We start from the raw sequence: 443,290 nt of genomic DNA on the forward strand, positions 1-443,290 counted from the left end.
GATCACGAAGATCGAGTAGACGGTCTCGCGGGTGCGCTCGACCATCCGGATGTGATGCAGGACCTCGGCGATGGTCCAGTTCGAGGGCACGCTGACGAATTCGGTCGTCATGATGCTGCCGGCGCTGCGTTCGGGATAGGCCAGCAGCCCGGAGATGACGTTGCGGGTATCCGGATTGAGGCCGTTCAGCAGCGTGGTGCGCAGCGGCTCGACCAGCTCCTTGAAGATGTCGGCGGCGCGGTCGTCGGAGACGCCGGACAGCAGCGACACCGCCGTGTCCTTCGGCAGCTCGGCCAGGATCTCGCAGGTGTTGTCGAGCCCGGGCAGGTCGAGCACCTCGATCGCCTTCTCGGCCGGCAGCGATTGCAGCAGCTTCGCCGCATCCGCCGGCTCCCGGGCATTGAGGGCATCGACGATCTCGGGCGCCCGCACATGGGCAAGGTCCCCGTTCGGGCCGGCGAGCGTGTCGTGGGTGATGGTTTCGCTGGTGTCCTGCATCGATCCGCCTCGGCTTTGCGTCCAGCAGCGCAATGAACCAAGGCGGCGCAGATTTCAAACAGAAAGTGCGGCGGCACGTCGCAGGCGCGGTCGAGCGAGGCCGCGTCACGGCGCCGTCACATTTCGGGAGATTGCGAGGTGCCGTGCCGGAGGGCCGATCAGGCCCGGCTGAACAGTTTCGCGGCGTCTTGCACGGCCTCGCGCGCGGCGGCGAGATCCGGCGCTTCGTTGTCGTCGTTGAAGCCGAAATAGTCGTTTTCACCGACCGGCTGGACGACGATGCCGTCGCGTCGGCCGAGGACGCTGAGGTTGCGGTAGAAGACGCCGTAATTGACATCCGGCTGGGGAATGAGCCAGGCGATCTGGCCGCGCACCGGAACGATGCTCTCGTCACGAAACAGCGCACGGGCGCCGTAGCCGGTGCAGTTGACAATGACGGTTTCGCGGATCTTCGAAAGATCGGACGGCGTGTGCAACTCGATCGGCACGAAGAGCCCTCCGGCGCGCTGAAACTCTGCTTCGAGCTGACGGTAGAGATCCGTGACATTGTAGGTGAGCGAAGCGCTCTTCCACGCGTATGGCGCCGGAAACGGATTTGCTCCGGCGGCCAGCAAGTCCCATCGCGGCGTCAGCGACCTGATCCGGCCGCGCAATTCGAGGAATTTCTTCGAGCCGTCGCCCGAGGCATGCTGGCGCCTGTGCGGACGGCCGTCAGCGTCGGGCGCATCGTCGGAGAGCAAGTAGCGATCGGTCCATTCGATCGGATTGCCGGCTAGGCCGAGATAGCTTTGGTGGGTGGCAAAGGTCGTGCGCGCCATCCGCTCCCAGCGGTCGGCAAAGTCCGGCGTGACGTCTGCTTCCATCGCGATACGCGAATCCGGCGACCAGTCTCCGGTCGCACGCGCCGAGCGTACCTGCGGGAAGCGCTCCTTGGCGTAGATCGTGACGGTCGCGCCCATCCGCTGGGCGGTGATCGCCGTCGTCAGCCCGATCGCGCCGGCGCCGAGGACGGCAATGTTGCGCGCGCTCAATTGCAGGGCGAGCGGCACGGCCTCCTGCGCGGCGCCCCAGGACAGCGACCAGCCGCTACCGCCGTGTCCGTAATTGTGGACGACATATTTGGTATCGATCCATTCCGCTTCAATGCGCGGACCGGCGGCGCGGAACGGACGCAGGCATACCGTGACACGAAACATGCGGTCTGGACGCGCAAGAACCGGCCGGAGCGCAGGTGCGTCGACGAAAGCGGCATTGTCGGCGGTCCCACGCGTTGAAAATCCTGCGACCGCAGCGCTCGCCAGGCCGCCGCCGAGAAATGTTCGACGGTTGAACATCGATCCCACTTCGATCCCCCTTGCCGCTGCGGATTTCCGGGACGCTACGTCCCGTGCGGCAAAGCATCGAATCGTGACATGACGATGTCGCGCTTGGTCTCATCGACCCGCACCGTCATGTCGAAGCGCTCGCCATTGAGCTCCTTGTTCAGGACCTCGGCATTGCGATGCAGCCAGCTGATGCCGGCGCCGTCGGAGGCGTCGATCGAAAGATTGAGCGTGATGCGCTTGGCCGCGAGGCGATCTTCGATCGCGGTCAAGAGCTCCTTGATCCCCTCGCCCGTGACGGCCGAGACCAGGAAGCACGGCCGCTCCGGCGGCCGGCGCGCGGCGATGTTGCGCAGATTGTCCCGTTCCTCCGGATCGAAGCGATCGATCTTGTTCCAGACCTCGATGATGCGCTGGCCGCCATCGGCGTCGGGATCGATGCCGAGCTGGTGCAGCACCGCCTCGACGTCGCGCTCCTGCGCCTCCGCATCCTCATGGGAGATGTCGCGGACATGCAGGATGATGTCGGCCTCCAGCACTTCCTCCAGCGTGGCACGGAACGCGGCCACCAGCTGGGTCGGCAGACTGGAAATGAAGCCGACCGTGTCCGACAGCATCGCCTTGCCGCCATGCGGCAGGTTGAGCGCACGCAGGGTCGGGTCGAGCGTCGCAAACAGCATGTCGGCGGCCTGCACGTCGGCGCGCGTCAGGCGATTGAACAGGGTCGACTTGCCGGCATTGGTGTAGCCGACCAGCGCGACGACGCGGTACGGCACGCGCTGGCGTCCGGCGCGATGCAACCGCCGCGTCGCCTGCACCTTCTTCAGCTCGTTCTCAAGCCGCGTGATGCGGTCGCCAATCAGGCGGCGGTCGGCCTCGATCTGGGTCTCGCCCGGACCGCCCATGAAGCCGAAGCCGCCGCGCTGGCGTTCGAGATGGGTCCACGACCGCACCAGGCGGCTGCGCTGGTAATTAAGATGGGCAAGCTCGACCTGCAGCGCGCCTTCCTTGGTCTTGGCGCGGCGGCCGAAGATTTCCAGGATCAGGCCGGTGCGGTCGAGCACCTTGGTGCTCCAAGCCTTCTCGAGATTGCGCTGCTGGATCGGCGACAACGCGCAATCCATCACCACGAGCTCGACCTTGTCGCTGGCGACGAGGCCGTTGATCTCCTCGACCTTGCCCTTGCCGAGATAGGTCGCGGGCCGGATCTGGCTGATCGGCGCGACGACGGATTCCACCACGGTGAGGTCGATCGCACCGGCGAGGCCGGCGGCTTCCTCGATCCGCGCTTCGTAGTCGCGGACAGAGGCATCCGTTTGCGCATCGCCGTCGCCACGGCGCATGCGCAGATACGGGCCGATGACGATCACCCGCCCGGTGCTCAAGTCCCCCGCCGACCCGGGCCTAGACTTGGTCCGGTCGACGCCCCCCTCAGGATTGAAGGGTTCCAATCAGTTCACTCTCAAGCCGGTGCGTCCTCACCACCTTCGAACAGCTGAATCGGAGCGCCGGGCATGATGGTCGAGATCGCGTGCTTGTAGACAAGCTGCGAGTGACCGTCGCGCCGCAGCAGCAAGCAGAAATTGTCGAACCATGTGACAATGCCCTGCAGCTTTACCCCGTTGACCAGAAATATCGTCAGTGGCGTTTTTGTTTTACGAACGTGATTAAGGAAGGTGTCTTGTAGATTTTGTGCGCGGTCTGCCGCCATTGTTTTTGTCCCGCAAGCTTGTGCTTCTTTTTATTGAACCGGTTGCGGCTCTCTGACGGAGCCTCCTCCGGCTGCCCACCTGCCCTGAGATCCCCCTCTGGCAGGCGTGGCGGTAGGATTAGAGGCCACGCGCGGTTTTTAGGCAAGCCGGTTCGCGGTGCAGTCGGTAGGAACACGGTGGCAATTCTAAGAAAGTGCAGGGAAAGAGACGAATATTCTCGTGGAGAGTGGATAAATCCCCCGGTTGTGCCGGCCCCGCCCTCGCCTCCCTCGCCCACCCACCCGGAGCCGAGGCTGGCCTTGCTTGCCCGGCGAGTGACCCGCCGGGGCTTCGCGCCCAGCCGCCGGCGACTGCCGGCCGAGGCGTATCGGGGTCAGCCGACCCCGAGCGTTAGCCGACCCCGAGCGCCTTCAGCTTGCGATGCAGTGCCGAGCGCTCCATGCCGACGAACTCCGCGGTGCGCGAGATGTTGCCGGAGAAGCGGCTGATCTGGGCGATCAGATAATCGCGCTCGAACACCTCGCGCGCCTCGCGCAGCGGCAGGCCCATGATGTGCTCGCCATTGTTGGAGGTCGGCATCGCCGGCACCATGGAGCCGACGTCCTGCGGCAGCATGTCGGCAGTGATGATCGCCTCCGGTCCACCGCCGGCCAGGATCATCACGCGCTCGACATTGTTGCGGAGCTGGCGAACGTTGCCCGGCCAGACATGCGACTGCAGCACGGCCATCGCATCCTGTCCGATCTGCCGCTTCGGCAGGCCGGTGGCCGCCGAGATCTGGTCCATGAAATAGTCGATCAGCTCGGGGATGTCCTCGCGGCGCTCCGACAGTGGCGGCACCCGGATCGGCACCACGGAGAGGCGATGATAGAGATCCTCGCGGAAACGCCCTGCCGCGATTTCCTCCTCGAGGTTGCGCGCGGTCGAGGAGATGATGCGGACGTCGACATGGACCTTGCCGGTGCCGCCCTGGCGCTGGAAGGTCTGATCGACCAGCACGCGCAGGATCTTGTTCTGGGTCTCCCGCGGCATGTCCGCGATCTCGTCGATGAACAGCGTGCCGCCATGCGCTTCCTCGAGCGCGCCCGCTTTGCGCTGCTGCTCGCCGTTCGATCCCTCGATGCCGAACAGCTCGATCTCCATGCGCTCCGGCGTGATCGCGGCCGCATTGATCACCACGAACGGCCCCTCGGCGCGCCCGGACGCGTGATGCAGCGTGCGCGCGGCGAGCTCCTTGCCGGCGCCGGAGGGACCGACGATCAGGATGCGGCTGTTGGCCTTGGCGGCGCGGTCGATGGTCTGGCGCAGCTGGTTCATGCAGGCCGAGCGGCCGGTCAGGACGCTCGCGGCCGGCGCCAGTTGCTTGAGCTCCTTCACCTCGCGCTTGAGCCGCGAGGTCTCCAGCGCGCGCGTCGCGACCAGGATCAGCCGGTCAGACTTGAACGGCTTCTCGATGAAGTCATAGGCGCCGCGCTTGATCGCCGCGACGGCGGTTTCGATGTTGCCGTGGCCGGAGATCATCACGACCGGCAGATCGGCATTGTCCTTCTTGATCTGCTCGAGCAGTTGCAGGCCGTCGAGCTTGGAGCCCTGCAGCCAGATGTCGAGGAAGACCAGGTTCGGGCGGCGGTTGGCGATCTCGGCAAGCGCCGAATCGCTGTCGCGCGCGGTGCGCGTGGAGAACCCCTCATCGTCCAGGATACCCGCAACGAGGTCACGAATGTCAGCTTCGTCGTCGACAATCAGAATGTCACTTGCCATGGGTTACACCTGCGTTGTCAGTCGCCCGTCGCGGCTTTGATTCTTGGCTGTTGGCTTCTTGGCTCTTGCGCATTTGGCTCTTGGTTACTTGGTTCTTGCTGATCGGGTTCTTGGATTGGTTGTTGGATTTTTGGTTCATTGTTGGTCGCCTGTGCCGGGCCGCTGGTCGGCTCTTGCGGCGGATTTTTTTCACTGTCGGGGTCGGATGATTTCACGTCCGGCTTTTGTTCCTTGCTCTCCGGCTTGCTCTCCGGTTTGGCCGCCTGGCCCGTGACGGAGAAGCGCAGCCGCATCCAGGCACCGCGCTGGCCCTCGCGGAAATCGGACGCATCCTTGAGCTCGATGCGGCCGCCATGGTCCTCCAGAACGCGACCGACGATCGCAAGTCCAAGGCCGGTGCCCTTCGCACGCGTCGTGACATAGGGCTCGAGCAGGCGCGCACGGGCGACCTTTGGCAGGCCGATGCCGTTGTCGACGACATCGATCAGGATGTCGTCGCCTTCGCGCTGCGCCACGACGTCGATGCGGCCCTTGCCGAGCTCCTCGCGCGGGACCTGCTCGATCGCTTCGGTCGCGTTCTTGATGATGTTGGTCAGCGCCTGCGAGATCAGCCTGCGGTCGAACTGTGCCGGCAGCGGCGACTGCTTGATGTCGGCCTCGATGTCGAGATCGGGATGCGCGACCTTCATCAGGAACACCGCCTGACGCACCACGTCGGCGACGTCCTCGCCTTCCATCACGGGCTTCGGCATCCGCGCGAAGCGCGAGAACTCGTCGACCATGCGCCTGATGTCGTCGACCTGGCGCACGATCGTATCGGTGCACTGCTCGAAGATCGACTTGTCCTTCTCTTCGGTGATGGTCTTGCCGAACTTGCGGCGAATGCGCTCGGCCGAGAGCTGGATCGGGGTCAGCGGGTTCTTGATCTCGTGGGCGATGCGGCGGGCGACGTCGCCCCAGGCCGAGGTGCGCTGCGCGGAGACCAGTTCGGTGATGTCGTCGAGCGTGATGATGTAGCTGTCGCGGGACTGGCTGGTCTGCTCGGCCGAGACGCGAACCGACAGATTGCGCTCATTGCCGTCGCGCAGGATCGTGACCTGTCCCTGCACTAGGCGCTGGGTGCCCTCGCGTGCGCTCTTCATCATCTCGTCGAGCTCCGGCAGCACGTCCGAGAGCGGATGGCCGAGCGTCTCCGACTCGGCGTGCCCGATCAGCTTCTCCGCCGAGCGATTGAGCACGCCGATGGTGCCGGAGGCGTCGACCCCGATGATCCCTGCGCTGGCCGACGACAGCACCGCCTCGATGAAGCGGCGGCGGCTGTCGATGGTCTCACTGGCGTCGACCAGCTCGTTGCGCTGGGTGCGCAGCTCCTGGGTCATCTTGTTGAAGATTTCGCCGAGCATCGCGAGGTCGCTTGCCGATTTGTGGACCGGCACCTGGACATTGAGGTTGCCGGTCGAGACCTCGCTCGCGGCACCCATCAGCTGGCGGATCGGCGACACCAGCCCGTTGGCGAAATTCAGGCCGATCAGCACCGAAGCCATCAGGATGGTCAGCGCGATCACCGCGAACATCAGCGCGAACGCGACCTGGATGCCGAGCCGACGGGTCTCGAGCTGGGCATACTCGGCGGCACTGGTCTGGGTCTGCTTGAGCTGGGCGACGACGGCCGGATCGAGCAGACGCGCCACATACAGGAACATATCGTCATAGGCCCGCAGCCGGACCACGGAGGCGACGTAGTTTTCGGGAAAGACCGAGATCTTCGGCTCGGTCTCGTTGATGTCCTTGAGGATGTCGGGTGGTGGCGCTTCATAGTTGAAGCGAACGCCGGTCTCCGCGCTGGCGACGATCTTGCCGTCCTTGTCCATCAGCACCGCGACCGGCAGGTTACGCGCCTCGGCGCCGGCGGTCAGGAGTTGCAGGAACGTCATGCGATCCTGATCGTAGAGCGGACGTGCATGGGCGAGATCGTTGGCCATCGCCAGCGTGTCGCCGTTGATGAGCTGCGCGTGCTCCTGCATGTAGGCGCTGGCGATCGTCAGCGAGTTCTGGATCACCTGCTTGGTGGGACCCGAGAACAGCCGGTCGAGGCCACGCTCGATGGTGACGTTGGCGACGATCGACACCAGCACGGCGGGCAACACCGCGATCACCGAGAACAGGCCGACGATCTGGACATGCAGCCGCGCCGCCGCCCGGCCCCGTCGCCTCGCCTGCACCATCTGCCAGACTTCCCGGACGATGATGCCGACCAGCAGCAGGATCGTGGCGGCATTGATCATCAGGAAGGAGCGGACGACGTCTGAGGTCGGCTCGATCGGGGTCAGGCCGGTCAGCACCACGAAGGTCAGGAAGGCGGACAGCAGCGCGATCGCCACGGCGAACGGCGCCAGCCAACGCCGCAGCGGGAAGCCCCGCGCCTCTGCAGTGGGCTCGGCCGGGGGCGCGTGTAACGTCGAAGCGGTGGTCTCTGCGCTGGTCATACCGGCAATTGAGCTGAGTGCGATCGCCCGCGGGAATTGCGAACTGATGCAATCATATCACAATGTTGCCGAATTACGACATTTCCGCGGCGCAAACCTCATCGCGGCGCCGTGTCCTTAAAACCATTTGTGACTACTCAAAAACGGCGGCGAGGCTCGCGCCCCGCCCCGTCAGCCCTAGCCCCCGCTCCGGTAGACCTGGATATCGAGGTCGCGGATCTTCTTGCGCAACGTGTTGCGGTTCAATCCGAGCAGGTCGGCGGCCCGGATCTGGTTGCCGCGGGTCGCGGCCAGCGCGGCGGTCAGAAGCGGGATCTCGATCTCCTTGAGGATGCGGTGGTAGAGGCCCGGCGGCGGCACGCCGTTCGGGAAACCGGAGAAGTGCGAGGACAGATAGGCCTCCACGGCACCGCCGAGATTGTCGACGCCGACGGTCGCGGTGCTGCCCGAGGTGACGGCCGGCGGCGCCAGCTCGCCGTCGATGACAGAGGCGGTGATGACGTCCTGCGGATAGAGCGCGGCGAGCCGCCGAGCGAGGTTTTCCAGCTCGCGGACGTTGCCCGGCCAGCGGTGCTGCTTCAGCCGCTCCAGCGCCTGGGTGTCGAGCTTCTTCGGCGGCAGACCGTCCTTTTCGGCGAGCGAGAAGAAGTGCCGGATCAGGTCGGGCAGATCCTCGATCCGCTCGCGCAGCGGCGGCAGCCGCAGCGGCACCACGTTGAGGCGGAAGAACAGATCTTCGCGGAACAGGCCCTGCTGGATCAGGATACGCAGATCCTTGTTGGAGGCCGCGACGATGCGCACGTCGGTTTTGATCGGCGTGCGGCCGCCGACGGTGGTGTATTCGCCCTGCTGCAGCACGCGGAGCAGACGGGTCTGCGCCTCCATCGGCATGTCGCCGATCTCGTCGAGGAACAGCGTGCCGCCCTCGGCCTGCTCGAAGCGGCCTGAGGCGCGGGTGTTGGCGCCGGTGAACGCGCCGCGCTCATGGCCGAACAATTCGGATTCGATCAGGTCGCGCGGGATCGCCGCCATGTTGACCGCGACGAACGGGCCGTTGCGACGCCGGCCGTAGTCGTGCAGCGCGCGGGCGACCAGCTCCTTGCCGGTGCCTGACTCGCCCGAGATCATCACGGTGAGGTCGGTCTGCATCAGCCGCGCCAGCACGCGGTAGATCTCCTGCATCGCCGGGGAGCGGCCGACCAGCGGGATCGAGTCGAACTCGCCGTCGTCGGCGGGACTGGAGACGCGCTCCTTCGGCTCGGCGAGCGCGCGGCCGACGATGGTGATCAGCTCCTTCAGGTCGAACGGCTTCGGCAGATATTCGTAGGCGCCGCGCTCGGAGGCGCGGATAGCGGTCATGAAGGTGTTCTGCGCGCTCATAACGATGACAGGCAGGTTCGGCCGCATCTTCTTGATCCGCGGCAGCAGGTCGAACGCGTTCTCGTCGGGCATCACCACGTCGGTGATGACGAGGTCGCCCTCGCCCTGGCTGACCCAGCGCCACAGCGTGGCGGCGTTGCCGGTCAGGCGCACCTCATAGCCGGCGCGCGACAGCGCCTGGTTCAGCACGGTCCGGATGGCGGTGTCGTCGTCAGCGACAAGTATGCTACCTGCAGGCATTGTTGTTCCTCATCGTGAGGCAGGCGAGGACGTACCCGGAACGTCATCGCGGTTGCTGTGATCGTGTGGCTTGGCGGCGCTGTACATCGGCATCAGCACGCGGAAGGTGGTCTTGCGCGGCTGCGACTCGCATTCGATGATGCCGCCGTGATCGCCGACGATCTTGGCGACCAGCGCGAGGCCGAGCCCGCTGCCGGTCTGCTTGGTGGTGACGAAGGGATCGAACAGGTTCGGCAACAGGTCTTCCGGCACGCCTGAGCCGTTGTCCTTGACGCAGAATTCCAGCGGCAGCGAGACCCGCGATTTCTTGCCGGGCACCGACAGCCGCACGCCGGGCCGGAACGCCGTGGTGAGGTGGATCTCCGCATCGGTGCCGAGATCGGCAACCGCTTCGGCGGCGTTCTTCACGAGGTTGAGGAACACCTGGATCAGCTGGTCCTGGTTGGCCAGCACCGGCGGCAGCGACGGATCATAGTCCTCGATGAAGCGGACGTTGCGGGCGAAGCCGGATTGCGCGAGGCGCTTCACATGATCGAGCACAGAATGGATGTTGACCGGGCCGCGCGCCACCGGACGGTCGTCGCCGAACACTTCCATGCGGTCGACCAGCGTCACGATGCGGTCGGCCTCGTCGCAGATCAGCCGCGTCAGCAGCCGGTCCTCGGAGGATGCCTGCTGCTCCAATAGCTGCGCGGCGCCGCGGATGCCGGACAGCGGGTTCTTGATCTCATGGGCGAGCATCGCGGCCAGCGCAATCACCGAGCGCGCCGCGCTGCGATGGGTGAGCTGGCGGTCCATCTTGTCGGCGATGGTGCGCTCCTGCAGCATCACCACGATATGCCCGGGCCGCTCGGTCAGCGGCGCGACGTGCAGGTCGACCTGACGATCGCCGCCGATCCGCGGCGTGCCGAGATCGACCTTGTATTCGTTGACCGGCGAGCCGCTCGCCCGCACCTGCTCGATCAGCGCGAGTAGCGGACTGCCGAACGGCACGAGCTCCTTCAGCGACTGCCGGCGCAAGAACTGCGTCGAGATCTCGAAGAAGGATTCGGCGGCCATGTTGGCATCGACGATCCGTCCGTCGGGTGCGACCAGCAGCACCGGATTGGGTAGCGCGTTGAGGATGGCCTCGCCATCGGTGGGCACGGGCCGGCGAAATTCCATGGCTGACGTCATGCGGCAGCACTCCAGGCAAAGTCGTCGTAGGCGTCCTCGAGCGCGCGATGCACGCTGGACGGCTGCTCCGAGGTCAGGATCGCCTGCCGCCAGGTCTTCAGCGTTGCCGCCGGCGCGCAGCTATAGGCCGCAGCAGTCTCCAGCGCCCAGCCGAGATGCTTGCGCGCATGCCTGAGCCCGATGCGCAGGCCATAGTGGCTGCAGACCTCGTCATAGAGTGCGCGAACATGCTTGAGCTGCTCGGCGAGCGACGGCGCAGCCTCGGCAACCCCCGTCTCGAGCCGGCGACCGATCTGGCCGGGCAGCCAGGGCTGCCCCTGCGCGCCGCGCCCGATCATGACGGCGTCGGCGCCCGACATTTCCAGCGCGCCGAGCGCCCTGTCGAACGAGGTGATATCGCCATTGACCACGACCGGGATCGTGACGGCGTCCTTGACCGCGCGCACCGCGCTCCAGTTCGCCTCGCCCTTGTAGAACTGGCAACGGGTGCGGCCGTGCACGGTGATCATCTGCACGCCTGATGCCTCGGCGCGGCGTGCCAGTTCGGGCGCATTGAGCGAGCGATCGTCCCAGCCGAGCCGCATCTTCAGCGTCACCGGCACCTTGACCGCCGACAGCGTCGCCTCGATCAGCGTCACCGCGTGATCCAGGTCGCGCATCAGGGCCGAGCCGGACTGCCCGCCGGTCACATGGCGCGCCGGGCAGCCCATGTTGATATCGATGATGTCGGCGCCAGCGCCCTCGGCGATCCGTGCGCCCTCCGCCATCCAGTGGGTCTCGCAGCCCGCGAGCTGGACCACATGCGGTCCGATGCCGGCTGCCTCACAACGCAGCTTCGACATCGGCTTGCCGTTCACCAGATCGTCGCTGGCCGTCATCTCGGAGACCACCAGTCCGGCGCCCAAAGTGGCAGCGAGTCGCCGGAAGGGCGCGTCGGTGATGCCGGACATGGGCGCGAGGAGAACCCGGTTGGCGACAGCAATATCGCCTATCTTCAATGGGTTACGAGGAGTACTTTGCACGCCGGTCACAGCCGTCTCGTCGTTCTGTCAGCCACGCCATTGCAACTGACGCCTTCTATTCTGCGCACAATTCTTGTGCAGTCAAGACTCATGCCTACGGTTTAGACATTCCTACCATCAGTGCAAGTGCACTGCAACAAAATCCGCTTTTCCCACAGTCATGGGCAAACGCTCTGTTTTTGCGCAGCGGTCATGCTAAGGGCTGTGCGCGGCGGTCCCCCACCGTCCCCCTCATCCCCGATTCATCTGTCACTGGTTCAACATGCCGAAGCCTGAGCGTACCGCAGCCATCCTTGTCGCAGCCGGCCGTGGACTGCGCGCCGGCGCAGGCGGACCGAAGCAGTACCGGACGATCGGCGGACAGACGGTGATCTACCGCGCCATGGAGGCGTTCTCCGGGCACCCCGACGTGTTTGCGGTGCAGCCGGTGGTCAATCCTGATGATGCCGCGCTGTTCGATGAAGCGGTGGCTGGCCTCAGCCATCAACCGCCGACGCCGGGCGGCGCGACCCGGCAGGCCTCGGTCCACGCTGGGCTCGAGGCGCTCGCCAGCGAGAAGCCCGACATCGTCTTGATCCACGACGCTGCGCGCCCCTTCGTCACCGCGGCCGTGATCTCGCGCGCGATCGCCGCGGCCGGCCGGACCGGTGCTGCAATTCCCGTGATTCCCGTCACCGACACGATCAAGCTCACCGGCGATACCGGCGATGTCGAGGCGACGCCGGAGCGCGCCCGCTTGCGGATAGCGCAGACACCACAGGCATTTCGTTTCGACGTAATATTGGAGGCGCATCGTCGTGCCGCGCGCGAGGGCCGCAGCGATTTCACGGACGATGCCGCGCTTGCTGAATGGGCGGGATTGACCGTTGCGACGTTTGAAGGCGATGCTGCCAACATGAAACTCACGACACCCGAAGACTTCGTGCGCGAGGAAGCGCGGCTCGCGAGCCAGCTCGGCGACATCAGGACCGGCACCGGCTACGACGTGCACGCCTTTGGCGACGGCGACCATGTCATGATCTGTGGCGTGCGCGTGCCGCACAGCAAAGGATTCCTCGCCCATTCCGACGGCGATGTCGGGCTGCATGCGCTGGTCGACGCGATCCTCGGCGCGCTGGCCGACGGCGACATCGGCTCGCACTTCCCGCCGAGCGACGCCAAGTGGAAAGGCGCCTCCTCCGACCAGTTCCTGAAATATGCCGTGGAGCGCGTCACCGCGCGCGGTGGCCGGATCGCCAATCTCGAGGTGACGCTGATCTGCGAGCGGCCGAAGATCGGGCCGCTGCGCGACACCATGCGGGCGAAGATCGCGGAGATCACCGGCGTCCACATCTCGCGCGTGGCGGTCAAGGCCACCACCAGCGAGCGACTCGGCTTCACCGGCCGCGAAGAAGGCATCGCGGCGACCGCGAGCGCCACGGTCCGCCTGCCCTGGGACGATAAAGGCTGGAGTGCCTGACATGGGCGGCAGCGACGCTCGTGCCCTCTCTCGCGCGCTGCTCGACCTGTGCCGGATGCGCAAGCTGACCATCGCGACCGCCGAGTCCTGCACCGGCGGCCTGGTCGCCGGCGCGCTCACCGATATTCCCGGATCTTCCGACGTGATCGACCGCGGCTTCGTCACCTATTCGAACGACGCCAAGCGGGCGATGCTCGGCGTCAAGGCGGCAACGCTCGAGACGTTCGGCGCGGTCAGCAAGGAAACCGCGACTGCGATGGCGATCGGCGCGCTGGAAAAGGCCGGCGTCGACCTTGCGGTCTCGATCACCGGGATCGCGGGCCCCGGCGGCGCGACGCCGGGCAAGCCGGTCGGCCTGGTGCACTTCGCCGTCGCCGCGCGCGACGGCCGCATCCTTCACCGGGAGCAGCGGTTCGGCGCGATCGGCCGCAGCACGGTGCGGCAGCGCTCGGTGGTCGAGGCGCTGCGCATGCTGATAGAGCTTGCACGGCCGCCGCAGGCCGCAAAGCCGCGCCGCGAGGCTAGCAGCCGATTACGGCCGCGCGTGGCCCGGTCGCCGCGAAGCCACGCCGCGAAACGCCGGCGGCCGCCACGCGGATAGGCCTGCGCAAGTCGAATCGCGCGAAGGCAACCTCACACATCCCTGAGTCAACTGCGACCCAGTGCCGCCTATCTCAGGTGGAACTGCGATGTCGCTTCGCCGTTTTCCGTTGTTCCAACTCTGCCGTTTGAATTGTTTGTCCAAACAGCAAAATCCCACAACAAGGAGAAAATGATGAAGTTGGGAACTTTGGTCGTGGCCGCAATCACCTCCGGTGCCATGACGCTGTCGACGATTGTCCCCTCGTTCGCCGCACCGCTCGCGCCCGCGCGGTTGCAGGACCGGCCGACCTCCGTCGAGCACGTGCAGTACCGCCACTGGCATGGCGGCCCGCGTTACGGCTACCGCGGCGGCTACTACGGTCATCGCCATGGCGGTGATGGAAACGGCGCGGCGATCATCGGCGGGCTTGCAGCCGGCGCGATCATCGGCGGCGCCATCGCGGCGAGCCAGGCCAAGGCCAACAACGACGCCTATTGCTCCCAGCGCTTCCACTCCTACGACCCGGCTTCGGGCACCTACGTCGCGTCCGGCGGTGTGCGGCGTTCCTGCCCGTAAATCGGCGAACGCGCCTACATCTCCCGTCATGCCCGGCCTCGTGCCGGGCATTTGCGTTCCGGAGGAGCAGCGCCTCTTCAGCGGACCAGACGGCGTCGCTAGGTCGAGAGCTGGGGCTTGCCGTAGACTTGGTCGGCACGCTTCTCGAACGCGGCGGCAAAGCGCGAGAATGCGGCGTCGAACATCGAGCCCATCAGCATCGCCAGCATCCGGCTCTTGAATTCGTAGTTCAGGAAGAAGCCGACGTCGCATTCGGTGTCCGACTTCGGTTCGAAGTTCCAGCGGTTCTCCAGATTGCTGAACGGGCCGCGCAGATATTCGACCAGGATGTTCAGGTTGGGGCGGTCGAGCGTCACCTTGCTGGTGAAGGTTTCGCGCACCAGCTTGAACGAGACGGTCATGTCGGCGACCACGACCTCGGTGCCGTCGTCCTTGGGCGTCCGCTGGCGGATCTTGAGCGCCTGGCACAGCGGCACGAATTCCGGATAGCGCTCGACGTCGGCGACCAGATCGAACATTTGAGGTGCGGTGTGGCGGACCCGCCGCTTGCTTGAGAATCGTGGCATCAGTGGATACTCGCACGGTTTTGCTTCAGTGCGAGGCGCTTCAGATAATCGTCCGCCTGGGCCCGATCGGTGAAGCACACCAGCGATTGATCGGCGCGCAAGCTCGAAAAATATTTGATCAGCTTCGGCCGCTGCTGCTGGCGATAGGTCCAGACATAGCGGAAGAATTCGAGATCGATCTTCTCCGGGCAACCTTCCGCCATCTCGGGGCGAACCCGGCCATAGCCGCCGGCGATCCGCCCCAGGATTCCGAGCATGCAGGTCAGCCGCGGCAGGTCGAACCAGATGATCGTATCGGAGAGCCGCCGGCGCAGTTCACCTGCACCGCTCTTCATGTAGTTCCCATCCATGATCCAGCGCGGCGCTTGCGTAACCTCGACCATGCGGCGCTCGAATTCATCCTTGTCGGACTCGACCCAGCCCGGCTTCCAGAACAGCGCGTCGATCGACACGGTCGGGATGCCCGTCATGTCGGATAGCCGTCGCGCAAAGGTCGACTTGCCGGACCCCGACGATCCCATCACCAGAACGCGTTGCATTGGTCCAGTCCAAGGCTCGATCAAGCAACGGCGCGTAATGGCGCCGGCTCACCGCCGTTTACAAAATCTAGCGGCCGCGAGCCGTGCGCGCCGCCTGCAGCTTCGCAAAATCCTCGCCGGCATGATGCGACGAGCGCGTCAGCGGACTCGCCGACACCATCAGAAAACCCTTGGTGTAGGCGACACGCTCGTAGCCCGCGAATTCGTCCGGCGTCACGTAGCGCATCACGGCGTGATGCTTGCGCGTCGGCTGCAGGTACTGGCCGATGGTCAGGAAATCGACCTCGGCCGAGCGCAGGTCGTCCATCACCTGCAGCACCTCGTGCCGCTCCTCGCCGAGGCCGACCATGATGCCGGACTTGGTGAAGATGGTCGGGTCGATCTCCTTGACCCGCTGGAGCAGCCGGATCGAATGGAAATAGCGGGCGCCGGGACGGACCGTCAGATAGCGCGACGGCACGGTTTCCAGATTGTGATTGAAGACGTCGGGCTTGGCCGCGACCACGCGCTCGAGCGCGCCGTCCTTGCGCAGGAAATCCGGCGTCAGGATCTCGATCGTGGTGGTCGGGCAGCGTGCGCGGATGGCGCGGATCGTCTGCGCAAAATGCTCGGCGCCGCCGTCGGCGAGATCGTCGCGATCCACCGATGTGATCACGACATGGGTCAGACCCAGCTTCGAGACCGCCTCAGCGACGTATTCGGGCTCATGGGCATCGAGCGCGCCGGGCATGCCGGTCTTGACGTTGCAGAACGCACAGGCGCGGGTGCAGGTGTCACCCATGATCATGAAGGTGGCGTGCTTCTTGTCCCAGCATTCGCCGATGTTGGGGCAGCCCGCCTCCTCGCACACCGTGACGAGGCCGTTCTCCTTCACGATCCGCCGCGTATCGGCATAGCCGCGCGTGTTCGGCGCGCGAACCCGGATCCAGTCCGGCTTCGGCGGCGACACGGCATCCGGCCGGTTCACCTTTTCGGGGTGGCGCGGGCGGAGCTGAGTGGTGGAGATGGTGTCGACGATGGTGACCATTTGTGCCTGCAAGTCGCGAGAGGCCATAGCTAATCGGTGTTGACGCGGCTCGCAACCCGCCCTGCGACCCTAGCAGATCAGCCCATATATTGGCAGTCTTGCGGTCCGTTCCACGCCGATTCCCACCTCAAAATGGCTCAAAAACCCCGATCGCCCCATGCGACCGCGCCGCGCCTCGGCAAGGCTCTGAAACGCGCCTTCTTCGATCGCAGCGTCCACGAGGTCGCGCCCGACCTGATCGGCGCGACCTTCCTGGTCGGCGGCGTCGGCGGCATCATCACCGAGGTCGAGGCCTACCATCACACCGAGCCGGCAGCCCACTCGTTCAACGGACCGACCCCGCGCAACCAGATCATGTTCGGCCCGCCGGGCTTCTCCTATGTCTACCGCTCCTACGGCATCCATTGGTGCGTCAACTTCGTCTGCGAAGCGCCGGGCTCGGCCAGCGCCGTGCTGATCCGCGCGATCGAGCCGACCCATGGCTTGGCCGCTATGCGCCAGCGGCGCGGGCTGGAGGATGAGCGCGCCTTGTGCTCGGGGCCCGGCAAGCTCTGCGAGGCGCTCGGCATCACCATCGCGCACAGCGAACTGCCGCTCGACCGTCCGCCGATCGCGCTCCACGCGCGGACCGAGACGCCCGACATCGTCACCGGATTGCGGATCGGCATCACGAAAGCCGTCGACCTGCCCTGGCGCTACGGGCTGAAGGGATCGAAATTCCTCAGCAAGCGGTTCTGAGCGTCACAGCGTTGGCCGCTATGACGCCCGCTTCAGCAGCTCGATCGCCTCGAGGATCTTGGCCCGGCGCTCCGTTGCTGCCGCGCGCTTTTCCTTCTCTTCCTCGACGAGGTCTTCCGGCGCGTTGGCGACGAACTTCTCGTTGGAGAGTTTTGCGTCGACCCGCTTGATATCGGCGTCGGCCTTGCCGAGCTCCTTCTCCAGCCGTGCCCGTTCGGCCGCAAGGTCGATCACGCCCTTCAGCGGCAGCGCGACGACTTCGCCGCGCACGAGCAGCTGCATGGCGCCTTCAGGCGCGGCGTTCGCGAAGGAAATCTCCGACAATCGCGCGAGGCGCTTGATGGTGTCGCTCCAGCGCTGCGCGCGGTCGCGCGTCTCGCCGGAGGTGGTCACGATCACCAGCGGCGTCAGCGTCGACGGCGGGATGTTCATTTCCGCCTTCACCGAACGCATCGTGGTGACGAGATCGACCACCCAGCCGATCTCGGCCTCGGCTGCGGGATCGCTGAACTCGTCCGCGTCGAGCGCGGCAATGACCGGCGGAATGATCGGATCGACCACCGGACCGGCGGTCGCGATCGCCGCCAGCTGCTCGCCGGTCACGCCCGACTTGCGCGGCCAGGAGGCCAGCACCAGGAGGCCGTCGCGCTTTGCGGTGACGGCCCACAGCTCTTCGGTGATGAAGGGCATGAACGGATGCAGCAGCTTGAGGATCTCGTCGCGCGTCCAGGCGATCATGGCGCGGGTCTCGGCCTTGGCCGCGCCCTCCTCGCCCATCAGCACCGGCTTGGCGAGCTCGAGATACCAGTCGCAGAACACGTTCCAGACGAAGCGGTAGATCGCGCCGGCCGCATCGTTGAAGCGATGATCCTCGATCGTCTCGGTCACCTCACGGGTGACGCGCGAGGTCTCGTGCGCGATCCAGCGGTTCAACGTCTCCTTGGCGCCCTTCGGATCGAAACCGTCCGGCTTCACGCACTCGTTCATCTCGGCGAAGCGGCACGCGTTCCAGAACTTGGTCGCGAAGTTGCGGTTGGTCTCGACCAGATGCGGCGACAGGCGGATGTCGTGGCCCTGCGCCGCCTCGCGGGTCAGCGCGAAGCGCAGCGCGTCGGCGCCGAAATCGTCGATCACGCCGAGCGGGTCTATGACGTTGCCCTTCGACTTCGACATCTTGGCGCCCTTCTCGTCACGGACGAGACGGTGGATGTAGACGGTAGAGAACGGCGCCTCCTTCATGAAGTGGAGGCCCATCATCATCATGCGGGCGACCCAGAAGAAGATGATGTCGAAGCCCGTGACCAGCGTGTTGGTCGGGTAGTAGCGCGCGACCTCCGGCGTGTCGTCCGGCCAGCCCAGCGTCGAGAACGGCCACAGCGCCGAGGAGAACCAGGTGTCGAGCACGTCTTCGTCGCGCGTAATGAAGCCCTCGCGCTTGGCGGGGTCGACCGCCATGTCGTGGCCCTGCTCCGGCGTGATGACTTCCTGCTCGACGTAGTAGCCCAGCGCGTTGCCGACCGCCTCTTCCTCCGTTTCGGCGACGAACACCTTGCCGTCGGGCCCGTACCACGCGGGGATCTGATGGCCCCACCAGAGCTGGCGCGAGATGCACCAGGGCTGGATGTTCTCCATCCACTCGAAATAGGTCTTTTCCCAGTTCTTCGGCACGAACGTGGTTTCGCCCGAGCGCACCGCCGCGATTGCCGGCTGCGCCAGCGTCTTGGCGTCGACATACCACTGGTCGGTGAGGTACGGCTCGATCACGACGTTCGAGCGGTCGCCATGCGGCACCATGTGGGTGTTGGGCTCGATCCGCTCGAGGAAACCGAACTCCTCCAACCTTGCGACGATCTTCTTGCGCGCGGCGAAGCGCTCGATGCCGTGAAACTCTGCCGCGAATTCGTCGGCGCCCGCCGGCAGGCCGCGCAGATAGTCCTCATTGCCGGTTAGATTCAGGCAACCTTCCTGGTCGAGCACGCTGATCTGCGGCAGGCCATGGCGCTTGCCGATCTCAAAATCGTTGAAGTCGTGCGCCGGCGTCACCTTGACCGCGCCCGAGCCCTTCTCCGGATCGGAATAGTCGTCGGCGACGATCGGAATCTTGCGGCCGACCAGCGGCAGGATGACATGCTGGCCGACCAGATCGGTGTAACGCTCATCGTCCGGATGCACCGCGACCGCGGTGTCGCCGAGCATCGTCTCCGGACGCGTGGTCGCGACCACGATGAACGATTTGGGATCCTCGGGGCTGAAGCTGCGGCCTTCGATCGGATAGCGCAGGTACCAGAGATGGCCCTTGACCTCGACCTGCTGCACTTCGAGATCGGAGATCGCGGTGAGCAGCTTCGGGTCCCAATTGACCAGGCGCTTGTCCTTGTAGATCAGGCCCTGGCGGTGCAGCTCGACGAACACCTTGACGACGGCACGCGACAGGCCCTCGTCCATGGTGAAGCGCTCGCGCGACCAGTCGCAGGAGGCGCCGAGGCGCTTGAGCTGGTTGACGATGGTGCCGCCGCTCTCGGCCTTCCACTGCCAGACCCGCTCGAGGAACTTGGCGCGGCCCATGTCGCGCCGGCCCGGCTCCTGGCGTTCCATCAGCTGACGCTCGACCACCATCTGGGTGGCGATGCCGGCATGGTCGGTGCCGGGCTGCCACAGCACGTCACGGCCGCGCATCCGCTCGAAGCGGCACAGGATGTCCTGCAGCGTGTTGTTGAGCGCGTGGCCCATGTGCAGCGAGCCGGTCACGTTCGGCGGCGGGATCACGATGGTGAAAGGCGCGGCGTCCTTACGCTCGGGCCGGCCGGCCTTGAACGCACCGCTCTCCTCCCAGAGCTGTGCCATCCGGTGCTCGATATCGGCAGGCTGGTAGTTTTTCTCGATCATGACAATGCGCTGTGGACCATGGGAAAGGGGTAGAAAGCCGCCTGAACACACCGAGTCAACCGGACCGGCGCATCAAAACGGCATTGAGAGCGTTTTCGAGCGAATTGGATACCGGTTCGCGTGAAGAAAACAGTCGAAACGGGAAACTGGCGTTTCGGGTCTGATCCTATCAGAACCGAAATTCTGGGGCATTTGGGGGCTGAATGAGGGCTGCCAAGCCCCCTGCGGCAAGAGCTACCGCTCGCGGCAGAGCTACCGCCCGCGGGAGACCCGCTCGATCTCGGCCTTGACGATCCGCTCGACCAGCCCCGGCAGATTGTCGTCCAGCCAGGACTTCAGCATCGGCCGCAGCATCTCCTTGACCAGATCCTCCAGCGTCCGAGCATTGTTGCTCAGCACGGTGTTGGCCAGCGAGTTGAAGGCGGATTCGACCGCCCGCATCGTGGTTCCCGAGATGATCTGCTGCATCGGCGCGGTTTCGATTGCCGGCGGTTCTCGCTCTCGAACCGGTTCTCGCATTGGCTCCGGCGTCCGTGCGCGGGCTTCCGTGAACTCGACGTCGTCCTGCGGCTCGACCTTGCGGAACGACGGCGTGGCCGCCGGCTCCGGCAGCGCCATCTCATCGGTGAGCTCGAATACGTCGGCTTCGGGCTGCGGCGACGGCCGGATCTCGGCCGCAGGCGTCGCCTCGTCGAGGCTGGCGAGCAGCGAGTCGATGTCGTCCTGACTGTTGCTGGCCGGTGCCGGCGCGGGCGGCGGTGATTTCGGCGCTGACGCGGCGGGCTTCGCGGCCGGGGGCGCTGCGGGCGGCGGGCTCTTCATCGCGGGCTTGGCTGCTGGTGGTGGTGGTTCAACCTTCGGCGGCGGCGCAGCGGCGGCCGCAGGTTTCTCGGCCGCGGCCGGCTTCGCCTCGTCGTCGGCAATGATGCGACGGATCGACGCCAGAATCTCCTCCATCGAGGGCTCTTGGACCTTCGCAGGTTGCGTCATCTCCGACTCCACATCGAAACTTATTTTACATCAAGCCCGAGAAGATTCGCCGGTTCCGATGAAGCGGGCGGAGATTTTCATTGCTCCCGCCCGACTTGTCCCCAGATCAAGCCCGCCCGAGGCTTTGTGCAAGCTTCGTGTCGCCCAATGCGGCGTGATCACAGGTGGCGTCGCACCTGCCATCACGCAACGCCAGCTCGCCGCGAATCGTCTTGCTGCCCGACAAAACGGTATGTCAGGCCAATTATCGATTGCAAGCAAACGCGCCAGTCTGTGGTCCTGATTAACTCAGAACCACAAACATGGCGCGATAAGCGATGTTGACGTGAAGGTGTTTAGCGGCCGTCGGGCGTGCGTACGCCGGCCCAGTTGTCGCGCACCTGCTGGTAGTGCACGGAGGGATCATAGACGTTGGTCGAAAGGCCCATCACCTGCGGTGACAGCCGGCCAATCGCGCTCAGCACGTTGTAGGATGCAACGACGCGGTCGTGTTGCGCGGTGACGAGTGCGTTGCGCGCATTGACCAGCGCTTGCTGCGCGTTGAGTACGTCGAGCGTGGTGCGCTGACCGGCCTTGGCCTCTTCGCGCACGCCGTTCAGCGCGATTTCGGACGCGGTCACCTGCGCCTGCGCCGAGGCGACCTGCGACTTGCCGGCGACCAGCTGGCCCCAAGCGGTAACGACGTTGGCGCGCGCCTGATCCCGGGTCTGTTCCAGAACCAGGCGCTGCTGCGCCAGCGATTCCTTCGATTGCCGGATCAGCGAGTATTCAGCGCCGCCCTGATAGATCGGCACCGACACCTGAACCTGCGCCGCCGCATTGAAGAGGCGGTTCACCGACAATTGTTGCTGGTAGCCTTCGCTCACCGACGCCTGCAACCCGACCGTGGGCAACAGCGCGCCTTCGGCGACCTTGGTCTGCAGGAAGTTGACGTCGACGCCGTACATCGCGGACGTGACGTTCGGATTCTGGGTCAGGCTGAGCTCGACGGCGGCCGCAAGCGTCGTCGGCAAGAAACGATCGACCGGCGAGCCGGGCGCGAGATTCTGCGGTTCGTTGCCGATGATGCGGCGGAAGTTCGACCGCGTCGTCGTCAGGTTCGATTCCGCGGTGAGTTGCTGGGTCCTGCCGGCCGCAAGCTGGGCCTCGGATTGCGCGACGTCCGTCCGCGTCACCTCGCCTACGTTGAAACGGTCCTGGGTCTGCTTGAGCGTTTGCTCCAGCACCCGCGTGTTGCTGCGCTGGACCTCGACGATCGCGGCGTCGCGCAGATAGTCCATGTAGATGGTGGCGGCGCTCAGGATCACGGTCTGCTCGAGCACGCGCAGACCTTCGCGTGCCGACGACACCTGGCTTTCGGCCGCGCGCACCTTGTGCGGGGTCTGCGCGTTGTACAGCGACTGGTTCACCGTCAGGGCCGCACTGGCCGGATTTTGGGTGCCGTGAATCGAGTCCTTGATGCCCGTCGGCTGCTGGTCGCTGTATTGATATCCGCCACTCACGGTCAGCGCGGCTTTCGGACGATAGCCCGAGAGCGCCTGGGGAACGTTTTCGTCAGTCGCCCTCACCAGCGCGCGCTGCGCGTTCAGCTGGGGATTGTTCTGGTAGGACCGCACCAGCGCGGCCTCGATAGTATCGGCAAGCGCGGGCACGGGGCCCATCTCCGCCAACAGAAGGACGGCAGTCGCAGCCGCGGTGATAAGCTTCACCCCACGCATCCCCGGTAATCCAATCATTGTAGTCGCCGTCTCCACACGCAAGTCAGTTCCGGCGGTCGCTTCAGACGAAGTGAGTCCCGCCTCACCTTAGTCCGCAGCTAAGGGCAACGGAACTACCCCGCAACGGAACGCGGTGGAAACTCTTCACGTGGGGCAAACGGGCCACACTTCTGATTCAGAACGGGATTTTATCAGCTGGCGCAGCGCGGTAGCGGTCAGAAGACGAAGGCCGGAACCCGTTCCAATCCAGGCAGCACGGGGGCCGTGGCGTCGAACAGCTCGCGATGCCCGAAATCGCCGTGGGAGTGACTCACGAGGGTGGCACGCGGCGGCGGCGTCAGGCCGAACACCCCGACCAGCCGGCCCCCCTCCTTGAGCTGGCCGAACAGCCCGGTCGGGATAATCTCGGTCGCACCGTTGAGAACGATGACGTCATACGGCGCGCCGGCGGCATCACCGTCGGCAGCGGCTGCGGTCTTGACGGTCACATTCTGGATGCCGAGCTGGGCGAAAGCTGCTGAGGCCTTTGCGGCCAGCGCCGGATCGCTTTCGGTTGCGCTGACCTCTCCGGCAAAGCGCGCCACGATGGCGGCGGCGTAGCCGGTCGCGCAGCCGACGACCAGGACGCGATCGGTCGCCTTGATCTCGGCGGCTTGCAGCATCTTGGCGAGCAACGCCGGCGTGATCAGGCAGCGCCTGGCCGCGCCGCCTTCGGTCACGTCGAGATCGAGGTCCAGATAGGCCAGCGCCTGCTTGCCGGCCGGCACGAACACCTCGCGCGGCACGGTCAGCATGGCTTCGAGAATACGATCGTCGGTCACGTCGCTTGGACGCACCTGACCATCCACCATGTACTGGCGCGCGGTCGAAAAACCGGTCATTGGCGGGACCCTGCAAGTCGCGGCATTGCCGCTGGAGAAGCTAAAACAGGGCCATCTTTTGGAACAAGCTCCGCCAAAACGCAACACGCCGTTGGCGTGCAAAACGCGCCCGCAAAATGCGCGCCGTGGTGCGCTCTATTCGATCGTGACGGCAAGCCGGCCGATCAGACGGACCACTTCATCGAGATGCTCGGAATCATGCTCCTCGACGGCCCTCGCGAGCCGGCGAACGCACTCATCGTCACTAATGACGGGAGCATCGCTCGGAACAAGCGTCGGCTGCGGCATCGACAGGTCGATCAGGTTAATGGCCATCAAATCACCTCTCCAGACCCGGCAGTACGAAGTGTCGACGGTTATTGAGTCGATTTGACGACGTTTTTTGTCTGTCCGTAGCGGACCACAGGCTTGTGATGGGCGTTGAAGGGGTCTTGATGGGGCCAAGACTGGCTCCCCGGGCTGGATTCGAACCAGCGACCATTCGATTAACAGTCGAATGCTCTACCGCTGAGCTACCGAGGAATAGGCGAACAAAACGTTCGCGAGCGGGCAGCGTATAACAAAGCCTTTCGGCCTTGCAAAGAACCAAATGGGCCTCCGGCGAAACTTTAGCGGGGCACGGTAAACCTCTGCGGTGCAAGGCTTTGCCGGCGTTCCAGGGCGATGCAGGCCTGTCCCGGCTGTCCTGTTATCGGCGCCGCGGGCGCCTGGAAACACCGGGCGCGGCCATTCCGCCGCGCCGCCGATTCTTCCGCGGGCACGCCCCACCCCTGACGTCATTTGGCGATGAACGAGGTCCGCGCGTCACCTCCCTAGCGATCGTGCCGCACGAGCACAAAACGTGCACAAAATGCAAAGCGCTTCGCTCGGAAGCGCACTATCGCGCAGCGATGGCGGCAATGAACAGCGCCGTCGCCGCAAGCGAGGCGATGGTCCGCACGTGGTTCCAGAAGGTCCAGTCGGTCAGGTAGCGCGCCCAGACCGGCGCGGCTGCGGTGGCCGCAGGATCTGTGGCCGCAAGCTGATCGTTCAGCGGCACGTTGAAGACGACAGTGACGACGAACATCCCGACGACATAGAGTCCGCCGCCGCAGATCATCGCAAGCGCGCCCGGCTCCTGCCATCGCAGCCCGCCGAGCACGACCAGCACGGCGCAAGACAGCGTGGTGCCGAGGAAGATCGGCATGAACAGCGAGCGCACGATGTCGACATTGATCGCGTTCATCGCCGAGACGCCGGCGGCCTGGTCGATGCGGCCGACCGCGGTCATGACGAACGCCGAGAACGCGAAATAGACCCCGGCAAGCAGGCCGCTGCCGAGCGCGGAAAACCACAGCAAGCCCGAGGTCAGGATATTGCGCATCGCTCCACCTCCAAACGCGAGAGGTACTCGCATTTGTAAAATGCGATAAACTCTCGTATTTGAGACGTCAACCTCGATTGCGGAGGAGAGAGATGGCGAGACGAAAGGCCGCGCCCGGGGCAGCGGCAAGGGCCGCGCCCGGGATGGAAGCGCCCCTGCCCGGGCTGGCACGGCTTGCCCCGACGCAGCAGCGCAGCCGCGCGCGGTTCGAGCGCATCCTCGCTTGCGCGACCGAGATCATGGCGGAGAAAGGCAGCGAGGCCTTCCGCATGAGCGACATCGTCGAGCGCAGCGGCGTCGCATTCGGCTCGCTCTATCAATATTTCCCCGACAAGGCCGCGATCATCGGCACACTGGCGGAGCGGCATAACGCCATCGGGCGCGATTGCGTCAGGCGCGATCTGGCCGCGGTCTCGTCCGCGGGGGACCTGCACCCGGCGCTATGCCGGATCGTAGACAGTTACTACGAGATGTTCATGCGCGAGCCTGTGATGCGCGACATCTGGCAGGCGACGCAGGCCGACCGCGCCCTGCAGAAGCTCGATGCGGACGACATGGCCGTGCTCTCCGGCCTGTTGTCCGACGCGGTCAGGCGGGTTGCGCCCACCATCCCGGCTGCCAGCCTCACCACCTTCTCGGGACTGACAATGACGCTGATCGCAGCCGCCGTGCGTTACGCGATCACGCTGCCGCCGCGGAAAGCACGGCAGGTGCTGACGCAGTTCAAGACCATGTTGCCGGGAGACCTCGCCGGGCTGGCATGACCGCGACCGCGCCGATGTCGGGAATTTCCCCGGCGCCGGGGCGATAGACAGCGGGCATAGACGATCTACGCCGTTCGCGAGCGGCTCGCTGCCCCCGATGCCGTCCCGCTGGCGGACCATGCCGACAAGAGCCGAGGATCGATGCGACATGGGATCGCCGACCATCCTGCGACGCTTGCCTTCACTGTCACATCTCCCTAAAATTCCTGCGATATTTGACGGCTATGAATACTGCCGGGAAGCCCGGGAAGAGTTTTTCGCAAGATGTGATTTGTCTCACAGGAGATGCGGCCTTGCCGACCTAGGTTCCCCGAGGGGTCATCAGAACATTTATTTACCAAAGCGGGCGCCATCGTTCTTTCCATAAAATTCGAACGAATCGCTCAATCCGGACCAAAGACAGTTTTGCGACCATGGTGCTCTCGAACCTCGGAGAGCGCGATGAGCGAAGTCGAATTTGATCTGCTGCTGGACGCCGTGCGAACGGCGATCGCGCCTATTGCTCAGGAGGATTCCGTGGCTCGACCCTCGCCCCGCATTCAGCCGCCGCCGCGCGCGGCGAATGACAACCAGGCGCCGTGGCCGTTGATTCCGTTTCCTGAAGGCTGGTACGCCGCAAGCTAATGCGGCTTCTCATTTCTCGGCTGCAAGCCATTGATGAGATGAGTGGAGGCCACGACCAGAATTGAACTGGTGTACACGGTTTTGCAGACCGTTGCGTAACCACTCCGCCACGTGGCCCCGACGCGGGCGGATCAATACAGTGCCTCAAGCACTTAGGCAACCGCCCTAGCATCGTTTCCTGCACAGCTCTGAAACTCGAAAACCATGCCATTTCTGAAACTGGCGTGCCGCGTCTGTTCTCGGTTTGACTGGCAGGCGTTGCTCTACCCGTCCGATGATCGACGAGGACAAGGCGACGCCGGCCGAATATTGGGCTGGTCTACAGCACGCGATCGGCCAAGGCTGGCTCGAGCACCATGAGAGCGGGGCATTCGTGCGGATGAAGCAGGCCGGGAAAGACCTGTTCGCCTAAAGTCGAAGGTCTACGTTCCACATAGAAATGACCGCGCGGCCGACATATCGGCGATCGCCGGCAGCTGACGCTACGTTTGGTCTGACAGGGACAACTTTTCTTTCCGGATCAGTGTTAGTCGGCAGCTGACAGCAGCCTCGGAGCGACCGAGATAAGCGGCTATCTCCCGTTGCGTTAAACCGGGAATCCCAGTGAGCGCAATCAGCGCGACGTCATCATCTGACGTCCAGTGCCTCTGTCTGATTATAGGCATGATCCACACTTAGGCCCTAAACCCCGATTCGCAAACCAGCCCCGGCTGCCTATCTTCCGGCATGCCGACTACCCGAAAGCCGCTCGAAATCCCGCCGGAGGTGGCTCGCCAGTTTGCTTCCAAGACGCGCCTGTCCAAGCTGAGCACAGCCCGCTTAAGCGGGATGAGATCGCCGCGGATACACGGCACCTGCTTCTATAGCACATGCCGAAGGGAGCTCAGCTTCGGATTGCTGATGTCCTCGAACTGTTCCGGTTGATGCGAAGAACCAACCAAGGTGCATCTGCTGACGACACTGGCTGGTTCTGTGAAACCCACCATACGAACCCTGGACCGGCCCGTATGCCTGCACCTGCGGTGGCGCCGGCGCGCCCTGCCCTGCCTGCAATAATCCCGACGATCGGCGCGTCGTACCCCGCATGCCGCCGGCCGGATCAAACCTGACGCGGGTATCTCTAGTGAAAGAGTAGGGGATTTCTACTCCGCGGGTTGCAGGTTCGAATCCTGCCGGGACCGCCAAATAAAACGGGCGAAAATTCTTTCTGATTCAAAAGCATTTACCCCCTTTATCCACAGGCGGCACATTCACGTTTTGTGTAGAACAGATGCGGATCAATGCAGCTGTTTGAGGCCGGATGTTGCATCGAATCCCCGGAAAAATCTCCGAACTGATTTCGCACAGCGGAACTAAATCGCGTCTGGCGTGCCACAAACCACTTGCGCTATGTACACCATTCGTGTACAAACAATCCAGCGTTGGGATTAGCCCGACGCGAAAGGAAAATGGAGTCCTGCAATGCGTTTCTTCAACCGGGATCCCCTCGCTCAGATGCAGTCCCTGCGCGATCAGGCCGAGCGCCTCGGCGTGCAGTTTCTTGAAGGTCACGCCGTCAAGGGCACGATCACCAAGCAGATGGTGCTGATCGTCGCCGAGACGCTGAACTTCCATCCGAACCAGCTGATCGAGATGATCCCGGATCGCCGTCGCGCTGGTCGTCACGCCAAGGCGATGGAAGGCCTGCGCAAGGCCAACCTGATCGGAGGTCGCGGACCGACCTTCTCCGATTTCGAGCAATACGATCGGGAACACTAAGACAACAGCGGCTCCGGGAAACCGGAGCCGCAATTCCTTTCCGCCCCGACAGGAGCATTAGCGCCATGAGCGTTTACGATCTGATGCGGCAGCGCTGCGGCCTCTCGCAGACCGAGGCTGCCGAATTCCAAGGCGTGCGCCTCGATACTGTGAAATCCTGGTGTAGCGGCCGGCGGCCGGCGCCGGCGCGCGCCGTCGACGAGCTGCGAGATCTCTATCGTCGTATCCTCGAGGCCGGCGCCAGCTACGCCGCGCAGCTCGAGCGCCGCGGCCCGCATGTCGCCGAGGACGGCTCGGCGCGTTACCTGGTCGGCGAGCCGCGCGACGACCAGGATGCGATCGTCCAGGGCTGGCCGAACAAGGCCGCATGCCTAGCCGCGCTCGGCGTTGCGATCGCCGCCCTGCCCGTCGACGCTGCGCCCGAGTTGGTCCCGCATGACAAAACCACGGGAATTCCCCGCGTCGGCAAGACCCGGCGGTCGTGATCCGAGATGGCAGCAACCAGATCGTACCGCGCCCGCTTGGAGACAGTTGGGATCGCCATTTGTACAGAATGAGCTGGATCGGCTATAAGAACTTCCTTTCAACCCAAGGATGTTTTTGAAATGGCAATTGAGGGAACGCTATGAAAACTGAAGATCCACTCGATAACGTCAAAAAAGCTACGGCGATCTTAGTCACCTGCTTGGTCGATGCTCTCGACGAAGAAGCCAAGGCTCGCTTTATCGCGAACCTGGATAGGAGCTACGCGAAGATCAGAAACGATGCGAACGATCAAAACGCGCTTGAGCTAATTTCGTGGACTAGGACGATGATAACAGGTTTTGACGTGGCCTCGGGGCAGCAAAGGCCATTCCTGAAAGAGTAGCGGGCTAGCTAGACCAGCCTACAATACCTATCTTCTGGCTATGGCCATTGCTCGAAAGCCACTCGAAATCCCGCCGAGGTCGCCAAACAGTTCGCTGCCAAGATGCGGTCATTCCATGCCGAGCACAGTCCGATCAAGCGAGATGAGATCGCCGCGGATACGCGGCATCTCCTGCTTCAGCACATGCCCGAGGGCGCGAAACTGCGGCTTGCGGATGTCCTCGAACTGTTCAAGCTGATGCGATGAATCAACCAAGGTGCATCTGCTGCGACGACACGGGCTGGGTCTGTGAAACCCACCAGGACCAGCCTTGGACCGGCCCACACGCCTGCACCTGCGGCGGCGCCGGCGCGCCCTGTCCGGCTTGCAATAGTCCCGACGATCGGCGCACTCTACCGCGCATGCCGCCAGGATTTCGGCCGGATCAGGACAACTGACCAATCGCGTCGCATCTAAGCCCCGGAAAAACTCCCAAGTTCTTTGATCCAATACGCAACGACGTTGTCAACCCTACGCCGACCCCGAGAAAGCCGCCCGCAGGATCCTGGAGCACGCGAGGGCGTTCGAGCCGATCCAGGACGGCAGGATCTACATCGAGAAGATCAACCGTCCGATGATCGACGAGGACAAGGCGACGCCGGCCGAATATTGGGCTGGCCTACAGCACGCGATCGGCCAAGGGGGGTCGAGTACCACGAGAGCGGGACGTTCGCGAGGCTGACGCAGCCGGGTAAAGACCTGCTCGCCTGAGGGCCGCAAAGCAAGCATCCGCTTCTAGGACGCGATCACGGCAATGATTTCGCCGCAAGCTGCGCCAACGGCAGCACCGAATGCGCCAAACAGAACCGCAATGACTTTGATCTGCCAGGACGACTGTTTGTTATACATTCCGGAAGTTCGAACGAGGACGTAGGCGACGCCGAGCGCAGCGCCGGCCGTCGCGCCAGTTAGAACCCACATTCCCCCTCCCTTGCGAGGCTTTACCCTGCTGGGCCACTTTCATCGGTGATTGAGCCCGGTGAAAAAGCACCAGCGCCCCTACCCGGCGCTGGTGCTGTAGTTCCGCAAGCGTTGTAGCGTCGCCGCTGCGTGCGCAGAAATTATCCCCCACGTCGAGCAGCGCAAGCCTCCATTAGTCCAAGCGGAACTCGCAAAGCCCGCTCTGAATACCTATCTCACGGGCATGCCAAAATCCCTGTTTCAGCCCTGCGTGCCCGGTGCGCGTCAGCTCGAAGTCCGGGCTGGACTGGACGTGGCGCTTCCCATGGATCGTCGAGAGCGTGAAGGTCTCGCGACCGATACGAGCAAATCAACGCATTACGAACTGCCACCAACCATTCCGCGCGACACGGACGCAACACGGCGGTTTGTCGTTTGTTCTGGCTCGTTGTATCTACACCAAAGAGAACAGAGAACGACCCCGGCCGTGCCGCGCATGCAAGTCGCGCGGCGTGCCACGCGTGAATGATCGCTCGTTCCTAGGCGTCGTCAGAATTAGGAACTTGTCAAACGTAGGTAATCCGGGATGTCCGAGGACGGCTCGCGTTTTCTCGAATACATTGAATAGCGATCGCAGGCAGGGTTCTTATCGGGTGGTCGCGAGGAGGCCCTGACGCGCTAGCCCCCGTCGGGGCCTTCTTCTGTTGCGGGCTGCGAAAGCACGAACGCCGCCCGCTTAAAATACATGCGAGCGGCGTTTGCTCTAGCCCCAGGATGGAATGCAAAATCCTGACGGGCATAAGTACCCGCAGAGCGCACAAAGGTTTAATCCTCTGAAGAGGTAATCCGGATGGATGTGCGGTCCGGCGGCTCTTCGGGAACAAGTGGCAATCAAGAAGTTAGTTTGTTAGCTCGTTATGGAGGCGGACACCTCCGCGGCCTCAGCGCCCTTCCCCCGGGTGTTGGGGCCGTTTTTTTTTCGCGCGAGCAATCCGCGCGATCAGGAAAATAGAAACGCGGGCATAGGCGCTGACGTTTGCGCGGTTGGGAATTTTCAGGGCCTACGTTTTGGAATGAACGCCGCCCGGCGCGTATTTCTGAGACCGGCGGCGTACTTTTTGCTCGCCGCGGAACACCGCGGCTTCGACCAAGATTTGAGACTCGAGCCTCATTGGTGCGCTCCGGTCTTTATGGTTTCGATCCGGTCGGTCATGCGATCGAGTCGACCGCCGATGTCGCTCTTTAGTTCGCCGAAGCCCGCCTCGAGCCGCCGGATCACGTTCTCAAAGCTTGTCTTGCGGACGAATTCGTCACGCGCCCAGATCTCGACCTGGTAGAGCTTTGCGGCGAGCGTGCGGGCTTCCTCGGCCGCTTCCCGCGCCTCGCGCTTGACCTCGGCCGCCGCGGCCGCCGCCGACGCTGCAGCAATTGCCGCTGCTGCAGCAGCGGCCTCGGCCTTGGTGATGCGGTCGGAATACCGCGTCCAGAAGCCGATGATCGTCAGCAGCAAGCCGATCGCCGCCGCGATCGCGCCCCATGTCACCGCGTCGCTCATTGCGCCTCCTTTCGCTTGAACAGGCTGAAACCGTACGCCGGCTTTTCCGCCGGCAGCGCGCTCTCGCAGGACACGCCGTCGACGCGGCCGATGCCCTCGCGAACGTCCTGGTATTGGCAGACGGCGCGACGTAAGCAGGCGTTGACCTTTGCCAGCGCCGCGCGGTCGGTTTTCCAGAGCCGCTCGATCTCGCCAGCGTCGAGCTCGCGGTCCGGCGTCTCGACCGGCGCACGCGCGCAGGCCGCGACGTCCGCCGGCATCGCGGGAATGTTCGGCGCGTCCGGAGGCGGAGGCTGCAGCTTGTCGACGCTACCGGACGCCACGCACCCGGCGAGACATGTCGCGAGTAAAACACTTGTTAGGATTAGCCGGCGTTGCATCGATTGCCCCCTGGTTAGACTGGATCTGCGCCTCGGCGGCCGCGGCGCGCTTGGCGTCGCGCTGCTGCAGGGCGTTGGCGAAAACGAGCTGGCGATCCTTCTCGGCGAGGCGCGCCTGCAATTGCGCATTCTGGGCGGCGACCTGCGCCGCCTCGCACTTGGCATCAGCCGAGCTAAAGCCGGCGTTGTAGAGATGCGCGCCGCCGGCGATCGCAGCGCCGCCGGCGACGACGGCCAGGCCGCCGGCGAACAGCGCGCCGGCAGCAAAGGGCGACAGGCTGACGCCGGCGAGGCCCGCCAGGCGCACGACGATTGCGATGATCCAGCTCATGCGTGCTTCCCCGCGCGATAGTCGGCCAGGCGGCGCCGCTCGAGCTGGTCGGCGACGAACCAGACCAGGACGCCGACGCCGGCGACGACGACCACGGCGGCGACGCCGATCGCGATCGCCTGGATCGCGCCAGGCGTCAGGCCGAGCGCGCCGACCGCGTCCTTTGCGGCCGAGACCTGCGTCGCGCGGTCCGTGAGCCAGGCGAGCACGCCGGCGCCGCCGAGGCCGGTCGAGCTGCCGAAGATCTTGCCGGCCCATCCCTTGGCGCGATCGGTCAGCGCGATGGTCTGCGACCCCTCGCCGCGGAGATCCTCGACGGTCGCGCTCGCCCGCGTCTCGGCGACCGGCCGAGGCGCCTGCGGCTTGCCGAGCTCGGCGATCAGCTGCTCGTCGATATCGGGCGTCAGCGGCAGGCCCCGCGCGTTGCGGTAGGCTAGGATCATTCCCTCGGTCCGCCCCTGCGGCGATGGCTCGCCGTCGACCTGGCCGACGTCGTAATAGCCGAGCTCGCGCAGCCGCCCCTGCACATACGCGACCGCCTCAGGATCGACCGGCGCCGGCGTCGTCGCGAGCTTCGCATGCTCGCGCGGATGCGACGTTGCGAGGCCGTGCTCGAACAGCGCCGCCTCGTCGTCGCGGCGGATGCGCAGGCCCTTGCTGTCGGGCCAGAGCCGTTTCATCGAGCGGATCAGGCCAGGGATCTTGGCGAGCTCGCCGCTGCCGATCGCGGCCTTGATCTGGCGCATCTCCGACCAGCGCGGTCCCGGCTTGTTGAAGCCGCCGGCGTCACGGTTAAAGGCGATCGAGAGGATCACGCCTTTGCAATCCGGCGAGAGCTCGTCGAAGCCCGGCAGCAACCGCCGACAGATCGCCAGATAACGCGGAATGTCGTGGCTCGAGAAAACCTCGAGCGCGACGTCCCAAGGGATATCGACGACGCCGCGCAGCTTGCGCGCCAGCTTTTCCGCCGCCGGCCCTGTGACGCCGCAGCACTTCGCCAGCGCTTTCAACATCGCGACCGGGATCTTGCCGGACCAGTCGGCCAGGAACTGCTGCGGCGTCGTCGGGCCGACGTCATAGCCACAGCCGATCGTCACGCCGGACTGTTCGCCAGGCCAGGTCGCGCCGCGCAGATGCCTTGAGTACCAGGTCGGGCTGGTGACCTCGGCGCTGACGATCAGGTCGAAGGTCGCGCGGGAGATTCCATGCAAATCGATAGCGCTCGCAGAAACCGCTGCGTTGGTCATCGTGTTAGTCCTTTTGTGATGGAGCGGAGGCGCGCGGCCCGGTCAGACCAGGGCGTTTGCGCGAATGAGAAGCTGGTCGACTTGCGCGTCGGTGAGGCCGACGATCGTAATCATGTGCTGAACCAAGGGATCAGCCCGCCGGATCTCGGTCGCGAGATCCCACTCCTCCTGAGCGTTCGCGTCAGCCGCGATCGCTGCCTTGACCGCGGCCCATGTGCCGAGCTCGTCGAAGGCGCGTTTCAGGCCGAGCTTGGTGCAGGAGGCCGGCACCGGCGCCGGCGGATTCAAAAACGCCATGACAGCCGGGTCGTCATCCGCGATCTGCTCGGTCACGGTCGGCGCCGGCTGCTGACAGGCGAACCATCCAACGATGGCGCCATCGCTGTTTCGCACTACAAATCCCATGCTGCCCTCTCCTATTCGAACGGATCGTACCAACCGCGCGTAACGAGCCGAAATGTCGTGTTTGCAGCGGACGACCGCGCCGCAACCTGTCGTGCGGTGTCTGTCCAAACGCGGACTTCGGTCATGTTGCCGCTGGTTGCAGTTGATGCCTCAACACCAGTGCCGCCGGTGCCGTAGCCCGGCGCGTTATCGACCAGAGCGGTGTCGTGAACCCACCAGACCGTATTTTGCACTGCGTTCCAGGCGATAACCGTCAGAATTGCTTGCACTTGCACGCCGGGCGGAATGCTGCCCAGTGCGAATGTTTGCAGCGTCGTTCCGATTGTGGTGTTGACGTCAAAAGAACTTCCGGTCCACCAGAATTCGCGCCCTCGCTGCAGGATTGGCAAGAACGTGCTTGATGCCGTTGACCACCAAACCGCACCGATGCGCCTGCAAAGCGTGTAACCAGATGGAAGCGTCGGCGCTGTCGCACTCAACGAAATAAGAATGTCGGTGTTACCGCTACCGACTGGATTTCTGATGATGAAGACATGATAGAAGCCGGCCGCGATTGCTCCGGTATCCAAAGCACCGTTACCGCTTCCGGGGTTCCATGCAGCGCTGGTCTTGCTGAGCGCGGCGCCAAGGCTAATCATGTCGGCTTGATTGCGATCACACGCCACGCCGACGCTAACGCCGAAACTGGCGACGCCCGTCGCCGTGATCTTCAATCCTGACAGGCGCCCGCGCAGCAATGGCGGAATGCCGAGATTGACCACCGCAGCCGGCTTATTCGTCAACTCGGCAAGATTGAGGCTCGACGTCAGATCGCCCGCGCCGGGCTGACCGACGTGGTTGAAATTCCAGTCGCCGAACGTGCCTATGCCGTTCACCTTGTCGACCGTCATCGTGATGATCTGCGCAACGGGATCGTAGAGACAAACGCCTTCCATCCAGTTGGTCGGCGAGCCATTCGACGATGCGCGCAGACGGACGCCGTTCTGATACGAGAACCCCGTGACCGCGGAGAACACTTTCGTTCCCGTGCCAATCGCCAGAGCCGTCGCGCTCGTCGCCTCCGTTGCACTCTGACCGATAAGCAGCCATTTGCCGGCCGCCAGGTCGGTCGCGAAGGCACCCGACAGATGCGGCACGAGGCACTGATAGATATTTTTGTTGATCGGGTGCACGACGATCGACGCCGGCGGACCGACAACGTAATTTTGGCCGGTCGCCCATGCCGCAGTTTGCAGCCACGGCAGCGGCCCCGTCGCGCCTGTATCGCCCTTGCTGGCGAGGACTTGCCAATACGTCGCGTCGGGCGGCGCATGTCCCGCGCCTGGCGTGTCGTTAATCCAGATGAAGGACGAGCCATTCAGCGTCGCCACGTCCATCAGGCTGTAGGTATGGGCGTTGTCGTATGGTGCGGGCTCGCCGAGCGGCTTGGAGATGCCCTGGTAATTCCAGACGCCTGACTCCTTTACCCATTCCTTTCCGCTCGACGCCTGCCGCGCATACTGCCCTTCGTCGCCTTTGGACGGATCAGGCGTCGCCCGATCGGAGCGCACGAACACAAAGAAGCCGTCAGTCTCGAGCGCACCGGTCAGGCGGATGACCTCGGCCGAATTTTGCGCGCCATTGAAGCGCAGCGGACTGGTCTGCAGGATCTGGTACTTGGTCCCGGCCGGCACCGCTGCAAACGGCCATTTGGCGATGACGAGATGGGTGTCATCGGTCACGCCGAGGATGTCGACGCCGGCGAAACCGTCGACGATCAGCTTGTCGAATTGCTGCACGTTGGACGCCCAGAGCGGGCCGCCGGCGCCGGCAACGGAAACGCCGCCGGCGCCTATGGCTACGGTGCCGGTCGCATAGATCAGGTTCGGCATGGGTCGGTCTCTCCGAATTCAGCTTGGTGCGAGCGCATCGATCTGCGCCAACAGGTCGAGGATCTGCGGCCGCGCGGCGCCGGCGTCAGGCCGGGCCGGCCAATTGCGCGCCATCGTCGGCGCGTCAGACAGACTGGAAAGGTCGCGCAGCGCCTGCCGGAACGCGGCCCATGCATCGCGGTTCGCGACCGGCCGATCCGGCACCATGTATTGATCGGTCGACGCCAGCTCTGCGGAAACCGCGAGCACGATCGCGAGCGCGAGGCGCTCGATCAGAAGCGCGCGTTTGTCGGCATCGGGCCGCGCAACGATCGCGTCCTCCGGCCTCTGAAACGGCCCGACCAGGGCGACGTCGACCATATGCTCGAGCGGATCAATGTCGCGATCGTCTGCGGTCCGCAGGATGCAGTGATCGGGAAAATGGCTCTTGCCGTCGATCGGCTCGGCATTCCCCCACGACCGGATGTAGCCGGTCGCGCTGCAGAAGTGGATGATCGTCATCGCTTTGCCGCCATCACAAACATCGAACCGGATGCGACGCCCCAGAAACCGGGATTGCTCATCGTCACGCTGACAGGGATCGACATCACGCCGCCCGTTGCCGTGATCTGGACCGACCCCGAAAGCGTCGGCGTAAAAGAGACGTTCTGGCCGGAGAACGCATACTGCGAGACCACAAGGCTGTTCAGCGAAGCGGTGAACGTGCAATTGGTCGCGATACTGCCCGACTCATAGACCACGAGCGGACAATTCAAGTAGAGCGTCATCGTCTTGCCGGCCAAGCCGGTCGTGTCGAGGGACAGCGTGGTCCCCACGATGACCGTCGTTGAACCGCCCACGCCGATGGCGCTGACGCCTTGCACGATCGGCGTAATGATCGCGTTGTCGCCAATGCTCAGGCTCTTGACGCTGAGCGCGCCGATGACGCCGCTGTCGGACGTGATCGTGCCGGTCGCAATGTTGACGGCCGTCACCTGGCCGGCGCCGATCATGCGGGTGAAGATGCTGCCGTCGAGATAGACATTCGCGGCGAAGCCGACCGCAGGCTGGCCGTTGAGCGTGCCGACCGTAAACACCGGGATCGCCGCACCGCCGTTATAGCCGTTGAGCTGGACCTGGAATTTGTCGGACTGGACCACGAAGGCCGACCAATTGGCACCGCCGTCGAGGCGGATGCTGCCGGTCACAACGCCGTTGACATTGATGCTGATGCCCCAGCGCGCGCCGACGATGCCGTCCAGCGTCGCAATCGCGGTCGTCTGCTCCGTCACGGAGGCATTGAGGTTACCGAATTGCGCGGCAACCGTGACCTTGTAGTCGGCGAACGCCGTTTTGGTGTCATAGGCGACGGTCCGGACGTCGTCGATCGACGCGTTGATGCCATCGGCCGTCACCTGGATCAGGTTCTCGACCTGCTGGAGCTGGTCCCATGCCTGCTGGTTGCCCGCCTGCTTGGCGAGCGTGATCCGCGCCGCGACCTGGCGCATCTGGTCTGACATCGCGGTCTCGAGATCCGCGATGTCCTGCGCGTGCTGCTGCTGCAGGCTCGTAACGGCGTATTTGATGCCCTCCTGCAAAGACTTTAGCGCGACCGCGCCGTCCGAGATGACGATCGTCGGCGCCTCGAGGTCGACCGTCGAATAGGGACCGCGCAAGGCCGAGTTGACGGCCTGGACGCGCAGCCGGAGCGCCGCGTTTTGCACAACCTGGTCGAACTGGTTGGCCGCGCCCTCATAGACCTGCGCCCAGGACGCGCCGGCGTCATAGGAGACATCGGCGATGTAGTAGAGCGCGCCGGCGGCCGGGAACCAGCTCGCCGACAGCATCGGCTCGGCGGTGCCCTGCCCGAAACTGGCATTGAGGCCGGCAATCAGCGGCACCTTGTCGTTGCTCGGAAACTGCGGGCTCGGCAGCACCGGCGGATTGCCGAGGTCGGTGGCATGGACGCGCTGGTCGTCGACGACCAGGCCCAGCGTGCACTGATCGCCATTCGGCGCGCCGGTGAGCACGACGCAAAGCCGCGACTGGTTATCGCCGCTGCCGATCTCGAAGGACGGATCTTCGCCGCCATCCTCGCGGGCCAGGACGGCCGCGAGCGTCGTCGCCTGCGCGGTCTGCGCCGCCGCCAGGCTGCCGGCGTCGAGCACGGCCTGAGACGCGTCCGCGCCCTCGGTGCACAGGATCGGGCCGAACGATTTGCCGTTGGCCTGCCGCAAGCGAATATAGGTCGGGCCACCGTCCCAGCCAGGCGCGGGATTGAGCGTCAGCGTGCGGCCGGCGACAGCCACAACGGCGCCGCCATAGCCATAAGCCATCGGCAGCGCGGATTGCACCCGCACCACGGAGCCATAGGTTATCGCCCGGCCCTCGTATTCGACGTCGAGCTGCACCGTCTCGCGCCGGTAGATCGATTGCAGATAGTAGAAGGCACATTCGCGGAACGCCTGGTCGCGGTTCACGATGCCGTCAACGCGCTTGGTCTCGGCGGATGCCGCAGTGAACCCAATGGCGTTCGGCGGATACTGGACCTGCGCCGGCAGCCAGGTTTCCTCGTCGAGATATTCGACTATGACGGCGTCGGGATCTTCCTCGCCGAGCATCTGGAACGAGACCTGCATTGAATCCCGCACGATCTCGCGATCACTCAGCATCATGGTCGGGACGTCGCGCCATTCGTCGCGCACGATCGAGATCGTGTCGCCAAGCCAGAAGTGCCGCGCCCTTGACGGTGTCAGGATCTTGTCGAGCGCATCCGGCACCGCGACCGCGGTCGTAAAGCGATAATCGAACGTGTCGCCGCGGTTGGCGCAGCCGATCGCGTGGTTCATGACGGCGTTGAAGTCGACCTTTGAGATCGGCAGGCCGGAGCCATATTGTGCGCTGGTCGCGGCGTCGAGAAATGCCCATGCCGGATTGCGCGTCGCCTGCAGCACGAAATTCGAGCCGTTCCACACCAGCACCTTGCGGGTGCCGAGCACGCCGAACTTGTAAGCGCCCTGCGTTGACTGCGAGGCCAGGAGGCGGATCGCGACGGTCGAGACGTCGGGAAAGGAATTGTTGCCCTGCAGGAACGAGCGCAGCCCTGCCCATATCGCCTGGTTGCTGCCGAGCTCCGTGCTGAATGCCGCGTCATCACGGCGAAAGCGGACGGCATAGCGGCCCGGCGGGACGTCGACCTTGCGACTGTCGCGGATCGGGCTGGTGCTGCCGTACAGGAACACGCCGGAGAACAGCGTCTGGAACGCGCCAATCTGCGCGCCGGCATCGTTGATCGGGCAATATTCCGCGGTCAGCGGAATGCGGGCGTAGCCGATCTTTGCGCCATTAGCGCCCTGGTTGAACGTGGCGCAGCCGGCCGGCATGACGAAGTCGATCGCGATCGACTGCGCCAGGGTGCCAGGCGGATTGGCCGCGAACGGGCCGAGCCAGGCGCCCGATGTCGCGGCGCTCGGCGCCACGAAGAAGCCGCCGGCCGTGCCGCTGCCATCGGGCAGCTGCTGGCCGGACACCTCGGAGGACTGGTCGACGTTGGTCGGGAACAGCGTGACGGTCGCGCCCGGCTCATAGAACGCGATCTGCGCGCCCGGAAAGGTCGCCGAGATCCCGTTGGTTGAGTCCCAAAGGACCGTGTCGTCGACATAGATCGCCTCATATTCCATGCTGCCCATGGTCGGCGACAGCAGCACGTTGAGGTATTGGTCATTGCCGACGAATTCGCCCCAAGGCGTCGCCGCAAAATCCGGATAGTCCTTCACGCGGCCGTACCAGACCGGCAGCGGCTGACCGAGCTTGGCGACGTTGCCCTGCGCTGCGACCGAATAGATCTGATCCTGCGTCGCCGATGGCGTATTGGTCGCGCCGGCCTTTGGCGCAACCAGGGCGTTGACAAGCAGCGAGCCGCCGACGCCGATCGCCGCCGTCGTGGCGTAGGCGCCAAACGTTCCAGCTCCGAACAGCGCCGGGCCGGCCCAGATGGCGAACGCCGAGACCGCGACCGGCGCGACTAGGCCGATGACCTGCTTGACGGCGTTGCCGCCGCCATTTCCGCCGAGCGGATAGGACATGAAGCGAACCGCGTCGGCCGATCCGATGCGACGCGACCGCCAATCCTTCCGGAGCACGGCCTCGCCGTTGATCTCGAGGACGGTCGGCAGGCCTTTCTTGAACTGCCAGCCGAATTCGCGATCGCGCACAGCCCAGCCGGTACGCCGCAGGAACGCCGTGACGGTTTCCCGCGCGCGCGGCTCGGCGCGGCCCACCTCGAGGCCCGGCATCACCAGATGCAGCACCGGCCGGCGCGCGGCGGTACTGCGCCGCGCACGGCGAGCGCGCGGCCGCGGCGCGCCGACTTCCGGCGCCCGCAATCGTTTGAAAGATCTGTGCATGTTACCTTGGCTCGAAGAAGGAAAGCTTTTTCCAGCCCATCTGGCGCAGCGCCAGGACGGTCTCAAAGGCAACGCCGGTCTTGCCGTCGCAGTGAATGACGCGCGCCTCGGGCTGCATCCAGACGCCGATATGCGCGGGAAAGCGCAGCCGCGCCATCAGCACCAGGGCGCCGTCCGCAGCCGTCACCAGGCCGCCGGGCCCTTGCGGCGCCTCGCGCCACAGCGCGCGCTCCGGATGCCCGGCGATCTCCTCGAGCACCCAGCGCTCGGAAAAGCCAACCGGCACTGCAACGCGCGGCAGCTCGCGGCTAAACAGCTCGCGTTGCACATGGCAGGCGAAATCCCAGCAGTTGCGGGATTGCCAGGCCCATGGCTCGCCGATCAAGGCCGACAGGAACGACGAACGATCAATGGACAAGAGCCTGTTGCCTTTCAAACGGCTGGGCGGATAACCCGACGGTAGGTCAGCTCATTGAGAAAGAGCGGACGTCGGTCAGCTTGACCGCCAAGGGCGCCTTTTTGGACCATTGAGGAAAGGGGGGCGCCCTAAACCTTCGTATCGTTCCGTTCACCCCTCTAGATGCCGGACGATAACCTACGTTCAGTTGAGCTGTTGATCGTGACCGTCTTAGGCTCCATGCGTTTGGAAAGGCGCACAGGCTCATCAAGTGCGACAGTGAAAAAGGATGATCGACGAACAGCTGCGATAAGGCCAAGAGGTGATTACAATGCTCAATTGCTCCGAAAGCATTAAATCTGGCAGTGCCGCGCGATGCGCAGTTTGTGATGGCAAGTTCGGTCTCGTCCGGCACTACTTGTGGCGAACGCCTCTTTGTTCCAAGAAGTGCGCCGATCGATTCAGAGCTCGCAGGGAAAGTGACCGCAATTGGGTGGGGCGGCTCCGGGTCACCTTCAACCAGCTGCTAGAGCGCCGGGCGAGGACTTTGTGATGGTCGAGGTCTCACAACGAGGCAAGGCATATTTAGAGACAGCATGGACTTTGCTCCGCGCAGCCCAAACCATGACCGACTCCACGAGTGCGGGTCAGATTAGGGCCCTTGCCGACGACTACGAGCGGCGAGCTGAGAAAGCTGCTTCGCATGTTGATGCGGCCAAAGCATTCTCCCGATCGGCTGCTAGCGATGAACGTCGAATGGCATGCATGACCGGGTGGGCATCTTCAAACAAGTCCCCCGAATTCTGTACCATTGAAGCGCTGAACCTGCGCCCCGGCTCCAAGGAGCTGGAGGCATTCAACGTCGAGCGTGTGCGCGGCTACCTCGAATGCAATCTCGGCTGCAAGAAGAAGGAAGTGATCCACGCGCTAGGCCTGAATCCGCGCACGGTGGCCAAGGCCATCAAGATCATCCGGGCAAATGCTCATCGCAGCGATGGGGCTCTCCAGCCGTGATCAGGATCATCGCCGTGCTCTGCAATCTCTCCTCTCCGGCAAATTGCCACGAGCAGACCTTTACCACCTCAGACGTCTCGATGCAGTCCTGCCTGATGGGTGCGCCGGAACTCGCTGCGTGGATGAAGGAGCACCCGGCCGAACGCCTTGCGGGATGGCGCTGCGTGATCGGCAAACAGGATGGCAGGGGAGCTTAGGGTGGAAAGCCGCTTCCCCGGTTGCGTTGGAACCGTTCCAAAGGGTGCAATTACTGATTGGGACCGTTCGATAGACACCAAGGCCTGCCGATCGAGTGAGCCCTTGTTTACGGTGCATGAGCCCGGAAGTGGCCCAAGGCTGACATTCGACGATACCTTGTGCAAGGTGGCTTTGTGAAGGTAAGGCGGACTTCGGCACCTTAAGCCAGTAAGGATGGAAACTGCACGTAATCATAATTCCTGGTCAGCCTCGGAAATCGCTTGTTCTGCAGGTTTTTGACCATGACCGTCCCGGTCAGCGATGCCCCGACCATCTGCACGCTGCGCAGCTCGAACTCGATGGGCCCATAGGCCGGCTCGGTCAGGTCGCTGCCGAGGTACTCGCGATAAAGCACCTGGATATATTCCCGCGTTCCCTGCGCGGCGCGGATCTTCGGCACCAGCTCGCGGTTGACATTGTCGATCTTGATCGTGGTCGATGGCGGCTGACCTTCCTTCTGCTCGGGATAACCGGCCTGGAACGGACACGCGATGAATGTCACGCTCTCGCCGGCGTTGCGCGGCGCGCCCGCCTCGAGCCCAAAGGCCATATCGTCGCCGACATTGGCGACAACCCGCGCCGGCTGGTCAAACGACGACTGCCAGAGCTCGAGCGTGTAATAGATCCGTGCGCTAGGCGGACAGGAGGCATAGGCCTCGAGCAGCGCTTCATTGTGCGTCGGCATGGCTAGACGTCGTAAACCCGCAGCGTCATGCGGACGTCGACCTGCCCCGGATTCGGCCAGCTGGCGATCAGGGACGTGCCAGGCTTGATAAACTGACATACCTTGTTCGCCAGCGACGTTCCGAGCCAGACGTCGATGGTAAAGCGCGCCGTTCCGAGGTTGAGCGTGATCTTAACCCACTCGACGAACGTGTCATAGTCGGCCGCATAGAAGCGCACCGTCTGTGTCACCGTACCGACATTGTCGCCAGGCCGCGGACGCTGCCGCGTGTTGCCCTGCTCCATGTCGGTCGCGATCGGATCGCGCATGCGCTGCAGACCGAAACCCTCTTTGAGGATAACGGCGTTTGCGATCGGGAATGCCGGCAATGCCATTGATTATTGCCCCGTGAACGGTTTGACGCCGTACTGGTCGCCGAGCACGCGCCGGCCAGTGCCGGTCGACAGCGAGTCTCCGACCGCGCCGTCGACCATCTTGCGCAGCGTCACCGTGATGTCGCCGTTCGGCGCCTGCTCGACGCTAGGCGTCGCATCCGTGTAATTGTTGATGGTGACCTGCGGCGGCGTACCTCCGCCCCCGACGGCGCCGAGTGCCGCCATTTGACCAGGCGTAAAGACGCCCTCGCCGCGCTTGGCGATGATCGGGACCTCGTCGCCGGCGATGCCGCCAGTGTGGAAGCGTGGCGCATCATCGAAATAGGCCGAATGGATATAACGCATCGACGTCGGCTCGGAGCCAATGATGCCGCCCGTGTGGTAGAGGCCGCCGAGGCCGCCGCTAAAGCCGGTCGACGACGTCGCGCCGCCGGCAGACGCGCCGCCAAGCGAGAACAGGCCGAGGCCGCCGGCCGCCGACTGCAGCGACCGCATCAGCGGCTCGACGATCGTAATCTTGATAATCATCTGCTCGATCGCCTTGACGATCGCATTCGACATGTCGGCAAAGCCCTGGCCGGCCGACTTGGCGCCCGTCGTGATATCGGTCAGGCCGTTGACCAGGTCGCCCTCGATCGAGGACGAGACCCCCTTACAGGCATTGGTGGTGCGGATCGCCGCCGCATAGGTGCTGTCCAGCGCGGCTGGCACGTCGTTTCCATAGATCCCCTTGAGCTGCGAGGCGATCGCGACGTCGTCGGACGACAGGAACGCCGTCTTGCTGCTGAAATCAATCTGCGAGCTCACCTTGGCCCGCGCCAGGGCGTCGGCGGCAGCAGCCGCGCGATCGCGCAACGCGGCGAACTGCGCGGCCTGCGCCGCCGTTTCCTTGCCGCCATTGGCCTGCACTGCGGACGTCTCAGCAGCCGTTGCGCGGAAAGAGGCGAGCGCAGCATCACCGAGCCCGACCGCCTTCGTATCGGCCTCCTGGACTTCGGTATGCTTTCGCAGCGAGTTGATGGCGCGATCGACGGGATCTGCGGCCGCATCGCCTCGCGCCGCCACATTGGACGGCCGGCCGAACTGCAGGCCGGTCAGGCCTGCCTGCATCGACTTGAGCGACGCTGCCTGGTTCTGCCAGGCCCAGTCGCTTTGCGCGTTGCTGGTGTCCGTGATCGCGGAGCCGGTCCCGGCGTACCACTTGATATCCTCCGGCCTGATGCGCTCGACCGACGAGCTCAAGATGCGGCCGGCCGATTCCCAGAAGTCGAGCGAGAAGACCGACGCATTCTTGAAATCCGAGAGCGCGCGCTCGGTTTCCGGCGTGATCCCGATCCTGATGCCGACCGTCTGGTTTGTGCCAGGGCCGCCGACAGCGCCGGACAGGGCGTCGAGCTGCTCGTTTGCCGCCTTCTCGATCGCGTCCCGGTCGATCGACTTGATGAATTTCGCCGCCCGCTCGATCAGGTCATCCAGGAACGGCAGTAGATCCGCGAAAGCCGCTTTCATGTAGAGCGACCATTGGACCGAGCTCTTGCGCCATTCCGCATCGAAATCGGAGGCGCGCTTGACCGTCTCGTCGTCGATGACGGCGCCGGCAGCCTGCGCCTGGTTGCCGAGATCCGCCATCGCGCCTGCACCCTGCTGCAGCAGCGGCACCCATTCCTTGGTAAAGCCAAGCATCTGCGCGATCGCGATCGCGTCCTGCGGACTGCGCGCACGGCTGACCAGGTCGGCGGCGATCTGCAGCAGCTGGTTCTGGCTAATCAGCTGCCCGTTCGCATTGCGCAAGCTGATGCCGTTGGCATCGAACTCTTTCGACAGCGAATTAGCATTGCGCTGCGCGTCATTGAGCAGCTGCGCCGACTTTTCCAGCCCGGCGTTGACCTGGCTTTCGGTCAGCCCTGCGATCTGGCCGCCGAACTGGACGCCCTGCAGATCCTTGAGCGACAGGCCGACGCGATCGGCAAGCGCCCCCATGTCGGCGAGCGACTTGTTAAAGCTGACGACATAATCCAGCGCCTTGTTGACCGTCGCCGCCGCAGCGACCGCACCGGCGCCGAGCTCGATCAGGCCGACGTTAAAATCCGTCGCCGCATCCGTGCCGCGTTGCGCGGCGCCGGCGGCACTGTCCATTGCCCGCTCGTAATCGGCCGCGCCTTGCGTATTCGCGTCGATAACGAGCTCGGTCACGACCTGGTCGGCCATCAATCCACCTGCAGTTTTGAGTAATCGACCAGATAGAGATCATCCAACATTTCGATGATCTCGAGCTCCCATGGAGCCAGGTCGGTTTGCGTCCGACGCAGGAAAGCGTCGATGTCCTGCCATTCCAGCGGCGACAGCGCGAAACCGTTGCCGCCTTTGCGCCGGCGCATCCGGTCATAGATGCGCCAGAGATAGAGCAGCCCCGCCGGCATCGGCGGGACCTTGAGGATCGCTTCCCGTTCGGCCCTGCGCTTTGGATCGCGCGTCCTTAGCAGGAGGCCCTCGAGGACCTGGCGATAGGTCTCGCCGGCGTCGCCGGCCCTCGAGGACAGCAGGAAACTGCGCTCGGCGTATGCCCTCAAGTCTGACTTGAGGGCCTCGTAAAAGCCCGCTCGCTCGTCAGGTACTCAGTGACCTGGACGAAGAAACTGCCGAGCTCCGGCCGCAGGAACAGATTGACTGCGCTCTCGAGCATGAACGGGATGGGATCTGGCGAAACCGTCGTGAACGTTGGATTCGGCGACCAGCCGACGATCCGGCGGCAAACCTTTGTTACGTTCTGCCGGCGCCGATCGGCCACCGTTTCATCCTCGGTTTTCCATTTGCGGCCGTTGACCTGCGCGAACTCGATCGCCTTCTCCTTCTCGATCGCGTCGCGGGTCGATTCATTGTTGAGCGCGATCGTCTGCGGATGCGCAGGTCCGGCGAGCTCGATCACCCAGCCGATCGGCGTATCCGTGCCAGGCTTGCGGATCTGCAACTTGAACGTGTCGACGGGCAAATGCGCGGAGAGATCGAGGATTGCAGTTGATTCAGTCATGTCGGGTGCCTTTTGTCGGAAAGGTTGGCCGCAGGGTCCGACAACCCTGCGGCCGGTTCTCGCGAGAACATTCCATCGGCCTATGGTCGGCGCCGATCACTCAAACGCTACGCTGCGGTAGTCTGGAACGAGATCATGCTGTTATTGCCGGTCGCCGAGGTATCGATGCCGACCAGCGCCGGCGGGACCGTGATCGTCTGCGTGCGACCTCCGCCTTGCTTGGAGAGCGCCGAGGGATCGACGCCGCCGAGCGTGAAATTCGGCACCGTGATCGACATGAAGTCTTTCGGCTCGCTCATGTTGTCGACGGCCAGGATGTTGAGGGAATACTGCGTTTCGCTGACGAAATCGGCCAGCAGCTGCAGATCCTTGCGCAGCATGGTCAGGTTGAGCGAAACCCGCAGCGGCCCCGTGAACACGTCCGGCGCATACTTGATGTTGCCGGAGCCGAACGCATCCGGCGCGCTCGGCTGGATATCCAGCGACAGATCGAACGAGGTCAGCTCGACCAGGTCGACGCCGCCGAGCCGGATCGTCGCGTCGACGACGGCGAACGGCGTCCCGGCCGTCTCCGACGGGTTGGTGAAGTATGCGGCCTCCAATGGCCGGATCTTGCCGGTCCCGATGCCGCCGGGATCGAACGTGATGATCCCGTTCGGTGCCATCGAGAATTTGCCCGTGCCCCAGACGAAATCGTCGAGGACGGTCGCCTTGCCGATGTCGCTCTCGAATTCCTCGATCCCGAAATAGCGCCGGACCAGCGCGGCCGGGTTGACCAGGCGCTTGCCTGGCCGCGTGATCGTGCAATTCGTATCCGGCGCTGCATTGGCGATCAGCGTCTCCGGCACCGTGATCTTGTTCGCGGAGAGCGCGGAGATCCGCAGATTGCGAGCATTGTTGCCGGCGTCCGGCAGATTGGTGGCGCGGATGATATCGCCGACCTTAAAGCCCATGTCGATCGGCGAGCCGTTGGCGAAAACGATGCCGTCCGCGGCCGTCGTCAATGACGTGAAATCGGCCTGCGTCTTGCTAAGGGGCGCCGCATCCCAAGTGCCGCGCATGATCGCCTCGAGGATCGCGTCATGCGAGCCGAGCCACATTTCAGCGTTGTAGCTCGACGAGGTTTTCTGCGTGCCGTGACGGCCGCGGATCGACATGCCGTCGTTGCGGATCGTCTGCGATTCCGTGGCAGCTTTCGATAGCTTGGCACCTGGACCGCCGGAGATCGGCAGCACAGTAGCGCCGGCGCCGCCCGCGGCGATCTGGCCGAGGCCAGCCTGCGCCTTGTAGGCGACGCGGCCGGCGGAATTGCTTTGATAGACCATGCGATCAGTCTCCCGTTTGGATCAGCCGATGAAAAAGAACTGGAAAGGAATCACGACGACCAGGCCGAACCAGTTGCCGTCGTCGGAGGCGCTGTCGCCGCCCTGGACGGTCGGCCCCTCGCCGTTCTCGCCCCAGCAGCGCACGCAGGCGCCGGGCTCGGCGTTGTAGAACGTCGCATCCTTGAAGAGGTCACCGGCCTGGCCGGCGAGCGCGAGATGCGCGGCGAACCCGTAGCCCTTAGGCACGAATACATGCACGAAGATGTTGCCCGTGATTAGCCAGGTCTGGTTGCCTGGCGTGCCGACGCCGCGCTTGCGCCGCAGGGTCTCGACGACCTCGAAATAGCACCAGGGCGTGCCCTGCGGCGGCCAGGGTGTTTGCGGCGGATCCTCATTCTGGAACGAGCTCGGCGCCGCCGTCAAGCCGTCTACATAGCGCGCCCGCATCGCGGCGACGGCGCCGGCATAATCAGCCATGGAATAACCTCTAGCGTGCCCGGATCTCGAGGGCCGGCTGCCGGACGAGCCAGTCCTGGCGCGCCTTGTCCGACATGTGGCGCCGGCCGGCCTTGATCTGCTGCGAGAAGGCGGCATAGGCCGCGACGTCACCGAACCGGACCGGCATGAACGTAAATTTCACCGCGGCGCGATTGCCGAACCGCGCAGCGACGAGCAGCGCAGTTTCTTGGTAGACCTTCGGCTCGACCTTCATTTTCATCCGGCCGATCTCGATCTTGCGCGCGTAAGGGACCGGGTTGGAGATATTGATCTGGTCGCCGCGCCGGAATGCCGAAACGTCGTTGACGACGTGACCGTTTAGAAAAACCGTGTGATTGTCCCGATAGAGACCCGGATGCGGATCTCCGATCGAGCCGACCGGCGACCGCTGCCGCAGCGTCTCGAGCGCGAAATCGACGACGTCCTGCATCGCTTGATAGTGAAAGATGATCCGCATCAGCCGTCGACCGAGACGATCTCATCATGCGGGCCGTTGAGGACCTCCTCGACCTCGGTCGGAATGAGATCGTTCAAGGCGTGGTCCGCCTCCTCCTGCCGGATACGGTCGAGCATCTTTTTGCGGGCCTTGCGCAAGGCGAGCTCTTTCGCATCCTGGAACGCTTTTTTTGCGTTCAAGCCGGCCAGGTCGCCAGTGATGACGAATTTGGCTTCCTCGCCGACAGAGATGCTATTGCGAGCGGCGTCGACGCGCCGCTCATAGTCCGCCCCATCGAACACTTTGCCCATCAGCCGCGGACCTGCAGCTCGAAGGCGACGACCTGTCCCTGAATCCGCCTGGTCGCGTCGTCGACCCCCTTGATGCTGACCTCGGCACCGGCGATCACCAGAAAATCGCGATCGGTCAGCGGCAGCATGGTGGACAAGGCAACCTTGCCGGCCGGGACGGCCGCCGAGGGATCATTCAACAGGATAACGTGTCGATCGCCCTGGCGGATCTCGCCGACAAGCTCGGCCGGCTGATAGCCCTTGACCTTCGCCAGGACGGCAGCCTCTTTCGCGACCGCGCGCGCCGGCCCGACGCCGGCGTAGCGCCGGACCAGGACGGTCTCGCCGCTCTCCTCGAGCGCGCGGATATGCTGGTCGAGGGACTCGTCCGGCGTCACTGGCCGTCAACCTTGCTGGTGATGACCTGGCCGACCTCGGAGCCGCTCGAGCCGGCGTCGCCATCGTTTGGGCCGCCATTGTCCCCCGCGACCATCCTGCCGAGGATCTGGTCGAGCTGCGCTTTGTTGTCCTCGAGCGAGCCGACATGACTTTTCAGCGCCGCATGCTGCTCGTCGATCGCGTCCTGTACCGCGTCATAGCGCTGGCCTGTGACAGCGAGGTCGGCCTCCTGCCGTTGCGCCCGCGCCAGGCGCGCCCGCATGCCGGCGAGCTCGATCGGCCGTTTGATAGCGATCATGTCGATTCCCTCCAGGATCTGCGGATGCCGCTCGAGGAGCTCGAGCCGTAATTTCAGATGCGCGATCGCGACCAGCGCCGTGACGCGGTCCATCGCGCGCTCATTTCGCGCGAATGCGCAGCTTGACGACGCGCTCGAGCTGCTGCCCCTTCGCGGTCTCGATCCGGTTTGCAATGCTGTAGACGCGGCCGAGCTCGCCGCCGGTCAGCGTCACCATCGCGACGGTCGCCGTATTGCTCGAGGCGCTGGCGACAATGCCCTGCGGCAGCACGAAGCTCGAGGTCTTGATCCCGTCTGCAGGCGTCACACCCTCGGCGCTGGGCCAAGGCCAGACCAGGACGTCGGCCCAATCCAAACCGCGCTCGACGACCTCCTCCGGCGCCTTGGCCGGCCAGAACAGCAGCGTCCGCGCGTTGCGCGGCGCCTTGAGCACGCGATCGGTCATCACCAGACCTCCGACAGCATGAGCAGCGTGACCGCATCGGGGATCAGCGTTTTGACGTCTGGCGACAGCTGCCAGGCCTTGTCGCTGACGCCGATGACGAGATCGCGCACCAGCGCGGGATTTGTCTCGCCGATGCTGTAGAGATGCCGGATCTGCAGCATGATGCAGGTTTTGACGACCGCCGGCAGATCCTCGAGATCCTCGTAACCAGCGTCGAACTCGATGACGATCGGCTCCGGCGCATGCGAGTACGCGAGCGGCCAGGACAGGCCGAATTTCGGAAAGATGCGGACGCTATCGCCCGCCGTTTGCACGACATAGCTCGAGGGATCGAGTGTCTGCTGCGTCTCGGTCGCCCAATCGACATACCTGATCGAATGGATCGCATCATGGACGACCGGCGCGATCGGGATCTCGATCACAGGCCGCCAGCACGGCAGCACCCATTGAAACGTCCGCGGCACGAATGCGCGCTGGACCAGGGCCTCACAATGCGCCGTTGCCGCGCCGATCAGGCCGGAAATCAGAGCGTCGTTTTTCGTGCTCGAGACGCGCAGCTGCGCCTTGGCCTCGTCGAGTGTGACGGGATAGCCCACCGGACGCTGAGAGATGCGGAGCATGTCGGGAAGCCCTGCCCGGAAAAGGAAGGAAGCGCCTCGGCCTGGTGCGGCCGAGGCGCCAGCTGGATCAGCCGACGAACTCGGCGACTGACGCCGCATCGTTGTCGGTTGCGAACCCGTACCGCGGATCGAAACCGAGCACGGAGCAGCCGACCAGGCTCGCGGCGACCGCAGGCGTCACTGACACCTGGAAGAATCCGAAGCCGTTATTGATGTCGAGATCTTCCTGCTTGAGGTTGATCAGGACCTGTTTGTTATCGTCCGCGCCGGCCTTGGTGCGCTGAGTGATCGCCTTGCCGGCGATGTCCTTTGCACCGGCGCCGGCGGCTGAGGTCGCCTGCTGGATCTTGGCGTCGACGGTCGCCGCGGCGCCAAGCGCGCCGAGCGAGATGACGGCCATATAGTTGTGGAACTTGCCGGCATCGATCCAGCCTGTGGTCAGCGCAGCCGCGGACGATTGCGGGTTGATCGAGTCGACAACGCTGACGCGCTGCGACGGTTTGAGATTGGTGTGCATTTGCACTCCTCATGGTTTCGGGAAACAGGAACGCGGGCGTTACTCGCGCCGGCCAGGTCAGGCCGGCGCGCCGTCATTGGCTGACGAGCTCGCGGAGCTCAATCAGCGCGCCTCGAGCGCGACGAAATGCGACTTGGTGTTATTGCCCTTGGCCGGCTGGACCGGCGCCGACAGGTAAGGCTGACCACCCATCCGGAAGATCCAGCGGAAGGCCGCCAGGTTGTAGTCAAAAAACAGATGGATCGAGGCGGCGAAATCGATGCCGCCGCCGGCCTTGGTCGCGAGCGCATAGCCCGAGAGGTCGACGCAGGTCAGATCGCCGAGGTCGCCGAGCGTGGCACTGTGCTCGTTGAAGATCAGCGGACGGCCGAGGAAAACGCCGCCGTCCGGCGCGCCGGCGAGAGGCTGGTTCAACGGCAACCAGGCCGGCACGTTGCCGATCGTCAGCTGGCCGAGCTGCGGCAGGATGTCGGAATTGCCGAGCCACATCGGCCGGCCACCCATCCGCAGCAGCCGCGAGTACATCTTGAGGACGTTCGCGACGTTGATTGTGTCGGCCGCCTGACCCGCCTCCTTCGAGACCGTCACCAGAGACGGCGCGTTCATGAAGCCGAGCGGCTTGCCTTTGCCGTCGCCGGTCATGACCGCCTCAAACGCCTTCCAGCGGATCGCGTTTGCGGCCTGGTTGAAGATGCGGTTCTGCAGCCGCGGCGCATCGTCGAGGACCTCCTGCGAGGCCAGCACGAAGGCGTAGAGCTCATGCAGCTGGATGATCTCGCCGGTCATCGCCGCCTTGGTCGCGATCAGCTGCGTGCCCTCGGAGCGCCAGGCCGCCTGGACGCCGGACGCGCCCCATGGCGTGGTCTCGTCCTTTGCGATCGCGATCGAGTTGCCCTGCGTCGGCTCCGGATTGCAGAAACCGAGCAGGTTCTGGTCGTCGAAAACGAGCGCCCAGATCTGTTCGCGATACTCGGTCGGCACCAGGAAGCCCTCGCCGTTGCCGCCCTGGTTCTGCTGGAAATTGGTCGGCGCCGCGCCGAGACGCGGATCGAGACCGCCGCCCGTCATGGCGTTGCGGACCGAAACCGCGAATTCCGCGACGCTGCGGAAACCGCCGGTCCGCTCCGGATTGATATCGTTCACGACGGTCGCCAGCGCCGGGCCGCCGAGCGCGGTCGAGGAGCCGAACAGCGCCGTCCGGCGCAGCTTCTTTTCCTCGGCGGCGATCTGCTTGTCGAGCTCGGCGACCTCGGCCTCGAGCGCGTCGACCTTGGTCTCGAGCTCGCCGACCTGCGCGGTCTCGGCCTCGGTCAGGGTAGCTTTGCCCTGCAGCGCATTGAGCTGCTCGAGCGCGGTTTTGCCGTCCTTTGCCTTGTTGGCGCGGGCCTGGCGCAGCTGCTTGATGTCCACTCGCATGGATCAGTGACTCCTGGTTGGTTGTGTGGTTTGCCTGGACGGAGAAAGAGCCCGCGTTCCCGCTGTCCAGGCGACGGCGCGGGTCGAGCAACTCGGGAAATGAAACGGGAGGCGGCCGGATAGTTGGCCGGCAATGGGTGAGCGGCCGCCTTAGGGCGAGCTGACCGGACACGCGTGTCCGCTCTTCATCAATGAGCTGACGTCGCGAACTTTAGGTCAAATCGTCGGCCTTGGGCCAACAGGCGACATGAACCGAAGATGAGGTCTCCGCCAACTGAGGCGGCCTTACTTTTTCGGAAAAAGCTGGTCCCTGACATACCGGGACGTGGGCGTAAGTCGAATGCCGCGCGGCTTACGCCAGATGGCTCTGTCGATCTCGTTCTTGTCGCCAATGGTCAGGCGACCTGATGCTTTTCTGGTGACAAAGATCGCGTCGCTCATCTTTCTGCCTGAGCGGCGGTTCTTCGATTTTACTTCCTTCCAGAGCCGGACGCGCCCGAGCTTGAGGTTGGGGAGCTCCTCTTTGATCTCCCTTCGCAGGCAGTCCTTCTCAGTCTCGCGTGACCGCTTGCGACCGCCAGGAAACATCCAAAGCCGGTCACTCCTGCGGCGCACCAAGAGAACCTTACCGCGTTTCACGGCTACGAGTTTTGAGGACTTCGCCATTTCCGTTTCGCCGATAAGAATCGGTGAGCAATCATACCAGAATATCGGTTAAGTCTCAGTTTCCGCAGGCTTAAAGCAAATGGGGTACAACTCGTAAACGACGAGTGCCCCAAGTCCGATCATGGCGACCAGAACAGCTATGCGAGAAGCTACCCAGCTAATCGAATACCAGCGCCGATCGCCGGCGCGAGTTCGACCGCGGCGAGCGCTGCTGCAGCATGCCGCTGATGATCTGGTCGAGCGTTGCGATCCGGTCAGCCATGCCACGCGCAACCGCCTCGCGCGCGCCGACCATACGGCCCTGACCGAACTCTTCGCGGACCTTGGTCTGCGTCACGCGCCGGCCGCTCGCGACCGCCTTGATGAAATCAGCGCCCGCCTCGTTCGCGCGGCCCTGCAGATAGGCTTTGGCCTCGTCCGACAATGGCGCGAACGGATGCGCCTCGTTTTTCAGCGGCGACTGTTCCGAGCGGACAATCGTCATCTTGATGCCGATCTGGTCGAGCCAGCCGGAAATATCCTGGTGCATAATCATCGCGCCAATCGAGCCGACGTCGGCGGACGGCGTCATCACCAGCTCGCCGGCCTGCGAAGCGATCCAATAGGCGGCCGAAGCCGCGAGCGTATTCGCGACCGCGACGACGGGTTTCTTTGCCGCTGCGTAAGCGACCGCATTCGCGGCCTCGACGGTCGCAGAGACCGTTCCGCCGGGACTGTCGACGTCGAGGACGATGCCGGCGACGTCCTGGTCATCGGCCGCGCGCGTGACCTGCGCGGCAATGCCGGACAGGCTCGAGCCGAACCAGCTGCCGCGCGGCGTCAGTCCGCCGGCGACCGAGACCAGCGCGATCTTGCTCGCCGAGCTCGGGGCCTGCGCCGCCGCGGCTGCGACGAGCGCCTGGCGCTGCTCGGCGCGCGCCAGGCAATCGGCGAGCGCCGACACCTCGAGCGCGACCAGGGCGTCGATTGACGAGATCTGCGTCAGGACCTGGCGCAGATCCGGCGTCGCGGTTTCGATCTTAATCATTGTTGCCGTCCTCGTTTGGAGAGCTCGAGCCGCCGCCGGCGGAGTCCTTTGTCAGCGGGTTTTTGTAGTCGTTGCCGCCGGGATCTGTCCGCGGCGACATGTTCTCAAACCGGAGGATGTCGTTTGCCGACAGCCATTCGCCCTGGCGGCCGATCAGATAGGCTCGATAACGATTCAGCAGGTCGCCGCGCAGCAGGCCGAAAAAGTTGAACTCGAAAAACAGATCGCCGTTTTCATTATCGAGCAGCAGATCTCGCTCGACTCCCTGCTCGATCTCGATCGCGAGCGGCGCCACGCACCCCACAACGAAATCAAGCGACTGCTGCTCGACGTTGTTGTTTGTCGCGCGCTTGAGCCGCGACGCACGATGCAACGGATAGCTCCAAAGGCCAAATACCGCAGTGTCGGCGGCGTCCTCGGTCTCGAGCAGCTGCGCCTCGGAATTCGTCACCTTGATCGGGTTATATTTGACGCCATGCGTCAAAAGCCGATCCTTGTGTCGGTTCATCCCGGTCCCGGCGGCCCGCCAGTTCTCGAGAAACTCGTTTCGATCTTCCTTGTCCTTGAACACGCCGGGATGCTCGAGCGTGCCGCCGGACTGGCCGTTGTTCTTGAACCAAAGATCCCCGTAGTCGTGCACCGCGATTGCGCGCGCAAAAACGTGGCGCGCGCTATGGAAAATTGGCTCGCCGAGCAATCCGTCCTCGCGCAACGGATTCGACCGGATATGCCAGAGCTCATCGTCGCGATAGGTCGTCTGTTTGAGCTGCGCGCCCTGGACGATCGTCGCCGGCGGATTGAACGTGTAGTACAAGCGCCCGTCGATGCCGCGCTCGACCATCGCCAGGCGCCGCGGATGCAGCCATTCGAGGCCGCCGACAGCGTAATATTCCGATGCGCGAGGATCGCCCGGCGGCAGGATCGCGCAATAGGAATTCCGGTAGTACGACACGTTCCAGGCGAGCTCGCCGACGAGCTCCGCCGGCGTCTGGCGAGCGTTCGGGTTGGCCGCAAACAACCTGGTGACAGGATGATCCGGCAGCCCCTCGCGCGCGCCGTTTGCGCCGCGCCGGTAGACCGAGGCCGGCAGCGACTTCATGGCCGACGAAAGGCCGTGACGCACGGCCTGGACGGCGCCGAGCTGGCTGACATTGCTGTCCGTGACGTCGACGCCGGCGAGCGACAAGCGACCGCCAAAATCCGCCCAATACTGCGGATCTTTCATATCGCGCGGCGCGCCAGGATCGAACGCATTGGCGACCGCGCGGAACGCCGAGCCCAGCCCGCTCCTCAAAACTCCCATCAGATCACCGTCAGGATATCAGCGCCGGTCACCAGCAAACCGGCCGTTGGATTCCAGCTCATCAGGATCGCGGCCTCGAGCAACGCGATAAACGGGTCGATCTTGGCCGAGCCGGCGACCTGCTTGGTCACCATGTCTGCGTTACCTCGACGCTCTGTCTTGGCGTTGCCGACAACCCACGACATGAGGCCTTGCCCGGCGTGCCAGAACGTCGCGTCGGCGAGCTTGAAATCGAGGCCATAGACCGCTGGCGCGAGTGCCGGACCCTGCAGCAGGCGCCGCAGCATGTCGTCGGTTACGCCGACGGCCGTCAACGCCTCGATAATCGCCGCCGCCTGGTTCGGATCGATGCCGACGCCGTTTTTCTGCGGCAGCAGTCCGCTCGAGACGATGCGGGCGACCAGGGCGGCAAGATCCGCGATGGCGTCCGCCATGTCGACGATCGTCATCGATCCTTCCTCGACGAAATCCTGCAGCTGGTTTGCGATGTCCTTCCGCCGTTCCAGGACGATCGGATCAGCCCATGCATAGGACCAAGACAGCCAGTGGCGCGTACCGCGCTCGCGGCCGATCACCGCCAAGCCGAGCAGGTCGTCACGGCCGCCGGAGTCGATCCCGATCGTGACGACCTCGCAGCGCGTCAGGATCGCGTCGAGGTCGAGGCCTTGTATGACCTGCGCATCCCAGAGATCCGCGCCGCCCCAACCTTCGTTATTGATGCCCTGGCCGATCTCGATATTGAGATGTTGCGAGGCCCAAATCCGGATCGCTTCCTCGCCCTTGTCGCGCTCACCCTCCCAATCGGCGATCAACTCCGCGAGGGCTGGACCGGAGCGGCCGAGGTTCGGCATCACCATCGGCCAGTTGACCGGGTCCATCCATCGCGGCTCGACGCCCTTTTTCCGCTCATCGCGCGTCAGCGTCGCGATGTCTGGCGGAAATTCGTACAGCAGCGGGAGCATCGGCCGAATGACCTTGCCGCGATAATTGCCGTCGCGGACGTTGCGCGCAAATTTCAACTCCGATTTGAAAATCCCGGCCGGAATGTCGTCGCTCTGCGTCGTCGTCATGACCAGCAGGCCTTCCGGCGTCTTGTCGAGACCGCCGCGGATCTGGCGCAGCACCTTTGCGCCCTTGGCGTTGAATCCGAGCAGATGGATCTCGTCGAGCAGCACGAAGAACAGACCCATCGCGCCGGTCAGGATGTTGACGTCGAAAGTCTTGACCTGCGCCTCGGCCTTGGTGACAAGGTCCTCGATCATCATCTCATGATCGTGAGTGCGAAAGCGCCGTTTGAGATCCGGCGACTCCTCGATCATGCCGACCGCCTGGTCATAGGCGCGCGTCGAGATCGCCTGCGTCGGACCGACAAAAAGCGCTTTACCTCGAGGCCGATAGTTCATCAGCATCGCGACGATCAGCAGCGCCGCCGAATTGGTCGTTTTTGACGATCCTTTCGGCACAAGCGCGAGAATGTCGCGGATATATCGGACCTGGTTGGCTGCGTCCCAGCTGCCGAACGCCGCGCGCACCAGCTCGCGGAACCACGCTCCAGATGCGGTCCGCATCTTTGGTTTGCCTGGCACGTCAGGCAGCTGGATCTCGTCATAGAACGCCTGCGCCATGTCCGCCTCGCCGGCGAACAGCGGCATATCCGGCAGCAGCGAGCGGCCGTCGCGGATGCGATCGGCCCAATCGACGCGCGACAGATCCCACGGGGCATCAGTCGGCGCGGCGGCCTCGATCGAGGTCAGCATCAGTGCGAAGTCCCTGCCTGCTGGCGTCGCATCATGAGCTCGCCGAGCGGCGTGCCGGCGTCAGGTTGATGCGCGGCGGCGAGCGCGGCGGCTTTCTTGCCGATCTTCTCGGCCGGCGCCGGCTTTTCAGCCGCCGATGCTTTCGCCGGCTGCTGCGTCTGGCCGTACATCATCAGGTCGTTGCGCTCGAGATACTTCTGGAATTCCCGGATCGCCGAGACGTTTCCGGCGTTGACGCCGTCCATCAGTTTGACGCCGACCTGCGCGACCAGCCGGTCGCGTGCAACGTCCCGAAACTTGAGCTCTGAAAAATAATGCTTCCGCAGCGTCGGTTGCGTGATGAAAAGCGCCGACGCAATCCGCGCGTTGCTCCAACCGAGCGCGACTAACAGGCTGACGCGATTCCGGTTTTGCTGATTGGCGACATGCTCCGGCCGACCACGGCCGCCCCAGTTGGCCGGCACAGGATCGCCGAACAGGTCGAAAACTTCGGCCATGATGAAAAAAACCCGTCAGTGTGAGATGGGCCGGTCTGTGGAGAGGCATCCGCGAAGGAATTGCCCACCCCCTACCCCTTCAGTCCCAAACGCCGCGCGAGTGCAGGCTCGCCTGCTCCTCGCGCTGCTTGTCTCGATCGTGACAAGCCTTGCAGAGCGTCTGCAGGTTGGTCTCATCCCAGAACAGGCGTTCATCGCCACGATGCGGGATGACGTGATCGCAGACCAGCAGCGACGTGTTCGGCTCGGCCCTGCCGCAGCCCTTGCGCTGGCATGTGTAGAGATCGCGCACGAAGATGCGCAGCCGCAGCATTCGCCAGCGGGCTAACTTGTACCAGGCTTTCCAAGGTGGCTGCGGCATCACCAAAAGGAAAGGCCGACCACCTTGCGATGATCGGCCTCTAGTCTAGGGAGGAAACGCCCAAGCAGGGCAGCGATAGCGCGAGGCGTTACCGCACAACCTATGCAAGTGAAAACGCCGACCGCAGCAACTGCGATCGGCGTTTTGATCTGGTCAGAGTTGAGGCGCGCTGCGCGCGTCCGCCTGGAATCAGGCTCCGCACCTTTAGCCGAGCTGCCGCGAATGCACCGCACCGCGAATTAGTCGATCAGCTCGATCTGCGCCTCGGTCAAACCGCTTACCTTGACGCCGTGCTTTCCGTCACCGACGTAGGCACTGAGTCGCCCATTTGAGTCAATTCGCTCGATCAGTCCACGCAAGCCGGAGAACACGCCATCGGCGACACGTATCTGCCGACCAACCCGCAGTTTGGTTTCGTCCTCGGCCTGCGCAACGCTAATGAACCCGTATTTCAGGAACAGCTGCGCAAGTGCCCAGCGCCGCCGCGACGGCAGCAGGTTCTCGATCTTGACGATATCGCGCAGCAGCTGCATTTCGGTTGCGTTGAGCCAGGACCGCAGCTCTCCGAAGTTGAGGAGATTGTCGACGTCGGGAATGCTGCGAATCTCGCCGAGCCGACCCAGCTCGAAATCAGGCAAAAAGATCAGGCCCGGTAGAAACGCCTTTTCGATCCGGCGCCCAAGATGCGGACGGCGCGCCTGCTGCCCGTTGCCGCGCTGGACGAAATGAACAACGGTCGGCGACCATCCGCTGATGCAGCGCTCGGCGAAAGCCTTGATGACCTTCGCGTCACGACCAGGCATGACCTGCAGAACGTGCCAGCTGTCGGGCACCGCCGGCACCGCCAGCCGATCGCTGGCCTCGACATATCCGACGATCTGCCCCTTGCGGTATTGCATGTTCATTCGCTCTCCCCTGCGACTTGCCACGTCCCATCGCGCCGCGGCGGCCACGGCGCCGGCACGCGAAAGCCCTGCTTTGACTTCCTCAAACGGAAATTCGGATTCGACGACGAGATGCCGTGAACGTTCGGATCAAACGGCTCGAGGAAGATCCGCTCGGCCTGCGGCTCGGCGCCGGTCCAGAGCGCCAGCCGATCGCGCCAGGCGGCAAACTGCGGCGTCCCGAGGTCGACGACCTGCCAGGCCTCGCGGTCGGCGCCGGCAAACGCGGCCATCGCCGACAGGTCAGCCTGCGGCCCGAGCTGCGTCCAGACGCCCTCGCCGAGGTCCTGATCGCGGATGATGCGCAGCTCGCGCCGCTCGGCGATCTGCATCGCCACTGCCAAGCCCTTGAGCTCGTCGCCTTGCACGAACCGCCGTTGCGGAGGCGCTGCCTTGGCCGGCACAGCGCCGGGCGCCGGGAATTCCCGAAACCCGCGCGTCCGCACCCAAAGATGAAAATTCATCGGCCGGCGCTGCTTGAGCTCGCGCAGTTTCGCCATGTAGAGCTGCACAGCATGCCCGCACCAGACGCGATCCTCCTGCGTCAGGAGGCGGAACTCCTCGAGCGCCAGGTCGCGCCGCATGACCTCATGGCCGACATAGGCCTCGAATGCCGCTGCAAACTCGACAGGTTCGCTTTCCTCGATCGTCTCGCGATCATCCGGAAATCCCCCGGAGGGGGACTTAGGGGGATCTTCAGGTTCAGGTTCAAAAGAGTCTAGGCCCTGGCTGCACTGCGAGGGCTGGCCGAGGGCTGGCCGAGTGCTAGCGTCGTCGGCGCCGGAATTTAGCCCTTGCTGCCAGCTAGGGCTAATCGACCTTGAATTTACTTGATTTTCGTCGACGTTGCGCCCGGCGGCCCGCGCCTCGATCGCGTCGATATCCGCGTCGACCAGCAGCCGGATCAGATCCGTGGTGCGCTTGCCACGACCATCCCCATTGCGGCGACCGTTCTCATCGAGCCATTGCGGCGTCCGGCCGATCGCGCCGATCTCCTCGAGCCAGGCCAGCCGCCGCCGAACCGTGTCCTGCGATAGATCGCAATCGCCCGCCAGCGACGGAATGCCGACCCAGCAGAGGCCGTCGCCGTCGACATACTCGCCGAGCGCGCGCAGCACGCTCTTTGCGTAAGGATTGCCCAGCTCGAGATTGCGCGCCCATGCCGTCGCCTCGTCCGAGGCAATGCGTCGCGCCCGCCTTTTCGCGGTCATCTTAACTTCCTAACCAAGAGAATTCGGGAAAACGCTGACGCAACAGAACACTGAAAATTCACGGTCGCGGCTGCAGCAGACGGAAAACGATGTCATGCGCCGATAGCCGTGAGATCGCGTCGCGCTCGATCGCGACGCCGAGCCGCTCGAGCCACTCGCGACGGAAACCGCGGCGTTTGAGCCGCGGCGGATTGACTGCGCCGGCGGCGATCGCGTCCCGATCCGGGATCTCGTATTCCTCGAGCTCGCCGAGCTCCGCGCCCTTGACGACCAGCTGGCAGATGACCTCGGCCAGAGTCATCGCCTCCGGCCCTTCGCCAGCCAGGCAGCACACGATCGCGTTAGGCCGCCGCAACTGCAACCGCCTCACGCCGCGCATCGCAGGGCGGCGTCGCCGTGCAGTGGATGCGTTCCTCGTCGCGCCAGAACTCGTCCCAATAGCCCGCAGGACCGCCCTCGCGCCGGCCGACCTTGACCATGTCGCAGCGGATGCATTGCTGTTCGGTCTTGAGCGGAAATCGGACCTTCTCGCCCCACTTGTGCCGTGTCGAGCCCATCAAGCGGCCCTCCGGACGCGGGCCTCGAGATCCTCGCAGACAGAGCCGCCGGCATCGAAACGCCGCTGGCGCGCAATCACTCGCCGGGCGATCCCGTCGCGCTGCAACCAAGCGAGCGAATAGCCGAACATGAACAGCGCAAACGCGCCGACCGCGATCGCGGCGATGTCGAGCTGCGTCATCGCCGTGCCTGCATCAGCTGATGGAAGCGATCGAGAAACAGCGTCTTGGCCGTATAGGGCGGATGGCAATCGAGCGGTATGTCGAGCGGCCCGTCAACGTCGACCGACCAGATCTCGTCGGTCGGCCGCATGACCTGCGCCCGCTCGGTCAAAAGCAGCGCCATGTCCGTGCGTTTGACTGCGGCCGGCGTAACAGGATCGAGGCCAAACGCTTCATAGACAACGCGCTGCAGCCGCTCCTCGGCCGCGCGGTAATCCGGCATGAACCGTTTTACCGGTCGCACCATGTCGAGCAGGTAGGCCTCGCTGCCGTCATGCAGCAGACCTGCCAGCGCATCGGCCTCGCCGCAGTGCTGCGAAACGTAAATCGAATGCTCGGCAACGCTGTAGAAGCGAAGGCAATGCCCGCCAAAGCGACAGACCATCGCGAGCGCGTGCGCGATGTCCTCGATAGCAACATCCTCCGGCCTCGGGTCGAGCGGCCAGAATCTGCGCCCGCTGTAGGTTTGCAACCAATCACCTTGTCTCATTGCCGCAATGCCCCCTTGATGCTTGCCTCGTGCTGCTGCAGCCAGCGCAGCGTGTTTGCAGCGGCTCCGAGCCCGTCGCGTTGGTAGATCGCAGCGGACGAGCTCAGCTTGGCCCGCGCGCCGCTGCGACGATCCTTGAGCTCGGTCTCGACGGCAGTGAGCTGCCTGGTCATCGAAATTGTGCAGGCCGGAAGCGGCGACGCCGCAGCGATGCGAGCCGCGTTCTGCGATAGCCAGCGCAGTGTTTTCGCGCCGGCCTCGAGGCCGTCGCACTGGCGCTGCGACGCCGACCGATCGAGCCTCGAGCGCGCGCCGGCGCTACGATCCTTGATCTCGGCCTCGATCGCGGCGATCTGCCGGAACAGAGCGACTTTGTCGGTCACGCGCGCGCCTCGATATTGAGCTGCGCCGGCGCTGCTACCAGTTGCGCGAGGAAATCGCGGCCGGCATCGGTCACCATGACCCTGGTCGACGTGCAATGCGCGAACCCTGCGCCGACCAGATGCCGGACCATGTCGCCGTCGATCCGCTCGCCGGCGTCGATCGCGAACAACGCGGCCTGCATATCGAGCTCGTCCTCGGTCAGCGGCAACCGCGTTTGCAGACGATCGTCGACGGCCTCGGCCGGCACGCGGTCGATACGCGCGAGATCCATTTCGGTTTGCGCGACGACGAGATCCGGCGCCGGTTTCGGCGTCCGACGCAGAAATTCCGGGATATCGAGCCCGTCGTCGAGAATGTCGCGCCCAGGTCGGTTCGCCGGCGGCTCGGCTGTATCGGCGCGGCCGGCAACGGCGACGCTCGAAACGACTTTCCCGATCGGCGACGAGGCAACGTCGGCCGAAAGGGCTGAACGATCGCCGGCCTGAGCTCCGGCGTCCGCTAACTGTGAGGCCGCAGCGCTATGGCTACCCGTTGCGGCCTCGTCCGATGACCGACCATCGGCAGTCCGATCGCGCGGCGGTTCTATACCCGCCGGCGCCCCGTCAGGCGCCGAGCTCTCGCCCGCGATCGCTTGGGAATTGATCTCTGTCGCCGTCGCCTGGTTGCCCCACGCATCCCAGCCGGTCGGTAATGGATTCTGCGCGTCGACGCGGGCGAACAGCTCGAGCACCGGCACGCCGCCGCCCATCACATCAATCATGCGCCGGTAATGCTCTGGCTTGCGCGAATGGCCGAGCGGCCTCGAGCGCTCGCGATGGTTGGAGCCGAACTTTTCGCCGCTCCCCGGTTTCGGCAGGCCCTTCCCGCGCTTGAACAGCAGCAACAGCTCGTCCTGGTCGCGGACCAGCACGGCGCCGCCGGCCTCGGTCGGGTGCTCCTCGTCGTTTTTTGTCCAGACGAACGCGGTCGAGTAGGAGTCAAAGCCCCATGACAGCGCCACCGCCGAGGCGAGCGGCATCTGCGCACGGACCTTGATGACCTCGCCGGTCCGAAGATCCGTCGCCTCGATCTCGGCCTCATGCCACGCGAGCAGATGCGCGCGCGGAATCCAGAGAAACAGCCAAGCGTCCGGCAGGACCATGTCCTTCACCGGCAAATCGCAGATCTCCGACCACGGCATCGTCGGATAATGGTTCTCGTATGACCGGCTGGTGACGCCCTGGTTTCGATGCCACGGCGGATCGGCGTAAATGATCGGATACTTGCGGCCGGTCGGCTGCAGGGCCGAGGCGTCGGAGAGCGCCTGCGCTACGTTGCGGCGATGCTCCCTACCCTTTTCCTCGGCGCCGACCTTTGCCAGGTCCATGGCGACACGGGCAACGCCGGCGCGCATCTCTTCCTGGTGACGGTCGAGCGCCGCCTCGAATTCGGCCGCCGGCATCGCAGCCAGGCGCTGAGCCTTGGACGACAGTTTGCGGTCGATCCCCGCCTCGGCAAGGGTCGGCCGGTCATCTTCTGGCTGTTCCGAAACCGAACTGCCAGAAACGTTCCGTCCGCGCAGCTGGCCGCGCGATCCGGTATTGAGTCCGACCGTTTCCTTTTGCGCGACAATCATCTCGCCGAGGCGCCGCTCGGCACGGAAACGCAGTTGCGCCGCCTGGATCTCGAGGTCGCGATCCTTCGCCTGGCGCGCATAGTGTCGCATTGCCTCGGCCTGGCTGCGGATCTCCTGGACCTCGTCGACTGCGACGGCCTCGGCCAGCGCCTTGCGCGCCGCCTCATATCGAACGAGCTCGGTCACGACGCGGCGCCCTCCTCGTCGTCGACGACAATGGCGACGCCGTCGCCGCACGGCACGACAGTAGCGACGTCGCCCTCGAGCTGGTCGAGATGCAGCTGGATCGCGTCATCTGCGACGGCCGTCACCTTCTCGCCATTCGCCGCGCAGTAGGCCGCGAGCCGCGCCGCGATATGCGGCCGGACCGAGATCAGGACGCCGTCGCGGCCGAAACCCGCGACCGCGACCCAGCCGCGCCGCGTCACGGCCGACAGTTCGCCCCGCTCGACCAGGCTATCCATCAGGCGGTTGGCGTTGTTCGGATTACAGCCCATCACGTCGGCCAGCGCGCGGCGCGTCGGCATCGAACCATGGCGACCGACAAATTCAGTGATCGCTTTCAACGCGTCGACCATACGGGCGGTCAGCCCCATGCCATCGGATGCGGGAACGTCGGTCAAAACGGAACCTCCTGCGGAAACGGGATGTCGTGAACGCGCATCAGCTCGAGGACGATCTGCTCGAGCGAAGGGATCGCCGCGCGCGGCCGGCGGTTCTTCATGTTCTGCTTGTGGGTGCACCAGGAGAGATTGTCGTCGCGGTTATCGAGCGTTTGCCCGTTGCCGTGGTCGACGTGATGCGTCCGCATGAACCGCTCGGAGCGCGGATCGCGGACGATCTTGATCTCGCGATGTTGACGCAAGGTCGCCCGATCCGGCCCGACGTTGCGCTTTGCGTAGAGCTGCCAGGGCGTGCGCGACCCCCAAGACACATTCCAGGTATTTCTCGACAGCCAGTCGTAATCGCAGGCGTCGACCAGCGACCAGATGTTATCGCGCGCCGAGAGGATGATCCGCCGCCAGGGCGTCAGCCCGGAGTCGAGCAGCCGCTCGATCGAGATGGATTCGCTTGGCCGGACGCTGGCGAAAGAGCCGTGCATTACAGCATCCCCAGCGCCTGCATGTAGGTATCGAGGATCGTCTCATGCGCCTCGCGCTCGATCGGGTCCTGTTGGCGCATCTTGATGATCGCGCGCAGCGCCTTGACGTCGAAGCCGTTGCCCTTGGCCTCGGCGTAGACGTCGCTGATGTCGTCGGCGATCGTCTTTTTTTCCTCGATCAGACGCTCGACGCGCTCGATGATCGATTTCAGCTGGTCTTTGGCGATCGTCGTCGCGCGGGTTTCTGCGGCGGGTTTCTTGGTCATCGGCGCATCCAACGGAAGCCGGCGCCGGCGTCGCGGCGACGCTCGAGGAAAGGCTGCATCGCGGCGCCGACCGCAGCGAACACCCCAACCAGCAGGATGCAGGCCATGAACACTAGGAAACGCAGGTCCTCTACATCGATATCGCCGGTCACGGCTCGATCCCCCTGTCAGCCAGGCGCCCGGTTGGCCCAGCGGTTTCGGTGCGAGGACCGACGCCAACCCAGTCGTTCGGCGTCACATCGCCACCCGTCAGCTCGAAGATCGTTGCCATCGCCTTCTTGTCGGGCTCGCGCTCGCCGGCTCGGTAGCGGCGTACAGTTTCGCCGCTCCAGCCAGCCCGCTTTCCGAAGCCGGCGTTGCTCTCTCTGTTGGCGATCATCCATGGGTCAAAGCGCATGACGTCACTACGTCACCAATATGGTGATGATTCGCAAGCGCAACTCACCAAATTGGTGCTATGAAGTAACACCAATTTGGTGCCCATTGCCGGCCATGAAGGAGAAATACCCAAACGGATTGGCTGACGCCCTTACAAAGCGGCCGGATGTAACGCAGGCAGAGCTTGCTAAGGCCGCCGGTACGAGCCCCCAGCAGATCAATCGGCTGATTCACGGCGAGCGGGAGATGACGGCACTCTGGGCCGAGCGATTGGCTCCGGCCCTGCGCACGTCACCCGAGCGGCTGGTATTCCCCGGCCTGAAGACGTTCCGAGCACCACTTCTATCGTGGGTCAGCGCTGGACGCCTCGCAAGCCAGGAGGGTGTTCGAAAGTCGGACGTGCGTAAGTACGTTTATCTCGCGGATTTGCCGAAGGGCGATTGGATCGTCCTTGAAGTGCAAGGCGACTCGATGGATCGAGTCGCCCCCGATGGATCGTACATCTGCGTCAATTTGTCCGACCATCGCCTGCTCACCGACAAATTCTACGTTTTCGGTACGCCGGAGGGTGACGCCACCTTCAAGAGATACCGTCACGGCAATCCGCCGCGGCTACAGCCGTTCTCTACGAATCCCGATCATGAGACTATTCAGATGTCGAGCGAGACGCTCATCATCGGCCGCGTTGGCCGCGTCATCAACGATTTGGGGTAATTGATCACCGACGTATGCGGCGACAAAGAAGATCATAACACCATTTCAGACGTCATCACCGTTTTGGTGATTGATCAATTGACGCGACACCAATTTGGTGAGATTTTGTTTCCCGTGAAACGAACGGGGAACCCCTATGCGACGTCCTTCCTGCAATCGCCTTCCCGCCATCAGCCGCCCGGCTGCAGCTCGAGCAAAAGTCCCTGAATACATTGATACCGCCCTGGTAAAGCCGCGCGCGCCGCTGTCTCCGAGCGAGACGGTCAAGCGGATGGCCGATGATATGCGCGCTGCTTCCTACCGCGAGGGCGGCATTACTGAAGACGATCTGGAGCGTCTCGGCTTCACCCGCTCGCAGATCAAAGCACATGCGGCTGATGCGCGCGCGCTGGCGCATCAGCTTGCCGGGCCGAGCCTTTAAGAGCGGCCTCTCCCTGATGAAGCGCCTTCAACGCAATCACTACATTGCGCTTGCGCTGCTCGAATACGGCCCTTTCGAGCGGCATCCGCACGGCGGCTGGCGGTTCGGCGCGAGGAGGATCACGAGCGAGATGGCCGACCGTCTGACCGCCAGCGGCCGCGCGGAAATTATCGGGGACCGACTACAACTGATCAAGCGGGTCCGCCGATGAGCCATCGCCCTGCGACTCTCTTGCCCGGCGTATATCCACCGCGGCAACCGGCAGCGATGGCTGCCGGCTATTGCGGTGAAGTCTCAATTGAGGCTTTCTTGCGCGAAGTGAAGGCGGGAACTTATCCGCCTCCTGCGATCAAGAAGGGACGACGCCAGATATGGCTGACGGCGGAGCTGGACCGGGCGATCGCCCGGGCGCACCCCCATTCATCAGGCCGCGAAACCGCGGCGGACGTCGAGGCGGATTTCTGACCGTGTCCCGGCCGCTGCCGCGTTTCGTGCTGACCAAGCAGGTCAAGGGCCGCACCCGCTACTACTGGACGCTGCCGACCCATTACCGCCGCCAGGGCTGCACCCTGCACAAAGAGCACGAGACGGCGCTCGGCGACGATTACGAGACCGCCTGCGGCAAGGACGGCGCCGGCGGCCGCGCGGCTGTCCTGAACGGGTTGTTCGATGACTGGGATCGGATGCGGCTCGGCGAGCCGCCGAAGCCAAAGGTCGAGATCCGCGCCGGCACGGTCGACTGGCTGTTCAGGACCTACAAGACCTCGACCGACTGGAAGAACCGGGTCTCGAAGCGCACCGCGCCGGACTACGAAATCACCATGGACCTGCTCGCCGATCTCGTCGGACAGTCCGGGATCCGGGTCGGCGACCGCATGGTCACCTCGATCACGCCCGTGGTCGCCGACAAGCTCTACGAGAAGATCCGCACCACGCCGGTCCGCAAGGGCAAGTCGGAGCGGCCTCGCTCGGCCGAAAAGGTCGTGGTGCTGTGCCGGCACGCCTGGCGCGCCGTGCAGCGGCTGCATCCGGCAATGTTCATCGACGGCCCGGCGTGGAACCCATGGGACGGCGTCGCCATGGAGAAGCGGAAGCACGCCACCAAGCCTGCGGTCTCGCGGGAGGACGTGTACGCCTTCGCCTGGGGCGCCATAGGCCTCGGCCAGGTGCAGCCGGCCGCGGCCGCCGTGATCTGCTTCGAATGGCTGCAGCGGCCCGAGAACGTGCTGGCGGGCTATGTCACGTGGACCGGCTACCGGGGCAAGGACCACCCCAACCAGATCCGCATCGAGCACCACAAGACCGGCGAGATGGTGCTGCACCCGCTTGAGGAGGTCGTCGAGGGCGACCAGGTGCTGTTCTACGAGGAGGCCGAGCAGGTGCTGGCCAAGCTGCCCAAGCTCGGCACCGGCCTGATCATGAAGCCCGGCCGCACCGAGAAGCACGTCGCGACCCCATGGGATATCCATACCATGGCCCGCCACGTCCGCAAGCTGCGCGAGCAGCTCGGTCTGCCCGACACCTTCACGCTCGATGCCTGCCGGCATGGCGGGATGACCGAGCTCGAGGAAGCCGAGCTGACCGACGGCCAGGGCCGCGCCCTGTCAGGACACAAGTCGAAAGCCTATGAGGGGTATGCGAAGCGGACCGAGAAGCGGGCGCTGGCGGCGACACGGAAGCGGTATGCGCATCGGGCGGCTATCGGTGAGGTGCCGGCGACTTCTTCGTCAAGCGAGCCGCTTGCGAAGCGCGAACGATCGTGACGGGCACCTCTAAGCGGCTTATGGTCTCGCGGACATTGTGGAGACCGTCGAATGCTATTTCAGATTAAGCATTATTGCCCTGATCCAAAATGCGGAAATTATGTAGATTTTGCCGTTTCACAGGTGGGAGAACTCGTTAAGCGCGAGCCGGACCCGAATGACCCAGCGAAATGGCGGACCGTGCCAAAAAATACCCAGATGCCACAAGGGGCGCTTGACGGGATTGAGGGGTGCGGCATGTCACGGTGCCCCCATTGTGGAGAGCCTCTCCTGATCGTTTTCCGAACTACCCGGCATCTGCTGCAGCAAGCTCAGCAGGCTGAGATCGCGGCAAGGAACAACCCGCATGTCGCACAGGGTGCTCGCATTTTGGCTGGTGACAGTCTCCTGGTGCCGCGAACGTATCCCGAGAGCCGGCAGCCGATCGCGCACGCAACATGGCCTCCGGAAATTCAGAGGCCCTTCGTTGATCTTCAGAAGATGCTCGCTGCAAACATGCATCCGGGGTTGATCATCGCCGGCTGTCGGTCGGTCCTGGACGTAGCCACAAAACATCTCGGCGGCACAAGCAATAACCTCTTCGACCGGATCAACGAGCTTGCCCAAAACAACGTGATCACCGTAGGGCTGAAGAATTGGGCGAACAAGCTCCGTCGAGACGGGAATGACGCCACGCATGAACTGAAGGGAGAACAGGAAGAGGCCAGCCAGCTAGTCGAGTTCCTCAAGATTTTCCTGCACGTCGCATATGAGTTGCCGGCTGCAATCGAGGAGAAAGCGCCCGCCGATACCGCGGAAACTGAGGTCGTGAAATGACTTACGAAACTCGGGCCGAGACGATCCAGCTCAAAGATTTGATGCTGATTGTGCCTTTCATGGCAAGCACGATCGCAATCACTTGGGAGGTCGGACGGCTGTTGCCTTTCGGCGGCTTCCGGCTTTTTAGCATCAGCGACCATCTGCTCTCTGCATTGTCGTCTCTGCCAATCGCGCTCTATCTTTGCGCGACGGCGCCGCTGGTGACGTACTTCTTGCATCGAGCAGCGACAAAGGCGAAGCGCAAGAAGCCTGTATTTGCTGTATTTGCGATCACCTCGCTCATTCTCATCATTGCCGGCGTTTTCTTTATGCCGTGGTTCAAGGTAACCATCGTTCTAATGGAAGCGTTCGTCGTTGTGGCGCTGGCTCAGTTCTTGTGGCCCTTTCTGCCGCAGCGTGCCCTGCCCGTCGCCGCTTTTGGCTCTGCGGTTCTATTTACATTTGCGCTTGCATACGAATCCTCGTTGGTCGTCATCCGAGAAGGGAAGACCGTCGCGACCATCACAACTGTGGCTTTGAAATCCGGCACAGTCGAAGCGATCGTGCTGATGACAGGCGAGCGTGGAATTTTGCTATTCGATCCCACTACGGACCGGATAAGCTTCCTGAAGGCCGACGAAATGCAGAAGCTTGACTGGAGCCGAACGCCTCGTCATTAAATCCTGACCTGCAGTTCTGAATCTGAAAAATAATTCAGTAGGATCAATGGGGCAAAAACCGGCTCTTTTCAGAACTCAGCTTTGAAATTGCTAGTCAACCCATCTGCTTTGCAGACCGTTGCGTAACCACTCCGCCACGTGGCCCCTTGCGGCGCACTTCATATACGCCCTCTCAGCGATAGGCAACCAAGCCGCACAGCTAACGTCGGCGCTTCCGGAAGTCCCGCTTCTTCGGTTTTGGCGCCAATTCCGGCATTTCGGCCTGCACTTCGCGGAATCTCGCCAGCATTCGCTCGAAACTGTCAGTCAACGTTGCAGCGATATCCGGCCGTTTTTCCAGCCCGGCCAGCAGGATTGCGGCCGCCTCGATGGTGGAGAGGCCGTCGCGCCGCGGTTCCCGGCGCAGCTTGCCGTACAGCGAGGGCCGTTTCGGCCCGAGAATCACCCGCTGGCACTTCAGCATCCAAGCGTTGCGCCACCACAGCGCCTTGGCCTGGCTCCAGGTGCCGTCGAGCAGCACGATGCCCTCGATGTCGGAGAGGATGGCGTGCTGGTGCGGCTCCAGCTCACCCTTGCGGTTGATCGCAACGATCTCGGCGTCGGTATCGAGATCCTCGACCTTGGCCGAGCCGAGATAGAGCACCGCCCAGCGCGACGGATCGGCCACCGGCCGGCCGAGTGCCTTGGAGAGGCTCGGCCAGGACAGTCCGATCCGCACCACCGCATTCTCAAAGTGCCGTGCGGTGAGCCGCGCGGTGCCGAGCGCCCTGTCCTGCTCCTGCGGGTGCTGCAGGATCAGGAGCTGAATCCGGCTTTTGATCGGCGTGACACTGTCGCAGATGCACAGCGGCACCGGCTTGCCGCAATGCGGACACTCCGGGATCTCGGTGGCAAGTTCGGTCTTTGCTTCGGTCGGTTCGGACATCGCTTCGCTATACGCGTGCAGAGCCGTTCAATCCAACCTATTCCGCTGGCGCGTGCACGCCTGACGGCGCCGGGCGCCCGCGCAACCGGTCGATCAGCAGATAGATCACCGGCGTGGTGTAGAGCGTCAGGATCTGCGACACGAACAGGCCGCCGATGATGGTGATGCCGAGCGGCCGCCGCAGCTCGGTGCCCGGGCCGGTTGCAATGACCAGCGGAATGCCCGCGAACAGCGCGGCCATGGTCGTCATCAGGATCGGGCGGAAGCGGGCCCGGCAGGCCTCGAAGATCGCATCCCGTGACGACAGGCCCTGATGCCGCTCGGCCTCGAGCGCGAAGTCGACCATCATGATGCCGTTCTTCTTGACGATGCCGATCAGCAGGATGATGCCGACAAAGGCGATCACCGTCAGCGGCGTGTTGGTGACCTGCAACGCCAGCAACGCGCCGAGCCCGGCCGACGGCAAGGTCGAGATGATCGTGATCGGATGCGCCAGGCTCTCGTAGAGCACGCCGAGCACGATATACATCGCGACCAGCGCGCCGAGGATCAGCAGCGGCTGCCGCCCGCTGGTCTTGTTGAAGTCGCCGGCATTGCCGTCGAAGCTGCCGCGAATGCCCTCGGGCATATGCAGTTCGTCGACCGCCTGCTGGATGTTCGTGGTCGCGACCTCCAGCGGCACGTCCGGCAACAGGTTGAACGACACCGTGGTCGAGGGGAAGCCGCCGGAGTGATAGACAGCGAGCGCCGACAGTCCGCGCTGGTAGTGCACGAGCGCCGACAGCGGCACCTGCACGTCGTTGGCGCCGGCGACGTAGATGCGCTCGAGATTCGACGGGTCGCTCTGGAATTTCGGATCGATCTCGAGCACCACCACGTACTGGTTGCGCTGGGTGTAGATGTACGAGATCTGCCGCTGCGAGAACGCGTTGTTGAGCGCGTTGTCGATGTCCTGCACCCGTACGCCGAGGCTGGAGGCGATCTTGCGGTCGATCACGAGGTTGAGCTGCAGGCCGCCGGGATCGCGGTCGGCGGAGACATCGGTGATGCCCTCCACCGTCTCCATGCGCTTGGCGACGAGCGGCGCCCATTTCTGCAACAGATCGAGATCGGTCGAGGCGAGCGTGTACTGGTAGTCGGAATCGCTCTGCCGGCCGCCGGTGCGGATGTCCTGGGCGGCGAACATGAACAGGCGGATGCCCGGCACCATGAACAGGTTGCGGCGCAGCCGGTCGATCACTTGCGCGGTCGACAGGCCTCCCCGCTCCTCCGGCGACTTCAGGCTGATGAACATGGTGCCGCGATTGGAGGTGGCGCCGCCCGGGCCGCCGCCGGAGCCGACCGACGAGCCGATGCCGGCGACCGCAGGATCGGCCATCACGATGTCGGCGAGCCGCTGCTGCAGACCGAGCATCGATTGGAACGAGATGTCGGCGGAAGCGCGGGTCGCCCCGATCACGAAGCCGCTGTCGTCGGTCGGGAAATAGGCCTTCGGCGTCTTGACGTACAGCACCACCGTCAGCGCGACGGTGGCGAAGAACACCACCAAGGTCAGGAAGGGATAGCCGAGCACGATGCGCAGGGTCGACGCATAGAACGCCACGACGCGCGACAGCGTGCCCTCAATGACGCGATCGTACCAGGTGGCACGATCCGAGGTCGCCTCCCTGATGTAGTGCGCGCAGATCATTGGCGTTATCGTCACCGACACCAGGGTCGACACGATGATGGCAAACGTCAGGGTCAGCGAGAACTCGCGCAGCAGCCGGCCGACGATCCCGTCCATGAAGATCAGCGGCGTGAAGGCCGCGATCAGCGACAGCGAGATCGACAGCACCGTGAAGCCGATCTGCTTGGCGCCTTCGACCGCGGCAGGATATGGCGCCATGCCCTGCTCGAGATTGCGGTACATATTTTCGATCATCACGATGGCGTCGTCGACTACGAATCCGACGGAGATCGCGAGCGCCATGAGCGACAGATTGTCGATCGAGAAGCCGGCAAGCCACATCCCGGCGCAGGTGCCGGCCAGCGCCAGCGGCACCGAGACGCCAGCGGCGATCGTCGGCACGATCCTGCGCAGGAACACGAACACCACCACCATGACCAGCATGGCGGTCGCGAGCAGCGTGAACTGCATGTCCTCGACGCTGGCGCGGATCGTTCCGGTACGATCGACCAGGGTCGAAATATCGACACCGGCCGGGATCCACTGCTTCAGTTCCGGCAGCATCCTGCGAACGCCGTCGACCGTCTCGATGACGTTGGCGTCGCCCTGCTTGGTGATCTGGATCAGCACCGCCGGCTGCTTGTTGAACCAGGCGATCGAGTGCGAGTTGCGGACGGAATCCTCGACCTCGGCAACATCCGAGAGGCGGACGAAATTGCCGTTCGAGCTCTTGACGACGATGTCGCGGAACTCGGCCGCAGTGCGCATCTGCTTGTTGATCGAAAGCGTCTCGCTCAGCCGGTCGCCATTGAAGATGCCGACGGGGCCCAGCGGATTGGCATTGATGATCGCAAGCCGGACGTCGTCGGTCGCGATCCCGGCATTCGCCAGCGACACCGGATTGAGCGCGATGCGCACCGCCGGCTGGTCGGCGCCGCTGACCGTCACCTCGCCGACACCCTGCACCTGCGAGATGCGCTGCGCCAGCACAGTGTCGGCAACGTCGTACATCGCGCTGGTCGAGATCGTCTTCGAAGTCAGCGCCAGCACGAACACGGGCGCGGCGGCCGGATTGGCCTTGCGGAATTTCGGCAGCGACGGCAGGTCGCTCGGCAGATCGGCGAGCGAGGCGTTGATTGCGGCCTGCACGTCGCGCGCGGCGCGGTCGATGTTGCGGCCGATCGAGAACTGCACCTGGATGCTGGTGGTACCGAGCGAACTCGTTGAGGTGATCTGGTCGACGCCCGAAATGGTGCCGAGCTTGCGCTCCAGCGGCGCGGCGACCGTGGCGGCCATCACCGAGGGATCGGCGCCAGGTCGCGACGCCGACACCCGGATGGTCGGGAAGTCGACATTCGGGACCGACGAGACCGGCAGAAACTCGTAAGCGACGATCCCGACCAGAAACAGCCCGATCGCCAGCAAGGTGGTGCCCACCGGCCGGCGGATGAAGGGCTCGGAGATCGAGATCACTGCATGCCCTCTGTGGCACCCGCGATCGGCGGGCCGCTGGGACCGGGCTCAGGCACGGCCCGCTCGATCCGGCGGTTGAGCCGGTCGAGCGCGAGATAGATCACCGGCGTGGTGTAGAGCGTCAGCAGCTGGCTCAGCAGCAGGCCGCCGATGATCGAGATGCCGAGCGGGAAGCGGAGCTCGGCGCCGGTGCCGCTTTCGATCGCGAGCGGCAGCGCGCCGAACAGCGCCGCCAGCGTCGTCATCATGATCGGTCGGAACCGCAACAGGCAGGCCTGCACGATCGCATCATATGACGACATGCCCTGATGCCGCTCGGCATCCAGCGCGAAGTCGATCATCATGATCGCGTTCTTCTTGACGATGCCCATCAGCAGGATGATGCCGATCAGGCCGATCACCGAGAGGTCCTGCCCGCACAGCATCAACGCCAGGATGGCGCCGACGCCGGCCGAGGGCAGCGTCGACAGGATCGTGATCGGATGGATGTAGCTCTCATAGAGCACGCCGAGCACGATATAGATCGTGATGATCGCCGCCAGGATGAGCCAGGGCTGTCCGGCCAGCGAGCGCGCGAATTCGGCGGCGTCGCCGGAATAGATGCCGACGATGCTGCCGGGCATCCCGATCCGGGTCTCGATCGCCTTCACCGCCTCGACCGCATCGCCGAGCGCCTCGCCCGGCGCCAGGTTGAAGCTGAGCGAGACCGACGGGAATTGCGCCTGGTGCGAGATAGCAAGCGGCGCCGTGGTGCGGACCAGCGTCGCCACGGCCGACAGCGGCACCTGCGCGCCGTTCGCACCGGGGAGATAGAGCTTGTCGAGGATCGAGGGATCGCGCTGATACATCGGCAACGCCTCGAGCACCACGCGGTACTGGTTGGTCTGGCCGTAGATCGTCGAGATCTGCCGCTGCGCGAAGGCGTCGTTCAGCGTGTCGGTGACGCCCTGCAGACTGACGCCGAGCTGGCCGGCGCGCTGGCGGTTGACGTCGAGCGCCGCGCGCAGGCCGCCATCCTGCGCTTCCGAGGAGACATCGCGGAAGATCGGGTCGCGCCGCATCTCGGCGACGAGCTTCTGCGACCATTGCGAGACCTCGGCGGCATCGGTCGCGGTCAACGTGTACTGGTATTGCGAGCGGCTCGACTGGGTCGAGATCTGCACGTCCTGCACCGGCTGGAAGTAGACGGTCATGCCGGGGACCGTTGCGATCTTCTGCTTCAGCCGCTCGATCACCTTGACGACGCCGTCACGCCGCTGATCAAGCGGCTTCAGCGTCATCACCAGACGGCCAACATTGGTGGTCGGATTGACCGAGCCGGCACCGATCACCGAGACCACCCCAACCACGTCGGGGTCAGCCTTGATGAGGTCGGAGACCGCGCTCTGGCGCCGCTGCATCTCGGCGAACGAGACGTCGGGGCCGGCCTCGGTCACCGCCGTGATCGAGGACGTGTCCTGCAGCGGCAGGAAGCCCTTCGGCGCCAGCACATACATGATGAGCGTCAGCGCGATGGTCGCGAACGTCACCAGCAGCGTCGCGCGCTGGCGCTGCAGCACCCAGAGCAACGTGCGATGGTAGAACTCCACCATGCGATCGATGAAGCGGCTGACCGCGGCAAGGCCCGGGACCGCCATCTCCTCGTGGATGTTCTTGAGCAGCCGCGAGCACATCATCGGCGTCAGCGTCAGGGATACGATCGCCGAGGTCACGACCGCGATCGTCAAGGTCAGCGCGAATTCGCGGAACATGCGGCCGACCAGGCCGGACATGAACAACAGCGGGATGAACACCGCGATCAGCGACACCGTCAGCGAGATCACGGTGAAGCCGATTTCGCTGGCGCCCTTCAGCGAGGCCTCCATCACCGTCTCGCCGCCTTCCATGTGGCGGACGATGTTCTCGATCATCACGATGGCGTCGTCGACCACGAAACCGGTTCCGATGGTCAGCGCCATCAGCGACAGATTGTCGAGGCTGAAGCCCGCGAAATACATGACGCCGAAGCTCGTGATCAGCGACAGCGGCAGCGCGACGCCGGCGATCAGGGTCGCGCGCAGCGATCGCAGGAACAGGAGCACCACCAGCGTCACCAGCACGACGCTCAGGATCAGCGTGAACTGCACGTCGTGGACCGAAGCGCGGATCGTCACGGTACGGTCGGAGACGACGGTCAGCTTGACGCCGGCCGGGACTGCCCGCTGCAGCCGCGGGATTTCGCCGCGGATCTGCTTGACGACGTCGATGACGTTGGCGCCCGGCTGGCGCTGGATATCGATGATGACGGCCGGCGTGCCCTGGTACCAGCCGCCGGTGCGATCGTTCTCGAGCCCGTCGACGATCTGCGCAACGTCACCGATCGTGACCGGCGAGCCGTTGCGATAGGCGATGATGATCGGCCGGTAGGCGTCGGCGGAGGCGATCTGGTCGTTGGCGGCGATGGTATAGGACTGCTGGGCGCCGTCGAGCGAGCCCTTCGGCCCCGACACGTTGGCGCCGGCGATCGCGTTGCGCAGATCCTCCATCGCGATGCCATAGGCCGCAAGCCGCGCCAGGTCGGCCTGCACGCGCACCGCGGGCTTCAATCCGCCGAGGATCGAGACCCGGCCGACGCCGGAAATCTGGCTCAGGCGCTGTCCGAGGATGGTATCGGCAAGATCGCTCATCGCCCGCAGCGAGATCGTGTCCGAGGTCAGCGCCAGGGTCATGACCGGCGCGTCGGCCGGGTTCACCTTGGCGTAGACAGGCGGGTACGGCAGCGTCTTCGGCAGAATGCCGGCGGCGGCATTGATCGCGGCCTGGACGTCCTGCGTGGCGCCGTCGATGTCGCGGTTGAGGTCGAACTGCAGCGAGATCTGGCTGACGCCGAACGAACTGGTCGAGTTCATCGACGACAGCGACGGAATCTGCCCGAGCTGCCGCTCCAGCGGCGCCGTGATCAGCGATGCGACCACGTCGGAGCTCGCGCCCGGCAGTTGCGTCGTTACCTGTACGGTCGGGAAGTCGACCTGCGGCAGCGCCGAGACCGGCAACGCCCAATAGCCCAGCGCGCCGCCGATCATCAGGGCGATGCCGAGCAGCGAGGTGGCGATCGGCCGGCGGATGAACGGTTCGGAGACGCTCATGGTTGCGTGCTCGCTGTTAGGTCGGACATTACGAAGTCAGGATTACGGTCATGGCTGCGCCTTCGGCGCGCCGCCCGACTGTTCGCCCCCCGCCGCCGGCGCCGGTCCGCTCTGCCCTTTCTGATCGCCCTCGCTGTGGTCGCGCGGGCCGCGATGCTCGCCGCCCTGCCCGTCCTGCTTAACGTCCTTGCCCTGATCCTTGCTCTGGCCCTCGCCTTGCGCCCCGCGCTTGCCGTCAGGAGCGCGGCTGCGCTTGCGCGGGGCAAGATCGGCGGCCGGCGGCCCGTCGTCCTTGCCGACCACGACCTTGGAGCCATCAGCGAGATTGGCAAAGCCCGTCGTCACGACGCGGTCCGACGTGGTCAGGCCGCTGGCGATAACGGCTTCGCGCTCGTGCTGCTGCGTGACCGTGACCGGCTTGGCGGTGACAGTGTTGTCCTCGCCGATGACGTAACTGAACGTGCCGGCGGGACCGCGCTGCACCGCCGAGGTCGGCACCACGATCGCCTGCGGCAAGGTCTCGACCTTGAGGCGCACATTGACGAACTGTCCGGGCCAGAGCTGGTAGCTGGCATTCGCGAGTTCGGCTTTCAGTTTCAGCGTGCCGGTGGTCGGATCGACCTGGTTATCGATGCCGGTGAGCTTGCCGGAATCGACCACGGTGACGCCGTCATTGCCGAACACGTCGACCGCAAGCTCGCCCTTCGCCGCCGCGGCGTTGACCCGCATGATCTGCTGCTGCGGCAAGCTGAACCACACCGCGATCGGTTGCAGCTGGGTCAGGATCACGAGCCCGGTGGTGTCGGAGGCGTGGATGATGTTGCCCTGGTCGACCTGGCGCAGGCCGGCGCGGCCGGAGATCGGGGCGACGATCTTGGTGTAGGCCAGCGTCGCCCCCGCATTGTCGATCGCGGCCTGGTCGGCCTTGATCAGGGCCTCCTGCTGCGCCACCAGCGCACGCTGCGTGTCGGCCTGCTGCTTGGAGCCGGCATTGCTGGCCGCGAGCTGCTCATAGCGGACGAGGTCGAGCTTCTGGTTGGTGAGCAGCGCGACGTCCTGCGCCTTCTTGGCGACGGCCTGGTCGTATTGCGCCTGATAGATCGCAGGATCGATCTCGCCCAGCACGTCGTCCTTCTTGACGTCCTGGCCCTCGACGAAATTCACCTTGAGCAGCTTGCCGTCGACCTGCGAGCGCACCGTCACGGTGTTGAGCGCCTTCACCGAGCCGACGCCGTCGAGATAGACCGGCACGTCCTGCACACGTGGCGTGGCCGCGAGCACCGGCACCGGCAGATCGGGCCGCGCGCCCGCGCCGCGCCCGCCGCCTCCGCCTTGCTTGGGCTGGAAAGCGAGCCAACCGAGGTAGCCGAGCCCGCCGAGGATCACGAGCGTGATGAGCAGGGACACCATGCGTCCAAGCAGGCGCGAGACCAGGCTGCGCTTGCGTGAGGCTGAGCTTTTCTCGTCGTCCGTCGAGTCGGGCTTAAAGAGCATCGACCGGTCTTTCCATCTTCGGTTCCCAGCCGCCCCCCAAGGCCTGATACAGGCTCACGATCGCCAACAGCCGGGCCAGCTGGGCCTGGGAATAAGCGTCTTCCGCTTGGAATAGGGTCAGCTGCGTGTTTAGCACAGTTACGATGTCGGCGGTGCCGGCCCTGAGCTGTTGCTCGGCCAGGTCGAAGGCGCGTCGCGACGACGACAGCACGTCGCGCTGCAGCTGCAGCCGCCGCGTGGTCTCGCGGATCGCGACCAGCGCGTTGTCGACATCGGTGAACGACTGCACGACCGTCTTGCGATAGGTCTGCAGCAGTTCATCCTGCCGCGCCTTTGCGTTCTCGAAATTGCCGAGGATCCGGCCGCCGTCGAAGATCGGCTGGGTCATGCCGCCGACCAGATTGAAGAAGGCCGCATGCGGCTGGAACAGCGAGACCAGCGCCTGGCTTTGGTAGCCACCCGTCCCGGTCAGCTGGATGCTCGGGAAGAACTGCGCCCGCGCACTGCCGACATTGGCGGTGGCGGATGCGAGCTGTGCCTCCTGCCTGCGGATATCAGGACGCTGGGTGAGCAATTCGGAGGGCAGGCCCGGCGTGACGCGCGGGATCGCGACCGAATTGAGCGAGCCGCCGGCGACGCGTACGCTCTCCGGCGGCCGCGACACCAGCACCGCGAGCGCGTTGATGTTCTGGTCGAGCGTCTGCCGCAGCGGCGGCACCAGCGCGCGCTGGTTGGCCAGCACGCTCTCCTGCTGCGCGACATCGAGATCGGAGCCGGTACCGGCCTTGAAGCGATCCCGGATCGCATTGAGGATGCGCTCGGCGCTGGCGATATTGCGCTGTGCGGTGCGCAGTCGGTCCTGGGTGGCAAGCACCGTGAAATAGGCGTTGGCGACGCTGGCCAGCGTAGTCAGCGCCACCACTTCGCGGTCGAACCGGTTGGCGACGGCGGTCTCCTCCGCCGCCTGCGCGGCATCGCGATTCTGGCCCCAGAAGTCGAGCTGGTAGCTCGCGCTGAGCGAAGCGCCGTAGTTCACCACCTCGCGTCCGCCATTGGTAAGGCCGCTGGCGCTGGAGCCGGAGGTGCGTGAATAGGTTTCAGACCCGTTGAGATTGACGGTCGGCAGCAGTGCCGCGCCCGCCTGCCGCGCCAGCGCGTCGGCCTGCCGGAAACGCGCCACGGCCGCGGCGATGTCGAGGTTGACGGTCTGCGCCTCCTCCATCAGCTGCGTCAGCTCCTTGGAGCGGAAACCCCGCCACCAGTCGAGCGTTGGTAGCGCGTCGCCCGGCCGGCCCAGACGGGCGGCCTTGTAGCCCTGCGGCACGTCGAGCGCGGGATCGGGGATGTCCTGCGTTAAAATGCAGCCAGCTGAACCCGCGACCAAGCCGAGCGCGACCAACGAGCGTCCCGCGAGCCGTCGCATGCGGACGGAGAGGCCGAACCGGCCTCCAGGCACCATCACGAACGCGGGCTGGGTCACACCCATTCTCCGCCGAAGCCAGACTTCGCCCGTGGCGCACGAACGAGGCAGTCAGCATTGGTCTGGGTGACGTGCACGGGGTAATGCTTCCAATGGAACGTGGCTGTCCGATCCTACCTTTGGGAAGATAGGGCGGACAGTCCTGTCAGGATGTGCGACGTCGCATCCACTGTGATTCGCCACCACCCGGACAGACGAGTTTTCCCCATTTTTGCAGCGTTTCCTCGCACCGGAAGCAGGTATCCGGGCGTTCTGATTCTAACAAAGATTTCATGGGGATTTCTCGGCCCTGTTGCTCCGAATCCGCAGCTTGCCGTCCCCAAAGGGGCGCCGGAATGATCCAGACGCCGCGATCTGTCGTTACCTCATTGAGAGCTGCGCCTTGCGGCAGTGGCGTTCAACCTTCGGGCCCCGACATGACTTACCTCTACGCCTACCTGTCGACACTCATCGTCTTTTTGCTCTGCGACATGGCCTGGCTTGGGACGATGGCGAGCCGATTGTACCGCCCGACGCTCGGCGACATCTTGTCGACGGACGTCAACCTGCCTCCTGCAATAGCCTTCTATCTGATCTACCCGATCGGGCTCGTGGTGTTCGCGGTGCTCCCGGCGATAAGGTCCGAAAGCGTGGCCCAGGCGGCGCTCAGCGGCGCGCTGTTCGGCTTTTTCAGTTACATGACGTACGATTTGACCAACCAGGCGACTGTGCGGAACTGGACCTTCCAGCTCACTCTGCTCGATTTGACCTGGGGAACTCTGCTCGGCGCCATGTCCGCCACGGCTGCTTGCCTCATTACGGCAAGGCTAGCTGCCTGAAGTCAGCTTCGGAAATGGAAAGAACGGCCGGGTGCGCGCCTGCACGTCACGAAATTGCTGGCCGCGCGAGCGCAGCAAGTGCTGTTCGAGCGGTGGCACGCCGGACACATAGACCAGAACCCAATACATGCAGGCCGGCGCCAGCAACGCGATCCAGCCGACCGGATACGAGGCGTCGATCGCGATCAGCGGATAGGCCAGCCAACACAGCCACTCGAAGAAATAGTTCGGATGGCGCGACCACTTCCACAATCCGGCCTCGCAAATCCGATGTCGATTGGCGGGATCGGAGCGGAATCTGCTGAGCTGGGCGTCGGACAATGCCTCCCCGATCAAGCCAGTCAGCAGCAGCCCCGCGCCGAACAAGTCCGCAAATCCAAGTGCGGCTCGCGGGTTATGCGCCGCGATTGCAACGGAGATCGTGAGGATGAGCCCAACTGCCGCCTGAGCCTGGACCTGCAGGAACATCCGCCTGTCGGCCGAGTCGCCCCATTGATCGATCAGGTCGCGATAACGCGGATCGTCGCCGGCTTTCCAGGTCCGCGACAGAAGATGACTTCCTAGCCGCACCGACCAGATCGCGACCAGCAGCGCGACCATGATCTGCCGCGCGGTCGGTACGCCACTTTCTGAGGCCGGAACAAGGCTGGTCACGCAAGCGACCAAGCCGGTGCCGAATGTCCAGCATACGTCGATCCATCCGGTGGCCCCGGTCCGTCGTTGAATCTGCCAGGCGGCCGCCATCACTGCAGACAGCACAAGGGCCATGATGGCGAGCTGAAATATCAGCTTGAGCAGGCTCACGGAGCATCTCCCACGAGCGACCGTCACATGCGGATCAACGGTTGCAATAGACGGCCGATCATCCCGTTGAGCTTCAAATCTCCCTGCATTGCGACCAGGCAGATGCAGTCCTCCCCCGAGCTGATCCTGACGTCGTGATCCACCGCCCCGTCGCCAAAGTCGAAATCTCCGGGCCCGAAATGGCCGCCGGCGTGGACGAAGCTTCCTGACAGCACGCAGGTCATTTCAAAGCCGGTGTGCGTGTGTTCGATCATCCTCGTTCCCGGGCTGGATTTCAGCAGAAAGACGCGCGTCGCGCTCGGCTCAGGCAGCCGGATCGGCCGCAAATGCACCTTTGGTGCGATCCATCTCCACGAACTATCGGGATAGCTGTCCAAAAAGTCCGGCAAACCCGGTACGTCGCGGAATGCCCGCCCCCGGCGCCGCTCCGGCATGGAGGTCCGCGAGGTCTCGTCCAGCCTGCGGGCCACCGCCTCGAGCGCTCCGTCCGACATCGCTGTCGGCGGCAATCCAGTCAGCATCGCGCCGCCAACATGCTCCATCTCGCGTACCACTGCACGGCACTTCGCACAGCCGACCAGATGGGTGGCAACTGCAATATGCTGACCAAGGTCGACCGTGCCGGCTGCGAACATCGCCAACAACTCGTCCGGGGGGTGATGATGGACGGTCATGAGAAGTCATCCAGCAAGCTGCGCAGCCGGGCCATCGCCAGCCGCAAGCGCGATTTGACGGTGCCGAGCGGGATGTCGAGCGCCCTTGCGATCTCCGCATGGGCTGTTTCGTGGAAGAAAGATAGCTCGATCACCCGCATCTGCTCGTCCGGCAGCGCAGACAGCGCATCGCGGACCCGCGCTTCGATTTCAGATGCCGCCACCCCGGCGTCGGGCAGCGGTCCCTCATCTAGCTGAAACTCGAGTTCCGTCTGGGACGTATCGATCGTTGGGGTTCGTTTCTGACGACGGAGCGCGTCGATGCGGAGATTTCGCGCGATCGTGAATATCCAGGCTGCCGCACCAGCGCTGCTGGGATCGAACAGGCTGGCCTTCGACCACACTGCGAACAAGGCCTCCTGCGCCAGTTCGTCGGCAAGCTGCTCGCTCGCACCGGAGCGCTTCATGAACGTCTTGATGCGCGGCGCAAAATGCCGAAACAACACCGCGAAGGCCTCGCGATCCCCGCGGACAGCAACGGCTTCGATCAGCCGGGCCCATCTGGCGGCATCCGACGTCTCATTGTCGGGAGTTTCACTCAGCATGCCGCGCGGGCACTCCCTATTACTGACAGCTCCGCGACCCCAGTACCGGATCGCGCCGGGCCTGACCAGACCGATCACCCCGGAGATATGTCGAACGGCGGCTTGCATGCAACAGGAACGCCACGCAGTCGCGGTTGGATCACTGGAGTGATCCAACCCGCAAAATCCGTCGTTTCCTTCCATGACGCTGACCGCGCAACCGGCCGGCGCGTTGTGCCGCTGAGGGATTGTAGTTGAGCAGCGACGGCAGATTGAACATAGCCGTGATCGGAACCGGCATTTCCGGCCTCTCGGCTGCCTGGCTGCTCAGCCAGCGGCACGACGTGACCGTCTACGAGAAGTCCGATCGGATCGGCGGGCATTCCAACACCGTGATAGCGTCCATCGGTCGCGAACGCGTTGCCGTGGATACTGGCTTCATCGTGTTCAACCGGAACACCTACCCTAATCTCGCTGCGCTGTTCCGGCATCTCGACGTCCCTACACAAGCATCGGAGATGTCGCTGTCGGTCTCGCTCGACCGCGGCAATCTCGAATATTCCGGTACCGGCCTCTCAGGTCTGCTGGCGCAGCCCGGCAACCTGCTGCGCCCGCGCTTCTGGTCGATGCTGCGCGACCTCGTCCGATTCTACGATCGCGCGACACGCGACGCGGCACGGCTGAGCGACGAGACGATCAGCCTCGGCGACTATCTCGTGCAAGGTGGTTATGGCTCAGCGTTCCGCGACGACCACCTGCTACCGATGGCAAGCGCCATCTGGTCGGCGCCTCCGGAAGAAATTCTCGCCTTTCCCGCGGCGACATTCATTCGCTTCCACCACAATCACGGGCTGCTCCAATTAACGAGGCGGCCGCCATGGGAAACCGTGATCGGCGGCAGCCAAGTCTATGTGCAGCGGCTGGTCCAGCCGTTCGCGGACCGGATTAGGCTCGACTGCGGCGTGGTCGGGATACGCCGATCGCCCGGCCGCGTCATGGTCATGGATGTTCATGGCGAAACGCAGCCGTACGATCACGTCGTGCTGGCAACACACGCAAATCAGGCATTGTCGACGATCGATGACCCGACGCCCGATGAGGCCGAACTGCTCGGCGCGTTCCGCTATACCCGCAACCTGGCCGTACTCCACTCCGATCCCAGATTCATGCCCCGACGCAGACCGGCCTGGTCGAGCTGGAATTATGTCGGATCGCGCGACAACATCGCCGCGCCGGTCGGCGTCACCTATTGGATGAACCGGCTCCAGAGTATTCCCCAGCATTTGCCGCTCTTCGTCACGCTCAATCCGGCGCATCCGCCACACAGCGACACGCTGCATCACACGGAGGTCTACGAGCACCCGATCTTCGACGCCGCAGCAATCGCCGCACAGCGCCGGCTCTGGTCGCTGCAGGGTCAGAAGGACACATGGTTCTGCGGCGCGCATTTTGGTGCCGGCTTCCACGAAGATGGACTGCAATCGGGGCTTGCGGTCGCCGAACAGCTCGGCGGCGTGCGGCGGCCGTGGACCGTGCCCGACGAATCCGGACGCATCGCGCTCGCTGCAAGCGCGAGGTCGTTGCCCGAACCGGAGCTGCAACCATGACGCTCCGCTCCTGCCTCTATCGCGGCAGCGTCATGCATCGGCGGTTGCGGCCCACCACCCATCGCTTCCGCTATCGTGCGTTCTGGTTGCTGCTCGATCTCGACGAGCTGCCCCTGCTCGCTTCCCGTTTGCGGCTGTTCTCCCGCAACAGATTCAACCTTTTTGCACTTCACGATGCCGATCACGGCGACGGTAGTGCGACGTCACTCCGCCTGCAGGCCGAACGTTGCCTGATGCATGCAGGGATCGACATCGCCGGAGGGCCGATCCGGCTCTTCTGCATGCCTCGAACCCTCGGCTACAGCTTCAATCCGCTCAGCATCTATTTCTGCCACCGACATGGCGGCCAGCTCGCTGCGATCATCTATCAGGTCCACAACACGTTCGGCGAACGCCACGCCTATGTGGCGTCGGTCGCGGCCGGCGCCGACACCATCCGGCATGACTGCGGCAAGGCCTTCTACGTGTCTCCCTTCATGGACATGGACATGTCTTATCACTTCCGGCTGAACCGACCGGACGAGCATTTTGCACTCGGTATCAGCGCAAGCGCAGGCGGAGAAACAGTGCTCGGCGCGTGCCTCACGGCGTCACGCCACGGGCTCAGCGATCAAGCGCTGTTGCACAACTTCATCGCCATTCCCCTGGTTACGATCAAGGTGATCCTGGCGATTCATTGGGAAGCGTTGCGGCTCTGGTTGAAGGGCTTGCGGTTGCGCCGGCGCCCGCAAGGCTCCCCGCACAGGATCACGTCCGTGCCCCCTTCACCCCAGCAGCGGATTGACTCGCATGCACTCTGACCACCCGCAGACCGTCCCCGGCCCGCAACCCGTCGAATGGCCGCCAGTGCTGCGTGCGACTGTCGGGAGTTTGCTGCGGCGAATGTTCCGCCGTATCGATTGCGGCGAAATCCTGCTCCAGACGCCAAGCGGGCGCGGCATTGCGATCTCCGGCATGCGGTGCGAGCAGCAGGCACATGTCAGGATTCATGATTGGAAATGCCTGCTGCGGCTGCTTATCGGCGGTGATCTGGGTTTTGCCGAAGGCTTCCTTGCCGGTGAATGGTCGACGCCCGACGTCTACTCGTTCCTGAGCGCGGCTGCGCCGCGTTCGGCGCGCGCCCCCTCGTTCGAGCGTCTGAGGCCGCCGCAGCCTCTCAACTGGCTTCGTCATGCCCTGCTCAATCGCAATACCAGGCGCGGCAGCCGGCGCAACATTCGCGCCCATTACGATCTCGGCAATGATTTCTACCGCCTCTGGCTCGACCCGAGCATGACCTATTCATCGGCGATCTACACCTCGCCACACCAGACGCTCGCGCAGGCCCAACAGAGCAAGCTCGATCGGGTCACCGAACTGCTCGACATCAACGGCGGCGAGAGGATTCTTGAGATCGGTTGCGGCTGGGGCGCGCTGGCACGGCATCTTGTCGAACGGGGCGCCCGTCACGTCACCGGCCTGACACTGTCGACTGAACAGCTTGGCTACGCTTGTGAGCAACTCGCCGAGCGGGGTCTCGCCGACAGGGCAAATCTGCGGTTGGAGGACTATCGCGATACTAACGGCACGTATGATCGTGTCGTCTCGATCGAGATGCTGGAGGCGGTCGGCGAGGCGTACTGGCCGCTGTTTTTCGACAATCTGCGGCAACGGCTCGATATCGGCGGCATCGCGTTGCTGCAGGTGATCACGATCGACGAACGTCGCTTCGAGAGCTATCGCAGGCGGCCGGAATTCATCCAGCGATACGTTTTTCCGGGTGGAATGTTGCCGACCGTCGAGATCATCGAACAACTCGTCGCCAATTCCGGACTTCGGCTGGTTTCGACCGAGTTCTTCGCTGCCAGCTATGCGCGCACCCTGGCCGATTGGCGCGATCGGTTCCTCGACGCCTGGCCATCGATCGAAGCCCTCGGCTTCGATGGCCGCTTCAAGCGGATGTGGGAGTATTATCTGGCCTATTGCAGGCTCGGCTTTGAAATCGGCGCACTCAATGTGGGGCTGTACAAGATCGAGCGACCATCTTGAACTAACCGTGTCGTGCGGATCTGACGCGGCGCGCCGATTAGCAGCAAGATTTGGCCAGATCACTGCGGATTTTCAAAACGATCTTTCCAGCTGTGTCATCCCCCGCACGGCCTACTGGTTAACGCAGACCGCCACGCCAAATTCGCCGCACTGCAAAAGCCTTCCCCTTTTGCCATCTGCACACTAGTTTCCGGCCAGAGCAAAACACGGACCGGCAAAAGATTACCCCGACATGGCATTCAACAAAGACGTCATTGAAGCGATCGGCAACACCCCCCTCATCAAGCTGAAACGCGCATCCGAGCTGACCGGCTGCACCATTCTCGGCAAGGCCGAATTCATGAATCCCGGCCAATCGGTGAAGGATCGCGCCGGCAAGGGGATGATCCTGGAGGCCGAAAAGCGCGGCGATCTGAAGCCCGGCGGGCTCGTGGTCGAATCGACCGCGGGCAATACCGGCATCGGCCTTGCGGTCGTGGCGAGCGCGCGGGGCTACCGCACCCTCATCGTGATTCCGGAGACGCAGAGCCAGGAAAAGAAGGACATGCTGCGCCTATGCGGGGCCGAGCTCGTCGAGGCGCCGGCGCTGCCCTACTCCAATCCGAACAACTATCAGCATCTCGGCAGGCGTCTCGCCGAGCAGCTGCGCAAGACCGAGCCGAACGGCGTGCTGTTCGCCGACCAGTGGAACAACCTCGACAATCCCAAGGCGCATTACGACTCGACCGGACCGGAAATCTGGCAGCAGACCAACGGTAAAGTCGATGGCTTCATCTGCTCGGTCGGCACCGGCGGCACGCTGGCCGGCATCAGCCGCTATTTGAAGGAAAAAAATAAGGACGTCGTCACCGCCTGTGCCGATCCGCACGGCTTCGCGATGTACGAGCTGTTCAAGAACGGCCAAGTCAAGTCGACGCCGGGCGACTCGATCACCGAAGGCATCGGCCTCGGACGCAAGACACCGGTGATCGAGACAGCGAACGTCGACGATGCGTTCCTGGTTTCCGACGAGGAAGCCGTGACCATCATCTACGAGCTGCTGGAGCACGAGGGCCTGTGCCTCGGCGGGTCGACCGGCGTCAACATCGCGGGCGCGATCCAGCTCGCCAAGCAGCTCGGCCCCGGCAAGACCATCGTCACCATTCTGTGCGACTCCGGCAACCGCTATCAGTCCAAGCTGTTCAACCCGGCCTTCATGCGTTCGAAGAACCTGCCGGTCCCGGAATGGCTGGAAAAGCGGAGCAAGATCGAGCTGCCGTTCGTCTGACGAACGACGTCCGCGCAAACGTCATTGCGAGGAGCTATTGCGACGAAGCGATCCATGCTTCCGACGCGGATGATTGGATTGCTTCGCTTCGCTCCGCTCGCAATGACAGTGGAGATCACCGCAAGATCTGGCTCAGGAACAGCTTCGACCGCGCATGCTGCGGGTTGGCGAAGAATTCCTGCGGCGTGTTCGACTCGATGATCTGACCGGCGTCCATGAAGACGACGCGGTTGGCGACTTCGCGGGCAAAGCCCATCTCGTGGGTTACGACCAGCATTGTCATGCCCTCTCTGGCGAGATCTACCATGGTGTCGAGCACCTCCTTGACCATTTCCGGGTCGAGCGCCGAGGTCGGCTCGTCGAACAGCATCACCTTCGGGTTCATGGTCAGCGCGCGGGCGATCGCGACGCGCTGCTGCTGACCGCCCGACATCTGGCCGGGAAACTTGTTGGCCTGATGCGGGATCTTGACCCGCTCGAGGAACTTCATCGCGGCCGCCTCGGCTTCCTTCTTCGGGATGTTGCGCACCCAGATCGGCGCCAGCGTGCAATTGTCGAGCACGGTGAGATGCGGGAACAGGTTGAAACTCTGAAACACCATGCCGACCTCGCGCCGCACCTCGTCGACCCGGCGCAGGTTCGGGCCGAGTTCGATGCCGTCGACCACGATCTCGCCTTCCTGGAATTCCTCCAGCGCGTTGATGCAGCGGATCAGGGTCGACTTGCCCGAGCCGGACGGGCCGCAGATCACGATGCGCTCGCCCTTGCCGACCTCAAGGTTGATGTCGCGCAACACGTGGAAGTCGCCGTACCATTTGTTGAGCGCGGAAATGTTGACGATCGGGGTTGTGGACATGGTGACCTTGTTCAGTGGCGGCGGTGAGCGTTGAGCCGATGTTCGACGAACAGCGAGTAGCGCGACATTCCGAAGCAGAACACGAAATAGATCATTCCCGCAAAGGCGAAGCCGGTAAAGGCCGTAGTCGGCGTCGACCAGTTCGGGTCGGAGAACGATGCCCGCAGGGAACCCAATAGATCGAACAGCGCCACGATCGACACCAGCGAGGTGTCCTTGAACAGCGAGATGAAGCTGTTGACGATGCCGGGAATGACGTAGCGCAGCGCCTGCGGCAGCACGATCAGCGACGTCGTCTTCCACCAGGACAGGCCGAGCGCCGATGCGGCTTCGGCCTGCCCGCGCGCCACCGCAGCTAAGCCGCCTCTGATCACCTCGGCCATATAGGCGCCGGTAAAGATCGCCACGCCGATCAGGGCACGCAACAGCCCGTCGACGGCGAAATTGCCCGGGACGAACAGCGGCAGCATGTAGGTCGCGAAGAACAGCACGGTGATCAACGGCACGCCGCGCCAGAATTCGATGAAGGCGATCGAGAAGATCCGGATCAGCGGGATGCTGGAGCGGCGGCCGAGCGCGAGTGCAATCCCGATCGGCATCGAGGCAACGATGCCGGTGATCGCGATCACCAGCGTCACCAGGAGGCCGCCCCACAGTCGCGTGTCGACAATGGGAAAGCCGCCGCGATCGAGCCCCATCAGCTTGATGCCAACGGCTATCCCGGCAAACGTCAGCAGGCTGCCGATCAGCGCTCTGCGGCCGGTTCGCATGCCGCCTCCGACCACAAACAGCACGGCAGAGACGATCACGGCGGTGACCAGGAAATCGCCCCAGACCGGCAGCGACGAGAGCTGCAACTGGTCGCGCAGCCAGGTCAGCGGAAAGATCAGCCAATGGATCAGAAGGCCGACCAGGACGAGCAGCTTGCCCAGTACCCATGGCAGCGGGGCGATCGCCGAACTCTTGCTGAGATTGACCAAAAGATCGCCGGCGCCGCCAACGCTCTGCTCAAACAGCTGCAACACGCCGGCGGTCCAGCTCACGCCGAAGCCCGCGACGCCGCCGCCATGCAGCAGGAAGAACGCCACCACCGGAAACGCGAAGAAGAACAGGCCGGAGTTGATGCCCTTGGCCGGCAGGCGCGGCATCAGCAGCGGCAACAACAGCGCGGCGCCGAGCGCATAGGTCAGATTGACCCGCCAGCGCTGGGCTTCCGGATAGAAGCCATAAATCAGTTGCGTCAGCTTGGCCTCAATATAGGGCCAGCAGGCGCCGACCTCGTGCCCCGCCTTTTCGGCAAGGCAAGCGGTGCGATCCTTGCCGGCCCAGACCGCGTCGACCAGCAGGAACTTGACCGTCGGGACAACAATGTACCAGGCGAGCAATAGCCCGAGGATCGTGAGCAGGATGTTGCCCGGCGAATTCAGCAGCCGCGTTCGCAGGAAGCCGATGAAGCCGGTGGTCTTGGCCGGCGCCGCACGCTCGGCGACCAGGTCCTGCCGGACAAAGGACGAGGCGGACATATCGGTCATGCCGCCATGCTCCGGTTGATGCGCCAGCCATAGATGCTCATCAGCGCGCTCGTCGTCAGCGAGAGCAGCAGGTAGACGCCCATCGTCATGGCGATGATCTCGATCGCCTGCCCGGTCTGGCTTACCGCAGTGCCGGCGAACACCGAGACCAGATCCGGGTAGCCGATCGCCACTGCCAACGACGAATTCTTGGTGAGATTGAGGTACTGGCTGGTCAGCGGCGGCACGATGACCCGCATCGCCTGCGGCACCACGATCAGCCGCAGCGTCGCGGTGCGGCTGAGGCCAAGTGAAGAGCCCGCCTCCATCTGTCCCTTGTGGACCGACATGACGCCGGCGCGGACGATCTCGGCGATGAAGGCCGCCGTGTAGGTCGACAACGCGACCGTCAGCGCAACGAATTCGGGAATGACCCGCGCGCCGCCGGCGAAGTTGAAGCCTTTCAGCTGCGGCAGCTCGAACTTCAACGGCCCGCCGAAGATCAGCATCGAGACCAGCGGCAGGCCGATCAGGCAACCCAGCACATAGGGCCAGATCCGGATCATCTGCCCGCGCTGGAACAGTGCGCGCCGGGCGTGGTGCCGCAAGCCCAGCGCCACGACGATGCCGACCGCGAGCGCGGCCAGGAACGGATAGAGCCCGGGCTCGCTGACCGGCAGCGGCACGATCAGGCCGCGATTGTTGAGGAAGAACGTACCGAAGATCGAGACGCTCTGCCGCGGGGCCGGCAGCGCCGCGAGCACAGCGAGGTACCAGAACAGGATCTGGAACAAGACCGGCAGGTTCCTGACGATCTCGACATAGATGCCGCCGATCCGCGACAGCAGCCAGTTCGGCGACAACCGGCACAGCGCCACGACGAAGCCGATCACGGTGGCGAAGACAATGCCGATCACCGAGACCAGGATCGTGTTCAACAAGCCGACGAAGAACACCCGCCAGTAGGTGTCGGAGTTATTGTAGGCGATCAGGCTCTGATTGACGTCAAAGCCGGCATTGTAATTGAGAAAGCCGAAGCCCGACGCAATGTGCTGGGTCTCCAGGTTCGTTCGCGCATTCGCCACGATCTCATAGGCGATCCAGGCCAGGATCGCGGCGAAGGCAATCTGGGCGGCCAATCCGTTCCAGCCGGTCTTGCCGCCAAGCGCTCGCTTCAGCCTGAGGGCAAATTGCAGCGGTGGTTTGCGGGACGCGATGCTCATCGCGGCAGCCGTTGGCCGGACCGATCAACGGATCGGCGGCGCGTACTGGATCCCGCCCTTGTTCCAGAGATTGTTGACGCCACGGGCGATGCCGAGCGGCGAGCCGGCGCCGACATTGCGCTCGAAGGTCTCGCCGTAATTGCCGACCGCCTTGACGATGCGCACCACCCAGTCCTTGGTGAGGCCGAGCTGTTCGCCCAGATTGCCGTCGGTGCCGAGCACCCGCTTCATCTCCGGCTTGTCCGATTTGAGCATCGTGTCGACATTCTTCTGGGTGATGCCGAGCTCCTCGGCATTGATCATCGCAAACAGCGTCCACTTCACGATGTCGAACCACTGGTCGTCGCCGTGGCGTACCATCGGCCCCAGCGGCTCCTTGGAAATGATTTCCGGGAGCACGATGTGATCGGCAGGGTTCGCGAGCTTCAGACGGCTGGCATAGAGTCCGGAGGCGTCGTCGGTGAAGACGTCGCAGCGTCCGGATTCATAGGCCTTGACGGCTTCGTCGATGCTGCCGAACGCGATCACCTCGTACTTCATGTTGTTGCCCTTGAAGAAGTCGGCGAGGTTCTGCTCCGTCGTGGTGCCGGTCTGCACGCAGACCGACGCGCTGTTCAGTTCGAGCGCCGAATTGACCTTGAGCGACTTCTTCACCATGAAGCCCTGCCCGTCATAATAGGTCACGCCGGTGAAATTGGCGCCGAGCGAGGTATCGCGCGACACCGTCCAGGTGGTGTTGCGCGACAGCACGTCGATCTCGCCGGATTGCAGCGCGGTGAAGCGATCCTTGGCCGACAGCGGCACGAACTTGACCTTGGTCGGGTCGTCGAGCACCACGGCGGCAATGGCCCGGCACACGTCGACGTCGATCCCGGTCCAGTTCCCCTTGTCGTCCGGTGATGAAAAGCCAGGCAGACCCTGGCTGACGCCGCAGGACAGCTGGCCCCGGTCCTTGACCGTCTTGAGGGTTTGCGCCGAGGCGGACTGGACCGACAAGGCAGCGGCAGCGGCAAGGAGGACAGCCAGGGATACGCGTTTCATGGGTAGGCCTTTCAGGGTCGTCCGTTGGACGTTTTGCTTTGCGATCGCCTCGCGTTCACGGGCCATCCCAATGATCCCTTGCAGCAAAAGATGCTGATCTGACAGTCAGTTTGACGCGCAAACCGGCCAGGCAACGGATCGTAGGTCGCGGCAGGCCCCTCAACGTGCGGCGACTGGTAGTTGCGGCGCATCACATAGCGACTGACGAGCCGGGTCAAGGGGTTGACGCACGTCTTCTACCTCTTGTTAGTAACACCTCCCGGCGTGGCCCTGTCTTCCCGACGCGGTACGGCTGCGGCAAAAAGTCTAAAATCTAACGGCAGCAAACCATGACCTCCTCCGACGGCTCCACGCCCTCCCGCCCGCACGACGCCGCGACCCGCCTGGTCACGGCCGGCCGCGACACCAAAGCCCAGAAGGGCTTCGTCAATCCGCCGGTGTTTCACGGTTCGACCGTGCTCTATCCGACCGCCGAGGACCTCCACGCCCATCGCGCCGAATTTACCTACGGCCGCCACGGCAGCCCGACCACGCGGGCGCTGCAGGACGTGCTGATGGCGCTGGAGGGCCCGCAGTGCGCCGGCGTCGGCCTCGCTCCGTCGGGCCTCGCCGCGATCAGCACCACGCTGCTCGCCGTGCTGAAGGCCGGCGATCACCTGCTGGTGTGCGACAACGCCTATCGGCCGACCCGCAATTTCTGCGACAACATGCTGAAGCGGTACGGCATCGAGACCAGCTATTTCGATCCGCTGATTGGCGCCGGCATCGAGACGCTGTTCAAGCCGAATACCCGCGCGGTGCTGGTCGAGGCGCCCGGTTCGCAATCCTTCGAGATGCCCGACGTCCGCGCGATCTCGGCCGTGGCGCATGCCCGCGGCGCGCTCATGATCGACGACAACACCTGGGCGACGGCGCTCTATCACCGCTCGCTCGAACAGGGCGTCGACATCAGCATGCAGGCCGGCACGAAGTATATCGGCGGCCACTCCGACATCATGTTCGGCACCATCTCGGCCAATGCAAAGGCCTGGCCGCTGGTGCAGGAGGCGATCCGCCTGCTCGGCGTCTGCGCCGGTCCGGACGACGTCTATCTCGCGCTGCGCGGGGTCCGAACGCTGTCGGTGCGGCTGGCGCAGCACCACCGCTCCGGGCTCGAGATCGCGCGCTGGCTTGGTGCGCGGCCCGAGGTCGCTCGTGTGCTGCACCCTGGCCTCGAGACCGATCCCGGGCATGCGATCTGGAAGCGCGACTTCACCGGCGCCTCCGGCCTGTTCAGCATCGTGCTGAAGCCTGTACCGCAGACCGCGGTCGATGCGATGCTCAACGCGCTCACGCTGTTCGGCATGGGCTTTTCCTGGGGCGGCTTCGAAAGCCTCGCCATCCCGTTCGACTGCAGCGACTATCGCAGCGCGACCAAATGGTCGCCGGGCGGCCCGACGCTGCGGCTGCATATCGGGCTCGAGAATCTCGACGACCTCAAGGCCGATCTCGATCGCGGATTTGCCGCGTTGAAGGCCGCGCTCTGATCCTTCCACGCCGGCTGCGTTAGGCGACATTAACCACGACCGACCGGCCAAGACGCCGCCGCCGCGTTGCGACTAACGTCGCACGCGTTGCGCGCGGACGATCTCCGGGATTCTGCCGAGATGCGACGGCTCCGATAACTCGCCGTTCACCATCCCCACCAATCCCTTAATTGTCCGGACCTTCCATCAAGTTCCCTTATACTTTTGCGGCCGTACTGATGCTCCCGGGAAGGGCTGTCAGTGCCGCAAGGACGTGACTGCCCTGCGTTAAGGGCATTCAGACAATCGCATGAAGACGGCACGCATCGTGGTCCTCGGCATTGCCGGCGTCGCAGGCCTCGCAGCCATGTATCTCGCGAGCATTGGCGAGCGCAAACCGGCGCCGGTCGCGCCGCCAGTGGCACAACTGCCGACCGTCGAGGTGCTGGTGGCGAAGTCCGACATCGGGCTCGGTCAGTCGGTCAAGCCCGAAGACGTGCAATGGCAGCGCTGGCCGGCCGAGACCGCGAGCAGCGCGTTCATCCGCCACGACACCAATGCCGACGCCATGAACGACGTCATCGGCTCGATCGCACGCGCTCCCTTCATCGTCGGCGAGCCGATCCGCGAGCAGAAACTGGTCAAGGCCAATGGCAGCGGCTTCATGGCCGCGATCCTGCCCTCCGGCATGCGCGCGATCTCCACGGAGATCTCGCCGGAGACCGGCGCCGGCGGCTTCATCCTGCCCAACGACCGCGTCGACGTGATCCTGTCGCGACGCGACAAGAATCCCGAGCAGCAACAGGGCAACCGCGACGTCATCACTACCGAAATGCTGCTGTCCAACGTCCGCGTGCTGGCGATCGACCAGGCGCCGAAAGAGAAGGACGGCAACAACTCCCTCATCGGCAAGACCGTGACCCTCGAACTCAAGCCCGAACAGGCCGAGACGCTCGCGCGGGCACGACAGAGCGGCACGCTGGCGCTGGCGCTGCGCAGCATCGCCGACGTCAACGAGAAGACCGACGAGACCAGAGATCAGGCCCCGAAGCGGGGCGAGAGCATTCGGGTGGTGCGTTTCGGCATCCCGAGCTCTCAGACGACACAGAAGTGATGGGGGCTTCGATATGACAATTGCTGCAAAACAACTGGCGAGGCGGACCACGCTGGTCCGCTCGCTGTCAGTCTCGGCGGTCGCCGCCCTAATGCTGATCCCTGCCCTCGCCAGCGCGACCGATCCCGACAAAAATGCGGACGTCGCGGTGACGAGCAGCATCGCCGCCAAGTCGCGCTTCGTCTCGCTCGGCGTCGGCAAGTCGGTGGTGGTCGACCTGCCCCGCGAAGCCAAGGACGTCCTGGTCGCCGATCCCAAGATCGCCAACGCCGTGATCCGCTCGGCCCAGCGCGCCTATATCATCGGAGCGGCGGTCGGCCAGACCAACGTGGTGTTCTTCGACGCCGACGGCAACCAGGTCGCCTCCTACGACATCGCGATCAAGCGCGATCTCAACGGCATGCGTGCCGCGCTGAAGCAGATGCTGCCGGGCGTCCAGATCGAGGGCGTCGGCGAGAGCGTGGTGCTGACCGGCACCGTGGCAAGCCCGGTCGAGGCCCAGCAGGCCGGCGACATCGCCGCCAAGCTGGTCGGCGGCGCCGACAAGGTCGTCAACTCCATCGTGGTGCGCGGCCGCGATCAGGTGATGCTGAAGGTCACCGTCGCCGAAGTGCGGCGCGACGTCGTCAAGCAGCTCGGCGTCGATCTCAGTGCCAACATGAACTACGGCACCGCGGCGGTCGTCTTCAACAACACCAACGCCTTCACCGCCAACAACGGACCGCTCGCCAACAACATGCTGACCGGCGCGGCCCTGAACAAGCTCGGCGTGCCGACCGTCACCGCGACGCTGCGCGCGATGGAGAGCGCGGGCGTGGTGAAGACGCTGGCCGAGCCCAACCTCACGGCGATCTCCGGCGAGTCCGCGACCTTCGTGTCAGGCGGCGAGTTTCCCATTCCGACCGGCGTCACCTGTCAGACCTCGTCGACAGGCACGATCGGGAATTGCGTCCAGACCGTCAGCTTCAAGAAGTTCGGCATCTCGCTCAACTTCACCCCGGTGGTGCTGTCCGAGGGGCGCATCAGCCTGAAGGTGATGACCGAGGTTTCCGAAGTCTCGATGGACAACGCGTTGACCGGCGGCCAGGGCGGCACGACCATTCCCTCAATCAAGACCCGCCGCGCCGACACCACGCTGGAAGTGCCCTCCGGCGGCTCGATCGCGATGGCCGGATTGATCCAGGAGCAGACCAAGCAGGCCATCAACGGAATGCCTGGTGTCGATCAGATCCCGGTCCTCGGACAGCTGTTCAGGAGCCAGGACTTCGTCAACAACGAGACCGAACTCATGGTCATCGTGACGCCCTATGTGGTGCGCGCGGTTGCGCAGAAGGAATTGTCGCGTCCCGATGACGGGTTCGCCCCCGCCTCCGACGCGCAGTCGGCGCTGCTGGCGCGCGTCAATCGCATCTACGGCGTTGCCGCCCGTGCCGAGCCGATCGGCGCCACGCCGGTCAATTTCGGCTTCATCATCGACTGAGGCGCTGAAGGGTTGGGGGATGCCATGATGACACGCAAAACACGAGCCGGCCATGCGAGGACGCTGTCGCTGTCCGGCGCCCTCGTCGCTACCGCGATCGCGCTCGGCGGCTGCAATTTGACCGGCGACAATATCGCGACCGGCACAGTGCCCGACGACTACCGGCAACGGCATCCGATCGCCGTCACCGAGGGCGAGCAGTCGATCGTCGTGTTCGTGGGCCGCGCCCGCGGCAATCTCACCGAAACGCAGCGCGACGATGTCATGGGACTGGCTCGCACCTGGCGCCGCGACGGCACCGGCGCGATCGCGGTCGACGTCCCAGCCGACACCTCGAACGCGCGCTCGGCGCAGGCGGTGTATCAGGAGATCCGCGGCGTGCTGGCGTCGATGGGCGTACCCGCCCACGCCATCGTCAGGCGTTCCTATCGAGTCGACGATCCGCGCGCGCTGCCGACCATTCGCCTCAGCTATTCGAAGATGGCCGCGGTCGCCGGACCCTGCGGCTTGTGGCCGAGCGACCTGGGTCCCTCGATCTACAATCCCAGCTACAACGAGAACAAGCAGTGGGACAATTTCGGCTGCGCCACGCAGCACAATTTGGCTGCGATGGTCGCCAATCCGTCCGACCTCGTGCAGCCGCGGACCGAAACCGCATCCTACACGCCGCGCCGGTCGGTCGCGTTCCAGAAATACGGCAAGGGTGAGTCCACCGCGACCACCTACCCCGAAGCCGATAGAGCCAAGCTGAGCGACGCCGGGAAATGACCGAACAACAAGACGAGCCACAGCACGCCAACGACCACATCGCGCCGGCGCCACGGATTTCCGTGCAGGCCTTCTGCGCCAGCGTCGCGACCGCCACAACGGCGCGCGCCGCCGCCGACGACCGCCGGCTCGCGAAGGCTCACCTCTCGGTCCATATGGGCGGCATCGCCGCCGCCATCGACGCCTATCACAAAGCGCCGACGCCCAACGTCATCATGCTGGAGACCGAGCCGGACATTGATTTGCTCGCAGGTCTCGACGAACTCGCCACGGTCTGCGATCCCGGCACCCGCGTCGTCGTGCTCGGCTCGCCCGGCGAGACTGCACCGTATCGCGAATTGGTCCGGCGCGGCGTCAACGACTACATCATCGGGCCGGTCAAAGTCCTCGACATCGTGCGCTCGATCTGCGGCCTGTTCTCGTCCTCGGAAGCAGTCTCTGTGGGCCGCCTGGTCGCGGTCGCGGGCGCCAAGGGCGGCGTCGGCGCCTCGACCATCGCTCACAATGTCGCCTGGACCATCGCGCGCGACCTCGGGCTGGATTCGGTCGTGGTCGATCTCGACCTCGCCTTCGGCACCGCCGGCCTCGACTACAACCAGGATCCGACGCAGGGCATCGCCAACGCCGTGTTCTCACCCGAGCGCCCGGACAGTGCCTTCATGGAGCGCCTGCTGGCAAAATGCGGCGATCACCTGAGCCTGCTGGCGGCACCGGCCACGCTCGACCAGGTCTACGATTTCGGCGCCGAAGCATTCGACGCCATCTTCGATACGATGCGCATGACCACGTCCTGCATCGTGCTCGACGTTCCCCATCAATGGACCGCCTGGACCAAACGCGTGCTGGTCGGCGCCGACGATATCCTGATCGTCGCCGAGCCGGACCTCGCCAACATGCGCAACACCAAGAACATGATGAACCTGTTGCGGACCGCACGTCCGAACGACCGCCCGCCGCTCTACTGCCTGAACCAGATCGGCATGTCGAAGCGCCCCGAGATCGAGGTCAAGGACTTCGCCAAGACGATCGAGAGCCAGCCGATCGCGACCATCCCGTTCGATTGCAGGTTGTTCGGTGAGGCCGCCAACAACGGTCAGATGATCGCGGAAGTCTCCGCGCGTCACCGCACCACCAAGACCTTCCTGCGGATCGCGCAACGCCTGACCGGCCGCCCCGATCTCGCCGAGACGCGCGAGTCGTTCCTGTCGCCGATCCTCAGAAAGCTGCAGTCGCGTCGAAGCGATGGACGTCGCGCCGCCGGCTAGCCTGCCAGACTTTCGCGTGAGAACGCTCTAGTCGCGGCGGCTGGCCGCGACCGGGATCTTGTCCGTATCGCTGCGGCTCGCATCCCTGCGCGTCAACAGCCGCTTCAGCGCGGTGACATTGGCTGATCCCTGATCGGGCGGCAGATCGGCCTTCATGATGGTCTCAGCCTCGGCCTGGCGGCCCTGCAGGCCGACCACGACGGCGAGATTGGTGCGCACCCGCATGTCGTCGGGCGCGCGATCCCGGGCTCGGCGCAGCGTTTCCTCGGCCTTCGGCAGGTCCTTCGACAGCAGATAAGACAGGCCGAGATTGGAGAGCACCGATGGATCGTCGGGCACGATCTTCAGGGCGCTCGCGTAATATTGGCGGGCCTCGTCATGGCGCTCGAGCTGATCGAGCACGGCGCCCTGCGCCGACAGGATGCGCCAGTCCGGATCTTCCGGGGTGTGGGCGCGCCCGAGCACGTCGAATGCCTGCTGGAAATTGCCGTTGTCGGCGAGCGCCCGTCCGTAGCCTGCGAGCAGCGCCTTGTTGCTGGGCTGCGCCAGCACCGCCTGCTCCATGACCGCGACCGCCTGCGCCCGCTGGCCGGTGGCGCGCAGCGCCCGGGCGTATTTCAGCGCGGAGTCGGTGTCCTTGGGGTTGGCGCGGACGCGCTCGTGATAAGTCGCGATGTCGCGCCGCGGGTCGGCTGGGGCCGGCGTGGATTCCGCCGTATCGCCCAATGACCCGGTGATGTCGGACGGACCGGAGGTCTGACAGGCGGACAGCCCGATCAGCAGGAGCGCGGCAGATGCCGAGCCGGCGACACGGTGCATGCGGCCAGAAGGTCGGGGCAGTTTGTCAGACATCAAGGAGACTCGGAACAGCGAAGGTTCCGGGATGCTCACAGCTTAACCCTAAGTTCCGGTTAAGGATGCCATCATCTCGCCGTCATCCGGCCCAGAAGCGGTGCCGGACGCGGCGCGAACCCAGCCTGGCGGCTGGATCAGTCGACAAACTGGGCGCCGAATTCGTGCCCGATCCGCCAGGCCAGGCGGCACTGACGCGGACTGCCGCTCGACAGGATGATGGTGAATTCCGGCGGAATCTCCAGATATTCAGCGATCACCTTGACGCCGCCGGCCGAGATATCGGTGATCATGCAGTCGCGTGGCAACGACCCTGTGCCCAATTGAATTTTGGCGACGCTCCGGCACTCACGGCGTTCGCTCTTGCGGCGATTGACAAACATCCTGATCCCCAAGCCCTTTTCTGGATAGCTTCTCGGCTGGACAGCTTCTCGTTCCCACCGTCATAACGGGGAAAGATTGGAAACTGCCTAGCGGAACCAATCGCAATTGAGCGGTCATCTTCGAGATTCGTTTACCGGCTCCAGTGACCTCAGTGCCTCATTTGGCGGCCGCGCGCGTTACAGGGCCCTTCCGACAAGCCGGTTCCAACGGGAACAAAAAGGGGTTGATCCCAGGTCATTTGGCGATAGCGTGACCCCTTCGACTCGAATTTGCCGGGATATCCAGGAAGTATGGGAAGTCTTGTTCTGCTTGATCTGATGGGGGGCGTCGCGCTCCTGCTGTGGGGCCTGCACATGGTCCACAGCGGGATTCTGCGGGCCTTCGGGCCCGATTTGCGGCTGTTGCTGGCCCGGGCACTGAACAACCGCTTCACCGCCCTTGGCGCCGGCCTCGGTCTGACCGCCCTGCTTCAGAGCTCGACCGCGACCGCCCTGATCACCAGTTCCTTCGCCGCCGAGGAGATCGTCAGCCTGGTGCCGGCGCTTGCGATCATGCTCGGCGCCAATATCGGCACCACGCTGATCGTGCAGGTGCTGTCGTTCAACGTCGCAGCCGTGGCGCCGGTGCTGTTCATCGTCGGCCTGGTCGCATTCCGCAGCGGGCCGCGCTCCCGGATCAAGGATCTCGGCCGCGTCTCGATCGGCCTCGGGCTGATGCTGCTCGCGCTGCATATCCTGCTCGATACGATGGCGCCGGCCGAGAATGCCCCGGGCGTCCGCGTGTTTCTGAACGCGATCACCGGCGATCCCGTGCTCTGCATCCTGATCGGCGCGGTCGTGACCTGGCTGGTCCATTCCAGCGTCGCCAGCGTGCTGCTGGTGATGTCGCTGGCCTATTCCCAGTTCATCTCGCCCTATGCCGCGTTCGCGCTCGTGCTCGGCGCCAATCTCGGCAGCGCCGTCAATCCGTTGATGGAGGGGGCGCGACGCGACAATCCGGCGAGCTACCGGCTGCCGGTCGGCAACCTCGTCAACCGTATCGTCGGCATCTTGCTGGTGGCGCCGTTCCTGCGCCCGATCACCGAGCATGTTTACGCCTGGCAGCCCGATCTCGCCAAGGCGACCGCTCTGTTCCACATTGCCTTCAACGTTGCGACAGCGCTGCTGTTCATCGGCGTGCTCGACCAGATGGCGCGTCTGCTCGAGCGCCTGTTGCCCAGGGGGGCGCAGGAAACCGATCCGTCACGGCCGCGCTATCTCGACGAGAGCGCGCTGGAGACGCCTTCGCTCGCGCTGGCCGATGCCGCGCGCGAGGTGCTGCATATGGGCGACCATACCGAGGCGATGTTGCGCAAGGTCATGGCGGCGATGCTGACCAACGATCGCGCGCTGGTCGACCAGGTGTCGAAGATGGACAACACCGTCGATCGGCTGAACGAGGCGATCAAGCTTTACGTCACAAAACTTACCCGCGGCAGCCTCGATGAGCGCGAGGGTCAGCGCGCCATGGAGATCGTCGCGTTCGCGATCAATCTCGAGCATATCGGCGACATCATCGACAAGAATCTGAGCGAGCTCGCGACCAAGAAGATCAAGCACCGCCTGCAATTCTCGGCCGAAGGCGCCGAGGAATTGTCGGCGTTCCACAAGCGCACGATCGACTCGCTGCGGCTCGCGTTCGGCGTGTTCATGTCGGGCGACGCCGCCGAGGCGCGCAAGCTGCTCACCGAGAAGGCGGCGCTGCGCGCCGCGGAACTCGCCGCCGTCGAGCGCCATCTCGTGCGCCTGCGCGAAGGCCGGCCCGAGACCATCGAGACCACCTCGCTGCATCTCGACGTGCTGCGCGACCTTCGCCGCATCCATTCGCACATCTGCTCGGTCGCCTATCCCGTCCTCGACGCCGCCGGCGAGACTGCCGCCGATCGCGAGAATGCGGTCGAGGCGGCCGAGTTGCCGGCGCCCGGGCGGCCGTGATCAAACTACTTCCAAGACTACGTAGGCGGCCGGTGTTCGGAGCCAGGCGTCAGCTGCGGAAACGCGGAGGCAGCCGCTAGCTGGTCGATGCTGTCCCGCTGGCGATCGAAAGCCCCAAGCAGATCGCCTTGCAGCAGCCGGCCGTCTGACAACTTTATCCGCAGCGGATCGACGTTATGGCCGTTGATCCGCACCTCGTAATAGAGATGCGGTCCGGTCGAGAGCCCGGTCGATCCGACATAGGCAATCGTCTCGCCCTGACGAACGCGGTCTCCGATCTTCAGCCCTGCCGGGAAGCTCGCGACGTGGGCATAGGTGGTCTCATAGCCGCGATCGTGACGCACGCGGATATATTTCCCGTAGCCGTGCTCGTAGCTTTCGGTCTCGACGACGCCGGCGCCCGCGGCCGCAATCGGCGAACCATAGGGCGCTGCAAAATCGACGCCCTCATGAAAGCGGCGGTCGCCGAGGATCGGATGGATGCGCCAGCCAAAGCCGTCGCCGAGGCGGCCGCTTACCACCGGCTTGCGCAACAGGAATTTGGTGATGGACTGACCATCTTCATCGTAGAAGTCGGAGCTGCCGTCATCCGGGGCCGTGAACCGATAGTAGCGGCGCGCCTGCCCGCCGGCCGTCAAATCGATGAAGACCAGCTCCGGTTGGCCAATTTCGTTGGGAGCATAGATGATGTTGGCGACGTCGGCGTCGCCAAGAGGCTCGTCGAGATCGAAATCGCGGCCGCAAAGCCGCAAGAGTTCGGCAACGATCCCCTCGTCGACGTGATTGGAGCGTGCAAGCGCGTTAAGCCCGTCACGTAGCGTCTCGCCGGGGACGGAGTGGGTGTCGATCGACTGACGCAACAATCTCCCGTTCGACACGACGACATCCGGCTGTTCCGGCACGATCGCCTGGTACTGTCCGCTATCGGTGCGACCGACGGCGGACACTCCTGAGCCTGGCCGTTCGATCGACACTTTCGCGAGATGGCCGCGCGGCGACCCAGCGTCTCCGTCTTGTTCGATGATCGTGATCTTCTCGCCAGCAGACAGCGTCTCTTGACTGCCACGCGACGGGAAAGCGGCAAGGATCGACGGTGCGTCCTCGGCAGCCGCGGCCAACGCCCGCAGAATGGCGGACAGCGTGTCACCGCTCCTCGCGATAACGACATGTCGATGGTGACGCGACGAGGAAGGCGACTTCGGAAGGTTGGTTACGTTGACAGCCTCCCCGATCGGAGAATGCGGCTGCGGGACATCTTCACCGTCGGCATAGGAGCTGATGCGGCCCGGCAGCCCGCGGCGTGATGGACCCGCCCGTATGATGGCTGGTAACTCCGACAGCAATTGCGGGTTCGCTCGCTGCTCGTCCTTGCCGTCTGCCGGTGCTTCGCGACGATGGTCCTGTTGTGGTTCGGGATCGATCTCCGCGAGCCGCGCTGACACGCGGGTAAATCGACGGACCGAGCCGGCATCGCTCAGCTGCTCGATCTTGAGCGCCGAGGGACTGCCTTGCGAGCCTGGTCTCCGATCCAGACGATCGCCGCGCCGCGCCTCATCAACCACTTGCCCCGTGAAGCGTGGAAGTGAAACGACCGGCGATGCTGCGAATCGCGTGCGATAGCCGGATGCACCGCGCAGCGCGCCACCAAGGAGCGCGACGGCCGCGGTCCCGATCAGAATCGTCCCGGCCATCCAGCGCATACTGACTGCACGCCGGTCCGGCAGGCCGCGCTCACCGGTCAGCGGCGGCTCGTCGAGCATCGGGAGATCACGGACGCTCGATGGATAACCACGCGCTCTGGTCGGTTCGCCACGGCCGGTCATCAACGCCCCTCATCCCTTGGCGCATGGTCTCGGGATGCAGCCACGCCCACAACGAAGCGTAGATGCCATACGCCTTGGGGCGATTGTTTGACCGTCGTTTTGTTTCGATCACAATGTCGAGCGGAGCCCGGTGCTGGACTCCATCGAGATTATCGAGGAGGCCCAGCATACCGCTCGCCGCACTGACGACCACGACGATCAGCGGTCGAGCGTCTTCGAGGCCTTACCGCGGTTCTTCGCGATCAGCATGATGTTACGGAAGTAGATCAGCGTCGCGAGGCCCTGCCCGATGATGATGACAGGCTCGCGTTTGGCGAACCCGTAGATCAGCGTCATCAAACCGCCACCCATCGAGAAGAACCAGAACGCCATCGGCACCACGCTCTGGCCGGCGCGCTCGCTGGAAATCCACTGCACCAGGAAGCGCGCGGTGAAGAACAATTGCGCGATCAGGCCGAACGCCAGCCAGAAGTCGAACTTGGCGACGAACACTTCGTAGAAATAGGCGCTGAGCGCCTGGCCGAACTGAATCAGCATCACTTCACCTCGGTCACGACCGGCACTTCGGTGCCTGTCACTTCAGTGACGACCGGCGTCGGCTTCTTGCGGCGGATCAGCCACCACACGCCACCGAGATCCAAGATCCCGATCCAGAGCCGGTCGAAGAATCCATAATTCGACACGCCGGAATGGCGCGGGCGATCGACGACATCGACATAGGCGATAGCCAGCCCCTCGCGGCGGACCAGCGCCGGAAGGAAACGATGCAGCCCGTCGAAATAGGGCATCGCCAGAAACACCTCGCGCGGAAACGCCTTCAGGCCGCACCCGGTGTCGCGGGTACCGTCGCGCAGGATGATGCCACGCACGGCGTTGGCGATCCGCGATTGCAGCTTCTTGAAGCCGGTGTCCTTGCGTCCGACGCGCTGGCCCGCAGCGAGGCCAACCCGGCCATTGCCGCTCTCGATCGCCGCGATCAGGTTGGGCAGGAAGGCCGGATTGTTCTGGCCGTCGCCGTCAAGCGTTGCCACGATCGCCCCGCGCGCGGCGCGCACGCCGCTGCGCACGGCGGCTGACTGGCCCGACGAGACGTTGTGGCGGAGTTGCCGGAGATTGGGCCGCCGCGCCATGATCGCGCTCAGCCGTTCGCCGGTGGCGTCGGTCGAGCCGTCGTTGACGTAGACAATCTCGTAGGCCCAGCGGCCGTCGAGCGCCGCCGCGATCTCGGCGATCAGCGGCGCGATATTGTCCGCCTCGTTGCGCACAGGCACGACGATGGAAACGGCGACCGGCGTTTGGTCGGAAGCAGGCAAATCGGAACTCGTGGTTGGTGTTGGCAGCGGCTGGAACCCGCCCGATCCGGCCATCGGGCGACCGCTTTTATGGGGCGAAGGCGTTCCTCGCAACCCTTTTAAGGCGCCCTTCCGACGGTCCTGACAGCGCCAACACGGTGCCATCGCGATCAATGGCGAAACCAAGGCGGCGGGCGGCGAACCAGTAGCGCACAGCCATTGCGCCGATCACGCCAACCAGCGCGCCGGCGACCACGTCGCTCGGATGATGCGCCAGCAGCACGAGCCGCGTCGCGACGATGATCAGGGCATAGACCAGCATCGCGCCCCGTGCACGTGGCCATACCGCCGAGACGGCGAAGGCCAGCGCGAACGCCGTGATCGAATGTCCCGACGGAAAGCTCGAATAGGCCTCGGTGCCGGCGAAATGCTGGAAGTTGAACGCGTTGGCCTTGCCGCCAACAAAAGGCCGCCCGCGGCCGACGATCCACTTGATCAGCTCACCGACCGCCACCGACAACATGACCGACAGGAACAGGTATTGCAGCCTCGTCCCGAGGCCGAGCAAAGTCGCGCGCGGCACACCGCGCAGCGCAGGTGCCGCCAAGGCGACCGCAATCAGCAGCAAGCCAAGCGCGCACAGCACATACTCGTCCTTGCCGAAATCGGTGAGCGTCTTCACCCACCAGAGACCCGGCGTGCCGCGTGGCGGCATCAGGCTGATCTCGGCGACATCGACTGCATACATCAGCGTGATGATCACGGCGCCAACGCCGACGACGAGCAGGAGTGCATGGCGCGCGGAGCGTCGCGCCGCCTCGGCCCGGCGCGAATGCGACGGTGCACGCACGAGCTGGGCAAAGGACAGCCAGACCAGCGTCAGCAATCGTCCGAAATAGTTGGCGGATTCCGCAGTGGCTGGCGCCGCCGCCATGTCACTCCGTCCCTTCGGAACGGAAGATCGCGATCGAAACGGCCTTGCCCTGCGAGATGTTGTAGCCCTCGATCCGCACCGGCGCGTTGTAGCGCAGGCCGATCGCCTCGGCGCGTTGCACGAAGGCGCGCTCGGAGCGCTGTTCGACCAGCGCAAAGCGGCAGGAGCCCTGCCCCAGGAAATCCGCGGCGCCCGATCCGTCGGTGAGCAGCGTCGACGTATCGGTCATGAACACGAGGCTCGGCTCGTGGAAGCCGGCAGCCGCCGCCTTCGGGCCGACGCAGGTCACGTTGCGCAGCGCGCGCGCGACCTCCTGGCTCGGAAACACGGTGGTGAGCCGCGGCAGCACCACGCCATAGGTTGCGCCCGCCATCAACGCCGCGGCGATCACCGCATTAAGCAGCGAGCGCTCGGCGCGGCTATCCTCGAACATCCACCAGGCGATCAGGCCGAATACCATCGCCACCGCGAACAACGGCCAAGCCGGAAACACCGGCTGATGGATCGCCTTGATGGCGCCGACGATCACGAGCACGGCGCCGAATGCGGGGATAGCGAACCACCAGGCAGCGCCGCGCAACAACCAGGGGGAGCGCGACAGCACACGCCGCTCCAGCGCGCCGACGGTCAGGATCGCGATCGCCGGATAGAGCGGCAGCACGTAATGCGGCAGCTTGGTCAGCACCGCCTCGAACACGATCCAGGACGGGATCAACCAGGCCAGCAGAAACTGGGCACCCGGCTCGCGCCGCGCGCGCCAGACAGCCGGCGCCGCCAGGCCGGCGAGCGGCGCGCCGGGCCAGAACGTGATCCAGAACAGCAGCAGATAGAGCCCGGGCGGCGCGCCGTGCGACTCCTGCGCCCCAAGCTTGCTCAGCATGTCGCCGCCGACGGAGTCGGCAAAGAAGGTTTCGCCGGCGCGCAGGAAGATCAGCACGAACCACGGCAGCACCAGCACGAGGGTCCACGTCAGGCCCCAGACCGGGCGCATGCGCCAGAACCAGGCCGCCGATCGATCGAGGATCGCAAGCCCGGCCATGGCAAGGCCGACGAACATCAGGATCAGCGGGCCCTTGAGCAGGATGCCGACCGCCAGTGCCGTCCAGAAGATCGCAGGCGGCATCCATGATGGATGCGCCGGATCCTCGCCGCGTTGCCAGGACAGATACACCCGCGCCATCGCGCCCATCGCCGCGGTGACCGTCAGCAGCAGCATGGCGTCAGTCTTGGCGAGCCGCGCCTCGACCCCGAGCAGCACGCAGCTTGCCATCATCAAGGCAGCCAGCACCGCCCCCTGTCGGGTCACGAAGGCAAGCGCCGTCCAATAGGTCAGCAAAACGGCGCCGATGGCGCCGATCAGGGACGGCAGGCGGTAGACCCAGATGCGGACCTGGGCGCGCGGCACCCCGAGCGCGGAGATCGTCTTCAGCGCTGCCGCCTGCATCCAGTAGATGCCGACCGGTTTCTTGTAGCGAACGTCGTCCTGGAAGCGGATATCGACGAAATCGCCACTCTCGACCATCTGCTTGGTCGCCTGGGCAAAGCGAACCTCATCACGGTCGATCGGCGGGATGGTGAAGAAGCCCGGCAGGAACAGCACCAGGCAGGTCAGCGTCAGGAACAGGATCGAACGCCATTGGCTGGCCGTCGCGAACTCAAACGCCATGAACAGCCTGCGGCTCGAATGCGCAGGTTTTACAGACTGTTGCCCTGCTCCGAAGCGCCGGGGTTGGAGGCTATCCACCATGGGTTTCGCATACGATGAAACCGCAGCGCAAACAACCGTGCTGTTCCGCTTTCCCGCGCGATCATTGCACGCGGATCACAACGGTATCCGCTGCCCCCGTGGCGTCGATGACGGTGAGCCGCGCGAAGCCCGGCCCCGGCGGATCGATCAGGCGCTGCCGCCGGCTGTCGATGTCCCCGGCTGAGACACCGTTCACGAGTACCGTCAGCGGCAGCACCCCGCCGGCGACCTTGACCGGCATCGGCGCATGACGGCCGCCCTCGGATTGATCGACGTCGATGCGTGAGCCGTTCAGCGGAAACTGGATGTGTGGCGCCTGGTCGTTGCCGCTGCGGACCAGTTCGCCGAGCGGCCGGAACCGGCGCAGCGGCGGCGGCAGTTTCGCGTTGGAGGCGACCAGCACTCCCCGCGGCGGCTTCGGCAACGCCGCCGGGATTTTCCCGGTACGCGCAAAGGCATCGAACAGGATCGGCGCCGCCGCCGTTCGTCCGACCAGGCCCGGAACCGGCGCGCCGTCCGGACGGCCGACCCAGACGCCGATGGTGATGCGGCCGTCGAAGCCGACCGACCAAGCATCGCGATAGCCGTAGCTGGTACCGGTCTTGAACGCGATCCTGTTGTGCACACCGTTCTCCGGCGGCGGCGTGCCGAGCAGGACATTGCCGACCTGCCAGGCCGCGGCTTGATCCATCAGCCGCATCGTGTCGCGGCCGTCATTCGGCTGCATGATCTCGCGCAGCGGCTTGGTCGCACCAAGCCGCGCCAAACCGGAATAGAGCTGGGCGAGATCCTGCAGCGTGATGCCGACGCCGCCGAGGCCCATCGCAAGCCCTGGTGCCTCGTCCTTCGGCAGCACGAGGTTGGTGCCGGCCTGCTTCAGCCGCGCCGACAGCCGGCTCGCGCCGACGCGGTCGAGCAGCGCGATCGCCGGGACGTTCAGCGACAATTGCAGCGCCTTGCGGATCGGCACCGTGCCCTGGAACGTCATGTCGAAATTTTCCGGCGCATAGGAGCCGAAGCGAATTGGCCGATCCTCGATCAGACTGTCGGGATGGACAAAACCGTCTTCGAAGGCGAGGCCATAGATAAACGGCTTCAGCGTGGAGCCCGGCGAGCGCACCGCGCGCGTCATGTCGACCTGCCCGGCGCGCCGCTCGTCGAAATAATCCGCGGAGCCGACGCGCGCAAGCACGTCGCCCGTCTCATTGTCGACCACGACGATCGCAACCGAGACGTCAGGTCCCTGGGCGATGGCGCGGTCGCGCGCCAGCGCCTCCAGGTTCCGTTGCAGGGAGGCATCGAGCGTCAGCTTGATGACGGGCGCATCCTTCATCGTCGCGATCGCCTGATCGGAGGAATGCGGCGCCAGGATCGGGATCTGCTTGCGCAGCTTCGGCACCGGCGTGGCCCGGGCCTGCGCGGCGTCTTCCTTCGACACCGCGCCGTCCTCGACCATGCGGTCGAGCACGCGGTCGCGCGCGGCGTGGGCGGCTTCCGGATAGCGATCGAGCCGGCGCCGCTCCGGCGATTGCGGCAGCGCCACCAGCAGCGCGGCCTCGGCGAGCGAAAGCCGCTTCGGCTCCTTGCCGAAATAGGCGATCGAGGCGGCGCGCACGCCCTCGAGATTGCCGCCGAACGGCGCCAGCGCGAGATAGAGATCGAGGATCCGGTCTTTGGAGAGCCGCCGCTCCAGTTCAACCGCGCGCACCATCTGCCGCAGCTTTGCATAGACCGAGCGCTGGTGCCGCGGCTCGATCAGCCGCGCCAGCTGCATCGTGATCGTCGAACCCCCGGAGACGATACGGCCCCTTGTGAGCAGCTGGAATCCGGCCCGCGACAGCGCCAGCGGATCGACGCCGTGATGCGCGTAGAAGCGTTTGTCCTCATAGGCGAACAACAGTTTCAGATAAGTGGGATCGACCGATGCCTTGGCATCGACCGGTAGCCGCCAGCGTCCATCCGCCATCGCATAGGCGCGCAACAGTTTTCCATTTCGGTCGATGACCGTGGTCGAGACCTGCTGCGCCTGCGCAAGCGGCAGCGGCCCGAGCGAGGCGACCCAGGCGGCGAAGGCCGCAGCAACCATGACGAGCACGATCGCGACAGCGCCGGCAATGCGAAGCACCAACCGCCCGCTACGCTTGTCGTGCCCGGGCTTGACCCGGGCATCCACGTCTTGCTTGCCAGCGGACACGTCCCTGGATGGCCGGGTCAAGCCCGGCCATGACGAGAAGAGTTTTGGACGCGCGTCCTTGCTCATTCCACGATCACTCATTTCGTCGGCTTCACCTCGACCGCGCCGGTGCCGCTGCGGCCGTAGCGCGAGGGGTTGTACATGTCCTCGACATAGGCCTGCGGTAGCACGTATTTTCCGGGCGACACCGCGCGCACGACATAGGCGACCGTAAACACCGACTTGTCGTTGGCGCCCCGGTCGATCGCCGCGGTGAAGCGGTCATCGCGGAACTCGGTGTTCTTCGGCTCGACGCCGTCCTCGATCCAATCGAGCGTGCCGGAATCGCCCGACGACACCAGGTTCGGGTTGTCGATCTCGAGCCCGGCCGGCAGATAGTCGGCCACCATGATGTGACCGAATTCCGGTTTGGCTTCCGTCACCTTCAGCACAACCGCGAAGCGGTCATTCTGTTTCGCCTTGCTGACGTCGGCCGGCTTGCCGTCGAGCGTGAAATAGCTGCGCTCGATCTTGAAGCCGTTGGAGGCGGCGGGCTCCGGCGTCACCGGCGAGCCCGACACCGAGATCACCGCCTGTACCGGCGCGTCACCGGTGTTGGTAATCTTGAGCGGCTGGCCCGTCATCTCGTCGGCCTTGTAGCTGCGATAGACCGCGGTCTTGACCGGCTGACCGTTGATGTCGAGCGCCATCGTCTCCTTGGCGAGCGCGCGTGCCGCCAGCACCATCCACGCATTCTCCTGCGTCGATGTGTAAGGCGACAGACCCCGCGCCGCTTCGACCCGCAGCACGGCCTGCGTCAGCGTGGTGCGCGGCGCATTGCCCTCGCCCGCGAGCGAGACCAGCGCCGCCGCATCGCGCAGCGCCGAGCCGTAATCGACCCGCCCGAACTCGATCACGGGTTTGGGGTTCAGCGCGTCGAGCGCGGCACCATAGACCCGCTCCGCCCTCGCCTTGTCGCCGACCAGTGCCAGCGCCGCGGCAAGCTGCGCCTTGGAGATCGGCGTCGCCAGATTGTTCAGCTTGGTGTCGGCGAGATAGCGCAGGTCACCGATCGGCGCAGCACCATTGCGTGCGAGCACGTAGAGGCCGTAGGCCAGATCGCGGCCGCCGTCCTTCTCCGGCTCGTTGGCATTGACCACCGAGTTCCTGACGCGGTCGAGTGCGTTCTTGAACAGCACGTCCGGCACCGCAAAGCCCTTTTCGCGGGCCCGGGTCAGGAAGTCGGTGACGTAGGCGTCGAGCCATGCGTCGTCGCCGCCTGCCGACCACAGGCCGAACGAGCCATTCGATCCTTGTCGCGCCAGCAGCCGCTCGATCGCGTCGCGGATGCGCTGGTCGACCGCGGTGTCCATCGCAAGATGGGCGCCGGCGGCGAGATCGTTGACGTAGAGCAGCGGCAATGCGCGGCTGGTGATCTGCTCGGAGCAACCATAAGGGTAGCGGTCGAGCGCCTTCAGGATGCTCGCCGCATCGAGCGCGGTCGAGAGGCTCGCCGAGATCGAGACGCTGCCGGTGCCCGGCACGAGATCGGAGAACATGTCGGACGTCAGCGTCAGGCTCTCGCCCTTCGCCAGCGTGCGGATCGAGCGGCGCGCCAGCACCTGGGTCGCCGGCTTGACATCGAGCGCATAGTGCCGCGCCAGTGTCATCCCGTTCGGCCCTGAAATGTCGACGTCGAAATCGGCGCGCCCCGCGCCGCCGGCCTCGAGGCCGAGCGACAGCGAGGTGCGCTGCTTGGCGGCGAGCTTCACAGTCGTGGCCGAATTGCCCGAAGCCTTGATCGGGCCGCTCGCCTTGACGCTGACGGCGTAATCGCCGGCGGCGCCCTCGACGTTGTCGATATCCATGCTGATGGTGCCCTTGTCACCGGTCAGCAGGAAACGCGGCAATGTCGCGGTCACCACCACGGGATCGCGCACGATGACATCAACATTGGCGCGGCCGAGCTTGGTGGCACTCCACGCCACCGCCATCACCCTCGCCGTGCCGGCGAATTCGGGAATGTCGAAGCTCACCTCGGCAGTGCCGTCGGGACCGACCGTGACGATGCCGGAATAGAGCGCGAGCGGCTTCTGCGTCGGCGGCGAGCCCTGCAGCTCGGCGCCGGCTGCGTCACCGCCGCTGCGGATCTGACCCTGGGTGCCCTGCATGCCGTCGATCAGCTGGCCGTAGAGGTCGCGGATCTCGGCGGTCAGGCGGCGCTGGCCGAGATAGTAGTCGTCCGGCGCCGGCGGCTTGTAATTGGTCAGGTTGAGGATGCCGACATCGACTGCGGCCAGCACCACCTTGGCGTCCTCGCCGGAATTGAGCCCGCCGAGCTTGACCGGAATCTTCAGCGTCGTGCCCGGCCGCACCAATGCGGGCGGCGAAAGCTCGACGGCCAGCGTGCGTGTCTTTTTGTCGATGCCGAACCATTTCAGCCCGATCGCGCGGCCCGGCATGCGCCCGGCGGCGGCATCGAGCGGACGGCGCAGCGTCGTCATCACGTAGGCGCCGGTGCCCCAGTCCTTGCCGACCGGGAGCTTGACCTGCTGGGTGCCCTCCTTGACGTCGACGCTTTGGGTCGTCAGCAGGCGGTCGCCCAGCACATAGACCGTGAGCTTGCCGGCGGTGCGCGCGTTGACCGACACCGTCATGGTGTCGCCGGACTGATATTCCGGCTTGTCGATCGAGGTTTCGAGCAGGTCGGGCGTGTCGGCGCTGCCGTCGGAGTACCAGCCGACATCGAACTGCACCGACGTCACCGGACCGTCGGCATCGGGCGATTTCACATCGAGCCGGTAGCGGCCGGGCTGCGGCTGGAAGGTCAGGCGCATCGGCTTGTCGGCCGCGAGATTGACGTCACCGTCGGCGACGCGGCGGGTCGATTTGACCGGCTCATACTGCCAGGACGAATTCTGCCGGTACCACTGGTAACGCGACTCCAGCTTCAACAGCTCGTAACGCAGTCCATTGCGCGGCAGCTGCTTGCCGTCGGGCGCGACGAACACGACGTCGAACTCGGCCTTGTCACCCTCGGCCACGCTCTTGTCGCCGAACAGCGGCTTGACGCCGATCAGCGAGGCCACTGGGGCCACCGGCAGCACGATCTTGCGCTCGACCGAGCGGCCGCCGGTCTCCGCCATGCGGATGAAGATCTGGGCTTCCTGCGGACGGGTCGAGGCCGGGACCTTCTCGAGCTTGACCGGGAAGCTCGCCGCGCCATTGGCATCGGCCTCCGGCAGGTCCTCGATCGGGGTCCGCTCGTTGCTCGCGGTTTGCTCATCGTAGACGCCGAACTGGTAGCCGGCATAGCCGGGCCGGCCGGCCGCGCTAGGTGCGACCAGCATGTCGCCCTCGAGCTGCAGCCCGGAGGCCGGCGCGCCATAGAGGAAGTGGCCGGAAACCTGAAGTTCCACTGGAACTTCAGCTCTGATCACCTTCTCCTTGCTGGTCAGGTCGAATTCGATCCGCTCAGGGATGTAATCCTCGACCATGAAGGTGGTCTCGCCGACCGACGAGCCCTTGGGATCGGTAAAGACGCGGGCCCGCCAGGTACCGGTCGGCACCGCGGAGTTCAGCGCCAACGCCAGCATGCGGCCGCCGGCGCCCTGGTCGGGCAGCACGGTGCGGCGGAATTCGACGCCGTCAGGCCGCTCGATCACCATGGTCAGCGGCGTCCCGGTCAGGGCGTTGCCCTGTCCGTCGCGCAGTAGCGCGGTCAGATAGACGGTCTCGTTGGAGCGGTAGACGCCGCGCTCGGCGTAGACGAAAGCGTCCGCGCCGGCCGGGATCGCGCGCCCTGCGACGCCGCGGTCGGTGAGGTCGAAGGCGTTGGTCTTCAGGCTCAGGAAGGCGTAGTCGGCCTTCTCGCCCGTCACCGTCAGCAGTGCCGGCGACAATCCGCCCTCGCCGCGCGCCAGCCCCTGCTCGAACAGCACATGGCCTCCTGCATCCGTCTTGCGGGTGGCCAGGATCTCGTTGTTGCGGGCGACCAGCTTCACCTCGGCATTGGCGACCGGTTCGGTCGAGGCCAGCGAATTGACGAAGACGTGGATACCGTCATTGCCGGAGAAGGCCGACAGGCCCATGTCGGAGACGATGAACCATTGCGTCGCCAGCGTGCCATCGTCATCGCTGCCCGGCCCCTTGGCCGCCGCGGTCATGACATAGACACCCGGCTGCAGGTCGCCGAGCGCCTGGTCGACCGGAAATGCGGTCACGACGTCCTGGTTCAGCGTCGTGGCGGTGGCGAGCTCGCCGGACCACACCTTGACGCCGCGCTGGTCGCCGAGATCGGAGAGCTGATAGCGGCTCAGCGTGCTCTGGAAGTCGCTGTCGATCACGGTGTTGATCAGGTTGCGGTCGCCGATCCGGAACACGTTGACCGTGACCGCCGGCGTGTTGACGCTGACCACCGGGATACCGCGCTGGCCGGTCCGCGGCAGCACATAGGCCCGCCCAGTGAACCGCACGAACGGCTTGCGGTCACGGACATAGATGTTGAACTCAGCGGATTTCGGCAGGGTTTCCTTGACGGTCGACGGCAGGCCGGCGCGCAGATTGATGTTGTAGCGCTCGCCGTGCTTCAGCCCGTCGACGCAGAGCTGCTGGCCTTCCGCCGACAAAGCCGGCTTGTCGGTGCCGGCCAGTGCGAGATACGGCGCGAAGTCGACGCGCTTGGCCAGCTCCTCGGAGAACTGGAAGCAGGCCCGCGGCGAGGCCGCGTCGGAATCGACGGTATAATCGAGCAGCCGGAAGCCGTGCTCGTCGCGCATCTTCTCATACTGGCCCCTGACATCGGCGACCTCACGCAGGTCGAGCGACAGCCGCAGCGCGTCGAGCGCCGGACGCCACAGCTTGCGCTCCGCGAGCGCCTTGCCGAGCACGGCCAACGAATCGGCCTCCTCGCCCGCATTGCCGGCGCGCTGATAAGCGATGTAGGCGGCAGTGGAGGCGCGCTCCATCAGAAAGGTTTGCTCGCTGGAGCTGGCGGAGCGGATCTGGAACACGGTCCTGGCAAGCCGCAGCCAATTGGCGCCGTCCTCGGGCGCGGTTGCGGCGATCTGGCCGAGGATCGTGAGCCCGCCGCGGAAATCATTGCGCCTGAAGGCTGCGTCCGCGTCGGTGCGCAAGGTCGCGGCCGACTTGTTGACCGCGCCCGCCTCGCTCTTGATCTGGGCTTCCAGCTTGATTGCGGAATCCGCGAGGTCGTCGCGCCTGAAGGCCTTGTCCGCGGCCTGGGCGCTCACCAGGCCGAGCGCCAGCGTGGCGCAAATTGCGGCCGCACGAACCAATCCGATCATGATGGAGCTCCTGAACGCCCCGCGGTCGAACGCCGCGTTGGGGCTAAAAAATGCGCGAAAAGGTGACGGAGTGAAGGCGCTGACATGAACGGACGAAAACGTCGCAGATTGCATTGCCGACATTCCTTCGACCTGCCCCGGCGGCAGCGTCATGCCGGCTCGGCGGGCGGGTCTGGCCAACACAGGACGGGACCCCTGCTCGCCTTTGTCGTCTGACCACAAAAATCGGTTCGGACGGACTTGGCGGAAAGGCGGATTTTTCATATTGCGGGTGCTACAAGGCGGCCACGGTCCCGTAGCTCAACTGGATAGAGTAGCGGATTTCTACTCCGCGGGTTGCAGGTTCGAATCCTGCCGGGATCGCCACGCCACTCCCCCTTCGATGAAGCCATTTTCCGGAAGCCGCGAAGCCGGCCGGAAACAAAGCCGGGGTAGCGTTCCGTCATTGCACCAAAAGGGGATTCGGTCATGTGGGATTTCATCAACGAATTGTACCGGGATTTCTGCCTGGCTCGCCTGCAGGAGATGCGGAAGCTCGAGCAACATATCTGAACAGGCGCGGAGCATGGACCACGATCATCCGTTGGCCGGCGCCTTCCTGACCGGCAATGGTGATTGCCGCGGTGGTCTGGGTGACAATTGGACCTCCGCCGGGGCACAAGAAGGTCACCAACCAACACCAGACTGTCGCGAGACGCTAACGCCCGTATGAATACGGGTTGCTCGAACCTTGGCGCCAGTCTCGCAGACAGACCATGACTGGGATTGCGGGCCCAGGTTGAAACAGACCGCCGCCGGGACAATTCATTTCGAGCCCGGCGGCGTGGTTTCGTTGGCGACCCCAACTCTAAGGTTCTCTTAACCACCAACGAAGGCCGCGCGCGAGAGCGTGGACCGATTGCGCGTCCATTCGCGTTGTACAGCGCCATGCGTACAACGGGTCATTGGGTCATCGTTGCGGTGTGGGGCGCGGCAGTTCTCGCCACGCCCATCGCAACCGCCGACGCACAACAGGTGCAGGCCGGAACGTTCGCGTGTCGTGGCGGCCCCGATACCGGGTTCGTCCTGGGCGCGGTGACCAATCTCGATTGCGTGATGCACGCCGACAGCGCACCGGACAGTCGTTACGTCGCAGCCATTCCCAACCTCGGCATTTTCATCGGCGACCAGGAAGTCGCACTGGCCTGGAGGGTGATGGCGCCGGTGCCGTGGCTCGGGCTCGACCAACTCGCCGGCAGTTACACGCACGAAAGCGGCGCGGGCGACAATGTCCTCACCCGCGGCACGAATACACCGATCACGCTGCTTCCGTTGAACGGGGATGCTTTCTCGACTCCGCCGGTCAAGATCGAGAGCCTGGAAATTCGGCCGATGGATCGCTCATCCTGAACGAAGCCAGGTACCGGCTGCCGAAATGCACAATGCCGATGCTCCTGGCGCGCAAGTCGGTGAGGCATTCCGTGGCAAGAGGCACGCGAGCACAATCTAGCGGCAGATTGCCGAGAATTGCGGCTTGATCCTCATCCAACAAGCCGCCTGAATTCACGTACGTTCCGTTCATGTGAGAGGGTTCACAGGCGTATCGCAATTCGAGTGCTAAGCTTCGAGAATTCTTACAACCATTCTGCTGACGAATTTCATGGCGAAGCTCTTGACGGTCACCGTAACGGTGTTTGCTGTTCTGGCAATGCTGCGGGGCCAGCCTAACGCGTTTGTTCCGCTACCTACGCAGCCGATGCCTAGCGCTCTCATTCCCTGACGTCCTGGAAAGCGCCGGACAAGCATTCTGGCTGATGCTGCTGTGTAGCTGCCTGGGCACTTTTCTTGTCTGGGCCCTCTACGAGATCGAGCAATTGCGAGACCGGCACCGTCAACGAGCCGACCTTGTACGCAACGCAATGAAGTTCGTCGTGCCGCGGACCAAAAGTCGGAGATAGCGCATGCCGTTCGGCGACATCGAGAAGAGCAACTTGTGACGGCACCGGGCGAGGATAGAGATCGCTCATCGCTCGGCGCAGCGCCCGGAATGCACAACGCCGCCCGCTTGAAATATATGCGGACGGCGCTGCTCCTAGCCCCAGGAAGGTGATGCAAAATCCTGACAGCTCCAACTCTGCACGTTCTGTGCCAGCGATCATGGCCCATATGGGCTATTTGACTGGCGAGAAACGAAGCTAGGTTAAGCACCGAGGCGCTGGTGACGGTGCCTCACGACCAAAGTGTCAACTTGGCCTCAGCGTGGCCCACGCGCTGAGGTCATTCTTTTTGATGTTCACGGTCTGCTCTGAAATCGCGTCTTGTCTTTTATCATTCAGCGCACGAAACAATTCCGTAGTTCTCCGTGCGTGAACAAGGTTCCGACGGCGTTTGAGATGCCGAACGTATTCTGTTCGTCGCGTTGCAGGTTTCGATTCTCGCAGCGATCTTGGGCGGCCTGCTTCGTGATTTCTTAATCTGGAATTGCTTCCTCAAAGCAATTGCCAGCGCTCTCATTGTTCGCCGATATTTTGGGATCGATATGGAAGATTCCGTCCAGATCCGTTGCACTCGTTGCAAGAACGTCTTTCGTGATCGCGCCAAGCGGCTGCAGAACGGTTATTCGCGGCAGTGCCCAAGTTGCGAGATCGTCCTCTTCTTCGACGAGGACTCGCATGATTCAAACATCAAGCGAGCGATGCGAACCGCGCGGCGCGCACGGAAGGAACTACGTGAAAGCGAAGGCGTGAGCGCGAGAAGGGCCGCGGGTGTTCCCTGGCAATACAGCGGGCGCTCGGCATCGAACTCTCGGGGAACCGAAGACGACGGTGCCGATTGAGTTTGGCGCCGGGGGCTACCGCACTATCCGCCTCGGCCGGCATTTTCCGAGGCACGGTCGAGCCACTGGCGTGTCGACTCGTCACTCCAGCCGGGAACGGCGAAGCGCGCCGCCGGCGTTGCAGACGCGGGCGAACGAACGGTTGCGGGTTGGCGTGTATGGGAGTGACGCCGTGTCGCGGCGCTCGCAGACACGCACAGGATGACCAGCAGGCGAAGTGCCAAGACACAACGCATTTGCTCCTGACGACCATCGCGACCGCGCCGAGAGAACGATCGCGTCGCCTGTTTGCTCGGCCGATGCGCCATTCCCATTTAGACCCCGCCGGCTTTCAATTTTTCCAGCATCTGGTCGATCCGCTTGCGTTTTGTTGCGGCCCGCACGCTGCGGTCGATCCAATGCAGATAGTCATGCGTTGATACGGCGGACTTTCCTTAACCGCGGACACTCTACTAAGGCCATTCGCCGTGATCCACAAATCGCTCCGCCAGATGACAGCGCCTGCCAGGCCCCCGGTGAGGTGACCGGCGACGCCGTTCAACAAACCAAATGGTGTGTAGCCGGCACAAGAATTTCGTCAGGAATGACCGTGTATGGAAGACGGGTCCAACGCCCGGAGAGGACGACATGCGGAACCTGAATACTGTGCTGAGCAAGCTGAACGACCGTCTGCTGCGGCTGGAGGGCGAGCTGTTCGTGCTGCGATCGATCGCACGCGCTGCCCTGACCTCCGGCGACGAGTCCGCGGTCCGCACCCGCAAACTGCTCGAAGGCGCCAAGCTCGCGCTGGCAGACGAAGCCGAACGGCCGCTGGACGCCGCGACCGGAAAATACGTCGCGGCCGCGATCGCCATGGTCGAAGAGCTGCTCGAGAATCCTCGCGAGGCAGCCCCGCTGTTCAGGGTGATCGATGGCGGCAAGCGCGACGATTAGCCTGCGGTCGGGAATTACGGACCGGGCCTAGCTCGCGCCCTGCACGGCCCTGTCATACGCCTCGATCGTGACTTGCGCCCTGACCGCAACATCCGCGGCCGTCATGCCCGGCTTGTAGAGGCTGCTGCCGAGACCGAAGGCGCGAATGCCCGCCTTCACATACTCCGCGAAATTCTGGTCCGAGACGCCGCCGACGGCGGCGAGCATCACATCCGGCGGCAGCACGGCGCGGATCGCCGAGATGCCGGAAGCGCCGAGCACGCTTGCCGGAAAGAACTTCAGGCTCGAGGCGCCCGCGCGGGCGGCGAGCAGCGCTTCCGTCGGCGAGAACACGCCGGGCATCGTGATCATCGCGTGGTGCCGGGCGCGCGCCAACACGTCGACATCGACGTTCGGCGACACCATGAGTCGTCCGCCGGCGCCGTGGAGACGATCGACGTCTCCCGCGGTCAGCACCGTGCCGGCGCCGATCAGGACATCAGCGGGCGCACGCTTCGCCGCAATCTCGATCGAACGGAACGGCTCGGGCGAGTTCAGCGGAATCTCGATCGCGGTCATATCAGCCTCTAGCAGCGCGCCGACGATGCCCAAAGCCTCGTCCGGCTTGACGCCGCGCAGGATCGCGACCAGCGGACGCTTCATCGGAGGAAACGGAATGCTCATGGGCTAATCCCTCAATTGGTCCAGATCGCCGCCGCGGCGCCGGCGAGACCATGGCGAACCGCCTCCTCCGCATCCATCACGTTGAGCGGTATCGAAAGGCTTTCGAGCGCGATCCGATAGAGCCGTTGCAGCCGGCCCGATGCAATCAGCGTAACCGGCGTTCGCTCCCGCTCCGCAAGGCCGGCCGCGAGCTCCGCACCGATTAACGTGCCGGAGATCGTCTCACGGGCCGCCTGCGCGCTGCCGCCGAACAGCAACTGCCGGGATCGCACCCGAAACAGCAAATTGGCCGATAGCGCCGGCGTTGCGAACGCCTCGATGACAGCAGAGCGGAACGCATCGGTATCAACGGCCTCTTCCGCTCCGGCGACGGCATGCGACAGAACAGTGTCGCGCGCAACCACGCTGAACAACTCGCCGGTCATGAAGGTCGCAAAGCGCTCGACCGTTCCACCGCGCAGGCGCACCCATTTGGAATGGGTTCCCGGCATGCAAACTAGGGCCTCACCCGGCGCATCCAGACCGAGCGCGCCGAGCAACTGGGTTTCCTCGCCACGCATCACATCAGGGGCCGCAGCATCGCGCTGTGCAATCCCAGGCAGGATGCGGATATCGCGCGGCTGCCCGCTGACCACGACGGCGCCTTTGAGGATATCGGAGAGATGCGCCGGCGTGTCGACATAGCCGGCCTCGACCCAGCCCTGCCGCGCGCCAGCCATGCCGCAGATCACGACCGGCAGACTGGCCGCCGCGCCCAATGCGTCGAGATGCGATTGCAGCACCGGCGCGAAGCCGGTCCTGGCGGCCGCCGTCATGCCCTCGTCGCTGCGCCGTTCGCCGAACACCTCGCCGCCAGCGCTCATCAGCCAGAGCCGGAAGCTGCTGGTGCCCCAATCGACCGCGACATAGGAAGGCCCGCTCATCGCGCTCTGTTCCACGCTTTTTGGTTTCCGGCTCGGCGATGGCGCCGCTGACCAGACGCGATAACGGCGTTCATCACGCCGCGCAAGGCGCGCCAATATCGCGACGCTACGCGATCACGCGCGCGTGCGACCGCCGAGCCCTGTTCGCGTCTGTGAGTGCGCGGCTCGGTTACCGCGCGCCCTTCAGCGTACAGGAGGTCGTGCAGGTCGTGACGTTGCCATGGTCACACTTGATGCAGGCGTTGACGCACTGATCCATGACCTTGGGATTGTACTGACTATAAAGATTGGCCGCGCAGCTGTTGGTCGATCCCGTGACCTCCGGGTCGGACCAGCAACCGGACAGTAAAAATGCTGCGGCACTCAAAATGGCGACCTTGCGCATAAGGCCTCCTGCCACGCTCTATCCAAGTATCCTTGCAAGTAACCTTGATAGGTTAGGTTAAATTTTGGTTTCAATTGCGACCTGGTCCGGAAGCGGTATTGCTTATCCACCGGACATTTCCCCAAGGTCCGGGCCCACACCGGCAAGGCCGTCAGGCGACCCCGCCTGGCGGCTTTGTTGCCCAGCAATGCACAAGGATACCAACAAGATGGCCCGAAAGCCGCGGTGGTCGTTCAAGGAGGACCGACGACTGATGGAATTGGCGCGCTCCTCCAAGTCACTGGAGGAGGTCGTGAAGGCGACCGGCCGTTCGCCGGAGCGAATCAAGAAGATGGCGATGCGCCTTGGCCTCTCCATCAAGCCGCGTGGCGCCACCAAGAAATAGTTTGAAATACGGCCGCGGCCGCTGAGCTCGGCCGGGCAGAGCGCGTTTCAACGAAGTGGCACCGATCCGCTTGAAGACGACGTGTCAGAAAATAAATATCTAGGGTTCCGGGGGACAATCTTCCTTGGCCCGCACCGGGATCGCCTTGACCTCGCCCTCGGTCTTGACCTCACGCCCGGCCTTGACCTCGCGCTCAGCCCTGGCCTCTTGTTCATCCCCGCCCGCTCGCGTGCAGGTGGTCAGCACGAAAGCCACCCGGCTGCATTGCCACGCAGGCCCGAGCGCCGCGCTCGACACCGGTTCTGGCGACGCCAGCGTCAGGGATAGATACGCTACCAAAACGGCACCCGCCGCGGCTGCGGCAGCCAGTGCCGCGCCCGTTCCGGACCACAGCTTGGACATCATGGCCTTGGTTCCCGTCGATCTCTGGGAGTCGAGGCAGCCCGCCTGCCCGCGTGTGACCGGAATCACAACCGGGACCAAGCAGTCCAGCCCGAGTCTTTGGGCTCGATGTGGGAGCGATATTGCACTGCCGCAAGGCAGGGTCAGCGCGCCGGCTCGATCACATTACAGTTGGTCCGACCCGACATCAGGCAGTCCTGCATCTTGCTCGCCGCCGTCAGGTCATGCGCAAGCCAGAGACCGACCGCGAGCATGATCACCGCGACCAGCAGTCCGATCAGCGCCCCACGGCGGTTGCCTCCGTCTTCGGATTCGCTCATGGCCGCTTCGGTTCCCTTTTGCCAGCGCCCGCATCATGACCGTTTGCACGGTTGCGTGCGATCAATTCTGCAACAGTCGCACAACGAAATGCGCAAAGGCAGCAATCGGCCCTGCAATTCCATTGCGGGCTCGCGCGACTCGCGAAAAACTGCTCGCTGGGTGGAGCGCGTGTGCGGGGCGTGCCGGTGAGCGAACAAGAAGCGAGTTACGATTATCAGCGTTACAGGCAGCTGCTCTCGGAAGCTGTCGACGAGACCAGCAGATTGCGGCTGATCAGCCTCCTGATCACCGAAAGGGCGCGCGACAGGCTGGAGGCGCAGCGCGCCTCGGACCGGAGCGCGATGACCGCCGAGACAGTCGCCAAGGTGCTCGGCAATGGCCGGCGCGAGCAGTTTCAGCGCGGCTAGGCCTGTCAGCAGGTTCGGTGACCAACCACTCACCACGCCGGCCGGTAGCCGGGCGCAAACACCGCCGCCGTCCATTTGCCGTCCGCTCATATCTCCTTTGCTCCACAGCCCCTCGTTCACCACTGGCCTTTTCGTTGCCATTCACTTATTGAACGCCGAACCGAACCCCATCCATCAACGAACAGAAAGCAGCAGGCTTCCTCTATGAGTGGCTTCAAGGAACCGGGTTTTGCCGACCGCCAGAAAGCGGCCCTGCAGGCGCGGCAAAACCTCCTCAACAAGTTTCGCACCCAGCCGGGCGCTGACGATCCGACCGTGAAGGCACGGGCCGAGGAGCGCGCGGCTATCGCCGAACGCCGCGCCAAGGCCAGGGAAGCCCGTGAAATCGAGAAGGCCGAACGGAAGCGCCGCGAGGAAGAGGCCGCCGCAGCGGAGGCCGCCCGCATTGCGCGGGAGAAGGAAGAGGAAACCGCACGACTGGCTGCGCTCGAGGCCGAGCAGAAGGCCAAGCGCGACGCCCGCTACGCGGCGCGCAAGGAGCGCGGCAAGAAGAAGCGCTGAGGCGTAACCAGGCCCGCCACGACGGCGGGCCTGTGAAGGATGAGCGGTGGCAGCGATCAGTTCTTCTTCATGCCGTCATCTTTCTTCATCATCGCGCCGCCATCCTTCTTCATGGCGTCGTCCTTCTTCATCATGCCATCGTCCTTCTTCATGGCATCCTTGGACATCGTGCCTTCCTTCTTCATCGCATCGTCCTTGCCCATCTTGTCCTGAGCGAAGGCGGCGGGCGCCAGCGCGAGGCTGAACGAGAGCAGCGCGGCGGAAAGGCCGAGGCGGGTCTTGGTGGTCATGTTGATGATCCCTTGTGTGGTCGAATGTGAGCGCGACGACTTGCCGCTCTCTCCTCGACGCACTTGCGCCGCCGGTTGTTACCTCCAATAACAAATTCTTGAAGCACACCGGCGCGTACGCCCCATCGCTCATCGCGCGCGGCGCAGTGTGCGCCGCAGCAACGGCAAGACTTGCGACCGCCTGCCGGCCCGCACTAACAGGGCGCCTCGAACTATCAGACTAGAGAGGTTTCGCGCGAAGACCGGCTAAGCTAAAGCTCCGCGCCGGTCTAACAGCCACTCAAGAAGCTCTTCAGGGGAACAACCATGCTCATGCCGCCTCGTCCTCGCTTCCGCCCTCGCCGCACCCGCCGTCCTGCGGATGGGTGTCGGGACCGCGCAGGCCGCGACCACGCTGAAGATCTCGCATCAGTTCCCCGGCGGCACCATCGACAAGGGCGACTTCCGCGACAGGCTGTGCCGGATGTTCGCGGCCGAGGTCGCCAAGCGCTCGGGCGGCGACCTCACTGCCGAGGTCTATCCGAACTCCTCGCTGATCAAGACCAACGCGCAGTTCTCGGCGATGCGCAAGGGCGCGCTCGATCTCAGCCTCTATCCGATGCCCTATGCCGGCGGCGAATTGCCGGAGACCAATATCGGCCTGATGCCGGGCCTGGTCACAACCTACGACCAGGGCCTGCGCTGGAAGAAGGAGCCCGTCGGCAAGGCGCTGAGCGACTTCCTCGCCGACAAGGGCATTCTGCTGATCTCCTGGGTCTGGCAGGCCGGCGGCGTCGCGAGCCGCTCCAAGGCGATCGTGGCGCCCGAAGACGCCAAGGGCCTCAAGGTGCGCGGCGGCTCGCGCGAGATGGACATGGTGCTGCAGACCGCCGGCGCCGCCGTGCTGTCGGTGCCGTCCAACGAGATCTACGCCGCGATGCAGACCGGCGCCTGCGATGCCGGCATCACCTCCTCCACCAGCCTGATCTCGTTCCGCCTCGAGGAGGTCGCGAAGTCGCTGACCTCGGGCGCCGGCGCCTCCTACTGGTTCATGCTGGAGCCGTTGATGATGTCGAAGGCGATCTTCGACAAGCTGCCGAAGAACCAGCAGGACGTCATCGTCGCCGTCGGCGCCGACCTCGAGGCGTTCGGCCGCAAGGGGGCGCAGGACGACGATATTGAAGTCACCAAGGTCTATGAAAAGGCGGGCGCCAAGGTCAGCGCGCTCGACGCCGCCATTGTCGGCAAGTGGCGCGACATCGCGCGCGACACCGCCTGGAAGGACTACGGCGCCAAGACGGCGACATCAGCCAACCTGCTGAAGCTCGCAAGCGACGTCGCCGCATGATGCATGGTCCGGTCGCGGATCAAGCCGAAGCCCCAAGCATGGCCACCGGCAATACACCCGTGGCGCTGCTCGGGCGGGCGCTGTCCGTCTGCAACAACATCATCGTGGTGTTCGCCGCACTCGCCTTGATTGCGGCCTGCGTCATCCTGAGCTACAGCGTGCTCGGCCGCGCCCTGTTCCACAGCCCGAACTACTGGCAGGACGAGGCCGCCGTGTTCCTGCTGGTCGGCGCCACCTTCATGACCTCGGCCTATGTGCAGAGCCAGCGCGGCCATGTCAGCATCGAGGCGTTTGTCGGCCTGCTCTCGGCCCGCGCCAACGGCATCAGGCTGTGGCTGGTCGATGTCGCGAGCTTCGCGTTTTGCACCTTCTTCGCCTGGAAGTCCTGGACCCTGGCGCACGAGGCCTATATCGACGGCCAGGTGTCCAACTCGATGTGGTCTCCGCCGCTCGCCATCCCCTACGGGCTGATGGCGCTGGGCATGACGCTGCTCTGCGTACAGCTCCTTCTGCAAATCCTCATTCCGCTGACCGGTGGCGCGCGCCGATGACCGTGTTTGGTATTGGCGTCTCCTACGGGCTTGCCACCCTGTTTGCGATGTTCTCCGGCATGCCGATCGCGTTCGCGCTCGGTGCGGTCGCCGTCGTCTTCATGGCGATCTACATGCCCGCGGCCTCGCTCGATACGGTGACCCAGAACGTCTACGAGGAGATGGCCTCGATCACGCTGCTGTCGATCCCGCTGTTCATTCTGAAGGGCGCGGCGATCGGCAAATCCCGTGCCGGCCAGGATCTCTACTCGGCGCTGCATGCCTGGCTGCACCGCGTGCCCGGCGGCCTCGGCGTCGCCAACGTGTTCGCCTGCGCCCTGTTTGCGGCGATGGCCGGTTCCTCGCCGGCGACCTGCTCGGCGATCGGCTCGGCCGGCATTCCCGAGATGCGCAAGCGCGGCTATTCCGGCGGCTTTGCCGCGGGGATCATCGCCGCCGGCGGCACGCTCGGCATCCTGCTGCCACCCTCGATCACGATGATCCTGTTCGCCGTCGCGGCCGAGAAATCGCTCGGGCGGCTGTTTCTCGCCGGCATCGGTCCCGGACTGCTGCTGGTGTCGTTGTTCGGCTTCTACGCCGTGTTCCGCTTCCGCAAGGAATACGCCATGGCCCGCGCCGTCTACGACGCGACCGGCAAGGATGCGGCGATCCTGCAGCGCGACGAGTTCACCATGGCCGAGCGCTTCAGCGCGCTGCCGCGCGTGATCCCGTTCGTGCTGCTGTTGACCGGCGTGATGATCGCGCTCTATGGCGGCTACGCAACGCCGTCGGAAACCGCCGGCCTCGGCGGCCTCCTGGCGCTCGGGCTGATCGCCGTGATCTACAGTGTGTGGCGGCCGAGCGACCTGGCGCCGATCCTGCGATCGACCATCCGAGAGTCGACGATGCTGATGATGATCATCGGCATGTCGCTGCTCTATTCCTATGTGATGAGCTATCTGCACATCTCGCAGTCGGTAGCGGAGACGATCGTCGCCATGCATCTGCCACGCTGGGAACTGCTGTTTGCGATCCTGGTGATGGTGGTCGTGCTCGGCTTCTTCCTGCCGCCGGTCTCGATCATCCTGATGACCGCGCCGATCGTCCTGCCTCCGTTACGGGCCGCCAATTTCGACATCATCTGGTTCGGCGTCGTCATGACCATCGTGATGGAGCTGGGCCTGATCCATCCACCGGTCGGCCTCAACATCTTCGTCATCCGCAACGTCGCGCCCGACATCCCGCTGAGCGAGGTGATCTGGGGCACGCTGCCCTTCGTGCTGCTGATGATGTTCGCCGTGCTGATGCTGTGCTTCTTCCCGGAGATCTCGACCTGGCTGCCCAATCTCGTGATGGGGCCGGACGGCGGGCGCTAGACCGGTCACCTGAAGCAATCGTGTCAAACCGGAGCTTCAGGCCGCCTCCTGATCGCGTGCCGCAAGAGCCTGCTCGATCCGGCGGACCAGCAACGCCGTCGGACGTCCCTCGCGCTGCAGCCGGCGGAGCTCATTCCAGAGCCTGATGATTTCGCGGTCTCGCTCGGCGTCCATGGCGGCTCTCTTCTGGAAGCGCCCATCATGAACGAAACAAGAACATAACTCAAGACCCCAACATGCCTTGGCTGGCACTGGAACCAGGACGACGCCCGCGCGACTGGCTCCTTCAGGGATAGCCGTCGCCCGGTGTATCGACCTCGACCACGTCGATCCGCGACACCGATTTGCCCTTGCGCAGGTCCTCGTAGGACGTCTCCGCGCTCAGGCAGAACAGCGTCCTGCGGTCCGCGCCGCCGAGTGCACAGGCGAGCGCGCGACGGCCGGGGACCGCGATGCGCGCACGCTCCACACCATTGCGGTCGATCCGGACAAACACGTCTTCGGTGAACGACGCGACCCAGACTGCGCCGTCGCCATCGAGGCAGATGCCGTCCGGATCATTGACGCGACCGAACCGCCCGCGAAGGCTCAGGCCGCCGTCCGGCGCGATGTCGTAGTCGGCGAGACCACCACCATCCATCTCCGCGACGACGAGCCGGCGATGGTCGGAGGAGACGGCAATGCCGTTGGGAAAGCGCAAGCCGTCGGCGACGACGCGGGCGCTGCCGTCGGGCATCACCAGGATGATGCGGCCGACGGCGCCGCGGCCCTCCGGCGGCGGCAGGTTGAAGCCGAGATCGCCGACGTAGGCACGCCCCTGCCCGTCGACGATCATGTCGTCGATCGTGCCGGTCGCGATCCCGGAGAGATCGGCATACAGCGACAGCGCTCCGCCGGAAAACCGCAGCAGCCGCTTCCTGAACATCGTCAGCACGACGATGTCGCCATCAGGCAGCACGCCGAGACCGCACGGCGTGTCGTCGCTCACCGCAGCATGCTCCTGACGTTCGCCTGACGGGCTGATGCTGAGCAGCGTCCGCGCCATGCAGTCGACGAACCAGAGCCGCCCGCGATGCCAGCGCGGGCCCTCGAAATAGCGGCCGCCATCCAGGATGGTTCTGAGACGGGCAGTCATGACGCAGCGGCCTGAAAGAACAGATCTGACATGAGAAGCGCCCCGCCCCACGTCTGATGAGAATATATCCCCGCTGGAACCCGTCAAACTGGAGTCTCGGGCCCTTCAAAAACGCCCGCAAAATCCCCGGTTCCCGCGGGTTCCGCACGTCTTATTCCATATTTCGCCGTGTTTTCCCTGTTGAGTTGCAGCTGCATTAACACTCGAGAATCGAGGGTGGTGGTAATCTGCGGCGGATGTGCCGCGTACGACGCGTTCCGTTTGTGCCTGATCGTTTCAGGGGGGCCAGGGAATGAACCGTTGCCTACGTCCGCTGGCGTGCCTCGCCACGGTGGCCGTGCTCGCGCTGCTTCCGCTTGAGGCAGGCGCCAAACCGCATCATCAGCACCAGGCCAAGAGCGGCCACGGTGACAAGAAGGCGCATGGCGCCAAGGCGACGCGCGAGAGCGCCGCCGGCAAGCGACGCCATGCCAGGCATGGCGCCGACAAGCGTAAATCAGCGAAGGCCAAATCCGCTTCGTCCAAATCGGCTGAGACCACCAAGGCGCCCGAGCCGGAGAAACCCGCCGGGCCGCAATTGTCGGGCGATCTCGCCGCGGTCAGGGACGCGATCGCCGCGGCGCGCCGCGGCAAGACCAGCGACGCGACCGATATCCAGGCAAAGATCACCGATCCCGTCGGGCGGAAGCTCGTCGAGTGGTATCTGCTGCGCCACTCCGAGTCGAATGCGCCGTTCAGCCGCTATGCGGCATTCATCGCAGCCAACCCGGACTGGCCAAGCGTCACGCTGCTACGCAAACGAGCTGAAGCGCGGATGTGGCAGGAGCGCAGCGATCCGGCCACGGTGCACGCTTTCACGCTCGATCAGCCGATCAGCGCCAAGGGCAAGTTCGCGCTCGCGCGCACGCTGCTCGCCGAAGGCGATCACGACGGCGCCGCGCGGCTGGTGGGCGAGGCCTGGCGCTCGGAAGACCTGTCCGACCGCACCGAGAGCGACGCCTATGACGCATTCAAGGACCTGCTCACGCGCGACGATCATCGCGCGCGCATGGACAAGCGGATCGGCGCCAAGGATCTCGCCGGCGCGAGGCGCGCGGCACAGCACCTCGGCAGCGACGAGCTGGCCATCGTGAAGGCTTGCGGCGCGGTCCGTGGGCAATCCAACAAGGCCGAGGACACACTCAACGACGTGCCGGCGGACGCCCGCAGCGACCTCGGCTACACGCTATGCCGCATCCAGTGGCTGCTCGCGAAGAACAGGATCGACGATGCGGCGCGCGTGACGATTGCGGCCGCGCCCGAGACGATGGCGCAGCAGGACACCGACCAGTGGTGGCGCGAGCGCCGCATCCTCTCCCGCAAGCTGCTCGACCAGGGTGAGTACCAGGCGGCCTATGACGTCATCCGCGCCGCGGCGCCGCCGGACAACCCCTATTACCGCTCCGACATGCACTTCATGCGCGGCTGGATCGCGCTGCGCTATCTCGACGATGCCAGGACTGCGGCGGCGCATTTCGCACGGATCGACGAGGGCCAGACCAACCCGACCGTGCTGGCACGCGCCGCCTACTGGCGCGGCCGTGCCGCCGAGGCGCTCGGCAACACCGCAGCGATGCGGGCCGACTACCAGGCCGCGGCGCGCTACCCGACGGCCTATTATGGTCAGCTCGCGCTGACCAGGCTCGGCCGTGACGGCGTCGAGCTGCGCGCGCCCTCGCCGGCGGCCAGCGCCGGCAGCATGGCGGCCGACGAGCGCGTGCGTGCCGCCGACATGCTCTATGCGATCGGCGAGCCCGACATCGTGCTCTACTTCGCCGCCGACCTCGCCGAGGAAAGCGCAGATGTCGGGATGCTCGAGGCGCTCGGCGAGCTCACCGGCCGACGCAACGATGCCCGCACCATGCTGCAGATCGGCAAGATCGCGCTGGCGCGCGGCTTTGCCTTCGACCATTACGCGTTCCCGGTCATCGGCATTCCGAAGCACACCCCGATCGCCCCCGATATCGGGCCCAGCATGACCTACTCGATCGCGCGCACCGAAAGCGCGTTCGACCAGCGCGACAAGTCAGCGGCCAATGCCGTCGGCCTGATGCAGGTGACGCCCGAAGCCGGCCGCGACACCGCCAAGCGCTTCGGCGTCAGCTACGATTGGAGCCGGATGGTTTCCGATCCGGTCTACAACACCCAGATGGGTGCCGCCGAATTGAGCGCGCTGCTGGCGGAATATCGCGGCTGCCACATCATGACCTTTGCCGGTTACAACGCCGGCCGCGGCCGCGTCCGCGACTGGATCAAGGCCTATGGCGACCCGCGTGACCCCAAGGTCGATCCGGTCGACTGGGTGGAGCGGATTCCGATCTCGGAGACGCGCAATTACGTCCAGCGGGTGATGGAGAATTTCGCGGTCTATCAGGCGCGGTTCGAGGACGCAGGCACGGCGTTGGCGGCAAAGAGCGGCGAGCGCGTCGTGACGCAGGAGAGCGACGCGGCGCCGGCGCAGTAACCACGCTGTCGTCCCGGCAAGGCCGGGACACGGGGTTGCTTCTCAATCCACCTTCACATTGGCGGCCTTGATCATCGGCCACCATTTTGCAATCTCCGCCTTCTGCCAGGCGCCGAGTGCGTCCGGCGTCAGCTGATCCTTTGGCGGCATCTGCAAGCCGAGATTTTCGAGCTGCTTCTTCACCGCAGGATCGTTCAGCGCCTGGATCGCCGCGATGTTGAGCCTGGCCACGATGTCCTTCGGCGTGCCCTTCGGCACCCAGAGGCCGGACCACAGCGTCATGTGGAAGCCCGGCAGGCCGGCCTCGTCGACCGTCGGGACTTCGGGCGCGTTCGCGACCCGCTTGGAATCGGTAACCGCATAAGCGCGGATGTTGCCGGCGCGGACCTGGTTGATCGAATTCGACGTCTGGTCGACGATGATATCGATCTGGCCGGCGACGAGGTCGTTCAGAGCCGGCCCGGTGCCGCGATACGGCACGTATTGCAGCTTGATGCCGGAGACGTTCTCGAAATAGACCCCGGCGATGTGGCTGCCGCTGCCGGCGCCGGCGGTGCCCGCGGTCGGCGGCGCCGGTCGCGACTTCAGCCACTCCAACAGTTCCTTCAGCGACTTCGCCGGCACGGCGTTCTTGCTGACGATGATCATCGGATTGCTCGGCAGCAGCACCACCGGCTCGAGATCATCGACGAGGTCGTAGCCGAGCTTGTAGATCGCGCCGTTCGCAACATGGGTGCCGAGATGACCGAACGAGACGGTGTAGCCGTCCGGCGCCGCGCGCACCGCACGGCCGACGCCGAGCGAGCCGCCCGCTCCGGTCACGTTCTCGATCAGAACCACCTCGCCGAGCGACTGCTTCATGCGCTCGGCTAGGATGCGCGCCATCGCATCCGACGGACCGCCGGCGGCGAACGGCACGACGATGGTGATCGGGTGCGCGGGCCAGGTTTCCGCCGAAACGCTCCCGGTGAACGCCAACATCGCCAGCACGGCCAGAACCAGTTTCCGCATCACGCGCTCCCCTCAATCTTCGTTGTCGTATCATTTTCGAAGGGCCACCTTTCAACAAGATGGCCCTTCGGACGAGGCGTCAGAACTGCGAGAAGTCGATCGGCTTGTGCCTGTCGAGCGCGCGGGTCACCGGCGGCAGCGGGTATTTCAGGCCGCTGGCGCAATTGAACAGCATCACGCGGTCGGCCTTGGTGACGCGGCCGTCGGCAAGGCTCTGCTTGTAGGCGGCATAGGTCGCAGCCCCCTCGGGGCACAGCAGCAGTCCCTCCTCGCGCGCGACCTCGTTGAGGGCGGCGGTGATCTTGTCGTCGTCGACCGCGATCGCAAATCCCTTGCTCTCGCGCACCGCGCGCAGGATGAGAAAGTCGCCGATCGCCTGCGGCACGCGGATGCCCGAGGCGATTGTGTGAGCGTCCTCCCAGCGCGCCGCATGTTCGGTGCCGGCCTCATAGGCGCGCACCATCGGCGCACAGCCGGAGGCCTGCACCGCGACCATCCGCGGGCGCTTCGAACCGATGAAACCGATCTTCTCGAGCTCGTCGAACGCCTTCCACATGCCGATCAGGCCGGTGCCGCCGCCGGTCGGATAGAAGATCACGTCGGGCACGTCCCAGCCGAGCTGCTCGGCGAGCTCGAGGCCCATCGTCTTCTTGCCCTCGATCCGGTACGGCTCCTTCAGGGTCGATGTATCGAACCAGCCGACTTTTGCTTTTCCTTCGCCGACGATCTTGCCGCAGTCGTCGATATAGCCGTTGACGCGATAGACGGTGGCGCCCTGCAGCTCGATCTCGCTGACATTCACCTCCGGCGTATCCGCCGGGCAGAAGATCGTGGTCTTGATCCCACAGGAGGTCGCGTAGGCCGCGAGCGCCGCGCCGGCGTTGCCGTTGGTCGGCATCGCCATGTGCTTGATGCCGAGCGCCTTACCCATCGAGACCGCCATGACGAGGCCGCGCGCCTTGAACGAGCCGGTCGGCAGCCGCCCCTCGTCCTTGACGATGATCTCGCCGCCGCCAAGCCTTGCGGAAAGCCTCGGCAGCCGGATCAGCGGCGTCGTGACTTCGCCGAGGCTGACGATGTCCTTGCATTTGCGCACCGGCAACAGCTCGCGGTAGCGCCACAGGTCGGCGGGGCGCTCGGCCAGCGCATCTTTCGTGAGCGCCTTCTTCACCCCGGCGAGATCGTAGCGCACCAAGAGCGGCTTGCCGGCCTTCGAGAGGTTGTGCACCTGATCGGCCGCATAATGATCGCCCTCCATCGCGCATTCGAGATGGGTCACGAAGGTCGGGCGTTCGATGGTGAGGTTGTCGTTGTCTTTCACGAGATGCGCTCTTTCTTGTTCTTTGCGAGTTCGTTTTGCCAGACCCGTCACCTTGAAGAGCGCGAAGCGCGTCTCGAAGGGCGACGAGCCCCGCTGCTCGATCCGGGCCGTGCATCCTTCGAGGCTCGCTGCGCGAGCGCCTCCAGCGACAACGGCAAAGCCGTTGCGCGGGGATGACGGAGCAGAGACTAAATATTCAGCACGCGCCCGTAGGCGTCGAGCACCGCTTCCTTCATCATTTCCGATAAAGTCGGATGCGGGAACACGGTGTGCATCAATTCCTCTTCCGTGGTCTCCAGATTCATCGCCACCACATAGCCCTGGATCAGCTCGGTGACCTCGGCGCCGATCATGTGCGCGCCGAGCAGCTGGCCGGTCTTCTTGTCGAACACCACCTTGACGAGGCCCTGGTCCTCGCCCAGCGCGATCGCCTTGCCGTTGCCGACGAACGGGAAGCGGCCGACGCGGATCTCGCGGCCGCCTTCCTTGGCCTTGGCCTCGGTGAGGCCGACGGAGGCAACCTGCGGGTTGCAGTAGGTGCAGCCCGGGATCAGCAGCTTGTCCATCGGATGCGGATGCAGGCCCTTGATCGCCTCGATGCAGATCACGCCCTCATGCTCGGCCTTGTGCGCGAGCATCGGCGGTCCCGCGACGTCGCCGATCGCGTAGATGCCGGGCACGTTGGTCTTGCCGAGGCCGTCGATCACGATGCAGCCGCGGTCGGTTTTGACGCCGAGCTTCTCCAGCCCGAGATTCTCGATGTTGCCGACCACGCCGACCGCCGAGATCACGCGCTCGAATTCCTTGGTCTGCGGCTGGCCCTTTCCGTCGTCGATGGTGGCGACCACGCTGTCGGCCTTCTTCTCCAGCTTTGTCACCTTGGTCGAGGACATGATCTTGATACCCATCTTCTCGAACCGCTTGCGCGCCAGCCCCGCGATCTCGGCGTCCTCGACGGGCAAGATCTGCGGCAGCACCTCGACCACGGTGACATCGGCACCCATGGTGTGGAAGAACGAGGCGAACTCGATGCCGATCGCGCCGGAGCCGACCACCAGCAGCGACTTCGGCATCCGCTCCGGCACCATTGCCTCGAAATAGGTCCAGATCAGCTTCTTGTCGGGCTCGAGCCCGGGCAGCACGCGCGGTCGCGCGCCGGTCGCGACGATGATGTGCTTGGCCTGATAGGTGCCCTCGCCGCTCGCACCCTTCGGCGCCTCGACCGCCGACTTCTTCACCGTGATCTTGCCGGGCGCGTCGATCGTGGCATCGCCCCAGATCACCGTGACCTTGTTCTTCTTCATCAGGAAGCCGACGCCGTCGTTGAGACGCTTCGAGACCCCGCGCGAGCGCTGCACCACGGCCTTCGGATCGAACGAGACGTTATCGGCCGACAGCCCGTAATCCTTGGCGTGCTGCATGTAGTGATAGATCTCGGCGGAACGCAGCAGCGCTTTGGTCGGGATGCAGCCCCAGTTCAGGCAGATGCCGCCGAGATAGGATTTCTCCACGATCGCGGTCTTGAAGCCGAGCTGCGCGGCGCGGATCGCGGTCACGTAGCCGCCGGGGCCGGAGCCGATGATAATGACGTCAAAGGATGTATCGGCCATGGCGGCTCCCGTTCAACTCAACGTGTGACGCCGCGCGCGCGGCTTCTTGCGATCGACGACCTGACCAGCCATTCGAGCCCGATCACCAGGGCCATGGCGGCCAGGACCGTCAGCACGATCGGCTGGGCGATGTTCCGCGCCAGCTGTTCGCCGGCGAAGAACGCGGAATGCAGAAAATCGAAGCCGACCGGATTGCACACCAGTGCGGCCGACAGCAGCAGCGAGATCCAGGGCCAGTGCGTGCGAGCCGTGCCGGCCATCTATCTGTACTCCTGCCATACCGCACCGAGGAACACGGTCCACGCCAGCGCCAGCACAGCGGCGCCGGTCATCATGATCCTGAACTGGATCGTCGAAATCAGGTCGCGGTTGACCGCGACGAGCAACGCGACGGCAACGGCGGCGAGCAGGACGTACGGACCGTAGATCGCGTACATGGCTGATGCCCGTCACACCATCATCATCACGGGGTTTTCGATCAGCTGCTTGAAAGCGCCGATCAGCTCGGCGCCGAGCGCGCCGTCGATCGCGCGGTGATCGCACGACAGGGTCACGCTCATCATGTGCGCGATCTCGATCTTGCCGCCGCGCACCACCGGACGTTCCTCCGAGGTGCCGACCGCGAGGATCGAGGCGTGCGGCGGGTTGATCACGGCGGTGAAGTGGTTGATGCCGTACATGCCGAGGTTCGACACCGCGGTGGTGCCGCCCTGGTATTCTTCCGGCTTCAGCTTGCGTGCGCGGGCGCGCGCGGCAAAATCCTTCATCTCGTTGGAGATGGTCGACAGCGTCTTGGTTTCGGCCTTGCGGATGATCGGCGTGATCAGGCCGCCCGGCATCGCCACCGCGACGCCGACGTCGGAATGCTTGTGCTTGAGCATGCCGCCCTCGGTCCAGCTGACGTTGCAGTTCGGGATCTTCTGCAGCGCGACCGCCATCGCCTTGATGACGAAGTCGTTGACCGAGATCTTGTAGAGCGGCTTCTTCTCCTTGTCCTTCGGCGCAGCCGCGTTGATCTCCTCGCGCGCGGCGAGCAGCTTGCCGATGTCGCAGTCGATCGTGAGATAGAAGTGCGGGACGTTCTGCACCGAGGCGGTGAGACGCTGCGCGATGGTGCGGCGCATGCCGTCATGCGGCACGACTTCGTACGAGCCCGGCTCGAACAGCGCCAGGATCTGCTTGTCGGACATCGACGGCGCGATGCTGGGACCTGTGGCGGCCGGCGCAGCCGCCGGCGCCTTCAGGCCCTTGCCGGACTTGGCGTCGTCGACGTCGCGCGCGATGACGCGGCCGTGCGGGCCGGTGCCGGTGATGCGGCCGAGATCGATGCCGGCTTCCTTCGCGAGACGCCGCGCCAACGGCGAGGAGAACACGCGAGCGTGGCCATTGGCCTGCGCGGCCGGCGCAGCAGCCTGCGGCGCGGCTGCGGGTGCTGCGGCCGGCTGTGGTGCGGGCGCAGCCGCTGCGGGAGCCGCGGCCTGGGCGGCAGGCTTCGGAGCCTCGGCGGGCTTGGCTGCCGGTGCAGCGCCCGCACCCGCGCTGGCCGCAGCCTTCATGTCCTCGCCGTCACCCGCCATCACGGCGATGACATCGTTGACCGGCACGTCCTGGGTGCCTTCGGGCACCAGGATCCTGGCGATCGTGCCTTCGTCGACCGCCTCGACTTCCATCGTCGCCTTGTCGGTCTCGATCTCCGCGATCACGTCGCCGGACTTGACCTTGTCGCCCTCTTTCTTGAGCCACTTGGCGAGGTTGCCCTTTTCCATCGTCGGCGACAGCGCGGGCATGAGAATATTGATCGGCATTGTCAGTGACCTTGTTGCGACCGCGGTTTGGTTTGGCCCATGTCGGTCGGCCGGGCGATTTCGGCTTCGAACATCTCGACGATGCGCGCGAGCGCCTCGTCTTCGGTGTATTCGCTCTCGCGCGAATAGGCGCGTGCAGCGTGGCGGGCGATGTCCACGAGCATCAGCCCCCACATGTCCGGCTCCTCGAAGGCGCGCTGGAACGCGATCGACAGGCCGCCGTCGACGACGAAGGCGCGTAGCACCTCGACGGCGTCGTCGCGGCCCATCACGTCGGGTGGCAACGGCTGCTCCTTGGGACCGGCCATCGGCGTTACCGGTACGACACGGCCTTGGCGGCCGCGACCACCTCGGCGACGGAGGGCAGAGCGAGCTTTTCGAGGTTCGCGGCATAGGGCATCGGCACGTCCTTGCCCGAGACGCGCGCGACCGGCGCATCGAGATAGTCGAAGGCATGCTCCATGATGCGGGCAGCGACCTCGGAGCCGACGCCGCTCTGCTGCCAGCCCTCCTCCACCGTGACCGCACGGCCGGTCTTCTTCACCGAATTGATGATCGTCTCGGTGTCCATCGGACGGATGGTGCGGAGATCGATCACCTCGGCCTCGATGCCTTCCTTTGCGAGTTCATCGGCGGCCTTCAGCGCATAGGACATGCCCATCGCCCAGGAGACGATGGTGACGTCCTTGCCGGCGCGCGCGATCCGCGCCTTGCCGATCGGCACCACGAAATCGGGCAGCTTCGGCACCTCGCCGGTGTGGCCGTACAGCATCTCGTTCTCGAGGAAGACCACCGGATTGGGATCGCGGATCGCGGCCTTGAGCAGGCCCTTGTAGTCGGCGGCCGAGTACGGCGCGATCACTTTGAGGCCCGGGATCTGCGAGTACCAGGCGGCGTAGTCCTGGCTGTGCTGGGCGGCGACGCGCGCCGCGGCGCCGTTCGGGCCGCGGAACACGATCGAGCAGCCCATCTGGCCGCCGGACATATACAGCGTCTTGGCGGCGGAATTGATGATCTGGTCGATCGCCTGCATCGCGAAATTCCAGGTCATGAACTCGACGATCGGCTTCAGCCCGGCCATCGCGGCGCCGACGCCGACGCCGGCAAAGCCGTGCTCGGTGATCGGCGTGTCGATCACGCGCCGGGCGCTAAACTCCTGCAACAGGCCCTGCGTCACCTTGTAGGCGCCCTGATACTCGGCGACCTCCTCGCCCATGATGAAGACATCGCCGTCGCGCCGCATCTCCTCGGCCATCGCATCGCGCAGCGCCTCGCGAATGGTCTGAGTGACCATCTCGGTACCTGCCGGAATTTCCGGGTCGGGCAATGCTTCGCTGACCGGCGCGGCCGGCGCCTTCGCCGCGGGCTGCGGCGCTTCCGCCTTGGCTTCCGCAGCGGGAGCCTCCGCGGCCTTCGGCTGCGGCGCCGGTGCGGCAGGCGCCTTGGCGAGGTCGGCGGCGCTTTCGCCGTCGGCCAGAATGGTGGCGATCGGCGTGTTCACCGCAACGTCGGCGGTGCCTTCCGGAATCAGGATCTTGCCGAGCGTGCCCTCGTCCGTCGCCTCGACCTCCATCGTCGCCTTGTCGGTCTCGATCTCGGCGATGACGTCACCGGACTTGATGGTCTCGCCTTCCTTTTTCAGCCATTTGGCGAGGTTGCCCTTCTCCATGGTGGGCGACAGCGCAGGCATCAGCACTTGAATGGGCATATCAGCTCCCGAAATCGGTCTTGAGATTCTTCTGCGCGGGTTGGGTCAGCGGTAGATGTCGGTGTAGAGCTCGGATGGATCGGGCTCCGGATCGTGCTGCGCGAAGTCAGCGGCTGCGTTGACGATCTCGCGCACCTCGGCGTCGATCGCCTTCAAATCCTGCTCGCTCACGCCTGCCGCCAGCAAGCGGTTGCGCACCTGCTCGATCGGGTCCTGGTCGTGGCGAACCTTCTCGACCTCCTCGCGAGTGCGGTACTTCGCTGGATCGGACATCGAATGGCCGCGGTAACGGTAGGTCTGCATCTCGAGAATGATCGGACCGTTGCCACCGCGGCACCATGCCGTGGCCTCATCGGCGGCCGCCTTGACCGCGCGCACGTCCATGCCGTCGACCTGCTTGCCGGGAATGTTGAACGAAACGCCGCGCTTGGAGAAGTCCTGCTGCGCCGAGGCGCGCGACACCGCGGTGCCCATCGCGTAGCGATTGTTCTCGATGACGTAGATCACCGGCAGCTTCCACAACTCCGCCATGTTGAAGCTTTCGTAGACTTGGCCCTGGTTGGCCGCGCCGTCGCCGAAATAGGTCACGCTGACGTTATCGTTGCCGCGATAGCGGTTGGCGAACGCAAGGCCGGTGCCCAGAGACACCTGGGCGCCCACGATTCCGTGACCGCCGTAGAAATGCTTCTCCTTGCTGAACATGTGCATGGAGCCGCCCTTGCCGCGGGAGTATCCGCCGCGGCGTCCGGTCAACTCAGCCATCACGCCCTTGGCTTCCATGTCGCACGCAAGCATGTGGCCGTGGTCGCGGTAGCCGGTTATGACCTCGTCACCCTGCTTCAATGCCATCTGCATGCCGACCACGACGGCTTCCTGGCCGATATAGAGATGGCAGAAGCCGCCGATCGCACCCATGCCGTAGAGCTGACCGGCCTTCTCCTCGAAACGCCGGATCAGGAGCATATCCCGCAGAGCCTTGAGCTCCTGCTCCCTGGAGAATTCGGGCGGAGAGCCAGCCTTCTCCTGCCCTGATTCCTTTGCGACGGTTTTCTTGGGTGTGGCCATGGCAATTCCGGGTGAGAGAAGTCGAAGAACCCTCTCTAACCCAACTCAAATCGCCTTGGAAGGATTGCATTCGCCGGATGGAATTTTGCTATGCCGCACTGCAACGCGGCGCGACACTTTTGTGATGTTGATCGATCAATTTTGAAATTTGAAGAACGGGCGCGGTTATGTTGGGACAAAGCACTGTCCAAAAATCACTGCCGGTGTCAGTTCGCCTTGTTGATCCGAACCAGATCGCGCGGATTGGCGTAGTCGAGCTGGAAGCGCGCGCGCTCGTCCAGCATGTCGGGATCGACCCGATCCGACCGCAGCAGCGACACCCGCTGCTCGCCCTCGGCCCGCTCCTTCTTCAGCCGCGCCAGCTCCGAGGTCAGCGCGATGATTTCCTGGTCGAGCTCCTGCCGCGCGTTCAGGCCGTATTTGCCGGTGTAGGCGTTGACGCCGAAATAGCCGACCATCAGCGCCGCCAGCGTGTAGAGGGCGAGCCCGGTCAGAATCGATTTGAGGCGTGTGCGGGAAACCATGGCCGCGAAGATGCGGCCATGCGGTTAACGGAGTGCTAAACCAGAGCGTTTTCGAGCGAAGCCTGTCCTGGACTTGATCCGGGATGGATAGCGGTTCGCGCGCAGAAAACCCGTCAGGACAACAAGCCCGGAGCCCCGCTCCGATTCAATCGGAACGGGGCGCTAAGTCAGCCGTTCTGCTTCGCGACGAAGGCGGCGAAGGCGTCGAGGTACTGCTGCAACACCGTCTTGAGCGCTTCCTTGGTCAGTTCGCCCTGCTCGTCGAAGGCATCGCCGACGCCGTTGAGATAGGCTTCCGGCTGACCGAGGATCGGACCGGAAATGCCCGGCAGGATGTTCTGCAGATGCTTCACCGCGCTGACACCGCCGAGCGGTCCAGGCGAATTGCCGATGATGCCGACCGGCTTGCCGAGGAACGAGCTCTTGCCGTAGGGCCGCGAGGCGACGTCGATCGCGTTCTTCAACACACCCGGAACCGAACGGTTGTATTCGGGGGTCACGAACAGCACGCCGTTCGACTTCTGCAGCTTCTCGCGGAAGGCCAGCCAGTCCGCCGGCGGCGCCGCCTCGAGGTCCTGGTTGAAGAAGGAAATGCCCTCGAGGGTCGTCACATCGAGATTCAGCGAGGCCGGCGCAAGCTTGGCCAGCGCATTGGCGATCTTGAGCGAGAAGCTCTGCTTGCGGATACTGCCGACGATGGTGACGATGTTATAGGCCATTGCAAAATCCCCTCGGGTTACGCGTAAGACTGGTGCACTTCACCTACCGGCACGCCAAGAACGATGCAAGTGCATGGATCGTCCAATTCCGGAAACGCAGCGTTCGCGAAATTTGCGTGAACATCGGGCTTCACCCAACCAGGAGGTCCCGAAGCGCCGGCCCGGACCATGCGTAGCAAATTGTCGACATCTTCGTCCGAGCATACTGCCACGGATTCCCACATCACCCGCCCACGTCGAGAGGCCAAACAATGCCAGAGCGCAAGATCCGGGTCGCGATCCTGTTCGGTGGCCGTTCCGCCGAGCACGACGTTTCGCGGGCATCAGCCGCCAACGTACTTCGCTCGCTCGACCCGGATCGCTATGACGCGACGGCGATCGGCATCACCCGCGATGGCCGCTGGGTGGTCACCGACGCGGGAAACGGCGCCGGCACGGGAAGCGGCGCGCTGACCATTCCGGACCAGGAACCGCAACTCGCTTTGCTGCCGGGCGGACAGGGCCGCGTCGTGGTGCTTCGGGGACCGGCGGCGGGACCAGCGGAATTGCCGGCGTTCGATGTCGTCTTCCCGGTCCTACACGGCCCGAACGGCGAGGATGGCACAGTGCAGGGCGCGCTGGAATTGTCGGATGTCGCCTATGTCGGCTCGCGCGTGATGGGTTCGGCGGCTGGCATGGACAAGGACATCGCCAAGCGCCTGATGCGCGAGGCGGGCTTGCCGATCGTCCCCTTTGTCGCGATGTCGAGCGCGGCTCCCATCAGCTATCACGACGCGGTCAGCGCGCTGGGGTCGCAGGAGGTCTTCGTCAAGCCCGCCAACATGGGATCATCGGTCGGCGTGTCGAGGGCGCGCACCGCGGAGGAGTTCGAGGCCGGCTGCAGATTGGCGTTCCGCTTCGACACCAAGATCCTGGTCGAGCGCGGTGTCGCGCCGATCCGCGAGGTCGAATGCTCCGTGCTCGAGGACGCCGAGGGCCGCGTCCGTGCCTCCCAGCTCGGCGAGATCGTTCCGTCCGACAAGCACGGCTTCTATTCCTACGACGCGAAGTATCTCGATGCGAACGGCGCGCTGCTGCAAGTGCCGGCCAATGTGCCGGCTGGCGTCGCCGAAACCATCAGGGAACTCGCCATCAAGACGTTCGGCGTGCTCGGCTGCGAGGGCATGGCGCGGATCGACTTCTTCCTGCACGGCGAGCAGGCCTTCGTGAACGAGGCAAACACCCTGCCCGGCTTCACCAACATCAGCATGTATCCGCGGCTGTGGGAGGCCAGCGGCCTGCCGCAATCCAAGCTGATGGATGTCCTGATCGGCCACGCCCTGGAGCGTCACAAGCGCTCCAGGAAGCTGGCATTCGAGCGCGACTAGAGCGTTTTCGAGCGAAGTGGGTGCCGGTTCGCGTGAAGAAAACGCGTCAATGCAAGAAGCAGGAGCTTCGGTTCTGATTCGATCAGAACCGAATGCTCCAGACGCCGTTCGTTACGCGCCCTTGTTCGGATTGATCAGGAATTTCTCGCCGGTCGCGCGCTTGCCGTAGACCGCGATGTTGTCGAGCTGCAGGGTCTCCCGCAGCGACACCACCTTGGTATAGTGGCTGGCGAAAGTCGTCTTCAATTCCGCCACCACGCGCTGGCGCAGCTTGTTGCCGGCCTCCGGACCGATCTTCATCAGGAACGGGAACAGCAGCCAGCCGCCGATGCCCCAGGCCATGCCGAAGCCGCGCGGCAGCTCGATCTCGCGGGTATCGAGGCTGCCGTAGACATAGACCTGCTTGTGCACGTTCGAGCCGTAGCGGCTATAGACCTTGGCGGTCTTGTTGATCGCGGTCTCCATCGCAACCAGGATCTGGCCCGCGAGCTTGCCGCCGCCGATCGCGTCGAAGGCGATGGTCGCGCCGGTCTCGACCAACGCGCCGGTGAGCTTGTCCATGAAATCGGGCGCGCTGGAATCGACAACATGCTTGGCGCCGATCTTGTGCAGGATGTCGGCCTGCTCCTTGTTGCGCACGATGTTGACGAGGCCGATGCCGTCCTTGAGGCAGATCCTGTTCAGCATCTGGCCGAGGTTCGACGCTGCCGCCGTGTGCACCAGCGCCTTGTGCCCCTCGCGCCGCATCGTCTCGGTCATGCCGAGCGCGGTCAGCGGATTGACGAAGCAGGATGCGCCTTCCGCCGGCGTGGTGCCTTCGGGCAGCGGCAGGCATTCGTTGACGCGCAGCGTGCGGTATTGCGCATACATCGCGCCGCCGATCATCGCGACGGTGCGGCCCATCAGCGCTTTCGCCGCGTCCGACGAGCCGGTCCTGATCACGACACCGGCACCTTCATTGCCGACCGGCATCGACTCGTCGAGCCGCGCGGCAAGGCCAGCCAACGCCGCTTCTGGCACGCGGGCGGTCACCACGGGCAATTCCTTGCTACCGGAGACCTTTGCCGCCGCCATGTTGGCCGGGCCGATCAGGAGCCCGAGGTCGGACGGGTTGATCGGGGTCGCCTCGACCCGGACCACGACCTCGTCGGGACCGGGCTCGGGGGTCGGGACATTGACCAGCGACAATTCCAGTTCGCCATCCTTCTTGAGTAGCGAACGCAGCTGCAGACCGCTCTTGCCGTCACTCATCCCGACCTCCCTTTTTTGCGTCTTGTTAAGTCCCGATCAGTTGGGGCGCCAGGCCAGCGCCTTCAAGGCCGCCCTGCCCGCGTATTTCGCCTGCGTGCCGAGCTGCTGCTCGATGCGCAGCAGCTGGTTGTACTTAGCGGTGCGGTCGGAGCGCGCCAGCGAGCCGGTCTTGATCTGCCCGCAATTGGTGGCGACCGCGAGGTCGGCGATCGTGGAGTCCTCGGTCTCGCCGGAGCGATGCGACATCACGGCGGTGTAGCCGGCCTTGTAGGCCATCTCGATCGCCGCAAGCGTCTCGGTCAGCGTGCCGATCTGGTTGACCTTGACCAGGATCGAATTGCCTCGACCGTTCTTGATGCCGTCGGCAAGCCGCGTGACGTTGGTGACGAACAGGTCGTCGCCGACCAGCTGGCACTTCTTGCCGATCGCATCCGTCAATTCCTTCCAGCCGTCCATGTCGTCTTCCGACATGCCGTCCTCGATGGTGACGATCGGATAGCGGCTGACGAGATCGGCGAGATACTTTACCTGCTCCGAACGCGAGCGGGTTTTGTTCTCGCCACCGTAGACGTAAGCCCCTTCCTTGAAGAATTCGGTGGAGGCGCAGTCGAGCCCGAGCACGACATCGTCGCCCGCCTTGTAGCCGGCCTTGCCGATCGCGTTCATGACGAACTCGAGCGCGGCGTCGGCCGACGGCAGGTTCGGCGCAAAGCCGCCCTCGTCGCCGACATTGGTGTTGTGGCCGGCCTTCTTCAGCTCGCCGCGCAGCGTGTGGAAGATTTCCGAACCGCAACGCAGCGCTTCGGCAAACGATGTGGCGCCGACCGGCAGGATCATGAATTCCTGGAAGTCGATCGGGTTGTCGGCATGCACGCCGCCATTGATGATGTTCATCATCGGCACCGGCAGCGTCCGCGCCGAGGTGCCGCCGACATAACGATACAGCGGCATGTCGAAGGATTCGGCCGCGGCCTTGGCGCAGGCCAGCGACACGCCGAGGATGGCGTTGGCACCTAACCGGCTCTTGTTCGGCGTGCCGTCGAGCTCGATCATGATCTGGTCGATCGCGACCTGCTCCTCGACGGCCTGGTCGCTGAGCGCCTCGAAGATCTCGCCATTGACGGCCGCAACCGCCTTTTCCACGCCCTTGCCGAGATAGCGCGACTTGTCGCCGTCGCGCAGTTCCACCGCCTCATGGGCGCCGGTGGACGCGCCCGACGGCACCGCCGCGCGGCCGATTGACCCATCCTCCAGCACCACATCGACCTCGACCGTGGGGTTGCCGCGGCTATCCAGGATTTCGCGGCCGATGATGTCGACGATGTCAGTCATGAGTACCTCTTGTGGCAGTGAGGGGGTCGGGATGGCGGTGCTTCTAGCGCAATGCATCGAGGGGGAAAAGGCCGGGTGACGGACGCCCGATCATAGGCTAGGAGACCCCCACGGAGACCCCGAATGGCGAAGAAATCCAGCAAATCAACGACCTCCCCCGGCCTGCAACTCGGCCGTGCGGTGGAATGGCCCGACGCGCCGGAAAAGGCGCGGCTCGACCGCGTGCCCAATCCGCAGGCTGGTACCGATTATCTGGTGCGCTTCACGGTGCCGGAGTTCACCTCGATCTGCCCGGTAACGGGCCAACCGGATTTCGCGCATCTGGTGATCGATTATGTGCCGGGCCGCTGGCTGCTCGAGTCCAAATCGCTGAAGCTGTTCGCCGCGAGCTTCCGCAACCACGGCGCGTTCCATGAGGATTGCACGGTCATGATCGGCCGGCGGATATCAGACGAGATCAAGCCGAAATGGCTGCGCATCGGCGGCTACTGGTATCCGCGCGGCGGCATCCCGATCGACGTGTTCTTCCAGACCGGCCGGCTGCCGAAGGGTCTCTGGGTTCCCGATCAGGGCGTCGCAACTTATCGCGGGCGGGGTTAGGTCGGGCCCACTTCAGTTCGCCGCGTCTGCTGATTCCTCGGAAACCGGCGCAGAAGCCGACGTGCATGTCGGCCTTGGGCCCAGGAACTGACATGGCGCACCCTTCGATGTATGATATGTTCGAGCATGGCTGCTCCGATGTGGTCGAAGCGACCACGATCGAAGACGATCGACACTCCCGTTGTAGGCGGCGGGCAAGCGGCCGGCCATGAGCTATCGTTTGAAGAAGTCAGGCATAGTGAGCAGACGCGGGCATTATCGTGAGTGGGAGTAGTTCAGCACGGGGAATAGTTTACTCGTATTGACGGAGGCACATTTGGGTAGAATGTTTTTGGATTGCCGAGATTACCCAAGTGAGATGAACTGCACGATCGCGATTTCAGCTGATACTCAAAAGGAACTTCTGGAAGCGGCGGTACAACACGCTGTCGCGGTGCATGGCCATCACGATAGTCCAGAATTGCGCCATGAATTGGCGAAGATGATAAAGACCCAGTAGGCGGGCCAATCGATCCGTGACCGCCGCGAAGCGGAAGTGAATGCATCCGCTTTCAACTTGCGCACCCACGTAGGCGCGCTTCCTCTACGGGAGCGTCTCAGTGCTTTGGGAGAAGACGGTGACCGCTTTCAATGCTGTGCGTTTTCGAGTGAAGCCGGGGCGCGATCAAGAGTTCTTGGACGCTCACAAGACAATTGGAGCAACCTGGCCGGGTTTATTGCACGCCAGCATTATCAAAACCGGTGACCATTCCTACTGCATGATCGCCGAGTGGCAAGATATGGACGCGTGCATCAAGGCGCGGCCAGCCATGATTTTCACTCTGAATTCTTTTCGCGACACGCTCGAAGATCTCGGCAACGGTCTCGGCCTAACCGATCCGGTTGCGGGTCCGGTCATCTCATCCCTGAAATAGCGGTTGTGGGAATAGCGCTTGCGTCCGACGTCTCTCAACGGCGCATGGCGGCCCTGGGGTGGATCATGACGTTTCGGCGATCTTTGCCGCGATGGGCATGCACACCTTCCATCTGATCTAGCGGTCGCAAACCCACGATGGGCTGCGAGGGGATGCAAGGCTCCTCTCGCAGCTTCGCCCACTCTGGGCGGCTCGCGAGCGCGTCCGCCCGGCGCGTCTGCCGTGGCGAAGCGAGATTGTTGAGTAGCCAGCAGGAACTGAGCGACCGCTGCCGGATTAGCCTAGGTCAATTTGCGTCCTCGCAAATCACAACCGGGCTTGCACATTCAAATGACACGCTCGGCTGTTCTGGTCGTCGAAGACGATCTTCTGATCCGCATGCAGGCCGCCGACATGGTCGAGGAAGCTGGGTTCCACGCCATTGAAGCCGGGAACGCCGACGACGCGATGACGATTCTTGAAACGCGTGACGACATCCGGGTGATTTTCACCGATATCCAGATGCCCGGCTCGATTGACGGCCTGAGGCTTGCGCATGTCGTTCGCCATCGTTGGCCGCCGATTGCGATCATTGCCACGTCAGCCACTGAGGTAACCCTCAACGACCTCCCCGCCGGCGGTCATTTCATTCCCAAGCCGTACAGCCTCGCCGACGTCGGGATGCACCTCCGGCAGGTTACGGCTGACCAATAGTGGGGATTGCGCGCCGGCGTCACCTCCAGCGCGTGTCACCACAAAGGATGCAATGACCGATCATGACAGCTGGGCGGACGTGCGGAACAATCGCCAGCCCAAATAGCTGAAAGTGCCCGACCATTGATGCACCAATCTGGCGCAATGAACGCAGTGAAACTTTCCACTGCGATCGTTGCGATCCTGTGAGGCCTCATATGTGGCACCACAGCTCTCGCAGGAAAAATACACTGAAATATGAGGCAAACTGATCATTTGGCTGCGCTGCTCCCTGAGTGGGGCGAAAGCGCAACCGGCGTTCTCATCACCGATAGAAGCCACGGGCCGGGCGGCGATATGGGAAGCATACGCCGATCCTGCTGGCAGCGATAGGGCCACGATCAAAAGCGATGCGGTGGACATCCGGTCTGAGCACCGACGGATGTTTCTTTCGAGGCCAACACCACCGTTGAAGCCGCTTTGGCGGGACATTCGATGTCACGGTATCCGCACCTGGCATTTCAAACACTGAAAGCAGCAGATCTCCGGATCAATGCAAGCGAAGCCGGCCGGCACATGGTCAGCGCGCGTGCCGCTATCGCCTCTCACATAGGCATAGCCATCCACCTGAGACAGAATAGCCACGTCGATGCTCCCGCAGCGTGGGCACTCGAGGTCTACGGTCCATCTATCGCGCGCGACCATGGGTCAATATTGCCTCGTTGGAGCGACTGCTTGAATAGCAAGCACTTAGGCGACTGACCGACACAATGCCTTGATGCTTGCGTGGACATGACTTGAGGGATCGCTAGGGCTCGACGTCCGGGCGCAGGTCGGCATCGGCCGGACGCCGCTGCTTCAGGAACCTCGCGCAGATGAAGCCGAGCACGACCATCACGGCGGCGGCGGAAACGAGCGTCGCGGTCTTTCCGGCATGTTGCAGGCCGAAGCCATAGGCGATCGGGCCGACGGTCTGCCCCATGAAAAAGAAGAACGAGTGTAGCGACAGCGCGGTGGCGCGTGCCTCGACCGACAGCTCGCTGGCGAACACCTGCAGGCAGCCATGGATCATGTAGAAGCCGAGGCCCATTACCAGGAGGCCCGCCATCTGCAGCTTCCAGTGCGGCCCGAACGCGACGCCGACCAGCTGGATGCCGACCAGCGTTGCGCCGACGACCATCATGCCCCTCACGCCGATCAACGGCAGCAGGCGCGCCACCGTCAGCGTGTAGAGCAATCCGCCGATCGCAAAGCCCGCGATCACGATGCCGGCGATCGAGAGCGAGGTCTCGCCGAGTTCGAACAGGAACGAGGCGATGAAGGGAAACAGCCCAAGCACGCAGCAGCCTTCGATGAAGACCGCCGAATAGCAGATCCGCGCGTTCGGATTGGTGAAGATGGTGCGATAGCCGTGGCGAAGCGCCTTCAGGCTGGTGCGCGGCGGACGGTTCAGCGCAGCGCCGCGAAAGCCGGCCGCAACCGCGAGCGCAACGATGATCACGAGGCCGCCGAGCACGGCGAGCACGCCGCGCCACCCGAGGAAATCGCCGATCAGACCGGAGGCCGTGGCGCCGAGCAAGTTGCCGGTCATCGAGCCCGCGAGCGTTCGCCCGATCGCAAGCTGCCGCTTGTCGGGACCGACGAGATCGCTGGTCAGCGACAGCGCCACCGGAAACACGCCGCCCGAACCGATGCCGGCGAGGATGCGGGTCACGAACAGCATCGGAAACGAGGTCGAGAGTGCGCCAAGGATGTTGGCGACGCCGAGCAGGACGAGGCAGATCGTCATCAGCCGCGCCTTGCCGAACAAATCGGCGGCGGCGCCGATCGCCGGCTGGACCGCGGCAAAGGTGAAGGCGAACACCGCGGCGAAGCTCGCCGCGGTCGCAATGCTGACGCCGAAATCCTCCGCGACATGCGGCAGCACCGGATCGAGTGCGCGCACCGACAGGCTCGCCGCGAAGGTCGCCAGCGTGATGACGTTGAGGGCCGGCGGCATGCCGCTCGTTGCGGTCATGTCGTCGTCCGCCGGTCAGGTTGCCGTCTTGGCGAGCGCGTCGAACTGCATCAGCCGCTTGACGAGGGATTCGAAGTCGCGGAGCGGCACCATGTTGGGGCCGTCGGACGGCGCGTGATCCGGATCGGGATGGGTCTCGATGAACACCCCGGCAACGCCGACCGCGACCGCGGCGCGCGCCAGCACCGGTACGAATTCGCGTTCGCCGCCCGAGGACGTGCCCTTGCCGCCCGGCTGCTGCACCGAATGGGTGGCGTCGAAGATCACAGGCGCGCCGGTGGTGCGCGAAAGGATCGGCAACGCGCGCATGTCGGAGACCAGCGTATTGTAGCCGAACGACGCGCCGCGCTCGGTGACCAGCACATTGGGATTGCCGGCGCCGGTGATCTTGCTGACCACATTCGCCATGTCCCATGGCGCGAGGAACTGGCCCTTCTTCACGTTGACGACCTTCCCTGTCGCGGCCGCAGCCAGCAAGAGATCGGTCTGCCGGCACAGGAAGGCCGGGATCTGCAGCACATCGACCGCCTGCGCCGCCTCGGCGCACTGGTCGGGCTCATGCACGTCGGTCAGCACGGGCAGCCCGAGCGAAGAACGTATCTCGGCGAAAATCGGCAGCGCCTGCTTCAGCCCGATGCCGCGCGCGGCCGACGCACTGGTGCGGTTCGCCTTGTCGAACGAGGTCTTGTACACCAGACCGATCTTGAGCCTGGAGGCGATCTCCTTCAGTGCGGACGCCACTTCAAGTGCATGCGCGCGGCTCTCGAGCTGGCAGGGACCGGCTATGATCGAGATTGGCAACGCATTGCCGAATTTGGCCGATCCGACGGCAACGATCGGCGCGGCGGCTGGCGCGGAAACCTGATTTGTCAAAATGCTGCATCCTTTTGCCGGCGACCATGCAATCCCGCGCCGGAGGGATCAAGCCATCCCGCACGATGAGGGGGTTGCGCTGACGCCGTGGGTGCGCCCTGCTATCACAATCCTGCCCCAACCGCTCCTTCTAGAGCGTTTTCGAGCGAAGTGGGTACCGGTTCGCGTGAAGAAAACGCGTCAAAACAACAAATCTAGAGCCCCGTTCCGATTCAATCGGAACGGAAAAGGCTCTAGACTGTCGCGGAACGGATTCCCATGAGGAACGAAATGCGCATTTCGGTTGTGATCGGAGCTGTGACCGCCCTATCGGCGATGCCGGGCCTGGCGCACGCCCAGACTAGCAGCCAACCCGGCGTCGTCACCGGCGGCGCCGCAGGCGTCACCGTCAACGGCAAGCCAGCCGCGCGCAGCGGCGACACCACCAGCAATGGCGGCCCACTCGTCGAGGGCGTACCCAACGTCCTGATCAACGGCAAGCCGGCCGTGGTCATGGGCGATCGCATGCATTGCGGCGGCAAGACCACTTCAGGCAGCCACGGCGTCTTCATCAACGGCAAGCCGATGGTCCGCGAGGGCGATCAGACGTCGGGCTGCCCGCAATAGTTTCGCCGCGGCATTTTCGGACGGGACCCGCTACAGCAGATGGCGCACTGTGCCTCGCCGGCAAGAAACTCGCCAACGCAGGTCCGCACGGCCAAAATATCGAAAAACAACCCCATGCAAAGGAGCTGGCGGCTACCGGCGTTCGACAAGGCACCTTGACCCGTCGGGCAAATCAGGGATATATTTCCAATATTCCGAAATCATGCAAGCACCCCCTCGCCTGCCGTCGTTGCGCGGAGCGACAGCGACGAAGCACTCCATCGCTCGCATATGCGGTGCCAATGGATTGCTTCGCTTCGCCCGCAACGACGGCAGCCTGCGTCACTTCACCGCCGAGAACGCGGTCGGCACCAACAGCTGGTTGACGATATTGAGGACGATCTGGCCGTCTTCCTCGGTCTTGGCTCGCGCGGTGATCCATTCCGGATCGGTCGCGAACGCGGTCCACTTCTTCTCGCGCTCGGCGAGCGATTCCCAGGCCAGCAGATAGGTCAGTTCCTGGTTGGATTCGCCGACCAGCGTCGTGAAGAAGCCGGCCTGCCTGATACCGTGCTTGTCCCAGAGCTTCAGCGTGATGGTCTCGAAGCGCTTCAGCAGCGCCGGCAGCCGGCCCGGCAGGCAGCGATAGACGCGGGTCTCGTAGATCATTGGCGGTCCTCCCAGATTTGTTGCGCGGGCGGTTATAGCCAGCGGGTTCCGGACTGTCTTGAGGGGGTGACAACATGGCACCCCTGCTCGCGGCAGGCGGCCATTCCCGCAATGTTGTTGCAATGTTACTTGCCCTACAACCGGCCGTACGGGAACTGGACCCAAAAGCACATGCGGATACTGCTGGTTGAAGACGAGGCCGAAATGGCGGCGGCGCTGTCACAGGCGCTGAAGGGCTACGACATGGTCGTCGATCACGTGCCGACCCTTGCCGAGGCCGAGGAAGCGATTTCCGCCGATGTGCACGGCGCCGTCCTGCTCGACCGCCAGCTTCCCGACGGCGACGGCCTGACGCTGATCCCGAGGCTGCGCGCCAAGGCCGGCGGCGTTCCGATCATCGTGCTGACGGCACGCGGCGATCTCGCCGACCGCATCACCGGCCTCGATAGCGGCGCCGACGATTATCTGGCCAAGCCGTTCGCGGTCGAGGAGCTGTTGGCGCGGCTGCGCGCCGTGCTGCGCCGTCCCGCCGGCGTGCAGTTCGAGATCATCAAGGCCGGCCGGATGGCGTTCGATTGCAGCCATCGCGAGGCCAGCGTCAATGGCCGCCCGCTCGAGCTGCCGCGACGCGAGTTGCTGGTGCTGGAGACGCTGCTGCGCCGGATGGGCCGCACCGTGCTGCGCGCGACGCTCGAGGAAGCCGTCTACAATTTCGAGGACGAGATTCAGTCGAACGCGCTCGATGCTCACGTCTCGCGGCTGCGGCGCAAGCTCGCCGACTCCGATGCCGGCGTCGAAATCCACAGCATCCGGGGCGTGGGCTACCTGCTGAAGCAGGTATCATGAGCGAACCCGCCGATCACTACTGCCTGCGCTCGCAACTGAGCTGGCGCCTGGTTGCGCTGCAGGCGGTCTTGCTGACGGGACTCGTGCTCACGGTGCTCGGCGCGCTGTGGGCCTCGGGCTTCCTGCTGGTCAACCGGGATGAAGATCGCGTCATCGACGTCGTGCAATCGGCCGTCGCGCGCAACGCGCAGGGCGAACTCGTGCTGCGTCCGACCGACGGTCTCAACAAGCTGCGCGCCGAGATTCCCGATCTCTGGTTCGCCGTGCGGGACCGCGAGGGGCATACGCTGTCCGAAGGCGAGGTGCCACCCGATTTCGCGCGGATCGGCAATGCCCTCGATCATATCAGCCAAGCGCGGCTCGGTTACCAGATGCTGGAGGACAGCCCGGGCAAGCCGGCGGCGCGGCTGAAGCGCGTCAACACGGATGCCGGAAACGTCCAGATTCTTACCGCGACACAAGGCCGGATGACCGGGACCAAGGCGCTGCTGGTGATGGCGGTGACGTGCCTGGGCACTACCCTGCCCGGCCTTTTGCTGATGGCGTGCGCCACATTCATCGCGACGCCGATGGTGGTGCGGCGCGCGTTTGCGGGCATCGACTCCACGGCCGACGAAGCCCGCCGGATCGATTTCCGCCAGCGCGGCAGCCGGCTGTCGGCCGACCATTTGCCGCTTGAAGTCGCGCCGCTGGTGAGCGCCGTCAACGATGCGCTGAAGCGGCTCGACGACGGCTATTCGCGTCATCAGCGCTTCGTCGCGGATGCCGCGCACGAATTGCGCACGCCGATCGCGATCCTCAACACGCGGCTGGAGTCGCTGCCGTCAGGGCCAGAGAAAACCCGCCTGCTCGAGGATGCGGCACGGCTTGCGACGCTCGCCGAGCAGTTGCTCGACATCCAGCGTTTCGACCAGTGCCGCAATCCGTTCGGCCGCGTCGATCTCGTCGCGATCGCGCGCAATGTCACCGCCGACCTCGCGCCGCTCGCGATCGCGGCCGGTTACGAATTGTCACTCGATACCGCAACCGATCGGGTCGAGGCGCTGGGCGACCGCGCCGCGCTCGAGCGTGCGCTGACCAATCTCGTGCAGAACGCCATCCAGCATGGCGGCCGCCGCGGCACCATCACCATCCATGTCGGTAGCGCCGCGACGATCGACGTCACCGATGAAGGCAACGGCATTCCGAAGGATGAGCGCACCCGGATCTTCGATCCGTTCTATCGGCTTGCGCCGCTCGATCGCGGCGCCGGCCTCGGGCTCAACATGGTGCGCGAGATCGCAAGACTGCACGGCGGTCACGTCTCCGTGCTCGATGGCCCGAAAGGTGGCGCGAGCTTCCGTCTCACATTACCGCCGGCACCGTTTGCATCGTGATGCCAGCGCGTTTTCGAGCGAAGCCTGTCCCGGACTTGATCCAGGATGGGCGCCGGTTCGCTTGAAGGAAACGCGTCAGACGAGAGTCTGGAACCCGTTCCGATTCAATCCGAACGGGCTTCAGCAACATCGCGCAATGTTGTCGCAATGCAGGCCCCGCAAAGAAGAGAATGCGCCGCGCAATCGAGTCGAGGCGCGGCGACACTTTGCTGGGAATCCCAATGTCACATGATCTCCTGTCTTTCTTCACGGCGTGGATGGCAGCCCCCGGCCGCGTCGGCGCCATCGCGCCCTCGGGCGCAGCGCTCGCCGAACTGATCACGCGCGACATCAGCGCCAAGACCGGTCCGGTGCTGGAGCTCGGTCCTGGAACGGGCGCCTTCACCTATCAGCTGCTGAAGCGCGGCGTGCGCCAGCAGGATCTCACGCTGATCGAATACGGTTCGGATTTCATGCGGCTGTTGCAGCTCCGCTTTCCCGGCGCGCGCGTGCTGTGGATGGACGCCGCGCGGCTGGCCTCGGAACGGCTGTATGAGGGCGCGCCGGTCGGCGCCGTCGTCAGCGGACTGCCGCTGCTCAACATGTCGCCACGCAAGGTGATCTCGATCGTCAGCGGCGCATTCAACTACATGCGTCCCAATGGCGCGTTCTATCAATTCACCTACGGCATGCGCTGCCCGGTACCGCGACCGATCCTCGACCGGCTTGGTCTGCGCGCCACGCTGGTCGATCGCGCCATCCTCAACGTGCCGCCTGCGGCGGTCTACCGGCTGACGCGACGCCCGCAATACAAGCTCATCACGCGCGACGTCACTCCTGCGGCCGATGCAGGCATCTCACCGATCAAGAAGGAACGCCGGGCCAGCAAGGACTGCGCCGCCGTGTGACGGCGCAGCTGACGGCGGCTTACATCAGCCGGCTCTGCTTCGCTGCCGCTTCGATGAACGACGCAAACAGCGGGTGCGGCTCAAAGGGCAGCGACTTCAGCTCGGGGTGGAACTGGACGCCGATGAACCAGGGATGGTCCTCGTATTCGACGATCTCCGGCAGCACGCCATCGGGCGACATGCCGGAGAAACGCAGGCCGTGCTGCTCGAGGCGGTCCTTGTAGGCGGTGTTGACCTCGTAGCGATGGCGGTGCCGCTCGGAAATCTCGGTCGCGCCGCCATAGACCTGCGAGACGCGGCTGCCGCGATTCAGCGCCGCGGGATAGGCGCCGAGCCGCATGGTGCCGCCGAGGTCGCCGCTCTGCGAGCGCTTCTCGAGCTCGTTGCCGCGCAGCCATTCGGTCATCAGGCCGACCAGCGGCTCGCTGGTCGGGCCGAACTCGGTCGAGTTGGCCTCCTCGATGCCGACCAGATTGCGCGCGGCCTCGATCACGGCCATCTGCATGCCGAAGCAGATGCCGAAATACGGCACGTCACGCTCGCGCGCGAACTGCGCCGCGCGGATCTTGCCCTCGGCGCCGCGCTGGCCGAAGCCGCCGGGCACCAGGATGCCGTTGACGTGCTCGAGGAACGGCGCCGGGTCCTCGTTCTCGAACACCTCGCTCTCGATCCAGTCGAGATTGACCTTCACCTTGTTGGCGATGCCGCCATGCGAGAGCGCCTCGATCAGCGATTTGTAGGCGTCCTTCATGCCGGTGTACTTGCCGACGATCGCGATCGTCACCGCGCCTTCCGGATTGCGGACGCGCTCGTTGATGACGTTCCAGCTCTGCAGCGCCGGCGGAATCTTCGCCGTGATGCCGAACGCGGCCAGCACCTCGTCGTCGAGACCGGCGGCGTGATAGGCCTCCGGCACGGCGTAGATGTTGTCGACGTCGCGCGCCTCGATCACGGCGCTCTCGCGCACGTTACAGAACAGGCCGAGCTTGCGCCGCTCTTCCTTCGGGATTTCACGGTCGGTGCGGCACAGCAGGATGTCCGGCTGGATGCCGATCGAGCGCAGCTCCTTGACCGAGTGCTGCGTTGGTTTTGTCTTGAGTTCGCCGGCACTTGGAATGTACGGCAAAAGCGTCAGGTGAATGTAGACGGCGTGATCGCGCGGCAGCTCGTTCTTGAGCTGGCGGATCGCCTCGAAGAACGGCAGGCCCTCGATGTCGCCGACGGTGCCGCCGATCTCGACCAGCACGAAATCGTAGTCGTCGTTGCCCGACAGCACGAATTCCTTGATCGCGTTGGTGACGTGCGGGACCACCTGGATGGTGGCGCCGAGATAATCGCCGCGGCGCTCCTTGGTGATGATGTCCTGGTAGATCCGCCCGGTCGTGATGTTGTCGGCCTTGGTGGCCGGACGACCGGTGAATCGCTCGTAATGGCCGAGATCGAGATCGGTCTCGGCGCCGTCGTCGGTCACGAACACTTCGCCGTGCTGATACGGCGACATCGTTCCGGGATCGAGGTTGAGATAGGGATCGAGCTTGCGAAGGCGGACTTTGTAGCCTCGGGCCTGCAGCAGAGCGCCGAGCGCCGCCGATGCCAGACCCTTTCCGAGCGAGGAGACCACGCCGCCGGTGATGAATATGTACCGCGCCATGGGACTTTACCTTTAAGCCGACTCCAGCGATTCGCAAAACGAATCAGCTATTCCCGGCAAACATTCCACCGGGCTGTGGGTTACATTAAATTTGGAAGCGATTTCAGAGCATTGATGGGGATTTCTGATGCAGGATGCCAGCGCCGCATCCTGCATGGCGCCCCTGCTTTATTGCGACCGTGGTGCCTGCGGGCCGGTCGGAGCCTGCTGCCCCTGCTGCTCGTCGGTCTTCTTAAGCGAATCGAGGATGCCGCCGGAGGTCGGTGGAGTGATCGGCGCGCCGCTGGCCGGCTGGGTCTGCGCCGGTGCGCCGGTGCCGATGATCGAGCTCGGCTTGCGGTCGTAGCCCGCATACCAGGACAGGAACAGGCTGGTCAGGAAGAAGCCCGCCGCGAGGATCGCGGTGGTCCGCGACAACAGATTCGCGGTGCCGCGGCTCGACATGAAGCCGGCGCCGCCGCCCATGCCAAGGCCGCCGCCTTCGGATTTCTGCAACAGAACAGCGCCGATCATGACGGCGACGATCATGAGATGGATAATGATAACGACAGTCTGCATCGCAAGCCTTCCGTCACAAGCCGCCAAGCGGCCAGACAAACGGCGCTATCGGCTTTGCGGTTTTTCGTGAAGTCGCGCCCTGTTACACGATTGGACCGGGCATTGTCACCCCCGAGATAGTCGCAATGGCTGACATCACAAGCTGCCTCGGTTGCGCTCGCCTGAGCCTTGATCGGAACCGGCCATTTCCATTATAATAGACAAATGGATACTTTGATAGACGACGTGAGCCACCGCTTGGCACAGCGGATCCGGCTCGAGCGCGACGGCCGGGGCTGGTCGCTGGCCGAGCTTGCCGAACGCTCCGGCGTCTCGAAGGCGACAATCAGCAAGATCGAGCGCGCCGAAGTCAGCCCGACCGCGGTCGTGCTGGTGCGTCTCGCCTCGGCCTTCGACCTCACGCTGGCCGGGCTGATGTTGCGCGCCGAGAGCCAGGGCGAACGGCTGTCGCGCGCCGACACCCAGCCGGTCTGGCGCGATCCCGACACCGGCTATCTGCGCCGCCAGGTGTTCAGCCGTCCCGATCATCCGGTCGAGCTGGTGCGGGTTGAAATGCCGCCAAAGCAATCCGTGACCTTGCCCGCCTCGTCCTACGCCCATATCCGCCAACTGGTCTGGGTGCTGAGCGGCAGCCTCGTCATCACCGAGGGCGGCGCGCGCCATGTGCTCGGCACCGGCGATTGCCTCGGCTTCGGGCCGCCCGCTGAGACCACCTTCGCCAACGAAACCAACGCCGGCTGCACCTACGTGGTCGCCCTGGCCCGGAGCTGAGCGCATGTCGCACTTCGCCATCAAGCCGCTCGAGGACGAGCCGGACCTGCGCAACGCGCTCGGCGCGCTGCTGGTCGAGACCGTCGCGAGCGGCGGCTCGGTGAGCTTCATGCATCCGCTGCCGTTAAATGACGCGAAGGCATTCTGGCAGGACTCGCTTGGCGCCGCTGCGCGCGGCGAGCGAGTAGTGCTCGGCGCGTTCGACGGCGACAGCCTGATCGGCACCGTAACGCTGCTGTTGAAGCTGCCGCCGAACCAGCCGCATCGCGCCGAGATCGCCAAGATGATGACGCACGTGAGCCACCGCAACCGCGGCGTGGCGACAGCATTGCTGCGCGCCGCCGAGCAGCTGGCGATCGCGCACGGGCGCACGCTGCTGGTGCTCGACACCGCCGTCGACGACGGCGCCGCGCCGCTTTACGAGAAGCAGGGCTTTCAGCTCAGCGGCATCATCCCCGATTACGCGCTGAAACCGCATGGCGGCCTCACCGGGACGATGATCTACTGGAAGCGGATCGGCGCGGCCGCCATCCCGTCATCCTGAGGCGCGAGCCTTGCGGCGCAATTGCGCCGCTGGGCGAGCCTCGAAGGATGCACGGCCACCAGCCGGACCGTCGATCCTTCGAGACGCCGCTACGCGGCTCCTCAGTATGACGGTGCGAGAAGCGCCGCTCAACACCCCGCGGCGATCGCCAAAAAGTCCGATGCCTTCAGGCTGGCGCCGCCGACCAGCGCGCCGTTGACATTGGCGACGGCCATCAGCTCGGCGGCATTCGACGGCTTCACCGAGCCGCCATAGAGGATCCTGATCCGGTTTCCCTCGCCCTTGAAGCGATCGGTGAGCTGACCTCGGATAAACCTGTGAACTTCCTCGACATCCTTCGCCGTCGGGGTGAGACCGGTGCCGATCGCCCAGACCGGCTCATAGGCCACCACCAGATTGGCCCCAGTCGAGCCGTCGGGCAGCGAGCCCGCAAGCTGGGTGCCGCAGACATCGAGTGTCTTGCCGGCGTCGCGCTGCTCGCGCGTCTCGCCGATGCAGACGATCGCGGTCAGGCCGGCACGCCAGACGGCCTCCGCCTTCTGCCGAATCAAGGCGTCGGTCTCGCCATGGTCGGCGCGCCGCTCGGAGTGGCCGACGATGATGGCGACCGCGCCGAGATCCCCAAACATTTCCGCCGAGAGGTCGCCGGTGTGAGCTCCCGAAGCCTTCGGATGGCAATCCTGGGCGCCGACGGCGACCTTCGAGCCGCGCGCCTTGTCGGCAAAGGCCCCGACCAATGTCGCCGGCGGACACACCAGGAGATCGGCCTTCCCGGCGACATCGCCGGCGCCGGCCAGCATCGCGTCGAACTCGACAAAAGAGGATTTCAGGCCGTTCATTTTCCAGTTGCCGGCGATCAGCGGCCGGATGGCGTCGGTCATGTCGGATTTCCCATCATTCAAGCGTGCCCCTGCGCTATCAGAGCCGGGCGGCGACTTCCAGAGCGCGGCTTCGCGCCTGCCGTGCGACGCTTCCGCCCGCGCGCCCGAGGTTGCGGGGGGGCACGAGCCACTTTATAAGCGTTTTCAATTCGGTGACGCCCTGCTGCTGGACCAAAAGTCCCGACTTTTAGTCCCACTTGGGTACGACCCGGTTCCCCTCCTGTAAAACAAGTTGGACCCATGCTTCGAGGAATGCGGAAAGCCTCATCAAACTGGCTCGGCAAGACGATTATGGCCGTGGTGATGGGCGTTTTGATCGTCAGTTTCGGAATTTGGGGCATTGCCGACATCTTCAAGGGGTTTGGCCAGTCGACCTTCGCCAAGGTGGGCGGGACCGAGATTTCGGCCGAGCAGTTCCGCCAGATCTATACCGACCGGCTGCAGCAGCTTGGCCGCCAGTTCGGCCGTCCGCTGACCCCCGACCAGGCGCGCGCCTTCGGGATTGACCGCCAGGTGCTGCAGCAGACGCTCGCAGAGGCCGCGCTGGACGAGGAAGCGCGCCGCATGGGCCTCAACCAGTCCGATGCCGAGGTGCTGCGCACGATCTACAACGATCCGAACTTCAAGGGCCTCAACGGCCAGTTCGATCCGCAGCGCTTCCAGTCCGTGATCCGCAACTTCGGCTACACCGAGGGCCGCTACATCGCCGAGCAGCGCCGCGTCGGCCTGCGGCGGCAGATCGCCGGCACCATCTCGTCCGGGATCGAGCCGACCAAATCGATGGTCGAGGCGCTGACCCGCTTCCAGAACGAGCAGCGCTCGATCGACTACGTCACGCTCGGCGCCGCGCAGGCCGGTACCATCGATCCGCCCTCGCCCGAGGCGCTCGCCGCCTATTTCGAGGACCACAAGGTCCAGTTCCGCGCGCCCGAGTACCGCAAGATCGCCTTCGTCGCGATCACGCCGGAAGAAATCGGCAAGTGGGAAACCGTGTCCGACGAGGAGGCCAAGAAGATCTTCGAGGAGCGCAAGGACCGGCTCAGCACGCCGGAGAAGCGCGAGGTCTCGCAGATCGTGTTTCCGGACGCCGGTGAGGCGCAGGCCGCCCGCGCCCGCATCACCTCGGGCACCTCGTTCGACGACATCGCCAAGGAGCGCAAGCTCAATCCCGCCGACGTCAATCTCGGCCTGGTCACGAAGTCGGCGATCCTCGATCCGGCCGTCGGCGACGCCGCCTTCTCCCTGCCCGCGGGTGAAGTCAGCCAGCCGGTCCAGGGCCGCTTCGGCGTGGCGCTGGTCAAGGTCGGCAAGATCGAGCCCGGCGTGACCCCGACCTATGAGAGCCTTGCGCAGCAGGTGAAGAACGAGATCGCGACCGAGCGCGCCCGCGCCAAGGTCGCAGAGCTCCGCGACAAGATGGAAGACGAGCGCGGCGGCGGCTCCAGCGTCATCGACGCGGCGCAGAAGCTGAAATTGACCGCCGTCACCATCGACGCGATCGATCGCTCGGGACGTCTGCCGAACGGCCAGGTCGCGTCAAACATCCCGCACGGCCTCGACGTGGTGTCGCAGGCCTTCAACAGCGACGTCGGCGTCGACAACGACCCGATCCAGTTCAACAACGGCTATGTCTGGTACGACGTGCTCGGCATCACGCCGTCGCGCGAGCGCACCCTCGACGAGGTCCGCGACCAGGTCGAGGCCAAGTGGCGCGAGGACCAGATCTCCGCCAAGCTGCGCGCCAAGGCGACAGAGATGGTCCAGAAGCTCGACAGCGGCGCCAAGCTCGCCGACGAGGCCACGGCGGCCGGCGTCAAGGTCGAGACCGCTGCGAACTTCCGCCGCGAGGCCACGCTGCCCAACGTGCCCGCCGGCGTGATCGCGGCCGCATTCCGCACCGCCAAGGACGGCGACGGACAGACCTCCGCAGCCGGCGGCAGCCAGTGGGTGGTGTTCCGCGTCACCGATGTGACGGTGCCTCCGGTCGACTTCGCCTCCAACGAGGTCAAGCAGCTCACCGAGGCGCTGCGGCGCTCGTTGAGCGACGAGCAGGTCGCGCAATATGTCGCGAAGATCGAGACCGACATCGGTGTGACCGTCAACCAGGCAGCCTTCGCACAGGTGACAGGCGCAAATAATTGAGCATGATCGGGACAGCGCGACGACGCGCTGCGCGGCGATCAAGCTCCAACAACAGACCCTGAGCCAGCGAATGGACGACCTGAAATCGATCATCGGAAAAGTCGCCACCGGCGCCACGCTGACGCGTGAAGAAGCGGCGTCCGCCTTCGACAGCATGATGTCGGGCGAAGCCACGCCCTCGCAGATGGGCGGGCTGTTGATGGCGCTGCGGGTGCGCGGCGAGACCGTCGAGGAGATCACCGGCGCGGTCAGCGCGATGCGCGGCAAGATGCTGCGGGTCACCGCACCGGCGGAGGCCGTCGACATCGTCGGCACCGGCGGCGACGGCTCGGGCTCGGTCAACGTCTCGACCTGCGCGGCCTTCATCGTGGCCGGCGCCGGCGTGCCCGTTGCCAAGCACGGCAACCGCGCACTGTCGTCGCGCTCGGGCGCCGCCGACGTACTTGCCTCGCTCGGTGTCAAACTCGACCTGACGCCGGAGCAAGTCGGGCGCTGCATCAAGGAAGCCGGCATCGGCTTCATGTTCGCGCCTTCGCATCATCCGGCCATGAAGAACGTCGGCCCGACCCGGGTCGAGCTCGCCACCCGCACCATCTTCAACCTGCTCGGGCCGCTGTCGAACCCGGCCGGCGTCAAGCGGCAGATGGTCGGCGTGTTCTCGCGGCAATGGGTGCAGCCGCTGGCGCAGGTGTTGAAGAACCTCGGCTCCGACAAGGTCTGGGTGGTGCACGGCTCCGATGGCCTCGACGAGATCACCCTCACCGGTCCGACTTTCGTTGCAACGCTCGAGAACGGCGAGATCAGGACATCAGAGGTGACGCCGGAAGATGCGGGCCTCGGCCGGGTCGGCGGCGAGGCGCTGAAGGGCGGTGATGCCGACGCCAATGCGATCGCGCTGTCGAGCGTGCTCCAGGGCAAGCCGAGCGCCTATCGCGACGTCGCTTTGCTCAACGCGGCCGCCGCGCTGATCGTGGCCGGCCGTGCCAGGGATTTGAAGGAAGGCGTGGCGATCGGCGCCCAGTCGCTCGACAGCGGCGCGGCCGCGGCGCGGCTGAAGCATCTGGTCGCGGTTTCCAACGGCTGAGAGCGCGAGACATGTCCGACATCCTGACCAAGATCGAGGCTTACAAGCGCGAGGAGATCGCCGCCGCGAAGCGCGCGCGTCCGCTCGCCGAGATCGAGGCGCAGGCGAAAGCGGCCTCAGCTCCAAGCGGCTTCGTCCGCGCCCTCAAGGACAAGCACGCACGCGGCGACTACGCGCTGATCGCGGAGGTGAAGAAGGCCTCGCCCTCGAAGGGGCTGATCCGGGCCGACTTCGATCCGCCGGTGCTCGCGAAAGCCTATGAAGCCGGGGGCGCGGCGTGCCTGTCGGTACTGACGGATGCGCCCTCGTTCCAGGGCCATCTCGATTTCATGGTCGCGGCCCGCGCGGCGACCAATCTCCCGGTGCTGCGCAAGGACTTCATGTTCGACACCTATCAGGTGGCGGAGGCGCGTGCCCATGGCGCCGACTGCATCCTGATCATCATGGCCGCGCTCGACGACACGGCGGCGAGCGAGATCGAGGACGCCGCGCTCGGCTATGGCATGGACGTGCTGATCGAGATCCACGATCGCGCCGAGCTCGACCGTGCCCTGAAACTTCGCTCGCCGATGATCGGCGTCAACAACCGCAATCTGCGGACCTTCGAGACGACGCTCGCAACCAGCGAGGCGCTGGCGCCGCTGATCCCCGGCGACCGCCTGATGGTCGGCGAGAGCGGCATCTTCACGCCTGAGGATCTCGCCCGCCTCGAGCGCGTCGGAATGTCGACCTTCCTGGTCGGCGAGAGTCTGATGCGCCAGCAGGACGTCACCGCGGCCACCCGCGCCTTGCTGACGCGGCAGACGGCACCGCGCGCCACCGGCACGCGCTGATCCAATGGCGCGCAAGACCAAAGCCGGATCGAAGGGACCCGTCGCCGCCCTCACCCATATCGACGCCAAGGGCGAGGCGCGCATGGTCGACGTCTCAGCCAAGCCGGCGACCGAACGGACCGCGATCGCCGAAGGCCGCGTCCTGATGAGCAAGGCAACGCTCGCGCTGATCGAGTCCGGACAGGCCAAGAAAGGCGACGTGCTGGCGACCGCGCGGATATCAGGCATCATGGCGGCGAAGCGGACCTCGGAATTAATCCCGCTCTGCCATCCGCTGGTGCTGACCAAGGTCACGATCGACATCGCCACCGACCGCAAGCTGCCCGGCTGCATCCTCCGCGCCAGCGTCAAGGTGACGGGACCGACCGGCGTCGAGATGGAGGCGCTGACCGCGGTTTCGGTCGCCTGCCTGACCATCTACGACATGGTCAAGGCGGTCGACCGTGGCATCCGGATCGAAGGCATTCACCTCGTCGAGAAGATCGGCGGCAAGTCCGGGCACTATCGCGCGGGCGATTGACCGCGCATGCGTCCGATCACTTCAGTGAGCCGCTGATCGAACTGAAGGTGCCCGAGAGCTTGGTGCCGACGCCTTTCACCGCTGCAATGATCGCGATGGCGATGCCGGTTGCGATCAATCCGTATTCGATCGCGGTAGCTCCGGTCTCGTCGGCACAAAAACTCTGCACAAGCCGCTTCATGATGACACCCTCACGCCCTGGAATTTCGCGCAAACACACGCAAACAACGTGCCGATCCCAATATCGAGCAGCCTCATCGACTTAGATCGTAAACAGATGATTGCATCGGCCCTGCGCCCGGCAAGGGATTCCGCGTCGCGCGTTTCGACCGGCAGAATCTGCTGTTCTCACTTCAGGAACCTGTTGTCCTGAAATCGATCGACCCGAAGCGACTTGGCGGGTCTCGAGCTTCATCAGCGGCAATTGCCTCATTTCGGCCGGCCGCAGGAAGTTTGCGGCATCAACGTGAAGAGCCGCGGTGATTCCCGCACATTCGCAACCATTCGTTAACCAATCTCGCTAACCCGCGCTCCATTTCGTTTGGATACGACTTTCGCGGGCCGGAGGTGCACGAAACCTACTTCCGGGTGAAACGCCTGGAAGCGATAGCGTCAGATGAAGCAAACCGGCAGCGCCTCGTTCAACGTCACCTCGGTGATCGGCAGTGGTCCGATCCGCTGGCTGATCCTTGGCGGCGCCGTGCTGATGGCAGCGATCGCAATCGGCGCCACCCTGATGGCCGAGAATTTCCGCGAGCGCGCCCTGCACAACAGCGAGCGCGAACTCGAGAACACCGTGCTGCTGCTGGCACGGCATTTCGACCAGCAGCTCGACGACCTTGAGGTGGTCCAGCGCGACCTGATCACGTTCATGCGCGACAACGGGATCGCGACACCGGAGAATTACAAGCGCCGGATGTCCGCCGCCGACATCCATGCGATGCTCAAGTCCAAGATGGACGCGCTGTCCAATGTCGGCAGCCTCAACGTGTTCGACGCCGACGGCGTGCTGATCAACAGCTCGGGCGCATGGCCGCTGCCGTGGGCCTCGATCGCCGATCGCGCCTACTTCCAGATATTCAAGTCGAGCCCCTACTCGCCCGACATGCTGGTCGCGCCGGTGGTCAGCCGCGTCAGCGGAAACTGGACCACCGCGATCGTGCGCAAGGTCACGGGCCCGCATGGCGAGTTCCTCGGCGTGGTCGGGCGCGGCATCGAGCCGGCGACCTTCGAGAAATTCTTCTCGACGGTTGCGCTCGGCGAAGGCGCCGCGATCTCAATGCACCATCGCGACGGCACGCTGCTGGCGCGCTATCCCCATGTCGAGGAGATGATCGGGAAGAACTTCCGCACCGGCCCGGCCAGTCAGCAGCAGGTGTTCGAGCAGCCCGAGAGCACCTCGCGATTGACCAGCCCGGTCGACGGCAAGGACCGCCTGGTGTCGTCGCGGGCGCTCACCAAATTCCCGATCGTCGTCGTCGCCACGACCACCACGGAAGCGGCACTCGCCAACTGGCGCGAGCAGATCGGCATGCTGATCGCGGTGACCGCAGCATCGGTGCTGGCGATCGCGATCCTGCTGACGCTCGTGGTGCGCAAGCTGTTGCAGCAGCACCGCACCCAGCAGCAGCGCCTGACGCTGGAGAAGCTCCGGCTCGATACCGCCGTCAACAACATGACGCAGGGGCTGTTGCTGTTCGATGCCGCGCAGCGGCTGGTGATCTGCAACAAGCGCTATATCGAGATGTACGGATTGTCGGCCGACGTCATCCGGCCGGGCTGCAGCTTCCGCGACGTCATCGTGCATCGCCACCTGACCGGCTCGTTCCAGGGCGATGTCGAGCGCTACGTCAACCTCGTGCTGCGCGACGTCGGCATCCGCAACACCATGGTGATCGCGACGCCCGACGGGCGCTCGATCCAGGTCGTCAACGAGCCGCTGGCCGATGGCGGCTGGCTTGCGACCCACGAGGACGTCACCGAGCGCCGCCGCGCCGAGGAGCGCATCACGCATCTTGCCCACTACGATGCTCTCACCGACCTGCCGAACCGCGCGCTGTTCCACGAGGAGATCAAGCGTGAGCTGCCGCATGTCGCCCCCGACAGCCAGCTCGCGGTGCTCTATATCGACATCGACGAATTCAAGGGCGTCAACGACTCGCTAGGCCACATGGTCGGCGATGAGTTGCTCAAGTCCGTTGCGCGGACGCTGAGCGGCGTGATCGGCGACGGCGATTTCGTCGCCCGGCTCGGCGGCGACGAATTCGCGATCGTGCAGACCGGCGTGAAGAACGAGGTCGAGGTCACCGACCTCGTCGCGCGCATCTACGAGGTCATCCGCTCGCCCTATCAATGCCTCGGCCACCAGGTCACGACCGACGCCAGCATCGGCATTGCACTGGCGCCGAGGGACGGCACCGATCTCGACCAGATCATGAAGAACGCCGACCTTGCGATGTATGCGGCGAAGTCGGCCGGCCGGCGCGTCTCGCGCTTCTTCGAACCGGCGATGGACGCCGACGCCCGCGCCCGCCGCGAGCTCGAGATGGAGCTGCGGCAGACCATTGCCGCGGGCAGCGGGCTCGAAGTGTATTACCAGCCCTGCGTCGACCTGCGCAGCAACGAGATCACCGGCTGCGAGGCGCTGGTGCGCTGGCGCCATCCGGTGCGCGGCATGATCTCGCCGGCCGACTTCGTTCCGATCGCCGAGGAGACCGGCCTGATCAACCAGCTCGGCGAATGGGTGCTGATGACGGCCTGCAAGGAAGCCGTGAACTGGCCCGATCACGTCAAGCTCGCGGTCAACGTTTCGCCGGTGCAGTTCCGGACCGGCACGCTGGCGCTCAAGGTGATCGCCGCGCTGGCGGCATCGGGCCTGTCGGCGGGCCGGCTGGAGCTCGAGATCACCGAGGCCGTGCTGATCCGCGACGACGAGACGGCGCTGGCCGCGCTGCACCAGCTCCGCGCCATCGGAATCAGGATCGCGCTTGACGATTTCGGCACCGGCTATTCGTCGCTGAGCTATTTGAAGCGCTTCCCGTTCGACAAGATCAAGATCGACCGCTGCTTCGTCACCGACATCGCCGATCCGCAAGGTTCGGCCGGCATCGTCGAGGCCGTCGTCAACATCGCCGCCGAGCGCAGCATGACCACGACGGCGGAAGGCGTCGAGACCGCCCAGCAGCAGCAATTGCTGCGCGAGCTCGGGTGTTCGGAGATGCAGGGCTATCTGTTCAGCCCGCCGAAGCCGGCCGCTCAGATCCGTGAGCTCCTGGCCGCACATCGCCGTGGCCCTGTTGCGGGTCCAACCGCCACGCGCCGGCGCAAACCTGTTGCCGGCGCTGCGTAAACTTCGGAAGGAGTGGACGACCGATAACGCGTCATGCCCGAGCGTGACCCGGGCATGACGAAGCAGAGATGGGCCTAGTTCGGCACCGGCCGCTTCTGCGCGGTCTTGGTGTCGGCGTTCTTGGCGTCGGCATTCACGGTGACGCCGCGCAGCTGGTTGAACGCCGCGGCCAGCGCCTTGTCGTTCTTCTCGTCCGGCGGCACGTAGGATTGCGAGCCGGTCTGCTCGGCGCCCTCGGCCGAGAGGTGGCCGCGCATCGAGGCCTCGCCCTTGATCTCGGAGCGGGTCTTGAACTCATCCGGCACGTCCTGCAGCACCTCGATGTCGGGCTTGATGCCAAGCGCCTGGATCGAATGACCCGACGGGGTGAAATAACGCGCGGTGGTCAGCGCCAGCGCGCCATTGCCGGCGCCGAGCGGAATGATGGTCTGCACCGAGCCCTTGCCGAACGAGCGGGTGCCGATCAGGGTCGCGCGCTTGTGGTCATGCAGCGCGCCGGCGACGATCTCGGAGGCCGAAGCCGAGCCGCCATTGATCAGCACCACCAGCGGCTTGCCCTTGGTCATGTCGCCGCCATGGGCGGTGAAACGCTGGGTTTCTTCCGGATTGCGGCCGCGGGTCGAGACCACCTCGCCGCGCTGCATCAGCGTCGAGGTCACCGAGACCGCCTGGTCGAGCAGGCCGCCCGGATTGTTGCGGAGGTCGACGACGTAGCCGGCGAGCTTGTCCTGCGGGACTTCCTTCTGGATCTCGCCGATCGCCTTGCGCAGGCCCTCGGTGGTCTGCTCGTTGAACGAGGTGATCCTGATATAACCGATATCGCCGCCCTCGACATGATACTTCACCGGGCGGACGCGGATGATCTCGCGGGTGATCGAGACCTCGATCGGCTTGTCGGCGTCCTTGCGGACGATCTTCAGCCGGATCGAGCTGTTGGGCGCGCCCTTCATCTTGTTGACCGCCTGATCGAGCGTCAGGCCCTGGATCTGGTCATCGTCGATCGAGGTGATCACGTCGCCCGACATGATGCCGGCGCGCGAGGCCGGGGTGTCGTCGATCGGCGCCACCACCTTGACGAAGCCGTCCTCCATCGTGACCTCGATGCCGAGCCCGCCGAACTCGCCATGCGTGGTCTCCTGCATCTCCGCCCAACCCTTCTCGTTCATGTAGCGGGAGTGCGGATCGAGCGAGGAGATCATGCCGTTGATCGCCCCTTCGACGAGCTTGGAGTCCTCGGGCTTCTCGACGTAGTCGGTCTTGATCTTCTCGAACACCTCGCCGAACAGGTTGAGCTGCGAATAGGTGTTGTCGGCATGCGCGGCGGCATTGGCGACGGCGAACAAATGCGTCCCCTGCGGCGAGGCCACGAGCAGGGTGAGACACGCTCCCGCAACCGTCCCGAGGAAGAAGCCAACATGTTTGCGCATTATCCGCGATCCTTTTTCGCTATCGGCCGGCAACGTTCCGCAACGTTCGCCTGCCCCACCCCGACGGGGGCACCACACAACGGCTTTTTGGTCGGATCAAGGCCGCTTGGTCACTGGACCATTACGGTCCTGTCACGATGCCCTGGTCAGCCCCAAAATCAGCATTTAATCAGCACCACGTCAGCCTCAAGTCGGCTCCCGGTCGGCCTCTGGCCCAGCCTCCCGCAACCCGCTCTGCCAGGTCGACGGCCGGGTCCCGAATCCGCGCTTGGCCCGGGTGCCCAGCCAATAGCCAAACTGCGGAGGAACATGGCGAAATGGCCCTTCAACCCCGAGTTTCAGCGCGGCATCCATCGGCCAGTTGGGGTTATTGAGGATTTCCCGGCCGACCGCGATCAAATCTGCTTGTTTGTCGCGCAGGATTTGCTCGGCCTGGTCACCATGGATGATCAGGCCGACCGCCATGGTCATGATATCGGCACGCCGGCGGACATATTCCGCCAGCGGCACCTGATAGTTGTATTTGATCTCCTTGCCCAGAATCGGCGCCATCTCGCTGATTCCCCCCGACGAGCAGTCGATCACGTCGACGCCCTTCGGCTTCAGGATCGCCGCCAGCCGCGCGCTCTGTTCCGGACCCCAGCCGGCATTGTCCTCGACCGACAGCCGCACGAACAGCGGCTTGTGATCCGGCCAGTGCACGCGCACGGCCTCCGTCACCTCGATCACGAAGCGCATCCGGTTGGCTTCCGAGCCGCCATATTCGTCGCTGCGCTGGTTCGAACGCTCCGAGAGGAATTCGTGCACGAGATAGCCATGGGCCCCGTGCAGCTCGAGCACCTCGAACCCGGCCTCGTGCGCGCGGCGGGCGGCCTGCCCCCAGGCCGCGACGAGGTCCTTCACTTCCTGCGTTGCCAGCGCCCGCGGCACCGGCCAGCGCTGACTATGGGCGATCGCGCTCGGGGCCACCGGCGTCCAGGCGTCCCAATCCTCGATTGCGACGCTGCGTTCGAGCGGTCGGTCGCCCTCCCAGGGGCGGCTTGCGCGCGCCTTGCGGCCGGAATGGCCGAGCTGGATGCCGGCCACTGCATTCTGCTGCTTGATGAAGCCGACGAGCCGGCTGAGCGGCGCGATGAACTTGTCGTCCCAAATGCCGAGATCGCCGATCGTCCCGCAACCGCGCCGCTCGACCTTGGTCGATTCGACGATCACCAGGCCGGCGCCGCCGGCGGCGAACTTGCCGGCGTTCATCAGATGCCAGTCGGTCGGAAAGCCCTTCTCGGCCGAATACTGATGCATCGGCGGCACCACGATGCGGTTCTTCAGCGTGACGCCGCGGATGGTCATCGGCGAAAACAGCAGCATGTCGGACATCGCTTCCTCACTTCACGTCGTTACCCGGCATGCGGGATCGATCTTGTATTTGGCGCCAACGATATACGCACCGCGCGATGGCCGATAGGGCGCGCGGCGCGCAACACCGTGGCGACATCGACCAACGAGCTCTTCCTATTGAGCGGGCTTGCGGTTCGCCGACAGGTCCGTCGGGCAGTTGAGCCCGCATGCGATCACGTTCTTCTGGTCGGCAACACGCCAGACCAGCAGCGCGACCAGGACGATGATGGTGACGGTGAGCTTGGCCAACGTGTCGTGATTCAATTTCAGCTCCGAGCAACAATCCGCATGAGCGACAGTCATCAGCTGCGAACAAAACTGGCCCCGGGAGCCCCTTGAAGGCCGCTGCCGGGGCCGCCCCGCGTTCAATTCAACGTGGTCGAGATCATCATCGTACGGACCTGGCGCGGCCTGCAAGCTCTCCGGTCCGCATGGCAACACGGGCACAGCCGCGCGCGGCCATGCTGGAACTTTCTCGTCCGGAATGCCGCGATCTCCGGGAACCTGCCCGGACATCACCTAGTCCATATGGGCTACATCGTAACGACAGCCGTCAACTCCGCGCAAGCCTCGCTGCGCCCGCGGCGATTGCGTCATTGAAGCTCGTATCCCAGAATTGTCCAACCTCGGCGCGCGCGTCGAGCACGCCGAGCTTGAGGAAGGTGTCGGCAACCTTCTGGTGGGTGTCCGGGTCAGGTCGCTGACTGAAAACTCGCCGCGCGCAGCCCCGGCGCCGCGGGATCCGCGGCGCAAAGAAAGGCCCCAGCGAGGGGGTACACGCTGAGGCCAGAGCAACTTGTCACACTATCCTAGACCTCGCCCCAGCACTTTCTTTTGCTCCTTCGGAGTTACCGGATTCATACGGGTCGAAGACTGAACCTTATTGCTCGCTCGCGCGTATCCATAACGTCAGGATTTTGCCATTCCTCCTGGGGCTAGAACCAACGCCGCCCGTCGTATTTCAATGCGGGCGGCGTTGCGCGTTTCTGGCCTGGAACGCGAAGCGAGCTAGCGCGCCCGCGCCGCTGACATTGATGAAAGTTCCCGGGCAGGAGCCGGAACGGATGCCAACCGACGTGAGTTGGACAGCACGATCTTGAAAGACGGAGCGTCATCGCCGTGAGCCGAAAAACCCTGCAGGCACGTTCAGAGCAGGCGCTCGTCGTCGTCATTCTCAGCACCGGCGCGCTCATCGCCTACCTCGGCCTGGCGCTTACCAGGATGTGAGAGGTCTGCCCGGCAAGCAGCAAGTCGCTTGACGCCCCAAATGCCCAATCACTGATTTGCCCGACGGCGCAAGCCCCCGCGTTAAAAATATTTCGCCTTATCCGAAACAGAACCCAGTTTATGCCGCCCGTCTCACCCGATCGAGGGGCGCTTCGCGATCGTCACGAACGTGGGTCGAGATGCGGTGGACGCGCAGTGTGCAACTGACGAGTGCCCATGAAGCGGCTCCGGTTGCACCTGTGGTCATACCCCGAGCTCTCTGCCTTTACGCCGCGGCCTCTCGGCTCGAGCACCAGCGCCTCTGGAATACTGGATCACCCGCATGCGCGCGGGTGATGACACCGCGTGAGAATGGACCGAGCCGGCCAACGTCAGCACCCTGGTCGCATGCCTGCCGCACAAATCGGAGACATTGCCGGCCGCCCGCAATTCTCGTACACGGTTTCACGCAATGACCTCGCAACTCTCTCCCGATTCCGTCGACGTGCTGCTGTTCGATATCGGCCGCGTCGTGCTCGACATCGACTTCGAGAAGGTGATGGCGCACTGGGCGCGGCATGCCGGCTGCGCGCCGGCCGACCTCGCTACGCGATTTGTCGTCGACGACAGCTTCAGGCATCACGAGATCGGCCGGATCGACGACGCGGCGTTCTTCGCAAACCTGCGCCGGACGCTCGGCATCAACCTCACCGATGCGCAGTTCCTCGAAGGCTGGAATGCGATCTTCACCGGGGAGATGCCGGGAATTGCCCCCCTGCTCGCGAGCGCCGCCGTGCGGATGCCGCTCTACGCCTTCTCCAACACCAATCCGGCCCATGTCGCGCATTTCTCGGTCATCCATGCCGAGCTGCTCAGCCATTTCCGCACCGTCTTCCTGTCCTCGATGATCGGCTTTCGGAAACCCGACGCCGAGGCCTACGATCATGTGGTAAAAGCCATCGGTGTGCCGGCGTCGCGGATCCTGTTCTTCGACGACCTGGCCGCCAACATCGAGGGCGCGCGGGCGCGCGGCCTTCATGCCATCCACGTGACATCGACGGATGACGTGGCGAGGGCTCTGACTGCACTTGGTATTGAACATTTGGATTGATGGAGCTCCGAGCGTGGCCCTGATGCCGGTTGCCGATGCCCTGTCCGCCGTCCTCGCCGGCGCCGAACCGCTGCCGGAGGAGATGGTCGCGCTCGATGCCGCCTACCACCGCACCCTGGCGCGCGACCTCGCCGCGCGGCGCACCCAGCCGCCGCAGCCGATGTCGGCGATGGACGGCTATGCCGTGCGGGCGGCCGACGCTGGTGATCTGACGGCCCGGCTCAAGGTGATCGGGGAAGTCGCCGCCGGCCGGCCGTTCGAGCGGATGGTCGGCGCCGGCGAAGCGGTGCGGATCTTCACCGGCGGTGTGATCCCCGATGGCGCCGACGCCGTCATCATCCAGGAAGACACCGCCGTCGACGGCGACCACATCACGATCACGGAGGCCGCAACCGCCGGACGGCACATCCGCCCGGCCGGCGTCGACTTCCGTGCGGGCGACGTGCTGCTCAATGCCGGCAGCCGCCTCTCCGATCGCGCGCTGTCGCTGGCCGCCGCCATGAACTATCCGGAGCTCGCGGTGCACCGCCGTCCGAAGGTCGCGGTGCTGGCGACCGGAGACGAGTTGGTGATGCCGGGCTCGACGCCCGGCCCCGGCCAGATCGTCTATTCCAACGGCTATGCGCTGCGGGCGCTGGCGCGCGCCGAAGGCGCCGAGACCGTCGACCTCGGGGTTGCCGCCGACACGGTAGAAGCGACCACCGCCGGCATCCGCCGGGCCCGCGAGACCGGTGCCGACATCCTGATCACGACCGGCGGCGCCTCGGTCGGCGACCACGACCTGGTCAAGCAGTCGCTGGAAGCCGAGGGCGTTCAGATGGCGTTCTGGCGGATCGCGATGCGCCCCGGCAAGCCGATGATGCATGGCCGGCTCGGCGCGATGCGGGTGATCGGCCTGCCCGGCAATCCGGTGTCCTCCTATGTCTGCGCCTTCCTGTTTCTGGTGCCGTTGATTCGGGCGCTAAGCGGCCGAAAGACTGTCCATCATGTCCGCGCCAGCGCCCTGCTCGGCCGCGATCTCGCCGCCAACGACCAGCGCGAGGACTATCTGCGCGCGCGCCTCGAGGAGCGCGAAGACGGCACGCTGATCGCAACGCCTGTCACGCAGCAGGACTCGTCGCTGCTCGGGAATCTCGCTGCGGCACGGGCACTTCTCGTGCGTCCGCCGTTTGCGCCTGCCGCCGGCAAAGGCAGCGAATGCGAGATTCTGATGCTGCCTGAGTGAGGCTCGCACGGCCCGCCGATTGTGCGCTGCCGGATGCGTTCACCGGAAATTAAGTGGTTGCGGAACACATATCGAACATATAGTGTCCGTTCATGATTTGTTTCGAGTACTGGTGTGTACAAATGGGAGGCCGCGAGGGAGCGCTTGTGATGAGCACCGTGCTCCTGAGGTCAGGCCCCGCCTGAAAAGTCTCGGAATCGAACGACGCTACCAACCGGGGGAATACTCGAGATGCTCACGCGCAAACAGTACGAACTTCTGCGTTTCATCAATGAACGTCTGAAAGAGGCCGGCGTACCGCCCTCCTTCGACGAGATGAAGGATGCGCTCGACCTGCGCTCGAAGTCCGGAATCCACCGCCTGATCACTGCACTGGAGGAGCGCGGCTTCATCCGCCGCCTGCCCAACCGCGCCCGCGCCATCGAAGTCATCAAGCTGCCTGAGCTCTCGGCCGGCGGCGGCAACGGCCGCCGCGGCTTCACCCCGAGCGTCATCGAAGGCACCCTCGGCAAGCGCACCAGCACGCCGCCGATCGCCGAGGACGACGGCAACCGTCCGGTCGCGGTCCCCGTAATGGGCCGGATCGCCGCCGGCACGCCGATCGAGGCGCTGCAGACCCGCAGCCACACCATCAGCGTGCCGCCCGACATGCTCGGCTCCGGCGAGCACTATGCGCTGGAAGTGCGCGGCGACTCGATGGTCGACGCCGGCATCCTCGACGGCGACATGGCGCTGATCCAGCGCAACGACGTCGCCAACACCGGCGACATCGTGGTGGCGCTGATCGACGAGGAGGAAGCCACCCTGAAGCGCTTCCGCCGCCGCGGCGCGTCGATCGCGCTGGAGCCGGCCAATACCGCCTATGAAGTACGCATCCTGCCGCCGAACCGGGTCCGCATCCAGGGCAAGCTGATCGGCCTCTATCGCAAATACTGATGGCGGCGGGGAACGAGCAACACATCGGATCGTTCCTTGAATGATAGCGTAACGTGCTGTTTGCCCGATGCGCTCCGACACCTCTCACGCGGCGTCGCGTGTTTGTGATTGGGGCGTTGGGCGACCAGTCGTACAATCGCCCAGAAACGAGGAGACACTCGTTCGCTATCGTCCACTCTGGTAGAGGCCCTATGCCTCAAGGAGAGGCACTGGTCGCTACCTCGATTAGAGGAGCCATCCGATGTGTGACTATAGTCTGCACGCCGTGGCGTCGCGCCCCGCCATTGTTGGAGAGACGCTGATCACCACGACTTTCCGCGGCACGTCGACCCGCGGCTTTGCTTCGGAGACCGATCCCACTGTCGCGGTCTGCATGCTGCCGGGCACCGAGCTCGCTTTCGCCGAGAACGTTCGCTACGACAGCCGCTGGATCTGGACCAAGACGATGAACTTCCGCGTCGGGGTGTTCAACGAAGTCGAGCCCGACGTTCCCGATCGCCATCATGACGCGGTCGAATTCCCCGACGGCAGCCATGTGCTGGTGACCCAGCTCGTCGAGGGACAACGTGTCAGCGTGCTGCAATTGCCGGCACTGCATCCGCCGGTCGAGCAGAAGCCGAAGGTTGTGGAGCGGCGGCCCTCCGCATTTGCGTCGCTGTTTTTGGGTTGAGCACATCGTCGCCGCGGAATGAACCCGTTCAGCGGCGGATGACCTAAGCGATTTCGAGCGACCCCGGACGCCGGGTTCCGGGGCGCGGCTGGAGAATTGCGTCGGCGCGCGCCTTGGCGCATCATCGGGCACGGAGGACGTGCGTGGTGGTCGACAAGGTCACATGGCAAAAGGCTGGACGCGTCACGGAGCCGGGCCGCTACTTGTTCCGGTTCGGCTGGCTGACGGTGACGGCTGACGACCTGAAGGTCTGGGAGCAATTTCCCGAGGCTTCCTTCACCCTCGTCAAGAAGCCTGACGCCGGCCCTGACTCCGACGAATACCATCTCGGCCTGTTCGAGTTGCCGACCGGCCCCTCGCCCGACAACGGCTAATCTTCGCCCTGCAAATCGGTCTCGGCCGGCGTCGCATCGACGGTGGGCCGCGGCGCGCTTGCGGGGGCGCGCAACGTCGTCGCAGCCTCACCGTCGCCGGGAACCGCTGGCGACCACGGCCGGTCGATCCCTCCGGGCTTGACCGCATCGATGGCGTAGCCGTCCCTGATGCGCCGCAGCACCAGCGCGCCGTGGCGCCGCAGCCGCTCGGCATCGATCACCGAGGCCGCGCAGTCCCGCGGTGCCGGCCGTGCGGTCACGATCAGTGCCGCACGGTCGCAATCGTCGGCCAGCGCCTCGGGCCGGCTCGCCAGCGCGACGAAGGCGCCGCCGGGCCCTTGCGTCACGCAGCCGCTCGGATCGCAGGAGACGCCCTCGCCGAGCGACGCGTCCGTCGCGGTCCGCGCGTCGGCATCCGCCGCCAGCCACTCCTTGACGAGGAAGGCGTCCTTCGCGCTGTGCATCAGATGCAGCCGCCCGTCGCCGCCCCGCACCGCGACGTTGCGGCCGTCGGCGGAGACCAGCACGTCCGGCTGCGGCACCCGCACCGCCCAGACCGAGGCCGCCACCAGCAGCACCGCACCCGACCAGCGCAGCGGCGTCCGCAACAACCCGAGCAGGACGAGGCCCGCGCTTGCGACGATCAGCGGCCCGATCCCGAACGCCGCCATCCGGCCGACCGCGCCCGGGAGCGCTGCGACCCATTGCGTCACCAGGATCATCCAGTCGATGCCGAACCCCATGATCGCCCAGAACACGCCGTCGAAGCCGAACGGCATGGCGAGCAGCCCGAGCAGGCCGGCCGGCATCACGACCGCCGACACCACCGGCATCGCCGCAAGGTTCGCCAGCAGCCCGTAGGGCGTCACGCGGTGGAAATGGAACGCGGCGTAGGGCGTGGTCGCGAGCCCCGCCACCAGCGAGGCCAGGATCAGCATCGTGAGCTCACGCCCGCCCCACAGCGCAACCCGCGCGGTCGCCGAATGATCGGGCGACGCCAGCAGGTTCGGCAGCCCGATCTGCACCAGCGCCACCAGCCCGAGCGTTGCCGCAAACGACATCTGGAAGCTCGTTTCCGAATTCAGATATCGCTCGTTTCTTCAAAAGGTTAGCTGGCTTTCTCGGCTCAATTCCGGGACTTATTCCGGGACTTTGCGAGCCGCTCAACAGCCATGGCTACATCCTCGTCCAGCACATGGGCGTAGCGCAGCGTGCTCTTGATGTCCCGGTGGTTGAGTGCCTTCTGAACCAACTTAACGTTTCCGCTGTCGCGGAGAAGTTTGGTCCCGAAGTCGTGCCGGAAGTCGTGAAAACGGAAATTGGCGATACCAGACAGGGCTCGTAGGCGCTGCCAGGCTGTCTTGGCGCCGTTATAGGTCAGAGCATACCGTTGCCCCCTCACCCGCCCCAGCCGCTTGTTGCCGTAGACCGCAAGGTACGTGAAGCAAAACTCGGGGTGCTGTCCCCGCAGCGGGAATAGGATCTCGCGCACAGCTGGCGTGATCGGGAAAACCACGCGCCGGCCGCCCTTGCCAAGGCGGACAATCTGTCTGGTGCCGAAGTCCACTTCCGACCATCGCAGCGTCACGCATTCCTTCAACCGCATGCCGCTCGCCCGCACGAAGTCAAAGAACGGCCCGTAGTCGTCGCGCATGGATGAATCGAGTGCGTCGGCTTCCTCGGTCTTAAGTTCGCGGACGCGCTCCTCTGGCTCGGACAGCAGCAGCTCGTCCCATTTGGGTTCATTGTCAAAGACCGCGCCCTCAGCCTTGGCGAAGGTGAATAGCCGCTGTAGCACCTTGGTTGCCGACCGGTTGACGGTGGCGTTTGAGACCAACGGTAACGCCTGTTCTTCTTCCTTGGTCCGCTTGCCGCGCCGCGATACGCGCTGACCACGGCGCCAAGCCACCATTTCTTTGGCTGTCTTATGGTCGATGTCCGTCAGCGGTTTCGACTTGCCAAAATATTCAATCAGCCGCGTAAGATTGGTCTCAGTAGCTTTCGGCTCCGAGTCATATTGCGCGCTGTCGTTCCAGAGCCGATCGGCAACGTCATTGATCAGAAGTGACGCCTTGGCGCGCCACGTCGCCTTAACCTGTGCTTTGGCCTTCTCGCGTTCTAAGGTCTCGAACTTTTTCGCTTCTCCTCGAGTCGTGCACTTCGTCGTTCCATGAAACCGATTACCGGCATGCCAGAAATCGAATTTGTAGTACGGCGAACGCTTGTCACGGTAGACCGACACGGCACTTCTCTCCTGGTGCGACGCTCTTCAAACTCGTCGATAAATTCTTCCTTGTAGCGGCGTCGCGGGCGCTTCGTGCCGCGCCCGACATTGATGTAAGAGATTTCACCGTCGCGCACGAGCGCACTCAGTTGGTCCTCTGTGATATTCAGCCTCAAAGCCGCCTGCTCTGGTGTGAGCAAGCGGCTGTTGTCATTGGCAGGATTGGGCAAGAGCGTGCCCCTAAAGAAGTAGCTCTGCTTACCTCGCCGGAAGGCCGACGCTCCGGTGGCTCGCCGCTGAGGCGACTCAAACCACCATTAGTGAATTATACCGCACCTGGTCAGGCCACCCCGCTAGCCGACGCCTAGCAGGATGACATCTTCATCGGAAGTCCGCGCGGCCCATGCGGCGCGCGCGTATTCCTTCCTCAGCGAGCCGTCCGGATCGTGGAGCGCAGCCCACCTGCCAAAGCTATTTTCTGAAGACCCATTGATAAGGATCTGAAGGGCACCGTTTCGGACAATTGGGTCACAGCCCTCGTCTCGGAGGGCGGTATAGTAGGCGCCCGCGCAAAAAGGCGTGGACGGCTCGATCTTGCTAGTGGCGGCTGCAGTCAGATTGGTCATTCATATCCCCTGTCGTCCGGTACATTTGACCGGCCCCGAAACTGTGTTAACACAGATTCTATGAAGCGTCAAACCGTGATAACACAGAAAAAGCGCGGACCCGCCCCTACGGGAAAGGGCACACTTATTGGTGTGCGCATGCAGCCTGACGACTTGTCCGCCGTCGATAATTGGATAGCGGAGCAAGACACCGCTCAAACGAGGCCAGAGGCGATACGGACGTTGATGCGGCAGGCGCTGCGCAGCAAGACTAAGAGCTGAGTCTATATGAAGGGGTGGCTCGTTGGGGCTGTAATCGGTCTATTCGCTGGGTTCTTTGTCGGCGGAGTTGGAATAGCCGTTCGCGGTAGCGCGATGGGAATGCCGCCTTGGGTGGTTATGTTGATTTTTGCCGTCTTTGGCGCAATGGTCGGCAACTACGTCGGCAAGGTGATCCGGCGCCGCAAACTTTAAGATCTGTCCTGCCCCGAAGCGATCAGAACGCTTCTACGGCATGGGTCAGCGCACCGAGAGTTGTGGGCAACAAGCAGTCATGACTTGCGTCACCGCGCGGTCCATTTGAGCATTTCTTTGGGGCACGTCCCGGAAATGCGCCATGGTCACCAAAGAAGAACTGTCCGAACTGGTTTGGTCCAAGCCTTTGGCTCAGGTCGCTGATGAGTTGGGAGAGTCTCGCGGCTCCGTGATCAGCATGTGCAATATCTACGGTATTGCTAGACCCAAGCAAAGCTATTGGACGAAATTTCCGGACGGAAAAACACCCAAGAAGATCCGGCTCCAACCACCGCATACTCATCGCCTAATACGCGATGCTAGAGACCATTTCGAACACTGCAGGCCGCTCAATAACAATGGCTTTAGGGCGCTGTTCAATAGAGGCTACTTAAAGCCCTACAAAAAGCTGTCGGCCGACATCACGACTTCGAAGGATAACCTCGATAAAGCACTTAGATTTGCGAGCGATCTCTTTAACACGCTCGAATCCACAGGTCATCGTGTGACCATAGCTCCGCGCGGAGAACATTTAAGCCGAGCCACAATTGATGAGCGCGAGTCTCGCGCGAAACGCAACCGCAGCTTTTTCGACAATTTATGGTCACCTATGGCACCGACCGTTGTCTACATTGGCAGCGTGGCAGTGGGACTGGCCATCATCGAAATGTCTGAGGAGGTGTTGCTCCGATATGTTGAAGGTAAATACGTTCGAGAATCCGACTACGTCCCACCGAGTTATGGTGCCGACCGCACTTGGACGACTACACAGGATGTCCCCTGTGGCCGGCTTCGGTTATTGGCGTACTCTCCCTATTACCGCGTAGAGTGGTCGGCAACCTGGCAGGACACAAAAGACACAACGCTTCGATCGGACCTGAAACAAATCGTCAAGTCGCTGGAAGAGGCCGCCGGCAAGATCGCCACAGGGTTAGAGGAAGCCAAACGGAAAGCAGAGATAGCGCGCCTAGAGCAGCTAGCGGCCGAAGAGAGGCGCAATCGAGAGGAAGATAAACGCCGCGCACAGCAGTCAATCAAGGACAGCCAAGAGCATCTTGGACAAATCATTCAGCAATGGTCAAACGTGATGAACGTTGAGCGATTCCTCGCTGGGGCGGAGCAACGCGCAGCCGGCCTGCCTGATACCGAGAGAAATGCTGTGCTGGAACGTCTCGAGCGCGCGCGCAAATTCTTGGGCAGCCAAGACCCGCTGGATTTCCTACGATCGTGGAAGACTCCAGAGGAGCGGTATCAGCGTGTCTACACGGATGAAGGCAAGCCCAAAGACTAGTTGCCCCACCCGCCACCGGCGATCTACAGTTGCGACGGGCTTGGGAGATTTCAATGGGGTTATTTAAAGGGAAAGACAGCTGGGAGCGCACGTTCCGGCTCAGAAGCAACCACGGCGCTTCAAAGGGATTTCTTGCAGTATTGTTTTGGCTTTGGGGAGTCGTCGGGCTTCTGTTCAACGCCGGCACGCTGTTCGGGCTCACCGGCAACATCGGCGTTGGAACATCCGCCTATTTGACGGCAACCTGCCTGGTGTGGATTGGCGGCATGGTGCTGTTCGGTATCGGCGCCCTACTCGCTCACACAGATTTTGACGGCGAGCGGCCACTCCCGCAAAGCGGATGGGACGTCGGGATCACGGAATAACGCACCACAGCACTAGGGAACGACAGAAAATGAGACTGAAATCATTTCGGGTCAAAGAATTTCAGAGCGTGCGCGACTCCGGTTTGATTGAGGTCGACGACATTGCCTGTCTGGTTGGAAAAAACGAAGCGGGAAAGAGCGCGCTACTTAAAGCGCTCTATCGACTGAATCCTGTCATTCCATCAGAAAGTAAGTTTAGCGTCACGATCGACTATCCGCGCATGGACGTCGAAGACTATCGCCACGCGGTCGAAGCCAAAAAGCGCCAGCGAGCAATGCCCATCTGGGCACAATTCGCACTAGAGGAAAAAGAGGTTGCTGGAATCGAGGCCATGTTTGGCCCCGAGTGCCTCATCGAGAAAACGATGGCGCTGTATAAATGCTACGAGGACGATAGATACTTCAGCTTGAAGGTGAATGAAGAGAAAGCGCTTCGCTTCCTTTTTTCCAGTGCCGACATACCGGAACTAACTCGTGAAGCCGTCGCCGGAGCCGGCCTCAAAGCTGCGGATGTCGTCGCGGCCCTCAACGCTCAGGAGCAAACAGCAGAGATCAAGCGATTGGTTGGCATAATGACCGCAATCGCAAAAGATAGCCTGATAAGGTTCATTTATGATCAATTCCTCGCAGCAGCGCTTCCCAAATTTTTATACTTCGATGAGTACTACCAATTGTCCGGACACGAGAACATCCAGGCTCTCATCGAGCGTTCTAACGCAAACGGCTTAAAGCCGTCGGACCACCCAATGCTCGGTTTGATCCGACTTGCCCGCCTCAGCCTCAAAGAGATGGTCGAAGCTAAGAGTACTATTGATCTAAAGGGGAAGCTTGAGGGTGCGAGCAACTATCTATCGAAGCAGATTCTGAAATATTGGTCGCAGAACAAGCACCTCCGGATGACCTTTGACGTCCGGCCCGGTCTTCCGGATGATCCACCCGGTATGCAGTCTGGGTTCAATATATGGGGAGGCGTTTTCGATAGCAGGCATCTCGTTACGACAGAACTCGGCAGCCGTTCGAGGGGGTTCGTTTGGTTCTTCTCATTCTTGGCCTGGTATTCTGACGTAAAGCGAAACGGTGACAAAGTCATTCTGCTACTAGATGAACCAGGATTGACGCTACATGCGAAAGCACAAGAGGATCTGCTCCGCTATTTCGAGACCGAGCTAAGGGGCGAGCACCAGCTGGTCTACTCCACCCACTCACCTTTCATGATCGATCCGCGCCATTTCGAGCGTGTCCGAATTGTCCAGGATCTGAGCATCGAGAACGACGGTGACCAGGAAGAGGAAACATCGGCTGCAGGAACCACCGTGCTACCCGATGTATTTGCCGCTAGCGACGATAGTCTATTTCCTCTGCAGGGCGCACTCGGTTACGAAATTCACCAGACCCTATTCGTCAGCCCATATTCCATCGTCGTGGAAGGAGCTGCGGACCTTCTCTTCATGCAAGCAATCTCGGGCATCCTGGAATCCTCTGGCCGAACAGGGCTCGATTCGAGGTGGACGATCACGCCTGTCGGCGGTGCGTCCAAAGTGCCGACGTTCGTTGCCCTGCTCGGGGCGCAGCGCGGCATGAAGATAGTTACTCTGCTGGACACCCAGAAGGCAGACCAGGCGTCAATCGAGGCGATCTACAAAGAGAAGCTACTGAAGAAGTCCAACGTCCTGACCTTTGCTGACTTCATTGACGGTGCAAGTGAGGCGGATGTCGAGGATATGTTTGGACTGAGCTTCTATTTGCAGCTCGTAAATGCCGAGTTTGCAAAACAGCTATCTGCCCCCATAAAGCCTGCCGGCATCAAGTCGAAGCACCCTCGCATTCTTAAAAGGATTGAGGATTATCTCGAAAGTCACCCATTGAGCAGTGGCAAATTCGGCCATTTTAGGCCGGCACGCTACTTTGCAGAGAACGTGTCATCTCTTACTTCATCGGCACCGAAAGAGGCGCTTGACCGGTTTGAAAAGGCCTTTGGTGCTATCAATAGGTTAATCGACTGAACTCGGTTGGGATAGCGATATGCACATCGGCGTAATTATTGGTTTGGTTCTACTCCCATTCGTAGTGCTGCTATCGATGGCTGCCAATAAGCAGCATCGCGAACAAACCGGCGCTCCGTCGCCAACGAGCAAGCAATTCAACAATTTCTATCGGATTGCTCGCCGCCGAGGCATCACAGTTGATCAAGCCTATCAAGGATGGCTTAAGCGTCAGCAGCGAAAGCGGCGATAACCCCACCATGACAGGAAATGCCGATCTTCACTTCGACAAGCTCGCATATGCAGTTGCTTTACTAGACGGAGCTAGACGCATTCAGTTGTCCGCGCCAGGTGAAGACATTTCCCGAATAGGAATTCCCTTCTACCTTCTGATCGGATTCAGCATCGAGAACGGCCTGAAGGCTTTGCTGCATTTTCAGGGTCAGCATCAACGTGAAGTGCAGCACTCCCACGATCTAGCGGATTTGTTGGCCAGGACAGACGGACTTCGTGAACGTCTCTGGCCTGGTACTGCAAAGGACGTAGAGCACCTTAGCCGTTACCACAAAGAGTTTTGGTTCAGATATCCTGAACGCGCCGCCAGCGCGGATGTTTATAAGGCCGACTCTGCTTGTATGATGGTCAACCACCTCCTTGCGGAGGTCGCGCATCTACTTGGCTACAGAGGAGAGTAGTTGGTTGTGCTGCAGGCCAACACTCTCCTCGCCTTCGTGGTCAACTTGGTATGAGCGTTCTGAGTAAGCGGTTAGCTGAGCCTGCCATCGCGATGACGTGAGGTGGACGAAATGGACAATGCTGCCAACAATCCAAATGATCCAGAAATTAAGGCAACATCGCCGGCTCCAGCACCCAAACACCGCCTCGACTACTTCGTCTGGTTTACATCCATTGCAACGGCAGTGGTGGCCGCAAGCCTTAGCCTCTATCAAGCTCACATCTCGAGCGACACTGAGAAAAGGAGCCTTCGTGCCTATCTCATCATCGATGATAAGGGAAACAAATCGTTCAAGCGAGGCGAATTAGCTCGTTGGGACATCGCGATTTACAACTTTGGGAAAACGCCCTCGTCCGAAACGACATCTGTCGTCAAACTTTTTCTAGGGGGCGACGCCTTAAGCAAGGCTCACACTTTTCTCCGTGATCCAACGAGCAATCCTGACACGAGGACAATGATGATTGTTCCTCCAAGCGGGACAGACAGTCCAATTTATAGCAGCATTTTGAGCGAGACACCCATGACGGACGATATCACCGCTCTAGCTCACGCAAACAATGGTGTAATCGTATTGGCCGGCCGGGCGTGGTATCGGGATGTTTTCTCTGATCTTCATCATACGGATTTTTGTCGAATGACGTTGGCCGGCGGAGCAGTCGCCTATTGCCCTACAGACAACGAATTGGACTGACGAAGGCTTCTAACACCGTCCTCGTCATAACTTCGTCCCTCGCCACGCCATCGCGAAATTGCCGCGTGAGAACTGATGAGAGACATTCTAGAGCCAGGAAACGAATAACCATTTTCTAAAGAGGTGCAATTTGTCGACAGAGGAAGGGAAATGGAAAGAGGCTTATGCTGCAGTGGGGGAATTAGTCTTGCTTTACGCGGGTCTTGATCATCAGCTCAATCATATCATTATCGAAGTCGCGCAACTTGTCCGTTCGCCAATGCTTGAAGCGGTTGTTGCAACCCTCGACCCGCGTCAGAAAATTGAACTTCTAAAAGCTCGAGCGGACCACATCCGACAGCAAGATTGGAGGAAGGCTCTAAAAGCGCACGCGGATCGATTGGAGAGGGTTGCCAGAGTCAGAAATACGGTCGCTCACGTCCCGATAGTCCCGAACAAGACGACAGGCAACCTCGAATTTGCAGCCACTGCAGCGACCAAACTACTCAAGAGTCTCAAGTTTCAAAGCAAGGATGACTATACCGTCGATCGAATGGGCCTGCATCGCGTTAGAGAGGCAATTGACCTAGGAAATAAGACCCTTGGTGGCGGTCAGGAGATATTGGCGAATTTTTCGAATCTTCGTGCCGCGTTAGCCGCTAAATCGTCGGCACGCGGAACGGATGAAGCTGGGTAGGCGCGGACTCCCACAGCCTCACGCCAGCACATTCCTCACCTCCGCGCCTTGCACTGCCGCAGCAAATTCGACCTTCTGATATGCCGTCAGCGTGCTAACCGGCGATGCGTTCAACACTTCAACGCCGAGCTTCTTGAGCAACAGCGCCTGCATGTCTAACACCTTTCGCCAGATGGTCACGCAAACGATTCCTTTGTTTGGCAGTCCGTGCTGATGTCCACCGTGCCAGTTAATTCCTTGGTCAATCCGGCAGTCATATCCGACCAACACGATACGGCGCGCCCCAAATTGGATCGCCAAATTCAGCGCGTGAAATCCGCCGTGACTGCCCCAGCCGATTGTCCCATCAGGCTCAACAAGGATTTCGTCTCGGTATTTGTTGATCCGAGCCAGTTTCACGTCCCACTTAGGATTTGTCCTCTGGCCGGAGATCTTTAAGCCATTGAACGAAGGCACGCCGCTCCAAACGTCCCACCACGCCTCATCATGCGCGTAGAGCGCATCCGCCCATGGCGCGAGCCTCCAGCTGTCGTTGATCGTTATTAGTTTTGCTTTGCCCTTGGCTTGGGCCAGATCAACATGAGTGGCGCTTGGCCCTGATGCCACGATCACAGCAGTCTCACCGCTCCAGTCGGGAAACCAGTCTGGCTTTTCACCCTTCACTTTTCCGGCGGTGTGCATTCGATCGTCCTAATGGTACCGACGGCGCGCGGCGTAAGCCAAATTACGTGATCGGCCGCCTCCTCCGAATTGTCGAATACCGCCAAGTGGGGATAACGCGGGCCAGGAAGTCTTGCATGGACTATGTAGAATGTTGGTTGAACGAATTCAGTATCGCTGCCGAGCTGGTCCATCTTCGCGCCGGGCTGAACTACTAGATCGTTTGACAATTTTGATTCCCTGCTGAGTGGACGCGAGGCGCCCATCATTGTTTCGCTACGAACACGTGCTAAAAGCCGCTCCTAAATCGAAGGAGCCAACATGGCGAAGAAAGCCAAGAAGAAGAGCGTCAAGCGTCGCGAGTGGACGCAGGACGACATGAAGACGATGAAGGCGCTCGCCAAGCAAAAGGCTGGTGTCGCGAAGATCGCCAAGAAGTTGAAGCGGACCCCTGCGGCGGTGATGGTGAAAGCATCGTTGCTGGGCGTTTCGCTGGATACGCGAGGTTAATCTCGGCTCCAGCCCTTGGGCGCTTGGCACACGCCTGGTAAGGTTTATGGTTAGGGTTTACGCGAGCGACGAATTGGCCGTTCGCTTGCAGGCGGCTACGATACAGGCGTTCGGAAATATTCGGCCGAATGCGACTGGGGTGGGGACGCCGCGAAATACTGCGCGTGCGGCCCCGCCTTAGTGAGGTACTCAAATGATCATTAAACTGCTCTGCACCGCACTCGCGGTATTGGCCATCACGTTACTCGCTGCCAACTATTTGGCGCGGCGTCGCGACGTTCTCTATAGAGTTAAGCGGCGCTAATCGTCTAGCAGGTCGTCCGCATCATCTGCCGACGCCCAGCTGACCTTGCTAGCATCTACCGGCGACGCGCCCAGTGAGGCTAAACACAGGCGCAACAAGCTGAGCGCCTTTGTGCCAACCTCCTCGCCTGATTGCAGGCGAGCCCTCAACACTGACGCGATTCCAACGATGCAGCGGTGTGACGCGTTGAGCCAAGGCAGCTCTCCAGCGAATTCGCGCCAGGCCACGGCTTGCGGCTCGGTCAACCATTTGGGCGGAGCGCCAATGGCGTCGCCAGTTGGATCGTTGCGCTTCCGGTAACGTTGAGGATTCTTGGCGTCCCGGCCTTCAAGTCTCGCTTTGGCCATCGGTGTTCGTGGTCTAGGCAATTTTCACCCCGGGGTCTGAATTGTGGAAGCGCGTGAAAATGGGGGGACGCGGTGTTTGAAGGCGGCCAAGCTAGACTTCGGGTCGCCCCCCCCCGATCTGCAGCTGATGGGCCGGCGCGCTGTTCCGTGCCGCGCCGACACATCAACACGCGAGCCGCTGTTTGGCGATTACCGCTGCGCCGCGTTCCGCTTGTTGCGGATGGCGCGTGCCAGCGCTGCGGCTACCGGATCGGGCTCCTTCACCGCCTTGGCCTTGACAGGCTTCATATCGTAATAATAACAACGCGGATCGTGCGGCTTGCTCGCCTCGATTTCGGATTCAGCTTGCCTCAGTTCGGCACCGCGATTCCGGTGCCGTTCAACATCGGCCTTAGCATCCACTTCAAGCTTAAGAAGCATAGCGGACATTTGCGCGCGCTCCGTGGGCGTCATCGCCTTCGATTTCTTTTGCATTCTCAAATCTCCGATATCAGTTCAAAAGCGAAAATCGGTCTGGGGCTTTCCAGCGTGGCAGTTTCCCGGCTCCGACGTGTTTCTGTTCAAACGATCTAACGATCAGTTCGTACAGCGGCGAGCCTGCGTTCAAATCTCCGAAATCAGTCAAGTTCACCGTCCGGAAGTGGCGCAACTCGACGCCTTCAGCCCGCTGCAAATCCAGAAACGTGTAGATCTCCAGAATTGCATCACCGAGCGATCGCGCCGCATCAACGGCATGCTCGACGAGCGCCGAGTAATCGTCGATGCGCTGTTCTACGACCTGCTTGCTGTATTCGCGGCGCGCTTTCTCGATCTCAGGCGACAGCCGGCGCAGCGCAACCTGGATAGCCTCGCTCTCGTTGGCGAGCGCTTGATATCGATCTTGGCCCTGCCATCTCTTGGTGGGCGGCGCCGGCAACGGTTCCTCCGGTGGTTCAGGTGGTAGTAAGCCATCGAGTAACTCGTTGGCTGCGACGACGGCGCGTCGGACTAGTGCGGGTTTCGGATCCGGCCGTGGCGTGTCGTCTTCCCACGTCCTATTCCGCACGAATTGCGCGCCGAGGCTCTCTTCGAAGCTTTGCGACTTCATGGTGCCGCCCGCGTCCAGCGTGCTGCGCCACGTCGTCGTGTTGCCCCCTACCTCGCGCTTGATTTCATCTGCGCGGTCGATCAGTTGCTGTTGACGTTCGAGAAGTGCGGCGTATTTCTGACTAGTGCCCCGGATAGTGTCGAGCACGGTCGTTGGTTTAGTTTGTTTAGCCAAGATAACTCCTATGTGCGCCGTGTTGCGGCGTTGGGGGGTGTCAGTGCCGCTGTTCGAACGGTTCGATTGCGATGACGCAGGGCTTGCCGCCACGTTCTCCGACTTCGAACATGACTGGTGCTCCGATCACAGCCGGCACACCATTTTTGCCAAGGTCATTGTACCTGACGAACACGCGCGTGCCTGGGATGTCATCACGCGCGACGAAAGCGAAGCGCTTAGCTACGTTGATGTGGGCGATGCGCCCCGGTAGTTTTTCGGTCTTGTCGGTAGGATCAACGTCAGGATCTCTCCAGGTGGAAAGACGCTTGGCACTCACAACGCGCGGCCGGCCTTTGTGATCTTGAACTTCAAACTCCAATGCCGTCCCAACGCGAGGCTCTATGCCCGCGCGCAGTAGTGCAAGTCGATGAACGAATACGTCGTCCATTGCCGGATAGTCGGAGCGCACGAACCCGAATCCGCGTTCCTCGTCCCAGCGGACCAATTCACCCCACGCCATTCTTAAAATCCTCGATAATTGAACGGAGCGCTTCGCCGCTAATAGCGGTAATGCAGGTGGTTGGACTGTCTTCATGCGCACCGAAATCCATCTGCGCCGCACTGGTTAGTACGCTCACCGAGGCCGGATCCATTTGGAAGATGATCGATACAATCGGCTCAGCATCGACGCGGCCAGCAACAACCCCCTCCAGCCAATCGCAAAACTGAAGTCCTCCCTCAGTCTCGAGCGCCGAGAAGTCGCGCACCGTCGCCGCCACATTGCCGAGTCCACGATCGGCTACGGCCGCCAGCAGCAAGCGCGCCATCTCCATATTGGTCAGGTGCGGCCGCTCGGAACCGCAGGCGACGGGCAGCAAGCCACCCTCCGAGGCGCGCTGCACTAGCCCAGCTACGCGATTTACATTCAGGCCAAGCCGACGCGCGACAGCCCGGCAAGCGCGACGCTTGCGCATGATTTTGCGATCCTAGTCATGAGAGGTGAAATGAAATGGCAGCCGCTTAGCTTGGCTGTGCCAAAAAAGGTGGCGACGCCGGGTGTGGGCCGGCGCGCCGAAGTCGTCACGTCGGACCACAAAACGTGGTCTATACTAACGTAAGAGTTTGGAGGCCTTGCGAGCGTACATGCCTAGGGTAAGTTGGAAGACGTTGTACCCCTGAAACCATTTGCGAACATCGGAGCTATCAATGCCGCTGTGCAACGCTGAGATTGATGCAGTCCTAAAAGTGCTTTGGCAAACCCACGCCATTCGCTGCTACTACGAAGATCGGGCCTTGGGTACAGATGAAGCGATGTGGAAGAACAACGGGGGCATTTTCACAAATTTCTCCCGTTACAACTCCCAAAAGTGGAAAGATATGATGGGAGAAGACGATCCTTCCGTTCGTGGCAGGAGAATTTCGCGTGCGTCTATGAGTCAGGCTCGGAGAGACTTCGAGATGAGCTACCGAGAACCAGTCAGATTCGCTCTTGGGCTAGTCGATAAAATTCGCTCGGCCGTCATTGAAGCCATAGAAGAGGATGGCCCCACGGACGACGGTGAGTATGAGGAAGAGGTTGGGACCAAGGCGTGGGAGGAAGTCGCTGCCGATCCGTCGGTAAGGGACACGGCGATGGAGATAGCAAGGAATTGGTGCAACGTGGACGTATCTTCGTTTCGGCTATAGCCGGGAGCTGTGGTTTTACTTGGCTCAAACCCGACGCCCATCGGGTTTGGCCAATTAGGTCAAAGCGGGCGCATGAGTACACGCCCTAAGCAGCGGCCTGCCCCTCTCTGGAAAGCGTCCCGTTCAGCGCAGCTGCCGCCGCTCGAACCTCCTTGCCGGCATGGCGCTGCGCATACTGGCCACTGAATCCCAGATATTCACCAATCTCTGCCAGGGTGCTGTCGGCCGATGCCATATCCAGCACCGTGCACGCCTTGTGGCCCAGTGCCTTGCGCAAGCGCTCCAGATCCATAGACCGCGCCAACTCAGCTTGCGCGTCGGGCGGATCCAGATCGAAGTGCTCGGTGTCGGCTTTGTCGCTCTTGCGCTGGCGGACCTTGCCGAACTCGACGTCCGGGCTAACCCACCTGTGCCCATTCCAAATTTTTACGAGCTTGTTGCCGTTCCAGCGCGCCCGCCTATTTTCGACCGCCCAAATCAGCTGCTTGGCGGACACGTCCACCAGTTCGCGGTCCATGTTCGGAGATACAGGCTGCTCATTCAGCTCGGTCGCATCCTCATCCGGCTCATTGTCGTTCGCAGCCATGAGCGGCGGCTCGTTCAGGCTGCGCCAGAGCTTGAGGCCCATGAAGGTGGCCTCCTCCTTCTCGCGCTTGGCCCACGTCATGCAGGGCGGCTGAGCGTGGTGTGTGGCATGTGTGGCTGGTGCAGATTCCAGCCAGGTGCGGCGAGCTGCAAGGTCAGTGAAGTCTCCTGCCGATAGCGGCTGGTTGTCGTTAGCTGCGATCATGGTGTCTCCGACGTGAGATATCTGACCGTCTGCGCGGCCTGGAAAAATAATCTGAAAATCTGCGGCGTCGCGTGTGCGATTGAGCGGCCGGTAGTTGGCGGACGGCCTGCCAGACTTCCGAATTACCCCTACCCTTGCATTCGCTTCTGGGTGGAATTCCAACCGGCCTATCGACCGAGTTGGGCTTCCATCCCAACGGTGGGGGTATAAGGGGGTTGGAACGAACACCCCGTTGGTACCCGTTGGCAGGGCGTTGGAAGGACCGTTGGAAGGCTTAGCTGGGCGCCATCCGCTTCTGACGGACTTCGTCCTCAACCACCACCAACCGCTCACGCTGCTTTGACGGCGGACCTTCCTTGACGACTGCAATCTTCTTTTCAGCAAACAATCTTGCCATCGCCTCCTCCAGCGCCTTCTTACTCGTACCCTCGCGTTCCGGCATGGTCGCCATGACAGTTGGCGCGTATGCGCTGCTTCTGGACGACGACACTCGCCTTCCGCTTCCGTTGATTGAGGAAAGCATCCTCAGGAATACGTCGTCGGCGTGGTTGGCTAATAGCGACGCGTGCGCCGAGGGCTTGCCGTCATCAAGAACGAAAGCCCCCTCGTGCCAGCGCAGCTTGGTTTCGGCACCCTTCCTGCCGTAGTTTGCTTTCATATTCTTCAGCAGGCGCAGATCTTCATCAGTCTTATCTGCAGTAAAATACAGCCTCGATCTCACCGAGTTATTCCATGCCGTTGAACCCGACAGGCCGCTGCCGGACTGCATGCCTTGCACGGATGGATGTGACAGCAGAAGCACGGCCAAATCACAGTCCATCGCAAAGCGCCGCAGCATCGAGACGAAGAATCGAACCTGCTTGCGGTTGATCTCATCGCCGCCAAACACGTCCGCTGCTGTATCAAGGATAAGAAGCTTAGGCCGGAATTCTGTCAGCAGGTCCGTAATCCGTTGGGCGAGGCCCGTAAGCTCAAGCTCACGGCTTCGGCGCCTTTCGGTCACCAGTTCGGCATCCTTTCCGGCCATGGGGATGACGCGCATCCGCCCCCTCAGGTCCGAGAACGTGCGCCTCATAACGGTCAGGATGTCATGGCCGCGTCGTTTGAGCTCGCCCTCGTCATCCTCCGCAGCAAGGTAGACGACCCGGCCCTCTGCCGGCCTAAATCCCAGCGTCTCCAGACCGAGCACGCCAGCCAGGCCGATCTGATAGGCCAGTAGGCTCTTGCCGGTGCCGCCATCACCGGAAAGCAGCGTCACCTGCCGATTGGGGATGAGACCATCGAGATACCATTGCCGTTCCGGGATGGCCTGCCCCTCCCATTCAGAGGGGTCAATGATCTTAATATCGTCGGGTTGCTTGTTATCGTTGGCCGGATTCGGTGTAGACGACGCTTCGATGATCTCACGCGCAGCGATAGCCTGCCGCATCCAACCCATGATCTTCGGTTCGATTCCCTCTAACGCGAGGGCGTCGGCCGTCATGCCGATCGGCGGCAGAGCTGCGGGGTCAGTCCAAACGAACGGAGTCGCAGTGAAAGACTCGGCGCCCCGGCTCGTGGCCTCAGACTTTACGGGCTTCATTGAGGCGAGCGCCCTTTCCGCAAAGAACCAAGTCTGAAATCTGCTTAGCCGCTTCCGGGCTGAATGTGGCGTTCCGCGCGAGCACGCAGCCGTTGGCGATTTTGATCTTGTGGAGTCGAATACCGTCAGCGACTTCAACGGAAATGCGCACAACGTCGGGCGCACCCGGGATGGGTGGCCAAAACGATAAGAGTTTCATGGAATTCCCCTTTGAGGGGTTGCCCTATCGGGCGGTGCACCTGGCGAAGGGCCAGTCGTGCTGGTGATGGATAGTATTGTTTCGCGGCCCAAACACTAAAAGGGAGCCAGACATGGGGCGCGCCGCCGCTGAGCGAAATGAGGCGACTAAGCCATAAACATTAGTTTGTTCAGCGACTTACGCAACATGAACATTCAAAACTTCCATTTGCCGGGCACTGGGCCAGGACAGCCTGTGAATCCTGCGGATAGTGCCGAAACACGGCCACACGCTACGCGGGACGTGCCATCGTTCTAATCCGATTCGAGAAGAACCACGGCCATGCTTACTGACATCTTCGCAGAGCGTTACAGGCAAACACAATTGTGGGGAACGTTTACGCAAACCGAGCGCCGGCTGCTCGTTCAGATGTTCCGAATATTCTCTGAGCAAGTTTGCCCGTTCAACGCCCACGACGACAACAAGAAGTTTTGGTCCGACGTTCAGAGCAGACTTTCAATGGAGTTCGGTTGCGTCTCTCTTTCTCCACTCAGTTATAACTTCATGGGCCAATTCAACGGCAAACCGCACCATTACTACGGTGACTTCACCATGGACGATGTTTGTCAAACGTGGTTCCTGAAGGAATTCGACGGAACCGAATCCACGGACCGCTTCGTCAAGGAGCGAGTGAGCTTCATCGAACTGGCATTCCGGCTTTCTGAGAATCGGATCGCGATCGCTAACGCCAACCTCCCCTCAGCCATCAAATTTGCGAAGGATTTCGATTTCTCGTCAGGGGCGCGACCGCCGCGATCAATTCGGGTCCCCGGAAGCTACGAAGATGGCATCCGTTCCGCAAACGAGAAAATGAACAAGGCTTTTCGAGAAGCGGTCGATGAGCTGAACGCCCGTTTCCGCCAAGCCGAATGCAAACTCAATTATCACAACGGTTTCGTGCAGATCGCAACAGATGAATTTACGCAAAACGAGATCGAAAAGCCGTTTTGGCGCTTGGTGGATTCTCCGAAATGGAAGAACGTCGACACCGATATGAAGGAAGCCTTCGATCGTCGCGATAACAGCGCGCGCGATCCAGCCTTCTACGCAGTCCGCGCTCTTGAAAGCGCAATCAAGATTATTTCTGACGACAAGGGGTGGACCCACGGAAAAGAGAAAGGTGCCCACAATTACATCGATAACCTTTCAAGCAAGGGTTTCATCACGGCGTGGGAGGCCTCCGGGCTGAAACACCTATTCACATCCGTCAGAAACCCGCTTGGCCACGGGCCAGGATCCGCCGAAATGCCAACGTTGACGGTGGAGCAGACGGATTGGGCAATCGACACAAGTTTGGGATGGGTCAAACGATTGGTCCGAAGCTCGTGATCACAGTTCGGCGCCTCCCCAGCGATGCGGAGGCCCCGAAAACTGGCTCTCAGAGCTCTCAGCATCAGCCACCGGGTAATTTGCCCTTTGGACCAGTCCGCGCATGGGAGGCCGGTTTCTGGGCCTTGGCGCCCACCCCGAACGCATGTGGAACGGCCAGCCCCATTCCGGGACTTTTTCCGGGACTTTGCGCCGCCAATCTGGGGATTTTGTCGGGTTTTGAGCGGTTTTTGTTCCGGGTAGTGTGTGGGACGAGGCCGGCATGCCATTGAAAATACGAAAGATTCAGGCCGCTAACCCCGCACCCGCCCCCATCGCATAGAAGCTCTGGAAGCTCGGATGCACCAGCGCTTCCGGCGCGATCGCGAGCACGATCAGCGCCGCCACCGCCAGCGTGCGGAAGGTGATCGCGCGGCGGTCGACGATCACGGCGATCAGCACCACGGCCGTCATGAAGAACGATCGCTGGGTCGCGACCTCCGCTCCCGACAGCAGCAGGTAGAACGCCGCCGCGACGAGCGCGGCCGCCGCCGCCCATTTCTTGATCGGGTGTCCGGCCGTCAACGCCGGAAACAGTGCAAGCAGCGCGCGGATCGTGAAAAAGACGACGCCCGCGACCACGGCCATGTGGTAGCCGGAAATCGACAGCACGTGGCCGAGGCCCGAGATGAACATCGCGTCGTTGACCGGCGTCGTGATCGCATCGCGCCGGCCGGTGAGCAGCGCGGTTGCGATCGCGCGCTGATCCCCATCGAGCGTGGTGCGGATGCGTGCGTCGATGGCATCGCGCAGCCACTGCATGAAGGCGGCATAACGCAGCGCAAGGCCACCAGTTGCCGGCGGCTCCCTGGTCTTCACCGTGCCCATCACGAAGCCGGACGCGCCGATACCCTGGAAATAGAGGTCGCGGCCGAAATCATAGGAGCCCGGCCGCTGCGGCCCGAGCGGCGGCATCAGCCGCGCCTTCAATTCGACGAAGCTGCCGACCTCGGGCGCGGTGCCCTTCTTCACCGAGAGCCTGACGCGCTCGAGTTTTGGCACCTCGCGCTGGCTTTCCATCGACACGACGCGCAGCACGAAGCGGTCGGTCTTCTCGCGGACGTCGCGTGTCTCGACGAAACCGGTCAGCGCCACGGAAAATATCGGCCGCGCCAGCACGCCATGGGCGATCCGCGCGGTCTTCCATGTTGCCATCGCAAAGCCCGCCGCGACCGCCGCCAGCATCACGACGGCGGGAAACACGCTGCGCCGCCGCAGCAGCAAGGCCAGCAGGCAGAGCGCGATTGCGACGGTCGCCGCGACCGACAGCACCGGCTCGTGCTCTGCCGCAAAATAGAATGCAATGCCGGTGCCGAACGCCACCGGCACCCACGGCAACAGCCGCCCGGCGCCCGTCTCCGCACGCGCCCATTGCCGCAATGTCTCGACGAGAGGCCGCCAGATACTGGCGCGCACCGGAACATAGCCACCGACCGGCGCGGCCGCGCGCGGCGGCCACGTCCCCGCGTAGCCGCGTCTGCCGCCCGGCGTCGTGCCCTGCTCCGCCATTCCGCTTGCGATCCCTGCCGGACCGCAGGCTAGCGGATGCCGCAGTCACCCGACTAGCGGAACGGAACCGAAACACGCAACCGAAAGCTGTGACCTGCGAGGACAATTGGACGCTCATCGGCGACGAGCGCGCGCGCAGGCGCCCCAAAGGCGCGCGCCTAGATCAATGGCGTCTGCGAGGAGACGTGATGGCAGGCGATCTTCCAGTCGCCGTCCTCGCACGCGATCACCCAGGTGATCTTTACGGCGAGCGAGGGCGCATCGCCGTCGAGGAAGAACGAGGCGATAGCAGCCATGTTGACGAGATCGGCATTCACGCGTTCGGTCCTGACGTCGCTGAACTGAACGCGCGGCGCGCGCCAGCGCGGCAGGCCGTCAAAGTAGGCTTTGACACCGTCGCAGCCGCGATAGAGCGTCGGGTTCGAGCCGAAGAAGAACGCGCTCTTGGAATACAGCGCAGCCGCATCGAGCTTGCCGAAACCTGCGGACCATCTGGCGATGATGGCGGAGGCGATATCGTCGGCTTCGTCAGGCATCGATCGCCTCCGTCCGTTGTTCGCGCCGGACCGCGCTAAGCCTTGCCCCCGACTTCCTTGGCGAAGGTGTCGCGCAGGCCGATGGTACGGTTGAACACCAGCCTGTCCGGCGTCGAATCTGCATCGCGCACGAAATAGCCCTGCCGCTCGAACTGCATCGCCTCAGGCGAATTGCCCTCTGCGATCGCAGGCTCGACCCGCGCATCGCTGAGCACTTCCAGCGACTGCGGGTTGAGGTCGGCGGCGAAATTCGCCGCGTTCGGGCTCGGGTTGGCGAACAGCTGATTGTAGATGCGGATTTCCGCCGGCTTCGACTGCGCCGCCGGCAACCAGTGCATCGTCGCCTTCACCTTGCGGCCGTCGGGCGCGTTGCCGCCCTTGGTCGCGGGATCGTAGGTCGCGCGGAGCTCGACGATCTCGCCGGCGGCGTCCTTCACGACGCTGGTGCACTTGATGAAGTAGGCATAGCGCAGCCGCACCTCATTGCCCGGCGAGAGGCGGAAGAACTTCTTCGGCGGGTTCTCCATGAAGTCGTCGCGCTCGATGTAAAGCTCGCGGCCGAATGCGATCTTGCGGGTGCCGGCGTCCGGATTGTCGGGATGGTTGATCGCCTCGATCTCCTCGACCTGCCCTTCCGGATAGTTCTCGATCACCACCTTGAGCGGCCGCAGCACCGCCATGCGGCGCAACGCGGTGCGGTTCAGCTCCTCACGGATGCAGAACTCGAGCATGCCGACATCGACCACGCTGTTGGCCTTGGCCACGCCGATGCGCTTGATGAACTCACGCACCGCCGCCGGCGGCACGCCGCGCCGCTTCAGGCCGGCGATGGTCGGCATCCGCGGATCGTCCCAGCCCGCGACGTGTCCGTCACGGACGAGCTGGGTCAGCACGCGCTTGGACAGCAGCGTGTAGGTCAGATTGAGCCGCGCCATTTCGTACTGACGCGGCTTCGAGGGTACGGGCAGCTTGTCGAGCAGCCACTCATAGAGCGGCCGGTGATCCTCGAACTCCAGCGTACAGATCGAATGGGTGATGCCCTCGATGGCGTCGGACTGGCCGTGCGCGTAATCGTAGCTCGGATAGATCGACCATTTGTCGCCGGTGCGCGGATGGTGGGCGTGCAGGATGCGGTACAGCACGGGATCGCGCAGGTTGATGTTGCCGGCGGACATGTCGATCTTGGCGCGCAGCACGCGGACGCCGTTCGAGAACTCGCCGGCCTTCATGCGGCGGAACAGGTCGAGGTTCTCCTCGACCGTGCGGTCGCGGAACGGCGAGTTCTTGCCGGGCTCGGTCAGCGTGCCGCGGGACAGCCGGATCTCCTCCTGCGACTGATCGTCGACATAGGCATGGCCAGCCTTGATCAGGCCCTCGGCCCAATCGTACAGGCGCTCGAAATAGTCCGAGGCAAAGAAGAGGTTTTTGCCCCAATCGTAGCCGAGCCAATGCACGTCGGCCTGGATCGAGTCGATGTACTCCTGCTCCTCCTTGGTCGGATTGGTGTCGTCGAAGCGCAAATTGCACTGGCCGCCGAACTCCTGCGCGATGCCGAAATTCAGGGCAATCGACTTGGCGTGACCGATATGCAGGTAGCCGTTTGGCTCCGGCGGGAAGCGGGTCACGATCCGATTGTGCTTGTGGGAGGAGAGATCGGCCTGGACGATGTCGCGGATGAAGTCGCGCCCTGCCTCTGCCGTCGTGTCAATCGTCATCAAAGGGTTCCCTGGAGGAGTCAGCTCAACCTTCTGCCAAATTCGCGCCGTCCGGCCAAGCCTGGTTTCAAAGCCTGGTTTCAAGCCTGGTTTGGCCTGCAAAAGGTCAGCCGGGGCTTTAGTTATGTTCGGTTCCTGATATACACCACCGCCCATTCCAGCATACGTCGCACTCGATCATGACCAATTCCGTCGTTACCCGCTTCGCCCCCTCGCCGACCGGCTTCCTCCACATCGGGGGCGCCCGCACTGCGCTGTTCAACTGGCTCTATGCCAGGAAGCTCGGCGGCAAGATGCTGCTCCGGATCGAGGACACCGACCGCGAACGCTCGACCAAGGAGGCGATCGACGCCATCCTGGACGGCCTGAAATGGCTCGAGCTCGATTGGGACGGCGATGTCATCTACCAGTTCAGCCGCGCCGCCCGCCATCGCGAGGTCGCCGAGGGCCTGCTCGCCGCCGGGCGCGCCTATTACTGCTACGCCACCCCGGAGGAGCTCACCGCGATGCGCGAAAAGGCGCGCGCCGAGGGCCGCACCCGGCTCTATGACGGCATGTGGCGCGAGCGCGATCCGGCGACCGCGCCCTCCGACGTCAAGCCGACCATCCGCCTCAAGGCACCGCAGAACGGCGAGACCGTGATCGAGGATCAGGTCCAGGGCCGCGTGGTCTGGCAGAATGAGAACCTCGACGACCTCGTCCTGCTCCGCGGCGACGGCACCCCGACCTACATGCTCGCGGTGGTGGTCGACGACCATGACATGGGCGTCACCCACATCATCCGCGGCGACGACCACCTGATCAACGCCGCGCGCCAGAAGCAGATCTACGACGCGCTGGAGTGGGAGCTGCCGAGCATGTCCCACATTCCGCTGATCCACGGACCCGACGGCTCGAAACTGTCGAAGCGCCATGGCGCGCTGGGCGTCGATGCCTACCGCGCCCTCGGCTATCTGCCGGCCGCCTTGCGCAACTATCTCGTCCGGCTCGGCTGGAGCCATGGCGACCAGGAGATCTTCTCGACCCAGGAGATGATCGACGCGTTCGATCTCTCGGGCATCGGCCGCTCGGCGGCGCGGTTCGATTTCGCCAAGCTCGAGAACCTCAACGGCCACTATATCCGGCAGAGCGACGATCAATCCCTCGTGACCCAGTTCGAGAGCGTGCTGGATTATGTTCCTGAGGGCGCAGCGCTGAAGGCCAAGCTCAATGACACCAGCTGCGCGCAATTGCTGCGGGCGATGCCGAGCCTGAAGGAGCGCGCCAAGACGCTGATCGAGCTGATCTCGGGCGCCTACTTCATTTTCGCCGATCGCCCGCTTGAGCTCGATCCGAAAGCGGCCGCGCTGCTCACGCCGGAAACGCGCGCATTGATCGGCCGGCTGCGCACCGCGCTGGAAGCCGTCAACGACTGGACGGCCGAAACCACCGAGACCGCCATGCGGAATTTCGCCGAGCAGTACAATCTGAAACTCGGCGCCGTCGCCCAGCCGCTGCGGGTGGCGCTGACGGGACGTACAACATCGCCGGGTATATTCGACGTGCTGGCCGTTCTGGGACGCCAGGAGTGTCTTGCCCGTCTCGCCGATCAGGCGGCGTGATCCTGCATGGACCCCCTCCAGGGTCCATCTTGCAGCGCACATTGCAATGAGCTACCCATCGCCGGACGCTTTCTCCACAAGCCGTTCCGCCCCGCCATGGGCCGCAAATTAGCGACTGGGCAAGGTCGGTTTTCGCAACGATTTCATCGGGGATCTCACGATGGACGCAAAATCCAGCAAGACAGCCACACTCACCATTGGCAACAAGAACTACGATTTCCCGATCCTGAGCGGCACGGTTGGGCCTGATGTCATCGACATCGGCAAGCTCTACGGCCAGGCCGGGGTGTTCACCTACGATCCCGGCTTCACCTCGACCGGCAGCTGCCAGTCGAAGATCACCTATATCGACGGCGACGCCGGTATCCTCGAATACCGCGGCTACCCGATCGAGCAGCTCGCCGAGCACGGTGACTTCCTCGAGACTTGCTATCTGCTGCTCTACGGGGAGCTTCCGACCCCGGCGCAGAAGAAGGATTTCGACTATCGCGTGATCCACCACACCATGGTGCACGAGCAGATGGCGCGTTTCTTCCAGGGCTTCCGCCGCGACGCGCATCCGATGGCGATCATGGTTGCTGCCGTCGGCGCGCTCGCCGCGTTCTACCATGACTCCACCGACATCAACGATCCGCGGCAGCGCATGATCGCCTCGATGCGGATGATCGCGAAGGTGCCGACGCTGGCGGCGATGGCCTACAAGTACACCATCGGCCAGCCCTTCATGTATCCGAAGAACTCGCTCTCCTTCGCCGAGAACTTCCTGCAGATGTGCTTCAGCGTGCCCTGCGAGGAATACAAGATTAATCCGGTGCTCGCCGACGCGCTCGACAAGATATTCATCCTGCATGCCGATCACGAGCAGAACGCCTCGACCTCGACAGTGCGTATCGCCGGCTCCTCCGGCGCCAATCCGTTCGCCTGCATCGCGGCCGGCATCGCCTGCCTGTGGGGTCCGGCCCATGGCGGCGCCAACGAAGCCGCGCTCGCCATGCTGTCGTCGATCGGAACGGTCGACAAGATTCCCGAATTCATCGCCAGGGTGAAGGACAAGAACAGCGAAGTCCGCCTGATGGGCTTCGGTCACCGGGTCTACAAGAACTACGATCCGCGCGCCAAGATCATGCAGAAGATGTGTCACGCGGTGCTGGCCGAGACCGGCCATGGCGATGACCCGATGCTGAAGGTTGCGCTCGAGCTCGAGAAGATCGCGCTCAGCGATCCCTACTTCATCGACCGCAAGCTCTACCCGAACGTCGACTTCTATTCGGGCATCACGCTGAAGGCGATGGGCTTCCCGACCTCGATGTTCACCGTGCTGTTCGCGGTCGCCCGCACCGTCGGCTGGATCAGCCAGTGGAGCGAGATGATCGAGGATCCGCAGCAGAAGATCGGTCGTCCGCGCCAGCTCTACACCGGCGTCGCGCGCCGCGACTACGTGACGATCGACAAGCGCAAGTAAGCTTCATCTCTGACAAGTTCGCGACGGCGCCATCATTCCTGATGGCGCCGTTTTCGTTTGCCGCGGGCGACTTCGGTCGCGAGCGCATCGAGACGCGGCAGCCAGAACGCCCTGAACCGGTCGAGCCAGGCGTCGACCTCGCGCAGCCGCCCCGGCTCGACGGCATAGATTCGGCGCGTGCCGTCGGCGCGCACCGACGCAAAACCGGCGTCGCGCAGGATCCGCAACTGCTGCGAGACCGCCGATTGGGTGATGCCGAACTCGCGCTGCACGACGGCGACGACGTCGCCCGAACTGTGCTCGCCGGTCGCCAGCAACTCCAGGATACGCCGGCGGACGGGATCGCCGAGGATGTCGAAGGCGTGCACAGCGCGCTAGCCTCCGCCGCCGGGTTCAGGCTCGCCGCAATAGAAGACGGTGGTGTTGGCTTCTGCCTTGCGCGCGGCCGCCTCATCCGTGCCGGCCTTGATCGAGGCTCGGCACCAGTCGGCGCTGCTGCGGCGGATGAAATCCTTGCCGTCGGCTGACGCAGGCCAGGCCGCGGCGGCCGCGCGGTCGAATGGCTGTCCCGGCGGCGTGGCGAAGTACAAAGCGAGCCCCATCAAGGCGAGGTCCCAGCCGACGCCGACCGCGCCAGGCCCGTAGCGATCCCAGAAGTCATCTTCGATGACCGAGAGGTGCTCCAGCTCCAAACGGGTTCCGCTGGAACCGTCGTCAGCCAGCGTCACCGTCACCCAGCTGACAGTGCCAGCAAACTCCCAGGTCACAGCAAGCTGACGCGGCGGCTCGCAGGCCGTGATCTGACCGCCGGCCTGCCCCTCGAACTGGTAGCGGCCGCCGAGTTTTAGGTCTCCGGAGATCGGCAGGAACCAGCGTGGGATGCGCTCGGGATTGGTCAGCGCGTCCCAGAGGTCGGCGATGTCGGTGTCGTAGCTGCGCGTCGCAATCACCGCCCGCGCCGGCTTGCCATCGTGGTCCCGGACGGCGACTTCGCGGACAACAGCTCCGACATAGGCGACAGGATCGATCTTCACGACGGCTCTCCGCATAAATATTAGCTATTACTAATATTAGCGCAGCCTAAATATTCAAAGCAAGCGGAACCGTTGCGGTCGTGTGCCGCCGCCGACGACAGAATGAGCGAATGGCTAGCTAGGCCGAGCGCCGGCTCATTTCCGCAAGCACGATGTCGGCGGCGCGGACGCTTGGCGGCTGGTCACCGGTCGACATCTTCCCGTCCATCGTCGCGAATGCCACGAGCTGCCGCAGACGGTCGGGCGAATCCGCGAGTACATCACCCAGCGCGTGCGCGAGCTTGTCCGGCGTGCAGTCCTCCTGCAGGAACTCGGGAATGATGTCGCTGCCGATCACGAGGTTGGCGAGGATCACCGACGACACCCGGATCGCACGGCGCAGGATGAACGCTTCGGCGGCACCGACGCGATACGCCGTCACCATCGGAATGCCCGACAGGGCGAGCTCCAGCGTCACCGTGCCCGACTTTGCGAGCGCCGCGCGGGCCACGCGGAATGCCGCGCGCTTCTCGATCTCGCCGATGGCAAGCCGTGGCGCCACGGGCCACGACGCGACGCCTTCGCGCACCATGGCCTCGAGATGCGGCATGGTGGGAAGCACGAGCTCGAACGGCGTCTGCGTGTTGAGCTGGCCGAGCGCCGCACCGAACAGCGCCAGATGATGCCTGATCTCGCTGCGCCGGCTTCCGGGCAGAACCAGCAGGACCGGAGGCTGCGCATCGCGCCGCTTCTGCTCCTCTTCGTTGGGCCGCAGCGAAGTGAGCTGCTCCGTCAGGGGATGGCCGACATAGCTGCATGGCGGTCCCTGCAGCTTGCGATATTCCTCCGGCTCAAACGGCAGCAGCGCCAGCACGTGATCGACATAGCGTCGCATCGCGCGCGCCCTGCCCGGCCGCCAGGCCCAGACCGATGGCGACACGTAGTCGACGATCGCAATGTCCGGGTTGCGCGCGCGGACGCGGCGGGCGACGCGGTGGGTGAAGTCAGGGCTGTCGATGATGACGAGCATGTCAGGGGCATCGGCGAGCACGGCATCGGCCGTACGCCGGATCAATTGCAGGATCTTCGGCAATTGCTTCACGACGGCGGCAAAGCCGATGATCGAGAGCTCCTCGATCGGAAACAGCGGATCGATGCCCTCGCTCGTCATCTGCCGGCCGCCGACGCCGGAAAATTGCACGGCATCGCCGAGGCGCTGACGCAGCACCTTCATCAGCGCCGCGCCAAGGCGGTCGCCGGACTCCTCGGTCGCGATGAGGAAGATCTTGCGGCCGCTGCTGGGACTTCGCGCCTGCATCAGCCCGCCAGTCCGATGACGAACAGCCCCTTGGCGTCGGCGGCCTCGATCAGGGCCTGCGGCTCGGCGGCAAGCGTATTGCCAGCGATCACGGCGATGCCGGCGATGCCCGCCGCGGCCGCGCCCTCGACCGTGCGTGGACCGATGGTCGGCAGATCGAAGCGGAGATCCTGCTTGCTCTTGGGCGCCTTCACCAGTACGCCGCGGCCGGCCTTGGCGCGGATGCGGCCGTCGGCGCGCAGCCGCGCCACCCGCGCCAGGAGCCCATCGGTGCCTTCGATGTCCTCGACCGCGACCACGTGACCGTCGATCACCACGGCGGCCTGACCGATGTCGAACGGTCCAAGCGCATCGAGCACACCGCGTCCGCGCGCAATGTCGGCGAGCGCGCTCGAGTCCGGCGTCGTGCGCGTCACGGCGCCCTCGGGCATCAGGAGATCCGGCGCGACATCCTTGATGCCGACCATGCGAAATCCCTGCTGCTCGAGGATGCGGCCGACGCTCGACAACAAATGATCATCGCCGCCGCGGAACGCGCGCACGACATGGCCGAGTAGCCGCAGCGTGCCCCAGTCGAGCCGGATCTCCGACAGCGCGGGACGCACCAGGGTGCCGATGAAGATCAGGTCGCGGCAGCCTTCGTCGCGGAACAACCGGGTCGCGCGTCCGAGCTGGCCGACCGAGATCCAGCGATGACGAAACCGCTGCGCGCGCGCCGGATCGCAGGCGCCACGCAGCGCGAACAGCACCGGCGTGATGCCGCGCGCGGTGAGCTGATCGGCGACCGCGAACGGCATGGCGCCGCCGCCGGCGATCACGCCGACCGGCGAAGAAAGCGAGGGAGCCGCTGACGTCATGCTGGCGGCCATCCCCTGCTCAGTTGGTATCGGCGGGAAGACAGAGCGGCCGGAGCTTGCCGCCCTCGATGAAGGCGAGGATTTCCGCGATCGCAGGATCCTCACCCGCCAGCGGCTGCACCGAAGCCAGCCGCTCGGCGAAGATGCCGGGACCGTGGAACAGTTTCTGATAGAACGCGCGCACCACAGCCAGCCGCGCCTTGGTGAACTGGCGCCGCCGCATGCCGATGATGTTGAGCCCTTCGAGCACCGCGTATTGACCGTTGGCTAACCCGAACGGGATGATGTCGCCGCGCACCCCGCAGACGCCGCCGATCATCACCTGCGAGCCGACGCGGGCGAACTGGTGCACCGCCGACAGGCCGCCGATATAGACGAAGTCGCCGATCTCGCAGTGACCGCCGAGCGTCGCTGAGGTTGCGAAGATCACGCCATTGCCGACCATGCAGTCATGGCCGACATGGCTGTTGTTCATGAAGAAGCCGCGATCGCCAACGCGGGTGAGCCCGCCGCCCTTGACCGTGCCGACATTCATCGTCACGCCTTCGCGGATCGTGCAGGCTTCGCCGACTTCGAGACGGGTCGGCTCGCCGCGATAGCTGAGATCCTGCGGCGGCCCGCCGAGCGCGGCAAACGGCGAGATGACGCAACCGGCGCCGATCTTCGTGTGCCCGCTGATCGTGACATGCGCGATCAGCTTGCAGTTCTCGCCCAGCACGACGTTAGGACCGATGATGCAGTACGGACCGATCTCGGTGCCGGCCCCGATCACAGCGCCATCCGCAATCCGCGCAGTGGGGTCGATCATGCTCATGTCGTTACGGTCCGGAATTCGTTAGTGGCGCCAAGGCGCTATCAAGGCGTTATGCTGTCGGGTTCGGCGGTCGTTAGCGCGACTTTGCCCGCCCTGTCCAGTGACGTATGATGACGACCTGTTGCAAACGAGAAGGTCGCAACCGATCCATGGTCCGGGCCGCCGCGCTGATCCTCAGCCTGTTCTCCGCGCCGATCGGCCCGGAGACCGTCGATCTCGGCAACAGCACAAGCGTCGATCTCTCGACCTTCGACTGTCGCGACATCAACCGCAGCACGATCGTCCAGCGAGTCTGCTACAGCGCGGGCGAACGCACGCTGCTGGTCGCGGTCAGGGGCAGCTACCAGCATTATTGCGGCGTGCCTGCCGGAAGCTACGACGCGCTGATGATCGCACCATCGATGGGCATCTTCCTCAATCGAGTCCTGCGCATCGCCGGCGCGGACGGCCGGTATGCTTGTAGGACGTCGTGACCTCGGCGGCTCAGGGCTTCTTCCTTTGACGCGTTTTCTTCACGCGAACCGGGGGCCACTTCGCTCGAAAACGCTCTAATCCGTCAGCATCGCGCCGACATCGGCCTCGGCGACAACCTGACCGTTGACCTTGGCGTCGCCGTGAAACCACCACATCGTCTTGCGGCGGCCGAGCAAGCGCATGTGGTACTCGATGGTGTCACCGGGCATCACCGGTTTCCTGAACTTGCACTTGTCGATGGTGAGGAAATACACCGCGCGCGGCTTCTCGGTGCCCTCGACCGACTTGATGCCGATCACGCCGGCAGTCTGGGCCATTGCCTCGATCATCATTACGCCGGGGTACACCGGACGATCCGGGAAATGCCCCTGGAACGGCGGCTCGTTGAAGGTGACGTTCTTGATGCCGATACCGCTGTAATCGGTGCGGATCTTGATCACGCGGTCGATCAGCAACATCGGAAAGCGATGCGGGAGCGTCTTCAGGATATCGTTGATATCCACGAGCTCGAATTTGACCGGTGCCTCCTCCATCACTCCTGTTCCTTGCCTTTGGCTTCGTTGTCGCGCACCAGGCGCTCCACCGCGATAATTTCCCTGAACCACTGCTTGGTCGGCTTGGCGAAATGCCCGCCCCAGCGACCATTGGCCGGAATGTCGTCCTTGACCGCGCTCATCGCCGTCACCTGGGCGCCATCGCCGATCTTGAGGTGGTTGTTGATGCCCACCTTGGCACCGAGCGCGACATTGTCGCCGATCGTCAGACTGCCCGCGAGCCCGATCTGGGCTGCGAGCAGGCAGTGCCGGCCGATGGTCACATTGTGGCCAATCTGGACCTGGTTGTCGATTTTGGTGCCCTCGCCGATCACGGTGTCGCGCAGGGAACCGCGGTCTATGGTCGAGGCGGCGCCGACCTCGACATTGTTCTGGATCACCACGCGGCCGGTCTGCGGCACCTTCACGTGCCCTGCCGGCCCGAAGAAGATGAAGCCGTAGCCGTCCTGGCCGATATTGCAGGCCGGGTGGATCAGCACGTTGTTGCCGATCAGCGCGAACTGAATGGTGGTCTTGGCGCCGACATTGCAGTCGCGGCCGATCTTGACGTCGGCGCCGATCACCGCTCCGGCGCCGATGATGGTGCCGGAGCCGATCTCGACCCGCGGGCCGATCACGACCAGCGGATCGACGATGACGCCGTCCTCGAGGCGCGCGGTGGGATCGATGATCGCCGACGGGGCGATGCCCTCGGTCCCGAACCAGGATTGCGGCCGCAGCGCATCGGCGTGCCATTCGCGGGCGAGCTCGACGAACACCTGGAACGGTTTTGCGGCGCGCAGCACGGCGGTGCCCTTCGGCACTTGCGCCTCGAAACGCGGGCTGACCAGACAGGCGCCGGCCTTGGTCGCGGCGAGCTGGTCGGCGTATTTGAGATTGTCGAAAAAGGCGAGATGCATCGGACCGGCCTCGTCGAGCGAGGCCAGCCCCCTGATCTGAAGCGCGCCCCTTTCGGGGTCGACCAGTTGCGCCTTCGTCAGCGCGGCAATTTCAGCCAGCGATGACGAAGGAGGACTCTTGAAGAAGATCGGCTGCGCCATTCCATCCGTCGCAGTCCGGTCGAGCAGCGGTGTTAGAAAGTCGTACCGCCGCCAAACCGGAATTCTTGCACGCGGTCATACGCACCCTTGGTCAGCGGCACAGCGTAGTCGAAGCGCAGCGGACCAAACGGCGACTGCCAGATCAGGCCGACACCGACCGAGGTACGGACAACCTTGCTGTCGTCAAAACTCAGGCCAAGGCAGGTACCCGGAGACGGCGGGTTGTTCGTCGGCTTCACGCAGTTAGGCGTGTTGACTTCGCCTGTCGCCACCCACGACTGCGGCCCCTGGTAGTCGTACAGGCCGCCGGCGTCGGCATAGACCGCGCCCTTGAGCCCGACTTCCTTCGGCAGGAACCAGAACGGCATCTGCAGTTCCGCCGACACGCCCCAGTACTTGGTGCCGCCGATGGCGTCCATGGTGCCGTACGGGTTGATGTCACGCGGACCGATGCCGTTAGGCGCGAAGCCGCGGACCAGGTTCGGGCCCATCTGGAAGTGATCCAGCATGCGCAGATCCTGGGTGCCGAGCTTGTTCAGGATGCCGCCCTGGGCGTGGATCACGCCGACGATGTCCGACACCAGCGGGGTGTAGTACTTCGCGTCGATCGCGCTCTTGATGTAGCTGACGTCGCCGCCGACGCCGGCGAAGTCCTGCTTGAAGTCGATGATCAGACCGTCGGTCGGGTTCTTGTTGTTGTCGAGCGTGTTGTAGTTGAGCGTATAGCCCAGCGCCGAGGTCAGGGTCTTGCCGCCCGCCAGTTCCTTGCGGACTGGCAGCGAGGCTTCGCCGTCGCTGTAGCAGCCGAGACCGTTGGTCGACACCAGGCTGATCCCGTTCAGGTTCGCATAGGCCGGGCTCGGATTGAACGCAGGATTGGGCGTTACACCGTCAGCCAGGAAGGGATTGTTGTTACAGTTGTTGAGCGTCGACGGCAGCGTGATTTCCTGCTGATAGATCGAGTAGCGCAGCTGCAGCGACAGATCTTCCCGCAGGCTGAAGCCGAGGCGCGGGCTGAAGCCGAGCGTCTTGGTGCCGTAGGCGATGTAGCTGTTGGACAGCTGCTGGCGCTGGTAGAAATCGAGGCCGAGCGCGACGCGGTAGTCGAGCAGATAGGGTTCGACGAACGACAGCGAGTAGCCGCGGGCATACTGGCCGTAGGTCACCGACGCCTTCGCGAACAGGCCGCGGCCGAGCAGGTTGCGCTCGGAGACGCTGACTTCAGCCAGCGCGCCGTCGGTGGTCGAATAGCCGCCCGACACCGAGAAGTCGCCGGTCGACTTCTCCTCGAGATCGACGATCAGGATGACACGATCGCTGGAGGACCCGGGTTCGGTGGTGATCTTCACCGTCTTGAAGAAGTCGAGGTTCTTCAGCCGGCGCTCGGCACGGTCGACCAGCGCACGGTTGTAGGCGTCGCCTTCCGAGATATCGAACTCGCGGCGGATCACGTAGTCGCGCGTTCGGCTGTTGCCGCGGATGTTGATGCGCTCGATATAGGTGCGCGGACCTTCATCGATCGCGAAGGTGATCGACACCGTGTGATTGTCGAAATTGCGATCGCCGCGCGGCCGGACCACCGCGAACGCGTAGCCGCGGCGCGACGCCTCGATCTGCATCTCCTCGACCGACTTCTCCAGCGCCTCGGCGTTGTAGAGCGAGCCGATATTGACGCGCGAGAACGAGCGCAGCGCGTTCGGATCGAGCGTTGCGATCGACGACGTATAGTTGACGGCCGCGACACGGTACTGCTGGCCCTCTTCGATCTTGAAGGTAACCAGGAAGCCCTTCTTGTCGGGATCGTATTCGGTCAGCGCGGCCACGACCTGAACGTCGGCATAGCCGTTCTTGAGGTAGAAGCGGCGCAGCAGGTCACGGTCGGCCTCGACCCGGTCGGGGTCGTAGACGTCGTTGCCGCCGAGGAAGCTCAGGATGTTCGATTCGCGGGTCTTGATGACGTCGCGCAGGCGGGACGCCGAATACGCATTGTTGCCGATGAACTCGATCGACCGGACACCGGTCTTCACGCCTTCATTGACCTCGAAGACCAGGTCGACGCGGTTGTTCGGCTGCTCGATGATCTGCGGATTGACCCGCACGTCGTAGCGGCCCGAACGGCGGTAGATTTCGGCGATGCGCAGGGCATCCGACTGCACCATTGGGCGCGAGAAGGTGCCGCGCGGCTTGGACTGGACTTCGGCGGTGAGCTGCTCGTCCTTGATCTTCTTGTTGCCTTCGAAGGCAACGCGGCCAATCACCGGGTTCTCGACCACGACCACGACGAGGCGACCGCCCCGCTGATCGATATGCACGTCCTGGAACAGGCCGGTCTCGATCAGCGCTTTCAGGCCGTCGTCGATCTGGGCCTGGCCCAGCCGACCGCCCGGTCCGGGATGGAAATAGGAACGGATGGTTTCAAGCTCGACGCGGCGGTTCCCCTCCACCGTGATCGAATCGACGGTCTGCGCTTGCGCAGGCGCAGAGACAGCAACGGCCGCCAAGGTGGCCGCCACTGGCGCGGCGAACATGACCAAGGCGGCGAACAGCCCCCCCCTCACTCGCATTCCAAACATCATGCGCAACGCGCCCTTATCTTTCGCAATGCCGGACCGTTCCCCAACGACCCGACAGATTCCCAACCTGCTGCTCAGCTTGTAGCCAACTTTGCCTTGGGGGCAAACTTACTACAGCTGAACATTTCCATTTTCATACCAAGACGTTGCCCATTGGCAACGCCACAGAAAAGCCCCGTTTCAGGACCCAGCGATTCTGAGGATGTCGTTATACGTCGCGAACACCATCAGCATCAGAACCAAACCCAAGCCGATTCGGAAACCCACCTCCTGCGTCCGCTCTGAAAGCGGGCGTCCACGAAGCGCCTCCGCGCTGTAGAACAGGAGGTGCCCGCCATCCAGAAGCGGGATCGGGAACAGGTTCAACAGCCCGATCGAGACCGAGAGGATGGCGCAAAGATTGACAACGAACTGGAACCCGGCGCTCGCAGCCTGACCCGACAGCTTCGCGATTCCAATGACCCCGCTCACCTCGGCCGGATTGCCGGTCCCGACGAACAGCGAACCCAGGAACTTGAACGTGCTCGAAATAATGTACCAAACCTGCTCGACGCCGATCTTCATGGCTTCAAAGACGCCGACCGGAGCGCTGGATGCTTCGCCGACCTGAGCCTTGTGCTCGATTCCGAGCACGCCGATTCGGTGTGCGTTGCCGAAGGGGTCCTTGACCTCCTTCAGCGCCGGCGTCGCCTTCAACGAAACGATCGCGCCGTCCCGCTTCACTTTGAAACCAAGCTCTGAACCGGCATTCGAAGCTACGATCCGCTGCATGTCGGCGAAGCTCTGGATCGCGCTGCCGTCGATATCGACGACGACATCGCCGACCTTGAAGCCCGCGTTCGCAGCGACGCTCTCGGCGACCAGGCCATCGACCCGGGCGATCGTGCTGGGCTTGCCGTAATAGAGCGCCATGCCCGCGAAAATCAGCGCGCCGAGAATGAAGTTCGCCACCGGGCCGGCCGCGACGATCGCGGTGCGCTTGCCGACCGACTTGTGATGGAAGCTGCCTTCGCGCTCCTCCGCCGTCATCGAGGCGAGCATCTCCGTCGACGGCGTCGACGCCTCGCTGTCGTCGCCGAAGAACTTGACGTAACCGCCGAGCGGAATCGCTGAGATCTTCCAGCGTGTGCCATGCCGGTCGTTGAAGCCGGCAAGCTCCGGCCCGAACCCCAGCGAGAACGTGAGCACCCTCACGCCGGCCCAGCGCGCAACCAGGAAATGGCCGAGCTCGTGAAAGAAAACAACGATGGTCAGGACGAAGAGAAAGGGAACGATATAACCGAGGAGCCCATGACTCAACGCATTGATACTATGAAGAAAATACTCGGGCATTCGAATTCCCCTCGACAAGAGCCACAGGCTCCGTCCCTAACCCTCTAGGTTGCCTTTAAGGCAATTTGAGGCAATAGGGCGGCAGCTTTATTTCGCGCGATATGGTCAACGGAAATCGCATCATCTGCCGAGTTCAGCGGTGGCTGATTCCCCGACCTGATCCAATCGTTCATCGTGGCCTCGACCAGCCGGGCGATCGCACCGAACTTGATCTTGCCAGCAATAAACGCCGCGACCGCGATCTCGTTCGACGCGTTGTAGACCGTTGTCGCGCCATTGCCGAGCCGCAGCGCCTCGTAAGCGAGCCGCAGCCCCGGAAAACGCTGGAAGTCCGGCGCCTCGAAGGTGAGCTGTCCGATCTTGGCGAGATCGAGCTTGGCGGATGGGCCTGCGATCCGGTCCGGCCAGCCGAGGCAATGCGCGATCGGGATCCGCATGTCGGGCGTGCCGAGCTGGGCCATCACGGAGCGATCGGAGAACTCGACCATGCCGTGGATGATCGATTGCGGGTGCACCAGCACGTCGATCTCGTCGGGCGCCAGGGCGAACAGGTAGGACGCCTCGATCACCTCGAGGCCCTTGTTCATCATCGAGGCGGAATCGATCGTGATCTTCTGCCCCATGCTCCAGTTGGGATGCTTCAGGGCCTGTTCCAGCGTCGCCTGTTCGATGTCGGCAGGAGCCCAGGTGCGGAACGGCCCGCCGGACGCGGTAATGATCACCCGCGTGAGTTCCTCGCGATTACCGGACGCCAGCGCCTGGAACAGCGCATTGTGCTCGGAGTCCGCCGGCAGGATGCAGGCGCCGGCCTGCTTGGCCCGCTCCATGAAGATGTCGCCGGCGCAGACCAGGCACTCCTTGTTGGCGAGCGCGACGGTTGCGCCGCGATCGACCGCGGCAAGTGCCGGCTTCAATCCGGCAGCGCCGCTGACCGCGGCCATCACCCAATCCGCCGGCCGCGCCGCCGCCTCGATGATGGCGCTCTCCCCGGCCCCGCATTCGATCCGGGTTCCAGCCAGCGCGTCCTTCAATTCGGAAAGCCGCGCCGGATCGGCGATGGCGACGAATCGCGCGCCAAACTCCTTGGCGAGCTTGGCCAGTCCCTCGACATTGCTGTTCGCGGTCAGCGCCTCGACCCGGTAACGGTCGCGCGCGCCACGCAGCAGATCCATCGTGCTGTCGCCGATCGAGCCGGTGGCACCGAGGACGGTCACGGACCGCGCTGCGGATGCCGCCGCGCCCTTGTTGTTACGCAACGGAACTGCGCTCATCTCGTCACCAAACCATAAGACCGCGTCCGACGCCATCGGCGCCACCACGGAGAAAGCCGAAAATCGCCGCCACAATGACGGCCGCGACAAATCCGTCCAGGCGATCCAAAAGGCCGCCATGGCCGGGAATGATGTGGCTCGAATCCTTCACCCCGAACCGCCGCTTCACAGCGGATTCGAAGAGATCGCCAAGTTGCGAGACCACCGACAACAGGGCTCCGAGCATCAGCAGCGACCCGGTCGTGCCGATCTCGAAGGCGGCAAAGCAGGCCGCAACCAACAGGCTCGCGACGAAACCACCGGCCGCGCCAGCCCATGTCTTCTTCGGGCTGACCCGCACCCAAAGCTTCGGCCCACCGATGCTGCGGCCCGCGAAATAACCGCCGATATCCGTGACCCACACGATCAGCAACACGAACATCAGCGCGGCAAAGCCCTTCGCCGTATCGAGACGCAGCAGCACCGATGCGATCTCGGCGGACGCGGCATAGAGCAATCCCGCGATGGCCCAGTTGCGCCGCACGCCCGATGTCAGCGCCACGACAACCGCACCGGCGGCGAGGACCGCCAGCGCCGCATCGATGCGGCCGCCGATCAGGCAAAGTCCGGTGAGCAGCAGCGCGACAACACCGGGCACCATGACGCGGAGCTCGCGTCCGAGCCCGGTGACCATGAGCCATTCCGCGAACAATCCGACCGCAACCAGCGTCACCAGCAGCGACCAGGCGATGCCACCCAGATAGGCCAGCGCGATCGCAACCGGCGCCAGCACCAGCGCCGCAACCACGCGCATCGCGAAGTTGCGCGACCCCTGCTCGCTTGCTGCCGCCGGTGCGGCTTCGCCCTCGCTCACGAGCCGGTTTTCGCGGCGAGGCCGCCGAACCGGCGCTCACGCTTGCCGTATTCCGCAATCGCGCCTTCGAGCGCCGCCTTGTCGAAATCCGGCCAGTGAATCGGCACGAACACGAGCTCGCTATAGGCGGCCTGCCACATCAGGAAGTTCGACAGGCGCTGTTCGCCGCTGGTGCGGATAATCAGATCCGGGTCCGGAATGTCGGGCGCATCGAGATATTGGCCGAGCGTATCGGCATCGATGGAATTGGCGTCGCGCTTGCCTTCGGCGACCTCGCGCGCAAGGCGCCGCGCGGCGGCAGCGATCTCCGCCCGCGAGCCGTAATTGAAGGCGACCACAAGGTTGAGCTTGACGTTATTCTGCGTCAGCTCCTCGGCCTCGTTGAGCAGCGCGCAGATGTCGGGATCGAGCCCGGCGCGCTCGCCGATCACGCGCACCCGCACGCCGTCACGATGCAGCGTCGCGAGATCGTTGCGAATGAAGCGGCGCAGCAGGCCGAACAGATCGCCGATCTCGCTGGCGGGCCGCGACCAGTTTTCCGAACTGAACGAAAAGATCGTGAGATAGACGATGCCGAGTTCATGGGCCGCACGCACCACACGACGCAGTGCCTCGACGCCGCGGCGATGGCCCTCGACGCGCGGCAGGCCACGCGAAGCGGCCCAGCGCCCGTTGCCGTCCATGATGATCGCCACATGCAACGGACTGCCGGAGCGATCCGGTCCCTCGGTTGCTGGGGCGGCGGCGTTCGACATCGACTCTTTCCCGTGGCGCCTTCAGACCGTCAGGATTTCCTTTTCCTTGGCGGCAAGCAGCTGATCGACCTCGGCGATCACGCCGTCGGTCGCCTTCTGCACTTCGTTCGACAGGCGCTCCTGATCGTCCTCGGAGATCTCGTGATTCTTCTCGAGCTTCTTGATCACGTCGAGGCCGTCGCGGCGCACGTGGCGTACCGCGACCTTGGCCGCTTCCGCGTATTTGTGCGCGACCTTGACCAGCTCCTTGCGGCGCTCCTCGTTGAGTTCGGGAATCCGCAAGCGCAGCACCTGGCCTTCGGTTGCCGGCGAAAGGCCGAGGTTGGAGTCGACGATCGCCTTCTCCACGGCCTTCACCATCGTCTTGTCCCAGACCTGCACCGAGAGCAGGCGCGGCTCGGGCACGCTGATGGTCGCAACCTGGTTGAGCGGCATATGCGAGCCATAAGCCTCGACCTGGACCGGCTCCAGCATGGAGGCTGCGGCGCGGCCGGTACGCAGACCGCCGAGCTCGTGCTTGAGCGATTGTGTGGCGCCCTGCATGCGGCGCTTCACGTCGTTGATGTCAAAACCAGCTGCGGCCATGACGCTTCTCCCTTTACTAGAAACCGGCTGTCGACGCCCGGAGGCGCGGCAATCAGCCGGCGACGACCGTGCCGTGTCCAGTACCGCGCAGAATCGCACCGATCGAACCGGGCTCCGCGATCGAGAACACGATGATAGGCAGCGACGTCTCGCGGGCAAGTGCGAAAGCAGTCGCGTCCATGACCTTGTAGCCGCCCTCGATCGCCTGCGAATGGGTCAGGCGGTCGAAGCGCTTCGCTTTGGGGTCCTTCTTCGGATCGGCGCTGTAGACGCCGTCGACACTGGTGGCTTTCAGCACCGCCTCTGCACCGATCTCGGCCGCGCGCAGCACGGCGGTGGTATCGGTGGTGAAGAACGGGTTGCCGGTTCCGCCGCCGAGCAGGACGATGCGTCCCTCGGCGAGATATTTGTGCGTCGCACTACGGGTGAACAGCTCGGAAATCTCCGGCATCACGAATGCCGACAAGGTCCGCGCCGGTGTCCCCTTGCGCTCGATCGCCGCCTCGAGCGCAAGGCAGTTCATCATGGTGGCAAGCATGCCCATGGTGTCGCCGGTCGGCCGGGACACGCCGCGTGAGGACACCTCGACGCCACGGACGATGTTGCCGCCACCGATCACGACCGCGACCTCGATGCCGAGCTTGCGCGCCGCGATCAGGTCGTCGGCGACGCGGTCGACCGTCGGTTGATCGATACCGAACCCGTGGGAGCCGGCCAGATATTCGCCGGACAGCTTGATCACCACGCGACGATAGATCGGCTCAGCCATGATGCGATCGCTTTCTTATCCCGCGCAGGCAGGCCTCCGGCGCGGACGCCGGACGCCCTGGTGTCAGCGGTTACTTCTTGCCGCTGGCGGCCGCGACTTCGGCGGCGAAGTCGCTTTCCTGCTTCTCGATTCCCTCACCGAGAGCATAGTTCACAAAGCCAGCGATTTTGATCGGCCCGCCGACCTTACCCTCAGCTTCCTTCAGCGCCTGGGCAACGGACTTGCCGCTGTCGTGGATAAAGGCCTGATCGAGCAGGCAGACTTCCTTGTAGTAGGTCTTCAGGCCGGAATCGACGATCTTCTCGATGACGTTCTCCGGCTTGCCCTGCTGGCGGTACTTGTCGGCCAGCACGTCCTTCTCGCGCTTGACGGTCTCCGGATCGAGCCCGGCCGGATCGAGCGCCAGCGGCTTCGCCGCCGCGACGTGCATGGCGAGTTGGCGGCCGAGCACTGCGAGTTCGTCGGTCTTGCCGGTGGATTCCAGCGCCACGATCACGCCGATCTTGCCGGCGCCTTCGACGACGGCGTTGTGGACGTAGCTCGACACCACGCCCTTGCTCACCTCGAGCGAAGCGGCGCGGCGCAGCGTCATGTTCTCGCCGATGGTCGCGATGGCGTCGGAGATCGCGGTCTCGACGGTGACGTCGCCGACCTTGGCCGCCTTGATCGTCTCGACATCGGCACCGTTGTGCAGCGCGACCTGGGCGATCATCTTGACCAGGCCCTGGAACTGCTCGTTGCGCGCGACGAAATCGGTCTCGGAATTGACCTCGACCAGCACGCCCTTGGTGCCGGAGGTCAGCGCGCCGATCAGGCCCTCGGCCGCCACGCGGCCAGCCTTCTTGGCGGCCTTGGACAGACCCTTCTTGCGCAGCCAATCCTGCGCAGCCTGCATGTCGCCGTTGTTCTCGGTCAGCGCCGCCTTGCAATCCATCATGCCCGCGCCGGTCGATTCGCGGAGATCCTTGACCATCGCTGCTGTGATCGTTGCCATCGTTCAATGTCCTTCTTGCCTGTACAGAAACCGCGGCGCCCGATGGCGCCGCGGTCAGCGACAGGGAAATCGTTGTTCGTGGAATAGAAGCGGCGGCCGGGCGAGACCCGGCCACGCCGCGTAACTTTTATTCCGCTTCGGCGAGCGTCTTGGCCTGGGCAACCCAGGCGTCGGCACGGCTCGGCAGACCGACTTCTTCGCCGATCTTGTGCGCGGTGTCATGGTCGAGCTCGGCGAGCTGCCAGTAGTGGAAGATGCCGAGGTCGTTGAGCTTCTTCTCGATCGTACCGGACACGCCGGTGAGCTTCTTGAGGTTGTCGGCGGTCCCGCGCGGACCAGCGAGGCCCTGGAAGCCGGACGGCGCAGCCGCCGGGAGCTCTTCCTGCACGGGCGCAGCCGACGCGCCGATATCGATTCCGGAGTCGCCCTGCGCGCGCGAGATGCCGTCGATGGCGGCGCGCGCCACGAGGTCGCAATACAGCGAGATCGCGCGGCCGGCGTCGTCATTGCCCGGCACCACATAGGTGATGCCCTTGGGGTCCGAATTGGTGTCGACGATCGCGGCGACCGGGATGTTGAGCCGCTGGGCTTCCTGGATCGCGATGTCTTCCTTGTTGGTGTCGATCACGAAGATCATGTCGGGAAGACCACCCATGTCCTTGATGCCGCCGAGCGAACGGTCGAGCTTGTCGCGCTCGCGCTGCAGCGTCAGCCGCTCCTTCTTGGTGTAGGAGCTGGCTTCGCCCGACGCGAGCACGTCGTCGAGATGGCGCAGGCGCTTGATCGAGGCCGAGATCGTCTTCCAGTTGGTCAGCGTGCCGCCGAGCCAGCGCGAGTTGACGAAATACTGGGCCGAACGCTTGGCCGCATCGGCAACGCCGTCCTGGGCCGAGCGCTTGGTGCCGACGAACAGGATGCGGCCGCCCTTGGCGACGGTATCGCTGACCGCCTGCAGGGCACGGTGCAGCATCGGCACGGTCTGCGCGAGGTCGATGATGTGGATGTTGTTGCGGGCGCCGAAGATGTAATCCTGCATCTTCGGGTTCCAGCGGTGGGACTGGTGGCCAAAGTGAACGCCAGCTTCCAAGAGCTGACGCATGTTGAATTCGGGCAGCGACATAGATCTAATTCTCCGGTTGGTTCCTCCGGAAACGTGTGAGCAAACGAGCCTAAATGGCCCGGTTGCCACCGGACGGCCTTTGAGAGCCATGTTTCCGTGTGAGATGGCGCGGTATATAGCGCGATTTGCGCCAGAAGCAAGGAAATACGGCCGGTTCCACCGGCCGGACAGGCCCAAATCGTGCCGAAACGGCCCTGTTTGGCGGCCCCAGGACTATCGCAGGCGGGCGCGGCCAAAATATCGAAAACAACCCCATGCAAAGGAGCTGGCGGCGACCGGCGCTGGACAAGCCGCTTGACCCGTCGGGCAAATCACGGCCACATTTCCAATATTCCGAAATCGTGCAAGCGCGCCTCGCGGCCAAGGCCTTGTGCGATCGCCCTGCCCCTACAGCGTCTGCACGTCGACCACGCCCGCGACCGCCTTGATCGCGCCGGCGATCTGCGGCGAGACCTTGTAGCGGCCGGGCAGCTTCATCTCGACCTCGGTTTCGAGGTCCAGCATCATCACCAGCGAGACGTCGCCGTCGGCGCCAGCCGCGGGTGGCGGCGCGGCGGCCGGCTTCACCGTCGGTGCCTTTGCGGAAGCGCCCGGGGCGGCCGCGGCGTCCGGCATGTTGAGCCGGCGGGCGATCGAATCCAGCGGCTTGGTGTCGCGCACGAAGATCCGCAGGCCCTTTTGCGTCTTGGCCGCGGCGTGATCCAGCGGCTCGGCGTGCAGCACCCTCGCCCGCACGTCCTCGCCTTGCAGCTCGGCGCCGAGCTGCAGCAGCACGGCCGCCCCGGGCTCCAGCACATCGCGGTATTGCGCGAGGCCCTCGGAGAACAACACCGCCTCGAAATGGCCGGTCGGATCCGACAGGCCCATGATGCCCATCTTGTTGCCGGTCTTGGTACGCCGCTCCATGCGCGACACCACGGTTGCCGCGACTTTGCCCGCTGTCGCGCCGGTCTTCACCGCACGGGAGAATTCCGCCCAGGATTGCACGCGCAGCCGCTTCAGCGCGGTCGCGTAGTCGTCGAGCGGATGACCCGACAGGAAGAAGCCGATCGCATCATATTCGCGCCGCAGCCGGTCCGCGGGCAGCCATGGCTCGACCTGCGGCAGCATGATGCTGGGCGCATCCGGCGCGCTGCCGAACATGTCGTTCTGGCCCGAGGTTGCCGCTTCGTGGCTGCGCTGACACGCCGCGAGGATCGCATCGGCGCCGGCGAAAACGCGGGCCCTGTTCGGGTCCAGTGTGTCGAACGCGCCGGCCGCCGCAAGGCTTTCGATGATCCGCTTGTTGACGGCGCGCGGGCTCACCCTTGCTGCGAAATCGGCGAGCGAGGTGAAGGCGCCCTTCTTGTTGCGCTCCTCGATGATCTGCTCCACGGCCTGGATGCCGACGCCCTTCAGCGCGGCGAGCGCGTAGTAGATCGTGTTGCCGCTGACCTCGAAGGTCGGGCCGGAGCGATTGATGTTGGGCGCCTCGACCTTGATGCCGAGCCGCTGCGCCTCGGAGCGGAATTCGGAAAGCTTGTCGGTGTTGTTGAGTTCGAGCGTCATCGACGCCGCCAGGAACTCGACCGGGTAATGCGCCTTCATATAGGCGGTGTGGTACGACACCAGCGCATAGGCCGCCGCGTGGCTCTTGTTGAAGCCGTAGTCGGCGAATTTGGCGAGCAGCTCGAAGATCGTCTCCGCCTGTCCCTTCGCCACGCCGTTCTTCATCGCGCCGGCGACGAAGATGTCGCGCTGCTTGTCCATCTCGGCGCGGATCTTCTTGCCCATCGCGCGCCGCAGCAGGTCGGCCTGGCCGAGCGAATAGCCCGCCATCTGCTGCGCGATCTGCATCACCTGTTCCTGATAGATGATGACGCCGAAGGTCTCCTTCAGGATCGGCTCCAGGATCGGATGCAGATATTCCGACTCCTCATCGCCATGCTTGCGCGCGCAATAGGTCGGGATGTTCGCCATCGGGCCCGGGCGATACAGCGCCACCAGCGCGATGATGTCCTCGAAGCGGTCCGGCCGCATGTCGATCAGCGCGCGCCGCATGCCCTGGCTTTCCACCTGGAACACGCCGACGACATCGCCCCGGGCCAGCATCTGGTAACTCGGCGCGTCGTCGATCGGCAGCGTCGCGAGGTCGACATGAACGTCGCGCTGCTTGAGCAGCTTGACCGCGACATCGAGCACCGTCAGCGTCTTGAGGCCGAGGAAGTCGAACTTCACGAGGCCGGCCGGCTCGACCCATTTCATGTTGAACTGGGTGACCGGCATGTCCGATTTCGGATCGCGGTACATCGGCACCAGCTCGCTCAGCGGCCGGTCGCCGATCACGATACCTGCGGCGTGGGTCGAAGCGTGGCGGGTCAGGCCCTCGAGGCGCTGCGCGATGTCGAACGCACGCGCCACCACAGGATCCTCGTCGCGGAACGCCTGCAGCTTGGGCTCGCCTTCGATCGCCTGCGCCAGCGTCACGGGCGCCGCGGGGTTCTGCGGCACCAGCTTGGTCAGCTTGTCGACCTGCCCGTACGGCATCTGCAACACGCGCCCGACGTCGCGCAGCACGCCGCGCGCCTGCAGCGTACCGAAGGTGATGATCTGCGCCACCTGGTCGCGGCCGTAGCGCTCCTGCACATACTGGATCACCTCGCCGCGGCGGTCCTGGCAGAAGTCGATGTCGAAGTCCGGCATCGAGACGCGTTCGGGATTGAGGAAGCGCTCGAACAGCAACGCGAAGCGCATCGGATCGAGGTCGGTGATGGTAAGCACCCAGGCGACCAGTGAGCCCGCACCGGAGCCGCGGCCCGGCCCGACCGGAATCCCCTGCGCCTTCGCCCATTTGATGAAGTCCGAGACGATCAGGAAGTAGCCCGCGTATTTCATGCGGGTGATGACGTCGAGCTCGAAGGCAAGCCGCTTGGCGTAGTCCTCCTCCGTCATGCCCGGCGAGAGACCGTGCACGCGCAGGCGGTTGGCGAGCCCCTCCTCGGCCTGGCGCTTCAGCTCGGCAGCCTCGTCGGCGGCCGCATCGGCACTGGCGGAGCCGCCGACCGTGAAGAACGGCAGGATCGGCTTTCGGGTCTTCGGGCGGAACGAGCAGCGCTCGGCGATCTCCACCGTCGAGGCCAGCGCCTCCGGAATATCGGCGAACAGCACCGCCATTTCCGCGCGGGTCTTGAAGCGGTGATCCGGGGTCAGTTGCTCGCGGTTGGTCTCGGCGATCAGGTGTCCGCCGGCGATGCACAGCAGCGCATCATGCGATTCGTAGTCGTCACTGCTGGCGAAATACGGCTCGTTGGTCGCAACCAGCGGCAAGCCCTTGCTGTAGGCGAGATCGATCAGGCCGCCCTCGGTGCGGCGCTCCTTGTCGATGCCGTGGCGCTGCAGTTCGATGTAGAGACGATCGCCGAACAGGCTCGCCAGGCGTTCGCAGCGGGTCGCGGCCAGCGCGGCCTGCTCGGCACGCAGCGCCAGCGCGATCGGCCCGTCGGGCCCCCCGGTCAGCGCGATCAGATCCTCGGCGTCGTCGGTCAGCCAGTCGAGCTTGATGTGCGGGGTCTGGTTGACCGGTGTCTCCAGGAACGCCCGCGAGTTCAGCCGCATCAGGCTGCGGTAGCCGCGCTCGCGGGCCGCCAGCAGCACGATTCGCGTCGGCCCCGTCGTCGCCAGGATGCTCCGCGTATTGGGGTCGACATCGCCGAAATCCACCGCCAGCTCGCAGCCGACGATCGGCTGGATGCCGTAGCCGGCCATCTTGTCGGAGAATTCCAGCGCCCCGAACATGTTGTCGGTGTCGGTGAGCGCCAGCGCCGGCTGACGGTCGGCCTTGGCAAGTTCGCCGAGCTTGGCGATCTTGATCGAGCCTTTCAGCAGCGAATAGGCGGAATGGACGTGAAGATGAACGAATCCGGCATTCGGCATGGCTGCTCGGGGGTCTCTTGAAGTCAGGGATGGCGCGAGTGCCAAAGCCGGAACTCGAAAGCATCAGACCCGACTCGCATTCCAATCGTGGGGCCTCGGCCCTGCCAAGTCCACGCCGAACGCGGCGTGGCGGCAGGTCGTCCTGCTTTTCCCCAGAAGCAACCTATGCCCCTGTCCGCGGGCACATTTCAGAACTGGGTGATCAGCTGGGCCCAAACCGCGATCATCCCGACGAACAGCGTGATCGATGCCAGCGCTGCAGCTTCCTGCACGAAAATCTTCAACATGGCCGCTCTCCCGAACTGGAACGTATGCAGAACATTGTTCCGTTTTTGTTCTAGGAGTCAAGCGAGGGCGGCGGGTCAGTTTGAAAACTGACCCTGAAAGAAAGGGCTTGGTTAATCGAGGAAAGGGAGACCCACTCAACTGCAGCCGGCTATCTCCCCTCTTCCTCTGGCGCAGAAGCACGGTCGGGCGTTTCACCCGTCGCGATATCAATGATTCGCCCGGCGAACTGATCGGGGTCTCTGGGGCATTTGGGGGGTCATTGGTGCGATTTTTTATGCGCCACGATGGTTTGGACGATATCATCGTCATCTGCATCGGAGGTCAAGTAACCGACGACCACCCATCCGGCGCACACGCCGAAAATGATCAAGGCCGCTTTTAGCCACTGTCCCATGGGAGCAAATATGCGCCCAGAGCCGATTATTTTCCATCCCCGCCAACTGCCACAATTGAACTGACCCACGACCCAAGCTAGCCCGGAAAGCCCGCGCTGCCTTCATGGCCGATGGCCAATCCGCCAAGGCAACAAAAAACCCCGGGCCGAAGCCCGGGGTTTTCGATGCCGCTTGGATCAAGCGAGCGATCAGTAACGCGCGACCATCGGGCCACCGAACTTGTAGTTCAGACGGCCGAGGACCATGTCGGTGTCGCCACCGGTGTGGAAACCAGCCACCGCAACACCAGCCGGGGTGACGAAGGTCGCACCGTGGGTGTCTTCGAAGATGTGGTTGTATTCGACGCCGAGCGACCAGCCCTGCGAGAAGGCGAATTCGAGGCCAACACCGACCGTCGGGCTCCAACGGGTGTCGTAGCCGGTCGAGGACGCCAGCGCGCCGCCGGGTGCCAGGAACTCGTAGTTGCGATCGGTGACCGCAGCACCGCCCTTGGCGTACAGCAGGACGTTGTTCCAGGCGTAGCCGATCTGACCGGTGAACAGGCCGAACGCATCGGTCTTCGAGCGAACGGTGGCACCCGGGACCAGCACGTTGCCGGTGCTGCCGGAGAAGTCAGCCCAGTTGCCTTGAGCTTCCAGACCGAACACCCAGCCGCCGGCCTGCCAGCGGTAGCCGACCTGGCCACCGAAGGTGCCGCCGTTGGCATCCAAGCTGCCAGCCTGGCCGATGCCGTCGACCGAACGGTTGTCGTGGCTCTGGCCCCAACCACCGTTGATACCGATGTAGAAGCCAGTCCAATCATACACAGCGGCAACCATGGGCGGCGGAGCCTTCGTGTAAGGGCGAGCCGCGAGGTCAGCCGCAGAGGCAGCGGTCGCGCTGAGCGCGAGCAGGCTGGCGGTGACAAGCAAAATCTTTTTCATTTTCCCGTTCCAACTTTTTCTACAGGCCCCCAAGGCCGCGAGACACCGTCATAGCAGCCCCCGTCGGAATTGCTGTAACTTCCCTGCAACAGGCAGGCCCAAACGACTTCGCTCAAATTTGAAGTTAATACTGCGTTACAGGCACTTCTTGGAACTTTTGCCACATAGCTGCCGCACAATCTTCACAATTCAAAACTGCTTGCGCGGCTGCGCGCAAGATCGTGTTGACCGGAACCGGCTTGTCCGATTTGGATCGTCGCCGAGATCGAATCTTCGCAGCGATGAGGAATGCACATGCGGACGATGATTCTTGCTGCTGCGGCGTCGGTGGTCGCGCTCGCCACGCTTGGTCCGGCGCCCTCGCATGCCGTCGGCGTGCGCTACCCGTTCTGCATCCAGGGCGACCGCTATCCCGGCCTGAGCAACTGCTCCTATCCGTCCTATGAGGCGTGCCTCGCCACCGCCTCCGGCATCGGACAGAACTGCATCGCCAACCCCTATTATGCCGGCGACAACGACCCGCGCTCCTATCTGCACGTCGCCCCGCGGGACCGCCGTGAGGGCAATTTCTTCGACCTGTTCTTCCACTGACGCCTGCCCGCGTCGCCACCGCGGGAATGTGAGTTGACCGCTCCCGCACGCGGGAGACTGTTCGCACGGACGTTCGGCGCGAGCGTTGCCGGCGCCAGATCGATTGGAGCTTCTGATGCGAAACCTGATTCTGGCACTGTTTCCGGCGCTCTTGGCGCTGTGTACGATCGCAAGCACGCCAGCCAACGCCCAGAAATACGATTCGACCTCGCCGGTCTGCAAGACGAACTACCGATGGGGCGGCGAGGATACCGACTGCGGCTACACGTCGCTGGAGCAGTGCCGCGCGTCGGCGTCCGGCCTCGCCGCGATGTGCATCACCAATCCATATTATGCCGGACCGCCGATTGATCGTCGGCCGAGCCAGTCTGGCAGACGGCCTCGCGCCGCTTATTGAGCGCTCAAGCCCTTTCCACTCCGACTGAAGCAGAGCGGAAAAAGCCCTGGATTCTTATGCTTAGCGTGCGTTCTTCACACGCACTGCGACCCACTTCGCGCGAAACGCTATTCGAGCTCGACGACCTGTCCGTTCGACAGCGACACCCGACGATCCATCCGCGCGGCGAGATCCATGTTGTGGGTTGCGATCAGCATCGCGACCCGGGTCGCCTTCACGAGCTGCATCAGCGCGTTGAAGACGTGGTCGGCCGTCCCGGGATCCAGATTGCCGGTCGGCTCGTCCGCAAACAGCACCCGCGGTGCGTTCGCAACCGCGCGCGCGATCGCCACGCGCTGCTGCTCGCCGCCCGAGAGCTCGGCCGGACGATGAGTGATGCGGTCGCCAAGCCCGAGATAGGCCAGGATCTCGGTCGCGCGTTTCACGGTTTCGGAGCGCTTGAGGCCACGAATCATTTGCGGCAGCATGACGTTCTCGAGCGCCGAGAACTCCGGCAGCAGCCGGTGCGACTGATAGACGAAGCCGATATCGGAGCGGCGAATCTGCGTGCGGTCGACGTCGGACATCTGCGAGGTCGGCGTGCCCGCGACGTAGACCTCGCCCTCATCGGGACTCTCGAGCAGGCCCGCGATGTGCAGCAGCGTCGACTTGCCGGATCCCGACGGCGCCACCAGCGCGACCGATTGGCCGGGCCACAGCGCCAGCTTGGCGCCGTTCAGAACCGTCAGCGTCGCTTCGCCCTGCCTGTATTCCCGCTTGATATCATGAAGATAGACGACCGGTACGTCTTCCGCCCCCTCTGCCATGTGCGCGCTCCCTATTCGTACCGGAGCGCTTCGACCGGATCGAGGCGCGCGGCGCGCCACGACGGGTAGAGCGTCGCCAGGAAGGACAGCGTCAGCGCCATGATCACGACGGCGAGCGTCTCGCCGAAATCGACCTCAGCGGGCAGCTTGGAGAGGAAATACAGTTCCGGCGAGAACAGCTCGGTGTTGGTGAGCCATGACAGGAATTGCCTGATCGATTCGATGTTCAGGCAGATCAGCATGCCGACCGCAAAGCCGGTCAGCGTTCCGACCACACCGATTGAGGCCCCCGTGATCAGGAATATCCGCATGATCGATCCCTGCGAGGCGCCCATCGTGCGCAGGATCGCAATGTCCTGCCCCTTGTCCTTCACCAGCATGATCAGCCCGGAGACGATGTTGAGCGCCGCGACCAGTACGATCATGGTCAGGATCAGGAACATCACGTTACGTTCGACCTGCAGCGCGTTGAAGAACGTCGAATTGCGCTGCCGCCAGTCGACCAGGAACACCGGCCGCCCTGCCGCCTCCGTCACCAGCTTGCGGTAGGTGTCGATCTTGTCCGGATTGGTGGTGAACACCTCGATCGAGGACACGTCGTTGTTGCGGTTGAAATAGGCCTGCGCCTCGGCCAGCGGCATGAACACGAATGTCGAATCGTATTCCGACATGCCGATCTCGAACACTGCCGTGATCTTATAGGGCTTGATGCGCGGCGTGGTGCCCATCGGCGTCACCGCCCCCTTCGGCGAAACCAGCGTGATCATGTCACCGGCATGCAGCGAGAGCTGATCGGCAAGCCGGCGGCCGATCGCAACCCCCTGCCCCTCGTCGAAGCCCTCGAGCGTGCCCTGCTTGATGTTCTTCGCGATCGAGGTGAGGTTGTTGAGATCGTCGGCGCGAATGCCGCGGATGAAGACGCCGGCCGCGTTGAACGGCGACGAGCCGAGCCCCTGTCCGTCCACGACGGGCGCGGCCAGACGGATGCCCTGCACCTGGCTGATGCGGTCGGCGACGTCTTTCCAGTCGGTCAGCGGCGATTCCAGTGGCTGCACCAGAAGGTGGCCGTTGAGGCCGAGGATCTTGTCGAGCAGTTCCTTGCGGAAGCCGTTCATGACGGCCATCACCACGATCAGCGTGGCAACGCCGAGCATGATGCCGAGGAACGAAAAGCCGGCGATGACCGAGATGAACCCTTCCTTGCGGCGCGCGCGCAGATAGCGTCCGGACAGCAGCCATTCGAATGGCGCAAAAGGCGGGGTACGGACTGGCTCGTTCATGGTCTCATCCATCTCTCGATAATCCCATGATTCGGGTCAAATGTGGCCGGATTACCCCGCCGATAGATACGGCGTGAATAAACTTTAACCCGCGAGCTTCGCGACCACGTCCGCGGGGCTCATGTTCTCGCGTGAACCGTCGCTGCGGCGCTTCACTTCGACCTTGCCTTCCGCGAGTCCCTTGGGTCCAACGAGAATCTGCCAGGGGATACCGATCAGATCGGCCGCGGCGAACTTGGCGCCGGCGCGCTGATCGGTGTCGTCGTAGAGCACATCGACGCCCTTCGCCGAGAGCTCGCGATAAAGCTGCTCGCAGGCACCGTCGACCGCGGCATCGCCCTGCTTGAGGTTGAGGATCGAGACGCGGAACGGCGCAACCGCCTCGGGCCACTTGATGCCGGCATCATCGTGACAGGCCTCGATGATCGCACCGACCAGACGCGACACGCCGACACCGTAGGAGCCGCCATGGATCGGCACGTCGACGCCATCGGGACCCGCCACCATCGCCTTCATGGTGTCGGAATATTTGGTGCCGAAATAGAAGATCTGGCCGACCTCGATGCCGCGGGTGTTGAGCCGCTTTGCTTCAGGCACTTCCTGCTCGAAGCGCGCAGCCTCGTGGACGTCCTCGGTCGCCGCATAGACCGAGGTCCACTGCTTGATGATCGGCGTGAGATCTCCGTCATAATCAACGTCCTCGCCCGGCACCGGCAGGTCGAGCACATCGCGGTTGATGTAGACGCCGGACTCGCCGGTCTCCGCCAACACGATGAATTCGTGGCTGAGGTCGCCGCCGATCGGGCCGGTCTCGGCCCGCATCGGGATCGCCTTCAGGCCCATCCGCGCAAAGGTGCGCAAATAGGCCACGAACATCTTGTTGTAGGAGCGCCGCGCGCCGGCCTCGTCGAGGTCGAACGAATAGGCATCCTTCATCAGGAATTCGCGGCCGCGCATCACGCCGAAGCGCGGACGCTGCTCGTCGCGGAACTTCCACTGGATGTGGTAGAGGTTGAGCGGCAGGTTCTTGTAGGACTTGACGTAGGAGCGAAAGATCTCGGTGATCATTTCCTCGTTGGTCGGCCCGTACAGAAGCTCGCGCTTGTGACGATCGAGGATGCGCAGCATCTCGGGGCCATAGGCGTCGTAGCGGCCGCTTTCACGCCAGAGATCGGCAAGCTGCAGCGTCGGCATCAAGAGCTCGAGCGCACCGGCGCGGTCCTGTTCCTCGCGAACGATCTGCTCGATCTTCTTCAGCACCCGGAAGCCGAGCGGCAGCCAGGCATAGATGCCGGCCGCCTCCTGCCGCATCATGCCCGCGCGCAGCATCAGCCGATGCGAGACGATCTCCGCCTCCTTCGGGTTTTCTTTCAGGATGGGCAGGAAAAACCGCGACAATCGCATGGCGTTACTCGGGAATCAGGAAAGCGTGGGAAGAGCAGCAGTGAAACCGGATCGGCTGTGAAAACACAAGGCCGCCAAATGACAAAAGCCCTTCAAATCAGGCTATTTTCCGCCATTTGGGCGATTTGCGTCCCGCCGGCGTACCCGGCGCGCTGATCGTGCGTTTACCTGACCTCGAAATCGTCTTCCAGCGTCACTTTCCTGAAATCTGTCACCAGGGCGTCGATCTGCATGTGCCAGCGGCCCGGGACCGGCAACGGCACCTTCTTCACGTGCCAATAGCCGTCGGGACCCACCACGGCGCTGCGTTCCAACGGCTCGATGCCGCGATCCGGCAGGCTGAGCGTCAGTGTCGCCTCCTTGGCCGCAAACGGGCTCGCATCGCCGTTCATCAGCTGCAGCACAAAGTCGTTCTGGCCGACCTTGCCCGGCGCGATCAGCACCTGGAACATCGCGGCATCGGTGTGGATGTGGACCGCGAGCGGAACGTCGTCTGACGTTGCCAGTACGCGCGGCGGCGGCGTGAAGCGCCACAGCGCGACGAGACCGAGGATCGCGATCATGAGCACGAATTCGAGCGCGATCGAGCGCTGCAGCGGCCGCGTGCGGTGAAATTCGCGCGCGATCGCCGGCGTGAACACCAGCCGGTTCAGCGCAGCGAGCGTGAGCAACAGCGACACCAGCGCAAGTTTCGCGAGGAGGATATTGCCGTATCCGGTGTCGATCAGTGCGCCAAAGCTTTCGAGCTGAACGACAGCGAGTGCCAGGCCGGACAAGGCGATCAACGCGACGACCGGCACTGCAAGCGTCGAAAAGCGCGCGAGCACCCGCAGCAGCGAGCCCTTGCGCTGCCAGGCCAGCACCGCCAGCGGCGCGAGCGCCCCTATCCAGAAGGCGAGGCCGACGCCATGGATGAACAGCGCGGTCCGCGTCAGCCATTGCGGAGACGCGGTGGCGGCATGGCCGCTGACCGAAAGCGACAGCCCGACACAGATCATTGCGACCGCGGTACCGATCAAGGCCGCGCTGAACGACGGACTGCGCCAGCCGATCGCCGCGATCAACATCGAGACAATGGCTAGCAACAGCGCGGGAAACAGGCTGGTGCCGGCCGCGCTGGCCCACGCTGCCCATGTCAGGACGCCCGTGATCGGCAGGTTCAGCAGGTCGACGCCCTGCAAGCCGAGCGAGGCGATCGCGCCGATGAGGCCGATCGCCAGCGACCACATGATCAGCCGTTCGCCGGCCGGTCCCTGCCCGATCCAGGCGGCAAAGAACACACCGCCGACGCCGGCAAACAGCCCGAGATAGAGCCCGAGCCGCGCCAGCCAGATCAGCGCATGCAGCACGCCGTCGCCAGACGGCGCCGCCGAGCCGGTGACGACGCCGATCGAGAACAAGAGCGAACCCGCAACCGGATGGCCGTCCTGCGACACCACGCGATAGCTGACCACCTGCGTGCCCTGAGGCAAGTCCGCCGGCAGCGTCACCATCACCGATTGATCGACGGCGCGGATCGTGACGTCGCGCGGCCTGCCCGCAGCGTCGAGCAGGCTGACCGCGGTCGGCGCCACCGCTTCGTTGAAGCGCAGCACCACCGTTTTCGGCGCCTCCGTCACCACGCTGCCATCCGCAGGTTCAGCGGCGATCAGGACGGCATGTGCATGGGCCGAGGTCGCAAGACACAGCACCAACAGCAGCGCAGCCAGGCTCGCTACAACATGACCTGCGACCAGCCGCACGGCTTACGACTTCGGCAGCAGCTTGACGCCGGGCGCCGGCGTCTTGCTGCCATGGTCGTGCCCGCCGCCCTCCCCCTCGGCCGGAACATCGATCCAGCGGCTGACGCCCTGTTCGCATTCCTGCACGACGGGAAAATACAACGTGGTGTTCGGCTTCAGCGTATCGGTGAGAAACGTCTGCATCACGAACTCGTCGTAGTTCTGGTCGGAGAGCTTGCCACCGCTCCACGCGACTTCCTTCACGCCCTCGGAGAGTTTGGCGCCGTGATAGTCGTATTGGGCGGCATATTTGCCGGTGACCGTATCGAGGGTCCAGCCGGGCTTCGGCATCGGCTTCACCCCGATCACGCCTTCCGGAATCTGCACGCGGAGCTTTATCGTCGCCGATCCCGCGCAGCCATGCGGCACGGCGAAAACAGCCTTGTAATACGATCCGACCGCCGCCTGCTTTCCTTCAAGCGTGATGTGAGCGGTGGCCGGCGACGTCGCGAGCAGCGTCGCCGCAGCAATGAAGAGCGTATGTGATCGCATGGCTCCCTCACATCTTCTTCATGTCCATGTGACCGGAATGGTCGCCATGGCCGGAGTGATCGCTGCCACCCGGCGCCTGCGCACCGACGGCCTGGACATCCAGCGAGACCGAGACCTTGCCGGCCTTCTCGAATTCGAGCGTGACCGGCACCTTGTCGCCCTGCTTCAGCGGGTTCTTCAGATCGAACATCATCAGGTGATAGCCGCCGGGTCCAAGCTTCACCGTTTTGCCCGGCTCGATGGTCAGTCCCTTGTCGAGCGCACGCATCTTCATCACGCCATTGTCCATCGACATTTCGTGGACCTCGATCTTGCCGGCGACGTCGGCCGAGCCAGACACCAGCCGGTCGGGCGTCGTCCCCTTGTTCTCGATCGTCAAATAGCCGCCGCCGATCTTGGCGCCGTTCGGCGTGGCGCGCGTCCAAGCCTGGGTGATTACGAGGTCGCCGGCCTTGACGTCCTCGGCGCGTGCGGACGTGGACATGACTGCAGCCAGCGCTGCGAGAGCAAGGATACGGGGGAGCGTCTTCATGGCGGCGGATTCCTTTCACGTTGAAGTGGTCGTGCTATCGGATTGTTGCGGCCTGGGCGTCAGACCATTTGTTCAGATCGGCGAGTTCGGCCGATCCTTCGATCGTTGTGATCGTTCCGTCACGGGCAATCAGCATCGTTCGCGGGCTATCACCCTGCCAGCCCGGATCGATCTCAAATCGCAATCGTTCGGCGAAGCCATCGCCGAAAATCCAGTTCTCGGCTGATGCGAGCCCCGCCTTATCCAGCATCGATCGGGTCGCGTCCGGTAGGTTCGGCACCAGATCGGCGCTGATCGTTACGACGTCGATACCGGGATGATCCTTCATGAACTGGCCAAGCTGCGGCAGTTCGACCTTGCATGGTCCGCAGGTCACGCCCCAGAAATGCACCAGGGTCGGATGGCCGGCGTGCGCATGCAGCAGCTTTTGCCAGCTGCCGCGTTCGAACGGCTTGGGTGCGCCCGCTTCAACCGCCAGCGCGGGCGATAACGCTGCGAGCAAGATCAAAGTCGCGAGCAAATGGCGCTTCATGGTTCGCCCTCGATCGCTTGAAAATGATAGCCGTCCGCCTTCGTCATCCACGACAGGTAGGTCTGCCGGCCGTCGGCGACGAGCAGCGGATGATCGGAACTGTCGCTGGTGTCAGCAATGACAGCGGGTTTCGACCAACTCGCTCCGTCGTCGCGCGAGGTCATCAGGTTGATCGATGTCTTTTCGCCGTCGAACTCCTTCCACGCCATCACCAGCCCCTGCGGGCCGGCGATGATCTGCGGCCGTGACGGGCTCCGGTTCAGTTGCCCGATCGGAAGCGGATCGGAGAAGGTCTTGCCGCCGTCGCGCGACCGCGCGTAGAACAATCCCTTGCGCGCCTTGCCGTTGGTGTACCACGTCACGTGATAGGTTCCTTCGCGCGAAATGGTCAGGCTCGGACCATGATGCGGACATGCCGCGATCTGCCAATCGTCGCGGCTCACCCGATGCACCTCGCCGGGCGTTGCCAGATCGGTGAACGTCACGATCGCATGGTCGCGCACACCGCCTTCGAAGATGTTTCGAAACACCACCACGGGATGGCCTGCGCCATCGAACGCCAGGGCGAGACGGCAGCACTCGCAGGTGTTGTCGGCCGCCAGCCGCGCATCGGAATAGGTCGCGCCACCATCCTTCGACGACGCGAAGAACAATCCGGCACCGTCATACTTCTCGCCACGCTGTTGCGCCGGCACGCGGTTGCGCTTGTCGAGCCAGACCGCGAACACCGAGCCAGCGGGATCGAAGCCGATCGCCTCGAAGCGCTGGCTCTCATTGTTTGCGGTAATCGGCTTTGGCGGATCAAAGCTGCGCCCGCCATCGGTCGAGCGCGAGGTCAGCACCTGGCCGTTGAAGGCCTGATCGCGAAAGATCGAGAAAGCCAGCGCGATGTCTCCCTTGGCATCGATCGCAAGCTTCGGGCGCGCGTCCGGGCCCCAATCCAGGTTGAGCCGCTCCCGGGTCACCTGGACCGGCGCGGAAAAGCTCTTGCCCTGATCCTTCGAGCTCGCGACCGAGATTTGACCTCCGGCCATCCATGTCAGCCACAGTGTCCCGTCCGGCGCGAAGGCCGGAGTGACCTTGCTCGCGCAGCGCAGTCCAGTCTCCTCGCACGCCGCTTCCGAGGCATGCTGGTGGCTCATCTGCGCGCAGGCGAAATCGGGCAAAGCCCCGAGCAGCATCATCGCCAGCACGATCCGAACGGCAGATTTGCGAGACGTCATCGATGCGCTCCTCATTTGAACGCGATCTTCATGCCCGCGACAAACGCCCGCGGCGATCCGGCATAGATCGAGCCGGTGGTGTTCGCCAGTATGCTCGCGGGATTTTGAACGCCCGCCGCCGTCACCGAGTTGGCGATATTGTTCGCGGAGGCGATGTAGGTTCGGTCGAACACATTCCGCACCTCGAGATACAGATTCAGCGACTTGAAGTAGTCGGAGATCAGAGCTGTCGTGTAGTGAACGTTGAGATTGACCAGCTCGTAACCCGGCGCCCGCAGCAGATTGGCGTTGTCCATGTAGAAGCCATCCTTCCACTGGACTTCGACGAAGCCGCCGAGCCCCTGCAGCGGGCCTGACGGCTGGTCATAGCCAAGCCGTGCCGTCAGCTCGTTCGGCGAGATGCCGGGGATCTTGTTCCCGGCCCGATTGAATTTGAAGTTGCTGATGCTTTCCGTGTAGTCGGTATATACCTCGTCCAGATAGGTGTAGGCCGCCGTGAACTGCCATCCCCGATAGAAGGCCCATTGAGCGGCAAGTTCAACGCCGCGATGTTCCGAGCGCGGTGCGTTGAACGTGTATGTAAATCCCGCCACCTGCGTCGCCTGCGAAACAAGTTCATTGTTGAAGAATTCGTAGAAGGCGGTGGCGCTGACCTTCACGCTCTTGTTGGGCGACCAATCAGCGCCGAGATCGTAGCCGAGGTTGGTCTGGGTCTTGAGCGACGTGTTGTTGCCCGGTGCCCCACTCGGCAGAACGAACAGATTGCTGACCTGCGGCGTGCCGTAGCCGGTCGCCGCGCGAGCACGTAGCTGCCATTCGTTGTCCGGCTTGTAGATCAGCGCGAACTCCGGCGCGGTGTTGGTGAACACAGGGGCCGCTTGTGTCACGGTCGCTCCCACGATCGCGGGATTGTTGGGGACCGGATAGGACAGCGTAGTGTTGACACCGTTCAGCGTGGTCGTTTCCCAACCGACCCCAGCGATCGCCGTCACCGAGGGAATCAGCTTGATTTCTTCCCGCGCCCGGACGCCATAATTGGTTGTCGATTGATACAGACTGCTCTGTGGCAATCCGAGTGTCGCATTGCCCGCGGACGAAACGTTCCAGGTCGTACCGGTCGTCGTGAGGGTGTTGTACCAACCCCCGACCATCGTAGTCGAATCCATTCCGAACAATTCGCCGCGCTTGGTCAAATCGCTCATGAAGTTGTACGACGGATAGTCACCGAGCGCGCTAGTCGATCCCGTCGGCTGATTGATGTTCCGGTCGTCGAAGACGAATTGGTTGCGCCACGTAGTCGTGTTGTCGAAATCGTGTTCCCAGCGGCCCCCAATGATCGTCCGGCGGTCATCTCGGCCGAGGCCAGCTTGAAGCGCAGTCTCGGTGGATTTGGTTCCGTTGAAGCCGTTGTTGAACAGAGAGACGGTTCCGCATCCCGCCGCGGCCGTAGCGCCGGTGGTGCAGCCCTGCTGGAACGGATTCTGGTAGAACTGATTGAGCGACGAGCGGATCGGCAGGCGCGCCGTCAGATCGTTGTTGATCAGCTTGAACGTGAAACGGTCGTCCGGCGTCATTTGCAGGGTGCCGAGGAAATTGACCGTCTGGGTATTGAACCAGCTGTTGCCGATATAGCCGTCGCCGCGCGCGTCGCTGGCGAACAGCGAGCCTTCGAAATTGCCGACCTTCTTGCCCGCGGCCAGATAGTTGTTGAGATAGCCGAAGCTGCCGCCGTCGACACCGTATTCGACGCCGTCGATGGTGCCGCCCGGCCGGGTCCGGAAATTCAGCGCGCCGCCGGTCGCATAGTTGCCGTAGAGCGCCGATGACGGGCCGCGGACCACGTCGATCGCGCCATAGGCGCGCGGATCGATCAGGTCGCTGCGAGACAGGCCGTCCGGCTGGGTGACCGGAAAGCCGTCGTCGAAGATCACAAGATTCCGGATGCCGAACCCATTGCGTGCATTCGACCCGCGGATCGAGATGCCGAAATCGCGCGGGCCGTTGCCCTGCTTGATCGAGATGCCCGGACTGTCCCGCAACACGTCCGCCACCGAGAAGGCCGGCCGATTCTCGAACTGGCTGCGGTCGATGGTGGTTTGCGTCTGACCGGCGGGCGCCTGGTTCAGGCTGTCCCGCGCCGCGCTGGGCGTAATGCGCTGCGCACGGCCGGCCGCCGCCACGGCCAAGGGCGCCAGCGGCCTTGCGGGCCGCCGGGCGGCAACCGCGCGCGGCTTCGGCTTAGACCTTGCCGGTTTCGCTCGCGCGGCCTGCGGCGCATCGACCGTGACGGACGGCAGGGTCGTCTGGGCCTCTGCCCAGTTTGTAAGCATGGAAAGCCCGAAGCCCAGCGTGAGTGCACTGGCCCCGGCCCGCGGATGAAATCGAAACATGGATGAATCCTGACGCCGGCTCTGCGGCCGGCTTGCTCCAAGGCACTCGCCGGCGCGCGACACGCACCGGCAGCGAGAACGTCGTCAGGAAAAAAGCGGCGGCGCGCGGGCTTGCGCGGAGTGGCGCGCCGGCGAACGGTCGAATTCGCCGGCGAAATCGAGCCAGGCGATGCGGGTTGAAGGCCGCTCGACGGCGTGAGTCGTAATCTCCGGATGATCAACGGGCGCACCGGTCTGCAGCACGCTGCATGCCGAGCAACAGCCGTCATGGGTATCATGACCGGTCTGGTCGCCCTGCCCGCCTCCGGAGCCGGCATTGCCATGGCAGATGGTGGCGGCCGTGAGTGGATCGGACGCGGCAAGGCTCGCCGCCCAGCAGGCCCCGATCGGTGCGAAAATCTGCACCAGCAGGGCAACCAGGACTATGGGCAGAAAAATCTTCAGCCGCCGGCGCATCGCAAATCCCATCCGGGACGGAACTAACCACCACAGCCGTCGGAAGTCGAGATCATCGACATCCCTCGTTTCTTCCGACTGACGGAAATTGCCGGGCGTGACACTTGCGTCACGGCCACTCCACAGGCCTTCGTATCCCCTTACCCCGTCACGTGTTTTCAGACCACTTTCGCAACCATCGGTGGCACCATCCCAATCATTTCGCAAATTGCTCGAAATTTGAACAATCGTTGCCGAAAATGATGACAAGGCTGGAAAGATAGTCTACCAATTCGGGCTCAGGCCAGCCGCGAGGTGTGTCCTGGTGGTCCAAGTCTCGGGAGGAGCCCGACGCGCACAAGCAGCGTCACCCCATCAATCAAGATCAAACCGAATTTTTGGGGCAAATAGGGTCGACACAATTTTTGGAGCAGGGCTTGGAGCCCTGCTCTTTTTTTATGTGATGATCGCAAAGCGCTATGACTCCATCATCGAATCCGATCGAACGCAGTTTTGAACTCGCAGCAGCGGCTTGCGATGATCTGACGCCATTGGTGTACCAACGCTTGTTTCGCGAGCATCCCGAGGCGCAGGCGATGTTTCGCACCGAAGGCAGCGAGCCGGTCAAAGGCTCGATGCTGGCGTTGACGATCGAAGCGATCCTCGATTTCGCGGGCGAGCGCCGCGGACATTTTCGCCTGATCGAATCCGAGGTGTTCTCGCACGATGCCTACGGGACGCCGCGCGAATTGTTCGTCGCATTCTTTGCCGTGATCGCGGACTGCTTGCGCGACATTCTCGGTGAGCAATGGTCTGACGAGATCGATGCTGCGTGGCACAAGCTGCTTCGCGACATCGAGGCCATCGTGCTGCAACAGAAACATCTCGTGGACGCGAAGGCGTAGCGTGACCGTTCCGATTGTGACACACTCCCTTTATCCGCGGCGCGTGCAACTGACGCCGACGGTCAGAAAAACGAAGAGGGAGCAAACAATGCCAGGGACCGACAAGGGGATGGACAAGGCGTCGACGACGCGGCGCGACCTTCTGCAATTGGCGGCGGCAGGCGGAGCCGCGGCCGGCCTGTTCGGCGGAATGGGCGTGACGTCCGCGCTCGCAGCCGAAATGGGACGATCGGAAAAGCCACTGAAGGCCGCATTCTCCAACGCCGGACTGCAGGCGACGTGGTGCGCACAGGGCAAGCAGGCCGCCGAGTTCTGGGGCAAGCTCTTCAACGTCGAGGTGACCTGGTTCGATGGCCAGCTCGATGCCGTCAAGCAGCGCGCCGCTATCGACAACATGGCCTCGCAGAAATGGGACTTCGTCGCGATCCAGGCGTTCGGAATCGGCACGCTGACCCAGCCGGTGCAGAAGATGATCGACGCCGGCACCCCCGTGATCGACATGGACACGCTGATTGCGCCGCTCGACCAGATCAACGTCCATTCGTTCCTCGCCCCCGACAACGAGTTCATGGGCGCCTCGGTGACGCAGGCGCTGTGCAACGCCATCGGCGGCAAGGGCAAGGTCATCATGACCCAGGGCGCGCTCGGCCACACCGGCGCGCAGGGCCGCGCCAAGGGCTTCAACTCCGTCGTCAAGCAGTTCCCGAATATCGAGGTGCTGGATACCCAGCCCGCCGACTGGGACGTCTCCAAGACCGCCCGCCTGTGGGAAACCTATCTGACGAAATATCCGCAGATCGACGCCGCCTTCTTCCACAATGACGACATGGCGCTTGCCGCCGCCAACATCATGAAGGCGCACAACCGCACCAACATCCTGATCGGCGGCGTCGACGCCATGCCGCCGGCGATCCAGGCGGTCAGCGAAGGCCGCATGTTCGCAACCGTGCGCAATCCGTCCTGCCGCATCCATGGCGGCGCGATCGTGGCGGGCGTCGCGGCCGTGGTCGGCGGCGAGAAGAGCGGCCAGGGCATTCCCAAGAACGTCGTGACCGACGGTCCCGTCGTGACCAAGGCCAACGCCCCTGGCATGCAATGGATGGAGGATCACTTCCTGATCTGAGCGGTCTCCATGTCGCAGGGACGCTCCCCGATCCTCGAGTTGAACCAGATCACGAAGGCCTTCGGCGGTGTCGAAGCCCTTCGTGGGGTCGACTTTGCGCTGCACGCCGGCGAGATCCACGGTCTCGTCGGCGAGAACGGCGCCGGAAAAAGCACGCTGATGAAGATCATCGCCGGCGTGCATCCGGAATTCTCCGGCCGCTTCGTGCTCGACGGCAAGGAAACCCGCTTCCGCTCCACCCGCGACGCCCACGCCGCCGGCATCGGCATGGTGCATCAGGAACTCAGCGTCGCGCCTGATCTCACCGTCGCCGAGAACGTCTTCCTCGGCAACCAGCCGACCAACAGCCTCGGCTTCGTGCAATGGCGGCGGATGGCGCGCGAGGCCGGCGAGCAGCTCGCCCGGTTCGGCATCGACGTCGATCCGATGACGCGGCTCGGCGACCTGCCGATCGGCCTGCAGCAGCTGATCGAGATCGCCCGCGTGCTGTTTTCCGGCGCGCGCATCATCATCCTCGACGAGCCGACCTCCGCCCTCTCCCCGCCCGAGGTCGAGCGCCTGTTCACGACACTGCACAGGCTCCGCAACGAAGGCACCAGCATCGTCTTCATCTCGCATTTCATCGAGGACATCCTGCGGGTCTCCGACGTGGTGACCGTGTTCCGCAACGGGCGGAAGATCGCCGAGACCGCGTCCGCGGACACCACCAAGGGCGCGCTGATCGAGGCCATGATCGGTCGCGGCGGCGAGGCGCTGGAGCACAGCTACACCGAAGACCTGATGCTCCCGCAACCGGGTGGCGGTTCGACGGTCCTGAAGGTCGATCAGCTTTCGCTCCGCCGTAGCCTGCAGGACGTCTCGTTCGAGGCCCGCGCCGGCGAAGTGCTCGGCATCTACGGCTTCATGGGCTGCGGCCAATTGGAGCTCTCGCGGATTCTGTTCGGCAAGCTGAGACCGGACGGCGGGACGCTCGCGGTCGACGGTTCGGCGAAAACCTTCCGCAGCACCGCGGCGGCGCGACGGGCCGGCGTTGCGCTGGTGCCGGAGAGCCGCCGCGCCATGCTGTTCCACCAGGAGCCGGTCTACAAGAACATCTCGATCAGCATCCTCGACCGGATCTCGGCGCTGCTGCTCAAGCCGGTGCGCGAGCGCGCGATCGCCCAGCGCCAGGTCGAGCAGTTGCAGATCAGGCCGCCGGTGGTCGGCCTCGATCTCGGCATGCTCTCCGGCGGCAACCAGCAGAAGGTGGCGCTGGCGAAATGGCTGACCTACCCGCCGCGCCTCCTGGTGCTGTGCGAGCCGACCCGCGGCATGGATGTCGGCGCCAAGAACGACGTGATCAACATCGTGCGCGACCTCCGCGCCAAGGGACTGGCGATCATCGTGCTGTCGACCGAGCCGGAGACGGTGCTGTCGCTGGCCGACCGGATCCTGGTGCTGAAGCGCGGTGCGGTGGTGCGCGAATTCGCCGGCGAAGCGGTCAGCAAGGATCGGCTGCTCGAGGCGGCCTAATGGAGTAGCATGATGGCAAGCAGTGACAGCGCGACGAGCCCGGCCGATCACCAGCGGCCGCGCGGGCTGGCGCCGTTCCTGCGCTCGCAGATGCGCAACATCGCGCCGTTCCTGACGCTGATCTTCCTCAGCGCCTTCTTCGCGATCGCAAGCCCGTCCTTTGCGACCATCGACAATGTCGGCAACATCCTGACCCAGGTATCGGTCACCGGCATCATCGCGGTCGGCCTCACCTTCGTGATCCTGTGTGCCGAGATCGACCTGTCGATTGCCAGCATCGCCAACGTCACCGGCATTGCCGTGGCCTATTTCACGTTGCAGGAATCCTACGTCAACATCGCCAACATCCCGATGCCGGGCTTTGCCGCGATCCTGCTGGCGCTGGCGCTGTGCGCGCTGCTCGGCCTGGTCAACGCGCTGGGCCTGACCGTGATCGGCATCCCGTCCTTCATCATGACGCTTGCCATGATGCAGATCGCGGCTGGCGTCTCGGCGCTGCTGGTCCGCGGCCAGATTGCCTACAAGGTGCCGCCGCTGATCACGACGCTCGGCTCGGGCTCGATCGGCGGCATCCCCTGGATCGTGATCGTCGCCGCGGTGATGCTGCTCGGCGGCCATCTGGTGCTGACCTACACGCGGTTCGGCCGCTACGTCTACATGGTCGGCGGCAACCGCGAGGCCGCCGAATTTGCCGGCCTCAACGTCAAGCTCATCCTCGGCAGCGTGATGGTGATCTCGGCGGTGTGCTCGGGGATCGGCGGCATGCTCGGCGTCGCGCATTTCGGCAGCGCGCAACAGAACGAATTCGATACTTACCTCCTGGATTCGATCGCGGCCGTGGTGGTCGGCGGCACCAGCCTGTTCGGCGGCCGCGGCGGCATCGGCAACACCATCGTCGGCCTGTTCGTGCTCGGCGTGCTGAACAACGGCCTCGACCACGTCAACATCGACAGCTTCCTGAAGATCCTGATCCGCGGCCTGATCCTGCTCGTGGCGCTGATCATCAACGTCTACGCGCAGCGGCTGCGGGAACAGACGGCGGAGTGAGCTTGTTGAGGCCAGCTCAGATGGTGATGGAGGCGCTCGTCCTCTCCAGTTGTCGATATCGTGGCAGATCCACCGCTGTCGTCCTGGCGAAAGCCAGGACCCATACTCCGCAGCAGGAGTTGTGAATGGGATTCGTCGTTCCAGCGTCGCACAAAACGATCATTTGGGGTAATGGGTCCTGGCTTTCGCCAGGACGACGATGAGTATGGGGAGGCAGCTTCGCGTTCTCGCGGCAGCGCAGCGTAACCCGCCAATGTCGCTCCGAACGCCGCTCATCGACTGGTGATGGATCGGCGGCGGGTTACGCCTTCGGCTAACCCACCCTACCATTCCGCGCGTCCAACTACCTGGCAAAATCCGGCTGCCAGTGACGCAGCTCGCGCGCGGCGTAGGTAACGGTGCCGATCGTCGTGTAGGACGCCGCCTCCAGCATCATGTTGCGCGCCAGCTTCAGGGCCCGTGCCTCGCAGGTCGCGCGCTGCTTCTCGTCCGCGATCAATTCGAAATCAATGTTGTGCGCGAGGCCAAGGATGCGCCGGATGGTCTTGGCCGCGGCAAAGCCGACCGTGTCCTGGAACAGCCGCGCCATGTAGGCATCCCGTTCCGCCTCCAGCCGCGCCGCCCCGGCCTCGCCGGTGAACAGCGACACCGGATAGCCGTCGCCCCTTGCCTCGTTGCGCCACAGCGCGAGAAATTTTCGCGAGAATTCGGTCCAGACGCCCTCGATGGTTTCCAATAGCCACGCCTCGAATGACGCGCGCTCGCCCGGCGTGCGCTCATGGCCGGCGGAGGCCAGATAGGCCATCAGGAGATTGCCGATCACGGCGCCGATGTCGAAGCCCATCGGGCCATAGAAGGCGAACTCAGGATCGATCACCTTGGTCTCGCCGTCGGTCACCATGATCGAGCCGGTGTGGAGGTCGCCGTGCAGCAACGCCTCGGGGCTCGCCATGAATTTCAGCTTGAGCCTGGAGATCGCGACATGCAGGTCGAGATCCTCGCGGAACGCCGCCGCCGTCGCGTCGAGATATGGCGCGGTCCAGCGGTTCTGCTCGGCGATGCGATAGGGGTCGGTGAAGATCAGGTCCTCGGTGATCTTGCAGAGCGCGTGGTTGCCGGCGAAATCCGCGATCCCCTGTTTCTTCTCCGCGGCCGACAGCGCCAGATCGGACGTAAAGAACAGCGTCTGCGCCAGGAAGGTCGAGATATCCTCGACAAAGCGCGGATAACGCGTGGCGCCGATCAGGCCCTTGCGCATGATGATGTGCGGCTCGAGCAATTGCATCGCGGTGAGCGCAAGTGGCGCGTCATGATGCAGCACCGCCGGCACGAGCTTCGACGCCAGCCGCGCCTGATGCACCAGCGCCAGATGTTCATAATGCGCCCGCGACAGCGGCAGCGGCCAGCTCTCGCCAACCAACCGGACGTAAGGCAGCGCTTGCTTGACAGCGATGCCGCCGGTGCTGCCCTTGACGATGAAGACGAGGTTGAGATTGCCGTCACCGACCTCGCTGATCGACCAGTCGGCCGGCGCCCCGCCAAGCTGCGTGACGATGGCCGGAAGGCTCGCGAGATACTCGCGCAGATCGGCTTCCCGCAGGATTCGATAGGCGCTCTGCCCGGAGCCTGGTTGGGCCTGCAGGTTCATCGTGGTCGCCTCCTCCGCATCGCCAGGGTGAGGTTGATCCTCACTCCATTGGCACCAATTCTGACCGCTTGATCGGTGTCTAGAACGGCATCCCCATCAGTCTCGACAGCCGTTCGACCGAGAGATAGCCGGCGTAATAGGCCCACATCCCGATCGCGAAGATCACGGCCGAGAGCAGCGTGGTCCACAGCAGCTTGCGGCCCATCCGCGCCAGGATCGGCGCGCCGGGATCGGTGCCGGGCGCGCCGACGCCGTCCTCATGCTGGCTGCGAATGCCGAACGGCAGCGTCAAGAACAGCACGAGCCACCAAAGGACGAAGTAGATCGCAAGCCCGGTGGAGATCTGGTACGCCATGTGGGCTCAGGCCTGTTCGATCTCGACCAAGGCGCCGGAAAAGTCCTTGGGGTGGAAGAACAGCACCGGCTTGCCGTGCGCGCCGATCTTCGGCTGGCCGTCGCCCAGCACCCGCGCGCCCTCGGCGATCATGCGGTCGCGGGCCGCGATGATGTCGGGCACGTCGTAGCAGACATGGTGGATGCCGCCATCGGCATTGCGTTCGACGAACTTCGCGATCGGCGAGGCCTCGCCGAGCGGCTCGATGAACTCGATCTTGGTGTTGGGCAGCGTCACGAACACGGTGATGACGCCGTGCTCCGGCAGCGGCACCGCGTCGGAAATCTCGGCATTGAAGGCCGTGCCGTATATCTTGGCGGCCTGCTTGGCGTCCTTGACCGCGATGGCGACGTGATTGAGGCGGCCCAGCATTTCTCTCTCCCTTCGTCGTTGCGCACGCCTTAAAGGCGTGTGTCAGACTGTCAGAACGTGCACGACGCAGATCGGCTTCTTGCCCCACTGCTCGTTTAGCGCGGCCCGCACCGCCCGGCGCACAGATTCCCCGAGTGCGTCCGGATCGCGGCGCCGTGGCCGCGGCAGGCCCTCGATCGTCGATACCACGACATCGAACACGATGTCGTCGAACAATTCGCCCGCGGCATTTTTCTCCGGCATGCCGACGAGATCAACCTCGGGATCGTCGACCATCTCGCCCTGCGCGGTCATGGCGATGGCGACGAAGGCGCAGCCGGCAAAACCCATCCGCCGACGCTCGACCACGGCGCGCGACTTGGAATCCTCAAGAATGGTTCCGTCCTTGTAGAGCCGTCCCGACGGCACTTCGCCGACGACGCCGGGATCGCCGGGCCCGAGCTTGACGAGGTCGCCGTTGCGGCAGGTCAGGACTTTTGGGACACCGGCGGCGCGCGCCAGCTTCGCGTGCTCGGCGAGATGCAGCGCCTCGCCATGCACGGGGATCAGGAGCTGCGGTCGCACCCAGGAGATCATGTCGCGCAGCTCGTCGCGGCGCGGATGGCCGGAGACATGCACCAGATGCTCGCGGTCGGTGATGATTTCGACGCCCTGCGTCACCAAGCCGTTGATGATGCCGCCGACCGCCTTCTCATTGCCGGGAATGGTGCGGGAGGAGAAGATCACGGTGTCGCCCCTGTTCAGGGTCACCTGCGGGTGGTCGTTATTGGCGATCCGGGCCAAAGCGGCGCGGGGTTCGCCCTGGCTGCCGGTGCACAGCGCCAGCACCTTGTCGGGTGGGAAATGGCCGTAATAGTCGGTGCTGCGGAATTTGTGCGAGCTGTCGAGATAGCCGCATTCGCGCGCGACCTGCACCACGCGCTCCATGGCGCGGCCGACCACGACGACCTCGCGATCGGCAGCGTTCGCGGCGTCCGCCACCGCCCTCACGCGGGCGACATTGGAGGCGAAGGTGGTGACTGCGACCCGGCCCTTGGCTGCCTTGACGAGCTTCTTGATGGTGGCGGCAACCTCGGTCTCCGAGGGCGAGCGCCCGTCACGCACCGCGTTGGTGGAATCGCCGACCAGCGCCAGCACGCCTTCGTCACCGAGCTCGCGCAGCCGCCGCTCGTCGGTCGGCAGGCCGATGATCGGGGTCGGATCGATCTTCCAGTCGCCGGTGTGCAGCACGGTGCCGACATCCGTCTTGATCGCGAGCGCATGCGATTCCGGAATCGAATGCGCGACCGGAATGAACTCGACATTGAACGGGCCGATGTCGACCCGCCCGCCCGACGGGATCACGGTGATCGGTATCTTCGGCGGATTGCGCTCGGCGGCGCATTTGGCCTCGAACAGCGCCGCGCTGAACTGCGTCGCGTAGATCTTGCAGCCGAGCTTCGGCCAGAGATCGATGATCGCGCCGAAATGGTCCTCATGGGCGTGCGTCAGCACCAGGCCCATCAGATTGTTGCGCTCCTTCTCCAGGAAGCGGACATCCGGCATGATCAGGTCGATGCCCGGCAGATGCTCCTCGTCGCCAAAGGAGACGCCGAGATCGACCGCGAGGAACGAGCGCTGGTGGCGGTTGCCGAGCCCATAGATCGACAAATTCATGCCGATCTCGCCGACGCCGCCGAGCGGTGCAAAGGTAAGCTCGTCAGGTCGCGCCATCAGGGGGCCCTCACTGTGGCTGCGGTGCCGAAATAGACCTCGCCGGCCGTTACGGGCAAGCGCTGCCCGGCCGCGGTTCGGACGATCAGGCAGCCGGTGTCGTCGATGGTGTCAAAGGTGCCTTCGAGGGTCATCGTGCCGGTCTGGACCGCGACCTTTTCGCCGAGGCCGGCTGCGCGCTCCAGCCACAGACTGCGGATCTCCGGAAAGCCGCGGCCATCGTCCCAGATGCCGCGAAACTCGACCCAAGCATCCGACAACGCCACAAACAGCTCTTCCGCACCGATCTGGATGCCGAGCGCAGCGAGCGATACCGCAGGCGTCGGCGTGCCCTCGGGCGCCGCAATGACGTTGGTGCCGATGCCGACGACGACTGCAAGCCGGTCGCCGACCGCCTCGGCCTCCAGCAGGATGCCCGAGAGCTTCTTGCCGTTGGCCAGCACGTCGTTCGGCCATTTCAGGGTGAATTTCGGGCTGTCCGGCCCGAGCCGCAGCGCCGCCTCGATGCCGACCTTCCGCAACGCGGCTTCGAGCGACAGCCCAGCGGCAAAGCCGAGCGTCGCCGCAACCGCCGGCTGAACGTCGGTCACCTCGAGAATGCTGCTGGCGAGATTGCCGCGCGGTGCCACCCAGACCCGCTGACGGCGTCCGCGGCCGGCGGTCTGCTCCGGCGTCACGAACCACATCGGCCTGCGCTCGCCATCGCGCGCGCGCAGCATCGCCTCGGCGTTGGTCGAGCCGATCTGGTCGAAGGCGGCGAGCTTATAGCCCGCCGCAATGGCCCGGGGTCCGAGCGTGAAGGTCATGTCAAGGTTATGCGCATGATCCGGTCCGAAAGCCAGCCTCCGTGTCCGGAATCATGCGCGTCAGGGCCGCGTGACGCGGCCTTGAATTGTCTTTTCGACGCGTTTTCTTCACGCGAACCGGTGTCCACTTCGCTCGCAAACGCTTTAGAACAGCGACTTCGCCGCCGCCGTTGCCACGCTCACCAGCGGTCCCGGATAGGCGAAGAAGAAGATATTGAAGATGCCTGCGACCGCCAGCACGGTGCGCAGCTCGACCCGGACCGGATCGAGCTTGCCGAGCGGCTGGTCGAAATACATCACCTTGACGATCGAGAGATAATAGAACGCGCCCACCACGCTGGTCAGCACGCCGATCACCGCGAGCGTGAACAGGTTGGCCTTGATCGCGGCGACGAACACGTACCATTTGCCGAAGAAGCCGGCGAGCGGCGGCACGCCGGCCAGCGAGAACAGCAGCATCGCGAAAACGAAGGCGATCAGCGGGTTGGTGCGGGACAGGCCGGCGAAATCGCTGATCTGCTCCAGCGCCCGGCCGTTCCGCTTCATGGCAAGGATGATCGAGAAGGTGCCGAGCGTCATCGCCACATAGATCGCGATGTAGATCAAGACGCCCTGCGCGCCCTCGACCGTGCCGGAGGCAAGGCCGACCAGCGCAAAGCCCATATGGCCGATCGACGAATAGGCCATCAGCCGCTTGATGTTGGACTGGCCGATCGCGGCGAACGAGCCCAGCGCCATCGAGGCGATCGCCACGAACACCAGGATCTGCTGCCACTGGGTGACGATGCCCGGAAACGCGGTCAGCGTCGCACGGGTGAACACGGCGAGCGCAGCGACCTTCGGGGCCGAGGCGAAGAACGCCGTCACCGGCGTCGGTGCGCCCTCATAGACGTCGGGCGTCCACATGTGGAACGGCACCGCCGAGACCTTGAAGCAGAGGCCGGCGAGCAGGAACACCAGGCCGAACACGATGCCGATGCTGCCGGTGGTCGCGGCCGCCGCGATGCCGGCGAAGCTGACGGTGCCGGTGAAGCCGTAGATCAGCGAGGCGCCGTAGAGCAGCATGCCCGAGGACAGCGCGCCGAGCACGAAATACTTCAGGCCGGCCTCGCTCGACTTGGCATTGTCGCGCTGGCTGGCGGCGACGACGTAGAGCGCAAGGCTCATCAGCTCGAGGCCGAGATAGAGCGAAATCAGGTCGCCGGCCGAGATCAGCACCATCATGCCGAGCGTCGACAGCAGCACCAGGATCGAGAACTCGAAATTGCGGGTCGACGGCTGGGACAGGTACTCGGTCGACAGGATCAGCGTTGCCGCCGAGGCGATCAAGGCGAGGATCTTCAGGAAGCGGGCGAAATCGTCGACGATGAAGCTGCCGCCGAAGGTGACGAGCTTGCCGGCCGGCAGCCAGAGCTCCAGCACGCCGGTCAGGACCAGGAGACACACCGCGAGCGTGGTGATCAGCCGGGTCGTGCCCTGCCCGCGATAGGCTCCGATCATCAACAGCACCATGGCGCCGACCGCGAGCACCAGCTCCGGCAGCACCGGCTGCAACTGATAACCTGCACTGGAAAAGCTCATGGCGGCGGCCTTACTGCGTAACCAGCGCGGCTGCCTTCACGGCAGTCACGGCGGTGTTGTAATTGTTGACGAGCTGCTGCACCGAGGCGGCCGACATGTCGAGCACCGGCTTCGGATAGACGCCGAACAGGATGGTCAGCGCGATCAGCGGGAACAGCGTCACGCATTCGCGGAAGGTCAGATCCTTGATCGACATCAGCGACGGCTTGACCAGCGCGCCGAACACCACCTTGCGGTAGAGCCAGAGCGCGTAGCAGGCCGACAGGATCACGCCCGTGGTGGCGAAGAACGCCGTCGGCAGCGAGATCTTGAAGGTGCCGAGCAAGGTCATGAACTCGCCGACGAATCCGCTCGTGCCGGGCAGACCGACATTGGCCATGGTGAAGACCATGAAGGTCATCGCATAGAGCGGCATCCGGTTGACGAGGCCGCCATAGGCAGCGATCTCGCGGGTGTGCATGCGGTCGTAGACAATGCCGACGCAGAGGAACAACGCGCCGGAGACGATGCCGTGCGAGATCATCTGGAACATGCCGCCGGCGACACCCTGCGTGGTCACCGCGAAGATGCCCATGGTGACGAAGCCCATATGCGCAACGGACGAGTACGCGATCAGCTTCTTCATGTCCTCCTGCATCATCGCCACCAGCGAGGTGTAGATGATGGCGATGACGGAGAGCGTGAACACGAACGGCGCGAAGTCGTGCGAGGCCAGCGGGAACATCGGCAGCGAGAAGCGCAGGAAGCCGTAGCCGCCCATCTTCAGCAGGATCGCGGCCAGGATCACCGAGCCAGCCGTCGGCGCCTCGACGTGCGCATCAGGCAGCCAGGTGTGCACCGGCCACATCGGCATCTTCACCGCGAACGAGGCGAAGAAGGCGAGCCACGCCCAGGTCTGCATCGAGCGCGGAACCGCGGTGTGCATCAGGGTCGGGATGTCGGTGGTGCCGGCGTTCCAGTACAGCGCCATGATGGCGAGCAGCATCAGGACCGAGCCGAGGAACGTGTAGAGGAAGAACTTGAACGATGCGTAGACCCGGCGCGGGCCGCCCCAGACGCCGATGATCAGGAACATCGGGATCAGGCCGCCCTCGAAGAACAGATAGAACAGCACGAGGTCGAGCGCCGAGAAGGTGCCGACCATCAGCGTTTCCAGGATCAGGAACGCCATCATGTATTCGCTGACGCGCTGCGTCACTGACTTCCAGCTCGCGATGATGCAGAGCGGCATGATCGCGGTGGTCAGGATGATCAGCGGCAGCGAGATGCCGTCGATGCCCATGTGATAGGTGATGCCGGTGGCGAGCCAGGACGTCTTCTCGACGAACTGGAAGTCCGTCTGCGAGGGATCGAAACGCGCCACCAGGATCAGCGACACCGCGAAGGTGATCAGCGTGGTCCACAGCGCGATCCAGCGCGCCGTGCGGCTCGCGGTCTCGTCGCCGCCCCGCGCCAAGAGATAGACCAGGATCGCGCCGACCGCCGGCAGGAAGGTCGTGACGGAAAGGATGGGCCAGGTTGTCATTTACTGGCCTCCCAAGCCGAACATGAACCAGGTGATCAATCCGGCGGCCCCGATCAGCATCGCGAAGGCGTAGTGATAAAGGTAGCCGGTCTGCAGTTTCACGACGTTGCGGGTGACGTCGAGCACGCGGGCCGAGACGCCGTCCGGACCGAAGCCGTCGATGACGAAGCCATCGCCCTTCTTCCACAGCGTATAGCCGAGCCACTTCGCCGGGCGCACGAAGATCCAGTCGTACAGCTCGTCGAAGTACCATTTGTTGAGCAGGAACTGGTACAGCATCGGCTGCTGGTTCGCGAGCTCGACCGGCAGATACGGCCTGCGGATGTAGAACAGGTACGAGATGAACAGGCCGAGTGCCATCATCACGGTGGGCAGCGGCGCGAGCCAGCTCGGCATGTGCTCCATGTCCTCGAGGATGTGCGGGTTCATCTTGATGGACTCGCGGAAGAACTCCTCGACGCCGTGCGGGCTGGCGAACACTTCCTTGAACGGCAGGCCCGCGAGGATCGAGCCGGCGGCGAGCACGCCGATCGGCACCAGCATCCACACCGGGCTCTCATGCGCCGCCTCGTAGTGCTTCTGGTCGTGCGGCTCGCCGAAGAAGGTCTTGAAGATCAGACGCCAGGAGTAGAACGAAGTCAGGCCGGCGGCCACGATGGTCAAGAGATAGGCGTAGGTCGCGAACGGGTTATGCGCCGCGTAGGCCGCCTCGATGATCGCGTCCTTGGAGAAGTAGCCGGCAAACAGCGGGAAGCCGGTCAGCGCCAGCGTGCCGATGCACATCACCGCAAACGTGTACGGGATCTTGCGCCACAGGCCGCCCATGTTGCGGATGTCCTGCTCGTGGTGCATCGCGTAGATCACCGAGCCTGACCCTAAGAACAGCAGCGCCTTGAAGAAGGCGTGCGTGAACAGATGGAACATGCCGACCGAATAGGCCCCTGCTCCCATCGCCACGAACATGTAGCCGAGCTGCGAACAGGTCGAGTACGCGACGATGCGCTTGATGTCGTTCTGCACGAGGCCGATCGTGGCCGCGAAGAACGCCGTGGTCGCGCCGAAGAACATCACCACCGCCTGCGCGGTCGGTGACAGCTCGAACAGCGGCGACAGCCGCGCCACCATGAAGACGCCGGCGGTAACCATGGTCGCGGCATGGATCAGCGCCGACACCGGGGTCGGGCCTTCCATCGCGTCCGGCAACCAGGTGTGCAGCAGGAACTGGGCGGACTTGCCCATCGCGCCCATGAACAGGAAGAGACAGGTCAAGGTCAGCGCGTCAGGGTGCCAACCGAAGAAGTCGATGGTCTTGCCGGTCAGTCCCGGCGCGGCATGGAAGATTGTTTCGAAATCGGTCGAGCCGACAAGCGCGAAGATCGCGAAGATGCCGAGCGCGAAGCCGAAGTCGCCGACGCGGTTGACCACAAACGCCTTGATCGCCGCCGCATTCGCCGACGGCTTCTGGTACCAGAACCCGATCAGGAGGTAGCTTGCCAGGCCAACGCCCTCCCAGCCGAAGAACAGCTGCACGAGGTTGTCCGACGTCACCAGCATCAGCATCGCGAAGGTGAACAGCGAGAGATAGCCGAAGAAGCGCGGCCGGTTCGGGTCCTCGTCCATGTAGCCGATGGAATAGAGGTGGACCAGCGCGGACACGGTGTTGACCACGACCAGCATCACCGCCGTCAGGGTGTCGACCCGCAGTGTCCAGGCCACCTGCAGGTCACCCGAGGTGATCCAGGGCAGCAGCACGACGCGCGCGTCATGATGCATGAAGCCGACATCGACCAGCGTGAACCAGGACAGCGCTGCCGAGACGAACAGCAAGCCAGTGGTAATCAGCTCGGCCAGCCGCGATCCGGCCGCCGCCGGCTCCGCGACGTGGTGGTCATCGTGACCATGGTCGTCATGGCTGTGATCATCGTGCGCCGCCGAGGCATGGGCGTCGCCACGCGCATCGTCGTGATGGTCGACGGTGTCGCCGCTCGGGCAGCGCGCATGCGCGCCGACCAGCGAGATGATCCCCGCGAGAATGGCTCCCAGCAGAGGCAGAAATACGATTGCCTGTATCATCGCCGGATTAGCCCTTCATCAGATTGACGTCTTCAACCGCGATCGAACCGCGGTTGCGGAAATACACCACCAGCACGGCGAGGCCGATCGCGGCCTCGGCGGCGGCCACCGTCAGCACCAGCAGCGCGAACACCTGGCCGACGATGTCGCCAAGGAAGGTCGAGAACGCCACCAGGTTGATGTTGACCGAGAGCAGGATCAGCTCGATCGACATCAGGATGACGATGATGTTCTTGCGGTTCAGGAAGATGCCGAGAATCCCGAGCGTGAACAGGATCGCGCCGACTGCCAGATAGTGCCCCAGCCCGATCGTCATTTCACCCACTCCGCCGCATCGGCATCCTGCAGGCCCTGCCCCGACGCCACCTTGCGCATCGCCATCGCCATGTCGGGCGTGCGCGCGTTCTGCACGTTGATGTTCTGCCGCTTGACGTTCGCCTTGTGGCGCAGCGTCAACACGATGGCGCCGATCATCGCCACCAGCAGCACCATGCCGGCGAGCTGGAAGTAATAGATGTACTTCGTGTAGAGCACGAGGCCGAGCGCCTCGGTGTTGCTGACATTGGTCGGGATCGCCGCCGTGATCGTCTTGGTCACGGAGGGGTTGATCACCCAGGCGCCGACCACCAGCAGCAGCTCGAACAGGAAGATGCCGCCGATCACGATGCCGACCGGCAGGTACTGCATGAAGCCCTCGCGCAGTTCGACGAAGTCGACGTCGAGCATCATGATCACGAACAGAAACAGCACCGCGACCGCGCCAACATACACCACGATCAGCATCATCCCGAGGAATTCGGCGCCCATCAGGATGAACAGGCCCGAGGCGTTGACGAACGCCAGGATCAGGAACAGCACGGAGTGCACGGGATTGCGCGAGACAATCACCATGACCGCCGAGGCCACGCAGGCCGCGGCAAACAGATAGAAGAACAGCGCCGGAAGGATCATGTCCTCACCTCACCGGTACGGCGCGTCGAGCGCGATCGACTTCGCAATCTCACGCTCCCAGCGGTCGCCATTGGCGAGCAGCTTCGCCTTGTCATAGTAGAGTTCCTCGCGGGTCTCGGTCGCGAATTCGAAATTCGGTCCCTCGACGATGGCGTCCACCGGGCATGCCTCCTGGCACAGGCCGCAATAGATGCATTTCACCATGTCGATGTCGTAACGCACCGTGCGGCGGGTGCCGTCGTTGCGGCGCGGGCCGGCCTCGATCGTGATCGCCTGCGCCGGACAGATCGCCTCGCACAGCTTGCAGGCGATGCAGCGTTCTTCGCCGTTCGGATAGCGGCGCAGCGCGTGCTCGCCGCGGAAGCGCGGCGAGATCGGCCCCTTCTCGAAGGGATAATTCAGCGTCGGCTTCGGCTTGAAGAAATAGCGCATGGCGAGGACGAACGCCGAGACGAATTCCGAGAGCAGAAGCGAGCGGGCTGTTGCGTTGACGTTGACACTCATGACGACCTCACTTCGGCGCGATGCCGGCGAACTGCAGCACACCGGCCACGATCACCACCATCGCCAGCGACAGCGGCAGGAACACCTTCCAGCCGAGCCGCATCAGTTGATCGTAGCGGTAGCGCGGCACGATCGCCTTCGCCATCGCGAACATGAAGAACATGAAGAACACCTTGAGGGCGAACCAGACGATGCCCGGAATCCAGGTGAACGGCGGCAGGTTGACCGGCGGCAGCCAGCCGCCCAGGAACAGGATCGACGCCAGCGCGCACATCGTGGTGATCGCGACATACTCGCCGAGCATGAACAGGAGATACGGGGTCGAGCCGTATTCGGTCATGAAGCCGGCGACCAGTTCCGATTCCGCTTCGACCAGGTCGAACGGCGGACGGTTGGTCTCAGCCAGCGCCGAGACGTAGAACACCACGAACATCGGGAACAGCGGCCACACATACCAGTTCAGGATGGTGAGCTGCGGCAGGCCGATCAGATGCGCGAGCCCGCGGCTGTTCTGCGCCTCGACCACCGCCGACAGGTTCAGCGAACCGACGCAGAGCAAGACGGTGATGATGACGAAGCCGATCGAGACCTCGTAGGACACCATCTGCGCCGCCGAGCGCAGCGCGGCCAGGAACGGGTACTTCGAGTTCGACGACCAGCCGGCCATGATGATGCCGTAGATCGACAAGGACGAGATCGCGAATATGTAGAGAATGCCGACATTGATGTCGGAGATCACCCAGCCGAGGTTGAACGGGATCACGGCCCAGGCGGCCAGCGCCAGGATGCACGAAACCAGCGGCGCCAGCAGGAACACGCCTTTGTTGGAGCCGGACGGAATCACCGGCTCCTTCAGCACGAATTTCAAGAGGTCGGCGAAGGATTGCAGCAATCCGAACGGGCCGACTACGTTGGGGCCGCGGCGGATCTGCACCGCCGCCCAGATCTTGCGGTCGGCGAGCAGGATGTAGGCGATCGCGATCAGCAGCACGACGAGCAGCAACAGGCTCTCCGCGACCATGATGATCAGCGGCCAGAGGAAGCCGGTCCAGAACGCGCTTGCGAAGAATTCAGCCATCAGGTCACGCTTACTCCGCTGCCGTCAGCATTCGGCCCGACGCCAGCCGCGAGCATTCCGCCATCACGGCAGAGGCCCGCGCGATCGGGTTGGTCAGATAGAAATCTTCGACGGTAGGCTTGAATGCCGCCTTGTCGACGCTGCCGCCCTTGCCGGCCAACGCCTTGACGTCGGAGGCTGTGCCGGCCTCGATCTGATCGAGCCGCATTAGATGCGGAGTGGTCTTGAACATCGCCTGGCGCAGCGCCTGCAGCGAGTCGAACGGCAGCTTCTTGCCGAGCACGTCGGACAGCGCGCGGATGATCGCCCAGTCCTCGCGGGCTTCACCCGGCGGGAACGCGGCGCGGTTGGCGATCTGCGCCCGGCCCTCGGTGTTGACGTAGATGCCCGACTTCTCGGTATAGGCGGCGCCCGGCAGGATGACGTCGGCGCGGTGCGCGCCCTGGTCGCCATGGGTGCCGATATAGACCACGAAGGTGCCGTCCGGCGCCTTGATCTCATCAGCACCGAGCAGGAACAGTACGTCGAGCGTGCCGAAGGTCGTCATCTGCGCCGTGGTCAGGCCGCCGGCCGAGGGCGAGAAGCCGATATCGAGCGCGCCGGCGCGCGAGGCGGTGTCCTGCAGCACGGCAAAGCCGTTCCAGCCGTCCTTCAGCGCACCGACATCGACGGCGAGCTTGGCCGCCTGCGCCAGCACCGCCGCGCCGTCATGCCTGGTGTAGGCGCCGGCGCCGACCAGGATGATCGGGTTCTTGGCGTTCTTCAGCACGTAGGCAAAGGAGTGCTTGCCGGCCACGAGGTCCGCGAGCGTGTCGGTGCCCGCACCGAGATAGTCATGCTCATAGGTGAAATCGGCCTTGGCGCCGATCATGCCGACCTTGAGCCCGCCGGTGCGCCAGCGCTTGCGGATCCGCGCGTTCAGCACCGCCGCTTCCTTGCGCGGATGCGAGCCGACGATCAGGATCGCGTCGGCTTGGTCGATGCCGGCAATGGTCGGGTTGAAGATATAGGAGCCGCGGCCGGCCTTGGCGTCGAAAGCGTCGCCGCCCTGCACTGCCAGATTGACCGAGCCGAACTTCGCGAGCAGCTCCTTCAGCGCATACATTTCATCGACCGCGGCGAGATCGCCCGCGATCGCGCCGATCCGCTTGCCGTCGGTCCGGCCGGCCTTGGCGGCGATGACAGCAAAGGCTTCCTGCCAGGTTGCCGGCTTGAGCTGGCCGTTCTCGCGCACATACGGACGGTCGAGGCGCTGCGTGCGCAGGCCGTCGACGACGTGGCGGGTCTTGTCGGAGATCCACTCCTCGTTCACCGCCTCATTGATGCGCGGCAGGATGCGCATCACCTCGCGGCCGCGGGTGTCGACGCGGATCGCCGAGCCGACGCCGTCCATGACGTCGACCGACTGCGTCTTGCCGAGTTCCCAAGGGCGCGCCGCGAAGGCATACGGCTTCGAGGTCAGCGCACCGACCGGGCAGATATCGACGAGATTGCCCTGCAGCTCCGAGCTCAGCGCCTGCTCGAGATAGGTGGTGATCTCCATGTCCTCGCCGCGCCCGGTCGCGCCCATTTCCGGCGCGCCGCAGACTTCGGCGGAGAAGCGGACGCAGCGCGTGCACTGGATGCAGCGGTTCATCGAGGTCTTGACCAGCGCGCCGAGATACTTGTCCTCGACCGCGCGCTTGTTCTCGGCGAAACGGCTGGTGTCGACGCCGTAGCCCATCGCCTGGTCCTGCAGATCGCACTCGCCGCCCTGGTCGCAGATCGGGCAGTCCAGCGGATGGTTGATCAGCAGGAATTCCATCACGCCTTCGCGCGCCTTCTTGACCATCGGCGAACGGGTCGAGATCTCCGGCGGCTCACCCTTCGGGCCCGGACGGCAGTCGCGCACGGCCCAGGCGCAGCTCGCGACCGGCTTCGGGCCGCCCTTCACCTCGACCAGGCACATCCGGCAATTGCCGGCGATCGACAGCCGCTCGTGATAGCAGAAGCGCGGAATCTCGGCACCGGCCTCCTCGCACGCCTGCAACAGCGTGTACTCCGGCGGCACATCGATCTCTTTGCCATCGACGATGATCTTGCTCATGTCTCTTCTCTACTCCGCCGCGACCATGTGGACGGGATCACGAACGCCCTGATCGTCGAGATCGGCCTTGTGCGAATACTGATCGATGCGCTCTTCGATCTCGTGACGGAAGTGCGCAATCAGACCCTGGATCGGCCAGGCTGCTGCGTCGCCGAGCGCGCAGATGGTGTGGCCCTCGACCTGCTTGGTGACCTCGAGCAGCATGTCGATCTCGCGCTTGTGGGCGCGGCCGTCGGCCATGCGGGTCAAGACCCGCCACATCCAGCCGGTGCCCTCGCGGCACGGCGTGCACTGGCCGCAGCTCTCATGCTTGTAGAAATAGGAGATGCGCGCGATCGCCCGGATCAGGTCGGTCGACTTGTCCATCACGATCACGGCCGCCGTGCCGAGGCCCGAGCGCAGCTTGCTCAAGCTGTCGAAATCCATCGGCGTGTCGATGATCTGCTCGGCCGGCACCATGCGCACCGACGAGCCGCCCGGGATGACGGCCTTCAGATTGTCCCAGCCGCCGCGAATGCCGCCGCAATGCTTCTCGATCAACTCGCGGAACGGAATCCCCATCGCCTCTTCGACGTTGCAGGGGCGCTCGACATGGCCGGAGATGCAGAACAGCTTGGTGCCGACATTGTTCGGCCGGCCGATGGCGGCGAACCAGGCGGCGCCGCGGCGCAGGATGTCGGGCGCGACTGCAATCGACTCGACGTTGTTGACGGTGGTCGGGCAGCCATAGAGGCCGACATTGGCCGGGAACGGCGGCTTCAGCCGCGGCTGACCCTTCTTGCCCTCGAGGCTCTCGAGCAGCGCGGTTTCCTCGCCGCAGATATAGGCGCCGGCACCGTGCGCGACATAGATGTCGAACGGCCAGCCGTTGATATTGTCCTTGCCGACCAGCTTGGCCTCATAGGCCTGGTCGATCGCCGCCTGCAGCCGTTCGCGCTCGCGGATGAACTCGCCGCGGATATAGACGTAGCAGGCATGTGCGCCCATCGCGAAGCTTGCGAGCAGGCAGCCTTCGACCAGCAGATGCGGATCGTGCCGCATGATCTCGCGGTCCTTGCAGGTGCCGGGCTCGGACTCGTCCGCGTTGACGACGAGATAGCTCGGACGGCCGTCCTTGGACTCCTTCGGCATGAAGGACCACTTCATACCGGTCGGGAAGCCCGCACCGCCGCGGCCGCGCAGGCCCGACGCCTTCATCTCGTTGATGATCCAGTCGCGGCCCTTGTCGATGATCCCCTTGGTGCCATCCCAGGCGCCTCTGCGGCGCGCGCCCTCAAGGCCCCAATCATGGAGGCCGTAGAGGTTCTTGAAGATGCGGTCCTTGTCGTCGAGCATGCTCAAAACTTTCCGAACATCACCGATTGGCTTGGGAGTAGGCGAGCCCGGCGGCACAGCCGCCGAACACGATGGCCCACAACAGGCTGGATTCCAGCGTCGCGCTCAGGCCGTAACGTTGCAGCAGGAACATGAAGCCGGCCGCGACGGCGGTATGCAGGGCGATCGTGCGCCAGGCCTTCATCACAGCGCCCCTTCGCACCTTGTCTTCCTGCTCGTTTGCCTGCACCTGAAAGCCCCCCATCAGGTGGTTTCCTTCAGCGTCGTCGGCCCGCCAGCGGGCGCCGAGAACTGCCGGTCGGTCTGCGGGCCCGGCTTCGGCGGATTGCCGGCGGCAAAGCCGTCGAGCACCTTGCCGAAGCTTTCCTTGGTCAGGTCCTCATAGGTGTCCTTCCAGATCAGCACCATCGGCGCGTTCACGCAGGCCCCTAAGCATTCGACCTCTTCCCACGAGAAGTTGCGGTCCTTCGACAGCTGGAAAGGGTCGTGATGGATGCGGTGCTGGCACACCTCGATCAGGTCGGCAGCGCCGCGCAGCCGGCACGGCGTGGTGCCGCAGACCTGGACATGCGCCTTCTTGCCGACCGGCGAGAGCTGGAACATGGTGTAGAAGGTCGCGATCTCCAGCATGCGGATGTGCGGCATCTCGAGCAGGTCGGCGACGGCGCGGATCGCCGCTTCCGAGACCCAGCCGTCATGCTGCTCCTGCACGCGCCACAGAATCGCGATCGCAGCCGAAGCCTGACGGCCCGGCGGATATTTCTCGATCTGCTTCTTGGCCCAGGCGAGATTCTCGTCCGTGAACGTGAAGCTCGCGGGCTGCAATTCCTTCGGGGCAAGGCGGCGGACGGACATCGATCAAACTCTCATTGCGCGCGGTGCGGATGCGGACATCATCACCGGTCGACCTCGCCGAACACGATGTCCAGCGAGCCAAGGATGGCGGAAACGTCGGCCAGCAGATGGCCCTTGCAGATGTGATCCATCGCCTGCAGATGGGCGAAGCCCGGCGCGCGGATCTTGCACTTGTAGGGCTTGTTGGTGCCGTCGGCGACGAGATAGACGCCGAACTCGCCCTTCGGTGCCTCGACCGCGGCGTAGACCTCGCCGGCCGGCACGTGCACGCCCTCGGTGTAGAGCTTGAAGTGATGGATCAGCGCTTCCATCGAACGCTTCATCTCGCCCCGGCGCGGCGGCGCGATCTTGTTGTCCTCGACCACGACCGGGCCTTGCCCGTCCGCAGCCTTCAGCTTCTGGATACACTGCTTCATGATGCGCACCGACTGGCGCATCTCTTCCATGCGGATCAGGTAGCGGTCGTAGCAGTCGCCGTTCTTACCGATCGGAATGTCGAAATCCATCTCGGCGTAGCACTCGTAGGGCTGCGACTTGCGCAGGTCCCAGGCCGCGCCCGAGCCGCGCACCATCACGCCGGAGAAACCCCACTCCCAGGCTTCCTTCAGCGGCACAACGCCGATATCGACGTTGCGCTGCTTGAAGATGCGGTTGCCGGTCAACAACGTGTCGAGGTCGTCGACGACCTTGAGGAACGGATCGCACCACGCCTCGATATCGTCGATCAGCCTCAGTGGCAGGTCCTGGTGCACGCCGCCGACGCGGAAGAACGCCGCGTGCATGCGCGAGCCCGAGGCACGCTCGTAGAACACCATCAGCTTTTCGCGCTCTTCGAAGCCCCACAGCGGCGGGGTCAGCGCGCCGACGTCCATCGCCTGCGTGGTGACGTTGAGCAGATGGGAGAGGATGCGGCCGATCTCGCAATACAGCACGCGGATCAGCTGGCCGCGGCGCGGCACCGTGATGCCGAGCAGCTTTTCGGCCGCGAGGCAGAACGCATGCTCCTGATTCATCGGCGCGACATAGTCGAGCCGGTCGAAATACGGAATCGCCTGCAGATAGGTCTTGTGCTCGATCAGCTTCTCGGTGCCGCGGTGAAGCAGGCCGATATGCGGATCGACGCGTTCAACGACCTCGCCGTCGAGCTCCAGCACGAGACGCAAAACGCCGTGAGCGGCCGGGTGCTGCGGTCCAAAGTTGATGGTGAAATTACGAAGATTCTGTTCGTTCATGATCAGGCCTTCGGTTCCGCCTTCGCCTTTTCGTCACCCGGCAAGGGGTAGTCAGCCCCTTCCCACGGCGACAGGAAATCGAACTTGCGGAATTCCTGGATGAGCCGGACCGGCTCGTACAGCACCCGCTTCTCCTGGTCGTCGTAGCGAACCTCGACAAAGCCGGTCAGCGGGAAATCCTTGCGAAGCGGATGGCCGTCGAAGCCGTAATCCGTCAGCAGGCGGCGCATGTCGGGGTGGCCGATGAAGATCACGCCGTAGAGATCGTAGGTCTCGCGCTCGAACCAGTCGGCGCCGGGGAATACGCCGATGATCGACGGCACCTGCGTGGTCTCGTCGGCTTGCCCCCGTACTCGGATGCGCGTGTTCAGCGTCGGCGACAGCAGATGATAGACGACATCGAAGCGCTTTTCGCGGCTCGGATAGTCGACCGCGGTGGCGTCGGTGAAGTTGACGAAGCGGCAGTTCGGATCGTCGCGCAGAAAAGTGACGACGTCCACGATTCTGCCAATCTCGACGTCGATAGTGAGTTGATTGAACGCGACCGAGTGCGCCGTGGCGGCGCCCGGAAGCGCGCTCACGATCGTCTGCCCAAGGGCGTCGAGCTTGCCGTCGTCCATGCCTGAAACCTTAGCGTTCGATAGTGCCGATACGGCGAATCTTCTTCTGCAGCAGCAGCACGCCGTAGAGCAGCGCTTCCGCCGTGGGCGGACAGCCCGGCACATAGATGTCGATCGGCACGATGCGGTCGCAACCACGCACGACCGAGTACGAATAGTGGTAGTAGCCGCCGCCGTTGGCGCAGGAGCCCATCGAGATGACGTAGCGCGGCTCCGGCATCTGGTCGTAGACCTTGCGCAGCGCGGGCGCCATCTTGTTGGTCAGCGTGCCCGCAACGATCATCACGTCGGATTGCCGCGGCGAGGCGCGCGGCGCAAAACCGAAGCGCTCGACGTCGTAGCGCGGCATCGAGACCTGCATCATCTCGACCGCGCAGCAGGCGAGACCGAAGGTCATCCACATCAGCGAGCCGGTGCGCGCCCAGGTGATGAGATCGTCGGCCGCGGCGACGAAGAAGCCCTTGTCGGACAGCTCGTGATTGACCTCGAGGAAAAACGGATCATTGGCGCCGACCGGCTTGCCGGTCGACGGATCGAGAATGCCCTTTGGAGCCTGCGCAATCGCCGGCTGCGAGGATGCGGCGGTGGGGCTCAATCCCATTCGAGCGCGCCTTTCTTCCATTCATACGCGAACCCGACCGTCAGTACGGCCAGGAACACCATCATCGACCAGAAGCCGGTCGCGCCCAGTTTTCCGAACGCCACTGCCCACGGGAACAGGAACGCCACTTCGAGATCGAAGATGATGAAGAGGATCGCCACCAGGTAGAAGCGGACGTCGAACTTCATGCGGGCGTCGTCAAAAGCGTTGAATCCGCATTCATAGGCGGACAGCTTTTCCGGATCCGGCGACTGGAACGCGACCAGGAACGGCGCGATCAGGAGCGCCAGCCCGATCAGGCTCGCGACCCCGATAAAGACCACAAGTGGGAGATAATTCTGCAGGATGCCGGTCATCGGCGAGGCCTTCTTGCTGCGGTTTCGGACGTGCCGCAGATTCGTTGATTGGAATTGTTCTTGAGGCTTTAGCGCAGCGCAACAGGGGGCGCAAGACAAGCTATTTTGACGCTTTTACCGCCCCTTCCCGCCGGTTGATGGCCTCGTCGAGCGGACGCGCTGCCTCAGTGGGCAACGCTGCGCCGGCCACCCGGTGCCCTGCGCTCTCGCCATATCAGCCCAGCTCCCTTTCGGCAGCGAGCATCTCGGCCGCGGTCAGCGTCAGGCGGTCGAGATGTCCGAGCAGCAGCTCAAGATCCTGTGGACCAAGCTGTTCCAGCAGGCGCCGGTTTCGCTCCTGCGCACCGGCCACGATGGCGTCATGGGCGGCGAGCCCGGCCTTGGTGAGGGAGACAAGTGTTTCCCGATTGTCACGCGGGTTGGCGGCCTTGGCGACCAGCTTGCGCGCGACGAGCTCGGCAAGCGCCCGGCTGATCTGGCCCTTGTCCATGCCGACGGCTTCGGCCAGCCGCACCACGCTCATCGGCGGCCGCCGACCGAGTGAGGCGACCAGGCCGAACTCGACCGAGGACAGGCCGGTCAGCCGCTTGTAGCGCAGCAGCGCACCGCGCCTGAGCAGATTCGCGAGCACCATCAGCCGCGACGACATCATCGCGGTGATCGGCGCCAGCTCGGCATCAACCACCGCCTCCGGCGGCAAGGCCCTCGCAGTCCTGAGCTTCTCGGTCATCGCCAACCTCTGCCAACAAAGCCTGTCGCTGCCAAGCTAATCGAGATCGTTGACATTGTCATCGATATATCATTGACTTCGTCAACGATACAGCGCCCGTCGGCAGGAATCCGGCGGCGGGAGGAAACCAGCATGACCATCACCCAGCGGGACCGCGATCTCGGCACGGCCTATGCGATGAAGCCGTCCACCACCCGGACCGAGCTCACCTCGGTCGTCCGCGGCTCACCGATGGGCGAGTTGCTGCGCCGCTACTGGCACCCGATCGGGCTCGTAGGCGACGCCACCGATATCCCCAGAAAAGTCCGCGCGCTCGGCGAAGACCTGATCCTGTTCCGCGACCGGCATGGCCGACCCGGCCTGCTGCATGCGCGCTGCTGCCATCGCGGCACCACGCTTTATTATGGCAAGGTCGAGGAAGACGGCATCCGCTGCTGCTACCACGGCTGGAAGTTCGACACCGAAGGCCGCTGCCTCGAACAGCCCTGCGAGCCCGAAGGCGGCCTGTTCAAGGACAAGGTGCGCCAGCCCTGGTATCCGGTGCAGGAACGCTACGGCCTGATCTTCGCCTATATGGGCCCGGCGGATAAGAAGCCGGTGCTGCCACTCTACGAGTGCCTGGAGAATATGGACGACGGCGAATTCGTCGAGGCCGATGATTCCTCGATCGGCGGCGGCGGCCCTGCGGTGATCCCCTGCAACTGGCTGCAGCATTTCGAGAACGTCGCCGACCCCTATCATGTGCCGGTGCTGCACGGCTCGTTCTCAGGGCCGCAATTCACCACCATGATGGCCTCGATGCCCGAGGTGAAGTTCGAGATGTCGCCGCGCGGCGTCGCGGTGCGCTCGATCCGCAAGCAGGACGACGGCAAGGTGTTCTATCGCGTCACCGAGGCCGCCCTCCCCACGCTCCGCGTCGTGCCCAATCCGCGGGTCGCGCAATTCGCCCGCGTTGAATCGATCGGCTGGACCCTGCCGATCGACGACACCTCGTTCCGCATCTATGTCGCCGGCCGGGTCAAGCGGTCAGGCGATATCGGCCGCATGCGCTCGAAGTTCAACGGCAAGTTCTGGTGGGACATGACGGAGCAGGAGCACCAGCAATTCCCCGGCGACTACGAGGCCCAGGTCGGCCAGGGGCCGGTGACGGTTCATTCGGAGGAGCATTTCGGCCAGAGCGACCGCGGCATCCTCATGATCCGCCGTATGCTTTCTGACCAGCTCGGGGCCATGGCCGCCGGCCGCGACCCGATCGGGGTGTCGTTCGATGCCGATGCCAGGCCGGTTGAATTCGAGGCAGGGAATTACATCCGCGAGGCGTAAGGCCAGCGCGCAGGCAAACAAGAAAAGACAAGAGATCATCGGGGGAGGAAGTCATGGTCGATGTCGCACCGCCAGCGGCTGCAGCCACACGGGCCGCTGCCACGCCCTCCGCACGCCGCTACTACGTGCTCGGCCTGCTCACCATCATCTACGCCCTCAACTTCCTCGACCGCACGATCTTCAACGTCCTGATCGAGCCCATCAAGAAGGAGTTCGCGCTCAGCGACACCACGATGGGCCTGCTGGCCGGGTTCGGCTTCGTGCTGTTCTACTCGCTGCTCGGCATTCCCATTGCGCGGATGGCCGATCGCCTCAACCGCCGCAACATCGTAGCATTGGCCTTCGCGTTCTGGAGCGCGATGACCTATCTCTGCGGCATGGCCTCCAGCGCCGCGACGTTGGCACTGGCACGGGTCGGCGTCGGCATCGGGGAATCCGCAGGCACGCCGGCCTCGCAATCGATGATCGCCGATCTGTTCGACAAGAATGAGCGTCCGCGCGCGCTCGGCATCTACGCGATCGGCACCTATCTCGGCGTCTTCCTCGGCTATTTCATCGGCGGTTATGTCAATCAGCACTATGGCTGGCGGACGGCCTTCTTCACCGCGGGCCTGCCCGGCATCGCGCTCGCCGGGGTGCTGTGGCTGACGATCTCCGAGCCGAAGCGCGGTGCGATGGCCGAGACATTCAAGGCCGAGCCGATCGGGCCGACGCTGGGCTTCCTGATCTCGCAGCCGAGCTTCGTCCTCGTGCTGGTCGGCTTCTGCCTCACGACCTACACCAACTACGCCACCGCGGTGTGGATCCCGCCGTTCCTGGCGCGCATCCATCACCTCACCAGCGCCGAGATCGGCACCTATGCCGGCACCTTCAAAGGTCTCGCCGGCATGGCGGGCACGCTGATCGGCGGCCTCGTGGTGGCGCAGATCGGCCGCCGCGACGACCGCTGGAAGCTGTGGGCGCCCGCGATCATGTCCGGCCTCGCCGGCCCCGTCTTCGCGCTGTGCATGCTGACGCAAAGCTTCACGCTGATGGTCGCGACGCTCGCGCTGACCTCGTTCATGGTCGGCTTCCATCTCGGCCCGATCTTTGCGATCGCGCAGACGGTCGCAAAGCCCAGCATGCGGGCGCTGGCCTCGGCGATCGTGCTGCTCACCGCGACCTGCTTTGGCCAGGGCGTCGGCCCCCTCGCCGTCGGCATGATCAACGACGCCCTGAAGGGCGCGTACGGCACGGATGCGGTTCGCTACTCGCTGCTGTCGGCCGCGGTGACCACGACGCTGGGCGCGCTGCTGTTCGTTTGGGCGGCGCGCTGGATCCGTGCCGATATCGCGCGCGCCAGCTAAGCGTCCATGAAGGCCAGCAGGTCGGCCATCAGGCGCGCACTGTGCGTGAGCGGCAGAGCGTGCGGCGCGCCTTCATAGACGGCGAGCTTGCTGCCCTTGATCAGCGCCGCCGTCTTCGCACCGGTCAGCTCGAGCGGCGCGCTGGCATCCTTGTCGCCGTGCACGATCAGCGTCGGGCGATCGATGCCTTTGGCCGCGGCGCGCAGGTCGGCAAAAGAGATGGTCTTGCGGCAGGCCAGCGCCACCGGCAGCGGCACGCTCAGCATCATCTCCCTGATCCAGGCCCGCGTGGCCTCGGGCGTGTCGGACGTGAAAAACGGCGCTTCGTTCTCGCCCATCCATTTCGGGAAGTCCTGCGCGATCGCGGCATTCTGCGCCTCGACCATCGCCCTCGGCACCGCGACCGGATTGTCCTCGGTCTGGACGATGAACGGCGTGGTCGGCGCCACCAGGACCAGCCGAGCGATACGATCGGCGCCGTGACGCGCCAGATAGTTCACCGCCTCGATCGATCCCATCGAATGCGCGACGATCGTGACGTCACGGAGATCGTGCTGCTCGATCACGGCCGCGACGTCATCGGTCAGCGTGTCGAGGTCGTATCCCGTCATCGGCATGTCGGAACGGCCGTGGCCGCGCCGATCTGGCGCGACGCAACGAAAACCCTTCGCGTTCAGCGCCACGATCTGGCTGCCCCAGACGCTGGAATTGAACGTCCAGGCGGCAAGCAGCAGCACCGGCTCACCCGAGCCCCAATCCTGCACGAACAGTTCTGTGCCATCGCTCGCGGTCACATAAAGCGGTTGGCTGGCCATGATGTCTTTCCCTTTGCGGATCGATCGGCAACATCGCCGCCGACGCACCGACCATCGCAAAGGGAGATCGTGCGCGCGATTACGCCTCAGGTAATCACGCGCGTGATGCCAGGCTTACGGAAGCGGAAACGCGCCCGTCTCACCACTGATACCGCACCACGCCCTTGCCGGCGTAGCTCGAGGTGACGTTGGAGAACTCGCCTTCGAACGTCGCGGCCGCCGACCAGCCGTTTCGCCAGTTCATCTCGATCGACGCGGTGGTCAGCGCGGAGTCGCTTGCCTGCGCCGCGCCGTTTACGACGAAGCTGGCGCCCGGCAGCGCCTGGAAGGTCGCGGCAGCCGAGCGGTTGGGGTCGTAGTCATGGGCCCAGGCGAAACGCGTGCGCAGCGTCAGGATGCCGTCCTGCACCGGGAAGGACTTGTCGGTGCGAAGGCCGAGCTCGCTGCGCGTATCGGTCAGGCTCTTGCCGCCATAGGTCAGCGCAAACGTCGACAGACCCGAGATCACCCGTTCGGCGTAACCGGGCAGTTCGAAAGTCGTGAACTGGCCCGCGGCGTAAGGCGTGATGCCGACGCCGCCGATCCACGGCGCGACGAAACGATAGCCGCCCTCGAGCCGCCCCGAATAGGCGTTGGCGTTGAACTCGGCGCGAAGCTGGTCGACGCCTGCGGCCGTCACGGTGCGGTTGGTGGTGATGTCCTGCCAGCCATAGGCGAGCGCGGCGGAGACATAGGCCGCACCTTCGCTGTGGCGGACATAGGCGCCGGCCTGGAACAGATCGGACCGGCCGCTGCCGCTGCCCGCGACCGAGAAGCTGGTGCCGCCGCCGGCGATCGCAAATCCCGCAACGGTGTTCGGCGAGAACAGATAATCGGCCCCGACCGCCGTGCCATAGATGCTGCTGGTGGTGTCGTTCGACCCGACCACGGCGTTGCCGCTGGTCGATTGCGAACCGCCGAAGCCGGCGGCCCAGACGTTCCAGCGCGGCACGAACGGCACCGGAGGCGCCTTGGTGAACATCGCGAACGCATCGGTCTTCCGGCTCGCGGCATAGGCGCTCGCTTCGCCCTCCTCCGCATAGCCAGACGCTCCTGGCATCGCCCCCGCTCCGCCGGTGCGGTTCATGAAGGGATCCGTGAGCAGTCCAATGAACAGGTTCATCGCATCGAACGTCGTCTGCTGCGAGCTGGTCGCCAGTTCGCCGGAGGCCTGGGTCAGCCCCGCCGGCGTGAGCGTGCCGAACACCGTCGGAATGCCGCCGGTCGTGTTGAAGTAGTTGACCAGCGTGTTCGCGACGCTTTGCTGGTTGATGGAAAGGCCGCCGCCGAAGTTGGGAGGCGGTGCAAAGCCCAGCGTCAGATTGAGATAGGCGTGGGTGGCATCATAGCTCAGCGCATCGGTGAAATTCGTCGGCAGGTTGGTATTTGCGATGTTGGATGCAAATGTGCCGGATATGCCTCCAGCGGCGTTCAGGATCGTATACTGCCTGGAGATGTAGCTGCCGTTGGCGAACACTGCATTGACGGTCGCGCCTCCAAGTGTCGCGTTCGCGTTGACATTGGTCGATGCCGCAGCCGTCGGCGTCACCTGCACCTGATAGATCGCGCCGGATTGAAAAGCGAGACCGCCGTTGATAGTCAATGTGCCGGTCGGATCTGCAGCACTCCCGGGCGCAAGCGTGCCTCCGCTCATGATGGTCGTAGGTGTCGGAATGACAAAGCCGCCCCTCAAGGGGCCGCCGGGGTTGGCGTCTAACAATGTCGACGTGACGCCGTTGTGGAAAAAGACGATGGTCGGAGCACCGACAATGCCGGTGCCGCTCAAGGTGCCGCCGGAATTGACCGTCACATTCGACGAATTGGCGATCGAACCGTCCACTTCGAGCGTACCGCCACTGACGGTGGTCGAGCCGGTGTAGATGTTAATGCCTGACAGCGCCAACGTGCCGGCACCGATCTTGGTCAGCCCGCCGGTCCCGGACAGGCTGCCGGAGAACGTCGTGCTTGTGCCGTCATTGCCGGTCGTCAGCGTCGCTGCGCCGAGGGTCACAGCGCCGGCCCCGGCCAACGAGCCGATGGTCTGGTCGTGGCCGTTGAGATCGAGCACCGCCCCGCTCGCCACCCTATAGGCGCTGGCAGGCGCGAAGCTGTCGACGGCGGCCGCCTGCAGCCTGCCGGCATCGACGGCGGTCGGCCCCGCATACGTGCTGGCGCCGATGAGGACCAGCGTCCCTGCACCCGTCTTGGTGAGAGCGCCCTGGCCTGAGATTGTGCCGTTGAGCAAAAGATCGGCGTCGGTCTGGAAGGTGCCGCCGCCGAGGTTCAGCGTGATGGCACGCGCGGTCGAGAACACCGCGGTCGTCTGCAGCACGCCGCCGTTGAAGCTCAGATTTCCCGACGCGCTACCGAGCGCGGCGTCCGATGAGATCGACAGAACACCCTGGTTGATGCTCCAGGGCGTCAAGGCTGCCGTCCCGCTGGTGAGCGTCCAGGTGCCGGTGCCGGTCTTCACGAAGGCCGCAAAACCCTGGTACTGCGCAGCTGACCCGATCGTGGACACGTCGAAGCTCGCATTACCCACGCCACCCAAGCGCAACGTGTCGCTGCCGGTACCGGCCACGTTGCCAATGATGGTCGAGCCTGCTTGCAGTTCGAGTATATTGCTGCCGCCGGTAAAGGTGATGGCGTTGGCGCGAATGCCGCCCGCACCAGATATCCCGCCGGCAATGGTGCCGCTGTTGATGACGGTAAGATTGGCACCGACGATGCCGGCACCACCTGTCCCTGCCGTACCTGCAATCGCAATAGCACCGCTACCTGCGGCTCCTCCGACACTGCCGTTGCCGCCCTGGATGAGCCCGCTGTTGACCAGCACAGCTGGCAGACCGGCGCCGAGGACCCCCACGCCCCCCGACCCGCCATTGCCGCCGTTGCCGCCCGTGGCTCCGCTGCCCCCGTCTCCACCAACCCCGCCGAGACCACCTTGAATCGTACCGGTGTTGGTGAAGACTACCTCAGGCGCCCCAAGCTTCAGGCCGGCCCCGCCACCGCCACCGCCGCCGCCGCCGCCGCCCGACGCCGAGGCGTTGCCGCCGCTGCCGCCCATTCCACCGGTGCCGCCCGTCAGCGTAGAGCCGTTCGAGCTTGCGGCAGCCCCCGTCACGACCAGGGCATGGCCGCCCGAGCCGCCGCCGCCACCACCACCGCCGTCAGGGCCGGGACCGCCGCTGGTGTTGCCGCCGCTGCCGCCGGTCAGGCCTGTCCCGCCGACGATCGGCGCAACGTTCTGGATAAAAGGGACTGACAACCCGTTGGCGCCGCCGGCGCCGCCCGCGCCACCATTACCGCCCGATGCGCTGCCGGAGGTATCGCCGAGCCCGCCCTGGCCACCCGGCGCGCTTCCGGCGCCACCGCCTCCGCCACCTCCGCCACCGCTGGTGGTGCCGGCAGCCGCATTGGTGCCCTGGGCTCCCACCAGGCCGTCCGCTCCGCCTGCGCCACCGATACCGACCAGATTGGGGGGATTGCCATGATGGGCATCGCCTCCCGTGCCGCCATCAGCGAACGCCGGCGCGAGCGGCGACCAACAGAGCAGAGAGATCAGTGCAAGCGATGTAGCACCGGCTGGCATCGACGTCAGGCTGCGCGCAGAGGTTCGCCGTACTCGGAGCTCCGCACGTTTCATTTCGCCGACGGTATCGCCCAGCTCCGTGGCACGCACGGGCGCAGACACACAGGAACCACCGGGAAGCCGCTGGTCACGACAGCACGCACGGGTTCGAAAGCGTTCAACAACGGACACGCGCATGGCATTCCAACTCGGGCCGCGCATCGGCGGCCACTGAAAATCTCAGCGGGAGGTTGTATCCCCTGAGAAATCCTGCCGCATGACAAAAAAACAAGAATGGAACTGAAAGCGCGACGATGTGCCTTCTTTGCCACGAGGCGAGGCTCCACTTCATCCTGCCACGTCGGCGGCAGAACGATGGGCTATAGTCGGCGCGGGGTCCCGTGGGACCTACCTGTTGGTATTTTCCGTGAAGCTCGTCACGACATTCCGATAGCGCTTACTGCCCGCGATTGTCTCGCCATTGTCCATCCGCAGGACGAAGTCCCCTGCCGGACGATGCTCGACTGCCACGACCCGCGCCAGATTCACCAGCCTTGCCCGATGCACGCGGACAAGGCCGAACGGCCTGAGCCGATCCTCCTCCCGCGCAAGCGTGCCGCGGATCAGGTGACGTCCGTTGGGGAGGCTAAACTCGACATAGTTGCCCGCAGACGTCACGGCCACGATATTGCGAGGATCGACCCGAAAGCTCGTGGCGCCGTCCCGCAGCCACAGGCTGGGATTGGCGGTGTCGACGGACGGTCCGGCCAGCGGCAGTGCAAGCGCCTCGGCCGGCGGCACTGGTGTTGCGAGCATCGGCGTTGAGGGCATCGCCAGCACCTTGCGATCCGTCAGCCAGATCACCACGGCCACCATCAGCGACGAGACGACGTCCTTCTGGAGCTCATGCGGAAACGCCGTTGCCCAGTGAAAGGCATAGCCATCGCCCAGCAGCAGCTTGCGCAACCCAACCATGGTGACGAGATGCGCGAACGCGTAAAGCAGCGTCGCCGCCACCGCCCATGTGACAGCCATCACTCGGCTGCGACCAACACGCAATTGGGCGATGCCGCTTCGCAGCAGCGGCAGAAACAGGATCCAGGCAATGGCACTCGTCACCTCGAGCAGCACGGGCATGCGCAATGGCGCGAATCCCGCGGACAGTTTGAATTCGCTCACCGAGGAGAAGACGTTGACCACGCCGCTCGCCACGATCAGCAGGGCCACCCAACCATAGGCGAGCATCGAGCCGCGCTTCGCCCCGCCCGGTTGGATCGCCGTCACATCGCCGCGATTTTCGTCCCCGAAATCCGCTTGCTCGTCCCAACCCCGCTCGACGCGCTGATCGATGCCGCGTTCAATGGAATTCTCTGGCTGCGTCGTGGACATATCGGGATGGAATAAATGCTGCAACTCGTCAGGTCACCTGCCCCGGCGGCCAGGTCCGGGATCCGATTGCGATCCGTCACGCGATCAGGTCTCTATCACAGGCAGGCGAGCGGTGTCGCGCAAGGACAGGATGGCGCGCCGTCCGGACGGCGTGAAATCCGCTCTACTCACGGACAGGTGACCGGCCGATGAACCGTCGCGAACTCCTGATCGGCGCCGCCCTGACGCCTATGGCGCACTGGATCGGTCCGGGGCCGGTTGCCGCTGCGCAGGGTGCGAGCAACTCCTCGGAAACGTTCCGGCGAACGCGTCCCTCGGACCCGCAGTGGCCGTCGGCCGCCAGCTGGAACCGGCTGAACGAGCAAACCGATGGCCACCTCATGGCGGTGAAGTCGCCGCTGGCGGCGTGTCAGGACAGTCCCTCGGGTCCGGCGTGCCGCGATGTGTTCAAGGGGCTGAAGAACCCCTACTACATCGGCGACGATCCAGCACTGACCCAGACCACGGGCTATCTCGATGCATGGGCGTCCCAGCCAAGTGTCTACGCGGTCGCGGCGCGCACGACAGGTGACGTCGTTGCCGCCGTCAATTTCGCACGTGACAACAATCTGCGGCTGGTCGTCAGGGGCGGCGGCCACTCTTATCTCGGCACATCGAGCGCGCCCGACTCGCTGATGATCTGGACCCGCGCGATGCACGACATCACGCTGCACGACAGCTTCGTTCCGCAAGGCTGCTTGGATCCGCCACGGCCGGCCGTCACCATCGGCGCCGGCGCGATCTGGATGCATGTCTACAATGAGGTGACGACCCGAGGTGGCCGCTATGTCCAGGGTGGCGGCTGTGGAACCGTCGGCGTAGCGGGACTGGTGCAGGGCGGCGGCTTCGGCAGCTACTCGAAGAACTACGGCACCGCCGCCGCGAGCCTGCTGGAAGCCGAAATCGTCACCGCGGACGGCGTGGTCCGGATCGCAAATGCCCGCAGCAACCCGGACCTGTTCTGGGCCTTGCGCGGCGGCGGCGGCGGCACCTTTGGCGTCGTCACCCGCCTGACGTTGCGCACCCATGAACTACCCGACGTCTTCGGCTTCGCCTCCATGACGATCAAAGCGGCGTCGGACGCATCATTCCGCAACCTCGTCGGCGCGTTCATCGATCTCTACGCGGAGCGCCTGCACAACCCCCATTGGGGCGAGATCGTCAATATCAAGCCGGGCAACGTGCTCGACATCCAGCTTTCGTTCCAGGGCCTCGACAAGCCGCAGGCCGACGAACTGTGGCAGCCCTTCATTCGCTTCGTCACGGAGGCCGAGGGGGAATTCACCTTCACCCGTCCGCCATCGATCCGCACCGGTCCTGCAGCGCACCGCTGGGACGTCGCCTATATCAAGCAGCGCGCTCCGCAGGCGGTGCTGTCCGACGATCGTCCGGGCGCTCCGGCGGAGAACGTATTCTGGGCCGCCAATCTGAGCGAAGCCGGACACTTCATCCACGGCTTTGAATCGCTCTGGCTTCCGGCATCGTTGCTGAACGGCGCGGAGCGTCCGCGGCTTGTCGAAGCCCTGTTGGCGGCCGCCGAGCATGCGACGGTCGAGTTGCACTTCCAGAAAGGGCTGGCCGGCGGATCGGAAGCCGCGATCGCCTCGGCAAAGGAAACCGCCACGAACCCCGCTGTGATCGACGCCTTCGTGCTTGCCATCATCGCGAGCGAGGGCCCGCCCGCCTATTCCGGCCTCAGCGGCCACGAGCCTGACCTGGCCGATGCGCGCAAGAATGCCGCAGGGATCGCGAAGGCGGTCGGCGAACTCAGAAAGGTGGCGCGGGACGGCGGCGCCTATCTTGCGGAAAGCAGCTTCTTCGAACCGAAATGGCAGCAGGCCTATTGGGGCCCGAACTACCAGCGGCTTCTGGAGATCAAGCAGAAGTACGATCCGGCCGGCCTGTTCTTCGTGCGCCACGGCGTCGGCAGCGACGACTGGAGCGACGACGGATTTACGCGGCTGGCGACGCGTCCGTGAGCGTGCCGATATGAACCGTCGGCGATTTGCGGACCGGAAGCCTCGCTCCGGTTCATTTGAACGTCGCGAAGCGAGTTCGCGCGCGAGAGGGGTAAGTGGCGCGACGCCAGAGATCGCCGCGCTCACACCGTCAGGTCAGCTTGCCGGTGTATTTCTCCAGCGCCGCCCAGGCGTCCGCGCCATAGGTCTTCTGCCACTGCGTGTAGAAGCCGGCCTTCACCAGCGCGGCTCTGAACTGCACAGGATCGGGCTTGTTGAAGGTCATGCCCTTCTCGGTCAGCTCCGCTTGCAACGAGCGGTCCATCTCGACCAGATCGGCGCGCTCCTTCGCCGCCGCCGCGTCGAACGCCGCATTGATGAGCTCGAGCAGATCGGGCGGCAGGGCCGCCATCGCGCGGCGGTTGCCGAGGATCCAGTAGCCGCTCCAGCAATGGTTCGACAGCGCGCAGTATTTCTGTACCTCGTACAGCTTTCCAGTCGAGACCTGTGCAAGCGGATTCTCCTGCCCTTCGACGATGTGGGTCTGCAGCGCCGAATAGAGTTCACTGTAGGAGATGCTCGACGGCAATGCGCCGAGACCTGAGAACAGCGAGGTCAGCAACGCCGTCACCGGCACCCGAATCTTAAAGCCCTTGAGATCGTCGACGCTGTTGAGCTGCCGGCTCGACGACGAGGTGATCTGGCGGAAGCCGTTGTCCCAGACCTTCTTCAGCGGCACGACGCCGGTCCTGGCGATCGCATCGCGGACGATGTCGCCGACCCCGCCGTCCATCGCCGCCCAGACCTGGTCGTAGGACTGGAACGCAAAACCGATGCTGGGCAGGCCCGACAGCGGCACCAGCGTCGACAAGGTCATGCTGGGTGCAGCCAAGAGCTCGATACCTCCGGCGCGGACCTGCGACAGCATCTCCGGATCGCCGCCGAGCTGGCTGTTGGCGAACACCGTGATGTTGACCCGGCCGGACGACTGCGCGCCGACCAGCTCGGCCGCCTCGGCCAGACGGATTGTTAGCGGATGGGTTTCAGGAGTGTTGACGCCGAGCTTGAAATCGAACTCGACAGCGGCAAGAGACGGCTTACCAAACGTCGTGGCGGCAAGCGCCGCGGCGCCGGTTCCCAGCAGCCGCCGGCGGGTCATATTCGTTGTTTTCATTATCGTTTTTCTCCCAGGCGTAGTCCGCGCCCATGGCCAGTTTCAGCCCTCTCCCTCTGTGACGCAAGGCACGGTGAAACCAATCCGCCCGTGGCACGAAACCATTTCCGGGAACTCACGAAACGATCCGGAAACAGATGGCGCTTACCAGTAGCTGCCATAGACGGCGCAGAGACGCCCGGAGGCGACCATGAACCACTCGATCCATTCAGCCGATCGCGCGACCCACCTCAAGATTGTGGTGGTTGCCCTCGTTGCGGCCATCGGGATTGCGGCTTTCGGCATTTCGGCCCGGAATAACGCAGAGTTCACCCAGACCGCCCAGACCAACCAGGTCATCAAGGCCGGCAAGCCTGTCGCGATCACCTCCTCGGGCACCTCGACGGTCCGCTAAGACGTATTCAGGCTACGGCAGACCAAGCGGCCGCCTTCGGGCGGCTTTTCTGTTGGGCCTGATGGTCTCACGCTCCGATCAGGGCGGTGTGGGCGTTCGTCAGGTTGGGCTACGGCGATTGCACGATCACCGAGATCGGGGCGCGCGAGATCGCTGCCGCTGGTGCTCGACCTCGACGACACCCTGATCAAGGACAACCTCCTCTATCTGAGTCTGCTCTCGATCCTGCGTCGCAATTCGCTGCTTGTTGTTGCATGTGGGATCTGGCTGACGCGCGATCGCGCAGCCGCGGCGAAATCTTAACCGCCTCCTAACGCGGTTGTTCGATTGCAATCCGCTCCGCGACCCCAGTTTTAAAAATCGTTCGGTTAAGGTCGGCGTCAACGGAGGCGCAGGCCCACAATGAATTTGCAGCAGCAAGTAATTTCGACCGGCTTCAAGATCATCTGCACGGATTGCGGCAGCCTGGCGATCAAGGTCGCCGATCCCGCGCATGCGTCCGGCGACACCATCATCGAATGCCGACGCTGCAACGCCGTGCGCGGCACGGTGGCGGATCTGCACACGCTGGCGCGGCGCGGCCGCGACCTGTTCGAATTCTAGCCCCGGCGCCGCCGATGCTGTCAGATCCGAACGCGACCATGCAGAGCGACATTCCCCTGGATACGGTCTGGTCGATCCTCGAGGCCGCCAACGAACTCGGCGATACCCACACGGTCGACGCCTGCCGCCGCATCATCGACGCGAATTTGCGTGGCGATGCCCCGGGACAATCCGACCTGAACGCGGTCGCCGCATTCTTCGCCTGATCAAGGCAACGCGTTCCGCGTTTGTGAATTCAATGCGACGCCGCGATGACAAATCGCCCGGCAGAAACAGAACAACACAGACCGAGACATCGCCTAACCTTGCTTGACTTGATTAGCCCGAGGTCGATCGGCTAGCTGTCGCACAGCTTTCGATTCGGACGGGCCGATGCAATTGACGCGCGAAGACCTGGTTGTCGGGGTCACAATCCCTGGGTTCTTCGTCCTCAGCACCGCCTCGATGATCGCCTGCGGGCACGCGTTCCCGGCGATGCATGTCTGGCGCTCCGGCGCCACTGCCGAGGCCATCCTCGGCACCGCCATCATGGCCGTCTTCATCCCGGCGTTCGTCGCGGGCCGGTTCAGCTTCGGTTATCTGGTGAGCTTCGCGCTGCTCTCAGCGGTGTTCGGCTTCGTCTGGCTCAGCTTCTTCAGCGCGTTCGATTATCCGCATGCCATCGCCCGCTGGGCCATGATCGCCGCGCTGGCCGCCGCGATGATCCCCCTGATGTTCCAGAATATGCCGGTTTGGCGGCCCGGCCTCTCCGAAACGGCGATCAAACGCATTGCGCTGCTGCTGCTGGCGTCGTCCCTGGCCGTGCTGATCGCCGACATCTCGTACGGCGCCAATCTCGGCAATCCCTATGGCGAAGCCCGCAACGCCGTCACGCGGCCGGCGCTGTTGAATTATCTCACCGGGATCATGGTCGGCGCGGTCCTGCCTTATCTGTTCGCGCATTTCGCGTCGCGCAGGCAATGGGTGCAGGCCGTTTGCGTGTTGCTGTTTGCGCTTTGCTTCTATCCGGTCGTCAACAACAAGACCGTGCTGCTATTGCCGATCTGGCTGCCGTTTCTGTTCTGGCTGTTCGGCCGGTTCACGCCGCGGCTGGCCACGGTGCTCGCATTCCTCATTCCCATGATCATCGGGCTGACGGCGTTCGCCGTGCTCGGCGCCGACAGGGACTACATCGTGTTCAGCGCCATCAATCTGCGCTTCCTCGCAATCCCGTCGCTCGCCCTTGATCAATATGCGGACTTCTTCGCGCACCGCGACCTGACCCGCTTCTGCCAGATATCGATCGTGCGACAGGTGACCACCTGCCCGTATGGCGAACTCGGCCCCGCGCTCGGAACGATCTATCGGGACGGCAATTTCAACGCCTCCTTCCTCGCCACCGAGGGCATCGCGTCGGTCGGTCTCGCGCTCACGCCGGTTTCGGCACTCGTGTGCGGCCTGATCCTGTCGGTAGGGTCGATGGTCTCGCGGCACCTGTCGCCGCGCTTCATCGCGGTGTCGTCGGGCATCGCGGTTCAGGCCATCATGAACGTGCCGCTCACGACAAGCCTGATGTCGAACGGGATCGCGCTGCTGTTCCTGCTGTGGTGGCTGACGCCCGAATGGCGAGCGGAAGCTTCGCGGCATCAGCAACAGTCACCGCGACCCATCGATGTCGTCGGTGTCGCGGCCTGATTTCTCTACGCCCTGCCCGCGGCACGACGCGCCGGCCCGAGCGATCGGGGCCGCGACCAAGCAACGCCGATACGCCCCTGTGGCCTCACTTCTTTCGGAGAACGATAATGCTCTGATACGGTGAGATCCCGTTCATGCCGACGTCAACGAGATCAAACCGGTCGGTCCAGTGCGTCTCGATGTACCGCTTGCTGATGATCGTCTCGCCGTAGGTCATTTCGCCATCGACCGGATAGCTTTGCGGATAGAAATAGAATCCGTCCCGCGCGACAGTCTCGGCAATGTTTTGCTGATCCCAGCCGGGTAATTTGGAAATCGGCTCATAGAATGCGTATGCCGGCGGCCGAACGGTTAGAAGAAAGAGACCATGACTCTCCAGCGAATCGTGAACCGCGGTCAGGCATGTGTCGCTTGCGGCAGGCGAGAGGTGTGTCCAGATCGATAGCGCGTAAGCGACATCGAATTTCTGGTTGAATGGCAGACGTCTCGGCAGGCTGTCCGACAACACGATATCGGCGCGCGGGTTGGAGCGTTGCGCGACCTGGATGATCCCCTTGTGCGGATCGCACCCATGCAAATTGCGCAGCGGCACATCCTTCATGAAGTACCGGAGCACACTGCCCCAGCCGCAGCCATAGTCCAGCACCGCGCATTCATGGAACGGCTTATCCAGATGACGCCTGAGCTTATCGTGCAAAAGGCGATAGGTTTCGATGACGGCGGCGCCGAGCTCCATCCCGGAACGACCGCTCCAGTTTTTCTGGGTCCCGGCATCCGGCGGATCCGGAATGGCGGCCTTGATGGCTTTGAAGCCATCATATTCCTTCCAGAGCAGCACATTCCACAGATACGGATCGTCGATCCATTTGAGTGCGTCGTATACCGACTCTCCCCTTCGGCAGGCGGCGGCCGCTCTTTCCAGCTCGTCGTTGTAGTATTCGTTCAGCCACGAACTCCAATTCATCGGCACGCCTCCGTGTCAGGTTCGCTTCATCAGCCCTCGCCCACGCTCGCGTCGTTTGAATGTCCTGAACTGTCTTCGCTTACTCCGGCAACTTTAAGACCCATCGAAAGCGTGTGAGTTCCGCAAGGTGGTGGAACCGCTGATGTCGTTTCTGCGCCATGGACGAGCGATCGCCGTCACCTGGAGTGACGGCAACAGGCCTCAACCGCAGAACTTGGATCTGTTCCGTCAGCTTCCATCGTGCCGCCAGCGACAAGACGCTGAAGACGAAGCCGACGCATGCCGTCGCAGAACCCGTGTCGGCAACGTCGACCGCAATGTGGTCACATCGGATGACACACGCGCAAGCGCGGGAACCAGTTGATGGCCGCTGTCGAGGGTGACGCCGGCGGCGCGACGGGGAGTATCGACGAGATAGCAAACATGATCAATCACAACGAGAAGGTGCGCGAGACTTGCGGTCCGGCAAACGTCGGGAGCACCCGCCGTTTCGACCACGCCCAGCTCATCAGGACGGACCTGCCCGAGGCTCAAAATGCATTCCGGCGACCTCCCAAGAAATACTCCTGGGAACCGACATTTCTGCTAAGTCATTGAAATAAATGGCGCGAGAGACGGGACTCGAACCCGCGGCCTCCGCCGTGACAGGGCGGCGCTCTAACCAACTGAGCTACTCCCGCGGATGCCGATCATCGGATTGATCCGCGCAGGATCGAGGGCATAAAGGCCCGCATCCCGATAGTCAAGCACGTTGCGGAGCCCTGCACAGCGCGGGCATTTTCGCGCTACGGGCGCGAGTTGTCGCCTGTTTTCAGGGGAAGCGGCGTAGTCAGCAAAGCCCCGAATCAAATAAGGCCTGATACGTCTGGGTTTCCTGTGGCCGGACCCGGCGCTGCCCGTTCCCAGAACCGGCGGTTTCAGGACTTTTCCGGACGCATTTTCCCGACGCGAACGGCGCGCCATTCGCGTGAAAGCAGCAATCCAGCCATTCAGCAACGAGGAAGGCCACACATGGCGAAGAAAGCAGCGACCCCGGCGACGATCACGCTGAAGCACCTGGCGGCGGCCATCGCCGAAGAGCAGGAGCTGTCCAAGAAGCAGGCCGAGGCGATCCTGACCGACATGGTCACCCGGATCACCAAGCACCTCAAGAAGGGTGAGCGGATTCGCATCGTCGGCCTCGGCATCCTCCAGGTTCGCAAGCGCGCCGCCCGCATGGGCCGCAACCCGGCGACCGGCGAGCAGATCCACATCAAGGCGAGCAAGAAGGTCGCCTTCCGCGCCGCCAAGGAACTGAAGGAAGCCGTCTAAGGCTTTCCCGGTTTGATACCAAGGCGCCATTCCGGCTCGTCACGCGGCCCCGGAATGGCGCTTTTCTGTTGTAGAGTTGTCTCTCGATGCGCTTTGCTTGCGCGAACCAACTTCGCCTGAGCGTCTTATTCCCGTTCTCCATCCCTGCGTGGTCTTCATGCTGGCACCGGCTCTCGACTTCAAGCACACCGTCACCGAGCGCTTCCTGCGCTATGTCGTGATCGACACCCAGTCCGACCCGGATTCACCGACCACGCCTTCCACCGAGAAGCAGAAGAATCTCGGCCGCCTGCTGGTCGCCGAGCTGCAGGCGATGGGCATATCGGATGCGCATCTCGATCCACACGGATACGTCTATGCTACGATCCCGGCCAACACCGACAAGACGGTCCCGGTGATCTGCTTCTGCTCGCACATGGACACCTCACCCGACTGCACCGGCAAGAACGTCAAGCCACAGCTCGTGAAGAATTATCGCGGCGGCGACATCGTGCTCCCGGCCGATGCCTCGCAGGTGATCCGCGCCTCCGAGCACGAAGCGCTGGCCGACCAGATCGGCAACGACATCATCACGACCGACGGCACCACCCTGCTCGGCGCCGACAACAAGGCAGGCCTCGCCGAGATCATGGACGCCGCGCATTTCCTGGTCACCAACCCGCAGGTGAAGCACGGCACCATCAAGATCCTGTTCACGCCGGACGAGGAGATCGGCCGCGGCGTCGACAAGGTCGACATCAAGAAGCTCGGGGCCGATTTCGGCTACACCATGGACGGCGAGACCGCAGGCCACATCGAGGACGAGACCTTCTCCGCCGACGGCGCCAGCATCATCATCGAAGGCGTCGCGACCCATCCGGGCTTCGCCAAGGGCAAGATGGAGCACGCAATCAAGATCGCCGCCGCGATCATCGATCGCCTGCCGAAAGACCACTGCTCGCCCGAGACCACCGAAGGCAAGGAAGGCTTTCTGCATCCGGTCGCAATCTCGGGGGCACTGGAGAACGCGCGGATCGACTTCATCGTGCGCGATTTCACCGAGCAAGGCCTGAAGCAGAAGGAAGCGCTGCTCGAGAAGACCGTGCAGGACGTCATGAAGGGATATCCGCGCTCGACCTACCGCATGGAGGTCAAGCAGCAATACCGCAACATGAAAGAGGTGATCGATCGCCACCCCCAGATCGTCGCCTATGCGATCGAGGCGATCGAGCGCGCCGGGCTATCGCCGGTGAAGACCTCGATTCGTGGCGGCACGGATGGCTCGCGGCTTTCGTTCATGGGACTGCCCTGCCCCAACATCTTCGCCGGCGAGCACGCATTTCATTCGCGGCTCGAATGGGTCAGCCGCCAGGATATGGAAAAGGCCGTGCAGACCATCGTCCACCTGGCGGTGATCTGGGAAGAAAAGGCGTAAAGCCTCGCACAGTCCGCTCGCGTCATTGCGAGCGAAGCGAAGCAATCCATGGCTGCGCGCGCGGCAAAAATGGATTGCTTCGTCGCCATGTTCCTCGCAATGACGGCACCGCCAACGCGCTCTGCCTTCGGCTACGCCCGCGCCGTCACGATCCAGATCGCGCCCGGCAGCGGCACGGAATCGCCCTTGACGAAGGGCGCCAGCGCCTCGCGCATCGACGCGATCGCGGCGGAGCGAACCTCATCCGGATGCCCTTCCAGCGCGCGGCTGGCCGGCCCGATCTCGAGCGCGCCCTGGATCGCCGCATCGATGCCGCGCCCGGTCGCGACATCGAGTTCGACCCGGCACGGCTCCATGGCAATGCCGGAGAAGCCGGCTTCGCCCAGGATCCGCTTCACCCGGGCTTCGGACGCGAATGAGAACGGACCGGGGTCTTCGGGACCAAGCTGCGGCAGCTTCGGCACGTGCTTGTAGACGGCCTGCAACGGCGCCATGAAGAACGGATTTTCGCGCGGCTCCTGCCAGCACGCGAAAGCGAGCCGACCGCTATTCCGCATCGCCTTGTGCAAATTGGTGAACGACGCCACCGGATCGGCAAAGAACATCACGCCGAAGCGCGACGCCAGCAGATCGAAGCTTTCGCCGGCGAACGGATAGACGGTGGCATCGGCAAGCGTGAATTCGACCGGCAATCCCTGCGGCGCGCTCTGCCGCGCCCGCGTCAGCATCGGCTCCGAGACGTCGACGCCGAGCACATGGCCATCGGGCGCAACCTTTGCCGCCAGCCCGAAGCTCGAGGCGCCGCTGCCACAGCCGACATCGACGATGCATTCGCCGGCCTTCGGCGCGGCGCGATCGATCAGCAGGTCGAGCACCGGCTGCAGCACGATATCCTGCGCGGCCTGCCTTGAGGCCCAGCGCTGACCGCCCGGCCCGTTCCAATATGCAATCTGATCGGCGTTTTGAGGATGGCCTGCGTTCATGCGATCCAAACCTTGTTGAGAACTTCGGGCGATCCTAGCAGTTCTCGCGCGTCGCCGCGCGCAGCATCGGCATCACCTGATAGGTGAATCCGGCATTGGCCCTGGTGACGGGATCGTTGGCGACGATCTCCTGCGGATCGGCCTCATCGGATAGCTGCAGCACGCCCAGTCCCCAGACGCCGGCGGGATCGGCCACTGGCCCGAAGATCAGCGCCTTGCCGGCTTGCAGCAATTCGCCGCAATAGGCGACGTGCGCCTGCATGATGGCGGCTTCCTGCAGCGTCATGTCCTGCGGGAAGGTCGGGCGCGGTCCGGTCAATTTGCAGACGTAGTATTTCATCGACCTGGTCCGCTCTCTCGGATTACTTGGCGGCAGCGCTGGTGGGCTTGGCCGGCTTCGGCGCAGGCGTCTTCGCGGCATTGCCCTTCGGGGCGGCCTGCCCGTCATTGCTGCGCGCAATGCCCCACGGGTCGGTCGGCTTCTGGTCCGGCACGCCGCTGAGCGCGCGCTGGTAGGCGCGCTGCTGCCGCGCCTCGTTGGCCACATCCGCCGGCGACTTCTCGATCTCTTCGCGATAGCGCTGAACATGGTCCTGCTGCGCCAATGCCGGTCCGGCAATCATGGTGAGAAGAAAAATCGCGGCGAGTTTGCGCATGCATCAAGTTCCCGGTTAGGCGCAGAGAATAGCATTGCAGCAGCGTCGGCATCAAACCTGAGCGGCAAGAATGATGATGACGGCAGTCATACTTTTGTCCGCCTCGGCTCTTTTTGGTGATGAACCAGTCCGCCTACGCGCTTCGAGCTTCGGCGTGACAGCCTTCGCCCTGCGACACCGAACAAGTGGATGAATTCATCCACAAAGGCTGGCTTGCCCAGCCGTAGCCCGCAGGGCGAAGGCTGGTAGGCGGCGAGAGATTCGAACTCCCGACCCTCTCGGTGTAAACGAGCAAACAAGCCCCGATAACGTTGAAAAATCGAATGTTTTGCGTCTGCGGAGGTCAGAACGATGACCGAACGCAGGGCGAACGAACGGCGTTTCACTATTGAACCGCTATTGACGGCAGGTTCCCGCGGCCGCGTCGCCGACGTCGTCAGAACCCTACCACGAATCGTGGTGTGTGGCCATGAATAGGCGGGCACTTCTCAAGCCGCGCGAGGCCGCAGTCCTTGCCCGCCTCGCCGCCGACGGCGCCATGACGGCGCTGGAGATCGGCCAGGCCTCCGGCCTCTACCCGAATGGCAGGCCGGCCACCTGGGCCGAGTTCGGCCGCCTCCTCGTGCAGCCCCTGCTCCGCGCCGGCGCCGTCACCAAGGCCGGCCGCAAGCCTCTCCTCGACATCACGGAACGCGGCCGCATCGCGATCGCGCTGTTCCGCGCCATTGCCAACAGAAAGGGATCAACATGACGGGATTGACGCTCGAGGAGAAACTTGCCGGCGCCGAAACCCGCGCGCGGCAACACACGGCGGAGAAGCATTTCTTCGAAGCGGCACAACCGTTCTTCCCGCTCGGGTTCTCGATCGGCCGCCGCAATCCTGGACACTGGGACGTCTACGCGAACCGGTGCCCAGGTTATGCGTCGGCGTGGCAAGCCGCCCATCCCGAAGGGTCCACCAGCGCCACTGACAACGATCGAGAGCGCGCATTCCGGATCCGCGGCGGCCCGGGCGACGTGCAGGTGATCGACGAGCGCTGGAATCCGACCAATCCGCACCCGCGCGAGTGGATGAAATTCCGCAGCATCACCGCGGCGATGGTCTGGATCTGCGAAGAGCTCATGCAGGAGCCGAGCGCATGAACGACCCGCTCTTCTGGGCAGTCATCGTCCTGCTCGTCGTCCCAGCCTATTTCCTCGCCAAAACGTGGTTTCAGCCGGCCGGCGTCTCCGCGACCATCGGGGCGACCCTCCTAGTTGTCCTGATCCTGCGATTTGGCATCCCGACGGCGCTCGCCGCCGGCGGATACGTCATCACCACGATTGCGGAAATGACGGGAGGCTAACGTGGCGAACTCGACCATTCTGGCCGCGGCGATCTTCGTCGCACACGCTTGGTACCCGCCCCAATGCTGCAACGGTGACGAGCACGGCGGAGATTGCCGGCCTGTGCCGTGCGAGCAACTGACCGTCGACCCGCGCAATCCCGACCAGGTCGTCTACGGCGACCACGCTGCGGCCAAGGCCGAGATCCGCCAAAGTCCGGATGGCCAGTGCCACGTCTGCGCGCGGCCGTCGTCGTGGAAAATGTTCTGTGTCTGGATGCCGAAAGAGGTGACGTCATGACTCATGTACCAACCGTTACCCATCGGCCCGTGTCCGATGAACGCGCGTTCGAGCTCGCTCGCTGCCTCAAGGATCATCTGACGGCCGAAGAGGCCGCCATTGCGATCATGGAATACGCGACCGATGCCATCGAGCAGGAGCGCGCTGATCGCACCTGGATCTCACCGATAAAAACCGTAGCCGATCTGGTGAACAATCTGCTGACGCTTGACCAGGCGCTGGCGGTCTATGGCGCTCACTTCATCGATAAGACCGAGGACCGCTGCCGCGCCCGTGGGCTGTCCCTCTCGCTCGAGCACGTTGCCAACGGTCGGATCAAACGCGACGCCTCCATTCCGCCCAGCCTCGTTATTTGGACGTCGATCGACCAGCGTCTGCAGGCCGGGCTAGCGGCCACGGTAGAGCCTCACGCAGCGCTACGGGACGAGCAAATCGCGATTGCCGGTAAGGCGCGCGAATGGGCCGAGAACTATTCGCAAGGTTCGGACGGCCGCAACACGTTCGTCCTTTTCGCCGAGTGGGTCGAGCGTCGCGCCGCCCTCCAGCCCGAGGCGCCCGCTCGCGGCACGACACACGCTGTCCAGATGCGCCAGGCGCTGATCGAAATGCGCGGTGCTTTCGTGAAAGCCTGGGGCTTCGAACCGGGGCCAGAAAATACCATCTACCGACCGATACTGGACCGCGTCGACGCGGCGCTCGCTGCAGCGCCGCCGCGGACACCAGGCGCCCGGTGGCGCGAAGCTGGAGAACCCGATCCGCACGGGGTCCGGTACGACTGCGATCGCGCGCAGCTGGCCGGCGGCGACCTGACTGACGACGAAGTGGCCAACGCCGTTTTCCTCGATCCCGGCATCAACAACCTAACGATCGCCAAGGACCGCATCCGCTGGCTTTCTCGCCGGCTCGAGTCCGCCGGCGCGGACCTCGCCAGGATCAAGCAGATCATCGAAGACGTCGACAACCGGGCATTGGCGGCCGACGGCCCGGTCACGCCGACGTTCCAGGAGATCACCGACAACGAACTCAGTCGGATCTTTGCCCTTGCCTCTCGGAAGCCGGAGGACTGGCGGCCATGACGACAATGCCTTTCGCGTTGATCAGCGACATTGACCCAACAGCGATCGCCGAGGTGCTGAAATCGCGATCACCGTATCGGACGCTCCTCTTGGAGTTGCCCTCAGAGGAGCGCTGGCCTTGCAAGGTCCAGTACGATCACCACGGAGCGGTCTATGTGCCTCGCGAGGCGTTTCGGTTCGAGCCGGACCGGCTAGGCCCGTCCGACTGCGTCTGGATCGTTCCGGGCACGACGCCGTGAAGTTCGCGCCTGTCAGCACCGTCGCCGACCTCGAGACGCTCGACCAGGGGCAGATCCGCGAGGGCTATATGTCGGCCGAGCGCGGCGATCCGGAGCCTGGCCCGAACCGCGGGCGCTCGTACTGGCACGGCTGGCGGAATGCCATGATGGATATGGGGGAATTAGAGATCGATGAGGCCGCGAGATCTCTGGTTCGCGAATTGGCGCCTAGCGGCGTCATGAAGGAATTGCCTCGGAGGAACAATGACTGACCTAATCGATAGCGCTCGCGAATTCGCGCGGGAGAAACACGCGGAGCAGCTGCGCAATTACACCCGCGAACCGTACTTCGTGCACCTAGAGGAAGTCGCCGGGATCGCGGAGCGCGCGGGCCTGTCCGAAGCGGCGATCGCCGCGGCATGGTTGCACGACGTCATTGAGGACCAGAATGTCTTGGAGAGCGAACTCGTCCTGCTCTTCGGTCAACGGACTGCGGCCATCGTCAGTTCTCTCACCGACATGCCGCCGACGGCTGCCCTCAACCGCGAGATGCGGAAAGAGATCGATCGCCAGCGTCTTGCGGCGGCGTCACCGGAGGCTCAAGGCGTCAAGTGTGCCGACCTTATCAGCAACACCGCGACGATCGTTAAACACAATCCCGGCTTCGCGAAGAAGTACCTGCCGGAAAAGCGCGCCATCCTCGAGGTTTTGACCCGGGCGCCGGCGCCGCTGCTCGAACAGGCATGGGCGTCGCTGATCGAGGCCGAGCGGCAGTTGGAGGCGACCAATGCCGTACGATGAAGATTACGATTACGGCTATGACGACGCCTACGATTCAGAACGCGACTGCGAGCACGAGCATTACGAGATTGACGTCTGTACCGGTCGAGCCCAGTGCGAATATTGCTCGAAATCCTGGCATCTGTCGGCCGAGGAGATTGATGCCGAACTAGATCGCCAGGCCAACTATCAAGAGGAATGCGAACGAGAAGAACGTCGCCGGCGCAGACGAGAGTTCTGGCGCAAGCTGACTCTGCCGGTCCGATGGCCGATCTTCCGGCTACTCGAGCGGGTCTGGCCGCGCAATTCCCTATCCATTTTGACAGACGACGAAATCTCGTTCTGACGCGTGAGGATGCCATGAAAGACCCAGTCGACCACATTCTACGCCCGCGATTACCGTGGCGCGGCGATGAAGGTGCCATCACCGAATGCGGATACGATGCGGCGAAGGTCAGGACGCTGACACGGGACGAATACTTCGCGCGCAGGAAAGAGCTCGGGCAACGCCGCTGCGCGATGGTGACCTGCATGACCTGCGCCGATACCGCGGCTCGATGGGGAGATTGGGGGGATGATCCGAGACGCGCCCTCGAGCGCGAAATAGCCTGGGAATGCGGGCTCGGCTACCGCACCAGGACCGACCACGGTCAGCGACTACGCGACGAACTCGCCGCGATCGCGACGCTGATCTAGAACCACCCCGACGAATTCGCCGCGCTCAAGCGGGAGATCGAGGAGCGGCGGGCATGGCTGGAGAAGAAAGCCGCGCTGAGCCGAAAGGCGCCGGCACCGCGGCCGGGCCCAGGACTATGAGATTGGCAGGAGCGGTAGGAATCGAACCCACGTAACCGGTGTTGGAAGCCGGTGCCTTACCACTAGACGACACTCCCAAAATTGGCACCGCTTGGAGGAATCGAACCTCTCGTTACCGGGTCCACAACCCAGCGTCCTACCATTGAACGAAAGCGGCAAAGGAAGATTGAGATGGCAACACCGGCACAGAAAGCGGCATCGCGGAAGGTGATGGACGCCGTGACGGCGCTCAACAGCGCGCTCGACGACACCGGCGCCGAGGGCCTGCACGTAAGGTTGCAGACCGTCGACACGTTCGGCCGGCGCAACTCGAACTATGTCGTCGCCGAAATTGAGACCAGGGAGACGGTGTTGCCATGAACACGACTTCATTGCGAGTTGATCTGAACAGCGATGGTCTCTACGCCCTCACCCGTTTGACGAGACGCACCCACCCGGACATCCCCAAGCTCATTCTCGCTTCCACCAGCGATATGGCGCGCGTTTTCCGAGACGCTCACATGGTTGGAAGCTCCGTGCCGGCGCCGAACTTTATGGGCATCAGGATTGTCGAGGATCCTGGGCTCGAGCCCGGCGCGGTCGAGTTGGTCATGAGCGAAGAAGCATCGGACAGCCGCCTTCACCTGATTAGGCTCGGCTTGACCGTAACGCCGGACGGGCTCATCAAGCCTGCGGACTGGTGGAGGAAACGGCCACGTTCCGGCGAACCGTCGTCGACTTAAGGCAATTGGTCGCTCGTGCGGGGCTTGAACCCGCCAGTCCGTCCTTATGAGAGACAGCACCTTACCCAACGGAGGCCGAGCGATGTCGATAATTGAGGCTGAAATAGCCAAGGCGGTAACAAGCCCGTGCCCTCGTCGCGACTGCGAGGTTCAAATCCGGCGAGGTGAAGAGACCTGCATGGGCTGGCACGGACCCACATATGACCGGGACGGCAAACGAACCGACCGCGGAGATCCGAACCGAGTCCATTTCGCTGCGAGGTGCGGCCGGTGCATGCATTCCTGGTCGGTACGTACGCGGCACGAACGGATTGAGGACGTCAGGTGATGGCAGGCGCGGCAGGGATCGAACCTGCGGATGTCGGAATCAAAATCCGATGCCTTTGCCAGCTTGGCTACGCGCCCGTGAATGGTGCTCCCTACGGGAGTCGAACCCGTTTCCTCACCTTGAAAGGGTGATATCCTGACCGGTAGACGAAGGGAGCCATGAATGGTTGAGAGATTGATGCCGCCGGAGCGGATGACGCACTCGGTGCTATTTACGACAGGCCAAATCCACGCATTGCTGATGTTTGCTCAATCGGTCGTGAGATCGCATCCTGAGCTTCTTGCGGAAGCTGAAGTCGCATGGCAGTTCGGCCTCGCCGGCCTTGAGCAACTGCCTGATGCTGCTGATGTCACGATCGAAGGTTATCAATTTGTCGTCGGCGCCATCCGGGAGGCAGCAGCGTCCGGGCAGAAAAAGTGATGGTGCGGGCTGCCGGACTCGAACCGACTTAGCCTGGGTGGAAACCAGGTGACCAGCCTATGGCCCAAGCCCGCGCGTTGTTGTGGCGGAGAGAGCGAGAGTCGAACTCGCCAGACCCGAAGGTCACGCCTCGTTAGCAGTGAGGTGCCTTGCCGCTCGGCCATCTCTCCAATAGGAAACGATCATCGAAATCCTGCATGGTCGTTGGTGCCGCTGGACCGGACAGCGCCCGACGATTATGCATTCAACGAACTCGCGGAGTCGGGGTATCGAGTACGATCAGCTCGGTAATCACAAGGTCGTGCGCTTGGACAGCGCCTTCTTCGCTGGTCCGTTCTTAGCTATGCGCGGGCCACGAGGAAGCAGGCTCTCGATCTGCGCCCGCGCCTTACCCATTTGAGAATAGGCTGGAAGGCCCGGAATCTTCATGCGGCCAGCGTCGATCTTAAGCAAGTAACGGATGAAGGTCTCTCGGACCTCACGCATGTGATGATCTTGCATCTGCTTGCGCATTTCATCCCGAGCAAATAGCTCGTTCACCCCGGTCACCAAGCCCATCTGCTCCGTGAACACTTCCGATAGCATGGCCATTTCAAGATGAGCTAGACCGCACTCCTTGATGGCTATCTTGTCCGCGAGGCCAATCACCTTGAGGTTCGGATCGAGGGCTTCCACAAGTCTCCGGTCATAGAGCCGGGCGACGGTCTGCATCACCAGTTCTTCGGCAACGCCGCATCCCTCGAAAAGTTGGCACAGCTCAGAGACTAGCCAGTGTTTGCTTTCAACGCTCTCGTCACGGACGGAATTGAGGCGCTGTCGCAATAGCCAGAGCAGATAGAAAGCCAACAGCGGCGATTCCGGCTTCTGTGGATTGGTGTAGAATAAGTTCGAGATGAACTCGTTCTCGGTCTCGCTGAACCGGTCATATTCACCTTTGATAAGGGCGCGGTGAGTCCGGTATTGGTCAGTGGTGACGCTTGGGCCGCCGAATTTTGACTTGATGATGTCATCAATCTTCAATTCAGGCGACAGGAAGATCCTCTCCGCCAGCTTGAGCATACGCCGGATGTCGAAGTTACCGAGGCGGCCGATGAGCCCCGACACGTAGTCGTTCTCGACAAATACCTTGCCCACAGCTTCAGCGAGCATTGCCAGGTCGTTGACCTCGACTTGGAATCCCTTGTTCGAGAAATAGGCCTTTGCCGCTTTCGGTTCGGCCTTGACTTTGATTTTCAGGAAGTCGACGCGGCGAGAGATGATTTCCTTGGCATCGGGTACTGGCAGGTAAAAACTTTTGGCAGAATAACTTGCCAACGCTCCCGCCTTCGACAGCCGCCACACCGTGCGGTCGGTGATCGGTACTACGTTGAACACCGGTGCCGCGCCTTCAAGAGAATGCGCCATCTGATAGACGGCATCTTGTACGTCAGTCGGGAACTGATCGGTATTATCGAATACCAGGCAAGGCAGCTTGTTGTGACCGCGCGACGCCCAATCCAAGAGCTTGCGCACCCATTCGTCAGGATTTCTTTCACGGCGATCCTCAAGGTGGATGCCGAACTGGTTCTTGAACTCGATCTTGTTGGTTTCGTAGAGATGTTTGCGAGAGCCGACCATCCAGCGTTGATACTCCTGGAAGTTCATGCCCTGCAGTTCGTCATAGGTCGGCGGGTTGCTGGTGAACACTTCCGCTTCCAGCCTCTCGCGGAGTTGCAGAATGATCCAACTCACGATGCCCTTGGGATCTCCGTGATAGTCTTGCAGATCGACACGCGCGAGAACGCATTTCTCGCGGGTCGCCCGCGGTAACACCTGTTCGAAAAAGCGGTCGATGAAAGTCGATTTGCCCGCACCCTTGTTGCCAATTAGCAGGACAGTTTCCGACCGTTTTGAAGCGATGGTCTGTTCTAGCTCGGCCTGCAACGCACCGCCCCCGCTAGTCGAGATGGGCGCGATAGTATTCAGCACACGCTGAATGATTTTTTCTAACTCGATATCGGCTTTCCGGCTTTCGTTGGTTTCGACGAAGCAATCCCGTAGCATCTCGCGGTCTTGCTCATCGGACAGCCTCGAGAAGAATTGCGAGAACAACAGCGCTGCGTCCTGCGCCAATGGGTCCCGCTTGCGCATCTGGGCATCCGTCGGATTTAGTACGAAGTACTGCTGCTCCGCGTCAGTGACCGTCAGGCCCTCCGCCTCGTTGAGGTGCGCGAGATGCCGCCGCTCGACAATCGGTATGGGTCCGAGCATTTCGGCGAACTTCGCGAAGTTGGCAAAGACCGTTTCGAGGCTCGGGAAGAGCAGGCCCTTGCCTTCCAGCGGTTTCTTGCCGTCAGTCCGAGAGGCCTTAAAGAACAACCAAGTGTTTCCATCGGTAACCACGCCTGTGGCTACGCCGTTTTCCAACGCATAATTCATGGCCTGCTTAATGCCGGCCATCAGCGGCTTAACCACCTGGCCATTTAGAGCCACCGTCATTAGCTCCTTCGATACCGTTGCAGGCGCAAGCAGCCCTACGCGCTTTGCTTCAATGACCATGACGCCTCGACGCTCGCCAATGGTCAGCAGGTAGTCGATGAAGCCCGATTCGGTGTGCGGCTCCACCAACACAGGGGCGTGCTTCCAATCCAGGACCTCGAATAGGACGCGATCCAGCACTTTTAGGCGGGTATCGGCCTCGTTTTGCCCGGCTTTCAGCCCATCTCGAAGCTCCGGTTCGAGGGCATTCAGCCGCTCGAATGCTGCGTCAATCGAATACGTCATGGGGTCGCCCCAGTCGGCTCGAACAGGAGCCTGCGATAAAGGCGATCTTTTAGTCGAAAAACAGCCTGAGATCGAGACTGATCACAGGTCGTTCTCCCGGATGGTTAGCTGGCGCGCTCGGCAGGACTCGAACCCGCATGCGGCGGAGTAGAATTCCGCTGGCCGTCCAGTTGGCCCACGAGCGCTTGCAACAGATCTGAAAAATAATCTTCGGCGTTGGCGCTTTTTCTATGGATGTGCGGGCCGGGATCGAACCGGCTCGTGGCGGTTTTGCAGACCGCAGCGTTCCCATTTCGCCACCGCACCATGGCTGCCTCTCGCGGCCTCGAACCGCGGACCTCCGCGTTCAGAGCGCGGTGCTCTTCCATCTGAGCTAAGAGGCGATGATGGTGGTCAAGGCGGTCGGACTCGAACCGACGGGATCCGGTACCCAAAACCGGCGGGTTAGCCGCTACCCTACGCCCTGATGATGGACGACCCGGAGGGACTCGAACCCCCGCCCTTCCCGTTCGTAGCAGGACGCTCTTTCTCCACTGAGCTACGGGTCGAATTGGCGCTGCCAACGGGACTCGAACCCGTGTCGACCGCTCGAGAGGCGGTCATCCTGGCCGCTAGACGATGGCAGCATTCGGCCATACATTCGCGCGCCTGTAGGAGGCCCCGCATGTCGGACGAAATTGTTGATGAAGCTGACGACTATATCTGCGTCGACCTCGGCGACATCCGGATCGTTGATGGTCTGGGTCGAGAACTCATGCAGAAGGATTACCGTGTCGGCGGAGAGGTATGGCGCGTTCACAAGTACGACGTTGACCCCTTCCCCTCACGACCTCATGCCCATTGCGTCGGCGGCCGAGATCGCCACATCGGCCTGAAGCTTCATCTCGGCACGGCGGCACTTTTTAAGGGCAACGAGCCCATCGGCAGAAAGCTGCACCGGGATCACTTCCTCAGACTTTGCGAGATCGTCAGTAGGAAATTTCCGGATATCGCTCTTCCTCTTCCAAACTAAAGTTTGGCTCCCCGACCAGGACTCGAACCTGGATGGACCGATTAACAGTCGGGCCGCTTACCGTTAGCGGATCGGGAAAGGCTGCGGCGGAGGTTTTCCACCGATCAATAAGGATGATGGACCCTGACCCACACCCTATGGTTGGATGCCTTCGCGCGTGATCAGTGTCCCGCCGGCAGGGTCGTCGGCGACACGATGATCGCCCCAGGAAAATAGCCATGGCCAAGCCAACAGAGGTCTTCACTCCGAACGATGTACCGACGTTCACCTACGTCCAACGACCGGTGCACAAGCTGGAGGACCGGCTCAGGGAAGCATTTGAAGTCCCTAAAATGATTGTCTCGATATCGGGGCCGTCCAAATCGGGAAAGACCGTGCTGGTAAGCAAGATCATCGAACCAGACAATCTAATCCCACTGACCGGCTCAACCATCCGCAGTGCAGACGAGCTTTGGTCGAACGTATTGCAATGGATGGACGCACCGCACTCCAAGTCTGAAAAAGTTGGTTCCACAACGAAGTTTGGCGTTGAGGCTGTAGCCGAAGGCAAAGCAGGCGTTCCATTTCTGGCGGAAGCAAAGGCCGGCGGAAAGGCGTCCGTGGGCCACGATAGAACGGCTGACGTCACTCGCAACTACAAGAGCGACGGCTTGCAGCAGGTGATTAAGGAGATTGCGCACAGCAGCTTTGTGGTCTTCGTGGATGACTTTCACTACATCCCAAAAGAGGTGCAGGAGGAAATTGGAAGGCAAATCAAAGCGGCAGCTGAGGCCGGCATCCGTATATGCACGGCGTCCGTCCCCCATCGCCGAGATGACGTGGTCAGGAGCAACCCTGAACTTAGGGGGCGTGTAACGGGCATCGACAGTGGCTATTGGAGTGATGACGAACTTTCGCAGATTGCGTACTTGGGCTTCCGCGAGTTGAACGTTGATCTCTCACCGAATGTAGTGAGGCAACTCGTTGCCGAAGCCTTTGGCTCACCGCAGCTCATGCAAGCAATCTGTCTGAATTTTTGTTTCGAGAACGCTATAAGGGACGCGCTGCCAGACCAGGTCAGGATTGATCCCGATTTCGTGACGATGCAGCAGGTGTTTGAGCGCACATCGACCCTCACCAACTTCTCCTCCATGTTATCTCAACTTCATTCTGGCCCGAGACAGCGCGGCATGGATCGAAAAGTGTATCTATTTAACGATGGCAGTAAGGGCGACGTCTACCGCTGCGTTTTGCTCGCAATGAAAGCCGATCCGCCGCAGCTTGCGTTCAAATACGACGACCTACTCAAGCGCACCGCTGCGGTTTGCCTCGAGGATCGTCCATCCGGCTCGAGCGTCAGCCAAGCCTTAGAGCAGATGGACAAGCTCGCAAAGCTTGTCCAAGAAGCGACGGTTATCGAATGGGACGAGGACGTGCTCGATATCATCGAACCGTACTTTTTGTTCTTCCTACGATCATCGACTCATCTGAAGTCTATCGCCTAAATGGGCTATCATGGTGGAGCACCTCGGAATCGAACCGAGCTCAGCTTGCTTGCAAAGCATGCCCGCGGACCCAGCGCGTGCCCCGAATGTACGTTGAGGTACACTGACGTACCTCGGAGGATTTGGTGCCCGGAAATGGAATCGAACCACTGACGCGCACGCCTTCAACGTGCCGCTCTACCGCTGAGCTATCCGGGCGAAGTTGCGAGTTTGCGCAATTTCGCAAACCGCCGATTTGGTGCGGGCACCGGGAGTCGAACCCGGGCTGCCGGTGTGGCACACCGACCGACTACCGTAATCATTTACCCGCTTGAATTGGTGCGCAGAGACGGAGTCGAACCGCCACAGGTTTAACCGGCGCGTTTACAGCGCGTTGGGCTCGCCACGTGCCACAGTGTCTGCGCGCAATGGATCTGCTGCCGGGCCGAAGCCGATGCCGATGCCGACTGTCCCTTCCCAGTGCCTCCGAACTTAATCCGAGGTTGCGGGCCTAGCGCGCGGGCGCGACACCCGGCAGCAGAATTGGTTGCGGTGGAAGGGACTCGAACCCCCGACCTTCTGGTTATGAGCCAGACGAGCTGCCGCTGCTCCACCCCGCAATGATCGTGCCCGGGCTACAAACTCCCTGGGCGGCGCCGGCGTACATCCGGCCAGGCGCGATCGTTAGTCCCACGACTAAATTCAGTTCGTGGCGTAACTGAGTCAGGATTATCTTTCACGAAGGCCGAGACCCGCTAGAAATTCGGCGTCTTTTTGGCATTGGCTGACGTCCTTCCGCTTTTGGCAGTTCGCTTCAAACGCGCGTCTCTCCACGCGACATACGCTCAGTGCCTCTATTCCCCTGCCCTTGCCCCTAAGACAGTTGACGAATTGCACGTCGACGGGATCGCGGTTCTGCATCCTTTGCGCCGAAGCAGCGCCGGCCATACCGCAATCTATTTCAGCGTCCTGCACCGCACCGACGCGCGCCACGCAAGCTCGCTGGTAGGCCTCGATCTCGCGACTGCAAACCTGCATCACATCGTTGTCACCACCGTACGGCGGATGCAGATTGGAATGGGCTGCGCAATCGACGATACGTTCCTCAGCCAAGTCGAATGGCGTCTGTGCCGATGAGGTCCCGCAAACAAAGACGGCTACGAGCGCGACGAACATCAATGTGCATAGCCAGCGCTTCATTGGCAATCTCTGAAGTTGGCGGTTGGGGTAGGATTCGAACCCACGGTGCCTTGCGGCACTTCAGTTTTCAAGACTGCTGCCTTAAACCACTCGGCCACCCAACCAATCACGCAGTCCTATCCGCTGGCGCGGCAGGCGTCGGCTCCTTCAAGTCCACCGGCAGTGGCGGTCTCGACGCTTTTCGGACATCTGGCTTCCCCTGCTGGACTCGAACCAGCGGCCTCGGCCTTCGGACGGCCGCGCTCTCACTCCACTGAGCTAAGGGGAAAAACGAACCGGCGGCAGGCTTGCCGCCGCCGGCAATTACTTCTCGAGCTCGACGTCCCAGTACAGGAAGTCCTGCCAGGTCTCGTGCATGAAGTTCGGCGGGAACAGCCGCTGAGCAGCCATCAGATCGTGCTGCGACGGCTCGAACGGCGCCCGCAACGGCTTCAGGTGGAAGCGGTCCTTCCGCGTGTTGCAGGGGCTGCACGCCGCGACGATGTTCGTCCAGGACGTCTCGCCCCCATCCGCGCGAGGCACGACATGGTCGAACGTCAGCTCGCCCCGCAGGTGCTGCTCGCCGCAATACTGGCAACGAAAGCGATCGCGGAGGAAGACGTTGAACCGCGTGAAGGCGACCCGCGTCGGGGGCCGAACATAGTCGCGCAGCGCGATCACCGACGGCAGCCGCATCTCGGTCGACGGGCTGCGGATGACCTGGTCGTATTCCGCGACCACGACGTGAGATCCTTTCACGACGGCCTTGACTGCGATTTCCCAACCGAACAGCGACAGCGGGAAATAGGACAGCGGCTGGAAGTCGGCGTTCAACACCAGCGCCGGATTTGCGGCGAACATAGCGACCTCCATTGATTGCGTTGCGGTTTCTCGTTTCCAAGAAGAAATTCGGATCTTTTGTCGTGGTAGGCGCAGCCGGATTCGAACTGACGACCAAGCCGTTATGACCGGCCGGCTCTACCGCTGAGCTATGCGCCCGAATTGGTCGGAGTGTGACTTGAACCTGCGGCCCCCGTGTCCCGAACGCGGTGCTCTGGCCGGGCTGAGCTACACTCCGTTATGGCGCCCATGGCGAGGATCGAACTCGCCCTCCCGGATCGACAGTCCGGTCCCTTCGCCAGATGGGGACATGGGCAGAGATTGCTGATTTGCTGCTTTGCAACCAAGCTTCTGAACGGGTAAGGTTCGCGCGCCGTTTTTCATCCTGTCCACGGTTTTCATGTCAGTTCACGATCGCTTCGATCAGTTTCTTACCAACATAAGTCTTACGGATGCGCAGAAGCTCGACGGCGCTACCAAGCGCGGTAGCGTGTGCAAAGTGCTGAACGGCAAGTACTACAATTCAACCTCAGACACCGCGAACAGCATCTATGTTGGGTCCTGGGGGAAAGGCACTCGCACGCGCCCGCCGCGCGACGTGGATGTTCTCTTCAAGCTGTCAAATGAGGTGTATCAACGCTTCGAGCAGCGCACCGGAAACAAGCAATCCCAATTGTTGCAGGAGATCAAGAACGCATTGCTGGGCTCGTTCCAAAAGACCGACATTCGGGGCGACGGCCCCGTCGTGAAGGTTCCCTTCGGCACTTACGCAATAGAGCTCTTACCTGCTTTCGAACTGCAGAGCGGCCAGTACGGGGTGCCCTATACCAGTGCTGGTGGTTTCTACAAAACCGTCGATCCTGACGCCGAGGCAGCCGCTGTTTCCAGTTCGAACACCGCAACCAACAACAATACTCGAGATCTGGTCAGGATGCTCAAGGCGTGGCAGGCAAACTGCAACGTCCCGCTCAAATCATTTTATTTGGAGTTGCTCGCCATCGATTTCCTTAAGCAATGGTCGTATGCCGGAAAGAGCAAAACCTACTACGATTGGATGTGTCGTGACTTTTTCGCTTACCTGATCAACTGTGCCGACGGTTATTTGTATGCTCCTGGCACCTACGAAATTATGGCGCTTGGCAGCGCATGGAAATCAAGAGCAGAGACTGCCTATTCAAATGCCGTCGAAGCAACGAACGACGAAGAAAAATATCCTTCGCTAGCTGGCACTGAGTGGCAGCGCATCTTTGGAACGGACATTCCGATTTGATAGAAACACCGGCAGAAGCTCTACGCGCACAGTGCAAGCAACAGTGGGAACGGTGCCTCTACACATCGACCATGCTGTTTATCTGGGTGCGAACTCTAAGGAAGCTACGTATCGCCTTTGTTATCACGCCGATCGTTTTTGGCGCCATAGCCGGCTGGGATCTCATTAGCACCGACAATCGTTTCCGCGTGGCGACGGCGATACTAGCACTCGCGGCAGGTCTAATCCCTGCCGTTTATACCGCACTCAAGCTCGATGAGCACATACCTACCGCTACCCGGCTCGCAGGGGAGTACAAAAATCTCGAGATCATCTTCAAGGATCTAGGTCGCATAGGGCCAAGCAAGGAGATTGCTTGGTTCGAAGATGAATACAGAGCGGCCAGAGACCGGCTCCAGGCGGCAAACGCTGAAGCCTATACTGCACCTGAGTCATACTTCGAGAAAGCCAAAGCCAAGATCGAAAAAGGCCATTATACTTTTGAAGACGAGTAGATGGTGCGGCCGGCCGGAATCGAATCGGCATGGTTTCCCGTCAGCCTCTCAGACTGATGCGTCTACCTGTTCCGCCACAAGCGCTCTTTGTCGACGCCGTTTTCGAGCGGCGCGTTCATATTCCGCGGTGCTGGTCACACCTCGCAAGACCGGACATTTCCGCCACCCGAATACTTGGTGGCAGTTCGGGCACAAGAATTTCAGGTTTTCCGCCTCGTTGTTGCAAAAATCACCGTCGCAGTGCTCAACCTCGAGCCTCAATTCCTTCTCGCGCCAGATTGGTGGGATCTCGCATTCTGCGCAAACGTATGGGCGACCGGACTCGATCAACGCTCGCCGAAGAACGAAGGCCTCGACTCGTTGAGAACCCGTCGGGCGCCGAACAAGAATTTGCTGCCATGGTCGCTTAGCAGTCCCTCCTTTGCGATTTGGCCCCCGGTTTCGCGTCTTGCCTAAAAAGTGCGACGTGTCGATCTCAAATCGCTTTAGCAGGCTGCCAATGTGGGTATACGTTCCACCCGCGAGCCTCAAATCAAGTCGGCGCAAAACATCGGCGGTCGACAGGCTATCTGCGGCTGCTGCCGCCAATACTTCCCTCGTGTATTTCATGCCGGGAGTCTACCCGCGGTCGAGCGGTGGATCGGTAAGGTAGTTGGCAGTCATCCACCGCCGAATTGGAGGACCTGGTCGGACTCGAACCGACGATGGCTTGCGCCGACGGACTAAGAATCCGCTCCCTTAGCCGCTGGGGGCACAGGTCCGTTGATGGAGGATCCGGGTGGTTTCGAACCACTTGCGCACGGGTTAAAAGGCCGCTCCATCTCCAGTCAGGTATAACGCTCCGGATCCATCTTCCCGATGGTTGCGGCGGCGAGCCGCTCCGGTTTCGCGTGGCGCGCTGCGATGGCGTCGCCCTCCGCCTTGGCGCGCGCGAGCGCGGCCTGGCTCTCGGCCGACAGGACGTGCACACCCGGCGGCAGGATCGCCGGCGGCATGCGCTGCATCAGCGTCGTCAGAACAACCATGATCGGCGTCCTCGTTGTTGGTGCTCCAGTCAGGAATCGAACCTGCGTCAACCGCTTATCGAGCGGTCGCACTGCCACTGTGCTACAAGAGCGTTGAAGTTGGTGCGTCCGGATGGAATTGAACCACCGGCATCGACCATGTCGAGATCGCGCTCTACCACTGAGCTACGGACGCGAATTGGTGCTCCCGGCTCGGATCGAACGAGCGCATGTCGGTGTGTAAAACCGATGCCTTAACCGCTTGGCGACGGGAGCGAAGACATGCAAGACCGGATCGCGGCCGAGCTCCTCGAGATTGAGGCCATTCTCATGGACGATCGTTTGGCCGAGGAAGACCGCGCTGCGCTTCACGGCGCTCAGCAGGCGCTCCGCAACGCTTTGGATCCGAACACTTGGCAACCTGCATCCCTAACGTTCTATCGTCTCGGTGCGCGCCCAACGCTTGCCGGACCGGCGCAGCATTGATGGTGCCCCAGGCCGGGCCCGAACCGGCAACAGAAACTGCTTTCGAGGCAGCGGCATCTACCATGTTCCGCCACCGGGGCAGTTGTTTCAAATTGAAATAGCTGGTGCGGACGGAGGGGATCGAACCCACACTCCGAAGAACCGGTTCCTGAGACCGGCGCGTCTACCAAATTCCGCCACATCCGCAATGATGGTGGTGCCACCGTAGGCTTCTGGCGTTTGCACCTGCCGCGAGCGTCACGGCACCGACAAACGTCGACGCCTGGGTGACGCCGCCGCTCTATACCGGCAAGAATCCCAACATTATGTCCACCCGCTATGATGCAAGCCCAGCGATCAATGCGCATCGGCGTTCGTGTAGGCATCGACAACATCCCGTTTTCACGCAGGAATGACTCGTTTGGCCCGCCATGGCGCCGACTTTACGGGGGCGCCGCTCGCGCAGTCACGCCTTCGTGCTATGCGCATCCCGGTGTGATTTACGCCCTTGGAAGCGCGTGCCTCGTAGCTTCCCCCGTGCTAGACAACACGAGCCAAGCCATTGGTGGTTTTTTGGCAGGAGAAAGGAGAAAAAAATGCGCGCCGAAGAAGTGCGAGTCACGATCGGCATCGCCGGTAGAACCGGCAATGCCGTCTTGGTCCTCGTCATCGTGCTTACCTGGATCACGGCCTGCCAGTACGTGTTCTAAACGAACTGGCTTTGACAACTGAGGCGTCACGCCGGTGGGTTGCAGCCATCGGCGTGACGAAAACTAGCACCTCTTGGCTGATCAGAACAAGCCCGGATCGTTGGTGCCCGCAGCATGGGATCGAACCTGCGACCTCTCGCCTACAATGCGAGCGCTGCTACCGCTGAGCTATGCGGGCGTGGTGCCGGCGGCCAGATTTGAACTGGCGACCTTCGCGTTACGAGTGCGCTGCGCTACCGCTGCGCCACGCCGGCGAGAGAGAAATTCACAAACGGCCGGGACGAGCCCGGCCAATAGAAAACCTATCGCTGCCTGAAACCACCGTTTGCCGCTCCACTGAAAGAGACCGGTACCGGTCAGCGAGATCGCCTTATGTCCTTGCGGGGGCGACCATCCCGTAGTCGAAATTCACGTCATGCAGCCGTGCGCGCGCCGCGGCGGTGCGGCTGCGCTCGGTTGAGGTAATCGAGGTAGATCTTGCGAGCCTGGGCCTCGGTCACGCCGCGGCGAACCACAACGGTCCGCACGAAGGCGAGCGCTACCGGAGAGGAGAAAATCCTCTGCTGGGCGCGGTTCTCGAGTCCTGTGGTGGTGTTGGTGCGGGCCATCTGCCCTCTCCGCCTGATGTGGCGGAGGGTGGATTCCCGCCGCCGGTTACGCTCTTGCTATCCTGGATGTCCCGAGATTTTCGGGGCGTAGATAGCTTGGACCTTGCTTCGTCACGGACATGCGCGACCAATCGCACGGCCGAATAAACGGCAGCGCGGCGGCGGCTTTCGCGACGATATGTGAGCGTGATCGCAACACAGCTTTGGTCCTCAGAGCCTGCAAATCATTTGCCGGCGGTTCGATGGGGCAGCGGTATGCGCAGAACTTCGCGAATCCGTCAAGTCCCCTGCTTCCCACAATCGCTGAGCGAGGCATCCGTTCGGCGCCGCCACGGGCAGTATGGCGTCTCGGGTAACTCCCTCAACATATGGACGATTTGACTCTCGCGGAGCACGCCGCATTCACTGCGGCATCATGACCGAAAAAATTTCTCCGGAGTCCTCCGCGCTGACGCGTCGACCGATGGAAGAGCGCATTGGCTGGCACGTTTACTACACCGACGTCTGTATCGGATGGATAGCCGCCCGGGCCGGCGTCCCGCACGAATCCGATCAATGGGCGTGGTCATGCGGGTTCTATCCAGGAGCTCCACAGCACAGCGAGCGCGACGGCAGCGCGGTCGACTTCGAGGAAGCTCGAGTTCGCTTCGAGTCCGCATGGCGCGATCTGGCTGCTGTCCTTACCGAGGCCAATTTGAAGGAATGGCGCGATCAGCGCGACTGGACCGAACGAAAATATGCAATGGGCGCGGGGCGAAAAGTTGCCTTCTCAAATTCCGTGCTCGCGGATGCGGTGCCCCTGCGGTGTCGAATTCGACAGCCACGTCCTCGCCGACAACCTCACCCACGTTCCTCACATCACGGCCGCGCAGAAGCGCGATGGAATCGCACGATGAAAAAGATGAAGGCAGATCTGCCCTGGTCGGACCCTGAAAAGGCGGCTCGCCGGCTGCTGAAATACGCTCAGGAATTCAAGCCGATCCAAGAGGGCCGGATCTATGTCGAGGTGCTCAACCGTCCCTTCATTGACCAGGACAAGGGAACGCCGGCGCAATACACCGCGGGCATGAAATACGCCAAAGATCACGGGTGGCTCGAACCGATGCACGAAGGTGGCACCTTCACGCGGATCACCGAGGCCGGCAGGCAGATTGAGCCATTTGAGAATGAAAGCGCTGCCTGATGTGCAACCTGTATTCGATCACGACCAACCAAGCGGCGATCGCGAGCCTATTCCGGGTCATCAACCGTTACATCGGCAATTTGCCGGCGATGCCGAGCGTTTTCCCAGATTATCCGGCACCGGTCATCCGCGACGGCGCAGGAGGCCGCGAAATGACGTTGATGCGATGGGGCATGCCCTCACCGCCGCAATATGGCGGCCCGCCGGTAACGAACATTCGAAACGTGAAGTCGCCGCATCGGAAGCGCTGGCTCAAGCCGGAAAACCGCTGTCTGGTGCCGTTCAACAGCTTCTCGGAATACGCGCCAGAGCCCAATCCCGAAACCGGCAAGAAGGACGTCGTCTGGTTCGCGCTCGATGACGATCGGCCTCTGACCGCCTTCGCTGGGATCTGGACCGAGTTCTCCGGCGACCGCGGCACCAAGGCCAAACCTGTACCGGGCCCGCACCTGGTCTATGGTTTCCTGACGACAGAGCCCAATGCGGTGGTGGCGCCGATCCACCCCAAGGCCATGCCTGTCATCCTGACGACGGACGAGGAACGAGACGTCTGGATGCGCGCGCCGTGGGACGAAGCCAAGGTACTCCAGCGTCCGCTGTCTGACGAGTTGCTCAAGGTTGTGGCGCGGGGCGTCTCCAAGGAAGACCGAGCGGCCGCATGACCAAAGCCCTGGCATGTCCCGCCTGCGACGATACCGGATGGGTCTGCGAGAACCATCCGGGTCGTCCGGCGTTCGGCGATCGCGCCTGCGAATGCCGCGGCGCCGGCGCGCCTTGCCCGAAATGCAATCAAATCGGCGAGCGCGAGACACCGCGTCTGCCGAAGGGATTCAAACCGGTCATCGACAAGAAGGGCTGGCGGCATTGATGCCCAAGAACGTCCGGCAGCCGCTCGACCTGCCCGCCAGAGGGGACGTTTTGTGGTTGGCGGACCTAACTTAACCGTGACCGAGGCGGATTCGCCTTCTAGCGATCCATCGCCTATTTTATGGCCGGGTCAGTGGAGTTCCAGCGTATGGCGTCGCCCTCGATTGTTCCGAACGACCGGCTCGATAAGGATTTCTACCTCGTCCTGGAGGACTTCCCGAGCGGCGCCGCGTTCCGGGAGACCGATGAGGGAGTCGACTACTCCACGCTCATCAACAACCTCCTCTCGGGACAGTACGACCAGGCGCTGCGGGTCGTCGGGTTCAATCCGGCGGAGGGCTGGTCCAGAGACGCTTCCGAGGATGTCGCCCGCGAACTGGAGCGGCGGGTCGGGGCAGAGGGCCGGGAGATCTCAGACGCCCTGAAGGACTTCATCGAAAGCCACATCGGACGGAAGATCGGCGTGCAGCTGGCGCTGCCCTTGTGCGTGAGCTAGTGTTTTAGCCTACCCGCTCTAAGGTGCTGAGCATGGCCGACGACGACCGTATTACACTGATCATTGAGGGCCTCCCCCAAGATGATGGGCAGGTGCGCCTGGGTGCGTTCATGTCTCAGCTCCAAAATCTGAGTGCGACCATCTCTAAACTCGATCGTGATGCAAACGAGGGGAAGCCGGCGACCTACTACCGTATCGCTGAGCTTTCCTATAATAGCCCCGTGCGGGTGGTCTTGGAGCCGCAGTCGCTTCCAAAGCATCCCTATGTCGGCCACGCGATCATCGAAAGCCTCGAACACGTCACGCTCGCGCTTCAAAGCGGCGAAGACCTAGCCGGGTTCGACGCCGACCTGCTTGAGGACATCCGCGGCTTGGCGCGGCCTGTTGGGAAGTCCGTCGCGAACGTCACCCTTCTTTTCAACAAGCATCGCTTCGACTTCACTCCAAACGTGACGTCAAAAATTGAGGCTGCGCTGGCAGTCGATGAGGAGTGCGAGGGCACGATTGAGGGGATGCTCGAACAGATCAATCTCCACCATGGGGCCAACGTGTTTAACATCTACCCCGACGTGGGCCCAAGGAAGGTTACCTGCCACTTCCCAGCTCGCCTCTACGATGAGGCCGTCTCGGCGATCGGACGCAAGGTCGAGGTCTCCGGCACGCTCCATTATCGAAGTGGAGCATCCTTTCCCCATCAGGTGCAGGTGTCGCATATCGAGGCATTTCCGCCTGAAAGCGAACTGCCGAATTGGGACGACCTGCGTGGGATGGTTCCTGGTGCAACCGGGGAGATGACCAGCGAGGAGTTCATCCGGGAGCTTCGTGATGGCTGGTACTGATCCAGTGTATTATTGGGATTCGTGCCTCTTCCTGGCCTGGATCAAAGACGAAGAGCGCCCGACTGGCGAAATGGATGGCGTCAGGGAAGTCGTCGAGCGCTTCAAGCGGCGTGAGGTTAAGATCATCACGTCCGTGCTGACCACTACCGAAGTTCTTGAGAGCCGACTTCCTGCTGGAATGAAGCGACTGATCGACGGGATGATGAAACGAGTGTCCAGGATCAGCATGGACACGAAGGTCGCGGCGATGGCCCATGACCTGCGTGACTATTACGCAACCCGGCGGCCCTCCGGGAAAATGCTTGCGGTGCCGGATGCGATCCATTTGGCTACCGCCATCCTGTACCGGGCGACCGAGTTTCACACCTTCGACGGCGGCAAAACGGGAAAATCGCTCGGCCTGTTGCCGCTATCGGGGGACGTGGCAGGACATCGGCTCGTAATATGCAAGCCGCAGGCTCGGCATCCTCAGCTCGATCTGCGGAAGCCGGCGCTTGATCCGCGATGACTCGCATTTTGGCGGGCGGTGCATAGATCCCGGCCATGTCCAAACAGTTCGAGTTCTGCAGGCCGGTTCCCAAAGAAGTAGTACCGTCCGGCCCCGATTGGATCCACGAGGTCAAGTACGACGGCTACCGCGGGCGCGTGATCCGCGACGGCGATGTCGTGAAGGTGCTCTCTAAGGGCGGCCTCGACTGGACCTGGCGCTTCCCGATGATCGCCGAGGCGGCGCGGAGGATGAAGGAGCGCCAGTTCGTGATCGATGGAGAGATCTGCGTGCTCGACGTCCGCGGCATCTCGCAATTCGACTGGCTACACTCCGGCAAATACAACGACGACGCCCAGCTGTACGCCTTCGACATCATCGCTCTCGACGGCGACGACCTGCGCCCCCTGGAACTGGATGAGCGGAAATCCACGCTGGCCAAGATCCTTGCCCGGCGGCCCGAGGGCATCTTCGTGGCGCCATTCGAGCGCGGTGAGATCGGTCCGGAGCTCTACAAGGCCGCCTGCGGCATGGAACTGGAAGGTATCGTGTCCAAGCACATCCGCCGCGGCTACCGGCCCCGGACCTGCGACTGGGTGAAGGTGAAGAACCGGGCGCACCCCGCGTACCGCCGTGTCATGGATCAGTTCGGTTAGGGCGGCGCGCTCGGCCGGCGGCCATCAGGGCACTAGAGCGCGGAGCGCTGGCTATTGCGCGATGAGAGCGCCGACCTCGTAGGCGAGCGCGAGCAGGCTGATGCCAACCAGCAAAATCATTGCGGTCGGAAACAGTGATCTGGGCTTAGCGGAAATCGCGACATCGCTCATGCAACCAGACATAGTTCCGGCCGGTCGTAAGCGCGATTTTCTTCGCACGCCGGCGGTTTTGATGGATTGCCCTGGTATCGGGCGATACCGAGCCGTTCAGGCAGTGGCGGCTTTGTGGAAGTTGAAGGGCAGCAGGTCTGTAATATCGGCGTCGCCGGCGCGCTGAGGCAATTCGGTGAGGACGTGGCGCAACCACGCTAACGGCTCGACACGTGAGGCGCGGCAGGTCAGCATCAGGCTATAGACGACGGCACTGGCCTTGGCTCCGTCCACGGTATCGCTGAACAACCAACTCTTCCTGCCAGTTGCAAAAACCCTGATGTCGCGCTCCAGAAGATTGTTGTCAATCGGCATGCTGCCGTCCCCGGTGTAGCGCGTCAGATATTCCCATTGGTTTCGGGTGTAGGATACGGCGTCGCCGAGCTTGCTGTCAGGCAAGACCTTCGGGGCCATGTCATCGAGCCATACTTTGAGAGCATTGAGGATGGGGACACTATGTTGCTGGCGGAAGCGGCGAATGCAGTAGGCCTGTGTTTCACCCTTCTCCGGTATTCCGTCCCACGCCCGCCTTTCAACCCGGTAGAGCTGTTCAAAGAACCGCAGCGCTTGCTCGGGCGGACCGCCGCCCTTCTTCCTGGCTTTGAGGGCATCGACAAAGCGCCGCCGGGAGTGGGCCATGCATCCAATGTGGGTGGCCCCTTCCAGCGTGCGCCATGCGGTATAGCCGTCACTCATTACAATGCCACGGTAATCGCCGAGGAAGGCTTGCGGGTGGATTTGGCCGCGGCCCGGCTGATAATCCAGAAGAACGATCGGCTCGTGGCTGCCCTTGCCGCTGCGATAAGCCCACATGTACGATGTGCTGGTGGCCCGTTTGTCCTTCTCCTTGAGGACCTGAACCGTTGTCTCGTCGCCATGGATGAGAGGTTGTGATCTGAGCCGCAGCTTCAGGGCGTCGTAGATGCGATGCAGATGCTTCTCGCTCGAGCCAATCACCCAGTGGCCCAAAGCGCCGCGGCTGACAGGAACACCTGCACGTTCGAAGGCCTGCGCCAGGCGGTAGAGCGGCGTGCCATCGACATATTTGTGAACCAGCGCGAACGCCAGCGTCGAGGGCGTGGCAACGCTGCCCGGCAATGGTTGCGGCGGCATCGGCGCGGTCACGACAGGGGCGTGGATCCCGGTGCGATCGCAATGGCGGCACGCATATTTGAAGCGCACATTCTGTAAAACCTTCGCCTTCACCTCGATATGAAGTTGCTCGGTGACAGCCTCGCCCATGCGATGCATCTGGCCACGGCAGCAAGGACACGCCTTCTGATCGTCGGACAGGTCATACTCGACGCGCTCACGAGGTAGGTTCCCCGGCAGCGGCTTGCGGCCGCGCTTCTTTCCCATTGTGTTTTCGACGGGTGGCAAGCCCGTGTCCGGAAGTTCGGCGATATTGTTCGTTTCACTGCCGGCGTCCTCCTCATCGGAGGCCTGCTCGGCTTCATTGAAGAGACGATCAACATGCTTTTCGCTGCGCGGCGCAAAACGATGCAGGCGTGCCAGCGCCAGTTCTTCCTCGAGCTTGGCGACGCGGTCGGCGAGTTGATGGTTCTCCGCCTGCAGCGCAGCAATGCGTGCCAACAGCACTTCAACACTCGGATCGCCGGTTCGATTCATCGAATTCTTGAATCTGAACCGTACCGACGCGTCAACCGCTCAACTCGAGAGCTCAGCCGGCAACCTGATATTGCCGCACCGGATGGCGGACCATCGCATCGATATCGATGCCGTCAAGGATCCAGTGCAATTGCTCCGTCGTCAGCGTGACGATCGCCTCCTGGCGGCGCGGCCATCGGAACCTGTCTTCGGTCAGCCGCTTCAGGACCAGTACAAAGCCGGACCGATCGAAGAACAGAAGCTTCATCCGGTCGCAACGGCGATTGCAGAACGCAAAAACCGCCGGAGTGAATGGATCGAGCGCCATCGTCTCCTGGACCAGGACCGCAAGGCTGTTGATGCCAGCCCGGAAGTCGATCGGCTCACGGTGCAGATAGACCTGCAGGTCATCGCCCAGTCTAAACATCGCCCAGCGCTCCGATGATCGCCGTCAATGCATCCACATCGCCGCATTCCAGCGCGAGCTTCACGCCATTCGGCAGCGACACGCTCACTTTGGCCGGAGAACAAAAAGCTGGAGTCCCTTTGGGTTCCGAACCACGCACTTCATCGTAAGCCGGCAAATCAACCGTCGCCACGCTGTCTTTTCGCGACAGGTCCCGCTCGGACTTCCCCTCAAGCTGAACCGGGATGAACGCCGGGCGTGAGGACGGCGGCAGCGACCTGGTCGCGCTGTGCTTCTTGATCCACTTCCGAAGGAGGTTCGCGTTGACCCCATGTTCGAGTGCAAGCCTCGATACCGAAACCCCAGGCTCAAGGCAGGCCGCGACAAGACGCTCTTTCGATGCCGCCTCGTAGCGCCGGCGACCGTTCCGGCCGACAAGCCTGACCCGCAGTTTCTGATCATCGTCGCTCATCACAAGGTGTCCACCTATTTTGGTGGACACCTCATGCATCAGGACTCTCAAAAGCAAAAGGTGCGGAGAAATTCGCGCTTACGGCCGGTCGCCTATCATATCCGGACTGATACGGAGAGCGTCCAGAAACGCAAAAAAGCTCGGCCATCCCTCTCGGGACAGCCGGGCAAAGTTGAGGTTCGGGTCGTAGTCCGGGATGCCGCGGATAGCTTCGCGACACTCCTTGGTCACCGTCGCAACTTGGAGGGCAACGACGGATCCATCACGGCGCGGGCATGCACCGGATCAGTTTTCCTCATGATGAAATGGATGCGAGGATAAAGCACATCGCCACCACCAACAGGCCGGTGAAGGCAACTCCGAACCCCATATTGGTCTCATCGACCGACTTCGCGATATTCACCATCACGAACCCAGCAAGCACCGCGACGACGCCGGCCCCGGCGGCGATTGTGACGATTCGGTCCATGTTGCCGCCTATGGGATGTGGGAAAGCGTGACGGCGATCGCGGCCGCTACGATGGTGGTGAATATCCAGACCCTCCTGCCCCAGCGGTCGGGTGCGAAGACCCGAATGACGCAGGCCACGCCGAGGATCTGGACAAGGGCGGTGACCAGCAGCACCGGGCTGTGCAGCATGGAATCGGCATCCATGCCGCTGTTGTCGAGGTGGCGCCAATACCAGATCCAGATCCGGGAAGCGGCCTCGGGCGCAAAGGTGACCAGCAACGATATCGCGGCCTGAAGGCGGACGCGCTTGACGCCGTTCTCCACGATCTCGCGGACCATGTAGACGCCGAACATGAAGCAGGCAAAGATAAGCAGAAACGCCAGCGTACCGTTAGCTCCCTCCAGAAACTTTAGCATTTCAATTCCCTTGCCTATGTCCGAACGACCGCATGTCATGAACGAGTTGCGCAATTTCGTCGTGCCGGGGCGATGTGTGCGCGGACTCGCTCGACGAACGCGAAAGGCTTACTGCTTCACGAAGCCTACCCTGCGCCTGGCTGATCTCTCGATCGGCGGTATCGAGGCGGCGCATTGTGGCGTTGTGGTCATGCAATGCATTTTCGACTGATGCCTTTTCGATTTCCTCGTCATCGAACGGCCGAATGAAGTGGTGTCGAATGATGTAAATCTGGCGCAACATTTTCCGGTAGAGGCTCATCGCGGCCTCCGCAAAAGGGCCCCATCAATTTTTGACGCGATACTATCTATCTTCACCTTCAATTCATTGGCCGCGGCCGCCGCCGCTGCGCTGCTATCCCTCGAGACCGTCACGGAGCCGGTGAGCACTCGGACGGCTTCAGCGTGAGCGGCAAATGCGCTGATCAGGTCCTTCAACTTCTCGATGTTGTTGCCGTGGTAGAATTCTATGCGCTGGTTCACCATCTCGAACGCTGTGGCCTGCACCTTGATGGCTTCGGCGAGCGCTTCCGTGACGCGGTTTCGCTCCTCGGTCGCTTCCGCGACCTTGGTCAGCGCCGCATTGTTGGCCTCGACCAACTTGCTGAATGTGGCGAGCTCCGTCTTCCGCTCCGCGTGTAGCCGGTTGTTGATCCGGAAGAGGACGACGAGGCCAGTGACGAGCGCTGCGATCGTGCTCAGAAGCACGGTAATGACGGCGCCGGCAAAGCCCATGCCGGCGAGCGTTTGGGTCACGATCTCCGGCGTGCCGGCGGCGCCCATCATCGCTTCCCCGCATTCTTGTGCCGAGCGCAGGCGCGGGCGACGTCGCGGTCACCGATCGCCTGCACGGCGACCGCGGCGAGCGCGCTATTCGGCGCCGCTCTCATTTCGGCGGCAACCTGCTTCTGGAAGTCCTGGGACCAGGCCCGAACCGGCGGACAAACAACCGCGGGCGCCTGATCTGGCATGATGCAAGTAAGCTGGACCGCGATGAAGGCCCAGCCGGTGCAGGTGAAGGTCAAGCTGAGCCCTCCTCGAGCCGCTTGATGGCGTCGTCGACAGACTTAGGGGCGTTCGTTCGCGCCTCGAGCTCGGCCTGTTGCGCATCAATCGTGGCATTCTGCTGTTGGACGGTGGCCTGAGCCGCGCCGAGATCCTTGGCGTTTTGGTCGGCCCGCTGCCGCGCCAAGAAGTCGTTCAGCGAGCTCCCGAAGGCGCTGAAGAACGCCTCCAGGAGCGGCTGCAGAGCGGTCAGGACGGCGGCTAACGTTGCCCCGCTGAACATGAAGCCCCCTTACGTTTTGGAGACGCTCGAGACCGCGGCGGTGACGTTCGGGACGGCATCCGGCGCAAGGTTCAGGCGGGCGATGATCTTCTCAGCGATGGCGTCCGGGCCACCCATCCAGGAGGTCAACCAATCCGGCGAGTGGTCAAGGACGTACTGCAGAGCCTGTGCCAGCACCTGGTTATGCACGTCGACGGTCAGTGCCTTATCCTTCGTGGCGTCCTTCACCATGTTGATGGCGTAGTCGATCCCCTTCGAGATGAGCTGATCGGCGCGCATGGAGACGATGACGGCGTAGATCTGCGCGGGGAGCTTCCGGAGCAGCCAGGTCACGAAGGCGAGGATCAGCGTTCCGATGGCGCTGGCCCACTGCGAGATCGCGGCTCCATATGCCCACGTCACCTTGGTGGTGTCGCTGGTTGCCTGAGCGACGGTCTCGGGAGCCGTGGCATCGGCCGCGAAGGCAACGTCGATCGCAAGGGATGCGCCGACAAGCACAGCAAATACGAGCGCGAACGGCCGCACACTCCGCGGCAGGACGATGGCGGCCAGCACCAAGCCGAGCAGCACGACGATCAGGGTGCCGGTCGGATCGAAGGCTTGCCCCACGGCAGCGAAGGGCGACTTGGAGCCTGCCAGCGCCAGGCTCGGCGCAAGCAAAAGCGGCGCGGCAAAAGCCGCGCTGTAGATGCGGTTCATTTTTCACCTTTTTGGATGTGGAAATGCGCGAGGTCCGTCGCGCGGCGGGCTATGCGACCTCAAACGGATCAGCGAGATCCGTCAGGCCTCATTCGTGGACACGCGGCCGTCACTGCGAACGACCGGAAGATGATTGAAGCCGATCTGGCTGGCCGGCGGCGACGGCACATCCTTCGGCCACCAAAAGCCCTGGTTGAGGCGCGACGTCGCGAAGGGCTCGATATTGACGGCGTCCGACTGGTTGCCACCGAGCCCCATGACGTTACCATGCTGATCTTTGCCGACCACGACCGTGATGTGTCCACCGCCGGTCCGCTTCATCGGAGCGAAGGCGCCGACCGCCGGACCGGCAAGCTTCATGGCCGGCCAGTTGCCGGCGAAATCCAGCGCCCACAGCGTCTTGGTGCCCTTGAGGCCAACTTTGGTCAGGATGTGGTTGGCGAAGAGAGCGCACCATGGGATCGAGTCATGGGTGTACTCAGCCGCGATGTCGCCGCCCTCGTCCTTTGCCCAATCAATGATGACCGGGTTGTCCTTCGAACCAGTCCCCTCCTTCGTTCCGATCAGCTTGATGCCGGCTTCGAGCCAAAGCGGTCGGCCGATCTCCTTCGCTGGAGCCGGAACGGGAGCCCTCCCCGCTACTGCCAAATCGAGCGCCGCGCCGGTGAGCGGCCCGACCTCGCCATCGACATAGAGCCCGGCGCGCTTCTGGAACGTCTCGACCGCCGTATCGGTCGCCGGACCAAACCAACCCGTGCCGGTAAGAGCATATCCGACGGATTTCAGCGCGAGTTGGACCTGTTTGACAGCGTCGCCCGATGCGCCCATGCGCAAGGGTTTCGCCGCCACGAGGGCTGCGATCGTCATCCCAGTTCTCCTTTGCTCATGAAAAAAGCCGCTCGGAAGCGGCCTCGGTGGAGCGGCTAGTCAGCCGGCCTAGACGAGCGCATTCGCTCGTCTCAGCAAATTGTCGACCTGCTGATCCGTCAGGCTTATCGTCGTGATCATGTGTTGAACCAAAGGATCAGCCCGCCGGATCTCGGTCGCGAGATCCCACTCCTCCTGGACATTTGCGTCCGCCGCAATCGCGGCCTTGACCGCCGCCCATGTGCCGAGCTCGTCGAAAGCTCGTTTCAGGCCGAGCTTGGTGCAGGAGGCCGGCACCGGCGCCGGCGGATTCAAAAACGCCATGACAGCCGGGTCGTCATCCGCGATCTGCTCGGTCACGATCGGCGCCGGCTGCTGACAGGCGAACCATCCAACGATGGCGCCATCGCTGTTTCGTACTACAAATCCCATGCTGCCCTCTCCTATTCGAACGGATCGTACCAACCGCGCGTAACGAGCCGAAATGTCGTGTTTGCAGCAGACGACCGCGCTGCAACCTGTCGTGCGGTGTCCGTCCAAACGCGGACTTCGGTCATGTTGCCGCTGGTTGCAGTTGATGCCTCAACACCAGTGCCGCCGGTACCGTAGCCCGGCGCGTTGTCGACCAGAGCGGTGTCGTGAACCCACCAGACCGTATTCTGCACTGCGTTCCAGGCGATAACCGTCAGAATTGCTTGCACTTGCACGCCGGGCGGAATGCTGCCCAGTGCGAATGTTTGCAGCGTCGTTCCGATTGTGGTGTTGACGTCAAAGGAACTTCCGGTCCACCAAAACTCTTTGCCGCGCTGAAGGATCGGTATGAAAGTGCTGGATGCCGTTGACCACCAAACCGCACCGATGCGCCTGCAAAGCGTGTAACCAGATGGAAGCGTCGGCGTCGTCGCACTCAATGAAATGAGAATATCGGTGTTGCCGCTACCGACTGGATTCCTGATTACGAATACATGATAGAAGCCGGCCGCGATTGTTCCGGTGTCCAAAGCACCGTTGCCGTTGCCAGTGCTCCAAGCGGCAGACGTCTTCGCGATCGACGCGCTAAGCGCAATCATATCGAGTTGATTGCGATCACACGCTACACCGGGAGACACGATGAAACTTGCAACACCGCTCGCCGTGATTTTCAATCCTGCCAAATTTCCCAGCAGCAATGCAGGAATACCGAGATTGACCACCGCAACCGGCTTGTTTGTCAGCTCGGCAAGATTGAGGCTCGACGTCAGGTCGCCCGCGCCGGGTTGCCCGACGTGATTGAAATTCCAGTCACTGAACGTGCCGACGCCGTTCACCTTGTCGACCGTCATCGTGATGATCTGCGCAAGGGGATCGTAGAGACAAACGCCCTCCATCCAATTGGTCGGCGAGGCATTCGACGATGCGCGCAGCCGGACGCCGTTCTGATACGAAAACCCTGTGACCGCCGAGAACACTTTCGTTCCCGTGCCGATCAGCAGCGCCGTCGCGCTCGTTGCCTCCGTTGCACTCTGACCGATAAGCAGCCATTTGCCGGCCGCCAGGTCTGTTGCGAAGCTTCCTGACAGATGCGCGACGATGCACAGATAGATGTTCTTGTTAATCGGATGCACGACGACCGACGCAGGCGGTGCGGCAACGTAATTCGTAGCCGTTGCCCAACTCGTTGTGTTGCTCCACGGCACTGCGCCGGTATCACCCTTGTCGCCCTTGGCCGCCAGCACCTGCCAGTATGTCCCATCCGGAGCGGGATGGCCGGATCCTGGCGTCGGGTTGATCCAAACATATGACGTGCCGGCCGTCGTCTGGACATCGCCCACGGCATAGGTCGCAGCGTTGTCGTAGACACCTCGAAAGTTGAACCCCCTGTAGATCCCAAGGTAGGACCACGCGCCGCCGGCATGGAACCACATCTTTCCGGTTGAAGGCTGCAGCGCGTACTGACCGTCCGAACCGAGCGAGGGATCAGGTACGGTGAGTGATGCGTCCACAAACCAAAAGAAACCCGACGTGTTGAGCGCCGCGACCAGCGTCGAAACGTCAGCCATCGCCTGCGCGCCGGCAATGCGCTGCGACGATACTTTCCAGATCACATAGGCGACACCGGCCTGCGCGCCACCGCCCCAAGGTGGAATGACGAGGTTCGTCGGGTCGGTGACGTCAGCGATGATCGTCTGAAAGTTGCCGATCTGCAGGATATCGCCAGGCCGAACATTGGTCTCGGACCAGATCGCCCCGACTCCCGTGACTGTCGTTCCGTTTGCCGCGACCGAGATCGTTCCTGTCGAGTAGCTCGAGAGCGCCGTCATTGGCTACGGTCCTTCCTGCAAAAAGATGCGAGACGTCAGCGGCGGCGCTGCGGTCGCGTCAGCTTCGGCCTGGATCGCCTCGAGCTCCGCGACTGTCTTGGCCGCGCGCGTCCGAACGACGAATGAGCGCCGCTTGTTTTCTTTGGACATGAGCTCGTCCGGCTTGGCGAGGATCGTTTGCGCCAGCGCCTGCGGCGTGACGCCCTCGACCACCGCCGCCGCCGTGAACTCGGCCGATGGCTCGCCCCCTGCAGCAACCGCGGCAGCCAGCGCCCGCTTGCGATCGTGCGCGATGTCGTGACCGTCGACCATGTAACGCTCGTTGACGAGCGCCTCGACGCGCTTCCGCTTGACCTCGATTACACTCACCCTCATGGCGCGATCGCCTCGACGTCCAGCCTCTTGAGGCGATATGGATGCGCCGGCGCGATAAAAATCGCGTAGCTGCCGGGATGATCGACCGAGAACTCGAGCTTTCCGTCGGTCACATGCTCGAAATGCACCATCGCACCGTCGAACGCGACCGTCGCATCGAACTCCGCCGGCGAAACGGTCAGCTCGAGCAGATCCTCGCCGTCCGCCTTGACCGACCGGACCTCGCCGGAGATCTCGACGTCGAGCTTCGGCACAACCTGGCCGTCCCTCACCCAGGCGTCCGCGATATCGACCTCGCCGTCATAGAGAATGTGCGGGATGCCCATCTCCGCATACCTCTCGGAGAGTGCATCCATCCCCATCTCGACCTGGAGCGTGACAGCCGTAATGAGGCCATTGTCATCGTGGCGGACGATCACCTTCGGCCTGCTGGCGGCTGCGGGCTCCTCCACAGCTGCCGGCTCTCCGTCGGACACGGGCGCCTGCCCGTCGCCGCCGGCCGGCATATACCCGGCGACGGCCCATGCCCCGTCGAGCATTACCCCCGTCATCCCGCAATCCTCCTGAAAAGCGCGTAGTAGAGCCGCCCGACCGCGTTGCCGAATTTGAACCGGAACTGCAGCGACGAGGTCGTGACCTGCGCATAAACCCAATAGTCGGAGTTGTTGCCCCGAAAGTTGGTAAAGCCCAGATACTGGCTCCCAGGCGCGAGCGTGATGTTTGTGTCCGTGTAGGCCGCTAGGAACGGCACAGCATCGAGCGTCGACGGAAAGAGAAACGTCGCGACGGAATTCTGCGAGCTATCCAGAGTCCCCGACGCATAGAACTGATGCCCCGACCAACGCGAATCGAAAACCATCTGGTCGATGTTCGCCGCGGTCACGTCGACGCCTGGCAGGCTCACGCTCATAGCGGCGCCGGCGCCGGACTGGATCAAGACACGCTTGACCATCAGAGACCGAGGCTGCGGTGGAAGATCATGTAATCCACGTAGAAATTGTAAGTATCGCTCTGGTTGTTGAGCGTGATCTTATCGTTCATGAACCTCAGGCCCATGCCGACCTCATAGGTCAGCACGCCGCCGATCGTGAGATCGTGTCCAGCCATGCCCTGATTGTAAGGGTACGCGACCACTCCGCTGTCGATGTACGCCTCAAACCAGACGTAGGGCGTCTTGGTGAACGTGGCCGGATACGGGATGCTCTGGTCGCCGCTGCCGATAGGCAGATAGATCGACCCCGACATGACGATCTGGTCATTCTTGGTTTCCGCCCGCAGCAGGAAGTCGGAGTTGCTCGACGTCGCGAGCACGTCGACGCCCGGCCGTGACAGCCACACGCCATAGGCACCAAGGAACGAATTGTAGCCCGCGTGAAAGCGCCGGGTCATCTCACCAGACCTGCCACGCGATATAGTAAAGATTGACGCCCGTCCCCATGATGCGCGAGCGCCGATATCGCCAGTCGTCAGAAATCAAAAACCCATCCGTGTACAGAATCGGCACCCAGCTCGAGCGCTGGTAAGCAATGCTCGAATTCGCATCCCGGCAAACCATCGCTTTTGAGTACAACGCAACGCCAGCTGACGGGATGCTATAGGCGACGATGTCGACGGCCGGCGGATGCGGATAAGTCGTCGAGTAAAAGACCTTGCCGCTGCCAAACACGTTGCTCGGAAACAGGCCGACCTCGAGCGGCCGCCCCTGGTTCAAACGCGAATCCAGCGACAAATATTTGTAGTCGACGGCCGGCGGGTTTTCGGCGTCATAGCCCGGCTTGGAAACCGTGACGCGATCCGCGGCGATATAGATGCGCTTGGTCACGAGTCGGAAATCGTGATGGTGCCGCCGGTCAGGTTTATGACCATCAGGCCCGAAGTGCTTTGGATAACGCCGGCAGTCACCGTCCCGATGTTGGCCGTGATCGCGCTCAACACGCCAATGTTCATCATGCGGGCCGTGAGGACGCCGTCCAAAAACAGATTCCCCGTGATCCCGATCGAGGCGACGCCGCTAATTGTGCCGACGGTGAAGACAGGCTTCGGCGCTCCGCCATTGTAACCCGGCAGCTGGATCTGAAACTTATCCGCGACGACCGTGAAGGAAGATACGCCGGACCCGCCGTTGACCAGCTGAATTCCGGAGATATAGCCGTTCACGTTGAGCGTCAGTGACCATGCCGCGGCGGCATATCCGTCGAGTTGGGCGATCGCCGTCGACTGCTCGGTGATCGAGGCATTTACGTCGCCGAACTGGGCTGTGACTGACGTGCTGAGATCCGCCACCGCTTGCTGCGCGTCAACGGCAACGGTCTGGACCGTCGCGATCTGCGCGAATGCTGCTCCGACGCGGGCCGAAAGTTCGGAGCGCAGCGACTTCTTGTCCAGCCAGTTGCGAGCATCCTGATTTGCGACCGTCGCGTTGATCAGTTGGAGGGCTGCATTGATCTCGTTGTTGTTCTGATCGGTGACGTCCGCAACTTGCTTCTTCAGGGCTTCATTGAACGACTCGAGCGTGACCAAGCCTGGCGACAGCTTGACCGTTGGCGCGTCGAGCGCGACGGTCGAATACGCGCCACGCATGGTCGCGTTGACGGCCTGCACGCGCAGCGTGGCGGCCGCCAAGCTGACGATCACGTCGAATTGGTTTTCAGCACCCTCGTAGACCTGGGTCCAATTCTTGCCGTCGTCGTAGGAGATGCCGGCAACGTAGTAGATGGCGCCTTCGGTCGGGAACCAGCTGGCGAACAGCCTCGGCTCGGCGGTGCCTTGGCTGATGTAGGCATTCAGACCGTAAACCAGCGGCACCTTGGCATTCGACGGGTACTGCGGGCTCGGCAGTATAGGCGGAGAGCCAAGATCGGTTGCGTGGACCCGCTCGTCGTCAATCACCAGGCTCAGCGAGCAGGTATCGCCATTCGGCGTGCCATTCAGGACGAGACAGAGCCGTGACGAGCTTTCGCCGGTACCGAGTTCAAAGGAAGGCGGCTCTCCGCCATCCTCGCGCGCCAGGACTGCTGCGAGCGTGGTGGATTGCGACGATTGTGCAGCCGCCAAGCTGGTCGGGTCGAGGTTCGCGATCGCGGCGTTGGCGCCCTGAGTGCACAAGATGGGGCCGAAGAACTTGCCATTCGGCCGGCGCAGCCGAATATAGAACGGCCCGCTATCCCATTTGGGTGCCGGATCGAGCGTCAAGGCGTTGCCGGCAACGCCAACCACCGCACCACCATAACCATAGGCCTGCGGCAGTTCGGACTGCACCCGGATCACGGAGCCGAGCGTGATCGCCCCCTCGTACTCGACGCCGATCGTGACGTTCTCGCGGCGGTAGAAGGACTGAAGATAGGTGAAGCCGCACTCGCGGAAAGCCTGCTGACGATTGACGACGCCGTCGAGACGGATGGTGGTAGCATTGAGCGAGGTGAAGGTGTCGCCGTTCGGCGGATACTGGACCTGCGCCGCCTGCCAAGTGTTCTCGTCGACATATTCGAGGATGACCGCGTCCGGGTCTTCCTCGCCGAGCATCGTGAAATCGATCGCGGTCGAGTCTCGCACGATCTCGCGGTCGGTCAGCAGCATTGTCGGGACGTCGCGCCATTCGTCGCGGACGATCGAGACAGTGTCTCCCAGCCAGAAATGCTTCGCTCTTGCGACGGCCAGGATCTTGTCGAAGGCGTCCGGTACCGCGACGGCGGAGTCGAAGCGGAAATCGAACGTATCGCCGCGGCTTGTGCAGCCCGCCGCGAAGTTCACGACGGAATTGAAATCGACCTTCGAGATGCCCAGTCCCGACCCGTACTGGGTATTGGTTACGGAATCGAAGAACGCCCAGCCCGGGCTCCGCGTCGCCTGCGATACAAAGGCCGCCCCGTTCCAAACCGGCAGCACTCGCGTGGCCAGCACGCCGAATTTGTAGGAACCCTGCGTCGACTGTGACGCCTTGATCCGGATTGCGATCGTCGAGACGTCCGGAAACGCGTTGCTGCCCTTGAGGAATGAGCGCAAGCCGGCCCAAATCACGGAGTTGGAGCCGCCGGTACCAGCGAGTTCGGCATCTTCGCGCCGGAAGCGGACCAAGTATCGGCCCGGAAAGACGTCGACCTTCACGCTGTTGCGGACCGGCGCTTGGGAAGCGTACTGAAACGACGTCGAGAACAGCGGGTTAAATGGCCCGGTTTGAACGCCGGCATCATCGCAGGTGGCGTATTCGGCCGTCAGCCCGACGTTCGAAAACCCAATCGAATTGTCCTTGCCATTGATGGTGAAGCAGCCGGCCGGGAACGCGAAGTCGACAGCGATCGACTGGGACAACGTGCCGGCCGGGTTGGCGACGAACGGCCCCACCCAGGCGCCGGGCGTCCTGGCCGACGGGGGCAACGGCGCGCCCATGGCATCGTATTGACCGCCAGATGTGCCCGAACCGGACGGCAGCTGCTGGCCGGTGACTTCGGTCGACTGGTCGACGTTGGTCGGGAACAGCGTGACCGTAGCGCCCGGCGCGTAGAACGCGACCTGCGCGCCGGCAAACGCCGCCGAGACGCCGTTGACCGGATCCCAGAAGACCGTGTCTTCGACGTAGATCTTCTCGTAGGACATACTGCCCATCGAGACCGACAGCAGCAGGTTGAGGTATTGATCGTTGCCGACGAATTCGGCCCACGGTGTCGCAGCGAAGTCCGGGAAGGCCTTCAAGCGGCCGTACCAAACCGGCAGCGGCTGCCCCAGCTTCGCGACGTTGCCCTGTGCCGTCACCGAGTAGATCTGGTCCGGCGTCGCGCTCGGCGAATTGGTCGCTCCGGCCTTCGGCAGGATCAGCGCGTTGACGAGCAGCGTGCCGCCGATCGCGAGACCGGCACCAAGCGCCGTGGCGCCGAAGCTGCCGGCGGTGAGACCGAACAGACCGACAGGCGCCCACAAGGCGAACGCCGAGACAGCAACCAGCGCCACGATGCCAATGACCTGCTTGACGGCGTTGCCGCCCTGCCCGCCCCCACGCGGGAAGCTGAGAAACCGGACCTGGTCTGCGGAACTGATCCGGCGACGGCGCCATTCCTTCCGCAGCACCGCCTCGCCGTTGATCTCGAGGATGGTCGGCAGCCCCTTCGCGAACTGCCAGCCATAGGTGCGATCACGCCACGCCCAGTTCGTCCGGCGCAGAAACGACGTCACGGTCTCGCGCGGGCGCGGCTCAGCGCGCGCAACCTCGAGCCCCGGCATCACGAGATGCAGGGCGGGATGGCGGGGGGCAGCGCGCTCACGCCGGCGGCGATCACGCGGCCGCGGCGCCGGTGCGCGTGGCGCCCGTGCTGGTTTCAACGATCCATGCATGTCAGTTCGGCTCGAAAAACCGGAGTTTCTTCCAACCCATTTGACGCAGGGCCAGAACAGTTTCGCAGGCGACACCCTGCTTCTCGTCACAGTGGATGACCCGCTGCTCGGACTTCAGCCAGACGCCGATGTGCGCCGGCGTGCGGAGATGCGCCATCAGGACCAGCGCACCATCCGCGGCAACGACGAGACCGCCGGGCCCCTCCGGCACCTCGCGCCAGAAGCCCCGTTCCGGATGCCCCTCAAAGGACTCGAGCACCCAGCGCTTCGAGAAGTCGTTCGGTACCGGGACGCGCGGAAGGTCGCGCCCGAACATTTCCTTCTCGACGTGACAGACGAAGTCCCAGCAATTGCGGGTCTGCCAGGCCCATGGTTCGCCAATGAGCGGGGCCAAAAACTCGGAACGCTTCATCACGGCAATAGGCTCGGGAATTGGACGTAGTCGTAGTTCTTCGTGAGGCGTGGAAACCGCTTGTTCTGCAGGTTCTTCACCATCACGGTGCCGGTGATCGAGGTGCCAACCACCTTCACGTTGCGGAGCTCAAACTCGACGGCGCCGTATGACGGTTGGGTGAGATCCGTCGCGAGATATTCTCGGTACAGGACCGAGATGTATTCGCGGTAGCCCAGCGCCGCACGGATCTTCGGCAGCAAATCGCGGTTGACGTTGTCGATCTTGATGTTGGTCTGCGGCGGTTGGCCTTGCCGCTGTTCCGGATATGTCGACTCGAACGGGCAAGCGATGAACGTCGCTGTCTCGCCGGGATTGCGCGGACCGGACAATTCGATCCCGAAAGTCATGTCATCGCCGACATTTGCGACGACACGCGCCGGAACATCGAATGAGGACTGCCAGATCTCGAGCGTGTGATAGACGCGCGCGCTCGGCGGGCAAGACGCGTATGCCTCGAGCAGGGCTTCGCTGTGGCTCGCCATCAGAGGTTAAACACCATCAGCGTCATGGACACAGCGACATACCTTGTCCCAACCGGGACGTAGGATGGCTTGCCGCCCTTAGCGAACTTGCACGTCTTCGAGACGTAGGACGATCCGAGCCAGATGCTCGCCGTGAACCGCCCGCTCCCGTTGCCGATCGTGTCGCGGACCCACGCCACGAAGACGTCATGTTCGGCAAGCGTCAGGTTGATCGTCTGCACAACGGTTCCGACATTGTCGCCAGGGCGCGGCCGCTCGCGGGTATTGCCGCCCTCCATGTCGGTCGCGATCGGATCAAGAAACCGCTTCGTGATCTGGAAGCCGCTCTTCTGCGGTCGATAATTGACCGCGGGCCAGGTTGGGAGAGCCATCGTTTAACTCCCGAAGCCGCGCTGACGGGATGAGATGGCCTGAGAGATCGGGCCATTCTTTGCGGCATCGTCGACCATCAGACCGGTTACGGCGTTCTTGAACACGATGTCCACCTGGCTGCCGTTGTTCGTCCGACTGACGCTGGTCTGCGGATCCGAACCCGACGGCGCGTTGTAGATGTTCACGACGACATTTCCCGATGCCGAGTTGTCGTTGGCGGCACCACCGAGGCCGCCGGCCGAGACGCCCAGGCGTCCGTCTGGACCGCGGCGCAGCGGCATCACCGCCTCCTCTCCAGCCTCTCCCATGAGGCCGGTACCGCCGTTGGCCATCGGAAACAGCGTCGGCCGCGTCACGACCCCGCCGCGGGCGAACGGGATGATGTTGCCGCGGGCGAAGGCGTTGCCCAGCGCGCTCGGCGCGACCGGGCCGAACAGGTTGCTGCCGGCGGTGCCAGGCGAGCCGAAACTGACGCCGGCGGAACCGAGGAGCGAACCGAAGTCGGCGCCGTCGCCCAGGCCACTGAACGAGCTCTGCAGGCTGCGCATCAGCGGGCCGACAACGAGCAGCTTGATGATCATTTCCTCGATCGCTCGGATCACAAGCTTCGAGGTGTCGCTGAAGGCCTGCCCGAAGCTCTTGGTCCCATCGAGCGCGTCCGTGATGCCGGTCACGAGATCGCTCGAAATGGTCGACGAGGCTTGACCGATCGCAGCGTTGGTGCGCAGCGCCTGAGCCTCGACCGATGCTAGCGCGGTGGCGACGTCGGGGTAAACCGACTTCAACTGCTGCGCGATCTGGACGTCATCCGGCGACAGCAGCGCGGTCTGGCGACCGAACCGGATGTCGTTCTGGATCTGCTTGAGCGCGTTCGCCTGCGCCGCGGCGCCGAGGGCCTTGGCCTGCGCGTCGATCGCCGCCTTGTCCTGGTCGGTCAGTTCCTTGTGGTTGCGGACGGCATCGGCGAGTGCCGTCATCTTCGCGGTGTATTCTGCAGCCGCGCCGGCGGACATGCCGATGGTGGCGGTCTGGATTGTGGTCGCGTCGACCTGCGCCTTGATCTGCAGCGATCCGTCGGCCTGCGCGCGCGCCAGCGCCAGCTGGTCCTGGATCTGCTTCGCCGTCAGGCCAGCCCCAGCCTCCTGAGCTCGCTGGAGCTCGAGGAACTTCTGCTTGACGCTGTCCGCTACGCCGGCCGACTGGCCCAAAGCCGACATCCGCGCCGACTGGACGCTGGAGGCAATATCGAGTTGGAGCGCCGACGTCGCGCGGCTGGTGTCTGTCGGCGAGGCGTTGATCTGAGCAGACTTCGCGCGGATCTGCTCGAGCCCTGCGGCTAGACGTTCCGCTGGACTCGCCGCGTTGCCCAGGAAGTCGACAAGCGCGTTCTTTGGGATTGCCGCCAGCGCGGCGCTTGTGGCGACGATCGACCGCTGAAGCTGATCCATGGACTGCCCGACCTTGGCGAGCTTCTGGTCGACGTCAGGGGCCGCGGCGAGGTCCTGCAACAGCTTCAGTTGATTTTGGAGATCCTGCGTCTGCGCGATCTGCGGCAGCGCGGTCCGGATCGCTTGCTGCTGAGCCAACGATTGCTGCGCGTTTCGGGCATCATCGGCCGCCGTCTTCTGGCGCTGGAGCGCGGCGGTGAGCTTCTCGATCTGCGCTTGGGCCGCGGCGATTGCAGCGGGGTCAGCAATAGCCCCGAGCATGCCCGTATCGGGGTCGACCGTCCGTCCTCCTGTTTTCTGCAGGAGATCAAGTTTGCGCTTTGCCGCATCCAACTGAGCATCGAGGCCCTGCAGCGGATTCAGGACGTTGTAGATGCTCTTGCCAATCGAATCCCACGCATTCGAGACGGCATTGCCAAGCGCCGTCCATGCGGACTTCGTTGTCGACACCGTCGCGGAAACGTCCAGCAGGCTCGTTTTGACCGCGTTCGCGAGTACCACCTGCGCCGCATAGACGTTGTTCTGCGCCACCAGGTTGGTGATGAGCTGCTTGGTGGCGCCGTCGAGAAAGCCGAGCCGCTGATTGAGGTCGTCCGCACCCTTGACCGGATCGGCGAAGGCGTCGGCCAGCATTTTGGCGGCTTCGGCGGCGTCCGTGCCGTAGACCGTCGCGATATCCTTGCCCATTTTGACGATGGGCAGGATGTTGTCGTTCGCGACCTTGCCAGTTTGCGCCAATGCCGTCGCGAGCTCACGCGCTTCGTTCACCGACAGCCCGGTCCGCGAGGCGCCAGCATCCGCAATGGAGTTGATGCTGCCCACGGTCGCACCGCTGGCCCGGCCCGCGCCCAGGAGCGACCGCTGGACCTCCGACTGCTTGCTCTGATACGAGATCAAGGCCGCGATGCCCAGGCCGACCGCGGCCGCGATACCGCCCCAAGCCACCCGGCTCACGCTCAGCAAGCCAAGGAACTTCGACCCGATCGTCGACGCGAAGTCGGAGATGCTCGCTTTCGAGGACTGGAAGATTTGGAATACCTGGCCACCCTGCTGCGCCAGGATCATGAACGGCGACTGCCCCAGTGCTAGGCCGGTCACGACGTCGTTCAGCTGGTAGGACAGGTTGACGAGCTCGCCCGACGCCACGCGCCCGGTCGAACTGGTGTTCTTCAGCTGCATCTGGACGTCAGTCAGCCGTTTCGCCAGCAAGACCTGCGCCTGCTCGTATTCGGAAGTCGAGATCACGCCGTCGTTCAACAGTTGCCGGTAGGCGGCTGTTTGCTTGCCGAGGTTGATCATCTCGGCCTGGAGAGGATTCAACTGGGCGCGCAACTGCTCCGCGGCCGCGACTGCCTTCTGTTCCGCGGCGGCCGCCTCGTCGAATTCGGCAGCCAACGCAGCGCCGGCGGCGTCGATTTCCATGAATGCGGCAGCCGATGCCCTCGCCGACTTCGTGACCTGGTCGAACCCGTAGGCCTGTGCGATCGCCTGCTGAGTGCTCTGCGCGACGTGCGCGGCCCGCGCCTGGTCAATTTGGTCGAGCCGCTGCATCTCGGCCGCCAGCGCCTCATAGGTCGCGCCGAGCGACGTCGCAGCCGCGCCGCCACCGCCCAGCGCCTCGGTGAGGCTGCGCTGGAAGTTGGCGCCGGCCTGCTGCGCCCGTTGCGTCGCGATTTCGTCCAATTGCCGCAGGTTCTGATCGAAGACGCTGGCGGAATCCTTGGCTGACTTCGCGGCGCCGGCGATCATCAGTTGATCCAGATCCTGCGAGAACGCCTTGCCGGCCTCTTCGGCCTGCGCGCGCGCGACACCAGCCAAGCCGCCATACTGCGCCATGAAGGCGTCTGCGCTCTCCTGTGCCGACTTCGTCGTGTCGCCACCGATGCCAAGTGTCGAGTTGATCGCGGCTTGGCTCTTCTGTGCTGCGGCGAGTTGCTCAATTGCAGCCGCCGCGCGCGTCGCGACCTCGGCGTGGACGGAATATTGCTCATTGAGCTGGGTAACGGCCCCGGAAATCGAGACGAAGCCCTTCTCGGCCAACGAAGCCGCATCAGCGGTGAGCCCAAACTTCTGGTAAGCCGCGTCGAGGAGCAGATTGACGCGATCCAGCCCCATCCCTCGGTCGGCGGCGTTGCCGATACGACGGATGATCGCCTCGAACTGGGCGCCGGCGCCGTAGCCGTCGAGGAGCGCCTTGCTGACCGACGTCATCCCGCCCGGGATCTTGGCCAGGGCGGCATCCGACTGCGCCAGTGCCGCATTGCGAGCCTTGTCGCTCGCAATCATCTTGTTGTCGGCGTCCACCTTCTGAGCGGCGCCCCGGACATAGCCCGAGGCGTCGAAATCAGACGTGACTCGCAGGGACGACAGCGCTACTCTCGCCATTTGCCTGCCCTCCCTCTCTCAATGCCTTGCGGTTTTCTTCGGCTTCCTTCTCCCGATCGGCCTCACGCTGAACATGCTCGAGATATTCCTCATCCATGGCGCTCACGAACGCCAAGAAAGTCTCGAACTCGACGCCACGAATGTCGTAGCGCCGCGCGTAGGTATCGATGGAAAGGAAGCTGATGGGTGACTGACCGCCCATGGCGCCGTATTGCCGATCGAACCGAAGGGCATGCCAGGCGCGCCAATACGTTTCAGCCCAGAACGGCAATACGGTATCGTCAGGCCGCTCCGCCTCTGCCGCAAACTCTACGGCGTCAGGATCTTCTTCGGCTAATTCGAGAAGCCAGTCATCAATGCCCTTCTGCTCGAACTCGTAGCGAAGGGCAGCCCTCAGTTTTTTACTTTGGCCGCAACGAATTCGGCCTCTTCGCGGCCAACCCGCATCGCCGCGCCGTAGATTGAGCCGCGGACATAGCGGTACTCGGGATCGGTCAGGATCTCGGTGGCCTTCGCCGGCGAGAACGGAATGTCCTGCTCATCGTCGTCGACCAGCCCCTCCCAGCCGAGCAGAAGGTGCTCGACAGCGAGACTGCCGTGGGTTTCGGCGAGAACGTCGTCGGGGACATTGTCGCCGTGCTTCCGGGCAAGCTTGGCGCTGATGGCGTCCCTGGCGATCTTGAAGGGAGCGTAATTCGTCGATCGAACGAACCAACGGATGGCGCCGGAGGTGTCGATATCGATCGCCGGCACCCAGTCGCCTTCTCGCTCCTTCTGGCTGTCGGCCCTCATTGAGGACAACTTCAACTTACGCACGGTCTTCTCGGGGGATTCAGTCATGATTTGGTGTCACCTTGGTGGACAAGGGAACCTGGCTGGCGCCAGGGGGTGAGACCGCACTTCACGAGGACACCAATCCTCTACCGGCACCAACCGGTCCTAAAGGCGGGAAATATGGGGGCTAGGGTGAGTGACCTGCAGTCCGCGATGGGCGTAGCGGCAACGCCTCGTTATTGAAGCTGCGGAGGCGTCGGAGGCGCCGACGGAGTGTTGCGATACAGGTTTGCGCCCGAGATCGTCACGGAGTATGCGACGCCGCCGGGGTTCAGCGGGCCGGTGACGATGAAGCGAGCGTTCGAGTCCGAGGTATTGATCGGAAAGTTGAATTGATATCGTCCCGCCGCGGCCGGGATGGGCTGAATAGCAGTGATCGTGGTGCCGGAATTGGCGACGATGCTGAACGCGCACGGATTGCCTGACGTGCACCCGGTCCAGGACGTGATGTCCAGCGACGCCCACAGAGTGTCGCCACTATTGAGAGCGCCGAGCGTCATGCCGCCGCCAGCCGGGAAGGCCGATCCGGAGATCGTGACGGACCCGGCGGCGTTGAAGACCACCGAGCCGCCGAAGCCCGGATCGGACACGAACGGAGACGCGCTGGTCGGAAAGGTCGTCTCGACGTAGGGGCTCAGCGTCGGGAACGGATAGCTGGTGGTCGCCTCGACCGTGCAGCGATTGATCTGCAGGAGATTGTCGAGAAACTCCGAGAACGTCAACTTCCCGGCGTAGGTCGCCAGCTGCGGATCATGAACGGTCTCACTGCCAAGCACGGCCCCGGTCGAGGCGTTTCGCATCACCATGGACGCGTTGGTGCCACCGTCGTAGTTGAGCTCTGACTGATACTCGACGCCTGATGTCAGCGAGTAGCTGGCGGACACCCACCATGCGGGCTGGGTAAAGTTGGCGCCGTTCACGCCGAGACGCAGGAGGAAGAACGAGGCGTCACTCTCGCCGTGCAGATAGGGCAGCGTCCCTGTGGTGTCGTTGGTGAACGCGTAGGTCGGCGGAGTGTTCACCGTGCCGGACGGATAGTTCCACAGGCACGAGATGCGGCGCGGCACCTGATTGAATTGCTGGAAGGCGTAGAGAGCCTGACTCGCGACCGGCAGCGTCATCCGGCCGCCGCCTGCGATGCCGTTCGCCGCGCCGGTGCCGCTGGCCTGATACGCCGGCCCCTTCGGCGGGATGCGGCCATTCAGCGACTTGGTTGCGCCCGTGTAATCGTCATACGCCAGGTATTGCGAGAACGGCGGTGGCTTGGCCAGCAGCGACGCGCGCGTGCGCTGTTCAAGAGCGTGCGCTTCAGTGACATGCTGCAGGAAGTTGATGAAGATCGCGACGAAGGCGACCAGCGCAAGGATCGGAACAATCCATGCTGCCCATCTGGGACGATCATACATCAGTTGAGCCCCACAGTAGCAATTCCGACGCGCAGTACCTCGCCGCTCACCGGAACGTAGGCGTTGGTGACCTCAACCATGCCCGTGATGGTGGTGGCGCCGGACGCGCACTGCGCCTGATAGGACGTCCCAGATAGGCTCGTACCGCTGTTCGAGCCGGACGATTGATTGCTGCCGAGCGTAAAGCCGATGCCGTTGAAGCCCGCCGTCAGGTTGGCGAAGTCAGCCGACGCGATGTTGAAGGCCGCGTTGTCGTTGACGTTGGTGCCCGGCACCGCAGAGAACAGCCACAGCACGCCGCTCAGCTTCAGCGTCGGATTGGCGCTCGACCAGACATCCACCCGCGTGATCAGCACCTGACCGCCATTCACGCGGCACACGCCAGTCAGCGAAAAGAAATTGGTAGCGCCCGACGTTGCGTTGTTCCAGCCGGTGTTGACGGTATAGGTCGTCGTGTTGGCCGGGCGAGTGATCGAGGCCGTCGCGTATGCCGCGAAGCCCGCTCCGATCGTATTGCCCGAGGCATCGACGACCTGGGTTTTCTGTCCGCCGCCGGTCTGGTTGGCGGCCGTGGCGGCCCCGGATGGCAAGCCGACGGTAAGCGTGCCGGCCACCAGCGCCCGGATCGCCTCGAGCTTGACACCCTGATAGCGATTGATCGCCATCAATGTGGCTGCGCTCGAGCCATCCCATGTCGTATTGCCCTGGGCGCCGATGGAGGTATCGATGTTGCCCACCGACGTATTGCCAGTCGCTTGGGCCGCGGCGGTTGCGGCTCCGTTCAGCGTGCCGAGATTGAAGGTCGGCGTCGCCGCAAAAGCGGGAAGCAAAACACCGGTGCCGAACTGAAACGAAAGCGGATTGGCCGCCGTACCAACCGCGGCGCCGGTGCTGTCGGTCAGATAATGCGGAACGACGCAAACGATGCTGGTACAGTCGCCGCTGCTCTTAAACGTGATCGTTACACCAGCCTGGTTCTTGCTGGTGAAGTCGGCCTGAGCCGAACCGATCAGACCAGCAGCCAGGGCAAGAGCAAGTGAAATCTTGCGCATAATATGACCTCAGAGCAGAGCTGAAATGATTGCGGTTTGGCAGGTGTCGGAGAAATCCAACTGGCCGGGCCCGGCGCAGCCTACCGGCGGCGTGCCACCGGGCTGCTTCTTCATGACGACGCGGCCCATCTTCCCGAAGCCAACGCCAAGCTTGCCGAGGCCGAGGGCTTGCACGTCCGTCCCCCAGAGGGCGGAGGCCAGCAGAGCGGCGGCCGTCAGCGCTGCGGTAGCGCGCTTCATGGGTTGGCCACGATCGAGATGATCTGGCCGGCCTTGACCCCGAAATATTCCGGGGCATCCGGCCCGAGCGGCGTGTTCACCGTTGTCGCCGTGGTCGATCCGGCTGGACCGATCTTCACCGCACACCTCGTGTCGCAATTTACGCGGATGTACGTCGTACCGGTCGTGAACGCCGCTGACTCAGCATGACCGGACGTGAAGTCGACAATCGGTTGCTCGACCGCCGGCGGCATGGCCGCAATCTGCGCCCGAATGTTCGTCGCGGTCACTCCGACATCAGTGAACTCGGCAATATGTGCCTTCGCGGCGAGCGCCTGGGTGGCACCCAACACACCGGCAGCAGCGATCAGCGCCACGAACCACTTCATGTCGTCAGCCTCGTCTTTAGCGATGGGACCAGAGTTTGGCGGCCGGCCTACTCCACGTATTCGAGCCGATCGAGAAGGACGTGCGCGTTGGTCACGACGTCCTGCGAGGCCTGGTAGTCGAAATCGGCCATGACGTCGGTGTTCTTGGCCGTGGCCTGCGGGTTGCCGCCACCACGGTAGACGGCGCGCGGCACCTGGAAGATCAGCGCCTGGCCGTTCTTCGCGATGCGCGAGTTGATCGGCCGCGGCGTACCATTGTAGAAGGCCTGCACCTCGGTCGCGCTGCCGAAATACGTCGTCACCTTGCCGGTGACTGTGCACTCGCCGTCATTGATCGCCACCGGCGCGTCGGAGTCGACAGCGTCGAGCGTCCGGAGGTTGTTGTTGATCTGGATCGAGAAGCCCTTCGCCCAGTTCGGCGAGCCCAACTGCACCTGGTTGACGCCGAGGCGTCCGACGTTAGCGTTCGCGGCCATGACGACGCCGGTCGTCACCGGATCCGGGCTCGCGTCCAAGGTCACCGTCCCGATGCTGCCGCCGAGGCCAGTGAACGTCGCCTGCCACTTCAGCTTGTCGCCGCTCTGCATGTCGACGTTGAAGGTGTTCGCCTGCATGCCGATGTTCACGATGTAGGACGGCACCGGCTCGCCGAGGAAGCCGCGCTCGATCGTCATGGAGTTCGGAGCGACACCGTTCTTGATCTGGTCGCCGAAGAAAGCCCAGATCGTCTTGCCGGTACCGGGATCGGCCGCCCATCCGGACGGCAGGTTGTCCAGCGTGAGCTTCTGCGCCGCGATCGCGGTGACGCGAGCGTATGCGGCCGCTCGCGCCTTGGCACCGGCAGTGACGAGGAAGGCGAACTGGGTGATATCCGCGGCGCCGCCGACCTTGATCCACTGCCCAACGACCAAGCCAAGCGTCGTGAAATCCAGCGCGGTCGAGCCGAGGCCGTCGACCAAGGCCGTGATGTCGCCGGCGGCGCCGGCGAAGCCCACCACCTTGAGCTTGGCCGTGCCGGGAGGAGCGACCTCGGCGACCAGTCCGGCGGCGCCGACAACCGTGGTTCCCGTCGAGGCCGAGGCTCTGAAGACCTGGTTGTTGGCGCCCTGGACGAAGCCGCTGGCACGGACGAGATGGCCGAGCTTCACCGCTGCACCGCCGGAAGCCACCGCATAGGTGCTCGCGACCGTGCCGGCATCCGTGATGACGCTATCCGCGGTACCGTCGTTGAAGAACTGCGGCGTGTTCGCCCAGACGTTCTCAAACGCCGACATCAGGATCTCGGACAGCGCCGAGCCGTCATCGGGATACGAGATTTCGCCGTTGATTCCGCCGGACGACGCCTGGTTCGTCTTGATCGGGTCACCAAGCATACGGTCGTCGCGGATCTCTTCCGAGTCCACATAGGTCGGACCGAACTGCAAGGACTCCCCGGTCATCCTGACCTTGCGCATGCGCGGCGTCGTCGGGGTGACGCCGGGCGTGGTCTCCCGAACGAGAGCAAGTTGCGTGCGGTTGGATGAGGTCACGGCGTTCTCCCAATGAAAAAGGCGCCCGTTGGGGCGCCTTGCGTGAGGTCAGCGATGGATGGGGTGAGTTACTTCTCGGAGGTCGCTGGGGTGGCCGGCCGGCTCACCTCAAGCTTGTTCGGGGGCACCTCCGCCGCCACGGACGTCGGCAGCGCTACAGCCTCGCCGCGCTCCTTGATGAAGCCGCGGGCCTTCAGTGTCTCGATCGAGTGCGGCTCGAGATGATCATCGGAGCGCACCACGTTACAGCGCTCGTCATCGGGCCTGAAGCGCCGGTTCACGGTGTTGAAGGGCTTGAGAACGTCGTGCTCGTCCATTGGAGTCTCCTATTCCGCCTCGATCAGGCGCCATTCGATGCTGACGGACATCAGGTAATAGTTCGCGTTCTCCGCACCGGGATCGCCCGCGCCCATGTCGGCATCCAAGAACTCTAGCCGGTCATTGAGCATCGTCTTGCCGCGGAACATATTGGCAAGGCCCTTCGCGATGCGCCGCGCCTCACGCGAGCCGATGCCGCGAGGCGTGAAGACGTGAAACCAGATGGTGCCGTCTTCATCCCAGCGGTTGTCGCCGGCGTCGATGCCGCCGCCTATCGACTGCTGGCCGTAAAGCTGGCTGTTCAGGATGACGAGGACCCAGCTCTTGATCTCTCCGCTGGGAGAGCCGTCCCCTTCGTTTTCATAGACCAGCGGCGCAACGCTGAAATCCCAGTTGCCAATGACCGGAGCGTTGGTATCGACATCGACGTAGCCGAGATAGTCACGAATGGCGTCGAATACCTCGTCGTACGGCAGATCCATCAGGAGACCTTCATCGTCAGAACGAGCGCCGGATACGTCATCTGCGCTCCCGCCATAGTGTCTTTCCGCAGCTTTGTCCGCGCGAACGGTCGATAGCCGCGGCGAAAGTGCCCCTTGAGGATGTAGCCACCTGGCAACGTGATCATCGTGCGCTTCGCCGTGACGAAGTTGCCAAATCTCGCCATAACCGCCTTGCGGACATCTTCAACAACACCGGGCGGCACCGACATCCGCATGTGACCGACGTCGATTTTCCGGCTGTAGGGCTGGTTGTTGGTCAGGATGACCGTCGAGTTGATCGGGATCTCGTCGAAGCTCTTCACGACGCCACCTGGCGTCATGATGAACCAATCCCGCTTGTAACGGCCCGACTTCTCAGGCGACCGCTCGACCGCGGTTTGCAGCGCGAACTCGACGATCTCACGCCACCAATGGAAGACGTAGAGGATCGGGCCCGGCGGAACGACTGTTTCCTCCGCGGCGCCGAGATTTCCGTTCACGTAGCGATCGTAGCGCTCAGATCCCTCTCCGGATTGAATGACGGCCGCCAGTTCCTGCCTCGCGAATGCGGCCAACTCCTTTGCGATGTTCTCTGGCGCCATCCCCGCCGTGGCGAGTTTCAGATCGCGCTCGAAGGTCGAGATGCGGGCCATCTCTAACCATCGACGATCATCTTGACGCGGACGACTTCGTCGTCGACCGCAACCGGATCGACTGCCTTCACTGTTTTGGCGCCGCCCTTGATGATGGTGACGTCGCCGATCACTGGAATGCGTGGGTCGACATCGAATGGCGCCGCAGCAGCCGCCGATGCATGCTCCGGCCACCCCGCTGCCGTGATCTGCGTCAGCGTGATGATGACGACGTACGGCTGCTTGTAGATTCCCCTGGCGAGTTCGTCGGCATTCATCCGATAGCTGCGGACGTGCGCTCGAACCCCGACCTCATCCCTACTCGCGCCGATGGTTCGGCGCAAAAGGATGTTTTCGCCTCGAGCCGCGAGGGACGCATCCTGCCGATCGGTGTATTCGCTCACAGCGATCGATACCTGTAGGCTTCGAGCTTGGCTTCGATATCCGGCGGGAATGGCCCCTGCCCGATATTGCCGACCCAGTAGTCGACTTGGTCGACATCGACCACCGCAACCGACTTGACCATCGGATCCCGTGTCCGCGCCTCGCGCGCGGCCTTGATCAGGTCCACAGCGACGCCCTCGATATCCGACGGCAATGTCGACTGTCCGGTGTCGTTGGGCAGGAGCCAACCGGCGGTGCTGCGTACCTCGACCTTGCCGCGGCACGGCCAATGACTTGGATGTCCGAAGCGAAGCCGATAAAGGATGCCGCTTCGGCCGATCAGTTCATAGTCGTCCTGGTCGATCACGACATCGTTGATCTTGACGTACGCCACCGCGGTGACCGGCTTGCGGGCCAGGACCAAGCTCTCCCGATGATGGTCGTGGTGGCGAAACCGAAAGGTCTGGACGAGATCCTCGGACGCTAGGGTACGGGATCCGTCATCGGCCATCGGCACCTTGAGGTACGAGCAGATCAGCGCCGAAACGCGCGCGATCGCCTCGTCAATATATGCGTCCTCGGCTGTTCCAGTGATTTTGAGGTCGCTCTTGACGCGGTCTCGCGTGGTCAAGCCTGTTGTGGTCGCCGCGACGGCGCGAACGATGGTGCTGAGCATCTACGCCTCGCCGTCGCAGCCGATCCAGATATCAGCCGGCCGTGGCAGCGCCGGCATCCGTGCCGGCGACAGGCTTGCCACCGGCATCGGCCTGCGCGCTTCCGGCACCAGCCTGGCTTTCACCACCTTCCTTTTGACCGACAGGCGCCACATCGCCGCCAGCACCAGCCACGCCCGCTTCCGACGTCTCGGGATTCGCGCGCCGGTCGACCTCCGCCTGCACGATGTTGCGGGCCTCATCGGTTCCTGCCACGGGCTTGCCGAGGATCTTCTCGGCCAAGGCCTTCAGGGCAAACCATTTCAGTTTCGGCCAGTTCTCCGGGATCTCGACCTGGCCGTCGACGACGATCACCTTTCCGCCGCCATCGCCAGCACCGGCGGTATCGGCCCCTTCGCTACCCTCCTGGACCGCGAGGCCATACCTCAAGGCGGTCTCAGCGAGGTCCCCATCAATCACGTCTCCCTCGACGAAATGGGTTGGATTGGTCTCGCCATCCTTGACGCCAGGAAACGGCGTCACGACTACTGCGCTCATGGCAGGTCTCCCTAAATGTTGAACACCGGCTCACAGGCTGCGGCGCCGTCATGGATACAGCGCCGCACCTGATCCCTCCGCATTCGGTTACGGAAGCGGCGACACACGGGCCCTCGAGCGGACGACGGCCATCGACTGCACCAGGCCGGTGGTCGCGCCGGACGTGAGGACCGATCCGCGGACGTAGCGCTTGCTGCCGACATAGCCGACGCGCTGCACGGCATTCTGGCCGGCGCCGCTGGTAACAGGAGCGAATGCGCCCTGGATGTCCGGGGCTGCGGCGGCAACGAAGGTCGTGCCGTCATCGCTGTGCTGGATCGACGGGGTGTGCGAGCCGTCGGTCCATGCACCGGCCTCGAACGCAAACATCGCGCTCTCGTAGCCCTGGAGGTCGACGGTTACGCCGTTTGCGGTGCCGTTCACACGGGCCGCCGGCGCAAGAGTCTGAGCAACGTCAACGTTGCTCCGGAGATCACGCTTCATAGCGCAGGTCCCTTCTGAAGGTTGAGGAAATTGGGGGGAAGGTGCCGCGGCCCGGCGTTGGCCGAGCCGCGCTTGCGAACGTGGCTCGGAGCGCGCTTACGCGAACTTCAGGAGCTTGAACGCCTCGAAGTTCTGCACGCCACCGCCGACGCGCTTGGTCGTGTAGAACAGCACGTAGGGCTTGGCGGTGTACGGGTCGCGCAGGACGCGAATGCCGATCCGGTCGATGATCAGATAGGCGCGCTTGAAATCGCCGTAAGCGACCGAGAGCGAGTTCGCGCCCATGTCCGGCATGTCAGGCATCTCGACCGCGGGACGACCGAGGATCTCCTCGATGAAGCCCTCCTGACGAAGGACCATGTTCAGGAGGTAGTTGCCCTGGCCGTCCTTCAGCTTCCGGATCGCGCCGAGCGTGCCGCGGTTCGCCACGAAGGTCGAATTGATGCGGTACGGGCTCTTCACCGAGTGCAGGAGGTCGACCAAGCAGTCAGCCGGGTTGGCGTTCGCGAAGGCGCCGGCGGCGCCGGTGGTCACGAAGCCGATCTTGCCCCAGGCATAGGCGTTGTTGGCCACGGTCTGGTAGCCACCGACGATGCCATTCGGCTTGTTCTGGCCGTCGCCGACCACGAAGGCGTTGCCTTCCTGGCGGGCGAACTCGAGCTGCACCTCACCGGCGATCCAGGCGCCGATGTCGACGAACGCGTCGTCGAGCAGGCTCTGGGACGCTGCCGGCATGGCATACATCTCCATGATCGGGAACTTCAGCTCGCTCAGGTTCGATCCGGCAGTCTGCGGACGCGAGTCCACCTCACCGACCCAGCCCGAGGCGGTGCCGTGCTGGTTGACCAGCTTGCGGTACTCCGAGGTGCCGATCGTCATGACGGTCGCGAGATCGCGCATCGGCGAGATCTGCTGGACGACCTCGTCGATGGTCTGCTCGATCTCCGGCAGGACGGTGTAGCCACCATCCGGATCGGAGCCGACGGACATCGCGGCCTTCACCTCGAGGTCGCGCAGCGCCGAGGCGCCACCTTCCACGGCATTCTCGCCGCGGCGGAAGTACCGGTTGAACGCCTTCGCGTACTCCGGCAAGTTCGGGTTCGACGTGCGCGGATCCTTGCTCGCCTTGGTGCCATTGCCCAGAACGGTCAGGGACGCCTGCTTCTCGGTCAGCTTCTCGATCTCAGCGGTGATCTTGTCGATCTTGGCGCCGATATCCTTCTGCTGCTTCACGCCCTCGTCGATCGCGGCGTTGATGCGGTTGACCTGCTCGGTCATCACGGCATCGTCGACCTTCGCCTTCAACGACGTGTCGTTGGCAGCACGGAAGTCGTTCACGACCTTCTCGAGCTGCTTCATGGCTTCGACCTGAGCCGACTTGAAGTCGCCCAGATCCTTGGTGAGCCCCTGGACGAGCTCGGCCGGACTTACGTCGGCGCGGACTCCCGGGAGCATGAGTGCACGAGGCGCAGCAGACAGCAGGCTGCGCGGCGCGAAATGGCGCGTCATGGCCAAATTCTCCGATTGGATGGATTGCGTTGAGCGTTACGACTTCGCGACCTGCTTGAAGGCGGCGATCGCCGTCAGCAGTTCGGCTTGTCCAGCGCCAGGCTTGGACCCGACATCAGCGCCAGGCATGACGTCACTTTGATTGGCGGCCGCCGCAGGCGTGCCGCTCTTCAAATCTCGGATGAGCGCACGGAACGTGCCGCGAGACATGCCTTCATGCTCGCCATCGTTCCGGGTCAGGATCTTCTCGATCTCACGGACGGCCGGCGTACCGTCGGCGCCGGCACCGGCCGCATTCACAATCATGCTGCGCGCCTGTGCCGCGGGGACGTGCCCGCGGCGGACCAGGGCAGCTTCAATGTGAAGGGCAGCAATCTTGGACTTCGAGGTTGCGGCGGCCTTCTTGTCTTCCTTGATCTTCTCCTGCGACAGGAGGGTGTCTGCAAAGCCCTCGTCGATCGCCTGCTGCGCGCCGATGAACGTCTCGTCGTCCATATAGGTGGCGACGTCGTTCGCCTTCATGCTGGTCCGGGCGACGTAGATGTCGCGCAGCGCCTGGTCAAACGGTTCGAGATAGTCCGCGACTTCACGCATATCGTTGCGGTTGCCGATCGCCATGACCCAGCAGTTGTGGATCATGATGAAGGCGCCCTGCCCGATCTGGACGTCATCGCCGGCCATGGCGATCACCGAGGCCGCACTTGCCGCGAGCGCCATCACTTTGACCGTGACCTTGCCGGGATACTGATTCAGCAGGTTGTAGATCGCGATGCCTTCGAACATATCGCCGCCGGGCGAGTTGATCTGCACCTCGACCGGCTGGCCGCTGAAGCTCTTCAACTGGCTGGAAACGGAATCCGCGGTGATCCCTCCGCCGCTCCAGAAGTCGTATCCAATCACGTCGAACATCTCGATGACGTTCGGTTCGTCTGCGGTCGCCGCGCGGATGCCGGGATTCCAGCGCGAGAAGCAATCAGGACTCGCCGGCGCCGACGACGCGAGGTCCGAGCGCGGCTGCACTTCAATGCGCGGGGGCCGGTTCGCTACGGTGATCACGCCACCACCGGCGTTCGGGCCCTTGCCGGCATCGGCCTGGCTCGAGTCAGTGTCGCCGTCGATCTCGTCGAGGAGCGCGCCGGCTGCATCATAGACTACCTTGTCCTTTTGCGAGCTCGACCGCTGCCGGATCGCGACCAGGGCGCTCCGATAGATCTTGCCGTCTTTGGCGAACGGGTACTTCCAATGGTCCTTGGTGTCGAAGTTCTCGGTCGTGTCGATACCGAGATGATGCTTGCCGTAATTCGCCCAGTCGGAGCCAGCGTCGCCGAGCAGCGTATTGCCATCATCGGCAGTGAACGACCACGCCGAGTCCCGATCGATGTTGTCACCGGCGATAAGGTCGCGCGCGAACGCGCGGCCGGCGCGATTGAGATCAGCCATGTGCCCTCTCGTCAATTACTTGGATGTCGGAGCGTTTGGATCGTGCGCGGCCAGATCGGCCGTCGCCTTGCTGGCGTCCTGCATGTTGACCGCCTGCAGGTATGTCTGGCCGATGCCGTCGGGCAGCGGGTTCGCGTCTTCCATCTCGCGCACGTCGTCGGCAGACCACCAGCCCCATTGGCGACCGACGGCATACGACAGCACTCGCGTCTTGATGTCGGCCCGCAACAATCCCGACGGATTGATCCGCACGTAAAGGGTTGGGTCATCCGGCGGCTGCAGATCGCGCTTGATCGCGTCCTGCCACATCGTGAACCAGTCCTGAAGCGTATAGGCGACGAACCCGATGCCCATCTGTTCAACGCCGGAGCCCCACGACGTTTGCTTCGTGGTCAGACCGACCATGAACGGCGGCACTCCGAAGAACATGCATATCTCGGTCGCCGTGATCTCACGGTTCTGGATGAACTGGAGATCAAGGTTGCTGAGGTCGACCTTCTCCCATTTCAGACCACCCTCGAGGATGAGGGTCTTGTGCGCGTTCTCCGCACCACGGTACTCCTCAAGATCAGCCTTCAACCTTTCCCTATCGTCAACCTCGCCGGCGGTTGAGAGAACGGTCCCCACGGAAGTGCCGTTCTTGAACACCTTGGCCAGGTGCTTCTCCGACTGGATCGAGATGCCGATCGTCTCGCGAGCGAAACCGAGAACCGAAAGCCCGTTGATGCCGTCCAACGACATGCCGCGGAGGTGAAGGATGTCCTCTTGCGCAATCGTGATCTGCGCACCATCCGGCCGAGTGTACGTATAGGTCAGCGTGAAGTCGGTGTTCTGCTTGACCTGCATCGCGCCGACCAGCGGGATCAGCCACTTGATCTTGCCAAACGCTCCTCTCACGATCAGCGCATAGCCATTGCCGCGCATCAGCACCATCATCTGCATGAGGCGCTTGAATTCACTTGGCGTCTGCCAGGGGTTCGGCTTCGTCTTCAGCACGTCCCAGATGATGGCATCGTTGGCATCGACGCGGGTGTTGCCGGTCCGCCGCTTGATGTCCATCGGCAGCGTCGCGATGGCACCATTGATGATGGCCGCGCACCGAAAAGCGGTGGCCACCTTCAACGCGGAGTGCGGGTTCACCGGCGCGCCGGCCTCGCTGCCGAAACCGCGGCCGCGCAGATATTCCTGGATACGCGGATCATCGAGGTCCGCGATCGACGAAACCTCGGCGGAGGCCATGACCCGCGGCTCGCGCCGCTGCTCCACCGGAACGCCGCCACGGGATCTGAAGATATCGAAGATGCCCATTCAGACCCTCAAAGAACCATGGCCCTCGGCTTCGCGTGGCCATGAGCCTTTGGATTGGTCGCCATCAGGTAGGCTGAATTGAACATCGCAATCGCGGGGTCGATCTTGGCATCGCCCGCGGTCTGCTTCGTTGCCCTGATTGCCGTGGCAGTCGGCTCGATCTTCAGATTGCTGACGCACCAATCCATCATCGGACTCGGCGCGTGCCGCAGCGTTCCTTTGACCAGCTTGCGTTCGCAGGTCTTGATGCTGTTCATCATGCCGAAGCCCTGCGGGGCGCCGATGAGCAGCTTGTTCTCGACCGTGATGTCGATTTCCTTGTCGGCCAAGGCGTCAACGAATTCGCCGAGGCCGGCAGGGTCGACCGAAACACCGCCCAGGAGCCGCTTCTTCTTCACCAACTTGATGATGCGAACGATCTTCGAGATGTCCTCGAGTTCGTCATCGACGATCGTGAGATCGCCCTCCTTTTCGAATTGCAGCAGGCGCGGTGCGATCGAGTGCCGCAGATCGAGCACGCCGCGGTGGCACCACGCATGCACCCAGAGGAGCCAGTCCTTCGTGATCTTGTGCCGGCCCAGCAAGCTGAGCCCAAAGAGGTCGTCGAGCCCGCCGCCGTCTATACCGGGCACGATGACGTCGCAGACCTTGAACAGGTAGCGCAGCGTGATCTTCTGATCGCCGCGCTTCTGCCAATGCGTTGCGCCAGGCCAACGATTGGCCCGGAGGTTCATGCCGATCTCGACGTTGAGATGCTTGGCTAGGAAGGTCCGGAGCGCGTCCTCGTTGCCGCGCTGGGCCTTGGTCAGTTCGCTCAGCAGCCATTCGGTGCTGACGGAAAGATCGAGATTCGGGTTCGTGATCCGCCAGTTCGACGGGTCGAGGTAGGCCTTCGCCTTGATTATGGCCTCCGGGAATTCGTAGAGCATCCCGAAGCTGGTCGGATCCACAATGGTGCCGTCACGGACGTCGCGGAAATAGTCGAGCTTCTCCTTGAACACACCGGCCGGCGGCGCGTCTGACTGCGTCGAGAGATAGACGACGAAGCCCTCTTTCCTCGATACGAGACCGCCGGTCGCTTCCTGAAACATCGCAGCGGCGTTGGCACGCTTGCCGAAGATCCAGAGCTCGTCGACCAGGACGAAGGCGGCTTTCTTGCCGCCGACCACGTCCGCGGCCCCCCTTGCTTGCGCGGGCCTTCGCCTTCCGCTTCGCTGGCTTCCTGGCCTTTTTCCGTGGCGCCGATTTCGGCTTGGCCGCCGGATTTTCTCCAGATCCGCCGTTTTCCGGTTTTTCGGTCATTTCGACGCTTCACCTTGAAAAATTCGGTCGCGGCAGAAAAAATTGTGCAAATGAGCCCCCGTGCGGTAGGGGGTCCCGTCGGTTCCTAGACTTTCCGACCCCATACCCCTTGGCCTCGAGGCGCTGGCTTGGCTTGGCGCGGGCTGGCGTGTCGGTTGCGGTGGCGGCGGATTGGTGCGGCCGTGGTTCAGCCTGGCCGAATAGTGTCAGCGGATACGCTGGCGCCGCTGGCGCCGCGCCGCGCGCGGCAACCGCCCGCCTTTCTCTCTCGACTAGCTCGCCTTGTGGTGACGTCCGCTTGTCGTGGCAGGCGCACGCCGATCCGCCCGGCTATGCCGCACCATGCGGCGCGCTATCGCTTGGCATTGCATCCCATGCGTCGGCGGCGCTGATGCAGCGCTCGACCCGAACCAGTGGCAACACAATGATGACTGCAGGCTGGCGCCGCTGTCGGCGGGCACGGCGCGGCGCGTCGGGCGATAGCTCGACTACCTCGCCCATGCCGTGCCCCTGACATGCGAAACCCGCCAAGGCGGTGCGACCTGGCGGGCGTTGGATTGCAGCGACAATGCGTCACCGTGCTTGCTCTGAATCGCAAATTGAGTCGGCTGTCAAATCGCTGTTCCACCGCTTGACGGTGGATGACAGCAGGGACGGCGCCCGCAGCAACTCAATTCCGTGATAGTTGCGGGTTGGATGACTGCGGCATAACTCAATCTTGAGGCGTCCAATGACCGACACAAAGACCAGCAAGCCAATGGCCAAGCGCAAGCCAGCAAGCCGGGCTTTCTCTTCCGCTGATGTTTCACTCAGAATCAGCGCGGCTGAATTCCGGGCCTGGCAGGAAGGCGCAAGCCTCTCGAATGCCGCAGCTGCGCGCCTGCTCTACGTGTCCGAGAACACGCTGGCGCAGTATCGGGCCAATGGTGCTGGGCCTGACATCGCACGGCAGATTTGGGCGATCATTGCAGGAATTAGACCGGATACCGGGCGCCAGCGCGCCGAATTGCTGGGCCGGATCAATGCTGCACTAGACGGCTAACGTCTCAATATTGCGATACTCAGCCGAACAAATACAACTTTTTCTCGCAATTTTGCGTTTTACCCATTGACGGCCGCGCCGACATCTGCGCATGTACGCGTCACCACGGCGCGATTGTGCGCAACTTCAAAGGCCCGGCGAAATGAACGACTTCATTTCCTTTTGCATCGCTAACCCGGCTTTCACTCTGGCCACGTTTGCAGCGATCTATTCCGCGTGCTGGCTCGTCCTCTTCGCAATCCACTGCATTCCGGCAAAGCCTCGCCGCCTTCTGATCCGGCGCCGCGCGCGCCTCAACCGCCGCTAAGAGGCCAAGCATGTCTCAATCCCTCAAAACCGGATCGCGCATTGAATTGCATGGCACGCCAGCGATTGGCGGCTTTCCCAGCGTCGCGCCAGAGGTCGCGAAAATCGCGCGATGGACCGCGGCAAGCGGACCAATCCAGCCGGGCTGGCACATCGTCAAATTCGCGGATGGCGGAAGGCTTTGCGTTCACGAAAGCCGATTCCGAGTCATCAGCAACCGCTAACACTTTTCCACCGCGCGATTGTGCGCAAATCGAAAGGCTAGACCAATGGACGATACACTTGATTTTGTTCTGTTCTGCGCGGCGGCTTTAGTCGGAACGTTTGTCATTTTCGTATGCTGCCTTTGAGGAGCGCGCCGCAATGGCAAAGCCCGATGACTTAACCGCCTATGCCTCGGCCGGCTATGCCGCGCCGGCCTCGGCCAATCCGCACTTGTGGAGTAGCGCAACGCACATTGCATTCCGCCTCGGCCAATGGTTTCACGAAACCGGCCGGCCGGCGCCGCGCGACGTCCGCATGTCCCGCGGCCTTTCGATCCGAGCTAACGATATGCTGATACGCTGGAACGCTGAAACCGGCGCTTGCGAGCGTATCAACTAACGCGATTTGCAGCCTATGCCGTGCACGTCACGGCATAACCGGCAAACCGCCGAAACCGCGCAATTGTGCGCAATTCGAAAAGGAAAAAGGCCATGAAGTATCGCAAGCATGATTCCGACCGCCGGCCGAGCGACAAGCGGACTCGGCGCGCCGCGGTGCGCGACGGCAAGCGCGCTTTTCTGAATTCGTGCCTTTGAGGAGCGCCCGAGATGCAAACCGAGTTGAATCCGCTTATTGCCGAGGCCGCGCTTTGCCTCTGGGAAGCCTGTATTGACGCCAGCAACCCGGAATGGCGCAACGATCGTCCCGCGGAAATCAAAGCCGCCGCGGAACTAGTTGACCAATACCGTGACGGATGGGGCGCATACGAAATGCGCCATATCATGATCCGGCTCGCTCCAGACTGCGAAACCGTTTGGCAATCCCTTACGGACTCCGAGCGCGATCAAGTCCAATTCGATTGGGATTTTTGCCCGGCTTTCGTTCTGGCCGGACTCAATTGGAGCGACGATCCGGCGACAAGCGGCGGCGTCATTCTTTGGCCGGATGCTTTGGAACGTGTCCGCGCTTTCCTCAAACTTGAGGCATTGGACCGCACGGGAATGAATTTCGTTCCCTCCAACTGACTTTCCGACGGTGCGGCGCCGAGGCGCGCCGCACAACGGAACGCCAAAGCGGACCAAAGCGCGATTGTGCGCAAACCGAATAGGACAAACCGAGATGAGTGACTTTCATTCCATCAATGCCGAGCAAGGCCTTTATGTTCTGCGATCCGGCGCCGGATATACTTGCGTTGGCTTCAGTGTCGCCGAGAGATGGGCGCGCGACGTCGCGGCCTGGCTTCCCTCGGCCGCGGTCCCTCCAGGCCTCGGCGCATTCAAGCCCGGCACAATCCAGCATTATCGAGTCTACCGCGCGACAATGAAGGCCGGCGCCAATCATGCGGCCGCGACTAGGTCGCGTTGTCCCGCGCAGCTGGCGCCGCAACTAATCGGCCTCGAAGGGAAGCGCGTAGAAGTCACCGCGCCAGATGGCGCGCGGTCCCGGTTCTATGTCGGGAAGTCAACCGGATGGCTGCCGGTCCATCTGGAGATCAAGCGCCGCGACTCTCACGGCGGTTGCGCGGTTCATTTGCCGGCCGGCGCAACCGTTCGCGTCATCTAACTGCGCGCAACCCGAAAGGCCTTGACGATGACACGCAAGCCGCAATTCACTTGGAAATGTTCCTACATGGGGACCGTCTACTATCGCGTCACGGATGAAACCGAGAGCTATGAGGTTAGCATCCGTCATTCCGTTTCAGACTATGAGCTATCGATAGCAAATGGCGATGATGTCCGCCGCGCCATGCGAACCGGAATCGGCATGCTTGTCCGATACGCTGAACCGCTACCGGCGCATATCGTCGCGGCCTTCAATGTGTGGCGCGCGGCCGAGCATGCTGCAGCCATGGCGAAACTTGACGCCGCGCCGGAACGCTATGGCGTGATTCCGCCAGATGACGAATTGCGCAAGCCGCCAATGATCGCGCGCGCGGCCTCCTATGATCGCGCAACCGGATGGACCGCGGCTTGCGAACTGGAGCGCGCAGCATGAACCGCGATGCATTCCGCCGCACCATTTCCGCGCTACGCGCCGAGGCGCGCGGCCGGCGCCACAATGTGGCAACGTTCTGGATTGTCTGCAACGGAACGGAATTCACGGCGCGCGCAGAACGCGCGGCCGGTCCGGTTGCCTTGCGGACGTCGCGGCTATCTTGCCGGCCGCGCCGCGCGCTTGCGGCCGAGGCTTTGCACTGGGCGGCTTACTATCGGCGCGCCGCGAAAAACTCGCCCATGGCGCGCGCTCGCAATCTTGAGGCCGCGCGCGAGTGCATCGCCGAGGCCTCGGCCTATCATTCCGTCTTTAACCGCCTTCCGTGAGGGATACCGCATGAAAACAGCGCGCTTTTGGCACTATCACAAATCCGGCCTTGTCCGTATCGCGTTGCGGACTGGCCAAACGTTGCACCATTCGCACGGCGCCAGAACGGACGAAGGATGGACGCGCGAGTCCAATATCTTTTCTTTCGACGGGCAAACCGTGACTAACGAATGGTGCAACGATGGCGCGGACTGCGTTGGACGCATAACCCGCGATGGCGTTTGCACCTGCCCGGCCGATAGGCTTTCGGCGGGTTACAACGATACCGAAAACGGCGCGCGCTTTCCGGACTGGCAAACCGCCGAGACTGGCCAGCGCGACTATTCCGCCGAGGCTGCAGGATACTAGGCCAATGGACCGCGAAACCTTCATTCCGGATAACTTGCACGGTATCCCGGCGGGTTACTACACGGCGCGCGGAATCGTCGCATTGCTGCGCAGTTTCTGCCGATATCCGGCCGCGGTCCGGTTCATTGCGGACATGCTGGAATAGCTCGGCCTCGGCCGTCGAATTTGTCTCCCGCGCGATTGTGCGCAAACTGGAAAGGACAGACTACAATGGCACGCTATGGCGGCGATCCGCGATGGATCATTACCAAATATCCGGCCAATGACCGCAACGGGCATTTCATCCCGGTCGGAACGCGCGCGTTCTATTATCCGACAAGCCGCCGCATGCTTACCGGCGCCGAGGCAGAACAGGCAAGCCGCGACTTTGAGGCCGCGCGCTTTGACGAAAGCGTCTAGGTGCACCGATGGATTTTGCAGCATTCCAAGCCGCCGCGGCCGAGTTGGATAACCGGATCAAAGAGGCCGGCGCGCGCCTCGGCGCCGTGACAGAAGGCCTTGCGGCCGAAATGGGGATTCCGGCGCGCGGTCCGATGGGACTGACTCCGGACCGAATTAAATTCGATCCGCGATACCGGATTGCCAAGGCCGCGGCCGATATCGCCTTTTCTGAATTGCGTGCATTCAACGGCCGTTATGCGCCGCGGTTCAAGAAAAGTGATACGCGCCGCGATTGACGCGCGGCGCCGCGCCAAAGCTACGGCCTAACCTGGCCTCGGCCTTCCCTCAATTCTCGGCGCAATCGTGCGCAAATCAGAAAGGACAATGGACCATGCAACAGGTTGATTTGATCGCGGCCAAGGCCGCAAAGGCAACGGAACGGCGCGCGCTGGCGATCCTCGCCTATGACAACGCGACCGCGAATCCCGACGGCGCGAACTGGCGCGGCATTGCCGATTTGCTGCGCCTCGCATTGCCGGCGCAGAAAGCCGGATCCGGCGCGGCCAATATCCCGGACGGCGCGGCGGATCCATGGGCGGATTATGTCATCCCGGCAAGCGCGACGAAAAAGCTAGGCAAGTCGCCTATCATCGTTGTGACGTTTGTATGCGGCGCCGTGGTACGCGCGCCAGCCGTTTCACTGCCTGGCAAGCCGGTCAATATCGGCCGCGGCTTGCGCGTTGCCTTCGCCTTCTACCGCGCGCGGGTCGCGCGGGAATTCGGGAAAGCCTCGGCAATCGGTTCCGATTGTGTCGCGGTCCCGTCCATCGTTTCTGCCATCTGTGACGCTACCGGCGCCGAATATCCGGCCGAGGAATGCAACGCGCGGACGGCCGAATATCGCCGCGGCCGTTTCGATCATGTCGCGCTTTCCGCCGAGGCCTCGGCCTTGCCGGAAACCGCCGAGGCCGGCGGGTTGACGCGCGCCGACTTCTACCGCGGGCACTACCTCATTGCCTCGGCCGAGGCCGAGATTTTGGCCGGCGCCGACGAGGAACGCGCGGCCGAGCTCGGCGCGCAGATTGCAGACTATCGGTCGCGCCTCGGCGGTATGGCATGGCTGGAAATTGAAGCGCGGCGCCGCGCCGTCGTTCGCGCGGCCGAGGCCGAGGCCAAAGCCGCGGCAAAGGCCGAGGCCGAGGCCGGCCGGCGCGCCGAGCAAGAGGCCGAGGCGCGCGCAGCTGCAGCCAAGGCCGAGGCCGAGGCGCCGCGGTTGCGGCTTGTCGCAAACAATTCCGCCGGCGTCGAAACCGCGGCGGCTTCCCTCCCGGATACGGTCGATGCCCTCCCGGTTGCGCCCGCGCCCAACTCCGCGGCCCCTATCCCGGTTGCGCCTTCCCGCGCCGCGCGCTTCCTGGCCTCGTCATCGCTCGGCGCGCCTCGGCCATCCCTCCCGGTTGCGCCTTTCTGCGCGATCCGCGCCAGCTAGTCGGAGTCGCCAGCAATGCGAGCCTATGGATTCGATATCTTGCCCGTTGGCGCAAAGTTTCGCCTGATTGATCGCTGCGAATTCAACAATTGGGGCGAACTATCTCGGCGGTTTGATACCGCCGCCGAGGCCGAGGAATACGCGCGCCGCTGCGACGAATTCAAGCGCGGCAAGCGTTCACGCGTCGAATTGCGCGCTTGGGAACTGCACTAAGCCGCGGCGCGCCTCGGCCTCACGGAATGCAACACGCGCGATTGTGCGCAAACGGAAAGGAAAACAGACCATGCGGAAACCGAATCCCAACAAAGAAAAGGCCGCGCAACTGGCGCGCCAGATTGCCAACATGACGGAAGAGCAGAAGGCGCTTTGGCTGCAGCGCGCGCCGATCCTCACCGCGGACGCGCGGCCGATATCCGGAAAAAATCACATGCTGGCGGCGATGCAATGCGAAGGCGCAACTATGCTGGGCGGCTTCAATCAATGGCTTGCCGCCGGCCGCGCGGTCCGCAAAGGCGAGTCCGCAATCTACATCTTTGCGCCGTCCGGCCGGCGCGCAACGGCCGAGGCCTCAGCGGCGCCGAGCGCGGACGGCGCCGCGGCCGAGGCCGCGGCGGAGTCGGTGCGGTTCATCCTGGTACCGGTTTTCGACGTTTCGCAGACCGACGAAAAGCCGGCCGAGCAAGCCGCCGCGGCCTAGTCCCGGTTGCGGCCGATTTCCTCAATCCCTCGGCTGCGGCCGATTTTCTCGGCGCAATGGTGCGCAATTCGAAAGGAGTTAAACGACATGGCGAAACTGATCTTGAATAGCTACGCGGCGGAACGTAACGGCGCATTCGTTAGCGTGGCGCTTTGCATCGGAGAGGACAAAAGCCCGCTCCCACGGCGCGAAGTCGAGATTAAGCGCGCGGCCGATGCAGAAAAGGCATTCGCGGACTACTGCGCGGACCTGGCGGCAACGGGAAAGCCGGCGGTTGCCACTATGCGGATTGGCAAGGGCGATCGTTCCCCGCCGGGCTTCAAGGTCTTGAACGGTGTGCGCGGCTTTCACGAAGTGAATTGCTAACAGTCCCGCCGCCGGCCGATTTCCCATCACAGAACAAAGGAACCGTTATGCATCTCACCTTGCCCCGCTCGCCGCTCGCCACGCTCGTTAACGAGGCTTCAAAGTATCGATGGCGCGTCCGCTCCGCGCTGCAACGCTACGGCGTAGCCTGGCGCTACGCGCGCCAGCGCTCAACCCGCGATGACGGATTGACGCTGCTTTACGACGCCGAGCACATCGCCGGGATTTACGGCCTCGCGTGCTTGTCGGAGGAATCCGTTTTGGAACGCGCGCGCGACTTTTTCGGCGACGTTCCCGGCCTTGAACGATGGACCGCGGACGCATGCGCCAGGGTCAACTCGAAACACGGCGGCGGCGACGGCGAAATGATCGGCGCGGCGGAAGATTGGGCGCTGACTCTGATTTCCGAGTATGCGGCCGAAGACGGCGTCACCCTGGAAGAGCTCGCCGAGTAACCCCCGGGGCCAGCTGATTTCCCGGCCGGCGGCGCACCTCCCGACTACGGCCGATTTTGCGCGGTGGATGACGCGCGCACCTGGCCGCGGTCGCTCCACCATCTGCGCGATAGTGCGCAAAACGAAAGGACGAAAGCCAAATGACTTACACCTGCACCGACTTTACCGACTCGATTCTTGGCGCGCTGAATGTTGACGTTCCGCACGAGGACAGCGACAGCCCGAGCGCACAAGCTGACTTGGCGCTGGCCGAGATTGAGCGCCTGCAGAAGCGTGACGCGCAGTTGTCGCTATTGGAAACGCCGCCGGCCTCCCGCCTGGAGCGTGTCCGGCTTGCCGCGCAGTTGATCCGCACCGCGCGCAATCACCTGCGGATCGCCGACGCCAACAATGCAGCGGATTACGTGGCGCGCGCGCTGAAATCCGTAGAGGGCGCCGAGCGCCACGCGCGCGGCCTCGAAACCCGCACCAATCCCCCCGCCCGCGACTGATTCCGCCCCTTGGCTACGGTTGTTTTTGAAAGGAGATCATCACAATGAGCACAATCACGATTTGGACTTGCACCACTGAGGGCGACAACTGCGGGACCGAAACCACGGTGCACGCCACGCAGTCCGAGGCGGTGGAATATGTCCGCACGAGCCTGCGCGACATCCTCAAGCGGACCCCCGAGCGCCTGGCCGCGGTCGAGGCCGCGACGGCGGACAATATCAGCGAGCTATGGGAAGATGCCGTTGACGGCCCCTGCATCATCGAAGAGCGGACCGTGACGCTGCCACCGCTCGCCGTGGCTACCCATGAAACCCGGCACGGCGACGAAACGCGCCTCTATCCTAACAGCGACACGGCGCGCGCCTGGCGCCGTGAGATCGCGGCCGAGAATTGGGCCGCACGGATGGACGAGGACAAGCCGGCCGATCCTGACGAGCTAGCGGAAGCCTATTTTGAGCGCGTCGGCGAAATGCGCGGCGACTTCTTCCGGGTCGAGGAATTGGAGATTGTCGGCGGCACAGTCCCGGTTGCGCCTGCGCAGGACTGGCGCCAGATCGCCCGCGACCTGGCCGGCGCGCTCGACGCCTGCACCCATCAGATTGACCAGATGCGCGGCATGTTCAGCGACGAGGACGGCACGATTGCGGAAGCGGTCTCCGACGCTGACGAGGCGGCCGAGGCCTATCGCCGAGCGGCCGCCGGCCTTCCGGTTGCGCCCGCGGCGCGATTCATCGGGCAGGATGACCGCGCTTGCTCGGAAGGATGGGGCCTGTTCGAGAACAGCGACACCGGCACGCTTGAGATTCAGGCGGACGCCGAGTCTTCAATATTTGTCCGCAACGGCGTGAGCCGCGACGACGAGGCCGAGGCATTCGTAAAGGCCAAGGCCGCCGAGGGCAGCGAGTATCACGCCTTGGCACTCCTGCGCGTCGGCACTGCGCACTAGTCCCGGCTACGATCGATTTTCCATCCCCGAGCTACGGCCGATTTTGCAAACACGATTGACAGATTCGGCCGACACAAATTAGAGAAGCAGCCCCGCGCGATTGTGCGCAAGTTGAAAGGATGAAAACACATGCAGCATTCCGCCACCTATTCGCCCGATGACAACAAGCTGCGGCTTTATCCGGCGCACCGGCTCGACGCCGAGGATTACGCGCGCGTGAAGGCCGCCGGCTTCAAGTGGGCGCCGCGTCAAGAACTGTTCGTCAAACCAACCTGGAGCCCCGGCGCCGAAGACTTGCTGATTGAGATGTGTGGCGAGATCGGCGACGAAGACACCACGCTGACCGACCGCGCCGAGCAGCGCGCCGACCGCTTCGAGGGGTATAGCGAAAAGCGCTTGGCGGAAGCCGAGAGCGCGCGGAAAGTGTCCGATGAGATCGCCGAGCGCTTCTATGGGGGGCAGCCTATTTTGGTTGGGCACCACAGCGAGAAGCGTGCCCGCAAGGATCAAGAGCGCATACACAGCAACATGCGCAAGGCGGTCAGGCTCTGGGACACCTCGAATTATTGGACTGCGCGCGCGGCCGGCGCAATCGCTCATGCGAAATACAAGGAACTGCCGGCGGTGCGTCATCGCCGCATCAAGGGCATTGAGTCCGACAAGCGGAAGGTGGAGCGCCAGCAAGCGGAGACCGAAAGGCAGCTGAAGGCCTGGCAAATCGTCGCCGGCATCAATGACCCCGAGAAGCAGCGCGCGGCCGGCTTGGCCGTGGCGAATGTCGGCGGTTATTGGTCGATGTCGTTTCCGCTGGCCGATTATCCGCGCGACCCGCCAGCCTCGCAATATGAGGGGCCAATGGGCCTTTGGTCGGCGATTGATGGGAACGTCATCACCGCCGCGCAGGCCGCCGCGATTGCGATTCCGAGCCTGGAGCGCTCCGGGCCTCGGCGCGCCCGCTGGATTGCGCACTATGACAACCGGCTGGCCTATGAACGGGCGATGCTGGCCGAGCAGATCGGAGCGGAGGCGACCGCCAACCCGCTTGCGGACCGCTTCGCCTTCGCGGTCGGCGGTCAGGTGCAGACGAGCCGCTGCGACGAGTGGCTTACCGTGCTGAAGGTCAACAAGGGCGCCAACGGTTCGGTTTCCAGCATGACGACGACCGCGCCGACTGGCTCGCGCTCCAAGCGCGCGCAATGGAGCGTGGAGAGCATCAGCGATTATCGGCCGCCGAGCGCGGAGAACGTCGCCGCGGCGAAGTCCGCCGCCAAGCTCCCGCCGATCTGCAACTATCCCGGCGAAGGATTCCGCGAGATGACGGAGGCCGAATGGAAGGCGCGCCCGCAGTTCTCGGATTTCCACTATATCGGCAAAGTGAAGGAGACCGAGACCCACAGCGCGCACCGCGTCCGCCAGATGCCGAAGCCCGGTGAATACTGGAAGAAGGTCCAAGTTTACATCACGGATGCAAAGCGGGTCGATCCGCCCAAGATCGCGCCAGCACCGGAGCCAACCGAGCCGGCCGAATTCGTCGCCGAGTATGTCGCGCCGCCCGCGGTTGATCTTGACGCCATGCTGGCAACGGTCGCCGAGATCATCGGCGCACCGGGCGAGAGGGAGGCCCAGGACGAGCCCGAGGCCGTGGCGGCGCTGGTCCCGGTTGCGCCCGCGGAAGAGCCGCGGCGCCTCGGCGATGCCAAGGCGGAGGCGCAGCGCGCGGGGGCCGAGATCATCACCGGACTCGGCAAATTCCGTGTTGGCATCGGCCAGCACGTTACAGATTGGTGCGACGACGAGGCGACCGCCTGGCGGCAGTTCTGCGGACTGGCTGGCGTGCCGTTCGAGGCCGAGGCCGTGCCGGCGGACCTTCGGCCGCGCGTTCTCGCCCCGGTCCCGGATACGGCCGATTTGCCCGCGCCGACGGCGGCGGATAGTTTCGAGGCCATGCGGGCGATGCTGAAAGGCGGCGGCGTGCAAGTCGTCGTTGCGCCTCAGCTCTTCCCGACATCGGGCGAACTCGCCGCGGACGTGGCAGAGGCGGCCGACATCCGGCCCGGGCAGCGCATCTTGGAGCCGAGCGCCGGAACGGGCGCACTGATCGAAGCTGCGCGCAACTGCGCCGATGGTCTGCAGGTGGTGGCGGTCGAGATCAACGCAAAACTTTCGGAGCACCTGCGCGCAGCGTTCCCCGGCACGTTCGTCCACTGCGGCGACTTCCTGGACTTCGACCCGCCGGCCGAGCGTTTCGACATTGTCTTGATGAACCCGCCATTTGAGAACGGCGCCGACATCAAGCACATCACGCATGGCCGGAAGTTCTTGAAGCCTGGTGGCCGGCTCGTCGCGATCTGCGCCGACGGTCCGCGCCAGCGGGCGAAGCTCGAACCGATGGCGGTGGAATTCCGCCCTCTGCCCGCGGGGTCATTCAAGGCCGCCGGTACCATGGTCAACACAGCGCTCGTCGTGATCGATGGGCCGCCGCCGGGATAGCCCCCGGCTGCGCCCACCTCCCCGGCTACGATCGATTTCCCATCACCCCCTCGGCTACGACCGATTTGAACGGAGGTTCACCCATGACGGCCAAGAAGACTGAAATCTATTCCGGTCCCGTTGAAGGCGCGCGCGCCGGCGTCCTCGAAGCGCTCGGAGGTGCCTTCGCTGCGCCGCCGGCTCCGGGCCGACAGCTGACGGACGACGAAAAGACCTTCATTGCCCGCGTGGCGCCGCACTTCATGGCCGGCAAAAGGCTGGAGGAAGCCGCGGCGGCCGTCGTCCAGGACGATGAACGCCTTTGGCTGACCGCTATGGAGGACTCCGACGTTGGCCGCGCGATCCGCGACGAGCTCGCCCGCAAGGTTCATGCAGCCGCGAGGGCGCGGCGGTGACAGCACGCAAGCACCCTTTCCACTGGGACACCTATAACCGGCTCCTGGACGGCCTCACGCGCGTCATGGACTCGAATGACCAGCGATTGCGGCCAGAGGTTCGGGAGAAGCTTACGGAAGCCCGAGGGGCGATCTATCAGGCTTGGGAGGTGCAAGCGGCCCTTGAACGAGCGAAGGGCCAGCGAACATGACCGAACAGATACTGACGGCGGCCGGCTTCAAGATCGTGACGCGGGCCGGGTTCGACGCCGCAACGGACGTTCCCGCGGCCGTGCGCCTGGTGGCCGAACGCATCTTCAAGCGTTGGGGCGGTGACTTCGTGGTTTACGATCCAGCGGGCGGCGATGATGGTTGGCTGCTGATCGATGATGATCGCGACCAGATCATAGGCGAGACGGTCGAGCACCTCGGACGTCTTAAACCTGAGCCGCCGGCGCCCGCGCAAGGCTCGCTGTTCTGATCCCCCGGATACGATCTATTTTGAAAGGCGATTGCTATGTCAAGAACCGTCAGGCAAGTGCCCGCTGACTGGCAGCACCCCCGCAACTCCGGCGGCCGATATGTCCCGCTGCTCGAGTCCGGCCCGGATGCGCCCTCGCCCGATCCCGCGCGCAGCATGCCGGCCTGGCCAGCCGCGGAGCGAACGCATTGGCAGCTATACGAGACCACCAGCGCCGGCACACCGGTTTCGCCGCCGTGCGCCTCGCCCGAGGCCTTGGCCAAGTGGCTGGCCGACCACCATGTGGAGGCCGCGCCCGGCTTCACGGGAACGGAGGCGCAGTGGCTGGCTGCGATCAAGCGCGGAGCCGTCATCCCGCCGGTGATGACCGTCGGCAAGCGCCAGGTCCATCCGCTCGACTACACCTGATCGCCGGGACTCCCGGCTACGATCGATTTTGTGCTACCCCCTCGGCTACAGCCGATTCCGGGCGAATGTGCCCAACCGGAAAGGATCCTGAGATGTCACCACCCCGATTTGTCCACCGCAAGATCTCGGCGGCCGACTTCGATGCCGAGCTCGAGCGCCAAGGTCTCAACCGGAAATCATTCGCCCGCGTGTTCTGCCAAAACCTCGTCACGGTGAACCGATGGGGGAAGAAGAAGGACGACGGCCAGGTGCAGGATATCCCGACGTGGGTGCCGATCGCGCTGACGTTGCTGACACTGCCCGGTGGCCTCGGCACCGCCCGCATGGCGGCCGCGGCAATGATCCAGCAAGATCGGCTGCACCCCGAGCTCGGCGAATTCCCCTACCAGAAGCTTCGGCAGATGCCGGCTGATGCTGACCTCGAGGACTGATGCGCGTAAAGCTCCCAGCTTGTGCGCCGGTTTCCTAGGACTACGCTAAAGCGTACCAACGGGACGGCCATCAGGCCTCTTCGCCGCCGTATCTCCGCTTTTCTTGGTCATTGTGGGCACATTTCCTTACCTTTGGAAACTCGACTTAGGTGTCCTTGATCAGCGGCCGATTCCTTGTAAGGTGCCCGAATATTAACTCTACGTTGTAGCCCCCCAATCGAGATCCAACGGTAGGCACCGTATCCGCCAGCGCCTCAGCCCCCTCAATCGTGCAATATTTCAAGATTGAGGGTCTCCACGGGTACCGCTCTATTTCTTTAGAGTCAGACTACGCGGCGACGCTTCTAATAGCTAAGAACGGCTCCGGTAAAACCACCCTCCTGGCAGCGCTGGATGCGTTTCTAAAAGGGCAGTTCTCAAGGCTTAAAGAACTCCAGTTCTCCAGCATCCGCTGCAAGCTACGAAGCTTGTCTGACGAGCTTGTTTTAACAAGTGAAGAAGTCTCCAAGTATACGTCGAACGCAGTAGTCGAGGCAGAATCTCGTCGGCTCGAAATCGAGACGTCGATGCTGTACTTGCATCTTGAGGAACACGATTCGGATACAGATCGCGTATATCTTGACGATGAAGTTACTTCCACCCTCATGCAAAAGCATGGCCATAGCTATGCAAACGTCCGCGCTCTCTGCGATAGGCTAACGAAAGTTCTGCACAGCGAAGTACCGACCATACTTTCCACATTGAAGCTCCTGCGCAGTGCAATGGAAAACGTCGAGGTTGTGTATCTTCCGACCTACAGGCGCATCGAGCTGGCAATACCTGCTCGCCCCGACCGTTACGGCCGCATGCGCAAACAGGTTCTGCCTGCTCAGAGGTCAGGCTTATATTCAGGCGATATCCAATTCGGCCTATCGGATGTTGTTGACCGGCTATCCGACCTCAATCAACGCATCGTCACGGACTCAAGCCTGGGTTACCGGGAACTCAGTGCAAGTATCATCAACGAGCTTATCAGCGGGCAGTTCGATCGCGCTGACCCAATGCAGGACGAGATTCCAGATCGTGCAGAGCTGGAGCTATTCTTCTCCCGGCTCAAAGACGACCGGACTAGGCGCCACTATGGTCCACATTTCGAGTTGTCTATTCCTAACATCGCCCAGATCTACACAGGCACGGGAGGCATATCTCAAGAAAGCAATAAGTTCCTTCGGTACTTCTTAGGCAAGCTAAACAGCGTCGTCCAATCGACGCGAGAAATTGAAGCGTTGGTCCGCGATTTCATCGACAACTGCAATAAATACATGTCTTCAGTCGACATCAGCACAACAATGCACGGAAGAGACCTTCTTGGGTCTCCAGCCAGCGGAGAGATAGACGGCAAGGTTCTAACGCTCAGCAGGCGAGACCTTACGATCTCGGTCGACAGTCTCGAAGCGCACAGAAAAATCCCACTGAACTCCCTTTCGTCAGGCGAAAAGCAGATGATCTCGCTGTTCGCTAAGCTTTATCTATACCCCAAAGAGAAAATCATACTGATCGACGAGCCGGAGTTATCGCTCTCCCTCGACTGGCAGCGCCAAATACTTGTCGACATTGTTGAGGCTCCTTTGTGCCGCCAAGTCGTGGCAATTACTCACTCACCATTTGTATTCGACAACTCACTTGAGCCGTTTGCTCGGCCGCTTACATCCGCCGTCGATGCTGAGCGGGCATCGCAAGTCGCTGAAGATTTCGAGCCTGACAACACATGACACTTCCCGTTTCGCAGGACGCCTATGTCAATAAACTAAGAGCCGCACGAGATCGCCCAGCAGTCTTGAAGACGAAACTCGCATCAGTGCGAAGCTCAAGCCCTGGCTGTCTCGTCTTTGCGTTTGAAGGCGATTTAGACAAGGGAGCCTATTTTCAGTGGGTGAAGCGGCTTCGCTCTGACCTTGTCTATGAGCCGTTCCCATGCGGTGGAAAGCGGCAAGTCCTTGAGTTTCGAGAGATGCTGAGGCGCGATTTAGGCGGCCTCGCAGCTCGCGTCTATTTCTTCATCGACCGAGATTTTGACGACTTTCGAGGGTTCGATCCTGACCCTGCCACAACCTTCGCGACAGATCAGTACTCTGTCGAAAACTATCTCGTTACGCGAGAAGTTCTGGAAGAACTTCTCAAAGACGAATTCCACTGTCATGCGGAACCCGAGATCCGCAATGCTTGCCTCGCCGTCTTCGACCAACGCTTAACTGAATTTCTAACTGCTACAGAAGCAATAAACTTTCGCCTATTCATCGCCAGAAAAAACGGCTTCACGCTCCAAAAACATCTGCCTACGCGGATAAACAACGTCGCGCTGGTCGCCCTGGACAGCGTCAGTCCTATTGCTGTTGGGCCTGAGCAAGTCGTCATATTCAATGAGCAGGTCAGCTTGGAGCAGTTCGATACGTTGAAAGCCGAGTTCCCAAAGTTGAATCCACAAAAGCGCTATCGCGGCAAGTTCAACCTGCTGTTCTTCATGAAATGGCTTGATCTTCTCGCTGCCGATCGAGCGGCCGAGAAATCTAACACTTCACCAAAATCGGCAGTCCCAAGGGAGTTAATTCCGGCGGGATCACGATAGGCGCTCTTGCGTCGAAATCCGAAGTACCTAACGGTCTAGTAGCATTCCTCAACACAATTCACTAAAAGATAGCCGGCTTCCGTTGTTTTCGAGAGGGCTGGCTGCTTTCTAAAAGCTACCGCCGAGCCCGAACAGATACTGCGCCCATCGGCAAACAACCGCCGCAGTCAAAGCCAGGCCGCCAGCACATTTTGATACTTACTCATCGCCATACTCTTTCTTACTTAATGTCTCCAGCTCTTTGTCCGGGGACAGGACACTGGCGATGTTTAATCCCTCGCAGAAGCCCTGCTGCTCTCTCGCGTTCAGGCTATCACCTTCACGGCAGACGACGTAAATCAGTCTGCCGTGCCGAGTTGAGCGATGATAACGACACTCCAGGCGATTGCGGTTCGTGGACACCGCGCGCGGCGTTGATCTGCGTTCCGTCCAGCGAGCTTGAGTAATAAAGCCTGCAGTAGCGCATTTCGCAGTAGAGCGATCTCGGCGACCGCGGGCGCCCAAATCCGACACCACACAATCACCAGTGTCATTTGGAACCGACGCGGCTCTTGGCTGCCTTTCTTTCTCCATCTGCGATAGTGAATTGCACACATGCCGCGGGCAATCATGTGGCCGGCCGCAATCATCTCGTGCAGGTCACATGGGTCCGCTCTCACCGCGACATCCTAGCTGCCCTAGCTTGGTGGCTTTTTCGAGTGTGATGACTGGCGCAAAGGCAATGCCCATTCGACAAGTCCAGCGCCTTGGAAGGGGCATCTCGGACCTCCTCGATGTGATCCGCGTACATCTGGTCGCCCAACTCCCGGCTGCGCTCGCAGCGCACGCCATCCTCGACATATTCGCAGCGCCAGCCGGCGCGCCGCTTTACCTGCTCGGCCCAGTTCTTGTGTTCGGCGGTCTGGTAATGCGGGTCGGCCAGCTTCGGCGGCGGTTTCACTTTGCGGGTGTCGAGCGTCGGCACGCGTGGGCCGAGCGTCGGGATACGGGCGCGGGTCATGCGGGTCATACCGGCTCCAGGAACAGGATCGGATCAGCGCAGATGACTTCTTGGACGACATAACCGCTGCCGAGCACATGGTTGGCGATCGAGGTGAGTGCTCCAACCTTCGGGTCCTGTCCGCACTGAAGCGTCATAGGAATTCGATAGCGCTCGTTGAACGCGTCCGGATCTCTCTTCCATTCCTCGAACAAACTCAAGGCCCGCTCCCGCCTGCTCTCTCGGCTCATCGACCGCTCCTTTTCTCGTTGCGCCTCGGGCCGAACATCTTCCGGCCCATCGAGCGAAGCATTTCGCGCTGATCCCAGGTCATCTGGTCCTTGTCGACGTCAACCAGAAGGAGACCGTATTCGCGCCAAACCCGTTGCTTGGTCTCCAGCGGTGTTTCCCGCTTGTTGGGGGCGAACCGTCCGAGCGACATCGATTCAGCCCCTTACTTCCGCAAGCCCATGCCGGCGGCAGTCTTCAGCCGCCGCACCGCGTCCCATGTCCGGTCGATGATCTCGACGCCCTCGTAGTGCTTTACGAGCGCGTTCAGCGCGATCCGGAAGTCGGAATTGTTGGTGCGGTGCTCCTCGCCGCCATGCAGCCGGACGTCCTCGCTGCTGCACTCGAGCCCAATCCTGACGAGCAGGATATCGAACTGCCGCCCGCCGAGACGACGTTCGACCTCCCTGAGACGCCCGCTGGCCTCGAGTGCGATGGTGTGCGAGGGCGACCCGCCGCCTCCTCCATCGACCTTGTCCTGCAGCGCGAAGCCGCGCGCTCCGTGGAAGGTAGCGAGGTCGAAGTCGCGTCGGAAACGATCCGCGGCGCTCTGGCGCAGCTTGTCTTCAGGATCCGCGGCGCCGCGCTTCTTCGACTCGGTCAAATTGAGGTGCGATGCGCGGACGGTGTCGACCATCACGTTGAGCGACGGGTTTTGGGGATCCGGGATGACGTGCTTGCGCTTGCCGCTGGCAAGACGGTCCGCCTCGTCCTTCGCCTTCTGCTCCTTCTTCGTCAGCGGCTTGCCAAGAATGTTCAATAGATCGGCGGCCCGCGCCGCCGCATGCTGATATCCCTGCTGGAACAGCTTGTTTGTCCGGAAATACTCCGTGACCAGGCGGGTTGTCGGAGTATCGCAGCCTGTGGCCCATTCGATGCCGGCTTCGCCAATACGGCGCGCCCTTGCGCGCTCTTCCTCAAGCACAATCTGTGCGTCGTACGAGAGACCGGCGTACGAGCGCATCGGCTTGGCCCGCCGTATATCGCGCTGGAAGGCACGGGCGCGGCGATCTCGCTCTTTGTCGACGTGTACTGTCGCGACATCCGTGATCTGTGCTTGAGACATTCCATCCTCCACGCAGAATCACGAATAGATTTCGTGGAGGTGATTTGTCTACGATTGCAAGCGGGAACTTGGTGCGCCGTCCACCGTCGAACAGCGACGCCTTCCGTTAGGCGCGTACTCACAAATCCGCCATGTCGGCCCTACCCCCGGACACCGCCGGGTGACCACGGCATGTCGGTTTGGGGCCAGAAGCGGCCGCAAACACAGCTCACAGGACTCCAACACCCATTGAGGCGGCGCGTCGCCGCCAAGTCGATTTATTGCGTTTGCGTTGGTGTGGCGCCAGTTGGGGCAACGCGTTGGTGAACCTCGACCGCCGAAGCCGCAAGATAAAGCGCCATGACGCCGCAAAGGAGAATGCCGATCAGCAGGATCGTCATGTGGCTGCTGATCCTGGCAAGCGTTTGTTTGGTCCAGATCGCCTCGGGATTGTTAACCTCGTTCCGGCCGTAGCCGCTGAGGAATTTGCAGAGCGATCCCGCACCAAATTTTTGGTAGTGCGTGGCTGCCTGCGGCTTCATATCGATCTCGCTTCCGATCACTACCACCTGCCATTTGAGCGAACCTAACCAACCTCTTTTCTGGTGACCGTCTTCAAGCAGAGGCACCTTGCAGATGTGAGCTCTGCGGATACGGTCGAATCGCGCGATGAAGATGATCATGAGAAAAGCGAAGATCACTGCCGCGCCCCCGAACCAACCGTAATTGCTCTTGTCGATAAAAATAAAGCTTAGAGCAATCAGGGCGATCGCAAGAGCGCGGGCGCCAGCGGTGACCATGAAGGGTGGGGAATCATCTGCAAGGAACGTCCATTGCGAAACCTTGCCGACCGCTTTCATCAAAAGAACGCTGAAAACCGCAAATAGCGTCGCAGCGATTGTTATGGTGGTTGCGAAAAGACCGTATTTCCCGCTGAACATCGTGTGCCCTCAATAGTCGAGCGTGACGCTGGACGTTCCTGGAAGAGTGCAGACCTTATTCTGGTCCCATTGTACGGTGTTGCCGTAAGCGCCGCCGCTTACGCCGAAAACGTAAGTACCAGCTTGAAGTACGCCCCTTGCCGGCGTGGTTGGCGCACCATGATAGTTCGAAGAGATCAAGTAGGCGCCAGACCAATATGCAGAGAGCCCGGGCGACTTCGTGTGAACGGAGAAAATGCAGCCGGCCACCTTGGTTGGCGGACCGCCGATGAACTTACGCATTGAGAGTTCGGGCGCGGGCCCATCCGGAGGCTCCCCCCCGCGAAAGCTGCGCCGTCCCGCGATGCGCGTAGCCAAAAACTCGCACGCTCGCTGAAAGAACGTCTCCCGCGCCTCGGCAGGTGATAACATCGTTGCGCCGTCACCGAAGCGCACCATTCCTCTCTTTATCGCTTCGGAGAGCATATTGCGCAAAGAAGGGCGGGGAATGAAACGGAGCAAATACCGGAAAAAAAACCAATAGGGGCCGGGACGAGAGCGACGCTGGTAGCTAGCCGTCAGGGTGGCCTGCAAGGCTTTAGGTGCAATGATTTCTGAAAGAGCGACCGGAACGAAAACCCTGTTGTCACCGAGGAGTACGGCTGGATAATCGAGGCGGAAAGACTCGAGTAGATCCACGTCATCGTAGAATTGTTCGGCGTTCGCCTGGAGGTCGGCGATAGAAAGTCCCTCCTCGAGTTCGGTCTCCCAAAGACGGCGCTCCTCCTCCCCGTGCCACCTCAAGGCTTGAAGAATGTGTGCAGCGCGATTCAGATCATGACTGGTGTAGTCCACCATGGGTCTTTCCCGTCCGCACCAGTATCCTGTCAGAGCACTGCCGGCCTGATGCCAACCAATGATTGCACGGGCGTCTTGATTAATGCAACCGCGAGTAGATCGCACTGGGCCAACAACGTCGAGGGAACAAGACGCCGACTAGATGCTGCAATGCGAGATCATCCGGCTCGAACAACGACTGCTTGGGTCATTCTCGATCGATTTCGACGTGGCTTCGCGATGTCCGTTTATTCTCCGGAGGCAGACGCCGGACCGCTGGCGTTTATGAGTACGCCCCTAGGACTCGAAGTCCGGCTTCCGTCCAAATCCCTCCCGTGCCGCAGGTCAGAACGGTATATCTTCCCCGCCGAGCCCCCCGAACAGCATTCGCGGGCCGTTGAAGTCGATCTTTTTCCACTTGCACCCCGTGCCGCTGCGGTTCTTGAAAACGGCGAAAGCCGCCTTGTCCTTCCAGATGTCGTATTCCCTCAGCCATCGATCGCGCTGCTCACGGCCTTTCGGGTTGTCTTCCGATGCCGGCTCCGGCTCGTTGTCGCGGAGCCAGATCTTGGGGATCGTCAGGCCAACGATGATGTCGCTGTTCTCGACGATGAGCCCGCCGCCGTAGATATCGCCGCTGCCAAATTTCCAGCTGGGCGCGCGCTGTCCCTCACGGGTCAGTTGCGCGAGTTGCCAGACTACACCATCCAATTCCTTGGCGAGATCCTTGGTATAGGCCGAGGCATATTCGACGGTTCGGACGACGTTCCAATGCTCCTGCTCGGGCTCCACCAGCTTCAAGTGGTCGATGCAGAACTGCTTCACGCCGTACCGGCGCTTTGCCTTCCTGAATTCGTTGCCAATCTGCTTGATCGTCATCCGGCTGCGGTCTTGGACCCAAACCCTGATCGACTCGAGCTGCTCCTTTGCCCGCCGGATGTCGAGAAATTCCTTCTGATTGAAGTCGCCGCTGATCTGCTTCTTGACCGAGACGCCGGACAACGAAGCGATGTCGCGATAGGCGATCTGCTCCGCGGACATTTCGAGGCTGAGCGAAAAGCCCGGGAAAATGCTCGTCTCGTCCAGCGAAGGACCGGCGTTGTCGCGCAGGATCTGCGCCATCAAGGCCGATTTGCCGTGGCCAGATGGCGCAGCCAGCGTGACAGTCGTTCCGCCGACGATCGGCCCGAGAACCTCGTCCAACTCCGGGATCTTGGTGAGCACGCCGACCGCGCGCTTGCCCTGATGCTCGTAGGCCTCCCCTGCTTTGGCCATCGCGTTGCCGGCAGCGTCACCGAGCGCAACGGCATGTCGCACTCGATCGTGGTCGTCGACCACGCGGAGCATGTCGTCCAGTTCCTGGCGCGTTTGATCGAAGGTCTTGTCGGGCGCTGTGGCGATCTTCCCGAGTTGTATGCGGGCGCGTTCCCGCCACGCCAGAATGATGTCGTCGACAAAATCGAGCGCGCTGCTGACGTCCGCGGCCTTTTCGATCAGGATCTGTAGCACAGCCTCGGTATCGCCGACGCCTTCAAACTCGGTCGGGAGCTTGGACTCGAGCAGCGACAGTGTGGGGCCCGCGCCGTTGAGGCAGCATTCCTCGATCGCGGAGAAGATCAGGCGGTGGTGGTGCAGCGTGAATTGGTCCGCCGACACTCGATCCGAGACGGCCCAGAATGTCTCGGCCGACCCCAAAATTTTTCCAATGATCGCCTCTTCGGCGCGGACATTCTGCGTCGGCTTATTGGGTGTGGCGACGGGACGCTTGGTCATGCCGACACCGCCTCGAGCTCGACCGACGTCAGCATGGGATGGCTGGCGCTGATCCGCTTGGCCGCCATCTCGGCGTAGTCCGCGTTCAATTCGATCAGGATGGCGTCGCGTTGGAGCCGGTCCGCGACCAGTCCGGTGGTGCCGGCGCCGGCGAAGGGATCGAGCACGGTTCCACCCGGCGGCACGCCGGCCAGGATGCAAACCGCGGCGACCTCCGGCGGCATCACGGCAAAATGGTTCAGCCAATCATGGTGGGAGCCGCATTCGCAATAGCGGAGCGTCAGCTTGCGGCCCTCGCGTTCAATCTTTTCGGTTCGGAGACGGCCCAGTTCGGCACTCGGGTAGAATCTGCGGCACTTGATGCAAAACTCGTCGTTGAACCCGCCGGGCGCGACCCACCATACCGACCGCAGCGCGGCGCCGTTGGCGCGCTGCTCCGCCACCGACATTCCGTCCCAGCGATCGTTGAAGCCGGCATGACGCCGGCCGTGGCCGCGCCGTCGATCGCGTTTGCGGGCGCCGGAGTGCGGCGGCTGCCCTTCCGGCGCATAGCCGTCGCCACTCACGACAAGCGCGCCCTCGCTGCCGAGTTTGTCCCGCATCGCGCGCGCCAATCGGCTTACCGACTCCGGCGCCGCCGGTAGCCTGACGTCTTCATAACCATGGTAGTAGGTCTCCGACTTCGCGAGGTGGAAGACGTATTCGTGCGCGCTCGTCGACCGATCCCGCGTACTTTCCGGCATACCGTTCGGCTTCGCCCAGATGTTGTCTTTGCGGAGCCACCAGCCGTCGGCGCGGAGCGCGAAGGCCAGCATCCACGGGATTCCAATGAGATCCTTCTGCTTAAGCCCAGCCGGCGGCGGCTCCCAGGCGCGGCCGATCGCTCCGTCGCCCTGGGCCTTCGCATGGTTGCCCGCCGGCAACCGGCTGCCGCGCTCGGTCTGCGCCGCGATCCTTGCACTCGCGCCGATCTCCCAGTTCTGGCGCACCACCATGGACGCTTCCTGTGACTGCAGCGTACCGAGCAGCGTCGAGGACGCCGCGGCAGGATTGCCGCCGCGGCCGGATCCCGCGTAGCAGTCGCCGATATTGATCCAGAGCGAGCCGTCATCCCGCAGAACGCGCCGGATCTCCCGGAAGAGGTCGACGAGCTCCGTGATATAGGCCTCGGGCGAGTTCTCGAGCCCGATCTGGCCAGCCATCTTGTAATCGCGGAGGCGGAAGTACGGCGGCGAGCAGACGCAGGCGTGCACCGAGTTGGAAGGCAGGAGCCGGACGACGGCCCGGCAATCACCATTGAGAATTCGAACCGTCAAGCTGAGGCCTCCACGCGTCGCCGCGCATTCCAGATGTCGAGATAGTCGGTCCGCATGCGCGGCTCCGGCTGGCTGTCGTGCAGCTTGCCGATCGCGACCATGCGTTCATGAAGCTTGCGCACCGCGGCGCGGCCGGCGGGCTCGGCTAGAACCAGGTCGCCATCCTGGCGCCGCCACGGCTTGTCGCCGTCCGGGAAAGACGTGATCCTCTCCACCTCGATCGGCGGCTCGAGTCCTGCAACGCCGCTGGTGCTGAGGCCGGCCCAGACCGGGCGCCGATACTTGATCAGCGCGCGCGCGGCGAGACAGGTTTCCAGCCCCTCCCCGAGACCTATATGAGCCGCGACGCCGCCGATCCGCACGGCACCGCCAGCGGCCGCGCCAGCGCCAATCTTGGCCTTATCGACTGGCGCCTTTGCGGCCTTCGCCGGATCAAGGTGGACTTTCCAGATGGCGGTTAGGTCCCCGAAGACGTCGTCGACGCGGGCGACCAGCGTGGGAAAGGCCAACCGGTCATCAAGGTCGTACAGCACGCGCCCGTGAAACCGGAGACAGTCATCCCAGCCGCCGGGCGGCACAGGAATGCCGCGGGCGAGGAGATAGGCCTCGGCGTGCGTGCCGACGATCGGCACGGCCTCCTGCCAGATCTCGGCAGCGCTCCGCTGACGGGCCTGGACGTGCTCCGCGGCACGCTGGTCGTCCGCCGCCCGCTTCGCTGCGGCTTCGGCCGCCCTGTCCTCGCGCCGTCGCCGCTCCTCCGGCGTCTCCTCACGAGCGCGATCGAGCCCGACGAATTCCCGGGCGCGGTCAAACACCTCGGCATCGGCCTTGTGACTTCCGGTCAGGCCGTAGGCGAAGAGATTGATCTCGTCGCCGCCAATGCCGGCCGAGCTGCGCACCCATGAGCCGCGCGTGTACTTGCCGACCGTCGCCAGATAGACCTGAAACGATCCGAGGTCGCCTTTGACGCCGGGAGCGGGATACGCGATCTTGCCGCGCGTCTTGTACCCCTTCCAGAAATGGTCAAGGACGCGCTCCAACTGCTCGTTCAGCCGCTTCTTGATCTCGGCGGTGTCTTCGCGCGTCACGACCGCCTCCCGTCGAAATTGAGGACAGCTTTGGAACCGTGCGCCTGGCGCGCCAACGTGTCGTATTCGATGGCCGCTCCAATCGCAGTGGCACACCGCGGGGAATAGACAAATTCGCCGTCAACTCGCAGCCGCGCGAAGTACGGCTTCGAGCGCCACGCGCCACTGCTCTTCCGGACCCCGCGATATCCGTTCTTGTTCCTCACGCGAACATATCCTGCTGCTGAGGTTGAACGACCCACACGCCGCCGCATTGGACGGCGTCGAGGCGTCGTGCCATCCGCTCTGGGCAGTGATTGAAATCCTTGAAGTTGCGGGCGACGTTGACCGAGTCGACCGAAGCGAACGGCCAGCGATCGCCGGCGAGAGACATCCCACGCAGCATGTGAACCCACGGCAAGTGCCGGTGACGCTTCGAGAGCTCGTTGAACGCTTCGTCAGCCCGGCGGCACCACAGATCCGATCCGACCTGCCAATATTGGCTCGTCGAGCCGAAGCATATCCGCGGCCATCCGTCGGCCAATTCGAGCAGGTATTCGATCGGCAGCGCCATATGCCACACCGGTGCCGACAACTGCCTCGGGAACGGCCAGCGTGCAGTCATGGCGCGCTGCTCCTCGACCGTCCCGTCGATCTCGTCCTCGACGACCGCCCAATGTGGGTGGCCCAGGAACCGGTCCAACCAGGCATAGAGCTTCGCCGTGTCGATCGTCGCTCCGCGAGTGTGCGCGCCGAACTTACCGTTGTCGAACATCACCGCCTGTCCGATTGCCACGCAGGTCTCTGCATCGCGCGCATCTGAGAACGGCACACAGAAGCATTTGCCGGCCATCTTCATAAGCTCAGACCGCGGAGACAACGGCGTGCCGTGATAGTGAATCGTCACGCCACTTCCTTTCGACGCCTGCGGCGCGCGTCTTCGGCGCCGAATGCTGCCTTGATCACGACATCGTCCTTGATGCGGTGCCAAAGCGCGCTGCAGGCAGTGCAAGTCCGCTGCCATGCGCTGAAGAACTTGGTGCGTTTCGGCGACCGCTCGATCGCGTTGCCGCGCTTGCCATACCGGCGATCAAACCACCTCGCCCGCGCGCGCAACTGCTTGTGGCGGCTCCGCATGGCGACGTCGCCCATCCGCCAGTGACGACCGCACATGATCATCACGTCCTCGGCGTCGCCGGCTTCGCGCTTGAAGGTGCGGCCACACCCCGGAATGCAGCATCCGATACGATCGGTCACAGAAGACTCTCCTGCTTCGGTTCGGACGCGGCGGCTTCGGACGGCGCCAGCGGCTCGGCCGGCTTCCAGCGATCGAAGTCGGCCGCGATCTGGTCGTAGACGCGCGGGTGCTGCGCCTTGAAATCCGGGAAGCTTGGCGCGCCGCGGTAAACGCCGTTTTCCAGCACCAGCCAGCTGGCTCCGGACGGCAGCCAGCGGCGGTGGTCGATGTTGACGTGCTTGAAATCGGCGCGGACGAGGAAGCCGCGCTTTTCAAGGATGATCGCGATTTTGATGGCAGCGATCTTCCAGCTGGTCAGTTGCACCGGCGACGGCGCGCCGGCGGCAACGTCGGGCACGTAATCCGGCAGCGTGTGCCGCTTCGCCGGCGCCCACTCGTGCCACTCCTTCGCGTTGGTGCCGTGCTGGTCGCCTGGCAGCCCGGGCTCGAACGACTTCGGCCGATACCCGAAACTCGTCCCAGCTTTGACCTGCTCTTCCGACCGGACATAGATGATGGTCAGGCCGATATAGCGACAGATGCGGTCGAACCCACCCTGTGAATCGAACGGCACGAGAACGGCTCGGCAATCCGGGCCAGGGTGATCGGCGTAGAAGGCGCCGTATTCCTCCAGCGCCTGGCTGATCACCTCGGTGTTGAGCCGGAGCTTCGCCTCGACGCCGATCTGGAAACCGTCAGCATTCCGCACCAGCAGAATGTCCCAGCCACAGCACTCGGCGTAAGCGGTCCATCCCTCGGGCAGCGAGGAGATGAACCGCTTGCACAGATCAACTTCAGTGGCGAATGGTTTCGGCTTTGCCATGTCAGGCACTCGCGCGACGTTTCGCCGGCGCCTCGGATTTAGGCATGACGGCAGCATCCGACATGATCGCGGAGACCTCGGCCTTCATCAGCGAGACAGAAACGGCGTTGCCAATTTGTTTGATCTTCTGGGTTTTGGTACCGGCGAACTCGTACTCGGCCTCGTCTTCGTTGAAGCCCATCGCCGCGGCGAGTTCGTGCGGCTCCAGCATCCGGAAGAGGATGTCGTACTGCGGCGTCGCCTCGACGAGGTTGATGTGGCCGGTGGCGGTGATGGCGGGGGTTGGCCCAGCGATGTCGTGCACGCGCGGCGCTTGCCCTTGCCGCTCGCCGAACTGGGCCGCGATGAACGCGAGCTCGCCGCGGTTGGCTGTCGTGACGGTCGGGATCGGCTCGCCCAGATCGCGAACGCGATCGCTACCATCGTGATGAGTGACAGGCATGACCATGGCGAATTCGCCGCCCTTCGCCGTGGTCAAGGTTGGCAGCGGGTCGCCAAGATCGCGAGTTGCGTTGCCGCCCTGGGTGTGCGTGACCGGCACCACCATGCCAAACCGCCCTTTGGAGGTGACGGTGTCCAGCGGCTCCTCGGCGCTCTTGCAGGTCTCGCCGGATCCGGAACCGTAGTACGGCGATATCAGGACGTGGCTTTGCTTCGCGACCTGGGTCGGCGTCGGGTCGTCGATAGATCGCGGCGCTCCGCCGGCATGACGAGACAGCATGAACGGCTCGACCAGGTACCCGCCACCGTCACAGTTTGCAGTCGGCGCCGGATCGCCCAGCGAATGCGCCCGAGACTCCGCATAGCCGTCGCCGTGGCGGTTGAGGATGAACGGCTCGACCAGCATCGGCCGCGCGCAGCCTGGGTCATCAGATCCAGCGCCGCCCGTGGTAATTGTGGGTAACGGATCGTTCGCTGGACGGGCCGCGCCGCTACCGGTTGCCAGGACAAGCGGCTCGGCGAGCCCAATTCGAGCCTGTGTCATCACGGTCGGCGCCGGGTCATTGACGGACTGCGCATCCCGCCTGAAGTTCTGCTTCACCAAAATCGGCTCGGCGAGCGCGATGTGAGTGCCGTTGGCCGCGACGGTCGGCAGCGGCTGGTCCAGGCTCCGGCCGCTCATGTGATTGCGCAGAACGACGAGAAACGGCTCAGGCCAATTGAACTTGACGGCGCCGGCGTAGATGCGGGCCAGCGTCTTCGGCGCGAGGGGTTTCTTCCGGTCGAAGATCGAGCGGCCCTTGATGTCCCAATCGATGATTTCGCGGGCCGGCTTCCACGGCTTCATACCCGGGAACAGCAACGTATCTTCGGCCCTCTTGGCATGGGTCAGCGGCGCCCAGGCGACCATCTTGCGGTCGTTGCGCGCCTTCAGGATGAACCGCTGCCGGGTGGTCGCGTCACCGTAATTGGCGGCGTTCAACTTCCGCCATTCCGGGTCGAAACCCAGCCGGCGGATGGTGTCGATCCAGAGCGCGAAATACTCGCCTTTCCGGCTTTTGATCGGCTTGCCCGTTCGCGCGTCGACCGGACCCCAACCGATGAATTCCCAGACGTTCTCGATGATCAACCGCTTGACGCGAAGTTCCGTCAGCCAGGTGATGATGTGCCACGGGTCGGAGCGCTGCTGGTCAGAAGTCGGCTTGCCGCCGCGCGCGACGGAGTGATGGGTGCACGTCGGCGACGCCATCAGCAGGTCGAGATATCCCTCCGGCACGATGATGTGCGGACGCACCGCGGCGATATCCTCGCAATAATGACGGGCGAGCGGATGGTTCTTCTTGTGCGTCTCGATCGCGACGCCCCAATGGTTGACGCAGACCAATTCCATCTCGAGCCCGAGCTCAGCGAGAGCCCGCGCGCACCCGGTGGACGAACCACCGGCGCCGCAGAGAAGGTCAGCAACGAGGATCTTGCGGCGGCTCAACTCAGCGCCTCCAAGATGTTCCGCACCAACGTCGGTACCGCGATCGCCACCGAATTCGGGGGCGCGCCCGGCACATACGGGCCGCCCTTGTCTCCGACTTGGCGGACTGAGATGAGGCCAATGTGTTGGACACCTTCGATATTCAGCGCCGACACGCCGTGACTTCTGAAAATGCGCAGCAGTTCGGCTTCCAGCTTGCGCTCATCGTGGTTGATGACCGCCATCTGCTACACCCTCATCGGCATGAGGACGTAGAGGATCGACTCGTCGGTGCCGCACAGCAGCGCCGGCGAACCCGGGTCGCCGAGATCCAGCTTCACGGTATCGCCCTGGATCTGCGTGAAGATGTCGTGCAGGTATCGGCTGTTGAAACCGATATCCATTGCGTCGCCGCTGTACTCCGCTTCCAACTCGTCCGTTGCGGTGCCGGCGTCCGGGTTCTGACAACTGAGGGTGATCCTACCGGCGCCGAGGCTCATCTTCACGGCGCGGCCCTTCTCGCTGGAGATCGTTGCGACGCGATCGGTGGCGGCGAGCATGTCCTTGCAGACGACCGCGATCTTCTTGTCGTTGTTGACCGGGATAACACGACCGTAGTCCGGGAAAGTGCCGTCGATCAGCTTCGATGTCAGCACCAGGTCGCCGGCTGAGAATCGGATCTTGCTGCTGGAGGCCTCGACGAGGATTTCGTTCTCGCCAGCGTCAAAGAGACGCGTGATTTCGCCGACCGTTTTCCGGGGCACGATGATCCCCTTCAGGTCCGCGGCTCCCTCCGGCAAGGGATACTCGACCTGGGCGAGGCGATGACCGTCGGTGGCGACCGCTCGCAGTGTCGCGACATTTCCCTGTTTCACGGCATGCAGATAGATGCCGTTGAGGTAGTAGCGGGTCTCTTCCGTCGAGATCGCGAACGCTGCCCGATCGACCAGCCGCCGCAGATCCTTCCCGGCGACGGCGAAACTGACATTGAGGTCATCGGCCGAAAGGTTCGGATAATCGCTCACCGGCAAGGTCTGCAGCGTGAACCGAGAGCGGCCCGACTTGACGACTGCGGTAGAGTCCCCGGTCTGCTCCAGCACCACCTGCGAGCCGGAGGGCATCTTCCGGATGATGTCATGGAAGAGCCTGGCCGGTACCGTCGTGCTGCCTTTCTTAGCCACCTCGGCACTGATCGAGTCGATGACCTCGAGGTCAAGGTCGGTGGCCTTGACGCTCAACGTATCCTGACTGATATCGATCAGGACGTTGCTCAAGATTGGAATGGTGTTGCGCTGTTCAACGGCGCGCGCGACGCGGCCGAGCAGCTTTGCGAGCGCGGCTTGTTCCATGACGGCTTTCAAAACGGGGTCTCCTTTCGAGATGGGGTGAGTGTCGGTTCGAAGAGATCGCCACGCGGCGCGGCGAAGCGCGGATCGAGGTGGCCGCGAAGCCACCAGGCCACACCGAGGCTTTCGGCAGCGTCGTAAGAGGTGATGGTCTTGTCGATCAGTTGAGCAAAGCCGAGCGACGTGTCCTTCGTCGCCCGCCCGGAGCCGGTGAAGGCCTTTCGCCAAGTCCCCTGATTGACGTAGATGAACGGGACGTCATGGGCGGCGCAGGTCTCCTGGGCGATCGCGCACAGACCGTAGATCCGCAGGAACGTCTTCATCGGCGGCCGGGTCGACTCCGGCTCCGGGTTCTCCTCGGTCGGCTTGCCCTTGAGCTCGATGTCGGTGCGGAGCGGTTCCTCCGCGGCCACGTAGTTGACCGCGTTGTCCTTGATGATCTGGTAGAGCGTCTTCCGGAAATGCCGGAACACCTGCCCCGAATTCTTGCCTTCCCAATGGAAGGCCCGGGCAAAGACATAGCGATCGCCGTCGAGCAGCGCGATGCCCGTTGTCGTTGCGATATCTAAGCCCAGGATCTTCATCGCGATCAGGCAGCCTTGATCGCGGTTTCGTCGAACCAGTTCTCGACCTGGCGGCCGTCGCCGGCGCGGTACCGGACCAAGTAACTATTGATGTGGTCCTGATACTCGGCACGGCCGATGACGGTGCCCTCTTCGTTGCTTTCGACCATCTTCACGGCATTGCTCAGTTCGTAGAGAAACGGTTTGCGCTTCATTCTCTGTCCTCTTGTTTCCGGCAGCGGAATTGCTGCGGGTCTCGATTAGGCTTTGCCTTCTTCGTCATCGCCGCTTCCGGCTCTCTCGCCTTCGGTCACCGGCGCCGGCATCGACAGGACGTGATCGCGCTCAGAGCGCGCATCGCGGAACGCGGAAAGCCATGCCTGCCCCTTGAGCGAGCCGATTTCGTACGGGTTGTCGGTTTCCTTGGAGCCGGGCTCGCTATCGAGACGGAAGCCGGCGGCGCGGCCCTCCAGCTTTGCCCTCTCGTCCTCGGGCGTCGGGCCGACGCCGGCCATGCCGAACAGTTCGAACTGCCTCGGGCTGAGCACCTTGCCGAGGTACCCGACGTAAACGCCGGCCTTGCTGACCTTCTCGCAGAACGCGTCGATGGCTTCGTCACCGCCCTCGACGAGCTCCAGCGCCAGCTTGGCAGCTTCGTTATGCAGGCCTTGCGCCTGGGTCTGGGCGTATGTCCCGCGCAACTTATTCTTCGCGGTGTTATTGACCTCGTTCTGCGCGGCAGCTTCTGCCTGCGCGTTGCGAATACGTGAAAGGTTCGCGGAATCGAGGGCGGCTTGGGCAGGTTCGTTGGGCTTCGACATTGGGGTTCCTCTCGTTGTCAGTGGGTGATGAAGGCGACGGGCCTTTTCGATTGCCAGCAGAGGCCGCAAGTCGCGCATGCCTCGGTCCGGCCGAGCTGCTGAGGGCAAACGATCGCTTCCGCTGGTGCCTGCAGCGGCGTCTCAACCGATACGGTCGAGCATTCGTCGATCGGGGCATCGGAGAAACGGATGGCAAAGCGAATCCATTTCGCCAACACCAGGCGTACGAGCGCCGCGGCGATAGGATCGCGCTCGGCATCCCAGCGCGCAGAGAAACCGAAGACGTGCAACTGCGGCACTTCGGCGAGGAGACGCTGCCAAAGCGCGACATACGCAACCGAATAGAAGTCACCCAGGACGTGAAGCCGCACCACGAAACCGCGGCGATGCCTGCGGCCGAGCGCTCGGACCTCCTGCTCCAGCCGGGCCTCCAGCGCGGCGCCGCGGGCGAGCCGGTGCGCGTGCTGCATTGAATTGCCGTAGCAGGAACGCCAATGCCGGCAGGATAGCGGGCACGTCGCGCGCTCCTCGAGCGTCAGGGTGTAGATCGGGAAGCCTTTCCAGCGGCCCTTGGTGACGACCTTGCCGATCTTCGAGCTATTGAAGCCGCTCTTGAGGACGTCAAAAGCGTATGACCCCGGGTCGACCACGGTCGAACGATAGACCGTCCGCCCCTCCACGATCGCGGGAGTGTCAAACGCTGGGATCCTCGCGGGTCGACCGGCCAGCGACAGTGCGGACTGCCGCGAAATGTTCGTCGGTTTGATGCCGACCTTCCCCTTGATGATGAGGCGGAGATAGGCTGGCGATCCGCCGACGCGTGCCTTGATCTGCGGAACGGTCAGGTTCTCCGCGTGCAGCGCCCTCACCTGGTCGTGGTCGATAGTGCGCGCCCTCATGCCGCGACCTCGAGCATGTCGAACAGCGGCGTCGGGGCAATTATCTTTTCCTTCTGCCGGCGCTCAGGCCGGCGGCCGTCGTCGTATTTGCCGACCTCGTTGCCCCAGGGGACAAACCCCTCATGCGTCTCGCGCGAGAAAAGGTCGCAGCGCGCCAGTCCAGGCGTGCGCTCGCGTATCATTTCGTAGAATTCGCGAGGCTTCTGGCTATGGCCGCGGGCCTTGCCCTTGATCACACCCCAGAATGGATCATGGATCTGCTCTCCGTTTCCGAAGACCCCGACCAACACGGACTCGTGCATCCCGCGGGCGCGGTACCCGGTACCGACACGCCCCTTCGGCCAAACCAACTCGGTCTTGTAGAGCGCGCCCCAGCGCTTCAGCAGCCACATCGACTTGTCGAGGGTCGGCGGACAAGCCCAAAGACCGACGACACCATTGCTTCGAACCAGGTGACCAACCGGCAGTTGTCCAAGCTCGTCCCACGACAAGATGTCGTACTGAGCGGACGCCGACTTCTTGTTCCCCTTTGAGGAATAGAGTTCGAATTCCGTCGGCGGATCGACGATGCAGATATCGAAGCCAAACATCGGCAGCGGGTCGAAGAAGAAGTCCTTCATGGTGCAGTCGGCTCCATGAAGTATGCGCGCAACGCTTCCTCGGCCGCCGTGCGCTCCGAGATCCGATGTTCTTTGGCGTAGGCTCGGATTGCCCGTCGAACCTCCGGCACCGGGCGGACAACAAGGCCGTCGCCGATGCCGGGCTCAGGAACACTGAGCGTTCGCGCCTTCCCGGGCTCCCGTAACAGCGCGCCGCGCTCCACGATGCTGTCGATCAAGTGCGAGATCGTGCCACGGCCTCGAATGCCAAGATGGTCTGCAATTTCACGGTATGAAGGTGAGGCTCCGCAGGCATCGATCCGGTGCCGCACGAACTCGACGCACTGTGCCTGGACGTTGGTCAGCCCAATCATTCTGGGCCTCCAGCCGGCAGGGTCGGCTTGATCACCTCATCGGCGTAACGGGCAAAGACGTTGTAGGCCTTCTGACGGCCGATCGACCCAATGAGATAGACGGCGATGGCCTGAAGGTGTGCATCAACCACCATGGCGGCGACGTCTTTGCCGCCGGCATGCTCGACCGTCATCAAGGACACGACGCATTCCTTGCGGGCGTAGTCTTTCATGATTGTCGAGGCAGCTGGCTTCATGATGCTGCCGCCCTCTTCGCGCGGTTCATCGCGGCCATACGCTGTCCCAAGGCGACACGCCGGGCGCGCTCCTCGGGCGTGATGCGGGTCTCGCGCTGACCAGCGCTCTGATAGGCCGCGCGACAATGGGGACCGCAGTACGGCAGTTCCGACACAGCCGGATCACCGCAAAAGAAGAAGTCAGGCGTCGTGGGATCGCCGATCGGCCATTTGCAATCGCCGTCGCGAAGGTCCAGCAACCCCTTGCGGCGCTCCACTGCAACGCTGGCGTCGAATGCGCTCGCGTAGCCCGCGGTGGGGTCGTCCACGGGCTGCTTCGCCTCCGCGGAGCTCGGATTGGAAAGAACAGCCCGCAAAACCTTAGTGCGCTTGGGCATCGGCGAACCCAATCGCGGTGCGCGCTTCGCCTCGATGGCCTTCGCCCTTCGGTCGTCTGCCCTGCCAGGCAGTCCAAGGCGATGGACCTTTCCGATCACTGCATTGCGGGTGACATTGCCGAGCTCGGCAGCGATCTGCGAGCATGACATGCCGGACGCCCAAAGGTTCTTGAGCCGTTCAACGCGATCTTCAGACCAGGTGGGAGGTACGGTCATCGCGCTGGCACCTGAAGCTCGGTGCGGCGGACATAGATGCCGTCGTAAACTGGATTGGCACGGTGCCGAGCTAGCCACCGCTCGCGTACCCGCTCAGGCAAGCAATTCCAGAGCGCCTCGAAAAACTCGACATCGTGCTCGGTATCGAATAACCGCATGACGGCATCGATATCGATCGAGCGCTTCCCGGACTTCCAATTGTCTACCGTGCTCTTTGCACAGCCAACCGCGTCAGCGAACTCCTTTCTCGTTCTGAATACCTTAGCCTGCCTGACGATGGCGCGAGTGACCTTCTTCGCCGGACTCAGTGAGGTCTCGTTGACATCCGGCTCGTCGGTAAACCCGATTGCTGCGTAACCAGACCGCTGGATGTTCGCAATTGTGTCGCGAACCTCCTTGCAATCGTCGAACCACTCTCCCTTCTTCCTGTGCGCTGCTAGCGCGAGATGGATAGCGCGCTCGAACGACCGACTGCCGGATACGTCACACAGGAGGTTCAGGCGGGCGGAAGAACCCACCTGCATCTCGCGGACGCGCCCCTCGACATTCCGTGAATACCCGATCTTGATGCGACCGTTGGACTCCACGAAGTAAACACGTCCGATCATGAGTTCCTTGCCTTCCGGTCAGCGCGGATATCGGTGAACGGCTTGGCTCCACCGAGGCGCAGCCACCTGTTGAAGTCAGACCAGAACTCGGCGTGGTCGATCCAAACGTCCCGACGGACGCGATGGAAATCGGAGAGCTTGATGCACGCGCGAGCTATAGCGACGGCCGTGATGGATAGAAGGTTGGTCACGAAGAATTCCAAGCTTGAGATGGTGCCGCGGTCCCGCGCGGCCCGTACCGTCACTTCGAGGCGTTGAGGTCCATGTTGAGTTGGCGCAAACGCGCCTGGGCGTCACGATCCTCGATCTCACGCTGGCGCTGGCGATCCGCGAGAGTGCGGCGCAGCGCCTCGGCTTCGAAAAATCGATCGCGGACACGCTGCGGCACCTGCTCCCACATCGCTTCGAAGTATGCGGTGCCCTCAGCGCTCTCAGTCCGGTCCAGCAAATTGAAGAACTGCTCGAACTGGATCGAGCGATCCTTCGAGATCCAGTTGTCGATGGTCCGTAGCGAGCAGTGCGCGAGCTCGGCGAGCAGCTTCCGCATACTGCCGCGATTGGCGCCGTTCTGCGAAATACGAATGATTTCGGCGGTCATTTTCATCGACCGCACGTTTGTGCATTTCGAACTGTCCGAACGTGCAGCGTGGGTGTTTGCATTGATCGAAGCGGCAAGCGATGCTGTTCCCATGATGAATGCTCCCTTCTTTCACAAACAAAATTTGAGCGTGGCCGCGCTGCCGACGCCTGACAAAGATGACGACTGGGCGCGCGCCGCCCTGGCCGGAACACGAATGCTGATTGCAGAAGAATGCTTCGATGCGATGCTGCAGATGCTGATCGATGCCGGGCTCGTGCACCGGAGCTGTGCCGCGGTCATGCTCGACCGCCTATCGGAGCGATTGTTGCTGCACGCTTCGGGAAGGACCGAAACTCACTGGGCGATCCGGACACCCGAACTGATCGACCAGGCAACGAGGTTGTCGAGAAAGGCCGCGACGCTGAAGACTGTGATCGGCGGGGTGTCATGATGGCGCCCTCACCGACTGGCGGCGTCGGCGGGCGTCCGCGCGGCGACGTTGGCGGCGTAGAGTTCCTCAGCGGTGACGTTGCAAAGCCCGCGGATCACGCCCCAATGTCGATCCGGAATGCCGATCTTGGGCCATTTGTAGACGGCCTCGATCGTGACGGCCCCATCGGAGGCCTTCGCGATCTCCGCGGCGCCGCCGGCGTACTTGATGATTTCGGGAACCGTCTTGGGACGATCGGCGGCCGGAGTGTCTGCGGAAGCATCTGTCATGGCTTCTGGAATTTACTGGAATTTAATTCCGGGCGCAAGGCATCCGAATTCCATTCCGAAAATAATTCCAGTTCCTATGCTGGCGGGGAAAGAATCCCTTCGGCTGAGAGAGTTAGCTTGAACGCCACCCCCATGCTCTGGAACCACAGGCTAAAATCGGCTCGCCGAGCGAAGGGCTACTCGGTTCCGCAGCTCGCTCGATTGATCGTCGGCGATGACGCCGATGCGATCGCCGTGATGCGTGAGCGCATCTACAGCTACGAGAAGATCTCAACCAAGCAGAAGCCGGTGGAACAGCCCCGCGGTCAGACGATGTCGCAATTGGCCAACGCTCTCGGCGTGACGGTGCAGTGGCTGCGCGATGGCGACGCAACTAGCGGTAACCATAAAGTTTCAGCGACCTTAGGAGGTCTTGACGAAAACCCTGTGCCCGCAAACGTTACGAGCGAACAATCAGAAATAAAATACCCACGGTCTCCTCTACCAATCTATGGGCGAGCCGCTGGGGGGCGCGAAGGGAAGTTCGTTTTGAACGGGGAAAAGGTTGGGGAGATTCTCCGCCCGCCGAGCCTCGAGGCTGTCGCCGAGGCTTACTGCGTGGAGCAGAGCGGAGATTCAATGTCGCCTGCCATCGAGGATGGCTACAAGCTGTACGTCAATCCAAAGCTGCCGTATCGGCGCGGACATTTCGTTGTCGTGCAGATCCGTACGGAAGTTGAGGGCGAATTCGATGGCTATGCGAAGAAGTTCGTGTCGTTCTCGAAGAAGGAACTGGTCCTTGAGCAGTTGAACCCTGCCAGGCAGATGCGTTTTGCCGCGGACCTGGTTGAAAGCATTCATCGCATTGTAGGCGTCGAGTTCAACTAACCACCACATCTTGTGGATTCGACTCGTGCTCGGAAAGATTCAATGTTGCCGACATACATCGTCACGAGCGAGAGCGATACGGCGTCAAAACACTGCAAAATCCGTCACTTCCGAGCCTTTCCTTCAAATCCTGTGTTCAGACTGCGGTCACGCCGTCGTCTGGGCGTGCGAAGATCTCCAGCACTTCCGGATTCCATCAGAGACCACAATCGATGAGCTTGGGCAGCGCCTGTTCTGCTCGCGGTGCCGTCGCCAGGGCGGCCGCGGGTTCAACCTCGAGATACACCCTCGCCGCGATTATCCTGATCAGTCTTGGCGCCGCCGCGCGGGTTGAAGCCGCGCAGCCGTCCGAAGAGTCGATCCGCGCCGCTCGCACCGAGATTGCTCGCATGAGCGAACCCGAACTGCGATCGCTGCTGAATTACTTCGCGGAATGCACCGATCGCACATCGCTAAACCAGGCGGTGAGGCAGGCGAGCAAATCGGCGTTTGTCAAGTACCAGACCGAGTTCGGCGGGAAGCGAACCGTCGACAAGCTGATCGCGGAACAGGAAGAGCTCGGCGATATCCAGCGAACGTTTCGCGCCACCGGCCAGTCGACGGATTCGACCTATGTCGAGACCGTCGATCGACAACTGCGCCAGGCCGTCGGCGATGCCTTCCGGCGGTATGCGACCGAGGTCAATAACACCCGCGATTCCGACATTGAAAAGGCACTCCGGGGCTGATCCGGGGAAATTCGATTGCCGTCAGTCGTTGAACTTGGACCCCACTCCGAGGGGCCTAGCTGGACACGTTAGCCCACGTATTGATAATTTGCTCCTGCTCTCGCTTACGCGCTCTATAGCCAGATGGGCTCCAAATCTCGCGAGTACATGTTCGGCGCCACGGTCAGGCATCTGATCGAGCGAGCGGTCGAGGCGCGCCGTGATGCCGATGAGCTCGCCTGTCAAGCGTGGAACGCCCGCATGCTCGCGCACCCAACACTCCCGAGCACCTCCTGCAACGGACTAAATGATCGAGCCTCGCCCGCCGCAGACTGTGCGAAGTGATCAATTTCGCCAAAGGCGCGTCTCCGGCTGACTGCCGAACGTCGGCTCGTCCGAAGCTTCGAGTGGCCCTTGCTGCGTTTGCTCACCGGCGCTAACTGGTCTTGGGATTTGCGGAGAGGATGCACGATGAGCAAGGCGCGCGAGTTTGTCGATTTCTGGATCGAGAATAGCGTTCACGCTATCGAACAGTATCGGACTGTCGGCGCGTCGCAGGATGTCACCGAACTGACCCGCCGCCTCATCGATGCTGCTAAGGAACAAGGTATCCCGGAAGCGGACTTGCAGGCTGAGATCGGCGATATCTCCCACTACATCGCAGGCCAGCTCAAGGCGGCAAATAGGGCTGAGAGCGAACGGCGTAAGCTTACCTAGGCGCCTTGCGGCAAGGCCAAGGCCGTCGACTGAGGCGGCCCACTCCACGCTTACGACGCCTTCCGCTTCCGCGCCGATTGACGGAAGCTACGTGAGAGCCTTGGCGACGACGTTGCCGGACGACCTCACCAAGGCTCACCACACAACGGATTGCCCCTTGAATAGCGTGAGCCGTCGCGTCGGTTGTCGTCCTGCCCGGCGGCACGATTCTGCCTGGCTGCCCCCTAAAGTAGGTAGGAGCCCGATCCAATGTTGATGCAGTAACGTCAGCCGCCGTTAGCCTTTCGGGCTGGGCTCCCGTGGAGCATCAGGAATCTGTCGATGAAAACTACTACTCAATTGCGCGCCGCAGTTAAGAGGCGCATTGCCCAGATCGAAGGTATGACACTAGTCGAGATTCAACGGGTCATGATGGACTGTATGTCCGAGCGGTCTGCTGGCAGGATGACGGCATGTGAGGGCAATGCGTTGCGCCACGCGCTGAACAAACGGGTCGGCATTCTCAGACGAGACCTTGTCGCGACGCGGGAGAGCTAGGGGAACATGTGCGCGCCTTTATCAGGCGGGAGCGTTAGAACTCTCAGTCGCCGGGTGGTTGCCAGAGGTGGGCCGGCGATGACGTAGTATGGGAACTTCCGAAGTTCCGGAGCTGGTCAAAAAGGATCACACGCCAAAAGTAAATTAACGCGTCCTTAGCAGATCGGGATCTTTTCGGGTTGGACTTAGGACAATTGCACTCAAACTAGGCCAAAATTCGTTGTTTGTTCTCGTCGGACTAGGTCGTGTGGACACTTACCGCATCCAAAGGACGATGGCTGCGAGAGTGACGACGGCGCGATAATTTCGGGCGGTCTTTTCGAAGCGGGTTGCGACGCGGCGGAACTGCTTGAGCTTTGAGAAGCAGCATTCGACGAGGTGACGCTGGGCATAGAGGTGCTTGTCCAGCGGGTATTTGAGTGCGCGTGACGGGTTGTTGGGGATGACGGCGAGCGCGCCCTTGGCGGCGATGGCTTGGCGCAAATGATCGGCGTCATAGGCCGTATCGGCCATGACGACCTCGGCAGGTAGTCCCTCGATCAATGCGGCAGCTTGCGGTGCATCGCCCTGCTGGCCTGCGGTCAGCGCGAACCGTACGGGACATCCCAAGCCACGAACGGCCATATGTATCTTGGTGCTCAGCCCCCCGCGCGAGCGGCCGATCGCCTGATCTTCAGACCCCCTTTTTTGGCGCCGGCGGCGTGCTGATGCGCCCGGACGATGGTGGAATCGACGATCAGATATTCGAAGTCCGGATCATCGGACATCGCCTCGAAGATCCGCCACCAGACGCCCTTGATGCTCCATCGACTGAAGCGCCGGAACACGCTGTTCCAATCCCCGAACGCCTCCGGGAGATCACGCCAGGGAGAGCCCGTGCGAACAATCCAAAGTACACCTTCCACGAACATCCGATTGTCGCGCCCAGTGGAGCCCTTCTGGTCGGGGCGACCTATGATCAGCGGCGCCATCCGCTCCCAAGCCGCGTCGCTCAATACCAAACGGTCCATCACACCCAAGACTGCCTCCCCAAAAGCAGTCTTGAATCTGATTTGCGCCTAAAAGGGAATCCTTAGAGTCCACACCACCTAGATCTCTCGATCTAGATTAACGGAAGCGAGGAGGCGAGAACGGACCTAGAACTCGTGAACGCTTCACGAACGGCCGCCAAGCCCGGATCGGGTCACAAGGCGATATCCCTGACGTTAGGTCGCATGTCTGGTTTGCCCCTGAGAGCGGGCGTCCCAGTCTATGATACGCGGTCTAGCTTCGCCGCGATCGCGTTGCGGATTGCCGGAAGGCGGTCAACGAACTGGGCGACCCCTGCGAGTTCGTCGCGGGCCGCCCTCACCTCCACCATCATCTCGGCGATAGCCGGGAGAAATCTGGACTTCTGTCGCCACCTGCGGCACGCCATCTCAACAGCGCCGAACGACGGATCCAGCGACATGACGTCATCGCGCATGAATTGGCCGAATGCGCTGGCGTGCTGGACGCCCCCGTTTGGAAATGCTTGCAGCAGTAGGCCGAGATAGGCAACTGCTCCTGCCTTGGGTATCGGTGCAAACGCCTGATCGAACGCAGCCCGGTTCTGTCGATGCTCCTCGATTGCTTGGTCAAGCTGTTCCAGAAGCCCTGCGCTCGGCTCCTCCGCCAACGCAGCGGCTTCGCGGGCTGCGGCAATTGCGCGCAGCGCCGGCTCGAGCCGCGAAAATGATGGTGGCGCCGGCGGCGAACCGCGGGGCTTCTCAACGAGATCGCGCATGGAAATCCTCCTCGGTAAGACCGCTCATCATGCCCTCGATCGCGGTTTCGACGCGGCTCGGCGCGGACCGCGCGCCTCCTCGATGTGACCGACGGTCATAATCGTTGCCCACCCACGTCCGCCATGCGGCATCCCAGTCGGCCATCAGGTTGCCCCTGCCGGTATGGAAGTTCTTGAACTTCTCTGCCTGGAACCGGATGTGGTCGTCGCTCCATCCGCGGTCGCGGGCATACTTCCATCCCGCTTCCAAAAGGGCCCAGTCTGGATTCAGTTTGGTCCGTCGCGAGGCTGTCTGCCGAGATTTTCGCTTTGGCAACTGCTCCTCGGTCGGAGGCTCATCGCCAAAGAAGCCTTGGGGGCTGACCATCTCGCGCCCGGCAACGGGCGCAAGATGTTCTTCCCCTTCTTCCTTTCTTGAGTTTTTTATTTCTTCTGTTTTGTGCTGGCCGTGTGCTGACGCTGTGCTGGGACCTTGCTGACGCTGTGCTGAGACGTTGTCGTCTACTGTGTCATCCGCTTGGTCGTCGCCCTGATAATGATCGTAGTTGCAAACGGTTATGACGGTGACCCCCTTGTCGGAGCGTGTGTTAATCATGCCCTCTCTCTCAAGTCGGCCCAGATAGCCCCTCACCGCTCCTACGCTCCATAGCCAGTTTTCCGCGAGAAAACGCAGCGATCCGGCGAGCTCGCCGCGATCGAGGTCGACGAAGAACTGTCCGAACCGGCGCTGCCGCGGCTTCCACGCCGCTTCCTTGATCATCCAGATGAAGACTTCCCGCTCCGACATCGCGGACGGTCTGAAAAACTCGTGCGCGTAAAGTGACCGAAAGAGCTTGATATAGCCTCGGGAACTCACCCCAAAGATCTCCGATCTGGGCATTGCGGCGGCGATGCGGTGGGCCCGTGCGGCCGCCCCTTGTCCCAGCCGTCATAATCTTATCTGGAATTTATTTCCAGTTTTTTATTGACACGTCTCTTTCTCTGGAATTATCTTCCAGATGCCACGGGAGACTTGTCTTGCAGATCACGACACCAAACGGCGATCCGGTTGCCCTCCAGGAGGGACAGCGCTGCCCTGTTAGCGGCTGCGACGGTACCGTCGTGCTGGTCCGCGAAGGCGACTGCGCCTGTCACATCGCGCCGCCCTGCCCCGCCTGCACTGAGGCTCATCTGGCTTGCGACGTCTGCGGCAAGGAGCGCCGGCCATGACGGAGCTCGCCTACGTAGGCACTGCCATTGCCTTCACCGGGGTCGGCTTTGTCGTCAGCGCGACCTTTTTCACTCGCCCCTATTGGGATGCGGTCCGCGACCGCGGCGACCTGTTGCTCGCCCTTTTCAATGCCGGGTCTTCACTGCAGGCGGCTGGCCGCGCCGAGGACGCCGCGAATGCGTTCAGGATCGCGAAGGCGGTCCAGGAGAGGTCCGCATGACCGACCTTTCGCACGATCCGGCCGCCATCATCGACGATCTTGCCTTCCGGGCCGGGTATCTCGAGCGGGCGCACATTCAGACCATTGAGCGGCTGAGAGCGCTTGCTGCGCGCGGTGGCGCTACGGCTGACGAATTGCGCCTGGCGATCGCCGGGCTCGCCATCGACACGCACAAGGGACTTGGCGCGCTCCAGGTCGGTGCGGCCGCGCGGATGGCCGCTCGTCACGCTGCGGCCACGCCGAAGGTGTGCGCGAAGATCCTGCAATTCCCGGTGCCTGCCGCTGAAGCAAAGCCGGAGGTCCTGCCGTCATGACGGAGAACCCAGCATACATCGTGCGCATTACGCCGGCGGCGTTCGAAACGGAGACCGTCAATCCTTGGCACGGTGTCGCCAAGATTGCCGAGCGTCTCGGCGTCAAGCCGATCGAGGCACGAGAGCAACCTGGCAGGCCGACCGTCATTGTGAGCGGCGCGGTGTCGGTTCCGCTGCATGGCGGAGCATGCGCTCCGTCCTATGACCTCTTCGAGCTCCTCGAAGCCCTGCTGGACCGCCTCGATCGAGTTGAACGAGGGGAGTCATGATCACGGCATCCCTCCCACCGACTTGGACCCGCCTGATCTTCGCGCCGGCGGCGGAACGCGCCGCGGCGACGCCGGAGGAGCGAGCCGCGTACGACAACTTCGTCAAGCGGCTGATGGCGAACCCCGAAGAATTTGGATTCCGGCACGAGACCCCCGAGGACGTGGCCGCCGATGACCGCCTCGACACCGCCCTCGCCGCCGAAAATCAGGATTGGGGATAGCCATGGCACATCCAGGAATGACCCGGTGCACGCCGGACACCTTCGACCTCGATCTCACGGGCGCCTTTGCTGTGATCCTTCGCGCCTACGGCATGACGTTCGAGGGGACCGTGGACGAAGTTGAAGCTCGCGCTTTCCAGATTCTGTGGAAGCCGGCCGAAGGCCGTCCGTATTCCCAGGTCAAACCGCGGCTGGCCACAGCGATCGCACTCGCGCGTCGCGACGGCCCCATCGACCTGAGCGCGGTGGCGGCATGACGCTGGAGCGCGCGGTCATTCTAATTCTGCTGGCCTTCGTAATTGCCCTGCTCGCCGGCGGCAACACGGTTGAGGGCTTCGGCATCGGGCTGCTCGTCGGCCTGGTGCTTGGCGCTCCCGTCGGCGCCGCCTTTGTCGCTGATCGTCCGAACAAGGAGCCGACCTCGTGATGAGTGCTGTGCGAACAATCGCGCGTGAGGTTGCGGCGTTCCTCGCGATCGCGGCGATGATCTTCGGCTGCATCGTCACGGCGGCGTCAGCGATGGGGGTTGGCCATGGCTGAGCAGGAACGGCGGGTCGAGCTTGATCCATCGGTGCTGACCCGGCTCGGCGCCAACATGGAGACCATCGGCCATGCATGGCAGGCCGATGTCGATGAATTGAACACGGCGCGCGATCAGATCCAGATGCTGAAGCGCGAGCTCGACCAGGCGGATGATCGCGCATCGAACCTTCTAGCTGAGCTCACCGCGAGCCGGTCCGAAGTTCGACAGTTACTCCAGCGCAATGCCTTCCTCGAGGCCCACACCCAGCGCCTGTTCGAGACAGCTCACAATGTCGGCGACAGCATGAAGTCGCTGGCCGAGTCTGCCGTCGATGTCGCGCGCCACGCGCCCGCGGGGGCGCCGATTGGCGCGGTACCGGTGCGCACCGACGGCACCACGGCGCCGCGGCCCACTGTGGTCGCAGCGCCGAACGGCCCGCTGGCACGGTCACGCAACCTCGACGACGTCCGCCGGGAGCCGAAACAGGCTGACCAAGATGACGACGGCACCGGCCTTCCGCCCGGCAAGCCTGAATTCCTCAGAACCCCGCTTCCCACCGTAGGTTTCGCATGACCGCTCAGGCAACACCACTCAAGATCCTTTCGCTCGATGTCGAGAACATGCTGCGTGTCCGCGCGGTTCGCATCAAGCCAGACGGGAACATCCTCGAACTCACCGGACGCAACCGCCAAGGAAAGAGCAGCGTCATCGACGCACTTTGGGCCGCGCTCGGCGGTGAGAAGATGATCCCAGCGGATCCCGTGCACGACGATGCCAAGATGGGCACGGTCATCGTCGATATCGGCGATGCCACTGGCCTGAAGTATCGCATCACCCGCCGGATCAAGAAGAAAGATGACGGCGACTGGTCGACCAGCCTCACGATAGAAAACGAGGACGGCTTCCGGTCAGATAAGCCGCAGCAAATCCTGAACACGTTGATCGGCGCCCTCAGCTGCGATCCCCTCGACTTCATCAACAAGAAGCCGAAAGAGCAGTTTGACCTTCTCAAGACCTTCGTTGCCGGCGTCGATTTCGAGGCCATCGCGAAGGCCAACGATACAGACTTCGACGAGCGGACGCGCGTCAACCGCGACGCAAAGGCGCTGCGGACGCGCGCTGATGCCATCGTCATCGACGAGACCGCGCCAACCGCGACGGTGGACGAAGCCGCATTGGTGCAGGAACTCGCCCAGGCCGCCGACAAGAACGGCGCCGTGCAGCGTTTCCGTGCGGCTCTAGCCGGGCGCAGGGCGCAGGCGGAACAGCACGACACCATGGCGGATGCCGCCCGGCGTCGGATCAGCGAACTCCGATCCGAGATCGCAAAGCTGACCGAGCAGGCCGACCTGGCCGAAACCGTGGCAAGCGAACTGCGCCTCGAGATCAGCGAGGCCGGTGATGAGCCGCCGTCCGTCGACACGAACGATCTGCAGACTCAGATCACGGCAGCGCGCGACATCAACGCCAAGGTGGCAGCGGCAGCCCGCGCTCGAACCGAGAAGGAACGCTTGGCCAGCGAGGCCGCGGACCTCGAGGCGAAGTCCGATGCACTGAGCAAGGCGATCGCCGCCCGCGAGACTGAGAAGCAGCAGGCGGTTGCGCGCGCCGAGATGCCGGTGCCAGGCTTGACGTTCGGCGACGGCGTCATCCTGCTGGATGGCCACCCGCTCGCACAGGCCAGCCAGGCACAGAAGCTCAGTCTCGCCGTCGCGATCGCGATGAAGCTGCAGCCGCGGCTCCGCTTCCTGACGACCAAGCATGCCGCGCTGCTGGATGACGAGTCCTGGGCGGCTCTCGCTCGGCTCGCCGACGAGCAGGATCTGCTCGTCATCGCCGAGACCGTCAATTCAAACCGGCCGACCGCAGTGGTGATCGAGGATGGTCACGTTCGCGGCGCGACCCAGCAAGCCGCGGAGTGATCGCCATGTTCGATAGCCTTCTCCGTTTCTTCCGCCCATCCCGCTCTTCGCCCTGGGATTCTGCTCCGCCCTGGGCGCTGCAACTGAAGCACATGCAGGAGCGAATTTTGACCAAAGAGGACCAGATCATGGCCATCGAAGACGATCTCGACAAATCCGTGTCCGCACTTGCGAGCGGTTACGTGAGTTTGAATACGGCAGTCCAAGCCGAACTCGCGTTCATCCGCGACGCCGCCTCGAAGCCGACCGTCGACGTCGCGCGCATCACCCAGTCGATCGCGAACATCGGCAACATCACATCGCAGATGGCGGTGTCCGCCGCGGCGCTCACCGCGTCGATTCCGGCCGCGACGACCGTTCCGACCCCGCCGGCTTCGACGCCCGTCGTCGACACGCCGCCCGACGTCACGCCGCCGGTCATCGATACGCCGGCTGTGACCGCCCCCGACGCGACGCCGCCGGGCGGCGGCTCGTCGGCCTGACCGGCGGACGGTTCCTCCCCAACTTGCCGCGCGGGTTTCATCTCGCGCGGCCCCTTTCAAGGCCATTCCTGATTGCGAGATTCCAGCGTGCCCCTCACCAAGGTCGAAATTCACGTCGAGACGAGGCCGTCAAATCGCGTCCTCAACCTACTCTGTCAGATCCTCTTTTGGGTGCTTCTGATCGGATCAATTGCGGTCTCGCGTCTATACCTCGGCGGCTCGTTTATCGTTGAGATGCTGGCCACGATCTTCGCGCTTGTCGTCCTGGTGCATATCGCCAAGAAGCATTCCGGCGCAGAGATCACGATGTCAGTCTCCGAAGTTGAGGCGTGGATCCGCGACGGAGCTCGGACCGACGTCAAGGAATGGATGGCAGCCAGGTCGGCGAAGGTCGTCGGGGGGCGGTCATGAGCGCTCTCGTTACGGCGCCGATCGGCGACAACGTGACCCGCTTCGAGCCAGGCATTCACTTCGGTGTGCCGGAGGATCAGTACCACGCGGACGAATCCCTCGGATCCACGAAGCTGAAAGAGCTCGTCATCGATCCGATTGAGTACCAGCACAGCCGCCTGCACGGCGCCGAGCAGAAAGAGACGTTCCAGCTGAAATGGGGCCGCGCGATCCACTGCCGCGCGCTCGAGGGAAAGCAGTTCCTGTGCGAGCGCTTCCCGATCGCTCCATCCCTGGCCGACTATTCCAATGCGCTCGTGACAATGGATCACCTGCGCGAGCACGCCAAGAAGCTCGGCCTGACCAAGGTCGGCAACACCAAGGCTTTGGTCGCCACCGCCATCCGCGAGTTTGATCAAACCATCCCGATCTGGGACGAGATCATGGCGCGGTTCGAAACCGAGCACGCCGGCAAGACCATCATTCCGCGGGAAGCTATCGAGCACATCGAGCGTGCCGTGCAGTGGATGCAGCGGGAGCCGAAGCTGGCGCCCGTCATGGAGGACGGCACCTTCACCGCCGGCGCGTCCGAAGTCTCTATCTTCTACGAAGAGAACGGCGTCCGGCTGAAAGCTCGTATCGACCACCTCCTCTCGCATGCCGTCGTCGACTTGAAATCCTTCCGACCGTTCTTGCAGGAGCGGCTACGGGAGGCGGCGAAGAAGGCGATCTCGCGCATGAGGTACGACCTTCAGGCCGCGGCGTATATCCGCGCGCTGAAGATCGCCGCTAAACTCTACGCCGAGGGCAAAGTTTACAATTGCCCTTACCCGCCTGAATTCCTCGAGTCCGTGTTTGCTGCTCTAGCCGTAGCCGAGCGCGATCCCCATTCGGTCGAGGCGCTGAAGTGGGTCTGGGTGCTGATCAAAGCATCCGGTGCGCCGCAACCGGTCGTCGCCGAATTCGACCTCGGCAGCATGATCTTCCGCCAAGCCGCTGTCGATATCGACGACGCCATCAAGAACTACCGCCTCTACGTCGATAAATTCGGACTTGACCAAGACTGGGTGCCGGAGCTCCCGGCCGAGGTCTGGGGCGATACCGATTTCCCGTCCTGGGCTTTCACCTGAACCACTGAGGACTGACGATGAATATGATTGTCGACGAGCGCGACCAAGAACGTCAAACGCTGCCCGCCGTCGTGGTGGAAAGCGCGATGCCGGCAATGCTGCGCGCCGAGATCGACGGCCAGATCGCTACCGCGAAGATGTATCCGCGGAACGTCTCGCGCGCGATCGGCAACATAAAGAGCCTGGCCACGCTCGACGAAGAGACTGCTGCCGAATCACTGTACGCGCTTGTTCGTAAGAAGAAGCAGCAGAGCCGGGCCGGCAACGACTCCGCGGACACAGCCAACGCGGCAATTGAAGGGCCGAGCATTCGGCTTGCGGAGATTGCCGCTCAATGCTGGGGCAACTGCCGGATCGAAGCTCACGTCGTCACGGTCAACAAAAAGGACAAGTACGTCGAGGCCGTCGGCACGTTCCACGACCTCGAGACCAACATGGCGTCGACCGCGACGGTCCGGCGCAGGATCTCGACGTCAACAGGCAACCTGTTCTCCGAAGACATGATTACCGTGACTGGGAACGCCGCCTGCTCGATCGCCAAACGTAATGCGATCCTCGCCGGCATCCCGCGCGGTGTCTATCGGCCTGCCTATCATGCCGCGCGCGAAGTCGTCGCCGGCACGACCGCGACGCTTTCCCAGAACAGAGACAAGGCCATCAAGGCATTCGCTACCTATGGCGTCACGCCAGATCAGATCTTCGAGGCTCTCGACGTCAACGGCGAGGCCGACATCAGGCTCGAGCACATCGCCACCCTGCGCGGCATGTTCATGTCGATCAAGAATGGCGAAGCCACCGTCGAAGAGATGTTTGCCAAGGAAAAACCGCCGCAGGCGGACCCCGACTATAACCCGCTGGTGAAGAAGGACGCCGGCGGCGCCGATCAACAGACCACGGGAGGCGCGAATGAAGTAGCCCAGACCGGGAATGCGGATCAGACGCGTCAGGCTGATGCGTCCGAGACCGAAAATCGATCTGCAGCTGCGCAGGAAGGCAGCCAGGCCGGTGAGAAGCCAGCCACGAAATCCGCCGCGGCGGAGGCAGCGCATCCATCTGGCCATGCGGCAGGACATCAACCTGCGGCCGGATCGGCCAGCGCGGCCACCACGGCGCAGACGTCGGCGACGCCAGCCCCCGCCGATGAAGGGACGAGCCAGGAGCGCACCGCCAGTGGCTCGTCCCAACCTGATTTGCTGTCCGGCCCAACCTCCGCCCAGGACGGCAAACCGCAGCCGAGTCTCCCCCAGGGCTCGGCGGCAGACGGAGCGGGCGCGACCCGTGGCAATGGCATCGCGTCCGCTCCCGATCAGCTTCGCTCCTACCACAAGGCTCTCGCCACCATCGAGAACGGCGGCCCGCCCAAACTCGGGAAGATGTCGCTCGCCTGGTACGAGAAGAACGGCAAGGACGCGGCGTTCGACGAGGCCAGCCACCCGAAGGCCAAGTCCATTCTTGCGGTTCATACCGAGCGCCTGACTGGCTCGATCGATGTCGCGGCCTGCAACAAGAAGGTCGAGGAGATCATCGCCCGATGACGATCCTCGATCGCCCGCCGCCGGACTGGAAGCGCCCGACGACGCCTTGCAGGGTCAAGCTGCAGGTGCTGATCAACCAGGGCGGCCGGAGCAAGATAAACAATGAGCGTCTCGGCACAGTCGACAACACTCATTTCGATCACCGGCCGGCGCTGGAGGCGCGGAAGTTCGACACGGAAAGGTGGGACACGATCCCGCCGGCGAACGATCCGGAGCACATCGACGCGATCACGCTCAAGCAGCACGACGTCCGGACCAACGGGCCCGGCGGCACGAAGCGCATCACGACGCGCGGCTCCGACACCGGCGAAAGAGCTCGGACGCGCAACATCGCGCGCAGCCACGCCGATCATCAGGACGTCATGACGGCAAAGATCACGGGGCAACCGCGGCCCGAGCCGAGCAAGCCAAAACGCAAACTCATGGGTCGGTCGTCGTTCCCGAAGCGCCAATCGAGGAAATTTGGATGAACTCTGCCACGCTAGAATTCCACACCGCAGCCGACATGACGGCGCACTACCGTGCGGTCCGCGCCCGGCTGCCAGTCGTCATTCCGCAGTGGCGTCGGGATCTGCTGGCCCTGCCCCAGCCTGGCGTCCTCATGCTGCCGGCGACGACCTCGTTCGCGACGGTCGAGGATATCGTCCCGTCGCAGTCCCATCGCGCTCCGGCTGAGGTAGCCAGGCTGAGTGCCGAGGCCGAGCGTGTCGCGGTCCGCCGATCCATTGCCCGGTATTTTGCCCTGCTCGGTCGGCTTTCGCGAACGGAACGTCGGATCGGCGTGGTGAAGCTGGCCGTCGGCCATGCTTTCAAGGTCAGCCAGGACGGCTTCACCCACCATTCTCGCCGGCACGGCGTTACCCGCATCCGACAGATCGCGATGTGTCTCGGGAAGATGCTGACGCCGACCAGCCACAACGAGATCGGCCGCTCGTTCGGCGGACGCGACCACACCACGGTGCTGCACGCCTACCGGAAGTTTCTGCCGCTGGTCACCGACGTCCTCGCGGAAATGTACGACGGCCAGTCCTGCCCGATCGAGGTCGAGCAATGATTGGCGACGACGGACACTTCACCGATCAGCCGATCGTGCCTGGCGCCGACGTCATCTATCGCCCAAAGGGTAATGCTGGCGAATACGCACCGCTGGCCACAAATCCCTACCGCGGATGCGGGCATGGATGCGCCTACTGCTACGTTCCGCCGGCAACGCACATCCCTCGGCCGACCTTCGATCAAGGCGCCGTGCCGCGGCCCGGGTTCATGCAGCGTCTTGAGCGCGACATCCGACGCTATCAGGCCGCGGGCATCTCCGACGGGCATCCCGCGGACCAGATCTTTATCACGTTCTCCAGCGACCCGTTCCACCGCGGTGACCTCTCACTGACGCGGCAGTCCATGCACGCCCTAAAGGAAGGTGGCATGGCATTCTGCACGCTGTCCAAAGGCGGCCGGCGCGCACTGCCTTTCCTGCCCGAATACCGGCGGGCCCGAGACGCCTACGCCTGCACGCTGACAACCCTCGACGACGCTTTCTCGCAGAAATGGGAGCGCAACGCGGCGCTGCCGGGAGAGCGGATCGCCGTCCTCGAGACATTTCACCAGGCCGGCATCTTCACTTGGGTCTCGCTTGAACCAACGCTCGATGCCGCGGCCTCGATCGCGATCGTGCGGGAGACCTATCGGTTTGTCGATCTCTACAAGATCGGCCGGGCCAATTACGTCCCCACCATCTCGAAGACGATCGATTGGGCTGCCTACACCCGCGATGTGACCCAGGCATGCCGCGAGCTCGGGGCGCGCCACTACGTCAAGCGCGACCTGCAAGCCTTCCTTCCACCCGACTACGACAACCCGCTGCGCGTGCCGCAGTATCACGGAGCCACGGCATGAAGCCCGAGTTCATTACCTTCACCGGGATCGACAATTGGACCGAGCTCCACGACATCCACGTGCTGGCGCTGAAATATCCCGTCGAATTCGGGATCTTGTGCAGCCCGACGCGTCAGGGGACCGATCCGCGCTATCCCGACGGTGACGCGCTGTCCCGGTTCATGTGGAGCAAGCTTCGCATGTCGGCGCACCTCTGCGGCGACTACAGCCGCCGCATCATGGCGGGCGAGTCAATCGTCGAAACCATCCAGGTCGATCTCGGGTATTTCGCTCGGATCCAGGTGAACCACGCCGACCCAGCCCCGGCGAAGATCATTCAGTTCCGCAGCGGCTGGGGCAATATGCGCGCGATCGCGCAGACTCGCGGGGACACCTTCCCAACCGACACCTCCGTGGACTGGCTGTTCGACCGCAGCGGTGGCACGGGCGCAGCTCCGACAGCCTGGCCGATGCATCCCGGCGGCGATCGGCTCGTCGGGTATGCCGGCGGCATCTCCCCGGACAACATCACCGGCGTCATGACGGTGCTCGAGCAGATGCCGGGTCGGTACTGGATCGACATGGAGAGCGGAGTTCGCACCGACGACCGGTTCGACATCGCGAAGTGCCGCGCGGTTTGCGAGGCGGTGTTCGGCAAATGAAGGACATTCCGGTCATTTTCAGCGGCGGCATGGTCAGGGCCATGCTCGACGACCTCAAGACGATGACGCGCCGGCTCGCGTACATGGAGCGCAAGACGCGGAAGCCGGCTCTCGGAGAGAGCCTGACCTATCTTGCCCGTTCGCCATGGCAGGACGTGAAGGTTGGTGACCGCCTCTGGGTGCGCGAGAGCTGGAAGCCGCATTCGCTTTATGCCGGCATGAGGCCCAAAGACATGCCGCAGGCGAAGGTGTTCTACCTCGCAGACCGAAAGTACGAGCCAAGCAACGTCCCCGGCATTCCGTCGATCCACATGCCGCGTTGGGCGTCACGCATCACGCTTATCGTAACCGCCACGAAGGTCGAGCCTCTGCAGAGCATCAGCGAAGATGATGCCCTCGCCGAGGGAGTCCAGAAGCGTGGCGAACGTGATTTTTGGGCCGGCGAGAACCGCGGCACCGACGCGATCACAGCCTTCTCCGCCCTTTGGTGGTCACTGCATGGCATCGGATCGTGGAACGCAAACCCCGAAGTCGTCGCCCTCACCTTCAAAGTCATCAAGGCCAACATCGACGCCCAGGAGGCACGCGCAGCATGACCGAAACCGCTCCAATCTGTTGCGGCGTCACCACCCGCCTGACGACCGGCAGTGAGATTTATCCTCACCGCCGCGACCTGCACTGGAAGCACTTCTACAAGTGCGATCGCTGTCAGAACTATTGCGGCTGCCATCCAGGCACCACGAAGAGCCTCGGCACGCCGGCAAACGCCGAAACGCGCGCGGCGCGGTCGAACCTGCACGACAACGTATTCGATCCGATCTGGAAGGGCGCAGTGACGTCCGGCCGATACGCGCCGGAGGATCACCAGGCCGAGAACCGGATCAAGAAGGCCGCCCGGTCGCGCCTCTACCGCTATCTCGCGCACCACCTCGGGGTTGATCGCAACGACTGCCACTTCGGCATGTTCACGCTGGAACAGTGCAAGCGCGCAACGGAGATCCTGACCGGGCTGACCTATCGAACAGTCCGCGATTGGCACTTCGCGCAGGTCAAGCAGAAGGGCGAAGCGGCATGAACGACAATTCCTTGCCACCGTGTCCGCTCTGCCATTGCACGAAGCTGAGCACGTTCCCGTACTTCTCGTCTCACGCCGGTCGGATCGACACGGTCCGCTGTAGTGAATGCCTCTGCGAGGCCAGCACCGCCGCTTGGAAGCAGCGGAAGCCGGCACCACCGGCGGCGTGGCTGCTCGTCGAGGCCCTGCGCGCGGAGGAAGGCCATAGCATCACGCTGTTCTGCGACAACCCGGATTTCAACATGGGGCCCGACAGCGCGGTCGAGGCCTGCGGCGACTACACCAACTGGAGCGATCGAAGATTCGAGGGCGACAACCTCACCGCGGCACTCATGGCCGCGTACCTCGCAAAAACCGGCGGGGCGGTTTCACCAGAGATCGCGGAAGCCCTGAAGAGGGAGTCTGCGCATGGCTGACGTCACCGGCCCCACCTCGTCCCTGCCGGGATCTCGCCACAACCTGCCCGAAGGCACGATGTGCGACCAGCATCCTGATCGGCTCGCGGTCGCGCGCGTGCAAGGCGAGACCGACTCCTTCGGCTGCGAGATGAACGATCTCTGCGAAGAGTGCCTGAAGGCAGAGCGCGACTATGCGCAATCGGCCGAGGCCCGGACCGGAACCTGCGACTGGTGCAAGGGGTCGGCGACCGACCTCGCGCCCATGCGCGACTACGAGGAAGGCATGGCTGGACCTGTCTACGAGGTCTGCGGCGCGTGCCGGAAGCGGCGCGAAGAACGCGACCGTGCAGAGCTCGATCGCCACGGCGATTACGACGACTACGACGATTAACCCGCAGATCCCCAGGAGGTGAACCAATGCGCAAGACCGTTAAAGCTGATCTCGTCATCATCGATCCCCAGAACGACTTCATGGACCAGAAAGGTGCCGCGCTGCCGGTCACTGGTGCTGTCGCCGATATGACCCGCGTCGCCGGCGTCGTGAAGCGGATCGGCCGGCGGCTGAATGACATCCACGTCACGCTGGACTCGCACCGCGTCATCGACGTCGCGCACCCCGCCTTTTGGCGCGGACAGGACGGCAAGCACCCTGCCCCGTTCACCATGATCACCCTTGCTGACATCAAGACCGGGATGTGGGAGCCGCGCAACCAGGCGTACAGGCAGCGCATGCTGGACTACACCGCAGCGCTCGATGCCGCCGGAAAGTTCATCCTGATGATCTGGCCGGAGCACTGCATCATTGGCAGTTGGGGCCACAACGTCGTCGACGTTCTCCGCGACGAGCTCGCGGCCTGGGAGCGCGACAACTTCGCAACGATCGATTTCGTCACCAAGGGCACCAACACCTTCACGGAACATTACGGGGCTCTGATGGCCGAGGTGCCGGATCCTGCGGACCCGTCGACGCAGTTGAACGGTGGCTTTCTCAGCGTGCTCCAGGATGCTGATGTCATCGGTATCGCGGGCGAGGCCTCCTCACACTGCGTCGCCACGACGATCCGCCAGATCGTCGACAACATCGGCGACGATCACCTCCGCAAGATCCACATCCTGACAGACTGCATGTCGCCGGTCCCGCAGACGCCGGGCGGTCCGGACTTCCCGGCGATCGCGCAGCAGTTCCTGAAGGACATGCAAGCGCGCGGGCTCGTCCTCACGACGTCCGACGCCTTCCTGGCCTGATCCCGAACATCACCCCGAATTCCTGAAAGGAGCCACAATGCCCCGTCTCGACGGATCTGACATCGAAACCCACAATCTCGGAGGCAACTTCTCGTTCACCGGCGCTCGCATCGAGGGCCTCGGCGCCACTGAGTACACCCTCGTCGACATCGAAGTAGACATGAGCGGCTCGGTCTCGTCGTTCCGGTCCGAACTGATCGACATGATCAAGGCCTCGGTCGAAGCCTGCCGGAAGTCACCCCGGTCGGAGAACCTACTGGTCCGCGTCGCTGCATTCAGCACCGCCTACACCGGCGGCATCAACGAGGTTCACGGCTTCATTCCGCTGTCCAGCATCGACCTCACCGCCTACGACCGGCTCTCCCCCGGCGGCGGCACGCCGCTTTTCGACGCCTGCTACGTCGGCGTCGGCGCTTCAAATGCCTATGCCAAGCTGCTGTTCGATCAGGAGTTCAACGCCAACGGCATCAGCTTCACGATCACTGATGGCGAGGACACTGGCGGGGCGGCATCGCCGGCAATGATCAAGGCTGAGATCGAGCGGGCCAAGAAGGACGAATTCCTCGAGAGCCACGTCAGCATCCTGATCGGCATCAACGCCGCCTCCTGCACCTCGGCGTTGAACCGGTTCCAAAAGGAGGCCGGCATAACCCGGTACATCGACGCCGGCGACGTCACCAAGGGCAAGCTGGCAAAGCTGGCGGCCTTCGTATCGCAGTCGGTTTCGAGCACGTCGCAGGCGCTTGGCACCGGCGGACCGAGCCAAGCGATCGCAGCCGCGATCTGAACCAGGCCGCCGCGGAGATCTCCCATGCGATTCACAGCAGACCATGCCTTCCATATCGGATCGCAGCATCTCCGCGGCGGCATGCCGTGCCAGGACTATGCCCTCTCTGCGGCTCCGGAGAGTGGTGCATACGCCATTGTTTGCGACGGCTGTTCCACCGGCGGTCACACTGATGTCGGCGCTCGGATTGTCGCGCATTCGACGGCCGTCTTCCTTGCCGACTATGCCGGATCGCGGGCACCGCTGCCGATCGACGCCGCCTGTTTCACGAACGACAAGAACGCTAGGCTCGACCTTGGGCTCTCCCAAGAAGACATGCTGGCGACGTGCCTGTATGCGAAGGCCTATCCCGAGTTGCCCGGAATCCACCTCCGCATGGTCGGAGACGGCGTCGTCGCCTACCGCTCGCAATCAGGCGCGATCTGGATGGCGCGGCTCGACTGGGCGAAGAACATGCCGCTCTATCGGGCCTATCTCGAAGACAGCAACATCTCGTTCTGCAAAGCCCATGCCGACTCTGATCCGGCGACAACGCTGACCTGTCATCGCCGCGATGGCCAAAGACAAATCGAGCATCGTGATTGGGACTTTGCCCACAGCCTGCGTCGATCCATCGGCGGCCAGGAATTTTACCTCAACTCCGAAGACACGGGCGGCCTGGTGGACGTCGCCGTCCTATCTGATGGCGTCACGCAGGTAGACGGCATGGATTGGCGCGACGTCGTCGCCGAACTGATGTCGTTCAAATCGACCGAGGGCGCCTTCGTGAAGCGGCGAATGCTGCGGTTCCTCAAGGACTGCCAGGCGCACGGCAAAGGCCCGCTTGACGATATCGCGATGGCCTGCATCCACATCGACCATGAGGCCGAGTGATGGGCGCGACCTATTTCCAAGATTTCACCCGCGACAACGGCTATCCCGTGACGGTCGAGTACGGCTATTCGCCGGGTAGCGACACCACCTACTCGCCGATGCACGGCGCCTGCGGCGGAGATGCCTGCGAGATCCAGATCGTCTCGTCGATGCCGAACACGCCGGCGTTCGAGCGATTCTGCGGGATCTACAACAACCTCCGTTGGAATAGACGGCCGACATGGCAGCGTCCTGCCATCTTGGTCGCTTCCGGCATCGTTCGGCTTTGGCGATGGGTCTGGGAGCTACGCGCCTGCCTATCCACCGCCGAGCGAGAACGCATGGAGGAGTGGCTCGCTGAGCATCACGTCTACGAGCCCTACGAGCCGGAGGACTGTTACTGATGGCGCGCAGAGGTACCATCAACGTCCACCTCGAGGGCCGCGGCGCCATGACGCTGCGCGAGACCGATTACATCGCCACGGGCGGCGAAGGCTCGATCTACCGGACCGGCCAAACCATCGTGAAGCTCTACACCGACGCCGACAAGATGGCGCGGGACGGCATGCCGGAGAAAGTGAAGGCGCTGGCCGGCCTGCAGCATGCGGGCATCGTCGCCCCGCAGGGGTTGGTGCTGGACGGCTCCCGGCAGCCGGTCGGCTTCTACATGCCGTTCGTCGACGGCGAGCCCATGTCCCGGGTGTTCGTCTCTGATTACCGGGTGAGGACCGGGTTCACGGATGGCGACGCCGTCGCGCTGACGCAATCCATGTTCGAGATCGTGGAATATGCCCATAGCAAGAAGGCGGTGCTAGTCGACGCCAACGAACTGAATTGGCTGGTAGGCTTCCGCAAGGGTGCGCCGGCGGCGGCCTCGGTGATCGACGTCGACTCCTGGGCGATCGGCCGCTGGGGCGCCTCGGTCATCATGCCCTCCATCCGGGACTGGCACGCCCTCGCCTTCGATGCGCAGACGGACTGGTTCGCCTGGGGAATTGTGGCGTTCCAGGTGTTCACCGGCATCCACCCCTACAAGGGCCGGATTGAGGGCTACAAGCCCGGCGATCTCGTGCGGCGGATGAAGGACAACGCCTCGGTCTTCGACAACCGGGCCAAGATGCCGCTGTCGGTCCGCGATTTTGCCTGCATTCCGGGCCCGCTGCTGGACTGGTTTCAGACCACGTTCCAACTGGGCAAGCGCGGCACGCCGCCGGCGCCGATGGCGAAGGGCAAGCCGGCGAAGGCGGCGCAGATCATGCGCGCCGTGACGACGGCAACCGCCGGCGCGCTGGTGTTCGAGAAGCTGTTCGGGCGCGCGGGCGATCCAGTCACCAGAGTTTGGTGGAACGGCGCCGCTCGGCTGAGCTCCGGCGATGTGATCGACCTCGCGACCGGCGGCGCGATCGCGCACCAGGTGCCGGCGGACGCCGAGGTGACCAAGGTCCCGGAGGGGTGGGTCATATCGATCCCGACCGCAAGCGAGATCCTGTTCGGGCACATCCCCTTTGAGATGGTCGGAGGCGTCGGCGGGCGCCGCTTCGCCGAGCAGCCGGTCCCGCTGCGACGCGTCTTCCGTGCCGGCGAGGTGCTGTTCGGCGTCACCGACCGCGAACTGATCGAACTCGAGCTCAACGATATCGGCGACCGGCCGCGAATGATCACGGATCGGCGCTGGAACATGCTGGTGGGCGCCACGACCTGGTTGGATGACGTTGCCGTCACCGACGCGCTCGGCAAGGCTTTCGTCGTAATGCCGCACTACAACGGCATCTCGCAGATCCGTGTGCCGGAGCTCGATGGCGGGACAATCGTTTCTGGCAAGGCTGGCGGCCGCTTCGCCGCCTTCGTGGTCATCAGCGGTCAAGGCAACTTCTACCGCATCGAACTGACCTTTGACCGGACCTTCACGACGTATCGCGCTTGGACCGGCCCGGCCGATAGCGCAGAGCTCAATATGGCCATCCTGACGCGCGGTGTCGCGGCCACCATCACCAACGACTTCGAGGTCACGATCTTCGTCCCGACGACCGGAGCGGTGAACAAGGTCCGCGACACTGGCGTCAGCACCGCCATGAAGCTGGCAGCATGGGGCGAGCGTATCGTCTACCTGATCGACGGCGCCGTTTGGCAGATGAGGATGGCGCCGTGAGTGAAACTGAATACGACCGTGAACGGTTCTGCAGTGACCCGTCATATCGCGACGGCGTCCGCGACAGCGTCGCTTTCATGACCGCTTCTGAGGAGCGAGAGAAGACGCGGCGAGCGAAGGAAAATTGGGCTCGGTGGGAAGAAATGCGCCGTACCCGTATGTTCGGCTGGGAGGGCGAAACTTGGGTTTGTTACTTTTGGCGCTCCGGTTGGGACCACCTTTCGTTTGGCCTCCATTTTTGCTTCGGGGGACCGAACATGGAGATCCATCTCCCGTTCGGCTTTCTGAGAATTGGCCGGCGGACTGATCGGCGCGAGCGCCAGGCGGTGAAGGAGGCGGCGGATGCATAGCGCGCCCCTCTTCGCGGGCATCGGCGGTCATCAGACGCCGCGGCGCGGCCGCACCGACAACTGGCTCACGCCGCCCTGGCTGCTGCGCATGCTCGGCGGCTGGGAAGCCTATGACTTGGATCCGAGCGCGATGGTTGACCAGCCGTGGCGGACCGCTCGCCGGCACTACACCGTCGCCGACAACGGGCTGCTCCTGCCTTGGGAAGGCGACGTCTGGCTCAACCCGCCATATCTGCGCGGGCTGCTCGGCCGCTTCATGGCGCGAATGGCGGCGCACGGCCGCGGCATCGCGTTGATCTTCGCCAGGACGGAGACATCGACATTCTTCCGTTACGTCTGGGAGCGCGCCACCGCGGTACTGTTCCCCCGCGGCCGGATCGACTTCTGCACGCCAGATGGCGGCACCGCCGGCGACTCCGGCGCGCCGTCGGTTCTGTGCGCCTACGGCGAGCGACATGCCGAGGTGCTGGCTTCCGTCGATCGCAACTTCGGCCAGTTCGTGCCGCTGCGCCTGCCTCGGAGCGTCGTTGTCCTCGCGCTGGCCAAAACCTGGCGCGACGCGATCACGGATTGGCTGCGCGCGCAGCGCGGTCCCGTCGCCCTCTCGGACATTTACCGCGCCTTCGCGTCTCACCCGAAGGCAGCGGCCAACCCGAATTACCAGGCCAAGATCCGGCAGGTGCTCCAGGAGGGCGCCGGCGTGCGGGTCGGCCGCGGACAATGGAGCGCAGCATGACCGAGCAAATCGTCATCCTCTATTCGGACGGTTCGTACAACGTCCTTGGGACGAAGCGCGACCGCGCGAGGATTCTGGCCGAAGCCCGGGATCAATGTGCCGACGCAAATCTCTACGAGAAAAACCCCACCCACCTTGCGCGTGTCGTGTTGGTCGAAGTCACGATCAAGCGCGACGTCCCCGATGACGAGAAATAGTGCCATGACCGAACTAAAGATCATGCCGGTCGAGCGCTGCGGGGCCGTTTCTCAGTGTATGGCGCAGCCTCAGTCGTACCGCAGCAGTATTCGGTTCGGGGAGCCGACGCCAAAGCGTGTTGCCGACCATGCGCTGCAGGCGCTCGAATCCGCGCGCAAGAAGGATGTTGAGATTCACGAGCGCAACGTCCCGGCGATCGAAAACAACAAGGCCGTCCGCGCCAGGATCGAGGAGTTCATGTCCGCGATCGGCATGCCCAACAAATTCTCGCAGCCGAATCCACGTAGTAGGCGCTACAGCCGCACGATCAGCATCGAAGCCGGATACCTTTCCGACATGACCCGCGAGGTTCCGATCGGTGACGGGTTTGAGCAAGCGATCGCCACGTATCAACGCCTGAAGACGGATTATGACCGGTTTGCGGCTGACGCGGCTTCCGCTGACAAGCGCTCCAAGGAAGAGGCGCAAGCTGCCGAGCAACGCAAGGCCGCTGAACGTCGGGCAACGATTGAACTTGCAAAAATCATCGTCCGCTATGGCCTCTCGGAGGATGTGGATTGGGATGGCGTCCTTGAGGCGCTGCGCGGTCGCGACAAGCGGCTCGACCTTGCGATCGCGATGGAAGACACGCGCGGCGACTGGTCTGCGGGATTCTACCGCGTCCAATATGCAATCGACCGTTACAAGCTCGAGACCGACCAGGACAAAGAAATCTTAGCGGACATCGTCCCGCTACTCGCCGATCAGGAAGATGGTCGGGTCTTCCGCGACACGGCATGGGGCTATGAAGCCCTCTACGGCACAATCGAAGATCAGCAACTCGTTAAGGACGCGCGTCTCGCGCGGCAACGGTGCATCCCATGACCATCATTCGCCCATGCGACCTCGAGACCACCGGTCTCGAGAACTCCGACGAAGTAGTCGAAATCGCCTACACCGATCTCGCGCAAGCCGGCGATATCTGGGGCCTTTCGGCGCGCAGCAAGCAGACGTTCATCCGCCCGGCCCGACCGATCCCGCCCGAGTCGTCGGGCATCCATCACATCACGGATGACGACGTTAAGGACGCGCCGTCATGGGCCGATGGCTGGCGCATGCTGATCGAGACGCCGAACGACAACGGCAAGATCATCTTTGCCGCGCATACCGCGCATTATGAGCGGCAGTACCTCGATCCCCTGATCCAGGCCGATTGGATATGCACCTGGAAGTGCAGCCTCCGGCAGTGGCCGGACTTCGCTAGCCACAAGCTTCAGGCCCTGCGCTACTTCCTGAACCTGCCTGTCGATCCCGACCGCGCATCGCCGCCGCACCGCGCCGCGCCGGACTCCTATGTCTGCGGCATGGTCGTGCTCGAACTGCTCGATCATCAAACAGTCGAGACCCTGCTCCAATGGTCCTCGGAGCCCGCGGTCTACACGAAATTCGACTTCGGCCAGTTCGACGGAAAGCCGCTGTCGGCCGCCGATGACGGCTACATGGATTGGCTCGCCAACAAAGACCACAAGATGGGCGAGGACTGGCGCTGGAACGCGCGCCGCGAGATCGAGCGGCGCTCGACCGCGAAGCGGAAGGAAGCGCTTGATCTGCTGCTGCCCGCGATCGCCGGCGCCGCCACGGTCGTCGATCTGGAGAACTGGTACCACGGCTCGGGCCCGTATTTGGCCAAGCACAGCATCCTGATCGGCTCGCCGGAATATGAGGCGCTGATCCAAGCCTGTGCGGAGCGGAAGAAGATGCTGGTCGAGGGCGGGCAGCCGCAGTTCGGGGCGGCTTCATGAATGCTGCCATCCACAATCCCGGCGGCAAGGTTCGGCTCAACCTGGCGGACGGCGTGCACGGTGACGTCATGTTCGCCGGCGTCAACGACTGCTATCGGCTGATCCTGACACGGAAATGGGTGAACCTGTTCACCGCTGGGACGCGGCTGCCGAACAATTTCATCCTCTGGATCGGGATGAACCCATCGGTCGCGGACGCCAACGTCGACGACCCCACCATGAATAAGGTGATCGACTTCTCCATGGAGTGGGGCTTCGACGGCCTGGCCATGATGAACGTCTGCGACTACCGGGCGACGAAGCCGGAGATGCTGCTCAAGCCCGGCATCGAGCCGCGCAGCAAGGGCAACCTGCCGCTGATCCGCGATACCGCAAAGCAAGCCGCCAAGATCGTCTGCGCGTGGGGAAACCTGCACCGGGATCTCGTGCATTTCGCGGTGGATGCCGAAGACGCTTTGCGTCGTGACGGACACGAAATGTGGTGTCTCGGTCTCAACAAAGGCGGCACGCCGAAACACCCGCTCTACGTCAGAGGCGACACGCCCCTCATTCGATTTAAGGAGATTCCGCTTTGACCGCAAATCGCATAACCGCGCCGGTCCACGCCACAATCGGTACCTATGCGGATGGCGCGGATGCCCAGTTAGATCTCGACAAGCTGGTCGGATCGCACCTCTGCATCCAGGGCAACAGCGGCGCCGGCAAGTCCGGGGCAATCCGCAAGCTGCTCGAGGCCACGCATGGGTTCGTGCAACACATCATCCTCGACGTCGAGGATGAATTCTACACCCTGCGCGAAAAGTTCGAGTACCTGATCGCCGGCGGCGACAACGGCGACTGCGAGGCGAGCGTGCACAACGCTGCGGCGCTGGCGCTGATGATCCTGAAGACCGGGTTCTCGGCGATCATCCAAATCAACAGTCTCCCGATCGACGGGCGGCGCGAGTTCATCGCGCAGTTCCTGGATGCTCTCATCGCGGCACCGAAGGATCTTTGGCACCCTGCCCTCGTCGTCTTGGACGAGGCCCAAATGTACGCGCCGCAGGTTGGCATCGTGGGAAGCTCGGCGGCCGTGACCTCGCTGATGACGCTGGGCCGCAAGCGCGGGTTCACCGGTGTGCTGGCGACCCCTCGGATCTCGAGCATCAACAAGGACGCCACCGGTCCCGTGAACAACTGGCTGATGGGCAGGATCGGGCAGCCGACGGACCGACGGTCGACCGCCGACGCACTCGGCTTCCGGGCCAATTCGGAAGAAGCGCGCGGACTCCTGAAGCTTCGGACGCGCCAGTTCTGGGCCTTCGGACCGGCGCTTTGCCTCGAGCCGACCCAGATGATGATCGGCGATGCCGCGACCACGGTCATCAAGGCTGGCCAGGCCGCCGTGCCGACACCGCCGGCGCCCGCGGCCATGCAGCGTATGCTGGCGCAGTTGAACGCCGCCGCGAAAGCCACAAAGACGGTCGATCCTGACACCGCCGATGCGCCAGTGCTGCGGGCCGAGATCACGCGATTGAAGTCCGAGTTGGCAGCAAAGGGAACGCAGCCGCCCGCAACCGGTGCCGCCCAAGAGGAGATCGACGCCGCGTATCAGGAAGGGCTGTGGGACGGTCTGAATCCCTTCCTCGACCTGTTCGAGGACTTCAAGGTGATCGGCGCAGGCGTGCAGAACTTGCTCACCAGGGTCGGAGAGGTTCAAGCAAAACACAAGAGCGCCGTGGAGCATGCTCCGCCGCACGCGCGGGAACTGCGCAATCACCGCTCTTTGCTGAAACCGGGCTCGCCACCGAAAGCCCCTCCTCGCGCGCCGGTGCGGCCGGCAGCGCCTCCACCATCGCCGGCGGCGAGCGGTGATGGCCCGATCGGCGGGGTCCAGCAGAAGATCCTCAACTCAGTCGCGGAAATGCAACGGTTGTGTCGGTTGGCGCCGCCTCGACAACTTGTCGCGTTGGTCGCCGGCTACAAAAACGTGAAGAGCACGGGCTTTGCAAAGGCATTGTCAGGGCTGTCAGCCGACGGGCTTGTTTCATATCCCGACACCGGAACGGTCGCTCTTACCGAAAAAGGTCTCAGCGCGGCCCGCCCACGGCCGGCCGCGATGACGACCGAAGAAGTCCAGGCACAGGTCATCGCCATTCTGGGCGAGACGGCTGGCAAGATCTTGGGCCATCTCATCACGGTCTATCCCGGCGTCATGGAGCGTGCGGCGCTGGCCGAGTGGTCCGGCTACCAGAATGTCAAGAGCACGGGCTTCGCCAAGGCGCTCTCTCGACTGTCGTCGCTCGGCTTCGTCTCGTATCCATCAACCGGCACGGCAAAGGCGGGGGAGATCCTTTTCCCATGAAGAGCGATCTCGTCGACATCGCCGCTGAATTGAAGGTCGAGACGCCGGCCGCGTTCAAGATCTTCGACGGCAAGACCACGGAATGGGTGCCGAAATCCCAGGTCGAGCGCAACGATGACGGGACATGGACGATGCCGGAGTGGCTTGCGAAGGAAAAGGGCTTCATCTGATGAACGTGCCGTACAGCCAGGAGCATCTGCTGGCCCGCGCCGAGACAATGGACCGCCATGCCGAGCGCTGGAAGGGAAACCCCGGCTATGCCGACACGCTTCGGATGGATGCGTGGGCGCTGCGCACCGCGGCGGCGCTTTTCTCTCCGGAGATCCAGGACTGGTTTGAGGGCACGCGGCTCGAGGCCGGCCACCAGGTCATCCGCTTTGCCGCCGAACATGATGCCGGCAAGACCGCGTTCGACTGGTTCTGGCTGGTCGGATACTTGGCCCAGAAGGCGGCCGCATCGGCGGTGGATGGCGACGTAGAAAAAGCCAAGCACCACACAATTTCGACTGGAGCGGCGCTATTGAATTGGCATCGCCACCTTTCTGGCGAACATCACAAGATGCGCCCCGGCATTGATGCGGCCGAGCGCGGACTGGAAGTGTCGACATGACGACGCGCGTGATCACGCCAAAGAACTATCTCACCGAGGACGAAGTCCTCGCGCAGTGGCCTATGCTGAAAGCCAGCGAGCTCCGAAAAGCCCGGAGGACAAAGGCCGTCGACTTCTATGCGTTCCGCGCGGGCCCCTGCTACACTGCCGAGCAGGTGCAGGCCTACATCGACAAAACATACCTCCGGAAAGGCGATCAATGCGAGACATCCAGCACCACGCCAGCGGTACCGGAGCAGGCAAGCCCACCGACGGCACCGAAGAGGCCTTCAGTCTCGATGGATGGTACCTCGACCGCCCGTACCCACAACGCGGCAATGGCGTCTATGCCTGCCGGTATGACGCCGGAACTGGCGTCGTCCGCCGCCGCTCTCTTAGAACAACAGATTGGGAGGTCGGAAAAGTCAGACTCGCGGCGCTCATACTCTCGGCGCCGGCCACCGCAGGGGCCACCGTCCCTAGCCCTGATCAGGTCATGACGACGGCTGCGCTCGCCAATTACATCAAGGGTCACGCCACCACGATCCGGTCAGAGTCGGATGCGATCCGGGCCGGCGAACTTGCCAAGCAATATTTGAACGACCAAGCCAAGTCGCCCATGGCGCCCGTTTCGTTCTGGACTCCGGCGCGCCAACTCGACTTCGCGAAATGGCTGCACACGAAGTTCGGTCATACGCCCGCGTCGATCGAGCGGCGGCTTGATGTGCTGTGCTCCGCCTTCAATGAAATGACCGAGGTTAAGCTGCGCAAAGATCCGTTCGACCAGGACGTCGAAACCGCGCTGATGACCCACGCGCCGAAGTTCGTTTACAAGCGCGACCGGATCGCGAAGGAATTGAAGATCCCGCCGTCGAAGCCGCGGCATTCAACCAGCACTATCGAAGATATCGCGCGCGTCCTCGACGCGATCGAGCACGAACATCTCTTCCGTTACGCGATCCTCGCCCTCAACACTTGGGCGCGGCCCGAGGCAATCTTCGACTTCTCGCCGCGCGTGCAGCGAGAGCATGGTCTGATCTATCTCAACCCGCCGGACCGCTTCCAGACCAACAAGCGCCGTGCGACGATCCTCGAGACGCGGTGTCTCGGCGGCTGGCTGGACCTTTGGGCTGCGATCGACGCAAGGGCGCGTCGCGAAGCGGTGCTGGCGGGCGAGCCGCCGCCCCCTGAGGCGTTGCTGGTCTTCCAGGGTGAGCGAGTGCGGGCAGTGAAGAAGTCGCTCAAGAGCGCCGTGAAGGCCGCTGGCGTGACCAAATTCAGCCCGGGCTCGTTCCGCCATTTCATGGCGAGCAAGATCCGACCGATGTGCCGCGGCGTCACGCGCGAACAGCGCTCGATCTGGCTGGGCCACTCCCTGAAGGAAGGGTCACGGACAACCGACAACTATGAGGCCTTCGATCCGGAATTCCTCTCCGACGTCGCTCTCGGCATCGACTTCATCATGCAGCAGATCCAGAACCACTGCCGACGGGACCTGTTTGCTGTTGAAGTTCGGTTGAATGCGCGCGAGCTCGCCCGCATCGGCGCCAAGCCAGAGAAGAAAATCAAGGCAAATCAGGAAGGTAGTGGTAGGCGGCGAGAGATTCGAACTCCCGACCCTCTCGGTGTAAACGAGATGCTCTAACCAGCTGAGCTAGCCGCCCTTACCTGCGCGCCTCTTTAGCCTCGCCCGCCCCTCGGGCGCAAGATCGCCAAGCTCGCAAAGCCTCAATCCATAGCTTTCAATCCCTGGGCTTCAAACCATCGGCCGCGCCGGCAATTCCTTGAGATCATTGATCCAGGGCGCGGCGGAGCGGCACCAGACCTGGCGTTGCGGGGTCAATTCGCCGCGCTGGCGAATGCTGCCCCAGCGGATACCCCAATCGTCGGGAACGCCGTCCTCTCCGCTCGTGAACAAGGGGGAACCACAGTCGCCGCAAAAGTGCTGGAAGCGGATTCGGCCGTTATCGCCCCGCTTGCCGTAAATCTTCGGCGCACCTGCGGTCAGCCGGACCTGCTCGGCGGCGCAGATCACCGTGACGCGATAGGGCGAGCCGGTCAGCGCCTGGCAGTCCGTGCAATGGCAGATCGACATCCGTTCGGGATCGATCTCCGCCTGATAGGTCACGGCCCCGCAGTGGCATTGCCCGTCGATCTGCATCTGCGTTCTCCCAATTCGGCGTCGTGCAACAAGGCGGTCGCCAAGAGGTCGTTCCCGGGGATGCGGCCCGCAAGGTATCCGGAACACGGTCGGGTGCCCCGCTGGGACAATACTGGCATCCCAAAACAGGATTGATTGGGATACCAATTCGGGATACGTCGATTGGATCCAAAACTCTACTCCCAGGCCGGAAGATCGCCATGTCGCAGATGCTTCAGATCCACGACCAGCTCCGGGAGATGATCCTCTCCCTCGATCTCGGCCCGGGAGAGCGGCTGACCGAGCGCTGGCTCGAAAGCCGGTTCGAGGGATCGCGCACGCCGATCCGCGCCGCGCTGGTGCGGCTCGAAGGCGAAGAGCTGGTCCGCCGCGACGGCCGCAACTGGATCGTCGCACCGATCGACCTCGGAGAGCTGGAGGCGCTGGCCGAGTTCAGGATCCCGCTGGAGACGACAGCCGTCCGCCTCGCCTGCGCGCGGGCGAGCGCGGCCGACATCGCCGGCGTCGAAGCGCTGCTGGATGCCTGCCAGTCCGGCGCGCCGCGCGAGGAATGGCACCGCGTCGGCACCGATTTCCATGTCGAGATCGCGCGCCTCTCCGGCAATCCCTTCATCGTCAAGTCGATCGCCGGAGCGATGACGCGGCTGTCGCGGGCGCGCTGGCTCGAAGTGTGGACCGAGCCCTCGCGCGAGCAGGCCTGGCGCGAGCACCGGCGCATCCTCGGCTTCATCAAGGCCAACGATCCGGAAGCCGCCGCGCGCGAGGCCGCCGATCACATCACCGACACCCGCGATCGCCTGCTCCGTTCGCTGAACGAGGATCGCCGCGGCCTGCGGGCGCGCGGCTTCGCCGTCATCGGGCTGCGCTGACATGAACATGGAGATCGATCGCGAAGCGGCCCTCGACGCCGGACCCTGGAAGCGCAACCTGGTCGTCTGCGTGCTCGGCTCCTTCACCACCATCGTGGGAATGACGGTGCTGCTGCCGTTCCTGCCGCTCTATGTCGAGCAGCTCGGCGTGACCGACCATGCCGCCATCGTGCAATGGTCGGGCGTGGCCTATGGCGCAACCTTCTTCAGCGCGGCGCTGACGGCGCCGCTATGGGGACGGCTCGCGGACCGCTATGGCCGCAAGCTGATGCTGATCCGCGCGAGCCTCGGCATGGCGGTCGCGATGTCGCTGATCGGCATGGCGCACAACGTCTATGAGCTGGTCGGCCTACGGCTGTTGACCGGCCTGCTCGGCGGCTACGCCTCGGGCTCGACCGTGCTGGTCGCGTCGCAGACGCCGAAGGAGCGGTCCGGCTGGGCGATCGGCGTGCTGTCGGCCGGCATCATGGCCGGCAGCCTGGTCGGTCCCTTGATCGGCGGCCTGTTGCCGGGCCTGATCGGCATCCGCGCGACCTTCTTCCTGATCGGCGGGGTCATCTTCATTACCTTCCTCGGCACGACCTTCCTGATCCGCGAGGATGCGCGTCCGAAGACGGCGAAAGGCGCTAAGGCGCGCGGCGGCTGGTCGCTCGTTCCGGACAAGCGTCCTGTGATCGCGATGTGGGGCACCGGCCTGCTCTTGATGATCGCCAACATGTCGATCGAGCCGATCATCACGGTCTATGTCGCGCAACTGGTCGAGGCGCCGCAGGTGACGTTCGTCGCCGGCCTCGTGATGTCGGCGGCGGCGTTCGGCAGCCTGCTGTCGTCGTCGCATCTCGGCAAGCTGGCCGATCGTGTCGGCCATTGGAGGATCATCACGATCTGCCTGGCCGCCTCGGCGCTGCTGCTGATCCGGCAGGCCTTCGTGGTCAGCGGCTGGCAGCTGATCCTGCTCCGCTTCCTGATGGGGCTCGCGCTCGGCGGCCTTTTGCCCTGCATCGCAAGCGTGATCCGGCACAACGTACCCGACACGGTCACCGGCAGCATGCTGGGCTATTCGATCTCGGCGCAATATGCCGGCCAGGTGATCGGCCCGCTCGCCGGCGGATTCATCGGCGGCCATATCGGCATGCGCGCGGTGTTCCTCGGCACCAGCGTGCTGATGGCACTCGGGGCGATCGGCAATTTCGTCATCGAGAAGAAACAGTAGTCGCCTGCCCGGCTCCTCGTGATGACCAAAACAAAAACGGCGCCCGAAGGCGCCGTTTGATCTTTCAGATTGAAGACTGCTTCAGTGCGCCGTCAGGCCACCGGACGCCTCATCCGAAGCGTCGGGCTTGACGTCGACCTTGCTGGTCTCCTCTTCCCAGACGATCGGTACAGGCACGCGGGTCAGCGCCTTGGCAACGACCTCATCCAGCCGCGAGACCGGAATGATCTCCATGCCGCCCTTGATCGCATCGGAAATCTCCGTGAGATCCTTGGCGTTGTCCTCGGGGATCAGCACCGTCTTGATGCCACCGCGCGCGGCAGCCAGCAGCTTCTCCTTCAGACCGCCGATCGGCAGCACGCGGCCGCGCAACGTGATCTCGCCGGTCATCGCGACATCGTGGCGGACCGGAATGCCGGTCATGACCGAGATGATCGCGGTGGCCATCGCGACGCCGGCGGACGGACCGTCCTTCGGGGTTGCGCCCTCCGGCACGTGAACGTGGATGTCGCGGCGGTCGAACATCGGCGGTTCGATGCCGTAGACGATCGCGCGCGAGCGGACGTAAGACGCCGCCGCCGAGATCGACTCCTTCATCACGTCGCGCAGATTGCCCGTGACGGTCATCTTGCCCTTGCCGGGCATCATGACGCCTTCGATGGTCAACAGCTCGCCGCCGACATCGGTCCACGCCAGACCGGTGACGATACCGACCTGATCCTCGTCGTCGATCTCGCCGAAGCGATACTTCGGAACGCCGAGGAACTCTTCGATGTTCGCCTCGGTGACCTTTACCGACTTCTTCTTGGAGATCATCAGCTCCTTCACCGCCTTGCGGGCGAGTGTGGAGAGCTCACGCTCCAGGTTACGCACGCCCGCTTCGCGAGTGTAGCGGCGGATCATCAAGAGCAACGCCGCGTCGTCGATCGACCATTCCTTGGAGTCCAGACCGTGCTTGGAGAGCGCGCTTGGGATCAGATGCTTGCGCGCGATCTCGACCTTCTCGTTCTCGGTGTAGCCGGCGATCCGGATGATCTCCATGCGGTCCATCAGCGGGCCCGGAATATTCAGCGTATTCGCGGTCGTGATGAACATCACGTTGGACAGGTCGTAGTCGACCTCCAGGTAATGGTCGTTGAAGGTCGAGTTCTGCTCGGGGTCCAGGACCTCAAGCAGCGCCGACGACGGATCGCCGCGGAAATCGGCGCCCATCTTGTCGATCTCGTCCAGCAGGAACAGCGGGTTCGAGGTCTTCGCCTTGCGCATCGACTGGATGATCTTGCCGGGCATCGAGCCGATATAGGTGCGGCGGTGACCGCGGATCTCGGCCTCGTCACGCACGCCGCCGAGCGACACGCGCACGAACTCGCGGCCGGTCGCCTTCGCGATCGACTTGCCGAGCGAGGTCTTGCCGACGCCGGGAGGCCCGACCAGGCACAGGATCGGTCCGGTCAGCTTGTTGGCGCGCGACTGCACCGCGAGATACTCGACGATACGGTCCTTGACCTTCTCGAGCCCGTAGTGATCGGAGTCCAGCACCGCCTGCGCGGCCTCGAGGTCCTTCTTGACCTTGGACTTCTTGCCCCACGGGATCGACAGCAGCCAATCCAGATAGTTGCGCACGACGGTCGCTTCTGCGGACATCGGCGACATCTGGCGCAGCTTCTTCAGCTCATGCTGGGCCTTCTCGCGCGCTTCCTTGGAAAGCTTGGTCTTGGAGATCTTCTCCTCCAGGTCGGCCAGCTCGTCGCGACCTTCGTCGTCGCCGAGCTCCTTCTGGATCGCCTTCATCTGCTCGTTCAGGTAATACTCGCGCTGGGTCTTCTCCATCTGGCGCTTGACGCGCGAGCGGATGCGCTTCTCGACCTGCAGCACCGAGATCTCGCTCTCCATCAGGCCCAGCACCTTCTCCAGGCGCTGCGTGACGGACAACGTCTCCAGGATCGCTTGCCGATCGGCAATCTTGACCGCGAGATGCGAGGCAACGGTGTCGCCGAGCTTGGCGAAATCGGTGATCGCCTGAACCACGCCGACAACCTCGGCGGAGATCTTCTTGTTCAGCTTCACATAGCTTTCGAAATCGGACACGACCGAACGCGCCAAGGCCTCGGCTTCAACCGAGCTGGCGTCAGTGTCGGCGAGCGCGACCGCGGTCGCCTCGTAGTACTCGCTGCGGTCGGAATACTTCTCGACACGCGCGCGCTCGAGGCCCTCGACCAGCACCTTCACGGTGCCGTCGGGCAGTTTCAGGAGCTGAAGCACGCTGGCGAGCGTACCGGTCTCGTAAATTGAATCGGGCGCCGGATCGTCATCGGACGCGTTCTTCTGCGTCGCGAGCATGATCAGCGCGTCGTTCTTCATCACCTCTTCGAGCGCGCGGATCGATTTCTCGCGGCCGACGAAGAGCGGCACGATCATGTGCGGGAAGACGACGATGTCACGGAGCGGCAGCACCGGATAGGAATGGCTTTCGCCGTGGACGATCGTTGGCCGGGGTTTTGAGGTCGTCATGGCCTTATCCTTTTGTTTTGCCCCCTTGCTCGCAGTCCGCCTGTTTGCGCAACCGCCACAAGGTGCCTTGGTGATCCGGAATTAGATTGCCGTCAGCAGCCGCATATTCCGCATCGTAAAGCGACGAATCTCAACGCATGAGATTCCTCACCGATAGCATTAGGTGGCTATCAGGCAGGGGGGTGTCAAGTCTGAGAAGTGCCGGGAAATGTAGGCTAAACAGGCATTTACTGCGACGCGAAAATGGCTTGCTGCTGCGCCGCAACGGCCGCCGGATCGCCCGGCAGCCGCATGAATTGCGACGACAGAAAGTTCCGCCTTAGGCGCTCGCACTGCTCTCGACGGCGCGGTCGGAACGATCCGCGTAGATGTAGAGCGGACGCGCCGTGCCCTCGACGACCTCGCGCGAGATCACGACTTCCTCGACGCCTTCGAGGCCCGGGAGGTCGAACATGGTCTCGAGCAGAATGCTCTCCAGGATCGACCGCAGGCCGCGTGCGCCGGTCTTCCGCTCGATCGCCTTGCGGGCGACCGCGCCAAGCGCCTCGTCGGCGAAGGTCAGCTCGATGTTCTCCATCTCGAACAGCCGCTGGTACTGCTTCACCAGCGCGTTCTTCGGATCGGTCAGGATCTTCTTCAGCGAGGCCTCGTCCAGGTCCTCCAGCGTCGCAACGACGGGCAGACGGCCGACGAATTCCGGGATCAGGCCATACTTCAGCAAGTCCTCCGGCTCGACGTGACGGAAGATCTCGCCGGTACGGCGATCCTCCGGCGCCAGCACCTGCGCCGCGAAGCCGATCGAGGTCGAACGGCCGCGCGCGGAGATGATCTTCTCGAGGCCCGAGAAGGCACCGCCGCAGATGAACAGGATGTTGGTGGTATCCACCTGCAGGAACTCCTGCTGCGGATGCTTGCGGCCGCCCTGCGGCGGGACCGAGGCCACCGTGCCTTCCATGATCTTCAGCAGCGCCTGCTGGACGCCCTCGCCCGACACGTCGCGGGTGATCGAAGGATTGTCCGACTTGCGGCTGATCTTGTCGATTTCGTCGATATAGACGATGCCGCGCTGCGCGCGCTCGACGTTGTAGTCGGCGGCCTGCAGCAGCTTCAGGATGATGTTCTCGACGTCCTCGCCGACATAGCCGGCTTCGGTCAGCGTTGTCGCGTCAGCCATGGTGAACGGCACGTCGAGGATGCGGGCCAGCGTCTGCGCGAGCAGCGTCTTGCCCGAACCGGTCGGACCGATCAGCAGGATGTTCGACTTCGCCAACTCGACATCGTTGTGCTTGGTCTGATGGTTAAGCCGCTTGTAGTGATTGTGGACGGCGACCGAGAGCACCTTCTTGGCATGGCTCTGGCCGATCACGTAGTCGTCCAGGACCTTGCAGATTTCCTTCGGCGTCGGGATGCCGTCGCGCGACTTCACCAGCGAGGACTTGTTCTCCTCGCGAATGATGTCCATGCAGAGTTCGACACACTCGTCGCAAATGAAGACAGTCGGTCCGGCAATCAGCTTGCGAACTTCATGCTGGCTCTTGCCGCAGAACGAGCAATATAGCGTGTTCTTGGCGTCGCTCGTGCCGACCTTACTCATCCATTATCTCCGTCCGCCGTTCGACCTCGTTTGCCAGATCGACCCAATCCGGCACAAAACCGGGGTACTGGGTAGATAGAGCAAATTCCGTACCAAAAAAGACCCTACGCAATACTGACCGTGTGGATCACGGTTTATTCGAATCTCCGCGATCATAGCCGATGCATTACAGCCAACCATGCTGGCACCCGACTATCAAGAATTCGCTAATCGGGAGGCCGGCTCAAGACCGTGACAATACCGTGATTTTCCACGGTCGCACGTGGAATACGCGTCGAAATCCACGGAACGTTGCGGGATTACCACGCCGGGCAATAAGCACGAAAGCGGAACTTTCTGCCCCGCATATGCGCTTGCGGGGTACTCCGCCGTCCTGCTTTGCCGACTATGTGAGGCGTCAATGTGGAGATCACACCGACGCCTCGGGTCGCCTGCCCAGATCAGACAGCCTTGTTAGGCGGCCTTGACTGCCGACGGATCTTCCGGCCGCTTGTCGATGACCTTGTCGACGAGACCGAACGCCTTGGCGTCCTCGGCGGTGAGGAACTTGTCGCGCTCCAGCGCGTCCTCGATCGCCTTGTAGGTCTGGCCGGTGTGCTTCACGTAGATCTCGTTGAGGCGCTTCTTGAGATTCAGTATCTCCTGCGCGTGCAGCATGATGTCGGTGGCCTGGCCCTGGAAGCCGCCGGACGGCTGGTGCACCATGATGCGGGAGTTCGGCAGCGAGAAGCGCATGTCCTTCTCGCCGGCTGCGAGCAGCAGGGAGCCCATCGAGGCCGCCTGCCCCGTGCACAGCGTCGACACCGGCGGACGGATGAACTGCATCGTGTCGTAGATCGCAAGGCCCGACGTCACCACGCCACCCGGCGAGTTGATGTACATCGAGATTTCCTTCTTCGGATTCTCGGCCTCGAGGAACAACAGCTGCGCGACGGTCAGCGTCGCCATGCCGTCTTCCACCGGACCGGTGACGAAGATGATGCGCTCCTTCAGCAGGCGCGAGAAAATGTCGTAGGCGCGTTCGCCGCGATTGGTCTGCTCGACGACCATCGGCACGAGGTTCATGTAAGTTTCAACGGGATCGCGCATGAAAGGACCCAAGGGTTAGGGGTGATGCAGAACTTCAAGCCTTAATCCAGATAAGGGCCAATTTCCGGCCGACAAGGCCGGCACTAGCCACCTGGGCAGGTCGCCGAAGTTCAAGCCGATTCGCGCCGGCGCGCCTAGCGACGGAGGCCCGTCGCCGGCACGCTTTCGCGGTTCATCATTAACGCGAGGTGCCGCAATTAAGCGGCAGTTTGCTCGGCGTCTTCATCCTTGAACAGCTCATCCTTGGAGACCTTCTTCTCGGTCACGTTGGCGAGCTCCAGGACGAAGTCGACAACCTTGTCCTCGTAGATCGGCGCGCGGAGCTGGGCCAGCGCCTGGGCGTTGCTGCGGTAGTAATCCCAGACTTCCTTCTCGCGGCCCGGCATCTGGCGCGCGCGCTCGATCACGGCGCGAGAGACCTCGTCGTCGGTCACGGTGATCTTGTTCTTCTCGCCGATCTCCGACAGCACGAGGCCGAGGCGGACGCGGCGGTCGGCGATCTTCTGGTACTCTTCCTTGGCCGCATCCTCGGTGGTGTTCTCGTCGGCGAAGGACTTGCCGGTCGAGTCCATCTCGGCCTTGATCGAGTTCCACATCAGGTTGAACTCTTCGGCGACAAGCGACGGCGGCGCCTCGAATTTGTGGCTCTCGTCGAGCCGGTCGAGCAGCGCGCGCTTGACCTTCTGGCGGGTCGCCCCGGCGAACTCGGCGGTCAGGCGCTCGCGCGCGGCTTCCTTCAGCTTGTCGAGCGATTCGAGGCCGAGCGTCTTGGCGAACTCGTCATCGATCGCGGCCTCACCGGGCGCCTCGATCAGCGTGGCGGTGGTCTCGAACTCGGCCGGCTGGCCGGCGAGCTTGTCGTTGAGGTAGTTCTTCGGGAAACCAACCTTCAGCGTGCGGGTCTCGCCCGTGCCGATACCGATCAGCTGCTCCTCGAAGCCCGGAATGAACTGGCCGGCGCCGATCACGACCTGGATGCCCTCGCCGGTGCCGCCCTCGAAGGCTTCACCGTTGATGGTGCCCTTGAAGCTGATGGTGACGCGGTCGCCCTTCTCCGCCGCACCCTCGGTCTTGGCGCTGTACGGGCGGCTGCCTTCGGCGATGCGCTTGATGGCATCGTCGACGTCGGCGTCGGAGACATCGACCACCGGCTTCTCGACCGAGAACGACTTGAAATCGGCGAGCTGGATCTGCGGCACGACCTCGATCGCGACGGTGTAGGTCAGGTCGGTCTTGCCCGACAGCAATTCCTCGACCTGGTCCTTCTCGGTCGGCATCGTGATCTTCGGCTCGCCGGCGAGGCGGAAGCCGCGATCCTCGAAAATCTGCCGGTTGGTGTCGCTGATGGTCTGGTCGATGGTCTCGGCCATGACCGAGCGGCCGTAGATCTTCTTCAGGTGCGCCACCGGCACCTTGCCGGGACGGAAGCCGTTGAGACGGACCTTGTCCTTGAGGTCGACCAGCTTGGCGCCCGCCTTGGCATCGAGATCGGATGCCGGAACGCTGATCTTGAATTCGTGCTTCAGTCCCTCGTTTAGGGTCTCGGTGACCTGCATGGTATCAATCTTCTTCCGCTTTTGCCGCGGCCCGAGCGGCCGTGGCAGTGTTCAATCTGTTCGACGGTAAGCCTTGCGGCCTAACGTCTGTGGGTTCGGTGAACCCTCGTCCCCTTCGGGGCCCAAGGCTCTCCAAGAATTCGTCATGCAAACGCTGTAAGCGCTTGGTGCGGGCGGAGGGACTCGAACCCCCACAACTTTCGTCACTGGAACCTAAATCCAGCGCGTCTACCAGTTCCGCCACGCCCGCGCGAAAAGCATCCAGTCCGGCCGCGATGCCGCGGGCGGCCGGGCTTATAACATGCGCCCGCCGGTTCGCAGCAAAAAAATGGCCGCTTGAGAGCCCGCCCTGCGACCGATCGCGACTGGACAGGTACACTTGAAAATGGTCCGCATCGGCCGGATGGCAAGCCCCCTAGCAAGTCCCGAATTTTCCCTTACCCGGCGCGACCTAATCGCCGGCCTCGGCGCCGCGGCGCTTTGCCCCGCTTGGCCGGCCACCGGCTCGGCGCAGGGCCGGACGGCAGTTGCGCTGCAGGCGAAAGCCGACCGCATCTCGCTTCGTCCCGACGGACCTGAGACCCCGGTCTGGTCGCTCGGCGGCGGCGACCTCCGCTTCAAGCGCGGCGAGGTGCTCGACGTGACGTTCGGCAACGAGCTGCCGGTTGCGGCCGCGCTCGATTGCCGCGGCCTCGATGGCGTCCCGGCCGCGGAGCCCCTGGCCTCCCGGGCGCCCCTTGCCACGGGGGCAAAGGATACCTTCCAGCTGCCGCTTCGGCATGCCGGCACCTTCCTGTGCGAGCCGCTTTTCGGGGACGGCACGGCGCCGGCGCGGCCGCGCCCGCTGATCGTGACCGGCACCTCGCCGGTCGCTGTCGATCGCGACGAGGTCTTGCTGATCGAGGAGTGGCGTCTGCAGTCCGATGGAACCGCGATCCCGCCTGGAAGCGATCCAAAAAATTCGACGCAAATTCATACAATTAACGGCAAAACCTCATACGACATCTCGGCACCGGCCAATGCCCGCCTCAGACTCCGCTTTATCAATGGCAGCCAACGCAGCGTGCTGGCGGTCAAGCTGGACAAGCTCGACGTCCGGGTGATGGCGATCGACGGCCAGCCGGCCGAACCGTTCCCGGCCCGCAACGGCGCGCTGGTCCTGGCTCCCGGAAGCCGCACGGATGTCTTTGTCGATGCGGCCGGTCCGGCCGGAACGAGCTTCCCGATCCTGCTGCACGACGGTAAGCAAGCCCGCCCGGTCGGCAAGCTCGCCGTCTCGCACGAACCGCCGATCCGAACGGCGCCGTTCCCGCCGGCGCCACCGCTGCCCGGCAATGACATGCCCGCCCAGCTCGATCTGAAGAGCGCTACGCGATTCGATCTGGCGCTCGGCGCGCCCACCGAGTGGTTCCGCCCGGCGGATTTCAAGCCGTCGACCGCCCCGGCCTTTCAGGCCAAGACAGGCCGAACCGTCGTGCTGGCCCTGACCAACCGGGGCGCGATCGCCAGCGTCTTTCATCTGCACGGCCACCACTTCCGTCTGCTCGACCGGCTCGACGACGGCTGGAAGCCGTTCTGGCTCGACACGCTCGCGGTCGAACCGGGCCAAACCCAGCACATCGCCTTCCTCGCCGAATATCCTGGCCGCTATCTGATCGAGCAGGTCGCGACCGATTGGGCCGCGCCGCGGCTCGTGCGATGGTACGGTGTCCAATAACAAGAAGTGGAAACCGCTTGAGGAAAGACCGATGAGCCAGACAGTTGCAGCGATTCGCGGAGTGAGGGCACGAAGCGTCGTGGTGCCGCTCAAGCGTCCTGTGAAGACGGCGTTTGGCGTGATCGATTCCGGTCCGCTGGTGCTGATCGATGTCGAAACCGATCAAGGCGTTACCGGCCGTACCTACATCTTCGCCTACAGCAAGCTCACACTTAACCCTCTCTGCTATCTGATCGAGGAGATCGGTCACGAGCTGATCGGCAGGCCGGTCGCCCCGTTCGATCTGATGCAGGCGATGGACGCCAAGTTTCGGCTGCTCAGCGCGCAGGGTCTGGTCGGGATGGCCGTGTCCGGTCTCGACATGGCCTATTGGGATGTGCTCGGCCAACTCGCCGGCCGGCCGCTGGTCGAGCTGCTCGGCGGCTCGGCAAAGCCGATCAAGGCCTATGACAGCTACGGCGCGGTCGATCCCGTTGCGGATGAGCGCGCGCTGCGCCGCTCGCTCGACCAAGGCTTCAAGGGCATCAAGATCAAGGGCGGCGACGGCGATGCCGCCAATGACGAACGCGTCGTGAAGGGCGTGCGCGCCCTGCTCGGCCCCGACGTCGCGCTGATGATCGATTTCAACCAGTCGCTGGATCCGGCGGAAGCCACCCGCCGCATCGCCCGGCTTGCGCCTTATGACCTGCATTGGATCGAGGAGCCGGTGCCGCAGGAAAGCCTGTCCGGCCACGCCAAGGTCCGCGAAACCTCGCCCACGCCGATCCAGGCCGGCGAGAACTGGTGGTTTCCGCGCGGCTTCGCCGAGGCGATCGCGGCCGGCGCATCCGACTTCATCATGCCCGACGTGATGAAGGTCGGCGGCGTCACCGGCTGGATGCAGGTCGCGGGACAGGCCGATGCAGCGTCGATCCCGATGTCGAGTCATTTGTTCGCGGAAGTCAGCGCGCATCTGCTCGCGGTGACGCCGACCGCGCACTGGCTCGAGTTCCTCGACTTCGCCGGCGCGATCCTCACAAGGCCCGCCGAGATCATAGACGGCGCGGTGACCGCCCGCGGTCCCGGGCTCGGCATCGAATGGAACGAGCCGGCGGTGGCGAAGTATCTCGTGAGCTAGCGCCGCGCCAGGTCAAGCGAGGAGCCCAAGGGTCGTGCCAGTTTCTTCGCGCATTCTGCCCCCCTCCTTCGGCGATTTTCCGTCGTTGCCGGGCCTTGTGCTGGCCTGTTTCATCGGCTCATGCTTGGCCGGACCAGCGTTCGGCAAAGATCGCGACGACGACAGCGGCGCTCCGAACCCAGCAGGGGCTACGCCAAATATCTATCTCGATTTGCGGACAAGCTACGCAACGGTGCCGGCCGGCGCTTTGCCGGTCGGTTTCGGCAGCCCGGCTCTGTTTAGCGCGCTGCAGTCGCTCGCGCTCGCGAACGGCAACTCGCTTCCGACCAGCGTCTCCTTGCCGTCCCGGCAATCCCTCGCCGTCGATCTTCCATTGACGGTCGATGTCACCGATGCGGTGTCGCTGTATGCCGGCATTTCCGGCACCACGACCTATGGCCCCGCGCAGGGGTGGTCGGCCTTCGACGTCACCAGCTGGAACGTCGGCTTTCAGGCGGACCTCTACAGCCAGAACGGTGGCTCAATCCCGACCATCACGTGGCAATCGACAATCACCCAGGCAATCCCGAACGGGCCGACTGGGACGACGACCTTCAACAACATTCTCGAGTTCGACTATGCCTTCGGCAAGGACGGAACGCGCGGAATGCTGGCGGGCATCCAGGACACCCGCGTCGAGGTAGCGACCGATCTCGCACGGATCCATCCAAATATCATCGGCTATGTCGGCGGCTATTATCAGTGCCGAGCAACTGGAAATTCACCGGACGGGTCGGAGTACAGCATTTCGGCGGCGCGCAGCTCCTGAACTTCACGCCGATCCAGTCCTTCACCGAGCCCATCCTCCGGCTTGACCTCGATCGGATGGATGACAACGACAATCGCCTGTTCGGGGTCACGGCCCAGATCATCTGGGCGCCGAAGCCATCCTATCAGCTGACGCTGAGAACGCCGCTCTATCTTGTGCGCAATTGATGGAGCCTGCCGACCGCTCTCGCAATCTGCCGATCTTGCGCCTGATCGTGAGCTTCACCTTTGCAACGCATTCATGTAGGTCATCACGACATCGGAGCGCCCAATGTCCACCAACAGCAAACTGACGCTCAAATTTCGCTGTCCGAAGGAGCTTGAGGGACTAATTCCGGCCCCCATCCCGGCGGCGCAGGGCGTTCCCGATTGGCTCAAGACAATGCCTGCGACGGCCTTCTCTTCGATCAACCTGCACGACGAGGACACCATCAAGCGCTGCCCGCCCTTCGTGGACGCGATGACCTGCGGGTTCCTGCTGCCACTGGTCTGCGATCTCAGGGTCGAGAACGGCGAAATCACCTGGGATCACGACCTGCCGCCCGGAGGCACACCCGAATTTCCGCGTTCGCCGATCGGCTTTCACGATCCGGGCCAGGTCAGCGGCACGCCATTGTTCGAAGCGGGCCGCTTCTTTCTCAAATTCCACAATCTGTGGACCGTCGAGGCGCCCGAAGGCTACGCGATCTACTTCACCCATCCCGTCAACCGCTTCGACCTGCCGTTCACCACGCTCAGCGGCCTGGTCAATTCGGACCTCTATACCGACAATTGGGTGCATTTCCCGGCATACTGGCACGACCGGAATTTCAGAGGTGTCCTCCCCAAGGGGACTCCGATCGCGCAATGCATTCCGGTCAAGCGAGACGACTGGACTGCGCAGGCATCCTCCTTCACCGCGGAAGAAGCCAAGCGCGTCGGCCAGTTCCGGAGTGAGCTCAGGCGGCAGCCCAACCTCTACCGGAGAAACTTCAGGGCGTGAGGCGCGACGAGATTTCGTCCAATGCGCCCGGCCTCACTCCCCGCCGAGAAATTTCGCAACGTCGCGCTGGGAGAAGAAGAAGCGACCATGCGATGCCGCGGCCATGACGAATGCCGCGCGACCCAGCAGCTGGGGCTGACCACGAATGATGGAGCGCAGCGCCGCTTCGGCAGCGTCGCGCTCACCCTGCTCGAACAAGGATGTGGCAAGGTAGGCGCGGGTCGAGCGATCGTCCGGATAGAGCGCGAGCACGCGGCGGAAAGCGTCCGCGGCTGCGGCGTAGTCGCCATGAAGGATCAGGACCCGCCCGAGCTGGTTAAGAATGTCCGGGCGTCCCGGCGCAGCATCACGTGCGGCGGTCAGGACACTCGCAGCCCGCGCGAAGTCATTTGTATCATGCAACAGCCGCCCGAGATCGAGCTTCAGATCGACGCTCTCGGGAGCCAGCGCGAGGCCCGCCTCGATCGTGCTGATCGCCTCGCCGTATTGACCGGCCTTGGCAAGCTGCCCGGCGAGTTCCTGAAACGAAGGGAGATATGGTGGGCGGCGTGCCGCCGTGCGCCGAAGCTGTGCGAGGCCGTCCGTGGCGCGCCCCGCACCGCAAAGCAATGCGCCAAGCAAGGTCTCCACCTCGCCATCGTCGCCGCGGCGTGCAAGCCGCTCGAGCGGTGCAATCGCCTCGCCTCCCCGCTTTTGCCCCATCAGGGCATGCGCCAGGAGAAGCGCCGCGTGTCTGTCCTTGCGGTTTGATTTCAGGATGCTTGTCGCGATCCGCTCTGCCTCAGCAAACTGCCGCGCCCGCAACGCGGATGCGCCTTGTTGCAGCGCCTGAGCGAGGAAACTGTTCTGCCTGTCACTCACGAGGGAGATTCACGGGATGCAAAGGGATGTCATGCGGCTTTAACCCGCCTCTTCCCACGCGTCCACCAAAAGTGTCGTGACGCAGCCATGGCGGAACCGACGCAGTCGCGTCCACGCCGGCGAAGCCATCGGCCGAACACCCGGGTTGCCACGACGGCTCAAGTGCGCTTGCGACGATTGCCCGATCGTTTGGCCCGGGGCGAGTGGACCTCCCCGCCCCTGGCAGCCATTCTCGTTTCCTCCCGCACCATGTCGACGAAAGCACGAAGCCCGGCCGCCATGTGCCGGTGCCGTGGATAGTAGAGGCGCAAACCGGGAAATGGCGGCGTCCAGTCGTCCAACACGGCACGCAAGGTGCCGGCGGCGAGATGCCCCGCTACCCAGAAATCGCTGACGAACGCCAGTCCCACGCCTTCGAGCGCGGCTTCGACCATCAGACTGTCATTGTCGAGGGTCAGCCTGCCCCTGAGGTCCACCACCATCTGCTCGCCGCCGCGCTTCTCGAACTCCCAGTGATAAAGCTTGCCGCTGGGCATCCGTCTGCGAATGCACTCATGGGCGAGCAGATCGAGCGGAGACCGCGGCACCGAACGGCGCGCGAAATAATCGGGCGCACCAACGACGATGAAGCGCGTGTCCGGGCCGCAGGGGATCGCGACCATGTCCTGCGGCACGGCTTCGGCCAACCGGATGCCGGCATCGAAACCTTCCGCGACGATATCGATGGGACGTCCCTCCAGCGTCAGTTCGACGTTCATGTCGGGATAGCGCCGCAGGAATTTTGCGACGATCGGGCGGAGGATCTGATGCGCGGCGCGCTCCTTCAGGTTGATGCGCAGCGTTCCCGCGGGCGTGTCGCGGAACTCGTTGACGTCCTCCATGGCGCCGGCAATCTCGCGCAACGCGGGACTGACCCTGGCGAGGAAACGCTCTCCCGCTTCCGACAGCGCCACGCTGCGCGTCGTCCGATTGATGAGGCGCACGCCCAACCGCTTCTCCAGCGCGGCGATTGCATGGCTCAACGCCGAGGGCGAAATGCCGAGTTCAGTCGCGGCCGCGCGAAAGCTGCGATGCGTTGAAATCGCGACGACGGCGTTCAGCTCGAAAAGGCCAGCATGCTGCATTGTTCGATTATCTGCATCAGGTCATGCCACTCTATGCCGATTATTGCAGCAATCAAGTCGCCTATATCGAGCCCGCAATCTCGATCTGAAGGACATCTCCTATGGCAAAGACTTTCCTCATCACGGGCGTTTCGTCCGGCTTCGGCCGCGCGCTGGCCGAGGCAGCATTGGGCGACGGCCACACCGTCGCCGGCACCGTGCGCAACGAGAATGACAAGCGGACATTCGAAGCGCTCGGCGCCGGCGTGCACGCCGTGGCTCTTGACGTCACCAACACCGAGGCCATCGCGCCCGCGGTCGCCGACGTCGAGCGCAGGATCGGCGCGATCGACGTTCTCGTAAACAATGCCGGCTACGGCCACGAGGGCATTCTGGAGGAATCATCGATCGACGATCTGCGACGCCAGTTCGAGGTCAACGTCTTCGGCGCGGTGGCGATGATCCAGGCGGTGCTGCCCTTCATGCGCAAGCGGCGCGCCGGGCACATCCTCAACATCACGTCGATGGGTGGGATCATCACGATGCCCGGTCTCAGCTACTACCACGGCAGCAAGTTCGCGCTGGAAGGGATATCGGAATCCCTCGGCAAGGAGGTCAAAGACCTCGGCATCAAGGTCACCGCGGTCGAGCCGGGCGGCTTTCGCACCGACTGGGCCGGACGATCGATGGTACGGGCGGAGCGGTCGATCGGAGATTATGACGCTGTCATCAATCCAATCCGCAAACGTCGCATGGAACTGAGTGGCTGGCAGGTCGGCGATCCCCAAAAGGCCGCGCAGGCGATGTTGAAACTCGCTTTGTCGGCCGATCCGCCGACGCATCTCCTACTCGGCAGCGATGCCGTGCGACTGGTCGAGGAAAAAATGAAACTGCTGCAAGCCGAATTCGATGCGTGGAAGAGCGTTTCGCTTTCCACCGACGTTGCCTGAGTTGCGTCAGCGGCCCAAGAGTCCAGCGAACTTTGCCGTCCATCAAACGGCGTCAAGCTGAGCTCGCGGCACAAGCTCCGCGCCCCTTACCGGAGGCATGGCATCCAGCTCGGCAATCCGGCGGTCAATCTCACCGATCACGTGCTTCGAGAACGGCCCGAAATGCAGGTACAGCGCCATCAGCATCACGATGTAGCGCAGTGCGCCTGGGTTGGACTTGGCGACCTCGACGAAGGTCTTCCAGAACGGCTCGCGAACCTCCGGCAGGGTCCGCATGATCCTGTGCACGCCCTCGATGCCGCCAAGCTTCGTGCGCACGTCGCCATCGGGCAGATCGCGGCGCCGGTCGGACCGGTCGAGCATGACGGAAAGCCGCGACAGCCGTCCTGCGTATGCTGTCGGGCTGTACACGTGCCCGAGCACAGCCTTGTAATCCGTAAGGATGTCACGAAGCGGACGCTTGGTGTCGAAATTGCAGCCGAGCGTGCACTGGTCGCCCGCCTGTTCGACCTTCATCAGATCATGGCCTTCGTGCAGGCGGCCTTCCTGGGCTAGCCGCCGCGTCAGCTGTGTGCCAGGCAGCGCATAGAGCAGTCCGACCATGCAGACTGGAATGCTCGCCTCCTCGATGAAGTCGATCATCGCCTGCGCCATTGAGAGTTTCTCGGTATCGAACCCGACGATGAAACCCGCGGTGACGAACATGCCATAGTCGTAAATCTTGTGAACGCTCTCGGCGATGTTGCGCCTGGTGTTCTGACTCTTCTTCATCTGCACGAGGGTCTCTGGATCCGGGCTCTCGATGCCGACGAAAATTCCGAAGAAGTTCGCGTCCTTCATTGCCTGCAACAGCTCGCTGTCATCAGCGATATTGATCGAGGCTTCGGTCGAGAACTCGAACGGATAGTCTCGCTCTTCCAGCCAGGCTTTAAGCCGCGGCAGTAAGATGCGGAGGTTTTTCTTGTTGCCGATGAAATTGTCGTCGACGAAATCGACATGCCCACGATAACCATGATCGTAGAGCGCTTGCAGCTCAGCGAGAATCTGATCGGGGGTCTTGGTGCGCGGCACGCGCCCGTACAGCTCGATTATATCGCAGAACTCGCAGGTGAACGGGCAGCCACGCGAATATTGCACGCCAATAAAGAGATAATGATCGAACTTGATCAGATCGTAGCGGGGCATCGGGCTTAGCGTGACGTCGATCTTGAATTTCTCGGCGATGAATACGCCCTCGCGCTCGCCGCGTTCCCAGGCGGCGATGAATTCCTCGATGATGTGTTCGGCCTCGCCGATCACCTGGAAGTCCGCAGCCGCGTAAAGGTGCGGGCTCGAGGAGACGTCAGGCCCACCGACACATACCGGCTTGCCGTGCCGGTGGGCGAGATCGATCAGGTGGAGAAAATCGGGCTGCTGGTTGAGCATACCGCCGATCATGACGAGATCGGCCCAGTCAAGGTCCTCGTCGGTTGAAGGCTCGGTGTTACGGTTGACGAGCCGAATCTCCCAATGCTTCGGCAGCATGGCGGCGACGGTGATCAGTCCGAGTGGCGCCGCCGGATACTTCGCGCCGACGAGTTCGCAAGCTTCCGTATAGTTCCAGAACGAGTCTGGAACGAACTTCGGATAGATCATTAGAACGCGGCAGGGACTCGTCATGGTGCTCCGGTCCGTACCACGCGGCTTCGAGGCTCAAGGGTACTTTCGCTCGTCGATACAGGCATTAAGTGCTCAAATGGTGGCCGATTGCCAGACGATCTTTCGTCCCGCCGTGAGCCCCGTCCTGTTCCCCGGATCCGCCTGGGGTCAGTCAATCCGATCGATATGTCATCCGCCGGCCCCGCGCGCCCAGAGATAGTGCACGTCCGGCTCCCTCTCCTCGTTGCGGCTGCCGTCAGTTTCCTCGACCGCGGCAAAACCGCGCGCCTCGTAGAAGCGGCGCGCCCGCGCATTGCGCCGGAAGGTCCAGAGTTGCAGCCGGTCCGCGCCCTGCTGCGCGATCTCGAGCAGCGCGCCGCCGATGCCGCGGCCCTGCGCGGCCGGCAGCACATAGAACTGCTCGATCCAGTCGTCGTGGAATGCGATGACGCCGCTCATCGCCCCGCCGTCGAACGCGCCCCACAGCGTGCACGCCGCGAACATCCGCTTGCGATAGAACCGGCGATCTTCATCCGGCGTGTGCAGGCCCGCGAGCCACGGCAACGCTTCGTCGAACGCCGCGCGGTGCACGCGTGCGGCGGCATCCATGTCGGCAAGCTGGAGCCGCCTAATACTCAATTCCGAACTCGTCATAGAGCCGGCGGAACACGGCCGGCAGCACTTCGGTGAGATCCTCCGCGATCAGGCCGGGCCCCGCCTCGCTGGCGCCTTCGCCGTGCAACCACACGCCGATGCTGGCGGCCTCGAAGGCCGCAACGCCCTGCGCCAGGAAGCCGGCGACGATGCCCGACAGCACGTCGCCGGCACCGGCGGTGGCAAGCCATGGCGGCGCGTTGGCGGCGATGGTGGCGCGGCCGTCCGGAGACGCGATCACCGTATCGGCCCCCTTCAGCAGCACCACCGCGCCGGAGCGCTCCGCCGCCGTGCGCACGCGCTCGAGCTTCGAGCGACCGGGATGCTTGTTGGAGATATCGCTGAACAACCGCGGAAACTCACCCTCATGCGGGGTGAGCACCACCCCAAGACCGTCGGAGGCCTTGATCGCCTCGAACAGCCGGTCCGGCGAACCGGCAAAGCTGGTCAGCGCGTCGGCGTCGAGCACCAGATGCCGCTGCGCCGACAACGCGGTGTGAACGAAGTCGCGGGTGCGCGCGCTGACGCCTGCACCAGGGCCGATCACGCAGGCATTGAGGCGCTTGTCGTCGAGCAGTTCGGCGAACTGGATCGGATTGTCGACCGCGCGCACCATCACCGCGGTCAGCGCCGCCGCGTTGACGGCGAGCGCATCGCGCGGCGAGGCCAGCGTCACCAGGCCGGCGCCTGCGCGCAGCGCCGCGCGCGCGGCGAGCCGCGCCGCCCCGGTCGAGGCGATGTCACCCGAGACCACGACGGCATGGCCCCTTGCGTATTTGTGGCCATCGATCCGCGGCACCGGAAACGACCATCGCCAGGCCTGCGGCATATTCTCCGCGGTCAGCGGCTTGATCTCGTCGAGCACCTCCGCCGCGATGCCGATGTCGGCGACGCGCACCCGGCCGCAATACATCCGGCCCGGCAGCAACAGGTGCGCAGGCTTCTTGCGGAAGAAGGTGACGGTCTCGGTCGCCTGCACGGCCGCGCCCATGACGGCGCCCGACGTGCCGTTGATACCGCTCGGCAGGTCGACCGCCAGCACCGGCGTACCGTTGGCGTTGATGGCCGCGATCATCTCCAGCGGGTCGCCCTTGACCGGACGATTGAGCCCGGCGCCGAACAGCGCGTCGATGATCAGCGCCGGCTTGCCGAGTGCCTGCGGGTTGAACGGCAGCACCGGATATTTCCAGCCCTTCGCCGCCAGCGCCGCGTCGCCCTGCAGGCTGTCACGCTCGCAGAGCAGGATCACCGACACCTCTCGTCCGCGCGCGGCGAGCTCGGCGGCGGCGACAAAGCCGTCGCCGCCATTGTTGCCGCGGCCGGCGACCACGACGATCGGCCCCTCCTCGACCAGGTCCATTGCGGCTTCAGCGACGGCCTGGCCGGCGCTCATCATCAGCGCGAAGCCCGGCGTACCGGCTGCGATAGTCAGCCGGTCGGCGCGCTCCATCTCGGTGGTGGTCAGAACGTCCATGCCGAATCCTCAATCGCTTCGCCTTTTCGAGAGGCAATTCCTGTGACGTTCGCAGGGTTTCTACTGGCCGACTGCATACGGATTGATCTATTTGCCTATTTGTTGGGCTTGGATATCATAGCCCATGTGGTTCGATACCAGCCGACTGCCTGTTAAAAGGCTGATAACATTCCGAAATCGGGGACCTTAACAACTTGGCATAGACCCTGCTTTTGAGGAAGCCGCGCACAATGCCGCTCGATGCGACCATTGCGTGTGTTTCCGGCCACCCGCCGGAAGACTTAAGACCAACCAGACTGCGCCCCACGCGCATCGAACTCGACCCTGCAATCTGCAATGCCCGGGAGGCGCTCAGTGAAGAAGATTGAAGCCATCATCAAGCCCTTCAAGCTCGACGAGGTGAAGGAAGCGCTCCAGGAAGTCGGACTGCAAGGCATCACCGTGACCGAGGCCAAGGGATTTGGCCGCCAGAAGGGCCATGCCGAGCTCTATCGCGGTGCGGAATATATCGTCGACTTCCTGCCCAAGGTGAAGATCGAGATCGTGATCGGTGACGACCTGGTCGAGAAGGCGATCGACGCGATCCGCCGCGCGGCCCAGACCGGGCGGATCGGCGACGGCAAGATCTTCGTCTCCAACATCGAGGAAGCCATCCGCATCCGGACCGGCGAATCCGGGCTGGACGCTATTTGAGGGCGGTGCTATCCGGATTTTCTGACGGCAAAAGAGAAGAAAGGCTGCTTCGGCAGCCTCATTTCGTTTCAGCAGTCACACGAACTCGCCAAAAGCGGGAATAACGTCCCTCTCCGCTGGAAACCGACCCGCACATCCATAAGGGGTATTCATGAAGACCGCCAAAGACGTCCTGAAATCGATCAAGGACAACGACGTCAAATACGTCGACCTGCGCTTCACCGATCCGCGCGGCAAGTGGCAGCACGTCACCTTCGACGTCAGCATGATCGACGATGACATCTTCGCCGAGGGAACGATGTTCGACGGATCGTCGATCGCGGGCTGGAAGGCGATCAATGAATCCGACATGTGCCTGATGCCCGACCCGGTCACCGCGACGATCGACCCGTTCTTCGCCGAGACCACCATGGTCATCACCTGCGACGTGCTCGAGCCGACCACCGGTGAGCCCTACAACCGCGACCCCCGCGGCATCGCCAAGAAGGCCGAGGCCATGGTGAAGTCGATGGGCGTGGGCGACACTGTGTTCGTCGGCCCCGAGGCTGAGTTCTTCGTGTTCGACGACGTGCGCTACTCGGCCGACCCCTACAACACCGGCTTCCGCCTCGACTCCTCCGAGCTGCCGATCAACTCGGCCACCGAATATGAAGGCGGCAACCTCGGCCACCGCATCCGCACCAAGGCCGGCTATTTCCCGGTGCCGCCGCAGGACTCGGTGCAGGACATGCGCTCCGAGATGCTCGGCGCGATGGCCAAGATGGGCGTCAAGGTCGAGAAGCACCACCATGAAGTCGCTTCGGCCCAGCACGAACTCGGCATGAAGTTCGACACGCTGACGCTGATGGCCGACCAGATGCAGGTCTACAAATACTGCATCCACCAGGTCGCCCACATCTACGGCAAGACCGCCACCTTCATGCCGAAGCCGGTCTATGGCGACAACGGCTCGGGCATGCACGTCCATCAGTCGATCTGGAAGGACGGCAAGCCGACCTTCGCCGGCAACAAGTATGCCGACCTGTCGGAAACCTGCCTGCACTACATCGGCGGCATCATCAAGCACGCCAAGGCGATCAACGCTTTCACCAACCCGTCGACCAACTCCTACAAGCGTCTGGTCCCGGGCTATGAGGCGCCGGTGCTGCTCGCCTACTCCGCGCGCAACCGCTCGGCGTCCTGCCGCATCCCCTACACCGCGAACCCGAAGGCCAAGCGCGTCGAGGTGCGTTTCCCCGACCCGATGGCCAATCCCTATCTCGGCTTCGCCGCGATGCTGATGGCCGGCCTCGACGGCATCAAGAACAAGATCGATCCGGGTCCGGCGATGGACAAGGACCTGTACGATCTGCCGAAGGAAGAGCTGAAGCAGATCCCGACCGTGTGCGGCTCGCTGCGCGAGGCGCTCGAGAGCCTCGACAAGGATCGCGCGTTCCTCAAGAACGGCAGCGTGTTCGACGACGACTTCATCGACGCCTATATCGAGCTGAAGATGACCGAGGTCGCCCGTTTCGAAATGACGCCGCACCCGGTCGAGTTCGAGATGTACTACTCGCTGTAAGCTTTAGGCACCTCACGAACGCGAAAGGCGCTTCCACCGGAAGCGCCTTTTGTTTTTGGGTGGTGTAGCCACGAGGCGCGATCCGTAGGATGAGTGGAGCGAAGCGATACCCATCGTCGCGGACCTCGGCGAAAAGCGATGGGTTTCGCTGCGCTCTACCCATCCTACGCTCTGAAGGAATCAAGCACGGACTCTGATAGCATCCCTGCGAAGCCATGATCCGCGGTATACGTCCATGACCGAAGCCATCGTCCGATCTGCGGCAGAACACGAACTGCCCGAGCTGTTGAAGCTTTATCGACACCTTCATCAGCACGATCCCGAGCTGGAGACGGCCGCTGCCGAGCGTGTCTGGTCGACGTTGCTTGCATCCAGCTTCATGACCGTGATCGTGGCGCAAGCGGCAGAGCAGCTTGTCTCCTCGTGCACACTCGCGATCGTGCCCAACCTGACGCGAGGCGGCAGATCGTATGGCGTGATCGAGAACGTCGTCACTCACGCCGACTACCGTCGGCTGGGGCTCGGCCGACGGGTTCTTGCGCACGCGCTCGATGTTGCCTGGCAGGCCGACTGCTACAAGGTCTCATTGGCGACGGGATCGAAGCGGGAGACGACCCTCCGCTTCTATGAAGAAGCTGGATTTCAGCGGGGCGGCAAGACCTACTTCGAAGTACGTCGTCCTTAGCCTCCGTCATGAACAGATCATGACGCGTGCAAGAGGCGCTTCCACCGGAAGCGCCTTTTGTTTTTGAGCGATCTTGTAGGATGGGTAGAGCGAAGCGAAACCCATCATCTCGAAGCTTGCACCGGCGCGATGGGTTTCGCTTCGCTCTACCCATCCTACCAACTGCGGCTAGGCCTTCGCCTTGGCGACCCGCCGTCCACCGGCGTCGAGCGCCCCGAAATTGCCCGCGATCATGTCGGGCGTCGGGATCATGCCGCCGAGCGACCAGCACGCCGGCTCGCCCTCCTCGATCTTGACCCAGACGTTGCGGCGGAAATCCGGGTTACCCTGCCCCTCGACCTCGACCATGAGATCGGTGACGCGCTGCAGCAGCGTCTGCTTCTGCACGACATCGAAGATGCCGCGGACGGTGGAAATGGTGACGTAAGGCATGGTCTCTCTCCATTGCTGAGTTGTGACAACGCAACGAAGATGGACCGGCGCGGTGCGATCAGGCAGTGGCCGATCGGACAGAGATCGGGCAATATCTGCCATGGCCTGCCTGCGCCGATCGGGTAGGATGGCGGCAAATTCCGGAGGTCCCATGAAGCTTGCGATACTCGCGCTGGAAGGCTGCATGCAATCGGCGGTCGCCGGCATCGCCGACATCCTCACGCTCGGCAACCATGTGATGCAGCTGCGCGCCGGCAAGGCGCGCTTCACCTGGCAAACGCTCTCGCTCGACGGCAAGGCGGTGCGCGCCGGCGGCGGCAAGTTGCTCGCCGTCGACGGCGCGGTCAGCAACCGGACGGCATTCGACGCGATCATCGTGCCGGGCAGCCTGGTCGATCATCTGACCGCCGAGCGCCTGCAACCGCAATATGACCGGGCCGGCGCCTGGCTGCGCCAGCAACATGCTGGTGGACGATTGATCGGCGCCTTCTGCAGCGGCGTGCTGCTGCTCGCCAATGCCGGCCTGCTCGATGGCCGCCGCGCCACCATCACCTGGTGGCTGCAGAGCGAGCTCCGCCGCCGCCATCCCAGGATCGACCTCGCCAGCGACGCCGTGCTCACGCAGGCCGACCGCCTGGTCTGTGCCGCCGGCCCGATGTCGTGGGTCGACCTGTTGCTGCGGCTGATTGAGCTCGTCGAAGGCCCGGAGGTCGCGAAGGTCTGCGCCGACTATGCGGTGATCGACACCGCGCAACGCACGCAGGCGATCTTCATGCCGCTTGGCTACATGCTCGCCCAGGACCCACTGCTGATGAAGGCGGATATGCTGGTGCGCCGCACCGGCAAGGCACCGATCACGGTGCGCAGCCTCGCGCAGGCGCTGGGCCTCAGCGAACGCACGCTGAACCGCCGCTTCCGCGAACTGACCCACGAGCCGCCGCAGGCCTTCATCATGCGCCGCCGCGTCGAGCACGCCCGCACGCTGCTGGAGACGACGGCGCAACCGATCAAGACGATCGCTCGCGCCACCGGCTATGAGGACGAGAGCAGCTTTCGCAAGGCCTTCCGCAAGCTGACGCTGCTGTCGCCTCAGGCCTACCGCGCACAGCGGGCGATGCGTGCGGCCTGAGATTACCCATCGGTTCAAGCTTTGCGGCGCGGCTCCGGTTGCCCGGCTTGCCCACCTCCGCGTTCAGGACAGGAGCGGCAGCGCGCCCCTCAGGACATCCTCACCCCATTCCTGCACGAAGTGTCCGGCTGCGGTGAGCGTGACCGGCTCGGGGCAATTGCGGACCGTTTGCCGCAGCTCCGCCATCACGGCCGGCCCGAGCACCGGGTCGGTCATGCCGATGACCATCGCGGTCTTGCCGGAGTATTCGCTTCGCCACCATTCGCGCGCCTTGCGTGAGAGGGCCGCGCCGCCGGCATTGGCCTGGTCCGGCACAAGATTTGGGAATCTGCGCACACCGGACTTGTAGCTGGCATCAGGGAAAGGTGCGTCATAGGCCGCAGCCTCCGTGGGTGAGAGCTGCGGGCAGGCGCGCGCCATCAGTTTGCCGACCGCCATGTCGGGATTTGCGTTGCTCCACGCGCGCCAATCCATGAAGCCCTTCGTCAGCGGGCGGTCCCCGGTCGCGAGCATGGTATTCATGACCAGCAGCGCTTCGAAGCGATCGGCCATCTCCATCGGGATGGTGAGACCGAGCAAACCGCCCCAGTCCTGGCAAACCAGCGTCATGCGACCGAGATCGAGCGCACGGATCAGGGCGATCAGGCTCTCGCGATGGAAGTCAAAGGTGTAGACGGACTCCTCGACAGGCTTGTCGGAGCGACCGAACCCGAACATGTCAGGCGCGATCACCCGATAGCCGGAGGCGACGAGGCCGGGAATCATCTTGCGGTAAAGGTAGCTCCAGGTCGGCTGGCCATGAAGGCACAGCGCAACACGGGCATTGCCCCTTCCCTCGTCGAGATAATGCATGCGCAAGCCGGCATAGCCGGGAAGATCGTCACGATAGTTGGGCGCGAACGCATAGCCGGGAAGGCCATCAAAGCATGCATCCGCGGTCCGCAAAGCCCCGATCGCCATTGTCCAATGCTCCTCGTTGTTGACGTCGCTCGCAGGATGGGGGGCGAGGACCGGCCGTCACACGCGAAACAGCTTCGCGTACCGCGCCTTGATCTCTTCACTCTGCGCCTGCACCTGGACCGGGTCGGCCTTGAGCATCTTCAGCTTGTCGAGCGGCACGTGGCCGGCCTTTTCCTTCACCCTGGCGTGGAACGAACGGTGCGCGAATTCGTCGGCGAGCATCTGCTGGGTTTCGGCGCTGAAGAAGTAGCTCTGGAACAGCCGTGCCGCGTTCGGGTTCGGCGCGCTCTTGAACACGCCGCTCGGCACGATGATCAGAGGCGCACCCTCGGTCGGATAGACCACCTCGACCGGCTTGCCCTGATCCTTGGCCAGCACGAGGTTATAGTCGTTGCCGTCGGCCATGACCGCGCGTTCGCCGAGCACGATCTTCTTCGGCGGATCGGCCGCCGACTGCACCTGCATCACCCGCTGCTGCGCCAGCTTTTCCAGATACGGCCAGCCGAGATCGCGCGCCAGCACGAAGGTCGCGGTCAAGATCGCGCCGGAGTAGCCCGGATGGCCCTTGACGATCTTGCCGCGCCATTTCGGATCGAGCAAATCGGCGTAGCTCTTCGGCGCCTCCTCGCGCTTCACCTGCTCGGTGTTGTAGCCGATCACCTCGAACCAGGCGCAGGACGTCGCCGAGGTGCCGTCGGGATCGATCTGATCGGCCGGAAAATGCCTGGCGACATCTTCCGGCAGATAGGCCGCGAGCCAGTCGCTCTTCTTCCAGTCAAGGTAATGCGCGGGATCGGTCGAGTTGGCGACGTCGACAGCGTGGATGCCGCTGCCCTGCTCCTGGGCGATGCGCTGGAAGATGCGCTCCGCGCCGGAGCGCTCGACCCGAACGCTGATCCCCGGAAATTTCTGCTCGAAGTCGCGCGCCAGACGCTCCGCCGTGTTCAGTTCGAGCGCGCTGTAGAACGAGATCTTGCCTTCCCGCTTGGCGGCCGCGATCAGCTCCGGCGTCACGGCCTCGGCCGGCGGCGGCGCCGCCCGCAGCGGTTCGGCGAACACCATGCCCGCGGCCGTCGCCGCGGTCACCTTGAGCCAGTCGCGTCTCAACCATTTGCGGTCCTGCATTCCATGCTCCCTGAATCGGGCCGTTAACCGGCCGCGCCGTTGTTGTGCAGCCACAATAGATCACGATCGACGGGCAGTGTGCAGCAGTTTTCACCGCCAGCTTTGGCGGAATACACGCATCCAGTTGTCGAAGGCGATCTTACGCAGTGCTGCGTCATCGAAGCCGAGTGCCCGCAGCGCATCGATCAGGTTCGGGAGATGGCTTGCGTCCTTCAACGGAACGGGCATGAGCGCGCCGTCGAAATCGGACCCCAGCGCAACGTGGTCGTCACCCATCCGCTCGACCAGATAGCTGAGGTGATCGACGACGGTCTCGATCGGGATGTCCGGATCGCGGTGCCCGTCCGGGCGTACCTCGAGCACGCGGCAGATCGAGATGACCATCCTCGGAGCGCACGAGAAAATCCCGCCCGCCTGCCCGGTATTCAGCGAGGTGCTGAGCCGCGTCATTATGGCCGTCGAAGATCGCAACCTTGCCGCTTTCCTGCACCGCACTGTTCTCCTTCGCCTTGCCCGCGTCGAGCAGCGTAGCGCGCAGGATGGGTTGAGCCAACGGGTCCGCGCGGCGCGCGGCCCGATGATAAACTCCCGCGATATCCATCGTGTCGGGGCTTGCGAAAGCGATGGGTCCACGCTGTGGACTAGTTCTTCTCAGGCGGGTTCTCGCGCAGGAAGCGTTCCAGATCGGGCTGCACGGAGTAAGGCTGCGGAACCGGATCGCCCTGAAAGTCGACCTGAAGATCGAGGCAGCGCCGCAGCATCCGCGCCAGCTCGCCGCGTCGATAGGGCTTGGTCAGCAGCGGAATGCCATGGCCGCCACGTCCCTGTTGCGCCGGCAGCGCGCCATCGCTGTAGCCAGAGGTGAACAGCACCCGCAGCGCCGGGCGCCCGGCCATCAGCGTCTCCGCCAATTGCCGGCCGTTCATGCTGCCGGGCATCACGATGTCGGTGAACAGGAGATCGAACCCGGTGCCGCGGTTGACGATCTCGAGCGCGGCATCTGCGTTTGCCGCGACCAGCACCGTGTAGCCGAGGCTTTCGAGCTGGCCAATCACATAGTCGCGGATCGTGGGATCGTCCTCGACGCACAGGATGGTCTCGTTGCCGCCCCTGACCGGCAGATCGTCCTCCTCGACCGCGCGCTGCACCGTGCCGTCCGCCTTGGGCAGATAGATCCTGAAGATGGTGCCGCGCCCCTGCTCGCTCTTGACCTCGATCCCGCCGCCGCTCTGCTTGACGAATCCGAACACCATGCTGAGCCCGAGCCCGGTGCCCTGCCCGACCTCCTTGGTGGAGAAGAACGGATCGAAGATCTTCTCCAGATGCGACGGCGAAATTCCGGTACCGGTGTCGGTCACCTCGATCACGAGATGATCGCCGGCGCGCTCGACGCCGTGCGCGACGGCATCGGGAATCCCGAGCTGCATGTTGCGGGTCGCAAAGGTCAGCGTGCCGCCCTCAGGCATCGCGTCGCGCGCATTGATGGCGAGATTGACCAGCGCGGCGCCGAGCTGACTGCGGTCGACAAAGGCGAGCCAGGCGTTGCGGCCGAGCTCCGTGCTAATCTCGGTCTGCGACCCCAGCGTCTGCGACAGCAGCCGGACCACTTCGCCGATCAAGTCGTTGACGTCGGTCTCGGCGGGCTGCAACGGCTGCTTGCGCGCGAATGCCAGCAGGCTCGAGGTGAGTTGCGCGCCGCGATCGGCGGCATCGCTGATCAGCTTGGCGATCGCTGCAAGCTGCGGGTTATCCCTGACGCCGTCGGCGAGGATCTCGATCGTGCCGGTGATCACGGTCAGCATGTTGTTGAAGTCGTGCGCAATGCCGCCGGTCAATCGCCCGAGCGATTCCGTCTTCTGCGCCTGGATCAATTGCTCTTCGGCGCGCCGGCGCTGGGTGACGTCCCTGACAAAGGAATTGATGATCCAGCCATCGCCGCGGCGCAGCGCATTGAGCGACACCTCGACATAGAACCGGTGGCCGTCGCGGTGCACGGATGCGGTTTCATAGCGCATGCCCATGCCGCCGGCCGCGGTCTCCTGCAGGAAGCGGGTGATGCGCTGCCGGTGTGCAACCCGCAACTCCTCCGGAAAAACCAGTTCGACCACGCGCCGGCCGACCGCCTCGGCGCACGTCCAGCCGGTCAGCGCCTCGGACTGCGGGCTCCAATCGAGCACGATGCCGTCCTGGTCGGTCTGGACGAAGGCGTCGAGCGCGGTCCTGACGATGGCCTGCGCCATCTGCTCGCTCTCCACCAGCGCCTGATGCGCCTGACGCTCCGCGGTGACGTCGCGCAGCACGATGACCGCGCCGCGCAAATTGCCGGCATCGTCGCGCAGCGGCCTGGCGTTGGCGACAAGGCAGACAGCCGGTTCCGGCCGCAGCGGTTTGACGATCAGCTCGCAATCGTCGACGTCATCGCCGCGCAGCGCACGCGCCATCGGCGTCTCCGCGATCGGCATCACAGTCGTGCCGTCAGCATAGTAGTTCTGAAAGGTGCGAACGCCGGTCAGGGTGTCAAAACCGGGTTCGACATGGTACAGCCGCCGCGCCGCGGCGTTGACGATCACGATCATCGCATGCTCGTCGGCGACCACCACCGGATCGCGGATGCTCTCGACGGTCTTCTCCAGCAGGTGCTGCCTGCTGCCCAATTGCGCGGACAGTTCGGCAAGCGTCGCAGCGAGCTGAGCGGCCTCGTCGTCGCCGCTTGGGCGTATCGAGACCGGCTCGCCGCGCGACAGCGCCTCCGCCGCCCGCACCAACTGGGCGGGCGTTCTGGACTGCGACCTCGCAATCACCTCAGCCGTCATCAACACCACCGAAACCACACCACCGGCGAGCAGAATGCCCGGCCAGGCGACGCCATGGATGAAGCCCAGCGCAAGCAGGAGTGTGACGACGGGAAGCATCATCCCGGCCGCCAGTCGGCCCGACAAATTCATCCCGACCAACTCATCGTGAGCAGTTGCGCACCGGAAAATGGAAAAGCAAAACAATATCGAAAAGGATCGTCGGCGCCGGGGCAACATCGGGTGGCTTCCGCTTCTTGCTTAGCCGAGTCCGGCCCAGCAATCCGCCACTTTCGTATCCGTATAAGTACGGAGAAAGGTCGGTTAGGCGCGGAGCCCGGCGGGGTCGCGTCTCAGATTGAATTTTGTGGCATCAACGCACCGATCCGGGCCAGCAAAGCCCTAAGTCGCTCCGGCCGAACGCCAGCAGAGCTCGGACAGTTCATGTCGCGAGAATGCGGAAGTGTGCCTCATAAACGGTGCCGCGCATTCAGCGTCGTCCCTGCGAAAGCAGGGATCAATAACCACCGATGGTCATCGTTGAGCAGCGTTGGAACGACGAGTCCTTTCCACAGCAACCGCCGCGGCGTGTGGGTCCCTGCTTTCGCAGGGACGGCAGAGCTGCGGAGGTGCCTACGCGGCCCGCCGCCGCTCGCGCAGTGCGTCGCCGAATGCCTCGAATAGGGCGCGGTTGATCGGATTGCGCTGCGGATCGTATTCGGCGTGCCATTGCACACCGAGCGCAAAGCCCGGCGCATCGGCGATGCGGATCGCCTCGATGGTGCCGTCCTCGGCGATGCCCTCGATCACGACGCGCCTGCCGGGCTCGAGGATGCCCTGGCCGTGCAGCGAATTGACCCGAATGGTCTCGCGGCCGAGGATCCTTGCGAAGGCGCCGCCCGGCGTCAGCGCGACGTCGTGACGGTCGGCGAACACCACAGTGGGATCGGGATGGATCTCGCCGTTCTCCAGCCGCGGCATCCGGTGGTTCATGCGGCCGGGGATCTCGCGGATCTCTGGATGCAGCGAGCCGCCGAACGCGACGTTCATCTCCTGAAGGCCGCGGCAGATACCAAAGATCGGCACGCCGCGCGCGACGCAGGCCACCGACAGCGCCAGCGCGACGTCGTCGCGGTGGATGTCGTAGGGCTCGTGGGCCGCGCACGGTTCGGTGTTGAAGCGGGTCGGATGAACGTTGGCACGGGCCCCGGTCAGCACCACGCCGTCGACCACGTCGAGCAAGGCGCCGACCTCGGTGATTTCGGGGCTGCCCGCGAACATCAAGGGCACGGCACCCGACACCTCGGCAACCGCGCGAAGGTTGCGCTCTCCGACCATCTGGACTGTGAAACGATTCTCAATGCGATGGGCGTTTCCGATCACGCCGACCACGGGCCGTCTCATTATTGAAGTCTCGCGCAATGATTATTCTAAGCTTGCGACTTTGCGGAGACGATCATGCCTTCGAGTTCCTCCCGGATCAACTGCCTATATCTGCACAGGGGACCTTGCAGTCCTGCACAGATTCGCAGCCCTCGGGGCCCCAATCGGCCGGCTGCCCGGCGGTCATGCCCGGTGCCGTGCCGCGTCAGCGGCAAACCGGCACGGCCCGTCCAGCTTGATCCCGGCGGGATTTTCGCCAAAGACTGCCAGACACCGTCGCGAAGGGGGAATCACCCGTGACAGACTTGGCTGACAATCGCCTGCAGGCCCGCAACGACATGGCGTGGGCGATCGCCGTCGGCGGCATCGGCATCGTGCTGTTCGCTGCCCTGTTGACCTTCGCCTGGCAGTTCGCCGCGACCCTGTTCCTGCTGTTCGCGGGCATGCTGCTCGGGGTCGCCCTCAATGCCATGACCACCCTGCTCGGCCGGCTGACCGCGCTGCCTCACGCGTTGCGGCTTGCGATCGTCTGCCTGGCGATGGCCGGGGTATTGTCCGGCATCGTGTTCCTCGGCGGCACCACGATCGCGCAGCAGGCCACGGTGCTGAGTAACACGATCAAATCGCAGCTCGGCAACGTCAAGGAGTTCCTCGAGCAGCGCGGCGTCGATACCAGCTATCTCGACTTCACCAATGCCGCCGGCGAGGCGAAGCCGGATGGCACCGCCGTGACGACAACGACAACGCCGCCGGCAGCGTCGCAGTCGCATGGCATCCCTGGCGCCGGCGCGCTGGCCTCGAGCGGCGGCGCCATCATCAGTCAGACGCTGAAGGTGCTGCTCGGCACCGTGAGCGTCGTCGGCAATTTCTTCATCGTGCTGTTCCTCGGGCTCGCTTTCGCTGCCCAGCCGAGCATCTACCGCGCCGGATTGCTGTTCATCGCGCCCGCCAAATACCGCGCGCAGGCCACCGTCGTCGTCGACCGCATCGGCGAGACACTTGAGCGCTGGCTGATCGCGCAGATCATCACCATGACCGCGGTGTTCCTCGTCACCTGGATCGGGCTTGCCATCATCGGGATTCCGAGCTCGTTCATCCTCGGCATCCAGGCCGGCCTGCTCGCCTTCATCCCGACGGTCGGCGCGATCCTTGGCGGACTGATCGTGGTGCTGGCGAGCCTCGCCACGGGGTGGATCGCGGCGCTGTCGGCCTTCATCCTGTTCCTCGGCGTCCACGCGCTGGAAAGCTACGTGCTGACGCCGATCATCCAGCGCCAGGCGCTCGACATCCCGCCGGCAACGCTGTTCGCGTTCCAGATCCTGCTCGGCGTCGTGTTCGGCATCTGGGGGCTCGCGCTGGCGCTGCCGCTGATGGCGATCGCCAAGGTGATGATCGACCACTTCAAGGCGGAGGATCAGGCGCCGGCGCAGACGCCCGCTCCGTCGAGCGTGCCGCAGCTCAGTTGAAGAGCAGGACGGTACCGACGACCATCAGCATCACTCCGACCAGCATCACGATCGGCCAGCGGCGCCTCGTCGGTTGGTATCGTCCCTGCGCGCGGCGTTCGGCGATCAGCGCGGTCTCGTATTCATCGGAGTCCGAGAACAGGCAGGCGAAGCCGCCGCGCGCCGAAGCGGCGTCGGCTTCGAGCGACATCAGGGCTGATTGCGGATTGCGGGTGCTGATCGACTCCATGCCTTAAAGCATGGGATCGAATGGTTAACCAGTCGTTACCGTGCTCACGCGCGGGCCGGCGCCGGCTTTTGCCGCGCCGATGCCGGCAGGCCCGCGGTCTTGCGCCGCCAGTTCTCCAGCGACAGCGGCAATTCTTCCGCGGCCTCGACGCGGTTGCGGCCGCTGCGCTTGGCCTGATAGAGCGCGGTGTCGGCCGAGGCCAGCAGCACCTCGAGCTCGGTCCCCGCGGGTCCACCGGCCACGCCGATGCTGACCGTGGTGTCGACCGCGCCGTCCTCGCAGGTGATGTTGCTGTTCTCGAACGCCTCACGCACGCGCTCGGCGACCAAGACGCCCTCCTCCAGCGAGCAAGGCAGCAGCGCCGCGAATTCCTCGCCGCCGATCCGGCCCGACAGGTCGCTGATCCTGAGGCTGCTGACCACCACGGCGGAGAACAGTTTCAGGATCTCGTCACCGGCGGGATGGCCGAACCGATCGTTGATCGACTTGAAGTGATCGATGTCGAAGATCATCACGGTGACCGGCCGGCCGGCAACGGCCTCCCGCTCGATCACCCGCGTGCAGGCCTCGGTGAAGCCGCGGCGGTTGAGCATCCCGCTCAACGGATCGATCGACGCGGCGGTCTTGTGCACGGCCACCGCGCGGTCCGACACCATCATGAAGATCACGAACACCGTGCCGATCGCGTACAGCACGAGCTCGATCGAGAACAGCGTGACCCAGAAGCTGCTGACGAAATTCTGGCCGTTCAGCCGCAGCACGTCGCCGACCAGGATCGGCAGCATCAGGACGCAGCCATGCGCGACCGGGATCGCGATCGCAATCCAGCGCCTCTGCATCGCGCGGCGGCGCTCGCTCCAGAGTTCGGAGGCGGTCAGCGCGGCGTAGATCGCGACGATCCCGGCGCCGATCGTCAGGCGCATCGCCGGATCCGCGATTGACGTCACGGCGCCGATCCACACGATCGGGCCGAGCACGAGACCCGGCAGGTTGGCCTTGCGGCCGTGGAAGATGCGCGCGGCATTCCAGACCATGCCGCAGGCGGCGAAGCCGATCGCATTGAGGCCCAGCAAAACGAGCGGATCGAGCGTCGAGCTGCCGACCGTCCACAGCGCGACGGAGGCCGCACCGAGCAGATAGGCGGTGCCCCACCATTTCAGCGCCGGAATGTTCTCCTGCCTGCCGAACAACCAGAGCATGGCGCCGAGCATGCCCGCGACCATGGTGGCGAACAGATAAAGCGTCGATGGATCGAACGACATAGTGTCACCCCAGCCCGGTGATGCAACGTTCGCAGGCGCAAATAATACGGTGATGCAGCGCCAGTGCGAGCCCGCAAGCTAGAAGGCCCGAGTTCCAATTTCGTTTGCACGCACACGCAAGTTTTCATGAAAAACTACGCTAATTCGCGTCGAAGCACGCCCGGTCGAGCGCAGCAAAAAGGGCGCCTCGCGGCGCCCTCTGCAACTCGATGCACGCGGCAATTGCCGCGAATTTGACAACTCGAATTAGCGCTTCGAGAACTGGAAGGACTTGCGGGCCTTGGCCTTGCCGTACTTCTTGCGCTCCACCGTACGGGAGTCACGGGTCAGGAAGCCGCCCTTCTTGAGGACGCCGCGCAGCTCGGGCTCGAAGTTGGTCAGCGCCTTCGAGATGCCGTGTCTGACCGCACCGGCCTGGCCGGACAGACCGCCGCCGGCGACGGTGCAGATCACGTCGTACTGACCGTTACGGGCGGCAGCGACCAGCGGCTGCTGGATCATCATGCGCAGCACCGGGCGGGCGAAGTAGATTTCGATGTCGCGGGTGTTGACCGAGATCTTGCCGGCGCCCGGCTTGATCCAGACTCGGGCGACAGCGTCCTTGCGCTTGCCGGTGGCGTAAGCGCGGTTGAACTTGTCGACCTTCTTGACGTACTTCGGCGCGTCGTGAGCCGCCGGCTTGACCTGCGAGAGCTGGTCGAGGGACTGCAAAGTATCGGACATTATGCGGCCCTCGTGTTCTTGCGATTCAGGGAGGCGATATCGACCTTCTCGGGGCTCTGGGCCTCATGCGGATGCTCGGCACCCGGATAGACGCGCAGATTGCCCATCTGCATGCGGCCGAGCGGACCGCGCGGGATCATGCGCTCGATCGCCTTCTCGACGATGCGCTCGGGGAAACGACCCTCGAGGATCTGCTTCGCGGTGCGCTCCTTGATGCCACCGATGAAGCCGGTGTGCTTGTAGTAGACCTTCTGGTCGCGCTTGCGACCGGTCAGCACCACATGCGCGGCGTTGACGATGATGACATTGTCACCGCAATCAACATGCGGGGTGTAGGTGGGCAGGTGTTTGCCGCGCAGGCGCATCGCGACGAGCGTGGCGAGACGACCGACGACCAGACCCTTGGCGTCGATCACGACCCACTTCTTCGTCACTTCGGCGGGCTTGGCCGAGAACGTGCTCATGTGTGAAATCCGTGAAAAGGAAATCGGCACCGTATGCGCCGAACTGGCGGCTTTCTAGAGAAGGTGCGGCCGCGCGTCAACGTGGATGCGCGCGATTTAGATTAGCGAAAACAATAGCTTGTAAATATGGTGCAATAATACCGCAAAAAAGCCTATTGATTTGGAATGGAATAGGTCGCCGTGACATGGGCGATCGGATCGGGCGAGGTGCCGGACAGCAGGTTCACTTCACCAACCGCAAGCCGCTTGCCGAGCTTGAGCAGCCTGGCCACCGCGAGCACGTCCTGCCCCGGCTGCCCCTTGCGCAGGAAGTTGATGTTGAGGTTGGTAGTGACGGCAAGGCCGATCGGCCCGATCGCCGACAATAGCACCACATACATCGCGAAATCCGCCAGCCCCATCAAGGTCGGTCCGGACACCGTGCCGCCCGGTCGCAGCATGCGCTCGCTGAAGCGCTGGCGCAGCAGGGCCGTCTCGCCGTCGGCGCTTTCGATCCTGATGTCGTCGTGGGTGAATGCCTGCGGAAATTCCTTGCGCAGGAACTCCTCCAGATCAGCCACGCTCATTTTCGCAATCGCCATGCCACCCCTGCCCTCGCTTCAGCCTGCCTGTTACATTAAGTTGTCATACAGACCAAAGTGGAATTTCACCATGTCCGCCCAAGCCGCCCGCGCGGAAGCGCCGCAACACCCGCCGATCCTGCTGCGCGAGACCGTCGGCAGTATCGCGCTACTGACGCTCAATCGCCCCGCGGCGCGCAATAGCCTCTCCGAGGGCCTGATCGGCGAGGTGCACGCGGCGCTGAACGATATCGGCGGTGACAAGAGCATCCGGGCCGTCGTGCTCGCCGCCAACGGCCCGGCCTTCTGCGCCGGCCACGACCTCAAGGAGCTCTCCGCACGTCGCACCGACGCCGACCGCGGCCGCGCCTATTTCGCAGAGATCATGAACGCCTGCAGCGCGATGATGCAGGCGATCGTGCACCTGCCGAAGCCGGTGGTCGCCTCCGTTCAGGGCATCGCCACCGCGGCGGGCTGCCAGCTCGTCGCGAGCTGCGACCTCGCGGTCGCCTCCGAAGCGGCGGCGTTTGCGACGCCGGGCGTCGACATCGGGCTGTTCTGCTCGACGCCGATGGTGGCGCTGTCGCGCAACGTGCCGCGCAAGCAGGCGATGGAGATGCTGCTAACCGGTGAACCGGTCTCGGCGGCAACGGCGCAGAGCATCGGCCTCGTCAACCGCGTGGTGCCGGCCGGCATCGAACGCGACGCCGCGATCGCGCTGGCGCAAAAGGTCGCGCTGAAATCGGCCTACACCATCAAGCTCGGCAAGGAGGCGTTCTATCGCCAGGCCGAGATGAGCCTCGCGGACGCCTATCGCTTCGCGGCCGAGGTGATGACCGAAAACATGATGGCGCGCGACGCCGAGGAAGGCATCGGCGCCTTCATCGAGAAGCGCGATCCAAAGTGGCAGGACAAGTGACTTCCCGTCATTGCGAGCGAAGCGAAGCAATCCATCGCACCACCAGGAAGCATGGATTGCTTCGTCGCTTCGCTCGCAATGACGCAACTGAAAAAGACCGGCAATGAATCACGACGCCTACGACGACAACTACATCCGCAGCATCCTGAACAACGTGAAATCGATCGCGATGGTCGGCGCCTCGCCGGTCAATGTGCGGCCGAGCTATTTCGCATTCAAATATCTGGCGCAGCGCGGCTACGACATGATTCCGGTGAATCCCGGCCATGTCGGCAAGGCGCTGATGGGCAAACCGTTCGTCGCATCGCTCGCGGACGTCGATCGTCCGATCGACATGATCGACATCTTCCGCAATTCGAGCCACATCATGCCGGTGGTCGAGGAGGCGCTGAAATTGTCGTCGCTGCCGAAGGTGATCTGGATGCAGCTCGGCGCACGCGACGATGCCGCCGCCGAGAAGGCGGAAGCCGCCGGTCTCAAGGTGGTGATGAACCGCTGCCCGAAGATCGAGTATGGCCGACTGTCGTCGGAGATCTCCTGGATGGGCGTCAATTCGCGCACGCTGAGTTCCAAGCGCGCACCGATCCCGACGCAGGGCATGCGGCTGTCGCTCAACCGCACGAGCTTTGGCGGCGGCCAGACTGCGGCATCCGACCGCGCCGCAAAAAACAAAACCGAGACGAGCTGACGTTTCAGCGGAATAATCGTCGCGATCATCCGGTCAAGCGCAGCATACCCGTTTCAAACCGCGGCGCGCGCGACGACGCGGCTTGACGGCGAGCGTCGTCGCCATCAGCATGCCGCGCGTTTCGACCAGGCCACAACAGGACACAAAGAATGACCGATCGCCTTCCGGGATTTTCCACCCTCGCCGTGCACGCGGGCGCACAGCCTGATCCCACTACCGGCGCACGGGCGACGCCGATCTACCAGACCACGTCATTCGTCTTCAACGACGCCGACCATGCGGCTTCGCTGTTCGGCCTGCAGGCATTCGGCAACATCTATACCCGCATCGGCAATCCGACCAACGCCGTGCTTGAGGAGCGCGTCGCAGCGCTCGAAGGCGGCACGGCGGCACTTGCGGTTGCCTCCGGCCACGCCGCGCAGCTCGTGGTGCTGCAGCAGCTGATGAGGCCCGGCGACGAGGTGATCGCGGCGCGCAAGCTCTACGGCGGCTCGATCAACCAGTTCACCCACGCCTTCAAGGCGTTCGGCTGGAACGTGGCCTGGGCCGATCCCGACGATATCGCTAGCTTCGAACAGGCGGTGACGCCGCACACCAAGGCGATCTTCATCGAATCGATCGCCAATCCGGCCGGCAGCATCACCGACATCGAGGCAATCGCCGCCGTCGCGCGCAAGGCCGGCGTGCCGCTGATCGTCGACAACACGCTGGCCTCGCCCTATCTGATCAAGCCGATCGACCATGGTGCCGACATCGTCGTGCACTCCCTGACCAAGTTCCTCGGCGGCCACGGCAACTCGCTCGGCGGCATCATCGTCGACGCCGGCACCTTCGACTGGTCGAAGGACAACAAATATCCGATGCTGAGCGAGCCGCGCCCGGAATATCACGGCATCCGGATCCAGGAGACCTTTGGCAATTTCGCCTTCGCGATCGCCTGCCGCGTGCTCGGCCTGCGCGACCTCGGTCCCGCGCTGTCGCCGTTCAACGCCTTCATGATCCTCACCGGCATCGAGACGCTGCCGCTGCGCATGCAGAAGCACTGCGACAATGCCAAGGCGGTGGCGGAATTCCTCTCCACCCACCCGGCAGTTTCAGCGGTGAACTATGCCGGCCTGCCCGGCGACCGGTACAACGCCCTGCAGCGCAAATACGCGCCGAAGGGCGCCGGCGCGGTGTTCACCTTCAGCCTCAAGGGCGGCTACGACGCGGGCGTCAATCTGGTGTCGAACCTGAAGCTCTTCTCGCATCTTGCGAATGTCGGCGACACCCGCTCGCTGGTGATCCACCCGGCCTCCACCACCCATAGCCAGCTCGATGACGCCGCCAAGGTGAAATCGGGTGCGGCGCCCGAGGTGGTGCGGCTGTCGATCGGCATCGAGGACAAGGAAGACCTGATCGCGGACCTCGACCAGGCCCTGCGCGCTTGACCCTACCATTGTTCCGGAGTGGTGTGCCCGCATCGCTCCGGTAGCCTTGCCCAAAGCGACCGTTTCGTTAACGCTTAATGCCGACGGGTCTCTCGTTAACGCTCAATCCGGCATAAAGTGGCAGTGATAGGCTCCGGATGATTCGGGAGACCATTGATGCTGCGCTGGATATTGCCGCTCGCGATCGCTCTGTTTGCGGTTTCGCCCGCTGACGCCGCCGACGGCCCTGTCGTCACCAAACGCGCCACCGTCAAGGCTGCGCGCCAATTGCCGCCGGGTCTGCCGCGCCGGCACTACGCCTACCGCACCACCATCACACAGCCGACCTATGTGCGGCGCGGACGCCAGCTCGTGGTGGTCGAGCCCGAAGTGATCCCGCTCAACGCAGAGCCGTATATCCCGTTCGTGCCGGGCGAACCGCTGCTGCCGGGGTCATCGTCGCTGCCCGGCTACTACGGCAACTGGCATTCCTACAACTATTTCGGCCCGTACTACGGCGGCGCCTATGTCGATTACTGGGACCGCCTGCCCTACGCCTGCGGCGTCTACGGCTACTGCTAGCCCGGGACGCGCGCGTGGCCAGATCGCCGCAGAAGAAAACCAGCGCACCGGCTTCGGGCAACGCGGTGACCGCCGACCTCGTCGCGGTGCTGGTCGCCGTGACCGACGGCACGCCGAAGATCATGACCATCGCCGGCGGCTCCGCGCTGCCGAGCGGCCCGTTCGAGTTCACCCACCGTTCGCTGCAGACCGCGCTGCGGGCCTGGGTCGAGGCGCAGACCGGCCATCCGCTCGGCTATGTCGAGCAGCTCTACACCTTTGCCGACCGCGGCCGGTCCGGCGACGCCAGGACGCCGCATAGCGTCTCGATCAGCTATCTCGGCCTGACCCGCGAGCACCAGGTCGGCGAAGGCTTTGAGGCGCATTGGTCCGGCTGGTACGGCTATTTCCCCTGGGAGGATCATCGCGCCGGCACGCCGGTCTGCCTTGCGAAGATGATCGCGCCGAAGCTGAAGACGTGGGCGAAGGCGGCCCCGTCACCAACGCTGCAGCGCGAGCGCTGGCAGCGCTGCGCGATCACCTTCGGTCTCGATGACCGCGACTGGAACGAAGAACTCGTGTTGCAGCGCTACGAGCTGCTGTACGAGGCGTTGCTGATCCCGGAAGCCGGGCGCGCGCATGAGCGCGAGGCGCCGATCGTGCCGGGCAAGCCGATGACGGCGGATCATCGCCGCATCCTCGCGACCGGAATCGCGCGGCTGCGCGCCAAGATCAAATACCGTCCGGTGGTATTCGAACTGATGCCGGCCGAGTTCACCCTGCTGCAACTGCAACGCAGTGTTGAGGCACTCGCAGGCCGGCTGGTTCACAAGCAGAACTTCCGCCGGCTCATCGAGCAGCAGGAACTCGTTGAAGAGACTGGCGCAATGGCCGCCGATACCGTCGGACGGCCGGCCAAGCTGTTCCGCTTCCGCCATGCCGTATTGGCCGAACGGGCCGTCGTCGGCACCAAGCTTCCGCTTTCGCGCACTTGACACGCCTTATGCTCAGGATAAGTATAAGCCATCTTATGCTCAAGGAGAGTATAAATGGTTACACCCGATACCGATCTGCTCACCCGCACCGCGCCGCTCTATGAGCGCGTCAAGCGCGTCATCCCGCCGTTCGAATGGGCCACTTTCGCCGAGGATGTCGATGCGATCCTCGAACTGAAACGCCGCCGCAACGCGGTGGTGCTGGCGCACAACTACCAGACCCCGGAGATCTTCCACGGCGTCGCCGATATCGTCGGCGACAGCCTCTTGCTCGCGCGTGAAGCGACCAAGGTCGACGCCGACATCATCGTGCTCGCGGGCGTGCACTTCATGGCCGAGACGGCGAAGCTGTTGAACCCGGCCAAGACCGTGTTGATCCCCGACCTCAAGGCCGGTTGCTCGCTGGCGGATTCCATCACGGCACAGGACGTGCGGCTGATGCGCGCGCGCTATCCGGACGCGCCCGTGGTTGCCTATGTCAACACATCGACCGCGGTGAAGGCGGAGTCCGACATCTGCTGCACGTCAGGCAATGCGCTCAAGGTGGTTGAATCGCTCGGTGCCGAGCGCGTCATCATGCTTCCGGATGAATATCTCGCGCAGAACATCGCCAAGCAGACCAGCAAGAAGATCATCGCCTGGAAGGGCCATTGCGAGGTGCACGAGCTGTTCACCGCCGATGACGTGCGTCAGCTGCGTGAAAATTATCCCGACGTCACCATCCTGGCGCATCCGGAATGCCCGCCCGAGGTCGTCGCCGAAGCGGACTTTTCGGGGTCGACGGCTGCGATGCAGTCGTTCGTCGAGACCAAACGTCCGCCGCGCGTCGTGCTGCTGACGGAATGTTCGATGAGCGACAACATCGCGGCCCGCAATCCCGATGTCGACTTCGTCCGCCCCTGCAATCTTTGTCCGCACATGAAGCGGATCACGCTGAAGAACATCCGCCACGCGCTGGAGACCAATCAGCACGAGGTCACGATCGACCCCGCGATCGCCGATCGCGCGCGCAAGAGCGTCGAAAGGATGCTGGCAATATGAGGACCGATATCCCCGATCTCAACGGCCGCCCGGTGATCATCGGCGGGGGCGCCGCGGGACTGATGACCGCGCTTCAGCTCGCGCCCGAGCCGGTCGTGCTGCTGTCGAAATCACCGCTCGGCGCCGAAGCATCCAGCATGTGGGCGCAGGGTGGCCTCGCCGCGCCGGTCGGCGCGGATGACACTCCTGCCCTCCATCTCGCCGATACCCTTGCGGCTGGCGCCGGCCTCTGTGATGCGGCTGCGTCATCCCGGATCGTTCATGCCGCGCCTGCCGCCGTGGAGCATCTGGCCGAGCTCGGCGTCGCCTTCGACCGGCGCGCCGACGGCAGCTGGCGTCTCGGGCTCGAGGCCGCGCATGGCCGCAACCGCATCGTGCACGCCACCGGCGACGGCACCGGCCGCGAGATCATGCGGGCGCTGATCGCCGCGGTCCGCCAGACGCCGTCGATCACCTTGCTGGAAGGCGTCGAGGCGCGGCGGCTGCTGGTCGAGGACAATGCGGTCAGGGGCGTGCTCGCAACCAACGACCGCGGCGCGTTGACGATCGCGACCAACCGCGTCGTGATCGCGACCGGCGGCATCGGCGGGCTGTTTTCAGACAGCACCAATCCAGGCGGATGCTTCGGCCAAGGGCTCTCGCTCGCAGCGCATGCCGGCGCAAAGTTGTCGGACATCGAGTTCATCCAGTTTCATCCGACCGCCTTCGACGGGCCGTCGCGGCCGATGCCGCTGCTGACCGAGGCGATCCGCGGCGACGGCGCGACCCTGATAGACGAGACCGGCCAGCGCTTCATGGCCGATCAGCACGGCGCCGAGCTCGCACCACGCGACATCGTCGCACGCGCCGTCTGGCGCCATCGCGCCGCGGGACATCGCACCTTCCTCGATGCGCGCAAGCATCCGGGCGCGGATTTCGCGCAGCGCTATCCCGTGATCAGCGCGTTCTGCAAGATGGCCGGTATCGATCCCGCCAGCGATCCGATCCCGATCCGGCCGGCGGTCCACTACCACATGGGCGGCATCGCGGTTGACGGCCATGGCCGCAGCACGGTGCAAGGCCTGTGGGCCTGCGGCGAGGCTGCGCGCACCGGGCTGCACGGCGCCAATCGGCTCGCCAGCAACTCGCTGATGGAAGCGATCGTCTGCGCGCGCTGGATCGCCGAGAGCATCGAAGGCGTCAGCGCAGGTCCACGCGCGATGCTGAGCGACGAGGTCATGTCGCCCGCCGCCGATCCTTCCGCCGTGCGTCCGATCCTCACCCAGGGGCTCGGCGTGCTGCGCGACCGCGACGGCATCGCACGCGCGATCCGCGGCCTCTATCCGCTCGCGCGCAGTCCGAGTGCGGCATCCGACGCAGCATTGGTCGGACTAATGATCGCGGTTGCCGCCATCAGACGTGAGGAAAGCCGCGGCGGTCATTTCCGCACCGATTTCCCGCACACCGCTTTGTCGGCGGCGCCGTCTTCCCTCACCCGTGACGAGGCGCTCGCCGCCGCGCACGACATCGTTGAATCCAAGCTACCAGCCAGGAGTGCCCGCTCATGACCCTCAATCCCCTGTTGCCGCTGCTGTATGAACCGATCGTGCAAACCGCCTTGCGCGAGGATCTCGGCCGCGCCGGCGATATCACGGCGGACGCCATCGTGCCGGCCAGCCAGCAGGCCCGGCTGGTGATGCGGGCGCGGCAGCCCGGCGTGATCGCCGGGCTCGACATCGCACGGTCAGCCTTCCAGACGGTGTCGCCGGCGATCGAGCTGCGCGCCGAGCGGCCCGACGGCAGCGCGCTCGAACCCGACCAGGTGATCGCGATCATCGACGGTCCGGCGCGCAGCCTGCTCACCGCCGAGCGGACCGCGCTCAACTTTCTCTGCCATCTGAGCGGCGTCGCGACCGCGACCGCCACGCTCGTCAAGGCTGTCGCTGGCACGCGCGCACAGATCGTCTGCACCCGCAAGACCACGCCCGGACTGCGTGCGCTGGAGAAATATGCGGTGCGCGCCGGCGGCGGCGGCAATCACCGTTTTGGGCTCGACGATGCTGTGCTGATCAAGGACAACCACATCGCGCTCGCCGGCGGCATCCGCCCTGCGATCGAACGTGCCAAGGCCAATACCGGTCATCTCGTGAAGATCGAAGTCGAGGTCGACACACTGGCGCAGCTTGAAGAGGCGCTGGCACTCGGCGTCGACGCGGTTCTGCTCGACAACATGACGACCGAGCAGCTCAGCCAGGCGGTGGCGATGGCGCGCGGCAAGGCGCTCACCGAAGCCTCCGGCCGCATCACGGCTGCGACCGCCGCGGCGATCGCCGCCACCGGCGTCGATCTGATCTCGGTCGGCTGGGTGACCCACAGCTCGGCCGCCCTGGATATCGGGCTCGACTATCTGTCCTGACGGACTAAAGGGATTGGCCGACCGGAACGAGGGTCGGCTGGTCCCGCTCCGTCCGCCGCGCCGCGAAGCGCTCGGCCTGCAACACCGCCAATGTCAGCACGACGATCGCGACCGCCTGGTGCGCTAGCGCCAGATCGATCGGCACCTGATGCAGCAGCGTCAGGATGCCGAGCGTCGCTTGCAGCGTGATCGCCGCAACCAGCCACCAGGCCCCCGCGATGACCACACTTCCGGCGCGTGCACGCACCGCATCGATCGCATGCGCGATCGCCAGCGCGAACAGCAGGTAAGCGGTCATGCGATGCTCGAACTGCACCGTCAGCGTGTTGTCGAACAGATTGCGCCACCACGGCGTCTCGAACCACAGCCGGTCAGCCGACGGAATCAAGCCGCCGTCGATCTCGGGCCAGGTGTTGTAGACCCGCCCCGCGCGCAGGCCCGCGACCAGCGCGCCGAAATAGAGCTGAACGAAGGTGAGCACGAGCAGCACGGCGCTCGTGATCTTCAGCCTGAGCGGCGCGATCACGGGCGGACGGTCCGTCAAGCGCCGCAGCGTCCAGACGATCGCCGCGAAGATCAGGAGCGCCAGCACCAGATGCGTCGCCAGCCGATACTGCGACACCTCGACGCGCTCCGAGAGGCCGGACGCCACCATCCACCAGCCGACGCCGCCCTGCAGCGCACCGAGACCGAAGATCACCCACAGCCGCCGGCCGAGTTCGCCGCTCACCGCGCCGCGCCACAGGAAATACAGGAACGGCAGCAGATAGGCGGCGCCGATCACCCGGCCGAGCAGCCGGTGGCTCCACTCCCACCAGAAAATCGTCTTGAATTGCGTGAGCGTCATCCCGGCGTTGAGCTCGCGATATTGCGGGATGGTCTTGTAGCCCTCAAAAGCCTTCATCCACTGCGCCTCGGTCAGTGGGGGCAGCGCGCCGGTCACCGGCTTCCATTCGACGATCGACAGGCCGGACTCGGTGAGCCGCGTGGCGCCGCCGACCAAGACCATCAGCGCGATCAGGGCGGCGACCGCGATCAGCCAGACCCTGACGGCGCGGAGCTGCGATGGTTGTGCGGAAATACCGGCCATTTCGCCCTGACTTGATTGGATTTTCGGGCCCCTTATAGTCCGGCCCGCAAGCGGCGCAAGCGCTGCCGAGATCACGAGTCATACATATCCGCCATGGCCATACGCACCCGCAAATTGCTCGGAACCATCGCCCTGCTCATCCTGGTCGTGGTGTGGTCGCTGCTCGGCATGACGGTCGCCCAGACCCCGTGGCTCGCCAATTCGGGGCTGCTGCAGGCGATCTTCTACGTCGTCGCTGGCCTCGGCTGGGTGCTGCCGGCGATGCCGATCGTCTCCTGGATGTCGCGGCCCGACCGCGCCTAGATCGCGCCCTCGTCGCGCGCATGCCGCGTCGGCCGCACCGGCGCGAACATCACGCCCGAGAGCAGCACGCGCATCATCCGCAGCGACCGCACGCGGCCGTCCCATGCGATGCGCGGCAATGCGTGAAGGTTGGTGCGCCCCTGCGCCTCGACCACACCTGAGATGGTCGACACCGCGCTGGCGAAGCCGGCCTCCTCGGCCATAACGACATGCGGACGGCGGAACGCTTCGCGGTCCCCGAAGGGGAATGCGAAATGCTTGATCTGTCGCCGCAGCGCGCTCTCGGCAACCGCCTTTCCCATCGCGATCTCGCGCTG

The 443,290-nt window shown here is 63.5% G+C and carries 482 protein-coding genes, 37 tRNA genes and 3 pseudogenes (2 of these 522 running past the window's edge); 197 read left to right on the forward strand and 325 right to left on the reverse strand.

From position 1 onward, the window contains the following. The 9 genes from mgtE to dusB all read right to left on the reverse strand — a co-directional run. Positions 1-498: the 5' end (the start) of a magnesium transporter gene (gene mgtE / locus HAP47_RS20795; protein ID WP_173643619.1), read on the reverse strand. The gene continues 873 nt to the left of window position 1, outside the view; 498 of the gene's 1,371 nt are visible here — the first part of the coding sequence; the start codon lies at positions 496-498; its stop codon lies beyond the left edge, outside the window. A 158-nt stretch (positions 499-656) separates the two neighbouring features. After that, on the reverse strand, positions 657-1,832 hold the full coding sequence (locus tag HAP47_RS20800; protein WP_173643620.1) for an FAD-dependent oxidoreductase: 1,176 nt from the start codon (positions 1,830-1,832) through the stop codon (positions 657-659). A 44-nt stretch (positions 1,833-1,876) separates the two neighbouring features. Next, positions 1,877-3,271, reverse strand: coding sequence for a GTPase HflX (hflX, locus tag HAP47_RS20805; RefSeq protein ID WP_371821635.1), 1,395 nt, complete (start codon positions 3,269-3,271; stop codon positions 1,877-1,879). Positions 3,272-3,282: 11 nt separating this feature from the next. After that, positions 3,283-3,531, reverse strand: a complete 249-nt coding sequence (gene hfq, locus HAP47_RS20810) for an RNA chaperone Hfq (protein ID WP_006020546.1) — start codon at positions 3,529-3,531, stop codon at positions 3,283-3,285. Positions 3,532-3,922: 391 nt separating this feature from the next. Beyond that, the gene (gene ntrX / locus HAP47_RS20815; protein ID WP_028331957.1) at positions 3,923-5,293 is read right to left on the reverse strand and encodes a nitrogen assimilation response regulator NtrX; all 1,371 of its coding nucleotides are present in this window, start codon (positions 5,291-5,293) and stop codon (positions 3,923-3,925) included. 17 nt (positions 5,294-5,310) lie between these two features. Beyond that, positions 5,311-7,779, reverse strand: coding sequence for a sensor histidine kinase NtrY-like (locus HAP47_RS20820; RefSeq protein ID WP_173643622.1), 2,469 nt, complete (start codon positions 7,777-7,779; stop codon positions 5,311-5,313). 177 nt (positions 7,780-7,956) lie between these two features. After that, positions 7,957-9,399, reverse strand: a complete 1,443-nt coding sequence (gene ntrC, locus HAP47_RS20825; protein ID WP_029084144.1) for a nitrogen regulation protein NR(I) — start codon at positions 9,397-9,399, stop codon at positions 7,957-7,959. 9 nt (positions 9,400-9,408) lie between these two features. Then, complete coding sequence (locus HAP47_RS20830) at positions 9,409-10,575, reverse strand: two-component system sensor histidine kinase NtrB (protein WP_173643623.1); 1,167 nt, start codon at positions 10,573-10,575, stop codon at positions 9,409-9,411. Beyond that, complete coding sequence (gene dusB / locus HAP47_RS20835; protein ID WP_173643677.1) at positions 10,572-11,573, reverse strand: tRNA dihydrouridine synthase DusB; 1,002 nt, start codon at positions 11,571-11,573, stop codon at positions 10,572-10,574. The genes HAP47_RS20830 and dusB overlap by 4 nt, the downstream gene beginning before the upstream one ends. Positions 11,574-11,859: 286 nt before the next feature. Between dusB and HAP47_RS20840 the strand changes: the two genes are divergently transcribed. From HAP47_RS20840 to HAP47_RS20850, 3 genes are all read left to right on the forward strand, one after another. Next, positions 11,860-13,056: a bifunctional 2-C-methyl-D-erythritol 4-phosphate cytidylyltransferase/2-C-methyl-D-erythritol 2,4-cyclodiphosphate synthase gene (locus HAP47_RS20840; RefSeq protein WP_173643624.1), complete on the forward strand. Its 1,197-nt coding sequence runs from the start codon at positions 11,860-11,862 to the stop codon at positions 13,054-13,056. Between the two features lies 1 nt (position 13,057). Then, entirely contained in the window at positions 13,058-13,657 is a 600-nt protein-coding gene (locus HAP47_RS20845; protein WP_173643625.1) for a CinA family protein, read from the forward strand. Between the two features lie 171 nt (positions 13,658-13,828). After that, on the forward strand, positions 13,829-14,215 hold the full coding sequence (locus HAP47_RS20850) for a BA14K family protein (protein WP_173643626.1): 387 nt from the start codon (positions 13,829-13,831) through the stop codon (positions 14,213-14,215). A gap of 98 nt (positions 14,216-14,313) precedes the next feature. Here HAP47_RS20850 and HAP47_RS20855 read toward each other — a convergent pair whose 3' ends face one another. The 3 genes from HAP47_RS20855 to lipA all read right to left on the reverse strand — a co-directional run bounded on the left by HAP47_RS20855 (position 14,314) and on the right by lipA (position 16,347). Then, the gene (locus HAP47_RS20855) at positions 14,314-14,781 is read right to left on the reverse strand and encodes a type II toxin-antitoxin system RatA family toxin (RefSeq protein ID WP_173643627.1); all 468 of its coding nucleotides are present in this window, start codon (positions 14,779-14,781) and stop codon (positions 14,314-14,316) included. Further along, complete coding sequence (locus HAP47_RS20860) at positions 14,781-15,320, reverse strand: DNA topology modulation protein (protein ID WP_173643628.1); 540 nt, start codon at positions 15,318-15,320, stop codon at positions 14,781-14,783. Before HAP47_RS20860 ends, HAP47_RS20855 begins: the two co-directional genes overlap by 1 nt. A 67-nt stretch (positions 15,321-15,387) precedes the next feature. Next, positions 15,388-16,347 (reverse strand): lipoyl synthase, encoded by a 960-nt coding sequence (gene lipA / locus HAP47_RS20865; protein WP_173643629.1) that lies wholly within the window; start codon positions 16,345-16,347, stop codon positions 15,388-15,390. A 132-nt stretch (positions 16,348-16,479) separates the two neighbouring features. Between lipA and HAP47_RS20870 the strand changes: the two genes are divergently transcribed. Beyond that, positions 16,480-17,085 (forward strand): DNA-3-methyladenine glycosylase, encoded by a 606-nt coding sequence (locus HAP47_RS20870; RefSeq protein WP_173643630.1) that lies wholly within the window; start codon positions 16,480-16,482, stop codon positions 17,083-17,085. Positions 17,086-17,103: 18 nt separating this feature from the next. On the opposite strand, the gene HAP47_RS20875 is transcribed toward HAP47_RS20870, so the two are convergent. From HAP47_RS20875 to HAP47_RS20905, 7 genes are all read right to left on the reverse strand, one after another. Next, entirely contained in the window at positions 17,104-19,971 is a 2,868-nt protein-coding gene (locus HAP47_RS20875) for a valine--tRNA ligase (protein WP_173643631.1), read from the reverse strand. A 252-nt stretch (positions 19,972-20,223) separates the two neighbouring features. Then, positions 20,224-20,961, reverse strand: a complete 738-nt coding sequence (locus HAP47_RS20880; protein ID WP_173643632.1) for a PopZ family protein — start codon at positions 20,959-20,961, stop codon at positions 20,224-20,226. 335 nt (positions 20,962-21,296) lie between these two features. Beyond that, positions 21,297-22,679 (reverse strand): TolC family outer membrane protein, encoded by a 1,383-nt coding sequence (locus tag HAP47_RS20885; RefSeq protein ID WP_173643633.1) that lies wholly within the window; start codon positions 22,677-22,679, stop codon positions 21,297-21,299. 215 nt (positions 22,680-22,894) lie between these two features. Further along, complete coding sequence (locus tag HAP47_RS20890) at positions 22,895-23,560, reverse strand: protein-L-isoaspartate O-methyltransferase family protein (protein ID WP_173643634.1); 666 nt, start codon at positions 23,558-23,560, stop codon at positions 22,895-22,897. A 135-nt stretch (positions 23,561-23,695) separates the two neighbouring features. After that, positions 23,696-23,875 (reverse strand): hypothetical protein, encoded by a 180-nt coding sequence (locus tag HAP47_RS20895; RefSeq protein ID WP_173643635.1) that lies wholly within the window; start codon positions 23,873-23,875, stop codon positions 23,696-23,698. Positions 23,876-24,007: 132 nt separating this feature from the next. After that, positions 24,008-24,082 (reverse strand) — tRNA-Asn (locus HAP47_RS20900). A 355-nt stretch (positions 24,083-24,437) separates the two neighbouring features. Continuing rightward, positions 24,438-24,923 (reverse strand): anthrone oxygenase family protein, encoded by a 486-nt coding sequence (locus HAP47_RS20905; protein WP_173643636.1) that lies wholly within the window; start codon positions 24,921-24,923, stop codon positions 24,438-24,440. A gap of 92 nt (positions 24,924-25,015) precedes the next feature. Between HAP47_RS20905 and HAP47_RS20910 the strand changes: the two genes are divergently transcribed. Together HAP47_RS20910 and HAP47_RS20915 are read left to right on the forward strand one after the other, a co-directional pair. Continuing rightward, on the forward strand, positions 25,016-25,687 hold the full coding sequence (locus HAP47_RS20910) for a TetR family transcriptional regulator (protein WP_173643637.1): 672 nt from the start codon (positions 25,016-25,018) through the stop codon (positions 25,685-25,687). Between the two features lie 441 nt (positions 25,688-26,128). Next, a complete protein-coding gene (locus tag HAP47_RS20915) occupies positions 26,129-26,311 on the forward strand; it encodes a hypothetical protein (protein WP_173643638.1) in 183 nt (60 codons plus the stop codon). A 43-nt stretch (positions 26,312-26,354) separates the two neighbouring features. On the opposite strand, the gene HAP47_RS20920 is transcribed toward HAP47_RS20915, so the two are convergent. After that, a tRNA-Cys gene (locus tag HAP47_RS20920) sits at positions 26,355-26,428 on the reverse strand. Between the two features lie 157 nt (positions 26,429-26,585). Between HAP47_RS20920 and HAP47_RS20925 the strand changes: the two genes are divergently transcribed. Continuing rightward, the gene (locus HAP47_RS20925; RefSeq protein ID WP_173643639.1) at positions 26,586-26,723 is read left to right on the forward strand and encodes a hypothetical protein; all 138 of its coding nucleotides are present in this window, start codon (positions 26,586-26,588) and stop codon (positions 26,721-26,723) included. A gap of 70 nt (positions 26,724-26,793) precedes the next feature. On the opposite strand, the gene HAP47_RS20930 is transcribed toward HAP47_RS20925, so the two are convergent. After that, positions 26,794-26,976: an ECF-type sigma factor gene (locus tag HAP47_RS20930; RefSeq protein ID WP_173643640.1), complete on the reverse strand. Its 183-nt coding sequence runs from the start codon at positions 26,974-26,976 to the stop codon at positions 26,794-26,796. Between the two features lie 796 nt (positions 26,977-27,772). On the opposite strand from HAP47_RS20930, the gene HAP47_RS20935 reads away from it, so the two are divergent. The 3 genes from HAP47_RS20935 (at position 27,773) to HAP47_RS20945 (ending at position 28,937) form a co-directional block, all read left to right on the forward strand. Beyond that, on the forward strand, positions 27,773-28,069 hold the full coding sequence (locus HAP47_RS20935) for a hypothetical protein (protein WP_176396303.1): 297 nt from the start codon (positions 27,773-27,775) through the stop codon (positions 28,067-28,069). Between the two features lie 65 nt (positions 28,070-28,134). Then, entirely contained in the window at positions 28,135-28,554 is a 420-nt protein-coding gene (locus tag HAP47_RS20940; RefSeq protein WP_176396302.1) for a helix-turn-helix domain-containing protein, read from the forward strand. 140 nt (positions 28,555-28,694) lie between these two features. Further along, positions 28,695-28,937: a hypothetical protein gene (locus HAP47_RS20945; RefSeq protein WP_176396301.1), complete on the forward strand. Its 243-nt coding sequence runs from the start codon at positions 28,695-28,697 to the stop codon at positions 28,935-28,937. 108 nt (positions 28,938-29,045) lie between these two features. Here HAP47_RS20945 and HAP47_RS20950 read toward each other — a convergent pair whose 3' ends face one another. The 10 genes from HAP47_RS20950 to HAP47_RS20995 all read right to left on the reverse strand — a co-directional run bounded on the left by HAP47_RS20950 (position 29,046) and on the right by HAP47_RS20995 (position 40,468). Then, the gene (locus HAP47_RS20950; RefSeq protein ID WP_176396300.1) at positions 29,046-29,192 is read right to left on the reverse strand and encodes a hypothetical protein; all 147 of its coding nucleotides are present in this window, start codon (positions 29,190-29,192) and stop codon (positions 29,046-29,048) included. 1,852 nt (positions 29,193-31,044) lie between these two features. Next, a complete protein-coding gene (locus HAP47_RS20955) occupies positions 31,045-31,386 on the reverse strand; it encodes a hypothetical protein (RefSeq protein ID WP_173642970.1) in 342 nt (113 codons plus the stop codon). 41 nt (positions 31,387-31,427) lie between these two features. Further along, entirely contained in the window at positions 31,428-31,691 is a 264-nt protein-coding gene (locus HAP47_RS20960) for a hypothetical protein (RefSeq protein ID WP_173642969.1), read from the reverse strand. Between the two features lie 49 nt (positions 31,692-31,740). Continuing rightward, positions 31,741-32,142, reverse strand: a complete 402-nt coding sequence (locus HAP47_RS20965) for a hypothetical protein (protein ID WP_173642968.1) — start codon at positions 32,140-32,142, stop codon at positions 31,741-31,743. After that, entirely contained in the window at positions 32,139-33,389 is a 1,251-nt protein-coding gene (locus HAP47_RS20970) for a peptidoglycan-binding protein (protein ID WP_176396299.1), read from the reverse strand. Before HAP47_RS20970 ends, HAP47_RS20965 begins: the two co-directional genes overlap by 4 nt. Before the next feature lie 42 nt (positions 33,390-33,431). Continuing rightward, the gene (locus tag HAP47_RS20975; RefSeq protein WP_176396298.1) at positions 33,432-33,722 is read right to left on the reverse strand and encodes a hypothetical protein; all 291 of its coding nucleotides are present in this window, start codon (positions 33,720-33,722) and stop codon (positions 33,432-33,434) included. 83 nt (positions 33,723-33,805) lie between these two features. Continuing rightward, positions 33,806-35,665 (reverse strand): hypothetical protein, encoded by a 1,860-nt coding sequence (locus HAP47_RS20980; RefSeq protein ID WP_173642966.1) that lies wholly within the window; start codon positions 35,663-35,665, stop codon positions 33,806-33,808. An 18-nt stretch (positions 35,666-35,683) separates the two neighbouring features. After that, positions 35,684-36,166 (reverse strand): phage tail assembly chaperone, encoded by a 483-nt coding sequence (locus HAP47_RS20985; RefSeq protein ID WP_173642965.1) that lies wholly within the window; start codon positions 36,164-36,166, stop codon positions 35,684-35,686. Further along, positions 36,163-40,050 (reverse strand): host specificity factor TipJ family phage tail protein, encoded by a 3,888-nt coding sequence (locus HAP47_RS20990; RefSeq protein WP_173642964.1) that lies wholly within the window; start codon positions 40,048-40,050, stop codon positions 36,163-36,165. Before HAP47_RS20990 ends, HAP47_RS20985 begins: the two co-directional genes overlap by 4 nt. Position 40,051: 1 nt before the next feature. Next, positions 40,052-40,468, reverse strand: a complete 417-nt coding sequence (locus HAP47_RS20995; RefSeq protein ID WP_173642963.1) for a hypothetical protein — start codon at positions 40,466-40,468, stop codon at positions 40,052-40,054. A 603-nt stretch (positions 40,469-41,071) separates the two neighbouring features. On the opposite strand from HAP47_RS20995, the gene HAP47_RS21000 reads away from it, so the two are divergent. Next, entirely contained in the window at positions 41,072-41,461 is a 390-nt protein-coding gene (locus HAP47_RS21000) for a hypothetical protein (RefSeq protein ID WP_173642962.1), read from the forward strand. Then, on the forward strand, positions 41,458-41,658 hold the full coding sequence (locus HAP47_RS21005) for a hypothetical protein (protein WP_173642961.1): 201 nt from the start codon (positions 41,458-41,460) through the stop codon (positions 41,656-41,658). The genes HAP47_RS21000 and HAP47_RS21005 overlap by 4 nt, the downstream gene beginning before the upstream one ends. A 200-nt stretch (positions 41,659-41,858) precedes the next feature. Here HAP47_RS21005 and HAP47_RS21010 read toward each other — a convergent pair whose 3' ends face one another. From HAP47_RS21010 to HAP47_RS21175, 34 genes are all read right to left on the reverse strand, one after another. Then, positions 41,859-42,383 (reverse strand): DUF1833 family protein, encoded by a 525-nt coding sequence (locus tag HAP47_RS21010; protein WP_173642960.1) that lies wholly within the window; start codon positions 42,381-42,383, stop codon positions 41,859-41,861. 2 nt (positions 42,384-42,385) lie between these two features. Next, positions 42,386-42,757: a hypothetical protein gene (locus HAP47_RS21015; RefSeq protein ID WP_173642959.1), complete on the reverse strand. Its 372-nt coding sequence runs from the start codon at positions 42,755-42,757 to the stop codon at positions 42,386-42,388. 3 nt (positions 42,758-42,760) lie between these two features. Then, positions 42,761-44,965: a hypothetical protein gene (locus tag HAP47_RS21020; protein ID WP_173642958.1), complete on the reverse strand. Its 2,205-nt coding sequence runs from the start codon at positions 44,963-44,965 to the stop codon at positions 42,761-42,763. Further along, positions 44,965-45,327, reverse strand: coding sequence for a phage tail assembly chaperone (locus HAP47_RS21025; protein WP_224943270.1), 363 nt, complete (start codon positions 45,325-45,327; stop codon positions 44,965-44,967). Before HAP47_RS21025 ends, HAP47_RS21020 begins: the two co-directional genes overlap by 1 nt. Continuing rightward, on the reverse strand, positions 45,324-45,785 hold the full coding sequence (locus HAP47_RS21030; protein ID WP_166295042.1) for a hypothetical protein: 462 nt from the start codon (positions 45,783-45,785) through the stop codon (positions 45,324-45,326). Before HAP47_RS21030 ends, HAP47_RS21025 begins: the two co-directional genes overlap by 4 nt. A gap of 107 nt (positions 45,786-45,892) precedes the next feature. Next, complete coding sequence (locus HAP47_RS21035) at positions 45,893-47,110, reverse strand: phage tail tube protein (protein WP_173642957.1); 1,218 nt, start codon at positions 47,108-47,110, stop codon at positions 45,893-45,895. Between the two features lie 21 nt (positions 47,111-47,131). Continuing rightward, positions 47,132-47,587: a hypothetical protein gene (locus tag HAP47_RS21040; protein ID WP_173642956.1), complete on the reverse strand. Its 456-nt coding sequence runs from the start codon at positions 47,585-47,587 to the stop codon at positions 47,132-47,134. A 10-nt stretch (positions 47,588-47,597) separates the two neighbouring features. Further along, a complete protein-coding gene (locus tag HAP47_RS21045; protein ID WP_173642955.1) occupies positions 47,598-48,065 on the reverse strand; it encodes a hypothetical protein in 468 nt (155 codons plus the stop codon). After that, entirely contained in the window at positions 48,065-48,355 is a 291-nt protein-coding gene (locus tag HAP47_RS21050; RefSeq protein WP_173642954.1) for a hypothetical protein, read from the reverse strand. Before HAP47_RS21050 ends, HAP47_RS21045 begins: the two co-directional genes overlap by 1 nt. Next, positions 48,355-48,732 carry a hypothetical protein gene (locus tag HAP47_RS21055; protein WP_173642953.1) on the reverse strand — a complete coding sequence of 126 codons (378 nt, stop codon included), beginning with the start codon at positions 48,730-48,732 and terminating at the stop codon, positions 48,355-48,357. Before HAP47_RS21055 ends, HAP47_RS21050 begins: the two co-directional genes overlap by 1 nt. Next, positions 48,729-49,124 carry a hypothetical protein gene (locus HAP47_RS21060; RefSeq protein WP_173642952.1) on the reverse strand — a complete coding sequence of 132 codons (396 nt, stop codon included), beginning with the start codon at positions 49,122-49,124 and terminating at the stop codon, positions 48,729-48,731. Before HAP47_RS21060 ends, HAP47_RS21055 begins: the two co-directional genes overlap by 4 nt. A 7-nt stretch (positions 49,125-49,131) precedes the next feature. Further along, a complete protein-coding gene (locus HAP47_RS21065) occupies positions 49,132-49,476 on the reverse strand; it encodes a phage fiber-tail adaptor protein (RefSeq protein ID WP_173642951.1) in 345 nt (114 codons plus the stop codon). Further along, a complete protein-coding gene (locus HAP47_RS21070; RefSeq protein ID WP_173642950.1) occupies positions 49,476-50,096 on the reverse strand; it encodes a head-tail connector protein in 621 nt (206 codons plus the stop codon). Before HAP47_RS21070 ends, HAP47_RS21065 begins: the two co-directional genes overlap by 1 nt. A 67-nt stretch (positions 50,097-50,163) precedes the next feature. Beyond that, positions 50,164-50,613, reverse strand: coding sequence for a hypothetical protein (locus HAP47_RS21075; RefSeq protein WP_173642949.1), 450 nt, complete (start codon positions 50,611-50,613; stop codon positions 50,164-50,166). A 102-nt stretch (positions 50,614-50,715) separates the two neighbouring features. Continuing rightward, positions 50,716-52,029, reverse strand: a complete 1,314-nt coding sequence (locus HAP47_RS21080) for a phage major capsid protein (RefSeq protein WP_173642948.1) — start codon at positions 52,027-52,029, stop codon at positions 50,716-50,718. 285 nt (positions 52,030-52,314) lie between these two features. Next, entirely contained in the window at positions 52,315-52,695 is a 381-nt protein-coding gene (locus HAP47_RS21085; protein ID WP_173642947.1) for an NUDIX hydrolase, read from the reverse strand. Between the two features lie 157 nt (positions 52,696-52,852). Further along, positions 52,853-53,722: a S49 family peptidase gene (locus HAP47_RS21090; protein ID WP_210285382.1), complete on the reverse strand. Its 870-nt coding sequence runs from the start codon at positions 53,720-53,722 to the stop codon at positions 52,853-52,855. Further along, on the reverse strand, positions 53,715-55,025 hold the full coding sequence (locus HAP47_RS21095) for a phage portal protein (protein ID WP_173642946.1): 1,311 nt from the start codon (positions 55,023-55,025) through the stop codon (positions 53,715-53,717). Before HAP47_RS21095 ends, HAP47_RS21090 begins: the two co-directional genes overlap by 8 nt. Further along, a complete protein-coding gene (locus HAP47_RS21100) occupies positions 55,025-56,782 on the reverse strand; it encodes a terminase TerL endonuclease subunit (protein WP_173642945.1) in 1,758 nt (585 codons plus the stop codon). The genes HAP47_RS21095 and HAP47_RS21100 overlap by 1 nt, the downstream gene beginning before the upstream one ends. Beyond that, entirely contained in the window at positions 56,782-57,279 is a 498-nt protein-coding gene (locus HAP47_RS21105; RefSeq protein ID WP_173642944.1) for a hypothetical protein, read from the reverse strand. Before HAP47_RS21105 ends, HAP47_RS21100 begins: the two co-directional genes overlap by 1 nt. A gap of 79 nt (positions 57,280-57,358) precedes the next feature. After that, entirely contained in the window at positions 57,359-57,592 is a 234-nt protein-coding gene (locus HAP47_RS21110; protein ID WP_231168325.1) for an HNH endonuclease, read from the reverse strand. 287 nt (positions 57,593-57,879) lie between these two features. After that, the gene (nusG, locus tag HAP47_RS21115; RefSeq protein WP_173642942.1) at positions 57,880-58,545 is read right to left on the reverse strand and encodes a transcription termination/antitermination protein NusG; all 666 of its coding nucleotides are present in this window, start codon (positions 58,543-58,545) and stop codon (positions 57,880-57,882) included. Beyond that, the gene (locus tag HAP47_RS21120; RefSeq protein ID WP_173642941.1) at positions 58,542-59,795 is read right to left on the reverse strand and encodes a helix-turn-helix domain-containing protein; all 1,254 of its coding nucleotides are present in this window, start codon (positions 59,793-59,795) and stop codon (positions 58,542-58,544) included. Before HAP47_RS21120 ends, nusG begins: the two co-directional genes overlap by 4 nt. Before the next feature lie 58 nt (positions 59,796-59,853). Then, the gene (locus HAP47_RS21125; RefSeq protein ID WP_173642940.1) at positions 59,854-60,096 is read right to left on the reverse strand and encodes a hypothetical protein; all 243 of its coding nucleotides are present in this window, start codon (positions 60,094-60,096) and stop codon (positions 59,854-59,856) included. Positions 60,097-60,136: 40 nt separating this feature from the next. Beyond that, entirely contained in the window at positions 60,137-60,352 is a 216-nt protein-coding gene (locus HAP47_RS21130) for a hypothetical protein (RefSeq protein WP_173642939.1), read from the reverse strand. Further along, positions 60,352-60,534: a hypothetical protein gene (locus tag HAP47_RS21135; protein WP_173642938.1), complete on the reverse strand. Its 183-nt coding sequence runs from the start codon at positions 60,532-60,534 to the stop codon at positions 60,352-60,354. The genes HAP47_RS21130 and HAP47_RS21135 overlap by 1 nt, the downstream gene beginning before the upstream one ends. Then, complete coding sequence (locus tag HAP47_RS21140) at positions 60,531-61,046, reverse strand: phosphohydrolase (protein ID WP_231168327.1); 516 nt, start codon at positions 61,044-61,046, stop codon at positions 60,531-60,533. The genes HAP47_RS21135 and HAP47_RS21140 overlap by 4 nt, the downstream gene beginning before the upstream one ends. 14 nt (positions 61,047-61,060) lie before the next feature. Further along, entirely contained in the window at positions 61,061-61,447 is a 387-nt protein-coding gene (locus HAP47_RS21145; protein WP_173642937.1) for a hypothetical protein, read from the reverse strand. Continuing rightward, positions 61,444-63,249, reverse strand: a complete 1,806-nt coding sequence (locus tag HAP47_RS21150) for a hypothetical protein (protein WP_173642936.1) — start codon at positions 63,247-63,249, stop codon at positions 61,444-61,446. The genes HAP47_RS21145 and HAP47_RS21150 overlap by 4 nt, the downstream gene beginning before the upstream one ends. Further along, a complete protein-coding gene (locus tag HAP47_RS21155) occupies positions 63,246-63,686 on the reverse strand; it encodes an ABC transporter permease (RefSeq protein WP_231168328.1) in 441 nt (146 codons plus the stop codon). Before HAP47_RS21155 ends, HAP47_RS21150 begins: the two co-directional genes overlap by 4 nt. Then, a complete protein-coding gene (locus HAP47_RS21160) occupies positions 63,683-64,165 on the reverse strand; it encodes an HNH endonuclease (RefSeq protein ID WP_173642935.1) in 483 nt (160 codons plus the stop codon). The genes HAP47_RS21155 and HAP47_RS21160 overlap by 4 nt, the downstream gene beginning before the upstream one ends. After that, positions 64,165-64,431, reverse strand: a complete 267-nt coding sequence (locus HAP47_RS21165; RefSeq protein WP_173642934.1) for a DUF2312 domain-containing protein — start codon at positions 64,429-64,431, stop codon at positions 64,165-64,167. Before HAP47_RS21165 ends, HAP47_RS21160 begins: the two co-directional genes overlap by 1 nt. Further along, positions 64,428-64,583 carry a hypothetical protein gene (locus HAP47_RS21170; protein ID WP_173642933.1) on the reverse strand — a complete coding sequence of 52 codons (156 nt, stop codon included), beginning with the start codon at positions 64,581-64,583 and terminating at the stop codon, positions 64,428-64,430. The genes HAP47_RS21165 and HAP47_RS21170 overlap by 4 nt, the downstream gene beginning before the upstream one ends. Then, positions 64,580-64,810 (reverse strand): hypothetical protein, encoded by a 231-nt coding sequence (locus tag HAP47_RS21175; protein WP_173642932.1) that lies wholly within the window; start codon positions 64,808-64,810, stop codon positions 64,580-64,582. The genes HAP47_RS21170 and HAP47_RS21175 overlap by 4 nt, the downstream gene beginning before the upstream one ends. 137 nt (positions 64,811-64,947) lie before the next feature. Here HAP47_RS21175 and HAP47_RS21180 point away from each other — a divergent pair, with 137 nt between their 5' ends. The 7 genes from HAP47_RS21180 to HAP47_RS21210 all read left to right on the forward strand — a co-directional run bounded on the left by HAP47_RS21180 (position 64,948) and on the right by HAP47_RS21210 (position 69,185). After that, positions 64,948-65,523: a LexA family protein gene (locus HAP47_RS21180; RefSeq protein ID WP_176396295.1), complete on the forward strand. Its 576-nt coding sequence runs from the start codon at positions 64,948-64,950 to the stop codon at positions 65,521-65,523. A gap of 136 nt (positions 65,524-65,659) precedes the next feature. After that, complete coding sequence (locus HAP47_RS21185) at positions 65,660-65,944, forward strand: hypothetical protein (protein WP_173642930.1); 285 nt, start codon at positions 65,660-65,662, stop codon at positions 65,942-65,944. A 16-nt stretch (positions 65,945-65,960) separates the two neighbouring features. Continuing rightward, positions 65,961-66,155, forward strand: a complete 195-nt coding sequence (locus tag HAP47_RS21190; RefSeq protein WP_173643175.1) for a hypothetical protein — start codon at positions 65,961-65,963, stop codon at positions 66,153-66,155. Positions 66,156-66,211: 56 nt separating this feature from the next. Beyond that, positions 66,212-66,409, forward strand: coding sequence for a hypothetical protein (locus tag HAP47_RS21195; RefSeq protein ID WP_173642929.1), 198 nt, complete (start codon positions 66,212-66,214; stop codon positions 66,407-66,409). A 2-nt stretch (positions 66,410-66,411) separates the two neighbouring features. Beyond that, positions 66,412-67,707: a hypothetical protein gene (locus HAP47_RS21200; protein WP_173642928.1), complete on the forward strand. Its 1,296-nt coding sequence runs from the start codon at positions 66,412-66,414 to the stop codon at positions 67,705-67,707. 51 nt (positions 67,708-67,758) lie between these two features. Then, positions 67,759-68,523: a DUF4145 domain-containing protein gene (locus HAP47_RS21205; protein ID WP_173642927.1), complete on the forward strand. Its 765-nt coding sequence runs from the start codon at positions 67,759-67,761 to the stop codon at positions 68,521-68,523. After that, entirely contained in the window at positions 68,520-69,185 is a 666-nt protein-coding gene (locus HAP47_RS21210; RefSeq protein ID WP_173642926.1) for a hypothetical protein, read from the forward strand. Before HAP47_RS21205 ends, HAP47_RS21210 begins: the two co-directional genes overlap by 4 nt. 199 nt (positions 69,186-69,384) lie before the next feature. Here HAP47_RS21210 and HAP47_RS21215 read toward each other — a convergent pair whose 3' ends face one another. Genes HAP47_RS21215 through HAP47_RS21235 form a run of 5 tightly spaced genes read right to left on the reverse strand, consistent with a single transcriptional unit; the run spans position 69,385 to position 79,330 of the window. Beyond that, positions 69,385-70,110: a tRNA-uridine aminocarboxypropyltransferase gene (locus HAP47_RS21215; RefSeq protein WP_173642925.1), complete on the reverse strand. Its 726-nt coding sequence runs from the start codon at positions 70,108-70,110 to the stop codon at positions 69,385-69,387. A 37-nt stretch (positions 70,111-70,147) separates the two neighbouring features. Beyond that, positions 70,148-73,252, reverse strand: a complete 3,105-nt coding sequence (locus HAP47_RS21220; protein WP_173642924.1) for an efflux RND transporter permease subunit — start codon at positions 73,250-73,252, stop codon at positions 70,148-70,150. Continuing rightward, complete coding sequence (locus HAP47_RS21225; protein ID WP_173642923.1) at positions 73,249-76,377, reverse strand: efflux RND transporter permease subunit; 3,129 nt, start codon at positions 76,375-76,377, stop codon at positions 73,249-73,251. Before HAP47_RS21225 ends, HAP47_RS21220 begins: the two co-directional genes overlap by 4 nt. A gap of 48 nt (positions 76,378-76,425) precedes the next feature. Then, on the reverse strand, positions 76,426-77,871 hold the full coding sequence (locus HAP47_RS21230) for an efflux RND transporter periplasmic adaptor subunit (RefSeq protein ID WP_173642922.1): 1,446 nt from the start codon (positions 77,869-77,871) through the stop codon (positions 76,426-76,428). Further along, the gene (locus tag HAP47_RS21235) at positions 77,861-79,330 is read right to left on the reverse strand and encodes an efflux transporter outer membrane subunit (RefSeq protein ID WP_371821820.1); all 1,470 of its coding nucleotides are present in this window, start codon (positions 79,328-79,330) and stop codon (positions 77,861-77,863) included. Before HAP47_RS21235 ends, HAP47_RS21230 begins: the two co-directional genes overlap by 11 nt. Positions 79,331-79,767: 437 nt before the next feature. Here HAP47_RS21235 and HAP47_RS21240 point away from each other — a divergent pair, with 437 nt between their 5' ends. Continuing rightward, positions 79,768-80,169 carry a DUF2177 family protein gene (locus HAP47_RS21240; RefSeq protein WP_173642920.1) on the forward strand — a complete coding sequence of 134 codons (402 nt, stop codon included), beginning with the start codon at positions 79,768-79,770 and terminating at the stop codon, positions 80,167-80,169. On the opposite strand, the gene HAP47_RS21245 is transcribed toward HAP47_RS21240, so the two are convergent. The 3 genes from HAP47_RS21245 to HAP47_RS21255 are packed head-to-tail and all read right to left on the reverse strand — an operon-like array spanning position 80,158 to position 82,339. Beyond that, a complete protein-coding gene (locus tag HAP47_RS21245) occupies positions 80,158-80,973 on the reverse strand; it encodes a DUF1295 domain-containing protein (RefSeq protein ID WP_173642919.1) in 816 nt (271 codons plus the stop codon). The genes HAP47_RS21240 and HAP47_RS21245 overlap by 12 nt on opposite strands. Before the next feature lie 23 nt (positions 80,974-80,996). Further along, positions 80,997-81,647: a ChrR family anti-sigma-E factor gene (locus HAP47_RS21250; protein WP_176396294.1), complete on the reverse strand. Its 651-nt coding sequence runs from the start codon at positions 81,645-81,647 to the stop codon at positions 80,997-80,999. Continuing rightward, the gene (locus HAP47_RS21255) at positions 81,644-82,339 is read right to left on the reverse strand and encodes a sigma-70 family RNA polymerase sigma factor (RefSeq protein ID WP_371821638.1); all 696 of its coding nucleotides are present in this window, start codon (positions 82,337-82,339) and stop codon (positions 81,644-81,646) included. The genes HAP47_RS21250 and HAP47_RS21255 overlap by 4 nt, the downstream gene beginning before the upstream one ends. Before the next feature lie 155 nt (positions 82,340-82,494). On the opposite strand from HAP47_RS21255, the gene HAP47_RS21260 reads away from it, so the two are divergent. From HAP47_RS21260 to HAP47_RS21275, 4 genes are all read left to right on the forward strand, one after another. Beyond that, a complete protein-coding gene (locus HAP47_RS21260) occupies positions 82,495-83,817 on the forward strand; it encodes an NAD(P)/FAD-dependent oxidoreductase (protein ID WP_371821639.1) in 1,323 nt (440 codons plus the stop codon). Then, positions 83,814-84,617, forward strand: a complete 804-nt coding sequence (locus HAP47_RS21265) for a DUF1365 domain-containing protein (protein WP_173642916.1) — start codon at positions 83,814-83,816, stop codon at positions 84,615-84,617. The genes HAP47_RS21260 and HAP47_RS21265 overlap by 4 nt, the downstream gene beginning before the upstream one ends. Before the next feature lie 82 nt (positions 84,618-84,699). Further along, positions 84,700-85,845 carry an SAM-dependent methyltransferase gene (locus HAP47_RS21270; protein WP_231168329.1) on the forward strand — a complete coding sequence of 382 codons (1,146 nt, stop codon included), beginning with the start codon at positions 84,700-84,702 and terminating at the stop codon, positions 85,843-85,845. 232 nt (positions 85,846-86,077) lie between these two features. Then, positions 86,078-87,112 (forward strand): cysteine synthase A, encoded by a 1,035-nt coding sequence (locus tag HAP47_RS21275; protein WP_173642914.1) that lies wholly within the window; start codon positions 86,078-86,080, stop codon positions 87,110-87,112. Between the two features lie 115 nt (positions 87,113-87,227). Here HAP47_RS21275 and HAP47_RS21280 read toward each other — a convergent pair whose 3' ends face one another. The 4 genes from HAP47_RS21280 to HAP47_RS21295 are packed head-to-tail and all read right to left on the reverse strand — an operon-like array spanning position 87,228 to position 91,743. Continuing rightward, on the reverse strand, positions 87,228-87,968 hold the full coding sequence (locus HAP47_RS21280) for an amino acid ABC transporter ATP-binding protein (RefSeq protein WP_173642913.1): 741 nt from the start codon (positions 87,966-87,968) through the stop codon (positions 87,228-87,230). An 11-nt stretch (positions 87,969-87,979) separates the two neighbouring features. After that, on the reverse strand, positions 87,980-89,500 hold the full coding sequence (locus HAP47_RS21285) for an amino acid ABC transporter permease (protein ID WP_173642912.1): 1,521 nt from the start codon (positions 89,498-89,500) through the stop codon (positions 87,980-87,982). Next, positions 89,497-90,702 (reverse strand): amino acid ABC transporter permease, encoded by a 1,206-nt coding sequence (locus tag HAP47_RS21290; protein ID WP_173642911.1) that lies wholly within the window; start codon positions 90,700-90,702, stop codon positions 89,497-89,499. The genes HAP47_RS21285 and HAP47_RS21290 overlap by 4 nt, the downstream gene beginning before the upstream one ends. A gap of 24 nt (positions 90,703-90,726) precedes the next feature. Then, on the reverse strand, positions 90,727-91,743 hold the full coding sequence (locus HAP47_RS21295; RefSeq protein ID WP_173642910.1) for an amino acid ABC transporter substrate-binding protein: 1,017 nt from the start codon (positions 91,741-91,743) through the stop codon (positions 90,727-90,729). Positions 91,744-92,072: 329 nt separating this feature from the next. Here HAP47_RS21295 and metC point away from each other — a divergent pair, with 329 nt between their 5' ends. The 5 genes from metC (at position 92,073) to HAP47_RS21320 (ending at position 97,875) form a co-directional block, all read left to right on the forward strand. After that, positions 92,073-93,269, forward strand: coding sequence for a cystathionine beta-lyase (gene metC / locus HAP47_RS21300; RefSeq protein WP_173642909.1), 1,197 nt, complete (start codon positions 92,073-92,075; stop codon positions 93,267-93,269). A gap of 289 nt (positions 93,270-93,558) precedes the next feature. After that, positions 93,559-94,362: a Flp pilus assembly protein CpaB gene (gene cpaB, locus HAP47_RS21305; protein ID WP_173642908.1), complete on the forward strand. Its 804-nt coding sequence runs from the start codon at positions 93,559-93,561 to the stop codon at positions 94,360-94,362. Between the two features lie 13 nt (positions 94,363-94,375). Then, a complete protein-coding gene (locus HAP47_RS21310) occupies positions 94,376-95,842 on the forward strand; it encodes a type II and III secretion system protein family protein (protein WP_173642907.1) in 1,467 nt (488 codons plus the stop codon). A gap of 24 nt (positions 95,843-95,866) precedes the next feature. Next, a complete protein-coding gene (locus tag HAP47_RS21315) occupies positions 95,867-96,610 on the forward strand; it encodes a CpaD family pilus assembly protein (protein WP_371821640.1) in 744 nt (247 codons plus the stop codon). Then, positions 96,607-97,875, forward strand: coding sequence for an AAA family ATPase (locus HAP47_RS21320; protein ID WP_173642905.1), 1,269 nt, complete (start codon positions 96,607-96,609; stop codon positions 97,873-97,875). The genes HAP47_RS21315 and HAP47_RS21320 overlap by 4 nt, the downstream gene beginning before the upstream one ends. Before the next feature lie 27 nt (positions 97,876-97,902). Here the strand turns inward: HAP47_RS21320 and HAP47_RS21325 are convergent, their stop codons facing one another. Together HAP47_RS21325 and HAP47_RS21330 are read right to left on the reverse strand one after the other, a co-directional pair. Beyond that, positions 97,903-98,727, reverse strand: a complete 825-nt coding sequence (locus HAP47_RS21325; RefSeq protein ID WP_231168331.1) for a tetratricopeptide repeat protein — start codon at positions 98,725-98,727, stop codon at positions 97,903-97,905. Positions 98,728-98,864: 137 nt separating this feature from the next. Further along, complete coding sequence (locus HAP47_RS21330; RefSeq protein ID WP_021079298.1) at positions 98,865-99,110, reverse strand: PilZ domain-containing protein; 246 nt, start codon at positions 99,108-99,110, stop codon at positions 98,865-98,867. Positions 99,111-99,401: 291 nt separating this feature from the next. Between HAP47_RS21330 and HAP47_RS21335 the strand changes: the two genes are divergently transcribed. Continuing rightward, positions 99,402-101,084 (forward strand): Na/Pi cotransporter family protein, encoded by a 1,683-nt coding sequence (locus tag HAP47_RS21335; RefSeq protein ID WP_173642904.1) that lies wholly within the window; start codon positions 99,402-99,404, stop codon positions 101,082-101,084. A gap of 17 nt (positions 101,085-101,101) precedes the next feature. Here the strand turns inward: HAP47_RS21335 and HAP47_RS21340 are convergent, their stop codons facing one another. The 7 genes from HAP47_RS21340 to HAP47_RS21370 form a co-directional block, all read right to left on the reverse strand. Next, the gene (locus tag HAP47_RS21340) at positions 101,102-102,907 is read right to left on the reverse strand and encodes a M23 family metallopeptidase (RefSeq protein WP_176396293.1); all 1,806 of its coding nucleotides are present in this window, start codon (positions 102,905-102,907) and stop codon (positions 101,102-101,104) included. A 198-nt stretch (positions 102,908-103,105) separates the two neighbouring features. Next, positions 103,106-103,444, reverse strand: coding sequence for a lipid-A-disaccharide synthase N-terminal domain-containing protein (locus tag HAP47_RS21345; protein WP_173642902.1), 339 nt, complete (start codon positions 103,442-103,444; stop codon positions 103,106-103,108). Then, entirely contained in the window at positions 103,444-104,274 is an 831-nt protein-coding gene (locus HAP47_RS21350) for a glycosyltransferase family 2 protein (RefSeq protein WP_371821641.1), read from the reverse strand. Before HAP47_RS21350 ends, HAP47_RS21345 begins: the two co-directional genes overlap by 1 nt. Before the next feature lie 13 nt (positions 104,275-104,287). Further along, positions 104,288-105,133: a phosphatase PAP2 family protein gene (locus HAP47_RS21355; RefSeq protein WP_173642901.1), complete on the reverse strand. Its 846-nt coding sequence runs from the start codon at positions 105,131-105,133 to the stop codon at positions 104,288-104,290. 1 nt (position 105,134) lies between these two features. Continuing rightward, complete coding sequence (locus tag HAP47_RS21360; RefSeq protein ID WP_173642900.1) at positions 105,135-106,880, reverse strand: ArnT family glycosyltransferase; 1,746 nt, start codon at positions 106,878-106,880, stop codon at positions 105,135-105,137. A gap of 61 nt (positions 106,881-106,941) precedes the next feature. Further along, a complete protein-coding gene (gene pbpC, locus HAP47_RS21365) occupies positions 106,942-109,155 on the reverse strand; it encodes a penicillin-binding protein 1C (protein ID WP_173642899.1) in 2,214 nt (737 codons plus the stop codon). After that, positions 109,152-114,359 (reverse strand): alpha-2-macroglobulin family protein, encoded by a 5,208-nt coding sequence (locus HAP47_RS21370; protein ID WP_173642898.1) that lies wholly within the window; start codon positions 114,357-114,359, stop codon positions 109,152-109,154. Before HAP47_RS21370 ends, pbpC begins: the two co-directional genes overlap by 4 nt. Before the next feature lie 289 nt (positions 114,360-114,648). On the opposite strand from HAP47_RS21370, the gene HAP47_RS21375 reads away from it, so the two are divergent. Together HAP47_RS21375 and HAP47_RS21380 are read left to right on the forward strand one after the other, a co-directional pair. Then, positions 114,649-114,725 (forward strand) — tRNA-Arg (locus tag HAP47_RS21375). Positions 114,726-115,274: 549 nt separating this feature from the next. After that, positions 115,275-115,748: a DUF992 domain-containing protein gene (locus HAP47_RS21380; RefSeq protein ID WP_173642897.1), complete on the forward strand. Its 474-nt coding sequence runs from the start codon at positions 115,275-115,277 to the stop codon at positions 115,746-115,748. Positions 115,749-116,107: 359 nt separating this feature from the next. On the opposite strand, the gene HAP47_RS21385 is transcribed toward HAP47_RS21380, so the two are convergent. From HAP47_RS21385 to HAP47_RS41610, 3 genes are all read right to left on the reverse strand, one after another. After that, entirely contained in the window at positions 116,108-116,365 is a 258-nt protein-coding gene (locus tag HAP47_RS21385) for a hypothetical protein (RefSeq protein ID WP_173642896.1), read from the reverse strand. Positions 116,366-116,808: 443 nt separating this feature from the next. Next, positions 116,809-117,012 carry a hypothetical protein gene (locus HAP47_RS41605; RefSeq protein ID WP_173642895.1) on the reverse strand — a complete coding sequence of 68 codons (204 nt, stop codon included), beginning with the start codon at positions 117,010-117,012 and terminating at the stop codon, positions 116,809-116,811. A gap of 476 nt (positions 117,013-117,488) precedes the next feature. Then, positions 117,489-117,557 carry a hypothetical protein gene (locus HAP47_RS41610; protein ID WP_371821821.1) on the reverse strand — a complete coding sequence of 23 codons (69 nt, stop codon included), beginning with the start codon at positions 117,555-117,557 and terminating at the stop codon, positions 117,489-117,491. Between the two features lie 244 nt (positions 117,558-117,801). Here HAP47_RS41610 and HAP47_RS21395 point away from each other — a divergent pair, with 244 nt between their 5' ends. Further along, entirely contained in the window at positions 117,802-118,107 is a 306-nt protein-coding gene (locus HAP47_RS21395; RefSeq protein ID WP_173642894.1) for a hypothetical protein, read from the forward strand. A gap of 27 nt (positions 118,108-118,134) precedes the next feature. On the opposite strand, the gene HAP47_RS21400 is transcribed toward HAP47_RS21395, so the two are convergent. The 3 genes from HAP47_RS21400 to HAP47_RS21410 form a co-directional block, all read right to left on the reverse strand. Further along, entirely contained in the window at positions 118,135-118,770 is a 636-nt protein-coding gene (locus HAP47_RS21400) for a 2-dehydro-3-deoxy-6-phosphogalactonate aldolase (protein WP_173642893.1), read from the reverse strand. Positions 118,771-118,781: 11 nt separating this feature from the next. Further along, positions 118,782-119,693, reverse strand: coding sequence for a 2-dehydro-3-deoxygalactonokinase (locus HAP47_RS21405; protein ID WP_173642892.1), 912 nt, complete (start codon positions 119,691-119,693; stop codon positions 118,782-118,784). Between the two features lie 169 nt (positions 119,694-119,862). Next, a complete protein-coding gene (locus HAP47_RS21410) occupies positions 119,863-120,078 on the reverse strand; it encodes a hypothetical protein (protein ID WP_050402491.1) in 216 nt (71 codons plus the stop codon). A gap of 208 nt (positions 120,079-120,286) precedes the next feature. Between HAP47_RS21410 and HAP47_RS21415 the strand changes: the two genes are divergently transcribed. After that, on the forward strand, positions 120,287-120,463 hold the full coding sequence (locus tag HAP47_RS21415) for a hypothetical protein (protein WP_171947593.1): 177 nt from the start codon (positions 120,287-120,289) through the stop codon (positions 120,461-120,463). Between the two features lie 99 nt (positions 120,464-120,562). Here HAP47_RS21415 and HAP47_RS21420 read toward each other — a convergent pair whose 3' ends face one another. Then, positions 120,563-120,868, reverse strand: a complete 306-nt coding sequence (locus HAP47_RS21420; protein WP_173642891.1) for a hypothetical protein — start codon at positions 120,866-120,868, stop codon at positions 120,563-120,565. Positions 120,869-121,008: 140 nt separating this feature from the next. Continuing rightward, positions 121,009-121,185: a hypothetical protein gene (locus HAP47_RS21425; RefSeq protein ID WP_173642890.1), complete on the reverse strand. Its 177-nt coding sequence runs from the start codon at positions 121,183-121,185 to the stop codon at positions 121,009-121,011. Positions 121,186-121,371: 186 nt separating this feature from the next. Here HAP47_RS21425 and HAP47_RS21430 point away from each other — a divergent pair, with 186 nt between their 5' ends. Both HAP47_RS21430 and HAP47_RS21435 read left to right on the forward strand, forming a co-directional pair. Beyond that, the gene (locus HAP47_RS21430; protein WP_173642889.1) at positions 121,372-121,593 is read left to right on the forward strand and encodes a hypothetical protein; all 222 of its coding nucleotides are present in this window, start codon (positions 121,372-121,374) and stop codon (positions 121,591-121,593) included. Between the two features lie 204 nt (positions 121,594-121,797). Then, positions 121,798-122,154, forward strand: a complete 357-nt coding sequence (locus tag HAP47_RS21435) for a DUF6481 family protein (RefSeq protein WP_173642888.1) — start codon at positions 121,798-121,800, stop codon at positions 122,152-122,154. A gap of 56 nt (positions 122,155-122,210) precedes the next feature. Here the strand turns inward: HAP47_RS21435 and HAP47_RS21440 are convergent, their stop codons facing one another. Continuing rightward, positions 122,211-122,444: a pentapeptide MXKDX repeat protein gene (locus HAP47_RS21440; protein WP_092114537.1), complete on the reverse strand. Its 234-nt coding sequence runs from the start codon at positions 122,442-122,444 to the stop codon at positions 122,211-122,213. Between the two features lie 361 nt (positions 122,445-122,805). Between HAP47_RS21440 and dctP the strand changes: the two genes are divergently transcribed. The 3 genes from dctP to HAP47_RS21455 are packed head-to-tail and all read left to right on the forward strand — an operon-like array spanning position 122,806 to position 125,677. After that, entirely contained in the window at positions 122,806-123,771 is a 966-nt protein-coding gene (gene dctP / locus HAP47_RS21445) for a TRAP transporter substrate-binding protein DctP (RefSeq protein WP_173642887.1), read from the forward strand. A gap of 38 nt (positions 123,772-123,809) precedes the next feature. Beyond that, entirely contained in the window at positions 123,810-124,322 is a 513-nt protein-coding gene (locus HAP47_RS21450) for a TRAP transporter small permease (protein ID WP_371821642.1), read from the forward strand. After that, on the forward strand, positions 124,319-125,677 hold the full coding sequence (locus HAP47_RS21455; protein WP_173642885.1) for a TRAP transporter large permease: 1,359 nt from the start codon (positions 124,319-124,321) through the stop codon (positions 125,675-125,677). The genes HAP47_RS21450 and HAP47_RS21455 overlap by 4 nt, the downstream gene beginning before the upstream one ends. A gap of 36 nt (positions 125,678-125,713) precedes the next feature. Here the strand turns inward: HAP47_RS21455 and HAP47_RS21460 are convergent, their stop codons facing one another. Both HAP47_RS21460 and HAP47_RS21465 read right to left on the reverse strand, forming a co-directional pair. Further along, positions 125,714-125,851: a hypothetical protein gene (locus tag HAP47_RS21460; protein WP_173642884.1), complete on the reverse strand. Its 138-nt coding sequence runs from the start codon at positions 125,849-125,851 to the stop codon at positions 125,714-125,716. A 112-nt stretch (positions 125,852-125,963) separates the two neighbouring features. Further along, positions 125,964-126,812 carry an SMP-30/gluconolactonase/LRE family protein gene (locus HAP47_RS21465; protein WP_173642883.1) on the reverse strand — a complete coding sequence of 283 codons (849 nt, stop codon included), beginning with the start codon at positions 126,810-126,812 and terminating at the stop codon, positions 125,964-125,966. A gap of 292 nt (positions 126,813-127,104) precedes the next feature. Between HAP47_RS21465 and HAP47_RS21470 the strand changes: the two genes are divergently transcribed. Further along, on the forward strand, positions 127,105-129,315 hold the full coding sequence (locus HAP47_RS21470; RefSeq protein WP_173642882.1) for a lytic transglycosylase domain-containing protein: 2,211 nt from the start codon (positions 127,105-127,107) through the stop codon (positions 129,313-129,315). A gap of 42 nt (positions 129,316-129,357) precedes the next feature. Here the strand turns inward: HAP47_RS21470 and HAP47_RS21475 are convergent, their stop codons facing one another. The 11 genes from HAP47_RS21475 to HAP47_RS21525 form a co-directional block, all read right to left on the reverse strand. Next, the gene (locus HAP47_RS21475) at positions 129,358-130,326 is read right to left on the reverse strand and encodes a tripartite tricarboxylate transporter substrate binding protein BugD (RefSeq protein ID WP_173642881.1); all 969 of its coding nucleotides are present in this window, start codon (positions 130,324-130,326) and stop codon (positions 129,358-129,360) included. 79 nt (positions 130,327-130,405) lie between these two features. Further along, on the reverse strand, positions 130,406-131,647 hold the full coding sequence (locus HAP47_RS21480; protein WP_173642880.1) for a threonine synthase: 1,242 nt from the start codon (positions 131,645-131,647) through the stop codon (positions 130,406-130,408). Positions 131,648-131,835: 188 nt separating this feature from the next. Beyond that, positions 131,836-133,257, reverse strand: coding sequence for a dihydrolipoyl dehydrogenase (gene lpdA / locus HAP47_RS21485; RefSeq protein ID WP_173642879.1), 1,422 nt, complete (start codon positions 133,255-133,257; stop codon positions 131,836-131,838). Positions 133,258-133,274: 17 nt separating this feature from the next. After that, the gene (locus HAP47_RS21490) at positions 133,275-133,517 is read right to left on the reverse strand and encodes a hypothetical protein (RefSeq protein WP_173642878.1); all 243 of its coding nucleotides are present in this window, start codon (positions 133,515-133,517) and stop codon (positions 133,275-133,277) included. After that, complete coding sequence (locus HAP47_RS21495) at positions 133,518-133,694, reverse strand: hypothetical protein (RefSeq protein ID WP_173642877.1); 177 nt, start codon at positions 133,692-133,694, stop codon at positions 133,518-133,520. A gap of 12 nt (positions 133,695-133,706) precedes the next feature. Then, positions 133,707-135,062: a pyruvate dehydrogenase complex dihydrolipoamide acetyltransferase gene (locus HAP47_RS21500; protein ID WP_173642876.1), complete on the reverse strand. Its 1,356-nt coding sequence runs from the start codon at positions 135,060-135,062 to the stop codon at positions 133,707-133,709. Positions 135,063-135,064: 2 nt separating this feature from the next. Beyond that, on the reverse strand, positions 135,065-135,370 hold the full coding sequence (locus HAP47_RS21505; protein WP_021079261.1) for a DUF5076 domain-containing protein: 306 nt from the start codon (positions 135,368-135,370) through the stop codon (positions 135,065-135,067). Between the two features lie 5 nt (positions 135,371-135,375). Then, positions 135,376-136,770, reverse strand: coding sequence for a pyruvate dehydrogenase complex E1 component subunit beta (locus HAP47_RS21510; protein ID WP_173642875.1), 1,395 nt, complete (start codon positions 136,768-136,770; stop codon positions 135,376-135,378). A 45-nt stretch (positions 136,771-136,815) separates the two neighbouring features. After that, complete coding sequence (gene pdhA / locus HAP47_RS21515; protein ID WP_173642874.1) at positions 136,816-137,835, reverse strand: pyruvate dehydrogenase (acetyl-transferring) E1 component subunit alpha; 1,020 nt, start codon at positions 137,833-137,835, stop codon at positions 136,816-136,818. 206 nt (positions 137,836-138,041) lie between these two features. After that, entirely contained in the window at positions 138,042-138,359 is a 318-nt protein-coding gene (locus HAP47_RS21520) for an FtsB family cell division protein (RefSeq protein WP_092114550.1), read from the reverse strand. Between the two features lie 167 nt (positions 138,360-138,526). Next, positions 138,527-139,078 carry an NADPH-dependent FMN reductase gene (locus HAP47_RS21525; protein ID WP_173642873.1) on the reverse strand — a complete coding sequence of 184 codons (552 nt, stop codon included), beginning with the start codon at positions 139,076-139,078 and terminating at the stop codon, positions 138,527-138,529. Between the two features lie 251 nt (positions 139,079-139,329). Here HAP47_RS21525 and HAP47_RS21530 point away from each other — a divergent pair, with 251 nt between their 5' ends. Beyond that, positions 139,330-140,445 carry a D-alanine--D-alanine ligase family protein gene (locus HAP47_RS21530; RefSeq protein WP_173642872.1) on the forward strand — a complete coding sequence of 372 codons (1,116 nt, stop codon included), beginning with the start codon at positions 139,330-139,332 and terminating at the stop codon, positions 140,443-140,445. A 111-nt stretch (positions 140,446-140,556) separates the two neighbouring features. Here HAP47_RS21530 and HAP47_RS21535 read toward each other — a convergent pair whose 3' ends face one another. Next, complete coding sequence (locus tag HAP47_RS21535) at positions 140,557-141,696, reverse strand: zinc-binding dehydrogenase (protein ID WP_176396292.1); 1,140 nt, start codon at positions 141,694-141,696, stop codon at positions 140,557-140,559. 36 nt (positions 141,697-141,732) lie between these two features. Further along, positions 141,733-143,028 (reverse strand): phosphopyruvate hydratase, encoded by a 1,296-nt coding sequence (eno, locus tag HAP47_RS21540; RefSeq protein ID WP_173642871.1) that lies wholly within the window; start codon positions 143,026-143,028, stop codon positions 141,733-141,735. A 123-nt stretch (positions 143,029-143,151) separates the two neighbouring features. Here eno and queF point away from each other — a divergent pair, with 123 nt between their 5' ends. From queF to HAP47_RS21560, 4 genes are all read left to right on the forward strand, one after another. After that, positions 143,152-143,628, forward strand: coding sequence for a preQ(1) synthase (queF, locus tag HAP47_RS21545; protein WP_097676339.1), 477 nt, complete (start codon positions 143,152-143,154; stop codon positions 143,626-143,628). Between the two features lie 358 nt (positions 143,629-143,986). Further along, positions 143,987-144,127 carry a DUF1059 domain-containing protein gene (locus tag HAP47_RS21550; protein WP_371821822.1) on the forward strand — a complete coding sequence of 47 codons (141 nt, stop codon included), beginning with the start codon at positions 143,987-143,989 and terminating at the stop codon, positions 144,125-144,127. Positions 144,128-144,245: 118 nt separating this feature from the next. Beyond that, a complete protein-coding gene (locus tag HAP47_RS21555) occupies positions 144,246-144,542 on the forward strand; it encodes an antibiotic biosynthesis monooxygenase (RefSeq protein ID WP_173642869.1) in 297 nt (98 codons plus the stop codon). Positions 144,543-144,872: 330 nt separating this feature from the next. After that, complete coding sequence (locus tag HAP47_RS21560) at positions 144,873-145,235, forward strand: response regulator (RefSeq protein WP_173642868.1); 363 nt, start codon at positions 144,873-144,875, stop codon at positions 145,233-145,235. 787 nt (positions 145,236-146,022) lie between these two features. Here the strand turns inward: HAP47_RS21560 and HAP47_RS21565 are convergent. Further along, on the reverse strand, positions 146,023-147,231 hold the full coding sequence (locus tag HAP47_RS21565; protein WP_173642867.1) for an MFS transporter: 1,209 nt from the start codon (positions 147,229-147,231) through the stop codon (positions 146,023-146,025). 15 nt (positions 147,232-147,246) lie between these two features. After that, a complete protein-coding gene (gene kdsA, locus HAP47_RS21570; protein WP_173642866.1) occupies positions 147,247-148,104 on the reverse strand; it encodes a 3-deoxy-8-phosphooctulonate synthase in 858 nt (285 codons plus the stop codon). Between the two features lie 270 nt (positions 148,105-148,374). On the opposite strand from kdsA, the gene HAP47_RS21575 reads away from it, so the two are divergent. Then, positions 148,375-148,710 carry a PAAR domain-containing protein gene (locus HAP47_RS21575; RefSeq protein ID WP_173642865.1) on the forward strand — a complete coding sequence of 112 codons (336 nt, stop codon included), beginning with the start codon at positions 148,375-148,377 and terminating at the stop codon, positions 148,708-148,710. A 321-nt stretch (positions 148,711-149,031) separates the two neighbouring features. Here HAP47_RS21575 and HAP47_RS21580 read toward each other — a convergent pair whose 3' ends face one another. Then, entirely contained in the window at positions 149,032-149,358 is a 327-nt protein-coding gene (locus HAP47_RS21580) for an NIPSNAP family protein (RefSeq protein WP_173642864.1), read from the reverse strand. Positions 149,359-149,529: 171 nt separating this feature from the next. Between HAP47_RS21580 and HAP47_RS21585 the strand changes: the two genes are divergently transcribed. The 3 genes from HAP47_RS21585 (at position 149,530) to HAP47_RS21595 (ending at position 152,467) form a co-directional block, all read left to right on the forward strand. After that, positions 149,530-150,204, forward strand: coding sequence for a response regulator transcription factor (locus HAP47_RS21585; protein ID WP_173642863.1), 675 nt, complete (start codon positions 149,530-149,532; stop codon positions 150,202-150,204). Next, entirely contained in the window at positions 150,201-151,580 is a 1,380-nt protein-coding gene (locus HAP47_RS21590; protein WP_173642862.1) for a sensor histidine kinase, read from the forward strand. Before HAP47_RS21585 ends, HAP47_RS21590 begins: the two co-directional genes overlap by 4 nt. Before the next feature lie 221 nt (positions 151,581-151,801). After that, complete coding sequence (locus HAP47_RS21595) at positions 151,802-152,467, forward strand: class I SAM-dependent methyltransferase (protein ID WP_173642861.1); 666 nt, start codon at positions 151,802-151,804, stop codon at positions 152,465-152,467. A gap of 19 nt (positions 152,468-152,486) precedes the next feature. Here the strand turns inward: HAP47_RS21595 and HAP47_RS21600 are convergent, their stop codons facing one another. Both HAP47_RS21600 and secG read right to left on the reverse strand, forming a co-directional pair. Next, positions 152,487-154,118 (reverse strand): CTP synthase, encoded by a 1,632-nt coding sequence (locus HAP47_RS21600; protein ID WP_173642860.1) that lies wholly within the window; start codon positions 154,116-154,118, stop codon positions 152,487-152,489. Between the two features lie 168 nt (positions 154,119-154,286). Then, positions 154,287-154,676 carry a preprotein translocase subunit SecG gene (secG, locus tag HAP47_RS21605; RefSeq protein WP_173642859.1) on the reverse strand — a complete coding sequence of 130 codons (390 nt, stop codon included), beginning with the start codon at positions 154,674-154,676 and terminating at the stop codon, positions 154,287-154,289. Between the two features lie 204 nt (positions 154,677-154,880). Here secG and HAP47_RS21610 point away from each other — a divergent pair, with 204 nt between their 5' ends. After that, a complete protein-coding gene (locus tag HAP47_RS21610) occupies positions 154,881-155,447 on the forward strand; it encodes a helix-turn-helix domain-containing protein (protein WP_173642858.1) in 567 nt (188 codons plus the stop codon). A 4-nt stretch (positions 155,448-155,451) separates the two neighbouring features. Beyond that, entirely contained in the window at positions 155,452-155,991 is a 540-nt protein-coding gene (locus HAP47_RS21615) for a GNAT family N-acetyltransferase (protein WP_173642857.1), read from the forward strand. 128 nt (positions 155,992-156,119) lie between these two features. On the opposite strand, the gene tpiA is transcribed toward HAP47_RS21615, so the two are convergent. Further along, a complete protein-coding gene (gene tpiA / locus HAP47_RS21620) occupies positions 156,120-156,872 on the reverse strand; it encodes a triose-phosphate isomerase (protein ID WP_173642856.1) in 753 nt (250 codons plus the stop codon). Between the two features lie 240 nt (positions 156,873-157,112). Here tpiA and HAP47_RS21625 point away from each other — a divergent pair, with 240 nt between their 5' ends. From HAP47_RS21625 to moaC, 4 genes are all read left to right on the forward strand, one after another. Next, positions 157,113-159,014: a peptidylprolyl isomerase gene (locus HAP47_RS21625; RefSeq protein ID WP_173642855.1), complete on the forward strand. Its 1,902-nt coding sequence runs from the start codon at positions 157,113-157,115 to the stop codon at positions 159,012-159,014. 70 nt (positions 159,015-159,084) lie between these two features. Further along, positions 159,085-160,098 carry an anthranilate phosphoribosyltransferase gene (gene trpD / locus HAP47_RS21630; protein WP_173642854.1) on the forward strand — a complete coding sequence of 338 codons (1,014 nt, stop codon included), beginning with the start codon at positions 159,085-159,087 and terminating at the stop codon, positions 160,096-160,098. Positions 160,099-160,109: 11 nt separating this feature from the next. Then, on the forward strand, positions 160,110-160,931 hold the full coding sequence (gene trpC / locus HAP47_RS21635; RefSeq protein ID WP_173642853.1) for an indole-3-glycerol phosphate synthase TrpC: 822 nt from the start codon (positions 160,110-160,112) through the stop codon (positions 160,929-160,931). Between the two features lie 4 nt (positions 160,932-160,935). Beyond that, complete coding sequence (gene moaC / locus HAP47_RS21640) at positions 160,936-161,451, forward strand: cyclic pyranopterin monophosphate synthase MoaC (RefSeq protein WP_173642852.1); 516 nt, start codon at positions 160,936-160,938, stop codon at positions 161,449-161,451. Between the two features lie 16 nt (positions 161,452-161,467). On the opposite strand, the gene HAP47_RS21645 is transcribed toward moaC, so the two are convergent. After that, entirely contained in the window at positions 161,468-161,632 is a 165-nt protein-coding gene (locus HAP47_RS21645) for a Flp family type IVb pilin (protein WP_173642851.1), read from the reverse strand. A 435-nt stretch (positions 161,633-162,067) separates the two neighbouring features. On the opposite strand from HAP47_RS21645, the gene HAP47_RS21650 reads away from it, so the two are divergent. Continuing rightward, the gene (locus tag HAP47_RS21650; RefSeq protein ID WP_173642850.1) at positions 162,068-164,800 is read left to right on the forward strand and encodes a bifunctional diguanylate cyclase/phosphodiesterase; all 2,733 of its coding nucleotides are present in this window, start codon (positions 162,068-162,070) and stop codon (positions 164,798-164,800) included. A gap of 74 nt (positions 164,801-164,874) precedes the next feature. Here HAP47_RS21650 and HAP47_RS21655 read toward each other — a convergent pair whose 3' ends face one another. From HAP47_RS21655 to HAP47_RS21665, 3 genes are all read right to left on the reverse strand, one after another. Further along, positions 164,875-166,227: a S41 family peptidase gene (locus tag HAP47_RS21655; RefSeq protein ID WP_173642849.1), complete on the reverse strand. Its 1,353-nt coding sequence runs from the start codon at positions 166,225-166,227 to the stop codon at positions 164,875-164,877. A 186-nt stretch (positions 166,228-166,413) separates the two neighbouring features. Continuing rightward, entirely contained in the window at positions 166,414-167,601 is a 1,188-nt protein-coding gene (locus HAP47_RS21660) for an NADH:flavin oxidoreductase/NADH oxidase (RefSeq protein WP_173642848.1), read from the reverse strand. A gap of 135 nt (positions 167,602-167,736) precedes the next feature. Further along, entirely contained in the window at positions 167,737-167,886 is a 150-nt protein-coding gene (locus HAP47_RS21665; protein WP_173642847.1) for a hypothetical protein, read from the reverse strand. Positions 167,887-169,300: 1,414 nt separating this feature from the next. Between HAP47_RS21665 and HAP47_RS21670 the strand changes: the two genes are divergently transcribed. The 5 genes from HAP47_RS21670 (at position 169,301) to HAP47_RS21690 (ending at position 173,144) form a co-directional block, all read left to right on the forward strand. Continuing rightward, the gene (locus HAP47_RS21670; RefSeq protein ID WP_173642846.1) at positions 169,301-169,939 is read left to right on the forward strand and encodes an HAD family hydrolase; all 639 of its coding nucleotides are present in this window, start codon (positions 169,301-169,303) and stop codon (positions 169,937-169,939) included. A gap of 13 nt (positions 169,940-169,952) precedes the next feature. After that, complete coding sequence (locus tag HAP47_RS21675; protein WP_173642845.1) at positions 169,953-171,164, forward strand: molybdopterin molybdotransferase MoeA; 1,212 nt, start codon at positions 169,953-169,955, stop codon at positions 171,162-171,164. A gap of 231 nt (positions 171,165-171,395) precedes the next feature. Further along, entirely contained in the window at positions 171,396-172,100 is a 705-nt protein-coding gene (gene lexA / locus HAP47_RS21680; protein WP_076857656.1) for a transcriptional repressor LexA, read from the forward strand. A 241-nt stretch (positions 172,101-172,341) separates the two neighbouring features. Beyond that, positions 172,342-172,770, forward strand: coding sequence for a hypothetical protein (locus tag HAP47_RS21685; RefSeq protein WP_092114590.1), 429 nt, complete (start codon positions 172,342-172,344; stop codon positions 172,768-172,770). A 146-nt stretch (positions 172,771-172,916) separates the two neighbouring features. After that, entirely contained in the window at positions 172,917-173,144 is a 228-nt protein-coding gene (locus tag HAP47_RS21690; RefSeq protein WP_173643171.1) for a hypothetical protein, read from the forward strand. Here HAP47_RS21690 and HAP47_RS21695 read toward each other — a convergent pair. From HAP47_RS21695 to HAP47_RS21705, 4 genes and pseudogenes are all read right to left on the reverse strand, one after another. After that, positions 173,141-174,214: pseudogene (locus tag HAP47_RS21695) on the reverse strand (ComEC/Rec2 family competence protein); the annotation flags it as partial. The gene HAP47_RS21690 and the pseudogene HAP47_RS21695 overlap by 4 nt on opposite strands. A gap of 56 nt (positions 174,215-174,270) precedes the next feature. Continuing rightward, positions 174,271-175,386 (reverse strand): tyrosine-type recombinase/integrase, encoded by a 1,116-nt coding sequence (locus tag HAP47_RS21700; RefSeq protein WP_173642844.1) that lies wholly within the window; start codon positions 175,384-175,386, stop codon positions 174,271-174,273. Positions 175,387-175,463: 77 nt separating this feature from the next. Further along, a pseudogene (locus HAP47_RS41615) lies at positions 175,464-175,598 on the reverse strand (hypothetical protein); the annotation flags it as partial. Positions 175,599-175,721: 123 nt separating this feature from the next. Then, a complete protein-coding gene (locus HAP47_RS21705; protein ID WP_173642843.1) occupies positions 175,722-175,994 on the reverse strand; it encodes a hypothetical protein in 273 nt (90 codons plus the stop codon). A gap of 595 nt (positions 175,995-176,589) precedes the next feature. Between HAP47_RS21705 and HAP47_RS21710 the strand changes: the two genes are divergently transcribed. The 6 genes from HAP47_RS21710 to HAP47_RS21735 all read left to right on the forward strand — a co-directional run bounded on the left by HAP47_RS21710 (position 176,590) and on the right by HAP47_RS21735 (position 182,227). Beyond that, positions 176,590-177,777 (forward strand): hypothetical protein, encoded by a 1,188-nt coding sequence (locus tag HAP47_RS21710; RefSeq protein ID WP_173642842.1) that lies wholly within the window; start codon positions 176,590-176,592, stop codon positions 177,775-177,777. 53 nt (positions 177,778-177,830) lie between these two features. Further along, complete coding sequence (locus HAP47_RS21715; RefSeq protein WP_173642841.1) at positions 177,831-178,142, forward strand: hypothetical protein; 312 nt, start codon at positions 177,831-177,833, stop codon at positions 178,140-178,142. A gap of 29 nt (positions 178,143-178,171) precedes the next feature. Then, positions 178,172-180,145: an AAA family ATPase gene (locus HAP47_RS21720; RefSeq protein ID WP_176396291.1), complete on the forward strand. Its 1,974-nt coding sequence runs from the start codon at positions 178,172-178,174 to the stop codon at positions 180,143-180,145. A gap of 179 nt (positions 180,146-180,324) precedes the next feature. Further along, a complete protein-coding gene (locus tag HAP47_RS21725; RefSeq protein WP_173642840.1) occupies positions 180,325-180,819 on the forward strand; it encodes a hypothetical protein in 495 nt (164 codons plus the stop codon). Between the two features lie 111 nt (positions 180,820-180,930). After that, entirely contained in the window at positions 180,931-181,551 is a 621-nt protein-coding gene (locus HAP47_RS21730; RefSeq protein ID WP_173642839.1) for a hypothetical protein, read from the forward strand. A 130-nt stretch (positions 181,552-181,681) separates the two neighbouring features. Continuing rightward, the gene (locus tag HAP47_RS21735) at positions 181,682-182,227 is read left to right on the forward strand and encodes a hypothetical protein (RefSeq protein ID WP_173642838.1); all 546 of its coding nucleotides are present in this window, start codon (positions 181,682-181,684) and stop codon (positions 182,225-182,227) included. 18 nt (positions 182,228-182,245) lie between these two features. On the opposite strand, the gene HAP47_RS21740 is transcribed toward HAP47_RS21735, so the two are convergent. Next, positions 182,246-182,908, reverse strand: a complete 663-nt coding sequence (locus HAP47_RS21740) for a hypothetical protein (protein ID WP_173642837.1) — start codon at positions 182,906-182,908, stop codon at positions 182,246-182,248. Positions 182,909-183,208: 300 nt separating this feature from the next. Between HAP47_RS21740 and HAP47_RS21745 the strand changes: the two genes are divergently transcribed. Beyond that, positions 183,209-183,397 (forward strand): hypothetical protein, encoded by a 189-nt coding sequence (locus HAP47_RS21745; protein WP_173642836.1) that lies wholly within the window; start codon positions 183,209-183,211, stop codon positions 183,395-183,397. Positions 183,398-184,237: 840 nt separating this feature from the next. Here the strand turns inward: HAP47_RS21745 and HAP47_RS21750 are convergent. From HAP47_RS21750 to HAP47_RS21765, 4 genes are read right to left on the reverse strand one after another with little or no spacing between them, the layout of a single operon-like run. Next, a complete protein-coding gene (locus HAP47_RS21750) occupies positions 184,238-184,522 on the reverse strand; it encodes a hypothetical protein (protein WP_173642835.1) in 285 nt (94 codons plus the stop codon). A gap of 16 nt (positions 184,523-184,538) precedes the next feature. Further along, complete coding sequence (locus HAP47_RS21755) at positions 184,539-185,309, reverse strand: hypothetical protein (RefSeq protein ID WP_173642834.1); 771 nt, start codon at positions 185,307-185,309, stop codon at positions 184,539-184,541. Between the two features lie 40 nt (positions 185,310-185,349). Next, positions 185,350-185,811 (reverse strand): cold-shock protein, encoded by a 462-nt coding sequence (locus HAP47_RS21760; protein ID WP_173642833.1) that lies wholly within the window; start codon positions 185,809-185,811, stop codon positions 185,350-185,352. After that, entirely contained in the window at positions 185,798-186,169 is a 372-nt protein-coding gene (locus tag HAP47_RS21765; protein WP_173642832.1) for a hypothetical protein, read from the reverse strand. Before HAP47_RS21765 ends, HAP47_RS21760 begins: the two co-directional genes overlap by 14 nt. Positions 186,170-186,497: 328 nt before the next feature. On the opposite strand from HAP47_RS21765, the gene HAP47_RS21770 reads away from it, so the two are divergent. Then, entirely contained in the window at positions 186,498-186,977 is a 480-nt protein-coding gene (locus HAP47_RS21770) for a hypothetical protein (RefSeq protein WP_173642831.1), read from the forward strand. 85 nt (positions 186,978-187,062) lie between these two features. Here HAP47_RS21770 and HAP47_RS21775 read toward each other — a convergent pair whose 3' ends face one another. The 3 genes from HAP47_RS21775 to HAP47_RS21785 form a co-directional block, all read right to left on the reverse strand. Then, a complete protein-coding gene (locus tag HAP47_RS21775; RefSeq protein ID WP_173642830.1) occupies positions 187,063-187,767 on the reverse strand; it encodes a hypothetical protein in 705 nt (234 codons plus the stop codon). 274 nt (positions 187,768-188,041) lie between these two features. Further along, complete coding sequence (locus HAP47_RS21780) at positions 188,042-189,250, reverse strand: AAA family ATPase (protein ID WP_173642829.1); 1,209 nt, start codon at positions 189,248-189,250, stop codon at positions 188,042-188,044. Between the two features lie 79 nt (positions 189,251-189,329). Beyond that, positions 189,330-189,548 (reverse strand): hypothetical protein, encoded by a 219-nt coding sequence (locus HAP47_RS21785; RefSeq protein ID WP_173642828.1) that lies wholly within the window; start codon positions 189,546-189,548, stop codon positions 189,330-189,332. 321 nt (positions 189,549-189,869) lie between these two features. On the opposite strand from HAP47_RS21785, the gene HAP47_RS21790 reads away from it, so the two are divergent. Next, the gene (locus HAP47_RS21790) at positions 189,870-190,916 is read left to right on the forward strand and encodes an AbiJ-NTD4 domain-containing protein (protein ID WP_173642827.1); all 1,047 of its coding nucleotides are present in this window, start codon (positions 189,870-189,872) and stop codon (positions 190,914-190,916) included. Positions 190,917-191,219: 303 nt separating this feature from the next. Here the strand turns inward: HAP47_RS21790 and HAP47_RS21795 are convergent. The 3 genes and pseudogenes from HAP47_RS21795 to HAP47_RS21805 form a co-directional block, all read right to left on the reverse strand. Then, positions 191,220-192,464, reverse strand: a pseudogene (locus HAP47_RS21795) (ComEC/Rec2 family competence protein); the annotation flags it as partial. A gap of 158 nt (positions 192,465-192,622) precedes the next feature. After that, positions 192,623-193,000 carry a YybH family protein gene (locus tag HAP47_RS21800; protein WP_173642825.1) on the reverse strand — a complete coding sequence of 126 codons (378 nt, stop codon included), beginning with the start codon at positions 192,998-193,000 and terminating at the stop codon, positions 192,623-192,625. A gap of 35 nt (positions 193,001-193,035) precedes the next feature. After that, on the reverse strand, positions 193,036-194,715 hold the full coding sequence (locus HAP47_RS21805) for a glutamine--tRNA ligase/YqeY domain fusion protein (protein ID WP_173642824.1): 1,680 nt from the start codon (positions 194,713-194,715) through the stop codon (positions 193,036-193,038). Positions 194,716-194,894: 179 nt separating this feature from the next. Between HAP47_RS21805 and gltX the strand changes: the two genes are divergently transcribed. Both gltX and gltA read left to right on the forward strand, forming a co-directional pair. Next, positions 194,895-196,316 carry a glutamate--tRNA ligase gene (gltX, locus tag HAP47_RS21810; RefSeq protein ID WP_173642823.1) on the forward strand — a complete coding sequence of 474 codons (1,422 nt, stop codon included), beginning with the start codon at positions 194,895-194,897 and terminating at the stop codon, positions 196,314-196,316. A 160-nt stretch (positions 196,317-196,476) separates the two neighbouring features. After that, on the forward strand, positions 196,477-197,778 hold the full coding sequence (gene gltA, locus HAP47_RS21815) for a citrate synthase (RefSeq protein ID WP_173642822.1): 1,302 nt from the start codon (positions 196,477-196,479) through the stop codon (positions 197,776-197,778). Positions 197,779-197,810: 32 nt separating this feature from the next. Here gltA and HAP47_RS21820 read toward each other — a convergent pair whose 3' ends face one another. The 5 genes from HAP47_RS21820 to lpxA form a co-directional block, all read right to left on the reverse strand. Next, positions 197,811-198,146, reverse strand: a complete 336-nt coding sequence (locus tag HAP47_RS21820) for an ArsR/SmtB family transcription factor (RefSeq protein WP_173642821.1) — start codon at positions 198,144-198,146, stop codon at positions 197,811-197,813. Positions 198,147-198,152: 6 nt separating this feature from the next. Then, entirely contained in the window at positions 198,153-198,812 is a 660-nt protein-coding gene (locus HAP47_RS21825) for an SRPBCC family protein (protein WP_231168332.1), read from the reverse strand. A 118-nt stretch (positions 198,813-198,930) separates the two neighbouring features. Then, positions 198,931-200,109 (reverse strand): lipid-A-disaccharide synthase, encoded by a 1,179-nt coding sequence (gene lpxB, locus HAP47_RS21830; protein ID WP_173642819.1) that lies wholly within the window; start codon positions 200,107-200,109, stop codon positions 198,931-198,933. Next, positions 200,109-200,966 carry an LpxI family protein gene (locus tag HAP47_RS21835; protein ID WP_173642818.1) on the reverse strand — a complete coding sequence of 286 codons (858 nt, stop codon included), beginning with the start codon at positions 200,964-200,966 and terminating at the stop codon, positions 200,109-200,111. The genes lpxB and HAP47_RS21835 overlap by 1 nt, the downstream gene beginning before the upstream one ends. A gap of 19 nt (positions 200,967-200,985) precedes the next feature. After that, positions 200,986-201,780, reverse strand: coding sequence for an acyl-ACP--UDP-N-acetylglucosamine O-acyltransferase (lpxA, locus tag HAP47_RS21840; RefSeq protein WP_173642817.1), 795 nt, complete (start codon positions 201,778-201,780; stop codon positions 200,986-200,988). 149 nt (positions 201,781-201,929) lie between these two features. On the opposite strand from lpxA, the gene HAP47_RS21845 reads away from it, so the two are divergent. Then, positions 201,930-202,253, forward strand: coding sequence for a KTSC domain-containing protein (locus tag HAP47_RS21845; protein ID WP_173642816.1), 324 nt, complete (start codon positions 201,930-201,932; stop codon positions 202,251-202,253). 75 nt (positions 202,254-202,328) lie between these two features. On the opposite strand, the gene fabZ is transcribed toward HAP47_RS21845, so the two are convergent. From fabZ to HAP47_RS21910, 13 genes are all read right to left on the reverse strand, one after another. Next, complete coding sequence (fabZ, locus tag HAP47_RS21850; protein WP_173642815.1) at positions 202,329-202,787, reverse strand: 3-hydroxyacyl-ACP dehydratase FabZ; 459 nt, start codon at positions 202,785-202,787, stop codon at positions 202,329-202,331. After that, complete coding sequence (gene lpxD, locus HAP47_RS21855; RefSeq protein ID WP_092114606.1) at positions 202,787-203,848, reverse strand: UDP-3-O-(3-hydroxymyristoyl)glucosamine N-acyltransferase; 1,062 nt, start codon at positions 203,846-203,848, stop codon at positions 202,787-202,789. The genes fabZ and lpxD overlap by 1 nt, the downstream gene beginning before the upstream one ends. Positions 203,849-203,880: 32 nt before the next feature. After that, the gene (gene bamA / locus HAP47_RS21860) at positions 203,881-206,424 is read right to left on the reverse strand and encodes an outer membrane protein assembly factor BamA (protein ID WP_173642814.1); all 2,544 of its coding nucleotides are present in this window, start codon (positions 206,422-206,424) and stop codon (positions 203,881-203,883) included. Between the two features lie 177 nt (positions 206,425-206,601). Continuing rightward, positions 206,602-207,753 carry an RIP metalloprotease RseP gene (rseP, locus tag HAP47_RS21865; RefSeq protein WP_173642813.1) on the reverse strand — a complete coding sequence of 384 codons (1,152 nt, stop codon included), beginning with the start codon at positions 207,751-207,753 and terminating at the stop codon, positions 206,602-206,604. A 44-nt stretch (positions 207,754-207,797) separates the two neighbouring features. Further along, positions 207,798-209,024: a 1-deoxy-D-xylulose-5-phosphate reductoisomerase gene (dxr, locus tag HAP47_RS21870; protein ID WP_173642812.1), complete on the reverse strand. Its 1,227-nt coding sequence runs from the start codon at positions 209,022-209,024 to the stop codon at positions 207,798-207,800. 4 nt (positions 209,025-209,028) lie between these two features. Next, positions 209,029-209,877: a phosphatidate cytidylyltransferase gene (locus HAP47_RS21875; protein WP_173642811.1), complete on the reverse strand. Its 849-nt coding sequence runs from the start codon at positions 209,875-209,877 to the stop codon at positions 209,029-209,031. After that, positions 209,874-210,632, reverse strand: coding sequence for an isoprenyl transferase (locus HAP47_RS21880; protein WP_173642810.1), 759 nt, complete (start codon positions 210,630-210,632; stop codon positions 209,874-209,876). The genes HAP47_RS21875 and HAP47_RS21880 overlap by 4 nt, the downstream gene beginning before the upstream one ends. Positions 210,633-210,653: 21 nt before the next feature. Then, positions 210,654-211,217, reverse strand: a complete 564-nt coding sequence (gene frr, locus HAP47_RS21885) for a ribosome recycling factor (protein WP_028334007.1) — start codon at positions 211,215-211,217, stop codon at positions 210,654-210,656. Between the two features lie 52 nt (positions 211,218-211,269). After that, positions 211,270-211,986: a UMP kinase gene (gene pyrH / locus HAP47_RS21890; RefSeq protein WP_173642809.1), complete on the reverse strand. Its 717-nt coding sequence runs from the start codon at positions 211,984-211,986 to the stop codon at positions 211,270-211,272. 70 nt (positions 211,987-212,056) lie between these two features. Beyond that, a complete protein-coding gene (tsf, locus tag HAP47_RS21895) occupies positions 212,057-212,980 on the reverse strand; it encodes a translation elongation factor Ts (protein ID WP_173642808.1) in 924 nt (307 codons plus the stop codon). 127 nt (positions 212,981-213,107) lie between these two features. Continuing rightward, complete coding sequence (locus tag HAP47_RS21900; protein ID WP_173642807.1) at positions 213,108-214,100, reverse strand: 30S ribosomal protein S2; 993 nt, start codon at positions 214,098-214,100, stop codon at positions 213,108-213,110. Positions 214,101-214,487: 387 nt separating this feature from the next. Beyond that, positions 214,488-218,012, reverse strand: a complete 3,525-nt coding sequence (dnaE, locus tag HAP47_RS21905) for a DNA polymerase III subunit alpha (RefSeq protein ID WP_173642806.1) — start codon at positions 218,010-218,012, stop codon at positions 214,488-214,490. Between the two features lie 871 nt (positions 218,013-218,883). Continuing rightward, on the reverse strand, positions 218,884-219,618 hold the full coding sequence (locus HAP47_RS21910) for an outer membrane protein (protein WP_173642805.1): 735 nt from the start codon (positions 219,616-219,618) through the stop codon (positions 218,884-218,886). 294 nt (positions 219,619-219,912) lie between these two features. On the opposite strand from HAP47_RS21910, the gene HAP47_RS21915 reads away from it, so the two are divergent. Continuing rightward, positions 219,913-220,209: a DUF3551 domain-containing protein gene (locus HAP47_RS21915; RefSeq protein ID WP_231168333.1), complete on the forward strand. Its 297-nt coding sequence runs from the start codon at positions 219,913-219,915 to the stop codon at positions 220,207-220,209. Between the two features lie 115 nt (positions 220,210-220,324). Beyond that, positions 220,325-220,606, forward strand: coding sequence for a DUF3551 domain-containing protein (locus tag HAP47_RS21920; protein WP_173642803.1), 282 nt, complete (start codon positions 220,325-220,327; stop codon positions 220,604-220,606). A gap of 107 nt (positions 220,607-220,713) precedes the next feature. Here HAP47_RS21920 and HAP47_RS21925 read toward each other — a convergent pair whose 3' ends face one another. From HAP47_RS21925 to HAP47_RS21970, 10 genes are all read right to left on the reverse strand, one after another. Beyond that, positions 220,714-221,412, reverse strand: a complete 699-nt coding sequence (locus HAP47_RS21925) for an ABC transporter ATP-binding protein (protein WP_173642802.1) — start codon at positions 221,410-221,412, stop codon at positions 220,714-220,716. Between the two features lie 11 nt (positions 221,413-221,423). Then, entirely contained in the window at positions 221,424-222,704 is a 1,281-nt protein-coding gene (locus HAP47_RS21930; protein ID WP_092114619.1) for a lipoprotein-releasing ABC transporter permease subunit, read from the reverse strand. 72 nt (positions 222,705-222,776) lie between these two features. Next, positions 222,777-224,096 carry a proline--tRNA ligase gene (gene proS, locus HAP47_RS21935; protein WP_173642801.1) on the reverse strand — a complete coding sequence of 440 codons (1,320 nt, stop codon included), beginning with the start codon at positions 224,094-224,096 and terminating at the stop codon, positions 222,777-222,779. Positions 224,097-224,260: 164 nt separating this feature from the next. Further along, a complete protein-coding gene (locus tag HAP47_RS21940; protein WP_231168334.1) occupies positions 224,261-225,838 on the reverse strand; it encodes a copper resistance CopC/CopD family protein in 1,578 nt (525 codons plus the stop codon). Between the two features lie 3 nt (positions 225,839-225,841). Continuing rightward, a complete protein-coding gene (locus HAP47_RS21945; RefSeq protein ID WP_173642800.1) occupies positions 225,842-226,369 on the reverse strand; it encodes a YcnI family copper-binding membrane protein in 528 nt (175 codons plus the stop codon). Between the two features lie 7 nt (positions 226,370-226,376). Beyond that, a complete protein-coding gene (locus HAP47_RS21950; protein ID WP_173642799.1) occupies positions 226,377-226,901 on the reverse strand; it encodes a copper chaperone PCu(A)C in 525 nt (174 codons plus the stop codon). Between the two features lie 34 nt (positions 226,902-226,935). Continuing rightward, complete coding sequence (locus tag HAP47_RS21955) at positions 226,936-227,433, reverse strand: TlpA family protein disulfide reductase (protein ID WP_173643168.1); 498 nt, start codon at positions 227,431-227,433, stop codon at positions 226,936-226,938. After that, positions 227,430-228,656 (reverse strand): sialidase family protein, encoded by a 1,227-nt coding sequence (locus HAP47_RS21960; protein WP_371821643.1) that lies wholly within the window; start codon positions 228,654-228,656, stop codon positions 227,430-227,432. The genes HAP47_RS21955 and HAP47_RS21960 overlap by 4 nt, the downstream gene beginning before the upstream one ends. Before the next feature lie 11 nt (positions 228,657-228,667). Beyond that, positions 228,668-231,046, reverse strand: a complete 2,379-nt coding sequence (locus tag HAP47_RS21965; protein ID WP_173642798.1) for a TonB-dependent receptor family protein — start codon at positions 231,044-231,046, stop codon at positions 228,668-228,670. An 84-nt stretch (positions 231,047-231,130) separates the two neighbouring features. Further along, the gene (locus HAP47_RS21970) at positions 231,131-231,751 is read right to left on the reverse strand and encodes a DUF2946 domain-containing protein (protein ID WP_231168335.1); all 621 of its coding nucleotides are present in this window, start codon (positions 231,749-231,751) and stop codon (positions 231,131-231,133) included. 209 nt (positions 231,752-231,960) lie between these two features. On the opposite strand from HAP47_RS21970, the gene HAP47_RS21975 reads away from it, so the two are divergent. From HAP47_RS21975 to HAP47_RS21990, 4 genes are all read left to right on the forward strand, one after another. Continuing rightward, on the forward strand, positions 231,961-232,386 hold the full coding sequence (locus HAP47_RS21975) for a globin (protein ID WP_092114625.1): 426 nt from the start codon (positions 231,961-231,963) through the stop codon (positions 232,384-232,386). 88 nt (positions 232,387-232,474) lie between these two features. Continuing rightward, positions 232,475-233,509 carry a sugar ABC transporter substrate-binding protein gene (locus HAP47_RS21980; RefSeq protein ID WP_173642797.1) on the forward strand — a complete coding sequence of 345 codons (1,035 nt, stop codon included), beginning with the start codon at positions 232,475-232,477 and terminating at the stop codon, positions 233,507-233,509. A 9-nt stretch (positions 233,510-233,518) separates the two neighbouring features. Beyond that, positions 233,519-235,021, forward strand: coding sequence for a sugar ABC transporter ATP-binding protein (locus HAP47_RS21985; protein WP_173642796.1), 1,503 nt, complete (start codon positions 233,519-233,521; stop codon positions 235,019-235,021). A gap of 12 nt (positions 235,022-235,033) precedes the next feature. After that, positions 235,034-236,068 (forward strand): ABC transporter permease, encoded by a 1,035-nt coding sequence (locus tag HAP47_RS21990; protein ID WP_173642795.1) that lies wholly within the window; start codon positions 235,034-235,036, stop codon positions 236,066-236,068. A gap of 343 nt (positions 236,069-236,411) precedes the next feature. Here the strand turns inward: HAP47_RS21990 and mtnK are convergent, their stop codons facing one another. The 21 genes from mtnK to HAP47_RS22095 all read right to left on the reverse strand — a co-directional run bounded on the left by mtnK (position 236,412) and on the right by HAP47_RS22095 (position 256,528). Continuing rightward, entirely contained in the window at positions 236,412-237,716 is a 1,305-nt protein-coding gene (mtnK, locus tag HAP47_RS21995; RefSeq protein WP_173642794.1) for an S-methyl-5-thioribose kinase, read from the reverse strand. Between the two features lie 79 nt (positions 237,717-237,795). Then, entirely contained in the window at positions 237,796-238,071 is a 276-nt protein-coding gene (locus HAP47_RS22000) for a DUF1467 family protein (protein WP_173642793.1), read from the reverse strand. 6 nt (positions 238,072-238,077) lie between these two features. Continuing rightward, positions 238,078-238,482 (reverse strand): methylmalonyl-CoA epimerase, encoded by a 405-nt coding sequence (mce, locus tag HAP47_RS22005; protein WP_016841811.1) that lies wholly within the window; start codon positions 238,480-238,482, stop codon positions 238,078-238,080. A gap of 42 nt (positions 238,483-238,524) precedes the next feature. Then, positions 238,525-240,195: a ribonuclease J gene (locus HAP47_RS22010; protein ID WP_173642792.1), complete on the reverse strand. Its 1,671-nt coding sequence runs from the start codon at positions 240,193-240,195 to the stop codon at positions 238,525-238,527. After that, positions 240,195-241,001 carry a biotin--[acetyl-CoA-carboxylase] ligase gene (locus HAP47_RS22015; protein WP_173642791.1) on the reverse strand — a complete coding sequence of 269 codons (807 nt, stop codon included), beginning with the start codon at positions 240,999-241,001 and terminating at the stop codon, positions 240,195-240,197. Before HAP47_RS22015 ends, HAP47_RS22010 begins: the two co-directional genes overlap by 1 nt. Before the next feature lie 144 nt (positions 241,002-241,145). Further along, positions 241,146-242,582, reverse strand: a complete 1,437-nt coding sequence (gene nuoN / locus HAP47_RS22020; RefSeq protein ID WP_173642790.1) for an NADH-quinone oxidoreductase subunit NuoN — start codon at positions 242,580-242,582, stop codon at positions 241,146-241,148. Between the two features lie 10 nt (positions 242,583-242,592). Beyond that, positions 242,593-244,107 (reverse strand): NADH-quinone oxidoreductase subunit M, encoded by a 1,515-nt coding sequence (locus tag HAP47_RS22025; RefSeq protein WP_173642789.1) that lies wholly within the window; start codon positions 244,105-244,107, stop codon positions 242,593-242,595. Continuing rightward, positions 244,108-246,180, reverse strand: a complete 2,073-nt coding sequence (gene nuoL / locus HAP47_RS22030; RefSeq protein ID WP_173642788.1) for an NADH-quinone oxidoreductase subunit L — start codon at positions 246,178-246,180, stop codon at positions 244,108-244,110. A 7-nt stretch (positions 246,181-246,187) separates the two neighbouring features. Continuing rightward, the gene (nuoK, locus tag HAP47_RS22035) at positions 246,188-246,496 is read right to left on the reverse strand and encodes an NADH-quinone oxidoreductase subunit NuoK (RefSeq protein WP_027537255.1); all 309 of its coding nucleotides are present in this window, start codon (positions 246,494-246,496) and stop codon (positions 246,188-246,190) included. After that, positions 246,493-247,131 (reverse strand): NADH-quinone oxidoreductase subunit J, encoded by a 639-nt coding sequence (locus tag HAP47_RS22040; RefSeq protein ID WP_173642787.1) that lies wholly within the window; start codon positions 247,129-247,131, stop codon positions 246,493-246,495. Before HAP47_RS22040 ends, nuoK begins: the two co-directional genes overlap by 4 nt. 9 nt (positions 247,132-247,140) lie before the next feature. Continuing rightward, positions 247,141-247,635, reverse strand: a complete 495-nt coding sequence (nuoI, locus tag HAP47_RS22045; RefSeq protein ID WP_097673576.1) for an NADH-quinone oxidoreductase subunit NuoI — start codon at positions 247,633-247,635, stop codon at positions 247,141-247,143. Positions 247,636-247,642: 7 nt separating this feature from the next. Beyond that, entirely contained in the window at positions 247,643-248,713 is a 1,071-nt protein-coding gene (gene nuoH / locus HAP47_RS22050) for an NADH-quinone oxidoreductase subunit NuoH (protein ID WP_173642786.1), read from the reverse strand. A 10-nt stretch (positions 248,714-248,723) separates the two neighbouring features. Further along, positions 248,724-250,799, reverse strand: coding sequence for an NADH-quinone oxidoreductase subunit NuoG (nuoG, locus tag HAP47_RS22055; protein ID WP_173642785.1), 2,076 nt, complete (start codon positions 250,797-250,799; stop codon positions 248,724-248,726). A gap of 9 nt (positions 250,800-250,808) precedes the next feature. Then, on the reverse strand, positions 250,809-252,134 hold the full coding sequence (gene nuoF, locus HAP47_RS22060; RefSeq protein ID WP_074127753.1) for an NADH-quinone oxidoreductase subunit NuoF: 1,326 nt from the start codon (positions 252,132-252,134) through the stop codon (positions 250,809-250,811). Between the two features lie 19 nt (positions 252,135-252,153). Next, positions 252,154-252,378 (reverse strand): hypothetical protein, encoded by a 225-nt coding sequence (locus HAP47_RS22065; protein WP_173642784.1) that lies wholly within the window; start codon positions 252,376-252,378, stop codon positions 252,154-252,156. Further along, positions 252,378-252,989 carry an NADH-quinone oxidoreductase subunit NuoE gene (nuoE, locus tag HAP47_RS22070; RefSeq protein WP_173642783.1) on the reverse strand — a complete coding sequence of 204 codons (612 nt, stop codon included), beginning with the start codon at positions 252,987-252,989 and terminating at the stop codon, positions 252,378-252,380. The genes HAP47_RS22065 and nuoE overlap by 1 nt, the downstream gene beginning before the upstream one ends. A gap of 41 nt (positions 252,990-253,030) precedes the next feature. Next, positions 253,031-254,221, reverse strand: coding sequence for an NADH-quinone oxidoreductase subunit D (locus tag HAP47_RS22075; protein ID WP_173642782.1), 1,191 nt, complete (start codon positions 254,219-254,221; stop codon positions 253,031-253,033). Between the two features lie 2 nt (positions 254,222-254,223). Beyond that, positions 254,224-254,841 carry an NADH-quinone oxidoreductase subunit C gene (locus tag HAP47_RS22080; RefSeq protein WP_173642781.1) on the reverse strand — a complete coding sequence of 206 codons (618 nt, stop codon included), beginning with the start codon at positions 254,839-254,841 and terminating at the stop codon, positions 254,224-254,226. Between the two features lie 10 nt (positions 254,842-254,851). Beyond that, entirely contained in the window at positions 254,852-255,442 is a 591-nt protein-coding gene (locus HAP47_RS22085; RefSeq protein WP_050423879.1) for a NuoB/complex I 20 kDa subunit family protein, read from the reverse strand. Then, entirely contained in the window at positions 255,433-255,798 is a 366-nt protein-coding gene (locus HAP47_RS22090) for an NADH-quinone oxidoreductase subunit A (RefSeq protein WP_018271860.1), read from the reverse strand. The genes HAP47_RS22085 and HAP47_RS22090 overlap by 10 nt, the downstream gene beginning before the upstream one ends. 214 nt (positions 255,799-256,012) lie before the next feature. After that, positions 256,013-256,528, reverse strand: a complete 516-nt coding sequence (locus tag HAP47_RS22095) for a MarR family winged helix-turn-helix transcriptional regulator (protein WP_173642780.1) — start codon at positions 256,526-256,528, stop codon at positions 256,013-256,015. Between the two features lie 132 nt (positions 256,529-256,660). Here HAP47_RS22095 and HAP47_RS22100 point away from each other — a divergent pair, with 132 nt between their 5' ends. After that, positions 256,661-257,851, forward strand: a complete 1,191-nt coding sequence (locus tag HAP47_RS22100) for an aromatic ring-hydroxylating dioxygenase subunit alpha (RefSeq protein ID WP_173642779.1) — start codon at positions 256,661-256,663, stop codon at positions 257,849-257,851. A 53-nt stretch (positions 257,852-257,904) separates the two neighbouring features. After that, positions 257,905-259,197, forward strand: coding sequence for a spinster family MFS transporter (locus HAP47_RS22105; RefSeq protein WP_173642778.1), 1,293 nt, complete (start codon positions 257,905-257,907; stop codon positions 259,195-259,197). Here the strand turns inward: HAP47_RS22105 and HAP47_RS22110 are convergent. The 3 genes from HAP47_RS22110 to HAP47_RS22120 all read right to left on the reverse strand — a co-directional run bounded on the left by HAP47_RS22110 (position 259,194) and on the right by HAP47_RS22120 (position 265,035). Then, on the reverse strand, positions 259,194-260,012 hold the full coding sequence (locus HAP47_RS22110) for an alpha/beta fold hydrolase (protein ID WP_173642777.1): 819 nt from the start codon (positions 260,010-260,012) through the stop codon (positions 259,194-259,196). The genes HAP47_RS22105 and HAP47_RS22110 overlap by 4 nt on opposite strands. 139 nt (positions 260,013-260,151) lie before the next feature. Continuing rightward, on the reverse strand, positions 260,152-263,643 hold the full coding sequence (locus HAP47_RS22115) for an autotransporter domain-containing protein (protein WP_231168336.1): 3,492 nt from the start codon (positions 263,641-263,643) through the stop codon (positions 260,152-260,154). 387 nt (positions 263,644-264,030) lie between these two features. Next, positions 264,031-265,035: a LytTR family DNA-binding domain-containing protein gene (locus HAP47_RS22120; RefSeq protein ID WP_173642775.1), complete on the reverse strand. Its 1,005-nt coding sequence runs from the start codon at positions 265,033-265,035 to the stop codon at positions 264,031-264,033. A gap of 164 nt (positions 265,036-265,199) precedes the next feature. Between HAP47_RS22120 and HAP47_RS22125 the strand changes: the two genes are divergently transcribed. Next, positions 265,200-267,029 (forward strand): FAD-dependent oxidoreductase, encoded by a 1,830-nt coding sequence (locus HAP47_RS22125; RefSeq protein WP_173642774.1) that lies wholly within the window; start codon positions 265,200-265,202, stop codon positions 267,027-267,029. A 130-nt stretch (positions 267,030-267,159) separates the two neighbouring features. Here the strand turns inward: HAP47_RS22125 and HAP47_RS22130 are convergent, their stop codons facing one another. Further along, positions 267,160-268,167, reverse strand: a complete 1,008-nt coding sequence (locus HAP47_RS22130; RefSeq protein ID WP_173643165.1) for a TRAP transporter substrate-binding protein — start codon at positions 268,165-268,167, stop codon at positions 267,160-267,162. A 205-nt stretch (positions 268,168-268,372) separates the two neighbouring features. Between HAP47_RS22130 and HAP47_RS22135 the strand changes: the two genes are divergently transcribed. The 5 genes from HAP47_RS22135 (at position 268,373) to HAP47_RS22155 (ending at position 270,853) form a co-directional block, all read left to right on the forward strand. Then, a complete protein-coding gene (locus HAP47_RS22135; protein WP_173642773.1) occupies positions 268,373-268,576 on the forward strand; it encodes a hypothetical protein in 204 nt (67 codons plus the stop codon). 162 nt (positions 268,577-268,738) lie between these two features. Continuing rightward, positions 268,739-268,879: a hypothetical protein gene (locus tag HAP47_RS22140; RefSeq protein WP_173642772.1), complete on the forward strand. Its 141-nt coding sequence runs from the start codon at positions 268,739-268,741 to the stop codon at positions 268,877-268,879. Between the two features lie 99 nt (positions 268,880-268,978). Further along, positions 268,979-269,179, forward strand: a complete 201-nt coding sequence (locus HAP47_RS22145) for a hypothetical protein (RefSeq protein ID WP_050405629.1) — start codon at positions 268,979-268,981, stop codon at positions 269,177-269,179. Positions 269,180-269,193: 14 nt separating this feature from the next. After that, positions 269,194-269,385 carry a hypothetical protein gene (locus tag HAP47_RS22150; RefSeq protein ID WP_173642771.1) on the forward strand — a complete coding sequence of 64 codons (192 nt, stop codon included), beginning with the start codon at positions 269,194-269,196 and terminating at the stop codon, positions 269,383-269,385. Positions 269,386-269,551: 166 nt separating this feature from the next. Then, positions 269,552-270,853: a hypothetical protein gene (locus HAP47_RS22155; protein ID WP_173642770.1), complete on the forward strand. Its 1,302-nt coding sequence runs from the start codon at positions 269,552-269,554 to the stop codon at positions 270,851-270,853. Between the two features lie 85 nt (positions 270,854-270,938). Here the strand turns inward: HAP47_RS22155 and HAP47_RS22160 are convergent, their stop codons facing one another. Next, a complete protein-coding gene (locus tag HAP47_RS22160; RefSeq protein ID WP_173642769.1) occupies positions 270,939-271,817 on the reverse strand; it encodes a class I SAM-dependent methyltransferase in 879 nt (292 codons plus the stop codon). A gap of 363 nt (positions 271,818-272,180) precedes the next feature. Here HAP47_RS22160 and HAP47_RS22165 point away from each other — a divergent pair, with 363 nt between their 5' ends. Further along, positions 272,181-272,414 carry a hypothetical protein gene (locus HAP47_RS22165; RefSeq protein ID WP_173642768.1) on the forward strand — a complete coding sequence of 78 codons (234 nt, stop codon included), beginning with the start codon at positions 272,181-272,183 and terminating at the stop codon, positions 272,412-272,414. A gap of 6 nt (positions 272,415-272,420) precedes the next feature. On the opposite strand, the gene HAP47_RS22170 is transcribed toward HAP47_RS22165, so the two are convergent. Beyond that, a tRNA-Asp gene (locus HAP47_RS22170) sits at positions 272,421-272,497 on the reverse strand. Between the two features lie 331 nt (positions 272,498-272,828). On the opposite strand from HAP47_RS22170, the gene HAP47_RS22175 reads away from it, so the two are divergent. Then, complete coding sequence (locus tag HAP47_RS22175) at positions 272,829-273,128, forward strand: HU family DNA-binding protein (protein ID WP_016847738.1); 300 nt, start codon at positions 272,829-272,831, stop codon at positions 273,126-273,128. A gap of 157 nt (positions 273,129-273,285) precedes the next feature. Continuing rightward, positions 273,286-274,542 carry a peptidase T gene (gene pepT, locus HAP47_RS22180; protein ID WP_173642767.1) on the forward strand — a complete coding sequence of 419 codons (1,257 nt, stop codon included), beginning with the start codon at positions 273,286-273,288 and terminating at the stop codon, positions 274,540-274,542. A 131-nt stretch (positions 274,543-274,673) separates the two neighbouring features. On the opposite strand, the gene HAP47_RS22185 is transcribed toward pepT, so the two are convergent. The 3 genes from HAP47_RS22185 to HAP47_RS22195 are packed head-to-tail and all read right to left on the reverse strand — an operon-like array spanning position 274,674 to position 276,181. Next, positions 274,674-275,525, reverse strand: a complete 852-nt coding sequence (locus HAP47_RS22185) for a class I SAM-dependent methyltransferase (RefSeq protein WP_173642766.1) — start codon at positions 275,523-275,525, stop codon at positions 274,674-274,676. Between the two features lie 34 nt (positions 275,526-275,559). Beyond that, positions 275,560-275,865, reverse strand: a complete 306-nt coding sequence (locus HAP47_RS22190; RefSeq protein WP_173642765.1) for a YciI family protein — start codon at positions 275,863-275,865, stop codon at positions 275,560-275,562. Between the two features lie 22 nt (positions 275,866-275,887). Beyond that, positions 275,888-276,181 (reverse strand): hypothetical protein, encoded by a 294-nt coding sequence (locus HAP47_RS22195; RefSeq protein WP_173642764.1) that lies wholly within the window; start codon positions 276,179-276,181, stop codon positions 275,888-275,890. Between the two features lie 469 nt (positions 276,182-276,650). On the opposite strand from HAP47_RS22195, the gene HAP47_RS22200 reads away from it, so the two are divergent. The 9 genes from HAP47_RS22200 to HAP47_RS22240 all read left to right on the forward strand — a co-directional run bounded on the left by HAP47_RS22200 (position 276,651) and on the right by HAP47_RS22240 (position 280,577). Further along, the gene (locus HAP47_RS22200; protein WP_173642763.1) at positions 276,651-276,932 is read left to right on the forward strand and encodes a hypothetical protein; all 282 of its coding nucleotides are present in this window, start codon (positions 276,651-276,653) and stop codon (positions 276,930-276,932) included. Next, the gene (locus tag HAP47_RS22205; RefSeq protein WP_173642762.1) at positions 276,929-277,324 is read left to right on the forward strand and encodes a hypothetical protein; all 396 of its coding nucleotides are present in this window, start codon (positions 276,929-276,931) and stop codon (positions 277,322-277,324) included. The genes HAP47_RS22200 and HAP47_RS22205 overlap by 4 nt, the downstream gene beginning before the upstream one ends. Beyond that, positions 277,321-277,527 (forward strand): hypothetical protein, encoded by a 207-nt coding sequence (locus HAP47_RS22210; RefSeq protein ID WP_173642761.1) that lies wholly within the window; start codon positions 277,321-277,323, stop codon positions 277,525-277,527. Before HAP47_RS22205 ends, HAP47_RS22210 begins: the two co-directional genes overlap by 4 nt. 1 nt (position 277,528) lies before the next feature. After that, positions 277,529-277,807, forward strand: a complete 279-nt coding sequence (locus HAP47_RS22215) for a hypothetical protein (protein WP_173642760.1) — start codon at positions 277,529-277,531, stop codon at positions 277,805-277,807. After that, positions 277,804-278,883, forward strand: coding sequence for a hypothetical protein (locus HAP47_RS22220; RefSeq protein ID WP_173642759.1), 1,080 nt, complete (start codon positions 277,804-277,806; stop codon positions 278,881-278,883). Before HAP47_RS22215 ends, HAP47_RS22220 begins: the two co-directional genes overlap by 4 nt. Positions 278,884-279,118: 235 nt before the next feature. Further along, complete coding sequence (locus HAP47_RS22225; protein ID WP_173642758.1) at positions 279,119-279,373, forward strand: hypothetical protein; 255 nt, start codon at positions 279,119-279,121, stop codon at positions 279,371-279,373. Beyond that, positions 279,366-279,902 (forward strand): HD domain-containing protein, encoded by a 537-nt coding sequence (locus HAP47_RS22230; RefSeq protein ID WP_173642757.1) that lies wholly within the window; start codon positions 279,366-279,368, stop codon positions 279,900-279,902. Before HAP47_RS22225 ends, HAP47_RS22230 begins: the two co-directional genes overlap by 8 nt. Further along, positions 279,889-280,227, forward strand: a complete 339-nt coding sequence (locus tag HAP47_RS22235) for a hypothetical protein (protein WP_173642756.1) — start codon at positions 279,889-279,891, stop codon at positions 280,225-280,227. The genes HAP47_RS22230 and HAP47_RS22235 overlap by 14 nt, the downstream gene beginning before the upstream one ends. Positions 280,228-280,241: 14 nt before the next feature. Continuing rightward, entirely contained in the window at positions 280,242-280,577 is a 336-nt protein-coding gene (locus tag HAP47_RS22240) for a hypothetical protein (protein WP_173642755.1), read from the forward strand. 123 nt (positions 280,578-280,700) lie between these two features. On the opposite strand, the gene HAP47_RS22245 is transcribed toward HAP47_RS22240, so the two are convergent. Together HAP47_RS22245 and HAP47_RS22250 are read right to left on the reverse strand one after the other, a co-directional pair. Beyond that, a tRNA-Trp gene (locus HAP47_RS22245) sits at positions 280,701-280,774 on the reverse strand. A 5-nt stretch (positions 280,775-280,779) separates the two neighbouring features. Beyond that, positions 280,780-280,854, reverse strand: a tRNA-His gene (locus HAP47_RS22250). 14 nt (positions 280,855-280,868) lie between these two features. Between HAP47_RS22250 and HAP47_RS22255 the strand changes: the two genes are divergently transcribed. Together HAP47_RS22255 and HAP47_RS22260 are read left to right on the forward strand one after the other, a co-directional pair. Continuing rightward, positions 280,869-281,057, forward strand: a complete 189-nt coding sequence (locus HAP47_RS22255; RefSeq protein ID WP_173642754.1) for a hypothetical protein — start codon at positions 280,869-280,871, stop codon at positions 281,055-281,057. Next, a complete protein-coding gene (locus HAP47_RS22260) occupies positions 281,054-281,419 on the forward strand; it encodes a hypothetical protein (RefSeq protein ID WP_173642753.1) in 366 nt (121 codons plus the stop codon). Before HAP47_RS22255 ends, HAP47_RS22260 begins: the two co-directional genes overlap by 4 nt. A 6-nt stretch (positions 281,420-281,425) precedes the next feature. On the opposite strand, the gene HAP47_RS22265 is transcribed toward HAP47_RS22260, so the two are convergent. The 3 genes from HAP47_RS22265 to HAP47_RS22275 form a co-directional block, all read right to left on the reverse strand. Further along, positions 281,426-281,501 (reverse strand) — tRNA-Ile (locus tag HAP47_RS22265). 246 nt (positions 281,502-281,747) lie between these two features. Continuing rightward, positions 281,748-281,824, reverse strand: a tRNA-Gln gene (locus tag HAP47_RS22270). Between the two features lie 5 nt (positions 281,825-281,829). Continuing rightward, positions 281,830-281,904: transfer RNA gene (locus HAP47_RS22275), tRNA-Glu, on the reverse strand. Positions 281,905-281,909: 5 nt separating this feature from the next. Here HAP47_RS22275 and HAP47_RS22280 point away from each other — a divergent pair. Next, positions 281,910-282,167 (forward strand): hypothetical protein, encoded by a 258-nt coding sequence (locus HAP47_RS22280; protein WP_173642752.1) that lies wholly within the window; start codon positions 281,910-281,912, stop codon positions 282,165-282,167. On the opposite strand, the gene HAP47_RS22285 is transcribed toward HAP47_RS22280, so the two are convergent. The 9 genes from HAP47_RS22285 to HAP47_RS22325 all read right to left on the reverse strand — a co-directional run bounded on the left by HAP47_RS22285 (position 282,168) and on the right by HAP47_RS22325 (position 285,556). Beyond that, positions 282,168-282,241: transfer RNA gene (locus HAP47_RS22285), tRNA-Gly, on the reverse strand. 9 nt (positions 282,242-282,250) lie between these two features. Next, positions 282,251-282,337 (reverse strand) — tRNA-Ser (locus HAP47_RS22290). 121 nt (positions 282,338-282,458) lie between these two features. After that, positions 282,459-284,930 carry an AAA family ATPase gene (locus HAP47_RS22295; protein WP_173642751.1) on the reverse strand — a complete coding sequence of 824 codons (2,472 nt, stop codon included), beginning with the start codon at positions 284,928-284,930 and terminating at the stop codon, positions 282,459-282,461. A gap of 109 nt (positions 284,931-285,039) precedes the next feature. Further along, positions 285,040-285,115, reverse strand: a tRNA-Arg gene (locus tag HAP47_RS22300). A 46-nt stretch (positions 285,116-285,161) separates the two neighbouring features. Further along, positions 285,162-285,237: transfer RNA gene (locus HAP47_RS22305), tRNA-Cys, on the reverse strand. After that, a tRNA-Gln gene (locus tag HAP47_RS22310) sits at positions 285,238-285,313 on the reverse strand. It lies immediately after the preceding tRNA gene. A gap of 7 nt (positions 285,314-285,320) precedes the next feature. Beyond that, a tRNA-Pro gene (locus HAP47_RS22315) sits at positions 285,321-285,396 on the reverse strand. Positions 285,397-285,400: 4 nt separating this feature from the next. Beyond that, positions 285,401-285,478 (reverse strand) — tRNA-Arg (locus tag HAP47_RS22320). Between the two features lie 3 nt (positions 285,479-285,481). After that, positions 285,482-285,556: transfer RNA gene (locus HAP47_RS22325), tRNA-Glu, on the reverse strand. A 38-nt stretch (positions 285,557-285,594) separates the two neighbouring features. Here HAP47_RS22325 and HAP47_RS22330 point away from each other — a divergent pair. Further along, positions 285,595-285,942 carry a hypothetical protein gene (locus tag HAP47_RS22330; RefSeq protein WP_173642750.1) on the forward strand — a complete coding sequence of 116 codons (348 nt, stop codon included), beginning with the start codon at positions 285,595-285,597 and terminating at the stop codon, positions 285,940-285,942. A 4-nt stretch (positions 285,943-285,946) separates the two neighbouring features. On the opposite strand, the gene HAP47_RS22335 is transcribed toward HAP47_RS22330, so the two are convergent. Then, positions 285,947-286,020, reverse strand: a tRNA-Asn gene (locus HAP47_RS22335). A 140-nt stretch (positions 286,021-286,160) separates the two neighbouring features. Between HAP47_RS22335 and HAP47_RS22340 the strand changes: the two genes are divergently transcribed. Continuing rightward, positions 286,161-287,426, forward strand: a complete 1,266-nt coding sequence (locus tag HAP47_RS22340; RefSeq protein WP_173642749.1) for a hypothetical protein — start codon at positions 286,161-286,163, stop codon at positions 287,424-287,426. Positions 287,427-287,437: 11 nt separating this feature from the next. Here the strand turns inward: HAP47_RS22340 and HAP47_RS22345 are convergent. From HAP47_RS22345 to HAP47_RS22395, 11 genes are all read right to left on the reverse strand, one after another. Then, positions 287,438-287,510, reverse strand: a tRNA-Ala gene (locus tag HAP47_RS22345). Between the two features lie 39 nt (positions 287,511-287,549). Further along, a tRNA-Phe gene (locus HAP47_RS22350) sits at positions 287,550-287,624 on the reverse strand. Positions 287,625-287,662: 38 nt separating this feature from the next. After that, positions 287,663-287,736: transfer RNA gene (locus HAP47_RS22355), tRNA-Gly, on the reverse strand. 6 nt (positions 287,737-287,742) lie between these two features. Continuing rightward, a tRNA-Tyr gene (locus tag HAP47_RS22360) sits at positions 287,743-287,830 on the reverse strand. Between the two features lie 119 nt (positions 287,831-287,949). Then, positions 287,950-288,025, reverse strand: a tRNA-Met gene (locus tag HAP47_RS22365). A gap of 109 nt (positions 288,026-288,134) precedes the next feature. Further along, positions 288,135-288,605 carry a hypothetical protein gene (locus tag HAP47_RS22370; protein WP_173642748.1) on the reverse strand — a complete coding sequence of 157 codons (471 nt, stop codon included), beginning with the start codon at positions 288,603-288,605 and terminating at the stop codon, positions 288,135-288,137. A gap of 16 nt (positions 288,606-288,621) precedes the next feature. After that, positions 288,622-288,709, reverse strand: a tRNA-Ser gene (locus HAP47_RS22375). 86 nt (positions 288,710-288,795) lie between these two features. Continuing rightward, positions 288,796-288,873: transfer RNA gene (locus HAP47_RS22380), tRNA-Arg, on the reverse strand. 35 nt (positions 288,874-288,908) lie between these two features. Continuing rightward, entirely contained in the window at positions 288,909-289,445 is a 537-nt protein-coding gene (locus tag HAP47_RS22385; protein ID WP_173642747.1) for an HNH endonuclease, read from the reverse strand. Positions 289,446-289,508: 63 nt separating this feature from the next. Further along, positions 289,509-289,583, reverse strand: a tRNA-Met gene (locus HAP47_RS22390). 82 nt (positions 289,584-289,665) lie between these two features. After that, a tRNA-Asp gene (locus HAP47_RS22395) sits at positions 289,666-289,740 on the reverse strand. Positions 289,741-289,824: 84 nt separating this feature from the next. On the opposite strand from HAP47_RS22395, the gene HAP47_RS22400 reads away from it, so the two are divergent. Together HAP47_RS22400 and HAP47_RS22405 are read left to right on the forward strand one after the other, a co-directional pair. Next, positions 289,825-290,694, forward strand: coding sequence for an SMODS domain-containing nucleotidyltransferase (locus HAP47_RS22400; protein WP_173642746.1), 870 nt, complete (start codon positions 289,825-289,827; stop codon positions 290,692-290,694). A 71-nt stretch (positions 290,695-290,765) separates the two neighbouring features. After that, positions 290,766-291,188 (forward strand): hypothetical protein, encoded by a 423-nt coding sequence (locus HAP47_RS22405; RefSeq protein WP_173642745.1) that lies wholly within the window; start codon positions 290,766-290,768, stop codon positions 291,186-291,188. Positions 291,189-291,863: 675 nt separating this feature from the next. Here HAP47_RS22405 and HAP47_RS22410 read toward each other — a convergent pair. The 5 genes from HAP47_RS22410 to HAP47_RS22430 form a co-directional block, all read right to left on the reverse strand. Beyond that, positions 291,864-291,949 (reverse strand) — tRNA-Lys (locus HAP47_RS22410). Between the two features lie 66 nt (positions 291,950-292,015). Then, positions 292,016-292,213 carry a hypothetical protein gene (locus HAP47_RS22415; protein ID WP_173642744.1) on the reverse strand — a complete coding sequence of 66 codons (198 nt, stop codon included), beginning with the start codon at positions 292,211-292,213 and terminating at the stop codon, positions 292,016-292,018. 18 nt (positions 292,214-292,231) lie between these two features. Continuing rightward, positions 292,232-292,305 (reverse strand) — tRNA-Ile (locus tag HAP47_RS22420). Between the two features lie 8 nt (positions 292,306-292,313). Continuing rightward, positions 292,314-292,388, reverse strand: a tRNA-Val gene (locus HAP47_RS22425). A 4-nt stretch (positions 292,389-292,392) separates the two neighbouring features. Next, positions 292,393-292,468, reverse strand: a tRNA-Val gene (locus HAP47_RS22430). A gap of 6 nt (positions 292,469-292,474) precedes the next feature. Here HAP47_RS22430 and HAP47_RS22435 point away from each other — a divergent pair. Next, the gene (locus HAP47_RS22435) at positions 292,475-292,678 is read left to right on the forward strand and encodes a hypothetical protein (RefSeq protein ID WP_173642743.1); all 204 of its coding nucleotides are present in this window, start codon (positions 292,475-292,477) and stop codon (positions 292,676-292,678) included. On the opposite strand, the gene HAP47_RS22440 is transcribed toward HAP47_RS22435, so the two are convergent. The 5 genes from HAP47_RS22440 to HAP47_RS22460 form a co-directional block, all read right to left on the reverse strand. Further along, positions 292,679-292,758: transfer RNA gene (locus tag HAP47_RS22440), tRNA-Ser, on the reverse strand. Positions 292,759-292,780: 22 nt separating this feature from the next. Then, positions 292,781-292,864, reverse strand: a tRNA-Leu gene (locus tag HAP47_RS22445). A 604-nt stretch (positions 292,865-293,468) separates the two neighbouring features. Continuing rightward, positions 293,469-293,545, reverse strand: a tRNA-Thr gene (locus tag HAP47_RS22450). 1 nt (position 293,546) lies between these two features. Beyond that, positions 293,547-293,621: transfer RNA gene (locus HAP47_RS22455), tRNA-Thr, on the reverse strand. Positions 293,622-293,780: 159 nt separating this feature from the next. Then, positions 293,781-293,975, reverse strand: coding sequence for a hypothetical protein (locus HAP47_RS22460; protein WP_173642742.1), 195 nt, complete (start codon positions 293,973-293,975; stop codon positions 293,781-293,783). Between the two features lie 415 nt (positions 293,976-294,390). On the opposite strand from HAP47_RS22460, the gene HAP47_RS22465 reads away from it, so the two are divergent. From HAP47_RS22465 to HAP47_RS22495, 7 genes are all read left to right on the forward strand, one after another. Continuing rightward, positions 294,391-295,158 (forward strand): hypothetical protein, encoded by a 768-nt coding sequence (locus HAP47_RS22465; protein ID WP_173642741.1) that lies wholly within the window; start codon positions 294,391-294,393, stop codon positions 295,156-295,158. Next, on the forward strand, positions 295,158-295,820 hold the full coding sequence (locus HAP47_RS22470) for an SOS response-associated peptidase (protein WP_173642740.1): 663 nt from the start codon (positions 295,158-295,160) through the stop codon (positions 295,818-295,820). The genes HAP47_RS22465 and HAP47_RS22470 overlap by 1 nt, the downstream gene beginning before the upstream one ends. Further along, positions 295,817-296,026 carry a hypothetical protein gene (locus HAP47_RS22475; RefSeq protein WP_173642739.1) on the forward strand — a complete coding sequence of 70 codons (210 nt, stop codon included), beginning with the start codon at positions 295,817-295,819 and terminating at the stop codon, positions 296,024-296,026. The genes HAP47_RS22470 and HAP47_RS22475 overlap by 4 nt, the downstream gene beginning before the upstream one ends. Positions 296,027-296,173: 147 nt before the next feature. Beyond that, a complete protein-coding gene (locus HAP47_RS22480) occupies positions 296,174-296,521 on the forward strand; it encodes a hypothetical protein (RefSeq protein ID WP_173642738.1) in 348 nt (115 codons plus the stop codon). Between the two features lie 32 nt (positions 296,522-296,553). Then, on the forward strand, positions 296,554-297,360 hold the full coding sequence (locus HAP47_RS22485) for a hypothetical protein (protein WP_173642737.1): 807 nt from the start codon (positions 296,554-296,556) through the stop codon (positions 297,358-297,360). Beyond that, positions 297,347-297,868 (forward strand): type II toxin-antitoxin system VapC family toxin, encoded by a 522-nt coding sequence (locus HAP47_RS22490; RefSeq protein WP_173642736.1) that lies wholly within the window; start codon positions 297,347-297,349, stop codon positions 297,866-297,868. Before HAP47_RS22485 ends, HAP47_RS22490 begins: the two co-directional genes overlap by 14 nt. Before the next feature lie 35 nt (positions 297,869-297,903). Continuing rightward, positions 297,904-298,503 carry an ATP-dependent DNA ligase gene (locus tag HAP47_RS22495; protein WP_173642735.1) on the forward strand — a complete coding sequence of 200 codons (600 nt, stop codon included), beginning with the start codon at positions 297,904-297,906 and terminating at the stop codon, positions 298,501-298,503. A gap of 267 nt (positions 298,504-298,770) precedes the next feature. Here the strand turns inward: HAP47_RS22495 and tnpC are convergent, their stop codons facing one another. From tnpC to HAP47_RS22705, 41 genes are all read right to left on the reverse strand, one after another. Continuing rightward, positions 298,771-300,342, reverse strand: coding sequence for an IS66 family transposase (tnpC, locus tag HAP47_RS22500; protein WP_166213725.1), 1,572 nt, complete (start codon positions 300,340-300,342; stop codon positions 298,771-298,773). A gap of 52 nt (positions 300,343-300,394) precedes the next feature. After that, complete coding sequence (gene tnpB, locus HAP47_RS22505; RefSeq protein WP_166073804.1) at positions 300,395-300,748, reverse strand: IS66 family insertion sequence element accessory protein TnpB; 354 nt, start codon at positions 300,746-300,748, stop codon at positions 300,395-300,397. Further along, entirely contained in the window at positions 300,741-301,199 is a 459-nt protein-coding gene (gene tnpA, locus HAP47_RS22510) for an IS66-like element accessory protein TnpA (protein WP_166073826.1), read from the reverse strand. Before tnpA ends, tnpB begins: the two co-directional genes overlap by 8 nt. 295 nt (positions 301,200-301,494) lie before the next feature. Next, entirely contained in the window at positions 301,495-301,668 is a 174-nt protein-coding gene (locus HAP47_RS22515; protein WP_173642734.1) for a hypothetical protein, read from the reverse strand. Positions 301,669-301,676: 8 nt separating this feature from the next. After that, positions 301,677-302,066, reverse strand: coding sequence for a hypothetical protein (locus HAP47_RS22520; protein ID WP_173642733.1), 390 nt, complete (start codon positions 302,064-302,066; stop codon positions 301,677-301,679). A 1-nt stretch (position 302,067) separates the two neighbouring features. Next, positions 302,068-302,367, reverse strand: coding sequence for a hypothetical protein (locus HAP47_RS22525; RefSeq protein ID WP_173642732.1), 300 nt, complete (start codon positions 302,365-302,367; stop codon positions 302,068-302,070). Beyond that, complete coding sequence (locus tag HAP47_RS22530) at positions 302,364-302,891, reverse strand: hypothetical protein (protein ID WP_231168338.1); 528 nt, start codon at positions 302,889-302,891, stop codon at positions 302,364-302,366. The genes HAP47_RS22525 and HAP47_RS22530 overlap by 4 nt, the downstream gene beginning before the upstream one ends. Next, a complete protein-coding gene (locus HAP47_RS22535; protein WP_173642730.1) occupies positions 302,888-303,130 on the reverse strand; it encodes a hypothetical protein in 243 nt (80 codons plus the stop codon). Before HAP47_RS22535 ends, HAP47_RS22530 begins: the two co-directional genes overlap by 4 nt. After that, positions 303,127-303,393, reverse strand: a complete 267-nt coding sequence (locus HAP47_RS22540) for a hypothetical protein (RefSeq protein WP_173642729.1) — start codon at positions 303,391-303,393, stop codon at positions 303,127-303,129. Before HAP47_RS22540 ends, HAP47_RS22535 begins: the two co-directional genes overlap by 4 nt. Before the next feature lie 9 nt (positions 303,394-303,402). Continuing rightward, positions 303,403-304,092 (reverse strand): hypothetical protein, encoded by a 690-nt coding sequence (locus tag HAP47_RS22545; protein ID WP_173642728.1) that lies wholly within the window; start codon positions 304,090-304,092, stop codon positions 303,403-303,405. 81 nt (positions 304,093-304,173) lie between these two features. After that, positions 304,174-304,959: an NlpC/P60 family protein gene (locus tag HAP47_RS22550; protein WP_173642727.1), complete on the reverse strand. Its 786-nt coding sequence runs from the start codon at positions 304,957-304,959 to the stop codon at positions 304,174-304,176. Positions 304,960-305,028: 69 nt separating this feature from the next. Next, on the reverse strand, positions 305,029-305,319 hold the full coding sequence (locus HAP47_RS22555; RefSeq protein WP_173642726.1) for a hypothetical protein: 291 nt from the start codon (positions 305,317-305,319) through the stop codon (positions 305,029-305,031). An 83-nt stretch (positions 305,320-305,402) separates the two neighbouring features. Continuing rightward, positions 305,403-307,259 (reverse strand): hypothetical protein, encoded by a 1,857-nt coding sequence (locus tag HAP47_RS22560; RefSeq protein WP_173642725.1) that lies wholly within the window; start codon positions 307,257-307,259, stop codon positions 305,403-305,405. A 3-nt stretch (positions 307,260-307,262) separates the two neighbouring features. Continuing rightward, positions 307,263-307,634 (reverse strand): hypothetical protein, encoded by a 372-nt coding sequence (locus tag HAP47_RS22565; protein WP_173642724.1) that lies wholly within the window; start codon positions 307,632-307,634, stop codon positions 307,263-307,265. Beyond that, positions 307,631-308,185: a hypothetical protein gene (locus tag HAP47_RS22570; protein WP_173642723.1), complete on the reverse strand. Its 555-nt coding sequence runs from the start codon at positions 308,183-308,185 to the stop codon at positions 307,631-307,633. Before HAP47_RS22570 ends, HAP47_RS22565 begins: the two co-directional genes overlap by 4 nt. Further along, positions 308,182-308,586 (reverse strand): hypothetical protein, encoded by a 405-nt coding sequence (locus HAP47_RS22575; protein WP_173642722.1) that lies wholly within the window; start codon positions 308,584-308,586, stop codon positions 308,182-308,184. Before HAP47_RS22575 ends, HAP47_RS22570 begins: the two co-directional genes overlap by 4 nt. Next, positions 308,586-309,023 (reverse strand): hypothetical protein, encoded by a 438-nt coding sequence (locus HAP47_RS22580; protein ID WP_173642721.1) that lies wholly within the window; start codon positions 309,021-309,023, stop codon positions 308,586-308,588. The genes HAP47_RS22575 and HAP47_RS22580 overlap by 1 nt, the downstream gene beginning before the upstream one ends. A gap of 1 nt (position 309,024) precedes the next feature. Further along, positions 309,025-309,456 carry a hypothetical protein gene (locus HAP47_RS22585; RefSeq protein WP_173642720.1) on the reverse strand — a complete coding sequence of 144 codons (432 nt, stop codon included), beginning with the start codon at positions 309,454-309,456 and terminating at the stop codon, positions 309,025-309,027. Next, complete coding sequence (locus tag HAP47_RS22590; RefSeq protein WP_173642719.1) at positions 309,453-312,848, reverse strand: host specificity factor TipJ family phage tail protein; 3,396 nt, start codon at positions 312,846-312,848, stop codon at positions 309,453-309,455. Before HAP47_RS22590 ends, HAP47_RS22585 begins: the two co-directional genes overlap by 4 nt. Before the next feature lie 112 nt (positions 312,849-312,960). After that, complete coding sequence (locus HAP47_RS22595) at positions 312,961-313,374, reverse strand: hypothetical protein (protein WP_173642718.1); 414 nt, start codon at positions 313,372-313,374, stop codon at positions 312,961-312,963. Further along, positions 313,371-313,895 carry a DUF1833 family protein gene (locus HAP47_RS22600; RefSeq protein ID WP_173642717.1) on the reverse strand — a complete coding sequence of 175 codons (525 nt, stop codon included), beginning with the start codon at positions 313,893-313,895 and terminating at the stop codon, positions 313,371-313,373. The genes HAP47_RS22595 and HAP47_RS22600 overlap by 4 nt, the downstream gene beginning before the upstream one ends. Further along, the gene (locus HAP47_RS22605; protein WP_173642716.1) at positions 313,895-314,266 is read right to left on the reverse strand and encodes a hypothetical protein; all 372 of its coding nucleotides are present in this window, start codon (positions 314,264-314,266) and stop codon (positions 313,895-313,897) included. Before HAP47_RS22605 ends, HAP47_RS22600 begins: the two co-directional genes overlap by 1 nt. A 3-nt stretch (positions 314,267-314,269) precedes the next feature. Then, positions 314,270-318,100: a phage tail length tape measure family protein gene (locus tag HAP47_RS41620; protein ID WP_173642715.1), complete on the reverse strand. Its 3,831-nt coding sequence runs from the start codon at positions 318,098-318,100 to the stop codon at positions 314,270-314,272. After that, on the reverse strand, positions 318,060-318,371 hold the full coding sequence (locus HAP47_RS22620) for a phage tail assembly chaperone (RefSeq protein WP_173642714.1): 312 nt from the start codon (positions 318,369-318,371) through the stop codon (positions 318,060-318,062). The genes HAP47_RS41620 and HAP47_RS22620 overlap by 41 nt, the downstream gene beginning before the upstream one ends. A gap of 122 nt (positions 318,372-318,493) precedes the next feature. After that, a complete protein-coding gene (locus HAP47_RS22625) occupies positions 318,494-318,940 on the reverse strand; it encodes a hypothetical protein (protein WP_173642713.1) in 447 nt (148 codons plus the stop codon). A 170-nt stretch (positions 318,941-319,110) separates the two neighbouring features. Next, the gene (locus tag HAP47_RS22630; RefSeq protein ID WP_173642712.1) at positions 319,111-320,340 is read right to left on the reverse strand and encodes a hypothetical protein; all 1,230 of its coding nucleotides are present in this window, start codon (positions 320,338-320,340) and stop codon (positions 319,111-319,113) included. Next, on the reverse strand, positions 320,340-321,392 hold the full coding sequence (locus tag HAP47_RS22635) for a hypothetical protein (protein ID WP_173642711.1): 1,053 nt from the start codon (positions 321,390-321,392) through the stop codon (positions 320,340-320,342). Before HAP47_RS22635 ends, HAP47_RS22630 begins: the two co-directional genes overlap by 1 nt. A gap of 9 nt (positions 321,393-321,401) precedes the next feature. After that, positions 321,402-321,632 carry a hypothetical protein gene (locus HAP47_RS22640; protein WP_173642710.1) on the reverse strand — a complete coding sequence of 77 codons (231 nt, stop codon included), beginning with the start codon at positions 321,630-321,632 and terminating at the stop codon, positions 321,402-321,404. Continuing rightward, positions 321,629-322,000, reverse strand: coding sequence for a hypothetical protein (locus tag HAP47_RS22645; RefSeq protein WP_092114345.1), 372 nt, complete (start codon positions 321,998-322,000; stop codon positions 321,629-321,631). Before HAP47_RS22645 ends, HAP47_RS22640 begins: the two co-directional genes overlap by 4 nt. A 47-nt stretch (positions 322,001-322,047) precedes the next feature. Further along, positions 322,048-323,529 carry a phage tail tube protein gene (locus tag HAP47_RS22650; protein ID WP_173642709.1) on the reverse strand — a complete coding sequence of 494 codons (1,482 nt, stop codon included), beginning with the start codon at positions 323,527-323,529 and terminating at the stop codon, positions 322,048-322,050. Between the two features lie 68 nt (positions 323,530-323,597). Next, the gene (locus HAP47_RS22655) at positions 323,598-323,846 is read right to left on the reverse strand and encodes a hypothetical protein (RefSeq protein ID WP_092114341.1); all 249 of its coding nucleotides are present in this window, start codon (positions 323,844-323,846) and stop codon (positions 323,598-323,600) included. 9 nt (positions 323,847-323,855) lie between these two features. Continuing rightward, the gene (locus tag HAP47_RS22660) at positions 323,856-324,329 is read right to left on the reverse strand and encodes a phage tail terminator-like protein (RefSeq protein ID WP_173642708.1); all 474 of its coding nucleotides are present in this window, start codon (positions 324,327-324,329) and stop codon (positions 323,856-323,858) included. Then, positions 324,329-324,982: a hypothetical protein gene (locus HAP47_RS22665; protein ID WP_173642707.1), complete on the reverse strand. Its 654-nt coding sequence runs from the start codon at positions 324,980-324,982 to the stop codon at positions 324,329-324,331. Before HAP47_RS22665 ends, HAP47_RS22660 begins: the two co-directional genes overlap by 1 nt. A gap of 2 nt (positions 324,983-324,984) precedes the next feature. Then, complete coding sequence (locus HAP47_RS22670; protein WP_173642706.1) at positions 324,985-325,239, reverse strand: hypothetical protein; 255 nt, start codon at positions 325,237-325,239, stop codon at positions 324,985-324,987. Between the two features lie 122 nt (positions 325,240-325,361). Then, complete coding sequence (locus HAP47_RS22675; protein WP_173642705.1) at positions 325,362-326,021, reverse strand: hypothetical protein; 660 nt, start codon at positions 326,019-326,021, stop codon at positions 325,362-325,364. Positions 326,022-326,052: 31 nt separating this feature from the next. Beyond that, a complete protein-coding gene (locus HAP47_RS22680; RefSeq protein WP_173642704.1) occupies positions 326,053-326,556 on the reverse strand; it encodes a hypothetical protein in 504 nt (167 codons plus the stop codon). An 87-nt stretch (positions 326,557-326,643) separates the two neighbouring features. After that, entirely contained in the window at positions 326,644-326,979 is a 336-nt protein-coding gene (locus HAP47_RS22685; protein ID WP_210285379.1) for a hypothetical protein, read from the reverse strand. A 156-nt stretch (positions 326,980-327,135) separates the two neighbouring features. After that, complete coding sequence (locus HAP47_RS22690; RefSeq protein ID WP_173642702.1) at positions 327,136-328,548, reverse strand: phage major capsid protein; 1,413 nt, start codon at positions 328,546-328,548, stop codon at positions 327,136-327,138. A 36-nt stretch (positions 328,549-328,584) separates the two neighbouring features. Next, a complete protein-coding gene (locus HAP47_RS22695; RefSeq protein ID WP_173642701.1) occupies positions 328,585-329,988 on the reverse strand; it encodes a head maturation protease, ClpP-related in 1,404 nt (467 codons plus the stop codon). Between the two features lie 15 nt (positions 329,989-330,003). Continuing rightward, the gene (locus HAP47_RS22700) at positions 330,004-331,296 is read right to left on the reverse strand and encodes a phage portal protein (protein ID WP_173642700.1); all 1,293 of its coding nucleotides are present in this window, start codon (positions 331,294-331,296) and stop codon (positions 330,004-330,006) included. An 8-nt stretch (positions 331,297-331,304) separates the two neighbouring features. Beyond that, positions 331,305-332,465, reverse strand: a complete 1,161-nt coding sequence (locus HAP47_RS22705; RefSeq protein WP_231168339.1) for a terminase TerL endonuclease subunit — start codon at positions 332,463-332,465, stop codon at positions 331,305-331,307. 863 nt (positions 332,466-333,328) lie between these two features. On the opposite strand from HAP47_RS22705, the gene HAP47_RS22710 reads away from it, so the two are divergent. The 24 genes from HAP47_RS22710 (at position 333,329) to HAP47_RS22825 (ending at position 348,435) form a co-directional block, all read left to right on the forward strand. Next, on the forward strand, positions 333,329-333,640 hold the full coding sequence (locus HAP47_RS22710) for a hypothetical protein (protein ID WP_173642699.1): 312 nt from the start codon (positions 333,329-333,331) through the stop codon (positions 333,638-333,640). Between the two features lie 317 nt (positions 333,641-333,957). After that, on the forward strand, positions 333,958-334,170 hold the full coding sequence (locus HAP47_RS22715; RefSeq protein ID WP_173642698.1) for a hypothetical protein: 213 nt from the start codon (positions 333,958-333,960) through the stop codon (positions 334,168-334,170). Positions 334,171-334,309: 139 nt separating this feature from the next. Continuing rightward, positions 334,310-334,549 (forward strand): hypothetical protein, encoded by a 240-nt coding sequence (locus tag HAP47_RS22720; RefSeq protein ID WP_173642697.1) that lies wholly within the window; start codon positions 334,310-334,312, stop codon positions 334,547-334,549. Between the two features lie 209 nt (positions 334,550-334,758). Then, complete coding sequence (locus HAP47_RS22725; protein WP_173642696.1) at positions 334,759-335,175, forward strand: hypothetical protein; 417 nt, start codon at positions 334,759-334,761, stop codon at positions 335,173-335,175. A 559-nt stretch (positions 335,176-335,734) separates the two neighbouring features. Further along, positions 335,735-336,145 carry a hypothetical protein gene (locus tag HAP47_RS22730; protein WP_173642695.1) on the forward strand — a complete coding sequence of 137 codons (411 nt, stop codon included), beginning with the start codon at positions 335,735-335,737 and terminating at the stop codon, positions 336,143-336,145. Further along, the gene (locus HAP47_RS22735) at positions 336,142-336,471 is read left to right on the forward strand and encodes a hypothetical protein (RefSeq protein WP_173642694.1); all 330 of its coding nucleotides are present in this window, start codon (positions 336,142-336,144) and stop codon (positions 336,469-336,471) included. Before HAP47_RS22730 ends, HAP47_RS22735 begins: the two co-directional genes overlap by 4 nt. A gap of 10 nt (positions 336,472-336,481) precedes the next feature. Beyond that, positions 336,482-336,820 (forward strand): hypothetical protein, encoded by a 339-nt coding sequence (locus tag HAP47_RS22740; protein WP_173642693.1) that lies wholly within the window; start codon positions 336,482-336,484, stop codon positions 336,818-336,820. 4 nt (positions 336,821-336,824) lie between these two features. Beyond that, complete coding sequence (locus HAP47_RS22745) at positions 336,825-336,965, forward strand: hypothetical protein (RefSeq protein WP_173642692.1); 141 nt, start codon at positions 336,825-336,827, stop codon at positions 336,963-336,965. A 65-nt stretch (positions 336,966-337,030) separates the two neighbouring features. Then, the gene (locus HAP47_RS22750; protein WP_092114302.1) at positions 337,031-337,219 is read left to right on the forward strand and encodes a hypothetical protein; all 189 of its coding nucleotides are present in this window, start codon (positions 337,031-337,033) and stop codon (positions 337,217-337,219) included. An 8-nt stretch (positions 337,220-337,227) separates the two neighbouring features. Then, a complete protein-coding gene (locus HAP47_RS22755; protein WP_173642691.1) occupies positions 337,228-337,497 on the forward strand; it encodes a hypothetical protein in 270 nt (89 codons plus the stop codon). Continuing rightward, a complete protein-coding gene (locus HAP47_RS22760) occupies positions 337,494-338,690 on the forward strand; it encodes a hypothetical protein (RefSeq protein WP_173642690.1) in 1,197 nt (398 codons plus the stop codon). Before HAP47_RS22755 ends, HAP47_RS22760 begins: the two co-directional genes overlap by 4 nt. A gap of 15 nt (positions 338,691-338,705) precedes the next feature. Continuing rightward, entirely contained in the window at positions 338,706-338,903 is a 198-nt protein-coding gene (locus HAP47_RS22765) for a hypothetical protein (protein WP_173642689.1), read from the forward strand. 70 nt (positions 338,904-338,973) lie between these two features. Then, positions 338,974-339,387, forward strand: a complete 414-nt coding sequence (locus HAP47_RS22770; RefSeq protein WP_173642688.1) for an ArdC-like ssDNA-binding domain-containing protein — start codon at positions 338,974-338,976, stop codon at positions 339,385-339,387. Between the two features lie 87 nt (positions 339,388-339,474). Then, entirely contained in the window at positions 339,475-339,753 is a 279-nt protein-coding gene (locus HAP47_RS22775) for a hypothetical protein (protein WP_173642687.1), read from the forward strand. 47 nt (positions 339,754-339,800) lie between these two features. Beyond that, a complete protein-coding gene (locus HAP47_RS22780; RefSeq protein WP_173642686.1) occupies positions 339,801-340,208 on the forward strand; it encodes a hypothetical protein in 408 nt (135 codons plus the stop codon). Between the two features lie 140 nt (positions 340,209-340,348). Then, positions 340,349-340,699, forward strand: a complete 351-nt coding sequence (locus tag HAP47_RS22785) for a hypothetical protein (RefSeq protein ID WP_173642685.1) — start codon at positions 340,349-340,351, stop codon at positions 340,697-340,699. 44 nt (positions 340,700-340,743) lie between these two features. Then, entirely contained in the window at positions 340,744-341,646 is a 903-nt protein-coding gene (locus HAP47_RS22790) for a hypothetical protein (protein WP_173642684.1), read from the forward strand. 129 nt (positions 341,647-341,775) lie between these two features. Beyond that, positions 341,776-344,136 carry a DUF3560 domain-containing protein gene (locus HAP47_RS22795; protein WP_173642683.1) on the forward strand — a complete coding sequence of 787 codons (2,361 nt, stop codon included), beginning with the start codon at positions 341,776-341,778 and terminating at the stop codon, positions 344,134-344,136. A gap of 83 nt (positions 344,137-344,219) precedes the next feature. Next, positions 344,220-344,531, forward strand: coding sequence for a hypothetical protein (locus tag HAP47_RS22800; protein ID WP_173642682.1), 312 nt, complete (start codon positions 344,220-344,222; stop codon positions 344,529-344,531). Between the two features lie 187 nt (positions 344,532-344,718). Then, positions 344,719-344,991 carry a hypothetical protein gene (locus HAP47_RS22805; RefSeq protein ID WP_173642681.1) on the forward strand — a complete coding sequence of 91 codons (273 nt, stop codon included), beginning with the start codon at positions 344,719-344,721 and terminating at the stop codon, positions 344,989-344,991. A 36-nt stretch (positions 344,992-345,027) separates the two neighbouring features. Next, on the forward strand, positions 345,028-345,399 hold the full coding sequence (locus tag HAP47_RS22810) for a hypothetical protein (RefSeq protein WP_173642680.1): 372 nt from the start codon (positions 345,028-345,030) through the stop codon (positions 345,397-345,399). Positions 345,400-345,491: 92 nt separating this feature from the next. After that, a complete protein-coding gene (locus HAP47_RS22815) occupies positions 345,492-345,830 on the forward strand; it encodes a hypothetical protein (RefSeq protein WP_173642679.1) in 339 nt (112 codons plus the stop codon). A 269-nt stretch (positions 345,831-346,099) separates the two neighbouring features. Further along, a complete protein-coding gene (locus HAP47_RS22820) occupies positions 346,100-347,581 on the forward strand; it encodes an AAA family ATPase (RefSeq protein ID WP_173642678.1) in 1,482 nt (493 codons plus the stop codon). Next, positions 347,578-348,435, forward strand: a complete 858-nt coding sequence (locus HAP47_RS22825; protein WP_173642677.1) for a DUF4435 domain-containing protein — start codon at positions 347,578-347,580, stop codon at positions 348,433-348,435. Before HAP47_RS22820 ends, HAP47_RS22825 begins: the two co-directional genes overlap by 4 nt. A 655-nt stretch (positions 348,436-349,090) precedes the next feature. On the opposite strand, the gene HAP47_RS22830 is transcribed toward HAP47_RS22825, so the two are convergent. The 24 genes from HAP47_RS22830 to HAP47_RS22945 form a co-directional block, all read right to left on the reverse strand. Further along, positions 349,091-349,444, reverse strand: a complete 354-nt coding sequence (locus HAP47_RS22830; protein WP_231168341.1) for an HNH endonuclease — start codon at positions 349,442-349,444, stop codon at positions 349,091-349,093. Continuing rightward, positions 349,441-349,665, reverse strand: a complete 225-nt coding sequence (locus tag HAP47_RS22835; protein ID WP_173642676.1) for a hypothetical protein — start codon at positions 349,663-349,665, stop codon at positions 349,441-349,443. Before HAP47_RS22835 ends, HAP47_RS22830 begins: the two co-directional genes overlap by 4 nt. A gap of 203 nt (positions 349,666-349,868) precedes the next feature. Beyond that, positions 349,869-350,768, reverse strand: a complete 900-nt coding sequence (locus tag HAP47_RS22840; RefSeq protein ID WP_173642675.1) for a hypothetical protein — start codon at positions 350,766-350,768, stop codon at positions 349,869-349,871. A gap of 257 nt (positions 350,769-351,025) precedes the next feature. Then, entirely contained in the window at positions 351,026-351,688 is a 663-nt protein-coding gene (locus tag HAP47_RS22845) for a hypothetical protein (RefSeq protein ID WP_173642674.1), read from the reverse strand. Between the two features lie 9 nt (positions 351,689-351,697). Then, positions 351,698-352,525: a hypothetical protein gene (locus HAP47_RS22850; protein ID WP_173642673.1), complete on the reverse strand. Its 828-nt coding sequence runs from the start codon at positions 352,523-352,525 to the stop codon at positions 351,698-351,700. A 324-nt stretch (positions 352,526-352,849) separates the two neighbouring features. After that, the gene (locus HAP47_RS22855) at positions 352,850-354,277 is read right to left on the reverse strand and encodes a DnaB-like helicase C-terminal domain-containing protein (protein WP_231168996.1); all 1,428 of its coding nucleotides are present in this window, start codon (positions 354,275-354,277) and stop codon (positions 352,850-352,852) included. Beyond that, complete coding sequence (locus tag HAP47_RS22860) at positions 354,274-355,593, reverse strand: DNA-methyltransferase (protein WP_231168342.1); 1,320 nt, start codon at positions 355,591-355,593, stop codon at positions 354,274-354,276. The genes HAP47_RS22855 and HAP47_RS22860 overlap by 4 nt, the downstream gene beginning before the upstream one ends. Beyond that, entirely contained in the window at positions 355,590-356,681 is a 1,092-nt protein-coding gene (locus tag HAP47_RS22865) for a DUF7146 domain-containing protein (protein ID WP_173642671.1), read from the reverse strand. The genes HAP47_RS22860 and HAP47_RS22865 overlap by 4 nt, the downstream gene beginning before the upstream one ends. 202 nt (positions 356,682-356,883) lie before the next feature. After that, positions 356,884-357,567, reverse strand: a complete 684-nt coding sequence (locus HAP47_RS22870; RefSeq protein ID WP_173642670.1) for a hypothetical protein — start codon at positions 357,565-357,567, stop codon at positions 356,884-356,886. Beyond that, positions 357,564-357,917, reverse strand: a complete 354-nt coding sequence (locus tag HAP47_RS22875) for a hypothetical protein (RefSeq protein ID WP_173642669.1) — start codon at positions 357,915-357,917, stop codon at positions 357,564-357,566. The genes HAP47_RS22870 and HAP47_RS22875 overlap by 4 nt, the downstream gene beginning before the upstream one ends. Continuing rightward, positions 357,914-358,720, reverse strand: a complete 807-nt coding sequence (locus HAP47_RS22880; protein WP_173642668.1) for a hypothetical protein — start codon at positions 358,718-358,720, stop codon at positions 357,914-357,916. The genes HAP47_RS22875 and HAP47_RS22880 overlap by 4 nt, the downstream gene beginning before the upstream one ends. Before the next feature lies 1 nt (position 358,721). Next, positions 358,722-360,647: a DNA cytosine methyltransferase gene (locus tag HAP47_RS22885; RefSeq protein WP_173642667.1), complete on the reverse strand. Its 1,926-nt coding sequence runs from the start codon at positions 360,645-360,647 to the stop codon at positions 358,722-358,724. Further along, on the reverse strand, positions 360,644-360,871 hold the full coding sequence (locus HAP47_RS22890) for a hypothetical protein (RefSeq protein WP_173642666.1): 228 nt from the start codon (positions 360,869-360,871) through the stop codon (positions 360,644-360,646). Before HAP47_RS22890 ends, HAP47_RS22885 begins: the two co-directional genes overlap by 4 nt. A gap of 3 nt (positions 360,872-360,874) precedes the next feature. Next, positions 360,875-361,987: a DNA polymerase III subunit beta gene (dnaN, locus tag HAP47_RS22895; RefSeq protein ID WP_173643162.1), complete on the reverse strand. Its 1,113-nt coding sequence runs from the start codon at positions 361,985-361,987 to the stop codon at positions 360,875-360,877. Then, on the reverse strand, positions 361,984-362,556 hold the full coding sequence (locus tag HAP47_RS22900) for a hypothetical protein (RefSeq protein WP_173642665.1): 573 nt from the start codon (positions 362,554-362,556) through the stop codon (positions 361,984-361,986). Before HAP47_RS22900 ends, dnaN begins: the two co-directional genes overlap by 4 nt. A gap of 5 nt (positions 362,557-362,561) precedes the next feature. Then, positions 362,562-362,750, reverse strand: coding sequence for a hypothetical protein (locus HAP47_RS22905; RefSeq protein WP_173642664.1), 189 nt, complete (start codon positions 362,748-362,750; stop codon positions 362,562-362,564). 45 nt (positions 362,751-362,795) lie between these two features. After that, positions 362,796-363,356, reverse strand: a complete 561-nt coding sequence (locus tag HAP47_RS22910) for a hypothetical protein (protein ID WP_173642663.1) — start codon at positions 363,354-363,356, stop codon at positions 362,796-362,798. Positions 363,357-363,373: 17 nt separating this feature from the next. Further along, positions 363,374-364,255 carry a GP88 family protein gene (locus HAP47_RS22915; protein WP_173642662.1) on the reverse strand — a complete coding sequence of 294 codons (882 nt, stop codon included), beginning with the start codon at positions 364,253-364,255 and terminating at the stop codon, positions 363,374-363,376. Continuing rightward, positions 364,252-364,875 (reverse strand): MT-A70 family methyltransferase, encoded by a 624-nt coding sequence (locus tag HAP47_RS22920; RefSeq protein ID WP_173642661.1) that lies wholly within the window; start codon positions 364,873-364,875, stop codon positions 364,252-364,254. Before HAP47_RS22920 ends, HAP47_RS22915 begins: the two co-directional genes overlap by 4 nt. Continuing rightward, a complete protein-coding gene (locus tag HAP47_RS22925; RefSeq protein WP_173642660.1) occupies positions 364,872-365,228 on the reverse strand; it encodes a LexA family protein in 357 nt (118 codons plus the stop codon). Before HAP47_RS22925 ends, HAP47_RS22920 begins: the two co-directional genes overlap by 4 nt. Further along, positions 365,225-365,464, reverse strand: coding sequence for a hypothetical protein (locus HAP47_RS22930; protein WP_173642659.1), 240 nt, complete (start codon positions 365,462-365,464; stop codon positions 365,225-365,227). Before HAP47_RS22930 ends, HAP47_RS22925 begins: the two co-directional genes overlap by 4 nt. Then, positions 365,461-366,057, reverse strand: a complete 597-nt coding sequence (locus HAP47_RS22935) for a GcrA family cell cycle regulator (protein WP_173642658.1) — start codon at positions 366,055-366,057, stop codon at positions 365,461-365,463. Before HAP47_RS22935 ends, HAP47_RS22930 begins: the two co-directional genes overlap by 4 nt. Next, positions 366,054-366,665 carry a GIY-YIG nuclease family protein gene (locus HAP47_RS22940; protein WP_092114231.1) on the reverse strand — a complete coding sequence of 204 codons (612 nt, stop codon included), beginning with the start codon at positions 366,663-366,665 and terminating at the stop codon, positions 366,054-366,056. The genes HAP47_RS22935 and HAP47_RS22940 overlap by 4 nt, the downstream gene beginning before the upstream one ends. Before the next feature lie 241 nt (positions 366,666-366,906). Next, positions 366,907-367,263 carry a hypothetical protein gene (locus HAP47_RS22945; protein ID WP_143046587.1) on the reverse strand — a complete coding sequence of 119 codons (357 nt, stop codon included), beginning with the start codon at positions 367,261-367,263 and terminating at the stop codon, positions 366,907-366,909. On the opposite strand from HAP47_RS22945, the gene HAP47_RS22950 reads away from it, so the two are divergent. Continuing rightward, the gene (locus tag HAP47_RS22950; protein ID WP_173642657.1) at positions 367,247-367,696 is read left to right on the forward strand and encodes a hypothetical protein; all 450 of its coding nucleotides are present in this window, start codon (positions 367,247-367,249) and stop codon (positions 367,694-367,696) included. The two genes, HAP47_RS22945 and HAP47_RS22950, sit on opposite strands and share 17 nt — an antisense overlap. 8 nt (positions 367,697-367,704) lie before the next feature. Here HAP47_RS22950 and HAP47_RS22955 read toward each other — a convergent pair whose 3' ends face one another. Continuing rightward, entirely contained in the window at positions 367,705-367,965 is a 261-nt protein-coding gene (locus tag HAP47_RS22955) for a hypothetical protein (RefSeq protein ID WP_173642656.1), read from the reverse strand. Positions 367,966-368,082: 117 nt separating this feature from the next. On the opposite strand from HAP47_RS22955, the gene HAP47_RS22960 reads away from it, so the two are divergent. From HAP47_RS22960 to HAP47_RS22970, 3 genes are all read left to right on the forward strand, one after another. After that, positions 368,083-368,832, forward strand: coding sequence for a S24 family peptidase (locus HAP47_RS22960; RefSeq protein WP_173642655.1), 750 nt, complete (start codon positions 368,083-368,085; stop codon positions 368,830-368,832). A gap of 212 nt (positions 368,833-369,044) precedes the next feature. Continuing rightward, positions 369,045-369,560, forward strand: a complete 516-nt coding sequence (locus tag HAP47_RS22965) for a hypothetical protein (protein ID WP_173642654.1) — start codon at positions 369,045-369,047, stop codon at positions 369,558-369,560. Between the two features lie 450 nt (positions 369,561-370,010). Beyond that, on the forward strand, positions 370,011-370,256 hold the full coding sequence (locus HAP47_RS22970; protein ID WP_173642653.1) for a hypothetical protein: 246 nt from the start codon (positions 370,011-370,013) through the stop codon (positions 370,254-370,256). A gap of 792 nt (positions 370,257-371,048) precedes the next feature. Here the strand turns inward: HAP47_RS22970 and HAP47_RS22975 are convergent. The 3 genes from HAP47_RS22975 to HAP47_RS22985 form a co-directional block, all read right to left on the reverse strand. Then, a protein-coding gene (locus HAP47_RS22975) for an IS5 family transposase (RefSeq protein ID WP_173637509.1) occupies positions 371,049-371,812 on the reverse strand; the annotation gives its coding sequence in 2 pieces (ribosomal slippage) (positions 371,049-371,474 and positions 371,477-371,812; 762 coding nt in all). A 230-nt stretch (positions 371,813-372,042) separates the two neighbouring features. After that, positions 372,043-372,450, reverse strand: a complete 408-nt coding sequence (locus HAP47_RS22980; protein ID WP_173642652.1) for a hypothetical protein — start codon at positions 372,448-372,450, stop codon at positions 372,043-372,045. A gap of 91 nt (positions 372,451-372,541) precedes the next feature. Further along, positions 372,542-373,345, reverse strand: a complete 804-nt coding sequence (locus HAP47_RS22985) for a hypothetical protein (protein ID WP_173642651.1) — start codon at positions 373,343-373,345, stop codon at positions 372,542-372,544. A 418-nt stretch (positions 373,346-373,763) separates the two neighbouring features. On the opposite strand from HAP47_RS22985, the gene HAP47_RS22990 reads away from it, so the two are divergent. The 34 genes from HAP47_RS22990 to HAP47_RS23155 all read left to right on the forward strand — a co-directional run bounded on the left by HAP47_RS22990 (position 373,764) and on the right by HAP47_RS23155 (position 395,833). Further along, a complete protein-coding gene (locus HAP47_RS22990) occupies positions 373,764-373,988 on the forward strand; it encodes a hypothetical protein (protein WP_173642650.1) in 225 nt (74 codons plus the stop codon). Further along, positions 373,985-374,302 (forward strand): hypothetical protein, encoded by a 318-nt coding sequence (locus HAP47_RS22995; protein WP_173642649.1) that lies wholly within the window; start codon positions 373,985-373,987, stop codon positions 374,300-374,302. Before HAP47_RS22990 ends, HAP47_RS22995 begins: the two co-directional genes overlap by 4 nt. After that, positions 374,299-374,571: a hypothetical protein gene (locus HAP47_RS23000; protein ID WP_173642648.1), complete on the forward strand. Its 273-nt coding sequence runs from the start codon at positions 374,299-374,301 to the stop codon at positions 374,569-374,571. Before HAP47_RS22995 ends, HAP47_RS23000 begins: the two co-directional genes overlap by 4 nt. Continuing rightward, entirely contained in the window at positions 374,568-374,792 is a 225-nt protein-coding gene (locus tag HAP47_RS23005; RefSeq protein WP_173642647.1) for a hypothetical protein, read from the forward strand. Before HAP47_RS23000 ends, HAP47_RS23005 begins: the two co-directional genes overlap by 4 nt. A gap of 17 nt (positions 374,793-374,809) precedes the next feature. Next, on the forward strand, positions 374,810-375,049 hold the full coding sequence (locus tag HAP47_RS23010; RefSeq protein WP_173642646.1) for a hypothetical protein: 240 nt from the start codon (positions 374,810-374,812) through the stop codon (positions 375,047-375,049). After that, complete coding sequence (locus HAP47_RS23015; RefSeq protein WP_173642645.1) at positions 375,046-375,219, forward strand: hypothetical protein; 174 nt, start codon at positions 375,046-375,048, stop codon at positions 375,217-375,219. Before HAP47_RS23010 ends, HAP47_RS23015 begins: the two co-directional genes overlap by 4 nt. A 105-nt stretch (positions 375,220-375,324) precedes the next feature. Continuing rightward, on the forward strand, positions 375,325-375,888 hold the full coding sequence (locus HAP47_RS23020; RefSeq protein WP_173642644.1) for a hypothetical protein: 564 nt from the start codon (positions 375,325-375,327) through the stop codon (positions 375,886-375,888). Continuing rightward, on the forward strand, positions 375,885-377,237 hold the full coding sequence (locus HAP47_RS23025; RefSeq protein ID WP_173642643.1) for an ATP-binding protein: 1,353 nt from the start codon (positions 375,885-375,887) through the stop codon (positions 377,235-377,237). Before HAP47_RS23020 ends, HAP47_RS23025 begins: the two co-directional genes overlap by 4 nt. A gap of 5 nt (positions 377,238-377,242) precedes the next feature. Further along, positions 377,243-377,719, forward strand: a complete 477-nt coding sequence (locus HAP47_RS23030; protein ID WP_173642642.1) for a hypothetical protein — start codon at positions 377,243-377,245, stop codon at positions 377,717-377,719. 87 nt (positions 377,720-377,806) lie between these two features. Further along, positions 377,807-378,130, forward strand: coding sequence for a hypothetical protein (locus HAP47_RS23035; RefSeq protein ID WP_173642641.1), 324 nt, complete (start codon positions 377,807-377,809; stop codon positions 378,128-378,130). Next, positions 378,085-379,239, forward strand: coding sequence for a PD-(D/E)XK nuclease-like domain-containing protein (locus HAP47_RS23040; RefSeq protein WP_173642640.1), 1,155 nt, complete (start codon positions 378,085-378,087; stop codon positions 379,237-379,239). The genes HAP47_RS23035 and HAP47_RS23040 overlap by 46 nt, the downstream gene beginning before the upstream one ends. Positions 379,240-379,256: 17 nt before the next feature. Further along, the gene (locus HAP47_RS23045; protein WP_173642639.1) at positions 379,257-380,774 is read left to right on the forward strand and encodes a hypothetical protein; all 1,518 of its coding nucleotides are present in this window, start codon (positions 379,257-379,259) and stop codon (positions 380,772-380,774) included. Next, a complete protein-coding gene (locus HAP47_RS23050) occupies positions 380,771-381,244 on the forward strand; it encodes a hypothetical protein (RefSeq protein WP_173642638.1) in 474 nt (157 codons plus the stop codon). The genes HAP47_RS23045 and HAP47_RS23050 overlap by 4 nt, the downstream gene beginning before the upstream one ends. Before the next feature lie 131 nt (positions 381,245-381,375). Beyond that, positions 381,376-381,828, forward strand: a complete 453-nt coding sequence (locus tag HAP47_RS23055) for a helix-turn-helix domain-containing protein (protein ID WP_231168997.1) — start codon at positions 381,376-381,378, stop codon at positions 381,826-381,828. Next, positions 381,825-382,667: a radical SAM protein gene (locus HAP47_RS23060; RefSeq protein ID WP_173642636.1), complete on the forward strand. Its 843-nt coding sequence runs from the start codon at positions 381,825-381,827 to the stop codon at positions 382,665-382,667. Before HAP47_RS23055 ends, HAP47_RS23060 begins: the two co-directional genes overlap by 4 nt. Beyond that, complete coding sequence (locus tag HAP47_RS23065) at positions 382,664-383,308, forward strand: phosphoribosylanthranilate isomerase (protein WP_173642635.1); 645 nt, start codon at positions 382,664-382,666, stop codon at positions 383,306-383,308. The genes HAP47_RS23060 and HAP47_RS23065 overlap by 4 nt, the downstream gene beginning before the upstream one ends. Beyond that, on the forward strand, positions 383,305-383,904 hold the full coding sequence (locus HAP47_RS23070) for a hypothetical protein (protein WP_173642634.1): 600 nt from the start codon (positions 383,305-383,307) through the stop codon (positions 383,902-383,904). The genes HAP47_RS23065 and HAP47_RS23070 overlap by 4 nt, the downstream gene beginning before the upstream one ends. Then, complete coding sequence (locus tag HAP47_RS23075) at positions 383,901-384,383, forward strand: zinc-finger-containing protein (RefSeq protein ID WP_173642633.1); 483 nt, start codon at positions 383,901-383,903, stop codon at positions 384,381-384,383. Before HAP47_RS23070 ends, HAP47_RS23075 begins: the two co-directional genes overlap by 4 nt. Further along, positions 384,380-384,799 (forward strand): hypothetical protein, encoded by a 420-nt coding sequence (locus HAP47_RS23080; protein WP_173642632.1) that lies wholly within the window; start codon positions 384,380-384,382, stop codon positions 384,797-384,799. The genes HAP47_RS23075 and HAP47_RS23080 overlap by 4 nt, the downstream gene beginning before the upstream one ends. After that, a complete protein-coding gene (locus HAP47_RS23085; RefSeq protein ID WP_173642631.1) occupies positions 384,792-385,172 on the forward strand; it encodes a hypothetical protein in 381 nt (126 codons plus the stop codon). Before HAP47_RS23080 ends, HAP47_RS23085 begins: the two co-directional genes overlap by 8 nt. A 26-nt stretch (positions 385,173-385,198) precedes the next feature. Then, positions 385,199-386,026, forward strand: coding sequence for a hypothetical protein (locus tag HAP47_RS23090; RefSeq protein WP_173642630.1), 828 nt, complete (start codon positions 385,199-385,201; stop codon positions 386,024-386,026). A gap of 37 nt (positions 386,027-386,063) precedes the next feature. Continuing rightward, complete coding sequence (locus tag HAP47_RS23095) at positions 386,064-386,813, forward strand: hypothetical protein (RefSeq protein WP_173642629.1); 750 nt, start codon at positions 386,064-386,066, stop codon at positions 386,811-386,813. A gap of 24 nt (positions 386,814-386,837) precedes the next feature. After that, entirely contained in the window at positions 386,838-387,686 is an 849-nt protein-coding gene (locus HAP47_RS23100) for a protein phosphatase 2C domain-containing protein (protein WP_173642628.1), read from the forward strand. Then, positions 387,686-388,069, forward strand: a complete 384-nt coding sequence (locus HAP47_RS23105; protein ID WP_173642627.1) for a hypothetical protein — start codon at positions 387,686-387,688, stop codon at positions 388,067-388,069. The genes HAP47_RS23100 and HAP47_RS23105 overlap by 1 nt, the downstream gene beginning before the upstream one ends. Next, positions 388,069-389,814, forward strand: a complete 1,746-nt coding sequence (locus tag HAP47_RS23110) for a hypothetical protein (protein ID WP_173642626.1) — start codon at positions 388,069-388,071, stop codon at positions 389,812-389,814. Before HAP47_RS23105 ends, HAP47_RS23110 begins: the two co-directional genes overlap by 1 nt. After that, the gene (locus tag HAP47_RS23115; RefSeq protein WP_173642625.1) at positions 389,811-390,164 is read left to right on the forward strand and encodes a hypothetical protein; all 354 of its coding nucleotides are present in this window, start codon (positions 389,811-389,813) and stop codon (positions 390,162-390,164) included. The genes HAP47_RS23110 and HAP47_RS23115 overlap by 4 nt, the downstream gene beginning before the upstream one ends. Then, positions 390,157-390,900, forward strand: a complete 744-nt coding sequence (locus HAP47_RS23120) for a DNA N-6-adenine-methyltransferase (protein ID WP_173642624.1) — start codon at positions 390,157-390,159, stop codon at positions 390,898-390,900. Before HAP47_RS23115 ends, HAP47_RS23120 begins: the two co-directional genes overlap by 8 nt. Beyond that, positions 390,897-391,097 carry a hypothetical protein gene (locus HAP47_RS23125; protein ID WP_173642623.1) on the forward strand — a complete coding sequence of 67 codons (201 nt, stop codon included), beginning with the start codon at positions 390,897-390,899 and terminating at the stop codon, positions 391,095-391,097. The genes HAP47_RS23120 and HAP47_RS23125 overlap by 4 nt, the downstream gene beginning before the upstream one ends. A gap of 4 nt (positions 391,098-391,101) precedes the next feature. Next, positions 391,102-391,962 (forward strand): hypothetical protein, encoded by an 861-nt coding sequence (locus tag HAP47_RS23130; RefSeq protein ID WP_173642622.1) that lies wholly within the window; start codon positions 391,102-391,104, stop codon positions 391,960-391,962. Next, positions 391,959-392,879 (forward strand): exonuclease domain-containing protein, encoded by a 921-nt coding sequence (locus HAP47_RS23135; protein WP_173642621.1) that lies wholly within the window; start codon positions 391,959-391,961, stop codon positions 392,877-392,879. The genes HAP47_RS23130 and HAP47_RS23135 overlap by 4 nt, the downstream gene beginning before the upstream one ends. Positions 392,880-392,947: 68 nt before the next feature. Next, the gene (locus HAP47_RS23140; protein WP_173642620.1) at positions 392,948-393,454 is read left to right on the forward strand and encodes a DUF1643 domain-containing protein; all 507 of its coding nucleotides are present in this window, start codon (positions 392,948-392,950) and stop codon (positions 393,452-393,454) included. Then, a complete protein-coding gene (locus HAP47_RS23145) occupies positions 393,451-395,223 on the forward strand; it encodes a helicase HerA domain-containing protein (protein ID WP_173642619.1) in 1,773 nt (590 codons plus the stop codon). The genes HAP47_RS23140 and HAP47_RS23145 overlap by 4 nt, the downstream gene beginning before the upstream one ends. Beyond that, positions 395,220-395,393 (forward strand): hypothetical protein, encoded by a 174-nt coding sequence (locus HAP47_RS23150; RefSeq protein WP_173642618.1) that lies wholly within the window; start codon positions 395,220-395,222, stop codon positions 395,391-395,393. Before HAP47_RS23145 ends, HAP47_RS23150 begins: the two co-directional genes overlap by 4 nt. Continuing rightward, positions 395,348-395,833, forward strand: a complete 486-nt coding sequence (locus HAP47_RS23155; RefSeq protein ID WP_173642617.1) for a hypothetical protein — start codon at positions 395,348-395,350, stop codon at positions 395,831-395,833. The genes HAP47_RS23150 and HAP47_RS23155 overlap by 46 nt, the downstream gene beginning before the upstream one ends. 529 nt (positions 395,834-396,362) lie before the next feature. Here HAP47_RS23155 and HAP47_RS23160 read toward each other — a convergent pair. From HAP47_RS23160 to HAP47_RS23175, 4 genes are all read right to left on the reverse strand, one after another. Next, complete coding sequence (locus HAP47_RS23160) at positions 396,363-396,626, reverse strand: hypothetical protein (RefSeq protein ID WP_173642616.1); 264 nt, start codon at positions 396,624-396,626, stop codon at positions 396,363-396,365. A 72-nt stretch (positions 396,627-396,698) separates the two neighbouring features. Beyond that, complete coding sequence (locus HAP47_RS23165; RefSeq protein ID WP_176396289.1) at positions 396,699-397,112, reverse strand: hypothetical protein; 414 nt, start codon at positions 397,110-397,112, stop codon at positions 396,699-396,701. A gap of 287 nt (positions 397,113-397,399) precedes the next feature. After that, positions 397,400-397,476 (reverse strand) — tRNA-Val (locus HAP47_RS23170). A gap of 92 nt (positions 397,477-397,568) precedes the next feature. Continuing rightward, positions 397,569-397,973, reverse strand: coding sequence for a GFA family protein (locus HAP47_RS23175; protein WP_173642614.1), 405 nt, complete (start codon positions 397,971-397,973; stop codon positions 397,569-397,571). Positions 397,974-398,173: 200 nt separating this feature from the next. Here HAP47_RS23175 and HAP47_RS23180 point away from each other — a divergent pair, with 200 nt between their 5' ends. Beyond that, positions 398,174-398,842: a GntR family transcriptional regulator gene (locus tag HAP47_RS23180; RefSeq protein ID WP_173642613.1), complete on the forward strand. Its 669-nt coding sequence runs from the start codon at positions 398,174-398,176 to the stop codon at positions 398,840-398,842. Position 398,843: 1 nt separating this feature from the next. Further along, positions 398,844-400,055, forward strand: a complete 1,212-nt coding sequence (locus HAP47_RS23185) for an MFS transporter (RefSeq protein WP_173642612.1) — start codon at positions 398,844-398,846, stop codon at positions 400,053-400,055. Between the two features lie 81 nt (positions 400,056-400,136). On the opposite strand, the gene lon is transcribed toward HAP47_RS23185, so the two are convergent. The 5 genes from lon to HAP47_RS23210 form a co-directional block, all read right to left on the reverse strand. Further along, complete coding sequence (gene lon / locus HAP47_RS23190) at positions 400,137-402,566, reverse strand: endopeptidase La (protein WP_173642611.1); 2,430 nt, start codon at positions 402,564-402,566, stop codon at positions 400,137-400,139. Between the two features lie 319 nt (positions 402,567-402,885). Further along, the gene (gene clpX, locus HAP47_RS23195; RefSeq protein ID WP_024583449.1) at positions 402,886-404,160 is read right to left on the reverse strand and encodes an ATP-dependent Clp protease ATP-binding subunit ClpX; all 1,275 of its coding nucleotides are present in this window, start codon (positions 404,158-404,160) and stop codon (positions 402,886-402,888) included. 453 nt (positions 404,161-404,613) lie between these two features. Further along, on the reverse strand, positions 404,614-405,249 hold the full coding sequence (locus HAP47_RS23200; RefSeq protein ID WP_173642610.1) for an ATP-dependent Clp protease proteolytic subunit: 636 nt from the start codon (positions 405,247-405,249) through the stop codon (positions 404,614-404,616). Positions 405,250-405,446: 197 nt separating this feature from the next. Beyond that, the gene (gene tig / locus HAP47_RS23205; protein WP_173642609.1) at positions 405,447-406,805 is read right to left on the reverse strand and encodes a trigger factor; all 1,359 of its coding nucleotides are present in this window, start codon (positions 406,803-406,805) and stop codon (positions 405,447-405,449) included. A gap of 165 nt (positions 406,806-406,970) precedes the next feature. Beyond that, a tRNA-Leu gene (locus HAP47_RS23210) sits at positions 406,971-407,055 on the reverse strand. Positions 407,056-407,190: 135 nt separating this feature from the next. Between HAP47_RS23210 and HAP47_RS23215 the strand changes: the two genes are divergently transcribed. The 4 genes from HAP47_RS23215 (at position 407,191) to HAP47_RS23230 (ending at position 411,428) form a co-directional block, all read left to right on the forward strand. Then, positions 407,191-408,522, forward strand: coding sequence for a multicopper oxidase family protein (locus HAP47_RS23215; protein ID WP_173643161.1), 1,332 nt, complete (start codon positions 407,191-407,193; stop codon positions 408,520-408,522). Positions 408,523-408,553: 31 nt separating this feature from the next. Continuing rightward, positions 408,554-409,639: an enolase C-terminal domain-like protein gene (locus HAP47_RS23220; RefSeq protein ID WP_173642608.1), complete on the forward strand. Its 1,086-nt coding sequence runs from the start codon at positions 408,554-408,556 to the stop codon at positions 409,637-409,639. A gap of 85 nt (positions 409,640-409,724) precedes the next feature. Then, positions 409,725-410,447 (forward strand): hypothetical protein, encoded by a 723-nt coding sequence (locus HAP47_RS23225; RefSeq protein WP_371821647.1) that lies wholly within the window; start codon positions 409,725-409,727, stop codon positions 410,445-410,447. A gap of 270 nt (positions 410,448-410,717) precedes the next feature. Continuing rightward, positions 410,718-411,428 carry a hypothetical protein gene (locus HAP47_RS23230; protein ID WP_173642607.1) on the forward strand — a complete coding sequence of 237 codons (711 nt, stop codon included), beginning with the start codon at positions 410,718-410,720 and terminating at the stop codon, positions 411,426-411,428. 33 nt (positions 411,429-411,461) lie between these two features. Here HAP47_RS23230 and HAP47_RS23235 read toward each other — a convergent pair whose 3' ends face one another. Both HAP47_RS23235 and HAP47_RS23240 read right to left on the reverse strand, forming a co-directional pair. Next, the gene (locus HAP47_RS23235) at positions 411,462-412,289 is read right to left on the reverse strand and encodes a tetratricopeptide repeat protein (protein WP_173642606.1); all 828 of its coding nucleotides are present in this window, start codon (positions 412,287-412,289) and stop codon (positions 411,462-411,464) included. A 158-nt stretch (positions 412,290-412,447) separates the two neighbouring features. Beyond that, entirely contained in the window at positions 412,448-413,413 is a 966-nt protein-coding gene (locus HAP47_RS23240) for a LysR family transcriptional regulator (RefSeq protein WP_173642605.1), read from the reverse strand. Between the two features lie 101 nt (positions 413,414-413,514). Between HAP47_RS23240 and HAP47_RS23245 the strand changes: the two genes are divergently transcribed. Further along, positions 413,515-414,342, forward strand: a complete 828-nt coding sequence (locus tag HAP47_RS23245) for an oxidoreductase (RefSeq protein WP_173642604.1) — start codon at positions 413,515-413,517, stop codon at positions 414,340-414,342. Positions 414,343-414,384: 42 nt separating this feature from the next. Here HAP47_RS23245 and HAP47_RS23250 read toward each other — a convergent pair whose 3' ends face one another. The 3 genes from HAP47_RS23250 to HAP47_RS23260 all read right to left on the reverse strand — a co-directional run bounded on the left by HAP47_RS23250 (position 414,385) and on the right by HAP47_RS23260 (position 418,108). Next, a complete protein-coding gene (locus HAP47_RS23250) occupies positions 414,385-416,001 on the reverse strand; it encodes a B12-binding domain-containing radical SAM protein (protein ID WP_173642603.1) in 1,617 nt (538 codons plus the stop codon). Between the two features lie 168 nt (positions 416,002-416,169). Then, positions 416,170-416,634, reverse strand: a complete 465-nt coding sequence (locus HAP47_RS23255; RefSeq protein WP_173642602.1) for a GNAT family N-acetyltransferase — start codon at positions 416,632-416,634, stop codon at positions 416,170-416,172. Then, entirely contained in the window at positions 416,609-418,108 is a 1,500-nt protein-coding gene (locus tag HAP47_RS23260) for an NAD(P)H-hydrate dehydratase (protein WP_173642601.1), read from the reverse strand. The genes HAP47_RS23255 and HAP47_RS23260 overlap by 26 nt, the downstream gene beginning before the upstream one ends. 354 nt (positions 418,109-418,462) lie before the next feature. Between HAP47_RS23260 and HAP47_RS23265 the strand changes: the two genes are divergently transcribed. The 3 genes from HAP47_RS23265 to HAP47_RS23275 all read left to right on the forward strand — a co-directional run bounded on the left by HAP47_RS23265 (position 418,463) and on the right by HAP47_RS23275 (position 421,047). After that, the gene (locus HAP47_RS23265) at positions 418,463-418,801 is read left to right on the forward strand and encodes a P-II family nitrogen regulator (RefSeq protein WP_011441447.1); all 339 of its coding nucleotides are present in this window, start codon (positions 418,463-418,465) and stop codon (positions 418,799-418,801) included. A gap of 151 nt (positions 418,802-418,952) precedes the next feature. Next, complete coding sequence (glnA, locus tag HAP47_RS23270) at positions 418,953-420,362, forward strand: type I glutamate--ammonia ligase (RefSeq protein WP_173642600.1); 1,410 nt, start codon at positions 418,953-418,955, stop codon at positions 420,360-420,362. A gap of 235 nt (positions 420,363-420,597) precedes the next feature. Next, entirely contained in the window at positions 420,598-421,047 is a 450-nt protein-coding gene (locus HAP47_RS23275) for a GNAT family N-acetyltransferase (RefSeq protein ID WP_173642599.1), read from the forward strand. Between the two features lie 168 nt (positions 421,048-421,215). Here the strand turns inward: HAP47_RS23275 and HAP47_RS23280 are convergent, their stop codons facing one another. Next, complete coding sequence (locus HAP47_RS23280) at positions 421,216-421,479, reverse strand: tautomerase family protein (RefSeq protein WP_173642598.1); 264 nt, start codon at positions 421,477-421,479, stop codon at positions 421,216-421,218. 151 nt (positions 421,480-421,630) lie between these two features. Between HAP47_RS23280 and HAP47_RS23285 the strand changes: the two genes are divergently transcribed. Beyond that, entirely contained in the window at positions 421,631-422,608 is a 978-nt protein-coding gene (locus tag HAP47_RS23285; protein ID WP_173642597.1) for a GlxA family transcriptional regulator, read from the forward strand. A 63-nt stretch (positions 422,609-422,671) separates the two neighbouring features. Here the strand turns inward: HAP47_RS23285 and HAP47_RS23290 are convergent, their stop codons facing one another. The 5 genes from HAP47_RS23290 to HAP47_RS23310 all read right to left on the reverse strand — a co-directional run bounded on the left by HAP47_RS23290 (position 422,672) and on the right by HAP47_RS23310 (position 428,889). After that, on the reverse strand, positions 422,672-423,568 hold the full coding sequence (locus tag HAP47_RS23290; RefSeq protein WP_173642596.1) for a haloalkane dehalogenase: 897 nt from the start codon (positions 423,566-423,568) through the stop codon (positions 422,672-422,674). Between the two features lie 57 nt (positions 423,569-423,625). Continuing rightward, positions 423,626-424,693 carry an ABC transporter substrate-binding protein gene (locus HAP47_RS23295; protein ID WP_173642595.1) on the reverse strand — a complete coding sequence of 356 codons (1,068 nt, stop codon included), beginning with the start codon at positions 424,691-424,693 and terminating at the stop codon, positions 423,626-423,628. 90 nt (positions 424,694-424,783) lie between these two features. Continuing rightward, positions 424,784-425,143, reverse strand: coding sequence for a membrane dipeptidase (locus tag HAP47_RS23300; RefSeq protein ID WP_173642594.1), 360 nt, complete (start codon positions 425,141-425,143; stop codon positions 424,784-424,786). 191 nt (positions 425,144-425,334) lie between these two features. Continuing rightward, complete coding sequence (locus HAP47_RS23305) at positions 425,335-427,608, reverse strand: hybrid sensor histidine kinase/response regulator (RefSeq protein ID WP_173642593.1); 2,274 nt, start codon at positions 427,606-427,608, stop codon at positions 425,335-425,337. A gap of 510 nt (positions 427,609-428,118) precedes the next feature. Next, complete coding sequence (locus HAP47_RS23310) at positions 428,119-428,889, reverse strand: gamma-glutamyl-gamma-aminobutyrate hydrolase family protein (RefSeq protein ID WP_173642592.1); 771 nt, start codon at positions 428,887-428,889, stop codon at positions 428,119-428,121. 275 nt (positions 428,890-429,164) lie between these two features. Here HAP47_RS23310 and HAP47_RS23315 point away from each other — a divergent pair, with 275 nt between their 5' ends. After that, positions 429,165-430,334, forward strand: a complete 1,170-nt coding sequence (locus tag HAP47_RS23315) for an AI-2E family transporter (RefSeq protein WP_173642591.1) — start codon at positions 429,165-429,167, stop codon at positions 430,332-430,334. On the opposite strand, the gene HAP47_RS23320 is transcribed toward HAP47_RS23315, so the two are convergent. The 5 genes from HAP47_RS23320 to HAP47_RS23340 form a co-directional block, all read right to left on the reverse strand. After that, positions 430,327-430,563 (reverse strand): hypothetical protein, encoded by a 237-nt coding sequence (locus tag HAP47_RS23320; protein WP_173642590.1) that lies wholly within the window; start codon positions 430,561-430,563, stop codon positions 430,327-430,329. The genes HAP47_RS23315 and HAP47_RS23320 overlap by 8 nt on opposite strands. A gap of 44 nt (positions 430,564-430,607) precedes the next feature. Next, positions 430,608-431,825, reverse strand: a complete 1,218-nt coding sequence (locus HAP47_RS23325) for a GGDEF domain-containing protein (RefSeq protein ID WP_173642589.1) — start codon at positions 431,823-431,825, stop codon at positions 430,608-430,610. A gap of 246 nt (positions 431,826-432,071) precedes the next feature. Further along, positions 432,072-432,548: a 30S ribosomal protein S9 gene (rpsI, locus tag HAP47_RS23330; RefSeq protein WP_173642588.1), complete on the reverse strand. Its 477-nt coding sequence runs from the start codon at positions 432,546-432,548 to the stop codon at positions 432,072-432,074. Further along, positions 432,548-433,012: a 50S ribosomal protein L13 gene (gene rplM / locus HAP47_RS23335; protein ID WP_173642587.1), complete on the reverse strand. Its 465-nt coding sequence runs from the start codon at positions 433,010-433,012 to the stop codon at positions 432,548-432,550. The genes rpsI and rplM overlap by 1 nt, the downstream gene beginning before the upstream one ends. Positions 433,013-433,164: 152 nt before the next feature. After that, complete coding sequence (locus HAP47_RS23340) at positions 433,165-433,593, reverse strand: PaaI family thioesterase (RefSeq protein WP_173642586.1); 429 nt, start codon at positions 433,591-433,593, stop codon at positions 433,165-433,167. A gap of 70 nt (positions 433,594-433,663) precedes the next feature. Here HAP47_RS23340 and HAP47_RS23345 point away from each other — a divergent pair, with 70 nt between their 5' ends. The 8 genes from HAP47_RS23345 to nadC all read left to right on the forward strand — a co-directional run bounded on the left by HAP47_RS23345 (position 433,664) and on the right by nadC (position 441,580). Then, positions 433,664-434,491 (forward strand): enoyl-CoA hydratase, encoded by an 828-nt coding sequence (locus tag HAP47_RS23345; RefSeq protein ID WP_173642585.1) that lies wholly within the window; start codon positions 433,664-433,666, stop codon positions 434,489-434,491. Positions 434,492-434,594: 103 nt separating this feature from the next. Continuing rightward, complete coding sequence (locus HAP47_RS23350) at positions 434,595-435,179, forward strand: CoA-binding protein (RefSeq protein ID WP_173642584.1); 585 nt, start codon at positions 434,595-434,597, stop codon at positions 435,177-435,179. A gap of 149 nt (positions 435,180-435,328) precedes the next feature. Beyond that, positions 435,329-436,609 carry an O-acetylhomoserine aminocarboxypropyltransferase gene (locus HAP47_RS23355; RefSeq protein WP_173642583.1) on the forward strand — a complete coding sequence of 427 codons (1,281 nt, stop codon included), beginning with the start codon at positions 435,329-435,331 and terminating at the stop codon, positions 436,607-436,609. Positions 436,610-436,765: 156 nt separating this feature from the next. Beyond that, complete coding sequence (locus HAP47_RS23360) at positions 436,766-437,170, forward strand: hypothetical protein (RefSeq protein ID WP_173642582.1); 405 nt, start codon at positions 436,766-436,768, stop codon at positions 437,168-437,170. A gap of 14 nt (positions 437,171-437,184) precedes the next feature. Continuing rightward, positions 437,185-438,144 (forward strand): NUDIX hydrolase, encoded by a 960-nt coding sequence (locus HAP47_RS23365; RefSeq protein ID WP_173642581.1) that lies wholly within the window; start codon positions 437,185-437,187, stop codon positions 438,142-438,144. A 54-nt stretch (positions 438,145-438,198) separates the two neighbouring features. After that, positions 438,199-439,185 carry a quinolinate synthase NadA gene (gene nadA, locus HAP47_RS23370; protein WP_173642580.1) on the forward strand — a complete coding sequence of 329 codons (987 nt, stop codon included), beginning with the start codon at positions 438,199-438,201 and terminating at the stop codon, positions 439,183-439,185. Then, entirely contained in the window at positions 439,182-440,732 is a 1,551-nt protein-coding gene (locus tag HAP47_RS23375) for an L-aspartate oxidase (protein WP_173642579.1), read from the forward strand. The genes nadA and HAP47_RS23375 overlap by 4 nt, the downstream gene beginning before the upstream one ends. Beyond that, positions 440,729-441,580, forward strand: coding sequence for a carboxylating nicotinate-nucleotide diphosphorylase (nadC, locus tag HAP47_RS23380; protein ID WP_173642578.1), 852 nt, complete (start codon positions 440,729-440,731; stop codon positions 441,578-441,580). The genes HAP47_RS23375 and nadC overlap by 4 nt, the downstream gene beginning before the upstream one ends. A 4-nt stretch (positions 441,581-441,584) precedes the next feature. Here the strand turns inward: nadC and HAP47_RS23385 are convergent, their stop codons facing one another. Continuing rightward, the gene (locus HAP47_RS23385) at positions 441,585-442,670 is read right to left on the reverse strand and encodes a COX15/CtaA family protein (protein WP_173642577.1); all 1,086 of its coding nucleotides are present in this window, start codon (positions 442,668-442,670) and stop codon (positions 441,585-441,587) included. Between the two features lie 93 nt (positions 442,671-442,763). On the opposite strand from HAP47_RS23385, the gene HAP47_RS23390 reads away from it, so the two are divergent. Beyond that, positions 442,764-442,973, forward strand: coding sequence for a DUF2842 domain-containing protein (locus tag HAP47_RS23390; protein WP_050400909.1), 210 nt, complete (start codon positions 442,764-442,766; stop codon positions 442,971-442,973). Here HAP47_RS23390 and HAP47_RS23395 read toward each other — a convergent pair. Further along, positions 442,970-443,290 carry the end of a polysaccharide deacetylase family protein gene (locus HAP47_RS23395; RefSeq protein ID WP_173642576.1) on the reverse strand. Its footprint extends 708 nt past the window's final position, so 321 of the gene's 1,029 nt are visible here — the last part of the coding sequence; its start codon lies off the right edge, out of view; it ends in the stop codon at positions 442,970-442,972. The genes HAP47_RS23390 and HAP47_RS23395 overlap by 4 nt on opposite strands.

Origin of the sequence: Bradyrhizobium sp. 41S5 (assembly GCF_011516665.3) — a bacterium.
Classification (GTDB): Bacteria; Pseudomonadota; Alphaproteobacteria; order Rhizobiales; family Xanthobacteraceae; genus Bradyrhizobium; species Bradyrhizobium quebecense.

Excerpts from the sequence above, each read along its gene's own strand:
- HAP47_RS23105 (WP_173642627.1), top strand. The coding sequence starts at position 387,686 with ATGGGCGCGACCTATTTCCAAGATTTCACCCGCGACAACGGCTATCCC.
- HAP47_RS22635 (WP_173642711.1), bottom strand. The coding sequence starts at position 321,392 with ATGCGCAAGATTTCACTTGCTCTTGCCCTGGCTGCTGGTCTGATCGGT.
- dnaE (WP_173642806.1), bottom strand. The coding sequence starts at position 218,012 with ATGCCGAATGCCGGATTCGTTCATCTTCACGTCCATTCCGCCTATTCG.
- HAP47_RS22935 (WP_173642658.1), bottom strand. The coding sequence starts at position 366,057 with ATGACCGTACCTCCCACCTGGTCTGAAGATCGCGTTGAACGGCTCAAG.
- HAP47_RS21650 (WP_173642850.1), top strand. The coding sequence starts at position 162,068 with ATGAAGCAAACCGGCAGCGCCTCGTTCAACGTCACCTCGGTGATCGGC.
- HAP47_RS22515 (WP_173642734.1), bottom strand. The coding sequence starts at position 301,668 with ATGGACCGAATCGTCACAATCGCCGCCGGGGCCGGCGTCGTCGCGGTG.
- HAP47_RS21185 (WP_173642930.1), top strand. The coding sequence starts at position 65,660 with ATGCGACGTCCTTCCTGCAATCGCCTTCCCGCCATCAGCCGCCCGGCT.
- HAP47_RS20840 (WP_173643624.1), top strand. The coding sequence starts at position 11,860 with ATGCCGAAGCCTGAGCGTACCGCAGCCATCCTTGTCGCAGCCGGCCGT.
- HAP47_RS22890 (WP_173642666.1), bottom strand. The coding sequence starts at position 360,871 with ATGGCGGTCATCAACCACGATGAGCGCAAGCTGGAAGCCGAACTGCTG.
- HAP47_RS22165 (WP_173642768.1), top strand. The coding sequence starts at position 272,181 with ATGGCCGCTGTCGAGGGTGACGCCGGCGGCGCGACGGGGAGTATCGAC.
- HAP47_RS23325 (WP_173642589.1), bottom strand. The coding sequence starts at position 431,825 with ATGTCGTTCGATCCATCGACGCTTTATCTGTTCGCCACCATGGTCGCG.
- HAP47_RS20885 (WP_173643633.1), bottom strand. The coding sequence starts at position 22,679 with ATGCGTGGGGTGAAGCTTATCACCGCGGCTGCGACTGCCGTCCTTCTG.
- proS (WP_173642801.1), bottom strand. The coding sequence starts at position 224,096 with ATGCGATTGTCGCGGTTTTTCCTGCCCATCCTGAAAGAAAACCCGAAG.
- HAP47_RS21685 (WP_092114590.1), top strand. The coding sequence starts at position 172,342 with ATGTGTGACTATAGTCTGCACGCCGTGGCGTCGCGCCCCGCCATTGTT.
- HAP47_RS22110 (WP_173642777.1), bottom strand. The coding sequence starts at position 260,012 with ATGGCCAGCCAACCGCTTTATGTGACCGCGAGCGATGGCACAGAACTG.
- HAP47_RS22910 (WP_173642663.1), bottom strand. The coding sequence starts at position 363,356 with ATGTCGAAGCCCAACGAACCTGCCCAAGCCGCCCTCGATTCCGCGAAC.
- HAP47_RS22825 (WP_173642677.1), top strand. The coding sequence starts at position 347,578 with ATGACACTTCCCGTTTCGCAGGACGCCTATGTCAATAAACTAAGAGCC.
- HAP47_RS22655 (WP_092114341.1), bottom strand. The coding sequence starts at position 323,846 with ATGGACGAGCACGACGTTCTCAAGCCCTTCAACACCGTGAACCGGCGC.
- HAP47_RS22195 (WP_173642764.1), bottom strand. The coding sequence starts at position 276,181 with ATGCGCAAACTCGCCGCGATTTTTCTTCTCACCATGATTGCCGGACCG.
- HAP47_RS21500 (WP_173642876.1), bottom strand. The coding sequence starts at position 135,062 with ATGCCGATCAATATTCTCATGCCCGCGCTGTCGCCGACGATGGAAAAG.
- HAP47_RS23280 (WP_173642598.1), bottom strand. The coding sequence starts at position 421,479 with ATGCCTTACGTCACCATTTCCACCGTCCGCGGCATCTTCGATGTCGTG.
- HAP47_RS21330 (WP_021079298.1), bottom strand. The coding sequence starts at position 99,110 with ATGTTTGTCAATCGCCGCAAGAGCGAACGCCGTGAGTGCCGGAGCGTC.
- HAP47_RS23390 (WP_050400909.1), top strand. The coding sequence starts at position 442,764 with ATGGCCATACGCACCCGCAAATTGCTCGGAACCATCGCCCTGCTCATC.
- HAP47_RS22815 (WP_173642679.1), top strand. The coding sequence starts at position 345,492 with ATGTCACCACCCCGATTTGTCCACCGCAAGATCTCGGCGGCCGACTTC.
- HAP47_RS21020 (WP_173642958.1), bottom strand. The coding sequence starts at position 44,965 with ATGGCCGACCAGGTCGTGACCGAGCTCGTTATCGACGCGAATACGCAA.
- HAP47_RS23305 (WP_173642593.1), bottom strand. The coding sequence starts at position 427,608 with ATGATGCTTCCCGTCGTCACACTCCTGCTTGCGCTGGGCTTCATCCAT.
- moaC (WP_173642852.1), top strand. The coding sequence starts at position 160,936 with ATGGCGCGCAAGACCAAAGCCGGATCGAAGGGACCCGTCGCCGCCCTC.
- HAP47_RS22625 (WP_173642713.1), bottom strand. The coding sequence starts at position 318,940 with ATGACTGAATCCCCCGAGAAGACCGTGCGTAAGTTGAAGTTGTCCTCA.
- HAP47_RS22855 (WP_231168996.1), bottom strand. The coding sequence starts at position 354,277 with ATGACCAAGCGTCCCGTCGCCACACCCAATAAGCCGACGCAGAATGTC.
- HAP47_RS22405 (WP_173642745.1), top strand. The coding sequence starts at position 290,766 with ATGCTGTTTATCTGGGTGCGAACTCTAAGGAAGCTACGTATCGCCTTT.
- HAP47_RS23045 (WP_173642639.1), top strand. The coding sequence starts at position 379,257 with ATGAATATGATTGTCGACGAGCGCGACCAAGAACGTCAAACGCTGCCC.
- HAP47_RS22835 (WP_173642676.1), bottom strand. The coding sequence starts at position 349,665 with ATGAGCCGAGAGAGCAGGCGGGAGCGGGCCTTGAGTTTGTTCGAGGAA.
- HAP47_RS21950 (WP_173642799.1), bottom strand. The coding sequence starts at position 226,901 with ATGAAGACGCTCCCCCGTATCCTTGCTCTCGCAGCGCTGGCTGCAGTC.
- HAP47_RS20875 (WP_173643631.1), bottom strand. The coding sequence starts at position 19,971 with ATGATCGAGAAAAACTACCAGCCTGCCGATATCGAGCACCGGATGGCA.
- HAP47_RS22340 (WP_173642749.1), top strand. The coding sequence starts at position 286,161 with ATGGCCAAGCCAACAGAGGTCTTCACTCCGAACGATGTACCGACGTTC.
- HAP47_RS20820 (WP_173643622.1), bottom strand. The coding sequence starts at position 7,779 with ATGACCAGCGCAGAGACCACCGCTTCGACGTTACACGCGCCCCCGGCC.
- HAP47_RS21135 (WP_173642938.1), bottom strand. The coding sequence starts at position 60,534 with ATGACGCAGCTCGACATCGCCGCGATCGCGGTCGGCGCGTTTGCGCTG.
- nadC (WP_173642578.1), top strand. The coding sequence starts at position 440,729 with ATGACCCTCAATCCCCTGTTGCCGCTGCTGTATGAACCGATCGTGCAA.
- HAP47_RS23100 (WP_173642628.1), top strand. The coding sequence starts at position 386,838 with ATGCGATTCACAGCAGACCATGCCTTCCATATCGGATCGCAGCATCTC.
- HAP47_RS21030 (WP_166295042.1), bottom strand. The coding sequence starts at position 45,785 with ATGACTGAATCAACTGCAATCCTCGATCTCTCCGCGCATTTGCCCGTC.
- HAP47_RS21335 (WP_173642904.1), top strand. The coding sequence starts at position 99,402 with ATGGGAAGTCTTGTTCTGCTTGATCTGATGGGGGGCGTCGCGCTCCTG.
- nuoG (WP_173642785.1), bottom strand. The coding sequence starts at position 250,799 with ATGAGCAAGATCATCGTCGATGGCAAAGAGATCGATGTGCCGCCGGAG.
- lpxA (WP_173642817.1), bottom strand. The coding sequence starts at position 201,780 with ATGAGCATGATCGACCCCACTGCGCGGATTGCGGATGGCGCTGTGATC.
- HAP47_RS22520 (WP_173642733.1), bottom strand. The coding sequence starts at position 302,066 with ATGCTAAAGTTTCTGGAGGGAGCTAACGGTACGCTGGCGTTTCTGCTT.
- HAP47_RS21205 (WP_173642927.1), top strand. The coding sequence starts at position 67,759 with ATGCTATTTCAGATTAAGCATTATTGCCCTGATCCAAAATGCGGAAAT.
- HAP47_RS21345 (WP_173642902.1), bottom strand. The coding sequence starts at position 103,444 with ATGCTGATTCAGTTCGGCCAGGCGCTCAGCGCCTATTTCTACGAAGTG.
- clpX (WP_024583449.1), bottom strand. The coding sequence starts at position 404,160 with ATGAGTAAGGTCGGCACGAGCGACGCCAAGAACACGCTATATTGCTCG.
- HAP47_RS22155 (WP_173642770.1), top strand. The coding sequence starts at position 269,552 with ATGCAATTGACGCGCGAAGACCTGGTTGTCGGGGTCACAATCCCTGGG.
- HAP47_RS20880 (WP_173643632.1), bottom strand. The coding sequence starts at position 20,961 with ATGACGCAACCTGCGAAGGTCCAAGAGCCCTCGATGGAGGAGATTCTG.
- HAP47_RS21465 (WP_173642883.1), bottom strand. The coding sequence starts at position 126,812 with ATGACTGCCCGTCTCAGAACCATCCTGGATGGCGGCCGCTATTTCGAG.
- HAP47_RS21925 (WP_173642802.1), bottom strand. The coding sequence starts at position 221,412 with ATGGCAGAGGGGGCGGAAGACGTACCGGTCGTCTATCTTCATGATATC.
- HAP47_RS22955 (WP_173642656.1), bottom strand. The coding sequence starts at position 367,965 with ATGACAGATGCTTCCGCAGACACTCCGGCCGCCGATCGTCCCAAGACG.
- nuoE (WP_173642783.1), bottom strand. The coding sequence starts at position 252,989 with ATGTCCGTCCGCCGCCTTGCCCCGAAGGAATTGCAGCCCGCGAGCTTC.
- HAP47_RS22200 (WP_173642763.1), top strand. The coding sequence starts at position 276,651 with ATGAATAGGCGGGCACTTCTCAAGCCGCGCGAGGCCGCAGTCCTTGCC.
- eno (WP_173642871.1), bottom strand. The coding sequence starts at position 143,028 with ATGACTGACATCGTCGACATCATCGGCCGCGAAATCCTGGATAGCCGC.
- HAP47_RS22755 (WP_173642691.1), top strand. The coding sequence starts at position 337,228 with ATGGATTTTGCAGCATTCCAAGCCGCCGCGGCCGAGTTGGATAACCGG.
- HAP47_RS21270 (WP_231168329.1), top strand. The coding sequence starts at position 84,700 with ATGTTCCGCCGTATCGATTGCGGCGAAATCCTGCTCCAGACGCCAAGC.
- HAP47_RS22255 (WP_173642754.1), top strand. The coding sequence starts at position 280,869 with ATGGCAACACCGGCACAGAAAGCGGCATCGCGGAAGGTGATGGACGCC.
- HAP47_RS21230 (WP_173642922.1), bottom strand. The coding sequence starts at position 77,871 with ATGCTCTTTAAGCCCGACTCGACGGACGACGAGAAAAGCTCAGCCTCA.
- HAP47_RS23155 (WP_173642617.1), top strand. The coding sequence starts at position 395,348 with ATGGACGATGCCGGAGTGGCTTGCGAAGGAAAAGGGCTTCATCTGATG.
- HAP47_RS21050 (WP_173642954.1), bottom strand. The coding sequence starts at position 48,355 with ATGGGCAAAGTGTTCGATGGGGCGGACTATGAGCGGCGCGTCGACGCC.
- HAP47_RS22605 (WP_173642716.1), bottom strand. The coding sequence starts at position 314,266 with ATGGCTCTCCCAACCTGGCCCGCGGTCAATTATCGACCGCAGAAGAGC.
- HAP47_RS21910 (WP_173642805.1), bottom strand. The coding sequence starts at position 219,618 with ATGAAAAAGATTTTGCTTGTCACCGCCAGCCTGCTCGCGCTCAGCGCG.
- lpxB (WP_173642819.1), bottom strand. The coding sequence starts at position 200,109 with ATGCAGGCGCGAAGTCCCAGCAGCGGCCGCAAGATCTTCCTCATCGCG.
- glnA (WP_173642600.1), top strand. The coding sequence starts at position 418,953 with ATGAAGACCGCCAAAGACGTCCTGAAATCGATCAAGGACAACGACGTC.
- HAP47_RS22150 (WP_173642771.1), top strand. The coding sequence starts at position 269,194 with ATGCTGTCAGATCCGAACGCGACCATGCAGAGCGACATTCCCCTGGAT.
- HAP47_RS21010 (WP_173642960.1), bottom strand. The coding sequence starts at position 42,383 with ATGCCGACGCACAATGAAGCGCTGCTCGAGGCCTATGCCTCCTGTCCG.
- HAP47_RS21775 (WP_173642830.1), bottom strand. The coding sequence starts at position 187,767 with ATGATCGCAGCTAACGACAACCAGCCGCTATCGGCAGGAGACTTCACT.
- HAP47_RS21945 (WP_173642800.1), bottom strand. The coding sequence starts at position 226,369 with ATGCGATCACATACGCTCTTCATTGCTGCGGCGACGCTGCTCGCGACG.
- HAP47_RS21535 (WP_176396292.1), bottom strand. The coding sequence starts at position 141,696 with ATGAGTGACGGCAAGAGCGGTCTGCAGCTGCGTTCGCTACTCAAGAAG.
- HAP47_RS23125 (WP_173642623.1), top strand. The coding sequence starts at position 390,897 with ATGACCGAGCAAATCGTCATCCTCTATTCGGACGGTTCGTACAACGTC.
- hfq (WP_006020546.1), bottom strand. The coding sequence starts at position 3,531 with ATGGCGGCAGACCGCGCACAAAATCTACAAGACACCTTCCTTAATCAC.
- HAP47_RS22435 (WP_173642743.1), top strand. The coding sequence starts at position 292,475 with ATGCAAGACCGGATCGCGGCCGAGCTCCTCGAGATTGAGGCCATTCTC.
- HAP47_RS21595 (WP_173642861.1), top strand. The coding sequence starts at position 151,802 with ATGTCACATGATCTCCTGTCTTTCTTCACGGCGTGGATGGCAGCCCCC.
- HAP47_RS23110 (WP_173642626.1), top strand. The coding sequence starts at position 388,069 with ATGGCGCGCAGAGGTACCATCAACGTCCACCTCGAGGGCCGCGGCGCC.
- HAP47_RS21615 (WP_173642857.1), top strand. The coding sequence starts at position 155,452 with ATGTCGCACTTCGCCATCAAGCCGCTCGAGGACGAGCCGGACCTGCGC.
- HAP47_RS22040 (WP_173642787.1), bottom strand. The coding sequence starts at position 247,131 with ATGATCCTTCCGGCGCTGTTCTTCTATCTGTTTGCCGCGGCCTGCGTG.
- HAP47_RS22025 (WP_173642789.1), bottom strand. The coding sequence starts at position 244,107 with ATGACAACCTGGCCCATCCTTTCCGTCACGACCTTCCTGCCGGCGGTC.
- HAP47_RS21065 (WP_173642951.1), bottom strand. The coding sequence starts at position 49,476 with ATGACCGATCGCGTGCTCAAGGCGCCGCGCAACGCGCGGACGCTGCTG.
- HAP47_RS20965 (WP_173642968.1), bottom strand. The coding sequence starts at position 32,142 with ATGAGCTGGATCATCGCAATCGTCGTGCGCCTGGCGGGCCTCGCCGGC.
- HAP47_RS22575 (WP_173642722.1), bottom strand. The coding sequence starts at position 308,586 with ATGGTCAAGCGTGTCTTGATCCAGTCCGGCGCCGGCGCCGCTATGAGC.
- HAP47_RS21785 (WP_173642828.1), bottom strand. The coding sequence starts at position 189,548 with ATGAAACTCTTATCGTTTTGGCCACCCATCCCGGGTGCGCCCGACGTT.
- HAP47_RS22485 (WP_173642737.1), top strand. The coding sequence starts at position 296,554 with ATGGCCGACGACGACCGTATTACACTGATCATTGAGGGCCTCCCCCAA.
- HAP47_RS20845 (WP_173643625.1), top strand. The coding sequence starts at position 13,058 with ATGGGCGGCAGCGACGCTCGTGCCCTCTCTCGCGCGCTGCTCGACCTG.
- HAP47_RS21275 (WP_173642914.1), top strand. The coding sequence starts at position 86,078 with ATGGCATTCAACAAAGACGTCATTGAAGCGATCGGCAACACCCCCCTC.
- HAP47_RS21560 (WP_173642868.1), top strand. The coding sequence starts at position 144,873 with ATGACACGCTCGGCTGTTCTGGTCGTCGAAGACGATCTTCTGATCCGC.
- HAP47_RS21510 (WP_173642875.1), bottom strand. The coding sequence starts at position 136,770 with ATGCCCATTCAAGTGCTGATGCCTGCGCTGTCGCCCACCATGGAGAAG.
- HAP47_RS22845 (WP_173642674.1), bottom strand. The coding sequence starts at position 351,688 with ATGTTCAGCGGGAAATACGGTCTTTTCGCAACCACCATAACAATCGCT.
- HAP47_RS20895 (WP_173643635.1), bottom strand. The coding sequence starts at position 23,875 with ATGGCCATTAACCTGATCGACCTGTCGATGCCGCAGCCGACGCTTGTT.
- HAP47_RS21505 (WP_021079261.1), bottom strand. The coding sequence starts at position 135,370 with ATGGCCGGTCCCAAGGAGCAGCCGTTGCCACCCGACGTGATGGGCCGC.
- HAP47_RS21960 (WP_371821643.1), bottom strand. The coding sequence starts at position 228,656 with ATGACGTCTCGCAAATCTGCCGTTCGGATCGTGCTGGCGATGATGCTG.
- nuoK (WP_027537255.1), bottom strand. The coding sequence starts at position 246,496 with ATGACGATCGGGCTGGGGCACTATCTGGCAGTCGGCGCGATCCTGTTC.
- HAP47_RS21920 (WP_173642803.1), top strand. The coding sequence starts at position 220,325 with ATGCGAAACCTGATTCTGGCACTGTTTCCGGCGCTCTTGGCGCTGTGT.
- HAP47_RS21705 (WP_173642843.1), bottom strand. The coding sequence starts at position 175,994 with ATGACCAATCTGACTGCAGCCGCCACTAGCAAGATCGAGCCGTCCACG.
- HAP47_RS21250 (WP_176396294.1), bottom strand. The coding sequence starts at position 81,647 with ATGACCGTCCATCATCACCCCCCGGACGAGTTGTTGGCGATGTTCGCA.
- HAP47_RS21490 (WP_173642878.1), bottom strand. The coding sequence starts at position 133,517 with ATGGCCGGCACGGCTCGCACGCACTGGCCCTGGATCTCGCTGCTGCTG.
- HAP47_RS23250 (WP_173642603.1), bottom strand. The coding sequence starts at position 416,001 with ATGACGAGTCCCTGCCGCGTTCTAATGATCTATCCGAAGTTCGTTCCA.
- HAP47_RS22995 (WP_173642649.1), top strand. The coding sequence starts at position 373,985 with ATGACCGACCTTTCGCACGATCCGGCCGCCATCATCGACGATCTTGCC.
- HAP47_RS21435 (WP_173642888.1), top strand. The coding sequence starts at position 121,798 with ATGAGTGGCTTCAAGGAACCGGGTTTTGCCGACCGCCAGAAAGCGGCC.
- ntrX (WP_028331957.1), bottom strand. The coding sequence starts at position 5,293 with ATGGCAAGTGACATTCTGATTGTCGACGACGAAGCTGACATTCGTGAC.
- HAP47_RS21780 (WP_173642829.1), bottom strand. The coding sequence starts at position 189,250 with ATGACGGCCGACGCCCTCGCGTTAGAGGGAATCGAACCGAAGATCATG.
- HAP47_RS21730 (WP_173642839.1), top strand. The coding sequence starts at position 180,931 with ATGGACAATGCTGCCAACAATCCAAATGATCCAGAAATTAAGGCAACA.
- HAP47_RS22590 (WP_173642719.1), bottom strand. The coding sequence starts at position 312,848 with ATGCCGGGGCTCGAGGTTGCGCGCGCTGAGCCGCGCCCGCGCGAGACC.
- HAP47_RS21845 (WP_173642816.1), top strand. The coding sequence starts at position 201,930 with ATGGTCCGGGCCGCCGCGCTGATCCTCAGCCTGTTCTCCGCGCCGATC.
- HAP47_RS21625 (WP_173642855.1), top strand. The coding sequence starts at position 157,113 with ATGCTTCGAGGAATGCGGAAAGCCTCATCAAACTGGCTCGGCAAGACG.
- bamA (WP_173642814.1), bottom strand. The coding sequence starts at position 206,424 with ATGATGTTTGGAATGCGAGTGAGGGGGGGGCTGTTCGCCGCCTTGGTC.
- nusG (WP_173642942.1), bottom strand. The coding sequence starts at position 58,545 with ATGAACATGCAATACCGCAAGGGGCAGATCGTCGGATATGTCGAGGCC.
- HAP47_RS21525 (WP_173642873.1), bottom strand. The coding sequence starts at position 139,078 with ATGGCCTATAACATCGTCACCATCGTCGGCAGTATCCGCAAGCAGAGC.
- nuoL (WP_173642788.1), bottom strand. The coding sequence starts at position 246,180 with ATGATACAGGCAATCGTATTTCTGCCTCTGCTGGGAGCCATTCTCGCG.
- HAP47_RS21090 (WP_210285382.1), bottom strand. The coding sequence starts at position 53,722 with ATGATTAAGATCGAAACCGCGACGCCGGATCTGCGCCAGGTCCTGACG.
- metC (WP_173642909.1), top strand. The coding sequence starts at position 92,073 with ATGACCTCCTCCGACGGCTCCACGCCCTCCCGCCCGCACGACGCCGCG.
- HAP47_RS22530 (WP_231168338.1), bottom strand. The coding sequence starts at position 302,891 with ATGATGGGCGCCGCCGGCACGCCGGAGATCGTGACCCAAACGCTCGCC.
- HAP47_RS21095 (WP_173642946.1), bottom strand. The coding sequence starts at position 55,025 with ATGGGAGTTTTGAGGAGCGGGCTGGGCTCGGCGTTCCGCGCGGTCGCC.
- HAP47_RS21450 (WP_371821642.1), top strand. The coding sequence starts at position 123,810 with ATGGCCACCGGCAATACACCCGTGGCGCTGCTCGGGCGGGCGCTGTCC.
- HAP47_RS23295 (WP_173642595.1), bottom strand. The coding sequence starts at position 424,693 with ATGCAGGACCGCAAATGGTTGAGACGCGACTGGCTCAAGGTGACCGCG.
- HAP47_RS21965 (WP_173642798.1), bottom strand. The coding sequence starts at position 231,046 with ATGTTTCGATTTCATCCGCGGGCCGGGGCCAGTGCACTCACGCTGGGC.
- HAP47_RS22145 (WP_050405629.1), top strand. The coding sequence starts at position 268,979 with ATGAATTTGCAGCAGCAAGTAATTTCGACCGGCTTCAAGATCATCTGC.
- HAP47_RS21085 (WP_173642947.1), bottom strand. The coding sequence starts at position 52,695 with ATGGCGAAGTCCTCAAAACTCGTAGCCGTGAAACGCGGTAAGGTTCTC.
- HAP47_RS20945 (WP_176396301.1), top strand. The coding sequence starts at position 28,695 with ATGAAAACTGAAGATCCACTCGATAACGTCAAAAAAGCTACGGCGATC.
- HAP47_RS21715 (WP_173642841.1), top strand. The coding sequence starts at position 177,831 with ATGGGGTTATTTAAAGGGAAAGACAGCTGGGAGCGCACGTTCCGGCTC.
- HAP47_RS23310 (WP_173642592.1), bottom strand. The coding sequence starts at position 428,889 with ATGAGACGGCCCGTGGTCGGCGTGATCGGAAACGCCCATCGCATTGAG.
- HAP47_RS20980 (WP_173642966.1), bottom strand. The coding sequence starts at position 35,665 with ATGCCGAACCTGATCTATGCGACCGGCACCGTAGCCATAGGCGCCGGC.
- HAP47_RS21800 (WP_173642825.1), bottom strand. The coding sequence starts at position 193,000 with ATGCCTGACGAAGCCGACGATATCGCCTCCGCCATCATCGCCAGATGG.
- HAP47_RS22010 (WP_173642792.1), bottom strand. The coding sequence starts at position 240,195 with ATGGCGCGACCTGACGAGCTTACCTTTGCACCGCTCGGCGGCGTCGGC.
- tsf (WP_173642808.1), bottom strand. The coding sequence starts at position 212,980 with ATGGCAACGATCACAGCAGCGATGGTCAAGGATCTCCGCGAATCGACC.
- HAP47_RS22670 (WP_173642706.1), bottom strand. The coding sequence starts at position 325,239 with ATGAATGCCGACGAACTCGCCAGGGGAATCTACAAGCAGCCGTACGTC.
- HAP47_RS21410 (WP_050402491.1), bottom strand. The coding sequence starts at position 120,078 with ATGCGCAAGGTCGCCATTTTGAGTGCCGCAGCATTTTTACTGTCCGGT.
- HAP47_RS23260 (WP_173642601.1), bottom strand. The coding sequence starts at position 418,108 with ATGGACGTTCTGACCACCACCGAGATGGAGCGCGCCGACCGGCTGACT.
- HAP47_RS22095 (WP_173642780.1), bottom strand. The coding sequence starts at position 256,528 with ATGACCGAGAAGCTCAGGACTGCGAGGGCCTTGCCGCCGGAGGCGGTG.
- rseP (WP_173642813.1), bottom strand. The coding sequence starts at position 207,753 with ATGCCCGAGTATTTTCTTCATAGTATCAATGCGTTGAGTCATGGGCTC.
- HAP47_RS22185 (WP_173642766.1), bottom strand. The coding sequence starts at position 275,525 with ATGAACGCAGGCCATCCTCAAAACGCCGATCAGATTGCATATTGGAAC.
- HAP47_RS22970 (WP_173642653.1), top strand. The coding sequence starts at position 370,011 with ATGAGCAAGGCGCGCGAGTTTGTCGATTTCTGGATCGAGAATAGCGTT.
- HAP47_RS21805 (WP_173642824.1), bottom strand. The coding sequence starts at position 194,715 with ATGACGATTGACACGACGGCAGAGGCAGGGCGCGACTTCATCCGCGAC.
- HAP47_RS22075 (WP_173642782.1), bottom strand. The coding sequence starts at position 254,221 with ATGAACGAACAGAATCTTCGTAATTTCACCATCAACTTTGGACCGCAG.
- HAP47_RS22680 (WP_173642704.1), bottom strand. The coding sequence starts at position 326,556 with ATGAGCGCAGTAGTCGTGACGCCGTTTCCTGGCGTCAAGGATGGCGAG.
- HAP47_RS22675 (WP_173642705.1), bottom strand. The coding sequence starts at position 326,021 with ATGCTCAGCACCATCGTTCGCGCCGTCGCGGCGACCACAACAGGCTTG.
- HAP47_RS22925 (WP_173642660.1), bottom strand. The coding sequence starts at position 365,228 with ATGATTGGGCTGACCAACGTCCAGGCACAGTGCGTCGAGTTCGTGCGG.
- HAP47_RS21585 (WP_173642863.1), top strand. The coding sequence starts at position 149,530 with ATGCGGATACTGCTGGTTGAAGACGAGGCCGAAATGGCGGCGGCGCTG.
- HAP47_RS21985 (WP_173642796.1), top strand. The coding sequence starts at position 233,519 with ATGTCGCAGGGACGCTCCCCGATCCTCGAGTTGAACCAGATCACGAAG.
- HAP47_RS21470 (WP_173642882.1), top strand. The coding sequence starts at position 127,105 with ATGAACCGTTGCCTACGTCCGCTGGCGTGCCTCGCCACGGTGGCCGTG.
- HAP47_RS22830 (WP_231168341.1), bottom strand. The coding sequence starts at position 349,444 with ATGACCCGCATGACCCGCGCCCGTATCCCGACGCTCGGCCCACGCGTG.
- HAP47_RS22370 (WP_173642748.1), bottom strand. The coding sequence starts at position 288,605 with ATGAAGCGCTGGCTATGCACATTGATGTTCGTCGCGCTCGTAGCCGTC.
- HAP47_RS23060 (WP_173642636.1), top strand. The coding sequence starts at position 381,825 with ATGATTGGCGACGACGGACACTTCACCGATCAGCCGATCGTGCCTGGC.
- HAP47_RS23165 (WP_176396289.1), bottom strand. The coding sequence starts at position 397,112 with ATGGCGGAACGAGCCCGGGCTGAATTTGGTCACGCCAGCGGCCTTCAC.
- HAP47_RS22115 (WP_231168336.1), bottom strand. The coding sequence starts at position 263,643 with ATGCCAGCCGGTGCTACATCGCTTGCACTGATCTCTCTGCTCTGTTGG.
- HAP47_RS21355 (WP_173642901.1), bottom strand. The coding sequence starts at position 105,133 with ATGGCGGCGGCGCCAGCCACTGCGGAATCCGCCAACTATTTCGGACGA.
- HAP47_RS22720 (WP_173642697.1), top strand. The coding sequence starts at position 334,310 with ATGGCAAAGCCCGATGACTTAACCGCCTATGCCTCGGCCGGCTATGCC.
- HAP47_RS23030 (WP_173642642.1), top strand. The coding sequence starts at position 377,243 with ATGTTCGATAGCCTTCTCCGTTTCTTCCGCCCATCCCGCTCTTCGCCC.
- HAP47_RS23240 (WP_173642605.1), bottom strand. The coding sequence starts at position 413,413 with ATGCAGCATGCTGGCCTTTTCGAGCTGAACGCCGTCGTCGCGATTTCA.
- HAP47_RS21880 (WP_173642810.1), bottom strand. The coding sequence starts at position 210,632 with ATGTCGAACGCCGCCGCCCCAGCAACCGAGGGACCGGATCGCTCCGGC.
- HAP47_RS22400 (WP_173642746.1), top strand. The coding sequence starts at position 289,825 with ATGTCAGTTCACGATCGCTTCGATCAGTTTCTTACCAACATAAGTCTT.
- HAP47_RS22920 (WP_173642661.1), bottom strand. The coding sequence starts at position 364,875 with ATGAAGGACTTCTTCTTCGACCCGCTGCCGATGTTTGGCTTCGATATC.
- HAP47_RS22800 (WP_173642682.1), top strand. The coding sequence starts at position 344,220 with ATGACGGCCAAGAAGACTGAAATCTATTCCGGTCCCGTTGAAGGCGCG.
- pepT (WP_173642767.1), top strand. The coding sequence starts at position 273,286 with ATGCTGGCACCGGCTCTCGACTTCAAGCACACCGTCACCGAGCGCTTC.
- HAP47_RS21240 (WP_173642920.1), top strand. The coding sequence starts at position 79,768 with ATGACTTACCTCTACGCCTACCTGTCGACACTCATCGTCTTTTTGCTC.
- HAP47_RS21075 (WP_173642949.1), bottom strand. The coding sequence starts at position 50,613 with ATGCACACCAATCTCAAACCGTCGCAGCGCGTCAGCGTTGTCGACTCG.
- HAP47_RS23050 (WP_173642638.1), top strand. The coding sequence starts at position 380,771 with ATGACGATCCTCGATCGCCCGCCGCCGGACTGGAAGCGCCCGACGACG.
- HAP47_RS22160 (WP_173642769.1), bottom strand. The coding sequence starts at position 271,817 with ATGAATTGGAGTTCGTGGCTGAACGAATACTACAACGACGAGCTGGAA.
- HAP47_RS22945 (WP_143046587.1), bottom strand. The coding sequence starts at position 367,263 with ATGACCGCCGAAATCATTCGTATTTCGCAGAACGGCGCCAATCGCGGC.
- HAP47_RS22645 (WP_092114345.1), bottom strand. The coding sequence starts at position 322,000 with ATGAAGTGGTTCGTGGCGCTGATCGCTGCTGCCGGTGTGTTGGGTGCC.
- pyrH (WP_173642809.1), bottom strand. The coding sequence starts at position 211,986 with ATGGCTGAGCCGATCTATCGTCGCGTGGTGATCAAGCTGTCCGGCGAA.
- HAP47_RS20860 (WP_173643628.1), bottom strand. The coding sequence starts at position 15,320 with ATGCAACGCGTTCTGGTGATGGGATCGTCGGGGTCCGGCAAGTCGACC.
- HAP47_RS22770 (WP_173642688.1), top strand. The coding sequence starts at position 338,974 with ATGCGGAAACCGAATCCCAACAAAGAAAAGGCCGCGCAACTGGCGCGC.
- HAP47_RS21350 (WP_371821641.1), bottom strand. The coding sequence starts at position 104,274 with ATGGCCGGATCGGGCGGGTTCCAGCCGCTGCCAACACCAACCACGAGT.
- HAP47_RS22745 (WP_173642692.1), top strand. The coding sequence starts at position 336,825 with ATGGACCGCGAAACCTTCATTCCGGATAACTTGCACGGTATCCCGGCG.
- HAP47_RS22780 (WP_173642686.1), top strand. The coding sequence starts at position 339,801 with ATGCATCTCACCTTGCCCCGCTCGCCGCTCGCCACGCTCGTTAACGAG.
- HAP47_RS23385 (WP_173642577.1), bottom strand. The coding sequence starts at position 442,670 with ATGGCCGGTATTTCCGCACAACCATCGCAGCTCCGCGCCGTCAGGGTC.
- HAP47_RS21610 (WP_173642858.1), top strand. The coding sequence starts at position 154,881 with ATGGATACTTTGATAGACGACGTGAGCCACCGCTTGGCACAGCGGATC.
- HAP47_RS22125 (WP_173642774.1), top strand. The coding sequence starts at position 265,200 with ATGAACCGTCGCGAACTCCTGATCGGCGCCGCCCTGACGCCTATGGCG.
- HAP47_RS21160 (WP_173642935.1), bottom strand. The coding sequence starts at position 64,165 with ATGCACGGCTCTTTCGCCAGCGTCCGGCCAAGCGAATCCATCTCGATC.
- HAP47_RS23360 (WP_173642582.1), top strand. The coding sequence starts at position 436,766 with ATGCTGCGCTGGATATTGCCGCTCGCGATCGCTCTGTTTGCGGTTTCG.
- HAP47_RS22790 (WP_173642684.1), top strand. The coding sequence starts at position 340,744 with ATGAGCACAATCACGATTTGGACTTGCACCACTGAGGGCGACAACTGC.
- HAP47_RS23285 (WP_173642597.1), top strand. The coding sequence starts at position 421,631 with ATGAAGCTTGCGATACTCGCGCTGGAAGGCTGCATGCAATCGGCGGTC.
- dxr (WP_173642812.1), bottom strand. The coding sequence starts at position 209,024 with ATGAGCGCAGTTCCGTTGCGTAACAACAAGGGCGCGGCGGCATCCGCA.
- HAP47_RS23275 (WP_173642599.1), top strand. The coding sequence starts at position 420,598 with ATGACCGAAGCCATCGTCCGATCTGCGGCAGAACACGAACTGCCCGAG.
- HAP47_RS21900 (WP_173642807.1), bottom strand. The coding sequence starts at position 214,100 with ATGTCGCTGCCCGAATTCAACATGCGTCAGCTCTTGGAAGCTGGCGTT.
- HAP47_RS22550 (WP_173642727.1), bottom strand. The coding sequence starts at position 304,959 with ATGACGATCGCAGCCCTCGTGGCGGCGAAACCCTTGCGCATGGGCGCA.
- pbpC (WP_173642899.1), bottom strand. The coding sequence starts at position 109,155 with ATGAGTGATCGTGGAATGAGCAAGGACGCGCGTCCAAAACTCTTCTCG.
- ntrC (WP_029084144.1), bottom strand. The coding sequence starts at position 9,399 with ATGCCTGCAGGTAGCATACTTGTCGCTGACGACGACACCGCCATCCGG.
- HAP47_RS22565 (WP_173642724.1), bottom strand. The coding sequence starts at position 307,634 with ATGAGGGTGAGTGTAATCGAGGTCAAGCGGAAGCGCGTCGAGGCGCTC.
- HAP47_RS20935 (WP_176396303.1), top strand. The coding sequence starts at position 27,773 with ATGCGTTTCTTCAACCGGGATCCCCTCGCTCAGATGCAGTCCCTGCGC.
- HAP47_RS22220 (WP_173642759.1), top strand. The coding sequence starts at position 277,804 with ATGACTCATGTACCAACCGTTACCCATCGGCCCGTGTCCGATGAACGC.
- HAP47_RS21310 (WP_173642907.1), top strand. The coding sequence starts at position 94,376 with ATGACAATTGCTGCAAAACAACTGGCGAGGCGGACCACGCTGGTCCGC.
- HAP47_RS23025 (WP_173642643.1), top strand. The coding sequence starts at position 375,885 with ATGACCGCTCAGGCAACACCACTCAAGATCCTTTCGCTCGATGTCGAG.
- HAP47_RS22470 (WP_173642740.1), top strand. The coding sequence starts at position 295,158 with ATGTGCAACCTGTATTCGATCACGACCAACCAAGCGGCGATCGCGAGC.
- HAP47_RS21360 (WP_173642900.1), bottom strand. The coding sequence starts at position 106,880 with ATGGTGGATAGCCTCCAACCCCGGCGCTTCGGAGCAGGGCAACAGTCT.
- HAP47_RS22750 (WP_092114302.1), top strand. The coding sequence starts at position 337,031 with ATGGCACGCTATGGCGGCGATCCGCGATGGATCATTACCAAATATCCG.
- HAP47_RS23220 (WP_173642608.1), top strand. The coding sequence starts at position 408,554 with ATGAGCCAGACAGTTGCAGCGATTCGCGGAGTGAGGGCACGAAGCGTC.
- HAP47_RS21290 (WP_173642911.1), bottom strand. The coding sequence starts at position 90,702 with ATGAGCATCGCGTCCCGCAAACCACCGCTGCAATTTGCCCTCAGGCTG.
- HAP47_RS22710 (WP_173642699.1), top strand. The coding sequence starts at position 333,329 with ATGACCGACACAAAGACCAGCAAGCCAATGGCCAAGCGCAAGCCAGCA.
- HAP47_RS23300 (WP_173642594.1), bottom strand. The coding sequence starts at position 425,143 with ATGACGCGGCTCAGCACCTCGCTGAATACCGGGCAGGCGGGCGGGATT.
- HAP47_RS23185 (WP_173642612.1), top strand. The coding sequence starts at position 398,844 with ATGAACATGGAGATCGATCGCGAAGCGGCCCTCGACGCCGGACCCTGG.
- HAP47_RS22230 (WP_173642757.1), top strand. The coding sequence starts at position 279,366 with ATGACTGACCTAATCGATAGCGCTCGCGAATTCGCGCGGGAGAAACAC.
- HAP47_RS22985 (WP_173642651.1), bottom strand. The coding sequence starts at position 373,345 with ATGTCGGAGCGGGAAGTCTTCATCTGGATGATCAAGGAAGCGGCGTGG.
- lpdA (WP_173642879.1), bottom strand. The coding sequence starts at position 133,257 with ATGGCCGATACATCCTTTGACGTCATTATCATCGGCTCCGGCCCCGGC.
- HAP47_RS21125 (WP_173642940.1), bottom strand. The coding sequence starts at position 60,096 with ATGACTCTGGCCGAGGTCATCTGCCAGCTGGTCGTCAAGGGCGCGGAG.
- HAP47_RS21990 (WP_173642795.1), top strand. The coding sequence starts at position 235,034 with ATGGCAAGCAGTGACAGCGCGACGAGCCCGGCCGATCACCAGCGGCCG.
- HAP47_RS23005 (WP_173642647.1), top strand. The coding sequence starts at position 374,568 with ATGATCACGGCATCCCTCCCACCGACTTGGACCCGCCTGATCTTCGCG.
- HAP47_RS23180 (WP_173642613.1), top strand. The coding sequence starts at position 398,174 with ATGTCGCAGATGCTTCAGATCCACGACCAGCTCCGGGAGATGATCCTC.
- HAP47_RS23340 (WP_173642586.1), bottom strand. The coding sequence starts at position 433,593 with ATGGCGATTGCGAAAATGAGCGTGGCTGATCTGGAGGAGTTCCTGCGC.
- trpC (WP_173642853.1), top strand. The coding sequence starts at position 160,110 with ATGTCCGACATCCTGACCAAGATCGAGGCTTACAAGCGCGAGGAGATC.
- tpiA (WP_173642856.1), bottom strand. The coding sequence starts at position 156,872 with ATGACCGACGCCATCCGGCCGCTGATCGCCGGCAACTGGAAAATGAAC.
- HAP47_RS20905 (WP_173643636.1), bottom strand. The coding sequence starts at position 24,923 with ATGCGCAATATCCTGACCTCGGGCTTGCTGTGGTTTTCCGCGCTCGGC.
- HAP47_RS21340 (WP_176396293.1), bottom strand. The coding sequence starts at position 102,907 with ATGACCGGCCGTGGCGAACCGACCAGAGCGCGTGGTTATCCATCGAGC.
- lpxD (WP_092114606.1), bottom strand. The coding sequence starts at position 203,848 with ATGGCGCAGCCGATCTTCTTCAAGAGTCCTCCTTCGTCATCGCTGGCT.
- HAP47_RS21165 (WP_173642934.1), bottom strand. The coding sequence starts at position 64,431 with ATGACCAAGAAACCCGCCGCAGAAACCCGCGCGACGACGATCGCCAAA.
- HAP47_RS21550 (WP_371821822.1), top strand. The coding sequence starts at position 143,987 with ATGAACTGCACGATCGCGATTTCAGCTGATACTCAAAAGGAACTTCTG.
- mce (WP_016841811.1), bottom strand. The coding sequence starts at position 238,482 with ATGCTGGGCCGCCTCAATCACGTCGCCATCGCGGTCAAGGACGCCAAG.
- HAP47_RS41620 (WP_173642715.1), bottom strand. The coding sequence starts at position 318,100 with ATGGCGAGAGTAGCGCTGTCGTCCCTGCGAGTCACGTCTGATTTCGAC.
- HAP47_RS22740 (WP_173642693.1), top strand. The coding sequence starts at position 336,482 with ATGAAAACAGCGCGCTTTTGGCACTATCACAAATCCGGCCTTGTCCGT.
- HAP47_RS22990 (WP_173642650.1), top strand. The coding sequence starts at position 373,764 with ATGACGGAGCTCGCCTACGTAGGCACTGCCATTGCCTTCACCGGGGTC.
- HAP47_RS22880 (WP_173642668.1), bottom strand. The coding sequence starts at position 358,720 with ATGGCAAAGCCGAAACCATTCGCCACTGAAGTTGATCTGTGCAAGCGG.
- HAP47_RS23355 (WP_173642583.1), top strand. The coding sequence starts at position 435,329 with ATGACCGATCGCCTTCCGGGATTTTCCACCCTCGCCGTGCACGCGGGC.
- HAP47_RS23320 (WP_173642590.1), bottom strand. The coding sequence starts at position 430,563 with ATGGAGTCGATCAGCACCCGCAATCCGCAATCAGCCCTGATGTCGCTC.
- HAP47_RS23085 (WP_173642631.1), top strand. The coding sequence starts at position 384,792 with ATGGCTGACGTCACCGGCCCCACCTCGTCCCTGCCGGGATCTCGCCAC.
- tnpC (WP_166213725.1), bottom strand. The coding sequence starts at position 300,342 with ATGAATCGAACCGGCGATCCGAGTGTTGAAGTGCTGTTGGCACGCATT.
- HAP47_RS21645 (WP_173642851.1), bottom strand. The coding sequence starts at position 161,632 with ATGAAGCGGCTTGTGCAGAGTTTTTGTGCCGACGAGACCGGAGCTACC.
- HAP47_RS22775 (WP_173642687.1), top strand. The coding sequence starts at position 339,475 with ATGGCGAAACTGATCTTGAATAGCTACGCGGCGGAACGTAACGGCGCA.
- HAP47_RS22130 (WP_173643165.1), bottom strand. The coding sequence starts at position 268,167 with ATGACCCGCCGGCGGCTGCTGGGAACCGGCGCCGCGGCGCTTGCCGCC.
- HAP47_RS20990 (WP_173642964.1), bottom strand. The coding sequence starts at position 40,050 with ATGCACAGATCTTTCAAACGATTGCGGGCGCCGGAAGTCGGCGCGCCG.
- HAP47_RS21670 (WP_173642846.1), top strand. The coding sequence starts at position 169,301 with ATGACCTCGCAACTCTCTCCCGATTCCGTCGACGTGCTGCTGTTCGAT.
- HAP47_RS22600 (WP_173642717.1), bottom strand. The coding sequence starts at position 313,895 with ATGGCGAGCCACAGCGAAGCCCTGCTCGAGGCATACGCGTCTTGCCCG.
- HAP47_RS21325 (WP_231168331.1), bottom strand. The coding sequence starts at position 98,727 with ATGTCTGACAAACTGCCCCGACCTTCTGGCCGCATGCACCGTGTCGCC.
- HAP47_RS21710 (WP_173642842.1), top strand. The coding sequence starts at position 176,590 with ATGGTCACCAAAGAAGAACTGTCCGAACTGGTTTGGTCCAAGCCTTTG.
- HAP47_RS21045 (WP_173642955.1), bottom strand. The coding sequence starts at position 48,065 with ATGCGGATCATCTTTCACTATCAAGCGATGCAGGACGTCGTCGATTTC.
- HAP47_RS22640 (WP_173642710.1), bottom strand. The coding sequence starts at position 321,632 with ATGAAGCGCGCTACCGCAGCGCTGACGGCCGCCGCTCTGCTGGCCTCC.
- HAP47_RS23040 (WP_173642640.1), top strand. The coding sequence starts at position 378,085 with ATGGATGGCAGCCAGGTCGGCGAAGGTCGTCGGGGGGCGGTCATGAGC.
- HAP47_RS20870 (WP_173643630.1), top strand. The coding sequence starts at position 16,480 with ATGGCTCAAAAACCCCGATCGCCCCATGCGACCGCGCCGCGCCTCGGC.
- HAP47_RS20855 (WP_173643627.1), bottom strand. The coding sequence starts at position 14,781 with ATGCCACGATTCTCAAGCAAGCGGCGGGTCCGCCACACCGCACCTCAA.
- HAP47_RS22000 (WP_173642793.1), bottom strand. The coding sequence starts at position 238,071 with ATGGCGTACCAGATCTCCACCGGGCTTGCGATCTACTTCGTCCTTTGG.
- HAP47_RS23245 (WP_173642604.1), top strand. The coding sequence starts at position 413,515 with ATGGCAAAGACTTTCCTCATCACGGGCGTTTCGTCCGGCTTCGGCCGC.
- HAP47_RS20910 (WP_173643637.1), top strand. The coding sequence starts at position 25,016 with ATGGCGAGACGAAAGGCCGCGCCCGGGGCAGCGGCAAGGGCCGCGCCC.
- HAP47_RS21415 (WP_171947593.1), top strand. The coding sequence starts at position 120,287 with ATGGCCCGAAAGCCGCGGTGGTCGTTCAAGGAGGACCGACGACTGATG.
- HAP47_RS22080 (WP_173642781.1), bottom strand. The coding sequence starts at position 254,841 with ATGGACGACGGCAAGCTCGACGCCCTTGGGCAGACGATCGTGAGCGCG.
- HAP47_RS22480 (WP_173642738.1), top strand. The coding sequence starts at position 296,174 with ATGGCGTCGCCCTCGATTGTTCCGAACGACCGGCTCGATAAGGATTTC.
- HAP47_RS22810 (WP_173642680.1), top strand. The coding sequence starts at position 345,028 with ATGTCAAGAACCGTCAGGCAAGTGCCCGCTGACTGGCAGCACCCCCGC.
- HAP47_RS21915 (WP_231168333.1), top strand. The coding sequence starts at position 219,913 with ATGCGGACGATGATTCTTGCTGCTGCGGCGTCGGTGGTCGCGCTCGCC.
- HAP47_RS23375 (WP_173642579.1), top strand. The coding sequence starts at position 439,182 with ATGAGGACCGATATCCCCGATCTCAACGGCCGCCCGGTGATCATCGGC.
- HAP47_RS22545 (WP_173642728.1), bottom strand. The coding sequence starts at position 304,092 with ATGAACCGCATCTACAGCGCGGCTTTTGCCGCGCCGCTTTTGCTTGCG.
- HAP47_RS21130 (WP_173642939.1), bottom strand. The coding sequence starts at position 60,352 with ATGGGCTCGACACGGCACAAGTGGGGCGAGAAGGTCCGATTTCCGCTC.
- HAP47_RS22105 (WP_173642778.1), top strand. The coding sequence starts at position 257,905 with ATGGTCGATGTCGCACCGCCAGCGGCTGCAGCCACACGGGCCGCTGCC.
- HAP47_RS22330 (WP_173642750.1), top strand. The coding sequence starts at position 285,595 with ATGTCGGACGAAATTGTTGATGAAGCTGACGACTATATCTGCGTCGAC.
- HAP47_RS22210 (WP_173642761.1), top strand. The coding sequence starts at position 277,321 with ATGAACGACCCGCTCTTCTGGGCAGTCATCGTCCTGCTCGTCGTCCCA.
- HAP47_RS21405 (WP_173642892.1), bottom strand. The coding sequence starts at position 119,693 with ATGAGCGGGCCTTCCTATGTCGCGGTCGATTGGGGCACCAGCAGCTTC.
- HAP47_RS22475 (WP_173642739.1), top strand. The coding sequence starts at position 295,817 with ATGACCAAAGCCCTGGCATGTCCCGCCTGCGACGATACCGGATGGGTC.
- HAP47_RS23000 (WP_173642648.1), top strand. The coding sequence starts at position 374,299 with ATGACGGAGAACCCAGCATACATCGTGCGCATTACGCCGGCGGCGTTC.
- HAP47_RS22665 (WP_173642707.1), bottom strand. The coding sequence starts at position 324,982 with ATGGCCCGCATCTCGACCTTCGAGCGCGATCTGAAACTCGCCACGGCG.
- HAP47_RS23230 (WP_173642607.1), top strand. The coding sequence starts at position 410,718 with ATGTCCACCAACAGCAAACTGACGCTCAAATTTCGCTGTCCGAAGGAG.
- HAP47_RS20925 (WP_173643639.1), top strand. The coding sequence starts at position 26,586 with ATGATCGACGAGGACAAGGCGACGCCGGCCGAATATTGGGCTGGTCTA.
- HAP47_RS23015 (WP_173642645.1), top strand. The coding sequence starts at position 375,046 with ATGACGCTGGAGCGCGCGGTCATTCTAATTCTGCTGGCCTTCGTAATT.
- HAP47_RS21600 (WP_173642860.1), bottom strand. The coding sequence starts at position 154,118 with ATGGCGCGGTACATATTCATCACCGGCGGCGTGGTCTCCTCGCTCGGA.
- HAP47_RS20960 (WP_173642969.1), bottom strand. The coding sequence starts at position 31,691 with ATGCCGGCGGACGTCGCGGCCTGCGCGCGTGCGCCGGTCGAGACGCCG.
- HAP47_RS21750 (WP_173642835.1), bottom strand. The coding sequence starts at position 184,522 with ATGCAAAAGAAATCGAAGGCGATGACGCCCACGGAGCGCGCGCAAATG.
- dctP (WP_173642887.1), top strand. The coding sequence starts at position 122,806 with ATGGGTGTCGGGACCGCGCAGGCCGCGACCACGCTGAAGATCTCGCAT.
- HAP47_RS22240 (WP_173642755.1), top strand. The coding sequence starts at position 280,242 with ATGAAAGACCCAGTCGACCACATTCTACGCCCGCGATTACCGTGGCGC.
- HAP47_RS22090 (WP_018271860.1), bottom strand. The coding sequence starts at position 255,798 with ATGACCGGCATCCTGCAGAATTATCTCCCACTTGTGGTCTTTATCGGG.
- HAP47_RS23130 (WP_173642622.1), top strand. The coding sequence starts at position 391,102 with ATGACCGAACTAAAGATCATGCCGGTCGAGCGCTGCGGGGCCGTTTCT.
- HAP47_RS21530 (WP_173642872.1), top strand. The coding sequence starts at position 139,330 with ATGCCAGAGCGCAAGATCCGGGTCGCGATCCTGTTCGGTGGCCGTTCC.
- nuoH (WP_173642786.1), bottom strand. The coding sequence starts at position 248,713 with ATGGCTGAATTCTTCGCAAGCGCGTTCTGGACCGGCTTCCTCTGGCCG.
- HAP47_RS21395 (WP_173642894.1), top strand. The coding sequence starts at position 117,802 with ATGCGGAACCTGAATACTGTGCTGAGCAAGCTGAACGACCGTCTGCTG.
- HAP47_RS22570 (WP_173642723.1), bottom strand. The coding sequence starts at position 308,185 with ATGACGGGGGTAATGCTCGACGGGGCATGGGCCGTCGCCGGGTATATG.
- HAP47_RS22765 (WP_173642689.1), top strand. The coding sequence starts at position 338,706 with ATGCGAGCCTATGGATTCGATATCTTGCCCGTTGGCGCAAAGTTTCGC.
- HAP47_RS20915 (WP_173643638.1), top strand. The coding sequence starts at position 26,129 with ATGAGCGAAGTCGAATTTGATCTGCTGCTGGACGCCGTGCGAACGGCG.
- HAP47_RS22495 (WP_173642735.1), top strand. The coding sequence starts at position 297,904 with ATGTCCAAACAGTTCGAGTTCTGCAGGCCGGTTCCCAAAGAAGTAGTA.
- HAP47_RS21070 (WP_173642950.1), bottom strand. The coding sequence starts at position 50,096 with ATGCTCCGCATCTCTCAGCGTCCGGTGGGCTATCCCGTCACACTCGAC.
- HAP47_RS22950 (WP_173642657.1), top strand. The coding sequence starts at position 367,247 with ATGATTTCGGCGGTCATTTTCATCGACCGCACGTTTGTGCATTTCGAA.
- HAP47_RS21210 (WP_173642926.1), top strand. The coding sequence starts at position 68,520 with ATGACTTACGAAACTCGGGCCGAGACGATCCAGCTCAAAGATTTGATG.
- HAP47_RS22065 (WP_173642784.1), bottom strand. The coding sequence starts at position 252,378 with ATGGGGGGCTTTCAGGTGCAGGCAAACGAGCAGGAAGACAAGGTGCGA.
- HAP47_RS23055 (WP_231168997.1), top strand. The coding sequence starts at position 381,376 with ATGCTGCCGGCGACGACCTCGTTCGCGACGGTCGAGGATATCGTCCCG.
- HAP47_RS23290 (WP_173642596.1), bottom strand. The coding sequence starts at position 423,568 with ATGGCGATCGGGGCTTTGCGGACCGCGGATGCATGCTTTGATGGCCTT.
- HAP47_RS21770 (WP_173642831.1), top strand. The coding sequence starts at position 186,498 with ATGCCGCTGTGCAACGCTGAGATTGATGCAGTCCTAAAAGTGCTTTGG.
- fabZ (WP_173642815.1), bottom strand. The coding sequence starts at position 202,787 with ATGGAGGAGGCACCGGTCAAATTCGAGCTCGTGGATATCAACGATATC.
- HAP47_RS21495 (WP_173642877.1), bottom strand. The coding sequence starts at position 133,694 with ATGTACGCGATCTACGGTCCGTACGTCCTGCTCGCCGCCGTTGCCGTC.
- HAP47_RS21745 (WP_173642836.1), top strand. The coding sequence starts at position 183,209 with ATGGCGAAGAAAGCCAAGAAGAAGAGCGTCAAGCGTCGCGAGTGGACG.
- nuoI (WP_097673576.1), bottom strand. The coding sequence starts at position 247,635 with ATGAGTGTCAACGTCAACGCAACAGCCCGCTCGCTTCTGCTCTCGGAA.
- HAP47_RS22905 (WP_173642664.1), bottom strand. The coding sequence starts at position 362,750 with ATGAAGCGCAAACCGTTTCTCTACGAACTGAGCAATGCCGTGAAGATG.
- HAP47_RS21835 (WP_173642818.1), bottom strand. The coding sequence starts at position 200,966 with ATGACGTCAGCGGCTCCCTCGCTTTCTTCGCCGGTCGGCGTGATCGCC.
- HAP47_RS21660 (WP_173642848.1), bottom strand. The coding sequence starts at position 167,601 with ATGTCCGACATGCTGCTGTTTTCGCCGATGACCATCCGCGGCGTCACG.
- HAP47_RS23350 (WP_173642584.1), top strand. The coding sequence starts at position 434,595 with ATGAATCACGACGCCTACGACGACAACTACATCCGCAGCATCCTGAAC.
- HAP47_RS21315 (WP_371821640.1), top strand. The coding sequence starts at position 95,867 with ATGATGACACGCAAAACACGAGCCGGCCATGCGAGGACGCTGTCGCTG.
- HAP47_RS21235 (WP_371821820.1), bottom strand. The coding sequence starts at position 79,330 with ATGGTGCCTGGAGGCCGGTTCGGCCTCTCCGTCCGCATGCGACGGCTC.
- HAP47_RS21455 (WP_173642885.1), top strand. The coding sequence starts at position 124,319 with ATGACCGTGTTTGGTATTGGCGTCTCCTACGGGCTTGCCACCCTGTTT.
- HAP47_RS21370 (WP_173642898.1), bottom strand. The coding sequence starts at position 114,359 with ATGATCGGATTGGTTCGTGCGGCCGCAATTTGCGCCACGCTGGCGCTC.
- HAP47_RS22725 (WP_173642696.1), top strand. The coding sequence starts at position 334,759 with ATGCAAACCGAGTTGAATCCGCTTATTGCCGAGGCCGCGCTTTGCCTC.
- gltA (WP_173642822.1), top strand. The coding sequence starts at position 196,477 with ATGGACGCAAAATCCAGCAAGACAGCCACACTCACCATTGGCAACAAG.
- HAP47_RS22525 (WP_173642732.1), bottom strand. The coding sequence starts at position 302,367 with ATGAGCCTCTACCGGAAAATGTTGCGCCAGATTTACATCATTCGACAC.
- rplM (WP_173642587.1), bottom strand. The coding sequence starts at position 433,012 with ATGAGCACGTTCTCGGCCAAGCCCGCCGAAGTGACGAAGAAGTGGGTC.
- HAP47_RS23215 (WP_173643161.1), top strand. The coding sequence starts at position 407,191 with ATGGTCCGCATCGGCCGGATGGCAAGCCCCCTAGCAAGTCCCGAATTT.
- HAP47_RS22805 (WP_173642681.1), top strand. The coding sequence starts at position 344,719 with ATGACCGAACAGATACTGACGGCGGCCGGCTTCAAGATCGTGACGCGG.
- HAP47_RS22915 (WP_173642662.1), bottom strand. The coding sequence starts at position 364,255 with ATGAGGGCGCGCACTATCGACCACGACCAGGTGAGGGCGCTGCACGCG.
- HAP47_RS23070 (WP_173642634.1), top strand. The coding sequence starts at position 383,305 with ATGAAGGACATTCCGGTCATTTTCAGCGGCGGCATGGTCAGGGCCATG.
- HAP47_RS21110 (WP_231168325.1), bottom strand. The coding sequence starts at position 57,592 with ATGCTGCGGCTGCGCATCTTCGTGCGCGATCTCTACACATGCCAGCGC.
- HAP47_RS22385 (WP_173642747.1), bottom strand. The coding sequence starts at position 289,445 with ATGTTCGCCGCAAATCCGGCGCTGGTGTTGAACGCCGACTTCCAGCCG.
- HAP47_RS22580 (WP_173642721.1), bottom strand. The coding sequence starts at position 309,023 with ATGACCCGGCGCTTTCACGCGGGCTACAATTCGTTCCTTGGTGCCTAT.
- HAP47_RS21385 (WP_173642896.1), bottom strand. The coding sequence starts at position 116,365 with ATGAGCGATCTCTATCCTCGCCCGGTGCCGTCACAAGTTGCTCTTCTC.
- HAP47_RS22460 (WP_173642742.1), bottom strand. The coding sequence starts at position 293,975 with ATGGCCCGCACCAACACCACCACAGGACTCGAGAACCGCGCCCAGCAG.
- HAP47_RS21460 (WP_173642884.1), bottom strand. The coding sequence starts at position 125,851 with ATGGACGCCGAGCGAGACCGCGAAATCATCAGGCTCTGGAATGAGCTC.
- HAP47_RS21475 (WP_173642881.1), bottom strand. The coding sequence starts at position 130,326 with ATGCGGAAACTGGTTCTGGCCGTGCTGGCGATGTTGGCGTTCACCGGG.
- HAP47_RS21760 (WP_173642833.1), bottom strand. The coding sequence starts at position 185,811 with ATGGCGTGGGGTGAATTGGTCCGCTGGGACGAGGAACGCGGATTCGGG.
- HAP47_RS21425 (WP_173642890.1), bottom strand. The coding sequence starts at position 121,185 with ATGAGCGAATCCGAAGACGGAGGCAACCGCCGTGGGGCGCTGATCGGA.
- HAP47_RS22100 (WP_173642779.1), top strand. The coding sequence starts at position 256,661 with ATGACCATCACCCAGCGGGACCGCGATCTCGGCACGGCCTATGCGATG.
- HAP47_RS23075 (WP_173642633.1), top strand. The coding sequence starts at position 383,901 with ATGACCGAAACCGCTCCAATCTGTTGCGGCGTCACCACCCGCCTGACG.
- HAP47_RS23090 (WP_173642630.1), top strand. The coding sequence starts at position 385,199 with ATGCGCAAGACCGTTAAAGCTGATCTCGTCATCATCGATCCCCAGAAC.
- HAP47_RS21400 (WP_173642893.1), bottom strand. The coding sequence starts at position 118,770 with ATGAGCATTCCGTTTCCTCCGATGAAGCGTCCGCTGGTCGCGATCCTG.
- HAP47_RS23175 (WP_173642614.1), bottom strand. The coding sequence starts at position 397,973 with ATGCAGATCGACGGGCAATGCCACTGCGGGGCCGTGACCTATCAGGCG.
- HAP47_RS22850 (WP_173642673.1), bottom strand. The coding sequence starts at position 352,525 with ATGGTGGACTACACCAGTCATGATCTGAATCGCGCTGCACACATTCTT.
- HAP47_RS21015 (WP_173642959.1), bottom strand. The coding sequence starts at position 42,757 with ATGGCATTGCCGGCATTCCCGATCGCAAACGCCGTTATCCTCAAAGAG.
- HAP47_RS21000 (WP_173642962.1), top strand. The coding sequence starts at position 41,072 with ATGACCGACTCCACGAGTGCGGGTCAGATTAGGGCCCTTGCCGACGAC.
- HAP47_RS22715 (WP_173642698.1), top strand. The coding sequence starts at position 333,958 with ATGTCTCAATCCCTCAAAACCGGATCGCGCATTGAATTGCATGGCACG.
- secG (WP_173642859.1), bottom strand. The coding sequence starts at position 154,676 with ATGCAGACTGTCGTTATCATTATCCATCTCATGATCGTCGCCGTCATG.
- HAP47_RS21655 (WP_173642849.1), bottom strand. The coding sequence starts at position 166,227 with ATGCGCAAACATGTTGGCTTCTTCCTCGGGACGGTTGCGGGAGCGTGT.
- tnpA (WP_166073826.1), bottom strand. The coding sequence starts at position 301,199 with ATGAGCGACGATGATCAGAAACTGCGGGTCAGGCTTGTCGGCCGGAAC.
- HAP47_RS21225 (WP_173642923.1), bottom strand. The coding sequence starts at position 76,377 with ATGAGCGTCTCCGAACCGTTCATCCGCCGGCCGATCGCCACCTCGCTG.
- lipA (WP_173643629.1), bottom strand. The coding sequence starts at position 16,347 with ATGGTCACCATCGTCGACACCATCTCCACCACTCAGCTCCGCCCGCGC.
- HAP47_RS21420 (WP_173642891.1), bottom strand. The coding sequence starts at position 120,868 with ATGATGTCCAAGCTGTGGTCCGGAACGGGCGCGGCACTGGCTGCCGCA.
- HAP47_RS21280 (WP_173642913.1), bottom strand. The coding sequence starts at position 87,968 with ATGTCCACAACCCCGATCGTCAACATTTCCGCGCTCAACAAATGGTAC.
- HAP47_RS23010 (WP_173642646.1), top strand. The coding sequence starts at position 374,810 with ATGACCCGGTGCACGCCGGACACCTTCGACCTCGATCTCACGGGCGCC.
- HAP47_RS22085 (WP_050423879.1), bottom strand. The coding sequence starts at position 255,442 with ATGGGATTGAGCCCCACCGCCGCATCCTCGCAGCCGGCGATTGCGCAG.
- mtnK (WP_173642794.1), bottom strand. The coding sequence starts at position 237,716 with ATGAACCTGCAGGCCCAACCAGGCTCCGGGCAGAGCGCCTATCGAATC.
- HAP47_RS41605 (WP_173642895.1), bottom strand. The coding sequence starts at position 117,012 with ATGCGAGTCCTCGTCGAAGAAGAGGACGATCTCGCAACTTGGGCACTG.
- HAP47_RS22465 (WP_173642741.1), top strand. The coding sequence starts at position 294,391 with ATGACCGAAAAAATTTCTCCGGAGTCCTCCGCGCTGACGCGTCGACCG.
- HAP47_RS22630 (WP_173642712.1), bottom strand. The coding sequence starts at position 320,340 with ATGTATGATCGTCCCAGATGGGCAGCATGGATTGTTCCGATCCTTGCG.
- queF (WP_097676339.1), top strand. The coding sequence starts at position 143,152 with ATGGCGAAGAAATCCAGCAAATCAACGACCTCCCCCGGCCTGCAACTC.
- HAP47_RS23120 (WP_173642624.1), top strand. The coding sequence starts at position 390,157 with ATGCATAGCGCGCCCCTCTTCGCGGGCATCGGCGGTCATCAGACGCCG.
- HAP47_RS20985 (WP_173642965.1), bottom strand. The coding sequence starts at position 36,166 with ATGACGATCATCCACTTCTGCAGCGCGACCGGCTACATCCGGTCGTGG.
- HAP47_RS21175 (WP_173642932.1), bottom strand. The coding sequence starts at position 64,810 with ATGATCGCCAACAGAGAGAGCAACGCCGGCTTCGGAAAGCGGGCTGGC.
- pdhA (WP_173642874.1), bottom strand. The coding sequence starts at position 137,835 with ATGGCCACACCCAAGAAAACCGTCGCAAAGGAATCAGGGCAGGAGAAG.
- HAP47_RS20830 (WP_173643623.1), bottom strand. The coding sequence starts at position 10,575 with ATGACGTCAGCCATGGAATTTCGCCGGCCCGTGCCCACCGATGGCGAG.
- HAP47_RS22235 (WP_173642756.1), top strand. The coding sequence starts at position 279,889 with ATGCCGTACGATGAAGATTACGATTACGGCTATGACGACGCCTACGAT.
- nuoF (WP_074127753.1), bottom strand. The coding sequence starts at position 252,134 with ATGCTCGACGACAAGGACCGCATCTTCAAGAACCTCTACGGCCTCCAT.
- HAP47_RS21520 (WP_092114550.1), bottom strand. The coding sequence starts at position 138,359 with ATGGTTTCCCGCACACGCCTCAAATCGATTCTGACCGGGCTCGCCCTC.
- HAP47_RS23095 (WP_173642629.1), top strand. The coding sequence starts at position 386,064 with ATGCCCCGTCTCGACGGATCTGACATCGAAACCCACAATCTCGGAGGC.
- trpD (WP_173642854.1), top strand. The coding sequence starts at position 159,085 with ATGGACGACCTGAAATCGATCATCGGAAAAGTCGCCACCGGCGCCACG.
- HAP47_RS21190 (WP_173643175.1), top strand. The coding sequence starts at position 65,961 with ATGAAGCGCCTTCAACGCAATCACTACATTGCGCTTGCGCTGCTCGAA.
- HAP47_RS21980 (WP_173642797.1), top strand. The coding sequence starts at position 232,475 with ATGCCAGGGACCGACAAGGGGATGGACAAGGCGTCGACGACGCGGCGC.
- HAP47_RS21105 (WP_173642944.1), bottom strand. The coding sequence starts at position 57,279 with ATGGCCGAAGTTTTCGACCTGTTCGGCGATCCTGTGCCGGCCAACTGG.
- HAP47_RS21060 (WP_173642952.1), bottom strand. The coding sequence starts at position 49,124 with ATGGACCGCGTCACGGCGCTGGTCGCGATCGCGCATCTGAAATTACGG.
- HAP47_RS22735 (WP_173642694.1), top strand. The coding sequence starts at position 336,142 with ATGAACCGCGATGCATTCCGCCGCACCATTTCCGCGCTACGCGCCGAG.
- HAP47_RS22015 (WP_173642791.1), bottom strand. The coding sequence starts at position 241,001 with ATGACCTTCACGCTCGGACCCCGGGCCATTGCGGCGGGCTATAAGCTC.
- frr (WP_028334007.1), bottom strand. The coding sequence starts at position 211,217 with ATGGCCGCAGCTGGTTTTGACATCAACGACGTGAAGCGCCGCATGCAG.
- HAP47_RS22840 (WP_173642675.1), bottom strand. The coding sequence starts at position 350,768 with ATGTCTCAAGCACAGATCACGGATGTCGCGACAGTACACGTCGACAAA.
- HAP47_RS23020 (WP_173642644.1), top strand. The coding sequence starts at position 375,325 with ATGGCTGAGCAGGAACGGCGGGTCGAGCTTGATCCATCGGTGCTGACC.
- nadA (WP_173642580.1), top strand. The coding sequence starts at position 438,199 with ATGGTTACACCCGATACCGATCTGCTCACCCGCACCGCGCCGCTCTAT.
- lexA (WP_076857656.1), top strand. The coding sequence starts at position 171,396 with ATGCTCACGCGCAAACAGTACGAACTTCTGCGTTTCATCAATGAACGT.
- HAP47_RS22660 (WP_173642708.1), bottom strand. The coding sequence starts at position 324,329 with ATGGATCTGCCGTACGACGAGGTATTCGACGCCATTCGTGACTATCTC.
- HAP47_RS21580 (WP_173642864.1), bottom strand. The coding sequence starts at position 149,358 with ATGATCTACGAGACCCGCGTCTATCGCTGCCTGCCGGGCCGGCTGCCG.
- HAP47_RS20890 (WP_173643634.1), bottom strand. The coding sequence starts at position 23,560 with ATGACCGGTTTTTCGACCGCGCGCCAGTACATGGTGGATGGTCAGGTG.
- HAP47_RS21720 (WP_176396291.1), top strand. The coding sequence starts at position 178,172 with ATGAGACTGAAATCATTTCGGGTCAAAGAATTTCAGAGCGTGCGCGAC.
- HAP47_RS21285 (WP_173642912.1), bottom strand. The coding sequence starts at position 89,500 with ATGACCGATATGTCCGCCTCGTCCTTTGTCCGGCAGGACCTGGTCGCC.
- HAP47_RS20940 (WP_176396302.1), top strand. The coding sequence starts at position 28,135 with ATGAGCGTTTACGATCTGATGCGGCAGCGCTGCGGCCTCTCGCAGACC.
- HAP47_RS21080 (WP_173642948.1), bottom strand. The coding sequence starts at position 52,029 with ATGCGAGTGGACATCAAGCAGCTGCGCCAGGCCCGCGCCAACAAGGCA.
- tnpB (WP_166073804.1), bottom strand. The coding sequence starts at position 300,748 with ATGTTTAGACTGGGCGATGACCTGCAGGTCTATCTGCACCGTGAGCCG.
- HAP47_RS22795 (WP_173642683.1), top strand. The coding sequence starts at position 341,776 with ATGCAGCATTCCGCCACCTATTCGCCCGATGACAACAAGCTGCGGCTT.
- HAP47_RS21035 (WP_173642957.1), bottom strand. The coding sequence starts at position 47,110 with ATGGTCTATCAAAGCAATTCCGCCGGCCGCGTCGCCTACAAGGCGCAG.
- HAP47_RS22540 (WP_173642729.1), bottom strand. The coding sequence starts at position 303,393 with ATGTTCAGCGGGGCAACGTTAGCCGCCGTCCTGACCGCTCTGCAGCCG.
- HAP47_RS20970 (WP_176396299.1), bottom strand. The coding sequence starts at position 33,389 with ATGACCAACGCAGCGGTTTCTGCGAGCGCTATCGATTTGCATGGAATC.
- HAP47_RS21955 (WP_173643168.1), bottom strand. The coding sequence starts at position 227,433 with ATGAAGCGCCATTTGCTCGCGACTTTGATCTTGCTCGCAGCGTTATCG.
- HAP47_RS22700 (WP_173642700.1), bottom strand. The coding sequence starts at position 331,296 with ATGGGCATCTTCGATATCTTCAGATCCCGTGGCGGCGTTCCGGTGGAG.
- HAP47_RS20930 (WP_173643640.1), bottom strand. The coding sequence starts at position 26,976 with ATGCCTATAATCAGACAGAGGCACTGGACGTCAGATGATGACGTCGCG.
- HAP47_RS22490 (WP_173642736.1), top strand. The coding sequence starts at position 297,347 with ATGGCTGGTACTGATCCAGTGTATTATTGGGATTCGTGCCTCTTCCTG.
- HAP47_RS23140 (WP_173642620.1), top strand. The coding sequence starts at position 392,948 with ATGTTCGCCGGCGTCAACGACTGCTATCGGCTGATCCTGACACGGAAA.
- rpsI (WP_173642588.1), bottom strand. The coding sequence starts at position 432,548 with ATGTCCGATACTTTGCAGTCCCTCGACCAGCTCTCGCAGGTCAAGCCG.
- HAP47_RS21575 (WP_173642865.1), top strand. The coding sequence starts at position 148,375 with ATGCGCATTTCGGTTGTGATCGGAGCTGTGACCGCCCTATCGGCGATG.
- HAP47_RS21040 (WP_173642956.1), bottom strand. The coding sequence starts at position 47,587 with ATGGCTGATTATGCCGGCGCCGTCGCCGCGATGCGGGCGCGCTATGTA.
- HAP47_RS23135 (WP_173642621.1), top strand. The coding sequence starts at position 391,959 with ATGACCATCATTCGCCCATGCGACCTCGAGACCACCGGTCTCGAGAAC.
- HAP47_RS23150 (WP_173642618.1), top strand. The coding sequence starts at position 395,220 with ATGAAGAGCGATCTCGTCGACATCGCCGCTGAATTGAAGGTCGAGACG.
- HAP47_RS22415 (WP_173642744.1), bottom strand. The coding sequence starts at position 292,213 with ATGGTTGTTCTGACGACGCTGATGCAGCGCATGCCGCCGGCGATCCTG.
- HAP47_RS22295 (WP_173642751.1), bottom strand. The coding sequence starts at position 284,930 with ATGACGTATTCGATTGACGCAGCATTCGAGCGGCTGAATGCCCTCGAA.
- HAP47_RS22965 (WP_173642654.1), top strand. The coding sequence starts at position 369,045 with ATGAGCTTGGGCAGCGCCTGTTCTGCTCGCGGTGCCGTCGCCAGGGCG.
- HAP47_RS21320 (WP_173642905.1), top strand. The coding sequence starts at position 96,607 with ATGACCGAACAACAAGACGAGCCACAGCACGCCAACGACCACATCGCG.
- HAP47_RS21590 (WP_173642862.1), top strand. The coding sequence starts at position 150,201 with ATGAGCGAACCCGCCGATCACTACTGCCTGCGCTCGCAACTGAGCTGG.
- HAP47_RS22175 (WP_016847738.1), top strand. The coding sequence starts at position 272,829 with ATGGCGAAGAAAGCAGCGACCCCGGCGACGATCACGCTGAAGCACCTG.
- tig (WP_173642609.1), bottom strand. The coding sequence starts at position 406,805 with ATGCAGGTCACCGAGACCCTAAACGAGGGACTGAAGCACGAATTCAAG.
- nuoN (WP_173642790.1), bottom strand. The coding sequence starts at position 242,582 with ATGAGCTTTTCCAGTGCAGGTTATCAGTTGCAGCCGGTGCTGCCGGAG.
- HAP47_RS21790 (WP_173642827.1), top strand. The coding sequence starts at position 189,870 with ATGCTTACTGACATCTTCGCAGAGCGTTACAGGCAAACACAATTGTGG.
- gltX (WP_173642823.1), top strand. The coding sequence starts at position 194,895 with ATGACCAATTCCGTCGTTACCCGCTTCGCCCCCTCGCCGACCGGCTTC.
- HAP47_RS23255 (WP_173642602.1), bottom strand. The coding sequence starts at position 416,634 with ATGACGAGTTCGGAATTGAGTATTAGGCGGCTCCAGCTTGCCGACATG.
- HAP47_RS22280 (WP_173642752.1), top strand. The coding sequence starts at position 281,910 with ATGGTTGAGAGATTGATGCCGCCGGAGCGGATGACGCACTCGGTGCTA.
- HAP47_RS21930 (WP_092114619.1), bottom strand. The coding sequence starts at position 222,704 with ATGGATGAGACCATGAACGAGCCAGTCCGTACCCCGCCTTTTGCGCCA.
- HAP47_RS23345 (WP_173642585.1), top strand. The coding sequence starts at position 433,664 with ATGTCCGCCCAAGCCGCCCGCGCGGAAGCGCCGCAACACCCGCCGATC.
- HAP47_RS21195 (WP_173642929.1), top strand. The coding sequence starts at position 66,212 with ATGGCTGCCGGCTATTGCGGTGAAGTCTCAATTGAGGCTTTCTTGCGC.
- HAP47_RS22900 (WP_173642665.1), bottom strand. The coding sequence starts at position 362,556 with ATGAAGATCCTGGGCTTAGATATCGCAACGACAACGGGCATCGCGCTG.
- HAP47_RS22930 (WP_173642659.1), bottom strand. The coding sequence starts at position 365,464 with ATGAAGCCAGCTGCCTCGACAATCATGAAAGACTACGCCCGCAAGGAA.
- HAP47_RS22940 (WP_092114231.1), bottom strand. The coding sequence starts at position 366,665 with ATGATCGGACGTGTTTACTTCGTGGAGTCCAACGGTCGCATCAAGATC.
- HAP47_RS21295 (WP_173642910.1), bottom strand. The coding sequence starts at position 91,743 with ATGAAACGCGTATCCCTGGCTGTCCTCCTTGCCGCTGCCGCTGCCTTG.
- HAP47_RS20800 (WP_173643620.1), bottom strand. The coding sequence starts at position 1,832 with ATGTTCAACCGTCGAACATTTCTCGGCGGCGGCCTGGCGAGCGCTGCG.
- HAP47_RS22785 (WP_173642685.1), top strand. The coding sequence starts at position 340,349 with ATGACTTACACCTGCACCGACTTTACCGACTCGATTCTTGGCGCGCTG.
- HAP47_RS21215 (WP_173642925.1), bottom strand. The coding sequence starts at position 70,110 with ATGTCCGAACCGACCGAAGCAAAGACCGAACTTGCCACCGAGATCCCG.
- HAP47_RS22690 (WP_173642702.1), bottom strand. The coding sequence starts at position 328,548 with ATGACGCGCCATTTCGCGCCGCGCAGCCTGCTGTCTGCTGCGCCTCGT.
- HAP47_RS23080 (WP_173642632.1), top strand. The coding sequence starts at position 384,380 with ATGAACGACAATTCCTTGCCACCGTGTCCGCTCTGCCATTGCACGAAG.
- HAP47_RS21100 (WP_173642945.1), bottom strand. The coding sequence starts at position 56,782 with ATGCTGACCTCGATCGAGGCCGCCGCGCCGACTGATGCCCCGTGGGAT.
- HAP47_RS22135 (WP_173642773.1), top strand. The coding sequence starts at position 268,373 with ATGAACCACTCGATCCATTCAGCCGATCGCGCGACCCACCTCAAGATT.
- HAP47_RS22205 (WP_173642762.1), top strand. The coding sequence starts at position 276,929 with ATGACGGGATTGACGCTCGAGGAGAAACTTGCCGGCGCCGAAACCCGC.
- HAP47_RS21440 (WP_092114537.1), bottom strand. The coding sequence starts at position 122,444 with ATGACCACCAAGACCCGCCTCGGCCTTTCCGCCGCGCTGCTCTCGTTC.
- HAP47_RS21565 (WP_173642867.1), bottom strand. The coding sequence starts at position 147,231 with ATGACCGCAACGAGCGGCATGCCGCCGGCCCTCAACGTCATCACGCTG.
- HAP47_RS23065 (WP_173642635.1), top strand. The coding sequence starts at position 382,664 with ATGAAGCCCGAGTTCATTACCTTCACCGGGATCGACAATTGGACCGAG.
- HAP47_RS22260 (WP_173642753.1), top strand. The coding sequence starts at position 281,054 with ATGAACACGACTTCATTGCGAGTTGATCTGAACAGCGATGGTCTCTAC.
- HAP47_RS21975 (WP_092114625.1), top strand. The coding sequence starts at position 231,961 with ATGACTCCATCATCGAATCCGATCGAACGCAGTTTTGAACTCGCAGCA.
- HAP47_RS21120 (WP_173642941.1), bottom strand. The coding sequence starts at position 59,795 with ATGACCGCGAAAAGGCGGGCGCGACGCATTGCCTCGGACGAGGCGACG.
- lon (WP_173642611.1), bottom strand. The coding sequence starts at position 402,566 with ATGACGACCTCAAAACCCCGGCCAACGATCGTCCACGGCGAAAGCCAT.
- HAP47_RS22190 (WP_173642765.1), bottom strand. The coding sequence starts at position 275,865 with ATGAAATACTACGTCTGCAAATTGACCGGACCGCGCCCGACCTTCCCG.
- HAP47_RS20850 (WP_173643626.1), top strand. The coding sequence starts at position 13,829 with ATGATGAAGTTGGGAACTTTGGTCGTGGCCGCAATCACCTCCGGTGCC.
- HAP47_RS22560 (WP_173642725.1), bottom strand. The coding sequence starts at position 307,259 with ATGACGGCGCTCTCGAGCTACTCGACAGGAACGATCTCGGTCGCGGCA.
- HAP47_RS21255 (WP_371821638.1), bottom strand. The coding sequence starts at position 82,339 with ATGCAAGCCGCCGTTCGACATATCTCCGGGGTGATCGGTCTGGTCAGG.
- HAP47_RS21740 (WP_173642837.1), bottom strand. The coding sequence starts at position 182,908 with ATGCACACCGCCGGAAAAGTGAAGGGTGAAAAGCCAGACTGGTTTCCC.
- cpaB (WP_173642908.1), top strand. The coding sequence starts at position 93,559 with ATGAAGACGGCACGCATCGTGGTCCTCGGCATTGCCGGCGTCGCAGGC.
- HAP47_RS21265 (WP_173642916.1), top strand. The coding sequence starts at position 83,814 with ATGACGCTCCGCTCCTGCCTCTATCGCGGCAGCGTCATGCATCGGCGG.
- HAP47_RS23200 (WP_173642610.1), bottom strand. The coding sequence starts at position 405,249 with ATGCGCGATCCCGTTGAAACTTACATGAACCTCGTGCCGATGGTCGTC.
- HAP47_RS22695 (WP_173642701.1), bottom strand. The coding sequence starts at position 329,988 with ATGGCTGATCTCAATCGCGCCGGCCGCGCGTTCGCGCGCGACCTTATC.